The sequence below is a fragment of the Vibrio floridensis genome, assembly GCF_021852965.1.
Classification (GTDB): Bacteria; Pseudomonadota; Gammaproteobacteria; order Enterobacterales; family Vibrionaceae; genus Vibrio; species Vibrio floridensis.
Map to the genome: position 1 here is coordinate 575,976 of NZ_JAKGCY010000001.1, position 461,373 is coordinate 1,037,348.

Genomic DNA, 461,373 nt, shown 5'->3' on the forward strand with positions numbered 1-461,373 from the left:
CATCACCATATCCATCGCCCCAGCTTCTTCTGGGTTCGGGAAGTTGACCGTCGGGAACGTGCCATCAGGCTCTCGTTGCTCAGGTACGCTCAGCACGTGAGTGAAACCGGCATCGGCCAGCAGTGTCTCGGCCATCTCAGCGCCGACACCATGCATAGCGGTGTACGCGATGGAGATATCAACCGCATGGCCAGATCTTAATAATGGATGCGTGTTCATCGCTTGGCGATACGTTTGGTAGTAGTCCTCTTTGAGCCAGACCAAAAGGCCGTGTTTTTCCGCATCACTCAACGACATCAGAGGGATAGGTTTGTGCGTCGCTTGCTCAATCTCGGCGGCAATACCCGCATCATGAGGTGGTATGATTTGCGCACCATTTTCCCAATACACTTTAAAACCGTTGTATTCTGGTGGGTTGTGGCTTGCGGTAACCACGACCGCTGCTGCGGCATTAAACTGTTTGACACCAAATGCCACCACTGGGGTTGGGGCCACTTTATGGGTGAGGTAAACCTTAATGCCCAAGGCGGTGAGTACAGCGGCTGTGTCGTGAGCAAATTGTTTCGAATCGGTTCGGCCATCATAGCCAATCACCACGCCACGAGCAGCGGCATCACCAATCGTCTCGATGAGATAATGTCCGAGTCCTGTCGCGGTTTCTTGAATGACAAGTCGGTTCATGCGATTTGGTCCCGAACCGACTTTTCCACGTAATCCGGCGGTACCAAATTCAAGCCTGCCGCGAAAACGGTCTTGCAATTCTTCCGTCATCTTCTCATCAATGAGGTACTGAAGTTCTTCACGGGTGCGTGGATCCGGATCTCTGGCCAACCAGTCAGTGACTTGTTTTAGCATACATTTTTCCTTACTTTCTTTGTTCTCTCTAATCTAAATGGTAACTAATATCATTTCCGTGATGCCAATCGTTTACTAGAAGCATAAATAACTTATCGCCCTATAAAGATAGCCAATTTGCGCCATTTTGGTCTCGTGTTTGCTTCTTGGTGCTTCTTTGATTTCGCACCCACTTCGCATAGAGGGTCTTTGTTCTCATTGCTATTTCATTGTGACAGCTCAGATAAGTTGCTAGATGAGTGTTTGAACTACACCTACGTGGGAGAATCCTTTAAACTGCGAGCCCATTGAGTGGCTGTATAGGATTGGAAAATGGATTTTCGGCATCAGTGGATCAACGGAAGCCAATACCAGCGGATTTATGTCGTTGGTGATGTTCATGGCAAACTCGCGCTACTGAAAGACACGCTTCAACGTGTTGAGTTTGATCCTCAGTGTGACTTGCTGATTTCGGTAGGCGATCTTGTCGATCGCGGACCGGATTCTGCAGGGGTGTTACGCTATTACGCAGAACATGAATGGTTTCATGCGGTGATGGGCAATCATGAATGGATGATGGTTAATGCAATGGATGCGCAGCAAAAAAAGACTCGTTCGGAAAAGGAAGAGTACTTCATCACTATTTGGAATCGCAACGGAAACGAATGGGTGCAACACATGCCCAACGATGAAAAACGAGCGTTGCGAGATATCGCTGCTTCGATGCCTAGCGCGATCACTCTCACTCTGGAAGACGACCGAAGGTTTGGCATTTCACATGCTCAGCCACACTCGTTGGATTGGAATGAAATGATTGATTGGCAAGGTAACATGTGGGATAACCCGCGCTGGATCTGGGGAAGAACCCGCATCACGGAAACGGCTCCAGAGCGAGTGAAAAACGTGGATCTGACCATACACGGCCATACACGCAGCGATGGTACAAAGCGAGTTTCCAACAGTGTGTTTATTGATACGGCTTCAAGCGAGGAATATCAAGGTGCCTTTACCCTTTATGAGCTGCGAACTGGGCAACTTTTTATTGGTATTAAGCAAAGCGAACTGGATGAAGTGAGTACAAGCGATTGTTAACCGGAAGCAATATCGGTAAAGTGATCGCAAGCGATTTATATGCCAGTCAGGCTTAGCGGTAGAGGAAGATGTCAAGATGTTTGATACGACGGTGTTGTTAGCGGTTTTACTGATCTTTCTTGGCTCATTTGTGCAAACTGCGATTGGCTTTGGTTTGGCGATTGTGTCTGCGCCTTTGCTGATTATGCTTGCTCCTGAGTATGTACCTGCCCCAATCTGTTTGGTGGCATTGTTTATCTCCATCCTTAATGCGTTTAAGCACAAAAGCAGCGTTGAAATTGGCGGCCTAAAGATGGCCTTAATTGGGCGCATTCCTGGTTCGATTGCGGGTGGAGTACTGCTTGTGATGGTGAGCACTCAAGCCTTGGCGTTATGGATTGGCATTTTAGTGCTTTTTGCTGTCGCGGTGAGTTTGTTGCCATTTCGGGTGGAACCCAATCCTACGCGCATGACGATAGCTGGATTCTTTTCTGGTCTATTTGGCACCAGTTCGGGTATTGGTGGGCCACCGATGGCCTTGTTGCTTCAGCATCAGGAAGCCAATCAGTTGCGCGGTAATCTCTCCGCATTTTTTGTTTTCAGCTCTCTGATATCACTTGCGATCCAGATACCAGCGGGTTTCTTTACCCTCCATCACCTAAAAATCACCTTACCGTTGATTCCTGCTGCATGGTTGGGATACAAGTTGGCCCTCATGACCACAGCAAGTTTGCCAAAAGAGCAGATCCGCATTGGTGCCTTAACACTTTGCGGTTTGAGTGGCATTGGTGCAGTTTGGCAGAGTTTTTAATGACTTAACTGTACTCCATAAAATAAACAAATAGTTTCATATAAAATTAGTTTTATATTCCTTCATACCCTAGCTATGTTTATAGAGTTGGCTGGGTGTGCTTTTGGTTCCATAACGGTGTTTGCCGAACATAAATTAAGAACTAGACGCTCCCAAAATAAACCGTCTTAACTATCGGATAGATAGGGGGAGCTATGAATCTAGGCTTTAAATCACGTATTTACTCCAGCGTGGCGTTATTAGTTGCCTTATCGTTAGGTATCTTGGGTACGCTCAATATCATTTCTCTAAAAGAAAAGATGGTCTCATCTTTGATCTCTGAAACTCAGAATAAACTCAATTATCACGTTGATGAACTGAAACACGCGGTCACGACTCAACTCAAAGCGGTTGAGTTTGGGGCTCGTCATTTCAATAAACAACTCAGTGATGAGCAGAATGTCAATCTTGTACGCATGTTGGCTGAGAGTGCCGGTATCTCGAACATCATCATGGCGTATGACGATGGTCGCTCGTACATGTCGCTCCATAAATCTGGCATTACAACGTCGGAGCAAAACTTCAACCAAAGGGAGTGGTATCAAAGCGCCAAAGGCAGCAACAGCGCCAAACTCACGAACATCTATGTTGATAAAATTACGGGTGAGAAAGTCGTCAGTGCAACAATGCCAGTCTATTACCAAGGTCAGTTTCAAGGTGTTTTGTTAGGCGATATCTTACTGTCAGACATCATTAAAATGGTGAGTAACATGCGCTTTGCCGGAGGTGCGGCGACCTTAACCGATAAAAATGCCGTGTTTTTCGCCAGCGACGATCCCAATGATATCGGGAAAACGCCTTCACAAGTCAGCGCTGTATTTAGTGACATGGAACGTGCTTTCTTCAACCAACAGCAAGGCCATTTACAGTTTCCTTATCTTGGTATTGAGTTCGATGGCTACTTTCAGCGCGTCAACTTAACCCCAGACCAATATTGGACCTTGATGGTGTTTGTCGATCAGGACACCGCATTGGCGGGGGTTCGAGAGGCACAAAATGAAGCAATCGTGACTGGGGTAATCTTACTTTTGGTCAGTGCGGTGGTGATGGTGCTGACTCTTGAGCACGCTTATCGTCCGCTACTCAAACTGAAAAAAGCGGTACTTGGATTGTCGAAAGGCTCCGGTGATTTAACAGCGAGGCTAACGGTAGAAGGGGGTGATGATCTTGCGCAGATCAGTGAAGGTTTCAACCGTTTCGTGCAAAGTTTGCAAGGGATGATGTTGCAAGTTTCCGAAGCAAGCCAAAATATCTCGGCGAACATCGTGCAGCTCAATCAAACCGCTGTCGAAAATGAAAAGGTGTTGATTAACCATTCAGCAGAAACGGATCAGGTGGTGACCGCGATTACTGAAATGAGCGAAAGTGCTCGTTCGGTGGCGGAAAATGTGACGCAATCTAATCGCATTACTGAAAGTGCCAGCAAGGAAGCAAAGCAATCGTTGGCCATTGTTAATAATGCCGTGAGTACAGTGAGTGCACTGGTTAATGATGTGGAAGAAATGTCAGAGCGCATCGTGAGTATGAACAAAGATGCCAATAAGATCAGTGAAGTATTGAATGTAATTGGTGAGATTTCGGAACAAACTAACTTACTCGCGCTAAATGCGGCTATCGAAGCGGCGAGAGCTGGTGAACAAGGGCGAGGATTTGCGGTGGTGGCTGATGAAGTCCGAGCTTTGGCGGCTCGCACACAAAACAGCACAACGGAGATTTCCGAAATGTTGTCGAAACTGTTGGATGGAACCTCCAGCGTTGTCGCCTCAATGGAACGCACTAAGCAACAGTGTCAATCCACGGCGAGCAAAACGTCGGAAGTATCCAACAGCCTCAATCTCATGAGCGGTTCGGTACGTGACATTGATGATGTCAGCACGCAAATTGCGGCGGCGACAGAAGAGCAAAGTACCGTAGCAGCAGAGTTGAGTCGCAACATGTTGTCCATCAGAGATATTGTGACCAATCTTGTTGCTAGCGGCCGTCAAACCGTCTCAGCCACAGAATCTTTGGCTGATTCTAATCATGAGTTGGATAAGTTAGTCTCCAACTTCAAGTTAAAGTAGACGTTTTAACGACAGCGCGGGCCAGGATGGCCCGCTTTGGTTTCTTTTGAAGGAGCGGCCTCATGACGAAGCTAATGGTTCACTCTTGGCTAGATATCCAAAATAATCAGGTCTCCCAACACTTTCACTACTGCCACCAGAAGCTGTTGAAGCAATATTTTGCACGCAATCCCAATTTGTGGCCCATCTACAAGATAAAAGAAATCGCGGAGTTAATTGGGCACAAACGCAATCGAACCAAGCCTAACAACCCTATCTTGTCTAAACGACTCACAGCAGACAGCTACATCCCACGGCACTCTAGTGAGGTCATCCGCCCATTTGAAGCTCTGGCATTGTTTGCTGCGGGTAATACCAAAAATTGGGACGACCCATGCTCGGTAGAAAACGTTATATCGACACCTTGTGATCCGGCAATTCACGGAGCACTGCTGGCGACCATTGCGAATCCCAATTTGGTTTACAGTGAATACGCGGGGAGAGCGACAGAGCTTGAGAAAGTGGTGGTAAGGCAAATGGCCAATTTAATTGGTTACGATGATCACAGGGCGACGGGGTTGTTCACCCAAGGTGGTACCTTTTGCAACTTATATGGCTACCTGTTGGGGCTAAGAAAATGTTTTCCTGATTCCGTTACCAAAGGATTTCGAGATAAAAAGCTGCTCTTTATTAACTCACAAGCGGGGCATTACTCCAACGTGACCAACCTGTCATTGTTGGGGGTGGATATTGAGCAGCAATTGAGAAGAATTAAAGTCAAAGAGAACAATCAAATTGATGTTGATGATCTCACTCGTCAGTTTGAGTATTGCATTCGCAATGAGATAAAAGTACCGACCATATTACTCACGTTTGGTACCACCGATACCTTTGCTATCGACGATATTGCCTCGGTCTATTTGGCGCGAGAGCGGCTTTGTCGGCAGTATGGTTTATCTTACCGACCGCATATCCATGTAGATGCCGCAGTTGGTTGGACGTTGTCGTTTTTTCGTGATTATGCGTTTGAGCGCAATGAGCTTTCGATTAACCCTGCGACTTTGGAAGGGTTAGAAGCCAATCACTCGTTGGTGAAAGGGTTACGTTACGCTGATTCCATCACGATTGATTTTCAAAAATGGGGTTATGTGCCATATACCTCGAGTATGATTCTTGTGAAAGAAGGCCATGATCTGGACGCTCTGAAACAAGACGCTGACTACTTCTCCTATTTTGAACCGCAGCAAAAGAATCAGTCGCATCTCCAATCGACAATAGAATGTTCGCGTAGTGCCGTGGGCGTTTTTGCAGCGTACTCGGCACTGGAGAGTATAGGTATTGAAGGGTATCAGTCGCTCATTGCCCATGGCCTACAGAACGCGAACTACTTACGTTGCTTACTTTCTCAGTTGCCAAACTGCAAAGTGGTGTCGGGCAGTAATCAAGGTCCTTGTGTCACCTTCCGTCTTTACCCTCCGGATGTCAAAGAAAGTCCTCAAGCGCTATTTTATCGTGAACGTCGGCTGATTCGGCAAAAGGCGTATATGGAAAGCATTGTCACCAGTGCCACTTATCATCGGAGTAATTTTCTATCAAGGAGAGGGCGCTATCTCAAAACCAACTGGGTGGACTCTATTGCGAGAACTGACTACAACGAGGTTGGTCATTGTCTTTTTTTACCCGGAGAAAAGGCGGTGTTTTTAAACCCCAATACCCAACGGCAAAATATTGAGTCCTTTGTTTCTAATCTCAATAAACTCTAACGCGTTGTTGGCTACAATCACCATTTGGCGATCAGCAATCCTCGAGCAACTGGCCGCCGTGCTAAAATCAAAGATGTTGTGGTCGACCCATCATAAAAAAGAAGCGATGCCCAGGCATCGCTTCTTACTTGTGACGTGAGCGAGCGTGAAGCGGTTAAAGCTTATCCCACGCCATTTGCCAGTGAGAACCAACCGCTGGCTCATAATGTGTTGCGCTTTGTGACCACTGAATGCAGTAACCAGAGTAAGGGAAGGGCTTACATTGGTAAACGTGGCCATCAGTGGCTAGCACTTTGGTGCCCGCGGTGTATGAACTTAAACTTTGTGGAAAAACAAAATCATAGTCGTTGCCTGGAGGCGGCGTTTGCTCTTCTTTCAGCATAAAATCGTAGCTTTGCTGCTTTTGTAAATTGCCATTGTGATCTTTGACCTTTGATACCAACATATGATGACCAGCTTCGGACTTACTGAGTGTTAGTGTTACCGCTTGTGTGTCACCATCTTTCATAGAAACGGTTTCGAACGCCAATGGTTCTTTGTGGTGATTGTAAACGGTCAGCTCTGCTGAGATATCACCCACTGCGTCCAATGTTAACTGCAAGGCAACGGATTCGTCCTCAACCAGATACTCGTCCGCGAGGCCAGAGACAGTCACATCGTACTCCGGTACCGGCGTTTCAATTTTATAGCCGATTTCGACGCGTTCTAGAGAGCTACCTTGTTTGAGATAAATCGGGTTACTACCATAAACGGGAACAAACTGGTTCTGCTCATTCAACTGGCCCGATGCGATATCACTTTGGGTTTGGTTAATCTTAGTGGCCAGTGCGTGAGACCAGTTGTTTGCGACCGTCAGCGCCTGACTGTCGATAGTGAGCGTCGTACGGTAGGCCACGTTCTCGCCGTTATGGTCAAACACCCGTGTAAATACAGTGTCGCCGACGTTCAGGTCCATGGTCGGGTTGATCTGACCGCCTTGGCTCCAATTTGGTAGCGAAGGGCCTTCTCCGTCAAATTTGACATCGATTACATTGTAGAAAGAGGCAGCAGTATCACCCACATCCCAAACCGCAAGAATCACTTGATAACCTTGGCGCTCAGGAACGTTACAACTGTGACTGACTCGTTTTGGTGGCTGCACCATACCGCCATCAATCACACAAAAAGGCGTGAGATCAAATGATGCGCGAGCTAATGGTTGATTTGGGTTCCAATCGGGTTTTGTGATGTAGTACTTCCAATCTTTGGTCACGTGGTTTGCGGTAAAAGTCCACTCAAAGTTTTGTGGGCCGGCTTGAATCGGGCGTTTAACCCAGCGATCGCTGGTCTGTTCATCCAGCGCACTGGCAAGGGCACTCTCTGCACTGGCAATTTTGCCATCGCGTGGGCCACTTTCCGGAAAACCATCAGGGCCTTCTACACTCTGTGGCTCATATTGAATGGCGCCACAATGGCTGTTTTTTTCTCCTGTAGAAGCGGCAAATTTACATAACGCAACACGACCTTCGGCCACGCCATTCTCTACTGCTGAAACATAGCCATGACTCATCGCACTACCGCTGATGACAGAGATAGCAATGGCAAGCATGGTGTAAGTGGGTTGTTTTTTCATAACATACTCTTTTTTTGTGCTGACTTTATCCAGAGTGCTCTGGGTATCGACCACAGCATACGCATGTTATTGCCAAAGACGCCGGAGAGGGGGAAACTCCCTGAATCTTTAGCTCAAACACTCTCTCGAGAGAGTGGCGGCCCCGCTATCTTAGGTGTTTTGTGTTGGATTTTACGCCGACAGACCGGAAGCTTTGCGTCCCATTCTTTCAAATGGTTTGCCTATGTGTGATGTCGAACGTAATTTAGGAGGTTACATAAGAGAGTGCGAATTAATTAATTCGTTTTGGAATTAATTTCTCGAAAAATAACCAATAGGATCAATGGATAATTGATGGGAATTATTTGAGTTATTAAATGTATATTTAATCCCGATTTAATGGTGATTGATTTATATTCAAATGAAATGTCAATCACAAAGTACCCATGAAAAACAGTTTAACAATACGCATCACAGCGTTAGAATCGCTGCTTTCTACTTATGCGATAGAGCACTTATGAAAACCAGCAGTTATGGCAACCTAATGGCTGCAATCTCCTTTTTGATTTGGGGGTTAACACCCATTTATTATCGCTTTTTGCCATCGGCTGCCACAGATGAGCTGCTCGCCTTACGCATAATCGCGTCTGTTCCCGTGGGGGTTGTCTTAGTCTGGATCATGACCAAGCACTGGCCTAACTTTCATCAAGTGATGACGGATAAACGCTCGTTGCTGTTTACCTTGATTGCTTCACTATTGATGTGCATTTCTTGGTCAACTTTCACCTGGGCACTGACCCATGATCGCGTAATTGATGCCAGCCTTGGTTTTTTTATCAGCCCATTAATGATGGTGGCTTTAGGGGTCATTATTCTGAAAGAGTCTCTTTCGCTCGGTAAAAAGTTGGCTATTGCTTTTGCAACGCTCGGTTTAACTTACCAAGTGGTGGATTATGGTGAGGTTCCTTACATCGCGCTTACGATGGGGGTGTTTTTTACTTTCTACGGATTTTGCAAAAAGAAAGTAGCTTTCGATTGGAGTACTACGTTATTTTTAGAAGCACTGCTGCTAATGCCTTTTGCTTTAGTCTATATGATGTATAAACACTCGCTAGGTGATGCGGTGGCCTTATCTTCCGATATTGAAACCTTGCTGTTTTATTTAGGTAGTGGCCCAGTAACAATTGCTCCCCTTATTTTTTACTCCATTGCAATTCGTTGTACCGATATGAGCAATATCGGTTTGATGCAATATATTGAACCCACTTTGCAGTTTATTTTAGCGGTCGTGATATTTGGTGAGCTGTTTGATCAAACGAAAATGATCAGCTTTGGTTTAATTTGGTTTGGCTTGATGTGTATCATCGCTGAAACATTAACCACTCGATCCAAAAGAGGTCTCGTGAGTTTAGGATCAGTGAGCAAGCCATAAATTGATACGTATCGTAGAACAATGATGTATGAGGTAGCGATGAGCATTCCAACCACTATGACGTTTTTTTCACGTTTTGAATCCGACATTTTAGCGGATAAAAAAACCATCACCATTCGGGATGAATCAGAAAGCCATTATGTTGCTGGGACGACGGTTGAGGTATCCACGTTAGAAGAAGGGCGCGTTTTCTGCCGTCTCAAGATATTGAGTGTCGAACCAATTCAATTTTCAGCGTTGAACGCCTTTCATGCTGAGCAAGAAAACATGACATTAGAAGAGTTAAAGTCGGTGATACAGGCTATCTATCCAGGTATTGAGCAACTATTCGTGATTTCTTACCAAAGAATTGCTTAGAGTCTTTGCATTTTGCGAAATGTAAATTGCAAAATGCATCACTTTTCGATCTGTTTTGCTAGAATATGAATCGTGTTTGTCTGCATTTGGTGAATAATGCAGCAGATAAGGTGCTTGGCGCATGTTTTAAAAGTTGGCACGCTTTCTGCTTTATTAAGGTTGACCCTTTTTAAGCCGAGGGTCACCTAGCCAACTGACGTTGTTAGTGAACCTGATTGTTCACAAATATATACAGCCAATCACCTCTTATTGTGATTGGCTTTTTTTTATTCTCAATGTCACCCAAATGGTTTGGTGAACAGTTTGGCGCAAACATAGCTTGTTTGTGATGAGGTATTTCATGAAACGTTGCTGTTTAACAACGCTTGCTGCAGGCGCATTATGTGCTGCGCCTGTTTACGCTCAAGGTTCTAAAGGGTGGGAGACGTTTAGTGACATCGGAGCGTACGGCTTGGTCGCCACCGCAGCGGCAGTGCCACTTTATAAAGAAGATTGGCAAGGCTTTTGGCAAGCGGGGTTGAGTATTGGCACTGCGTCTGCCGTCGGTCTATTGGGAAAAGTGACCATTGAAGAAGAAAGGCCGGATAAATCGGGTTTTGATAGCTTTCCCTCCAATCATACCGCCAATGCATTTGCTTCCGCGACGACGCTGCAAATTCGCTACGGTTGGCAGGCGGGTTTGCCTGCCTACACGATTGCCACCTTGGTTGGCGTGGGGAGAGTGGAGGCGGAGAGACACTACTGGCGTGATGTGATCGCAGGTGCCGCTTTAGGCACGCTGTCAGCGTGGATCTTTACTGACGCCTACGATGAAAATATCCAAGTGCTGCCATGGGTGAGCCATGATGGCGCAGGTATCCATGTTGCTTATCAGTTCTAAAAGATGGTTTAACCTCAAGCTCTGAATTCGGCATCTTGAAGTCACTTGGGCATATCTACAAGAGATTGGTAAAAAGGGCGATTGGTGTTGCCAATCGCCCTTTTTGCGTGATTTATGTGTGAATCAATCTCACCACAAGTGAGCCTGCCGCGCGCATGGATTCAATATTGTGACTGAGCACGATACCGGCTTTCGGCGCGTGATAACGCCAAACTTCATCACCAAAGCTGTCGTATTGAATCGCCAGCAGCGCTCCTTGTTCGACCGATTGCATCATCGCCACTTGTGGAAGGATAAAGCCACCGAGCTCGGCGCGAATAGAGGTCACGCTTTGCCCTTCAAAAGCCGGCTTAGGTGCGATGCTATCGCCTTGGATGACGTTATGATGTCTCAGAATATTGGCGATACCAGCAGCGGTGCGAGCAACCAAGTCGCTTTCGGTATAACGCCCCATGCCCACTTCAATGGTGATGCTTGGGATACCATGCTGATTCCATACCGTTTCCAGCACCCCCGCGTCGCCAGGATCATTCAAAATCGCATCGGGCCCTGCAAGGCGCGCCATTTCCAATGATTGAGCAAGACGAAAATCGGCAAAAATATACAGTGGATAGATAGCGCCACTGGTTTGAGTGTGTAAATCGATCGCCAGTTCAGCATTGGGCTTTAATAAATGGTGCCAAATAGCGTGCAGATAGCGCTGTGCTTCATTGCCTTTGTCGTCACCCGGGAAAAAGCGGTTTAGATTCGCTGGAGACACATCTGGATCGGCAGAGTAAAAATCGCGGCTGTGATTAAGCATGCCCGTTAGGTTAATGGTTGGTACGATGGTCACGCAGCCTGCCATAGACTTGCCCACTAAATCGCGTGCAACCTGCTGGGCTGCCAGCACGCCATTGTATTCATCACCATGAACACCAGCGGTAATGACAAACTTCTTCCCTGATTCGGCGCCTTTGAAAACGAGGACAGGCATGTGTTGCCACTGACCAAGTGCATTGGTTGCAATGCGGAACCAAAATTTGTGTTCTCCCGCGGGAAGATCATTCACGTTGAGAGATTGGATTACTTGGTGACCTTGAATAACGTCATCTAAGTAGTGTGTTGTCATGAAACGGTAAACTCCAAATTAGTCATCACTCGCGAGCGTCACTCAATCGCTCCGGAGCAAAATCAAAAAAAGGCGAGAATGGATCTCGCCCTTATCAATTGGGATGGCTAAGCCCAGCCGTCTTTTTTCCGACTGGCTTGCAACAAACGGTTTTGCTTACGCAAAGCCCATCAAATGCGCTGCGACCACAACAATGCTCGATAGAGTAAAGAGTAACAGCATAAAGCGCCAGCAGAATTTCGCCCAGTCACCCCAGTCAATGCGGCATACGCCCAGCGTCGCCATGAGAGAGGCTGAAGTTGGCACAATCACGTTGGTAAACCCATCACCAAGTTGGAATGCCAGTACCGCGACCTGACGAGTAACTCCCGCGATGTCTGACAGTGGTGATAGCAATGGCATGGTGAGTGCTGCTTGGCCAGAGCCTGACGTCACAAAGAAGTTGAACACCGATTGGAATACGTACATCAACCACGCGGCCATCACATCAGGCAGACCGCTGATCACACCGCCAGCACTGTTGAGAATAGAGTTTAGGACGCTCGCTTCATCTGTGGTGCCACCACCAAGAATCAATAAAACCCCTTTAGCACAACCGACGAGAAGAGCAGGGGCAAGCATGATGCTCGCGCCTTCTTTAAACGCGTCTGCGGCATCATTGAGTGTCATACCATTGAGACGGAAAACCGTACCAATAATGGCCACGACAAAGCCCATGGTGAAGAACTGCGAAGCAATTTCAGGGATGTACCAAGCATGCACGACCACACCCCATACTACCCAAATGGTGACCGCAATCACCGTGAGAATCACCAGCGTATCGCCTAGGTTCCAACGCGAGTCATGGCTTCCTAACTCTTGCTGACGGAAATAGGCATCGGTACGACGGCTGTAGGAAAATTCTGGATTGGCCTTGATGCGCGCCGCGTAGATCATGGTGAAAGCAATACCGATTAGCGTGAAACCTACCCATAGCGCCATACGTACAGTCATGCCTGAAAGCACGGGAATGCCGGCAATCCCTTGGGCAATAGCCACGGAAAATGGGTTCATCCAAGAGGTGGCGAAACCAATTTGTGTCGCAACGTAAGTGACCATCACGGTGGTAATACCGTCGTAACCCAGTCTCACCATCAAAGGCGCGATGATAATGGCGAACGCAACGGCTTCTTCGCCCATACCAAACACGGCACCACCAAGTGAAAACAACAAAAACAGCACAGGAATGAATAAAGCCTCACTCCCTTTGGTTTTATCGATCAGGCGCAGAATGCCATTGTCGATGGTACCCGTGCGCATCACAACACCGAACGCACCACCAATCACCAGCATAAACATGATGACGCCAATCGCGCTGCCCCATTTTGAGCCAGAAACCAGCCCTTCAAATGGGAAGTTCATCAAGCCAATGCCACCGCCAGAGGCGAAAAGCCCCACACGGTTGTAGACCAGTTCGCCCTGTTCATCGGTGGCATAGCTGAAAGAGGATGGATCGATAACGGTGCGTGTTTTTTCTGCACCATCAACCATATAGCTAACTTGTTGGCTGTCGAAGTGACCCGCAGGAATAAGATAAGTAAGAATGGCTGCGAAAATACCAACAATAAAAATCAGAATAAGCGTATCTGGCATTTGCCAAGATTTCTTGCTCACGGCTGCGTCAACCGAGTGAGAATGTGTGTGAGACATGTCTGTTTTCACGTTAAGTTAAAGGAGAATGGAATATCATTAAATTAGAATAAAAAGTCAAACTATCTGCCTTTTGTAAACACAATATTCGACAATTTATTGATCTAAAGACAAATAGTTCGTGTGGCACGAATTAAGTGAATGTATCAAAACGCGCAAATCATCACCGTCATTTATTGAACAAATACTCAAATAACGCGTATAGTGGTTTGGTCAGCATTTATAAGGAGTAGGCGCATGGAGTTAAAACAGCGATTGAGTCAACAGCTCAAAGAAAGTCGCGATGCGTTTCTAAGAAACCCATACCCCACCTACCAAAAAAGACTCGAGAACCTCAACAAACTTGAATCGCTCATCAAAGCGCATCAAGCCGAGATCATCTATGCCATCGAACAAGACTTTGGTACTCGTTCAATCAGTGAAACGGGATTACTCGAGCTGTTTACCAGTATTGAAACCATTCGAGATGCAAAAAAACAACTTAAGAAATGGATGAAGACAAGCCATCGACACACCTCTGTCTGGTTTTTTCCTGCTAAAAACAGAGTTGTCCCTCAGCCGTTAGGTGTGGTGGGCGTGATTGTGCCTTGGAACTATCCGCTGATGCTCACCATTGGTCCGCTGGTTGCGGCGCTGGCGGCAGGAAATCGCGTGATGCTCAAAATGTCGCAAAATTCACCGCATTTAGCTCAACTGTTGGTCGAGCTGTTTGAAGCGCAGTTTAATCGTGATGAAGTGGCCATTTACGAGGACGAAGCCGAGATGGGGCCAGAGTTTTCTAAGCTCAAGTTCGACCATTTACTGTTTACTGGCTCAACGAAAACGGGACGCGCGGTGATGCAATCCGCAGCCAATAATTTGGTGCCAGTGACTTTAGAGTTGGGTGGGAAATCCCCTGTGTTCTTAGATGAAAAATTTGATGTGAAGATCGCACTAGAACGCTTGCTTGGTGGAAAATTGTATAACTGTGGCCAAACGTGTATCGCGCCTGACTATCTGTTTGTGCCTCAATCTCGATTGAACGAAGTCGTCGAAACCACCAAAGCCATCATGGCGAAACGCTTTCGCACAATTCAACATCAAGATTACACCTCGATTATCGATGCCAATGCCTTTGAGCGTTTAACGCACCTGCTCAGCGACGCTAAGGAAAAAGGCGCGAAGCTCATCAACTGCATTCCAAACTCTGAACCAGAGCGAGGCAGTCGAAAACTGCCATTCTATCTAGTGACAGAGGTGGAGAGCGACATGGCGGTGATGCAAGAAGAGATCTTTGGACCGATACTGCCTATTATCACTTATCAACATATTGACGAGGTGGTCCACCACATTGCTCAGAGGCCGCATCCTTTGGCGTTATACCTCTTTAGTGAGGATAAGTGGTTACAGAGAAAGTTCACCCAAGAAACACTGTCTGGTGGTTTGTGTATCAACGACGTCATGCTGCATGTCGCACAACACGACTTGCCGTTTGGTGGTGTCGGCGAGAGTGGTATGGGGCATTATCATGGTCGAGAAGGCTTTAACACCTTTTCGAAGTTAAAGCCCGTGATGGCTCAATCTCGATTTGCTCTCACACCACTGTTTTATTCCCCTTACAGCGGTTTCGCAAAATCGATTCTTAATGTCATGATCAACCGAAAGATCGGCAATTATGAGTCGGCCATTCAGCAGAAACTAACGAGTTTGCTGCGCATAATAGGCCGCGACGTCTCTTAAGTCTTGGTCATTCAGGCGTTGTAATTGTGCCTGCATCATATCGGCTAGCGGACCTGTCCGTTGGCCGTTTTGATAGCTTTTCATGGAATCAAACAGATATTGTTCGTTTTGGCCTGCCAGATGCGGGTAGGCGTTATTGGCCGCTACGCCAGATGCGCCGTGGCAAAAGACGCAACTTGGACTTTTGACTTTGCCGAGTTCAGGATTACCTTGAAGAGCGTTTGCGTGAGCGGTGAAGGTGAAAGCAGTGGCGACTAGGCACAGAATTGGTCTTAACATGGCGGCTCCAAACTAAACGTGTTGTGTCGCAGCATAGAGCTTCCCCTAAGGGGAAGCTCAAGAGTAAAGACGTTAGCCGAGGAAGAATCGCAACTTTTCTAGAAATAGATCAATATCTTGGCGAGAAATATCTTTGTGAGTCACAAAACGAATCGGATTTCCTGGGGTAATGATGATCGATTCTTCCGCCAATTTTTGCGCAATCGCGTCGATGTCGATACCGTCATCCAGTTTGGCAAACACAATGTTTGTTTGCACGAAATCAGGATTGACCTGCACGCCAGGCAACTCAGACAAACCCTGCGCCAATGCTTTTGCATTGGCATGATCGACTTTTAACTGAGCCACTTGTTCGGTCAAAGCAAGCTTACCTGCCGCGGCCAAAATACCCGCTTGGCGCATACCGCCACCGACCATTTTGCGTAAACGTCGTGCTTTTGCGATGTATTCTTTAGAACCCAGCAGCAGAGAACCCACCGGAGCGCCTAATCCTTTGGAAAGACAAATGGTCATTGAATCAAAATACTGAGCGATGTCTCTTACTGGGACATCCAACGCCGTTGCTGCGTTATAAACACGAGCACCATCAAGATGGAGTTTTAGATTGTGTTTATCGACGAAAGCACGCGCCTCCTGCAAATAGCTCAAAGGCAGCACTTTACCGTTGATGGTATTTTCAAGGCTCAGCAGCTTAGTGCGCGCAAAGTGGCTGTCATCGGGTTTGATGGCGGCGGCTAGTTTGTCAAACGGTAAAGTGCCATCGGGATTGTTCTCAACCGGTTGAGGTTGGATTGAACCTAATACTGCCGCGCCGCCAGCCTCGTAACGATAGTTATGCGCTTGTTGGCCACAAAGATACTCGTCACCGCGTTCACAATGCGCCATCAAACCTAGCAGGTTTGCTTGCGTACCTGAAGTAGTAAAGAGCGCCGCTTCAAAGCCGGCTTCTTTGGCGGCAAAGGCTTCCAGCTCATTTACGGTTGGGTCATCACCGTAAACATCATCGCCGACGATGGCGTTAGCCATGGCTTCGCGCATGGCGGGAGTAGGGCGAGTTACGGTGTCAGAACGAAAATCCATAGTGTCTCCTCATGTTGGCTATATATAGCCGCAAAGCTTAGCTTTGCTTAAGCAAGCAATGGTTTTGGCGTCACTAATGTCGCCATCTCTTATTTTTTCTTCGAGTTGTTCGAGTGTTAGGCTGACGACTTGAATCACTTCATCTTCGTCACATTGATAGCGATTGGTTTGGGCCAGTTTCTTAGCCACAAAGAGGTACTGAATCTCGTCGCAAAACCCCGCAAGCGGTGTGACTTGGCCCAAAGAGATAAACTCCTCTGCACTGTAGCCAGTTTCTTCTTCTAATTCGCGCTCCGCGCAGTGGATAGGTTCTTCTCCTTGTTCTTTGGTTCCGGCTGGCAGCTCAAGCAACCATTTATTGAGAGAAGGGCGAAATTGGTTAATCAGAATGATATGTCCGTCATCGGTGATGGGGAGAATGACGGATGCCCCTGGGTGCTGAATTTTGGTATGCGTAATGGCATTTCCGTTAGGTAGCAGCACTTCTTCTTCTATTAGGGCAATGTTTTTCCATTTATGTATAACTTTGCTCATGCAAATACAACTTTCCTAGCTAACTGTCTCGTTATGAGAGTTTCACAAGATACGCACAAAAGCCAATAAACGAAAGATTTTATTAGAGTACCACCTAGATATCGTTTGCGTAATCAGTGATTTGTCTCCCATAATTGCAATCTTTGTTTGCTGTGGGACACTGAAAAATCAGTTCTGCTATAAGAGCTTGTCAAATAAAAAATGCACTTGTAACAAAGTGATAACAAATGTATAAAAGTACGTATACGATAACTGAAGAGAATTAGGAGTAACGTAATGATTCGCCCCTCTTTTGCGTCTAATGCAGACAAAGCGTTACTTTCCGAAAGAATCAATAAATTGTCAGCGGCTTTGGCTGACGGTGTGTATGAAAGAGAGTACACCATTAAGCTCTGTTTACTGGCCGCGTTGGCCGGTGAAAGTGTGTTTTTGCTTGGTCCTCCTGGTATTGCAAAAAGTTTAATCGCTAAACGCCTTATTCAAGCCTTTGATAACAGTAGTTATTTCGAATACTTAATGACTCGCTTTTCAACCCCTGAAGAGGTGTTTGGCCCGCTCAGTATTCAAGAGTTGAAAGATAATGGGCGTTACGTCCGTTTGACAAAGGGCTACCTACCCACTGCGCAAGTGGTGTTTCTTGATGAGATTTGGAAAGCAGGCCCTGCCATTTTGAACACCTTGCTGACCGTGGTGAATGAAAAAACATTCAAAAATGGCAGCGATATTGAACGTGTTCCAATGCGTTTGCTTATCTCGGCTTCCAATGAATTGCCTGACGAAGACAGTGGCTTAGATGCGCTATACGACCGAATGTTGGTGCGCGTGTTTGTTAACCGAATTCAGAATAAACAGAACTTTAAATCGATGCTCACCGTGGGCACACCGGAGGAAGCGCGTATTCCTGAAGGGCTTGCGATCACCGATGAAGAGTATCATCAGTGGCAGAAGGCTCTAGAGTCGCTGAAATTGAGCGATCGCGTGTTTGAAAAACTGTTCCAACTGAAAACCATGCTGGAAGAGAAAGCCGAATCGGTAGGTGTCGATGTGGCGGAGACGGATCTCTACGTTTCTGACCGACGTTGGAAAAAAGCCGTGCGCTTACTCAAAGCCAGTGCGTTTTTTAATGGTCGCGATGAAATCAACCCTCTCGATTTGCTGCTGTTGCAAGATTGCTTGTGGAACAGCCCGGAGTCGCGAGATGTTGTTATTTCAGTGATTCAAGAGTTTGCGCTGAATTACGCATTTGATCAAAAGGAAGTACAAAGTCAAATCGACTATTGCCGAGAAGAGTTGGCGGATATCCAACAAGAGTTGGAAGAGCAATATGGCATTGTCCTTTCAATGGAATCGTCTGCTGGTCTGCTGCGTAAGGGCAAAGAGGTACATACTTTTGACACGTCAGAAGCTCGTATTTACAGCGTTGGCCCAACGCGCAACTTGGTCAAATTGGTGCTGCTACAAAGCAACATGTCTGTCTCTGAATCTGAACGTGGTGATAGCCGCTGGGTGTATGTGCAGAAAGATGAACTCGATCGAGTGATCAAAGACGGTCAGGGTGAGCTTTATGGTTTCGTAAACCAAAACACCAATTTATGCCGCTTGAAATTTGATCTGGATGCATCCAACAACTTGGTGATCAGAGACATTGCCAACCGTGCTGTGTTGGTCTGCTTGGTTACTAAAGATGGTCTAAATGAAGAACATTACCAGAAATGGGCAGAAAAATGTGACAGCGCGTTCAGTAAGCTCACTGACGCAGAACACCATTTACGTAAGGTTCGCTCGGATTTCCACGGTGCGTTGCCGCACAACTTTATCGACCCTGAGTTACCAAGAATGATGGAAGCGACGATCCAACAGGTATCGCATACTTTGGAAAGTGTGAAAAGCGAGAGTGAGAAAACCATGTTCCGTATTAAACACCTCAACGAATACTTCTCGTAAGGAATTAATATGTTAGGAGCCGATGGCCTAAACCTTGCCTTAATGATTGCAGACTCAGGGATTGTTGAGTCTGCGGTGAATGATCTTATGGCACGTTCACAGTTAATGGTGATGGCGGAAAACCGAGGAGTGAAAGCCTCGGTGAAAAACCATTTGTCCAAATGGCGTGGCAGTGTAAAGCGCCGCATTACCAAAGTGTGTGAAACAGAACGCTTCCAACAAGAATTGTCGCTCTATCAAGAAGTGATTCACCTGACGGAAAATGAGTTTTTCGAACGCATTGATGATGTCGTGCGTAAGTTGGAATGGCATTCAGCCTTCTATCTACAAGCTCGACGCTTGCTCGATAAAAACAAAGGGTTAAATAACCCAATGTTTCCTCACTATTTCTGCGATCAATGGTATCAAAGTCTGTTTGAAGCGATCAAACAAGCCCAAGTGACTGAACTGGAAGTCAACAAAGAGAAAGTTCTCAACGATCTTTATCAACGCATGGAAACCATGAAAAACATGGACAAAGTGACGGATTCTGGTGACGAAGGAAGCGTTGGGCGACTTTGGGACATGGCATCGGCCAAACTCAGCAAAACAGACGTTTCCGTCATGAAACGCTACGCTGATTTTCTTAAAAAGAACAATGGCTTACAGGAAATTGCTGAGCAGTTAGGTCGCATGGCCAATGAAGTGGATGATCCCGATCTGCAACGCACATCGGCAGAAGAGTTGCAGATGGTCGAGGAGAAAAGTGACGAAGCGACGGATGATATCGTCGGCATCCATGAAAGTGATGATCTCAACAAATTGCTGCCAAACGAAACCATGTTTTTGGCCTACCCAGAACTGGAAGTGGTGTTCTACAAACATTTGGCTGACAAACGTTTGATGAATTATCGCGTGCAGGGCAAGTCGAGAACGCTGCGCAAGGTAAGAGCGCAAAAGCCGGATAATCAGCAAGTAGAGATTGAGAAAGGGCCGTTTGTGTTGTGCGTTGACGCGTCGGGTTCGATGAGTGGTTTCCCTGAGCAGAGTGCGAAAGCAATGGCTTACGCGCTGATGCAGATTGCGTTAGCTGAAGGGCGTGACTGCTATGTCATCTTATTCTCAACAGAGCAAATTACGTACGAGCTGACCAAGCAAGATGGCTTGCGTGAAGCGGCGGATTTTCTCACCTACACATTTCACGGCGGCACGGCATTTGAACCAGTACTGATGAAATCGATCGATCTCATGAGTGGGGATAAATACCGTAATGCGGATTTGGTGGTGCTATCGGACTTTATTGCTCCTAGACAGTCAGAAGAAATGCTGGCGAAAGTTGAGGCATTGAAAGAGCAAAAGAACCGTTTCCACGCCGTCAGTTTGTCGAAATATGGTAACCCTGCGTTGATGTCGATGTTCGACCACTGTTGGGCTTATCACCCAGGCCTAGTTGGGCGCTTATTGAAAAAGTGGTAAACGAAGAAGAGCTCCTCGAGCTCTTTTTTTGTGCCGTTTCACAATCTTGCATGTCGTGATTTAACTTCAACTTAAGCCGTGGCATGGTAAGTACAATGTAAGCCATAAAAACGGTTGAAGGATTGATGATGACCAGCAAAGAACTTGAAGCCTACCTTGATACATTCGCTAGCGCAGAAAGCAGCTTTCCATTTGGCCCGGAAGCCTTAGTCTTTAAGGTCAAAGACAAAATGTTTGCGATTCTAGCCAGCCGAGAAGGGCGAGAATACATTACACTTAAAGCGAAGCCCGAAGATGGCGAAGTGTTAACGTCTCAGTTTGAATCCATCACACCGGGTTACCACACCAATAAGCGTCACTGGATCACTGTGTACTTAAATGGCGATGTGGAATCGGGTTTGATTGAAGATTTGTGCCAACGCTCATATCAATTGGTGGTGGACAAGCTGCCTAAGTCGCAGCGTCCTTAAATCAAGTGATGCAATAAGACTACTGGGGGTAAGGGAATGCGCTCATTAGAACAATGGCTGGATGCCTACGGTGAAAGTCATCAAAACTTGACCAATCAAAAAATCCATACCTTTGCTGTGCCGGGGATTTTCTTTTCGATCGTAGCGCTGATTTGGTCGCTGCCTTCGCTTCCTCTGCCTGTTTTATCGCTGAACTGGGTCTGGGTTGCCGCTTTGCCAGTTTGGTGGTTCTACTATCGGCTGTCGCTTAGTGTCTTTTTGATGATGCTGGGTTATACCCTTGCCAGTATCGCGCTCGCTTGGAGTGTTGAACTGTTGGGGCTGCCCTTAGCTGAGATGGCTGTTGGTCTTTTTGTTGTCTTGTGGATTTTTCAGTTTGTCGGCCACAAGATTGAAGGGAAAAAGCCTTCGTTTTTTGAGGACCTGAAGTTTTTGCTGATTGGTCCAGTTTGGGTGTTTATGCGTCATAAATAATGGCGCATAAACAGATTCTCCTATAGAAGGCTTTAGCTGAAAAACAACCAGATACCGACGCCAATCATCAAACTACCAGCAATTCGGTTCAAGCGACGCACGTTTTGAGATTGACCAAGCAAGCGTTTCAAACCTTTACCACCAGTGGCGTAGAGCGTCATACAGACAAACTCTGAAATCAGAATAATTCCGACCAGCAGCAAAAGCTGTGGTGGTAGTGGCGCGCTTTTGTCAATAAAAGGGGGTAAGAGAGAAATCATAAATGCCCAGCCTTTCGGATTGGCGATGGCAGTAATGAACCCTTGCATGATCAATTGCCAATTATTCGCGCGGCTGACAGAACCAGTTTCAGCAGAAAGAGACAGCTTTCCACGAGATCGCCACATTTGGATGCCTAAGTAAACCAAATAGGTCGCGCCCAATATTTTGAAACTAATGAACAGCATAGGGTAATTGAGCATAACGGCGGCAATACCGACGACCGCTGCAACGGAAACAACCGCAACACCAACCAGCTCTCCGAGCATCATCCAAAGTGTGCGTTTATATCCAATGCTCATACCAAGGGTTAAGGCTAAAGTCATACACATCCCCGGGGTGATAGAGACAAAGAAAAAGGTTGGGATGAAAGCAGAAAGTAGCGCGAAGTTCATGGAGCGAAAATGCCTCACAATATGGGACAAAAGTAACGTAAAGATACAATTACTAACAAATAACTCTGCATAGCATACTCAATTCGTGACATTTGTCGAAATGTATTTGTGACTAATCACGCTGTTTTCTTTCCCCATTTCACTTCGAAAACGATCTCAATCACACATTGGTACAAAGCCGATAGAAAATTTTCATTCGCGTTCTATTATCTCATCGAAACGTTTCGATGAGATTTTTTCTCTAACGCGAATCGATAGAGTTCACCCAAATTGAGAAACAAAAATGAAAAAAAGTGCCCTGCTAAACTCTGAACTTTCCTACCTCGTGGCCACCTTAGGTCACACGGACGAGATCACGATTTGTGACGCTGGTTTGCCGATCCCAGACGGCGTCTCTCGGATTGATTTGGCGTTGACTCACGGTGTGCCAAGTTTTATTGAAACCGTACGAGTGATGCTCTCTGAATCGCAAATCGAAGGGGCAATTGTGACCACGGAGTTTGCAGAGGTAAGCCCTGAGCTTTATCAGGCATTAGTGGCTGAGCTTCAATGTGAAGAAGAAAAAACAGGCAAAGTGTTGTCACTGACGCATGTTTCTCACGAAGAGTTCAAGCAACGTACGGAGTCGAGCAAAGCGGTGGTGCGCACCGGTGAATGCACCCCTTACGCCAATGTGATTTTTCAAGCTGGCGTTGTGTTCTAACCCATTGACAGGTTTCACCAAGTTAGGTGGTTGAGGAGAGAGTATGAACCAAGCGATTTTACAGCTCAGTGAAATTGAAAAAGCATTTCCTGGCGTGAAGGCGTTAGATAAGGCCTCGCTCAATGTCTACCCAGGAAGAGTGATGGCTTTAATGGGAGAAAATGGAGCAGGGAAATCCACCTTGATGAAAGTGCTTACCGGTATCTATTCACGAGACGCAGGTGAGATAGTTTATCAAGGCCAACCAGCGCAGTTTAAAGGGCCACGAGATTCACAACAAGCTGGTATCAGCATTATTCACCAAGAACTAAACCTTATTCGTGAACTGACCATCGCAGAGAACATTTTTCTTGGTCGAGAGATTACCTCGGCGTTTGGGCGTATTGATTGGCCAAAAATGTACGCAGAAGCGGACAAACTGCTCGCGCGCTTGAAAGTGAAGCACAGCTCAAAGACGTTACTTGGTCAGTTAAGTCTGGGTGAGCAGCAGATGGTGGAAATCGCTAAAGCGCTCTCTTTTGAGTCCAAAGTCATCATCATGGATGAACCAACAGACGCCTTGACGGACACCGAAACAGAGGCGCTGTTTTCGGTTATTCGAGAGCTGAGAGAGCAGGGGTGTGGCATTGTTTACATCTCCCACCGTTTGAAAGAGATCTTCGAAATTTGTGATGACATCACGGTGTTGCGCGATGGCAAATTTATCGGTCAGTGCGAAGTCGTGCAAACAGACGAAGATGGCTTAATTGAGATGATGGTTGGGCGCAAGCTTGAAGAGCAATACCCAAGAATTGACGTGGTGCACGGTCAAACCTGTTTAGAAGTGATTGGTCTGACGGGGTCTGGCGTACACGATGTCAGTTTTACCTTAAAACGAGGTGAAATTTTGGGTATTTCAGGTCTGATGGGCGCAGGTCGAACAGAGCTGATGAAAGTGATTTATGGCGCTTTGCCGAGTGAGAGAGGCGTGATCAATCTTGATAATCGCACCATTAATCCGGTAAGCCCACAAGATGGTTTGGCAAATGGCATTGCTTACATTTCAGAAGACCGCAAAGGCGACGGCCTCGTCCTTGGCCTTTCGGTGAAAGAAAACATGTCACTTTGTGCGCTCGATAAGCTAAGCAAAGGTGTGCAAATCCAACATCAAGATGAAGTGGTTGCTGTGGATGATTTTATCCAACTTTTCAACATCAAAACGCCATCTCGCGAACAAATTATTGGCAATCTTTCCGGCGGAAACCAGCAAAAAGTGGCCATTGCAAAAGGGTTGATGACCAAACCGAAAGTTTTGATCCTAGACGAACCGACTCGAGGTGTAGACGTCGGCGCGAAGAAAGAAATTTACCAGTTAATCAACAAATTCAAAGCCGAAGGGATGAGCATCATTCTGGTCTCATCTGAAATGCCAGAAGTGCTCGGCATGAGCGATCGCATCTTAGTGATGCATGAAGGTCGCATCACAGGTGAGTTTGAAGCAAAACACGCCGATCAGGAAAAACTGATGGCCTGTGCAGTCGGCAAAAAAGTATCTGAGGAAGCAGCATGAGTAGTGAAATCATGAGCAAAAACAAATCAAATGAGACAAACAAAACTTGGATCAGTAAAGAGTGGCTCATTGAGCAGAAATCGCTCATCGCGTTACTTTTCCTCATCGTGGTGGTCTCTTTTCTCAATCCAAACTTTTTCACCGTAGACAACATTCTCAACATTCTTCGTCAAACCTCGGTGAACGCGATCATCGCTGTGGGGATGACCTTGGTTATTCTGACCGCGGGCATCGATTTGAGTGTGGGGTCGGTGTTGGCCTTATGTGGTGCGTTTGCTGCCAGCCTTGTCGCGATGGAAGTCCCGGTATTAATCGCAGTGCCAACCGCGCTGTTAGCGGGGGCAACGTTGGGGGCCATTAGCGGCATTATTATCGCCAAAGGCAAAGTTCAAGCCTTTATCGCCACACTGGTGACGATGACCTTGCTGCGTGGTGTCACCATGGTGTATACCGATGGTCGTCCTATATCTACGGGTTTTACCGATACTGCCGACGCGTTTGCTTGGTTTGGCACTGGCTATGCGCTTGGCATTCCGGTACCGGTTTGGTTGATGGTGGTGGTGTTTGCGGCCGCTTGGTATCTGCTTAACCACACCCGCTTTGGTCGCTATGTGTATGCACTGGGTGGGAACGAGTCTGCCACTCGTCTATCCGGTATTAACGTCGACAAAGTCAAAATCGGTGTTTACGCGATTTGCGGCCTACTTGCTGCTTTGGCAGGCATCATCGTCACATCACGTCTATCTTCGGCTCAACCAACGGCAGGGATGGGCTATGAGCTGGATGCGATTGCTGCCGTGGTGCTTGGTGGTACCAGCTTAATGGGCGGTAAAGGGCGGATTATGGGCACTTTGATCGGTGCGTTAATCATCGGTTTCCTAAACAACGCGCTGAACTTACTCGATGTTTCTTCTTACTACCAGATGATTGCCAAAGCTGCGGTGATTTTGCTGGCGGTGATGGTCGACAACAAGAACAAGTAATTTTCACTCTGGACTCGAAAACTCTGACAGCCAAGCTTCGGCTTGGCACCCCTACAAAAGTACAAAGGACGACAACAATGAAAAAATTGGCAACACTGATTTCTGCTGCACTACTAACCTCTACCGTTTCTCTTGGTGCGCAGGCGCAAGATACGATGGCGATCGTTGTTTCGACGCTGAATAACCCATTCTTTGTCACCATGAAAGATGGTGCGGAAACGCGTGCAAAAGAGCTGGGCTACAACCTGATCGTTTTGGATTCGCAAAACGACCCGAGCAAAGAGCTTTCGAACGTGGAAGATCTGACCATTCGTGGCGTTAAAGCGATTTTGATCAACCCAACCGATTCGGATGCGGTTTCGAATGCGATTCGTATTGCTAACCGCTCCAAGATTCCCGTTCTAACCCTAGACCGTGGTGCAAGCCGTGGCGACGTTGTGAGTCATATTGCGTCAGACAACGTGGTGGGCGGTGAAATGGCCGGTAATTTCATCGTCGAAAAAGTGGGCGAAAAAGCGAAAGTGATCCAGCTTGAAGGTATTGCAGGAACATCAGCGGCGCGCGAACGCGGAGAAGGCTTTATGAATGCGGTTAAAGGCAGTCATATGGAACTGCTTGCGAGCCAACCTGCGGATTTTGACCGCACTAAAGGTCTGAACGTGATGGAAAACCTACTGGCAGCGAACCCAGATGTTCAAGCGGTCTTCGCACAAAACGATGAAATGGCATTGGGGGCGTTGCGCGCCATTCAAGCGTCGGGCAAAGAGGTGATGATTGTGGGCTTTGATGGCACGGATGACGGTATCGCTGCGGTGAATCGTGGCAAACTGGCCGCAACCATTGCCCAGCAGCCAGACCTTATCGGTGCGCTTGGTATTGAGACTGCAGACAAAGTGCTGAAAGGCGAACAGGTTGAAGGTTACATCCCTGTTCCACTGAAAGTCGTAACGAAATAATTGTCATGTTATGCCTCTGACGTTGCTCAGAGGCATAAACGCCCGATGCCATTGAGTTTTTGGTTCGCGCTTCGCTCTCTAGCAAGCAGAAAACTCAACGTCATCAGTGTCGTTTTACAATGAACAAAGCTCATTCAAGAGCTGAGGAATACCCAATGAACAAGTTAGTGGTTTTAGGTAGTGTTAACGCAGACCATGTGCTTCAAGTCCCATCTTTCCCACGTCCTGGGGAAACGTTACATGGGCGAAATTATCAAGTGATTCCGGGTGGGAAAGGGGCCAATCAAGCCGTTGCCGCTGCACGTTTAGGCGCAGATACGGGCTTCATCGCTTGTGTTGGGGATGACTCGTTTGGCATCAATATTCGAGAAAACTTCAAGCTTGACGGTATTCAAATCGATGGCGTGAAGATGCAGCCCAATTGCCCAACAGGTATCGCAATGATTCAAGTCGCAGACAGCGGCGAGAACAGCATTTGTATCTCGGCGGAAGCCAATGCCAAGTTAACCGAGGCGGCCATTGAATCGGATTTGCCACGTATCCGTGATGCCAGATTTCTTCTTATGCAGTTAGAAACCCCTATCTGCGGGATAGAGCTTGCGGCCAGAGAAGCTAAAGCGGCAAAAACCAATGTGATTTTAAATCCAGCACCAGCGCGCACCTTATCCGACGAGCTATTAGCATCCATCGACGTGATCACACCAAATGAGACAGAAGCTCAGGTGTTAACCGGGATTGAGGTAGTGGATGATGAAAGCGCTCAGCACGCCGCCAATGTCTTACATCAAAAAGGCATTGAGATCGTCATGATTACGCTTGGCTCTAAAGGGGTTTGGCTCAGCGAAAATGGCAGGGGGCAACGCATCTGCGGTTTTAAAGTCGACGTCACCGATACAACCGCCGCGGGAGATACTTTTAATGGGGCATTGGTCACTGGTTTATTGGAGGATATGCCTTTAGAATCAGCGATTAAGTTTGCTCATGCAGCGGCGGCGATTTCAGTGACTCGATTTGGAGCGCAAACTTCTATTCCAACCCGTAAAGAGGTCGATGAGTTTTTAGCCGCGCACAGTTAGCCAATAATTAGGAGAACAACATGGCTACGATGAAAGATATTGCAAAGCTTGCTGGTGTTTCCACATCAACCGTTAGCCATGTCATTAATAAGACCCGTTTTGTCAGTGAAGAAATTGCAGAACGGGTGAATCATGCGGCTAAAGAGCTCAACTATTTTGCCCCTTCCGCCTTAGCCCGTAGTTTAAAAGTCAACCGAACCAATACCATCGGAATGCTTGTGACGACCTCAACTAACCCTTTTTTTGGTGAAGTGGTTAAAGGGGTAGAGCGCAGCTGTTATCAAAAAGGGTACAACTTAATTCTCTGCAATACGGAAGGCGACCACGAGAGGATGAAATCGTCGATAATGACCTTGCTGCAAAAACGCGTCGATGGTTTGATTCTGATGTGTTCTTCGCTTGAAGGCGAGCGTTTAGATGTGTTTGAGCGCTACCCTGATATTCCCGTGGTGGTCATGGATTGGGGCCCGATGCTGTTTAGTAGCGATAAGATTCAGGACAACTCGTTACGCGGTGGCTATCTTGCCGCGAATTACCTCATTCAAATGGGGCATAAAGAGATTGGCTGTATTACTGGCCCACTGATTAAGCATCAAGCTCAAATGCGTTATGAAGGCTATAAGCGGGCGCTCAATGAGCACGGATTGTCGTTCAACCCTGCGTGGATTGTGGAAGCGGACTTCGAATGCGAAGGAGGCTATCAAGCATTCAAAAAAATCGTCGCCAAAGGCCCTTTGCCAAGTGCTCTGTTTGTTTGCAATGACATGATGGCGATGGGGGTGATCAATGCTGCCAATGAACTGGGCGTGGAGATTCCTCATGACCTTTCTATTATCGGTTATGACGATATTCACATCGCTAAATTTATGACGCCTTCGCTTACCACTATTCATCAACCCAAATATCGTTTAGGCCAAGCAGCGGTAGAGACCCTATTAAAGAAAATTAATAAAGAGACCGCAGAAGTGCAAGTGGTACAGCTTGAACCGACATTAGTAGAGAGAATGAGTGTAACGAGATACGGTAAAAAAGAGAGGTAGTTCATCTTTCATCTTTTTTTGTAAAATTTCCTTACACTTGTGAGCGTTTTGTATGCAAAGCTAAGTTGCTTTTGGAGCTCACTCTCGGCGGATTGAAAGTGATTCTGTTTCTCAATATTAAATAGGATCAATCGTGTGATACTCAGCCAAGAATCGCTATCAATAGTTGTTAATACGAACACTGTGTGGTCTTATTGATATATCGATAAGTTAATTATTACAAGCATTGAGTTGCGATATGATTGGTAGAAAATACGCTCATTTTTCAGTTAAATACCCTTGGGTTCATCGTTTTAATCTGTTGTTCACACTGGCGATATTTATCGTCAGTTGCTATGAGTTACTTGCCAATGAAAATCTACGGTATGGAGTTGGTATCGCAGTCACCTTTTTGATGGTTTTGGTATTTGCGTTGGCATCTGAATTTAAACGAAAATACCTCGCTCATGAGTAAACAAACGTCATCACACAAACGCTAGCAAACAAAAAGCACCTTCTCGTAAGGTGCTTTTTGTTTGATGGTCAGTAGCAAGGTGGAATCTGTCGTCTGTGGCTGCAAACGTCCGTTGAGTTTGATGAGCCAAGAGCAGTGCAAGAAACTGCAGCGAACTGAAAAACTACGACTATTATTGAAAAGAACAGGGTTTTTACTTTGGTAAAAGTGGTGTAATGCTATTTTTTGTTTAAATATTTGAAGTACTGGGTTGTTTACTGATTTACAAAACTGAGCCAAGCAGTAAAAATAAATCTATCGATAAAAACTATTGCCTGTTTTTAGGCTGGTTTTTGCTAACCATGAAAAGTATTTGCAATCATGAGCTATTCAAGTAGTACAATTTTGACCGAAAGCGGTACCAATGAACTTGAGATCATTGAGTTTCATTTAGAGAAAATGCTACCTAACGGTAAGACAAAAACGTGTTATTACGGTATCAACGTCGCGAAGGTTCGTGAGGTGATTCAAGTTCCCGAAACGACAGATTATCCGAATGCGCAGCCGCATATGGTCGGAGTCTTCTCCTCTCGCGATATTTTGACGCCTTTGGTGGATCTTGCTGGGTGGTTGGGGGTTCCAACACGTCCTGATGTTGAAAGAAAATTTGTTATTGTTACCGACTTCAACAAGATGACCAACGGCTTCTTGATTGACAGCATTAGCCGTATCCATCGCATTTCATGGAATGATGTAGAGTCACCAAGCCAGTTTTTAGAAGCCGGGGAACAAGATTGCGTCGTTGCAGTTGTGCGTAAAGATGGCAACCTGATCATGATCCTCGACTTCGAGAAGATCATTGCAGATATCAACCCAGAACTTAGCATGGAAAAATACGACGTTAAGACAGACCGTAGCGTCGATCTTAACCAACGTATGGTTGTGAAGCGTAACGCCAAAACGATTATGGTCGTGGATGACTCGGCCTTCATTCGTTCTCTGATTCAAGATACCCTAACATCTGCTGGGTACAATGTGATCGCCTGTAAAGATGGTGGTGAAGCGCACGATAAATTGATGAACTTGATCGAAGTTGCTCGTGAAGAGAACTTACCTCTGAGTGAGTTGATTGATGCGGTGGTGACTGACGTTGAAATGCCTCGTATGGACGGTATGCATTTAGTCAAGCGTCTTCGTGAAAGTGAAGCGTACAAAACAATACCAATTGTGATGTTTTCTTCATTGATGAGTGAGGACAACCGTTCTAAAGCACTGGCTTTAGGTGCCAATGACACCATTACCAAACCTGAAATTGGTCGTATGGTTGCCATGATGGATAAGTACGTGTTTAACGCTTAAGTGCAAATGAAAGTCAGTGGAGCTTGCGATAAGGGAGCTCCACTAAACATACCCCCTCTCTTTTTTCCTCATTTCCCCATTTTGCGAAACAGTGCCAACTCATTGGTATGTGAGCAAATTGCGACATTTTTCGAAGAAACGTAACCATTCGTAACCTAGCGACTGAAACCTGAGTTAACTGACATATACTCGGGGGTAGTTTTTATTTGACGATGGCTGCTTTCATGAAATCTATTGTTTCTCTTACTTCCGCTTTGTGTGCCAGCGTTATGGCATTTTCCGCTCACGCCGCGCCGACCGTCATTCCCGATCCTCCCGCTTTGGGCGCCAAAGGCTATGTGCTGATGGACTACCATTCAGGGGAAGTATTGGTCGCCAAAAATGCCGATACTCAGTTAAATCCTGCCAGTTTAACCAAATTGATGACGGCGTATGTGGCAGGGCAAGAAATGAATCGCGGCAACATTCGCTTTTCAGATCAAGTGGTGATCAGCCGTAACGCATGGGCAAAAAACTTCCCAGATTCTTCGAAAATGTTTATCGAAGTCGGTACTTCTGTGAGCTTGGAAGACCTCTACCGAGGTCTGATCATCCAGTCGGGTAATGACGCGAGTGTCGCCATCGCCGAGCATGTGGCAGGTAGCCAAGATGCGTTTGTCAGTTTGATGAACTCGTGGGCCGACAAGCTAGGTTTACAAAACTCCGCCTTCACCAACCCTCATGGTTTGGACAGCACCGGTCTCTATTCAACACCACGTGACATTGCCAAGTTGGGGCAGGCGATCATTCGTGATTTGCCTAGCGTTTACCCGATGTACAGTGAAACCTCATTTACTTACAACGGAATTACGCAATACAACCGCAATGGATTGCTGCGAGACCGAAGTATTGCCGTGGATGGCATGAAAACAGGCTTCACCAGTGGCGCTGGTTACAGTTTGGCGACGTCTGCCACCAGTGGCAACATGCGCTTAATTTCGGTGGTGATGGGGTCCAACAGCACTTCAAGCCGTGAAGCGGAGAGCAAACAACTGCTGAGCTACGGTTTCCGCTTCTTTGATACGGTTTCCCCAACGAAAGCGAATCAGCCGCTGGCAGACACTCGAATTTGGATGGGAGAGAAGAATCAGTTAAGCGTTGGTCTTAAAGAGGACATTTTCCTTACCTTACCCAAAGGGGATACCAAAAAGCTTCAAGCTGAGCTGGTTTATCTGCCGGACTTATCAGCGCCAATCTTGCGTGATCAGGTGGTTGGTCAGGTGATTTATAAAGTTGAAGATAAGGTGGTAAAAGAGGTCGATCTTGTGGCGTTAGAATCCGTTGAGCAAGGTGGGCTGTTTAAACGCATTACCGATTGGTTTAAGCGTTGGTTGAGCAATCTTTTTTAATCTTGTCGCAAACGACAAAAGCCGTGAAAGGTCGCCTTTCACGGCTTTTGTTTTATTAAAGGTGCGCGTGGCACTCGTCATTTAAGGTGCTTTTGCTCATGGGCGTTGTCAAAAATACCTTGCCAAGCATTTGGTCAAACAGTGCCAGTTGTTCAAGCAGTTGGGTACTGAAGCGGTTATTTTCCGCTCTCAGGCACCAAAAACTTGCCGCTGTCGGTGTGTCGAGATCCACAAGATCAGAGTTTGACACATCCAAAGTTCGTAATTGACGCAGCCCCGATAACTCGATGTTCACCAATGGGTTATTTTGAACTTCCACATCAAAAACATTGACCGCTGGAGACAAGTCCACGTCTTTCAACTGATTGTGAGAAAGCACGATGAAACTCAGTCGGCTTCCTTCGGCCAATTGAACGGAAGTGAGTCGATTGTGAGCCGCATCCAGATCCGCCAGCTCTGGGTTCGCACTCAAGTCGAGTTGAGCGAGCTGGTTGTTTTTTGCATCAAGCAGAAGCAACTGCGGATTGTGCGATAACGCCAAGGAGGTGAGTGCGTTATCTGCGATATAGAGCGTTCGCAAGTTCGGATATCGCGCCGCATTAAACTGCGTGAGCCCCTTCCCAGACGCCCCAATCAACACCATACCCTCCTGAAGCTGATTGAAGTCGATATCGGTGACGCGAGTATGACTCAGATCGATTTCTTTGATGGGGAGGAGCGGGCCATGTAGGGTGCGCAATTGAGTGCTATTGCCTGCCAGAAGCGCCGCTATTTTCTGGCTTTGCGAAAAGTCGATGGTCGTGAGGTCGGTTTCGCTGATCTCTAATCTTTCTAACTCAAGAAGTGGCCGAATATTGAGTGTCGAAAGCGGGTTTTTCGACACGCGAACGTCGGTGAGCGCGAGGTTGTTGGCTAAGCTCAGTTCCGTTAGTGCATTGTTGCCCGCATAGAGAGCAGTCAGAGCGGGTAACTCTGTCACCCTCAAGGTTTGCAGTTTGTTGTCGCTCACGTTCAAGGTGCGTAGTTGCGGTAGAGAGGGTGCAATAAACTGGTTGAGCTGTGTTCCGGTGATTTTGAGCGTGATTAAATCCGGCATGTTTGCTAATTGCAGTTGATTTAGCCTCGCCATATGAAGGGACAAGGATTGCAAAGCGATTTGCTGACTCAAATCCAAATCTGCTATCTGACTGCCATTGACCGTCAGTTGTGTCAGAGCAAAGTTTTGCGATAGGGTGAGGCTTTGCAGCGTGTTAATACTGACTAACGTCAGTGAACGAAGCAACTTATTGCCCGAGAAGTCGAGTGTTTTCAGTGCAGAACCTTGGAACGACAAACTTTCAATGTTGGGTACATGGTCCGAAGAAAAATCGGTAAACAGACGTGACTTGATGGTCAATTTTGCAAGGTTGGTAAAGTTGACCAAATCGCGGCTGGTATTGATTTGGAAAGAAGAAGCGCAGTTAAGTTCCGTCACCTCGAGTGTATTCTGCCACCCTTTCAGCGTGCGGTGCTGATCCACACAACGTTTGAGCGCTGGGTCGAGGTATTCAATGGCGTTAAAGCTGTGCTCTGCGGCAGTGATGGCAAGCGTTATTCTGGCGTTGCCAATGCCGCCTTGATTGTCTGTCACTGTAACCATTAAGCCGATGCTGTCGCCTTGCGTCCATTGTGTCGGTACAGAAAAGGTCACATTGGCTTGAGTTGCGTCATTGAGCGTGACGCTTGGTCCCGATAACTGTCTCCAGCGATAAGCGACAATGTTGCCATCTGCATCAGTGGCGTGTGCTGTGAGCGTCACGTTGGTGCCTTCTACCACGGCTTTATCTTCTCCAACTGAAACTTGCGGACGCTGATTGATCGCGCTGTCCTGTACGGTGACGATCTGTTGGTCTTGCGCGGTTGCCCCTAAGTTGTCAGTCACGGTGACGCTGAACACCAGATCCGTATCGTTATCCACTAAAGGTGCTTTGAACTTTGGATAAGCTGAATGGACATTCGAGAGGGCCACCGTCGGGCCACCGGTTTGCCGCCATTCGATTTTTTCTATCTGTCCGTCTTCATCTCGGGCGGTGACATTCAGTCCGTCGGCAAAGGCGCCTTCTTCTACGCTAAAGGGCGAGCCTGCTTGTACGGTGGGGGGGAGGTTGTGTGACTGAGGAGTGGGTTTGATGGTAATGCGAATCGTATCTTGTGCTTGGTTGCCTTGAGCGTCGGTTAACGTCAGTTCAAACGCGATGGTGGTTTCTACCGCGACAGATGGAAGGGTGAACTTAAGACTTTTCTGGTTAAAAGGGGAGGCATCTAAGCTAGGGCCTTCGGTTTGTCGCCACTGAAACGTGGGGGGAAATGCGCTGTCATGCTGGTATTGAGGAACGATTTCTATGGTGTCATTGGCATTGTGGAAAAGGTCTTGACCCAGTTCGACGGATAAATCTCGGCTGGAAGGGGGCGCTGTTGAGGTGTTATCGCCAGAAGACCCACCGCCGCATGCGGTTATGAGCAACAAAATTCCGGATATTACAAAGGTTCTAATCATCACTTTCTCTCTGGTTATTTTATAAATTATTCTGTTGCATATAAAACCACCTGAGCATTGCGTATGTGAATGTGTAATCGATTGCATTGGGCTGCAAATGTGAAATGAATCGTAAAGATGTCGATTCATTATTGCTCAATGGGAGATTCAGCAATATCAACGTCACTCACCCAATTGTTTGAGAGGGCTATGGATGAACTCTCGTAAGAAAAGCCTTTTAAGATTTTTGCTTGGCCACTTTTTTTGCAATGTTCGTCAAGGGTGTCTTTGGGATTAAGTTGAACCATACATGGATGGCTAGATGTTACTAAAGTTGCAGAATATCACTCTATTTTTACTGCTTTCATTGGTGTTTATTTTCCTGTTTTGGGGGACGAAAACCTATTCTGAAAAACATCGATTAAATGCTGAGCAGGAGCTTGATCGTGTGCATCGAGAATTAACCGCGGTGCTTGAAGATAGTGAGGTATCTTATCTTTTTCCCCTTGACCGCCGCACCGTTTTGCAGGAGTACGCCGCATTTAACGTTTCTCCACGCTTTCCCAATCTTTATCACGCGGCAATAGACTATCATGTTCAAGCGGGTTCCCCTGTCTATGCGGTGGCTGATGGCAATGTAAGTTATTCGGGTGAACAAGAAGAACACCTTGGGCTGGTCATTATTGACCATTACAAAGAAGGGCTGCATTCACTCTATGGGCACCTCTCGACCAAACAAGCAGTGGTGACTCAGGGGCCAGTGAAACGAGGCGCTATTATCGGTTACGTAGCTGAGCCTATGATACATGAAGGCGATAGCCGTGTGCCGCATTTGCATTTTGCACTGCGTTTAGGAATCAAATCAGATTATCCTGAGTCGGGAGAGGGACGTTGGATGGCGGGCTATACGAGTGCTATGCCTGTTTTTCACGGTTTTATTGATCCTGAGCGATTCATTATGCAGACCATTCAATGGGATAAATGGACGTTACAGGAGCGTTAGGGATTGTGTCTTATTGCTTTTTCGTTAGACTGTGTGCGCAACGCAAGCTAAGGAAGAAATTATGATGTTAATTGCCATCAAGTTACTCAAACTCGCGGTTATCTGCGCGGTCTTTTTCTCCATTTACGATTTAATTGAGTTTGGTGAAATCACTTGGTTCACCCGCTTTTTTGGGCTGTAAAAAATAACTCGAGACGATGACTTGTCTCGAGTTTTACATCCGCAGTCTTTTTGCAAACTTTTTCGTTCTAACTCTCTTGGCCGCGAGCGATCATGCGATCAAAATTCGGGTTACCGTGTAATGGTTCCAAATCGGGCTCATTAGCGATGAGGTCGCGTATTGAAGGGCTTGCTTCGATTGCTCGTTCGAGATCGTCGATCGACTGCTCTTCCAAACCCAGACGAGAATATGCACAGGCTCTTTGGTAGAGTGCGGGGGCATTAGAACTGTCCATATCCAGTACGCGGTTACAAAGACTGAGTGCCCAGTTGTACTCTTTGATTTCCATTGCAGCATCGGCTTTGTAGGTGACGGCCTCTAAGTCGCCCGGCCTTATCGCCAGAATCTCATCGTACACATCAATACGCTGCTCAGCGGTTGGCATACTTTGCGCTCTTAACCACAGGTTATGAATCTCATTGATGATTTCGATCTCTCGGTTGTTTTCACTGATGATGCGTGTTTTGCGTTTCAAATCTCTTTCTAACGCAATGAACTTCTTCTCATACTTTTCTGCAATGGTTTCCAGCCTTTTATCGGCCATTGCTTTGGTGTTGTTTTTTAACTCCCTTAATGATTGCCAGCCAACAAAGGCGACAAGAGAAGCAACACCGGCAATGATGTAGAAGAAGTAGGTAACGGTCACATTGGCATAGTTCAGTGACTTATCGGCTACTGAGAGTTCGCGCTCGGTAAACTGAACGGTTAATCGCTTTTCTAAGTCTTGTTGATCTTGTCTTAGCGATTTGAGCTCATCAAGGATGTATCTCTCCATTAATGGCCTATCGAGCAACTCGCTGTCGGAATACGTTTGTTGCTCGGCCTGTGCGGGCAAGTTGATGCTGATTAGCATCATAAATATGAATAAAACTCGCATAGAAGGACGGCTCCACCTTTAGGTATGTTGTGCGAATAGCGGTTCGGAGTGTGAATAACGAAAAGCAGAATGCACTGAACTGCTTTCGCCCACCATCCAATACTCCATCTCTCACTCAGTTAAGAGAGGGCAATTCTAAAACGTTAAATGATTCGATGTCTAAGTAAATTTCTTTTAATTTTTTATTTGTTAACAAATGAAGGTTAATTAGTGAATTGGATGTTAATTGTCGTGTTTTGTTACTAGGTTTGGCTACTTAGCTTTAAAAACAACACGTTAAAAATTTCGTTTTTGTTTGGTTTTTGTGCGTGAGTGGCGTTGGATGTGTTGAGTTGTGTATGAGTTTTGTTGGGTGATTGAGCTTTATGATCGACGGTAAAAGTGGCTTTATGGTTTGAGATCTAATTATTTTTATGCCATTTTAATTTAACTAATCGTTCAAATAAAAAAAGGAACACGGATGCCCAAGGTAGGAATGCCAAAGATTCGCAGGCCACAATTAGTCAGTGCGACCATGACGGTCATTGACCGTGTGGGCTTGCACGGCGCCAGTGTTTCTTTGATTAGCCAAGAGGCGGGTGTCTCTAGTGGCATCATCAACCACTACTTTGGTGGTAAGCATGGACTGCTTGAAGAAACGATGCGCGATATTTTGAGGCAGTTATCTTGTGATGCAACAAAACGCTTGAATTCACTACCGAAGCAGGCGCATATGCAGAGAATCAACGCGATATTGGATGCTAATTTCGTTGGCTTTCAATCTGAAAGCAAGGTGATCAAAACATGGTTGGCGTTTTGGTCTTATTCCATGCATGACGAAGCGTTAAAGCGTTTACAGCGCGTTAATGAAAAGCGCTTGCTTTCACATTTAAAGCGAGAACTCAAAGCGTTGATGAGCAAAGAGCAAGCCGACATTGTCGCCCAAGGCATTGCCGCGCTTATCGACGGGATCTGGCTGCGTGGAGCGCTTAATCCTGAAGGTATTAATGCGAACAAAGCGCGCATCATTATTAACGATTATTTAGAAAAACAGCTCACGTTTTATTCACAACAATAACCTAGAGTCAAATTTCAGATGGAAGTTACAGCACATTACATTGGAGGGAAGCCTTTCGTTGGTGACACTGGCGAATCTTTTGCGACCTTAAATCCAGCAACCGGAGAAGTGTTAGCACACATCGAGCAAGCCGACGAAAGGGTGTTAGCTCACGCCATCGAGAGCGCGAAGCTTGGCTTTTCTGTGTGGTCATCTATGAGCGCAGCCGAGCGCAGCCGATGCTTACTCAAAGCGGCGCAGCTGATTCGCGATCACAATGATGAACTAGCAGAGTTGGAAGTGCACGATACGGGCAAACCAATTCAAGAAGCGAGTGTGGTTGACATTGCCACTGGCGCAGATGTTATCGAGTATTTTGCTGGATTAGTGAATGGCTTAGGTGGCGAGCAACAATCCCTTGGTTCCAATCAGTTTTTTTACACCAGAAGAGAACCTCTGGGCATTTGTGCAGGCATCGGCGCTTGGAATTATCCGATTCAAATTGCAATGTGGAAAGCCGCGCCTGCATTAGCCGCTGGCAACGCGATGATCTTTAAACCCTCAGAAGAAACGCCACTTTCGGCACTCAAACTGGCTGAACTCTTTACGCAAGCGGGCGTGCCTGATGGCGTGTTTAACGTTGTTCAAGGGGACTATCGTGTTGGGCAAATGCTCACCGCGCATCCTGAAATCGACAAAGTCTCATTCACCGGTGAGTCTGGCACCGGCAAGAAAGTGATGGCCGATAGCGCTGCGACACTCAAGCCCGTCACCATGGAATTGGGGGGGAAATCGCCCTTGATTATTTTCGATGATGCCGATCTCGATGATGCTGTCTCGGCAGCAATGGTGGCAAATTTTTACACTCAAGGTGAGGTGTGTACCCATGGCACGCGAGTTTATGTTCAACGAGCGATGTACGACGCGTTTGTTGAACAGCTAAAAGAGCGCACGGAAAAGCTCATTGTCGGCGATCCAATGAACATGGAAACGCAAATTGGCTCACTGATTTCTAAATCGCATCTAGAAAAAGTACTCGGTGCTATTTCGAGTGCGAAAGAGAGCGGTGCAACGTTGCTCACTGGTGGTTTCCAGGTGACGGAAAGAGGGCTAGAGAAAGGGTGTTTTGTTGCGCCTACCGTCTTTGTCGATTGCCGCGATGAGATGCCTCATGTGCAAAATGAAATCTTTGGACCTGTCATGTCTGTGCTGGTGTTTGATGACGAAGATGAAGTCATTGCTCGCGCGAATAACACCCAATACGGCTTGGCCGCTGGGGTATTTACGCAAAATCTATCCAAAGCCCATAGAGTCATTCACCAACTGCAAGCGGGCATCTGCTGGATAAACACTTGGGGAAATTCACCCGCAGAGATGCCGGTGGGTGGCTACAAGCTGTCGGGTATTGGCCGCGAAAATGGCCAAGAGACGTTACTGCACTATACGCAGACCAAAAGCGTGTTTGTCGAACTGGGTGCGTTCGACTCCACTTACGCTTAATCAATCAATAGTTAGGAGAAAAAAATGCAGCAACACTACGATTACATTATCGTCGGTGCGGGTTCCGCTGGCTGTGTGCTAGCGGATCGACTATCAGAGAGTGGTGATCACAGTGTTTTATTACTCGAAGCGGGCGGTTCCGACAAGAGTATTTTCATTCAAATGCCAACGGCGCTCTCTTACCCTATGAACTCAGAGAAGTACGCTTGGCAATTTGAAACCGATGCAGAAGCGGACTTAGATGGCCGTCGTTTACATTGCCCAAGAGGGAAAGTGCTCGGGGGCAGTTCCTCCATCAACGGCATGGTTTATGTTCGTGGTCATGCCTGTGATTTTGATGAATGGGAAGAACAAGGGGCAAAAGGCTGGAACTACCAAGCGTGTCTGCCGTATTTTCGCCGAGCAGAAAACTGGATTGACGGGGAAGATGAGTATCGCGGTGGCGATGGGCCATTAAGTACCTGTGCTGGCAATAAGATGACGCTGAATCCACTCTATCGCGCGTTCATTGATGCGGGTAAGGAGGCCGGATATCCAGAAACATCGGACTACAATGGCTACCAACAAGAAGGCTTTGGTCCGATGCATATGACGGTTAAAAATGGTGTGCGAGCTTCAACCTCAAACGCATACTTAAGCCGTGCCAAAAAAAGAAGCAATTTCAAACTGATCAAAGGCGTTGTGGTTCAACGTATCTTACTGGAAGAAAAGCGTGCCGTAGGGGTCGAGTTTGAACTGGCAGGCGAACTGCGTACTTGTTTTGCCAAAAATGAAGTGATTTCCAGTGCGGGCTCGATTGGCTCGGTGCAACTGTTACAGCTCTCTGGCATTGGCCCTAAAACAGTACTTGAGAAGGCGGGGGTGACGCCCGTTCACCATCTGCCAGGCGTTGGACAAAACTTGCAAGACCATCTCGAAGTCTATTTCCAATACCATTGCCAAAAGCCCATCACCTTGAATGGGAAATTGGACTGGTTCAGCAAAGGGTTGATTGGAACCGAGTGGATTTTAACGCGCAAAGGGCTTGGGGCGACCAATCACTTCGAGTCTTGCGCCTTTATTCGCTCACGTGCAGGTTTGAAATGGCCGAATATTCAGTACCACTTTTTGCCCGCGGCAATGCGTTACGATGGACAAGCCGCCTTTGATGGTCATGGCTTCCAAGTTCATGTTGGGCCAAACAAGCCTGAGAGCCGAGGCCGTGTTGAGATCGTCTCAGCCAATCCGTTGGACAAACCCAAAATTCAGTTTAACTACTTATCGACCGAGCGCGATCGTCAAGATTGGCGAGATTGTATCCGCCTTACTCGCGAAATTTTGGCGCAGCCAGCAATGGATGAGTTCCGTGGTGAAGAGATACAGCCCGGCATCAATGTCGCGACCGATGCGGAAATCGATCAGTGGGTGAAAGAGAACGTTGAGAGCGCGTATCACCCTTCGTGCTCATGCAAAATGGGCGCAGATGATGACCCAATGGCGGTGCTCGATGAAGAGTGTCGTGTACGAGGAATCACCAACCTGCGCGTAGTGGATTCATCCGTTTTTCCCACTATTCCTAACGGCAATCTTAATGCGCCTACCATCATGGTGGCGGAAAGAGCCGCTGATTTAATTTTGCATAAACAGCCGTTGCCTCCGCAGCGCTCGAAGGTTTGGCTAGCCCCGAGTTGGGAAACTCAGCAGCGGACTGGAGAGCCGATGAGATAAGCCACGCCAAACAGCGTGCCCTCATAAAAGTCAGTAATCATTACAAGGAAAAAACAATGTCTATGACGACAAAAACACTTTCAATCATGGCCCTGAGTGCCTTTTCGTTTACCGCCGCTGCCAATCAATGCCAAACAGTCCGTTTTGCGGATGTCGGCTGGACCGATATCACAGCAACAACCGCAGTGACTAGTCAGCTGCTCAAAGGAATGGGGTATCAAACCAAAACGGATCTGCTTTCTGTTCCTGTGACCTACTCGTCAATGGCCAACGGTGATGTGGATGTCTTTCTCGGAAACTGGATGCCAACCATGGAAGGGGATATCGCGAAATACCGAGATTCAGGGGAAGTGGAGACTGTCAAAGCCAATCTTGAAGGCGCTAAGTACACCTTAGCGGTACCTAAATATGTCTATGAGCAAGGTGTGCAGAGCTTTGCCGATATCAGCAAGTACGCAGATAAGTTCAAAAATCGTATCTACGGCATTGAACCCGGTAACGATGGTAACCGCCTAATTCAAAGCATGATTGACCAAAACGCCTTTGATTTAAAAGGATTCAGCTTGGTGGAATCCAGTGAAGCAGGCATGGTGTCGCAAGTGGCGAGAGCAGTGCGCCGAAACCAATGGATCGTCTATCTGGGTTGGGCTCCGCATCCAATGAATAGCAATGTAGAGATGGTGTACCTGTCGGGAGGGGATGACTTCTTTGGGCCAAACTACGGCGGCGCCAATGTCTACACCAATGTGCGAGAGGGTTATCTCTCTGCGTGTCCGAATGTGGGTCAGTTACTGCAAAACCTCACGTTCAGCTTAGAGATGGAAAACCAGCTCATGGAAGCGATTCTCAACCAAAAAGAGAAACCTGCCAAAGCAGCGTTGAACTGGCTAAAACAACATCCTGAGCAGATAAAAACGTGGCTTGAAGGCGTAAAAACGCTCGAGGGCAAACCGGCAGCTCAAGCCGTGATTGACTACGTAAACACACAAGCTTAAGAGATAAAGACAGGCGGGCAATCGACAGCCCGCCCAACAAAACAAAGGCAATACAGTGAACTTTATAACTGAAAACAAACTCCCGTTCGGTGAGTGGATGGAAATGGGCGTCGATTGGTTAACACTCAACGCAGCCGGTTTTTTTGATGCGGTCGCTTTCTTTTTGGAAAGCATCATTTTATTCGTCGTGGACGTATTTAAATGGATGCCGCCAGCGGTGCCAATTATCGCTACAGCACTGATCGCTTGGTTTCTGCATCGCAGTATTGGGTTAGTCCTCTTTGTGGTCTTGGCTCTGCTGACCATTTTAAATCTTGGCTACTGGCAAGAAATGCTGGAAACCTTTGTTTTGGTCTTCGCCGCGACAACGATTTCCGTATTAATTGGTGTGCCGATTGGGATCATGGCTGCGCATCGTCGTTGGATATACACCTTGCTAAGGCCAATACTTGACCTGATGCAAACCGTGCCGACTTTTGTTTACTTGATTCCTACCTTGGTGTTATTTGGCTTAGGTATTGTACCTGGGCTTATCTCAACCATTATTTTTGCTATCGCCGCGCCGATACGTTTGACCTACCTCGGCATTACCAAAGTGCCGGAAGAGCTGGTTGAAGCGGGCAAAGCTTTTGGCGCTAACCGGCTGAAGTTATTGCTTAAAGTAGAACTGCCTGCCGCTTTGCCTAGCATAATGGCCGGTATTACTCAGTGCATTATGTTGTCGCTTTCTATGGTGGTGATTGCTGCGCTCGTTGGTGCGGATGGATTAGGCAAACCTGTGGTTCGCGCGCTCAACACGGTGAACATCGCTCAAGGTTTTGAAGCCGGTTTGGCGATCGTTCTGGTGGCGATAATTTTGGATCGCCTTTGTAAAACACCTCAGCAGAAGGAGGCCTAATCATGGATGCCATTACAATTAAGAATGTTGATGTGGTTTTTGGCGATAAGCCAGAGCACGCTTTGGCGCTGCTCGATCAAGGTAAAACGCGCCAAGAAATCATTGATGAAGCAGGCCAAGTGGTGGGGGTGAACAAGGTTTCTCTATCCATCAAAGAAGGCGAAATCTGTGTATTGATGGGTTTGTCCGGTTCAGGCAAGTCGAGCTTATTGCGAGCGGTGAACGGCTTGAACAGCATATCTCGTGGGTCGTTGCGTATAAAAGATGGGGACAAACAGGTCGACCTAGCGCAATGTGACGACGCAACGTTAAGGCATTTACGAACGCATCGTGTTTCCATGGTTTTCCAAAAGTTTGCGCTGATGCCTTGGCTCACGGTGCTCGACAATGTTGCGTTTGGCCTAGAAATGCAAGGTATGGCGAAAAAGCAACGCCGTAAAAAAGCCAAAGAACAGCTTGAAATGGTGGGGCTTTCGGAATGGCAGGATAAGTATCCACACGAACTGTCGGGAGGCATGCAGCAACGTGTTGGCCTAGCGAGAGCGTTCGCGATGGACACCGACATTCTCTTGATGGACGAACCTTTTTCCGCCTTAGATCCGTTGATTCGCGCTCAGTTGCAAGATGAACTGATTCAACTGCAGAAAAAAATGAACAAAACCATTCTCTTTGTCAGCCATGATTTAGACGAAGCACTAAAAATTGGTAACAACATTGCGATCATGGAATCCGGTTGCTTGATACAGCATGGCGCGCCAGAAGAGATTGTGTTGTCTCCAGAAACCGATTATGTGAAGGATTTCGTGGCCCACACCAATCCTCTCAATGTTCTGAAAGGTCGTACTTTGATGCTCAGCAAAGAATCATTGACGCAGACTGATGGCGCATGGCAAGTGTGTGGTAGGCAGGATTTGTGGTTGGAGCAGTCGGACAAGCAGATGATCTTACGCAATTCAGACAAGCGTCTGCTGGCTTGGCCTTGTGAGCAGCGAGATCCTGTGGTTGATGACAATGTGCTTCTTGTCGCTTCACCCGATCTGGATATGCGCGAGATGATCGCGTTGAAAAAGAAAAATAGGCAGCCGATTTTGTTGGCAGAAGATGATCAATTTGTTGGCGTGCTCGATACGGAACATATCTATCAGGCATTGCTTGGAAACTACCAAAGCAGCGCATCGGCGAATGGCTTGGCGTAGTTTTTAGTGATACTCACTCAATAGCGGAGTAAGAAACCAAGATGGTTTGTCATGCAAACCATCTTGGTTGTTTTGAAGGGGACTAAGATTGTTGTTCCTTCAACATCAATGCCTTACTGCGCTCAATCACAATGATTGCCACTGCAAGAAACAGAATATCTTTCACTAGGAAGAAGTTCGTGACCAATTTGCGTAGGAATAGTACTGCTGGGTGAAAGCGTGAAATGAGTAATACTGTGCATTAGATCGGGCTATGAATCGAAGTGGGTGACTCTCTTCTTTTCAAACTGAAGTGTCAGATCTACTCCAAACCATAACAACTAAGGGTAATACAACTAAATTATGCAGTATTTTGCGTAAGATGTAGCTTCTTTGGCTGTCCAGTCACCTTTGGATTTCTCGTCCATATCCTCACACCAGCTCTTGCTACCAATCTCGTTGTTGAGTAGGCAGTGTTTGGCAAAGTCTAGCGTGTTTTGCCCGTTCCATTCGCTTTTCGGCTTATCGCGCATGTCGTTGCACCAATTTTCACTACCCACATCGTTACAAGCTGAGAGTGTTACTGCGCTTAACACAACAAATAGTGTTCTTTTCATTACGTCCTCATATTCGAGTCATTTTCTTCGCGCATTACTATACAGAATGGATTGAGGTTTGTGTTAATTCATGGCTAAAACATGTGCTCTTGTTTCAATGAGAGGGCTCACTGTACGGATTGTGTCGCTATCGAACTGACTCCTATGTTCGTTGAGCCGTTCGATAGTCTGTTTTAATTGATTGTGTTCCTCGAGATGGGTTTTGCAATGGTATGTGGCGCAACACCAAAATGGCGTTTGAAGGCATTGGTAAAGTTAGAGGGGTGCTGATAGCCCGACTCGTAAGCCGCTTCAGTCACCGACATTAAACCACTTTCGAGGTGTATCTTGGCCAACTGGAGTCGCCGATAGCGAATATAGGCATTGGCAGATAGGCCTAACGCTTGGTTAAACACTCTTTGCAACTTAGAGACACTAATGGAAAACAGCTGTGCTAAGTGGCTGAGTTCCAGATTACGATTTAGATTTGCATCAATATGAGCGAGGACGGGTTCAAGCAAGTTGACTTGGTGTTGTCTGCTTGGTGAATCGGATTCAAGATCGAGTGGCTGCAACTGCTCCAATGCCAAGGCGATAAGTTGGTGGCAGGTGCATTCAAATGTGAGTTTCTCTTGCAATGTACTTGGTGAAGGATGGGTAAGCAGTTGTGTGATTAGGTCTCGCATCTGAGCTGATATGCGCAATGTTTGGCTCGCTAGATGCGTGAAAGTGAATCGATACGCAGCGTCTTGGGCACCAAAATGCCGCTCTAACCAGTGCGGTGCTAAAGCGATGTTCAACTTTTTTACACTATTTTCCGCCTTCAAAATCCGTCGAAAACGCACAGGCTTGGTTAGGTTGATCGCCACGGCATCAACAGGCGTGCCTGCGTGCAGTTCAAACGCTTCATCATCGAAACCAAAGGTGACGTTGCCTTCCAATATAAACACCAAACTCAAGCTCGGTGACGCACTCGAGATGACTTCACAGCTGCATCGTTCAACAGTGGTTCCTCCTTGTACAACAATCCCCTCACCATAGCGATAGTTGAGGAAACGCCCTTCGGTGAGTAACGGAGAGCCGATGATGCCTCTGCCAATGATCTGCTGGTTATCGTCTCTTTTTACACATTCGGTTAGAGCAATTTTTCGGTGGTTGTACAGGCGCGTTTCGTTTTGTTCCATGCTGACGTTTCCTCATAACTTGTCGGTTGTTCCGCATAAGCATTTGACCTTGGTCTCATAGCATCAGGATTCTATTATGTTTGAGAATTATTATCATTATCAATATTTGGAACAATTCCATGGAACACACAAAATACCATCGTTTTACACTTTCATTGCTTTCCTACTCAGTCGCGCTTGGCATGTCGAGTGGTGCGATGGCCCAAGAAAATAGTGCCTACGACCCGCAAACCAATGAAAGACAAATCGTTTGGGGTACGACCGTGTCCAGTAACACAGAGTCGATGGCGTCGGATGATATGTCGTTAAAGCAGGCGGATCACATGTCTGATTTGCTACGTGACATTCCCGGTGTCGATGTGGGCGGCACGCATTCAGTCAACCAGCGAATTACCATTCGTGGCTTAGGTGAGACAGATTTGGATATTCGACTTGATGGCGCTTCTCAACATGCCAACATGTTTCATCACATCGGCAACTTAACGCTCAACCCTGATATTTTGAAATCGGCAACGATTCAAGTAGGTAACAACTCGGTGGTGCAAAATGGGCTAGGTGGCTCGGTGTTTTTCGAAACCAAAGATGCGCGTGATCTTCTCCGCTATGGCGAGACCATTGGTGCCCGTGTTTTCGCTGATTACCAAACCAATGACAGCCAACAAGGATCGCTCACTGCTTATGGTCTGGCTGGTGAGCAGTTTGACTGGATGCTCTATGGCAATTACTTGAATCGAGATGACTTTAAAGATGGAGAAGGAACCACATCATTTGGTTCTGCTGGTGATGTGTACAATATCTTAGCGAAAGTGGGTTTTGAACCGAGTGAGCGCCATCGTTTGGAGCTGACTTACGATCTCTATCGTGACAAAGGTGACTATCGACCAAGACCCGATATGTCGGGCAGCGCCAACCAAGGGCTTTCCCAAGCAATCCTGATTCCAACGCAATATGATCGTGATACGGTCACTTTAGGTTATGAACTGTTAGGAGAGCAGCACAAAGGGCGTGCTAGTCTCTATTCAAGCAAAACGGAAATCACACGTGATGAGTCTGTTATTCCAGCAGGGCGCTGGCCGGCAAATCGCTTGAGTGAAAATGTGGCCCAAAACCGCAATACAGGTCTAAACGCTCAGTTTGTTTCTTATTTCAATGGGTTTGGCCTAGAGAACGCAATGACTTATGGTCTCGATTACATGGACAAGCGATCCAGTGCGACGTATGGCGGCAGTAAATACATGGAAGAATCCGCGGATTCTTTGGCGCTGTTTGTGGAAAATCAGCTATGGATTACAAAAGACTGGTCAGTCACCGGAGGGTTACGTTGGGATGACTACACAAGAGATGCGGTCAATGATTCTCGCGAGTTTGATGATGTCACTTGGGCGCTAGCGACAGAATGGCAAGCCACTGAACAGCTGGCTCTGTTTGCGAGTACACGTAGCCTGTTCAAAGGGCCTGAACTTATGGAAACCTTTATTCGAGCTCAGCACTCGACGTACTTGACCGATGATCTTAAGGCTGAAACGGGTCAGAATACGCAAGGTGGCGTGAAATATCGACAAGCGTTTGGTGAGCATAGCGTCGCTGCCAATGTAACGGTGTTTGATACACAAATTGATGATTACATTGCTGAGTCCTATCAAGGTGCGACGAGAAGTTATTTGGTTTACAACCTCGGTGATGTGGAAATCAAAGGCTTTGAGGCCGCTGTCACTTACGGCTATGACGCATTCAATGCGAAATTGTCCTATGCGAAATCGGACATGAAAAATAAACAAACAGGTGGCCCGGTTGCCGCTGGCAATGGACGTAGTATGGATATGGGCGACAGCGTTGCGCTTACGCTAGATTACTATGCAGGTTCACTTGATCTTCTGCTTGGTTGGAGCTCGATAGTGGTGCTAGAAGAAGATAATGTTTTCGAAGGCACGCCAGTTAAAGAAGGTTACGATGTACACAACCTATATGCCCAATGGCTGCCACAACAGGTTGAGGGATTAACCGTCACATTTGGCGTTGATAATATCTTGGATGAAACCTATACCTCTCACGCCTCACGCTCGGGTTTTGCGAGAGGTTATAAGTTGGATGACTATGAGCCGGGAAGAAACGTCAAGCTTTCTGCAGCATATCAATTCTAGGCGTTTGCTGTGCAAGTGGGGCTGATGTTCTGCCCCACTAATTTGAAAAACGAATAATCGCGGACGACGGCTTTCTTAGGCTTTTGCAAACTGTAGGGCTTTCTGTTTAAAAAAAAGCCAGCCGTATCAGCGGCTGGCAAAGGCAGTGTTTAAAAGGCATCAGTTGTATTGTTGTTCCAGCGCTTGCGCTTTAACAAAGCTTGGGTGACTGGCGAGTGTATCCGCGTAACGGGCAATGTTCGGATACTGCTCAAGCAAACCAAATTGCTGCACAATCTCGACAATGAACGAGTTCATGATGTCGGCACCGGAGAGCGTCTCACCAACAAGGTAGTTTTTGCCCTGCAAGCTTTGGTCGAGATAACCCACCACTTTGTTGATTTCCGCATCTGCGTACTGAGCAAGAAACTGCGTTTGCGCGCCATCTTTGGTTAAAAAGACTTTAAGCAGCAAAGGCAAAATGCCTGAGCTTTCCGCAAAATGCAGCCATTGCAGATATTCCACGTAATCAGCGCTCTCTGGTGCTGGAGCCAATCGCAGTGGGGCGTGTTTGGCAATGAGGTATTCGGTGATCGCGCCTGACTCAGCAATCACTTTACCATCGGCTTCGATGACCGGTGATTTGCCTAGTGGGTGGATCGCTTTCAGCTCTGGTGGTGCTAAAAACGTCACGCTGTCTCGCTGGTAGGCGACAACTTGATAGTCAACGCCCAGCTCTTCCAATAACCAAATGATACGCTTTGAACGGGATTTGTTGAGATGATGTAGAGTGATCATACCTAGAGCTCCTAGCGTGGTTGATTGGTTTGGACGACCATTTTGCCGAAGTTTTTCCCTTCAAGCAGGCCAATAAAGGCGTCAGGCGCGTTTTCCAGCCCTTGGACAAGATGTTCACGATAGTGAATTTTTCCTTGTGCTAGCCATTGGGTCATGTCCGCGGCAAACTCACCATAGCGATGGCCGTAATCATCAAAAATGATGAAACCTTGCATCTTGATGCGTTTGATCAACAGTTGCGCCATCAGCATAGACATGCGATCTGGACCTTCTGGCAGTGATGTGGCGTTGTACTGGGAAATCAAACCACACAGTGGAATGCGTGCACCAGTGTTAAGCAACGGCATCACAGCATCAAAGACCTTTCCGCCGACGTTTTCAAAATAGATGTCGATTCCGTTGTGGCAAGCTTTTGCTAATTGCTCGGCAAAGTCAGCCGCTTTGTGGTCGATACATTCATCAAAGCCCAGCGTATCTTTGGCAAATTGGCATTTTTCTTCGCCACCGGCAATGCCAATGACGCGGCAGCCCTTGAGTTTACCAATTTGTCCCACCATAGAGCCGACCGCGCCTGTTGCTGCGGCAACCACCAATGTGTCCCCTTCTTTGGGTTGACCAATATCCAATAGGCCCATGTAGGCAGTAAATCCAGGCATGCCCATCACACCAAGTGCATAAGAAGGGTGGCTAGGCTGTTTGCCTAATTTGATCAAGCCTTCACCGCTGGAAAGCGCGTAATCTTGCCAACCTGTGTAAGCCAACACCCATTCACCCACTTCAAACTCGGCGTGGTTGGATGCTTCAACTTGGCAAACCGTGCCACCGACCATGACCTCATCGATACCAACGGGTTCGGCATACGATTTGGCATCGCTCATGCGGCCACGCATGTAGGGATCGAGTGACAGATAAACAGAGCGTAGCAGTATTTCACCTTGGGCTGGTGTTGGGATGTCACTCTGTGTAAGCGCAAAGTTTTCTGCGGTTGGTGCGCCTACTGGGCGAGACGCGAGCACGATTTGACGGTTTGTAGGGTGAGTCATCTATTCTTCCTTTATTAGACCGGTCGTCTAGTGTTTATTTCAAAAAATCCCGCCAGCAAGGCGGGGTGTCGATAACGTATTTGAACGTTACCCTTTGAGTATCTGTTTGGTGCTGGCTAAGCACTGTTCTAAATGCGTTTGATCCTGCATTAACTTATTTAACAAGCTGGCACCTAGCCATTGTTGGTAAAGCTGCTGTGCGGTAGCCGTGGCATTGTTTACCGAGATCGAACCATCATCAATGCCAGTTTGTACTGCGCTTGCCAACGCCAGAATAACGCGTTGTGCACCTTGCGAAAGGGTATGACGCATCGTTTCAGATAGGTCAGATACCTCAGCACTGAGCTTCACCACAAGACAGCGATTGGCATTACACACACCATTTTCAATCGAAAGCCAACGAGAAAAATACGAGATAAGGTTGTCAAAACCAGAGTCATTTTGCTGGTTAAAATGCGCCTCTAAGCGAGCAAGGTATTGATGAAAATATTCCTCAATCAATGCTTGGCCAAATTGCTCTTTCGACTTGAAGTAATGATAAAACGAGCCTTTCGGCACGCCTGCTTCTTTCAACAATTGCGACAATCCCACGGCAGTAAAGCCCTGGTTGACGACGAGTTGATAGCCAACGTCAAGAATGTGTTGGCGAGTGTCATTGGTTTTCGTATTCATGAGCGGCACTATAAATGATATTAGACCAGTCGTCTAGTGTTTGGCTGGTGTTTGATCTTATAACGATCAATTTGTTTTCTTTTCTCGTGGTTTGGTAATAGAATAGCGCCGCTTAAGGGAGTAGCCTTCCTCATGGTTTGAGGAGTGAATATCAACAGTCTCCGAGCTTAATGCTTGTGGTATTCACGTTCATCTGTTCTGGCAAGACTTAAGCAAAGTTTGAATTTGGGTAGCATTTCAAACTTTGCTTCGGTTAAAGCCTACCCGAGATACGAGTATGCATGCGATATTACATGTACTTGGTATCGGAGAGCAGACGTAAGATTCCCGTCATTTCTACACTACTTCTCTGAACTGCCATTACACATTTATCAAGCTTACTCATGTAGTCATTTTCTTTTCAGGATACAAACATGTTACTGGCAAGTGTTGCAATTATTTTAGGCTTCGCGCTTTTGGTTTGGAGTGCGGATAAATTTGTCGAAGGGGCCGCTGCGAGTGCCAAATACGCGGGAATGCCAGCGTTACTGATCGGTATGCTGGTGGTCGGCTTTGGTACCTCAGCGCCAGAAATGGTGGTCTCGGCGATGGCAGCAATGGATGGCAATCCTGCATTGGCGTTGGGGAACGCACTGGGTTCCAACATCGTAAATATCGGTTTGATCCTTGGCGTCACGGCCGTGATTTCTCCGATCGTGGTGCATTCCAACATCATTCGCAAAGAGATTCCGTTGTTGCTGCTCATTACCCTATTACTAGGGGGGATGCTGTGGAACCAAACCATTAGCTTGATGGAAGCGTTTGTGTTGCTGGCGAGTTTCTTTGCTATGGTTGCTTGGTCAATTTGGAGTGCGATGCGTGCCAAAAAAGACTCTCTTGCCACAGAGTTTGAGCAAGAACTGGACGTACCTCAGCTTTCTAAAGGGATGGCTATTTTCTGGTTGATCGCCGGTTTAGTTCTGCTTATCGTCAGCTCAAGAATGCTGGTGTGGGGCGCAGTAAACATTGCTCAGCAACTGGGCATCAGCGATTTGCTCATTGGCTTAACCATCGTCGCTTTAGGTACCTCTTTACCAGAACTTGCCGCATCGATTGTGGCTGCAAGAAAAGGTGAACACGATATTGCTGTGGGTAATATCGTCGGTTCAAATATGTTTAACTCATTGGCAGTGGTGGGGATCGCAGCCAGTATTGAGCCAATCGAAAATATTGGTTTAGAAGTGTTTTGGCGAGATTGGGCAACCATGCTGTTTGTCACGTTACTATTGTTAGTGACCGCTGCGCGCTTTGGCAAAAAACAGACTATTACTCGAATGGAAGGCGCTGCACTGCTAGGTTGCTATGTGGTTTATAACGGTTACTTGGTTTACGGTGCGTTATAGGATTTCAACGGTAAATTAACCGCTAGAGCAAGTCGAACAATCCAGTTACCAATCAGAGTTGTGCATGGCAGAGCATGGTTGGTAACTGGAACACTTAAAGCGCATACTGTTTCTCGAATTCTTTCTGTTCCAAAATGTCTTCGATTCGCTTTCGAGTTTGGTGCTGTGTGAGTGGCTTTTTCTCATCAGCGTCTAATGTCTCTTTCTTACTTGTTTTTTCTTTTTTCTTATCCATTTTCGCTCTCTATCTGTGTTTTTCTTTGATGTTATCTATTGATGAAATACACCTAAAAGACCGAGAATGCACCTATTTTATTTCCACTGAGTGAAAAAATACTGCCTTGGTTCGATTTTTCACAAAAATCAAAGTTTAAATCGAAAACGCCGAGCTGAGTTTTGAGTGCAACATGTCGCGTTAATATATCACTGTTAAGTTGATGTATTTCTGCAGACCAATTTAAATTATCTTTGTAAATATTAAAGTTTATTTTGAACATGCTTTAAATTTTCTTCCTTTATGTGTTTTTCACGTAATAGTTGATACCAATGACGTTGGCGAGTGGTTCTACGAGACATAAGTCCTCCGATGAATTTGATTGAATGAATATACAAAACCAATATGACACAGATGTGTATACTCCTATTCTGTTGGCAACAAAAAAGTCTTTAAAACTGTCGACAAACAGATCAGAGGTATTTGATGAAGGTGATTGATTTTAAATGGATTACACGATGGGGCAGAGCAGGAGATGGCGTGGCCGTGGTGACCACGCCATTAAAATTATAGCGCAGTTACGTTTGCAGCTTGTGGGCCTTTTTTGCCTTGCTCAACTTCAAATGTTACGCGTTGGCCTTCTGCCAAAGTTTTAAAACCTGTTGAAACGATAGAGTTGAAGTGAACAAACACATCGTTACCACCGTTGTCTTGAGAAATAAAACCGAAACCTTTCGTTTCGTTAAACCATTTTACTGAACCAGTTACTTTATTAGACATAGATACCTCTAAGTATTAAATTTTTCGATTAATTAATTGCTGATAACAAAAGCTATTATGGGTATTAAGGAAAAGCTGTCGCAGAGGCTAAACGAAGGGTATCGAAAGATAACTGAGATTAAACTTGAACTAAATCTATCATGAATAGCTCATTTGGTAAGAGCTGATGATTACTATACACACTTTTTATTTATTAGATAGCTTTATTTTGTTTTTAAGCAAATTATTTTTTAGCATGGTTAAAAATAAAAAGAGAGGTGCTTTTAAACCTCTCTCTTTTGTGACATGCCTTTGCGGGTTGGTTTTAGCCTTGCTTACGAATCAAGTAATCAAACGCTCCCAAGCTCGCTTTTGCACCTTCGCCCATTGCGATGATGATTTGCTTGTAAGGCACGGTTGTCGCGTCACCAGCGGCAAATACACCTTCTAGGCTGGTTTCACCACGGCTACCGATTTCGATTTCGCCGCGAGCAGAAAGCTCAACGTCAGAATCTTTTAGCCACTCGGTATTCGGCACAAGACCAATTTGAACAAAGATACCAGCAAGATCTAACTGCTTGATCTCATCAGTGTTGCGATCTTTGTATTTCAAGCCAGTCACACGTTTACCATCACCAACCACTTCAGTGGTTTGAGCCATGGTGATGATATCGACGTTAGGCAGAGAGTTCGCTTTATTGATCAGCACTTGGTCTGCGCGCAATGTGTCAGCAAACTCCAAAACCGTCACATGTTCTACGATACCTGCAAGGTCAATGGCCGCTTCGATGCCGGAGTTACCTCCACCAATAACAGCGGTTTTCTTGCCTTTGAACAAAGGGCCATCACAGTGTGGGCAGTACGCCACGCCTTTATTGCGATATTCTTGTTCACCAGGGACGTTCATTTCACGCCAACGAGCACCAGGGCTGAGGATCACGCTGTTACTTTTAAGCGTTGCACCACTTTGTAGATTGACGTGAATTTTGCCATCTTCAGTGTATTGCGCGCCCATCAGCTTTTCAGCTTGCTGCTCTGTGATGATATCAACACCGTACTCTTTTAAGTGCTCACCAAGGTTAGCCGCCAGTTTTGGACCTTCCGTGTGTTTGACTGAAATAAAGTTTTCAATTGCCATGGTGTCCATCACCTGACCACCCAAACGCTGAGCAACAATACCAGTGCGAATGCCTTTACGCGCTGCGTAAATCGCAGCGGCTGCACCTGCTGGGCCACCACCGACAACAAGAACGTCATACGGATCTTTGTCATTAAGACTTGCCGCCGCTTTTTCTGCTGCGCCATCGTCCAATTTGTTAAGAATTTCTGTCAATGACATGCGGCCTTGACCAAACAGCTCACCGTTTACAAAGACGCTCGGTACCGCGAGGATGTCACGCTGCTTCACTTCATCTTGGAACAGGGCACCATCAATCATGGTTGCGCGAATTTTCTGGTTAATCGCCGCCATCATGTTGAACGCTTGCACCACATCCGGACAGTTTTGACATGAAAGGGAAATAAAGACTTCCACATCGAGTTCTTTGTCTAGTTGTGCAATCTGTTCGATGGTTTCTGCATCCAGTTTGATCGGATGACCACCTGAATGAAGCAGGGCAAGAACTAAGGATGTAAATTCATGACCCATTGGCAAACCTGCAAAGCGAAGCGCAGTGCTTTTCTCTGGGTTAGTCACCGTCATAACGGGCTTGCGTGTGCTCGCAGCATCATCACGGACAACGGTGATCAGCGGGCTTAGATCTGCGATTTCATTGGCGAGCGCAAGAATATCTTGTGAGCCTTTACTGTCATCTAGGCTGACCACTAAACGGACGTCTTGTTTTAGATTTGTTAGATACTGGGTTAACTGTTGCTTGATCGCTTGGTCTAGCATACTCGAATACCTTTATAGTTTTTTTAAATTGGAGAGCGGTCACTCTGGATATCAGGGGGAGAGTGGACCGAGCATTTAGGTCGTCAAGTAAAACGCACGGCCCACTCTTTAACTTAAGGGGTAATCAACGCAAATGGTTAGATTTTGCCAACTAGGTCTAGTGAAGGTGCTAGAGTTTGTTCGCCTTCTTTCCATTTTGCAGGACATACTTCGCCTGGGTGCGCAGCAACGTACTGAGCTGCTTTGATTTTGCGTAGTAGGTCTTCTGCGTCACGGCCGATACCTTCTGCTGTAATTTCAACCGCTTGGATAACACCTTGTGGGTCGATAACGAAGGTTGCACGGTCTGCAAGACCTTGACCTGGGCGCATTACACCAAAGTTGTTGGTGATGTTGCCTGTTTGGTCGCCAACCATGAAGTATTTGATTTTGCCGATAGTGTCAGAGCTGTCGTGCCACGCTTTGTGAGTGAAATGCGTGTCAGTTGACACTGAGAATACTTCCACACCGCGAGATTGAAGCTCTTCGTAGTGGTCTGCTAGGTCACCAAGTTCAGTCGGACATACGAAAGTGAAGTCCGCTGGGTAGAAGAAAAATACCGACCATTTGCCCAATACGTCTTGTTCAGTGATGTCAACGAATTTGCCATCTTTGTATGCTGTTGCGCTAAATGGTTTGATAGTAGTGTTAATCATATTCTTGATTTCCTTTAAGTTTGTTAGGTTTGGCATCGCTTGCCTTCGGGAGGTATATTCCCATTCTGACCCACGAAAGGAAAATTGCTTGTGGCTATTCTATTGATAGGCTTTTTCTATTTTACCTGAGGGATTAAAGGCGTTATTTGAAAAATATTGCCTATTAATGGCAGTGTTTTGATAGGTACTGTTGGTGTGATAGCGTTGTGGAACCATTCTCTGAAGAGCGGGAACTTTGCTGGCTTATGGCTTTTTAGCCAATGACACTTTTGAGTTCGGTTGCTTGTTGAGCTGACGGCTGATTTGCCAACCAGTTTGGATGAGTAAATCAAGATCGACACCAGTTTCTATGCCCAATCCTTGACACAAATAGACCACATCTTCACTGGCGACATTGCCCGACGCCCCGGGAGCATAAGGGCATCCACCTAGGCCAGCCACACTGCTGTCTATCGTATTGATGCCCATCAGTAGCGATTGATAGATATTGGCAATGGCTTGGCCATAGGTATCGTGAAAATGTACGGCAAGGTGTTCACATGGCACTCGTTTCATCACTGTATCGAGCATGGTGGCGACTTTGCGTGGCGTGCCTGTGCCAATGGTATCGCCAAGTGAAATCTCAAAGCAGCCTAACTGATATAGCGCAGAAGCTATGGAAGCCACTTGGCTGGGCGGGGTTGCACCATCGTAAGGGCAGTCAATGATGGTAGAAAGGTAACCTCGTACGGGGATGTTGAGCTGCTTGGCTTGTGCCATTACAGGTTGAAAGCGCTCTAGGCTTTCGGCAATGGAGCAATGAATATTGTGTTGGCTAAACCCTTCACTGCAAGAGGCGAAGACGGCGACGTGATCCACTTGGGCAGAAACAGCGGCTTGAAAACCCTGCAAGTTAGGTGTGAGGGCACTGTATTGAACTCCCAGACTGCGGTGAATTTGTTCAAACACAGCAAGAGAATCTGCCATTTGTGGCACTCGTTTAGCAGAAACAAAGGCGCCCACTTCGATGCGCGTTAATCCGGTTTGAGATAGGGCGTTGATCAGCGCCACTTTGCTATCGGTGGAAACGACGCGCTCGTTTTGTAAGCCGTCACGAGGGCCAACTTCAACAATCGTGACGTGTTTAGGCAGGGTTAAGTTCTCTGCAGAGAAGCGTCTCATTCAAGCTCCCTTTTGGCCGGACACCAACTGGGTAACCTTTTGCTAAAAAATGCATTGAGCCCTTCTTGGCCCTCTTCACTGCAACGAATATTGGCGATCATGGCACTGGTTTTGTCGATCAACGGCGATTCAATGGGCATGGATGCGCAATCTTGGCAGAGCCGTTTTACTTGTTGCATCGCTTTAGGACTATTGTGCAATAGGCGCTGGGCCATCGATTGTGTGGTCTGCGGCAACTGTTTCTCGTCGTTAACCACAATGTGCACCAATCCCATTTCCAGTGCGGTATTGGCATCAAAGGTTTCGGCACTGAGCATGTAACGTCGAGCATGTCGTTGCCCCAAACTTCGGCAGACATACGGCCCAATGGTGGCAGGAATCAACCCTAATTTAACTTCACTCAGACAGAAGCGGCTTTCCGCAGTGGCAATGGCGATATCGCAACAACAAATCAACCCAAGTGCACCACCAAAAGCTGCACCTTGAACACTGGCGATGATAGGGGCAGGGAAGTGGTCGAGGGTTTGCATCAACTTGGCCAAGCGTTTTGCATCTTCAAGGTTAGCAGCTTCGTCTTGCTCTGCCATGGCACGCATCCAGTTGAGATCGGCCCCAGCCGAAAAGTGTGGCCCGTTGGCGTTGAGAATCAAAACCCGCAATTGTGCGTTTGAAGCGAAGGTTTCTAGCGCTTCAATCAATGCGCGGATCAGGTCGGCATCAAAGGCATTGTGCTTTTCAAGCCGATTAAGGGTTAACGTGGCAACTCCTTGCTGATCCATATTGGCTAATAACGCCTGCTTAACCATAGGTTAACTCTCCAACGTGTGACTATTTACATGCGGAAAATACCAAACTCACTGTCGCCGATCGGCGTATTCAAGCTTGCGCGTAATGCACGACCAACGATGGCGCGAGTCTCTACGGGATCGATGATGCCGTCATCCCACAATCGCGCACTGGCGTAATAGGGATTACCTTGGCTTTCGTAGAGTTCAAGAATCGACTGACGATAATCGTGTTCATCTTGTTCTGGCCAGTGTTCCCCTTGGCGTGCTTTTACATCACGACGCACTTGCGTGAGCACCCCTGCTGCTTGTTCGCCGCCCATGACCGAAATGCGAGCGTTGGGCCACATCCACAACATAGTGGGATCATAAGCCCTGCCACACATGCCGTAATTGCCCGCACCATAGGAGCCGCCGATGATCACGGTAAACTTAGGCACATCGGCACACGCCACCGCCATCACGAGTTTGGCGCCGTGCTTCGCAATGCCCTCTGCTTCGACTTTTTTCCCCACCATAAAGCCAGTGATGTTCTGTAAAAAGAGTAGTGGAATTTTGCGTTTTGCGCACAATTCGATGAAATGTGCGCCTTTTTGCGCCGATTCAGAGAAAAGAATGCCGTTGTTGGCCACAATCCCGATCGGGAAACCCAGCAAATGCGCAAAACCACACACTAATGAAGGGCCGTACATCGCTTTAAATTCGTCAAAGTCGGAGTCATCGACCATTCGGGCAATCACTTCACGAACATCAAAAGAGAGCCGCAAGTTAGCATTGACGATGCCGTAGATCTCATCGGCAGGGTAGCGTGGTTCAAGAACGGGTTTGGGCGCGCATGGTAGAGCGGGGGCGTTGCAACTCTCGATGGCTTGACGAGCCAGTTGCAGAGCGTGTTGCTCATCCAAGGCGTAATAATCCGCCACGCCTGATTTTTTGCAATGCACGTCCGCGCCGCCCAATTCTTCTTCGCTGACAATTTCACCCGTTGCGGCTTTGACCAGCGGTGGGCCACCTAAAAATATCGTGCCTTGCTGGCGAACAATGATGGACACATCCGCCATCGCGGGGATGTATGCGCCGCCAGCGGTGCATGGGCCAAGGACAACGGCAATTTGAGGAATGCCAGCGGCCGACATACGAGCTTGATTGTAGAAAATTCGCCCAAAGTGATCTTTATCGGGAAAGACTTCCGCTTGGTGAGGCAGGTTCGCACCGCCGGAATCCACTAGATAGACGCAAGGCAGCTGACATTTCATCGCGATCTCTTGCGCTCGGAGGTGTTTTTTTACCGTGAGTGGGAAATAGGTGCCGCCTTTGACCGATGGATCGTTGGCGATCACCATGCATTCGATGCCCTGAATCTGACCAATGCCCGCCACTACGCCCGCACAGGCGATGGGTTCGTCGTAGACATTCCACGCGGCAAATTGGCCGATTTCAAGTAGTGAGGTGTTCTCATCAAGCAGTTTGGCGATCCGCTCGCGAACGGGTAACTTGCCTTTTTCTCGCTGGCGCTGCTGCGCTTTTACCCCTCCGCCTTGATGCACCAAGTTTAAGTTAGCACTCAGCTTGCGTACCAATTCTGCCAAGGTTTGGTAGTTTGATTGATAGAGGGCATCTTCTTTGCGTGCTTTTGTCGGTAAAACTGCCATGTTCCTTCCTTAGCGGGCATCGCTTCGCCTCGCTGAAATTAGCGAGATTCGTTAAACAGCTCTCTGCCGATGAGCATGCGGCGGATTTCCGAAGTTCCGGCGCCAATTTCGTACAGCTTGGCGTCACGTAGCAGGCGGCCGGTGGGGAATTCGTTGACGTAGCCATTGCCGCCAAGCAGCTGAATGGCATCAAGTGCCATCCGAGTGGCCAGTTCGGCGCTGTAAAGGATCACGCCAGCAGCGTCTTTGCGCGTCACTTCTCCGCGATCGCACGCTGCTGCGACGGTATAGACGTAACTGCGTGCCGCGTTCATTTGGGTATACATGTCCGCCAATTTGCCTTGCACTAATTGGAACTCGCCAATCGGCTGGCCAAACTGCTTACGATCGTGAATATACGGAATCACCGCATCCAAACAGCTGCGCATAATACCGAGAGGCCCTCCGGCCAACACCACGCGTTCGTAGTCCAAACCACTCATTAATACCCGCACACCGTGATTGATTTCACCCAACACGTTCTCCTTAGGCACAAGGCAATCTTCAAACACCAATTCGCTGGTGTTTGAGCCGCGCATGCCCAATTTGTCGAGCTTCTGAGCCGAGTGAAAACCGGGGAATGCACGTTCAACAATAAACGCGGTAATACCATGCGCCTCCGCTTTGGGATTGGTTTTGGCGTACACCACCAATGTATGTGCATCGGGGCCGTTGGTGATCCACATTTTGCTGCCGTTGAGCACGAAATGATCGCCTTTCTCTTTTGCTTTCAACTGCATGCTCACCACGTCAGAGCCGGAGTTGGCCTCGCTCATGGCGAGTGCGCCAATGTGCTCGCCAGAAATCAATGCAGGCAAGTAATGGGCTTTTTGCTGCGCGTTGCCGTTACGGTAGATTTGGTTAATGCACAGGTTGGAGTGGGCACCATAGCTCAGTGCCACGGAGGCGGAGGCGCGACTGATCTCTTCCATTGCAACGACGTGCGCGAGATACCCCATATCTGCGCCGCCATATTCTTCACTGATGGTGACGCCGTGCAATCCCATTTCACCCAGCTTAGTCCACAAATGATCGGGGAAATGGTTGGCACGATCGATGTCTGCCGCCAGTGGCGCGATATGTTCGTTAGCAAAAGCATTGACCTGTTCTCTGAGCAGATCGATGGTGTCGCCAAGTCCGAAATTGAGGGGTTGAAACCTATCTTTCATAGCGCCTCCTGAGCAGCCATGCGGGTGTTTCACTACCTATCCCGAGGGTGGATTTATCGCACTGGTTAAGCCCGTTTTGATCGGCTGGCAAGTTCATGCAGTGCGTGTTGGCAGCGCTGTTTGGCTGCATCGAGCTCGCTCATGACCACGCTAATATCGTCGAGCTGACGCTGCAAAATCGCTTGCTTCTCATCAATGATATTGAGCATTTTGACCAATTGAGTTTCGCTTTGGCGCAAATCATACAGCTCGAACAGTTCTCGTATTTCCGCTAATGAAAAGCCGAGCCTTTTCCCTCGCAAAATCAATTTCAGCCGCGTTTTATCACGGCGCTGATAGATTCGGGTGTTGCCTTTGCGCTCTGGTTGCAACAAGCCAACGTCTTCATAGAAACGGATACTGCGCGTCGTGATGTCGAACTCTTTTGCAAGTTCGCTGATTTTAAACGTTTCCATTTCAGACCCCCTTAGAGGTATTTATGCGATGTTGATGAGCCACAGCATGGCACGCGAGGTGTTCATGAAAATTGCCATTGTTAAAAAAATGCTTCTTTACGTTTACGTAAATGTTAGTGCTATGCTTACGTAAACGTCAAGAAAGCCGCCAGAGCGAATTTGAGTAAAACGCGTTTCTCGCGGCAGGGAGCGAATATGGCGAAATCAATTTGGATAGTGGCAGCAAAACGTACCCCGATAGGGCGATTCCAAGGGGCGCTCGCCGCCCTGAGTGCACCGCAATTAGGCGCTGCTGCGATTCATGCGGCGATGGATGCCGTTTCGTTGTCCGCGCAACAAGTGGATGAAGTGTATATGGGCTGTGTGTTGCCCGCAGGGTGTGGTCAAGCCCCCGCACGGCAAGCGGCACTGAAAGCCGAATTGGGTTATTCCACGCCTTGTACCACAGTCAATAAAGTGTGTGGCTCTGGGATGAAAGCGGTGATGTTGGCCTATGATCAGCTCAAAGCGGGTGATAAATGCTGCATGATTGCAGGAGGAATGGAGAGCATGACCAACGCCCCGTATCTGTTGAAAGAGTCGCGCAGCGGCATGCGAATGGGCCACAAAACCACCTTCGATCATATGTTTCTTGATGGATTGCAAGATGCCTATGAGGGCCATTTTATGGGCGTTTATGCGCAGCAAATCGCTGACAAACTCAATTACACCCGAGAGCAAATGGACACTTGGGCCATTCAATCGGCGCAGCGTGCGACTCAGGCACAGCACGAAGCGCAGTTCAAAGAGGAAATCACCCCGATTTTTCTCGAAGGACGCAGCAGCATGACGCTGGATCATGATGAGCATCCAACCACCATTCAGCTCGACAAAATTCCCAAACTGAAACCCGCGTTTGCCGATGACGGTACGGTGACCGCCGCCAATTCCAGTGCGATTGCGGATGGTGCAGCAGCACTGATATTGGCCGATGGTGATTGGGCCGAAAAACAAGGCTTAACACCGCTGGCGATCATTCGCGGCCACGCAAGCCATGCTCGCTTGCCCACCGAGTTTACCGTTGCACCCGTTTACGCGATTGAGCAACTGCTCAGCCAGCTTGATTGGGGAATCGACGAGGTGGATTTGTGGGAGATCAACGAAGCGTTTGCCGTCGTGACACAAATTGCTATTCAGCAGCTCGGCTTGGCCGTAGACAAAGTCAACATCAAAGGGGGCGCCTGTGCGTTAGGGCACCCTATTGGTGCCAGTGGTGCCCGAATTTTAGTCACTTTGATTCACAGCTTGCGTCAACTACAAGCGTTGGGCACCAATGGCGACGCTAAGTGCCGTCGCAGTGTCAAAGGTGTGGCTGCACTGTGTATTGGTGGTGGTGAAGCGACCGCCATTGGTATCGAAATCCCCGTGTTTTGAGTGGCCAATACACCGGTGTCATTAACACGATGCAACGAATGAAAACGACGCAATGAACGCAGACACAAACAGATTCAGGACGAATGAAACCATAAGGAAAGCCAACATGACCCAATCAGTACCTCTTTTTATCCAAGGTTCGTTTGTCGAATCTCAGAGCAACGAATGGATTGATGTGACCAACCCAGCCACCGGCGAGGTGATTGCTCGTCTGCCTTGCGCCACGCCAGCAGAAATGACCAATGCGATTACCTCTGCAAGTGAAGCATTCCAATCATGGAAAGAGGTTGCGGTCTCTGAACGGGCCAGATTGATGTTGCGTTATCAGCATTTGCTCAAAGAAAACCACGATGCGCTGGCGCAATTGCTCTCTCAAGAAACGGGCAAAACTCTTGCAGATGCCAAAGGCGATGTGTGGCGAGGGATAGAAGTGGTGGAACAAGCGGCCAATATCGCCAGCAATATGATGGGAGAGACGGTGGAAAATGTGGCCACTGATATCGACAGCTACTCGCTCATCCAGCCGTTGGGTGTGTGTTGTGGTATTACACCGTTTAATTTTCCTGCCATGATCCCGTTGTGGATGTTCCCAATTGCCATTGCCAGTGGCAATACGTTTGTACTGAAACCTTCTGAACAGGTGCCGCTGACGTCAGTGCGTTTAGCGCAACTGTTTGCCGATGCTGGTGCGCCGGATGGGGTGTTGCAGATCGTGCATGGTGGTAAAGCACAGGTCGACTTTCTTCTCACGCATCCGGACGTTCGTGCTGTCTCATTTGTTGGCTCGGTGCCGACCGCGCAATACATCTATCAAACTGCCACGCAAAACTTCAAGCGTGTGCAGGCGTTTGCTGGGGCGAAAAACCATATGGTGGTGATGCCCGATGCCAATAAAGCGCAGGTACTTAGTAACTTAGTTGGTGCCTCGGTCGGAGCCGCTGGGCAACGTTGTATGGCGATCTCCGTGGCGGTATTGGTTGGCGATGCCAAGCATTGGGTGGCGGATCTCAAAGCCGAGCTGGCCAAAGTCAAACCCGGTGCATGGGACGATGCCAAGGCAGCCTATGGCCCACTTATCAGCGCCGCCGCCAAGCAGCGCGTGTTGAGCTTAATTGCTGAAGGCAAAGCGCAAGGCGCGGTGTGTGAGCTCGATGGCAGTCAATGCCAAGTGGCAGGATACCCTAACGGCAACTGGGTTGGCCCAACGCTATTTAGTGGTGTCACCACAGAGATGAGCATCTATCAGCAAGAGATCTTTGGCCCGGTGCTGGTGTGTTTGGAAGTGGATAGCTTGGAAGAGGCGATTGCGCTGATTAACCGCAATCCGTATGGCAATGGCACCTCGATTTTCACTGCCAATGGGGCCGCGGCGAGAAAATTCCAACATCAGATCCAAGTGGGGCAAGTGGGCATCAATGTGCCGATCCCAGTACCACTGCCTTTCTTCTCATTTACCGGCTGGCGCGGCAGTTTTTATGGGGATTTGCATGCTTACGGCAAGCAGGCGGTGCGTTTTTATACCGAGACTAAAACCGTCACGGCACGTTGGTTTGAAGAAGACTTGCCTAGCGGGCCAAACATGACCATTCAACTGCGTTAACGCCCAATGCACGCCTTGAGGAATGAGGAAAAGAAAGATGGATTTTGAACTCAATGAAGACCAACGCGCCTTTGCTGACACCGCAGCGCAGTTCGCCCAAGAGAAATTAATGCCCAACGCGGCAGTGTGGGATGAGACGCAGTTTTTTCCTGTTGAGGTGCTCAAAGAGGCTGGAGAGCTCGGCTTTCTCAGCCTGTATGCACCGGAAGAGCAGGGCGGTTTGGGAATGAGCCGGTTGGATGCAGCGATCATTTTTGAACAACTGTCGATGGGTTGCACCTCCACCACCGCCTTTATGACCATTCATAACATGGTCAATTGGATGGTGGGCAGTTTTGCCACGCAGGAAGTGAAATCGCTTTATTGCCAAGGGCTTAACTCAGGTGATTTGCTTGGCTCCTATTGTTTGACCGAACCCAACTCGGGCTCTGACGCCGCATCATTGAAAACCACCGCCGTGCGCCAAGGGGATGAATACCTGATTAATGGCGCGAAGGCATTTATTTCAGGGGCGGGGGAAACGCAAGTGTTGGTTGTGATGGCGCGTACAGGGAGCGAAGGGGCAAAAGGGGTCTCGGCGTTTGTGGTCCCTGCGGATGCGCAAGGGGTCAGCTATGGACGAAAAGAACCGAAAATGGGCTGGAATAGTCAGCCAACCCGTTCTATTACTTTTGATAACGTGCGAATTCCGCTCAATCACCGTTTAGGCGAAGAAGGGGACGGTTTTCGCTTCGCCATGAAAGGGCTCGATGGCGGTCGTATTAATATTGCGACCTGCTCGGTGGGCACCGCGCAGCAGGCGCTGAATTTGGCCACGCAATACGTTCAAGAGCGAAAACAATTTGGCCACACGCTCGCTGAGTTCCAGACGGTGCAATTTCGTTTGGCTGATATGGCGACAGAGTTGGTTGCCGCAAGACAACTGGTGCGCTTTGCAGCCAGCAAACTGGATAAGGGCGACCCGGATGCGACAGCGTATTGCGCGATGGCCAAACGCTTTGCTACGGACGTTGGCTTTAAAGTGTGTGATGAAGCGCTGCAGCTGTATGGCGGCTATGGCTACATCAAAGAGTACCCGCTGGAGCGTTTTTTCCGCGATGTACGCGTGCATCAAATTTTGGAAGGCACCAATGAAATTATGCGTTTGATTGTGGCTCGTCGTTTGCTGTCACAGCAATCCAGTTTGCTCTAGCGGCGAGCAATCCAAGGAGAAAAGGAATGTCTGACATAATTCCACCGAGTGAAAACGGTATTTCACTCTGCCTCAATGGTCATGTGGCGACGATCACCATGGTCAATCCTCCTGCCAATACATGGACGGCAAACTCTCTGACCGAGCTAAAGAAGACGGTGTTAGCACTGAATGACAACAAGGCGATTTACGCCTTAGTGCTGACCGGGGACGGCGAAAAGTTTTTCTCCGCTGGGGCCGATCTTAAATTATTCGCTTCGGGAGACAAGGGCGTCGCGGTGGACATGGCGCGTATTTTCGGTGAAGCGTTCGAGACACTCTCAGCTTTTCGCGGTGTTTCTATTGCGGCGATCAATGGTTATGCCATGGGCGGTGGGCTCGAAGTTGCGCTGGCTTGTGACATTCGCATTGCCGAAGAGCAGGCGGTGCTCGCCTTACCCGAGGCGAAAGTGGGGCTGCTGCCTTGTGCGGGGGGCACGCAAAACTTAACGGCCTTGGTCGGCGAAGGATGGGCCAAACGCATCATCTTATGTGGTGAGCAAGTGAGCGCGGAAAAAGCGCTGAGCATCGGATTGATCGAAGAAGTGGTGGCCAAAGGGGAAGCGCTGAACGCAGCACAAGCGTTGGCGCAGCAAGTGGCCAACCAGTCCCCCAGTTCAGTTTCTGCCTGTAAAAAGCTGATTCAGAATACGCGCCAAGCGCCGCTGTCGATGGGTCTGATACGTGAGCGCGAGTTGTTTATTCAGTTGTTCGATACGCAAGATCAGCAAGAAGGGGTGCAAGCATTCCTCGAGAAACGCGCACCACAATGGAAAAATCAGTAGTCACGCTGAATAGGAGGCACTATGACAGGCCGAGTCAGCTTTGAAGAATACCCTTGTAGGGAAGGCGATTATCGTATTGCCGTTGCCACACTCGAAAACCCATCTGCCCTCAATGCGCTGAGCGAAGAGATGCTGGCGGCATTAAAGAACTCCTTGGAGAAATGGCACGAAGATGAGCAAATCATTTGTGTGATCCTCAAAGGCGCGGGTGAAAAAGCATTCTGTGCGGGTGGCGATGTAAGAGCCATGCATCACGTGATGAGTAGCGAGAGCAAAGCGTCGGCTCGCGCCTTTCTGACCGACTATTTCACCTTGGAATACCAGTGTGATTACCTCATTCATACTTACACCAAGCCGATTATTGGCTGGGGGGCCGGCATCGTGATGGGCGGTGGCATGGGGCTTTATATGGGCACCAGCCATAAGGTCGTGACACCGCATTCGCGTTTGGCTATGCCGGAAATCAGCATCGGTCTATACCCAGATGTGGGTGGCACTTGGTTCCTCAATCGTCTCGATCCGGGTATTGGCCTATTTCTCGCGTTGACGGGCGTCATGGTTAACGCCAGCGATGCGCTGAAGATTCACTTTGCCGATCATTTACTGCTGCCAGAAGAGTTGGATGTGCTGCTGGATCAACTGCAACACGCGCATTGGTCGAGCGCAGAGGATCACTACGAAGTGGTGACCGAGCTTCTGGAAAACTTGGCGGAGCACGCGTTGTCGCATCAACCTTCTCACCAGCTTATGCCCTATTTTGAGCAAATACAGCAGGCGTGCGAAGGGGAAAATGTCGCGCAAGTGGTGCAGTCCATTTTGGCTTTGGAAGGCAGTGACTGGTTGAAAGGGGCGCAGCACAACTTGGCACAAGGTAGCCCAATCACTGCGCACATTTGCTATCGCCAAGCGCGAGACTATCACGAACTGTCACTGGCGGATTGCTTCCGCCTTGAGCTCGGTATCTCGGTGCAGTGTGGCTTATTGGGAGAGTTCCAAGAAGGCGTTCGAGCGCGTCTTGTCGACAAAGATGGCCAACCGAATTGGCTTTACCCAACCGTGGCCGATGTGGACAGCAGCGTCATTGATGCGCTGTTTACCTCATTGTGGTCGGAGGACGATCACCCACTGGCACGACTGGGGAAATATTAGTCGCTCACAGTGCGCAAAGCAGGTCACTCAAAGTCTTGCCAATCAGGCATTGTAAACAGGCGTGGAATGCAGCACGCGCAGAGTCACAGCCAAGCGTAAAGAACATGGAGAACGTTATGCAAAACATCGGCTTTATCGGACTGGGTAATATGGGTGCGCCAATGGCGGAAAATCTGCTTAAAGCAGGCCATCAAGTCAAGGTGTTTGATCTCAACCAAGCCGCGTGCGAGAAGTTGGCACAGCAAGGGGCGAGCGTGTGCGCAAACCTTGAAGAGCTGGCTCAAGACGTGAGTTGCGTCATCACCATGTTGCCCGCAGGTGAGCATGTTCGCAGTGTCTATCTTGGCACCCACCAAGGCGACAAAGGACTGTTGGCACTGGTGGCCGAAAACAGCTTACTCATCGACTCTTCGACCATTGATCCGCAATCGGCTCGATTGGTGGGAGAAGAGGCGGCTAAACGAGGTTTGGATTTTGTGGATGCGCCGGTTTCCGGTGGCGTCGCGGGGGCTCATGCGGCCACGTTGACCTTTATTGTTGGCGGTTCTGACAACGCGTTTGCTCGCGCCGAAACCATTCTCAAAAATATGGGTAAAAATATCTTCCACGCAGGCCAAGCGGGTGATGGCCAGATGGGCAAAATCTGCAATAACCTGATGCTGGGCATCCTCATGTCTGGAACGTGTGAGGCGTTAAACCTCGGCATTGATAACGGTCTCGACCCGACTGTTCTTTCCAACATCATGCTGCAAAGCTCTGGGCGAAACTGGGCTTTGGAGCTTTATAATCCGTGTCCGGGCGTGATGGAAAACGCCCCCGCCAGCCGCGGTTATCAGCCCGGTTTTATGAGTAAATTGATGCTCAAAGATCTCGGTTTGGGGTTAGATGCCGCAGCAAAGAGCCAATCTTCGGTGCCGATGGGGGCGCTGGCACGCAATCTCTACGCGTTTCACAACGCCGCGGGCAATGAGGAGTTGGATTTCTCAAGCCTATTTGAATTTTATGCCAAGAATAACAAAGAGTAAGTGGGTCAAAAGTACCGCGATTTGTTTTAGCGATTGAGGGAATCAAAATGCATCTAAAAGAGAGTGTGATTGCAATTACAGGAGCAGGGCAAGGGTTAGGACAAATGATGGCGGTGACGCTGGCGCATGCTGGCGCTGAGTTAGCCCTGCTGGATTTAAACGAAGAAGGGCTACGCCACACCCAAGAACAATGCCACATGTTGGGCACCAAAGCGCTGATTTATCCAATGAACGTGACGGATGAAGGGGAAGTGGAGCGCACCTTCGAGCAGATCGTCGAAGATTTTGGACAACTTGATGGGCTGGTCAACAACGCCGGGATTTTGCGCGATGGCATGCTGGTCAAAGTGCAAGACGGCAACATCAGCAAAATGTCACTGGAGCAGTTTAACTCGGTGATCAAAGTCAACCTCACTGGCACGTTTTTGTGCGGGCGTGAAGCGGCGGTCAAAATGATTGAAACCGGACGCAAAGGGGTCATCATCAACATTTCCAGCGTGTCCCGCGCGGGCAACATCGGTCAAACCAACTATTCGGCATCAAAAGCGGCGGTGGCGACGTTGGCCACCACTTGGGCCAAAGAGCTTGCACGTTACGGCATACGCGCTGCGGCGATCGCGCCCGGTGTGATTCACACCGCCATGGCGGATCAGATGAAACCCGAGGCCATCGCCAGACTAGAGAAAATGATCCCCGTGGGGCGAATGGGCGAAGCCAGCGAAATTGCGCACACGGTGAAGTTTATTTTCGAAAACGAGTACATTACAGGACGAGTGCTGGAAGTGGATGGCGGAATTCGCATGTAGCGGTGTTTTTGTTTTGGCTACTGTTTTGACGTCTTGAAAAGCGACCCCAAGCAACGGCTTGGGGTCGCTTATACCCTTCCTACTTGAAGCTGCAGCGGTGTTGGCTGCATTCGTTCACTGGCACGCCAGCCCGGCCCAATCACATAGCATATCTATGCTCATGGGGACTCACTCATTTGCCGCCTACCTGCAACTTCAAGTTGTTTGGGTATATGAGCTACTTGACGTAAATGCGTGGGTTACTGGTTCCCCATAGCGTATAAAGTTCAGGGAAGATCACTTCTGCATACTCTTCCATCTCACTGACCGAGATCTGTTGCTTCTTCTCACTGCCGAATAAGATCACTTCATCGCCCGGTAACACGCCTTTGATATTGGACACATCCACCATCGTAGTATTCATTGAAGCAACGCCCACCACATTGGCGCGTTGACCGTTGATCAACACTTGCGCTTTATTGCCCATTTTTCGTGGGTAGCCATCGGAATAGCCGACCGTGAGGTTTGCCATCACCGCGTCATTTTCTGTGGTAAACGTGCTGTCGTAACCCACGGTGCTGCCTGCCGGAAGCGAATGAAGTGAAGCAACGCGGGTTTTGAACGCCACAATAGAAGGGTACTCAGGGTTGGTCGGGAGATCACCATAGAGCACACCACCTGGGCGAACCATATCCAACTGCGCTTCAGGGACATTCAACGCGGTGTAGGAATTGGCCACATGTAGGGTGATCTCTTCACGTTTTAGCCCTGCACTTTCCATTAACCACTGTGCATGTTGGTTAAAGCTTTTTAGCTTTGTTCGTACATCCTCTGCATTGTAATTCGGGAAATGGGTCATGATACCGACCACGGCAACCGAAGGGTGCGTTGCAATGGCGACCGCTTCTTTTTGTCCACGCTCAGTGCTCATATCAATACCATTACGGCCCATGCCACCGTCGTTAAGAGCAAGGTGAACTTTAATGGTTTTGCTGTGCTTTTCTGCCAACGCCGATAAGTCACGCGCTTGTTGCTCGCTGCCGATCAACTCCTCGATTTGAAGACCGAGACCTTGTTCAATTTCGCTGTAACTCGCAGAACGAACGCGGATCAGTTGTCCGGTGAAGCCACTTTCTCGGACGAGTTTAGCCTCCGCATTACTGGCGATAGCCACGCAGGGAATTTGTTGTTCAAGAATGGTTGGCATCAAACCACGAATTCCGTTGCCATAAGCGTCGGCTTTCATCACCGCACAAATTTTGGTTTGTGGGGCCATGTGCGATTTAAATTGTTCAATGTTGCTTCTGAATTGGCCGAGGCTGATTTCAAGCCAAGCATTGGCCCCAGCGATTTGGCTGGCTTGGTGAACCGTGTTGTCGAGTAAGAGAGGTGCGCTGTAAGAGAAAGCCGGAGTGAGACTGGCGCTAGCGATGGCAATGGATAGAAGGGTCTTGTTAAAGTTCATGTTATTTCCCTAAGAAAAACCCCAGCACTCAGGCCGGGGTGGTGATATTAATTCAGTTTGAAACGGCTCATCACGTTTTGCAACGAGACGGAAAGCTGCGTCAATTCACGGCACGCTTGCGCGGTTTGCTGTGAACCTTGGGCAACTTCTTGCGAGGCCAAGTGGATGTTCTCGATATTGCGGCTGAGTTCTTCTGCAACGGAATCTTGTTGTCCGCATGCTGTGGCGATTTGCGCGCCCACATCGGCAATGTGCGCGATGGACTTTTCAATCGATCCCATTAACTCTTGAGCATTGTTACCTTGCTCTACACAGGCGCTAATGCTGGTTCGTGAATCTTCGGTCGCATGTTTGGCTTGTTTTGCTAGTTCTTGCAACTTCTCAATTATTGCGGTGATTTCACCGGTAGAATCTTGCGTACGGCCAGCCAAGGTTCTTACTTCATCGGCAACAACCGCAAAGCCACGGCCAGATTCGCCAGCGCGCGCCGCTTCAATCGCTGCATTCAGTGCCAAGAGGTTGGTTTGGTCGGCAATACCACGAATCACATCCACCACAACGTTGATCTGGTTCGATTGTGCTTCGAGCTCGGCCACCGTGTCGCCCGCTTTGCCAATGATGTCGGCCACTTCTTCGATCGATACCACCATTTGATGCGTCTCTTTCGCACCATCTTGAGTACGGCGATTCGCGTCGTACGCTTGTGATGCAGAGTCTTCGGTATTGCGTGCAACGTCTGCCACGGTTGCTTTCATTTCCGTCATGGCGGTGGCCACCAAGGTCACCTGCATTTGTTGATCTTTCATGCCAGAAGCGGACATTTCAGAGATCTGTGTCATCTCTTCTACTGCGCTGCTTAATTGGGTTACCGCGGCAATCACGTTGTCGATCACTTGGCGCAGATCGTCTTGCATCTTAATGGTTGCATCAGCAAGGTCACCCAACTCATCGTTACCGATCGCATTTCGGTCGAGATCTTGCGACAGATCACCCCTCGCGATGGCATTGGCCTGACGAACGACAATGTTCAGCGGCCCACAAATGATACGAGTTAATAGCAGCGTCATAATCACCATCACAGCAAAGATGGAGATGTTGCTAATAACAGATGTCGTATTTAGGCCGTTAACAGACGACAGAATTTGATTCTTGTTGCTGTCCATCGCGTCTTTGAGGATCACGACCAGCGTATTCACTTCCTTCTCGATCGATTCAAAGGTCGACAGTGAGTTGGTGAGGATTGGATAAGCGGCGTCTTTGTCGCCTGCAAGCAAAGCATCGTTAAACTTATCCATGGTGTTGAGGTAACCGCTCCAAAGTGACATCAAACGGTTGTAGGTTTGCTCTTCTTCACCTGGCCAGACGCTTTTTCCATACGAAGCCAAACTTGCTTCGATCTCTCGACGGATGCTTTCGTTACGGGTGATGGTTTGTCGGATCTCATTAGTATCGCTCATGGCAAATACGGCAAATTGCGTACGACGCCAGTAGGAGATTTTGTCACGAATGGCATCGACTTTTTCCATCGCGGGTAGCGTATCTTCGGTGTAATTGAGCAACTCACTCTTTACCGTGTTGAGCTCTTTAATTAAAAATATGCCGAAAGTGATATTGATTGCAGCAATAATGAGGAATGAGGAGGCAATTTTCTTGCTGATGGATAGATTTTTTAAAAACATGAATGGTTTACCTTCTGTTGCTGGTATTTTTGCTGCTAATGCAACCTACATCCATATATTAAAAACTGTGATTTCCTACCAAAATTTCGCGTAATTTATCATTTTTATCATTAGTTGGCGATATTTATTTTGAGCTATAAATGAAAGTTGGTGTTTGTCACTTAATACCTGAATGATTGCTAGAAAAGCGAATTGATTTCTCACACTGTGCTCGCCTCAACTCGGCTTATTGACATAAGCATAGAAAGCAAAGTGCGCTTCATCCAATCGAAGCGTGTTTAATTTTTGATTCGAGACGGCTTCCGCTTCGAGCTTGGTACTTTCTAAATAAGGTATTTTCCAATCGAAGCGTTTTTTGAAGCCGAGTGTTGTATGGCAAATCGATTTACATATTTTGGTAGTTCGGTCCACCACCGCCTTCTGGCGGTGTCCACGTAATGTTCCCTGACGGATCTTTGATGTCGCAGGTTTTACAGTGTAAACAGTTGGCGGCATTAATTTGCAAATGGGGACCACTTTCGCCTTCGATAACCTCATACACACCAGCGGGGCAATAGCGTTGTGCCGGCTCATCGTACAAATTCAGATGGCGTTTGAGGGAGGTGTCGAGATCGTTCACCATCAGGTGGCAGGGTTGATTTTCCTCATGCTGAGTGGCGGAAAGATAGAGTGATGAAGGCTTGTCAAAGCTCAATACACCGTCCGCTTTTGGGTACACAATGGGAGCGACAACGGCACACTCATCCAAGCAAAGGTGATCCGCTCTATCATCCACAATACGCCAACTGGGAGCTTGCCCGGTGAGAGGATACCAGAGATTTTGTTCAAAGGTATTCAGAGCCCCACCAACGAGCGGCCCATAGCGATGTAGGGCGGCAGAGAAGTTTTTTGTCTGCGCGAGCTCATCAAAAAGCCAAGATTGTTCAAATTCACTTTGATAGTCAGCTTCAACGTCTTGCTCGGGCGATTGCCACGCTTTGAAAATGGCCTCAGCGGCGAGCATGCCCGATTTCATCGCCGTATGGCAGCCCTTGATCTTGCCACTATTTAGGGTGCCAGCATCGCAACCAACCAGTAATCCTCCAGCAAACTGCTGCTTGGGCAGTGAATGCAGCCCGCCCTTGGTGATGGCTCTGGCACCATACGCGACGCGCTCCGCATCTTGCAATAGTGGGGCGATAGCGGGGTGATGTTTCATGCGTTGAAATTCTTCAAATGGACTGAGGTAGGGGTTGCTGTAGTTCAGGTCGGTGATCAAACCAACGCAAACTTGATGGTTATCCATATGGTATAGAAAGCCACCCCCTTGGCTGTCAGTGTCACTTAAAGGCCAGCCAGCGAAGTGGGTGACGTGGCCTGCTTGATAGGCTGGACTCTCTTGAGGCAGTTGCCAAATTTCCTTGATCCCCAAAGCGTAGTGTTGGGGCGGCTTTCCTTGGTCGAGAGCAAAGTGCTCAATCAGTTGTTTACCCAAATGACCACGCGCGCCTTCGGCAAACACGGTAAAGCGCGCTTTTAGCTCGATGCCTGCTTCAAATCCTGCTTTGGGCTGAGATTGCTTGTCCAGGCCCATGTCGGTGGTAATGACCCCGGTGACAATGTCACTTTCGTTAATTACCACCTCTTTAGCGGGAAAGCCAGCAAACACCTCTACACCGAGGGCTTCTGCTTGTTTGGCCAACCAGCGGCAGAGATTACCCAAGCTGATCACATAGTTGTCACTGCTATTATGAAGTGATTTAGGAACCAGAAAGGCAGGCACTTCAATGTGGTTATGCTCGGTAGTGAGGTAAAGCAGGCGATCTTGCGTGATGGGCGTGTCGACTGGTGCGGCTTTATCCTGCCAATCGGGAAAAAGTTCTGCCAATGCGCGAGTTTCAAACAATGCGCCAGAGAGGATATGCGCACCCACTTCCGAGCCTTTTTCTAACACACAAATGGAGAGGCTTTGATTGGAGGCTTGGGCGAGTTGCGCCAAACGACAAGCGGCTGACAGACCGGCTGGCCCCGCACCAACGATCACCACATCGAATTCCATGCATTCTCTTTCCATAATGTAAACCTGCCGCTACAGAGTCGTTCATTGGCTTAAATATAGTCCAGTTGACGTAAACGTAAACTTTACTAAGCTGAAATTACCATGTTGCACAAATGTTAATGCAATAAATCTTCGGACAGTTATTTGACGACATTGAAGTAAAGAGTTTGAGTTAATGGGCTTTATTTCAAATGGTTGGTGATGTCCATTAAGGAGGCTACGTGAAAGTATTGGTGGGTATCAAACGCGTGATCGACCCTTATCTCAAAGCGCGTGTGAAAGCGGACGGTTCTGGCGTTGAAATGACCAACGTGAAAATGACGCTCAATCCGTTTTGTGAAATCGCCGTAGAAGAGGCCGTGCGCCTCAAAGAAGCGGGCCATGCTGAGGAAGTGATCGTTGTCTCCATCGGTGACGAAAGCTGCCAAGAACAATTGAGGGCTGCGTTGGCGCTGGGGGCGGATAGAGCGATTCATGTCGATCTCTCTTCTGTGGTGGAGAATGCGCAAAATGTGTTGGCTGTAGAACCGCTCACGGTGGCGAAAATTCTCCATCGTCTGATGGAGCAAGAATCGGTTGGATTAGTGCTGCTGGGAAAACAGTCCGTCGACAGTGATAACAACCAAGTGCCGCAAATGCTAGCGGCATTGAGCCAAAGACCTTGCGCGACGTTTGCTTCCAAAGTCGTTGTCTCGGGTGAGCAGGTCAACGTGACGCGAGAAGTCGATGGCGGGTTGGAGGAGTTGCGATTAGTACTTCCTGCCATCATCAGTACGGATCTGCGCCTTAATGAGCCGCGATATGCCTCTTTACCCAACATCATGAAAGCCAAGAAGAAACCGCTGGATGTGATCACACTACAACAGTTTTCCATTGAGGTTAAATCTCATCAGCAATTGCTGATGGTGAACACACCAACAGAGCGCAAAGCCGGAGAGCGGGTGGCGAATGTGGATCAGCTCATCGAAAAATTAAAAAACGACGCCAAGGTGCTGTAATGCCCGCCGTGATAATGGAGAGAGTAAAGTGATGGAAAAGAATGACGTAAAAGTGCTGTTCCTGACCGAGCATAATAACCGGAATATTTGTCCTGAAAGCTTACGAACCATGAGCGCGGCGTTGCAATTGCAACCTGAGGGCATTACGGCGCTGATTATTGGCCATCAATGTGATGCCGTGGTCGAACATGCACAGCGTATCGACGGAATCGCAGAGATCATGGTGTTGGATTCGCCGGCCTATCAACATCGTTTGGCAGAGAACATTGTGCCCGTGATGGCGCAGTTGAGTGAGCCTTATACGCACGTGCTCGCAGCGGCAACCACCTTTGGTAAAAATATACTACCCGGTGTCGCGGCACTGCGCGATGTTGGTCAGTTGTCGGATGTCGTGGCGATTGAATCGGACGATACCTTTGTTCGGCCAATTTATGCTGGCAATGTGCTGGCCACGGTGAAATCACTCGATGCAGTCAAAATGGTTTCTATTAGAAGCTCTGCGTTTGAAGCCTTATCTGACAATGGCTTAGGTGAAAATAGCAGCAATCAGGTGCCTGTTGTGCGACTCGACAAGGTCGTCGCCGCCAAAAACAGCGAATTTGTCGGTTTGGAGAAGGTAGAAAGTGAGCGGCCAGATTTGCCCAATGCGAGAGTTGTGGTGTCTGGAGGGCGTGGTTTAGGGAGCAAAGCGCAGTTTGCCATGGTGGAGCAGTTGGCCGATAAGTTAGGCGCGGCGGTGGGGGCTTCGCGCGCAGCGGTCGATGCGGGTTATGTGTCGAATGATCTGCAAGTGGGGCAAACTGGTAAAATCGTTGCACCAGAACTGTATATTGCGATTGGCATTTCAGGCGCGATACAGCATCTTGCTGGTATGAAAGAGTCGAAAGTCATTGTCGCGATAAACAAAGACCCAGACGCACCAATATTCCAGGTGGCGGACTACGGTTTGGTGGGCGATCTGTTTGACATCCTGCCGGAACTGTTAGAAAAGGTGTAGAAAGACGCCGAGGTTTTTGAGGTGCCCAGTTTGTCGAAACGTAGGGTATTTTACTGGCTTTGTCGCTGATTATTGCGCGCTTAACTGTGCGTTTTCATCGTAAAGCTTTCATCTTTGTTCTTTCTTTCATTATCGGCGGTCACCAAGCAAAAGGGCTTCCCAGTGGAAGCCCTTACTTATTAGCCTTTATTCATTAGCCCTTACGCACTGCCTGAGCCACAAGTTACACACTGGGTTTTCTTAAATGCTCTGCCAACGCTTTAGTAAAGCGCGCGGCTTCGCCACCCGTACAAGCACGATGGTCAAAGGTGATCGACAAAGGCATTGCTTTGACGGCCACGGCTTTTCCTTCCCGAAGCACCACTTTCTCAATGATTCGACCCGCCCCCACAATCGCCACTTGCGGCGGTGACACCACAGGCGTGGCATAAATACCGGCGATGGCACCAAAATTCGACAGGGTGATCGTAGCGTGTTGCAACTGCTCACGGCCAATTTTGCGCTCGCGAATTCCTGAAACGGTTTGATTTATCCAGCTACGAATGTCGTCAGGTGAAAACTCATCGGCATGTCGCATCACAGGGACATACAAACCGTGGGCACTGTCTACAGCCACACCAATATTCACGGTATGGTGCACGCAACGTGTGACGGTATCGGCATCAAACCATGCGTTTAATGCGGGTTCTTGCTGGCAGGCATAAACGACCGCTTGAACCAAACGAACGGTAATGTCTTCCTGGCTGCTCCAATGCTCTAACAGCGCTTCCTCAGTAATGGTGACCGCAGCCACTTGCAGATGAGATTCAGTCATAGTGGTCATCATGGTGCGCCGTGCTCCTTTGAGCACTTCCGTACCGGGGCGTTGTTTGCCCGCTTCGTCGTAGACATCGTGATCCATAATCAAACCGGATGGGCCAGTACCAGACACCATCTCCAAGTTCACCCCGAGTTTTTGCGCCAGCAAACGAGCCGATGGCAAGGCGGTCACCCGTTTCTCTGTGGTGTGGTTTTGGTTGCCCCCGATCCAAAAATCGTCCACTTTCACTTGATGCATCTGATTGGACACATGACCCACCACCGTGGCGGCGTCTTCGCGTTGTTGCACTTTTTTGTCGCTGTTTGCGGTCACATCACCGTCTTCGATTTCCAGTAACAGCGCCCCTATGTTAACCACATCGCCTTCATTGCCATGCCGAGTAATAATGGTTCCGGCCCATGGGGCTGGTACATCAACCGTTGCCTTGGCGGTTTCCACGGTGAGGATCACTTGGTCGACTTCCACTTTGTCACCGACGCTGACGTGCCACTTAATAATTTCTGACTCAGCGAGCCCTTCGCCAAGATCCGGTAGGATAAAGGTTTTCATTTCCAGCCCTCCATAAGCTCACGAGCGGCGAGCACAATATCTTGCTCTTGAATCATGAAGTAATCCTCATTGCGGTAATAAGGCATGACGGTATCCATACCCGTCACGCGTTTAGGTGGTGCTTTCAGCAAGCACATTGCCTGCTCAGCGACGCGGGCAATGATCTCGCCACCCACACCACCACTGCGACTGGCCTCGTGCACCACCAATAAACGTCCGGTTTTTTCTAAAGATTGGAAAATGGTCGCCATATCAAGCGGCTTGATACTGGCTAAATCAATCACCTCCGCCTCAATGCCTTGTGAGGAGAGCGTTTGAGCGGCTTGCAGAGATTCCACCACGCATGCGCCCCAAGTCACCAAGGTTACATCGCGGCCTTTACGCAAGGTGAAACAGCTATCAAGTGGTAGCGCTTCGCCGTTATCCACCACCTCTGATTTGACGGTGCGGTAAATGCGTTTGGGTTCAAAGAACATCACAGGATCATCACTGCGGATGGCAGCGAGCAAAAGGCCGTAAGCGCGCTGAGGTGAAGAAGGAATCACCACCTTAAAGCCGGGAATATGAGCAAAGAGCGCTTCGATACTTTCAGAGTGGTGCTCTGGGGCGTGAATACCGCCGCCAAAAGGGGCGCGAAACACCGCAGGACAGGTGAGGCGTCCTCGAGTGCGGTTTCGCATTCTTGCCGCGTGACAAATCAGATGCTCCATCGCTGGAAACACAAAGCCTTGAAACTGAAATTCAGCAACCGGCCTCAATCCTTGTGTCGCCATACCTACCGCTACGCCACCAATTAACGCTTCGGCCAGCGGTGAGTCCATCACGCGCTTTAGGCCAAATTTCTGTTTGAGACCGACGGTTGCACGAAACACGCCGCCGTTGTCTCCCACATCTTCACCAAGCACCACGACGTTTGCATCGCGCTCCATCTCGTGGTGAAGGGCGAGGTTGACTGCTTCAACTAGGGTTAGTTCAGCCATGTTTGCCTCCCTGCATGCGCATTGCTTTATTAATTAACATGTCTCGTTGAGCATGAAGCTCGACCGGCAGCGAGGCATAGAGATAATCAAAGGCACTTTCGGGGGCTTGTGGCGGAAGTGAAAGATAGTGTGCGACGGCTTGCTCTACTAGTTGTTTGCAATGGGCTAACCATTGTTGCTCGAGCTCTTCATTCCACAGCCCTTGAGCGGTCAAATAGGCTTGAAGGCGCTTGATCGGTTCATACTGCCATGCTTGCTTTAACTCATCGGCACTGCGATATCGGCTTGCATCGTCGGCAGTGGTGTGATCACTCAGGCGATAGCTGATCGCTTCAATCAATGTCGCGCCTTTGCCTTTTCGTGCTCTGTCCAGAGCGTTGTTAACGGCATCATAAACAGCGACCACGTCATTGCCATCCACGGTGATACCGGGAATGCCAGCGCCTTTGGCTTTCTCTGACAACAAATCCGCCGCACATTGCAACTGACGAGGAACGGAGATCGCCCACTGGTTGTTGTTAACGACAAACACCAAAGGCAAATGCCACACGCCAGCGCAGTTGATGGATTCCAAAAAATCGCCTTTGGAGGTCGCACCATCGCCACAGGTCACTAAAGCGGCGTCATGATTACCTTGAATTTTGAGTGCGGAGGCCACGCCAACGGCGTGCGTGCATTGGGTGGCAATTGGGACACAAAACGGGAGATCGGAACAGCGTAAGTGGCTTTCCTCGGGACAAAAATCACTGCCGCGTTCATCTCCGCCCCAATATTGCAGGTTTTTCTCCATGCCAATACCACGAACCCACATGGCGGGCATGTCCCGATAGTAAGGAATGAACACGTCAGAAGGTTTGAGCGCATGACCAATGCCAACCCCAAACGCTTCAGAGCCAAGGTGGGATGGGTAGGTGCCAAGTTTCCCCGTTCTTTGTAGCGCCACCGCTTTGTTGTCGTACGCTCTGGTGATGAGCATGTCACGGTAAAATTGGACAAGACGCTCCTCACTAGCCCAAGAAGGGAGTGGGCTTTGCACATTCCCTTCATAGTCGAGGAATCGGTGCATTGGCAGTGCCTGAATATTCATCTCAAGCTCCTTTTGATAAGCCTATCGCCACAGGAGATAAGCTGACACAAGACTGAAAGAGAATGTCCAATTCACATCACATGAGATGCGCTAGATATGCGCCATTTCTTAAAATTGTCTCCTGTGAAAGCGAAAGTGGCTATTTGATGCTTCTGCATTTATCCACTTCCACAGTGATCCATCTTGGGACATCCGATTTACTGTAAGTGTAATCAAAATGTTAAATTTCGCTAAGATTAGTTTGTTTTCAAGCAGTAAACTCTGCCTTACACCGCTGAGAATTAGGACAATGTTTCAGCTTTGGCATTTGGGCTTGTTAAAATTTGAAGGAAATAACTAGGGTCTGTTGACCTTTTGCGGTTAAATTTTGTTCGAGAAAAAAGCGTTTTAATCGCGGCGAGAGGTTTGTCGCCTAGTCATTCTAAGCAAAACACATCTCAACAAAGAGTAAAACGCTTTTATCGGGGGCGCCCAGCTCGAACCCTTCGGGCAGCGTTTGTGACTCCTTTTTGCTGCGTTATCGGCTTATCAGGTAGGGCAGCTACATTTCAAAGCCTCTGCCTTGCACAAAGAACCCACAAACTGCTGCAAAAATCAGCTCAAAAGGTCAACAGACCCTATGGTTGACACAAAACATCTCAGAATGTTCGTGAAAAAAAGATGAGTGTTTGCTGTGGTGGAATGAAAAACGCCTTCCGTTGGGAAGGCGCATTATCGATATCGGTTTGCCTAACGCTTACTGAGCGAAGCTCAATAGATGCTGTTTAACCGCATCAGATGTGAAGGCATTGTTGACACTGATAGTGTAGATATCGAAGTATTCCGCTTCTGTCAGTTCAAATGCTTCAACGACTTTACGCACTTCGTCGGTCATCGTGGTGTTCGACACGGTACGGTTGTCAGTGTTGATCGTTACGGCAATACCGTCTTTGTAGAACGCTTTAATTGGATGTTCACTCAAGCTGTTGACGGCTTTGGTCTGAACGTTACTGCTAGGGCAGGTTTCCAGAGCCACTTCTTCCCCTTTAACGAGCTGGTAAGCTTCTGGGTGGTTGTGGATGAAAATACCGTGGCCAACACGCTCTGCGCCAAGCAAAGAAATCGCGTCATAGACGTTTTGTCCTGCACCTTGCTCACCTGCGTGAATAGTGATGCGGTAACCCAACTCTTTTGCGTATTGTGCGTAAGGAACAAACTCGTGACAGAATCCAGGAACTTCAGAGCCAGCGAGGTCAAAAGCCACAATGCCATCGTTAAGGTGTTTTGCGCCTGCTTCTAAAACCGCTTTAATTTGGTCTTTTGGCATGGTGCGTAGAATAGACAAAATGTAGTTACCGTGGATGTCGTATTGCGCTTCTGCACGTTTCATTCCACGAACCACGCTGTCCATGATGTCGTCAAGGCTTAAGCCTTTTACTTGGTGTAAAAGCGGGCCAAAGCGAACTTCTAAATATTTGACGTTCTCGTTTGCAGCGTCTTCGAATAGCTCAAATGAAATTCTCTCTAGCGCTTCTGCCGTTTGCATGACCATACCTGGCAACTCAAAGCGTTTCAGATACTCATCCAAATTTGGGCAAGTTTCTGGTGCAACCATCATCTCTTTGATCACGTTGATGTCACGTGATGGCAGAGTGAGGTTCTGTTCGTCAGCAAGGTCAATAATTGTCTGCGGGCGTACGCTACCATCTAGGTGGCAGTGCAAATCGATCTTCGGCAGGTCAAAGTAATTCATGAGTCTTCTCTTTATAAAATTTCGGATAAAGCGACAGACTTCATAATCAAGAGTTTAAGGCTCTTGGTAGAAACTCCCAAACCATATCATTAGGATTATATGAAGCGTTGATCGCCGAAAGTCTAGCACCTGTTTTTCGCCTCATCAATGTGACAAAAGGGGCTTTTTCATCGGGATCTTCGATTTTTTTTATAGACTCTATCGATATCTGTTGATTGGAAACGCTCAACAAACCGCTAGAATGAAACAAATTATTTCAAAAGGTTACTCTGTATGTTTCACGCCCATGTTTATTATCCTCTGATTCGTCGCCAAGATGCGTTGAAGATTCATCAGCAGATCCGCAATGAACGCCAAGATGTCACAGCGATATTTCCGCTGGTCGATCGTCTTGTTGGCCCCCATAAGATGCCGATGTTTGAGCTGCACTTTCGTGATAATCAACACGGTTTGATTGAATGGTTGGATGCACATCGCGGCGATCTATCCGTATTGATTCATCCGGTCAGTGATGAGCATTTGCTCGACCACACTGAACGCGCTCACTGGTTAGGCAAAGAACTTGGCATTTTTGAAGAAACGCTAAGAGCTTAAAAAATACAGATAATCACTTTTATGGCTTTCCGCCGTTGTCACCTTCGATTTGTGCTAAACCTAGAGTATGAGTAACAAAAATGGAGAGGGTGACAAATGGACTTGTTTGCAGACCATCGTGCAGAAAATCAACCTCAGGAGCCTACACAGAGCCTTCGTCTATGTAAGCCATGGAAAGTTTTGCTGGTGGATGATGATGAACAAATGCATCAAGTCACTCGATTAGCGCTGAGTGGTTTTCAGTTCCAAGAGAGGAAGTTGGAACTCATCTCCGCGCTATCAGGGCAAGAGGCTAGGCAGATTTTGCAGCAGCAAACGGATATTGCCGTTGCGTTTGTCGATGTGGTGATGGAGACCGAGCATGCGGGCCTTGAGTTGGTTAAGTTCATTCGCGAGCAAATGAAGAACCGCTTGATTCGTCTCGTGCTCAGAACGGGGCAAGCAGGGCAAGCACCGGAAGATATCGTCATCAAGGAATATGAGATTGATGACTATAAAGAGAAAACGGAGCTCACCACGCAAAAGTTGAAGACCGTTCTCTATTCCATGTTGCGTGCTTATCGCGACCTTTGTTTGATAGAAGAACAAAAAGAAGGTTTGAGTAAGGTAATTCAAGCCTCTGCTTATGTACAAAATACCACCTCTCTGCAGAACTACGCTTCAGCTGTGTTAGAACAACTCACTTCCTTGCTCAAGTTAGAGAAGTCGGCTTTTTATTGCTTGGTAAAGCCTAAACCAATTGGTGAGGCGAGTAGAGCAATGACATTGGCCGCAACGGGAAGCTATGTGAACCTATACGCTGAATGTGACTTCGAAAAATTGCCAATGCTGGTAGCAGAACGTTGTCAGCAAGTGCTTTCAAGTCAAAGAACTACCAATTTTGGCGATGCATTTGTACTTTACAATGATGATGGCCAAGGGTTAAACAGTCTTTTATACGTTAACATTAGTAAGAGTCTCGCAGAGCTAGATCTTCAGTTGCTGGAGATTTACATGCAGAACATTGGGTTAACCTTTGAAAATCTTAACTTAATGTTGGATGTCAGAGAAACCTCAAAAGAGCTAGTTTGTAATCTTGCAAATGCAGTTGAGGCGCGCAGCAAAGAAACTGGAGCACACGTTCAGCGGGTCTCATTAATCTCTGAAAAGTTGGCCCAGTTGTATGGCTTGGATGAACGAGATGTAAGTTTGATCAAACATGCCGCACCTTTACACGATGTGGGCAAAGTTGCGATTCCTGACAACATTCTTCACAAGCCCGGTAAGCTGGATGCGCAAGAGTGGGAAATCATGAAAAAGCACGTCGAATATGGCGTCAACATCTTGAGTAAATCCAAACGACGCCTCTTTGCCATTGCGAAAGAAATCGCTGGGACGCATCACGAAAAGTGGGACGGTTCAGGGTATCCGATGGGGCTGAAAGGCGAGGCGATCCCGATCAGTGGCCGAATTACGGGCTTGGCGGATGTGTTTGATGCGTTAGGGGCAAAACGCAGCTACAAAGAACCGTGGTCTGATGAACAAATTCGCCAAGAAATCGAAGCGCAAAAAGGCAAACATTTCGATCCCCGATTAGTGGATTTGTTGTTGGAAAATTGGCAAGCGTTTATCGATATTCGTATTCAGCATCCTGACTAGCGAGTCCTTTGGTTATCCTTTTTTATTTCTCAGCTCTTGCTTTTTTCTGCGAACCCCGTGCTATTTAGCACGGGGTTCTTGTTATTGAAATCAGGCACTTTTCTGAGCAAACTCTATCTGCATTGGCAGTTCTTTGGGCAGTGTAATTACAAAATGCACGCCTTGGTTTAGCTCTGAATGAAAAGAGAGATCACCTTTGAGCTTTTGTTTGACTAAATTAAACACCAGATTTAAGCCTAATCCAGAACCGCCTTTTCCTCGCTTACTAGTATAAAACGGCTCGAAAATCTTTTGGTGTAACGACTCGTCAACACCGGAGCCGTTGTCTTGATACTCCAATATGACGTTTTGTTCTTGTTCAGAAATGCGGACAAGAATCTCGGGGTTTGGTTGAGCAGTGAAGGCGTGATTGACACTGTTGAGGACAAGATTTGAGACGATTTGAGTGAGAACACCGGGCAAACTGTTCATGACCACATCCTCTGGTGATTCGACGACGGGAATCACTGGCACCTTGCGTGTTTCAGGATGCAGGCTGGCAATTAACGCCTCAAGCACTTGTTTGACATTGAACTCGCTGCGGCTTTCGGAGATTTGATCGACCGCCGTTTGTTTGAAATCTCGGATCAGTTTCGCCGCACGGTTAAGGTTGTTTTCCAGCATTTGGCTGCTGTCAGAAATTCTCTGCATCACGTCGGCAAATTGTGCGCTGGTTAAAGTTTGATTGGAAAAGGCTTGATTAAGCTCATTGGAAGCATCTCGAATAATCGAAGAGGCGGTCACTGCGATACCAAGTGGGGTGTTGACTTCGTGGGCAACACCAGCAACAAGCCCGCCCAATGCCGCCAGTTTTTCTGATTCCACGAGCTGTTCTTGTGTGGCTTTGAGCTGTTCCATGCTTTGCTTTAAGTCGAGGGTTCTTACCGCCACTTCATGCTCAAGGTTTTGGTTGAGTTGTTGCAGTTCGATCTGTGTGAGTTTGAGATCTGTAATGTTAATCGTGGTACCACGAAAACCGAGAAATTTGTTCTCTTCATATTTTGCGATGGCTTGAAAAAGAAAATGGTAAGTAATGCAGTTTAAGATGATGCTCTCTTCACACATGGAAAAATCATTTCGCCTCAAAATATAACTGGTGAGATTGTGTGCCTCTGAAAGCGCGTCAATCTCGGTAAACAGTGGCTTTTCCATCGGGTTGACATTGAGCGCGTTAATCATCGCATCAGAACAGTACGTTAGCCGGCCAAGTTCGTCGGTTTCCCATAACCAATCTGAAGATACGTGGGTGAAATCAGCCAGCCGCTCTTGTTCCTGTTTGATATTGCGATATAAGGTGGTGACATTGCCTGTAATCCGGTTGGTTTCATCGCCGAGCCAGTCGAGTTCGTCATCGTTCTCCATGATCCATTGGTAATGCGCAAGTTGTAACGGATCGGAAGGATGTCTTGGATTGTAGTTTCTTAAATACTGTGCGATTTCAAAGATACGTCGATTCACACTGGCATGGAAAATCATCAAAATGATGTAGCAAACCAATGCGGTTTTCATGGCATTTAAAGTGAGGGTCACCAGAAACTGTTTAAGCAGATAATGGTAGATTTCGTGCGCATCAGACTCGACGTAAATGGTGCCTAGCTCTTCTCTTGTCCCAGAAATGTCGTTGTAATAGCTCAGCGGATAAGTATCGATGATGGCACCTTCAGCGACTTTTTCACCCGAGTTGAAGGTGTAGTTTCCCGACTGAACTTCCAGATAATCGATTTTTGGCAGATTGACCAAACCATCCAACCGTTCTTGCAATAACACCAAATCAAATGACCATAACGAAGCAGAAAGTAAGCCGGCATGAACAGTTTGAATCTCATGATGCCGTTGTTCTACGTCATTAAATTCCTTGTCATAGTCCCAATAAAGTTGCAGCAAGGTCGTGAGCAAAGTGAAAGCGCCACTGAGTAGTATCATGATCAAGATAATGCGTCGACCAATGCGGCTAAAAAGAGGGTTGTTAAGGCTTTCTTGGTACCGAGTTTTACGACTCATGATATTCCCTCTTTGGCCATCGAGTACTTTGAAAGTATAGTCAGGATAGAAAACAGGATGGAGAAACTAGGCCAGCGTTTTTCTTTTTGATACTAGAGGTCTACACTCGGTAGAGAGCTGTTTGCAATGAGATAAGGTAATGAAAGTTATTACATTGAGTGTGCTTAAGGCGATAGTGTTGCTCGCTGTTTTAGTCGCGCCTTTTGCCAATAGTACAGAAATCTTAGTCATTCAGAGTTACCACGCTGAATTTGAATGGGACAAAAGTTATCTTCACGGTATTTCGCAAGAATTAGGGGATCGCGCTCAGTTAGAAACCTTTGAAATGAACACCAAACGAGTCCCCAAAGAGCAATACGCTGCTATGGCCGATAAAGCGTTTGCGAAGTACCAGACGATGAAGCCAGATATAGTGGTGCTCGGAGATGATAACGCTTTCCACTATATCTATCCGAAGTTGTATGATGAGCCGATATCAATGGTCTTCCTCGGTGTGAACTCTAATCCACGCAAGCTTTTATCACAGTACCATGGTCAGGCTAGGGTCACCGGAATTTTAGAATTGCCGTTGTTTGTCAAAAATGTCGCTGAAATTAAGAGATTGCTGGCCAAAGACCCTTTAAAGATTTGGGTGATGTTTGACTCTGGTGTCACTTCCAACATTGCGGGGGCTTATATTGAGAGACAGTATCAAATGATCAAGCAAAGTCTCGGCATTGAAATGGCGGTGCATTTGATTGATACAGAGGAGAAATGGCAAACCGTGATCATGCAAGCTAAAGAGCAAAATGTTGATGCTGTTCTGGTGGGTTTATATCAGACCTTGGTCGATAAGCAGGGTGACAATGTACCAGCGGAAAAGATCTTATCTTGGAGTAACACTCACTCGGAAGTTCCACTGTTTGGTTTTTGGGATTTCTCGGTCGGAAAGGGAAAAACAGCTGGGGGTGTGGTGCTGTTTGGGGAGGCTCAAGGACGTCAGGTAGGACAAATCATCAACCAAATTTTGGATGGTAAACCTGCAGATACCATTCCTATCCAAATTGGCAATCAAGGTCGACCACTCTACAGTGAATCTGAATTTCGCCGTTGGAAACTACCCGCTCCACAAGAATGGGAGCGGGTAGACTAGAAAACTGTTAAGCGGCTTCGACCAACGCGCTAATCAGCTTGTCAATGCCGCTCGCCGCTTCACGAATGGAACCAGCAAGCATGTATGCGGGTGTTGAAAACACGTTGTGTTTGGCATCATGGCAAATTTCGTCAACTTCGCACGCTTTGTGGTCACCGCCCATCTGATTGAAGGCAGCGGCTGTTGCGGCATCATTGCCTATGGTACCTCCAATTCCAGCACCGTAAATCAGTGGCAGTATGACAGGGGCAATACAAAGATAGCCAGCAGGTTTACCGGCTAGAGCAAATGCCTTGCACGCTTTCTCGACATCCTGATTCAGGCGGCATTCTGCGCCAGAAATGGCGAAATTACTGAGGTTTTTCGCTGCGCCAAATCCGCCTGGAAGGAGTAGCGCATCGAACTCTTCAACATTGAGTTTCAACACGTCGTCGATATTGCCTCTCGCAATGCGTGCAGATTCCACTAATACATTACGAGTTTCGCTCATCTCTTCCCCAGTTTTATGATTGATCACGTGCAGCTGATCTACGTTAGGGGCAAAACAGTGCCAATTGGCTCCCGCTTTTTCAATCGCGTGGAGTGCGAGCACGGCTTCGTGAATTTCTGCACCATCATAAACACCACAGCCGCTCAGAATAACCGCCACTTTTTTCATGTTTACCTTCCTATGATTAGGGAACTTGCCAACGAGTGATCCCACTCTAGCGCAATTTGGTGCTTAAGAAATATGCAACCTCATTTTCTGTGGCTTTATTCAAGTTCAGTGTTGGCTGTTTTGCAGCCGCTTCCATTCTCGGCGATAGAAACGCCTTCATCGAGTGTTGAATCGTTGGAGTCGTTTTGGTCGGACTCATTCTCGTCATAATAACGAACAACAAAAGGGGTGAGCATGACACTGGAAGGGAGAAATCGTTTCATAAAGGCTCCTGCATCGGACGATGGTTTTGTTTATATAGAGAATGGAAGCGTTTGTTTTTGAACTAGGTCAGTTTTGCAGTAAGCTCTTGCTCTTATTTGCTTGTGCTGCGCTTGGGATCACAGAGAATGACAAATCGCTATACCTTGTTTGGCTTGCTTGCCATCTTATTTTGGAGTTGCTTGTTGGCAATGACACGTATGGTAGCTGAATCTTTTGGTGCACTTGGTGGTGCTGCGCTCTTGTACACCTGTAGCGCGATTATGTTAATGATGGTGCTTGGTATTCCGAAGTTACGTCACTTTTCTCCTCGCTACTTATTGCTAGGAGGGGCCTTGTTCGTCAGCTATGAAATCTTACTTGCTCTGTCGTTAGGTTATGCCGATAGCCGAATACAGTCGATTCAAGTTTCAATCGTCAATTATCTTTGGCCAGCTTTGACAGTATTGTTTGCGGTGTGGGGAAGCGCGAAGAAAACCAGTTGGTGGCTTTACCCAGCGGTGCTGCTGGCCTTTATTGGTGTAGCGTGGACGATCAGTGGTGATGATGGCGTGTCACTGACAACGATCCAGGCAAACGTGATGGCCAACCCGGTAGTCTTTATTATGGCTTTTGCTGGGGCAATTATCTGGGCGATTTATTGCAATGTGACGCAAAAACAGCAGTCAAAACATAACGCCATCACGCTGTTTTTTATCGCCACCGCAGTGACTCTTTGGCTGAAGTTTGCGTTATCTCCGCCAATGCCTCTTCACTTTGAATGGCGAAGTGGCCTTGTTTTGCTGGGTGCATCCACGCTGATGGCGGGCGGTTACGCATTGTGGAATGTAGCAATTGTTGGCGGTAACATGATGTTTCTGGCCACTTTGTCTTACTTTACGCCTGTGTTGTCGGCTCTGTTCTCATCCATTATTTTAGGCGTTACGCTGCCCAGTACCTTTTGGCAGGGCGTTGCCATGGTCACCGTTGGCTCTCTGGCTTGCTGGTGGTTAACGAGAAACAAAAACGCCGTCGGATGAGACGGCGTTTGGGGTTAGATCTGCAAGCCAGTTAGAAAGCGACGTTTACGTTAAGCTGTAGTTTAAACGGATGCTTAGAAAGCTGTTGCTTCAGTTTATCTCGAGTATTTTCCAGTTCGGCTAGGGCCAACGTTTTGTTTTTAACATGCAAATCAACGTTAACGCGTAATTCTTGCCCCACTTTAGCAACACCTGCGAGTTTCAGATGCTGGGAAGTTTGTTTCTCAATGAACTCAATATCATGGCCGACACTTCGACAAAGCTCCTCATTTGGAGACATAACCAACAACTCACGCAGAGCGTCTTTCAACATGCCCAGTGGCACTTTGATGAAGTAAAACGACATTGCCAGCATCATGACTGGATCCGCATAGGCTGCAAACTCAGCGTATGGGGTATACGTCACGGCGATGGACATGATAAATCCAATGGTAACAACGGCACTGAGCAGCGCATCCATCTGCCACTGTTTGACTTCAGCGGCAATAAGTCCCGACGAGTATTGACGACTTTTTCTGGAGATATACCACCAGACATAAGCACAACCAATCACACACGAAGTCTCAAAGAAAATCGCTACAGAGGCATTGACCTCACGACCACCGTTGAACAAATCGAACACGGCAGAATAAAGTGAGTAAGCAACCACCATTAAAATCACTATTGCCTTGATTGCGATAACAATCGGCTCTAAGACAGCTTTACCAAAAGGAAAAAGTCGTTGAGAAGGTTTACTAATGTAGTAAGAAGCTGCGAGCGACAATAATGTTAACAGCAGACTGACGAGGGAGTATACTCCGTCGAACATAATTACCAGTGACCCTGCGAACATACCAAGTACCAAACCACTAACTGCGAACCCAGATGCTGCAAGGGCTGAGAAGATTAAAATACGGTTTTCGTTCTTAGTTGTCCTGTCACACATAAAATTTTCCGGTTGCTAAACACTCTGTTATTGTTTGCGTAACGGCGAAATTTTACAAATGAAAAGTCAGTGAATGAAATGTGTCAATTTAATGATTGTTGATATTGTCTTTTTAAATCAATATTTTAATTGGTAAATCGAGCGTCATTAATATTGACGCTCACTGTGCTCGAGTTAGAAATCGAACAAATAATCGTTGATTCTGTCCGCCAGCCACGTCATGGCTGGGTGTTCTCTCATGCCACTATGGGTCAGCATGCAATAATCCTCTTGGGTCAAACCGTAGGTGTGTTTGATTACGGCGAGTTTTTGTTCGCGCAAGTAGAGTCGAATCAAGGGTTCGGGTAATACTCCCCATGCGTTTTCTTGGAGGATCATGTTCAGCATGTAGTCAAAGCAGGAAAAACCGATGTGGCGTAGGGAAAAGGGCCTTAGCTCAGGATTGTCTTTTTCATTCAAATAGACCATCAACGCTTGCATTTGTGCTCGTAAGTCTTCATCAGAAACACGGCGCATCTTGGTGAGGGGATGATCATGTTGACATACAGACATCATGCGAATTTTACCCAGTGGCGTGTAGGTAATCTTAGGGCTGTCAACACGTTCGTAGTCGACACCGAAGGCAAAATCCACCTGTCTGGTCTCCACCAAGTTGGCAAGATCGCCACTGGATGCCAGCACGATGTTGAATGCGGTTGAAGGGTACTGGCGACTGAGTTCGTGAGAAAATTCCTGCCAAGTTTCATCGGGTAATGAATCGTCTCGAGCGATCCATAACTCAGCGTTAAAAACGCCCGATACTTCTGCACAGGTTTGTTTGATGCGCTGAGAAGTGACAAGCAAATTTTCACAGTCTTTAAAAATCGCTTTACCTGCTTCTGATAACGTCAGTTGATTACCAGAGCGGATAAATAGCTCGATATCCAACTCCTTTTCCAGCGATTTGATCGACATGCTGAGTTTAGTTCGATTGCAGTCTAGATGTCTTGCTGCTTCAGAGACTGAGCCTAACTCTGCAATACTACAAAAGGCTTCAATTTGTGAAAGGTTCATAATTCACTCGTAAAATGGAACTTGGTTCTAGCATAGCGAACTTTAGCATAGGTTGTTAAGTTGCTTTATGTGCTGGGAAATTGACAATAACTCTATGACGTAAGGAATATTTTGAGTTAATCTATCAGCGTTGCAAGAAGTAATTATGGAGGCCGTGATGGCACACAATTGGGACGAAGCCGCGAAGGAGTGGGAGAGCAATCCAGCAACGGAACAGTTTGCACAATCTGTGTTTAACCAGTTGACGAGTTTAGCTAACCTCAACGGAGCTAGAATCCTAGATTTAGGATGTGGTACAGGCTTGTTAAGCCGAAAAATGTCGCCCTTAGCGAAAGAGATCATTGCACTTGATTCATCCGAAGAAATGATCGAAGAGTTAGACAAAAAGCAGTTGCCCAATGTCGAACCTGTAGTGGATAGTCTCACTCGCGGCTTGGCGGCTCAGCACCCTGCATTTCGTGGGCAGTTTGACGTGGTGGTTGCCTCGTCGGTTTGTGCATTTATTGATGACCTACCTACGACGTTAGAAGTGTCTCATAGCTTGCTGAACATTGGAGGATGCTTTATCCACTGGGATTGGATAGCAGAATCGGATGATGAAGGATTGACAATGAAACGAGCCGAGCACTTGTTGCTTCAAGCGGGATTTGACGAGGTGAGCGTGAAACCATCCTTCAGTCTTGCTCTTGGGGGCTCTGAACAAAAAGTTTTTGTTGGGATCGGCAAGCGTACTGAGTAGTTGTTCGTTTTCGACGATACGATAGAACAATATTCACGGTCGCGATTGAGTAAAACGATACCGATTGGTAAAGGCTACTGCATTTGATGCGGTGGCCTTTGTTGTTTTTGGCGTTCAAGCGTATCTCCTTTGTCCCTTGTTTGACGGTACGATTTTGGGGAGTTGGGTAAATTATTTTTGCTTAGAAATAAATGATAAATTGCGACAGATCAATAAATAGTGGTGGCAAAAATAATTGAGTTAAAAGATAGTTGAAAGATTCAAAAATTATTGAATAATGGTTTCAACAATGAATGAACATCGCGCCTTGGCGTCGGTCCCTTATATTCCGCTCCACAACAGGAAATAAACTTAATGTCTAATTCGTTCGTATTGGTCATCAACTCGGGTAGCTCTTCTCTCAAGTTCGCAGTCATTAACTCTGTCACTGGTGAAGCGGTGCTGAGTGGCTTGGGTGAGTGCTTTGGTCTTGCAGATGCTCGCATGAGCTGGAAATACTCAGGCGAAAAAACAGAGATTGTCATTCAAGGTGAAGATAACCACCACAAAATCGCTATCGGCAAACTGGTTGGTTTGACTGAAGAATTAGGTTTGACGAAAGATATCGTTGCTGTAGGGCACCGAATTGTACACGGTGGTGAGAAGTTCACATCGACAGTACGTATTAATGAAGAAGTGACGGCAGAGATCGAGAAGCTTGCCGATCTTGCTCCATTGCATAACCCTGCGGGTGCTATCGGTATTCGTGCGGCGATGGAAGCCTTTCCTGCACTTCCTCAGTTTGCTGTGTTTGATACCGCTTTCCACCAAACTATGCCAAAGCGCGCGTTTACCGGCGCTATCGCGAACGAGTTGTACACGGATTTCGGCATTCGTCGCTACGGTTTCCATGGCACCAGCCACTACTTCGTAAGTCGTGAAGCAGCGAAAATGCTGAACAAGCCAATTGAAGAATCTAGCTTCATCTCTGTACACCTTGGCAATGGTGCTTCAGTGTGTGCGATTAACAATGGTGAATCTGTCGATACCTCTATGGGCTTCACGCCACTTTCTGGCCTCATGATGGGTACCCGTTGTGGCGACCTAGACCCTGGCATCATTGAATACCTACTTAAGAAAGGTTGGTCTCAAGAGAAAGTGTTCAACTCACTAAATAAAGCCTCTGGCTTCTTAGGTGTATCCGGCCTAACTAGCGACGCTCGTGGCATTCTAGAAGCGATGGAACAGGGCCACGAAGGCGCGACGCTGGCATTCCAAGTGTTCACCTACCGTGTCGCGAAATACATTGCGTCATACCTAGCTGCGCTAGATTCTTTTGACGGCATCATCTTCACTGGCGGCATTGGCGAAAACTCACTACCAATTCGTCGTGAGATCCTTAAGAATCTGAAACTTCTTGGTTTTGTTGAAGATGAAAAAGGCAACGAAGATGCTCGTTTCGGTAACGCAGGTGTGATCGCAACATCGACATTGCTAAACGCAGTGGCGATGGTTATCCCAACCAACGAAGAATTCGTGATTGCCCAGCAGTCGGTTGAGTTACTGTAATTAATAACGAAAACAGATAGTTAAAAGCGAGCTTGGTGCTCGCTTTTTTAGTTCTTTATGTTGGATAGACCATCGCTAAGGATCTGTTGGCTTCACAACCATTGCTCACTAAATTGGCTTCCGCAGTTCATTTTTTAAGTTCCAAGCTAGCGAGGTTCGTGTTGGTTTATTTATGCCCCAAAGCATGCTAGACATACGAAATAAAATAATGATTCTTCAAATAGAGAAAGCTGAACGTGATTTCTCCAATCAAAGCAAGGTATGCCATCTACCTTGCTTTACTACTTCGCAATCATTCACCTGTCAGTTGTTTCAGCACTATCGAACTTAAAGACTCTGTGACACTGTCTAACTCGACTGGCAATGCTCTTGCGGTGATGGAGTAACCCTCAACAAAGGGAATAAACACCGAGACTGCTCTCTCGATACTGGCATCGTCTTTCGCAAGTGGCTTAAAAATCTTGTTTAAAGACGATGCCATTGTTCGATAATAAGCTATAAGGTACGCGTCAATTGCTGCATTTCGTGTCGAAATAGCCCAATATTCACGGAAGATACGGCACATATCTGAAACCTGATAAACGTGCGATAGCTGAGCGGAGATGAAATGTTTTAACTCACTTGCATCGCTCAACTGCGGCTGCTCTGCCAATTCATCTAAGCATTGCTGAAAGTAGCGGTCTGCCATCGCTTTGAGCAACTCATCTTTAGTTTTGAAGTAATACTGCACATTGCTTAATGACATCTCTGCCAGTGTCGCAACCTTACGCATACTCACCCCAAAGTCTCCCTCCTGTCGTAATAGCGCGATTGAAATATCTAAAATCTTCTCAATCTTGGCGTTCTTTTTTCTCATCTAGTACTGCCTGTTTTATACGGAATAACTACGCTTTGTAGCTCTCCTAAAAATAATGTTGACATTTTAGGTATGATGACCTAGATTTGCAATAACTAGGTCATGCGACCTAAAAAGAGAAGGTTAATTTGTAAATAGGTACTGACAATGAAAATTTTAAACCTTGTATTTCACCCAAACCTTGAAGGTTCACGTAACAACAAAACTTGGAAATCACAGCTTGATGAGTCTGGTAAAGTGACGACAAGTCGTGATCTCTATAGTGAATACACAGACTTCCAAATTGATGTAGAGAGAGAGCAAGTACTACTTGAAGCGCATGACCGCATCATTCTGCAATTCCCGTTCTACTGGTATTCAATGCCGCCGCTGCTTAAAAAATGGTTAGATGACGTGCTGGCTTACAACTTCGCTTATGGGCCAGAGGGCGATAAGTTGAAAGGGAAGGATATGCAGTTAGTGGTATCTGTTGGTGGCCGTGAAAAGTTCTATTCGGGCTTTGATATATTCGCCACTGTGCCAGATCTACTGCGTCCGTTCCAATTAACAGCAAATCTAACCCAGATGAATTACCTACAGCCTGAATACATGTTCAATGCAGATGCTGAATCTGAAGAAATGATCGAAGCATTTGGTAAGCAGTTGGTTGCTAAAATTGATGACCCTAAGCGCTCAGACCCTCGTCAATATTTATATGACATTATGAGCGCAGAAGTTGAAGAAGTAGGTTTGGCATAAGTGGAAGTGTGCAGGCAATATGAGGGGCGAAGGTTGGAACTCATCGATTTTAACTAACTGGAATGCTGGTGTTTTTTATCAGTAGCCCATACTTCCTCTAAGTTTCAAACTATTAGCCGAACAGAGTTAATCCCTGCCTAGAACTGTTCGGCTGTTCTTAACACAAAACGCCTTTTTTCATTTGCTATTAAGTATGGTTCTTTAATACACAGCCCAATATTTTGGAATTGAGGCAAGAGTATGGATAGTCAGAAAACAGGGGTTAAAAAGCCATTTAGATTAGAAGAGATTTGGCGTATACGAACACGCCTAGAGCTTAACAACAATCTAATGGAGCTATCACTGCTTAACCTCGCGATTGATAGTAAATTGCGCTCAAGTGACTTGCTATCGTTACGAGTATCGGACATTTCATCCAACTTTCTTGTCTTCTCCCGTGTCCAGTACGTTCAGAAAAAAACTGGTAACGATGTTCAATTTGAGGTTACTCAGAGAACTCAGCAAACTTTGAGCCATTGGATTAAAGATCAAGACCTTAAACCTACAGACTACCTATTCTCAAGTCCTCGAAAAGTTAATCAGCCTTTGAGCTACTCTTATTATCGTCGCATCATACGTAGTTGGGCATTAGCCTTAGGTCATAACCCTGATCTTTATGGTACTCATTCACTGCGTCGAACTAAAGCCACGTTGATCTATCAAAAAACTAAAAATATTCGAGCGATTCAGCTTTTACTTGGCCATACAAAAATCGAAAACACCATCAAATTTTGCGAAGTTAGAGCTTTTTCTCTGTCACGTTTATGTCCATATCCCAGCTAGTAGATGCGATACTAATAGATACCCAACCAACGAAGAATTTGTGATCGCCCAGTAGTCGGTTGAGTTGCTGTAATTTGCTTCAAAAACAGATAGTTAAAAGCGAGTCTTGTGCTCGCTTTTTTAGTTCTTTATGTTGGATAGACCATCGCTAAGGATCTGTTGGCTACACATACATTGCTCACTAAATTGGCTTCCGAAGTTCATTTTTTATGTTCCAGGTTAGCGAGGTTAGTGCTGGCTTGTTTACGCCCCTTTTTAACTAGAGTTCATCTTGAGATGTGTTATCAAACTCTATAAGCAAATAACCCCAATTAATGTACCTGTTCGTTAACATTGAGCGTTTTTTTACTAGTTACTTGTTTTTGATATGCGTTTAAGTAGGGGGCGGAACTCATTGATTAGGCTATTGAGCTGCTTTTCGTAAAATAGATACGACTGAGTCCAATTTTGCGTTTCTTCTAGATTGAGATTTAGTTTGGGCAGGGTAATCCGCCTTTCATCGTCATTCCAGATTGCTTGTACAACAAGCGGGTCTTCGTATGAGGCGCGTGCAGCCTTTAACTGTTCGTAAACCTCCTGTCCTTTAGAATTTTTCGCGCAACGTACAAAGCAACCTATCTCTTTGTTACCCAGTTTATAGACCGTAATCCATGCAACTGAAGCCGAGGGAGGGAGTTGAAAATAGAGGTGACTCTGCGCAGACGGTAACGGAAGGGGTTGGCTTTTATCCTCTAAGTGAAGGGTATCAAGAAAGCCCTGCCAAAATTTCTTGTTAAATAGCTCTTTGCTATCCAGTTGAGTTTTGAAGAGTGCTTCTTGTGGACGAGTATCCTCTTCTGAAGTGACGGTATAGTCTCTAAAGTGACTTTCGATAGTAATGACATGTCGCTCGAGGATATCCGTTTTGTGGAGCACTTGCGGTAGAACGAGCAACTGGTCATCAGTCATATGAAAGACGCGCATCTCTAGCATCGCAAATGTAAACTCCATGGATGCCTTTTGGTTGAGGAATGACTGAATGTCTTCGGCACCTTCTCTAATTCCATCCCCTACAATGAGCAGCAAAAAACGCCCTTTGTTGAGATTCCTTTGGGTCGCATCGATAAAGCTAGCCTCAGGCACAGTAGAGCCAGCTTCTTTGATGATTTGATACAAGCTTTTTCCTTTTGTTCGTTTTTTTATAGCTTGATCAAGCGTCGTATAATCCATTGACACTAGGTCTTTTGCATAGTCTAAGATCTGTCCAACGACTTCTCTTCTAGACTCTGGATTTCTATAGAGCTTTACCTCCGCTATTACAAGGCGACCCGTCTCAGTAACATAAAGACAGTCAACTCGGCCCGAGCGTGTTGGAAACTCCATACAGACGGAAATTGCCCCAACATAATCAGGTTCGATTTCATAAAAAGGAATAAGATTTTCATTATCAAAGATTATTTTCTGTAACCAACTCTCGTTGTAAAAGCTACCATCCATAAAATTGACGCGTTGGAGAGCTGAAGTAGAATTATCGGAGGACACAACAACAGGGCTTTGGGCTGAAAACATATTTTCACTCCTTAAGTTCACGCTTCACTAGTGAGACTCGACACTCTCTTACTCATCATTTGAACACGGATTGTAAAGATATCGAACCGGTTCAAATACCTCTCCGAGCCATTAATTTAACTCGATGCATATTTTCATGGTTCCATGGTGGTCAACGCTATTGAGTGGGTAGCTCAAATCATCACTTTGAAAGATATCGCCTAATCGAAGAGTGTAGCTTATGGCAGAGTCTGTGGTTCTTATTGAACTAAAGTAATTCTTATTGGATTAAGGGTGGCAAAACCTAAAGGCTAGCCAAAAAAAAGCGGATTGGTAGGGCACACCATTTAACTATGTTGGTTGTTATTGAACAAACTGTTAATAAATATTTGTTTTTTGTATACTCGCCACCCTCAAGCAAAGCCAAGCTACGACTTGGCTCTTTTTCATGGATGCAGTCTGAAAATGCCAAAACTAAGCAAGTTTTTTATAACCCTATTTGCCCTTTTTCTGTTAATTCCAACGCATGCGTTAGCAATGCAAATCTATATAAGGCTTCCAAGTGGAGCAAACATCACACTGGACGTCGAGGAGTCGGATAGTATTGAGAATGTGAAAGCGAAGGTTCAAGATAAAGAGGGTATCGCGCCAGATGAACAAAACCTAGTTTTTTCAGGTATTACACTCGAAGACGGAAGGACGCTGTCCGACTATAATATTCAGAAAGAGTCACTTCTCTATCTTCTGATTAAAAATACTGGTCCTGTCGAACCACCTACTTCAGAACCAACAGCTCCAACAACGAGCGGCCGTTCTGATGCGCTAGATGCACAAGAGGTTGTACGAATTCATAATATGAGTACAGCCAGACAACAGGGCGGGCTACTTTTGTCTGCGCTTCCCACCGCTGAGCCAATTTCGAACCAATCTAAGGCTTCGTTCAATAGTTTCAATATCTTAAACCAAGATGCTGCACAAGGAACTCGCTTCTGGTCAAACTTTACTTGGCAGGACTCGACAAAAAAGCGAGTTGATTCCCTAGCGGGTTACAAAGCGACAACTAAATACTTCGTATTTGGGATGGACACTTCTGTTAGTTCAACCTCTGTCACAGGGGTCGCATTCGGTGTATTTGAAACGAAACTATCCGCAGAACACTTAGCCAAATCAAGTGAGACGGGTTTTAGTGCACTCCCATATTTCCAAAGTTGGATTAACAATAAGCTGTTTTTCGAGTTGGCTGCTGGCAATCAACAGAGCACTATTGATATTGAATCGCTTCCAGAAGGAAAAAAAGGTAAGACTGACGCAAACACTTGGTTAGTATCTGGGGAATTGCAGCAAGAGGTGCTCCGCAACAACTCAGTTCCGCTAACATTATTTTTAAACTCAGATTGGTTGTATACCCACAAAACAATAGATGCCTATAGGGACTCAACGGATGTTTTTTATGATGAAAGTACGTACAGAACCAGTGTTGTTAGTCTTGGTAGTGAGGCAGTGTATCGCTACGACTTTCAAGATATGTTTCTCGAGAGTACTTGGGGGCTAAAGTACCGAAAAGGTTTACTCAGTGATGGTACTGAAGAACTTGATGCTCTGGTTACATTGCTTGAACTCAATCTCAATTGGCAGCATCTTGTCACTCATTTAGAGTATGAGTATTCAGAAAGCGATACGACACGTACAAAACGGCTTCAAATCGCACTAGAGTATAAGTCTGCTGTGAGTGAAGATTTTAATGTTAATACCTGGAGTAAAATGTCCGCAGCTGATGAACTCGATCTCGAACTTGCAACGATTGGCACGAGCTTTGTTCACATAGACTCAGGGATAAGTGCAGGTTTGACTGTGCCAGTGATCACTTCTGGGGAAATCAGATTGTTTCTTGATATCCCGCTGTGATCTGTGTTCTGTCACCAAACTGCTCCGCATCATACATAAACGGCAGGGAGGTAAGTACTTTTCCATGAATGCGCCTATCCATGAGATGTAATTTGGCCAACGCCACTGACACTTTTATCCATAAATGCGAAACGCATTGATACCTAGCCAGCGAGGACTTCGTGATAGTCCGGTCATCTGTTGAGTTGTTGTAATCAACAGCACTCATTTCAGAATGCTTAAAAATAAAAATGGCGAGTGAATTCACTCGCCATTTTTGTTGCCGTCCAATTACTAAAACATTCCCCACTTGTGTACAAAGTGTCGGCTGGCATTCAGACGCAAGCCTATGGGACTAAAGCGGCCTTGTTATGCTTTCATGATACGCGCTTTGAAGTTACGCCCTTTCATCTTGCCATTTTGTAGCTGTTGTTCTGCAATCTTTGCCACTGAACTATCGATAGCAACATAAGAAACCATAGGCAAAATATTGATCTTGCCAATCAGCTTGCCGTCGATACCGGCTTCTTTGGTTAAGCTGCCCAAAATATCACCCGCACGAACTTTTTGTTTTTTGCCACCCAAGATCTGAATGGTTCGCATAGAAGGGTAGTAAGGTTTGTGATTCTCTGGCTGAGGCAGCTTCGCCGGGTGAACGTCAATGCCCATGTACTCTTCGATACGCTCAATGCGATAGATCTCTTTGCCACTGTAAAAACTGATGGCCAGGCCTTTTGCTCCGGCTCGACCAGTTCGGCCAATACGGTGCACATGGACTTCAGGGTCGCGCGACAACTCGAAGTTAACAACGGCGTCGAGGTTGTCGACGTCTAATCCACGGGCCGCGACATCGGTGGCAACTAAAATTGAAATGCTTTTGTTGGCAAACATGGTCAAGGCGCGCTCGCGCTCACGTTGTTCCATATCGCCGTGCAGTTCTATCACGCTGAAACCACGGTGATTGAGCTCATCAGTGACGTTCTGTACTTCTTTTTTGGTATTACAGAAAACAACGGTTGATTCTGGGCGGTGCGTTAGCAGTAATGCTTCGAGCGCGTTGTCTTTCTCTTCAGTGCTCTCTACTTGGTAGAAACGTTGTTCAATGGTGCTGGTTTGGTGCGTTGATTCCACTTTCACCATCTCAGGATTCTTCATCACTTTGCTGGCGATGGTTTCGATCTGTTCTGGGAACGTTGCACTAAAAAGCAAGGTTTGGCGCTCGGTCGGGGCGGCATCAATGATGGCATCAATGGCGTCTTGAAAGCCCATGTCCAACATTCGGTCTGCTTCATCCAGCACCAAGGTATTGAGCTCATCAAGATTGATGCGATCTTTGCTTAGGTGATCCAAAATGCGACCCGGTGTGCCAACAAGAATGTGTGCACCGTGTTCTAGCGAAAGGATTTGCGGCCCCATTGGCATACCACCGCACAAGGTGAGCACTTTGATGTTGTGTATACCACGGGCGAGGGTGCGAATTTCAGTGGCCACTTGGTCCGCCAGTTCTCGTGTAGGGCAAAGCACCAGTGATTGAACGCGAAAGCGATCCACATTGAGATTACTTAACAGCCCAAGTGCAAACGTCGCTGTTTTGCCTGAGCCGGTTTTACCCTGACCGATCACATCCTTCCCTTCAAGTAGCTTTGGCAAGCTTTGCTCTTGAATAGGAGTCATCTCTGTGTAGCCCAACGTCTCTAGAGTCGAAAGCAATTCTGGTTTTAGGGGAAGTGTGTTGAATGGTGCAGTCACGGTGCAATCCTTAAATGGGAAAAAGCTAGGGGCGGTACTATACCGACTTTGACGAAAATGAACATAGAAAACTCGGCGCTGAAAAAAACAACGAATATCACAAGGCAACAAAAAGTGTACGCTTTGGTTGTCAGATTATTCCTACATTTAAATAACATGATGATTTATAAATAAAAATTAAATAAGTGAAAACCGCTTAATTGTTGTGCAGGGCGTGCGCTATCGTTACACTTCATCCCCCCAAAATTTGAATATTGAGAGGGTCGGCTTTGTCTTTAAGAATCATCACGTTCGCTTTGTGTTGCCTGCTAAGTTCATTTGTTTCTGCTATGGATTATCTTTCCAAAGCAGACAGAGATTACTTGGCGAGCCATCCAGTTCTCAAAGTGGGTGTTCTAAGTGGTGGTTGGCTGCCGTATTGGGGAGGCATGGGTCTTGCGCCACAAGGAATTCATCACGACTATGCGATGAGTTTTGCTCGTGAGTTAGGCGTCCAAATTGAGTATCAAGGTTACGACAGTATCCGCCAGTTGCTGCAGGGAGTAAAAGAGGGTGAGGTCGAGATGGTCATTGGATTTGGCAAGACGCCTGAAAGGGCGAATGACTACCTGTTTTCGTCACCCCTTTATAAAAACGTTCGTGTGATTTGGCTTCGCGATCAACAGCTGAAAAATGAGCCACTGAACTCACTAAAGTGGGTTTGCGTTGAAAAAACGTCTTATTGTGAAGTGTTGAGCCAACGAGGCTATCAAAACATCATGACCGCACAAAACTATCGAGCCGCGGCTCAAATGATCTTGCAAGGCTTGGCAGACGCAACGATCAGCAATTACGTTTCATTGAGTCACTATTTGAGTGAAAAAAAGGTGACTCAAGGCAAAGTGATCTTTGATAAGTCTCTTGGTACTCAGATTAACCGTGTCCTGTTTACCAAAGACAAGACGCAACTAAAATCGATCATCGATAAACTGATTTTGGCGGAAGAGCGTGGTTTAACGCGAGGCCGCATTCATTCAAAAGATATCTACTTTCTTAACGATCAAGCCAGTCTGAGATTGTTATTTGAAGAAGGGCGCGAACAAGTTATCCGTTATACGATTGAAGAAGAGACATTCCCGCTCTCTTATCGTGACGGCGACGGTGAAGTGAAAGGCTACGTGCACGACCTACTGAATCGCATCAGTATGAGAAGTGTCCTTGACTTCGAGTATGTGCCCGCAAATGGGCGAGATGTCCAGCAAATGCTTGAGGATGGTTTGGTGGACTTGTTGCCTGCGCGCAACATCGAAGAAGTAGACCAGCGTGATTATTGGGTCACAGCGCCTTACACCAAAATTAGGTTTGAAATGGTGGAGACCACCGCAAAGTATCAGAAGCCACACATGGCAGTGCTCGATCGTACGGGTAACTATTACTCCTATCTTGATATCAACTCGCAGTATAAAAACATTCGAGTTTTCCGTTCATTGGAAACGGTATTGCCTTTGCTGGAAAGTGGTGAAGTAACCCATGTTCTGATGAACCGTGACTTGATCAACCAACTGTTGATTGATGACCATCGAGACTATTTTAAACCACTCGAAAATCATCTCGATGAGAAGTTTGACGTTAGCATTGCGATGGTGGTGAGGAAAGACGATCCAGTGCTTAAGGATATGCTTGATTCCGCGCTAAATACTTTTTCTCCCCATGAAATTGAAACCATCCAAGCGGCCTACCGAAAAGTCACCCTCAGTTTCGGTTATGACAAGCAGCAAGTGATTATTTATGCCTTGATGGGGTTATGTTTTGTGCTGCTAATGACGTTGCTGTTCTTGTTGTGGTGGAGTCGTATGCGCAGTTCGCTCCGAAAAACTGAAAAAGTGGTGGAGTTGTCGCAGAACCAAATTACTTGGCTGACTCAACTCCTTGATACCATTCCAAGCATGATTTACATCTCCGATTCGTCAGGTCGGATTGTGTTATCAAACCACGCTTATAAACAAAGCTCAGAACAATGCGTAGAAAGAGGCTGCACAACGGTCAAATACACCTGTTCATTTTTAAACGTCGCGCAATATGGGGCACGTGAGTTTGAAGAGATCATCCAAGTCCCCGCCAGTGATTGTGGGATGGGAGAGCGTTTTTATCTTGTTACCCGAAAAGCCATTACGCATGAAAATGGTGAAATGACCCATTATTTAACGCTGTTTAATGACATCTCTGAACTGAAGCATTCGGAACTAGCATTGCGTGAGTCAAATCGAATTGCATTACAAGCGGTTGAAGCGAGAAGTCAATTTTTGGCAGTGGTGAGCCACGAGTTGCGCACCCCTATCGCTGCGTTAGTTGGCTTATTGGAACTCCTTTCTAGCCGGACACAAAGCCAGGAAAACCAGCTGCTCATTAACAACGCAATTCAGTCAGCGGGTCGACTGAGTTTGCAAGTGAATGAGATTCTGGATTTTTCAAAAATTGAAGCCAAACAGCTGCAATTGGAAATCGAAAAGTATCGAATGATGGATGAGTTTGGTCCGGTGCTACGAAGTTTCGAGGCAAGCGCACAGGTGAAAGGTTTAGCGTTTGAATTAAACTGGCAGCCTACAGCAATAGTGGATGCGCATTTTGATGCGTTGCGAGTGAATCAAATCATCAGCAACTTGTTGTCCAATGCGATTAAGTTTACTCAGCATGGGAAAATCTCGGTCGACATTATCACCAATGCAGAGAGCTTGCGTCTTCGTATTACCGATACGGGGTGTGGCATGACGCAGTCGCAATTGACATCCATATTCCAGCCATTCGTGCAGGCTGACAGTACCATCACTCGTCGATTTGGTGGAACTGGCTTGGGAATGTCGATCGTCAAGAGTTTGCTTGATTTGATGAACGGTGATATTGAGTGCCAAAGTGAGCTCGGCAAAGGGACCCAAATCGATGTAACGTTGCCAATAAAAGGTGAGATTTTTAACGCTGGATTTGAAGTTGAGCAAAGCTACTATGGTGACGAGCGTATATGCTCTTGGTTGTATTGCTGGAACGTAAAGGTACGAGACGATGCGCTGAACAGTGTTTCGTTTGATATGTTGGCGTCGGAACAAGGCAATTTGTACCCTGATCTCCTGCTCCAAGAGTTACTGAAAAACGAGCAGAATGCCTCTCAAGCTCAGGTGATTCAATCGGTCGGTCAGCTTGTCGGCCACGTACTGGTGGTCGATGATGAACCGATTAACCGTTTGTTGATGCAAAAACAGCTAAACGAAATCGGTGTGACGAGTGTGGCAGTTGCCGACGGAGAGCAGGCGTATGAGCGCTTGATCGAGAGTGGAGACAGGTTTGACCTTTTGATCACGGATTGTCACATGCCAAAAATGGATGGTTTCGAGCTCACCAAAAAGGTGAAAGCACAGGTCAGCAGTTTTAGTGGCAAAGCGGTGATCGGCTGCACGGCGGAAGATTCGCGTTTAGGGGCCGAAAAAGCGCACTCAGCGGGCATGGATAAGGTCATTTACAAGCCCTATTCACTGGCTATTTTGTTCCGAGTGTTGTCGAAGTATTTACCAGAGCAACAAGGGCAGGAAGAACCTACCGCAACGTGGCTTGATGAGTATCGAGAGGAAGAACGCGAAGAAATGGCCAATGTGGTGATAGAGTCGTTTAGCTTCGATATCGAACAGTTACTCCATGCAGATGCAGATGTTACGTCCATTGCTCATCGTGTCAAAGGCGCGGCCGGTGCGCTGATGTTAAATGAACTTGCAGCATTAGCAAAAAGTGTAGAACAGCAAAATGACCTGTCTCAGATAGAGGCAGAAAAACAGAAACTGATTATGGCGATGCGTAGTGTCGTAGCGCAAGCAACCACGTGGCTTGATGGGCTGGCGAGGGGGGAAAGATGAAGATACTGATCGTAGAAGATGAAAGGATTCAATCAACCAGCCTCAAACTGAAGCTCGGTTCGCTCAATTACAGCGACATTCAAATAGCAGAAAACGGTGAAGATGCACTAACGCTTTGTGAAGAGAACACCTTCGCACTCATTTTTTGTGACATTCACATGCCAGAGATGGATGGGATTAGCCTACTCACGATTTTGAGCGAAAGAGGCTACCAACCAGGGATTGTCATACTGAGTGCGGTGGAAGACGCCGTGTTGGAACTCACGAGGAATATGTGTAGTTTGGCTAGGTTTCCGTTTGTTGACGTGCTCAAGAAGCCGTTCAGTATGGAAGCGCTTTTTAACGTCATCAACAGCTATACCTTGTCAAAACAGCGTCTAGTGGTGCCAAAGACCGACTTTCAAGTGAGTTGCGAAGATCTGGAATTCGCCTTTGAAAACGACCAGATATTTAATTTCTATCAGCCACAATATGACTTTGCTACAGGGGCGATGGTGGGCGTAGAAGCGCTAGTTCGCCTGAAGCACCCCCAATATGGATTGCTGGCACCAGCGGCATTCTTACCGGTTATCGAACAATGCAACTGGATGGACAGACTGTTCTGGCGAGTACTTGAGAAAGCGATCAGCGCTATTGCCAGTATGAGCGATAACCTCAAATTGTCAGTCAACATAAGTCAAAATAACCTACAACAGCCGATGTGTGACCGAGTCATCGAACTCTGTCACCACTATGGTTTTGAACCGAACCGTTTGAGCCTAGAACTCACTGAAGATCAAGTTTACAACGGGACGACCATCTCACTGGCGAACTTGGCGCGCTTGAGAATGCATGGTGTTGGGCTTTCTATCGACGATTTTGGCACCGGGTACGCATCATTGAGCCAGCTCGGAAAACTGCCATTTAATGAACTTAAAATCGACAAAGGTTTTGTGTTCGATTTGGTGACCAACTACAAACACCAACAACTGACCAAAATGTGCCTTATGCTGGCTCAATCGTTGGGTCTGCACTGTGTGGTGGAAGGTGTTGAAGATGAAGAGACATGGCAATATTTACGAAATTTGGGTGTGGATACTTGCCAAGGTTACTACTCTTCTCCGCCATTACCCATTGCTGAACTGAGTGAACAATATGCTAAAAATCAAAGTCGTATCCTGACGCAAGAGAGTATTGAAGGCGGTATTTGCGCGCTCATCATCGCTGACTGTCAGGTCAGTGCCATTGCACTGCAAAAGCAGTTGCAGCGAGAAGAAAGCGTGAGTCAAGTTCGATTGGCGTCGAGTCTCGATCAAGCGATCAAAAAGCTGCGCGATTATCCTATCAACTTGGTATTGATGGACATCAGATTTGCCTCAGACGTGAGTGAAAACGAACTGATTTTAGGTATTGATGAACAATATAAGGGGCGGATGATCCTATTGTCAGAACATTCTGATGCTGAGTCAGTGCAATTACCCCAACTGCAATCAGGTAGTACGATACTGTCAAAAGGAAGCACGTTGGTCGATACGGTGAGCCATATTGTTGCTGACACCAAATTGGATAAAACCGACTATTCAGCCCAGCAAAGCCAATTGGAACAACTGTCGGAACGTGAGTTGGCCGTTGCTCAGATGTTATTCAAAGGATTGAGCAATAAACAGATAGCAAACCAACTGGATATCAACCAAAAAACGGTAAGTACCTACAAAACCCGCGTACAAACAAAACTAGGAATAAGATCCGCCATGGAATTGGTACGATTCTTTACACTTGATTAATAAAGGTATCATGGCGAAACACAATTTTTCACAGCTTAAAGTTCTGATCATCGACGACGCCCCTGTGGTTATCACAAGCTTAAGAGGTATGCTTCTTAAGCTTGGATTTTCAGAAGCGAACATTCAATTCAGTAAAAGCCCAAAATCGGCCGTATTTAAAGCAAACCGAGAGAAATTCGACATCTTCATTTGTGATTATAACTTTGGCAAAGGGATGAACGGCAAACAGATTTTTGAAGAGCTCAAGCATTACAAAGCGCTAAAAAGCGATGCGGTTTTTATTCTCGTCACAGGCGAAAGTTCCGCCTTTATTGTGCATTCCATTCTTGAGCTCAAACCGGATGAGTACATATTAAAACCGTTCAACATCGGTATTTTGCAAACCCGCTTAGAAAACGCGGTACTGCGTAAACAAATCCTCAAAAATCTTTACGCTGCAGAAAGAGCGGGAGATTCGCAAGCAGGATTGGTTTTGTGTGAAGAGTTGGAACCCTTTCATCCAGAATACTATTTCCTGATACAAAAGTTTCGAGGTAGCTTCCTGACACGATTGAAACTGTTTGAAGAAGCGAAGAAAGTGTATGAACAAACGCTAGAGAAAAAGGAACTCGATTGGGCGAAAGTGGGCCTAGCTAATGCACTGCGCCATACCGGTAAAATGACCGAGGCCACCAAGTTGGTACATGAACTCGTCTCCTCAATGCCGAGCAACACCACCGTGCGTGTTGAGGCCGCGAACCTCAGCTTGATGAACAGTGATGTGCCTGATGCGATATCTCATCTCAAAGTGGCCAGTTCTATCGTGCCGGGCAACTCTGAACGTGAGCTGGTGATTGCCAACTTGTGCCTTAGTGAAGGGGATACACGCTCAGCGTTACAACGCTTCCGCCTCTATAGCGAGGTCAATAAAGAAACATTTCGCAATAATCATTTTATGCGGATGAATCATATCCGATCACTGCTTTACGCACTCAATGACGCAGAGCCTCTCGAGAGAATACGTTGGTTGAAAGAGGCAAAATCACTGTTTAAGCAAGCATATGATTGCAGTTTGGATGAAGAGCTAGATAGCCAGTTTCAGCTGATTGCTGCGCATATCGCGATTGAAGAAAAGCAGTACCGTGTTGCCGTTGAGATCCTGAATCAGCTCTACCGAACTAAACCTTTTGAGCACTTTTACGATCGCTACCATTTCACTTGGCTACTCAATGCAATGGGCTTTGATAGCGAGTTTTCTCACTGCATTATTTGGTGTAAAGAGAGTTTACTCGGTGGCGAGATGGAAACCATTTTGGCCAGCAAAACAGCGATGGCAAGAGCACTTGAGCGTCAAGGTCAGGAGAAAGTTGAATGGCTGGAAGATCAATACAAGGCGCTGATTGAACACAAGCAAGATATTGAAAAACTCTACGAAATTTATGCACAGATCTTAGCTCGTAGCCCAACATTAAGGACGGTTTGTACCAAGATCATAACCATCTTATCGCGTTACTGGCCCAAATGCTTTGAGACCGCTGCGATAGAAGAAATCCACGTCATAATGAAGCAGTGTGATGTCACCATTCGTCAGTTGATGTCGGAAGAAGAGCGAGAGAAAATTCAATATGAAACGCTGTGGGAAAAAGCAAAGCAGCAGTATGAAAGACAATACATGGTCACCGAACAAGCGTAGTTTGTTCACCGCAGAGTAATGTAATGGTGATATTAATTTCATATATCTGTGATATGGGTCAGTAGCTAACCATAGTTACGATTCGTCACTTGTGGTATTTTTTGACGGGTGTCGGGTCGCGAGTTGTAGGAGTGCATATGTCACACAAAATAGAGAATCATTATTGCGAACATTGTCAAACAGAAACACCCCATGTCGTCGTACTCGTCAGAAAAACGAGCGCCTTTAAAAGCGATCCCCAGCGTAGCCGAAAAGAGTTTATTGCTGGGTTTCTAAAAAGTGCAGTATTTGGTGCCTTTCTCGCTTCCATGGATGAGTTTGCGCGCCACTTAGTATGTGAGCGTTGTGGTCACAAGGTCATTGAAGACTAAACTATCCTGCGTTGGACTCTTTTTTCGTCGATTTGTCAGGGCAGCCTATGGCTAATAGGCTGCAGCTTAGTTTTAAAGTGCGGTTTAGAAGCCTTCGTGATTCAATAAAAAATCCTCAAATTCCGCTGGTGGCATCGCTTTTCCATAGAGAAAGCCTTGAGCGTAGTTACACTCTTCTGTTCGGATAAAGTCTTCTTGAAAGTGGTTTTCCACGCCTTCCGCTATCACCATCATGTTCAACTTATGCGCCATCGCGATAATGGCACGTGTCAACTCGCGATTGTGTTGTTTGTGTTCTAGTTGGTTGATAAAACTGCGGTCAATTTTTAGCGTATCAAACGCGTACTTCTGCAAGTAGCTCAATGATGAGTAGCCTGTACCAAAATCATCCAGTGAAATGTTGACACCATAGTGACGTAACTGAGCCAGTACCTCTTGGGCGTACTCTTCATCTTGCAGCAAAATACCTTCGGTGAGTTCGAGTTCAACACATTGAGGCGGGAGTTGATAAAGCTCAATAATATCTTGAAGATGCTGAACAAAATGGGGTTCACGAAACTGAATCGGCGAGATATTGATCGCCATTTTGAAGGAGTGAGATGAGAGTTTACGCCACTCAGCGGCGTGTTTGAGGGCTTGATGAAGAACAAAATAACCGATCTCGATAATTTGGCCATTACTTTCTGCTAATGGAATAAAGCGATCGGGTGAAATCGCTCCCAGTTGAGCGGCTTTCCAACGCAGCAGCGCTTCCGCACCGATAACTTTTCCACCTTGTTTCAAACAGATGATCGGCTGAAAATGGACTTGCATCTCTTGGTTCTTTAGTGCATCAGATAGGTGGGATTCTAGTAGTAAGCGCTCTTCCGCTTCTTTCTGAGCGGCGACGTTAAAATAGGAGGCTTGCAAACCTTGGTTCTTGGCCACACTCATAGCGGAGCAAGCTCTCTGCATCAAGCTAAACGAATCGGTGGCATCCATAGGTGCTAAGGCAATACCGAGATTACACTGCAGGTTCACACTCATCTCGTTAACCATGAAAGGTTGGGTGCAGGCTTTTATCACCCGTTCGATCACCTCCTCTTGTGTTTCCTGATTGCGCTTATGGCGAGCTGATAGAACAAAATCTGACCCGACAATGCGTGCCAGTTTCCACTCTTTCGGTAATTTGTGGCACAGGCGCTCACTGAGTGAAGAGAGAATTTGATCGCCAAACATGTAACCATAACTGGCATTCACGAACTTAAAGTTTTTCAAACTAAAGTAGACCAGCGTAATTTGTTCGTCGTGTGAGAGTTTTTTAATCTGCTTTGCCAAATCATCAGCCAAGGTAATTCGGTTAGGTAACTTGGTTAAAGGATCATAGTGGAGATGAAAATCTAGGTGGGTCTCCGCGGCAGTACGTTGTTCAACTTCAGTCAGTAAGCGGCTGCTTAAATCGGCGAGCGTTTTGGTTCGTTCCGCCACCTTGGCTTCTAGCTCTTGGTTAAGCTGTGCCAATTCTTCCTTCCGATACAGCATGTCTAGTTGGCCTTCAATGGCAGTTTGAAAACGACCAAGCAGCGATAGCGAATCTTCATCAAAGTACCGTTCGTGATTATCGAGCATACAAATGGTGCCAAAGGGGGTGTTATCGGGCCAGAAGACCGGAAGTCCACAATAGCAAATCATGCCGAGTTTAATATCAGGGTTGCTGTCCCAATTGGGGTCGGCCAAAGCGTTGGGCACATTAAGCATGCGTCGCTCGCTAATCACGGTTTCACAATAGAGCCCGTGACCAAGGGAGTCTTTGGCGTGCTGCGCGTAGGGGTTGTTTTCACTTCGGCTGCTGGAGAAGACTTCTATGTCAGTCTCGTGAATTCTCATGACCAACGCCGCCGGACATTGTGTCATTTTTGCAACTAAATCAACAATTTCTTGCCAGCTATTTATCACTGACTCAGGTACCGTGAGTTGTGAGGTATCAATTATTGCCATGATCTTTGTCGTTCCATCGATTCAGAAAACACAGTGTTATGCATTGAGCATACCGTTGAGTATAGGCTAGGTTAACGGGGGCGGTAACTAGGGCGCAGAAAAATGACTACCGTTTGAGACGCAAATCAGCCTCCTTGAGTGGAGGCTGATTAGAGGGGCATGATTCGTCTACAAAAAGATGTCGTCTTAACGCACGTGATTTGGATGAGTGAAAAACACGGGTACTTATTGGTTTAGTTCCCCACTAGGCGTAATGCGCGGTGAGCGTTATCCAGTTTTTCTGACGACTCATCAGATCCGCTTTGATCTGCTTATAACGAATCTTTAGCAACGCTATTTCATAGGTTTTAAAGGCTTTCTGCTTTTTACTATCAAGTAATTGTTTTTTGGTATCGTAGTAGTCTTTCATAGTGACCACTAAGCTATCAAACTCGGTTTGCAAGTGTTGTTTCAATGTTTCTTGGTCAGCTCGATGGCCAATATTGCTTAGCGCATTTTTAAGACGTGTAGCGGCTCTTGCTTTATCAATTTTAATTTGGGGAGTTAAACGCAGATTGCCCGTTAAGCCAATCCACGAACAGGCTTTTATCAGCCATTTTGTTGGGTCGTATTGCCACCAGTAAATACCATTACGGTAGTCATTTTCAAAAATGTGGTGAAAGTTGTGGTAGCCCTCACCAAAGGTTAGCACCGCCAAAAAGCCATTGTCTCTAGCGCTGTTTTTATCGGTGAAAGTTTGTTTTCCCCAAATATGAGCTAGAGAGTTGATGAAGAATGTTGAGTGGTGACTTAGTGTTAACCGCAACGCACCAACCACTAGTAGCATGCCGATGATGTCTTGATAATACCAGCCAAGCACAAGAGGGATGCCTAAGTTCGTCGCGATAGCGAGAGGGATATAGTATTTGTGCTGCCACATCACCACCTTGTCTTTCTGTAGATCACGGCAGTTATTGTAGTCATTGTACGTGTCATGATTATAGTCGCGAAGCATCCAGCCAATGTGGGAAAACCAAAATCCACGGCTCGCTGAATAAGGGTCTTTGTCGTGATGATCGACAAACTTATGGTGCATGCGGTGATCGGATGACCAATGCAGAGCACTATTTTGTAGCGAAAACGCGCCACCGATGGCGTAGATTACTCGCAGAATCCCTTTCGCTTGGTAGGTCTTGTGACTCCAAAGACGATGGTATCCGGCGGTGATGGAAAGGTTGGTAAAACTAAATGTGATCAAAAGCCAAATAAGGTGCTCGGTTCCATAACCATGTTGCCATCCATACCATGGGGTCACCAAAAGAGCGAGAAACAGAGACAGGCCAAAAATGGTTATGTTTAACCAGATCAGAGGGGGGGTAGATTGTTGCAAAGTACACCTCGTTTAAGCTAACAACTGTACGCTAGAATATCCAGCGTACAGTTGTAAGTCAAACTTATAAACAAATATGTGAATGGAATGTTTCCCTTTTTAGGTGCAATAAGTGTAGTATTAACTTCCACAATATATGCAGATTGGTAGCGATAAGGACTTTTAAATGGATTTTAAAGTGGCGAATTATTGCGATTTTGAGCGGGTGTCTCTGCTCCAAGCAAATAGTCTTAAGTCACATTATGGTGGCATCTTGAGTGATCAATACCTGGCAAATGAGGTGTCCGCCGAGAAGTTGTTACTATGGCAGACTCGCTTAACAAACCCGCCTTTTGGACAGCATATCGTCCTCGCTGAAGAAGGAGGGTTATTGCTTGGCTTTATTTGCGCATTTGGCAATCACGATTTTGAGTTGGGTACGTATATTGACTCTTTGTATGTAGATGATGCTTTCCAGCATCGTGGGATCGGAAGCCAGTTACTTAAACAAATAGCAGAATGGCATCAGCATTATTTCAGTGACAAAGGTCTTTACTTGCAAGTGAGCGAATCCAACACCGAAGCAATTGATTTTTATCTACATATGGGCGGAAAAGTCGCTGATATCAGGAAAAGAGAAGATCTCTCGGGAGAAATTGTCGTGGAGAAAGTCATTACATGGCCAAACGCGGACGCGTTAACGACCGGGCTTGCCGTTGCTTTTGTGCATAGCTGAGAGGACATTGCACCAATAAAAAAGGGATGCTCTTTCAGCATCCCTTCTCATAATTAACGTTTGTTGCGCAGGTAGCGTTTGCGGCGCTCCTCTTTATTTTTCGCTTTCTCTTCAGCACGACGCTCTGCTTCAAGCTCTACTTCAACTAGCTCTGTCGTTATCATTTCTGGGCGCTCGAGTGTTATTTGGCCTAAAGTTCCACTACGAAGTTCATGGAGCAAAATTTCACTGGCTTTATGAATATCGACTCGTCCTCCGGCTCTTAATGCCCCACGACGTTGGCCGATTTCTTCCATAAGCTCAACATCCGTTTCCGGTAGTTGTTCGATTTGATAACGTTCTTTCAGCTTGTCTGGATAGTGCTTTGCTAAGTACTCCACCGTGTAAAAGGCCACTTCATCATATTCCATAGCCGTGTCTTTCACTGCTCCCGTTGCCGCCAAACGAAAACCACTGTGTGGGTTTTCTACTTTAGGCCACAAGATCCCAGGAGTATCGGACAACACAATGCCATTTTGCAGATTGATGCGTTGCTGACGACGAGTCACTGCCGGCTGGTTGCCGGTTTGCGCGATTGCTCGACCTGCAAGTGTGTTGATAATAGTGGACTTACCTACGTTAGGAATACCCATAATCATGGTGCGAATATTTTTACCTACCTCTTCACGATGGGGTGCTAACTTACGGCAGAGCTCGAGAATTTTGTGAACTTCTTGGGTTTGAGAGGTGGTGATCGCCATTGCTTTCACGTTTTGTTCTTGCTCAAGGTGCTCGATCCAAAGTTGAGTGAGTTCAGGATCGGCTAAGTCGCGCTTGTTAAGCACCTTAACAACGGGCTTGTCACCACGAATTTTTGAAATCAAAGGGTTTTCGCTACTAAAAGGAATACGTGCATCCAGCACTTCAATGATAACGTCGACTTGTGGAATGGCCTCTTCTATTTCTTTGCGGGCTTTATGCATGTGCCCTGGAAACCATTGAATTGAGTTGTTAACCATTTGAATATTTACCTTTTTTAAATGAAATGTGGCCTTTAATGACAATTAAATTCATTCATCTGAGCACTTAGGCTCGATGGGCCAATAGCCGCTAAGTTTATCATTATATGGAGATAGGATGAAGGGTGAGAAAGAACGCCACTGACGAGTGGCGCTCTTGATGTACAGATAGCTTATGCGTTTTGTGGACGTGGCTTACGACGTTGAGCCGAAGGCTTGCCATTGGCAGGCTTGCTGTTACCAGTTTTCGCGCTGTTTGGTTTGGCGTGACTTGGCTTGCCGTTTGTTTTGCCATTCGCGTTGTTCGCAGGTTTCGAGCCCTTTGTATTTGGTCTCTTACCTTTGTTGGTTGAATCGTTGTTACCTTCTTTTGGTGCAGAAAACTGACGTTTGGCTTTGCCATTGCCACGGTTTTGCCCTTGAGGTTTGTCCGCAGTTTTTGCCTTTTGGCTGCCTTTGCTGCTCGCCTCACTGCCTGCTGCTTCCGCATTAGGTGCTTTCGGTTTCTTTGGCTTCTTCGGTTTTTTCGGCTTAATTGGGCGCGTATCCAGTTTAGATTCTGGTACTGCGTTGGTTGGCGTGTAACCTTCCAGCGCTTTGCGAGGTAGCAGTTCTTGAATTAAACGCTCAATGGCAAACAGTTCAGGCGCTTCGAGCGCACATACTAGAGAAATTGCCTTACCCGTTTCACCCGCGCGGCCAGTACGGCCAATGCGATGTACATAATCTTCCGCCACTTTTGGAAGCTCAAAGTTTACGACTTGAGGAAGCTGAGGAATATCGATACCGCGTGCGGCGATGTCGGTTGCCACCAACACGCGAACTTCGCCTGATTTAAAATCCGCCAACGCTTTGGTACGCGCACCTTGGCTCTTGTTGCCGTGGATAGCGGCAGCAGTCAGGCCTTGATCGGTAAGGAAAGCCGCTAGACGGTTTGCGCCATGCTTGGTACGAGTAAACACCAGTACTTGTTGCCAGTCACCGTCATTAATCAGCTTGGCAAGCATCGCTGGCTTTTTCTTTACGTCTGCTGGGTAGATGCATTGCTCTACGGTGCGAGCCGTTGAGTTGGCTGGGTTAACTGAAATCTCGATAGGGTTGTTCACCAAGCCTTTTGCCAGTTCACGAATTTCGTCAGAAAACGTGGCTGAGAACAGCAGGTTTTGGCGTTTTGCTGGCAACAATGCCAGAATCTTGCGGATATCACGAATGAAACCCATATCCAACATGCGGTCGGCTTCGTCCAGTACCAGCACTTCGAGCTGATCAAACTTCACTGCATTTTGGCTGTACAAGTCCATCAAGCGGCCTGGTGTTGCCACTAATACATCAGCACCTTTACGCAGGCGCAGCATTTGTGGGTTGATTTTCACACCACCAAACACCACCGCACTGTTTAAGTCCAAGTGGCGGCCATACATAAAGACGTTTTCTTGTACTTGCGCGGCTAATTCGCGGGTCGGCGTTAAGATAAGGGCACGAATGTGGTTTGCACGCACACGTGGCCCTTTTGCCAGACGTTCAAGAATAGGCAGCGTGAAGCCCGCAGTTTTACCTGTTCCTGTCTGTGCCGCCGCCATGACATCTTTGCCTTCTAAAATAGCAGGAATGGCCTGCAATTGGATGGGAGAAGGGGTGTCATAGCCTTTTTCCTGAATAGCTTTAAGGATTGGTGCAGACAGACCTAAGGAGGTAAAACCCATGTATGATTCTCTATATTAGTAAAGTCAGGGCCGACGATTTCGCTATCGGCCAAAAGTGCGACATTCTGAGGCTTTTAAGGGGGGACTTCAACCGATAATTCTCCTTTCTCGAAATCCGTCATTTGGGAATCTTTGTGTGATCGATCTCTCTTTTCTGTTTTCGTCTTTAAATTCGTGCTTTACCTCAATTTAACTTGAGGTTTTAGGCTGTTCTTTGTCAGTTAAGTGCAAGGAGCAAAATGATGAAAAGCTATGTAGAACACGCCAACATGTCAGTGGTTGATGCGCAGAAAACCATTCATTTCTTAACCAGTGCGATTCCCGAATGGCGAGTGCGTGGCGGGGGAAAGTTGGACAACTGGTTTGGCCGCGCGATCGAGTGGTTCCATGTTGGCGATGAACACAGTTATATCGCCATCAGCACTGGTGGAGAGGGGGATGCTGCGAATTGGACAACGGCTTTCACGGGGGTAAAGCATATTGGTATCGTGGTACCCAATGTGGATGCGGTGGTCGAACGACTCGCGTTAGCGGGCTACGCTTTAGATCATTGGGGTGGCGATCATCCACATCGCAAGAGCGTTTACTATCTCGAAGATCATGGTTTCCAGTTCGAATTTGTTGAGTACTTTAGTCAAGAAAATGATCTGAAAAACGATTACACGCTATAACTAAAAATAGCAGAAAGGAGAGAAACGTCATGGAGAAGGCGAGGCCAATTCAGTTGCAAGCGATTGATCACATTGTGTTGAGGGTGGTGGATCTACCCAAGATGCTGGCATTTTATTGCGATATTTTAGGTTGTGTTGTTGAGCGTGAAGTGGCCGAGTTTGGTTTAACTCAGTTGCGAGCAGGCAGTGCACTGATTGATCTGGTTACGGTGGACAGCAAGCTCGGGCGACAAGGCGGCAAAGCTCCCGAGCAAGAAGGGCGAAATCTGGATCACTTCTGTTTGCAAATTACCCCTAAAGATGAGCAAGAGATTCTCGATTTTCTCATTCAACACGGGGTGATGGTGGAAGCTTTCGCCAATCGTTATGGCGCGCAGGGGTTTGGCCGTTCCATTTACCTCTCCGATCCTGAGGGCAATACGGTTGAGCTAAAACCTGAGAATTTTGATTGATGCTTACAACAAAAAACTGTCTCCACATGGGAGACAGTTTCAAAAAAATAATGTTTAAAAAGTCTTACGAAATAAAGACATACAATATAAATTGTTATGCTTGTTCAGGCGTTAGAGTTTTTTTTTCCTGTTGCATTTTCGCTAGGAAGTAGATGTTCACGCAGGCGATGAAGCCGTTTGTTACCACAACTGGCCATGCGTCAATCATCAGACCGTATGCTGTGAATAGTGCACAACCGATGAAGTTTAAAACGCGTAGACGAACGATATCTTTCATCATTAGCGAAATCGCTACCATGATTGAAGCAGCGTAGCCTAGAATTTCAACCATATTCATTTCCATAATTTGACCCTCTTAAATCTTGCCGAATATGTCGGTACCAATTCTTCTCTTCTTGAGATAAGTGAGGAAGCTCCATGCCTCGAATGGTCTAATTTTGTTTTCGTTAAGTGCACTATATCAATGGAAAATCCGTGATGAAAGCCTCAATTCAAGGTTAAGAGAAGGTTAGCGATTACGCAAACGTTTAGAAAGAAAAACGCAACGTACAGAACTATCAATACGCTCAATAAGAATGGCAGAATTTTGGTGCTACATTATTTCTCCTGCCTATTGAAACGATAGTTGGACAGAGAGATATCGCTCATCTATTATTGCTAACGAGAATTATTATCATCAAGTGTCTTTATATGTCTATTTTGATTGCTGTGTTGTTTTCGCTGTTATTGATCGTAAAAATGAAAGTAGAAAAGGCTTATGCTTTATTGCACATCGTATTGCATGCGGTTTTTCTTATTTTAGCCGGGCATACCTATGCAGTGAGTTATTTGATTGTGATGTTTTTTTCTGCCCCGATTCAGATTGCCATGTGTCATCGTGGGGAGTGCAAAGAAAAAGGGCATAAGTGGTTTTCTTTATTGCCAGCGTTTGTGGTGATCATCGTGGCTTTTCTTTGAACGCTAAAAGGTTGATCGTCTGGGTGTTTGTGCTTCACGGCTTAATTGAGAGTAATTAAGCCGTGAGAAACAGCTGTTTTGAGAGACTGTCGCTTTAGCGAGCCAGTTTGTGGTGCGCGCGAGAAAAATGTCCAGCGGCAAAAGCACCAACAATCGAAAGCTCTCCGGCTAAGCAAAGTGCAGCACAAACTTCAGCTAATGCACGCGCGTTGCCTTGTCCGTACAGGCCTAGAATGTCTAGACAGGCCTTTTGGCTTGGTAGGCCAGTGCCGCCGCCAACGGTTCCGACCATCAGATTTGGTAATGTCACGCTCGCATATAAGTGCCCATCGGCGGTAAGTTCCATCCGGGTAATGCCAATCGCTGATTCAGCCACGCAAGCGGCATCTTGTCCACAAGCCAAATAGAGTGCCGTTAACGCATTGGCGTAATGGGCATTGACACCAATTCCGCCACTCAATGCTGCACCCGTCGTCGTCATCTGACCGAATTTGACCATTTTTTCAGGCGTAGTGTGCAAGTACTTTTCAACCATCTCGCGGGAAAGGGTCACTTCGGCGATCACTTTTTTCCCACGGACGCTTGTCAGTGTTTTGCTGTTTGCTTTCTTATCCCCGGAGAGATTGCCATCTAGAAAGGCTTCTTTGATGTCGATGGGGCAGGTTTCCAATATTGACTGAAATACGGCGTTGGTCGCGATTGTCACCATATTTTGCCCAGAGGCGTCACCTGTTTGGTATTCAAACATCAAGTAGACATGATTGCCTTCCATGTTGATGTTGATATCACTGAGCGTACCATGCGAAGTGGTGGATTCGGCGATTTGCTTAAAACGCTCGTAGTGGGTGGTTACCCAAGCGACAAACTGACCCGCGGAGACTAAGTTAGTGAATGCGAATACGGGGGTGCGTGTCACTCCTTCATTCACCAGCATGGCCGTTGCTCCGCCGGCGGCGGTAATGAGGTTGGATCCTCGTGAATAGGAGGCCACCAAAGCAGCCTCTGTCGTAGCAAGGGGGATCAAATAATCATCGCTGGCAAACAGGCCATTGACGCGCAATGGTCCAGCTAGCCCAACGGGGACTTTTACCGTACCAACAAAGTGCTCAATATTCTTCTGATAGAGCGCCATGTGCTCAAGAGTATGTTGATCTAATAATTGGTCTTGAGTGGCATGACAGTTCACCACATCCCAACGCTTCTTTAGAGTTTTATCGCTAATAAAAGGGCTCTTGGGTAAAGTACGTTTTGGTGGGGCGTAATTAGGGTTGAGTTTTTGCTCTATCTGTTGCGCGCTATCTAGACAGCGAAGTGCGGTATGAATATTTTTATTTTGAGTAGTTTTAACGGGCATAAGTCTGTCAGCAAGAAAAAGGAAGCGTCGATTCTACTGAATCAGGAAGAGTAAACAAGGTGGTAAGCGTAACAAATGGTCACACTTGGATATCCAATAGACTACCAATCACATCGTTGTTTCGTTCAATAACGCTCGCACCAATACGGTTATAGCTACTGGCTTGGCTCAGTTTCATCAAAGCTTCGTTGTGATCTTTGGGGGGGGGAGTGGGTTTTTCTTCAGGTTTGCGATCAAATTCGACACGATTAAAAGCAAGCTCATCAGAGGTAGGATTTCCGTTTGCTTGGTTCACGTCCAACGCAGCTTCTTCAGCCATCTTACTGGATTGCTGAATGAGTTGATAGCCGGATTGGATGGAGGAAACTGGCATCGATAACCTGCTCATTTGTTAACCTAACGTAAGCATAGTCTTATTTGACAAAGCTGACAACTATGCTACCTGAGAGAAGAGTTAGACGAACAATTTTGCCAGCGCATCTCGCTCTTCAAGGCTTAAAATGTCGTTATCCTTTCTTACTAAAGCAAGTTGAATGTCACCCTGCAAATGTTGAAGTTGTAGCGGAGAGAGTCTTTTTAGCTCTTCGCGAAGTCTCTCAAAGTCAGATTGTTTCATGTTGATCACCGTTTTATAACGCTTCTTCTTGTCACCATCCATAACGAAGCTGTCCATCACATCGACTGAATGATCGCCAATATACGTGTTGAACGCTGTTTTATTGTCCGAAAAATGTCAGGCAGAGGTAAAACAGCAAGGGAAAATAAAACGGGAATGAGGAGGATAGGCAGGTCCAATGACCTGCCTGAGATTTAATCGCTTGGTTGATAGGTCCCAAATAGCCCCACAGTTACAAAACGACGGTTATTGGATGCGAACCGCCAGTTTACTGGCCAGAGAGTGGAGTTCGGGCATCATGCGATAAATGAGATGGAGCTGCTGCAGCACCATTCGCGCGCTTCCTTCATCATCTTCACGCCATTCGCTCAGGCGCTTTTCTAGATCGGCCGCGTTGCTCGTGTCTAGATCACAGTTGTTACAACGGTTGTACAACTGTGACTGTAACGTCTCCAGATGTTGGTGAATCGTTCTGTGTGCATCCAACACCAACTGATGAGTCGATTCGTCGTCTAGGCGAGTGCGATGTGCCCCCAATGCTGAAATATAGCTCAACATGGCGTGATTAAGAGTGAGAAAACGGAAGCTCTCATCGACCGCTGTCTGATACTTCCCTGGCTCGATCAGCATGTTACTGATCGCAGACGAAAGGTTGGCATCGTGGTTATGTGCATTTCTTCGGGCAATACGATAAGCCAGACTATCCTTTTTACCAATTCGATACTGGCCGATGATTTGCAGCAAATATTGCTTGTTGGCATCTATCGCGTCTGACATCACTTTATGCAATCGGCGAGATTGCCAGTCAGGAAGAATAAACACCACTGCGGCAACCGCTAATGCACAGCCAATCAAGGTATCGGCCAAGCGTGGTAGCACAACGGCGTAGCCTTCGCCGAGTTGGTTGAAACAGAACAGTACCAACAGGGTAATAAAACCGGTGGCAAAACCATAATTATTGATTCTAAATGCGAAAAAGAGCACACCAGAAATCACGATAAAAACTAACTGACTTTCTTGAGAAGGAAAGAAAGTCAGTAATGGCACACCAATCAATAAACCTGCAAAGGTTCCGGCAATACGAGCGATCAGTTTTTGTTTAGTCGCACTGTAATTGGGTTGGCAAACAAACAGCGTGGTCAGTAGTATCCAGTATCCACGCTCAATCCCTAAGCCTTGAAGAACGCCATAGCCTGCCGTTAGCGCGATAGCCATTCGGATAGCATGACGAAAGAGCATAGAATCTCTATTGAAGTTGGATTTAATACGCAGAAACATCGCTTTCAAGGTATGCGGGTTTGTATCGTCGAGAAGGTTTTCTTCTAGTTTTTCTGCGTCGGGATTATTGATGTTATTAAACTGCTTTTCGACCGTTGCTAAGTTATTGAAAAGATAATTTAGCTGTCTCAATAAATGTGCCCATTTGGGATTCTTCTGATCTTTGAGGAAAGCGAGCGCATTTTGTAACTCTGCCAAGGCGAGAATGGAATCGGCACTGTGGTTATACTCGTTACCTAATCGCAGCGACTCTGCAATTTCTCGACATGCACTTGCTTGTGATTCCAATAGGTATTTGAAGCGAAAAAGCACGTCAGATCGTTCAAATTCAACCGCAAGATCTTGGTAACGATAGTGGCTGGAACTGACTCGTTCGTGAATATCTTGGGCGATGAAATAGATATTGAGAAAGCGATCACTTGGGCCATCAATATGACCGCGTTTTGAACGAGTCAGCAGGGTCTGTTTACAGTTGTTCAGTGCGTTGACCGTTTGGGCATTAAGGCTTGCTGCCGTGATACGCATTGGCTGAGGTGTCATGTTGGTCACAGGGTGAAACAACTGTGCTTTTGCATCGAGATAGTTAGCCAACTGGCTAAACACATTGGCGAGGCTTTGTTGCACAGGCTGCATCGGCCAGATGATTTGCCAAACCATCGACATGAAATAGTACCAAGCTGCGCCCGATAGTAGTAGTGCTGGTTGAAACCATATATTGGTGCTTTGATGCGCCCCAAGCATGGTGTAAATGGCGATAAGCAAAGAGCCAAAGGCGATACTGGCATACTTGGGACCGAGTGCGCCAAGCATGATAAAACCAAAAGTAGAGACAAATAACCCAATCGCAAATAGCCACGGGGTATGAAACAGAAGTTCGATTGAAAACGCCGCGATAGCAAAACAGAGGAAGGTTAAAAACAGGGCTTTGATCCGCCCACTGAAGCTATCATCACTTTCTGCCAATGCCGCGGCAATAACGCCAAGGATAAGTGGTGTTATTAAGGTGCTCTGGCCAAAGTACCAAGCAGGCACCACGACTCCCAGTAAGGTGAGTAGAATCAGCACACTGTAACTAATGGTTTTATTCGCCCAAAAATGGCGCAGTTTAAAACGTAAGTTCACGGTTTTCCTGTGTAAATTGGCAGAAGTGAATGAAACGGCAGTGTAGCAGAATCCGCCAGCAACAATATGACTTGGACACATAAAAAGTCATGGATGCTTAGTATTTCTCCAGTGTGCGCCGTCTCGACAGGAATAATGGCTACATTTTCCGGCTACAAAATGGTATAAACCTCAAACCCTTGAATCCCTAGCAAGAGAAAGTGTTCGATGTTGCTAACGGCCAACAAAACTGCCCAGTTTTTTATCCAAAAAGAGTACCACCATGTTGAATTGCAGGGACACTCACTGCTGTTGGTTTCTGTCGGCAGTGAGGAACACATTCCATTTACGGTTTGGAACGGAGAGGTAAGCATTCAGCGGGGCCTTTTTTGGGGCTCACTGCAGTTTTTTGCCCATGCCAATGGTCATCGTCAGCAGAGTTGGTTGGTTCAAGGGCTGCCTTGGCCTGAATGTAAACAGTTTGCACGGCACGCCGTGGAACAATACCAACAGTGGCACGATCAGCAATGTCGCCAACTGAGCCAACACCTTCCATTGTGGGAAGAGGAATTGCATCGCTTAGAGTATTTACCTGCCTATTTGCCTCACTCTAAAGTGGATACATGGATTCGCGATGTCCATGCACAGCTTCAAACGATGAACATGACGTTAGACGAAGCGAAACAACGCTTACCCGAGCGTGTTGCAGCTTTGGCAAGTTGGCTGTTGCAAGGGGAAGAGGCTATACAAGCGCGCAATCTAACTTGGTTGGAGCAAGAGCGTCGTAATTGGGAAGTGTTGTTCAACCAAATTGAATCCTCTCCTCTCAATGTTTCTCAACAACATGCCGTACTCCTCAATGATGACCACAATTTGGTTTTAGCAGGGGCAGGTTCAGGTAAAACAAGCGTGCTCACCGCTCGCGTTGCCTATCTTCTACAAAGTCATCAAGCAACGGATGATCAGATGTTACTGCTGGCGTTTGGTCGTGAAGCTGCTCAAGAGTTAAAGCAGCGTTTGGTCGATAAAATCGGCCTTGCGGCGCAAAATGCCCATGTCTCAACGTTTCACCAGCTTGGTCTATCCATTATTAACCAAGTGGAAGCTCGGCCTGTTGAAATCTCACCAGTGGCGTTGGATGACAAGCTACGTCAGGCGTGGTGTGTCGATTGGTTGAAAAAACACTGGATGACCCCAACCAACTTCAAACGTTGGCAAAAACATTTAACCAAATGGCCAATTGCCTACCTCACTGGGGATGATGAGTTGGGCAGCCAATCAGAAAACCCCAAACTGATTGCTTGGCTAGACAGGCAGCTCACTCAATTTGCCTCATTGGGCTTTAGTAAGAAAGAGATCCAAGAGCGATTGGTGGAACTGCCTGACTACACGCGCTTAAACAGCGAGCTGTCTCTGTGTTGGCCTTGCTTCAGCGCATGGCAAAAAATGCTGAAAGAGACCGAGCAGATCGATTTTCCAACCATGATCAGTCGTGCAACGAAATACGTCAAAGAAGGGAAGTTTGTCTCTCCTTGGCGTTTCATTATGGTCGACGAATATCAGGACATTTCACCCGATCGGCTGGCTTTGGTTGAAGCACTCTGCGAGACAACCCATAAGCAGCCTGGCGCATCACTTTTTGCCGTCGGTGACGATTGGCAAGCCATTTATCAGTTTGCTGGGGCGGATGTTGACTTAACTACCGGCTTTCAACAGCGCTTTGAGCACTCAACGGTACATCACCTCGACACGACTTACCGTTTCAACAATATGATTGGCGAAGTGGCCAACCGTTTTATTCAACAAAACCCGAGACAGCTGCGCAAAACGTTAGACAGTTACAAACAGCAGAAGCAAAAGGCGGTGCATACGGCACCAAGCAACTCGGTGGAAAAAATCCTTGATCAGTTGGATAGAAAATCAGACAAGAACAAAACCGTGCTGCTGTTGGGACGCAATCACTATCACAGACCTGATTTGTATGAAGATTGGGTGAAACGCTTCAAAAATCTTACGCTGAACTTTATGACCTGTCATGCCAGTAAAGGCAAAGAAGCGGATTATGTGATCATACTGTGTGTGGATGAAGGGCAGTTCCCGACCAAGAAAAAACAGTTGCACGTAGATGGTGCATTGACGCAATCGTCAGATTCGTTTGCTTACGCTGACGAGCGACGGCTTTTCTACGTTGCACTCACTCGAGCGAAAGAAAAGGTGTGGATCACGCACAGCGGCTCTGGATCAGGTTTTGTGCAAGAGCTGCTCGAAAACGATTATCCAGTGGTGAAGCACAGTAGCTAAACCCTTCTTTCGAAACAGAGCAACGATAACACATAAATGCCAGCGAGAGCTGGCATTTTTCTATCTACTTTTGAATCTTCCGATCTATTTTTGACTTAAGTTTTTTGTTGTCAAACGATCAAGTACGGGCAGAAAGGTAAGCTTGGTAATCTGGAATTTCGATGGAAACTTCTTGGTTAAGCAGTGAAGATTCAAAAATGAACTTCGCGGTTGCGCGGTTGGTTGCAACTGGAATATTCCAAACACTGGCAATACGAAGAAGGGCTTTTACATCAGGGTCGTGCGGTACTGAGTTGAGTGGATCCCAGAAAAAAATCAACATGTCGATTTTACCTTCAGAGATCAAGGCACCTAACTGTTGGTCACCACCCATTGGGCCACTGATCATACTTTTGATGGCTAGACCTGTTTCACGGCTTAGCATGTGACCAGTTGTCCCTGTGGCATACAAGAAATGGCTCTGTAGTTTCTCTTTGTTTTCTTTTACCCAGCGCAACAATTCAGGTTTGTAGTTATCGTGGGCCACTAGCGCAATGTGCTTATGCGCAGGCATGGTACGAGTTGTTTTTTGCATTCATTCTTTCCGTTATGGTTACCTAACGAGGTTCGTCTTCATTAAGCATAATTTATCGCTGAGATTCAACTGCTTTAACATCAAAAATAGGCCTGTATTCGGATGGCGATAAAGACTCTTCGATAGTTGAGACATTCAGCGTGTCTGGAGTGAGCGGTTGAATGATTGGACTGCTGTGGGTTTCATATTGTTGCTGACGCAAATAGCTCACCGCTTGTTCAACGGATAAACGTCCTTGAAGCACCATTTTATCGGTTGGCGCAAACTCGATTTTGTTGCGCAGTAGACCGCGATAAATCCCATGGCTGAGATAGGTTGAGATCAAGCCTATTTCACCCGTTTTGTTCGCACTTCGCAGCTCGCTGATGGCGGCCTCCATGGCGACCGCACTACCGACTAAATAATCGACATCAGGCATGTCAATCGCCTGTTGTACCAGATTACGCTGCAACTCTTTGTCGTTGTCCGCCCAGAAACTTTCTATAATGCGAATGTCGCTCCCTTCAATCGCTTCTCGGAATCCTTTATCAACGGGTTTGGTGCCGCCGCTGCTTTTGGGGCCAAGCAAAAGAACCACCTTTTTTACCCCTGAGCCTGCGGGATGTTTTTGTGCAAGATATTGACCTGCTTGATGACCCATCCAGTACCAATCTACACCGACGCTGCCTTTAAGGTTTTGGCTCTGCTTCTTGTCCAGAATCAGTTGGTTTACCGTGGCAAAAATGGGGATGTTTCCCGTCCATTTCTGTAGGTTCTCGCTGAAAGCGAGTGGGTCAACCGTGCCCAAAATAATGGCATCGGCGCCCCATTTACTGCACAGCATCAATTGTTGCTGTTGTTTGGTGGTGTTTGGATAACCGCCAGCTTCGAGTACGCGCAAATTCACATTTTCTTTTTGCGCCTCAGAAACCATGCCGTAGTTCACGGAGAGCCAATAAGAGTCTTTTAAATGCGGATAGATGGCGCACAGTTTTTCTGCCGCTTGTACGGTGCCCATCGACAGTAGCGAGAGAGAAACTGGTATAGTTTTGCGCAAACAACGCGAAAAAATGTGCTTAGTCTTTAACATGCGGCAAGGTTCATTGGCATAGATGGAAGATACGTGCAGAATATAGCGTATTCTCCCCGGCGAACCAATGCTGATGTAGCAATGGCCGATAGGTTAGGTTTAGAAACGTATGTTATTAGCAACAGCAAGTATTGGGCGTAAACTTCTGCTTTCGTTCATCGCCATGGCCATGTTGGTGATGTTCTCAGCACTGATTGGTGTGTCAGGCTTTTCCTTTGTCGCAAAAACCGAGCGAAACGTCGTCGATACAGCCATCCCGGCCATGATTGAAGCGCGTCAAGTCTCTGAGCTCAGCTCACGTATCATTGCATCGGTTCAAACCCTCTCCAACGCGAAAAACGAAGACGAACGGAAAATGTCAGGTAAGGAGCTGTTTGCCCAGTTGGAATCGTTGCTCACTCATATTAAAGCCTTAGGGGGCGGAGAGTCATTTGATCCGTTATTGCTTGAGCGTTTGGAGTCTAACGTCCAAGGTGTGATTGATAACTTAGCCGATCTTGGTGTGTCGGTTGAAAAGAAGTTATGGCTGGCTAAAGAGATAGAAAGCAGGGTAGAAGAAATGCGCTTGCTGAGCGAAGAACTGGAGCAGCTTACTCGCACACAAGTTCTGAACACCAGCACGATTGCGGTTGCGAACGTCACTCATATTTATGATTTATTACAAGATGGTAAAACCAAACAAGCCTACCAAGCGTTAGATGCCTTGGTCGAGGTGGATTTAGACCTATCGGAGCGACTACACGAACTTCATCTGTTGGCTTTTAAAATGCTCAATCAGATTGAAGAGGCTCGCACATTGACCAACATTGACCGAATTCAAGATGTTAGAAATGAGTTTGATGCGAATCTGAAGATCATGGTTCGTCGAGTTCAAGCTGTTGAAGATCCGACTCGTTCAGCACAAATGTCACACTTACTCAGCGAACTGGGTAAACGACAAGTGGTATTCAATATTCTTCGCCAGCAGTATCAAAATGAGCTCGAGTCACAACAACTGATGCAGAAAAACTTGGCGCTGTTTTCTGAACTGAACGGCACGGTAAACAAGCTGGTAGATGACTCAAATCAAACCACAACCAATGCGGTCACGGCGTTAACCCAAACGCTCAATCTCGCTCAACTGATCCTAACGGTGATCTCACTGGCAGGTTTAATTGTCGCTATCGTCATTGTTTGGCGAGTGGTGTACGTCTCAGTGGTCAGGCGTTTGACCGAGTACTCTGCGGCATTATTACAAGTCGCCCAGGGTAATCTCGATGTTGAGTTGCACGTTCGCGGTAACGACGAGTTGGCTCATATGGGGCAAGCCATTATTACTGCTAGAAACACGGCTCAAGCGTTAAAAATTGTTGCGGAAGGGGAAGCCAAAGCGAAACGCGAGCTGCAAGAACACAAAGAGCACCTTGAAGAACTCGTGACGGAGCGGACGCGACAGTTGCAGTTGACGAATGAAAAGCTCAATCACGAAGTACTTAATCACGCTAAGGCACGCTCTCAAGCCGAACAAGCTAACAGAGCTAAATCAGCGTTTCTTGCTACGATGAGTCATGAAATCCGCACACCGATGAATGGGGTGCTGGGCACGGCTCAATTGCTGATGGATTCTGGGTTGAACCCTTTACAAAAGCGCTATGCCGACATCATTAACCGCAGTGGTAAGAATCTATTAGCGATTTTGAACGACGTGCTGGATTACTCCAAAATCGAAGCTGGCCATTTGGAGATCCGTGAGTCAGCGTTTGAGTTGCATCAGATGGTGGAAGATACGTTCCAACTGATGCAAAGCAGAGCCGCTGAGAAAAATTTGACCTTTAGCTACCATATTGAGGCGGATGTCTCTAAGTATTGGCGTGGCGACGTTACTCGAATTAGCCAAGTATTGAACAACCTTGTGGGAAATGCGATCAAGTTTACCCCTCAAGGTTCTGTGGATATCTACGTCTGTCTCGATGCCAATGATGAGCGTAGGGTTAGTTTTGAAGTCGCTGATACGGGCATCGGTGTTGCAGTTGAAGAGCAAGCTACGCTCTTTGACGCGTTCACTCAGGCCAGCGGCGGACAACAGTCTGCAGGTGGTACAGGACTGGGTTTAGCGATAAGCCGACGCATCATTCAGGCCATGGGTGGGGATATGGACATGGATTCGCAAGAGGGGGAGGGAAGTCGTTTTTGGTTCTCAGTGCCACTAACTCCGTGTGACGCCATCGAACCAATCGTCGATACGCAATGGTCACAATGCCGCAAAGCCAAAATCCTATTGGTTGAAGACAATGCCGTGAATCGAATTGTTGCTGAAGGTTTTTTAAAGAGCCTGGGACACAGCGTTGTCATGGCCGAAGATGGCGCGGATGCGGAATCGCTGTTTGAACCCAACGGTTTCGATCTTGCGCTTGTGGACATTAACTTGCCTGATTGTAATGGCACTGAGTTGATACATCGCCTAAAGAAACTCGAGGGGGATTTCGCGAGAAAAACGCCTATGGTTGCCGTTTCTGCTCATGTATTTAACGAAGAAGTCGAAAGTTATCTCGCGTCTGGCTTTGATGGTTTCCTTGCAAAACCGCTAGAGAGGGATGCTCTAGAAGTGCTTATCCAAAAAATGTTGGAAGGTAAGGAACGGGTCGTGAATGATGATGGTGTTGACGATGACGCTCTGGCCAAATGTAACGACGGCAAAACAGCGCTGCCATTAGATAGTGCATTAGAGGAGGCTGCTGAGATTATCGATCCCAAAGTGGTGCTTGCGGATATGCAAGTGCTTGGGCCACGCAAGATGCGTGAAATTGTGGAACTGTTTAACAGTAGTTCCCAAGAGATCTTGCAACAATTGCAAGAAGAATCGCAAGCAGGCAATGAGGCGAAAGTTAGAAGCTTAGCGCATAAGCTAAAAGGAAGTGCGGGCAGTTTAGGGCTAACCGCATTGATGATGCTCTGTCGCGACATTGAAATCGATCCGTCATCGAACAATCGCTATCTTCAGCTGAAAAGTCAGCTTGATGATTGTGTAAAACAAAGTGCTATGGTGCTGACTACGCTTGTTTCACGCGGTGTCCAATAAGTTTAGAAGAACACGGCTTATCCACGGCGTTGTTTTACACCCACAGTTTTTTAGTCTGGTCGGTAAGATAAGGCAAATAGCATGCCTTGCTTTAAGTTCTAACAAGCTTGGCGATGATGAGAGCAGTGGAAGGCTGGTGACAATCATTGTCACCAGCCCACGTTTCTAGCGTTGGGTGATTAACCCAGATAGCGAGATTTCAAGTGCTGCATAAAATGCGTTTGGTTAAGGACTTCACCAGTGGCTTGCTTTACTAACTCATCCGTTGTTAACAGGCTACCTTTGCTCCAAATGTTAGTAGACAACCACGTGAAAATCGGCGTGAGATCGCCCGATCCTATCGCTTGTTCTACATCCACTGTTTGCTTCATGGCTGCCATAAACTGCGCGGCGTACATTGCACCTAAGGTATAACTTGGGAAGTAGCCGAAAGAGCCATCGGTCCAATGGATATCCTGCATACAACCATTTTTATAGTTACCTTCAGTCGATAGTCCGAGATAGGACTTCATTTTCTCGTTCCAAAGCTCAGGCACGTCGGTGTGCTTAATTGCGCCATTCATCAAATCGCGTTCAATTTCATAGCGTAGAATCACGTGCGCTGGATAGGTCAGTTCATCGGCATCGACACGAATGAAGCCTTTCTCGATATGAGTATAAATTTTGGCCAAGTTCTCTGCTTGGAACTCATCACCTTGAAAATGGTTTGCTGCCAAACGCGATAAATGATCAACAAACGGCTGGCTGCGACCCAGTTGCATTTCAAAAAACAGGGATTGAGACTCATGAATACCCATTGAACGAGCTTGGCCCGCTGGGTTCCCAGAAAATGCCTTTGGCAATCCTTGCTCATAACGTGCATGGCCAGTTTCATGAACAATCCCCATGAGTGATTGAACAAACTCTTTTTCGTCATAACGAGTGGTAATTCGCACATCGGTTGGTACACCGCCACAGAAAGGGTGAACACTCTCATCGAGGCGGCCATGTTCAAAGTCAAACTGAAGCAGCTTCATGACTTCTAGGCCAAGTGCTTTCTGCTTTTCTGCTGGATAGTGACCGGTTGGTAGCTGAGTGTTGTTTGATTTTTGCTTTTCAATGGCTTCATCAATCAATGATGGTAGCCACGTTTTTACATCGGAAAACAGAACGTCAAGAGAAGCGGAACTTGTGCCTGGTTCGTAGATGTCGAGCATGGCATCATAAGGAGAACTCCCCGCCGCATCTGCACGAATTTGAGCTTCTTCTTGCGATAGTTTCACCACGTCAGCCCAGTTTTTCTCAAAACCTTGCCAATCGTTATTGCCCCTTTGCGTGCGCCATGCGTGTTCACATTTTGAACCCGCTAGTGATTGTGCTTGCACCAAAGACTCGGGTAAGAGTGTCGCCTGTTGCCAGCTGCGCTTCATTTCACGTAAAACAGCGCTTTGTTCATTCGATAGTGACTCTTGAGAAGCCTGTTCGAACAGGTCGCCCAATTGTGGCTGGGTCATCAGTGAATGAATATGTACTGACAGTTCTGCCATTGCATTTGAGCGGGCTTCTGCACCCCCGGATGGCATGACTGCGGCTTGATCCCAACTGACAATGGCACTTAGGTGTTCAAAGTGGGAGACTTTTTGGGAATGTTCGAGGAGTTTTTGAAATGCGCTCATGTGACGTCTCTTTATGATTGTTCTATCCATATCTCCTTCATGCACTAGGCACATAGTGCTTAACAATGAAGGTTCCAAATTGCGCTTTAGTGCTGCACATAAAGCGAAAGATGCATTGTCCCTAATTCATCGGATTTGTACAACTCGGAAACGTTTCCTTCGAGTACTACTTGCACAGAGCGAACTTTAAGAGTATTGATGTTCACACTTTCAACGTCATTACAACGATATATGGATATTTTAAACTTCGAAGCTTTCTTAATCGCGATTACAATTTTGACTCTGACGCCGGGATTAGACACTGCATTGGTGATTCGCAACACCAGCCGAGGTGGGCTTAATGATGGATGTGTCACCAGCCTAGGCATTTGTACAGGTTTGTTTGTGCACGCGTTGTTTTCTGCAATCGGCATTTCGGCCATTCTTGCTCAATCCGCAGAGCTTTTTCAACTGGTGAAAATGGTCGGTGCTGTTTACCTGATTTGGTTGGGGTTAAGCAGTTTGAAAGCTTTGTTTAAAAGCAATAACGGGATGTCTGTCAACGAGAGCCTAAGTAAACCATTTAATGCTAAGCGCTCGCTTCGTGAAGGTTTTCTATCGAATGTGCTGAACCCAAAAACAGCGGTGTTTTATTTGGCTTTTTTACCCCAGTTCGTAAACCCTGAAGGGTCGCCGATTGTTCAATCAATGACCATGGCAGGTATTCATTTTGTGATTGCAATGGTTTGGCAATGTGGCTTAGCGGGGGCGCTCAACTCGGCAAAAAATTTACTTAAAAATGCGAGATTTATGAAGTGGATGGAGGGAGCAACAGGTGCGGTGCTCGTTGTATTGGGCGTTAAACTCCTGGCCGAAAAGCCAATGTGAGTCAACAGCTTGATTACTGTTGAAGACACATAATGGCGACGGTGGTGCTCTTACATGAGTGTCTCTAGTCAGTGTTCCGCAAACACGATTTTAGCTTATAACAAAGGGAGCAGCTTGCTCCCTTTGTGATTAAGCAGAGAGATTATTGTGTTGGTTGTTGTAACTCTTGGTACTCAAAACTTGGGATGGTTACTTCGACCCGACGGTTTTTAGCACGGCCTTCTGCCGTCTTGTTAGGCGCGACGGGTTGAGATTCACCTGCGCCAACAACCGTTAGTTGTTCCAGTTTGACTCCCCGTGAGACCAAGTAATCAGCGACAGCTTGAGCACGTTGCTCAGAAATTCTTTGATTTACCTTTTCTGAGCCCGTTGAATCTGTGTGACCGACGATGTTCGCTTGTGCGTCAGGGAACTTAAGCAATGCTTCCGCCAACGGGTCTAAGGCCTGTTTGCCACTGGGAGATAACGTACTGCTACCCGTGGCGAAAAGCTCTTGGTTGAACTGCTGGTTAGAGAACTTACTCACCCATTCCGGTTTCGGTTCAGGTTTTGCCTCTTCGACTAAAAGGATCGGCTCTGCCACCACGGGTTCTGATTGCACTTCTTCCGTCGCCCTTGGTTCAACAGCGGTTTCTTTTGCCGCAGCGGCAGTGGCAGCAGCAGAACTTGCACCCCCAAATAGATAAGTAATACCAATAGCAAAGAAGTTGGCATCCATATCTTGCACAATCTCATCAGACATATCTTGATAGCGTTGGTATTCTGCTCGTGCTTTAAAGCTTTCTGTTAGCGCATATTCAATACCAAGAGAGCCAGTAGGGACAAGGTCTTTGTCTTCACCATAAAGCATATAGGCTGCGCCAAGTTTAACAAATGCATCTAACTTGTCATTGATGGGTAGATTGATTTTCGGAGCTAAGGTGAAAGCCGCCAGTTTTCCTTCGGAGAAATAGCCATTGGAGAAATTTGCTTCGTATTCTCCAAGCATATCGATGCCTAACTCGGCAGAAATGACCTTATTAAAGTCATAACCATAGTAAACGCCAAAACCAAGGGACTCATCGTCACACGGAGAGTCCAAATAGCATGCATCATCTAGGTTAGCGTAGCCAATTTTACCGCCAAAATAGAGATCTGACCAAGCCGCATGCGCAGCCCCCGTAAACAAACCACTGCTAGCGAGCACCGTGGAAAGGGTGATGGCTAATTTTTTCATATATTTCCCTTACTGTTTAAGGCTAAATAATTCCTTTATTGTCCTAATGCAGAACGCTTGGAATGCAGTGCTGAGCTCAGTTGACCTAACTATGCATTCAACAGGTTTATACTAGCACTGAAAGATTAACCAAGCTGTGATGTTAAAAGATTGATTTAATATTTGAGTGATTACGTGATCGTTTACACAAAGTGTTTGAGCAAAATGACGGGGAGTGTTTTATTTTTGCTAACTAAAATTGAGTGATTTGAGGTGATGTTGCACAGTGGAGCTACGTTGATGAGTAAACGTAGCTGCTTAGGTCTTAGAATTGGTATTCGGCTTCATTATAATAGGAGAGCCAGAAAGCCGTTAGCGACGGCATAGTTTTCACCGATAACGGACTGGGGCTAAATCGGCATAACGCGATTGCGTCCTAGTTGTTTGGCTTCGTAAAGTAACTTGTCTGCACGTTCGATCAACGATTCTGATGTTTCATCCGTTTTAAGTTCAGCAACGCCAAATGATGCCGTGATATTTTCTACTTGTCGTCCGGTACGTTTATCTTTTACTTGCAGTTTTTCTATCGTCCGGCGTAGAGATTCGGCAAACTGACGAGCGATACGAAGCGTTTTGTTTGGCACAATCAACGCAAACTCTTCACCGCCAAAACGATAGGCGGAAATACCTTCTCGACAACTCATTTGTAAGCGTTTGGCTATGGCTCGTATAACCGTATCACCAAACAGGTGACCATAGTTGTCGTTAAACGTTTTAAAATGGTCGATGTCGAGTAACACAATACTAAGATTTTGCTGCGAGTTCACAAGGGCCTTAAGATCACTATCGAATGCGCGTCGATTATAGATGCCTGACAAACCATCAAACAGGGCATCTCGTTGTACCTCTGCCAACTGCTCTTTGAGTCGTGAAATTTCGCTACTCGCATTGTTTAACTGACTAGTCAAAAAACGGGTAGAGTGACGAATTTCGCGCGACTCTGTCACCAACTCTCGAATAACCCCCATCACTTCTTCGATACTCAAGCCTTCGTCTTCGACTTTCTCTAACTTGCTGAAATTCTTATCAACGAGCGCTGAAAAAGAGGAAGTGTCCGCAATAGTATCCGTCATGGAGCTTGCAACCTCGAGCAACAACACTTCAATGTTGCTTCTCAACTCCTTCATACTGGTTTCCGCTTTGCTTGCTACGTAGTTGTTGTAGAGTTGCTCGTTCGTCGCGGGTGGGCAGATACCGTAGTTTTCTAAAACGGTATCCATTTCCTGGTTGAGTTGAGGAATGGTGTTGTCCACGTAGGTATACCAAAGGGCATAGTTTGCTGGTGTAGCCGCTACGTGATTCTTAATCATCAAAGGTACCGCTTTTTTTAAGTTGGCGGTGGATTTCTTAAAGTCGTCGCTTGTCATTCTAATTATGCTTTTAACGATAGCTAACAATCATATAGCTAAGAGTAGCGGAACAATGATTGTAGTGCTTTAATTTTTATCATTTTTGAGCAGGAATTATTAAAAAAATCTATGCTGCAAGCAATCAATTTAATAATAGGTCGTCGATCTATTGATTTTTGAGATTGAAGAGAAAGGTTCCGCAATGAAGTGAGAAAGAGGGTGTTGAAACAACTGCCTTACCTCTCGCGGAACACATTTGGGAAAGTGATGTGCAACAAGGTTGTTTGCAATGAGTGAACCTTAAACCAGAAAATTGGTAAAATCCAGTTTGAAATCACAGTTTGTAGGTATGAGACAAATTGAAAAGAAAATGCGGGACACAAAATGTGCCCCTCATTGGAGAATAAACAGAAAATCGACCTTGTTATTGGAACAGGGTTAAATACTCGCCGTAACCCATTTTCTCCATTTGAGCCACAGGAACGAATTTCATGGCCGCTGAATTCATACAATAACGCAATCCGGTTGGTGCGGGTCCATCGTCAAAGACATGGCCTAAGTGCGAATCCGCAAACTTGCTTCGCACTTCTGTGCGTGGGTAAAGCAGTTTGTAGTCGGTTTTGGTGACAATGTAAGCCGAGCTAATCGGTTTGGTAAAACTTGGCCAACCTGTGCCGGATTTATACTTGTCCGTTGAAGAAAAGAGTGGCTCACCAGAGACAATATCGACATAGATACCCGCCTCTTTGTTATCCCAATATTCGTTGTTAAAGGGTCTTTCAGTGCCTTCTTTCTGTGTGACGTAATATTGTAAATCTGTTAGTTGTGCTTTGATCTCTTTGTCTGATGGGCGCGAGTAGGTTTTGGCGTTTTTCGTCAGTGTTTTCTCATCAATCAACTGACGCAGTGTTTTGGGTTGCTCGACGCGATCATTGCCAAAGACTTTATCGAGATACTGATCACGACCAGAGGCGTGGCGGTAATACTTGTATTTCAAGCTACTTTTTTTGTAGTAGTCCTGATGGTATTGCTCCGCGGGATAAAACGCTGTGTACTCAATCAGTTCCGTTTTAATTGGTTTTGGGTAGATCTTCGCCTCATCGACTTCTTTAAGAAACCGCTCCGCAATCTGTTTTTGCTCGGCAGTATGATAAAAAATAGCAGGGCGATATTGTGGACCTCGATCGACAAATGAGCCTTTATCGTCGGTAGGGTCAATATGGCGTAGGAAGTAATCTAACACCGCTTCATAGCTGACAACGTTGGGATCGTAGCGGAATTGAATCACTTCAATGTGACCCGTTTTACCCGAGGAGACTTGTCGATAAGTCGGATTCGCCATCTCGCCACCCGAATAACCAGACACTACATCATACACCCCATTCAGTTTTTCAAGGTCTGATTCAGTACACCAGAAACAACCTCCAGCTAACGTTGCTACTGGCAAGGATGCCAAGTTTGGTGCGGTTTTGTCCATGGTATCGGCAACGCCGACTTTGGCGAGCAGAGTGAACATAAGTGGCAGCGCAATGGCTGCGGAAATGAGTAATTTGCTGAGTTTTTTCATTACTACCTCAATGGAATTTATTGAGAACATACGTAACAAGAAAGGCCAAAGGACAAAAAAATTTCCTAGAAATGCAATTTTCCGTTGCTATCCGGTTTTAGCTGGCTAGAGTAGAGCCACTAATGGTCAATGTTGAGAATAGAAGCCATGCAAGCAGAAGTTAAGTGGGTAGAAGATTTTAAATTTTTGGGTACCTCGCAGTCAGGACATTCCGTTGTTATGGACGGAAATGGTGGTGCAACGGCGCCAAGCCCTATGGAAATGGTGCTAATGGCTGCGGGTGGTTGTAGCTCTGTTGATGTGGTAGACGGTCTGAAGACGGCAGGTCAAAAAGTGAGTTCTGTGAACGCAAAACTGACCACTGAACGTCGTGAAACCGCTCCACGAATTTTTACCGCAGTGAACATCCATTTCGTCGTTTCGGGTGAACAGCTTGATGAAGCGATCGTGGCAAAAGTGGCGGCGGACTCTCTCGAAAAATATTGTTCTGTGTGCTTGATGCTCGGTGCAGGAGTGGAAATGAGCCACAGTTGGGAAATCGTTTAAATCCAAACGACCCAAATAACTCGTTAAAGCGGAAGAGAAAAGTGAAGGCTTTTCTCTTTTTTCTTTTTGACTTGTGGTTAGGATGGATGAGTATTTTTCGTCACTTAGGATGAGGTGTATCCGATGACTGAATTTGAAAAAATGAATTCCGGGCAAATCTTTGATGGCGCGGATGCGGAAATTGATGCGATTCGCAATCGTGCTGCGGTGTTATTGAAAGAGATCAACGCAGCAACGGAAACAGAACAACGCATCACACTGCAAAAACAGCTCTTTGCCAGCATGGGCAACAGTTATATCCAGCCACCATTTATGTGTGAATTTGGCAAAACCATCTCTATTGGTGAGGAAACGTTCATCAACATGAATGTTGTGATGCTGGATGGGGCGCACATTACGATCGGCAGCCACGTGTTAATTGGCCCGAGTTGCCAGTTTTATACCGCTTCTCATTCTCTTGATTACCGAAGCCGCCGCCAGTGGGAAACCTTCTGCAAACCGATTGTTGTAGAAGATGATGTTTGGATTGGTGGAAATTGCGTTATCAATCAGGGGGTCACCATTGGAGCTCGTTCCGTCATCGCTGCAAATTCGGTCGTCAATCATGATGTCCCGCCAGACTGTTTGTATGGGGGCACCCCAGCGAAACTGATTAGACGGTTAGACAAGTAGCGCGAACACGTTATCGACACCGTTGATGCGAAAAACGCTCAGGTTGGTTGTTCGCTATCAATCCTTTGGTTCGTATTGCGCTAGATAGTGCTTGAGCGATTTGCTTGCGGTTGTCTCAAACTCTTCATCGTGCATACGCAGCGCTTGGATTCGGTCGAGGCGAAACTGACGGTAATCTTGGCGAAGTTCGCACCAGGCGACCAGCGTCCAAACCTTGCCCCAAAAGAACTGGCCAAGAGGTTGGATTTTACGTTCAGTGGTTTGGCCGTTTTCATCTTGATAATCGAGGCTGACCTTAAAGTGATGTTCAATCGCGTGTCGCAGCAGTTGCCCGCGCTTTGCGGTTTCTGAATAGGTATGAAACTCTGGCACAATGAGAGGAAAATCTTCCACTTGCTGTTTGAGTTTATCCGGCAGGACCGAAAGAATCTTGATGGAGGCGGAGCGCGACGCGTCGGCCAATTCTGCATCTGACCAAGCTCGCACCATTCGCATACCAAGTTCCAGTGCCATCATCTCTTTTTCAGTAAACATCAGCGGTGGCAGGTGAGAACCACTTTGGAGTAAGTAGCCAACGCCCGCTTCTCCTTGAATGGGAACACCAGAGTGAATCAGTGATTGAATGTCACGATAAATCGTCCGCTCGCTCACTTCCATTGTTTCGGCAAGTTGCTTGGCGGTGACTGCGTAACGCTTTGAGCGTAATAGGGTGAGCAGTTCAAATAGTCGTTCCGATTTACTCATGGTGTTCCTAAATTAAACAAACTGGGTTAAGTGATGCTGGTCGATCACTGAGTGCTGCATGAACTCATTTTGATCAACTGATGCTGCATCACTAATGATGGCTGTTCGATCAACCCCATCAATGGTTGGCAATCAGGGCAAGCCATAAACTGTTCACCAGCATTCTTGGCATCGTCCATTGTTTGCCAGTAAACAATGTCTGTCCAACGATTCGTGGTGCTGTCGTGACTTAGCGAGCGATAAAGAAAACCGGGCAGAGTAGCGATAAACCGATGGCTTTGTTCTGTCGCTGTAACGATGTCCTGCTCTGTTGCCCCTTCCACTAACGTGTAGCTTACTAACTCGATAACTTGTTCCATGAGAGATTCTCCTGTTGTGTGATAGTCGAACTCACATTAGCTCTCTTTGCTGTCAGAACGTGTCAGTAGCCGAATCCCGGTAAACGTTCGCTGAAACTCGCATCTTGAGGTTACTTGGGTATAAACTAGCGAAAAATGAGTTGGTTGTGGAAGTAAAACAATGAAATACGAATGGATCTGGTTTGATGCAGACGAAACCCTTTTTCACTTTGATGCCTTTAAAGGCATGCAATTGATGTTTGCCCGTAAAGGGGTGGATTTCACGCAAGAGGACTTTCAAGAGTATCAAACCGTCAACAAGCCACTTTGGGTAGACTACCAAGATGGCAAGATCACCGCAGAAGAGATCAAGCATCGACGTTTTGCTGATTGGGCGAAAAGACTCGACACCACGACTTTAGAGCTTAACTCAGCGTTTCTCGATGCCATGGCCGATATTTGTACTTTGCTGCCAGGTGCGCGAGAACTAATGGAAGCACTGCACGGCAAAGTGAAGATGGGCATCATCACCAATGGTTTTACTGAATTGCAGGCAGTACGTTTAGAGCGCACCGGAATGAGCGCCTATTTCGACAAAGTGGTGATCTCAGAACAAGTGGGCGTTGCCAAACCGGATCTCGCCATTTTTGACCACGCGCTGCAAGTGGCAGGATTACCATGCAAAAGCAAAATTCTGATGGTGGGCGACAACCTTCACTCTGACATTCTAGGCGGACTAAATTTTGGTATTGAAACCTGTTGGTTGCAACATCCTCAAAGTCAAGCAGACGACGATATCGTGCCAAATTACACGGTTGCCTCTTTGCATGAACTGAAAGAAATCCTGTTTGCGTAAAGCTTAGGTGTGCGTTAAGAAGGCCTTGGTCAGAGATTGCATAATGTGGTCGATGGAAGGCCTTTGTGCTATTTGCTCAAACAACGGCGTATGCACATCGGCAAGGATCTCCGCATTATGATTGCTCAGCTGGTTACATAATTGCACGGGTTTGACTATCTCGGCCATATCGGCATCGATCAATAAGCACGCTTGAGCAAGGATGATTTGTCCTCCTGATTTTTTCAGCAGCACACGTTGTGCAGTACCCACAATTTTTTGCCCAGCAATGTTGAGATTGTAGTCACCATCACAATAAGAACCCGGTGTGGCATGAACATCAGCCTCTAAGCCATATTGCTGAAAAAAGCCGCGCAGAGTATCACACAGCTTCAGATAGGCTGAGCGGATGTCATAAGCTTGATCTTGCGGCCAGTGGTAAAGGTGCGAGAGGTTAATAATGCCCGGCACCTGTGGCACAGGCGCTCCACCGGTTTTTCGTGCCGCCAGTTTCCAGCCAAGCTTAGCCAATTCAGCGCGCAAATGTTCGGTTTGTGGCCATTTATTACCCGCGGGTAGCACAAGCGTGGGGTGCTTTACTTGCCAGAGCAACAGCACTTGATCGAGTTCACCAGCCTGTACCTGTTTGATCAATGCCTCTTCCCGCTGGAACAGCGTTTCTGCATCGATACTGAGATAGCGAATTAATCGGTTTTTTGTAGCCACAATGTTCCTCACACCCATTACGACGACGATGAAAAAACCGCCCGTAGGCGGTTTAGTCTCGATCTTTCTGTTCTTAAACCAAGGCCAGTTTAAGACCTTCCGCCAATCGCGTCACGGCTTCTTTTAACTGTTCTGGCGTGGCATTGGTGAAGTTGAGACGCAGCGCGGCTTGCGCTTTTTGTCCCGCAGGATAAAACACCGGGCTAGGGACCACTGCAACACCATTGCCGAGTAGTGACTTAGCCAGTGCGAACGTATCGCACTCTGGTAGCGTTACCCACACAAACATACCGCCATCGACCGATTTCAACTGACAGTTTTCAGGCAACTGCGTTTGCAGCGCCTCTGCCAACACTTGGTAGCGAGATTGGTATAGCGCGCGGATTTTTTCCATATGCTCTGGGAATTTTTCATGCTCCAGCAAACCAAGCAGTAACGCTTGCATCGGCACGCTGGAATGAAGATCGGCCCCTTGTTTTACTTTGATCAACGGTTCTAGGTAGCTGACTTTGCCTGTCACGATACCAATGCGTAGACCCGGAGAGGCGATCTTTGAAAACGAACGAAGCACAATAGAATCTTGCGGGCAGAAATCTGAAACCAGCGGCAGTGCTTCACCTTGGAAGCGAAGCTCGCGGTATGGCGCATCTTCAATAAATGCCACTTTGTGCTCGATACACAGTTTGGCGACCTGTTTGCGCGTTTCGAGTGACCAACACACGCCCGTTGGGTTGTGAAAATCAGGTACGGCGTAGAACATTTTTGGCGAATGTTGCTTAAAACACGCTTCAAGTTCGTCAAGATTGGGCCCTTCTTCGGTTTGAGAAACCGTGGCAATGTTGGCACTGACAAGGCCAAACACTTGCATCGCACCAAGATAGCTTGGCGCTTCCATCACCACAGTGTCGCCCGGGTTAATATAAGCGCGAGCGATGAGGTCGAGCCCTTGCTGTGAACCGGTACACGCCATTGCCATGTGCGTTTCAGGCAGCGACATGTAGGTTTTTAGAAAGTTAAGCAGCGGGGCGTAACCCGCTGTGGCACCGTATTGGAATACTTGCGGCATTTCCGAGAGTTTTTCCAATGTCGGTTTCATTAACTCGATCGGGAAAGTTTGCTCATCAGGCAAACCACCCGCAAGAGAAATGACACTAGGATCGCTCGCAGCAGCGAGGATTTCGCGAATATAGGACGATTGAATTTGTTGTAACGAACGAGCGATTTCCATTGTGTTTCCTGTCTGTCTTTTATTTTGTTTATTCGACTGATAGTACATGGGGTTGAGTTTTGTGAAATGTCCATTTATGCTCTTGAATATGTCCATTTATGCTATTTTCGTTGATGAGCCAGCAGCACATATCCCGTATCAATGACGTTCTTTACTTCATTCATCAAGACATCAGTCGTGAACTGTCTGCCAAAGCACTGGCCGATGTGGCTGCTTACTCTGAGCAGCATTTTCATCGTGTGTTTAAACAGGTGGTCGGGGAGTCCATTCATCAATATATTCGGCGCACTAGAATGGAGTACGCAGCCAATCAATTGATGTTTGATACGCGCTCATCGGTACTCGATATTGCCAACAAATGCGGTTTTAGCTCGGTCTCTTCGTTTAGCCGAGCGTTCAAAGCGACATTCTCAATGGCACCCGGAGAGTGGCGTTATCACGATTTACACATCTCCGACAAACCCTATTTGAAGGATCCCGAGGTGGCTGCGGGTTATCATCGTGTGGCGAAACGTACCTTACCCGAACCGAAAATTACCGAGGTGCCTGAACGGATGGCAGCGTATGTGCGCCATGTGGGGTATAACCGATCGATCAAAAATGCGTGGCTGATCCTCAAAGCGTGGGCAAACAGTGAAGGGCGCTCATTTGAGGTGCAATTTGGCTTGCACCATTCCAATCCAGCGTGGGTTGAGTTGGATAAGTGCCGTTATGTGGCGTGTATCGCGATAGATAAGCCTTTGAAATATCGGGGAGTGGTGAATCAAATGGTGATTCCAGGTGGTTTGCACGCGGTGTTTCGTCTGCATGGGGTGTATGGTGAATTGTTGCCTCAAATCAGCATGGTGCTGGAAAAATGGTTACCAGGCTCCGGTTTCAAACTGCGCTCAACGCCCGCCTATGTGCACTATCACAGCAATCATTTTGTCAATGAAAGTGAAGCGTTCGAGCTGGACTTTTATCTGCCTATCAGTTTTTTCTGACGGCTACTGTTATGCTCTGCGGTGGCGGAATACTGCAGATGGCTGTTTGATTTGGAAAAAGGAACGAAAACGTCGTGCAATACGTAAAGATTAAAGAGGCGATAGTCGAGCAAATTGAAGAGGGCATGTTGGCCCCAAGACAGAAGTTGCCCGCCGAGCGAAAATTGGCCGAGTCATTCGATACTACTCGTGTTACGTTGCGTGAGGCGCTATCACTTTTGGAGGCCGAAGGGCGTATCTATCGCGAAGACCGCCGAGGTTGGTTTATCTCGCCTTTGCCGTTGCGTTACGACCCAATGCAAACTCTGAACTTTACCAATATGGCGTTAGCGCAGAATCGAGTGCCGAAAACACAACTGCTCGGCGCAAAAGCGATGTTAGCCAACAAAGCGGCGGCTCGCTTGCTTAATCTTCAGCCATTTTCGGATGTGCTGCGTGTTGATCGTGTGCGTTATCTTGAAGATCGCCCGGTGGTGTACGTCACAAACTATGTTCGCCCTGAGTTGTTTGCCAATCTGTTAGACCACGATTTATCGAACTCACTGACGGATATCTATCGTGAGCACTTTGGGGTCCGCTATCAGAAAACGCGCTACCGTATTTCTACCAGTACCTTGTTCGGAGAGATGGCGCAGGCGCTACGCGCAACTTCTGGGACACTAGCTATGGTGGTAGAGCGCATCAACTACAACCAACAGGGTGAGTTAGTGGATTGCGCGATTGAATATTGGCGTCATGATGCGATTTGCATTGAATCTTGCGCGCAATTGGGTGGGTGAGCCAAACAGTCGTACCACCGATTTTCTCTGCCCGCTGTTTATTAGTGTCATTAAGGACAACTGGCTTACAGATTGTTGCAAAAACGGGTGAGATATCCGCTGTAACTTGGCGTCTATTGATTGTAAGGCTCATCTTGTTCACTGATACCATGTGAGACAAATTTAGCGCAAGTTACATTCGGTTCAATGCCATCAGGGAGTTAGAGTTATGGAAGAGCTAAAGGGTGGCCGCGATGGCGCCGTTTTTCGTCAAGGAAATTGTGTAATTCGTCCCGTCAGTGCCGCAACGCCTACCATTCATAAATTATTACGCCATCTCCATCATTATGGGTTCCATGCTTGCCCGCTTCCTTTTGATTTGGAATCGGCTACCGAGAGCGTCAGTTATCTCAAAGGCGATTGCTATAACTATCCGCTCAGTGGTCGGATTACCAGCATTAATGCGCTTAAATCTGCGGGTCGATTACTCAAGCAACTGCATGACGCATCACAATCTTTTCTCAGTTTACATTCGCATGAGAACCTACACTGGATGCTACCAGCAAGGCAGCCTGCAGAGGTGATCTGCCACGGTGACTTTATGCCTTACAACGTTGTGCTGGATGAAGAGGTGGTGGTGGGCGTGTTTGATTTTGATACCGCGCACCCAGCGCCAAGAATTTGGGACATTGCCTTTGCGGTTTATGGCTGGGCACCGTTTAAAACGGATGAAACAGATAAGCTTGGCAGTCTAGAAGAGCAAATTAACCGCGCACGGATATTTTGTGATGCCTATGAATGCAGTCGTTTACAGCGAGAAGAACTGGTTGAAACCATGACGTTAAGGCTGACCGCGCTGGTGGATTACATGCGAACTCAAGCCAGTGAAGGCAATGCGCAGTTCGCAGAAAATATCGCACAAGGCCATCACTTGGCCTATCTGAATGACATCGATTATCTCAATAAATATCGCCACGCGATCACTCAAGGGCTACTGCAAGGTCTTGCGAGATAAACGACTCAAACGCGAAGAACGAATGATGGCATCGTACGATCAAAAAGCCCGCAAAAATGCGGGCTTGATTCGTTTAGAATGCGTCAGTGATTAACCTTGCATTTCAGCTTCGACCAGTACTTCAGGCTGCTCGCTCTCTTTTGCTGCATCCAGCATCTTACGAATCACCCAAGAGGCGGCCAGCGCCACACCCACCATGACAACCGCTAATACGGTGAGCAGTTGGAAGTAATCACCATAAACCGTTTGCACGATCTCTTGCGTAATTGCTTGACCTTTCTCTAGGGCGATAGAAGTAGAGAATACCGCGCCAACGATGCCACTGAGCGCAAGCGCCACAGAGAACAAGCTGACAGAGAAGTTCTCAATGTGTTTTGGTGCAACCGATAGGATAAACGCCACCACCATGGAGCCCACGATAACTTCAGCAATCGCTTGGAAGAAGTGAATCGCGAGGAAAATCTCCGGTAGGATGATCACATCTTCACTGATATTGATGACTGCGAAGGTCAGGATACCAAAGGCAATGGCGGTTAAAACAAATGCCAAAGCAATCTTTGTTGCTGTTGAGAGGAAGATGTTGCGCTTCTCTAGCATTGCAAAGAAACCTGCCACGATAGGACCACCCACCATACACCACAATGGGTTCATCGCCATGGCCGCTTCTGGCTCAAGTGGAATGAAACCAAAGAGGTCGCCTTTTAGCGTATTGATCGCCACCATGTTCATCGATGTCATCATCTGACCGTAGTAGACGAAGAAACATGTGGTCAGGAAGGTCACGATTAAGATGGTGCCCATCTTCAACGACTCTGACTTGCTCACTTTAAACATCAAAGAGATGAAGTAGAGGATGGCTGCGCCGCCAATGGCGTAAACGATGTTTTGGCCAATCGCCATGTTTGAGAACATGAAGAACACCAACGCAATCATGGCTGCAGAAATCACAGCGAAGAAGAGCCAGTTGCTAAAACTTACAGACCGTCTGTCCAAATCCGTGGCAACACCCACCAAGTCTTTGCGGAATATAATCAAGGTGACCAGCGCTGCTGCCGCCATCACGGCTGAAATGACGAAACTGCCGTTAAAGCCTATCACCAGCACCAACATTGGGAAGAGGTATTGACCCAAAAAAGCACCGACGTTGTTGACGGAATAGTTGATCGGGTAGCCCTTTTCAAAATCTTCTTGAGAGTTGAAAGTGCGCTTGTACAGGCTTGGGTAGGATGGCGACATCAAGCCTCGGCCATAGCTGGCCAACGCGATGCCACACATTGAAAGGGGTACATTGCTGGTGGAAGCACCAAATATTAACAGCACATAGCCGGAAGAAAACGCAAGGAATGCGATAGTCAATGAACGATATGCGCCTAAAAACTTATCAGCGATAAAGCCACCCGCAATCGCAAACAGGGGACCGATGGCAGAGAATGCGCCAACGATCATCATCGTATCGGCTTCGTTGTAATTCAGATCCTCTAAGAAAAAGCGCGTTAAGCTAACGAGCACGCCGTAAAATGACAAGCCAAACATCATTTGGCAGAACATCATCGATTTATTGAGTTTATTCCACATAATTTATTGCTCAATGTTGATTGATATGCAGTGGTTATAACTGGATATGTTGTAGATTTTTGAGTTGTAATATCTTGAAACAGTTTTCGTGCAAAGTAAAAGCTATTCACTACATATTCTAATGACAAACGATTGCTTAACTAATGGGTTGTTCTAAATCAAATGCGATGATTGGGATAATGTTCGCCAGATGAAATTAATGGTAGATTTTTGTTAAATTTCACAAATGTGTTGGTACTGGTAAGCAAAAGCGAGCAGAAAAAGGGAAGAATAGAGGGGGCATTGAGTTTATGCGTAAGCCATACAACGAAAGGGCAGCAGCGCTACCCTTTGCGATGGTTGTTTAATCAGTTTGATGAAATAACGGGCTATTCACACGGAGGCGCCATGTGAATCAGAGCCAAACCGCCGAGCGAGGTTTCTCGATATTTTTTATTCATATCTTTGCCCGTTTGGTACATGGTTTCGATCACTTTATCTAATGAGATGAGGCACTTACTTGTGCGCTTTAAGGCCATACGCGAAGCGTTTATCGCTTTCATTGCGCCCATCGCATTGCGTTCAATACACGGCACTTGAACCAAGCCGCCAATCGGATCGCACGTCATGCCGAGTGAATGTTCCATCGCGATTTCTGCGGCAATGCAAATTTGCTCGTTGCTGCCACCCCGTAATGCGGTCAATCCCGCCGCAGCCATTGAGGAGGAAACACCAATTTCACCTTGGCAGCCCACTTCCGCTCCTGAAATCGAAGCATTGGTTTTGTATAAAATGCCAATGGCGCCAGACACAGCAAGGAAGTCTTTCAATTGTTTGGTATCGAGCTCTTTGATGAACTTGTGGTAGTACATTAGCACCGCTGGAATCACACCCGCTGCACCGTTGGTTGGGGAGGTGACCACTTGTCCGCCTGCCGCGTTTTCCTCGCTGACGGCGAATGCGAACAGGTTAATCCAATCCATGATTTCCATCGGATCGTTTTCAATCGCGGCATTGGCTTCGAGTTTTTTCAACAAGTTCGGCGCACGGCGAGTCACATTTAAACCACCATCAAGAATGCCTTCGGTCTCAAAACCGCGCTTCATGCACAGGCTCATCACTTTCCAAATCTGCTCGGCTTTGGCATCGATGGTCTCCATATCGTGGAACATTTGCTCGTTACGCAGCACCATTCCACCGAGGCTAAGCCCGTTCTTTTCTGCCATTTCTAGCATTTCATCGGCATTTCTAAAGGGGAAATCCACCTTCACAGCGGATTCTTTCTTGCCATTTTTAAGTTCATCTTCGGTCGCAATAAAGCCTCCACCAATCGAGTAGTAGGTTTCAAAGTGGATACGTTGATTGGTTTCGTCGAACGCACTGATGGTCATGCCATTTTCGTGCAGAGGCAAATTCTCGGTATGGAAAAGAATATCGCTGGCAAAATCGAACTCAACAAAACGTTCACCACGCAGAGATAGTTGGCCTTCCTGAATCGCTTGGCGCATTGCTTGATTGGCACTGCTAATACGAATGGTATCGGGACGATTACCAAGCAGTCCGAGAATCACCGCTCGGTCCGTGTGATGGCCACGGCCAGTTAGTGATAAAGAACCGTAGAGATCGACTTGAATTCGTTGCACTTTATCAAGATCATCGCCCAATAATTGCGTAAACTGGTAACCCGCAATCATGGGACCATTGGTATGGGAGCTTGAAGGGCCAACACCGATCTTAAAAATTTCAAAAATAGACAGCATAATAACTTCCTATCTGACAACCTGCTAATAAGTATGGATGAAGCAGTGAGTTGTACCAGTTGAACTTGGATATGTATGTTGAAATTTTGTTAATTAATTTCGTTGCGGTGAAAATAACGTCAGTTTAGGTAAAAGTACAGTAGAAGATGAGAGTCGAGTGAGCAAAACGAGAGATCTGTTAATAAAGGCCGAAAAACCACTGATCATTGTATTAGGTAAGAGGCTGTTTAATGACACGTTAACCGCTGAAGGGCGCAGTCGTGTAGAGGCTTTGGTCGACGCTCTGGCGGTTGGTCGGCTGGCGCTGACCACATCTATTGCTTTTTGCGGTGGAGTCACACAAGGTCAAACGGTCTCAGAAGCCAAAGCGATGTACGATTATTTCTGCCAGCTGTGCGCCGAGCGACATGTGCGCTTTCGGGCAGAAAATGTGTTGTTAGAAGAGCGTTCGACCAGTACCGTCGAGAATATCTTTGAAGTCTCTAAAGTGCTGCTTGAAAGTGGCGAATGTACAGCGGGCTCAGCACTTCATGTTACCTTTGTTTCAAACGACTACCACCTCAAACGCATTTTTGAAATTCAGCAATTGATGGACGAGCAAGGTTTGTTGCGTGTATTACGCGAGCGGTGTGCAGAGCAAGGGGCTGAGCTTTCCATTAGCTATCGCGTGGCCGATCATATCAGTGTGCCATATCCTCATTTTGGCGTGGATGCGCAACTGTTTTTGCTTATCGATGAGCTCACTACATACCGAGTCTATTTAGAAGGGGTTGCGCGAGGTGTGTTTGCTCGCTCCTTAGCCGAGGTGCGTACCATACCGTATCAACTGGCGCAAAGTGCATTGCAAAAAATTAAACCCATATTGCGCGCTCATCCTGAATATACCGGATATTTTTATGATTTTGCCCAGTTACAGCAGTGGATTGAAGCGAGTGGGGTTGAACAAGATAGTCAGACCATCGCGCAAATTGCTCGGCTGTTTAACCGCACATTGATTCGCTTAAATCGCCAGTTCGATCCCGAACAAAGTGGAACAGGTGAGAAAGCGAGTTGAGTGATTTGGAACTTAGCGCACGCTCGACTACGCTTAGAGTAGCTTCAAAGTGGTGAAGCTCCGATTTTTACCATTGATATTAATAGGTTTGTTGCGCCACTTTTCATTCTGCGGTTATCGTATCGCAACTCATCATTGGCAAAGGAAATGTAAATGTCACAACAAAAATTCCGTTTGGTAACTCGCAGTGATTTTGACGGCTTGGTTTGTGCGGTTTTATTAAAACAACAAGATTTGATTGATGAGATCAAGTTTGTGCATCCCAAAGATATGCAAGATGGCCTTATCGAAATCACTGAAAACGATATTGTCACCAACTTGCCCTATGTTGCTGAAGCTCACCTTGTTTTCGACCACCATCTCTCCGAAACCATTCGCAATCGCGGCCGTCATGCTAATCATATTATCAATCCTAATGCGCCATCTGCCGCGCGAGTGGTGTGGGATTACTATGGTGGCACCTCGGTGTTCCCCGTTGAGTGGATGGAAATGATGGAAGCGGTAGACAAAGGTGATTCTGCTCAGTTTAGCCGCGACGATGTCTTAGACTCGAAAGGGTGGAACTTACTCAATTTCCTAATGGATGCACGTACTGGTCTAGGGCGTTTCAAAGAATTTCGTATTTCAAACTACAGCCTGATGATGGATCTCATTGACTACTGTAAAAACCATACCATTGAGCAAATTCTAGACCTGCCAGATGTTAAAGAACGTATTGATTTATACCGCGAGCACGAAACGAAGTTTAAAGAGCAGGTCCAACGTTGTGCCACAGTTCACAAGAACCTAGTGTTACTGGATTTAACCAATGAAGAAACCATCTACGCTGGTAATCGCTTCATCATTTATGCTCTGTTTCCTGAGTGCAATATTTCGATCCACAAAATGTGGGGATTTCAGAAGCAAAACGTGGTGTTCGCGACGGGTAAATCGATTTTCGACCGTGGCTCCAAAACGAACGTCGGTGAGTTGATGCTGAAGTACGGTGGTGGTGGGCATCAGGCAGCAGGTACGTGTCAGATCAATATTGAAGATGCCGAGCGGGTTCAGGCGGAACTGATTGAGCAGATAAATCTGGATGGGTAAATGCTAAAAGCCTCGCAATCGCGAGGCTTTTTACTGGTCGCTTAACGGTCAATCGAGAAATAACCCCTACCTATTGTAAAGAAGCGACAATCAATGCCATAGGGGAACTGAGCTTTGAGCGTTTCTGTTGTTGAGGTTTCATTAAGGAAAAGTACAATACCGTTCATAACGCGATGGCATTGTGGAGACAAGAATGAACAACAGGGTTCCAACGAATATTATCACCGGTTTTCTTGGTGTAGGGAAAACCACGGCCATCCTTAGTCTATTGAAAGAGAAACCCGCAGACGAAAAATGGGCGGTTCTGGTCAATGAGTTCGGTGAGATTGGTATTGATGGCGCAATGATGACTGACAGTGGCGCGTTGATCAAGGAAGTCCCTGGAGGTTGTATGTGCTGTACGGCTGGGGTACCGATGAGCGTTGGTATTAATACCTTGTTACGCCAAAAACCGGATCGCCTGCTTATTGAGCCAACAGGCCTTGGTCATCCTAAACAGGTCATCGCCACCTTAACCTCCGCTCAGTATGAACCATATGTGGATCTTAAAGCGACGATAGCACTGGTGGACCCGAGAAACTTGAGTGATGAAAAATACACTGGTAATCAAAACTTTAATGATCAGCTCGATTCCGCCGATGTGGTGATTGGCAGCAAAGTGGATCTCTCTACATCGCATGATATCGATGTGTTTAATGCTTGGGTTACAGACCAAACACCGGCAAAAGTGTTCAGTAAGCTCATCCACGATGGTCAACTGCCTGTTGAAGTGTTGGATATCGAACGTGTGCATGGTAGCGCGTCGACCCACATTGAAGCGCATCACCATCATCATGCTGAAATGGAGCCGCAGTTTGAATTGGCGCCGGGCAAAGCCTATGTGCGCAAAGAAAACCGAGGACAGGGATACCACAGCTGCGGTTGGTTAATAGGTGCGGAATATCGGTTTGATTTTGACCAGCTTTTCTCGATGTTTTCAGCGTTGACTGCTGAGCGTGTCAAAGCGGTGGTTAATACGAATCAAGGTTGTTTCGCGTTTAACGTTGCAAATGGTGTGGTCTCAGTGAACCAAATGAGTCTTGAAGGGTTTGAATCTCGTATTGAGGTGATCGATTCTCAGTTGATGCCGTGGGATGAGCTGGAGGCGATTTTACTCAAGCTCGCCAATATTCAATAAGTGAGCATTCTACTCGTTTTCCACTAAACCAGTGTGATTCCGTAAAGCCAGTGAGGAAGCTCACTGGCTTTTTTTCGTTATGAGTGACGGCTAGTGCGATCCAGCGTGATAATTGACTCTGCTTACAGCGTTCCCGTAAGGTTAGATTCGCCGCGAAAAATGATTTTGTCATGGCCACGGTGAATGCCAAATGTAACAACGGTAGAAGGGTCTTCTTCTCCTTCACTCTGCGTATCCCAGTTGTATTGCAACCAAGGGAGATTGTTTTGACTAACGGTTAGATCCAACCAAAAGCGAATCTGTTCACGAGCGGGAATTTTCTGTGTGGCCTTGATTCCATCCGTATTGCCGAAGTGCATCTTGCCGATTCCTGCTAGATAAGCGTTGTTTTCTAAACTGTGCGACCAGATAGGTTGTTGATAGTGTTTTGCGCCATCAGCAAGCGTGAAGTGGTCGTGTTTGTTTTCCACAAACTGACCCGCTCGCCAGTATTGAACATCTAGCGGGACGACGATCGTCTGACCCTGATAGCCCCCAACATCTTCGAATCTCAATCTTCCGAAACGTACGTCCGGTTGTTCCGATAAAATATGGCTATCATCAAAGTGTTCGATTGGATCCGCATTTTGCAGGTACACCAACCCAATTTTACTGGTCTCAGAATCTGAATAGGTATTGTATGGCCCATCCGGATACCGTTCTGAAATCGCATCTTTGACCCAGCAAGCACTATCTTGACAGGCGTTTCCCTTGGGGATGGTAAAACGCCCTACGCTTTTTTGTTCGTGTTCATACCACAGCGGAGTCTGAATTGGAGGCGAGATAAAACGATCTAAATGATGCCCTAACTCCGCCAGTTCAAAATGCGCTTTGGTGGCAAAATGGTGATAGTTGGCCACATGTTGTTTCTGGCTGTTGAGCGGCGCAACCTCTACCCATACCTGATCAAAGGGCTGATTCATGTAGGCGAACGGTTGGTTACCCGGGTAATCCCAGTGCTGGTTGAAAGCTTTGAAATATTTCGGGTAAAAGCGACCGATGTTGCGATAGCCTTGGTTCACCTTCATACCTAAGTAAGTGTTCGAGACATCCGCTTGCACTCTCAAACTGCCGACTTCTCGCCACAGCAAATCGTTATAGAGATACGAACCATTGTTGATTTGGTGATGCAGTTTATCGAGGCCAGATGCGCTCTCTAACAGTGTGGTTTGCGTTGCAGCGGTTTCATACGGAGTGGCTTGACGGCTACTCAGTAGGACTCGTGCAGCGGGTGCTTGAGAATGATAGAAGTTGCGTGTGATACCGGTGGAACAAAGTGCCTCGGTATTAATCGCTTGAGTGACACTGCCATTTTCAAGCCAATGAATTGGTTTGACGTTGAGTGAAAAGGTCTCGCCCGAAGGCATAAATCGATTGCCACCTTGGGACGTACCCGACTCTAGAGCGTGAGCAGCAGGGCAGATAGCCAGCGTCCATGGGCGAACTTTAATCGATAGGTTACCAGAGACCATTTTTTTGCCCGAAGAGGGACATTCAGCGAAGCCTGCACAAGAAAAAGAATCTTGGATATTCAGGGTAAAGATACCTGACTCAGATAAGGAAATCGGCGATTCACTTTTCCCTTGGCTGAAACTGGGTTGGTAGAGCATCGTTCCGTCTAAGCCACCCGCAGCTTTCGATGGTGTAGTGACGGTGTGAGTGACATTTGGCGTGCCTTGATAGCTGGTCGCAATCCTAGGCTGTAAATTGTCACTGCAGGCAAGCAGTCGAAAGCCCAACGGCTCTGGTTTTGCAGCAACCAAAGAGAGTTCAGAAATAGCCTTACCAGAACTGGGTTCGTAAGGCTCGAACATGTATGGAGTGAAAAGGAAACGGACGGTTTTCTTTTTACCGGGTTCACCGATTGGGTGCAGACTCATCGTATAGGTCTTGTCTAGCCTTATTGCATCAAGGTTCTTGGGGCGAATCTGTAGACGCAGTTGCCCCTCATTGGATGAGGTGAAAGTGGGATAGTTACCTGAGCCGATGTTATTCACAATCGTAACGTCAAACAAAGAAGGCTCGGAAAGCTCCGTAAACATCTCTACGCTCGACACTTCCCCATTATTGGTTGTGACAATATTGAACTGAGGCAGGTTTTCTCCACACATCAACGCCATGTCATTGTCTGGACCAACGACAAATTGATAATCATTATCTACAGGTGGCTTAACTTCACAAAGCGGCGGGGTTTTGGGAACCGGACATGCGGTGTTTGAGCCTTGGTTAGAGTAGTTACAGCCAAGGTCACTGATACCACAATAGTTTTTTACATTGTGGATTCTGGATTCGTGCGTGGTGATTTCGCCACAAACGGTCCCGTTTTTCACCGTTCCGTCTTGGTGGACTTTCAATGCCACTTTGTTCGCGTAAACCGCACTGCCTGACAGATCAAGCCGACCACTGGCCCCTGGCGAGTATATTTGGCCATACACATCAATATTTCTGAGATCGAGCTTATTGAGCGAGGTGATGTTTCCGACAACGTAGTGAGTGGCTTTGTTCGATGTGAGTAATATTTCATGCCCCTGAGATTCAACATTGCCGCAGACGTTGGTGTTTCTCAAAATGACTTTGTGGTGGCCAAAAACGTTGCCATTGACGATGTTATGGTCACCTTCGGTCATGACCTCTAAGCCTTGAGTGATAACATCACCATCAACCTCGGCGTTGCGCATGTGAATGAAATTTTGTGAAAGTAGATCACCGAATATCTGGCTGCGATGGTAGGTCGTTGGAGGGAGGCCACCATTGGGTTGCAGAATCGAAATGCCCGTTGACAGTGCTTTCAAAGAAATTCGCTTCTCTGGGCTGCCGACCATGTTGTTGCCATGGAGCTTAACACCGCTGTGGGCAGACACTGTGACACCTAGGCTGGATGCCTTAGAAGCAATGAGAGTCGCACCCGCAGGGAGTGAAAATGCGCCATAACAGAGAAAGTCATCTCCCGTTTGTGACGTACTTTGGCTGCACAGTTGATTAAAATGTTCTGGGTTGTAAAGATCATACTCGAGCGCATCGCTGGTAAAAGGCAGTGAAATAGACAATGCGAGCAAATGCCATTTGGACATCTAAAATTTCCTACAAACTTAATGGAAACAATGGCTGTAAGCGAAAAATAGTGTTTATATTTCGTGTTTTTTTATGGGCCGAATTTAACCATGAGGTCTGACCAATAATCAATACCATACCGTTCGTCGTTCTGTTTTTTTTGTACGGAATAATTGTTGAAGAATGTGTCTGCGGTGGTGAATTGCGCCAAATTTGACCCGTTTGCTGCAGGACCATTTAGAATCAGGAAAGTGTATTTTTCAAAATCCTAAAATATTTTCACTAGATTGAGATATATCACTCATTTTCATGTAGAATGTGCGGCCATTTGTATCGGCGATCATTTTTTGTCTGTTTAAGGAAACGCTCAATGTCATTTGCATCTCAAGGTTTTGCTCCGGAAGTCGTGAAAGCGCTCGAAGAGTGCGGTTACGAAAAGCTAACCCCAATTCAGCAAAAAGCCATTCCAGTTGCACGTCGTGGCCACGACATCTTTGCAACCGCCCAAACAGGAACCGGTAAAACAGCGGCTTTCTCTCTACCTTTGATTCAACAGCTGCTGGAAAGTGGAAAATCCGCGTCGCGCAAAACAGCGCGTGCACTTATTTTCGCTCCAACTCGTGAGCTGGCGGAACAGATCGCTGATAACATCAAAGCCTACACTAAATACACCGATCTTTCGGTCGCCGCGATATTTGGTGGTCGCAAGATGTCAAGCCAAGAGCGCATGCTCGAAAACGGTGTGGATATTCTTGTCGCCACGCCTGGTCGTCTTGAAGAACACATTGAATCGGGCAATGTCTCTGTCGCGAATATCGAGTTCCTCGTCTTTGATGAAGCCGACCGTATTTTGGATATGGGCTTCATCAACGCGGTGCGTAAGATCATGTTGGATGTTGAAACCAACCCACAAATCATGATGTTCTCAGCAACCACATCAAGCCAATTGAATGAATTGTCCAAAGATATTCTTCGCAAGCCAAAACGTATTGCGGTCGAGCGCGAAAACACCACGGCTCATACTGTTGCCCACGTTCTTTATCCTGTCGATCAGGAGCGTAAAACCGAGCTGCTTTCAGAGTTGATTGGGCGTAAAAACTGGCAACAAGTGTTGGTATTTGTTAACTACAAAGAAACGGCGAATGAGATTGTTAAAGAACTCAAGCTTGATGGCATCAAAGCCAATGTTTGTCATGGTGACAAAGCGCAGAGCGCACGTCGCCGCGCCTTAGAAGAGTTTAAAGAAGGTAAAGTTCGCGTGATGGTTGCGACTGACGTTGCGGCTCGTGGATTAGACATTGAAGATCTGCCCCACGTGATCAACTACGATATGCCGTTCTTGGCAGAAGACTACGTTCATCGCATTGGTCGTACTGGTCGCGCTGGAAAACAAGGCCACGCTATCTCTTTCGTCAATCGCGAAGAAGAGTTAACAGTTGTTCAGGTAGAGAACCTGATTAAGCAACACATTCGTCGTATTGAGCTTGCTGGTTATGAGCCAAAGAATCGAGACGCCTACATCGACAAACTAAATTCAAAGCCGTCATTCAAAAACCGTCAGGGCCGTCGCAACAACGCTAATGAGCCAGCGGATCAAGCCGCAGCAGAGCGTCGTTTAACAATGATGAAGCGTATTAAAGCCCGCCGTGGTTAATGGGTGTTGAGAGCGGTGTTTTTAATCCGAGTGTTTTTAAACACTCGGATTTTTTATGGCGATGAGGGTACTTGGCCGAAATACGGTGAGTCAGTCGACTGACCATCATTTAGTTTGGTCAGGGTGTATGTGCCGGACTGGTCAAGATGGTTGCAATGAGATCAGATTGCTTTCCGGTGCCAGTTTTACTGTAAATGGACTTAATGTGATCTTTAATGGTGTGTGGTGAGCGATGGCTAAGCTGGGCGATTTCATCACGGCTATACCCGAGTGCTAACAGTTGGCAAACTTCAGTCTCCGCGTCGGTAAAATTGAAGATTGGTTTGAGGAGAGTCGGGTTTAATGTGGCACTTTTTTCACGATCATAGAGATAGACAATACAACCAATACCTTCATCTAAGAGCTGTTTTTCTTCAAGAGCAATAGGATATCCTTTGGGGATGGTCTGAGCTTCTAAGCCTATGGCGACAAAAAGTAAAGTCAACCCGCCACGAGGTGACATGAAATGCATCACCTTACAAGCATCATCATTTTTGGCGCTCCTATGATGCAGTGTTTCTTGAATATTAAGCATAAATTCCTTTTTTCTCTCAGTGTCTCGGAACTTCAGCTCACTAGGTAGCAGCGTCAGGTTTTCTTGTAGAGAGATAAGGTCTTTTGCTCGGTAGTTCGCTGCGACGAATGCACCTTTACTATCATACAGTAAGGCTGCGTGTGGCAGTTGGCTAATGATCTGAGTGAGGTTGACGGTATATTTCTGAGACGCTTTAAACTGTTGGTAAAGTGTGAAGGCTCGTTGAATATGGGGTACCAGTATCTCCATTAAGTAAAGGTCTGTTTCACTTAATGGCTTTTCACGTTCGTTCCGATGTACAGACAAAAAAGCGATATTGCCATCAGCGTGCCCAACAAGGGCTGCAGCAACATCACAGAAGCCATGACGATCGAACCACGCTTCTACTTTTTGCTCTTTTGATGTCAGATGAGCTTGTTTTCCAATGTGCTTATCGAGTGAATAAAAACGACCTATAGGCTGAGCGGCGACAAAGTCGTTTACCAAATTGCCTTCGGCCAAATCTAATTCTATGTACTCGAGGACCGCATCAATTTGAGGTCCCGCCATCCAGCCTGATACCAGCTCTCCGCGATAGCTTGATTGAATATAAAAGACTGCGTCGGCCAAACGAAATTCGTCCACCATTTGCTCTAGAAACGGTTCGAATCCACGAGGATGAACAGGAGCTTGGTAGAGAGAATCAATAAGTTGGCTAAAACGACTAATCGATGAATGGATATCCTTTTCCATAAAAATGGTCGCTCTTCTACTTATTATCATTATGTGTGATTTATAACTTATAGATATTCTCAATGGATCGAAGTTTTTACTGTGAGAAGTGTTAACTCACTCGATCTTTACCTGTCTCATAATTGATAAAGGCTCAAATTAATGAGCCTTTTTGCATATCAATGGTCGGGTATTAGACTGTTAAGCCAGTCTTTTAGCTGCTCGTTGTCGTTGAACGGTTTGGAAGAGACAAAGTGCCAACCAAAACGCGGCCACTAACCACAAGGTGCTCCAATAGTTGGCGATTTGTTGCCAACTTGCGCCCATTTGATTGAGGGCTAAGAATCCTTTGATCGCGTTGGTGCTTGGGCTCAGTTGTGCCAGCCATAGCAGCGGTGTTGGTATCATCTCTACAGGCCAAATGAAACCTGCTAAGAAGATCAGTGGCATTGAGCAAATCAGCACCACGAGGGTGACAAGCTCTCTTCGCGGCAGTAGCTCGCCCAACCAATAACCAGCCAAACACGACGCAATGAGGAAGGGTAACAAGAGCGTCAACAGCTGGGTAGCGTGGCCTAGAGTGTTGACCTGATGCATGGTAAAGCTGGCACCAAAATAGTACGCACTTAAAAGGTAGTACACACCAACCAATACCAGAGTTCTAACAGCGAGTAGCTTCCAACGAGGTTGGCTAGTCCAATATCCGTGACCATGTTTTTGCGTGCCAACCATCAAACCCGCCGCCATGATTAAGGTCTGCTGAAGGATCAGCACAAACACCGCGGGCACGACATACTCAACGTATCCCATGGTTGGGTTAAAGGTGGGTTTCAGATTTAGCTTTACCGCACTGTATTGGTTGGCCGCCAGCGAAAGGGGCACACCGTCCATGATCAGTTTGGAGACTTTCACTTGCGCAGCTAAAGTACCTCCGGTTTGAGCCAGACCTTCAACCACCGTGCCATAGACCAAAAAGTAAGAGGCGTCGCCTGCATAGGAGAGTGTCGGGCTTTTTCCAAGCAACAAATCACGATAGAAATGCTCTGGAATCACCAATATGCCGCTGATTTTTCCCTCTAGGAACGCTTGTTTTGCCGCTTCAATCGTGTAGTCGCGACGGACAACATGCACTTGTGGTGTTGCATCGACCATCCGTTCCAGCTTGAGACTCGTGGCGCTCATGTCGAGATTTACGACGGATATTGTCTGTTCCCGAGGGGTTTGATTCGCGTACGGAAGCGGGTACAGGAATGAATAGAAAACCACACCACCAAAGACGGTGAGTGTCACCACCGGGTTGGTGAAAAGGGCTTTTATCTCCGCTTTGAACAACTCAAACAGGGACATTTGTCGCCTCCGTTTTCTTTAGATGGCGTTGCGCAAGCACCACGGCCAAAAAGGCGGGTAGCACGTAACCGACCATAGGTAGCAAATGAGTGAGCGAAGTTAACGCGCTCGTCCCGTAGCTGGCTTGTGCGACTTGTACTTCGATGTAGTGACTGATCGGCAGCAAACTACGCCAAAATTGCGCCAATGAACCCATGTCTGAAACTGGGAAAGTAATGCCCATAAACGCGAAGCTCGGGGCGGTAAACGCGCCGGCGAAACTCATGGCTCGCGCTGCATCCAATGTCATGAAGAAAAAGAATGCGCCCATGATCATACAAGCGATGGTGGTGGCTAACTGGGCGATCATGATCGGAAGTAAATGGCCTTGGAATGGCCAATCAAGCACGAAATAGAACCAAAATAGGAAAGCAAAACCATGCAAGAGGAAGATGGGCTGGTAAGCCGCGAGTGTTTTGCTGATGACTTTGAATGGTTGAGTACCCAGCCATCGATCAAGATGTTCCGGTTTTCTCGCATACACACGCAAATTGGCGGCGAGAATTAGAATGGAGCAGACAACGATCATGATTTGCCAAATCGCCGGTACGACAGCAGAAACCAAAAACTGTGCGTAGTTGGTGTTTTGGTTAAACAAGGGGGAGATTTGCGTGGAAATGGTGACAGCGTTCCCCAAAGCGCCTTGTACCGTGCTATTGCCATGGCTCAAGGATTTCATGGTCTCAAGGCCTGCATTAAAGAAGCCTTGGGCTTGCACTACGGCAGAATTGATCAAACGGCCAATCAATATGTATTGACTGTTATAAAACACCGAGACTTGTGGTGCGCGTTGCAGGTAGATATCGCGATCGAAATGGTCAGGAATGATGACATAGGCATAAACCTTTCCTTCGATCATGGCATTTTTGGCTTGCAGTACATCGCTAAACTGATAGTCGACACTCATCGTGGATGACGCATCCAGCATTTGAGTTAGCTTTCTCGAGAGTGTGCTGTGTGCGTTATCCACCACGCCGATAGGCAAATCTCGAGCGATGCCCGCTGAGAAAACGCCCCAAATCAACAGCGCTAACAGAATAGGAATCCAAGTGAGACACGACAACAACCATTTGTCGTGTCTCAACACATGCAATTGTGAGAATTGTGGTTTCATTGGCTAACCTTTACAGCTCAACCACTAAACTCATGCCCATGCGCAGATCGTTTACCGGCGTTACTGGACGCGCTTCGACTTCAAACGTGCGCAGGTCAAAGCCTTTGGAGGCATCGGTTGCGCGCCAGGTCGCGAAATCACCCATCACAGCGATGTGACTCACCTTAAACTCGACCTTTTTATCCAGCGCGGGTAGATAGGCTGAAAAGGTTTGATCTTTTTGGAAGTGTTTCAGTAGGTCTTCTCGAACATTCAGCACAGCCCAAGCGTCTTGTGTATCGATCACCGTGACGACAGGAAAGCCCTGAGGCGCAAGCTCGCCACTTTGCAATAGCACTTGTGATACTTCACCATCAAACCAGCTCTCGATGCGAGTGTCGTTGGCGTACGCTTCTACTTCTGCCACAGCGCCTGCTGCCATGCGCGCTTTTTCAGCGGCTGCTAGTTTGGTCTCGTCGCGGACACCTTCTTTTGCCATTTCGTACATTTGAAATGCTGCGCTTTCGGTGTACTTGGCGGCTTGCCATTGTGTCATGGCTTCATCGCGTTTTTGCTCTGCAACAACACCATCGTTATACAGATTGTTGACGCGTTGGTAGGTCTTCTCCATCAAGTCTGCAGCGGCTTTGGCTTTTAGCCATTGGTCTTTTGCTGCTTGAATCTGTTGGCTACGCGCCCCTTTTTCGGCTTCTTGAGCAAGGGCGTCAGCCGCTTTTTCACCGGCTTTCGCTTGTTCGAGCTTGGCTTCGATTTCTGGGCTATGCAGGGTAAAAACCAGTTGGCCTTTGGTGATATTTTCCCCTTTCCGTACTAAGACTTGGTCGATACGGCCTGGTACTTTAGACGAAATACTGTACTGCTGCGCTTCAATCATGCCTTGCAAGCGGACTGGTTCTGGTTGATAGGCTTGATAAAAGCTGTAACCGACCCAGCTCACGACACCGACGGCACACAGTGACAGCAAAACAGGTTTAAATGATTTCATAGCGACGCCTCTTGAGTCGGTTGGTAAGCAGAAGATTGATATTGATTGAAGCTGTTCATTTCGCTACTGAGCGCCAATAACTTGGTCAAAGAGAGTAGGTAGCGAAATCGTGCAGCAGATTGCTGGGTTTCGACGCTCGCGAGATAGAGCTGCGCATCAACCACTTCCAAAGAAGTGGATAGGCCTTGGTTGAACGCTTTTTCTCTTAAATCCAGGTTCTCTTTGGCGAGGCGAATGCTTGATTCAAGGCCAATGACTTCGTCGATGGCTTGTTGCGCTTCCAAATAGGTTTTTTGTACCAGTACCGAAAGATCTTCTTTCGCTTGTGCTTTGAGAGATTGAACTTGAGAGACCATACTGTTGGCGGCCTTCACTTTGTCACTGCGGCCAGTGTTTTCCAATAGTGGAATATTCACACCCACACCAACCAGCCAATCCGGCTTCATCTCACTGGCTAACGAATCATCTTCGTAAAGACTGTAATCACCATAAAGATAGACCTCAGGGTAGTATTTCCCTTTTTCAGCTTTGATCAGCGCGCTGGCTTGTTTCTCTTTTGCACTGAGTAAATCCAAGCCAGGGTAGGTGGCGAGTGTCTGCTCAGTAAAGGCGGTGAGTGGCGGAAGATGTTGGTTGATGAAGAGCCCTTCCGCGGGTTCGACCATGTCATTTTGGGCCAAGATTTTGCTCAAGGCTGATTGCGCGATATCGAGGTTACTTTGGGCTTTTCGTGTCTCGACCTTAGCTTTATCCAGTGAGGCTTCTGCTTGTAAGCGTTCCACATGGGCGATTTGGCCCTGTTTTTCGAGCTTAATAGCGAAATCTCGATGCTGTGTTAAGCCTTGTTCCACCGCTTGGCGTGTTTGTAAGACTTCCTTGGCTAACACGACCGAGAAATAGTATTTACTTAAGTCCTCGTATCTCGCTTGCGTCTCCATCGCCAGTTGGCTTCTGGCTTCATCGGTTTTACCTTCCGCTGCTGTTTGTGCTGCGGAAATTCGACCACCAGTGAAAATTGGCCAAATGGCACGGATCGAAGAAGTAAAGATATCTCGCTCTGTGATGGTAGACGTCGTATTGGCCAACGCCCCAAAAATGGGTTGAAAGGCAGGTGGAACCGCAATATGTTGGCCTGTGCTGTCGAGAAGTTGTTGTCCAGATACAGTGACATCGGTGTCTAGTCGAGTGTAATTAGCGCCAACACTAATAGAAGGCAGATTTAAACTGCTGGTGGCGCTTTGCATATGTTGCTGGCTTTCAACATTGGCGCGTTGCGCTGCAAGAGAGTGGTTGTTTTCTTGCAAAAGTTGCCATGCCTGCTGGAAGGTAATGGGTGCCGCCTGACAGGCGAGCGATATGGAGCTCGAGAGCAGCCCAATCATCAATAGCTTACTGTGTCGTTTCATGATGGATATCGCAAAATAGAGTAATGACTCTAATATATAGTAATTGTGATCCACTGTTAAGCTGTGGGTTTATCTTTTCGCCAAGATTGCGAAATGAGCAGTTGCCATCTTGGTAAGCAAATGTGTCTATTAAAACACGAAGCCTCACCTATGCAAATTGGAACTTATTATGGGCAAGGGAGAGATAATAAAAAGCACAGCCTGAAAGCTGTGCTATTTTGCGTAGAGGTGAGCCATCTTACTTCATGGAAGGGCAGAAGAATTCTGCTCGCCACTCAAGTTGTCGAGAACCTTGCATGGTTTGCAAAAGATCCCGTCCGCTCATTTGCGGGAATGATAAAAGGACTTTCAGGTCACTCGGACTCCGGCCGTCTTTTTCATAAGCCCTGACGTGTGTAAAGGTTGAATGCATATTCTTCGACAGCATTGCCTTATTCAGACAAATTCCAAAGGTATCGCGTTCCATATTGATCGTTCCTTATCAATTGACACCACCTTGTCGTTATTATTGTAATCAAGTTTGATGTTGCTTCATTGCCCAAAAAGTATACGCCCTACGCCCTAAAAAGACCTCAAATTTAGCTAAATTCGTAGTGATCTAGATCAATAACTGGTTCGATGGTTATGTAACTTGTTGTTTATTTAAAATCCACTTCTCACATTTGAGAGGTATAACTTGCAGGATAATAAATAGTCATTTCACGAGGATTTATTTCTTGTGATTCACACTTCCGAATGGAGGTAAGAGCATGCATGTTAAAACGGTGTTAAGTTAACTCACTTTTCTCTGTTTTTAAGTAGTGCAAAGAGGTAAGCATGACGTGGCAAAGCATCAGTTTTCGTAAAAGAATGCTGGTCATTATGACGCTCTCTGGTTTGATTGAGTTGCTTATCCTCGTCGCAGCGGGCTTTGCCTACCTCAAATACACACAAGAGCAAGAAATGGGGCAGAAAGCACTGGGTGTGGCTCAATTTCTTGCCAACTCGACCACCGTGGTTGAGCTGGTTGAAAGCCGTGACAATGTCACCTATCAAGCAAAGTTTCGTGAACTAACGGAAGCATTAGGTGCTGCGTTCATCGTTGTTGGCGACCGAGAAGGCATTCGTTTAATTCATCCCCTTGATGAACGCCTTGGTTTACCGATGCGTGGTGGTGATAACGCCCGTGCATTGGAAGAAGGCGAAGCGTATATCTCTACTGCAAGAGGTTCATTGGGTTATTCGGTGCGTGGGAAAGCGGCCGTGTTTAACTCGGCGGGTGAGGTCATCGGCGTGGTCTCTGTGGGCTATCTGCTGGATCGATTACAAGACAGAATAGAGCCATTTGCGTGGTTTTTAATTGCCATGACGTTACTGGTGGTTGCCGCGAATGCCTTGGTTTCTAATTATGCTTCTCGTAAATTTCAGCGGGCGATTTTGGGGTTTGAACCGGAAGAAATTGGTCGGTTATATGGTGAGCTTGATGTGACCATGAGCACCATCAAAGAAGGGGTGTTAAGTATTGATTCGAGTGGCGTGCTGCGTTCCATCAACCGCAGTGCGGCGCAGATTCTCGGGTTAGATCCGGCCCAAGTGCTGAACAAACCGCTCTCTGATGCGTTACCCGCCAGTGATCTGTACCGTGTATTAGAAACGGGACAAGAAGATCACGATATTGAACTTTACCTCAACCAAAAGAGGTTGATTGCCAACCGAAGCCCGGTTTACGTAGAGGGAAAGATTGTCGGCGCGGTGTCCAGCTTTCGTTTGCGTGATGAAATTTCTGAGCTCACTGAACAGCTTTCTCAAACCAAAGAGTATGCCGATTTATTACGCTCACAAACGCATGAACATCGCAACAAACTTAATACCATCAGTGGCCTAGTTCAGATGGGCGAGCTTGATGCGGTTCAACAGCTTATCGGGCAGGAGACGGCGCACTATCAGGGGTTGATCGAGTTTCTACGCGATACCATCAAAGATCCGTTGGTCGCGGGCATGCTGTTAGGAAAAACGGAACGCGCGCGTGAGCTTGGCTTAGAGTTGGTGGTTGAAGAAGGGGCTCGTTTAGAGCCGCTAAGTGCTTGGCTGAACCCAGAAGACATCACGACAATACTCGGTAACCTGATTGATAACGCTTTTGACGCGACCATGAGCGCGATCGCGCAAGAAGGCAATTTTGCCCGTTCACGCAGAACCATTGAAGTTTCCATCAGTGACTACGGAACGGAAGTGATTCTTGAAGTGCAGGATCAAGGTTGTGGTTTGCCCAAACAATTTTCCACCGAGCAGCTGCTTGAGAAAGGGATCTCGAGCAAAGCGACCAGCACTCGGGGTGTTGGGCTCTACTTAGTCAATCAATTAGCCGCACGTTACGGTGGCTCGATAGAGATGGCTGAGAATGACAAATTTGGCACAAGAATGACGGTCTATTTACCCAAGGAAGAACAAAGATGAATGCCGATACCCGAGTGATGATAATTGAAGATGATATGGCGATTGCTCAGCTTCATCATAAGTATTTGCAGCAAATGGATGGTTTCGAGGTGATTGGCATTGCGACCACACAAGCCGAAGCCGAAATGCAGTTGTCCGTGTTCGAGCCCGATTTGGTTTTGCTCGATGTTTACCTTCCTGATGGCAGTGGGTTGGAGATCCTCAATCAAATTCGCGGCAGCAATCGTCATTGTGACGTTATTTTGATTACCGCAGCAAGAGATGTGGAAACGCTACAAACCGCAATGCGTGGTGGTGTGGTGGACTATTTGTTAAAACCCGTGATGTTTCCACGGCTGGAAAGTGCTTTGAACAAATACCGTGCGCAACGAGTGCAACTGGGAACCGTGTCCGACCTTAATCAAGGCTTGGTGGATAAAATGCTGCAAGCAAGCAGTACGCAGGAAAGTGTATCCAATCGGCTACCCAAAGGTATCGATGGTGTTACCCTTGATAAAATTCGAACCTTATTTCAAGGCGAGGTTTCCTATACTGCCGATGAAGCGGGGGAGCAAATTGGGGCCAGTCGCACCACGGCAAGGCGCTATCTTGAATATTTGATCAGCTCGGGTGAGCTTGCTGCAGATTTGAATTACGGTACGGTCGGTCGCCCTGAACGAACGTATCGCAAAGTTCATCGTTAATTTGCTGGTTATGCGGCAAATTTAATATGTGAGCGGTGTTTTTGTTACTTATCGTGCAATGGATTACATTTGGGCGGATATTTGCTGATTATTTGCCCATATTTCAATTAAACTGGTCTAATCAGTTTTAAATTAAATAATCTTTGAATAACAAGTGGATATGTCATTTTCGAGTCATAATTTAAACGATTGCGATTCTAACTATTGATGTATGTCAAATTGTCGTAGACAATACGCCCCCGTGTCGGGCAAATCATTCTTATTACCAACCCACACTCACTGTTTTGTAAGGTTTTGTCTATTAGTGGAATAGGCAGGGCCGATTATCAATTTTTAGGTGTCACTGATAGGGTGGGCTCATCCTTTAAGCCGTATCCAGGCACACAACAAGTACCTCGTTTTTAAGGGAAAGATGATGGTAATACCAGAAAACAGCAGCATCGTAATTTTTGGTGCTTCAGGTGATTTAACATATCGCAAGTTGATCCCTGCTTTATACCACCTCTACGCAAGTAAGCAGCTACCAGAAAACTTTGCTATTTTAGGTGTCAGCCGCACTGAATACAGCGATGAATCTTATCGCGAAAAGTTAAAGCGCTCTCTTCAGGAAATGGAGAAAACGGAACCAGCTATTCTGGATTCATTTATCGACCATCTTCACTATCAAGCCATCAACACGTCAGACACACAAGACTACGCGAAGTTGGTTGTACGTTTAGACGAATTGGCCGCTCAATACCAGTTCGAACAACGTAATACACTGTTTTATCTTGCCACACCGCCAAGCCTTTACAGCGTCATTCCTGCAAGCCTTGCTCATCACGGTCTTAATAGTGAAGAGGATGGTTGGAAACGTCTGATCATTGAAAAACCGTTTGGTTATGATTTGGCTTCGGCACGTCAGCTCGACAAAGAAATACACGATTGCTTCCAAGAGCATCAGATCTATCGCATCGACCACTACCTTGGAAAAGAGACCGTACAAAACTTACTTGTTTTCCGTTTCTCTAACGCCATGTTTGAACCTCTGTGGAACCGCAACTTCATTGATTATGTGGAAATCACAGGTGCCGAATTCCTTGGCGTGGAAGAGCGTGGCGGTTATTACGACGGCTCCGGCGCTGTGCGCGATATGTTCCAAAACCATCTACTGCAAGTATTGGCAATGGTGGGCATGGAACCGCCTGCACAAATTAATGCCGATTCCATGCGTGATGAAGTAGTGAAAGTTCTGCAGTGTTTAAAACCGCTTGAGGAAGATGATCTGCGTAACAACCTGGTTTTGGGTCAATACACAGCATCAGACGTGCGCGGACAACATCTGCTTGGCTACCGTGAAGAAAACGGCGTAGCGGACGATTCTCGTACTGAGACTTACATTGGCCTTAAAGCGTACATCAATAACTGGCGTTGGAATGGCGTGCCATTCTACGTGCGCACGGGTAAGCGTCTTCCAACTCGCGTAACAGAAGTGGTTATCCACTTCAAACAAACACCGCATCCGGTATTTGGCCAAAACGCCCCAGAAAACAAACTGATCATTCGTATTCAGCCTGATGAAGGTATTCAAATGAGCTTCGGTTTGAAAGAACCTGGTGCAGGCTTTAAAGCGAAAGAAGTGAAGATGAACTTCCATTATGCTTCGTTGCAAGAGACGCAAATGCTGACCGCCTATGAGCGTCTGCTTCTTGATGCGTTAAACGGCGATGCAACGCTGTTTGCTCGCAGCGATGCGGTCGAAGCGTGTTGGAAATACGTTCAACCTATCCTCGATTTCAAACAAGATCCACAAGCACTCTTTGGTTATGCCTGCGGCACTTGGGGGCCAAAAGAGTCAGACGATTTGCTGCAGCGTGACGATCGCGCGTGGCGTTTCCCATGCAAAAACCTAACAGATACGGACTACTGCGAACTATGATCAATCACAAGATCTACCAAACAGCAGAGCAGGTAGTAGAAAGCCTAGCAAACGACATGAAAGCGTTTAGCGAAATGGGCCGACCTGTTCATATCTCACTTTCTGGTGGCAGCACGCCTAAAATGCTGTTTAAGCTTTTGGCATCAGAAACGTACGCAACCTCCATTCAGTGGCAAAATCTTCATTTTTGGTGGGGTGATGAACGCTGCGTGGCACCAGACGATGCTGAGAGCAACTACGGTGAAGCGAATGCTCTTTTGTTCTCAAAACTAAGAGAATTGAGCCAAGTGAGCATTCCTGCGGAAAACATTCACCGCATCCGTGGTGAAGAGCAACCAGAAGTGGAAGCGGCACGTTTCGCAAAAGAAATGGCAGACGTGATTCCAACCGATAACGGCACACCTGTGTTCGATTGGATCTTGCTTGGTGTTGGCGCAGATGGTCACACGGCGTCGCTTTTCCCAGGTCAAACGAATTATGACGATGAGAACCTTTCAGTATTGGCTTCTCATCCGGAATCTGGACAAATTCGCGTTTCGAAAACGGCACGTGTACTGGAAGCGGCTAAACGCATTAGCTACTTAGTACTGGGTGCAGGTAAAGCGGACATTGTTGAAGAGATCAACAGCAATCCAGCGGAAGAACTTCCTTACCCGGCAGCAAAAATTCATGCGAAAGCAGGGCTGACGGAATGGTATTTAGATTTAGACGCAGCAGCGAAAATCGCTTAACCGTCGCAGAAAGAAATATATTGGAGAGAAACAATGAAAGGTGATATCGGTGTAATTGGCCTAGCAGTAATGGGTCAAAACCTTATCCTGAACATGAACGACCACGGGTTTAAAGTGGTGGCTCACAACCGTACTGCGGCGAAAGTAGATGAGTTTCTAGAAGGCCCAGCGAAAGGCACCAACATCATTGGCGCATACTCACTTGAGGAACTGGTTGAGAAACTGGAAACACCACGCAAAGTGATGCTGATGGTTCGTGCTGGCGCAGTAGTGGACCAGTTTATTGATGCACTTGTACCGCTTCTTGATAAAGGCGACATCATCATTGACGGTGGTAACACGAACTACCCAGATACAAACCGTCGCGTAGCAGCACTACGCGAAAAAGGCATCCACTTCATCGGTACTGGTGTCTCTGGTGGTGAAGAGGGCGCACGTTTCGGCCCTTCTATTATGCCAGGCGGCGCTCCTGAAGCATGGGAAGCGGTTAAGCCTATCTTCCAAGGTATCTCTGCAAAAACTGACGCTGGCGAGCCTTGCTGTGACTGGGTTGGTAACGATGGTGCAGGTCACTTTGTTAAAATGGTCCACAACGGCATCGAATACGGCGACATGCAGTTGATCACCGAAGCGTACCAGTTCATGAAAGATGGCCTTGGTATGTCTGCAGACGAGATGCAAGCCGTTTTCGCTGATTGGAACAAGACTGAGCTAGACAGCTACCTAGTCGAAATCACCGCTGACATCCTTGGCTACAAAGACGAAGATGGCGAGCCACTAGTAGAAAAGATCCTCGATACGGCTGGCCAAAAAGGTACTGGTAAATGGACAGGCATCAACGCACTAGACCTAGGCATTCCACTAACGCTTATCTCTGAGTCTGTCTTCTCTCGTTGCCTATCGGCACTAAAAGATCAACGTGTTGAAGCTGAGAAACTGTTTGGTAAGACCATCACGCCAGTAGAAGGTGACAAGCAAGAGTGGGTTGACGCACTTCGCCAAGCGCTTCTAGCATCTAAGATCATCTCTTACGCTCAAGGCTTCATGCTAATGCGCGAAGCATCAAACGAGAATGGCTGGGATCTCAACTACGGTAACGTTGCTCTTATGTGGCGTGGTGGTTGTATCATCCGTTCTGCGTTCCTAGGCAATATCCGTGATGCGTACGAAGCGAACCCAGATCTTGCGTTCCTAGGTTCTGATGACTACTTCAAAGGCATCCTACAAAACAGCCTAGTGGCATGGCGTAAAGTGGCGGCGAAGTCGCTAGAAGCGGGCATTCCAATGCCATGTACAACGTCTGCACTGACGTTCCTAGACGGTTACACAACTGCGCGTCTACCTGCAAACTTACTGCAAGCACAACGTGACTACTTCGGTGCTCACACTTATGAGCGTATCGACCGTGAGCGTGGTGAGTTCTTCCACACCAACTGGACAGGTACCGGCGGTAACACAGCGTCGACTACTTACGACGTTTAATAGATCGTTAGTAAACCAATAAAACGCAAAAGGATGTCCAAGTGACATCCTTTTTCTTCAATGACGTTTAAGGCTAATGAATAAGCCTACGCACTCTTTTCTTTGGTTGTGCTGGAATGGTATTTTTCGATGAACTTGTCGCGAAGGTAGAGCAACAAGCTCACAACGAAAGCAACGATGGAAACCGTAAACAGAGCATACATACTCAATATCCACGCAAACGTTGCGGTAAGAAAAGCGACGAAAGAGAACATTCTGCTGAATGTCATGATATTGCCAAGTCTGCTATTTTTCATAGTGTCTCCCAAAGTGAATGGGTAACGCCGAGCGGCTTTTCAATTCATGTTCAGTGTTGCAATTTTGAGCAAAATTAACATAAAAACACCGCTAAATTTTGCTCAAAAAAGATATAACTTTGATCAATCAATGATTATTGAATGCAACTTACTCGCTAGTTTCAGTACCATCGCTTTTTTCACAGAGCTTAGATCGTTTGTCGCGATGGTTTGTATTCGTTGACTGAAGTGTTGAAGAACTGCTTAGTCTCTTCAATCACCACATGGCGAAGAGCGATCAAACCAATTAAGTTCGGAATGGCCATCAAACCATTGACGATATCCGCAAGAATCCAAATCATATCCAGTTGCATAAATGCACCAGAAGCGACGAGTACAAGGAATATGATTTTGTACGGGAGTACGGCTTTGGTTCCTAAGAGGAAAACCACACAGCGCTCACCGTAATAGTTCCAACCTAAGATGGTTGTGAAAGCGAAAAACATCAGGCCAATAGAAACGAGCATAGGGCCAAAAGTTTCAGCGTTAAGGCCAACAGCAAATGCGTGGGTTGTCATGGCTGCACCGGCAAAGTCACTTTGCCATGCGCCGGTTAGAATGAGCGCTAAGCCAGTCATGGTACAAATCACGATGGTATCGAAAAACGTACCCGTCATTGAGATCAAACCTTGTTTGACGCAAGAATCTGTTTTCGCGGCCGCAGCCGCCATGGGGGCGCTGCCTAGGCCTGATTCATTGGAAAATACGCCACGCGCTATGCCGGATTGAATTGCTAGCATGATGCTTGCCCCAAGGAAACCACCTGTAGCAGCCGTTGAAGTAAAGGCTGAAACGAGTACCAGTTCAATCGCGTTAAGCAGTTGGTCTGCATTCATAATAATGACGCTTAAACAAGCCATTACGTAGAAAATAGCCATAGCAGGAACCACTTTACCAGCAACGCTTGCAATGGACTTGATACCCCCTAAGGTAACAAAGGCAACAAGCAGCGTTAATATGGAAGCGGAAACTTCACGAGACACACCCAACGAGATCTCGCTTGCATCTAAAATCGCATTCACTTGCGGGAAAGTACCAATACCGAAACAGGCAACTCCTAGCGCAAATATAGCAAACATGATCGCCAATGCTTTAGAGCCGACACCGTATTGAAGGTAGTACATCGGGCCACCTACCATTTGGCCTTTATCGTCCACTTTGCGATATTTAACCGCCAGCAAGCATTCAGCGTACTTGGTTGCCATACCAAACAACGCGGCAAGCCACATCCAAAATAGCGCACCAGGCCCACCCAACTTAATCGCTGTTGCCACACCAACAATATTACCTGTGCCAATGGTGGCGGAAAGGGCGGTGCACAGTGCAGCAAAACTCGAAACATCGCCTTGTTGCTGGGTGGGACTCTCTTTGGAAAAGACCATGGCCAGAGCGGTTGGCAAATGTTTGAACTGAATCAAGCCGAGGCTGAAAGTAAAATAAACGCCTGTTCCCACCAATAAAATGAGCAATGGTGGTCCCCAGACAAAACTGTCGATGGTTTGTAGTAAAGATTGAAGGTCGTTCATGATTTCCCCTTAATAAAACAACTAATAAGGAGAAGAGGGAAAGGTAAAAGATCAAGGATCTATAATAATCCAACATAACAAAAGCTTGCGGCTGAATCGCTCAAGCCACCAAAGAATAAAGTGAATGTTGGGGTGTAACTTTCCACTCCTCTGTCCTTTTGCCTGAGAGTTTCACCTTGCACATGGGCAGGGCTTGCTCCTTCGGCGACCGATTTAACGGTTCTCTCCAGAGGTTCCTCCAACTACAGTCCTCGCTTATTCCTATCAATATAATCAAAAAGAATAATGCACCTGAAAGATTTACTTCTTCGGCGGGTATGATTAACTAAATGTTAATATTTAGTTAATGACCACTCTCCTGTAGCCTTCATCGGAACAATTGCCTAAATGATTAGGGCAATCTGTAGGCGAATCCTAACCAATAACTTCTGTGATGTCATCTACAAAAAAATCGTTTGAACGTTTATTGTTCGAACTCTTAAAAAACTACCTGATTTTGACGTTTTCATCGAGAAAATTAGAGTACAATGCAATGGCTTGTATAATTGGTTTTGTTCTATAGGGAAAAAGAATGGTAAGACTGATTGCGATTTTCGTTCTAGTTTTATTGGCTTACTTTTTGCTGAGATATCGGACTAACGAAAAAATTCAAAAAGGGATTGTTATCACGGTGCTGGGGATATTTGCCGTCTACACAATTCTATTAGTCGCGAGTGAGTTGATTAAGTAACACAGTTCAGATTGGAGTAACATCTAGTGACATCGTCGAATAACCATCATGAAGATCAAGATGACGTGGTTGTCATTGAAGAGCGCGATAACAAAACAATCGTTTACATTGCAATCTCGGCTGTTCTTGGTATGGCGTTTGGTGGTTTGTTGGGATCCCACTTTACTGCCAAGCGTTGGGAAGATAACTATCAGCAGTTAGAAACGCAGTACAAAGCGTCGGTGTCTGACAACAGTAAGTTGGCAGTCAATTTACAGTCTCGTGAAGCCCAGCTTGACAAAGAGTTGGACAATAAACTTGAATCTGAACTCGCTCTGCGTCAAAAAGAGCACCAAGCAGAGCTTAACAAACTACACAATCAACTGACCGAGATGGAAAAGTTAAATATTGCGTTAGAAGGGCAACTAAAAACTCAGCAAGCGCAAATTGATTCTGCCCAACAAGAAAATGACAAGCTCAACCGTCAGGCGGACATGCAAGCCAACGTTTTTGAACGTTCTCGTGATATTTTCCGACGTGAAATGGAGATTAGCCAAGATCTCGAGAAGTTGGAGAAAGAGCGTGAAATCTTGGTTCCTACGCTTGAGAAGTTAAAAAAAGAGTGCGAAATTTATTTGGCTGGCACCTCTTGGGATGCGAAATCAGATGCGTGTGATAAGCAGGACGAAGCCTCTTCGCGTTTGAGCCAGATAGATCAACTGATTGAAGTTTACAAAATGGACTTGAAGCAAATTCGCTCTATTACTCAAGATCTTGGCCTGTAGTAACGAAGTAACTGCATGCATACTTAATCAAGAAAAGAACGCGTGCCTCCTGATAAAACAAAGCCCAGCGAATATGCTGGGTTTTGTTTTATCCGCTAGCCAGAGACGGTGTTATTTTTATGGGTTGGCTACTTACATATCTGTAAACACAGATGAGGCAGCAATGCGAAGGTGCGGAAATTCTTTTTGACCGTAGAAAAAATGAAGTGGCTCTGTGCCTGAGCCACCGAGAGCAGACCCTAAGATAGAGTGAAACTTAGGTTCTTCTAAAGAGCTATCCTTGCTCAATTTCCAGCTATTTTTAGCCATCTACGATTAAAAACAGTGAATGTTTAGGCTGATATTAATTATTGTTGTAAATGTTTTCTACCCCCCAATCGGGGGGAGCTTTGGTTTCACAACGTAAATTCATTCAACTTGCCTTGAACGCGAGATACTTCTTTTTGATATCCATTGACGATGTCGTTGAGGTTGTTGGCGTGGCTACCTGTGCGATGGGCGATATCTGCCAAAACATCCACATCTTTATCAATGGCTTCACTCGCTTTCGATTGTTCAATCGTTGCATTCGCAATACTACTAATATGTTGATTGACTTGTTCTATGGCATTCTCAAGCTTCTCTACACTTTGTTTTACCACATCAACAGAATGGAAAGTCTCGTCACTCGCTTGTTTGCTCTTTGCCATGTTCTCGACAGCAAGCTTCGTATTGTCACGAATCTTATCGAGTAACTTACTGATACTTTCTGTCGCTTCTTGGCTACGTTGAGCAAGATCTCGAACTTCAGAAGAAACCACTGCGAACCCCCGACCGTGTTCGCCTGCACGTGCCGCCTCAATGGCTGCATTGAGCGCCAGCAAATTGGTTTGTTCGGATACGGCGTTGATGGTCGCGACGATTTGCCCAATGCTTTGTGTATCGCTTTCTAACTCATGCATGCAGTTTTGAGTCGCATCGATTTGAGCAAGCAAGCTTTTAACAGAATTGAAAGAAGAGGAGCTCTGATTCTGGCACTCTAACACTTGTTGATTCATGCTGTCGGTATCTTCAGTCGCCCTCTCGGCAGAATGGGCAATTTCAACGCTAGACTGAGAAAGCTCCGTCATGGCTGTAGCGATGTTGTCACACTTGGCGATAGTTTCTTGACCGCTGTTATCAAGGTCACCAGAGGTGGCGATAATTTGGTTGAGTCTTTCTGTACTGTGATCGTTGGTATTTTTTACATCTTTAATCAAATGTCGAATAGCGTGATTGAGTTTATTGACACTAGCGGCAATTGAAGCGATCTCGTCTCGACCAGTTTGATCCAAATCGACCGAAAGGTCGCAGCTTTTTGCCATATCAGATAACTTTTCAGTAAGGTGACCCACTCGGTTACGAAGGCTGCTGACGGTGGCAATTACAATCCAAGCAAACAACGTTGATAGAATCGCGGCAGCCACTGTTAGAATATTGCGTGTGGTTGTTGCACTTTCGGCCTTATGCTCTGAAACAGCGTTCATCTCTGCTTGCAGCGCATTGCGTACTTGATTGATCAAAGTGATTCGCTCTGTCGCTAACTTAAACCACTCCTGCGACGTTGGGCCATTGATGGCATCAAGCTGTTGAGCCTGAGATAGAAAGCTTTTTTGAATGCTTTCTACTTGCTGCCAAATCTGATTTCGTTCTTGGTTTTGCAATAGCTGTTTGAACTGATTGGGTAACTCGAGTAAAGCGCTACGTCGAGCGTAATCGCCAGAGCCAATATAGCTTTGAATATTGGCATAGACGACGGGTGTTGCTTGGCCACGAGCAAACACGCCATTCAGAGCCCCGCGTACCTGTCCGGCTCTCTCTTTCATAATAATGATTGATACGAGGGATTCACCCAAAGCACCCAACTCGTGGTTCTCCACCTGAGAAAGCATGAGGCGGCTATTGTCTATGGCAAGTTGGTTGAGATTAGAGTAATAGCCGAATGGGGCTATAGTTGGAGTCAACTTATCAACTCCTGACCGCACGCTGCTTAATTGGCTCAGTTGCTGTGAGATATCACTGATCAGGGTGCTGACAAAAGCGTTGTCCAATTGCTCAGATTTGAAACTGCGCAGAGCATCAATAGCTTGATCTGCTTTTCCTCTTTGCTGCCCTAAGGCGGCGACTTGGTCTGGATTGCCTTTGCTGCCTAACACACCAGCGGTGAGTCCCCTTTCAACAGCTAGATTATGCGCTAAATTATCAAACAATATCACCAGTTGAATAGCTTCTCTGTCGACTTCGGACATTTTGGCTTGTCGATTGAGATCCAAGATGGTGTTTCCTGAAAGGAAAATAGACACGAGTAGTGGAACTCCAGCAACCACACTCACGATAATGTAGAGTTGGAACCGACGTAAAAGCGAATGCATATAACCTCTCTAAGCCACTTTCTTATGTAACGAGTGGCGTTTTTATATTAATAATCACTAAACAAGTATAGAACCAAGTTTGGAGAGTGATGGCTGGTAATTGAAATTAACGTTGTTTAAATCACACAAAAATTAATGGGTTTGATATCAAACGATTAAAAGATGAATGGAATGAACTAGTAGTTACTGATAATGAGATTGATAGCATAATGATTGAGTGTTTGCATTTTGAAAATGCAATATGCAATTTTGTGTGTATAAATACGCCAATTTGATAAGGAGTTTGTGATTTTATGCCCACATTAAACTTGGCACGTATTCTGCTTTAGTTAAGGTGACCCTAATTAAGCCGAGGGTCACCTAGCCAACTGACGTTGTTAGTGAATAAAGACTTGTTCACACATATATACGGCCAAACACCTGATTGTGTTTGGCCTTTTTTTATTCCTCTTCAGAACATTTGGCATAACAGCTTGGCTGTCTTGGACAGACAGCACCACGAGAACAGATGAGACGAGCAGGGGCTTCGATTCCTCGTTCAATCCATTTGATGTTCAATATTTTTGCGATGGTCTTGAGGTCTTTTCGCATGTGGAAAGGAATTTCAGCACTTCCGCCTTGTTTGACACAAAGGCGTTTCAGTTCTTCCGCAATCTCGAGTGCATCGCCACCTTGGGCGTTAATAGCAGGGTTAAGGTCGATGCCGGCACACAACACTCGGTTGTTGCCCGCAGGATCCATGACGTTAATGGATTCACAGCAGTAGAGTCTTGGCTCGTTGCCAACGTTTAGGATAGACAATTGCGCAGAACTACCATTTTTTGGTTCAGACAAGCGACGAAAAACGGCCCAGTGCTGGCATGGGTCGTTCACGGTACGCATGTTACCCCAAGGAAGAGGGATACCATTGCCCCGGTAAACCGCTTTTAACTTGCCCGGTCCGTAGGCATCGAAGTAGTGCCAATGTGGATAAGGGGACACGACGGTCATTCTTCTCATCGCAACTGAAGGAGAAACCCCTGCTTTTTGATGGACATCGATCTCATAGCCAGAACGATCAAGCAACTGTCGAAATGGCACTTTAGGGCAAAGCAATGCACCAGCAAAAAAGCTCGATTCAAAATCGCGCCAAGCTTGCAAAATATCTTGTGAGTTGAGGTCAGAAGTTGGGCTAAAATCGTCAACTTGATCCCAGTTATTTTGATGACCAATCGAAAGTACATTCTTGACGTTGTCGCTACTGTGCAAAATTCGGTGGCCGATATATACCGCTAGATCGTATTTGAGACGGGTAGGGTAGTCACGCATCATGTTATTGAGGTAGATGGTTCCCGGCGCTTCCATGAACGATGTCACTAGCTGTTTGGCGTTGACTCCCAGTTCGTCCACCACATCTTTGGGTGTCCGGTTAATCCAACGAATATCGAGGCCCAGGCTTTTTGCGATATCGATTAAGTCATCAACCGAAAGATTCAGACGCTTTTTCCCCACTTCTTCTGCTGCGCGTTCAAGATCTGGAAAGTGGTTCTGATTCGCTTCTTGATGTGCACGAATCAGCAAATGCGCGAATTGACGTCCAGTAATGCCGGTTTGTGACAGCATTTCTGGTATTGCGATTTGTAAAATGTCGTTAGAGAAAAGAAAACTCGGTTCGAGGGCCATCCCGTTGAGACCGCCGCGACTACCTTTGTTGGGGGTAATCGCTTCGAGCTCTGGCTCATCATCCAAAAACCAAGCGGGGTCCTTTTGAAATACCTCTGCAATGACTTCCAACATATCGATGCTTGGAACGCGTTTTCCTCGTTCGATCATGGAAAGATAAGAAACGGATGGCGCGTATTCAGGGTTAATTCGAATACAACGCGCAGAGAGGTCTTCCATCGTTAAATGGTTATTTTTCCGCAAGTTTCTAATCTTTGTTCCCAGAAAATGCGATTGGCGAATCAAGCTTTTTGACACAGACATTTTGTAAAATTCACACTGTAAAATTTTTGTTGTGAAATTGTAGTAAAAAATTCGCTAGTCTACATACTAAGAGAGCAAGGAAAAGAACCTTCAACTTCACAAATTTGTTTGCAACGAAAACGTAAGTTTGAAGTATGTGCTCTAAAACAAAATTGTTGTGTGTTATCCAAGAGGACAAGACGATGAATATGCTGACATTCGATAAAAATGAAAACCAACAACAACGCCCATTTATCGCTGAAGCCGTATTTGCCGTCGAAGCGGTAAATTCTAATCAGCAAGATGAAAAACAACAAAAAGCGAAACAGCTTCTCGACAGAATGTTTCCGCTAGAATCTGGCTCGCATCAAGACGTCACCAGCTACGTGATCGATTATCGTCACCTGATGGCATATTTTGCAGATGGTTCTCACAGTGGCCTTCAAGCACCCAAACATTTTGTCGCTTTCACAGGTGAGAAAGAAGATCCTTGCTCTATCTTGCTCCGCGATGAATCAGGCAGCCACATTGAAGTGATGCTGGGTTGCCACAAAGGCACAGGAAGTGTGGAACTTGTTGATATCGATGATATTCAATTGGAAACGCGCACGACCTTTAGCCCTGAATTAACTGGCGATGCACCAACGGCAATGCGTCATTGGATCAGTCTAGTGAAAGGCGATGTGAATGGTAAGCCAATGGCAAGCAGTGAAGATAAAGAGTACACCGCGAAAAGTGGTGATGATTATGTACTTCGTTACTGCTATAGCATTTAGTGCTGCTTCTATTGGTTAATGTTGACGTGAAAATACATTCAACTTATACGAATGAGACTATTGAGTAGGTCATTAAGCAACATAATAAGCCACAGGTATTCCTGTGGCTTAGAGCAAAGCAATCTAATGCCGTTTTATGGCAATTGTTCTAAAAATGGAGATAAACCAATTAATTCATCAATGATCTCTTTGGTTTGTCGGGAATAGATGATCTTATCTGTAGAGCCAACAAGTTGGATCGAACATATTTTTTTAGATACAACGATTTGACGTAGTACTCTTAAAACGATTTGACTGTCTATCAGTTTATGTGTTTCTAAACCATTTCCTGGAACCAAAGAAGCAAGGTCAACATTGATGACAATTTGATCGCAGTGTTGAATAAATCCGCTTAACTGAGCTTTAAGTTGGTTTCGACTTAAAAATCCACATTCATCCCAGACAACCCAATCACAGCCAAGATCTTCGGCGTAATCTAACGTTTGTGTACTCACTTGCTCAGTATCGATGCCAATACAAAATAGTTTTGCCTGTGGGTAACGGGACAAGAGAAAGTGGAAAGCACTGCCTACTTGAAGATCAAGAGTTTGTTTAAGCTCAAAGCTATGTCCGATGTGAACAACGCCAACGCTAGTGTTGTCTTGCGCCAACGCTGGTAGGCTATTCAGCAACATTTCATGCCCGTTGGCGAACACGGTTGGAATCAGGCCGAGTGCCAAAGAGTGGCTCAAAGCTCGTTGGAATGCACTATTCGTGTAGCCATCTAACACAAAATGGTTGGCTTCAGTAAGCGGTGCTGCAGACTGCTGCTGGTACAACCAGTCTGAAGCATTGGATAAAATTTGCTGCGCAGTTTCAAACTCTAGCACTGACATCGGTTTTACGTATTGGCAAACCGACATAAAGTAAAACATAGGTGCTTGATATGCGTTGGCAGGAGCCAAACGGTGGCGTTTGAATAAGCTTAGCATTATTGATTACCTTTCAGGTGGAAGCGCTCTTGCTGCCTGCAAAACGTGTAAAATGATGCGTTGTTTGTCTGTTTCTACTCGATGTGCCGGAGCCATAACAGAAACTGCGCCAATCAACTTACTTCCTTTCATGACCGGCGCGCTAATTCCAGAAACGCCTGGGTCAATTTCCGATGTGCTGATTGCGTAACCGTTGGTACGTATATTTGCCAGTTCGTCTTGCCAAGTTGCTAGCCGGTGGTCTTGACCAAAATAGCGTAAAATTCGTTCACAACGCTCTGGTGGCATAAAAGCCAGCATAACTTTGGATGAGGCGCCACGCAGTAGAGGTTGACTTTGACCCTGGACGTAGCTACAGCGTAGCGCCTGCATACTTTCTTTTTGACGAACGCACAATGCTCTATACCCAACGGGAACCATATATGCAGCGAGCTCACCCGTCTGATGTTGTAAACGGGCTAGGATCGCTTCTACCGATTCCAGATTGTGTTGCGAATTTTGGTAACTATGCATCAGTAGAAGCGCTGCTGGTCCAACGATGAAGGTTTTTTCGTGAGCACTTTCTTCAATTAAGTTCCACTCTTTCAAAAGCTTGAGGTGGCGATACAAGCTGCTGAGCGGAACAGCAAGCTGTTCACTTAAGGTTTTGGCAGAAACGGGCTCGTCGTTTACCGCTACCTGCATCAGCAGTTGTAAGGTTTTCTCATTGACTTGATTGGCATTCATCTAACTTTTTCCAAATATTTTTATCCCGAACGGTCCTATAGCACAAATATAATTCTTATCATCTGGGAAATGAAGTCAAAAAAAATACTATTTTTCTCACCAAATAAGAAATTGCGCATGATACAAGACCATGGGAGAGAAAATGGTCGTGCAACCAAATGGGTTTCTAATATTTGTGTATCTTATGAAACGCATATCTTAGTTGAAGTCGTGCTTTTTTGTATCACTCTGGTTGTTGGAAAATTACGTTCCACTAGAGTTTTAACTCTAGGTGTAGTAATGCAATAAAATAGTGTTTTATTGTTATTTTGTTGTTTTTAATAAAAAAATGCACTTTGAGATAACAGTTGTTCGCCCGAAAGTATTTGCAAGGTAATGTGAAGTGATTCAAAATTCACTGGTATATCCAGTAGAGATAATATGAACCAAGGTTTTTATGAAAGTCACGAATCTATTTAAAGACAAAGTCGACGCATTTTCTGCGCATCATGCTGAGTTGATTAATTGGATGTCTCCAACTTTACGTGAGTATTGGAGTGACTTTTTAGGAAAGGCGCAAGGAAGTTTTCTTTTCTCGAAAGTAAAAGATCATCACCAACCAGCGGTGAATGAAGAAGTTACGCCCATCGAGCCTATTGTATTGCAGCCAGAAGCGGCACTTGTTTACCAAGAGCTAAGCGAAAAGATTGGTGAAGTGATTCATGTAGGGAGTTGGCTGCATATCGATCAAGAGCGTATCAACCAATTTGGTATGGTAACAGAAGATATGCAATGGATTCACACTGATCCAGAGCGTGCGGCAAAAGAATCACCATTTAAAACAACCGTTGCACATGGATTTTTGACGTTGGCGTTATTGCCCAAGTTGACAGACTCCGTTAATCCAGAAAATAGCCTTTTCCCAAGCGCAAAAATGGTGGTGAACATTGGCTTGAATCAAGTTCGTTTTCCTTACCCTGTGAAAGCGGGGAATAACGTAAGAGCTTCAAGCAAGCTAATCAAAGTGACTCCGATAAAAAAAGGGCTGGAAGTAGAGCGTGAAATTAAGGTTGAGATTGAAGGGGTGAGGCGACCAGCAGCTGTCGTTGTTTCCGTTATCCAGTTGCATTTTTAGTGCAAAAATCTTCACGATGTTAGAAGTGCGCTTTGAGCGCACTTCTCATTTTTAATGTTCGAAATTAAAGCAACACGGTATTCTTCAAGACTATAGCTACTTCAAATTGCTGCGCTTCCATTATTTTTTTGCTGTTACCGAAATGTAACCAAAGCTCTCGATGATCTTTTGACCTTGTGTAGATTTGACAAAGTTGACAAATGCTTTTGACTCTTCACCGACGTTACCAATTTTGTAGAAGATCAGAAAAGGTCGAGAAAACAAGTACGAGTGGTTGTGAATGTTTTCGGCGATGGGAATTACACCATCGACACTAATGGCTTTGACCGAACCATCAACTGAGCCCATAGAAACAAACCCGATTGCGTGTTGATTGTGATTGATGATGGTTTTGACCATGCTGTTACTGTTAACGACGAGGTTACTCGGATTAATGTCAGAGACTAAGCGGTCGTTGATGATGCGAGTTAAGCCTAGTAAGCTCTCGAAACTGTATCGCGTACCTGACGAGCTCTCGCGAGTCACCACGGCAATGGGTTTGTCTTCACCACCGACTTGTTTCCAGTTGGTGATATTGCCCTTGTATATATTGTATAACTGTTCTTGCGATAAGTTGCTCGTATTGTTTGCTCTATTTACGACGACCGCTAATCCATCGTAGGCAATCAGTTCGACATTAAGGTCTTCCCCTTTTTCGCTTTCAGTCAAGTAGCGAGAGCTCATCCCTAACTCAACCACACCTCGGTTCACCATGGTAATACCAGCAGTTGAACCAATGCCTTGGACCGCGATAAAAGTGTTGCTATGGGATTTGTTGTATTCCTCGGCGAGCACGTCCATTACTCTTGCGACGGATGTTGAACCAGAAATGTTGACTTCTTTTGCGTAGCTCAATGGAACAAAAGAACAAAATAAGAAAAGGGCGGGTACCACAAAGCGAAACATAACGTACTCCAAAATAGGGTTATTTAAGAGAAGAATGATATTTCGTTGAGGTTACAGTTTTGTGAAGGGCAAAGCATATTATCGACCCGCTGACGATTACACTTTGTGTACTAAAATAGATGGACAGGATGTGCGAGTTTTTACCCCAGCGATGACAGTGGTGTCTTCGTGTGCATTTTAAAAAACTAAGCGAAAGGATCGACCATGTCAGTGACTCAAATTGCTATCAGTCGTCTGAACAAAGGTGCCAAAGAACTTTGTACAAAACGAAACGTTAATATGCCTGTAGAGTTGGGAAAATGCCTATATCAACCAGTAGAAATGGGTGTCGTTTTCTACAAAGCTGCCTTTCTTCTTGACTCTCAATATAGTGACTACACGAGCCCTGTTGCCAAAATAGTTTTTGATGAAAAGCACGCTAAGTGGCTTTTTTTTAGGGCGAAGTATCAAGAAGGGACATACACTTGGGAGCCATATTATCCTTTACTTAGCACAGATAATTTGCAGGCCGTTTTGTCTGAAGTAGAGCACGATCCTCTCGCCTGCTTCTGGTAGTGCACAATATCTATACTTATGCACTCCAATTTGTCCATCCTGCGGTTTTTAATTAGCGTCTTTGCTGAACTTTTGCTCTGAATTCTTTTGGTGTCATCTGCTGAACCGCTTTAAAGGCAGTACTAAAGTGTGCAGCGCTCTTAAATCCGGACTCATAGGCTATTGTTGTAATGGATTTACTCGTTACTCGCAATTGTGTGGCTGCGTGTGAGATGCGCTTAATTTTTAACAATTGCGAGAAGGACATATCTTCTGCTGCAAGACGACGTTTAAGCGTTGCGGTCGACATACCCATATGATTTGCAAGAGAGTCTAAGGAGATTTCTTCATCAAGGTTGGCCTCAATGAACTGGATGATTTTCTGTGTTTCACTAAATTGTGTCGCTCGGATAATCATGGTTAACAACTCTGGCTGTTGCTCAACCATCATTGCCATGAGAGCCAGTGCTAAGTGCTCCTGTGCATGAGGATTCTGCTTGCGTTCAACTTCGTCAATCAACATATCTCGCAACTGATCAATGCGCTTATGCTGTTGGCTGAACTTGAAAAAAGTATCGGATAACTGAGACGAGCTCTTTGCTAATGGATAAATGTTACGAAACTTCTGCAGCAGTGTGATGTTGAAGATCAACGCGAGTGCAGAAAAACCTTTCTCTCCCGTTTTTGCTTCCGCTTCTTTCAATTGACCTGAATTGTATAGTGCAAACTCACCCTGCTCCAGGACGCTTGATACGCCGGATTCTTGCGTGACGGTGAGACTGCCTTGTTCGACATAAAATAGACCGTTTTTTGTGACCGGATAACGCTCCTGCTTTCTAGGAGCAAAATGGTTAAATCTGATAATTTCTATTGTTGGCATAAGGTAGCTTATCACTGTTTAAATATAATTATATTTGATTACCCTAGACATGGTGTTTCAGGTCTGCTGAAAATGTGCGAATAAAACATCTCCACGAAAGAAAAGGTACACGACAACAATTTATTTCTCTCGATTGATACGCGTCCAACAGTGAGTTGTCTGGGGTTGGGACTGATCTTACCGTGCTACCATTCGACAATGACTTTTGCGAACTGGTGGTGTAAAAAAAGCGTTCATTTGAACGCTTTTTTAAGATGTTAATTCTGAGTTTCTTCTACCGCGGGTAATTCAGCGAATACTTGGGTAGGTTTCGCAACCAGGCTTCTGTTCTCCTGGTTAACGTCAGCTAACACGACTTCAAGAACGTCTCCCAGTTTGTATACCACTTCTTTATCGATAGAAACAGTACCTAGGTCACCATTGCACTCAATTCTTTCTTTATTATCAATAATAAGAGAACCAGGGATGAATGCCGCAGCACCATTCTCAAGTAAGCGGATGCGCATACCAGCACGGTTAATATCGAAGATTTCACCGGTAAACAGCGTTTGATTTGCTGGAGCGTCTGCTAGAGTACGTGCATACAACCAGTCTGCAACATTACGTTCTGCAATCTTGTGATGCTTGCGGTGTAGAGCAAGCTCTTCGCCGACACTATCATCCGGTTTTTGCACAGGCTCTTTGTTTAGAACTAGAGCCTTAAGCATACGATGGTTGATCATATCGCCATATTTGCGAATCGGAGAAGTCCAAGTTGCGTAGATATCAAGGCCCATCGCATAGTGTGGCAAAGGCTGGTTGCTCACTTCACTGTAGGTTTGGAATTTGCGAATGCGGTTATCAAGATAAGTCGTTTCTTGTTTGCTTAACCAACGGCGTAGTGCAGCAAAACCTTCACGAGTGGCAATCGACTCAGCCGTGAACTCCAACGTACCTTCTGGGTTAACCAGCTCCACAACATCGGCAATCTTCTCTGGTTTGAAGCCTGCATGGCAGTTAAATACGCCTGTGCCGAAATGGGCTTGCAGCGTTTTACCCGCGCAAATGTTGGCTGTGATCATCGACTCTTCAACCAAGCGGTTCGCACTGCGGCGCGTGTCTGCGTGAATCGCAACGACATCGTTATCTTCACTCAGCTCAAAACGGTAATCAGGACGATCTGGGAACACGACAGCATTCTTCTCTCGCCATTCAGCGCGAGCTTGTGAGAATTCATACAGGTCACGCACGATGGCAGCAATTTCTTCGCTTGGCTGCCATTTTTCACAGCTGCCGGTTTCGAGCCAGTCGGAGACATTGTCATACGCCAAACGGGCGTGCGACTTGATGTTTGCCGCAAAGAACTGGATATCATCGCCAATCACGCCGTCTTTACTGACGGTCACTGTGCAGCAAAGGGCAGGGCGGATTTCACCTTCGATTAGCGAACACAGTTCATCAGCAAGGTCACGAGGCAACATCGGGATATTGCGTCCTGGAAGATAAATGGTAAAGCCACGCTCACGTGCAACCTTGTCCATGTCATCATCTGGTGTGATGTAAGCGGTTGGATCGGCAATGGCAATCGTCAATTCAAAATCGCCAGCGTCGTTTTTCTTCGCGTAAAGCGCATCGTCCATGTCTTTTGTTGACTCACCGTCGATGGTCACAAAAGGGATATGTGTCATGTCGATACGTTCAAGATCCGCATCGTCTTTAATTTGCCAATCGTCGATACCTGCAGGCTCAGAGTTAGGCAGATCGTTTTCCGCTAGCGTTACCCACCAAGGTGCGATCTTGTCATCGGCATCGGTAATTTTTTCGCTGATTTCCACGAAGAAACCGTTGTCATCTTTTAGTGGGTGACGGATCAAATGGCCGACAACCCAGTCGCCTTCAGCAAATTCTTGAGGGTTAAGACCTTTCTTCGTTTTGGCTTTGAGAGACATCTTCTTCAGTTGCGGATGATCAGGAACAACATTCAATTTTCCTTTGAACATTTTCACACGACCGATGAAGCGATTTAGCATCTGCTCGATAAGCTCTTGTGGCTCGGCAACTTCGCGTTCGTTTTCGGTGCGGATAATGGCGATCACCTTATCACCGTGCATACATTTCTTCATGTAGGCTGGTGGAATAAAGAAACTTGTCTTGCTATCGACTTCGAGAAAGCCAAAACCTTTTTCGGTTGCTTTAATCGTGCCTTCTTTCTTTGGCAGATTTTCCTGAATTTGTTGCTTAAGCTGGGCTAAAAGTGGGTTATCTTGAAACATCTTTACTAAACTTATGTTTGAAATTGGGCACACTATAATCATTGCGCCGCGTTATTGCTACCAAAACCCGGTTTAATCCCCCAGTCTCGATAAAAATTGTGTAAATAATATTCGTCTTGAAGCCTTGTTTTTCGGGGCTGAGCGAGTAGCAAGCGTATGTGAAGAGAATTCAAAGAAATAATTGTGATGAAATTCAATTTTTTCTGGCTTTTTTTATGCTTTTAGGGAATAATCCGCCTCCCTTAAGTCGTCCCCAATGGCTTGTAGCGTTTTAGTACTGTGTTGCTTTGAATTAAAAAGCAGCATCTGAATGGACCAGTATCGAATGAGAAGAGCTTGTGGGACCCATTTTTACAATTAATACAGTAGGATCCCAATGCAAGATTCTGTAATTCAATTCAGCGATTTAGAGCTGAATGATGCTATCCTTTCCGCTCTTGATGGTATGGGCTTTGTTTCGCCAACACCAATTCAAGCAGCTGCGATTCCTCATCTATTACAAGGTGTGGATGCGCTAGGTAAAGCACAAACGGGTACGGGCAAAACGGCAGCATTCTCTCTGCCTCTTCTCAACAAACTTGATCTCGCACAGCGTAAACCTCAAGCAATCGTACTGGCTCCAACTCGTGAGCTAGCGATCCAGGTTGCGGCTGAGATGAAAAACCTTGGTCAAAACATCCGTGGTTTGAAAGTGTTAGAAATCTACGGTGGTGCATCTATCGTTGATCAAATGCGTGCTCTTAAGAATGGCGCTCACGTTATCGTGGGTACTCCGGGCCGTGTTCAAGACCTTATCAACCGCGAGCGCCTAGACTTAGGTGAAGTGCATACTTTCGTTCTTGATGAAGCAGACGAAATGCTAAACATGGGTTTCGTTGACGATGTGACGGAAATCATGGAGCACGCTCCATCATCTGCACAACGCGTATTGTTCTCTGCAACTATGCCTCCAATGCTGAAAAACATTGTTGAGCGCTTCTTGCGTGATCCAATCACTGTCGACGTTGCAGGTAAAAATCACACTGTAGATAAAGTTGCACAGCAGTTCTGGGTTGTTAAAGGCGTAGAAAAAGATGAAGCAATGTCTCGTCTTCTTGAAACAGAAGAGACAGATGCGTCAATCGTATTCGTACGTACTCGCCAAGACACTGAGCGCCTAGCGGATTGGCTATGTGCACGCGGTTTCAAAGCAGCGGCACTACACGGTGATATTCCTCAGTCTCTACGTGAGCGCACGGTTGATCACATCAAACAAGGTGTTATCGATATTCTTGTTGCGACAGACGTTGTTGCTCGTGGTCTAGACGTGCCACGTATCACTCACGTGTTTAACTACGACATCCCATTCGATGTTGAGTCATACATCCACCGTATCGGTCGTACTGGCCGTGCAGGACGTAAAGGTAAAGCGATCCTTCTTGTTCGCACAAACCAAATTCGCATGCTTCGTACTATCGAGCGTGTGACTAAGTCTTCGATGGAAGAGATCCAACTGCCACTTCGTGACCAAGTAGCAGTAGCGCGTCTAGATAAACTTGCCGCTGAACTTCAAGCTGACATCGAGCACAAAGCTCTGGACAAGTTTGCTGAACTTATTGAGAAACTTGAAGAGCGTCTAGAGATCGATTCAAGCGTTTTAGCAGCGATTCTATTGAAGCGTCAGCAAGGCAAACGTCCACTGTTTTACGTTGGTGAAGACCCAATGGTCGAAGCGATCGAACGTGATAAACAGAATCGTCGTGAGCGCCGTGACAGTCGTGATAGCCGTGACAACGGTGGTCGTCGTGAAAACTTTGCTGCAAACCAAGACTGGGATACTTACCAGCTTCAAGTTGGTCGTGAACAAGGTGTGCAGGTTAAAGACATCGTTGGTGCATTGGCGAATGAGCTTGGTTTAGGTAAAGGCTCAATCGGTGCTATCAAACTGGCTCAAGAGCATACGTTTGTTCAGCTACCAAAAGCGATGAGCACACAAGCTGCAAGCAAACTTCGTAAACTGCGTATTCGCCAGAAAGAAGTAGGTGCTGTTGTTTGTGACTTCAACGACTTCAATGAAAACCGTGGTCGCCGTGAAGGTGGTTTCCGCGAAGGCGGTCGTCGTGAAGGCGGCTACCGTGGTAATCGTGAAGGCGGTCGCGAAGGTGGACGTGAAGGTGGCTACCGTGGTAACCGTGAAGGTGGTCGCGAAGGTGGTTTCCGTGGTAACCGTGATGGCGAGCGTCGTTTTGACCGCAACCGTGGTGGTGATCACCGTGGCAACCATCGTGGTGAACGTGGTCACGGTCGCCCACGTCGCAACGAAGATTAATTTAGTTGAGTCGGGCGGTAGCGTTCTATCGCCCAACTGAGAGCGTCAAAAAAGCCGAGCATTTCTATGCTCGGCTTTTTAATTAGCAAATAACAGTTACGCTATATCGCTTATAATGTCTTTAATTTCTTGTAGGACATCCACGTTCGCAATAGCACCCGAATTTATCACCTCTTCTCCGTTTACGATTTGTTTAACGGCCAGTTCGACTAGCTTGCCTGATCGAGTTTTCGGAATATCGGATAGACAGAATATCTGTGACGGTACATGCCGAGGTGAACATTGTGTGCGCAAAACACTACGAATATGCTGAATGACTGCATCATTAAGAGTGAAACCCCCAGCCATTTTAACAAACAACCAGATTTCTTCGTTTCTTTCTTTCATTCGTCCAACGGCTATCGACTCTTCTATACTAGGTATGGCGTTAACTTGTTGATAGATTTCGGCAGTTCCAATTCTAACCCCTCCAGGATTGAGTGTTGTGTCGCTGCGACCAAAAAAGATCAAGCCTCCATGTCCTGTCATGATGACATCATCACCATGATGCCAAACATTAGGGAACTTAGACCAATAAGCCTGATGGTACCGCTGACCGTCATCGTGCCAAAAGCCAATGGGGTAGTTGGGTAACGAGTTCGTACAGACTAACTCGCCACGAGCTTCAACGACTGGCTTGCCTTGTGGCGTATAAACCGCTATTGATGCACCCAGAGCAGCGTATTGGATTTCGCCTCGATACACTGGGGAAATCGGATTTCCTAATACAAAACAGCCACAAATGTCAGTACCACCCGAAATGGATGCTAAATGTAAATCAGCCTTAATACTTGAGTAAACGAAGTCAAATTGCTCGGGATAAAGAGTGGAACCAGTTGAACAAAGCGTCTTTAAAGTACTGAGATCATGAAACATGGAAGGTTCATAGTGCGCGTGCTGCAGTGCTTCTAGATATTTTGCAGAGGTGCCAAAAAGGGAAACTTCACACTCATCAACCATATCCCATAATCTCGAGTGACTGGGGTAGACAGGGCTTCCATCATAGATCACTAGCGTAGCCCCACTAGCCAGGGCAGAAACATGCCAGTTCCACATCATCCAGCCACAAGTGGTGTAATAGAAGATCCGGTCATCAGGCTGAATATCGCAGTGCAATTGATGTTCTTTTAGATGGTTGAGAATTGTACCGCCGACGCTGTGAATAATACACTTGGGCTTACCTGTCGTCCCCGAGGAGTAGAGGATAAACAAAGGTGAATTAAACGACACGCGTTCGTAGGCAATTCCCTTTGGATCATAATTTTCCAGAATCGCAGACCAGATGGAATAGCCGTTGTTGTGCTCTGCTTCGGGCGTTTCTAGATATTGGATTTCACAAACATTGACGAGTTCAGGCAACTTCTCGACGATATGCTTATTTTTTTCCGTCATATCAAAGGTTTTTCCAGCGAAGGAATAGCCGTCACAGCAGAACAATATTTTAGGACTTACTTGTCCAAGGCGTTCAATCACACTCTCACTACCAAAGTCAGGAGAAGTTGATGTCCAAATCGCGCCTAGGCTCGTTGTGGCAAGCATTGCGATGACGGTTTCCGGTATGTAAGGTAGGTAACCAGCAACCACATCCCCTTTACCTATCCCATTTCTAACCAACCACTGCTGGATGACGGAAACTTGATCACTCAACTCTTGCCAGGTGAGCGTCGCTTCTTCGTTTCGTTCATTGTGAAACAAGATGGCGGGCTCAGAGGGTTTTTGATAAGCGGAGGAGAGAAGATTTTCAGCATAATTTAGCTCTGCTTGAGGAAACCAAATGTTGTCTCGATGAGAGACGTATTTACCCCACTTGGGTTTTCCTTCACCAATGATGCAATCACCTTGATAGCCGATGACATCACAGTATGCCCAGATTTCCATCCAGAACTTTTTGTTTTCAACCAGAGACCATTGATGAAGTTCAACGTAATTCTCGATAGCTTCGCCTTGCATATTGATGTGTTCAATAAACTTTTTGAGATTACTTTGAGCGATCCGCTCGGCGGAGGGTGTCCAGATTGGGTTTGAATTTGGCATTGTTATTCTCATTGTTAACCATTCATTAACAAGAATAAGTCTTAATCTATTTCGCTCAAAAGTCAAACGGCTAGAGGATGGCACATCATTGATATGTAAGGTTTACCGCTGTTGATGTAAATAATATGTTACACGAAGATCGGCATAAAAACTGATTGATCGGATTGGAAGAGGCCGCAGCAAAAGATAGGCTGTATGTAAATGGAATGTTAATTTTGAGGCTGTGATGAGTCACTACCAATCTCGATCTGTAGATAGTCAAGGACACGTAGCGTGGAGTGCTGAAGAAGACGCCATTTGGCATGATCTGGTTACAAGACAGCTTAGCGTGATTGAAAACAGAGCATGTCTAGCTTATCTCGATGGGTTAAAGTTATTGAAACTTCCTCAAGAACGGGTGCCGCAATTACCTGAAATTAATAAGGTATTACAGTCTACGACAGGCTGGCGTGTCGAACCCGTCCCGGCACTTATTAACTTCGACCGGTTTTTCACCTTACTTGCAAATAAGCAGTTTCCAGTGGCGACTTTCCTGCGTACCCGAGAAGAGTTTGACTACCTTCAAGAGCCCGATTTCTTTCATGAAATATTTGGTCATTGTGCGATGTTAACGAATCCTGATTTCGCCACGTTTACCGAAAAATATGGCAAGCTAGGCCTACGCGCTACGCCAAAGCAGAGGGCATATTTAGCCCGTCTTTACTGGTTTACAGTTGAATTTGGTTTAGTGAAAGAAAATGATGAACTGAAAATTTATGGCGGCGGGGTGCTGTCTTCTCCTGGTGAAACCCTATATGCACTTGACGATGAAAGGCCTTTGAGAAGCCAATTCGATCTACAAACAGTATTAAGAACACCTTATCGAATCGACATTATGCAGCCAATCTATTTTGTATTAGATGACATCAGTAACCTGTTTGAGTTGAGCCAGAAAGACCTTATACATGCAGTAGATAACGCAATGCTCGCAGGCTTGCTGCCCCCATTATTTAAACCAAAGGAAACCGTAGATGCTTGATGAACTAAAATGTGAAGCGTGCAGTATTGATGCAGTTGGGTTGAACCATTCGCAACAACAAGAGCTATTAGCTGAGCTAGAAGGTTGGCAGATAGTTCAGCGAAACAATATTCCTCAATTAGAGAAAGTCTATAAATTTAAAAACTTTATTCAGGCATGGCAATTTGGTAATCAAATAGCCGAGTTGGCGGAACAAGAATTTCACCACCCCTCGATTTTGTTGGAATGGGGCAAAGTCACGGTGACTTGGTGGAGCCACTCAATTAAAGGGTTACATAAGAATGACTTCATTTGCGCAGCAAAATGTGATCAAGTGATTCGTTAACGTATTTGCTTTGAGGGCTATAAATGTATCCCTCCCTCGCTGGCTTGATAGAGTAATCCCTTCTTTTACATCCAACCATAACGTGGAAACGATGTAACCTCTATCAAGCTATTTTTTTTAGAGAAGAGTCGATAAAAAATAGCTCTAACTCTTCAAGACTCATTGGCTTGGCTGTTAAAAAACCTTGGACATAGTCACAGTGGAAAGACTTCAAGGCATTTAATTGTTCCAATGTTTCCACACCCTCTGCCACAACAGAAATATCGATGGCATGAGCCATGTTGATAATCGCAAAGCAAATATGGGCTGAGCGGTGATGGATGTCTGCAACGTGACTCACAAAACTTCGATCCATCTTTACGACGTCGATTGGACAGTGATTGAGCATCGCCAAAGACGAATAACCAGTACCAAAGTCGTCTAGCGAGATTGTGATTCCCAATGATTTGATACTTTTAAGCACACTGATAGTGAGCTTGCTATCAGACAATAGGCTGGTTTCGGTTATTTCTACTCCAATCAATTTTGCCGGACATTGGTAGCGAGCCAGATGCGTATTCAGGCTGTGTAGGACTTGACCATTAATAAACTGCTTTGCAGAGACATTGATATTAAATTTTGGTAGCTCATCAATGGAATAGTGTTCATGCAGTTGTGATACCGTGTAGCAAGTCTTTTCTATCACCCAATCCCCAATTTTGTTTATCAACCCAGCCTCTTCTGCAATTGGTATAAAGTCTGCGGGAGAGATCCAGCCATTATCTGGATGATGCCAACGCAATAGGACTTCGACGCTCACCAACTCTTCTCCGTCATTGGAAAAAATTGGCTGAAACTTAAGGATCAGTTGCTCCCGTTCAATGGCGAAAGAGAGTTCCTGTTCAAAGGTAAATCGACGCGTGGCTTGAACAAACATATCGTTATCGAAAAAGACCACTTTACTGTCTTCCGATTTTTTTGCCCGGTACATGGCAGTGTCCGCTTCGCGAAGTATTTTGTCCAAGGTATATGAAGAATCTGAAACGGTGGCAATGCCAACGCTGACGCCGACCTGGCAGATTTTTTCTTCGATATTATAAGGTTCGCAGATAAGTTCTGCGTACCGTCTTGCAATTCTCGCTAAGGTTTCTTGGCTGTGCATTCCAGGAAGGCAAATAACAAACTCGTCACCACCAAATCGATAACAGGAATCTTGTTTTCGAGCATTTAGAAGTAGGCGATTTGCAACTTGCTTCAAAACGAGATCACCAATTAAATGGCCCATCGAATCATTGATTATTTTGAAACGATCCAGATCAATGAAAAGAACTGAAAACGCTTCATGGGGGTCTTGAGAGAGTTTTTCTAATTTCTTATTGATATACGAGTTGAGTGCGTGTCGGTTATACAAGCGGGTTAAATTATCCTCGACAGCTTGTTGCGCAAGGGTGCGATTCTTTTCTTTTGCCAGAGTTTTAGTCATTTGCGACCACTGCGAGTGACGTGCCAAAGCCACCGATATCGCGACCAAAGTGATGGTAATAAAGCAAAGAGCAAACGAGCCATAAACAAACAAGGGAGAGAAATAAAAAGACAAGCTCATTGTGTCAGTGAGTGTTCTTTGCGACTCATACCACCAGATTAGCGTTAGGCAAAAAAAAGCAGCAACCACACCGATAAGCCAAATCGAGGAGAACAGGAGCCGAAATGGGGAAACTTTCAAATCCGAAAAGCCTAATTAATAAAATTATAAACAGCGTGAATGTTAAGCTGAATACGGCTTAATGTAAATGATAGTTGTTCCTATTAATAAGCTTATAGAAATGAGTAGGTTAGAATGAAAATAAGTATTTTGTAACATTTCAGCCCATTGCTGAGATGTGTGATTGAAAAAACACGTTGATCAAACAAGTCAATACCGTTAGTTTTCGTAATCCTTATGGATTTCATTATGATAAAGAGGGATAAGAATGTCTTTAAATGAGTTACTTGAAAAATTAGTGCAATCGCCAAGTTGTATAGAGTTCCAAGAAGTCATTGCGGTGATCGATTCACATTATGAGTTCACACCTACCGCGTTTCGTAATGGAGAAAGTATCAACGAGGCGGGGCAGAACAATGGCTCATGCAAAATATTTGCGTTTGCTAAATTGAATCAACTTGACGAATCTTCAACTTTGGCTTGCTTTGGTCATTACTACCGTGATGATGTACTGTTGCATCCCGAAAACGATGATCACCAGAATATTCGAAACTTCATTCGTTTTGGGTGGCAAGGCATCGAATTTTCAAGCGATGCTCTAGTCGTAAAACCTCACTAACACAAGTGCTCTACGCGATCGGTGCTTTTTCTAAACATTGACGACAGAGACATTGAGCCATTTCAGAGGTCGTTCCTGTATCTCTACGTTCGACATCAAAACACCAACAATGCGACTTTCCTAGCAAGAGATCGCATTGTGCTGGTTGATCACACCTAGGGCACTGATGAGTACTACTGCGTCCCTTTATTTGTAACATCAGCTCTTCGCGTTGTTCGTCTGTATACGATTTCCAATGAGTAATTTCGTTCATCGTTCGATGGCAACCTTGACAGAGACCGTTACTATTTTTACAAGCGCCAACGCAGGGAGATTTCATTTCGGAGTTACCTTGGTGAGTCGAAGCGGCAATGTTAAGCTTGCTCGCCGATAAGTGAAAGGAGAAATGTGGGTGTTAGAGAAAGAAAACTTAATCAAGCTCGCCCGAGTTCAAATGCCATTTGGAAAATATGCGGGTCGAGTGTTGATCGATCTTCCAGAAGAGTACTTACTTTGGTTTGCTCGAAAAGACCAATTCCCTGCGGGGGAGCTTGGTGAATTGATGCAATTGGTTTTAGCGCTAAAAATCGAAGGTTTAGAGGGATTAGTAAAACCGCTCAAAATGTAAAGCATTGAGCGGTTTTACTAAAAGGCGACGCAACTGGCACGCTGTTATGTAGCGACAGTGAGTTGTCACAAAAGCGAGGGCGCTTAGTCTTCACTATCCCATTCAAATGATTTCGCTAACCCATTAGGGTCATCAAATGGGTGCTCAATGCGCCCTCTCAAGCGTTCCAGTTTGCCTTCTAACATGTTCACGGTGTCGTAATCGCCTTCAGAACATGCGACGTAAATTTGTTGCTCCAGAGCCTCGATTTTATCTTGGATACTCATGGGAACCTCCTTTACGTTAGTTTGTGCTACCTATTCTCAAAACGATTATAGTCAAGTAAACCAAATTCGATAGGTTGATCGGCACGATACCATTGATGGACTTTGTCACTGAATGCCCAAAACTCTGGTGAACTGCGGCGAACTGCGAATTTATCCAACAACTTAACGTAGTCTTGTTCCGATTGTATTAACTTTAAAGAATCAACAAACTCTTTGACCTGCTCTTCTTTTAAGGAGAAAAACGCTGCTGGGTAACTGCCCACAACGCCGCGCACAATCGTCAGATTATCATTGGCGGGATCGCGGTTTTTTTCTTCATTGAACAGGCTTGAGATATTAATGTGCGCGTTGTTATGAAGCAGGGTGTAGAGTTGTTCTTGACCATTTTCTGCCGTAATCATCAACATAGTGATTTGTGGTATCGGTAGTAGGTGTTCGCCTCGCTCACGATTGAGAGAATCCAGTAGTGCTTCATTTTCTTTACTCATTCCTGTGTCGACAATCTCATAACGTGGGTTAAGGATTGGATTTACTTGCTTGCGTAAGATGTCGAACAGTTCTGATTTAGGATCGTCAGTGCGGTAAACCACGCTGGTGGGCTGACTAAAGGGCACGACGTTTCGCTGTAAAAAATCACTGAGCTGACGGTTTTGCTGCTGATACCAGCTTGACTGCTCTTGATGACGCATATCAGCAGGGAGCAAAGCAATAAAGTTACTTTCCCCTTCTAAGCGTAGGAAATCCATAAACATACGCGTAATGAGCTGATGGCCGAAGTTGCCATAAACGTCAAACCCTGCGACCAGTAGATAGTGGATGCGCTCAAGCAGTGCGTAATCAAGTACCCATGCGGTTTTTGGCTTTTCGCCAACCAAACCTTGCACGACTGAAGCACTATCAAAGTGACGGAACACGGTTAAAGCTGCATTAGCGTTGGTACCGTTGCCATCCCAAATAATGTCCGTTGTTAAATGGGTTCCATTTTTAAACCAGCCATTAATAAATTCGGATTTGGCTTCTAAATAGCGTGCTTGCTGAGCTGCGTATTTAACCCAGTTAGTGACTGGCAAAGTGTTGCTTTCAAGCTCACCAGGAAGCCTAAGGTTCTCCGCTTGAGAATGATAGAACTCATTGACTTGCGGTATGTCAGCTTTGTCAGGATCAAGGAAGAACACCCAAAAACGATCATTGATGACGTTTAAGGCTAACTGGCCACGGCATACCGGTCCCTTAATATAGGCCATGATGGTGTTTTGTGCGTTGTCGAGCATGAACTTGAAGCGGGCTTGCACTGGCAGGTCAATGAAAGCCGTCATCGGATTCGCGGCCACTTCTGGAGCGTAGCTCGGTAGCGTATTCACCACGTAGTCAGCATCAATAAACCACGTTTTCCAGTCGCTAATACGCTGGTGGTTGAGAGCGAAAGGCATGTGGGTTTTGTCCACAATGGTGCCTTGTTCGGCAATGATTCGATAGTAAACGCGCTCGACACCGGGATCGTCATAGGGACGTCGAGTGACAATGCGTTTCACCGGAACACCAGGTGGTGTTGCAGAGCGGACGAGGGTAAAGAAACGCACATCTCCCTCTAACTCTGAAAAATAGAGGTGTGAAAGGAAAAGGTGCTCATAGATATAGCGCGCTGCGAGTTGGTTTTTTCGCGAGCTCTTGTTGAGCAACTGTTCATAGCGGTTGACCTCTGCTGCTTCAGCCTGCGTCAATGGAATGTGCTCATTCATCACTGCGCCATTTTCTAGCCAAGTGATTAGAGTTTGATGCTCTTTCGCGGATAGGTTTGGCATGCCAAACGGCATGCCCCAAGTTGGATTGGTACGTTCGTAATGATCAAATTCTTCAATGGTTGGGCAAGTTTGTTCGCGATCGATCGAAAAGTCGAAACCCTCGAGTTGAACTTGCTGAGGTAACGGATGACGCTCTTTCTGTTGCAGCAAACGAGCGATCAGGCCCGCATCAATATTCGCGACACCATTTTGATCTCGCTCATTAAGTACTGGGTGAAAGCCAGCATTACGCCATTCTTGGGTAGTTTGCGCATCTTCAAACAGTCGCGTGGGAGCTGAAGCTGTCAGTCGTGTCCCTTCATAAACGAGGCTCTTGCTTGCCCCACGATCAATACCTTCCACTGACGACAGTTTGAGTTGGCAAGGGGCATCGTAACAAGCGTGGCAAACCACGCAGCGATTTTCGATGATAGGCTTTACATCATGAAGGAAAAAATCGCTAGGTGCGGAGTTCACGCCTGCGACACGGTCGCGCACTTCGGCTTGTCCAAAAAGTTGGTCATAGTTGAGGCCTGCATAGGTGGCACAACCGGCAAAAAGCGTCACCACGCCAAGCATAAGAAATGTTTTAAGTTTCATTTGTTTGATTGTTTTAATGAGCGATGTGTTTAATTAAAGCAGAAGGATAGCGATTTCTAAAAGAAAAGACCATTAAACCGCTGAGATAGCGCACAAATCAACGTTTTTTGAACGAACAGTATGGTGATCTTGATGGATTTTATTAATTAGCTCATCAATACATGTTGTTGAATTGATATGTGAGTTTTTGGTGTTGTAGGCAATGATGGGGTTCGAATCATAATTTCTCCAAGAAGGCGTTTTGTTTCGAAATGAACCCCCATTTTGCTTGCAAAAGCGATTTTCATTATTCAATAGTTTTCTTAGTGTAACCACTTGTTTCTTGGTTGTTCTCAACGACGCAGCTGTAAAAAGGGTGAATTAATTACGTAATTAGCTCAAAAGTGTGATTTGGTTTGGACTTTGAAAACAATATTCTCAACAGGATTGATATACAATGATTTTTCAGGAGATCGTTTCTAACAATTAACAGAGATCTTGAGTTACCTCTTCACTTGTAGGCAGATGCCTTTTTTTGAAGAGAGATTGTTTAGATTAACGAGATGGCTATCTCGTTTTGCACGTACAGAATGTAACGTTATTTGAGCAGGGAACTATGAACATACGTCCAATCCCAGCGCTTTTGCTTGCGCTAAGTTTTCCATGGGCATCTTCTGTATTAGCGGAAGAAGTCAGTCAAGTTGATCCCGTTGTGGCTGTTGATGAAAAAATCGATACAAAGCAGCAGGAAATTAAAGCAGTAGAAGAGCAGTATGGCGAAGAGAGTAATCAGCTAAAAGGTTTGAAAAGTGATAACGCCCGCTTGCAAAGAGAAGCGGAGGAGTTAGAAGCCAAACGTAACCGTGCAAAATCGGCTCTCGATAAACAATACGCTCGTTTGCTAGAAGATCCTGATACAGATTTGGTTTCTTTCCAGAAGAAGTACCAAGAGTCGTGGGAAGCGTTGAAGCACAATCAAAACGAAAAGCTAAAGAGTGATCAAAGTATTGTTGAGAGCGAATCTCGTTTGTCACAAATTAAGCAGAAATTGGCCCGTTTAAACAGCGAGTACACCAATTTGCAAGAAGCGCATGTAGAAGCTCGAGTTAAGCGTTTAGTAGCAGAGTTGCGCGAAAGTTCTGTGTTGGAAACTCGTTACACCACAACCTGTTCGGCAACGATGACCATCGGGGAATGTATTAGTCAAGGTAAATATCTGACCAAGCAAAAAGCGGTAAACACTTTCAAAGATAAACTTTTAGCGAGCTTGACAGAGTCGACACTGGCAAAGCAGAACCTGCAGGGTGTACAACTGAACATTCATGTTCAAGAGAGCCAGACCATTGAAAGTGGTTTCTCCGGTGATGGCGCTTACTCAACCAGCATTCAGGCTCAATTGCAAGCGAAGCCAGAAGCGACGGCAGCTTGTAAACTCCTATCTGTTTCAACGCGTTATTGCTTATCTGCTAGCAGCAATAGTACAAAGCAAGAAAAGAAAGATTGGGTCACGGTGACCGTGCGTTCAGACCAATACAATGACTCAGTGACCATCAATGGCGTCAGCTACGGTAGTACACCGGTAGAGCTATTGTTACCAAAAGGTAAACACCGTTTTACCGTCTCTAAACCAGGGTATGAAACCTACAACCGAGAGATTTATGTCGGCACAACTGACACGGTTTGGGTAAAACTGGTTGAAGATAAGCAGGGGTAACCCTGCTTTTGCATTTTTGTTTAAACGCCAGTTTCGCTCGAACTGGTATTTCCCAAAGGTTTTAATGAAGTAATTATCATGCGTTTAGTTTTTTCTGCACTTACTCTCGCCATGCTTCCTGTTGTTGCTGGAGCTCCAGCCATCGCAGAAGAAGCGAATCCTGTGGTGGTGGTTGATGACGCTTTGTTTTCCCAGAACTCTTTACTGAGTGACGTGGAAAAAAAACGTTTTGCGAAAGAAAACCAACTGAGTAATCAAGTTGAACATCTTGAGCGATTAAAGCAGCAAGAAGTGGATTTGGCCGCTCGGCTCGACAAAGCCAAGCAACAGTTGGCTAAGGATTACCAACGTTTGACAGAAACTCCAGATTTTGACTTAACGCCAGCGCAGAGTGCTTATCAATCTGCATGGTCGAAAGTTAAGCAAAATCAATCTGAACAGCTGGAAGCGCGTCAAGCGCAAGAAACTTTGGATGCAGAACTGGCCGCGATTCTTGCCGAAGAAACCTTAGTACGCAGCAAAATTGAGCAATTGAAAGAAGACAGACAGCGCGCACGTATAGCGACGATACGGAATGAAATCAGTCGAACGGGTGATTTGACCGTTTCATTTACCAACACGTGTAAAACAGACATGACGCTTGAGCAGTGCTCGAAGCAAACCACTACGCTCGCCTTGCAAAAAGCGGTTCGTCAGTTCCAAAGTGAGCTAATTGAAAGTACCACAGAATCAAAACTGGCGAAGCAGAATCAATCTCAAGCAGCGCTTAATATCCACGTCATGAAGCATCAGTCATCAAAAGCGGCTTTCTCTGGTGAGAACCAATACACGCAAGTGCTGAATGTGTCACTTAATGCACGACCAGCAGAAAATGCCCCGTGTAAACTGCTCAATGTGGACTCCAAGTACTGTTTTGCACCTAGTCAGGTGGCGAGTAGTGAGAAAGTGCAAGAAACGGCTTGGCATACTCTCACTGTTCGTTCGAGTCAGTACGGTGATACTGTCAGTATTGATGGTGTTCGCTATGGTTCAACACCGGTAGAAATTATGCTGCCGGCGGGGAGCCATAAAATCACTATTGAGAAAGAGGGGTACAGCCGTTTTCAAACAGAGTTAATGGTGACGGGCGATCAAACGCTGCGCGCAAATCTTGTTGCGACACGTAATCAAGCTAAAACGGGCGAAACCTTTGCTGACAACCTTGGCAGCTTACCGACACCAGAAATGGCAGTGATCACCGAAGGAACATACATGGTTGGTGAACGTGCTGGTAAGCAAGTGCGTTTGAGCCGCGGTTTCTCTATCAGTACCACGCCCATCACTGTGGCGCAGTTCAGAGCGTTTGTCGATCAAACCAATTACCAAACCGATGCTGAACTGCAGAACATTTGTACTCGCATTGAACAAGCGGCTATTACGCCAGTGACGAATAAGTATTGGCGCGATCCTGGCTTTAGTCAGCAAGAAAACTCACCGGTCGTTTGTGTTAGCCAAAATGATGCCCAAGCTTACGTCAACTGGCTATCGGACAAAACCGGTTACCATTACCGCTTGCCGAGTGAAGATGAGTGGGAAATTGGTGCTCGTGCGGGAGCAGAAGGAAACTACTGGTGGGGCGAAAGCTTTGGTTCTGGTCAAGCAAATACCGGCTGGGGTGGAACGCCTTGGTCAAATAACAGTACTTCTCCGGTTAAATCTTTTAATGCCAATGCTTTTGGATTGTACGACGTGGTCGGTAACGTTTGGGAATGGACAGCCGATGCGAAAGGGCTACTGAAGGGGGGGGCTTGGAGCTTTTCTCCTGAAAAAGCCAAAGCGGAATCGGTGTTGTTTATTGCTCCTGACTCTGCAGCTAACTTTGCCGGATTTAGGGTAGTGCGAAAGTTATAACTCTTACCATCAAAAGCGTTATCAGCGCTTAGGTTAAAACTTATGCCAGTCAGTGAAATACCGACTGGCATTTTTGTTTTAGCATGCATCGTTGTGTCTGGTAGGCTGGCAGAACTATGTTAGCCAGCTGTTAATTATGAGTGGGTTTGGCTAACAGACGTGAGCACGTTTCTACCATTATTGATCGCGCATTATTGATCGCGGGCTTATCCCCCCTAAAAAGAAAAATCCGATATGAGCAAGTCCCATATCGGATTTTATCTATGTATCTAATGCTTAATTTAAGCCGTTGCTGCTTCTTTTGCTTCAGCACGATTTTTCAGGAAGGCATAACCAAAACCGGTTAATGCGGTACCTGCGGCGATGGCTACTAGGTACATCAACACAGGAGTAATCGCGTTTGGAATCAGCAGTACAAACAGGCCGCCGTGAGGTGCCATCAATTTTGCGCCAAACAGCATGGATAGGGCACCGGCTAATGCACCACCAGCCATACAAGCAGGGATGACACGCATTGGGTCTTTCGCTGCAAAAGGAATGGCACCTTCAGAGATAAAGCACAGACCAAGTACAAAAGAGGCTTTGCCTGCTTCACGCTCGCTTGGTTCAAACTTATCTCTCGCTAGGAAAGTCGCTAAGCCCATACCCAGTGCAGGTACCATGCCTGCCGCCATGATGGCTGCCATTGGTGCATAAGTTTGAGAAGCCAGTAGACCAACACCAAAGGTGTAAGCCGCTTTGTTTATAGGACCGCCAAGGTCGAAACACATCATCGCGCCAAGAATCACACCCAGCAGTACTGCGTTCGCTGAGCCCATGTTGTTGAGGAATTCTGTCATCGCGGACATGATGTTGGAAACCGGGCCACCTACGATGTAAATCATGGTGAGACCGGTGAACAAGCTTGCAATGAACGGGATGATCAAAATCGGTTTTAGCGCTTCCATTGATTGTGGCAGTTGCACTTTATCTGCAATGAATTTAGCTGAGTAACCAGCAATAAAGCCCGCCGCGATACCACCAAGGAAACCCGCGCCAGTTGAGCTTGCCAACATACCGCCAATGAGACCAGGAGCTAGACCTGGGCGATCAGCAATTGAAAACGCGATGAAGCCAGCAAGAACGGGAATCATCAGTGCGAAAGCGGAGCCTCCACCGATGGTCATGAGTGCCGAAGCCAATGTGCCTTCTTCTTTAAACGCTTCGATACCGAAAACGAAAGAGAGAGCGATGATCAAACCACCTGCCACGACCACAGGAAGCATGTGAGAGACGCCCGTCATCAGGTGCTTATAAACGCCTTTTTTTTCTTCAGAAGCGTTGCTGCTACCAGCCGAAGCAGTGTGTTGATAAACCGTTGCTTGAGCGAACGCTTTGTCCATCTCTTCGCCCGTTTTCTTTAATGCTGGGCCTGTCTTGGTGCGATACATCAGTTTACCGTTGAAGCGATCCAGTGGCACTTCGATATCTGCTGCAATGATCACCAGATCCGCGTCAGCAATTTCTTGCTCGGTAAGCTGGTTTTTCGCGCCCACAGAACCGCGCGTTTCCACTTTAATTTGGTGGCCACGACGTTTGCCTTCTTCCTCTAGAGCTTCTGCCGCCATAAAGGTGTGTGCAACGCCCGTCGGGCAAGCCGTGATGGCGACAATTTTCTTCGCCGCAGTTTGCACTGTGGGTTGAACGTCAGCGCTGGCTTGCAGCAGTTGCGCTTTCTCTACCGCGCTTTGTAAGAAGGCGTTGGCGTCGCTGGTGACCGCGCTGATCTCAGAGCGATACAGCTTTTTGCCAACGAAACGACTTTCATCGATAGGGGTATTGGTGGCAATCACAACCACATCCGCGTCCGCAATTTGCTGCGCAGAGAGTGGTGTAGTCGGCATGACGCTCGATTGGCATTCAATCGATGCATCCCAGTTGAGGCTTTTCGCTGCTTGTTCGAGTAATCCCGCAGCGATAATGCTGTTTGCTACGCCGCTAGGGCAGGCAGTAATAATCGCAATTTTCATAGTAGTAACCTTATGTCTCTTAGCTTGCGCTAGCAGAGTTCTGCACGTCGTCAAGCGATTGAACTTGCGTTCTTTGTTGTATGCTTTCCAGCTCTTGCTGGCTGGTTAATCCCACGCCAACCTGCGTGACCGCCATCGCGGACAGTGCAGTGGCAAATTTCAGTAAATCCATTTTTGGCATTTGTTGCATGTGGCCCCAGCATATGCCGGCCACTAAGGTGTCGCCTGCGCCAACGGTGCTCACGACCGACATTCTCGGTGGCATGGCGCGTAGCCATTGACCGTCATGAAGCCACATCACACCGTCCGCCCCCATAGAGACAACGATGTTGGCGATGCCTTTGTTGGCAAGGCTTTGTGCGGCATGCTGGCATTCGTCAGCGCTGTGCAGTGCTTTTCCCACGAACTCGCTGAGTTCTTCGTCATTGGGTTTAATTAGCCAAGGTGCGGCGTCGAGTCCCGCTTTTAGCGCGGCTCGGCTGCTGTCAAACAGCACTTTCTTGCCTGCATTTTGCAGTAACGCTATCCACTTTGCGCACTGCTCTGGCGTCACACCTTGAGGTAGGCTGCCGGCAAACACAAAGTAATCGTGATCCGTCATCAGGCGAGTTAAGCGCTGCTCAAACTCAACGATGTCTTGTTCGTTCACCGTGACGCCAGGGAAGTTGATGTCGTTGACTCGGCCATCGGCTTCGACCAATTTGACGTTGATGCGCGTTGCGCCTTCGACGCGCACAAACTGATCGCTTGCACCGATATCGGCAAACAGTTGGCTAAACATTTCAGGGTTATCTTTGCCAAGAAACCCCGTCACAGTGACTTGTGCACCGAGGTCGCTCAACACCTTCGCGACGTTTACCCCTTTGCCAGCCGCGTGTAAGCTGCTGTGATTCACAAGGCTGACAGAACCAATGTTTAACTGCTCTAGTGATCCTGTTAGATCCAGCGCGGGGTTCAGCGTAATAGTGACAACTTTGTTGGTCATTTGAGTGGTCATAGCAGCACCTTAACCTTCACCAAGACCAGAGGCGATCGCTGCGCCAATTGCTTCAAGTGCTTGAGAAGCATCTGGGCCTTCCGCGGTAAATTGCAACTGGTGACCGTGTTTCACGCCAAGCGCGATTACTTTCATTAAGCTTTTCGCGTTGACTACTGAGCGGTCGCCATCTAAGTTTGCGACTTTGATGGTGGATTCAAATTTCTTCGCTTCTGCCACTAACATGGCACCAGGGCGCGCATGCAGACCGTGTGCGTTTTTGATTTTAAATACCGCGGTATTGTCGGACGTTGCTGGCTCTTGAGAGGCGTGTGTTGCAACGCTTTCCCCTGTCAGCATGGCAATCACTTGTTCGGCATTCGCGCTGAGTAAGGTCTCTTGCTGACCTAGATAAACCAATTGAGTTAGGTTGGCGAGTATCGCTTGGTGCGCGTTGTTGCAAGCGCCAAATGCCAGTAAGCCTTTTACGGGTGTGCCTTGATACTCACAATCGTTTGCGGTCGTCACAAACGACACGGCAGTCCGAGTGACGCTGGCATCGCTCCCAACTAGCCACAAACCTTTGCCCAGATGCGTTGGGGTTTTGGTCACGAGCTCTGCCACAAATTGGCTGCCTGCATTGCCGCTGTTTTTGATCAAACCGCCGGCAACCGCGCTCATCTGGATCATGTCGCTGGCAGGGAAGAGCAGCTGGATGCTGGCGGCATCAAAGTCGGCTTCAAGTTGAACTTCGCCATTCAACAAAGCAATGATCTCTTGTTCCGTTGTGGCCTGCTGCAAACGCGTTTCTACGCCGTCTGCACTGAGCACTTTAGTCAGCTGCTTGAGAATGCCTAAGTGTTCGTCGGATTTCGCGGCGATACCAATCGCAAGGTAAACCTTGTTGCCATCGCCCCAATCAACGCCGTGAGGAAAGTGATGTACGGCCACCCCGGTGTTTTGCACCAAATCGCGCGTGTCGGTCGTGCCATGAGGGATGGCAATGCCATTACCCAAAAATGTGGAGTTTTGCGCTTCACGGTTGAGCATGCCTTCGACGTAACCTTGCTCAACCAATCCTTTTGCGGTGAGAGCGGCAGCGATGCTTTTGATCGCATCAAGTTTGTTGTCGGCGCTCTGCTGGAGCGTAATATCTGATGAAGTTAATTTGAGCATGTTGCCTTCTTAGCGTATCGCGTCGTCATTTTTATCGGTTCAACCTGTTTCTCTACGGTGTGAGAGGTCTTCTTTATTTAAGAAGCCTGCTTTGCTCAACAGACTGTCTTTGCCTAAAAACGTCTCTGCCTAAAAGCGCCTTTGGTTAAACGCACACCCTTAGGTTTGGAGTGTTAAGCACTTTCACAGCGTTGCTTAACTTTTGCTTAACTTAAGCTGAACCGATTCAGCAGTTGGTTTAAAAAAATTCAGCAAACGGCACTTTTATTTACAACGTGGACACGGCCAACGAGTTCAATACCGAGAATGCTGTTCAATTCGACAAAATCATTCAATTAGGTGATGTATGTCTATTTGCAGATTTTGCTGAATCCTTTCAGCTTTTATACTGAATCGATTCAGCGTATAATTCAACAGACGCGAAGATCTGGAATTCGAATCTATGATCAGGCGCACAGATTAGGGTAGGTAATATGACACTGGATGAAATAGCCAAGTTGGCAGGTGTTTCGAAAACAACGGCAAGTTATGTGATCAACGGTAAGGCGCAAAAATACCGCATCAGCGAAAAAACGCAGATGAAAGTGATGGCGGTGGTGGAGGAATACAATTTTCGTCCCGATCACGCAGCATCGTCACTTCGAGCAGGAAACTCGCGCTCGTTTGGTTTGATCATTCCGGATTTAGAAAACACCAGTTACGCACGCCTTGCTAAGTTGCTTGAACAAAATTCACGTAAAGCGGGGTATCAAATCCTGATTGCCTGTTCAGATGATGATCCTGAAACAGAGCGCAAGGTCGCCGATGCTTTAGTGAGCCGACGCATTGATGCACTGTTTGTCGCAACCAGTATGGCGGATGCCAATGAATTTTACCTGGCGATGCAAAAGTCTGGCACACCCGTGATTGCACTAGACCGTCCGTTAGACGACGAATTCTTTAGTTGTGTGGTCAGCGAAGATTTTGGTGCGGCGTTTGAGCTGACATCGTCTTTAATGAGTGACGAGATTCAAACCGTTGGGTTGATTGGTGCGTTACCCGAGTTGAATATTTCACGCGAGCGCCACCAAGGTTATCTCTCTGCGCTGAAGAAAATGGGCAAACAAGCACAATCGGGCTACGGTGAGCACTTTTACCGCGAAGAGGGCTATCGCATTATGCACGACTGGCTGTTGGCAGACACCATTCCGGATGCGATTGTGACCACCTCGTACACCTTATTAGAAGGGGTGTTGGACGTGCTATTGGAACAGCCGCAACTGGTCAATAAAGTCAAACTGGCCACATTCGGTGATAACCGCTTACTGGATTTCTTACCGTTTAAAGTGAACTCACTGCCGCAGCAATTTGAATTGATCGCCGACAGCGCGCTGGAGTTGGCACTCAATGCCTCAGCGAAACGCTACAAACCGGGCGTTGAATTGATCCCACGTAAAATTGTGCGTCGCTTTTAAATCTCATCGCGAGGCAAACTAGTGATTAGGCATCCAACGCATCGATCGTGACAGCAACAAACGCATGGTCGCTGGCAAATTGGTCAACCTCAAAACTGGGGTTGACCAGATGTTTATCCCAAACGACAAGATGGGTGATTTTGCCCCGTTGCTGGGCGTTTTGTTGAGCAAATTCTTCAGAGAGCAGCAGATAATCGAGAATTAAACCTTGGCTGCCGTGATAGTGAGTCGCCTTTTGCGCTTCATCGGTGAAAATAGGCTGTTCGCGTAGCCAATCACGCACGTCTTTCAATAAGGGTGTATTGCTTTCATCAATGAGCGGCTTAAGCTCGGTACTGTTTATGTTGGCGTTAAAATCGCCCATGATCACCATCGGACGAGCATGGCTGGCGTATATTTTCTTGATGTATTTGCTGAGCAGAACGGCTTCCCAACCGCGTTGCACGGTGGATAACCAACTACCAACCGGATCAGAAGGTGGCGTACTATCTGCTTGGTCGATCTGCTGCGTTTGCCATCGGGTTGGGCGTTGTGATTTAAGGTGCAGAGTGATGACATCGCATAGTCCAATGATCGGCATTTCAATAACCGCGTGCAGGGGAAGTCGACTAAATTCTTTATTATCAGTGACGCTGTCACTATTTTCAGGGTAATCCCCAAAGCAATCCTTAAAGCGAACCAAGCGGCTTTCAATCACTGGCCAACGAGAAGCTATCGCCAAGACGGGTTTGGTATAGATAAACTCGTCGGTGACATGAGGCGTATCCAGGCAGACAAAATCTGGGTAGCCCAAGTCGCTCGTCAGAGTGTTGAGCGCATCCGGACTGAACACTTCTTGAAAGGCAACCACATCTGCGTTCATTGCTCGTAACTGCTGTGTGAGCCAAGTGGTTTTCTTGTTCCACTCGTTGTCGGTAAGAATGTTACTGAATTCGTAATAGGCTCCAGGAGGAGCGAGAAAGTTAAATAGGTTGCAACTGGCAATGGTTAACAAAATGCGGATTCCTAGTCGACGTAGCTGCTGATGACTTGCTCCACAATGCCTGAGGCTTGAATTTCTTGCAAGATTTCATCAAAGCGGGCAACAAACGGTTCCTTAAACGGAAATTTGTCTGCGTAAGCCGTGTAGCCAATGTAACCATACTCTTCACTGACAAACGCGGCTAGTTGAAAGTGCTCTGAGCGTTCAATTCGTCCAGCTTCTTTTAGGCGCTTGATTTCCCACGCTATCGAAAGGCGATCATTGATGTAACAATCAATGCGCTTTGAACGCATTTTAAGAATGTTCTCTTGATTGTCTTTGGCTTCTTCAATGCGCAGTTTGCCATCATGTGCTGCAACCCAAAATGCGTCGCCCCCGATAGAAAATGCTGCGTTGATGCCAATGGTTAAACCATAAAAATCGTCTGGCCATTTGGTCAACTCTGGCGCCCTTTCAAGCGGTACTTGATTGTGGCAGTAAACCACCACTTGTTCTTTTAAAATCGGTTTGGAATAGGGGTGCACATAGGGGCGCCGATTTTCGTAAAGGTAGGGTGGAAATAGCGCGAAACCTTTGCCGGTTTCCAGCAATCGTAAACCTCTAACAAAAGGGACGGGTTTGATGGTGATGTTGTATTCCGGCATTCGATCAAAAATATAGCGCAAAATATCTGGATAAATGCCCATAGCATTTCCTTGGATTTGATAGCTGTAGGGCGGATAGGCATCATCGCTGTAAATGGTGACGGGAATGGTTTCTTCGCTGGCCATAAGGTGAGCAGCATTTAGGTAGAGTACACTGACCAAGGTGATTTTCGCTTTTGTGCTGATTTCCATACCACAACCATTTGCTCATGCCGTTCTATAACTTTAGCTTACTCGGCCTTAAGGGGGAAAATCCTTGCTGAAGAAATCGTAATAGTTATTTCTATTTGTGGTTTGAGGGTTTAAACTGCGGCAAATTTTTTGCGAGGTACACCCATGAGCCAAGAAAACCTAAGCCAAGAACACGAATACGAAGAAGAGCAGTTTGGTGAAGAAATTGAAATTGAAGCCATTGGCGTTGAAGTTTCCGTTCAACCTATCGAACTCTACAAAGTATTTAAGATCGCCAATCTAGTCAGTGGTGGTGGCGAAGCAAAACATGTTATTGCTGAAGGTTACGTGGCGGTGAATGGCGAACTCGAAACCCGCAAACGTCGCAAAATGTACGATGGTGATTTCTTTGAATTCAACCAAGAGTACTATGTGGTCGTGTGTGACGCGCCTGTCACCGAACCTGAAACCGAGCAAGAAATAGCTGAGAAGAAAACGCAAAAAAAAGCGCAAGCTGCGCGTAAAGAGAAATCTCGTCAAAGCAAAAATGCCAAACCCAAAGGCACGGGTCCAAAATCCACAGGTCGCAAAGCCGCGCATAAAGAGCGTAAAGCGCAGAAAGAAGCCTTGTCACAGTCAGCGAAGAAAGGCCAGAAAGCAGAAAAGCCTCAAGCAACGCGCGATCCGAAGAGTGGCCGCAACTCGATCGATTTCTTCTAACCTCATAGGGTTTACATCTATAGGAAAAAAGCCGCAATCGCGGCTTTTTTTGTGTTGGATGACCAGATGTTAACCGCTGACTTCTATTGGGCTAGACATGGTCGGCATGCACGGCTAAGGAGATAGGTTGAGCTGCCCAATAGTCAATACTCTCAGGACGACCAAAATGATAGCCCTGATAAAATTCCAGCCCCAATTCTCGCATGGCTAGATACTGTGCTTCTTCCTCGACACCTTCCACAATCACTTTGGCACCAATACGTTGTGCAAGGCTAAGTGCGTGGAGTAATTCTTCACGTTGTCCGGCGCAATAACGTAACAGATAGCTTCGGTCGATTTTTATCAAATCGGGTGTCAGTTCAACGGCTCGTTTTTCATCGGAATGGCCGGCGCCAAAGTCATCAATAGCAAAGTTAAAGCCTTTGGAGCGCAATACTTTTACGGCTTCGCGCAAATCGTCATTTTGGTAACAAAGCTCTTCAATGACTTCAAAGGTAACATCAGAGGGTGCCATGCCAAGTTGTTTTAGCCTGTGAAATAAGAGGCTTCTGTCGACGTACTCTAGATCTTTGGTCATGGTGAGCAGTGAATTGGGCATCACGTTGAGAAAAAGCTTCACGCCTTTGGCTGTGTAGTGCTTAGAAAAGTTGCGAATGTGAATAGCTCGAGAGAGAAATTCGATCGAAAGAATGTACTCATCGCTGTGAGAGGGGTCAGAAAAAAACAGATCTGGCCGGATGAAATTATGCTGTTCGTCTTGGATTCTCAACAAAGCCTCAAAACCGACCAGTTGCATTAACTGGTTGAATATCGGTTGAAAAACACTCGAAAAAGTCAGGTTGTCAAGCAGCATAATGAAATCACCATCGTCTGTTTGACGGATGTACTGCTCATAGTCTGATTGAGTGATTAACTGCATATTCACAACCCTAAAGAATACTTAACGAAAAATGTAACATTTTGCAGTACTGAGTAAAGCAACAAAACGACGGACTTTTATTGCTAACACGCAAATTTGATTTGCGTCGGAAAATCATAGGCCCTTTTTAACGTAGTACACAATAAAATTTGAGCTTACGCGAGTCAGAATGCCATTTTATTTATGGTTGTCACAATTTTGAAGTTAATTATTTTTAGTAGGAAAATAAGTGATGGGGAAGAAGCAAAAAAAAGGACCTGCCGCAAAGGCAGGCCAAAATCCCTGTGGAGCAAGGGGGGGGGGGTGATTAAACTGTTATGCTGCGATTGCTGTTGCAACGGTTGTTTCGTTTAGGCTCAGTAGGCGACAGACATTCATATCGCCCACACCTTCAACCGACTCTAATTGGGTCATCATGATGGATGAGATTTGTTTCTGTTTAGCATCGGCGCCTAGTAGGCTAATAAGTTGATGCGCAATGTCACCGCGTTTATCCAAAGTGGGTAGATACACTGGGGTTACGCCACGTAAAATTGCCAGCTTACGCAGTAGTTCAGGTTTGTTCGAGACCGCCCAGATGGTTGCTTGGCTTTGGCAGCGAGACATTAACAGTGGCGTTTCGCCGTGTTGAGTGACGATAGCAACACCCAGATCTTTGTGTACTTTTGTTGCCGAAATCATGGATGAAAGAGCAAAGCTCTTGCCCGCATCGCTACACAAATGGTGAAGCTTATCCCAACAGCCTTGGGCGCAACTGGTTTCGTGCTCGACGCCTTGTGCAATGCGTACCATCGCTTCTACCGCTTCAACCGGATAGAGACCTGCCGCTGATTCAGCAGAGAGCATCACGGCATCTGTGCCATCAAGTACTGCGTTGGCAACGTCTAGAACCTCTGCGCGTGTTGGCAATGGGTTTTCGATCATCGATTCCATCATTTGCGTTGCTGTGATAACCGGTTTACCTAAGTACTTCGCACGAGCGATCAGTGCTTTTTGTACGCCAGGTAGACGCGCATCACCGATTTCAACACCCAGATCGCCTCGTGCCACCATGATTACGTCGGAGGCGCGAATCACCTCGTCCATCGCTGCTTCAGTGGCCACCACTTCAGCACGTTCTACTTTCGCAACGATATGGGCGTAACAGCCAGCTTGAACGGCAAGTGCACGCGCATACTCGATGTCCTCTGCGTTGCGAGGAAACGACACGGCTAAAAAGTCCGCCTTGAGCTCGGCAGCGGTCAGGATATCTTGCTTGTCTTTGTCGGTCAGCGCAGGGGCTGAAAGGCCACCACCCAACAAGTTAATTCCTTTACGGTTGGAGAGTTTGCCGCTGTTTAATGCAATGGTGCTGACCAGGCGAGTTTGTGTATCAACGGCCGTTACTTCGAGCTGAATTCTACCGTCGTCGAGCAACAAGATATTACCTACGGCGAGATCGTCGATCAGCTGGGGATAGTCTAAGCCAACACGTTCTTGGTTGCCCGCTTCACGGTCGAGTGTGCCGTCTAGGATAAAGGGATCGCCTGCTTTGAGCTGAATTGAGCCTTGCTCAAAGCAAGCGATACGAATTTTGGGACCTTGTAGGTCAACGAGAACGCCAACACTGACGTTAAGATCTTGTGCGATTTCACGCACCATTTCAGCGCGCGCAATGTGTTCCTCTGCGCTGCCGTGTGAGAAGTTTAAACGCACCACGTTTACGCCCGCTTCAATCAGTTGAGTGAGCTTTTCGCGGCTTTGGCTAGCAGGACCGAGAGTCGCAACAATTTTGGTTTTACACATCTTCAATTCCTATAACGACGAGACTAAAAAGGGGGAGGAGAAACAGCAGGAGCTTGCGCTCCTGCTCAATGAACAATTAAGAAGCTGTGCGAGCTTTAAGCTTGTTGTCTTGCTCTTCGTCGATGTCGACCACTTTCTTCGCGTTCCATACGGTGAGCGCTAGAAGCATCGATACCACACCAGCGGCGAGCCAGAAGTACTGCGCGTTACCAAAGTCGTAGTGTTTGATGCCATCCACTTCAGTTACTGTGATCAGTGAAGCTGAGATAAGCTCTTGAGCTGACGCTGCGATGTAAGAACACAGACCGATCAAACCTTTTACCGCACCAACCGCATTTTTCGGCATTAGGTCACATGCAATTAGACCCGCGAGGAATACCACTAGACCACCGATAGAGAAGCCGATCATGCTCAGTGCCACTGCGTCGACAACACGGTTATCCGGGCCGAAGAACATCAAACACATACCAGCAATGTTTGACAATCCGTACAGTAGGTTAGGGATGTTACGGTTACCTTTGAACACCTTGTCTGAAAGGATACCCGACAGAATCGCACCCGCTAGGCCTGCGGTTGGGTACATTGACATGGCAAAGCCCGCGTCAATCAGTGAGTAGCCTTTTGTCTCTTGTAGGAACAATACCGCCCAAGAAGACATCGCGTAGCGAGAGATGTACATCGCCGCACAAGACAGGGCGATTAGCCATACAACAGGTTGTTTTAGGATAAACATCTGCGCACGACGTGTTTCTTTTGGATCGTTCGCTTTCTTGATTTCGGTACCTTCGCCAAATGCGGTACCTGGATCTGGCAAGCCGTAAGTTTGTGGACGGTCTTTCAGTACTTTCAGCATGATCAGTGCCGCAACAACTGCCGCGATACCCGCACCAATGAAACCTGCACGCCAGCCGAAGTAGCTCACTAGTGATGCAGTTAAGATCCAAGTGATACCTTCACCAATGTTACGTGAACCACCCCAAATCGAGTAACGGCTACCACGTTGTTTTGGTGAAAACCACTGGTAGATAGCGACACACGAAGGCGCAGAACCCACGGATTGGAACCAACCGTTCAATCCCCAAAGCAGAACAAAGAAGAAGCCTACAGTGTTCATCCCCATCACTACCGAGAGCACGCCCGAAACCAGTAGTGAACACGACATAAAGCGGCCAATGTTGGCGTAGTCAGATAGGAAGCCGTTAAGGAACTTACCGAAGGCGTAAGTGAAGAAGAACGCAGAACCCATGATACCGAGTTCTTCGATGGTCACGATGCCCGCATCGAGCATAGGTTTTTTCACAACACCCAAACTCATACGTACTACGTAAAAGACGGCGTAACCAAAAACGAGGCCTAAGAACACCTGCCATTGGTAGCTCTTATAGCGTTTTAGCATACTCTCGTTGGAGCTGTCTGAGGGCGGCAGATCCGGACGAGTTTTAAAGAAATTAAGCATATTTGCTCTCCATGTAAATCAACAAGAATGTGTTGTCGGGAGCATGATGAAGGGCTTTAAAAATCGGTACAAAGGTGCGTTTTTGGGGCAGATTTGACTCAATTTGTTTTTCTTAACGAGTCAAAAGTGAACCTAATGACATAACCGTTACTGGCGGATTGCTGATAAAATTACTATCAATGAACGGAAATTGCGTCAGTAGTGACTCAGCGGCGATCTCAAGACTTTTTATCCAAATAATAGAGTTTTGATTGAACGCACAATATTTAAGGTTATCGGTAGTGAAAATTAAGCGATTTGGGGTTTTTAACTGGCTTACTTTGTTGTTGAGCCTCTCATGGATACCAGCTCAAGCCGCGTCGGTAGACAGAGAGATCGTCGTGTTAACCACCTTTTCCCAAGAGCCTCTGTCCATCCTAATTGATGAGTTCAAGTTGCGTCACCCTGATGCAGAAGTTCGTTTTATCCATCGTCGCAGCGAGTCGAGCATTCAGCTACTCGGCAAAACCTATATGCAAGACATCGATTTGGTTTTGAGCTCGTCACCTTTTTTGATGCAAAAGCTTTGCGAGAATGAACGTTTGGGAGAAGTGGAACAACTCGAAACCTTGCCCGATTGGATGGCGCTTTATGTCCTGCCACCGCGCGAACGCGTTCAAACCATTGGTTACTCGGGGGCTGGGATTGTTTGGAATCACGACTATTTGCAAGCGCATCAGTTAACGGTGCCTAACCGCTTTATCGACCTCACCCAGCCACAATATTTTGGTCATATCACCATGAGTACACCAAATCGTTCAGGCACAACACAAATGATGGTGGAAAGCATATTAAGCCGATACGGTTGGCAGGATGGTTGGCGGCTATTGATTAACATTGGTGCTAACTTGGCGACCATTTCTTCTCGCAGCTTTGGCGTGAGTGACTACATAGCGAAAGGGCAATTCGGCTTGGGCCCGACAATTGATAGCTATGCGCTTCTGATCCAGCGGAAATTTGACCATGTGGGATTTAGCTATGAGTCAGATTTTACCTTGATGCCTACTTATATCGCCAAAACCCAGCGTGCGAGTGATGATCCGTTGGTGGATGACTTTATGGCAATGCTGCTTTCTGCCCCAATGCAAGCGTCGTTGGGCAAAAACAGTTTTGCCAAGTTTTCTCTACATGATACCGAGCGCAAAGATGGTGATCATCCAACGTTGAACATTAGCGCGATAATGCAAAGAGAAGTGCTGACCAATCGCCTGTTTGATTTGGCCATTACCAAACGCCTCCCTGAGCTAAAAGACACCTGGCAAACCATCATTCAACTGCGTAAGGCGTACGCCGATAACCCGGTCGTGTTAACGCAACTCGAGTCCATTCGTCAGCTTGCCTTTGATATTCCAGTGACGGAAACAGAGGTATTGGAAGTGAGCATGCAACTGGCACTCTCTTCCCAACAAGAGATGACGGATGATGGCCATGCGCAGGCCGTGATGGCGGAGTTCAGCCATCGTGTCAGCGGCGCGCTTCATCGCCAATTAGCATCAGCAAATCAACGTTTGCAAACGCTAAAAAAGCAGGGTGAAGAATAGATGCGTAGATACAACACCATTGGGGTAAAACTGGTCGCCGCGTTTACTGGCAGCACCTTGCTGTTAACTCTCGTTTGTGTGATTGCGTGGATGACTTGGAATCAGCTCGATCTGCGAGTCAGCGGGTTGTTGGAAGAAAACGTGCCGCGCTACAACGCCAGTTATTTGCTTGAGAGCAAAAGCAGTGAAGTGCGACGTAAAATCTCTCAGATCGAACGAGTAACAAGCAAAGTTCAACTCGACAACCACTTGCTTTCCTTGAGCAAGCAATTAAGCGATACCAAGCAGATTGTTGAACGCGTGCAACGCGCCGACGAAGCCACGCATGACTCGCTGAGTGCCCTCGCTGAGTCGTACACCTCGCTTGCGAGCAGTATTGATCTCTATGGTTATCTGGTGTCTAAACGCATTGATGCGCAGCGAAAAATCGATCTACTGAAAGAACAACTTGATTGGATTCATCAAGACATTCGCACCGAGCTGATGCCTTTACGCCAAGAGATAGATTGGCAGATGTCACGCAATCAGAAACAGGCCAAAACCGATGCGTTACTTAAACAGTTGAACGTGATTCAACAGGTATTGGATCTCGAATCCACGATTTACGAATTGGCGTTAGATGTGGTGAGCGCAACGCAGTTGGGACATGTGAATAACGGCATGAAAGTGATTCAGTATCGTACCGAAGAGCTTCACCGTTTGAGCCAGCCCATTTTTGAATGGCCATCGTCCATCGCATACCAACAGTTAGTCGGTGAGTTAACAACCTTGCTGCAAATTGAAGGTTTCTTGCACCAGCAACTGCTCGATTACGTTTCCATCCGCGAGAGAATTGAAGTGCAGCAGCGCGATATTGATCGCCAAATCGGTACGATTCACAACCAAATTGGCGGCATTGTTGCGTCGGCAGACAAAGCTTTCTATGAAGTCAAACAAGACACCACTGAGATGGTCAGTGTGGGCAACCGCGTGTTGCTCATCTGCTTTGCGGTGTCGATCCTCACCAGTTTGATTTTGGCGTACTACTTTATTTATCAGCGTATCGTGGCGCGCTTGGCCAATTTGAGTAACAGCATTGATGCGATCATCAATGATGATTTACACCACCCAATTCGTGTTGACGGCAACGATGAGATTGGCCGCTTAAGTGCCAAGCTGATCGAATACGGTGACAAAGTGAAAGAGATGCAGCGAACCAACGCTCTAAGCTTAATCAACAACACCAGCGCCAGTCTGATGACGGTCAGCTTGGGTGGCTGGGTTGAATCGGCGAATGTCAGTGCAAGACGCTTATTGGAGTTAGACGATGCCATTACCGAGTTGCCGATTTGGTCAGCCTTTCCTGAGCATTGGTTTGAGGCATTACGCGCCCAATTTGATGCCGATTCCACCTTAATGCGCGAGTGCCGAAGCGAACTCACCATGTCATTGGCAGACGATCCTTATGGTCGTTTTTTACATTGCGAGTTCAGTCTGTTTACTCACGGTCATTGTGAAAAAGTGATCATCACCATCACCGACGTAACCGAACAGATTCAGGCGAATCGCATCTTAGAGCAAAGAGTCGCCGAGAAAACCCGCGATGTGACGGAGCGAAATCGCCAGCTCAAGCTGGAAATTCAAGAGCGTCAAAAAGCGGAATCGCATTTGAAGAAAACGCAATCCGAGCTAATTCAAGCGGCAAAAATGGCGGTGGTAGGGCAAGCGATGACCAGTTTGGCGCACGAGTTAAATCAGCCGCTTAATGCGATGTCTACCTATCTTTATAGCGCCAATTTATTTAACCAGAAGGCGGACAGTGAGCAGGTCGCGACGTCATTAACGCACATCGAAAGCCTCAAAGAGCGCATGAGTAAAATCGTCAATGGTTTGCGTCACTTTGCGAAGAAATCGGATGGCGAGCCAACGTCAGCATCGATAGAACTGCACGATGTCGCAGAGCACTCAATGTTGCTCGTTAACACGCGAGCCAAAAGGCAGCAAATTCAAATTCGCAACCAGCTAGACAAAACCCTGATGGTGCAGGGCAGCTTGGTCGCCTACGAACAGGTACTCATCAACTTGATGGTGAACAGTTGCGATGCGTTGAGCGAAGCCAATGGTGCAGAGCGTGTGATTGAACTGTGCCATTTGTATTCTACGCAAACGCACCATGCGATTGCGGTATGCGACAACGGTAAGGGCTTTGCTCCGGACATTGTTGATCGCCTCTTTACCCCCTTTACGACTACAAAAGAAATCGGTCTCGGACTTGGTATGAACATCTGTAAATCAATCATAGAAAAATATAACGGAAACATTTACTTGGCTTCCAACGCACAGGGTGGAGCCATGGTGGTATTGGAGATGCCTCATGACGATTAATCAATATGATGTGCTTTTGGTTGACGATGATCAGGATGTACTCGACTCGTACGCGCATCTGATGTCCATTTCTGGTTTGACTGCGAAACTGGTGAACGATCCGACGCAAGCGTGCCAATATCTCAGCGAAGATTGGCCCGGTGTGGTTTTACTCGATATGTATATGCCACAAATGCATGGCATGGAGCTGCTGGCGCTCATCAAAGAGATTGATGAACACATTCCGGTGCTGGTCATCACTGGGCATGGCGATATACCGATGGCGGTGGACGCACTGAAAAAAGGCGCTTGTGAGTTTTTTGAAAAGCCGATTTCTCCGCCCGATCTGCTCACGAAAGTGAAATCGTATCTCAAGGAGCGCCAAGCTTACACCGCGCAAAAGAGCAACGTGTCGCAGTCTGTTGGCAAAGCACTCGTCGGTAAGTCGGCGCAAATTGAGCAAATTCGTCAGCACGTCGCGAGGTTTGCTTTGATCAACACCAATGTGGTGATTTGTGGTGAATCGGGCTCAGGCCGCCACAGCATCGCTCATCTACTGCATGACATGAGCCAGCCGCGTAAAGATCAAACGTTGGAAGAACTGTATCTTACCGCGGACCACGACAAAGAGGCCATCGCGCGCTATTTCGATGGAAGCGTGGCTACTTTGGTGATTGAGAACGTTCAATCGATGAATGAAAAGACGCAGCGAGAGCTTGTCCAACTGCTGTTGGCGCAAGAGCGAGGCAGCGCCAGCAAAACGCGGGTGATCACCCTGTTTGATGCCAGCCCAGAACAGCTGATGTCGGAAAATCAGTTGTTGCCCGAGCTTTACTATCTGCTCAATCAAGGGGCTATTCAAGTGCCGAGCTTACGTCATCGGCCGGATGACATCGCCGCCATTTTCCATCACTTTCTTAAGCACAGTTGCCAGAAACTGGGTAAACCGATGCCGGCCGTTGATTCGAGCTATCTTTCGTTGTTGCGTAATCATCAGTGGCCAGGAAATGTGCGTGAGTTAAGAAATGTCGCAGAGTTGTATGCCATTGGCATTGTCAAACTGACAGGGAAAGAGCGGCTGGTGAACCAAAACGAACTGCAATCACCATTGGATACGCTGGTGGACGATTTTGAAAAGCAGATCATTGAAGATGCGCTGTTTTTGCATTCCGGAAAAGTGACGGAAGCAGCGGTGTACTTGCAGATCCCGCGTAAAAAGCTCTATTTGCGCATGAAAAAGCACGATATCGATAAGGATAACTACAAATCGCGTTAAAAAAATCCGGCATACGAGTGCCGGATTTTTATTAGTCTTGAGTGATAGACGTGAAGGGGATCAGGCGATCGCCTCAGCAAGGATCTTACGCACTTGCTCTGGTGTCACGCTTTGGTTTTCTGTCAGTGCCACCATGCCATGGTTGGTCAGTTGTGTGACCACCGCTTCGATCGCCTCTTCTTTGCTCTCTTTATGCTCAGTGAGTTTTGTTGAGACATCAAGGGAATGATAGAAGGCTTCGATAGCATCAATCGTACGCTCTGCTAGCTGCTCGCCGTTTTCTAAACCAAAGACTTCACGACCCATTTGCTCTAACTTCGCGCGTTTGTGCTCAATTTGGTTGCGAAGCAGAGAAGGCTGAACAATCGCTAACGAACGCGCATGATCCACGCCCCAAAGTGCGGTCAGTTCGTGGCCAACCATGTGCGTCGCCCAGTCTTGAGGGACGCCTGAACCAATTAAGCCGTTAAGGGCTTGGTTTGCTGCCCACATCAGGTTTGCACGCCATTCATCACTGTCGCGCTGTGCAAAGCGATCACCGAGATTTTTCAGCGTTTTCAATAACGCTTCGGCGTAGGCATCTTGCACCATCGCACCGGAAGGGCGAGTAATGTACTGTTCACAAACGTGTACCCAAGCATCAACGATACCATTGAGCAGCTGTTTCTCAGGCAGTGTTTTCATCACGTCAGGATCCATTACAGCGAAGGTCGGTTGAACGTAAGGGCTCAAGAAGGCGAGTTTGTCTTGGGTTTCCGCCTTAGTAATGACTGCGCCAGAGTTGGACTCTGAACCTGTTGCCGGAAGTGTCAACACCGCGCCCAGTGGTGTCGCTGACGTAACATGATGCTTACCAGTGAGGATGTCCCAGCCGTCGCCTTGGTAATGGGCAGATGCGGCCACGTATTTAGAACCGTCGATCACAGAGCCGCCGCCAACAGCAAGAATAAAATCGATGTTGTCTTCTTTTACGACAGCCACTGCTTTGTCCAGTGTCTCTTTGGTTGGGTTAGGTTCAACGCCGGAAAACTCTTGCCAATGATAGCCGTCTAGAGCCGCCACGATTTGATCATACACACCGTTTTTCTTAATTGAGCCGCCACCATAAATGACGAGCACTTTTTTCTCAGGGGAAATCGCTTGAGTAATCGCTTGGATCTGACCTTGGCCAAAGAAAATTTGCGTAGGGTTGGAATAAGTAAACTTCATTGTTAACCTCACATCGTTATTGGAGTTGTGTTCGTTGTGTGCATAATAGTACTGTGAGTTTGACAATTATAGCCTCAAAACTCTAAATTAAATGCCTATTTCTACAAAGTGAGCGTGCGTGCTATGGAAACCCTTGCAGAACTGATGCAACGATACGTTGATGTCAAAGGTCTTGAAACCCTCGAAGGTATCATGGAAACCGATATCCCTGGTGTCTGGTTTTATCGAAGTAGTCAAGGCAATGCTCGTCAGCCTTTTGTTTATCAGTCCGGCATTATTGTGCTGGGGCAGGGAAGTAAAAATATTCATATTGGTGACCATCCGGTCCGTTATGGTGCTGATGATTACTTAGTCGTTGGCGTACCCATGCCACTTGAATGTGAGGCATTCGCGGAGCAAGACCGTCCGTTACTGGGTATTTCCGTTGACGTGCCCATGGCGCTACTGCAACACATGGTTCAGAAACTAGAAAAGCACGGCTACCAAAATGTTTGCAGTGGCAAAGAAGAAAGCTGTGGCTTGAAGTCAGTGAAAATGGAAGCGAACATGCTTAACGCGTGTAAGCGCTTAATGCGCGGATTGTGTGATCCTCTTGAAACTGAAGTGCTAGGCCAATCATTGCTTGAAGAGGTGGTGTATCGTGCGTTATTGAGCCCTAATGGTTATGTGCTGTTTGAACTAGCACATGCCGAAGGCAATTATTCACGGATTGCGCAAGTGCTAGATAAAGTACATCAGGACTATTCTCAACCTCTGACTGTCCAAGATTTGGCTTCCCAAGCCAACATGAGTGTCTCCTCGTTCCACACCGCTTTTCGTAGTGTGACACTCGAATCTCCCATTCAATACATTAAAAAAGTGCGGCTGAGCAAAGCTCGTGAGCTGATTAAACTTGAAGGAAGAAGAGTGAACGATGCAGCGCGTCTAGTGGGGTATAACAGCACCTCTCAATTTAGCCGTGAATACAAACGCCATTTTAACGAAACGCCAAAAAGCGCATAAAATCGTGTTAAATAGAATAACGGGACGAGCAAGCGACGAGCATGACTATAAAACAGATTGCGCAATATTGTGCCGTCATATGCATCAAAATTAGTCACATATGTTAATCACTACGTATTTATGCTGAGTAAAAACGATTTTTTTAATTGTAAAAAATTATTCAGAAATTAGTTATCGGTACAAAATAAGAGTGTCACCTTTGCACAGTTGCGCTAGTTTCTTGCGAGCCAATGTTCATTTATGCCAAGAGATAGGTGTTAAAAATTCAAACTGTACTTAAGTTATTTTACAGCGAGATATAAGTCATCTAGGGAATGTTATTTTGATGATTTAGCGTTGAAACAACAACTTAAGGAAAGATCCTATATGCGTTTAACGAAAGGAAATGCAGCAAAGAATGTGTTTACACTCAGTGCTTTGACTGCTTCATGTCTGATGGCATTCAATAGCTATGCGGCTGTTGATTGTTCACCTCTTCAAGAATGGAACTCTTCTGCCATTTATAACGGCGGAGACAAGGTTCAGTATCAGGGTAGCGCTTATGAAGCCCGTTACTGGACACAAAACAATAACCCAGCAGAATTCTCGGGTGATTGGGCACAATGGAAAGCACTCGGTGCTTGTGACAATGGCCCGGTTGACCCAGTTAACCAAGTTCCCACCACCGCTTTGACCTCACCTGTTGCAACGGATGTTGTGAAAGAAGGTGAGGTCGTTGTTCTTGCAGCAACGGCAGCGGATCAAGATGGCACCGTCGCCAAAGTCGAGTTTTTGGTTGATGGCATTGTGGTTGGTCAAGATACATCGGCACCATTCTCTGCGTCATGGACTGCAACCGCAGGCGCTCATACTTTCAGCTCTGTCGCTTATGACGATAAAGGTGCGGTAAGCCAACCAAGCAACGTGACGTTGACAGTGGAATCCACTCAGCCTGGTAATACGGCACCAACGGTTGATCTTGCACTTTCTGCGACCACGGTTGAGCAGGGCGCTGTGGTTACGTTGACTTCAAATGCAGCAGATAGCGATGGTACTGTTGAGAAAGTCGACTTTTTTGTTGGTGGCGTGCTTGTCGGTACGGCAGCAACCGCTCCTTATACGCTTGACTATACCACCACTCAAGCTGGCTCTTTGTCGGTCTTTGCTCGTGCGACGGATAACCTTGGTGCAACCACGGATTCCTCTGCACAGACGCTGAAAGTCAACGGTGTGGCACCAGTGGCATCGTGTCGCCCTGACGGCCTGTACCAAACAGAAGGCGTTAAGGTGCCTTACTGTACGATTTACGATGAAGAAGGTCGTGAGAAGATGGGGGCAGACCACCCACGTCGAGTGATTGGTTACTTTACCAGCTGGCGTAGCGGTGATGACCCACAAGCGGCTTATCTGGTTAAAGATATTCCGTGGGAGCAGTTAACGCACATTAACTACGCGTTTGTCAGCATTGGCTCTGACGGCAAAGTCAACGTTGGTGACGTGAACGATCCGACTAACGCTGCAACAGGAAAAGAGTGGCCGGGCGTTGAAATCGATCCGACTCTGGGCTTCAAAGGTCACTTTGGTGCACTAGCCACTTACAAAGAAAAATATGGCGTTAAGACGCTGATTTCTATCGGTGGTTGGGCGGAAACGGGCGGTCACTTTGGTGCGGACGGCAAACGTGTTGCAGACGGTGGTTTCTACACCATGACAACCAATGCTGATGGTTCCATCAACCATGCGGGCATTGAGAAATTTGCCACCTCAGCGGTCGAAATGATTCGTAAGTACAAGTTCGACGGTGTGGATATCGATTATGAGTACCCAACGTCAATGGCGGGTGCGGGTAACCCAGATGATAAAGCCTTTATGGAACCTCGTCGTGCTTATCTATGGGCTTCATACCAAGAGTTAATGCGTGTGTTGCGTGAGAAGCTTGACCAAGCGTCTGCACAAGATGGCGTTCACTACATGCTCACCATCGCTGCACCATCATCGGGCTACCTACTGCGTGGTATGGAAACGTTTGATGTGACTAAGTACCTCGATTACGTCAACATCATGTCTTACGACCTACACGGTGCATGGAACGATCATGTTGGCCACAACGCGGCGCTGTACGATACAGGTGAAGACTCAGAATTGGCGCAGTGGAATGTTTACGGCACGGCTCAATATGGTGGCATCGGTTACCTCAATACAGACTGGGCATACCACTACTTCCGTGGCTCAATGCCAGCAGGCCGTATCAACATCGGTGTGCCTTACTATACTCGTGGTTGGCAAGGTGTAACGGGGGGGACCAATGGTCTATGGGGCCGAGCGGCACTACCAAATCAGGCTGAGTGTGCTCCGGGTACGGGTGAAGGTGAGAAAAATAACTGTGGCCATGGTGCGATGGGTATCGACAACATGTGGCACGACACCGATCCAAAAGGCAATGAAATGGGCGCGGGTTCAAACCCAATGTGGCATGCGAAGAACCTAGAAAAAGGCATCTTTGGTTCCTATGCGTCAGCGTACAAACTTGATCCTGTCAACGATCCGCGAGATCAATTGGTTGGTAACTATGTTCGCAACTACGACAGTGTGGCAGTGGCGCCTTGGTTGTGGAACGCAGAAAAAGCGGTATTCCTATCAACGGAAGACAAAGCGTCTGTCAGCGTGAAAGCGGACTACGTCATCGATAAAGAGATCGGCGGTATCATGTTCTGGGAATTGGCGGGTGACTATAACTGTTACGTGCTTGATGCCAATGGCAACCGCACGACCATCGATGAAACCGAGCAGGCATGTGCAACGGGCAACGGTGAGTTCCACATGGGTAACTCGATGACCAAAGCTATCTACGATAAGTTTAAGTCAGCAACCCCATACGGCAACACGGTCGCAACGGGCGCAATTCCTTCAGAGACACTGGACATCGCTGTTTCTGTCGGTGGATTCAAAGTGGGTGATCAAAACTACCCAATCAACCCGAAAGTGACCTTTACCAACAATACCGGTACAGCAATTCCGGGCGGCACTGAGTTCCAGTTCGACATTCCAGTGTCGGCGCCAGATAACGCGAAAGATCAATCTGGTGGTGGCCTGAAAGTGATTGCTTCTGGTCACACACGTGCGAACAACATCGGCGGTCTGGATGGCGTAATGCATCGTGTGGCGTTCTCGCTTCCTGCGTGGAAAGAACTACCAGCAGGCGGAAGTTACGAGTTGGATATGGTTTACTACCTACCAATTTCTGGTCCGGCAAACTACAGCGTGAACATCAACGGTGTAGACTACGCATTCAAGTTTGAACAACCTGATCTGCCCGTTGCTGATTTGTCTGCAGGCAACGGTGGCAACACGGGTGGGGGCGATACTGGCGGCGGTAACACCGGCGGTGGTGACACTGGTGGCAATACAGGTAGCGGTACGGTTATCCAGTGGCAACCTGGCGTAACGCAAGTGAATAATGGCGAAACAGTCACCTTTAACGGCAAGTGTTTTGTGGCGAAAAACAGCCCAGGGGTTTGGGAGTCTCCAACACAAACCAACTGGTTCTGGGATGAAGTAACTTGTCCTTAATCACTCTTTAAAAGTAAAACACCCCAGATTTTCTGGGGTGTTTCTTTTCGTGACTTTAGGTGCTCAGTCGAGGTTTCCGTAAACCGGTTAAGCCGCCATCGGGACAAGCACCATGGTACCAATAATCACGGTAACCAACCCTGCGAGTACGGGTACAGAAGTGCGTTTAACCACTTCAAATGGGCTAATTTTAGCCATGCCAGAAGTGGCAACAATCACGCCCGAAACAGGGGAGATGGTGCGGCCTAGGTTAGACGCTTGCAGCATTGGAATGATTAGGAAGGCTGGATTCAGTCCCATTTTTGCTGCTAACGAAGGGGCAAGCTCAACAAACGCGTAGAATGGTGCGTTACCTGAACCCGTTGCAATGGCCGCAGCTACCGTTAGACCGGTTAGGATCAACATCAGTGCAATACCACCCGCGCCAGCGGTTTCCGCTAGGTGAAGTAAATTGTCAATCGCGCCAATAGACATCAAACCTTGTGCAAACACACCAGCTGCCACCAACAACATAACCACGCCTTTGAACGCATCGGCCATACCTTCGTAGCACGAGTCGAGGTCTTCTAATGATTTCTTGCCATCGAACTTATTCACTGCGTAATGAACAAGCGCGCCAATGAAGATGGAAAGCACCACGATCGTATAAATATCGAGGGTCATTCCGGGAATGGTACGGCCGTTGAAAAGGAACACGCCAATAATTGGCAAAAATGGCAGAACAGCATAAAACGCTGGCGCGTCGGCTTTGATCTCAGAAACGTCGATTTTTTCCATCGGCGTATTGTCTTTCTTGTCTAAGTATTTGTTCCAGAAAAACGCTGCAACAGACATGACAATAATGGCGCAGATAGAAACCGGTAAAACGGTTTGCACCGCAAACACATCCAACGCAAGGCCAGATTTTTCTGCGGCAATCACAACGTCACCTGAGGTTGGAGACAAAATGATCGCAGCTGGCGAGGCACACACCGCTGCTGCAGCAGGGCGAGAGATGCCCATTGCGGTCATCATTGGGAATAGCGTCGCCATCAAGAGCACGCCCAGACCCGTTGCAGAGCTCACAGCCAGTGACATTAAACAGGCAACAATGTAAGCCGCCACCAACAATACGTAAGGTGACTTGATGACAGAAAGAGGTTTAGAAAACTGTTTCACCACGACATTGTTTGCGCCGATATGCGTCATATAAGCGGCGAAGCCACAAAGCAACATGATCTGCATGCCCAAGCCGCCGCCACGGTTTTGAAGCATAAATTTTACGTATTCTAATGAGTCGGTCACCATGTTACCCGTTGAGGTAATTTTGGCGGGTAGAACCGTGTGGCCCAGTATACCAGTAAGAATCAGTAGCAGAATACCTGCCGTCAGTAGCACACCCGCCGCTTTGTAACCCTTGACGATGAAGTAACCGACTGCAATGGTCACTACCAGTCCAATTAAGAGCTCTAGCATAGAAATCTCCATGAAATATTAAAAAATGAGGAAGAACTGTTTCAATATGTGTCAATGAATGTACAGAAAAGCATTCTGTAGCACGAGGGCTAGTTGAACTTTGAATGATCTAAAGCAAGTTTTGTATCAAGAAAGTCATCCAGTTGAATGTTGTGTATGTGGTGCGTTTGCATAGTGTTATGTTCTGGTATCCAGTCTGTATACAGAAATGTATGTAGCTCAGTAGTGTGTCATGATAAGGAGTAAGAAAGGGTAATGTTTGAACAAGTTCTCTTCAAAGGCGAAAAACGCTATGAGAGGGCGAAAAGGATGTTCAGCTGAGGTTGCTAAGGAAGACAAGGAGAAAACACAAATAGAAAAGACAAACAGTGTGTGAAGAGATGTTTCTATTGTTATTAGCGGAGCGTACAACGAAGGGAGATCCCACTCCGTTGTACGCCGGATATTACTAATTACCGCCAATGCTCAAGCGAGCAAAACGGATTTTTGGTGCATAGAACGAGCGAGAATCATTGATTTCAAGCAATGAGCCTACCGCGTCTATCTCTTTCAGCATTTGGTAGAAGTTTCCTGCAACAGTGATGCCTCGAACTGGCTGAACACGTTTACCATCGCGACATAGGAAGCCACTTGCACCAAAAGAGAAGTCGCCGCTGATGAAGTCAGCACCAGAATGCGCGCCTTGCAGCTCGACCAACTCTAAGTATTCACCAGCCGTTACTTCTGTAAAACTGCTGGTACCAGCCTCGATCACTTTATGATGCGTGGAGACTTCAAGTCCTTCTTTTGGCCCCCGTGATGCGTGCCCTGTGTTTTCCACCCCAAAGTACGATGCAGTTTGACTGTTGTGCAGCAATGAGTTGAGCTCACCTTCGCCAATCAGTACTAAATCGCGAGCAGCGTAGCCTTCGCTATCGAAACTATGAATTCGGAATCCTCCTTCAACATAAGCTTTGCTCGAGAATGACAGGAGTGGGCTGGCAATCTGGCTGGCGATTTTATCGCGGAGCGGGCTTAGTCCTTTCATCGCCGACACCGCTGAGAAACAGGCAGAGAAAGCGCCAAACAGTTCGCTAAGTGCGTCGATATCAAAAACTACTGCGTAACTTCCCGTTTTAACAGGTGTTCCATCAAGCAGATCACGAGCGAGTTCATAGCCTGCATCAATACAGTATTCTGGTTCGAGGTCGATGTATCGACGACCAACACTGGATGCCCCCGCCATGGATTGCTTTCCGTCTTTTTCAAACAGTGTGTAAGCGTAGGCAGAGTGGTAACGTTCAGTTTGCTGACAAAGCGTTCCTTTGGTGTTGGCAATGATGATTTGGCTGGTGACATCACTATAGCCATTGTAAGGGGAGCTGCTGGCGTGCGGGCGGCTGACCACGCCTTGTTCCAAACGCAAGCTCAGGGCGATTTTGTCATCTACCGTTGCGTCACATTCTTGATCCAGTTCAGCATAGCCGCTGGTGATGTTGCTATCCACGGTGCTGATCTTCTGGTGCTGATCAATTTTGGCGTATTTGGTGCTTTCTAATGCGTTGCTAAGCATTAAATCCAAGCTTTCGGGCGTCAGTGATTCGGAATAGCTGGTTGCGACGCGGTCATCTTTGACTACGCGAATACCGATCACTAGAGCGGTACTCACCTTATATTCATCGAGTTGGCCTTTGTTCGCTTTCAACGAAAAATTGTCGCTCATCTGTGCAATAACATCGGCCTCCGCACCGCGCTTTTTCGCTTCACTGAGTAGGTGGTCTATTGCATTGAGTAATGGTTGCTTTTGAGACATTAGTTTCCACCTCCAACGAGAATTTTATCCACTTTCAACGACGGTTGTCCGACGGTTGTTGGTACTGAGCCACTGACAGAACCACACATGCCTGGAGCCAGTGCCATGTCTTTACCTACCATGCTGATTTCTTTCAGCACTTTAGGCCCCGTGCTGATCAAAGTTGCCGTTTTGAGTGGTTTGGTGATTTTTCCGTTTTCGATGAGGTAGGCTTCGCGTACGGCGAAGTTGAACTCGCCCGTACCGGGCTGAACCGAACCACCACCGAGTTTCTTGGCGTAAATGCCTTTCTCGATGCTTGAAATCATCTCATCGAGCGAGCTATCACCTTCTTCAATAAAGGTGTTTCTCATGCGTGAAGTCGGTGCAAACTTGTAGTTTTGGCGGCGGCCTGAACCCGTTGGCGCGTAACCGGTTTTTAGGCCACCCATTTTGTCGACCATGAAGCTGGTCAGCTTGCCATCTTTAATAAGCTGAGTACGCTGAGTCTCCATGCCTTCATCGTCAATATGAATCGAGCCCCACTCGTTGGTTATGGTGCCATCGTCGACGGCGCTCACGGCAGAATGTGCGATCATTTCGCCCATTTTGTCATGAAAAACAGACGCTTTTTTGGCAACAGAGGTGGTTTCTAGCAAGTGCCCACAAGCTTCATGGAAGATCACACCACCGAAGCCATTGCCGATTACCACTGGCATTTCACCAGAAGGGCAAGCATCGGCATTGAGTTTAACCAGTGCTTGCGCTGCTACCTCTTTGCCAAGAGTGATTGCATCTAATTGTTGGCTAAACTCCCAACCAGAAAGCGCACCTGGGCCTTCCATGCCAGTGGATTGTTCGCTGCCGTCTTGTGCGACTGCGCTCGCGGCAATGCGGGTGTAGTGGCGTGTGTCGCCAACATGTAGGCCTTCAGAGTTAAAGATTTCAATTTGTTGTTCACGTTGCAGAACGCTACCGATAAATTGTGAAATTTTATCGCTCTCAGCGCGTGCGGCTAAATCGACTTGGCGCAGAAAGGCGATTTTTGAATCCAAGTAAGGATCTTGGCTCAATGGTTGCTGACAACCATGTTGCTGCGGGTAGCGTATTAGGTTGAGAGAGCCAGCGTGCACGATTTGATCGCGTTTGTCTTTGGCGGCGAGGAGAGCAGTCACACGCTTTAGCTCGTTTTCATCGGTGCTGTTGGTGAAACCATAAAGCACCTTGTGACCAAAAAACAGGCGGATACCAATACCAAAATCGATGCCAGAATTGATTTTGTCCACTTCCTGCGAGTTGAATTGAATGCTATTGGTTTGGTGATGTTCAACAAACAGTTCAGCGAAGTCTGCCCCTAGAAACAGTGCATGGTCAATAACCGCTTTAGCGGTAATGGGATTAAGCATGAAATCTCCTTGCTATATTCTCCGGAATCTCATTCTCCAGAGTCATTAATGGGTTGGCGTTAACCTAGCCAAAATATCGATGGATATTAGCATCTTCTTAAAATGTTTTTGTTCTAAAGCACGCCATTGCCACAGGTTCAAAATTGGATTTTATACCAAGTGCTTGATCAAAATTAGAGAAAAATTCGATTAAATGGTGATGCTATAAAATATAGGTTTGCGGAACGTTATTCTTTAAGTGTTAATGGATTGATAGGTGATTAAACAAAGAGCGTCTACTCATTTCGGGCCAGAAAGAATGATGGTGAAATTGTTCAAATTGGCTAACATAACAGCAAATTGTGCTGATAATGCTCGAACGGTTGGGCAATGTTCAATTAAAGGTTGACCTGCTGAGAGAATACGTTAAAGTGCACCCCGTTCCCGAGACGAGCACGGGCAACACAGTAAGGCGCGTTGGCAGAGGGGCTATGCAGCGGATTGCAAATCCGTGGACCTCGGTTCGACTCCGGGACGCGCCTCCATTATTTAGAAAAGCCGACACTGAGTGTCGGCTTTTTGCATTTAAGCACTTTTCATCTTTTTCCTTTTTCCATTGATTCGTGAGAGTTTGCTCTACTCTTAGGGGTTCGCACGTTGTCATCTTTTTGATTGCTCTATACATTCCCATACAAATAGGGACATGAATAATCAATAAAACAGTGTACATTAACTTGGTTCTATTCATTTTATCTATGTGCACTGATGGAAAATTATCTATGAAATATACGCCGCTCGCACTTTCACTTGCCGCGCTATTCGCTTTGGGGGCAGGGACTCCTTCTCAAGCCTACGCGCAATCTGTCGCTTGGGATCAAGCAAACGAGACATGGTTAACTCAATCGACGGATCACTTTGTTATCCACTTTAGAAATGGCCATGAAAAGCAAGCCGCAAGAGCGCTTGATTTGGCTGAACAATCCCATAAAGAACTGGTGCCATACTTTGGTTACGAGCCGAAAGAAAAAACAGAATTGGTGTTGGTGGACGAGGTGGACTATTCAAACGGTTGGGCGACGGTGGTGCCTTATCCACAAATTCGTTTGATTATGAGTCCACCAGATGAAGCAAATGGCTTGGAAAATAACGACGAGTGGATGCATCTCCTCATTAAGCATGAGTACGCGCATATCATGCACATGGAAATGGGTGGCGGCGCGGTCAACGTTTTTCGTAAAATATTTGGTCGCAACCCATTTCTTTATCCTCACCTCATGACGCCTTCTTTTATGCTCGAAGGGCTTGCGGTTTATCTGGAAACCAATGAACAAGCTGGCTATGGGCGCTTGCAAGGCTCTGGTTATGACATGGAAATGAGAATGGAAGTCGCCTCTGGTAACGTGAAAGATCTCAACCAAGTTGCCGTGGCGGCAAGAGAATGGCCGCTAGGCTACAACTATTTGTACGGTGCCTATTTCGTGCAATACCTAGCCGATCGCTATGGTGATGCTAAGGTGCAAGAATTTTTGCAGGGTTACAGCCGCAAGCTTATTCCGTTCTTTTTGCTCAACAGCACGGCGAGAACAACGTTTGGGAAGGATTTTGAACAGCTTTGGTCTGATTTCCAAGCTCATATCTATGAGAAATACCAAGGCGATCTTGCCACCATGATGGAACAAGCCGTCATTGGTGAGGGGAAATATACCGCCCCATTTATGCAAGTGTTTACCGCAACGGACAATGGTGTTTTGGTTAACGTCGACAATGGTGAGGATGCGAGTGAATTGATGCTGTTGGGCGATGGCAGTGATGAGCGCGCGGGAGCCTCACTGACTAAAACGAAAAACATCAACTCGCTCGATTTCCATCCTCAAAGTGGGGTGCTGGCGACGCGTTCTATCGCTTATGCCGATGGCCGAGTGCTGAGCGATGTTTATCTTTATCAAGATGATCGTTGGCAAGCGTTGACAGAGAAGCAGCGTTTTCGCAGCGCTAAATGGCTCCCTGATGGCCAGCGCTACTTAGCCACACGTAAGGTGAATGGTCTCAGTGAACTTTGGTTAATGGATGCGCAACAACCAGAAAGCGGTCAGCAAATTTGGCAAGGCACGATGGGTGACGTGTTAGGTGGATTTGCCGTGTCTCATGATGGTCGTTTTATCGTAGCAAGTGTCAAACGATCGAGTGAAGGTTGGAACCTTGAAAAATTTGACTTAGCCGTGTTGCAATGGACCCCGCTAACGCAATCTCGTGCCGTCGAAAATTCACCGGCATTTACCCCAGATGGTGAAGTGCTGTTTAGCGCCGATTACGACGGTGTGTTTAACATCTACTCGCTCGACATAGTGTCTGGCGAAATAAAGCAGTTGACCCGTGAAGTGGGTGGCGCGTTTACACCACAAACCCGCCGTGATTCAGGTTTTGTTTATCAATCGTATGATGCCAACGGCTATACCTTGAAAGAAAAATCGGACAGGGTACCGGTGACCACTTTCACGGTTGCCGACAAAGATGGCCAGTATCATTATGTCGATCCCGTTGAGCAGGTAGCGGAAAAAAGTGAGATCAGTGACTACTCTCCTTGGTCCAGCTTGCGCCCAAGAACGTGGTTGCCGATTGCAGCTCAAGATGAAAATCAAAAATTAGCCGGTTTCATCATTAACGGTGCCGATGCATTAAGTCGTCATCAATATCAATTGGGTTTGTCATGGGATTTTGAAAACGATCTTGCACAGTTCAATTTGGGGTATTTGTATGATTCGCGTTGGCTCGTTCAAGCATCGCGTACACACGATTTCACCACGTTTAAGCAAGGTACAGCAGAGAGCTATCGAATAGAACAAAGTGACAGTGCGTTGATCCAACGTAATCACATCTTTACGGCTTTTGAAGACCAACTCAGTGTTGCTGCGGGCGTTTACTGGGATAAAGACTCAGAAGCGAAAGCGCCATCTTTTGGTGCGATCACGCCGTATCGAGAGCAAGAAGAAAGCTTGGTGGGGCTGGCCGTCACTTTTGATAATCGCGAAAGCTATCTTAATGTGCCTGGAGTAGGTTGGGGGCATTACCTCGATGCGGTTGTGGAAACTAACGACTGGCTAAGCAGCGACTACCAAGGGGAGAAGTTTCAGGCGCAGTGGCAAATGACATTCGATTTGCCTGGAAGAAGCACATTATCACTTCGACTTGCGGGTGGCTATGCGGATGAAAAAGCCAAGCCTTTCCGTTTAGGCGGCTCTGATCAAAGTGACGAACATGCACTGTTTGGCCGTGAGTCACAGTCTCTAAGGGGATATGATGAAAATGTGCAAAGAGGCGATCGTTATTTCACACAGCGATTGACGGCAACCACGTGGTTAGCACGCGTAGAGCGCAACTGGGGGCTTTACCCAATTGGTTTGGGTGATATTTCAGCTTCGGTGTTCGCCGACTCAGGGACGGCTTGGAGTGAAAAAACGAGTAGAAATCAGCTGAGTGGCGCGGGTTTGTCAGTCACGGTTGAAACGCGTCTGGGGTACAATCTCGTGCTGCCAATCACCTTAGGCTATGCCCATGGCTTTGATTCGGAACTGGGTAAAGATCAGTTCTTCTTCTCGGTGGCGGGGAGAATGTAACCGAATAGGGACACTGGCGCCTTTAGAGCTAAAATTTGCAGCTAGGCGAAAAAATCATGAAGACACTCGCTTTTTTTACGCTTAACTTTTGAAAAGGCAATGCAAGTGGTTACTCTATTTGTCAGATAACTCTCTGTTATTGTGCCAATAAATTTCTGTTTTGATACTTTAACCACACCTTGATATGGCCGCGAATCCATGGGCGTGTTCGGTGTGGTTACGTACCAATGATGTTAAGGAAAACAAGTGAAAAAGATAATTAGTCTGATGGCCGTCCTTCTCTCCGTGTTCCTATTAAACGGCTGTGTAGGTACCGTTCGTACCTACGAAGGTGAGAAAAAAACCAACGAAGAAATAGCTGTTATCCAAGGGAAAACCTATGAGTTAGGCGGCGCCAGTTACCATGTGTATTTTGCCAGTTATGCGGACTTATCTGTTGAAGAAAGAAAGTTTAAAGATGTAGGCGATGCAGTGGTTGGTTATCCCCAAGAAATTCATATGTTACCAGGAGAATACCTCATACTGACACGTTGCCATGTGGGTTCTTCCTACGCGTTTCCAGCGGTGAAAGCGCGCGTCAAAGCAGGTGAAGTCTATGAGGTGCAGTGCGGTCCAGTTCGGGACAAATTAAATACGGTTGGTGCGGTCATTAAGTCGGCGGAGCCAAAGGTTGTAGCCCAAGAGCAATAAGCGTTTCTATCGCTTCTTTTGGTCAGATAAAGCACTCTGTTCGAGTGCTTTATCCTTGTTATCACTGCATGCTGCATATGACTTTGTCTTTCTGAATACTGTGTCATGAACATCGGAAAAGAATAAATCATCATCCTAAATATTACGTTAAAGCTGTGAATCACCATCTTCTGTATAATCTTGACCTTATTCCATTCTTGGAACAAATCAGCAAACTCGAACTCAGATTTAATGCCGGTGAGCCAAGCTATGCGCGATGTGAACAAGAAAAATTGCTGAGCATCGAAAATGTAACCAGTATAGGTGTCATTGAAAATGGCGCACTGCGCTCTTTTCTTCAGGTTGCATTGGTCACAGAAAAACAATTTGGGCTTTTATGCAATGGCAATATTAGCGAATACGAGCTCTTAACTAGAAATAGTGAGGAGAGAACTCATGTTCTCTATTTTGCTACTGTGTATTGTGGTAACCATCTTGACGGATCTCGTTTAATCGATGCGTTATTAAACACCATTGACGCGAGTAAAATGGCCGATATTAACTACTCGTTCGCTATCATTAATATGCTTCGATCCACCAGACACTTGCAGAGGTTTGGCTTTAAGAGGATTGAAAAAACGTATCAAAACCACAGTTTCATTTACGTGATTGCAGGCAACCAATGGTTAAACAACTACAGAAACTCTCTAACCGTTCAAAGATGCCTAGCTTGAATATGACCATTAACCCCAACTTTTACGATTGAGGCCGTTTGCTTTGTGATGAAGAGCCCCAGTTATCACGAGCATGACCACCAAAACGCCGCTGAAATTACCCAGAAAACCAGTGCCAGATAACGTGAGTTCGTCAAAAGGAACTCATTGAATGTGATGGGTTTTGCTGCTTATTTGCGCCTTGAGCAGCCATAGAATCTGCACGGTTTTGTGCTATGATGGCCAACAATATTTCACACTCTTCTCTCATTTGTTGGCAGTGACAATTCATGAAGTTCATCCATACCTCAGATTGGCATCTCGGACGCCAGTTTCACAACGTTTCACTCCTTGATGATCAACGCGTCGTGCTCGACCAGTTAGTTAATTATATTCGAAAGCATCCCGTTGATGCCGTTGTCGTTGCTGGCGATATTTTTGATCGCTCGGTGCCTCCTACTGCGGCCATCGAACTGCTCGGCAAAACGATTGATGAAATTTGTGGTGAGCTTGATACACCGATGATCCTGATTCCAGGCAATCATGATGGTGCTGCGCGTTTGGGCTTTGGTGCTTCGCAAATGAAACCCTCAGGGCTGCATATCATTAGCCAGTTTTCACAAATGATCGAACCGGTTGTGCTTAAAAGTGAGAGGGCGGGCGAGGTGGCATTTTATGGCATGCCTTACAGCGATCCTGAACAAGTGCGCGACGCATTTGGTGTGCCGGTGAGCAATTATGATGAGGCGCATCGCGTCTTGGTTGATGAAATTCGCCAGCATTTTGATCCCAAACAGCGTCAAGTGCTATTGAGCCACTGTTTTGTCGACGGGGCGCAGAGCAGTGAGTCGGAGCGTCCACTTTCCATCGGTGGATCTGACCGCGTTAGCTATGAGCATTTTTCCATTTTTGACTACGTCGCCTTAGGGCACCTGCACCAACCACAAAAGCGAGTGGAAGAACACATTCGTTATAGTGGTTCATTGATGAAATACAGTTTTTCTGAGCAGTTTCAGAAAAAAGGATTCACGTTAGTGGAGTTGGATGAAAACGGTTTTGCCTGCGCAGAGCACATTGCGCTCGATGCCCCTCATGGCATGCGGGTGATTGAGGGCGAAATGAACGATATTCTCGAACAAGGTAAGCAAGATCCCAATTATCAAGACTATTTGCTTGTTCGCTTGCACGACAAACATGCCATTTTAAATCCGATGGAAAAGTTACGAGCGGTCTATCCCAATGTTCTTCATTTAGAAAAACCAGGGATGTTAATGAACGTAGAGCAAGGGTTATCGCAAGCTAAATTGGCTCGTAGTGAAGTTGACATGTTTCGTGATTTCTTTGCACAAGCGCAGGACAACCCACTGAGCGAAACGCAAGATGCCGCGATTTGCCAACTCATTCAACAATTGACCAAGTCTTAGGAATCGCGATGAAACCACTCAAACTTACCATGCAGGCGTTTGGTCCATTTGCTGAACGTGAAGTTATTGATTTTTCCCAACTGGGTGACAACCCACTGTTTTTAATCAATGGGCCCACAGGTTCGGGAAAAACCTCTATCTTGGATGCGATCTGTTTTGCCCTTTATGGCGAAACCACAGGCAATGAGCGCCAAGGTATGCAGATGCGTTCAGATTTGGCCTCTATCCATCTAGCCACGGAAGTGACGTTAGAGTTTCTGCTACATGGAAAACGCTATAAGGTGATTCGCCTACCTGAGCAAGAGGCGGCAAAAGCGCGTGGTGAAGGCACCACCACCAAAAAACACACTGCCGCGCTTTATCTTTGCCAAGATGACGAAGAGCTGATCACCAGCAAGACGGCTGAAGTAAAAACGCGTGTGACGGAATTGATTGGCTTGAACGAAACGCAGTTTCGTCAAGTTATGGTGTTGCCACAGGGAAAATTCCGCGATTTGCTGCTGGCGAGTTCCAAAGATCGTGAAGAGATTTTTGGTCAACTGTTCCAAACCGAAATTTACAAACGTATTGAATGGGCGCTAAAAGACAAAGCCAATGCGATTAGTAAAGCCAAAGAAGAGTTTGATAATCAAATTCGTGGGGCGCTAGAGGTGGCGGATGTCAGTGATGAGCAGGCGCTCAAAGAGGCGCTTGTAGACAAAAAAACGCAACTGATACAGTGGCAAGAGACAGAGAAACACGCTCTCGAGCGTTACAACTCGGCCAAGCAATCCCTTTCCACGGCTAAGGCTCTGGTCGAGGATTTTAACAAACTGGCTTTGGCCAAAACGAATTTAGATGCCCATTTGGCGAAAAATGATCAGATGCATCAGTTGGCGCAAAAGCTGGAACAAGCACGACAAGCTCAGCAGCTTGACGCACCGTATCGCCAGTGGAAAAACGCACTCAATGATGTTCATGCTCAGCAAGGCAAAATTGACGAGCTTAACGCATCATTAAACACACTGTTGTTGCAGAGTAATGAGCTGGAACAACAGTGTTTGCAGGCGCAGAAAAATGCCGAACAAATTCCTCAGCTACAACAGCGAACGTATGAATTAGAGACGGTTAAAAGCAAGCTGGTGGAAAAAGCCCAGTTTGAACAAGAGATCATTCGTCTTGAAGAAGACGTGCAGAAATTTGCTCATCAATTAAAACGCGTGCAAGAACATAAAGTCGTGATGCAGCAGGAGCTGACGTCTGCCAGTGATGCGTTCGAAAAGGCAAAGCAGCAAGCGGCAGAGATACCGCGACTTGAAGCGCGAGAGAGCGAGCTAAAGCGTCAGATCAGTGACTATGAGCAATACCAGAACCTTAATCAAGTCCTTCAGAATTTGCTCACGCAAACTGAACAAAAAGAGCAGTTACACCAGCAAGCCAAGCAGCATTGGCTCAACGCTCAACAGTCTGCGGATAGCATGGAACTGAGTTGGCATAATGGCCAAGCTGCTATTTTGGCTCAGCGCCTTCATCAAGGGGAAGCTTGCCCAGTTTGTGGTAGCCTCGAACACCCGCAAAAAGCGCAGTTTGTCGGTGAGCCTGTGCATAAACAGCAAGTAGAACAGGCCCGTGAGCAGGAAAAAACCGCGCTCGCACAGCTCAATCAACATCACCAAGAGCTGGAGCTGCACCTTGCACAAGTTAAGCAACAGCAGAAAGCGATTGAGGAAAAAGCAACACAACTCGGTGAGCTGCTTAAGAGCCCGTTAGAAACCTTACAGGCGCAAGCACTTGAAATCCGTCACACGCTCAAACTGCTGCAAGAGTTAGATCTTACTCAGCAAGAAAGTCATGTTAAGCAATTGACCGAGCGCTGTGCGAAAGGCGAGGAGATGGATAAAGAACTCGCTCAGCAACATATTTCTAGCAGCGCAACGTTGAAAGAAAAAACGCAACAGTTGGCGAAGTTCAGCCAACAAATTGCCGCGCAATTTAGCCATGTTGCCCAAGTTGAGCTGGAAATCGCGCAGATAAAGCAACAAACGACGGCTTTACAAACGGCAAAAGAGACGAGCCAAAAGCGTTTTGATGAGATTCAACAAACGCTTGCCGCGCGTCAAAGTGAAGTTAAGGCACACAGTGAGATGTTGCTGAAGATTCAGCAGCGCAGTGAACAAAACCAAGCTGCATGGTTGGAGTCGTTGTCTGCATCGTCATTTGACGATGAACCGCACTATTTGGCGTTGCGTGTCGAGCCAGAACAGATCGAACAATGGAAACGTGAGATTGAGCAACATCAACAGCAGGCGACACGTTTAGAGCAGAGTTATCACGACCTTAAAGAGCGTTTGAAAGATCAGCAAGTGCCCGAGCTTGAACAATTAGAGCTGTTGGTGACAACGACGGAACAGCAGTATCAACGGAACAAAAATGAGTTGGATGCGGTGCGTTCACTGGTGGCGAAGCTTGAGACCGTGCAAGCGAAGATCGCTGAACTGCACACGCATAATCATCGCCTTGAAGAAGAGTACAAGGTCTTTGGTACACTCTACGATGTGGCAAGTGGCAAAACAGGCAGTCGCATTAGTTTGCACCGTTTTGTGTTAGGGGTGTTGCTGGATGATGTACTGATTCAAGCTTCGCATCGTTTGGCGTTAATGAGTAAAGGCCGCTACCAGTTAACGCGAAAAACCGAAGGCTTTAAGGGCACGGCGGGTCGTGGGCTCGATCTGATTGTGGAAGACAGCTACACCGGAAAATCGCGTGATGTCGCCACACTCTCTGGTGGTGAATCCTTTATGGCGGCACTTTCCCTAGCTCTTGGCTTATCGGATGTTGTCCAGTCATACAGCGGTGGTATTCGTTTAGAGACTTTGTTTATTGATGAAGGCTTTGGCAGCTTGGATCCTGAATCGCTTGATCTTGCGATTCAAACCTTGGTGGAGTTGCAGCAAACAGGTCGAATGATCGGGGTGATTTCCCATGTGTCAGAGTTGAAAGAACAAATGCAACAGCGGATTGACGTGATACCGTCGCGAGTGGGCTCGACAGTTCATCTTCGCGGGGGAGCGTTCTAGTCAATCTCGGCTGCTAATCGCGACTTTTTGATATTGCGTTTTGATTATCGGCAAGCACTATCACCGAAGGCGCAGCATGAAAAATGAGTCTCTCTGCAAAAAAATGATGAATATATTGTTATCTTTGTCAATTTATAACCGAACGCCTTGTGCATATGAGTGGTCTGTTCTTTATAATTGGTGCGAATTAATGATGGATTCATGACAACAAATCGCTAACAAAGGAATGTAGTGAATGGCGACAGAAGTAGAGAAGATTGATTTAGGATCGGCAAGTGGCATTACATTGGGTCTACAGAAAGGCCCTTTTCAGAACAATGGTGCGTCTCCCTGGTATGCCATTCTTGGTGTAGGTGAACCAAATCAACTGCTTAAGTTCTCTTTTGACACCGGAAGTAACTTTAATTGGGTCACATCGACCTATTGTCCCGAATCATACTGCCATCACTATGGCAACCAGCGATTTAACCCATACAAATCGTCTACATACACGGCGATTTCAGAAGATAGAAAGATCGTAGGTTTTGGTCCTTGGGGTGAAATGCAAGTGGTGTCGGGAAATGATAATTTGACCCTTTCAGCAACAACTTGTGTGAATACCGACCTTTATTTATCAACTCAATACGAAGGTGTGCAGTTTCTAGAACTCGACTGGGATGGTGGCATTGGTCTACCAACCTTAACGTATCAGCCTTTGTCTCTGGAGCTAGAAAAGGTTAATTACAGGGGCATGCATTGTCAGTCGCGCGAAGCGACTTTCCACTTTATGGAAACGTTGATAGCGCAGAATGTGGTATCGAAAGAGCACCCTTACGTTGCCTTTACAACAAACAGTGAAACCAAAAAGGGGCAAGTTACTTTTGGTGCTTTGGACCCGGCCTATGGTGATTCACTGGAATATCTGTTTTTGCCTTGGGACAGATACAACATCGAATCACTTTATTACATTTGGACTACCCCACTGAAGGAAATGTCATTAGCAGGTGAGGTGATTTGCCGTGCTACGTCTGAAAAAACACAATGGTTTTGTTTGGACAGCGGTTCTTCGCAGTTCAAAGGCGATCCTGCGTACATGAAGCACGCCCAAGCATTGGCCAAAAGCTTAAAGGGCGACTTGACTTTAACGATCCCAGACAACAAGGTGACAAAAGGCGGCGACTTAGTCGTCCCCAGCAGCTTATATGACGTGCTCATAGAGGAAGGAAGTTCTAAGGGGGAGCACGTTGTTCAATTTGAACCGATGGATGGACTAGACTGCTTAACGTTAGTCGGTTCGGTACTGATGGATAGTCTCTATACTGTGTATCAGTATCAAGTTCTAGAAAATGGCAGTCTTTATCCTGTTGGAATGTGGATATTCAACAAAATAGGTGGCCCTAGAATCATCAATGTTAAACAAGATAAACCCGCTGGTATTTTTTCTCCTCGCTACGAGAATCAATCTGACTTTACCGGCCGATGGGTAAATAGTTACGGCTCGCAAATGGACTTGACCTGCAACGACGAAGGTGAGTTATTTGGCTCCTATTCATCGACGACGGGAGCGTCTGGCCGCTATTTGGTCTATGGCTCAACGGCTCTAGAAAAGCACGAAGGGAAAGGCTCGCCTTTAGTCCTTTCAATTACTTGGCTTCCGTACGATCAAACCGTCGGAAATGAGAGCTGGCATTGGGTATCAACCTATTGTGGTCAGTTGACCGCGAATGACAGTAAACAAATGTCGGTGATTAACTCTTTGGTAGCGACGTGTTCTTACGAGGGGTCAGAAAGAGGGGATTTTATCGACAGATTGGGTTTTGAAAAAATCTCTGGATATGTTCCTCTTGAACAACATAAACACTTGGAAGATGTGTTTAATGGCGACTACTCAATCCAAGAGAATGAAATTAATGGGCTTTGGCATTCCGAGTTGTCTGATCTATCGATTTCGATTGCGCTTCAGGATAGCCAAACAGGGCTGAGCTTTGCGTTGTTTAAGCAAGGTGACGAGACTTGTCGAATGAAAGGATTTGTCGATGTTTACGATGCGAGCGCGCCTCGTCATCCACGACAGAGTATCACGCTAAGCGGTTGTCTATGTGGTACGCCTATCTCTGTCAGTGGCTATTTAGATCGAAGCAAGGATACTCTCGTGTTGACATATTGGCGAGCGTTGGCACAATCAGAAGCCGACAGTTACATGCAATCGAATGCGCAAGCAATATTTTGTAGTCGTATGAAATAGGAAGTCATATGAGTTCAGTTTCTTTTCCCATCGGTGATCTCGAGCAACACGAAAAAGTGGTGCTCGAGTGCTTCTCAAAGTTGTGGCATCACTCAGTGGATTTTATGTTCATTATGGTGGTTGAGCCCGATGGTGAGTTTTCTTTGTACGACAATAATCCAGCCTCTAAAAGGGTGATGGGGCTGGATGACAATGCCGTTACACACAAGCTTAATATCCGCGAAACCTGGAGTGATGAAATCGTAGAAGGTTTGTATGAAACGTACAGAAACGCCATCGCTCATGGTCAGCCCATTGCTTATGAGCAATACGCCACACTAAACGACAGTCCCATTTTCGTTGACACTCTTCTTGTCCCCATTTTTGACGAAGAGGGGAATGCCCAGTTTGTGTGTGGTGTGAGCCGTGATATTTCAAAAATAAAAGAAGCAGAAAAAATTGCTGTCGAAGCCAACGTAAAGCTCAAAGAGTATACGGAAGCGCTGGAGAGCATAAACATTGATTTGGATGAAAAAGTTAAGGCGCGCACACGGGAGCTGGAAAAAGCGACCAAAGAAGTTGAAGGCGTTTACAAAGCCAAATCTGCTTTCTTGTCGAGAATGAGTCACGAAATTCGTACACCCGTGAATGCCATTGTCGGACTCGCCTCTATGTTAAACAAAACCGAGCTGACACCAGATCAACAGAGTTACTTGGATAAGATCCTTCAAGCAGGGCAGCAGCTTACTGGAGTGGTGAACGATACACTTGATTTATCGAAGCTTGAGGCTGGAAAATTTGAAGTAGAGAGCGTTGAGTTTTCACCAGAGCAGGTGATGCAGCAAGCGGTCAATATGCTCGCATTAAGAGCTTACGAAAAGAAACTCGATATTGCAGTCTCGATTAGCGCTAATTTACCTGATGTCCTGATTGGAGACCCCCTTAGGATAAAACAAATTACGATCAACTTGCTCAGCAACGCGATAAAGTTTACTGACAAAGGCGCCATTACGTTAGTGGTTGACTATGATGAGCGCCAGGCTTGTTTGCATTGGAGTGTTAAAGACACGGGCAAGGGAATCAGTGGAAGTCATATCGATAAGTTGTTTCAATCCTTTAACCAGTTAGAAGCGAGTACATCACGCCACTATGGCGGTACAGGTTTAGGCTTGGTGATTTCAAAACAACTCAGCCAACTCATGGGGGGCGATATCACTGTTGAAAGCGTACTCGGTCAGGGATCTTGCTTTTCTGTTGTATTGCCAGCGCCTGATCCTTCAGCGAGACGTCACCGAGTTAGTGATTTTGCTGAGTTTACCGCTCAACGTAAAATTCTGTTGCTTGATCAAAGTGTGGCGAGTGGTTTTGCCTTGTCCGAGATGTTAACTGATATTGGTTATGAAGTTGAGCTGTGTGGCATGCTCACTGCTGGGCTCGCTAAGGCGTTACAGTCGGTGCAGGTCTCTCAGCTTTACCACAAAGTCTTGATTGACGTTGACTCCTTCGAGGGAGAAGAGCTTGACTCGATGTTAAGTGCGGTGAGGCGTTTCTACTCAGAGTCTGATCTCATCTTGATCAAAAAATTTGGGAATGAACAGCGCCAGTTGACAGACACCGAAACGCTTATGACACTCGAAAAACCGCTGTTTAGAACTGCGTTACTTCAAGCGTTTAGCGGTAGTGCTAGCCCAAGCCACTTAATAGATAAACCTGTAAACCACGTGCTTGTAAATGGAGTAGGTCGGCCAAATTGGTCAGGCTATTCGTTATTGGTTGTGGATGACAATGAGGTCAACCAACAGGTCGCTCGAGGATATCTAGAACATACTGGTGTGAGCATTACAACAGCCATGAGTGGCGTGCAAGCGATCGAAATACTTAAGGAACAGCGTTTTGATCTTGTACTTATGGACATTAACATGCCCCATATGGATGGATGGGAAACAACCTCGCTTGTTCGACAACAATATACTATCAGTGAACTACCCATCATTGCTTTGACGGCTTTCTCAGGTGAGGAGGTCTATGACACTTGCAAACGTGTCGGCATGTCTGCTCATATTGGTAAGCCGATTGTTGAAGCTAAGTTACTGGAGACGATAGGTAAATTTTTGTCTGGGAAGGAGGATCGTCCGGTAACGTTAAGTCCAATATCCATACCAGTAGAATCGACACGGAGTGAGAGACTGACGCCGCTGTTAAATAGTGAATTGCTCAATATTCCGTTGGCACTGCAACGTCTTGAGAGTCGGGATCATCTGCTTATCGATGTGTTGGAGACATTTTACCGCCGTTACAGTGACTGTGTTTTGCTCTCTAAACCTTTTGAAATCTCAGACGTCGAGTTTTTCTCTGAGTGCCATAGTTTAAAATCGACAGCAGCGTACATTGGTGCTGACAGTCTGTTGGCCTTGTGCCGAAAGGTCGATTCGGGCAAAAGTTCGCATGAACTTAGACGTCAAATATGCGAGTCGTTATCGGATGTGTTGAAAGTTATCGCCACGGCGTTCGATACGACCCCTGCTGGCTCCAACACCACGAATGAAGAAAGTGATCTTCTCATCAATGTACTACTCGAACAGCTGTCACAATCGAATTTTTCAGCTGCGCAAACGGTCAGTCGTATCCGACAACAGCCATGGTGTACTCAGTTCCATCAGCAACAACTGGACAAAACGGAAGCGTTACTAGAAGACGTTGAGTTTGAAGAGGCTTACTCGGTGGTCAAGGCTCTTTTTATGGACAAGGAAATATCATGAATCACCTTCCGAAAATACTCGTTATTGATGACGAAATAATCAACTTACAAGTGTTGAGTGATATTTTACGTGGTACAGCACAAGTTCATGTTGCGAAGTCAGGTCTACAAGGAATAAAAAAAGCCATTCGTTATCAGCCAGATTTGATACTACTCGATATCAATATGAATGAAATGGATGGTTTTGAAACCTTAAAACGTTTGAAAAGTGAACCAATAACAGAAACGATTCCAGTTATATTTGTTTCAGGTATGACCGATTATGATCATGAAGAAAAAGGTTTGCTGCTTGGTGCGACGGATTACATCTTTAAGCCTTTTTACGCAGGTATCGTAAAGGCAAGAGTTGCTGTTCACTTGGAACTGATTAAACAACGTGAACAACTTGAGTTGATGGCTAGCAGTGACTTTTTAACAAAGTTGGCCAATCGCCGCCGTTATGACACTGTGTTGAAGAAAGAGTGGATTCGAGCGCAAGAGCTCCGCCAACCGCTATCATTGGCAATTTTTGATATCGACGACTTTAAACAGTTTAATGATCAATATGGTCACAGTGCTGGCGATGAATTGTTGATTAAAACAGCATCGATTCTCATTCAGAGCTTTTCTCAACAGGGTTTTTTAGTCAGCCGGTTTGGTGGCGAAGAGTTTACGGTCGTCATGCCAAACACTGAGCGAAATGTCGCAGAGAAGTTTGTCTTAGCCTGTTTAAAAAGCGTAGAGCAAGCTGTCGGTATAACCTTAAGTGCCGGTGCCGTGACCTGTGTACCTGATGACGAGTTCACCATAAAACAGCTGTTTGGCTTTGCCGACGAAGCACTCTACAAAAGTAAGCTTGCAGGGAAAAATCAGCTAAATTGGAGTGAGACTTAACAGTGCGGGCGTGAACACCCCACCTGCTGTCATTAGATAACGTTCAGTATTATCACTCAAGACGGTGTGGCAACGGATAGCTGGTGCAGGCCTTTGAGAGGCAACGTTATGCTTAAACTGGTCGTCCTCGATACCTAAAAATCCCCTTATCTGACTGGATAAGGGGATTTTTAAGTGACAAAGTAAAACGCGGGTTTCTTTCTTTACTGCTGACAGAATAAACCTAGTTTCGCCACTTGTGTAATTTGATATTCGCCTTTCAGGTTACGGTAAACAATCGTATTCCATTGGCTTCCATTTTCTAGCTGAAACTCAATTGCGTAGTTGACACCGCTGACTACTTGAGTATGAACCGATGTAATACCTTTCAAGGGTGAGTTGGTGTTCATTTGCTCTAACACAGTATCGACTGCCCGCATCACTTGGTGATCGACTTCAATTTTGTGCCAACCTCCAGGCATACTTTCTTGCGAGCTACAGATCGCTTTGCTAGCACGATAACTTGAGGGTTGTTCTTGAGGCTCTTGCTGACATCCTGCCAGTAAAAATAGCGTCGCTGCTGCCATCGCTAATTTTGATTTCATTGGAGGGGATACCTTGTATTGGATTAGGGAGAAATTATAGCCAAGTCTAATGTTGGCCTGTGTACGGAGAGTGTCAGAAAAGTTTGAAATTTAAGAAAAATGGAGCAGCCTCTCTAATAAACCTTGCTAGACTAACTAAGGTAGCGGCTCAACAGGTATGACTCAGCAATGCTTAAAAGTTATGGCTTGTGGTTTATCATCATTTTTTGCACCCTTTTCTACTGGGGGGGAAAAGCGCAACCCCATTTATGGTGGGCCGAAAACATATCGGCTTATCCCGCACTGTTTATTGTGCCTATCGCGATTGTCGCATTCATCAGTTTAGGGATGCGTGCGTGGGCACCAATGTTGGCATCCATTGGGCTCATTATTTATTTCACGGTCATTGGTGTACCGAAAGGGATGGTTTCGAAAGGGGAGTGCCGAAATAGCATCCGCCTATTTCAGTACAATATGTTGTTCTCTAATCAACATGTCGATCAATTGATCGACTACCTATCAAGGGTGCAACCTGATCTCGTTTTGCTACAAGAAGTCACGGCCCCACACTTAGAGCAGTTGAAAGTGCTGGATGACGTATACCGCTATCGTTTCGGTGGCCAGTCGAAAGTAGGTCTACCGTCGCATCAGCTTATTTTTTCTCGACAGCCTTTATATGGCATGGATGTTTTTTATATCGAAGGCTATCAAAATCTCATCCGAGGCATTTGGCAAGTTGATGAAGAACACCCTGTATTCTTGCTTACCGCCCACCCACCTTCACCTCGCAACAAAGAGATGTGGTTGAGACGTAACGCGCTTATTCAGGCTTTAGAACACCAAGCGACACAAAGCCCGACGAAAGATATTTTAATCATGGGCGACATGAATCTTTCTGCGAACAGTGAGTGCTTTGACACGCTTTTTGCTGGAATGCAAACTGCCCCTATTGCAAGTTGGCCAAACTTACCGACATTGACACTGCCGTCATGGCTGCAAATATCCATCGATCACTTATGGCTCAACAGTGATTTTACTATCTGCAAAAGGGAGTCTATCGATGAAGTGACCGGTTCGGATCATCGAGCCATCATGACTTATCTAGACATTCAATAAGAGTGAAGAGCGGAAGAATGTTGAAAAATTCCCCATACTGCACGCGAACCGTACTGAGGCGATGGCAAACTAACCATTTGATTCAAAAAGTTTGTTTTTGTTGTTGACCCTAATAAAAAATCCGTTAAAGTACGCCTCGTTCTCACGGCAAAGGTCGTTAGAGCAGGTGGTGTTACCATCGCAGTATGCGTTGCCCTGGTGGTGAAATTGGTAGACACAAGGGATTTAAAATCCCTCGACTTTCGAGTCGTGCCGGTTCAAGTCCGGCCCGGGGCACCATCCTAACTCAAACCAGTAATGGTTATCTAAAAGGCGCGTTGGCAGAGGGGCTATGCAGCGGATTGCAAATCCGTGGACCTCGGTTCGACTCCGGGACGCGCCTCCATTCCTCTCTAATTTCATCTTCTCTTTTTTTGTTTTCTCACCTCGTTACGTCAACATTTCTTTATAAAAATTCGTTTCTGTTAGACGCAACTATTTGACATTTTACCTCGCTTTTTTACCCTCTATCGAATAGGGTTAGTGCAAATTTTTTAATTGGTAGAAAGCAAGTTATGTCTCGTCGTGTTGCGATTTTCGTTGATGTTCAAAATGTCTATTACACCTGCAAAGAAAAGTACCGCCAAAAGTTTAATTACAACCGATTTTGGCAACTAGCCACCGAGGGTAAAGAGGTCATCTGTGCGAATGCTTATGCCATTGCCAGTAAAGATGCAGGGCAAAGACAGTTTCACCATATTTTGCGCGGTATTGGCTTTGACGTGAAACTCAAACCTTTTATCCAGCGTGGTGATGGCAGCGCAAAAGGTGATTGGGATGTCGGGATCGCGTTGGATGCAATCGAAAAAGCAGCCGAAGTCGATGAAGTCATTTTGCTCTCAGGTGATGGTGATTTCGAAATACTGGTGCAACGCATTCAGCAAAGATTCGGTAAAACCGTCATTGTTTATGGTGTGCCCGGCCTGACCGCGCAAAATTTGCAAGCAGCGGCAGACCACTACATTGAAATCGACCACTCGTTACTACTTCATTGATTAATAAAGCATTGTATGGAATGTAATTTGGATACTCATTCGATTTGGTATTGATCAAAATTTCCTATACAATGCCTTTTACTTTGATAATACGAATTAATATCATCTGGTTTGATGGTCAGTTTAGGTAGATAGAAGTCTATGACAGGATGTAAAGTGGGCGCGGCATTGTTTTTATTGGCGACAAGTAACGTCGCCGTTGGCAGTGACCTTGAACAAGCTCAAAAAATTCAAAGCCGTACTCACGCCGCTGCAGCGAAAAGTCAAACCGTCATTAGTGCCAGTGCGGAACAAAGCCGACTGTTACAGGCAGAGATTGAACTGTTGCAAGAAGAGGTTCGTAATCTTGAGCTTTATCAGCGCCACCTAAACGCGATGATTGCGAATCAAGAGCGAGAGAAGTCTAGTTTCGCAGAACAGATCAAAGAGATTCAAGTGACCCGTCAGGGCATTGTGCCATTAATGTACGATATGCTCGACGCACTCCGTTCGCAAGTCGAACAGGACCTGCCCATCAAAACCCTGCAACGCCAGGATCGAGTGAGCAAATTAGAAAACTTAATGGCGCGTGCAGATGTTGCGGATGCAGAAAAATTTCGCCGTATCCTTGAGGCTTACCAAATTGAAATGGATTACGGCAGCAAGCTGTCTGCCTATCAAGCGCCGATTTTACTGAGTAATGGCAAGCAAATCGAAGTTGAACAACTTCACTTAGGACGTATCTCGTTGATTGCTCGTAACCTAAGTGGCGATAAATTTTGGTATTGGCAGTCATCTGCTCAAGCGTGGCAAGAACTCTCCAATGTTCCCGCATCCGAGATCAATCAAGCTTTTGATGTTGCGAGCCAAAAGGTGGCGCCTTCACTCATTTTGCTGCCGCTTTCTGTTGCTAGAGTGGAGGGCAAATAGATGAAAATGAACACATTACTTTCATTTGTATTGCTACTTACTAGCCAATCCTTTGCCTTCGCAAACACTGACCTCGCGCAACAGGCGAACAAAGAGAACCAGATCCAGCAGAAACAGAACCAAGTTCGAGAGAGAGAGTTTACTGAGGCAGAGAGGGAGCTTTCAGCACTTAAGCAAAAACTTTCAGAACAAAAGCGGCTGCTTGAAGAACAAAATGCGCAGTTGTCCAGCTTATTTAGTGACAATGAGGTGACATTGTCACACCTAGAGGAAGAGCTTCGCGTCGAATCTGGGTCACTTGGTGAGCTGTTTGGCGTAGTACGGCAACATGCAAAAGAGCTGAAAGCGGATTTGAATGAATCGTTCACTGCCATAGGTGAGCAAAAAAAGATTGAATCGATTGATAGGATTGTCGCGGCGCAAACGTTGCCGGATATTCATCAGTTAAAAAATCTTTGGTTGGTGATGCAACAACAGGTGTTGGCGAGTGGCCAAGTTACTACGTTGGATGTCGATGTGATCGATCAACAAGGTGAAGCGCAATCAACCCCCGCACTTCGTATTGGTAATTTTGCTCTTCTTACTCACCAAGGGTATGTGCAATGGCATAGTGATAAGCAATTCGCGACACCCTATACCGCGTTACCCAGCCAAACTCCGACGATGAAGCAGTTGACCGAGATGAGCAGCAATATGGCCAATGTGGTTCTGCTTGACCCAACTCGAGGGGTGTTGCTAGAACAGTTTGCTAACGCTCCGACCCTAGGCGAGCGCTTTGCCGCTGGTGGTGCGGTGGGTAAAGTGATTGTAGGACTGTTGTTGATCGGCTTGATTATCGCGTTATATCGTGGCGCGATGCTGTTGGTGACAAAGCGCAAGATCAATGTGCAGTTGAAAGCGCCAGCACAACTAGGTGACAACCCACTTGGTCGTATTCTATCGGTGTACAGTAAAGAGAAACCACGCAGTGTAGAGGCACTAGAGTTGCGCCTGCTAGAAGCGATCGTGGATGAGCAAACTGGTTTAGAGAAAGGATTATCGATGCTCAAGCTATTGGCTGCTTTAGCACCTATGCTTGGGTTATTGGGGACGGTTATTGGCATGATCGAAACATTCCAAGTTATCACTCAATTTGGTAACGGCGATCCGAAAGTAATGGCGAACGGTATTTCGATGGCACTGGTCACCACAGTCTTGGGCTTAGTTGCCGCAATGCCTCTGCTGCTTGCGCATAATGTATTAAGCAGCTTGGCTGAAGAGATTCGCAATACGCTCGAAAAGCAGGGCATTGGCCTCGTCGCGCAACAAGCGGAACGGAAAACGCAAACTGAGTCCTTAACCGTAGAAAAAGTAGGGAATGCGGCGTAACCATGTTGAGTGTCCATTCAGATCTTTTACCTGAGCTGCTGACAAGCAGCGCTTGGTGGAACGCTTTGTATGCTTTCATGCAACAAGGTGGAGAGGTGTTGTGGTGGTTAGCAGGTGTCTTGTTGATCTTTTGGGCGTTGACCTTAGAGAAGATATTTTTTGTTTACCGGGTGTTCCCCACACAAATGTTAGAGACAAAAGCCATGTGGAGCCGCCGTCAGGACCAACGTTCATGGTTTGCATTATCACAGCGTAATGCCTGGATAGATCACGCTCATCAACAACTGTTCCGTAACCTGAGTTTTATTAAAGTTCTCGTCGCCATTTGCCCTATGTTGGGTTTACTTGGCACGGTGACCGGAATGATCTCGGTTTTTGATGTCATGGCCACCCAAGGAAGCAGCAACCCAAAACTGATGGCATCGGGTATTTCGTTAGCGACACTACCCACCATGGCAGGAATGGTGGCCGCCTTAGTGGGTATGTTTGTCCATGCGCGATTACTGAAGCTTTGCCAAAACCGTGAACTGAAGTTGGAGCAGTCATTAAGGAGTCAACAATGAGATTAGGAAAACGCCAAAGCAAGAGTGACGAGGCGCAAATAGATCTCACGTCGATGCTTGATATCGTCTTTATCATGTTGATTTTCTTTATCGTCACCAGTTCTTTTGTTCGAGAGTCGGGCGTTGAAGTCAATCGACCGCAAGCGTCAAATGTTGCTGCGCAAAAAGATGTGGGCATTTTTATCGCCATCACCGCCGCCAATGACATTTACATTGATAAGCGCGTTGTGGATGTAGAGCGTGTACAGGCGAGTATTGAGAGACTTTTGCTTGAACAACCAGAGGCTTCTTTGGTGATTCAAGCAGACGAGTACGCATATAACGGTGTCGTCGTTAAAGTGATGGACGCGGCCAAAGCGGCTGGGGTGAAGAACATCGCACTGGCAGCGGAGAAACCCTAATGCTGCGACTGCTGGTGGTCTTTCCCTTAGCGATTGCAATGGTGATTGCGCTGTTTTCATCGATGGCCTGGATGGTGAACAGTGGCAAGCAGCGAGCGGTGTCAAACAGCACCTCATTAAGCTTCAACATGTTTATGGTCGAGCAAGAAAACGAGGTCGCTAGGCGACAACGCAGCGTGCCGCCGCCACCCGATGTTCCACAGCCGCCACAACCAGAAACGCCCAAATTATCGCACACGCCAATGCAGGTGAGTTCAACCCAATTGAAAACCCCTAGCATTGACATGAATTTCAGTATCAATGGCGTTGTGGTGTCGGTGCCAGCGGTAGTGACAACGCCAACGCAGACGGTGAGCAACTCGAACAAACAACTAATGCCGCTTAGCCGTGTAGAGGCAGTTTATCCGGCGAAGGCGAAAAAGCGACGCATCGAAGGTTATGTCATCGTTAAGTTTGACATTGATGAACAAGGACGGACGAAAAACATTGAGGTGCTCGAAGCAGAGCCAGCACGTTTCTTCGAACGCAGTGCGATGGATGCGATTAAGCGCTGGCGTTACCAGCCACAGATTGTGGATGGACAAGCGCACGTGATCACCGGGTACACCACTAAAATTGAGTTTAAGATGGCACAGTGATGAATAAACGGATTCTAACATTGCTGATCAGCATGCTCCTGTCTCAGCCCATCTTGGCTGGGCAAGCTGCGCTTAACGTCAGTGATTATGCAGCGCGTGCAATGCAACAAGCGCAACAGTTGGCTGATGATAAGAAAGTGGTTGAGGCGATTAAGAGGTTGGAAAGTACAGAGATCTCCCGTGCGGATGATATTGCTGCGCTCAATAAGATGTTGGGTCTCTACTATTGGCAGGAGGAACGATTTGACGCGTCGATTCTATCGTTGGAAAAAGCGCTGAAGGTAAACGCATTTCCCTCCGATGAAGCTTGGTTTACTCGCCGTATGTTGGCGCAGCTCTACTTAACTCAGGGTGAGTTCAAAAAGGCAATACCGCTGCTTCAAACGCTCTTAAATGCAGTGCCCCAGAATGAAAATGAGGCGGAGATCTGGCGTTATCTTGCCCAAGCCCAATACAGCGTTGAGAAATGGCAAGCCACGCTCAAAGCGACTCAAGGTTTTCTGCGTGTACAGAGCAAACCCGACAGCACAATACTATCACTGGCGTTGGCAGCCAATGTACAACTGGAGCAGTGGAAATCTGTAGTGCCCATTGCGAAACAGCTGATCTCGCTGCAACCCAACAATAAGAATTGGTGGCTGCAAGCGTACAATGCATATCTGAATTTAAAGCAAGAGAAATCGGCCTTGGATATGCTCGCTTTGGCAGAGCTTCAGGGCATATCGCTCAATGAAAGTGAAATCAAAGCACTTGCTTATCTTTATGCTGGAGAGGGGATCTACCTAAAGGCAGCTCAAACGTTAGCCAGGTTGGATGATGCTCAGCACGATCTTCAGCTACTCAAACTTCAAGCCCAATATTGGCAAGCCGCCAAAGAGTGGGAAAGCGCGCTGAGTTATTGGCAGAAGGCGGCTATGCAAGAGCCCAAATATTTATGGGAAGTGGCTATATTGCAAAATGAGCTCAAACGTTACCAGCAAGTCATTGCTTCCCTCGATACAATGCAAAACCCACAACGACAATTTGACGGGCAGATGCTGAAAATCAACGCGCTCTATCGTCTAGATAGACTTGAAGAAGCCTACCTTCAGGCGAAGAAAGCCGATGCAATCAAGTCAACGCAGCAAACGACAAGTTGGCTTAATTTTTTGTCTCATAAAATGAAAGCCTCTCATAAAGTAGAAGCGTTAGACGAAGAGCAGAAGGGCGGAACGGCAAGTCGCCCCCATTACCAGAAAGAGCGACACGACAACTCCTAGGTCAATTTGTACATACAAAAAAAGAGCGAATATCAGGTCTGAAGTGATATTCGCTCTTTGTCGTTATGGGTTCTTTGTTTTGCCCTAAAAAGTGGGTTAACCGATGATCATTTGTCCCAATAGGTAGCCCAAACAGCAGGCGGAAATGACACCAATCAGACCCACCGACATAAATGAGTGATTGAAATACCACTTACCGATTTTTGTCGTACCAGTGTTATCGAAGTTAACGGTGGCGATATCAGATGGGTAGTTAGGAATGAAAAAGTAGCCGTAGAGCGCTGGCATCAAACCAATCAAAAGAGCTGGCTCCAAGCCCAAGCCCAAACCAACTGGCAGCATCATACGCGCCACAGCTGCTTGCGAGTTAACAACGACGGATACAATGAACAAGGCAAGAGCAAATGTCCACGGGTAGTTGTTCACCATTTCAACGATACCAGACTTAAACTGTGGCATGGCGTATTGAAAGTAGGTATCTGACATCCAAGCGATACCGAAGATGGCGATGGCTGCCACCATTCCTGATTTAAAGACCACACCGTTGGGTACACTGCGCGGGTCGGTTTTTGTTGAAAGGAGAATAATACCGCCAAAGCAGAGCATCATCATTTGAATAACAACAGCCATACTAATTGGTTTGCTACCCTCAGCGATGATACGCACCTCTGGCACCATAGCGATAACAACGATCGTGATGATAGACAGAATGAACAACAAGACCGAGTTGCGAGCAGCAGGTGGTAGATGTTCATCGAGTGACGTCGCGGTGGTGTTGAGGATCTTTTCGCGCCAAACGGGATCTTTCAATCGCTCTTGATACTCAGGATCATCATCCAACTCTTTGCCACGCTTCATGCTGTAGAGTGACATGAGCAAGGTACCAAATAAGGTCGCAGGCACAGTCACAAGTAATACGGAAAGCAACGTGATGTTGTGGTTAATATCAGAAAGCTGGGCTAGGTAGTAAACAACAGCGGCAGAGATCGGTGAAGCGGTAATGGCGATCTGGGAGGCTACCGACGCGGCCGCCATAGGACGCTCAGGACGAATGCCATTTTTCAGGGCGACATCACCGATGATTGGCATGATGGAATAAACCGCATGGCCAGTACCCAGCATAAACGTCATGGTATAGGTAACAAAAGGTGCAATCAAAGTGACACGCTTTGGATTTTTACGCAGCAATCTTTCAGCTACCTGCAACATGTACTTAAGACCACCAGCGGCTTCCAGTATTGATGCACAAGTAACAACCGCCAAAATGATCAGCATGACAGTCACGGGTGGGGAGGTAGGGGGCATTTTGAAGATAAAAACTTCGACAACCAAACCAATACCAGATACTACCCCTAAACCGATACCACCATACCGAGAGCCGATATAAAGCATCAGTAAGAGGAACAGAAACTCCAAATACAACATATAATTATCCTTAACAAAGTAATGTTGACGCTATTTTCTCTCGTTGCAGAAAAAAAAGAGCTAACCTTGTTCACAGTTCATTTTGCGACAAAATTGACATGTTAATTCTCAGCCATGACTCACACTATTCTAGCGATTGGTAACGGTAAGGTAAGGAGGGTGTTAACGGTGTATTGGCCTATTTGGCGAAAAGAGTTAAGACTGACGGCAAAGCCGTGGGCTTTGAGTTAGCGAGAATATTTTCCATATGTTGTACTAGTGTTATGTTTTTATATTAATAACCCTTAATCATTATTCCCACTGCTTACAGCGTGTATAAAACCCTCTTTTTTAATACGAAATCCTCATAAATAGCGGTAAATTGTTAATTATTGAAACCCATAGATAACATATGGTTAAAATCGTGATGTGCATCCTTTGCTTATTCAATTAAGTGAGTAAAAATCGCATTTTATAAGAATACTCGATGTTGATTTCGCAAATAGAATGGATCTTTTAGATGAAATTAAGTGATTTGTCAGTTAAGTACAAACTTCTCTCGCTTGTTATGGTTGCGGTCTTTTTAATTGCAATTACCTGCCTTTACAATTTGAACGAACAACGAAAATCCTCTCTTGCTGAACGCGAAAGCAAGTTGAGTGCTCAAGTAGAAACGGCCGTCAATCTAATCAACTACTACCGCTCTCAATCCACTCAATTGGGGCAATCAGAGGCTCAATCGAGAGCCATCAATGCCATCAATCAACTTCGTTATGATGGCGACAACTATTTTTGGATCACAAACCCTCAGGTTGTGGTGATTACCCATCCGTTAAAGCCGGAACTAAATGGGAAAAGCGCTAAAGACTTTAAAGATGGTTCCGGGAAATTTCATTGGCGTGAAATGGCTGATGTAACGGCTAAATCGGGACAAGGATTCTTAGACTATCGTTGGAAGAGCCCACAAGGGGAGCTTAAAGACAAGATCTCTTATGTCGCTTCGGTGCCAGAATGGAACTGGATTGTAGGCTCAGGTATCTTAGTGGCCGATATCCAAGAGGCGTTTTACGCGCAAATGTTGAAAGAAACGATGATCGCTTTGGTAATGGCGGCCCTTTTATTGGCGATGGGATACGTTATTTCAAGCAATATCGTTTTGCCACTGAATCGATTGATAGAGAACACCAACCAAATAGCCGATGGCGATTTGCGCGTGCGCTTAAACTTCAACAGAAAAGATGAGCTTGGTGTCATGAGTCGAGAAATCGATCGTATGTTGGAAAAATTGCAGCTGACTCTGTTAACCGCCCATGACGCATCGGAACAAGCGGCACTTATGGCGCAAAATATTGCCCAAGCGAGTGAAGAAGCCGCTACCAGCGTGGGCAGCCAGCATTCGCAACTGGAGCAACTATCGACAGCCATGACCGAAATGAGTACCACCATCGCAGATGTGGCAAACAATGCAGAAAATACTGCGCACACCACGGGTTTGGTTACCGCACATGCAGAGCAAAGTGGCCAGTCGATGAGTAAGACCAGTGAGACGATTTCAAAAGTGTCGCACGAAATCTCTTCAGCGGATCAACTAGTGACAGAGTTAAAATTGGGTGTACAAGAAATTAGTGCCGTCGTGAGCGTGATTCGAGAAGTTTCTGAGCAAACCAATCTGCTTGCCTTGAACGCGGCAATAGAAGCGGCGAGGGCGGGAGAGCAAGGTAGAGGTTTTGCCGTGGTCGCGGATGAAGTGAGAAACCTTGCCTCGCGCACACAACAGTCAACAACCGAAGTACAACAAACCATCGATCGTTTGACAGAAAGAACAGAGCGAACAGTTAAAGCAATGGAACGTAGCAACAGTCAGGTTGAACAGAGTGTTGCCATTACACTGGAGACACAAAAACAGCTTTCGTTGATGGTGACGGAGTTGGTGAAGTCGAACGACATGGTCGCTCAAATCGCCGCCGCATCGGAACAGCAAGGGCTAGTGGCTAACGAAATGACAGAAAATGTTACCGCCATTCACCTTGCCGCAAACGAAGTTATGCAGTCTTCACTCTCGTTAGCGCAAGATAGCCAATCGATGGCTGCTACTGCAGAAATACTTAACGACCAATTAAGGTATTTCAAAGTATGAGACCACGAGAACAAAACCGCTCAATCGAGCGGTTTTATTTTAGGCCCTTGATTTGACTCTTACTCATACTACTTTATTCTGTTGGTCTTTTATCGCATCGTTTCCATTTTTATGCTTCCACTGTTATTTCGTTTTATGTTGAGAATGAGCATCCTCGCGGCATTGTCCTGTAGTTCAATTGCGATGGCTGAAACTTGGTCCGTAATAGGACAACTGACAGGGAATGAATCACCGTTGTCTCAAACGGCAGCTGACCATGATTCAGCAGGGTATCGATGTGAGCAAAATGAACACCAGATCATCTACTGCTATGACAGTGTTCGTTACTATCAAATCACATTTTTCGCTGAGATTGAATTTCACTCTTCCATCACCAAGATAAAACTGGGCGCGCCATACAAGTCCATCATCTGGTCACAGTTGCAATTGAATTTACGAAAAGATCGAATGCAAATGGCAGAAGCCTCTTCTTCAGGTCAGTCATTTTACGTACAAGCACTACTGGTGAACGCGACCAGTCAAGAGGAAGTAAACCTTGTCGATAGGAATCTGATCCTCTTCTTAAATCAACACCGCCTGCATCCACAGCAGCAACGTTGGCTTCCAGTTTCACAATACCACCTCGAACAAACCGATGTGTTGGTGGAGCTCAGCCACGATATGGAATGGATAACCTTAGAGATTACTCTTCTTTTACCTTGAAAGAAGAGCGCAGTATAAATGCCGCCATGCCTTCTTGAACCAAATAGCCATCGGCTTTCTTGTGTGCTCTAAGGTACTGATAGCCCGCGACAATCTGTTGCTGGGTTGGCCAATCTTGTTCGTTTAGTCTCCGGCCAGTCACGTATTGATACGCCATTTTATAGGCTTGGTCATCGACCACTTCGGCTTGTCGGTAAAGATAACCACAGCCAGTAGCTAACCATTCCAGAGAGCAGTTTGCTCGCATGGCAATTTGGTTGGCTTTAGAAAGGCTTGGCTCGGTGCCTTTAAGGTATTTGCGAATGAGTGCTTCTGAAAGTTCAACACGACGTGCAAAACCACTGACACTTTCTTCACCAATTAAGCTGGCTAATCTTTGGGCAAAACTCATCAATTCGTACTCCAGTTCGAATTCCGATAGTTTAAGCGTTGAGCCGATGGCAAAACAAGTCTAGGATTTAACGAGTTAAATAAAGGAGAACGCTATGGTAGCGAAAGTTGTAACTGCGCCACAGGGGCCGGAGTTTTCGGAGTTAGTGCAAGGATATTGGCGTTTAGGTGAGTGGAACATGACCCCTCAACAACGCCTAACTTTTCTAAAGCAGCACATCGAAATGGGCATAACAACCGTTGATCACGCGGATATCTATGGGCAGTACGAATGCGAGCGTTTGTTTGGAGAAGCGTTAGCGCTAGATAAAAGTGTGCGAAGCGAGATTCAAATCGTCACTAAATGCGATATCAATTTGTGTGGTGTGAAAAATCCACAGAGAATGGTTAACCATTATGACACCAGTGCTGCACACATCTATCAGTCGGTGAATAATTCACTAGAGCGCCTAGGTGTTGATGAACTGGATGTGCTACTTATCCATCGTCCTGATGCGCTGATGGATGCAGATGAAGTGGCTGAGGCGTTTGGTGAACTTCACAAAGTGGGTAAGGTGAAGCACTTTGGTGTATCGAACTTCTCACCGCGTCAGTTTGAACTGCTTCAGTCTCGTTTAGGAAAACCCCTGGTGACCAACCAGGTTGAAATCAATCCGCTGCAATTTGATGTGGTTCATGATGGGACGTTGGATCAACTGCAAATGCAGAGAGTGCGTCCTATGGCTTGGTCTTGTTTGGGTGGTGGGGCGCTGTTTTCCGGGAACAGTGAACAGGCACAGCGCGTTCGAAAGGAACTCGAAGCCATTCGTGCAGAAGTTGGAGCACAGAGTATCGACGAAGTTGTTTACGCCTGGGTGAGACGATTACCATCTAAGCCGATTCCAATTATTGGGTCAGGAAAAATTGAACGCGTACAGAGTGCCGTTAACGCATTAAAGTTTGAGCTAAGCCGAGAGCAATGGTATCGAGTCTGGGTTGCATCGAAAGGACATGGTGTGCCATAGAAATCAGAAAATTCAGTGACGGAGTAATCCGTCACTGACGCGTTTTCGTATTAGCAACGGATAGGCTAATGAAGGAGATGAGATGACGATTGGATGTGTCGCCAAATGGTTTGGAGGGAAGTGGGTTTATTTAGCCTTAGTGCTGGTGCTTGCAGGCTGCTCGAACAAATTCATATACACTAACCTAGACTGGGTCGTTTTAGAGTACATCGACGATTACGTCACCTTAGACCGCGACCAAGAAGCGATGCTCGATGAACGGCTTCAGCAATTGCTCTATTGGCATCAAGAGCAAGAACTGCCTCTTTACATTTCCCAGTTAAACACATTAGAGAACATTGATTCCGGGCAGGTAACGGCGCAGTTTGTCGTTTCTCAACGAGAGCTTATCAAGCAGCACACCACAAGATTGGCGACCCAAGTCGCCCCTGATCTCTATGCGCTCATCTTGTCTCTTTCCACTAAGCAAGAAGAGGAACTGTTAAAAAATCTGGCCAAAAAGTATCAAGAGCTCGACAATAAATACGGCAAACTGTCAGAGCTAGAGCGTCGTGAGCGCTATGTAGAACGCATCGAGGAGAGCCTTGAACGATGGATCGGTCGCTTAACGAAACAACAGAAAGCGCTCGTTAAGGGCTGGGTGAATGATCTTCAACTTACCACCCCGCATTGGCGGGAGCATCGCAATAAGATGTTAGCGGAAGTGCGCAAACTCCTAGTTAACAAACATGATAGCCATTACTTGCATGACAACTTGATGCAGTTCTTACTCGAACCTGAGAGCTACTACAGCGTAGAGCTTGGGCAAAAAGTCGCTTTCAATCTCGAACTGGCAAATCAATATATTCCCAAAATTAGCCAAACCATGACCCCCAAACAGTGGCAACATTTTCGCTCAGAAATTCAAGGGTGGCGTAATTTAGCTGTGGAACTTAACACGCAAGTCGCTGAACACTAACATCTCATTTGCGTCGTGAAGTGTCACTATTCTCCACATCAATCAGCCAAAAACTGATTCAAAGCAAATTCTCATCTCACCAAGTGCGTAAGATAGTTTGGTCGGGTGTGCATATCACGTTGAATTGATGCCTTCATTTTACGCCCGGCGAATCGTGGAGTGGTGTCGCAACCACAAAGATTACATGCACCGCTCTCGTTGGCTAAGAAGAAGAGAATTGCAATGAAACATTTAGTTCAAAGATTTGTTCGCTATGTCACCTTTGACACTCAATCAAACCCGAAAAAAAAATGCTGCCCAAGTACACCAGGTCAACTTAAGTTCGCTGAGCATTTGAGACAAGAAATGATCGCTCTTGGCTTGAGTGATGTTCAGTTGGATGAACACGGTTATCTCATGGCCAAATTGCCCAGCAATGTCGATTTTCCGGTGCCAGCTATCGGCTTCATCGCGCATATGGACACGGCGCCCGATGCGTCAGGTAAGAACGTCAAACCACAAATCATTGAAGACTACCATGGCGGGGACATTGCGCTTGGTGTAGGTGACGAGGTGCTTTCACCAGTTCAATATCCTGAATTGCATATGTTACATGGTCACAACTTAATTACCACTGATGGCACGACTTTGCTTGGTGCTGACAACAAAGCGGGCATTGCGGAAATTTTATCGGCGATAGAACTACTGATTGAAAGTCCAAACATCCTACATGGTGACATTTGCATTGGATTTACTCCCGATGAAGAGATAGGACGCGGTGCGAACTTGTTTGATGTTGAACGATTTGGTGCGCAATGGGCCTATACCATTGATGGTGGACCACAAGGTGAGTTGGAATACGAAAACTTTAATGCCTCCAGCGCCGATGTCATCTTCAATGGCGTGAGCGTACACCCTGGTACAGCGAAAGATAAACTGGTGAACGCCATGACATTGGCAACGCAGTTCCATGGCCGAATGCCAGCGGATGAAACGCCTGAAACCACCGAAGGTTACCAAGGTTTCTATCATTTAAAGTCGGCAGAAATGGGCGTTTCACGATCTGAGCTAGGTTACATATTGCGTGATTTTGAACGTGAAGGTATCGAGCGTCGTAAAGCTTACATGCAGGGGCTGGTTGATGAAATGAACCACAAACTCAAGCATGGTTCAGTCGAGGTTCGCTTTACCGATAGTTATTTCAACATGAAAGAGAAGGTGGAGCCGTTTCCTCATGTGATTGAACTCGCCAAGCATGCAATGGAAGAATGTGATGTCCAACCGATCATCAAGCCCATACGGGGCGGTACAGACGGGGCGCGCTTATCTTTCATGGGGCTGCCATGTCCGAATTTGTTCACGGGTGGGTACAACTTCCACGGAATTCATGAGTTTGCTTCAATTGAGCAGATGGAGAAGTCTGTTGAAGTGATTGTTAAAATAGCCGAACTGACGGCGAAAAAATATTCGTAACTGGCCGTCAGTTGTAACAAAGCCCAGCGTTTGCTGGGCTTTGTCGTTTGGGGCTGCGATACTGAGTATCGTTTTAGCGAACCTCTTTATGATCAATGTCTTGAAGCGGTAACCAGTCCACCTCAACACCCGCTTGATCAAACATATCTTGGCTAACGGCTATCTTGTCACCCCAGCGAGAAAGAAAATCTTCAGATTGTTCTGGGCAATGCACTCTAGCAATGCCGGTTTGAATAATTTTCGCAGCACAATTCGGGCATGGAAAATGAGTAACCCAGATATCACAACCATCTAAATCGCGCTTAGAAAACAAAATCGCATTCTCTTCGGCGTGCAGTGTTTTGAGATACTTAAGCTCCCGTTCATCGGTCTCAACACTGTCAGAAACGCCGTGCGGGTATCCATTGAAACCCACAGAAACGATTCGGTTTTGTTTTGTGATAACGGCGCCCACTTGGGTAGATGGATCTTTACTCCACGATGCAACCAGTTCAGCCATTTGGTAAAAGCGTTTTGCCCATTTAGAAATCATTTTTCATCCACTCTGAATTAGGATCTTGCATGAATGATAACGCATTTTGTTTAAAAACATAGATGTGACGGTGGATATCCTTAATTTTACCTATGGTTCTTGGGCCGCTGATAACGATTAAGCTAAGAAGGACAATATTTCAAACTGGAAAAACCATTACACAAACTCAACATCTAAGCTCAGTTTCTAACGATGCTTTCTCTCCGTTGCATACCCTTACACTTTGAAACAGTTTCGTTTTTTTATCTGATAGTGTTCGGACAATTCACAGTGCAAGCTTGCGTATTTTAAAGAAAATTCCTTTATATTTGCATGGTAAATGTATGAAATTAAAACCAATTGTCGGGGTTATGGTGGCGTCAGCTTTACTTTCGGGGTGCGGTGATAAAACCCAGCAGCAACGATTGTTACAAGCACCGTTAGTGGTCACACAAAGTGTCGTAACTCTGGATTATCAACCGAGCAACGCTTATATCGGCCGAGTGGAAGCGGTGGAAGATACCAATATTACGGCGCAAGTTTCTGGTTATCTCCAAGCGCGTCATTTTGAAGAAGGCCAGTTGGTTGAAAAAGGGGCACTTTTATACACAATTGAACCATCCTCATTTGAAGCACAGGTTGCAAGTGCCAAAGCATCTTTGGCTCAAGCAAAAGCAGCGCTGAAAAAAGCAGAGTTAGATCATCAACGCGGTAAAAACCTTTTGCCAAAAGGCAGTATCTCTCAATCTGAGTTTGATGCGTTAACTGCGAACCTGCTAGGTGCTCAGGCGCAATTAGAAGCAGCTAATGCCCAGTTGAAACTGGCGGACGTTAACCTGTCTTATACTCAAATTCGCGCGCCGTTTTCGGGAAGGATCAGTGACAGCAAAGTCAGCACAGGTGATCTGGTTTCTCCTTCCTCGGGCATCCTGACCACGTTGGTGAGCCTTGATCCCATCCACACTGCATTTAGCGTCAGTGAACGTGAACGTTTAGCACTTGGTATGGAAAGAATCAAAGGTGATGGCTCGGCACAATCGTCCGCGGTGGAAGTGCAACTCGTGTTAGAAAATGGTGCGTTATACAACCACCTAGGTCGATTAGATTTTCTTGGCAATCGAATCGATACCCAAACAGGCACCATCGCATTACGCGCAGTGGTTGACAATCCAGATCATCAGCTGCTTCCTGGTCAGCACATAAAAGTCACTTTGCGTGATAAGCAAAGCAAGCAAGTGGTCGTAGTGCCACGCCGTGCGGTGCAAACCGATTTAGAAGGCAACTTTGTCATGCTTATGCTTGAAGGGGAGGTCGCCGAACGTCGAAATGTGACACTGGGTGCGCAAGTGGAGCAAGGCGTGATTATTGGTGAAGGATTGAACCAAGGTGATGTTGTGATTACTCAGGGATTACAACGTGTCAGAAACGGAATGGCTGTACGTGTTCAAACGCCTGAAGAAAACAATGGTTAAGGTTGCGTTATGTTAAGTCGTTTCTTTATTCAGAGACCCAAATTTGCGCTGGTTATTTCAATCATCCTGACGCTAGCCGGAGCAATCGCATTGGCTATTTTGCCCGTTGCAGAGTACCCAAAAATCAGTCCACCTTCAGTGAGTGTCACCGCTTATTATACGGGTGCAAGCGCTGAAGTGGTTGAACAGGCGATTGCTGATCCGATAGAGACATCGGTGAATGGTGTTGAGAACATGATCTATATGTCCTCGAAAAGCGCCAATGATGGTTCATACAGTCTCAATGTGACTTTTGATGTCGGTACCGATCCAGATATGGCACAGGTGAACGTACAAAACCGAGTTGCACAGGTTGAGTCAAAACTTCCTCAGGAAGTACGTATGGTCGGTGTAACGGTGAAAAAGCGCTCACCAGATCTGCTGATGGTACTCAACTTCTATTCGCCAGATGGCAAGTATGATGACCAGTTTTTGATCAACTACATTAACTTAAATGTGAAGGATCAACTCGCTCGCGTGACGGGTATCAGTGAAGTGAACGTGATTGGTGGTGGCGAATACGCAATGCGTGTTTGGCTAGACCCTGAGAAAATGGCCACCCTGAAGCTGACCACATCAGATGTATATGCCGCCCTTAGCCAGCAAAACGTGCAAGTGGCTGCTGGCCGCGTGGGGGCTGCGCCGTACAACAACCCGCAAGAAGTGCAGTTCAACCTAGTCACTAAAGGGCGCTTGGAAAGTGTTAGTGAGTTTGAAAACGTTGTATTACGTGCGAACTCGGATGGTTCAAGCGTCTATTTGAAAGACGTTGCGCGGGTCGAGCTTGGTAAAAAATTCTACGATGGAAATGGTAAGTTCCGTGGGCGTGATGCATCGATTGTCGCACTGTCGTTACAGTCTGATGCCAACGCATTGGAAAGTGGCAAGGCGGTAATGGATCTACTCGAACGTTTAAGTACCAACTTTCCTCAAGGAATGGCTTATGAAACCAGTTATGACACGACTGTGTTTGTCGCCGAGTCAATCAAAGGTGTCGTTAAAACGCTAATTGAAGCAATTTTGCTGGTTATTGCCGTCACTTACCTGTTTTTAGGTAGTGCGCGTGCAACCTTAATTCCAGTGGTTGCGATCCCTGTTTCGCTCATCGGTACCTTTGCCGTGATGCTTGCAACCGGTTTTACCATCAATACCGTGACGTTATTTGGTTTGATTCTGGCAATCGGCATTGTGGTGGATGATGCGATTCTAGTGATTGAAAATGTCGATACGACGATGGCGAAAGACCCAACCATTTCGCCACGCAAAGCGACATTGATGGCTATGAAAGAGGTGACAGGACCGATTATCACGTCAACACTGGTTCTTTTGGCGGTGTTCTTGCCGGTCGCGATGTTGCCGGGGATTACCGGAATTATGTATCGCCAATTCGCTCTCACCATTTGTATCTCAGTCGTCATTTCTTCTATCAATGCCCTAACGCTTGCGCCAGCACTTTGTTCGTTAGTGCTGAAACAAGGCGGTGAGAATACCGCGAACTGGTTCAAAGCTTTCAACCGTGGCTTAGAGCGAGTCACTTACAGATATGGGCAAATAGCAGGATTTCTGGTGAAAAAGTCGCTTTTGTTGGTGGCCTTTTTCATGGTGGCGGTGGCCGCAGTGGCACTTTTTGCCAAAACTACTTCTACGGCTTTTGTGCCTCAAGAAGACAAAGGTATCTTGCTGGTTAACGTCCAACTCCCAGACTCTGCATCGTTGTCGCGTACTCAAGAGGTAACGGATTCTCTGTTGAACATGGTAGAGCAAGAGCCAGGAGTTGATGGCGTAACGGTTGCTAATGGCTTCTCGTTTATGACCGGTGCCGCGGCATCCAATGGCGCTTCGATATTTATCAAACTGCATGACTGGGAAAAAAGAAACGCACTCGACGGAAATCACTCAGCAAATGCCATCGCTCAGCGCATAAATGGGCGAGCGGCGACAGAGCTGCCACACGCGGTCGTTTTTGCCATGGGGCCGCCAGCAGTGCCGGGAATGGGCGCGGCGTCTGGATTTGAGTTTGTACTGGAAGACACCTTGGGCCGAAGTCGTACTGACTTGGCGATGGTCATGGGTGAAATGATTCAAGCTGCGAATCAAGCGCCTGAAATTGCTTATACCTTCAGTACATTCCGAGCGAACGTGCCACATTACTATGTGGATATCGACCGCGAAAAAGCACAGCAGTTGGGGATCCCACTGTCGTCGATTTTCCAAACGCTACAAGGTAACTTGGGGTCGATGTATGTCAACGACTTCACAATGTTTGGTAAAAACTTCCGCGTAACGATGCAAGCGGATAGCCAACATCGCAGCAGTATGGAAGATCTGTCTCGTTTCCATGTGAGAAGCGCGTCGGGTGAGATGATCCCACTCAGTACGTTACTGAGTTATCAACAAGTGTTTGAACCCGATGTCGCATGGCGTTACAACATGTACCGTAGCGCGATTATACAAGGGCAACCTGCACCTGGTTATTCCAGTGGTGATGCCATCGCCGCAATGGAGCGTATCGCCTCTGACTTGCTTCCTCAGGGTTACACTTATGAATGGACAGGAATGGCATACCAAGAAGTGCTAGCTGGCAACCAAGCAATATACGCATTTGCGTTGGCGCTTATCTTTATCTACCTTTTCATGGTGGCTCAATACGAAAGTTGGAGTATCCCGTTAGCGATTATTCTTGTTGTACCGGTGGCAACCTTAGGCTCATTCTTAGCCTTGAACATGACGGGAACACCACTGAACCTCTACGCACAGATAGGACTAGTGTTGCTGATTGCACTTGCGGCCAAGAACGCGATTTTGATCGTGGAATTTGCCAAACAAGAGCGTGAAGATAAAGAAGTGGAGATTGATCAAGCTGCTGTAGAAGGGGGTAAGTTACGATTCCGCGCAGTGAACATGACGTCATGGTCGTTCATCTTAGGCATCTTCCCGCTGATTTTTGCATCAGGGGCAGGTCACGTAAGCCAAAACTCTTTAGGTGTATCCTTAGTGGGTGGGCTGTTGTGCGTGCTGCTTGCAGGAACCTTCCTCATACCTGGCTTCTACGCCATGGTTCAGCGTAAGAGAGAAAAAATTCACGGTGGAAGCACAAAGCTCGTTCCTCTCGATGATGAGTAGTTTGAGCGGTCGTGATGCGTTCTAAGTAAGTAAAAAAATGCCCCAGAGAGCTGGGGCATTCTTATTGTTAAACATATTAGCGTTGGCGAGTTTTAAACTGTGCAACTGCGACATCCATCGAATGAGCTTGAGAGGAGACTAAATCGACTTCTTTTAAACACTCTTGTGCAGAATGCATATTGTTTTCAGAGATGGTGTTCAACTCTGTGATAGAGCCACTGACTTGGGTCATCACCACGCCTTGTTCTTCAATCGCAGAGGCAATGCGTTCTGAGTTCGCTTGAATAGTCGTCATATCTGAAATGATTTGTCTGAGGCTCGAATCGAGTTTCTCAGAGGCATGCAAAGTGTCTTGCCCTTGCTCATTACACTGGTCGATATCTGCAACCACTTTAGCCATTTGTGACTGGATAGCAGACACCACTTTGGTTATTTCTTCTGTCGATTGGTGGGTACGGCTGGCCAGTGCACGAACTTCGTCTGCAACCACGGCAAAACCACGACCTTGCTCTCCTGCGCGAGCGGCTTCGATCGCTGCGTTAAGCGCGAGTAAGTTGGTCTGTTCTGCAATACCTTGAATGATCACCACGGCGCCACCAATTTTTTCAACATGGCCGTTAAGTGAACCGATAGACTGTTGACTGTTGGCAAGAATCGCTGTCAGTTGATCAATATTCTTCACTGTCGATTCCACCACATGGCGACCAGACTCAGCATTACGTGCAGCTTGCTGCACCCCTTCAACCGCGATATTGGTGCTTTCAGATATTTCACCAATAGTAGCGACCATCTCTTGAACAGACGTCGCCATGGTATTGGTGTGGTCGGCTTGGACATGGAACTGTTCGATTACACCTTCTAGCTCATCATGCATATTGCTGGTGCTGCGGGTCAACTGAGAGGATTTTTCTTGAGAGCTAAAGATCAACTGCTCGATTTTCTCCAACAAAGTGTTGAAGTGCTGACCAATCATCACCAGTTCATCTTTCCCTTTCAACTCACTACGTAAGCCTATGTTGTTGGTTTCACAAATAGATTTAATCGTTGTTGATAGGACTTGGACTTGATTATTGATCGAGCGAGAAATCTGCAAGATGACGATAATGAGCACAGCCAATAAGCTAAAGGTAATCACGTTCTTGATCATTACCATCTCTTTTTCTTGCGACACGTTTTCTTCATTAAGCGCTTTTGAAAAAGAATGGAAACCTTCTTCTACTTGGTGAGAAAGATTACGCACTTCACCAAGCAAGCCTTTGTTGTATGCAACACCAATCAGCACGTGTTGATCGGCGACTCGTTTTGCTGAATTCGTCAGCGCTTGGGTGTCACTAATTCCAGTGAGCAAGTTTGGTTGCATGTCCCCTTGTAACGTAGCAATGTTGAAGTCAATCAGTTTTAAGAGCTGATCAGCATCAGCGTTATCTTTCACCTTGTTCAATTCAACAAAATACTGAGCCAATAGGCCTTGTTGATCACTCAGACCCAACGTTTGAGATGCAGCAACAAGTTTTTGGAAACCTTTTTGATACTGTATAAGGTCCTGCCTGAATTGTGCACTTGAAGGTAAGTTGTTGTTACTTAAAATTCGCGCAAGCTGCTTTTCTGTTGTTAGGAATTCATCCACATTTTTATCGAAGGAACTTAAGTACTTCGCGTCACTACGTAACAAGAAGTCTTTTTCATTACGACGAAGGTTGAGCAGGCGAATTTCCAAGTCACTGACCAGTTTTATCGCTTGTTGTAACTGATTCGATTTGTCCACAAAGTGGTTTGAAGTAAAAAGAAGGGTAATGATCCCTAAAATTGCAATTGAACCCAGAGCATAGAGTTTCTGCTTGATAGTCATACTGAACACCTTATATATGAAAGCAGTATATATTTTTGCGCGATTATACAGTATCCAACTTCAATTGATTTAATTATTATTAACAAATTTTGTGACTCGCTGTGATTTTTTACCTAATAAATATCTTTTTAAACCAGTAGTTTATCGATGGTCGCACCGTGGCATATTTCACTAACACCAACGCATATAAGCCGAGCGTTTGGTGGAATGTTTCTTTTGTTATGGTTGTTGGCTTAAGTATAGAATTGACTACCCAATTTCACAAAAACAGACGTTACCTTGATGAGTACACATTTTCTAACTCGCTATGCGGGATTTATTTTTGACATGGATGGCACCTTAATCGATACGATGCCAGCGCACTTGAAAGCGTGGGAGCTAACTGCACAGCATTTTCGTTTTCCCTTTGAGCCATCGTGGATACACAGCATGGGTGGGATGCCAAGTTTTAAGATCGCTTCAGAGATCAACGATAAATATGGCCTGTCGCTCGTTCCTATGGCGGTATCAAAATTCAAAATGTCGGCGTTTGCTGAACTGGAGTTTCATGGTGATAACATCGATTGCACCCATGAATTGTTGGAACGCTATCAAGGGCAAAAGAAAATGGCGGTAGGCACGGGCAGTCAACGTGACAGTGCCATGCATCTATTGGGTAAAGCGAATCTATTAGATAAGTTGGATGCCGTGGTTAGCGCTACTGATGTCGAAAATCACAAACCACACCCGGATACTTTTCTATTGGCCGCACAAAAGTTAGCGTTAGCACCAAGTGAATGTGTCGTGTTTGAAGATACCGAGCTCGGAAAACAAGCGGCTCATGCGGCAGGAATGGACTGCGTGATGGTGGAAAACGGTGGGTTAGTATTCTACCCCGTACAGTGAAAATAGAAACGAAAAGTGCCACTCCAAAAAGTGGCACTTATATTGATTGCTCGGCTTAGGCTAACTACTGTATTTCGATCAGTTCCACATCAAAAACCAATACGCTTGCCGGCGGAATCGGACCAGAACCGCTTTTGCCATAACCCAACGAACTTGGGATAAACAAACGAACTTTTTCACCTTCAACCATGTACTGAAGGCCTTCTTGCCAGCCTTTGATCACTTGGTTGAGGTTAAAGGCAATGGGTTCTCCGCGTTCAACAGAGCTGTCAAAAACAGTACCGTCTATCAGCATGCCATGATAATGCACTTTCACACGGCTTGATGCCGTTGGATGTTTTTCGCCGTGACCTTTTTGTAATACTTGGTATTGCAACCCACTTTCTGTGGTGACGACTCCATCTAGCTTACTATTTTCCAGCAGGAATGTTTGACCTTTTTCGAAGTTAACTTCTGCGGCTTTGTGGTTGTTCCAAGTGCGATAAATCATAAATGCAGCAAGAACAAAAATGATGATTGGTAAAATTAATTTAGACACTAAATACCCCTATAGGTTTATGGTTTAGTAAGCAAAAACTGAATGGTCTTGCCAATGTCTTCGGCGTTTTGATGGCCTGATGTGATCACCTGATATTTTCCATTCACGATAAAAGTGGGTACTGAGTTGATCTGTGCGACCTGTGAAATCTCATCTGCGTGTTGGAACAACTCAAACATTTTGTCTTGCTGAGCTTTTTCAAGTTGGTATGGACTAACCAAACCACGTTTTTCAAAAGCGGCTTCGAGCGCCTGCTGTTTTTCAACCCCAGAAACTTCCGGCCCCATTTGGACTGCGGCAAAAAGCTCATTCATAAAGTCGTGATCTGGGATGTCATTTAGCTGCATCACCGCGGTGTAGAAGATGAAGGCGCTGATTTGAGCGCTGTCGTTGAAGGTAACATGCAGTTTGCCAAACGTTTTGCCCGTTTGTTCTTGTAACTGCGGAATAACACCTTCCATTGTTCGACAATGGCCACAAGTCAGTGCGAAGACTTCAGTCACCTCAGGTAGTTGATAACTCGTTAAAGATTTCGCCAAAGTTTTGTACTGAACGCCTTCAGTGGGTTGGCTACTGTCACTACAAGCGGTTAACGCTAGCGCGGCCAGCAAAAGAAGTGAGATTTGCTTAATTTGTTTTAGCATAATCAACTCAGTGTAATAGTAAGTAGACCTCATTCTAGCGGCTAACATTGTGCTCGAAAACCGCTATTTATGGATAACTTGCACTTTGAAACAATATGTAAGTAAACGGCGTACTTTTGTACAAGTAAGATAGCTAAACTAAAGAATTTCTAAAGATTTCTACTTTTGGTCGATACTATACTCAGAGGACAAATTGAGGTGTTGGGTTGAACTGATGAAAAAACGTATTTTGTTTGCATGTGTTTTGCTATCGGGTTGCAGTAATTTGATTGTCCCCCCCAATATGCTCGATACCGCTCCCAAAACAGAAGCTGAACTGATCTATCCTGAATGGGGTGGAGAAACGCCTAAAGATGAGCCAGTAGCACCGCCAACTGTGATGCCAGCAAAACAAAATTTTGATTCATTGCAAGATTTCCTCAAGCAAAATGCCATTGAGTATCAAGTGTTGCCAGGGGAGCACTTGATGATCCATTTAACGGAAACCATCCACTTTAAGACGGGCTCCGCAGAAGTCTCGCCCATTTCAGCAAGATGGATAGGATTGCTCGGTAGCTATTTAAACAGTCGTAATGACGTAGATGTGGTCATTGATGGGCATGCCGACAGCACAGGCACCTCTGGTTTTAATAACACTCTGTCAGAAAAGCGTGCGGGTGAAGTGAAAAAGCAACTCTTGATGTCGAGAGTGCCCGAACATCGTGTTTATACGCGCGGATATGGCGAATATCTTCCTGCCTGCAGTAACAGCTCTATCAACGGCCGAAAATGCAATCGCCGTGTCGAACTGATGCTGATTGTAACCAAATAACGCGGCTGTAGTACAAGCCAAAATAAGACGAAAAAATGGCAAAAGGCACTTAACGTGCCTTTTTTATTATGCGCTATGGGAAAAACGTTTAAGGGAAGGTTTTCTCTAAGTACGCCACGATATCGCTCGACTCATACATCCAACGAGTTTGCCCATCTTGCTCTATCCTTAAACACGGCACCTTGATTCTGCCACCACCTTGTTCTAGCTCTTGTCGGTGGATTAGGTTATTTTTTGCGTCTCGCAGTTCCACATTCACAGACTGTCTCTTCATTGCTCTGCGTACTTTTACACAAAAAGGGCAGGCTTCAAATTGATATAAGCTTAGGTTTTGGGCTTGACTGTCCACCAACGCCTGCGCTTCTTTAGAGCGTTTCACGCCTTTAGGAGAGAATAGAGCGTTAACCAACAAGATAGTTTTGCCTAAAAACTAACGAATGAATTGCATAACAGACTTTCCATAGTAAAAAAACGTGGAAAGTCTATCAGGCTTTGGATTGTTATCAAACCTGTGTCGTTATGAGAATAGGGCGTTAACGATACGTTGCCAAAGAGTCAGCTTTGCATCGTGGCGTTGAAAAAGAGTTTTTCCTTGATAAAAAGCGTGCATCAGTTCAGTTCGCACCACGTCAGGCGTGGTACCGAGGAATGGAGCAAGTTGCATCGCACTTTCTGCCGCATGATCGTTAGCAAGGCTAAAATCCATGTTCAAGCGCCCCTGAACAAAGGCCCAAAGCGTGGAAACCATCAACAGATCATGCAAGTCAACATCATGAAATTTATCACTGAACGCTTCGCCGACCGATTTATCAAAGACGTCGCGCATCGAGTGGCGACTTTCTTTGTTGGTCGTAAATTGAGCTAGGGCTTCTATGTGTGCTTTAGTGAGTACTCCAAGCAGAAGTAGGGCGACAGAGGTCTCTGGCTTATTCTCACGAACGCGCATAAATAGGGCATTTTGCGCGTCGCAAAAACGGTGCAGGGTGTCTGAATTTTGTTCAACATACTCAAGCGTACAAGCGCCTAGTTCAGTCAGAGCTTGCTTTATTTCACTCATGGTGCTGCAGTATTTCCCAATCGACTTGCTGATGGAAATTTTCACCATCGATAAATAATGAGTTGCCGCTGATCATCACTGACAGTGAGCTACCGCGCTGCAGTTTATCTGCCAATTGCTCAATGGCTTCTGGTGAAAATTGGAAAACTGACGCTTTCAATTGTTGGTACTTACCTTTATTTTTTTCCCACCAGACGGAAGACTTAGCGTTAAAACTGTAAACCGACACTTGTTTAGCTTGACGTGCGGCTTTCTTGATACGGTCCACCTCTGGTTCACCGACATCAATCCAAATAGCAATGCTGTCGTCGAGTTGCTTTTTCCAAATATCGGGCTCTTCGATGGTGGATAGCCCTTTGGTAAAGGTTAATCCTTCTTCCGCATGGAGGCAAAATGCCAGCAATCTTGCGGCTAAGCGGTCTACTTTTTCTGAGGGGTGAAGGGCTGTGGTCAATGAAATCGTCTCAAAGTGATCGCGATTCATATCGGTGAGGTTAATACGAAATTTATAGATGGTTGGTTTAAGTGCCATAGTGGAAATCGTGCTTTTGAGCCATAAAAATAGCCAGCACTATGGCTGGCTACCGTAAAAATGTCCAGTCTAATTAAAGCACTGTGATCTCTTCTGCCTGAGGACCTTTTTGACCTTGAGAGACAACGAAAGAAACTTTCTGTCCTTCAGCTAGTGTACGGAAACCGTCACTTTTGATTGCAGAGAAGTGTGCAAAAACGTCCGGGCCGTTTTCTTGCTTGATGAAGCCAAAACCTTTAGTTTCGTTAAACCATTTTACGGTGCCGGTTACTGTGTTAGACATGTGTAAATCCTATCTTCTATAAATTCTATTGAGTCGAGTTAGCGACTCTATTACATGGAGAAATTAAACGTTTTGTATCGCACAAGCCGAGAATGTCAAGTAATCCGGCAAATGCGTAAAACAAAGGCTTTATTTCCAACCAAGCAAGAGTCTAGGAGATCGGTTGCAGGAGTCAACGGATCGCTTGAGGGAAAGTTTGAATCTTTGTAGCGAATCACTCTTTTGTTTCCAATTATTTAGTCTTTTTCCAGAATAAGAGAACCCGAAATCGAGACTTGTTACTTAGATGGACATATTTAGGACGTTTTTTCTAAATTTGATGCTAGCTTGTCGGTCCAGTATCTGCAGAAATCAAGAGCAAGAATTCCTTTATGAACCATTGACAGCGCACTTACTTTGCCTTTCAATAGCGACGTTTTTATAAACGTTTAATTAAAAAACTGAGGTAACCATGACTAAGCAAAGTGAACGCCTCCCGCAGTTCAGTGAAGAGACTGAATTTGGGCGAGGAGTGATTAAAGATAACGCATTAAAAGCGGTAGTGACCAGCCAACTGTTTAGAACCAGAGTGGTTAAAGCGAAAAAAGGAAAAGGAAGTTTCCAAAGAAAAGCAAAGCATAGTGGTAAAGAGCCCTATTCAAAGATGATAAGAGTATCACTTTTGAATAGGGCTCTTCCTTTATCGATTTAGTGTTCTATTTTGGGAGAGTATATGGCGTAAGCGGTAATTTGTCCGGCAACGATGGCTGAAAACATAAACAGCGCGGAAAGGCCAATACTCGGAATCGGTAGTATGGATTGCTCAAACACCGATTGGCTCGCGCTGATCAACACTCGGCTGCCGGGTACCAGAATAATAATGCCTTGCACAATATAGATAGAGCCTGTGAGCTCCATTTTTTTCGCTAGCCAAGTCCCGTACAAAGTAATCAACACGGTTGTTACCCACGTTCCGACAACCCAACCACTTTCAAAGCCTAAGTAGAATGGTCCCCACATCCCCAGCATCGCCACTGGTAAACCGAGCACAATATCAAGAGGTCGTGCGTTAAACAGAATGCCAAGTGAGATCGAGAGCAAAAATAGCCCAAAGATGTGCATCCACATGGGCACTTCGTTGGTATAGGAAATCGATGCGGCTTGCCCCCAAATGGCTTCACCGATGTTCAGTCCCATCACTATCCCGACGAACAGTTTGATCAGTGTGAGTGCACTTTGGCCGAGCAAACTAGTGCCGGAGATTAAATCGTTAAACGCTAGACACTCTAGTGAGTTAGCAATAGATAGCCCCGGTACGAAGAGAATTACGGCAGCCACGCACAACGCCCAAACGGGTATCGGTAGTCCGGTGTTGGCAAGATAGGCGACAAAGATACCAGTGATGAGCGATGAAAAAAATTCCACTGCAATCGCTCGACGCGAGTGAAACACCTGCTGGCATAACCAAACAAGCAAGCCAAGAATAAAAGCAAAACCAACCGCTTCCAATGTGCTACCCACCAACATCAGATATGCTGGAGGAATGCCCATGTTCGCCATCGCAATCACCCATTTGGAATAACCGACTGGCTCAGGGACGGGTTCATTGCTCGGCTGATTGATACGGATAATGGTGTTGGCTAACAAGCTTAGATTAATGGACGCAGGTTTTAGGCGTTTCATGACAACGGTATTGTTGTCATCGGAAAATTGATAGTTGATCGCGGTCGGTGTTGCTTGGATCATCACCTCAATTCCATGCTTTTGCGCATAATATTGTGCGTATTTTTCTACTTTGTAGGGAGCGCATCCACTGCGATGGAGGGTGTCGCCAATCTCAACGATTTTTTTAATTCGATACTGCGAGGACATGTTAATTTCTAAGGCCAGAAAAAGTGGCCATAAAGTAGCAGAGACGTTAACAGGAAGCGAGATCTTAAACTCGATTTTGGTACAAAATAAATGATCAATGTCGCTATGGTTGAAACAACTCAAAACACATTTTTCACTGTGTTCTCAACAAAAAGAAAATGAATGCTTAAATTAGAAGTAAACTCTTATAGTGGTTATACATTTTTCTACAGCGAAAGGCAGATCTAACAAGATGAATTTACGTGTTTTGCGGCTTTTGATTATTGGCTTTTTGTTGCTTGCTCACAATCCGAGCTACGCGTTGGAGAAAGAGTCGAACAGGCTTAAAGTCGCAAACTCGAAAGCGTGGAAGCCTTTTTCATACATCGCAGAAGATGGAAAGCCGAGAGGGATTTTGGTTGATTTATGGCAGCTTTATGGCGAAAAAAATGGCCTTGAAATAGAGTTTGTCTTATTGGATTGGGCCGACTCGCTGAAAGCGGTCGAGGATGGCCGTGCAGACGTGCATGCAGGGATGTTGTGGTCAGAGCCTAGGGAAAAACGTTTTGACTTCGCAGATTCGATAATGACGATTAATACCCAACTTTATTTGAGCCAACGTATCATAACCACAGATTTAAACGCATTTTTGTCCGGTGCAGAGACTCGAAGTGTTGGGGTGGTAGAAGGAGGGTATGAAGAACATTATGTAGAAACTCATTTTCCTCAGTTGTCGTTAGCTCGCTTTAAAAATAATCGTTTGATGATGGAAGCCGCTTTTCGAGAAGAGATTGATGCGTTTGTCGCTGATCTGCAAGTGGCCAATTTCTATATGTACACCACAGCTCGTTCAGTGGCCTATATTCCCGTTTTGTTCTTGTATTCTGGTGATATTCGCCCCGCTGTTGCCGAAGGGAGTTCACTATTAACAAGCGTGAATAAAGGCTTTAAAGTTGTTGGTCAGAAAGATATTGAACGCACCATTAATAGTTGGATCAGCATACAAACGGTTTATCCAAAATATCTTCTTCCCAGCATAGTTGGCGCATTTGTTCTTTTCTCAGTCGCGTACATTGTTGTATTGAAGAAAACCGTAAAATCACGAACCTATGAGCTAGAAGTGGCAAATCAAAATCTCTTGTCTTTATCTCAGCAAGATTATTTGACAAAAATCAGCAATCGGCGCCATTTCATGAACCAGTTACAACAGTTACAACCGAGTGATTCCTCAGTGTCAGTGTTGGTTTTTGATATTGATGACTTTAAAAGCATTAATGATAGTTACGGTCACGCTGCAGGTGATTTGGTGATTCATGGCGTCGCTCAAGGTTTGCTTGATATCTTGCCTCAAGGTGCGCTTTATGCTCGTGTCGGAGGTGAAGAGTTTGCGGTTGTTGTTTGTAAACTCAACTTCTCGGAAGCTCAATCGTTGGCGGAAAAAATTTGCCAGAGAGTAGCTATGTTGGTGTTTGACGATTTTTCTGCAGCCGTTACCATTAGCTTAGGCTGTGCGTATTACCCTGAGCTGAAAGGCTCTGTCGATTTAGGTATGGCGGACAAGCTAATGTACCAAGCTAAAAATTCAGGAAAGAACCAAGCGTGTGCGGCAAAAATCCCCAATAAACATTGTCAGTAGACCCGACATCTGTGTAAGTCGAGAATCGCTGCCGGGTTTGAAACTTTGTGATAGAGTGCATTTACTCTGTTTTCTCCCACATCAGTTTTCCTATGTTATCGAATTTGAAGTCAGCGTTTCCCCTTGGCGTCCGCTACATGATTCTATCGGCTTTGGGCTTCGCTCTAATGTCTGCCAGTGTTAAGTACGTGAGTGTGCACGGTATTCCTTTGTTTGAAATTGTCGCGGCCCGAGCTTTGGTTTCACTAATCATCAGCTATCTGGATGTCAAACGAAAAGGGATATCAGTTTGGGGGAACAACAAACGCTGGTTGTTTGCTCGCGGGGCGGTCGGAACGCTCGCTTTGATGTGTGTCTACTATGCCGTAACGGCATTACCTTTGGCGGAAGCGACCATTCTTCAGTACGTACACCCCGTTTTCACTGCGTTACTGGCGGTACTCTTTTTGAAAGAGCGAGTACAGCCTGCGACCCTTGCGTGTATCACGCTTTGCTTATTAGGGGTTTTCACCATGGTTTACCCAAGCTTTGATGCATCGGGTGTCGGTGAGTTACCGATGTTGAGTGTGGGTATTGCGCTATTGGGGGCGTTTGGCAGTTCGATTGCCTACGTGATTGTTAGGAAACTGAGTCGCACAGAAGACAGCTCTGTTATCATTTTCTATTTTCCTTTAGTCGCACTGCCAGTGTCAGCCATGCTCATTGGTGACGACTTTGTTGTGCCAGATATTACCCTGATTTTGATACTGATTTTGGTGGGTATCTTCACTCAAATTGGCCAGTTTGGTCTTACCAAAGCGATGCAAACCCAAACTGCGGGTAATGCCTCTGCTTATTCTTACGTGCAGATCGTTTTTTCGGCTTTGTTAGGCGTCGTACTATTTAATGAGGTTCCCTCAATTTGGACGTTGTTGGGGGGGGCATTGATCGTAGCAGGTGCTTTGATTAACGTATTTGGACCGAAATCCAAGTGGCTAGCGAATCGCTAGTTGCTAGAAGCGAAAAGAAGAATGCGTCATCCAGATCTGCCATATTCTAGTATCGCCTTTTAAACGCGTTGGGTTAGGTGGATCTGACTCTCATTGTTCTTCTTTGAGAGTAGGTTCTTATCGACTCTGTTGGGGAATGTGCTACTAATTCAGTCTGTTGAAGCATGGTGAAAGAACAGGGTGGAGAATGATTTCATTACAGGGTCACATAATTGTTGACAAAGCCGAGCTAGAGAAGGTGATACAGGCACTGCCTCTACACATGGAACTCACACGCAAAGAACCGGGCTGCTTAACGTTTAGTGTAAGCCAAGATCCTGTCAATCCTTGCTTGTTTCACGTCGAGGAAACATTCACCTGTCAGTTTGCTTTCGATGAGCATCAACGACGCACAGCCATTTCTGCTTGGGCCGAAATTACACGTTCGGCAAAACGTTGTTATCAAGTGTCTTACCAAACTCAAGTTACACCAAGGGCACGTCGCTACGACATCATTGGTGCGCCATTCAATCAGCTTGGTTGTTACGTTACCAATCAGAACCCTGTCGAGCAATTTCGCCAGTTTGATGACAAAACAGGGCTAGGCTTATCTCAGTGGATGGCGATTCGCAATGATCGCTGGGATGCGGATATCAACGATTGCGGGGATGTTGTCGCTTCTTCCGATGTGCTCGACATGTTGGCATCCGATAACAAAGAGCAAGCCTTGGCTCTTTATAGCAGCGAGTTACAACAGAGGCTGCTTAAAAGCTATCAGCGGGGTCGAGTACCGATTACGATTGGCGGCGATCACTCGATTGCGGTCGGCACGGTGCAGGCCACGCTCAATTTCTATCAAAACCAACAAGAGAAGCGAGTTGCGGTGATCTGGGTTGATGCACACGCAGATTGCAACAACCAGTTGGCGAGTAATCTTCATGGTAAGCCTATCGCGCTGCTGATGAACCAATATCCACATAATGGCTGGCAGATCGAAACATCATCCACCTTGTCGCCCAGCGATGTTTACTTGATTGGTGTAAGGGATTTAATGCCAGCGGAACAACAATTGATGACCCAATGGCAAATCTCCCATTATTCTATGGATATGATTGAGCAGAAGGGTATCCACACCATCGTCGATACACTGCTGACTCATCTTGATCGTCATTATGACCACATCTACTTGAGTTTTGATTATGATGCGTTGGATGGCGCGCAATTTCGTGCTTGTGCCACACCGAATGTCGGTGGGTTGTCAGCGCGAGAAGCGTTGTATCTGGTGAGAGCTGTAGCGGCCCACCCAAAATTTGTTGGAGCGGACTTTGTTGAATATCTGCCTGAGCTGGATGAATCAGGGGTATCAAAAGAACTGATGATTAAATTGATCGACAGTGTTTGGGGTTTTAGGCAGTAGCGACACAATGATAACGTTGGAAAGGACAACAAATGTACACAGAGCAAGAACAGCAAACCATTGATATTGTTGAGCGACAACTCGAAGCATACAACCGCCGTGATATTGAGGCCTTTGCAGCCACGTATCACCCAGAGGTTGAAATTGCCCATTTTTCAAAAGGGTTGCTTTATTCGGGTAGGGAGACCTTGATCAAACGTTATGGCGAGAAGTTTGGCGGGTTAACGTATTTACGTGCGACCTCGTTAAAACGTATCGTTCATGAGCAATATTTGGTCGACCATGAGTTGGCGGAATCTTCAGATTTGGCAAGTCGGGAAATAAACCGCAGCATTAAGGTGGTGGCCGCTTATGAAGTGGAAAATGGACTGATTAAACGCGTCACGTTCATGGGATAAAAAATGGGTGTTCATTCGAACACCCAAGATCATTTAGCGTTAGCGAGACATTACTTTTTACGGCAGTATTCCGCGATAACGTACATAGATTGGCCGCCATTCACTTTACCAGAAACCAATTTAGGATCGTCACTTAGGCTAATGCCACGGATAACGGTACCTTGTTTGATAACTTGGTTAGTGCCTTTGATTGGCAGATCTTTGATAACCGTAACATCGTCGCCTTTTTTCAGTTCAGCGCCGTTACAGTCAACGGTTTTGTCGTCCGCAGACATTCCTTTCATAGCCCAAGTCTTGATCTCTTCTTCCATGTACATCATGTCAAGAGCGTCTAAAGCCCAGCTTTCAGAGTTTAGGCGAGTCAATTGCCGCCATGCAGTCACTTGTACCGCAGGAACCTGGCTCCACATGCTGTCAGTAAGGCAGCGCCAGTGGTTAATGTCTTTTGGCTCATCGATTTCACCTAGGCACTTGTCACAAACCATGATAGCTGTGTCAACGGTCACGTGACCGTGAGGCGGCACTGCATAAGCAGTAAGCGAAGATTCAGAAGAACACAATTCACATTTAGACTGGCAACGATCCAGCAGAGTTGCTTCGATAGACATAAGAACTCACCTTAGTAGTATTAACTTGAGGCGGTATTATCCACTTTATCCTGAGAATTAAAAGGGTCTTCGCCAATTAAAGTGGGGGTTTTACAATAATCTAACCCAAATGGAAGATTCAATTTAAGCCATGAACGTCCGAGATATATAACATCTAATAAAATGCCCAGTGTTATAGAAACACTGGGCACTAACTTAACCGGGTTATTGTTGAATTATTTGCTTGCGTCCAACCACCCTGCGTTGACTGCTAATGAACCGTCACTGTTGCCTTTGGTGAGCGTAAACTGAACGATTTGTGAACTCATTTCACCGTGAGCTGCAGTTTCGTCAGCCGATCCCGGTGCAATCACCGTAGAGTGGGCTGCGTTAGATGATGCATCAAAGTATGAAGCAACACGCGGACCAGAGGCATCAGTCGCTGTATTTGCTAATCCTAGTTTCTTAAACAATGGCTCTGTGCCTGCGGTCGGAATTTTCGACACTTTATTGGGAATGGTCGCATCGCCATTGGATTGAATGCCCAACAAAGAGCCGCTCACTTGAGAAGCCATATTGAATGGGTCAACGTTGTCCAATACGGTCTGCGCAGCGTATGTAAATGAGGTCAATGTACTATCGATTTCACTTTTCGTTTCGGCATCCGCCGCGCTGTAGAAGTTGTTGAAACAAGTGCCAGGATCGTCTTTGGTCGGACATGTATTCGCGTAGTAATTTAAGTAACTTGGAATTGCCGCCGCAGTGATGCTGTGCTTGATGATTGGTGAAAATGAACCAGACTCAAACAAAAATGGTGCAATACCGCCACCTGGATTGGCTAATGTTGCTGTCTGGTAAGCAAACATCGGATCAATCGCTGGATTGATCGAGGTATTCGCAACAGCGTAGCTACTGATGCCAGTAATGCCACCGATAGAATGACCAATCAGAGAAACATCCGCCTGATTGACTGTCTGGAAAGCGACTTCTGTTGGATTTACGTAATTGAGTGCGTATCTCAGTCCTAAACCGTCTATTGCGCCTTGACGAATGTTGTCTCTTGCCACTGGCAAGTATTCAAGATTCATAAAGACAGTCGGTGTCTGGGGCGTCGTTACGGTTCCATCGGACAAAGCACGTTGACCATGCAATGGCTGATCGATAGCGATTAATGCATACGGGGTTTTGCCCGTTTGAATCGCGGTACTGATGTGGCTCAGTGCTAATGCATAAGCACTTTCCTTTAGGTTGGTGATTCCGTGCTGGTATTGCAGTAGTGGTACATTATCTGCGCCAGCTCCCTTAGGAACAAACATGATGAAAGGCACTTCTTTGACAGCGCGGATCTGTGGTACTGCACTGTATCTGGTCATAATTCGATCGGCGTCAAGCTGAGTACCATCGGCTAATGTCAGTTTCGCTCCCACAAGCAGCGCTTGGTGTTGCGCGGAATAAAGCTGATCTGGGAGAACAGTAAAACCTAAATCGCTTAACTGACGGATGATTTCAGCCTTATCTGCGTCAGAGCCTGAACTCAAGGTCTTTAGAATCTTAAATACACTTGGCATACCGCTACGCCAAGGAAGCGTCTTCCATTCTTTACCATCAACTTGATCACTCAGGAAGTAGGGCAGTTTGACTGTACCACGAAACACTTGAATGGAATCGAGTGTCGGTGCGGCCGCTGCTAACGTCTCGTAACTGGCTTTTAACGCACTTGCCTGCTCGTCACCAAATGCCGTTTTGAAGAGTGGATCATTAGTGACTGCTGTGCCGAAATCGGCACCGACATCGTCTGCATCAATGCTGTAAAGCGAGTTGAGATCGTCAACTGAGAGGTTGTTTGGGTTCGCGGTGCCTTTCCAAACACCAGCCGGCTTAACAGCAGGATTCACTGAGGCAGCTATCGCTGCTTTTGTTCCCTGCATTACATTGCCTGCTGACGCAGTCGTAAACCAAGAAGAGTAGACAATTTCATCTTTGTTGGTGACTTGTGCATTATCTTCGAAGGTTTTTTCAATATTCCAGATAATTTTTTGCGGCGTCGCCAATACACCAGACTGAGCCGTTGAACTCTTCAAGCTTGCATAGGAGCTGGAGGTTCCTAGCGGGTTGTTATTGCTGTCTTTAATCGACTCTGTCAGTGCATAGATGTAGTTTGACGCAGGATCCAAACCGTTGAGAGGAACAACGTTAATGCTCTTCAGATCAGTTGTGACAGCAAGAAAATCAACACCCGGAGTTAGGGCAGTAAAATTAGTCATTGCGCCAGTCGCAAGATCGACATCAACCTTAGCCACACGAATACCAGCATTTAGGTTTTGACTAAATGGGGTGCCATTAGGAGTGATGATCAAATCGTTGAGAAGCGTGACACCATCAGCAAGGTTTAGAGGGATGCTAAATGGCATAATGGTACTCCAACCATCCGACTCGCCCATTGCAACTTGAGGGTTATCCAAGCCTTTAGAAGAACCCGCACTAATTGGGATATTCAAGGTGTGATCATTGGTATCAAACAGCAAGAAAGAGGGTAGCGGTACCGCCGCAGATGTCCCTTTCAAGGCGAACTTAATTGACGCATCGCGCCCCAACAATTCCTGAACGCTTGGTTCAAAAGTCACTGAACCTGTCGTGCCTGAGCTTTCTGTGTTGTCACCACAACCCGCAAGTAGGATTGCTGAACATAGTAGCGATAATTTAAAGGTATGTTTCATCGTTATACTCCATCAATCCTAATTACTTAAAGGTGTAGTTCATTTGAATCGCGCTGATATAGGCCGTGCCTTCTGCTTCAAACTCAAGCACAGCATCTGCTGCGTTGGTTTCTTTGAATGAACCAGAACGGCTCTTAACCAGTGCAAAGCCCGCGTCGATCGTCATGTTGTCGCTCATCAAGTAAGTTAAGCCTGCGCTGTACCAGAAACGGTCGCTGTCAGGAATGCTGAGGGTTGCTTCACCGGCTTGTTCATCAAATGCTAAGCCTGCGCGAAGAGTCCAGCTTTCGTTCATTTGATAGGTTGCACCAAGTGAATAACGATTGTTGTTTTCGTAATGCTCTGGTTTATAGAAGCATTGACCAGCGGTACCATCGTTACACTGTGGAGACGTTGCCTTTAGCTCGGTGAATGTGCTCCATTCGGTTTGTTGCCAACCGGCGTGCATCGCCCATTGCTCGTTAAATTCATGGTATGCCGAGACTTCAATGATGGAAGGTAGGCTGATCTGTAGACGGCCATCGACTTTAGGGGCTGTGGCGATGCCTGAATCGTAGCTGCTGAATTCACCATCATCGAAATCCAGATCGACTTTGGAACGATAACCCAAACCAAAGCGTGTTTTTTCACTGAGTTCGTAGAGTGCGCCGACATTCCAGCCGTAACCAAAGGTCGTGCCAGTCATACCGATCAGGTTTTCAGATTTATCAGTCGATCCAAACAGAGGTGCAAGAGAACCCTTGTGACGAGTCAACTCTGCGTGTGCATAAACAAAATTCACACCCGCACCTACGCTCAACGCTTCGTTAACGCGATAGGCGATATTGGGGTTAATCCCCACTGAAACTAACGCCGTATCACCAGCCATGTCGCCAGCCGAAATGTCGTTTGGGTAGTCAGTCGCCACACCGTAGTTAGTAAACATACCAATACCCCATGCCCACTTCTCATTGATAGGGCTGATGTAATAGGCCGCAGGAACAAGTTGCAAAGGCGCAACGTCATCAGATTGTTCGCCATTCGTTTTATCGTAAACATTGACCTCTGGATCAACGATAGACAGAGCACCAGAAAACTGTGCGTTTTCAAATAGTGTCATCGCAGCTGGGTTTCTCGCCAGTACCGAAGCGTTGTCAGCAACAGCCCCTTCACCGGAAAACGCTCGACCAAGACCAGACGCTGAATGTTCCGCAACTTGGAAACCAGCGCCATTAGCATGGCAGGTAAACAATATCGATATCGTCAGCAGAGAGCAGTTCTTCTTGTTCATCCTTGACCCTCCTAGGGTGTGTGATTGTGGACAGATGTCCTTGTAATTGTTGTTTGTTATGAAACTCAACTTATCGAGTTGAGTATTAATTCTATTATGTAACATGAATGTTAATTTAATGTAAGCAAAGGTGTCAAAGTCAGTGTGCTTTTTAAACAGTAAATTTGATGCATGGATCAAGTCAGTATCTCTAAGGCGATGTATTATGGAGATATTTACTCAATGAATGGTTTGACCAGAAATATTTTGATTATTTGATGGGGAAATAGCGTGCTATCTGTTCAAATTGTGCGCTGTTCAGAAGAAGGGATCTTTTAACGCTAATTGTGCGCAGGCATAATGGGGCCTTTGTCTATTTGGATAGCCGAGTTAACGTTGGAATTATTAAATATCGAACTTCTAGGACGCTCATTGAGACTTGAAGGTTCTATGGCGGGCTGGCAGCAGCTTTTTTGGGACAACACACTCGTTTCTCAGCGCGATGCAACGCAAGGGCAGCATTCGGAATTTTCACACCAGTTTGTCTTGATGGCTGGGGAGGAAGAGCTCAGATGTGAGCTGTCGGGTCAGCTTGACTGGCAACCGTTTCTGTTTGACTACCAATGTTTAGTCAATGGTCAAGTGGCAGCCAGTGGCACTAGAAACGAAAAAGACATCGAGCAGCAAGTCCCTGTGCAACCACGCCAAGAAGAGCGCCGTTTTAGTCTTATTGGCTTGATTTCTTTAGGCATGAAAGCATTTAAAAGTGCCAAGATTATCAAAGTTGCCCTTGCTTCAATGAGTTTGGCTGCTTATTCATGGCTTTTTTCATTCGAGTTCGCGCTGGCATTGATTGCTTGTTTAGTGATTCACGAATATGGTCATGTTCGCGCAATGAAATACTTTGGCATGCAAACCAAAGGTTTTTACCTAATTCCGTTCTTGGGCGGGATGGCGCTTAGCGACGATAAGATCAATACCCGTTGGCAGGATGTGGTGATTTCCATTATGGGGCCGTTTTTTGGTCTGATCCTCAGCGTAATTCTGGTGGTGATCTATTGGCTGACGGGAGAGGCTTTTTTTGCTGGGCTGGCGGTGTTTAATGCCTTATTAAACTTGTTTAACTTACTGCCCATTCTCCCATTAGATGGTGGGCATATTCTCAAAAGCATCACATTTTCGATGAACAGTTGGGTGGGACTCGTTGGCGGCGTACTCACTGCGGCTGCGGGTGTGTATCTTTCCTATGCATTAGGTTTAACGCTGTTTGGTTTTCTGCTCATTATGGGGATGTTAGAGATTGTGATGGAATGGCGTGGCCGACATCATAGCCATCTTCTTCCTCTGACGCGTTATGGTCAGTGCTTTGCGTTTGCTTGGTATCTTATGTCTGTGGCGGGTTTTGTTTCGATCATCTGGTATTTTGCGGCAACCGGTGATGAATTGATGCGTTTACCGCTATTGATTCTTGGCTCCTAGCAAATCCCTTGCTTCTAGAAAAAGTCTCGTATTGCCAATAAGAAAGAGCTCCTTCACGGAGCTCTTTATGTTTAAGCTTTACAGCTCGGAGACTTACCTTGGTAAGCGGGTAATTTACTGGCTTTGTCCTGCAAATCTTTGATGCGCGTACTGTGGGATGGGTGAGTTGAAAGTAGCTCGGGAGGTTGGTTTCCGCCTGAGGCTTTTGCCATGTTTTTCCACAGTTCCACACTCTGTTTTGGATCGAATCCTGCTTTTGCCATGTATTCTAGACCGACAATATCGGCTTCGGATTCTTGGGTTCGGCCGTAAGGTAAAATGACCCCATATTGCACGCCAACACCCAAAGCCGCCATGGTAATTTGTTGATATTGCTTATACTCAGACGCACCGATGGCGACGTTGGCCAACTGCAATCCGGCATTGGCAAGCTGACTTTGAGAGAGACGTTCATTGCTGTGTTCTGCAAGCACGTGCGCCACTTCATGGCCAATGACCGTCGCCAGTTGGTCTTGGTTAACGGCGACATTCAGCAAGCCTGTATAAACGCCAATTTTTCCCCCTGGCAGGGCAAAAGCGTTCACTTGGTCACTATCAAATACCACCACTTCCCACTCTTTGAAACCAGGTTGAGGGGGAATGGTGTCGGTAATCGCTTTGGCTACACACTGAACATATTGATTGGTCGCTTTGTTTTGGCTAATCGGAATCTCTTTCTTCATCTGCTCAAAAGAGTTCGCACCAAGCGTGGACATCTCACTGTCTGAAAACATCAGCAGTTGATTACGCCCGGTAGGGGAAGAAGTGCAAGCAGTAAGCCCAGCAACGGCGATGAGTGCAGAAGCTTTCAACCACGATGACATAACAATCTCCATATCGATAATTTTGGGTATATACTAGCGCCAATTGTAACGGAAATCTGGCAAAAGAATGAGCATTTGGAAAAAACCGATCGATTTAGCGACCCTAAACGCAACCTCAAAAAATACGCTTATTGAACACTTACAAATCGAATACACCGGGTTTACCGAAAACTCTCTGACTGCAACCATGCCGGTTTGCAGTTTTACTCATCAACCACTCGGGATGTTACATGGTGGCGCATCGGTGGTGCTTGCTGAAACACTCGGCTCTTTAGCGGCCAATTTTTGCGTGGGTGCCGGTTCTTATTGCGTTGGGCTTGATATTAATGCCAACCATATTCGCCCGATGCGCAGTGGTTATGTGATTGGTACGGCGACGCCAATCCATCTCGGTGTATCAACGCAAGTGTGGCAAATTACGATTACAGATGAACGTGAGAGATTGGTTTGCACCAGCCGTTTGACCATAGCTGTTAAACAGCACAAAGAGCGTGGTGTTTAATATGGTGATTGAATTTAGTCACGGTAAAATCATCGTCACGCCACATGAAGTCGTTGTGAGGCTGCAAGGTGGTCACAGTGTCACTTTAAGCGCTCAGGTCGATGCAGTTCAACTGATTGGTCGTGGCGCCAATGTTTTGGTGGCAAACGGTGCGGAGTGTAAATGGTCAATCAAGTTAGATTCTGAATCTCAACTCATTGAAATTTCGCAGCAATTAGGCATTGTAATCGATGCGTGAAAATCGTTTGCACTGTTAAGCAAAAATAAGGAAACTTAGGGCTACCGAATTCAACGACGAAATTTCCCATTTTATGAGTAGCCCGCGTCTAAGAGTCCAATTTGAAACGCTTTTCCAACACTTCGACGGTAAAAACAGTGATGTTCAGCTTGAAGACATCACTGAAATTCTGTTCTGCACCCGTCGCAACGCTCGCATTGTTCTAAACAAACTTGAAGAAGAAGGCTGGATTGAGTGGCATCCCGCTGCAGGGCGAGGCAAGCTATCCCAGCTTATTTTCAAGCGCAGCAAGGCAGACGTGAGTGAAAACCTTGCCAAACGCTATTTGGAAGAAGGGAAAATTGGCCAAGCGCTCGAAGTATTAGACAGTGACGCGGCAAAACTCACGCAGGTGATCCAAGGCTATCTTGGTTTGCAGCACCGAGAAGGGGAACAGGTGGTTCGTCTACCTTATTACCGACCACTCTCTATGCTCAATCCGCATTTACAGATGCGTAGAACGGAAATTCACATTGCACGGCAAATCTTTAGTGGCTTAACCAAGCTCGATGATAACGATGTTTTGCAACCCGATCTGGCACATACATGGGAAATGCGCAGTGCCAAACACTGGCGTTTTTACCTGCGACCGGGTGTTCGCTTTCACAATGGTGAGCTGCTAACCACCGACATGGTGATCGAAAGCTTACTAGAGCTGCGCAGACTCAACCTTTTTTCTCATCTTCAATCTGTGACCACACCCAGTCCGTGGGTGGTGGATATTCACCTGTTTAAAGACGATTTTCATCTGCCTTTGGCGTTGAGTGAATCTCAAGCCAAGATATTGTTGCCCGAAAGGCTGCGCAGTGAAGATTACCACATTCGCCCAGTCGGAACAGGCCCCTATATGGTTCAATCGAATGACGATAAGAGGCTAATTCTTCGCGCATTTGACGGCTATTTTGGCTTTCGTCCGCTACTGGACCAAGTGGAAGTGTGGGTGATTGACGAAGCGTACTCTTCGATGGTCTACCCGAGTTTAAGCAAGCCCATCATGGACGCTTCCTCGTTATCTGATGAAGTGGAACTCGACCCCGGTTGCACTTTTTTATTGCTTAATAAGCGTAGTGGCGTGGCAAAAGATCCCCGTTGGGCGGAGTTTTTAGCGTCCGTTCTCAACGGCTATCAGCTGTTTAGCTACGTCCCGCAAGAGAAAGTGATCGAACTAGGACTACTGCAAGCGTTTGGTATCAAACCCGGCTGGATCGATCTTTACCCGAAACCCAATATAGAGCCGCCGACAGAGCTAGAACGAATTTCAGTGGCGTATCAAGCTCAGCATCCGATGTTTCCTGTGATCGCGAAAACCATTAAGACCATCCTTAAGCGCTATCACATCGATGTGGATTTCGTGAAATACGATGCGTCTTTGCAAGAACCTGAGTGTGTGGATGTTTGGATCAAAGCCATGGGCATTGCGACTAATCGCGATGACGCACTGGCGGGTTGGTTATTGGATTACAGCAACATTGAGTCGATGAGTACAGATGGTGACTTTGCTCGCTGGAGTCAACTCGTAGACCTGTGGCGAGAAGGAGGCTGCGAAGAGTTTCCCGCGCGTGAAATCGGTCGACAGTTAGTGCGTAGTTGCCAAGTCATCCCGATGTTCCATTGTTGGTTAGGGGTTAATAAAGATCACAGTGGTGCACTGCAAAACGCGAAGTGCAATGCGCTAGGCTGGTTTGACTTCAGCCAAGTGTGGGTAAAACCGGAATTAGATAACTGATGGCCAAGCCAAACAAAAAAGCCCCCGAACGAACGGTTGAGATTATTTGCAGTAAATGTCGCGCCTTACTGTTTAAATATCGAAAAGGAGGAAAGGGTGCTTTAGTGAAATGTTTTAAAGAGCGTATCGTCGACAATTACTGTGAAAAAGTATGCCATTGCCCCAACTGTGATAGTGAGTTTGCGCGTGATAGCCTCATCAGAGGCACACCCGCTTATAAAATTATTGGTGGGAAAGCCAAGCTGAAATAGAGTAAAAATAAGGGAAACCACATGGTTTCCCTTTTTGACTCGATCGAATATCACTTTATCTAAGTTTAAATGCGAAGCACTGATATGGTTTTAGTGACAATGTCACACTAAGCATATCCAACGGATCGTAGTTATAAATCAGGCAGTTAACTTCTTTGTTTTGCAAGTTATCCGGCAACGCTAATGAAACATCTTGATCGCTAAAGTTGTTGATGACCAGCAGTTGCTCATCTTGATGTGAGCGGACATAAGCAAACACACTATCGTGCTCTGCAAACAGTGGGGTGAAATCGCCATAGACGATCGCTGGGTGCTGTTTGCGCAGTTCAATCAGCTTTTGGTAGTGATAGAAAATGGAATCTGAATCTGCCAATGCTTGTTCCACGTTGATCGCTGGATAGTTCGGATTCACTTCAATCCAAGGTTTCGCCTGACTAAAGCCACCATTCTGAGATGCGGACCACTGCATTGGGGTGCGAGCATTGTCACGGCTGTTCTCATGTATCGCGTCCATCATATGTTGATTTGACACCCCTGATTCTGTTTTCACTTTGTAGAAGTTTAGCGTTTCAATGTCTTTGTATTGATCTAACGACTCAAACGCGACATTGGTCATACCGATCTCTTCACCTTGGTAGATGTAAGGCGTGCCTTTGAGGAAATGCAACGCCGTTGCCAGCATTTTCGCTGACTCAACACGATAACGTTGGTCATCACCATATTTCGAGACCACACGAGGTAAATCATGATTGTTCCAAAACAAGGAATTCCAACCTTGGTTCGATAACTCGGTTTGCCACTTGGTCAGTACGTGTTTGAATTGCTTGAGATCAAGAGGAATAGGGTTCCATTTGTCACCGTGTTGCCACGTGAGCGTGATGTGCTCAAATTGGAACACCATGGAGAGTTCATGACGCTGAGGATCGCTATACAATTTTGCAATTTCTGGGGTTGCTCCCCATGTTTCGCCAACGGTCAGCAGATCTTTGTCGCCAAACGTCGCTCTGTTCATTTCCTGCAATAGTGGATGCAGCCTTGGGCCATTACCAGTAATACCTTTGTCGATCTCTTTGCCAATCAAGTCGATAACGTCGAGCCTAAATCCACCGATACCTTGGTCAATCCACCAGTTCATCATCTTGTGTACTTCCTGCTGGACTTTAGGATTCTCCCAATTAAGATCCGGCTGTCGCTTAGAAAATAGATGGAAGTAATACTGTTGTGTTGCTTCATCCCATTGCCAAGCACTGCCTCCAAAAATCGAGCCTTGGTCATCGGGCACACTGCCATCTGGTTTCGCATCACGCCAAATATAGTAGTCACGATAAGGGCTGTCTTTTGATTTACGTGCTTCTACAAACCAAGGGTGTTCATCTGAGGTATGGTTGACGACAAGATCCATTACGATGCGGATATCACGCGCTTTTGCTTGAGCAAGTAAGTTTTGCATATCAGCCATGGTGCCAAATTCCGCAGCGATATCTTGATAATCGGAAATGTCGTAGCCGTTGTCGTCCATAGGCGACTTATACACGGGCGAGAGCCAAAGCACGTTTACGCCAAGTGTTTTCAGGTAATCGAGTTTGCTGATGATGCCATTTAAATCGCCGATGCCGTCGTTGTTTGAATCGCAAAAACTACGCGGGTAGATTTGATAGACCACCGCATCGTGCCACCATTTGTTTTCCATTCGCTAAAACCTCTTTAAGCTTTTTGTTAGCGTCAATGTAGTCTTTCTGAGTTCACAATAAAAATAGATTACACTTGGTTTGATATAGGTTTTTTTTATATCATCAGCAACGCATGCCGTGCTAAGTTTAATTGAGGATAAATTAGCCAGCAGAAATGTGATCTTCACCGTTTAACGCCGTGCGCTCCGATGATGTGTGCTGTGCGAGAGATGAACCATGAACAAAAACTATCGTTATTTCTTAACCGTCGCTCATGAACTGAATATCAAACAAGCGGCGGAAAAACTGCATATTAGCCAACCAACGCTGACCGCCGCCATCAAAAAGCTCGAGAGTGATATTGGCGTCTATCTATTTCATCGCCGCTCCAAAGGTGTCGAGTTGACGGAATATGGCCGGATGTTTAAATCTTATGCCCAAGAGCAGCAAGAAAAACACGCTCAGTTGATGCACCGTTTTACCGATATGCAGCAGCGTCATTTTGGTAAGCTAAAAGTTGGTACGGGTGAGGCTTGGTGGGAGCTATTTGTCAAAGAAAGCGTAGAAACCTATCAAGAGCGTATTCCCAATACCTCGCTACACCTCGAATTTGGTAACAACTTGTCGCTTATGCATCATCTGGTTCAAGGGGAGTTGGACCTTTTTGTTGGCCATGAAGTTCAAGGCCTTCATGATCGTTGTAAGGTACATTTCATCCCATTATTTCAAGACAACGAGGCTTACTTTGTGCGTCGTGACCATCCGTTACTGAAAATTCGCTCGAAAGAGAGTGAAAAGCGCCTCGAACAGCAGAAAGGCTATCCGCTGCTGCGTGTCACGCCCGATCATGCCCGTCACCGTTCAGTGCTTGCTGACCACATGACATCACCCTTTGAACTTTCAGCATCCAGGCTAGAAGACAGAGCAATCTATGATGTTGACTCATTGTTCGCAAGTTTAGACCTATTAAAGTGCAGCGATGCGATCATGCCCTATAGTGATCGTATGTGCGAATGGATGGCCGCAAGGGAAATCGAAACGTTGGTGATCAATCGTCAGCAACTCGGTAATGTCGGAATCTATACTGCAAAAGGAGAACTTGATGAAAAAACAATGCAGTTTATCCAGTTATTGAGAGAGCATTATGAGTGATTCAAACCATGACTTTTGTGTGGTGTTGACCACCACCAATGATGATGAGAACAAACACGCCATCATTAAGGCGCTATTGAGCAAACAACTTGCGGCGTGTATTCAAGAAATACCAATGACTAGCCATTATGTTTGGCAAGAAGAGGTTTGCCACGATAGTGAAACGCTGCTGGTGATAAAAAGCAAAAAATCGCTTTATACGCTGGTGGAAGAATCGATACGTGAGTTGCACAACTACGAAGTGCCGCAAATTGTACAACTCGACATTGCCGCGGGCTTTCAGCCCTATTTAAGCTGGATTGCGGCCAACACCTTGGAGACGCAAAAGCATTAATGAGGTAAGTGCACCGAGGGTGTCACACAGCATGTCTTTCTGTGCATCCCAGATATCACCTTGAGAGCCGAGAAAAGCGATGCCTTCGTCACCACCGGCGAGGGCAGCATACCACCATTCAATAATTTCATAGGCAGCGGCTAAGCTCATAATCGCAAACAGGGCAAATAAAGAAGCAAAAGTGAACGACTGTTTATGCTGTTTCACCAAGTATTCTGCAATGGGATAAGCGTAAAGGCCGATAGAAAAGTGGGCCAAGCGATCATAGTTGTTTCTTTCTGAGCCAATCATTTGGTTGAACCAATCAAATGGCACTTCGGCGAAAGTGTATTTTGCCCCGATGGTGTGTAGACAAAGCCATACAAACATCAGTAAGTAAGCGGTGCGACTGAAGGTAAAGCGTCGACTGAGCCAAATGATCGTCGCAAGAATGGCAACGGCTGGAATGATTTCGGCAATCCACACTGCGTGAGAGGTCGGCGATACCGCAGAGAAAACGAAGATGACAGCATAGCCGAGCGTCAAGAGCAGCAAAGGATTTTGTTTTGTCATTAAGTTTTCCTTCTTCATCGTGATTCTATTCCCTTAGTTTTCGCGTAAATCGTGTCAAATGATGACAGCTTATTGAACATTGTTCAATTAATTTGTGTGACGCACCATTCACCCTGATGGCTTGGGCGATCTAATCAGAGAGAGTAAGCGGGTATATCGATTACGAAATGTGTTGATAGCTTGCGCGTTGGCACAACATTTAACCGTTTGCGGCAATACATTTCATTAAAGTTTGATTTACATTTGCTTGTGCCACTAGAATCCGGACTCTAATTCAAAAAACAAAAAGAAAGTGAAGTCATGAAACTGGAAACTGTCGATTATCTTGCTGATGATGCAGCAGAACAATTTGTCACATCGCTGCGCGAAACTGGGTTTGGCGTCCTGAAAAATCACCCAATTCCGAAAGAGTTGGTGGAATCGATTTATAAGAACTGGTACGAGTTTTTCTCAACGGAGCAAAAGCACGATTTCCATTTTAATGTTGAAACACAAGATGGTTACTTCCCCCCGTCGGTTTCTGAAGTGGCGAAAGGGCATAGCGTTAAAGACATCAAGGAATACTTCCACGTCTATCCTTGGGGTCAAATGCCCGAGCAACTCAAAGCAGAAATCATGGAATACTATGAGCGCGCAAATGCCTTTGCTTCCGAACTGCTAGGCTGGGTTGAAGCCCACGCGCCAAAAGAGGTTCAGGAAAAGTTTTCTGTTGCTCTGTCTGAGATGATTAATGGCAGTGACAAAACCTTATTGCGTGTATTGCACTATCCACCAATGACAGGGGATGAAGAGCCGGGCGCTATTCGCGCGGCCGCGCATGAAGACATCAACTTGTTGACCGTATTACCTGCAGCAAACGAACCAGGCCTTCAAGTGAAAGCGAAAGATGGCAGCTGGATTGATGTGCCGTGTGACTTTGGCAACTTGATTATTAACATCGGCGACATGCTACAAGAGGCGTCAGGTGGTTACTTTCCGTCAACCACACACCGTGTAATCAACCCTACGGGTGAACGTCAAACACAGTCGCGCATTTCACTGCCATTGTTCCTTCATCCTAAACCTGACGTAGTTCTTTCTGAGCGCTACACCGCGCATAGCTATTTGATGGAGCGTTTAAGAGAGCTTGGTGTGATTTAAGCCTTATTTCACATCACAGACTGTGAGAGACAGCCAATGTGCTGTCTCTTTTTTTCAACACTGCTTCACGAACTGACAGTCAAAATGAAATCTTGCTCGACAAATTGGCTATCCTGACTTTGAATAAAAGGAGCAAGCAAATTCAGATAGGCGAATAGGATGCAGCAAACGAATTTGGCGGCCACTTTCCAAACCTACATGGAAAACCCGTTGTTATGGCCGATTTTAGAAGTATTACGTCAGCAGCCAAGTGGCTGGAAGGTACACACTCTCGCTTCACATTTAGGTGAGCTGGGATTGATTCACCAACTTGATCCTTCCCCCGACAAAGATCTTTTTAAGCGCAACTTTTTGATCATGAATGCGCTTTATCAGTTACAAGAAACGCTTTACCCAGACCATTGGCTTCAAGTCGAAGCGATGAACATCGTTTTGATGTCGAGTCACGCCTGCGCTGGCCATACCATAGACGTCGATGATCCTTTAAGAGAATACTACGTCCAGTGGCAAAATTACGAAGCGAATGAAGGGGAAGTTAAACGTCTTTTGAACGAGTTCTGGACGCGTTATCGTCGTTTTGTTGGGCACCATGAAGGAGAACCCATCGACAGAGAAAAAGCGTTGCAGTTGTTTGAACTCGATCCACACGCAACGGCCGTTGATATTCGTAAGCGTTGGAGAAGGCTCGCGCTGCGTTGGCATCCAGACCGTGACAACGGCAATGCAGAGCGATTTCGCGTGCTGTGCGAAGCGTGGAACGTTTTACGCCACTGACACCCAATAGCCGCTCGGAGCCAATCACGTCTATTGGTTATCTTTGAGTTATTTGGGTGACCACTGCGATCTTCGAACTGCCAACACCACCGTGTTCCACCAAGTCTCTTTAAAGAAGCGGTTTTCTATGAATTCCGCTTCCTGTGTCATACCAAGTTGACGGCATAACTTAATTGCTGGGCGATTTTTCGCAATGGTTTCGGCGTAAACCCGATGGACATTCAGTTGGTTAAAAGCGAAATCGAGTAGGGCAGACATCGCTTCTACCGCTAAACCACTGTGATGAAAAGTGCGTTGTAAACCGCAACCACTTGAGGCTTGTTGATCATTTTCCAGTCTCAGTCCTGCAATGCCCATGTACTCGCCGGTAAAGCGATCTGTGACAGCAAGATGGAAGGCTTGCCGAGGAGATTGCTGTGCTTGCTCATAGAATAAGTTCACTAAGAATGCACATTTCTCTGCTGAGCAATCTTCATCGGAATAAAAACGTTGGTATTTTGGGTCTTGGCACTGTTGAAAATACGCTTCAACATCGTTAGGCGTGAAATCACGCAGAATCAATCGTTCGGTTGTAATGGTAAATGTCACAGATGGCCCATCTCACAGATAGTTAAGAATAACTAAAGAAAAAGCGCAGTATAAACTGCGCTTTTTATGGACACACGTTATCCGTTAATGGTTGTTACGAAACTGTGACTTTCGCATGCGATTTAACGCTGCCATCACATCAATTGGACGTGGTTTGGCGAGATCGCCATGCTGAGGCATATTTTGGAACCAAGCATCGCCCAATAATTCGTTGATCTGTTTAGCTGGGTTTGAGTTCCATCCAGCGTTTTGGGCAAGCTGATACCAAACCCAACCGATCGCGTTGACTTCATCGCTCGATTCTAACTGCTCAAGTGCAGAAAGGTCTGTAAACTCTTTACCAAAGCGAAGGCTGTCTTTACCTTTCGCCGATACACGGAACTTTCCATCCGTTAGAATGTTCATCAACGCAGAACAATGGAGTGCGCGAGGAGGGAATGTCACCAAAGGTGCCTCAGATTCGTTGTGACGTTGAGTAGGGTGCAACTGAATCACTTCTTTCGCTTTCTCTGTCACATCTAATGCCTGATAGTCGTGCATTTGGATAACGTTATCAGCAACATCCAGATAATCACCAGACCCACCCATCACGATGATGGTGGAGATCGCCAGTTCATCGCGCAATTGACCGATACGGTCCACCAGCGGTGTAATTGGCTCGTCACCCTTTGCCACAAGAGCTTGCATGCGCTCGTCGCGAATCATGAAGTTTGTGGCTGACGTATCTTCATCAATCAATAGCGTTGAAGCGCCCGCTTCGACAGATTCTTGTAACCACGCTGCCTGAGAGGTGGAACCTGATGCATCTTGCGTGGTGAAGTCCGCAGTATCTTTGCCCATTGGCAAATGATTAATGTAGTTGGAAAGATTCAAATGATGAACGCAGCGGCCTTCCTCAGCACGAATTTTCATTGCTGAACCATCGGTGACAATGTATTCACGGCCATCACCAGGAATGTGATTGTAAATCGAACGTTCAATGGCATTTAGCAGGGTAGATTTGCCATGAAAACCACCACCGACAATCAAAGTGATCCCTTTCGGAATCCCTAAGCCAGTGACATGGCCACGATTTGGTGCATGTAACGTGACTTGCAGTGATTCTGGTGCGGTGAACTCGACGGCATCTTTCATTGGTAGATCGCAGTTACCAGCCACTCGAGGCAAGATGCTGCCGTTGGCAACAAATGAAACAAGGCCATTGACCTCAAGCTGTTCGCGCAATGCCTCTTGGTCTTCCACAACCTGACAGTGCGTCAATAATGCTTCTTTATCAAGTTCACGTTCAATGGTGGAACGGCGGATAAACTTCGGTAAGTGGAAGGTAATGATATTAATCGCTTTCTTTGCCAGAATGTCACGGCCTTCAGCGGGTAGGTTGACTCGAAAACGCAGTTCAATCCCTTCTTCCGTAAATAATACAGAAGTGCTGTCTAAAACGGTTTGTCCATGCAAAGAAATAGCGATGGCGTTTTCTTGCTTGGCGAATTCGGCGAAGCTACGAGCAATGAAATCTCTTGCGCCAAGTTGGAACGCCGCAGACTCCTCTTTTAACCAAGAAAGCCCAGTTAAGGACCAAGCACGAAAAGCGCGGAAACGTGAAGCAGATGCAAAGGGGTCAGATTGAATATGATCAATATACAGATCAAAATCGGTGAAATCGTATTGCCCCTTGATTTGCTGATAAGCGCGATAATTTTGCTTTTCTAGCTTTTTAAGTTTTGCAATCAACTGGTCCATAACAAACGGCCTTTTAGAAACAGAAAGCGGCGATTATAGGAATCGCCGGACCAAGAGTCTAGTACCAAACAATCACTTAGATATGATAAGCGATACGGCTAGAGCCTAAGAAGTTCTGATTGTAGAGCCCCTGCAAAAACTCGCTACAGGGCATGGGTTTACCATAGAGGAAGCCTTGACCGATATCACATCCTTCACGAATTAAAAATGCTTCCTGAAGATCGGACTCAATACCTTCCATCACCACTTCTAAGTCGAGTTTCTTTGCAACGTGAATGATGGAACGGATAATTTCTTTATCTTCTTCTGAGTTATCAATGTGTTGAACAAAACTTTTGTCTATTTTAATCGCATCAAAAGGGTATTTTTTCAGGTAACTAAAAGAAGAATAGCCTGTACCAAAGTCATCAAGTGACAGCGTCACACCAAGATCATGTAATCTTTCAAGCGTTGTTCTAGCAATCACTTCATCACTGATTAAACTACTTTCTGTCACTTCCAGTTCAAGATATCGAGCAGGTAACTGGTACGCGACAAGCAGTTCTTGGACTTGATCAGCAAAAAGCGGATTTTTTAGCTGAATCGCACTAACGTTAACCGCCACGCGAAAATGCTCTACGATTTCCGACCACTCTTTGGCTTTTTCAATAGCAGAGCGCAACACAAACGCACCCACCTCAAAGATCAGCCCATTCTGCTCAGCCATATGAATCAGGGCTTCATTGGAAATGTCCCCCAAAACGGGGTGACTCCAACGCAACAAGGCCTCTGCACCAATCCACTTGTGAGACTGAGGACACACCTTAGGTTGAAAATAGAGGGTGAGGTCGTCGTTTCTCACCGCTTGAAGTAGATAACTTTCAATTTGATTATGATGCAACAGAGCATCGGCGTGCGTTGCAGAAAAATACGCGTACTGCTGACCAGAATCTTTACACAGCACCATGGCTTGATTGGCGTGTCTTAGTAACTGCTGCGCGCTCTCTGTGTGTGCATCTGCCACTGAAACGCCGATAAAAGCATGAAGATGAGCTTCGCTATCACCCACTTTAAAACCTCGTTTTCCGGCATTGATAATGCGATTTAACAGGCTGTCCAAAATTTCAGTGATATTCTCAGCTTGAATTGCAATCACTAGGTCATGGGAGCTAGGTCGCCCAGTAATAGAATCGGCGTCTTCAATGACACCGATTTGATTACGATATATTTTCAGCAAATCATCTAGTAGCGCAAACCCGTATTTGGTCTGGATCGAGCGCGCATTAGTAAAGCCTATGTGTATCACCACGAGACTTGTACTATCTGCTTGCCTAGTATCCAACAAACCCTGCAAATGCTCTTCGAGCGCACTACGATTCAAAAATCCTGTGCCGTGATCGTGGTGTTTTTGATAATGCGCTTGCTGCTCAGCCGCTTTTCGACGATCGATTTCTTGATTCAAGCTGAAGCTCAACCTAGCGAGATTAGTGGTTCTCTTGTCCACGCGAACTCTTAACTGTTCGTTAAGTCGAAGTAGCTTTTGGTGTTGATAGACCACCGCGAGCTGCGCTTCAATGGAGGTTTGAAAACCTGCCAGCAACTCGCGATAAGTGTGGCTAAAGTGGTTTTCTTTGTCATCAAGCATACAAATCGTGCCAAATACTTCGCCATTCGGCCAACGGAGTGGTAAACCACAGTACGAAATCATGCCTAGCTTGATATCAGGATTATGATCCCATACTGGATCAATAAGTGCATTAGGCACCAAAAGCTCGACATTTTCTGCAATCACAGTTTCACAATATAAACCGTGTCCTAGAATCTCCCTATCTCCTTGGTGATAAGGGCTCGATGCACTTTGGCTAGACGAAAAAACTTCGATGTGTTCCGTTGTTAAACGCATAACCAGAGCAGAAGGTACATCTGCGATTTGCGCTAGCAAATTGACAATGCGTTGCCAACTTTCTTGCATTGCCTCTGGAATCTGATAGTCCAGTGTTCTGTATTTTGCCATGGGGCAAACGTCCTTGTTTTTGTGAGCAACGTACTAATGAGTGACAATAGTTATGAAAAGCAGCAGCCCTATTAGTATAGGGGCTCTCAAGTGTGTTACCCAAAAAAATAAGTCCCGAAAAAACTCGGGACTTAGCAAAAGAGAACGCATTCTCACGTGTGAGACGTTCTATTCTATGGCTCTAATTTTAAAATGTTCATTAAGTCAACGGGTTGTGCATAGTCTACCCCTTGAATGTCAAACCCATTGAGTTGCATAAACTCATTTCTGAAGCCTTGATAATCACCGACTTCTTTGAAGTTTTCCGCGTTCATTTGCTCTAGAATCGCGTTTACTTTTTGTTGAATGGCCGGGGACATTTCCCAGTCATCCATTCGAATTAAACGCTCGCCGTCGACCGAAACGTGGTCTTGCCCATAAAGGCGAGTGCTAAACAAACGTTGCATCTGTTCGATACAGCCTTCATGACACTTTTCTTCTTTCATCACACGATAGAGCGCAAGTAGGTAAGGTGAAAGTGCGGGGATGAAAACACTTGCCTTAGTCACCAGTGCCTTACACACCGTCGCATAAGCACCGCCATCAAAATTGGCGAGTTTGAGATTAAGAGAATGACTGGTTTGGTGAAGATCAATCTTTGCTCGACCCAAAGTACCATCACGATAAATTGAATGAGTCGTTTCTGGTCCGACATAGGAAAACGCGATGGTTTGGCAACCCTCTGCAATGGATTCTGCGTTGATCAAGGTATCAATCCAACTTTCCCAGTCTTCGCCCCCCATCACTTTGATGGTATTCAACGCTTCATCTTCCGTGGCAGGATCTAAGGTTGTTTCTACCCACTGCTCAAGCTCCAAATCAATAGAAGCGCCAGTGACTGTTTGACCATAGGGTTTTATCACACTGCGCCAAAATTCACCCGGTCGATTTGGAATCGGGCGAACACCAGTGGCAAGGCTGTAGATAACTAAATCAACTTCACCCTCAAAGTAGGTTTCAATCGCTTCAATGACTTGTGCACGCGTCTCTGCTGAAAACGCATCTCCGACAATGTTGATCGCAATACGACCTTCTTTTTCTGCTTGCTGCCTAAAAAAGATGTTGTTGTACCAACCCGCACTGCCAGATCCTTTTTCAGAAGGGCCTCGTTCAAATGAGACACCGATGGTGTCTGCCTGTGCGCCACCAAAAGTGAGGGCTATCCGAGCGGCAAGGCCAAAACCAGAAGACGCACCAAGAATCAGAACACGTTTAGGTCCTTTTGAAATCTGTGGTGCATTTTTTACGAATGCTATCTGTTTTTTTATTGCCGCTTCGCAACCATAAGGATGAGCAGAACGAGCAACAACGCCTTGAATAATCGGTTCTATACGCATGCAGTATTCCTGACTAGGGGAGAATTGCATTAGGCTAACGTAAAGAAACGTAAAATGATTTGAGCTAGACCATTAAAATCAGAGATGTTTGGAAAACGTTTCCGCAACAAACTGAGCGATCCAAGGCTGTGCATCAGCGGTAGGGTGAAGACCGTCTTGCATCATCCATTCTGGTTTCACGATCACTTGTTCTAAGAAAAAGGGCAGCAACGGGACTTGATGATGCTCAGCAAGTGTTGGGTAGAGTTCAACAAAGGCGTCGGTATAACGCTTACCGTAATTGGGTGGAACACGGATTTGCATTAAGGCGACTTTCGCTTGCGAACTTTTACTCATCTGTATGATGCGTGAGAGGTTTGAGGAGATCACTTTATGCGGGAAACCACGCAAGCCATCGTTGGCGCCCAGCTCAATCAGAACCCAATCGGGAGAATGCGTTTTTAGTAGTTCTGGCAATCTTGATAGGCCATTGCCTGTGGTATCACCAGAAATACTGGCATTGATCACTTCGACGTTTTTTCCGTATATGTTCAATGCCTCTGGTAACAAATTTGGCCAAGCCTGTTCTGCCGACATGTTGTATCCTGCACTCAGGCTGTCACCCAGAATCAACACTTTCTCAGTTGCGTGAGTCACGCCAGAAAGGAAGAAAATAATAACGAAGGAAATAAATCTGACCATGCAATCTCCAGTAATCAAAGCCGAATCCGTTAGTAAACAAGTCTCTACTAATAACGAGCAGTTAACAATCCTAAAAAATGTAAATCTTGTGATAGAAGAGGGTGAAAGTGTCGCGATCGTTGGCACGTCGGGTGCTGGTAAATCGACTTTAATGACGTTGTTAGCGGGGCTCGATGTCGCATCGGCTGGAGAGGTTTATTTACTTGGTAAGCCACTATCAAAGCTTGATGATGAAGAACGAGCAGCAATAAGAAGTGAGCATATCGGTTTTGTCTTCCAAAGCTTTTTGTTGATCCCCAGTCTAACCGCGTTGCAAAACGTCACATTGCCTTGTCTATTGAAAGGGCAAGAAGAGGACATTGAGCGAGCAAAAACACTACTTGAATCAGTCGGCCTTGCGTCACGGGTCCATCATTTGCCTAGTCAACTCTCTGGTGGCGAGCAGCAACGCGTTGCCCTTGCACGTGCGTTTATGACCCAACCTAAGATTCTATTTGCAGACGAACCCACAGGAAATCTTGATCAAAACACGGCCGAGAAAATTATCGAACTGCTGTTTGAACTCAATCAACAGCATGGAACCACCCTTGTTTTGGTTACACATGACACCAAGCTTGCTCATCGTTGCCAAAAAATATTCAAGATGAACGCCGGACAACTGGTTGGGGTGGAATAAGATGGGGAAAATGACACTTAATCGTCGTTTGACACAATGGAGTTTAGAGGAAATCCGACACGGGAACTTATGGCCGATTAGTGTGGCACTGGTTTTGATCATCTCGTCTGTGTTCGCATTATCAGCGCTGGCAACTCGCATGGAGCAGGTGATTGTAAAACAAGGGAAAGATGCCTTAACCGCCGATACCGTGTTTGTTTCAGCCAATCCTTTGCCGCCGACGTTGCAGTCCGCAGTGGCGGCGCAAGGCGAAGCGGTTAACACATCACGAATGACGCGTTTTGCGACCATGGCGTTTAGCGAAAACGAAATGCAATTAGTGACGGTGAAAGCGGTGGAGTCCAATTATCCGCTGCTGGGTGAACTGCGCTTAGCGGGCAGTAGTGGCATTGAAACGCAAGTTGCGCCCGGAGAGTTATGGCTTGATGCTCGAGTGAAAGAGCGTCTTGACGTTAATTTAGGTGACAATGTCACAATTGGTGATGCAAATTTTTCTGTTACCGGTTTTATCGAATCCGAGCCAGGACTAAGCTTTAACCCATTTCAGCAAATGCCCGCTGTTTACATCCATCTAGAGGATGTTGAAAAAACAGGCGCAGTTCAAATTGGTAGTCGAGTACAGTACCGTCTTTATCTGACGGGAGAAAAGAGCCATTTACAACCCATTAAAGACAGTGTGAACCTCACACCGAGTGATCGTTGGCGAGATCAAGAAAATGCAGACAGAAGCAGCGAGGTGTTTGAGCGCACCAGTCAGTATTTGTCACTGACGGTAGCGATCGTCATCATTATGGCCGCAACAACCCTGGTTTTAACTTGTCAAAATTACGTTGTCACGCGTAAGCAAACCATCGCGATGCTTAAAAGTATTGGTGCGCGACGAGCTTGGATTGTACGTTGGTTGGCGATTCAACTGACGATTCTCTTCGTTATCGCTTCAGTCATTGGCATCGTCATTGGTTTAGGTTTAGAACAATTATTAAGAGTTCCACTGAAAGATTTGCTACCAGATCCGTTGCCGAGTTTTGGCGTGGAGCCTTTTATCGTTTCGTTGGCAACAGCATCATGTATCGCGATACCTGCGCTTGGCATTCCACTCTCCACATTGCTCAGAACATCAGCCGTGAGTGTAATGCAAGATAATGATGACACAATAAATCGGAACTGGCGTAGCCTCACGTTAGTGTTTGTTCCTATTGTTCCTATGCTGGTTAACTACTACAACAATGTGATGGTTTGGGTGGTGCTGGTTTCGATGGTGACGCTCTTTGTTGTACTCGCACTCATCGGTTTGGGATTGAGTCGTCTATTGACACGTTTTCCACTCACTACTCCCGTTAAACTCGCCTTGAGCCGAATCAATCGCTCAGCATTGAGCAGTGGTTTGCAATTAGGGGCTTTGGCATTGTCCCTGATGTTATTGGCGATCATTTGGTTAGTACGAACGGATTTGCTGCTCGATTGGCAAAGAACACTACCTGCAGACGCGCCCAATGTGTTTGCTTTGAACATTGCAGACTACGAAAAAGAGGCATATCTGGCGTCGTTAGATCAGAGCCAAATTCCTCGTTCAGATGCTTTTCCAATCATCCGTGGACGTTTCACGGAAATAAATGGCGTTGATGTCAGCGAATCCAAAGACAATGAAGGGCGCGATCGCAGTGATGCAGTGAGCCGAGAGCTCAGTTTGACGTGGTCTGATCAACTACCGAGTTATAACCAAGTTATCGAAGGCTCATGGGTCCCTAAGCTTGCTGTATCGGTCGAGTCTGAAGTGGCAAACGAAATGGGCATAAAAATTGGTGACGAACTCACTTTTGTTATAAGTAGCCAAACCTTCAAAGCGACGGTGAACACCATTCGCAAAGTAGAGTGGCGCGACATGAAACCCAATTTCTATTTTATATTTTCTAACGATGTGATGGCATCCATGCCTGGTTCGTATTTGGTGAGTTATCGAATTGAAGAGCAGCAGGTGAGTGTATTGAACCAGTTGTCGCGTGCACATCCCACCGTCACTGTGTTAGATATCCGTACCATGGCGACCAAGATACAAAGCTTGATTGAGCAAATCGTTTGGTCTATTTCAATTCTTGCGGTGCTCGGTGTAATAGCAGGCCTAATGCTCATCTTTACGCTACTTCGACTGAGCTTATCGCAAAGGCAACAAGAGATTCGCCTATATCGAACCTTAGGTGCGTCTAAAAAGCGTGTCACGCAAACCATTTGGGCCGAATTTGGCCTAATGGCATTCATTGCGAGCATTGTCGCTACTTTTGGCGCAGAGCTCGCTGTTGCCGGTGTGATGCGATTTGGTTTTGAGCTGACGACACAGTGGCACCCGCAACTATGGCTTATGTTACCAACCGTTGCTCTCATCACGCTCTTTGGCGTTGTTGCAAGTTTAATCAAGAAGTTATTGACACCTGTCAACAATGCATATTCCTAGGTTGATATGGCTTTTGTCCCAGTTATCCACAAAATCAGTGGATAACTTTTGGGATAAGTAAACGGCCAAAATAGTGCAAATCAAGCAGAGTCATTGAACCACTTGAGTTAGCGCATTTGGGTTATTCACATTTAAGTAAAAGCGTGTTGTCGACATAATCTCGTCAAGCTTTTTTTGATAAATTTATAGCATGCGTTTGAATTGAGCTAAAACGAATAAAAAGCCGTCAAGTGCCAGTAACCGCAGGGAATTTGTGATTTTATTCACGCTTGAACACGGGTAGAATCTGACGTCAGAATTCATAGTGATAGTTGAAAAATGAATAAGTTAAACTCACGTGTCGATGGTGTACACATTGCTGTCGTTGGTGGTGGTGTTGCAGGAGCAACGGCCGCAATACACTTTTCTGAGCTCGGTTTTAAAGTGACCTTGCTTGAAAAAGGCCCGTCACTGGTGAACGGCCCTCCCATTTGCCATCTGCACGCTGGTGGAAACTTATATAGAGAGATTTCGACAGAGCAGTGTATCGAGCTGCTCAAACAATCTATAGACAGTGTTCGCTTGTTCCCAAGTAGCATCAACATTCGTCCTACCGTCATTGCGATACCAAAGACAGATGAAGGGCAGCCAGAGGATTTGTTGACGCGTCTCGAGGCCATTGCTAAAACTTACAAAGCCCTAGTCGAGCAAGAACCCAGAAATCAAGTGCTCGGGCACCCTGACCATTATTACAAGTTGTATACTCAAGCTGACCTTGAGTTGCTTACCCAGCGAGTTCAACCTACTCATCCCTCTACAATGGATGAATGGGTCATTCCATTTGCTCGCCATGCCAATTTAAATCAATTAAAGTATCCAGTGGTGATGGTTCAAGAGTTTGGTTGGAGCGTTTTCAGGCTTTCTGCGATTGCCAGCTTGGCTTTGGAGCAATTTCCCTCAACAAAAGTGCTTTGCAATACCGAATTACAAAGTGCTAGTTGGGATGGCAGACAATGGTCACTTAATGTATCAGAACAGGAATCGCCAATTTTCGCTGATTACTTGGTGAATGCTTGCGGGTTCGAAACGGGAACCGTTGACGACCGTGTAGGTGTGCAAACACAACGACTCGTTGAGTTTAAAGCGGCCTACGTCACCCGTTGGGCGCAATGTTCCGAAGAGTGGCCGGAAGTCATTTTTCACGGCCCACGTGGCACACCTCAGGGTATGGCACAATTAACCCCTTACGCTGATGGCATTTTCCAACTGCACGGTATGACTCAAGAGATCACCTTATTTGAAGATGGATTGGTAAGTAGTAATCATCAATCTTCACAGCCTCGTTTGCCATTGCAGTACATGAAAAAGATTCAACAAGGTTGGGATGAGGATGTATTGAACGCGAGAACCCAAGGAGCAATCGAGCACATGGCGCAGTTTATCCCCGACTTTCACGCTGCTCACGCAGCGGGTAAAGCCCTGTTCGGTGCTCAGCAAATTCCAGGCAATGACGTCACATTGCGTGCGGCAGATGTTGCGTTTTCAACTAACAATTATGCGTGCATTGAAATTGTCAAAGCCTCTTCCGCTCTGCAAGCCGCTCAGAAAACCCTTGAACACTGGTTCGAGCTGCCTATTTCAAATGACATCGAAGCGCAGCACCCAGTGACACAATCATTAAGTGCGGATGAAGTGGAACAGAGAGCGATTATGTTGGCAGAAATGCGTGACTATCCCATTGCGTTGGCTAAGACAACGGGAGAGGCTTTGTTTCGCAAATCAGCCTCTCACAAATAAAAAAGAAGAGAAGTGGGTAAGTTATTTTTCGTTGTCGAAACAACGATATTAGTGATGCCTTAGACCTAAGCGATGGTTGACGCACATAAACTAATAACCGAAAAATCTTGCCCACTGACACCACACATCTTGCAATCCTTCGCGATCTCCTTTCACAAAACGCACTTCTTGACCCGGTTTAGCTTGTGCAAGGCGCGGTATGTCGATTCGCGCAACACAACCGATTTTGGGATACCCACCAATGGTCTGCCGATCGTTAAGTAGAACAATAGGATGTCCACTTGGGGGGACCTGAATTGCCCCTAGTGTAATGCCTTCTGACAAAATGCCACTGTATGGAGGAATGATTTTACCTTGGTTCAGCCGATAGCCCATACGGTTGGAGTTTGTATCGACTTCAAAACGGATTTGGTATAGACGCTCGCGTTCGTTAGGATCAAAATCCTGCGCTTGAAATCCCTCGATCACTCGAAGTTTCAAAGGAAGGTTGTAATCTGGTTTAAAGCGGAACGTCAGCGCGCGCGGTTTGCTCTTGGGTAGAGGATGCGAGGTGAAGAAGAGCATGTCGTTCGCTTGTAGCACTGAACCATCTTGACTCAATCCGCCCAAATGATCTCGACTCACGGCACTGCTGCTGCCAAGATGCAAAGGAACATCGAAGCCCCCTTTAACGGATAAATAAGCCCTAAGACCATTTCTCGGTAAACCAAACGATAAAATGTCGCCTTGCTTGGCAACGAAGTCACTCCAGTTGTTTAACGAGGCACCATTAAGGCAAGCCGTTAAGTCTCCGCCACAAATGGAAAGATGGCAATCAGCCAATACTTCGAACACCGTTTGGCCCAATGTGATCTCAATTGAGGTAAGATTGACGGGGTTTTCCAGCAAATAGTTTGACCAACTGTATGCATAATCGTCTACCGGACCGCCTTGTGTAATACCAACATGAGCTAACCCAAAGCGTCCGAAATCCTGCACTAAACTTAGTGGGCCAGCCTTAATCACTCGAAGGGATCCTTGGCTCATAGAGTGCCTCCTAAATGCAGAAATTCATCTTTTGCAATTGGCTTAAAGGTGACAATGTCACCGATGGAGAAGAGGGTAATAGGCTGCTGATTGGGTTGATAAACTTCACTTGGCGTTCGGCCTATGATATTCCATCCTCCGGGGCTATCACTCGGATAGATTGCCGTTTTCGTCTCTGCAATAGCGACACTTCCTTTGGGAACTTTTACCCTTGGTGAAGCCAGTCTTGGGAGCGACAAACGGCTATCAACACCAGAAAGAAACGCGAAACCGGGAGTAAATCCCACAGCAGAGACTTCATAGTCAGTTTGAGAGTGCAAGTCAATCAGCTGTTCGAGATCAATTCCATTTTCCTGAAATCTCACGAGATCAAGAGCGGTTTCGGCTGCATAGTAAACAGGGATCAGGTGGCGGATCGGCTTTGTTTCTAATTCCATTTTCACTTGCTCTGTCAACAACGCATGAAGTTGCCTAACGATAGCGGCTTCATTCAATCGAAAGGGAAGATATTCCACCAGTATGGTGTGATAGGCTGGGACGACGTTCATTACTGAGCTTTGCAGATGAAGGCCGATAGCCCCAGCATATTTGCCAATGTCAGCTTCTATGAAGTTTTCATCAAAGTGAATCATAAGTGCACATTCAGCAACAGGGGTAATAGTAAACCTATGATGTGGCAAAGTGACTCCTTAAAGCCGAGAGATAGCTTGGCTAATTCGTTGAACAAGTGCGATGGACTCAGGGTTGTCACCGTGCACACAGATAGTATCGGCTTCAATCGCTAGCCGACCACCATTACGAGTATTGACACAGCCATAGGACGCAATTTGCAGAGCCTGATTATAAATATCATCAGCTTGGTGAAACACAGCGTTAGGTAAAGAGCGAGGCGTCAGTTTGCCATCATCGTCGTACTGGCGATCGGCAAATGCTTCAAACAGTAGTGGGACATCATAGATGTCGGCGATGTCAAGATAACGCTGATTGTCTGACGTTGCCAAAATCATCAATGGAATACCAAATACAGACACCGCCTCGCATATAGCTCGAAAGGTTTCTTCACTGTCCATCATGTCATTGTAAAGCGCACCATGAGGTTTTACGTAGTGGAGTTTAACGTCACGATATTGACAAAACGCTTTTAAAGCACCGACTTGATAGAGCACTAATTCCGTTACTTGTGCAGGCGTATGAGGGAGGCTACGACGACCAAAGCCCACAAGATCTTGATAGCCAGGATGCGCCCCCACTTCGACATTGTAATGCTTTGCCAATGCCACGGTTTTAGACATAACGGAAGGATCTGATGCGTGAAAGCCGCAAGCAATGTTTGCCATGTCAATCCAAGGCATCACCATTTCGTCGGATCCCATCTTCCAATTGCCAAAGCTTTCGCCCATGTCGCAATTTAGAGTCACTCTTTGTTTATTCACTATTCTTTAAACCATCCTTGCTAGTAACTTACCTAAGTTGGCTGAAAACACTCGGTATGACAGTGATCAGCCTCATCCTTTACTTAAGCCACCACGATGATGGATGAAAGTAGGGGATATTCGCCATAATCTATAACGAAAAGAATAACAGTCGATAGCGCTCTATGAGAATTTATTCGCGTTTGTTCAGTACATTACCGTTGTCTAGGTCTCTTTTTTGTTGTTTTGAGCCAAGTTTAAGGCGGCTTTCTACACAGGGAGGCCTTTGATGTTTCCTTCCAAAGGTTTATCCATTAAATACAAGTTACTGTTACCAACTCTGCTCGCTGGCACTTTGCTATTTGCTTTTACACAAGTGGTTCAGATGTGGAAAAGCACACAGTTAGAGTTTGAACATCAGTCTCAGCAAATTGCTCTTCTAGTGCAGTCCACTTCTGCACAGCTTGATGACACGATACTAGTCAACGATATGGCATCGATCAATGAGTTACTCTCGATTTACACAGTGAATCCCTTCGTCTATCAGGTCAAATTAGAAAGTCCAGACAAAAGGTTGATCTTTCATTTCCAAGCCAATGAGAATGGTTACCTAAAAGCTCTGCGTCAACAACTGGAATACAGCCCCTTCGCTTTGTTCCAAACAATGACCATAGAACAAGATATTGCTTCGGAAGAAAAAACGCTTGGTGTACTAACGGTGGCCCTGCATTCACACAATCTCGAGAAGTTACAGGTTCAAATTATCCAAAGCAGCGCACTTGCCGTCATTGTCATGTTGACTTGCTGCTTACTCATCGGCTGGATGATTCAACGTATTGTCCTAGATCGTATCTATCAACTTCACATCAGCGTACAAGAAATGGTCGAGGGTAGGGTTAAAAATAACAAACTCACTGCAAAATCAAACGATGAATTCGGGATCTTGCTCTCTGCCTTTGATCATTTGAGTGCTCAGTTAGCTTATAAAGAAAATCAGATATCTCATACACTTCGTCATTTAGAACAAGAAATAACTTTAGCAAATGATGTGATTGAGGGGAGTCCAAATGCTTTACTGCTCGTTAACAACAAAGGGGAGATTCTGCGTCATAACATCGCCGCCAGCACACTTTTACAACGTACTCGATCAGAGATAGCAAGCAACAATCTGGTTGATCTCATGCAGTTCAAAGAACCCTATTCACTCTCTAGAATTTTGTCTTTCAGTGAGAACCTTTCCGATCTGGTTGCCGAGAGTCAGTTGAAGGATCAACAAAGAATAGTTCTGAGGGTTTCGACAACCAAGTTAAACAGCCATCCATTGCTCATAGTTTCTATCGAGGACATCACGGAAATTCAACAAGCCATCAACAGACAACGAATCGCCGCAGATGTCTTTGAGAACAGTCAAGACGGCCTACTGGTGGTTGACAGCTTAGGCTCAATAAGTATGACGAACGCGGCGCTAACTCGTATGCTCGGTTACACGGAAGAGAAACTCGTTGGGCAGCCGCTCCTCAAAGCGATAGATTGGCACGAAACCCACAAACTCATGCCAACGATTTATGAATCAGTGGAACATTACGGGCAATGGCAAGGAGAGATTCTAGAGAAGCACTGTAACGGCAATTTTATCCCACTTTTCGTGAAAATTAGTCGAATGACCAAGAAAGTAGGAAACAATGATGCTTTTGATATGGTGATTATTTTCACTGATCTCTCTGGAACGAAAGAGATGGAGAGATTGGAGTATCTTGCCCATCACGATGCCCTTACTGGTTTGGCAAACCGTTCCAAACTCAACTCAGAACTTGAGCAACTATTAAAACGCGGCAGTTACTCAAACAACGACTTCTCTATTTTCTACATGGACTTAGACGGATTCAAATACGTCAATGATACTTTTGGCCATGATGCTGGTGATGAAGTGCTTAAGGTGGTATCAAAAAGGCTGTTAAATGAGGTGAGAAGTGATGATTTGGTTGTTAGGCTCGCGGGAGATGAATTCGTTTTGCTCATAAAACGCGCAGACATTCATTCGGTCACCGTACTCAGTGAGCGCATCCTAGAGAGCATAAAGAAACCTATCGAGTATCAAAATCAGATAATGAGCGTTGGATGCAGTATTGGCGTGAAGTTAGTTGGGCAATCTGAAACAGATATTGAACGTATTTTAAAAAGCGCCGACACCGCAATGTACAAAGCGAAAAAGTTGGGTAAGGGGAGAGCGATACTGATTGGAGCAGAGCACATTGAACACTCATCAGACGAGGTTACTTCGGAATAAACTTTGATCCAAATCGGAAATACCGCAAGTTTTGCGTAAATATCTAGCATAATGCTAATGAACTGTTACACTTACTTGGCTTTATTTCGTAACAAAAAATTTGTTTTACACCGAGGATCCCATGGAACTTGCTTTGATCGTTACTTTTATCGTTGCCTCTGCAGTAATGGTAAAAAAAGAAATGACAAAACAATAAGTTATCATTCATCTTTTCTTTTTGTTTTTACATTTTGAATGAAACTTAAAAAGCCAGCAGTTGCTGGCTTTTGTTTTTATTGTAGGCTAGAACTTGTAGTCAACACTAACAGACCAATTTCGACCTGGTTGCGACAAAAAGTCTTTGTTAGTCGTGGTTGTAATGTTTCTAACATCTTGATATGACCAGTATTCTTTATCGAAAAGGTTATTGATACCTGCTCTTAGCGTTAGATCTTTCAGCGGTGTATAGTATGCCGAAATATCGACAACTCCATATCCTGCACTATCAAATGCATCTTCTTTAGACCAATCATCTTTTTTATCCACAAGAGTAAGATTGGCAAGGCCACCAAATTTCAGTTCTTGATTGTGGTAGCCCAAGCCCAATACCGCTGTTAGCGGTGCAACGGAATCGAGTGCATTCCCGGTATCTTTATCTTTTCCTTTGGCATACGCAATGGAGAGCTTGCTGTACAGGCCTTTTGGAGCATTAATGGCGTCATCCAGTAAAATATCGGAACTAAGCTCTAGACCCTTAATTTCAACACGATCTCGGTTTACGATCGTAAAACGCTTTTTGTTTGGGTCGATGCGCTCTAGATCTTGTTCATCAATAAAATCTTTGTACTGGTTAACAAAACCAACAAGTTCAATACGAGCCCAACGATTTTTAGATCGTAGGCCAATTTCATAAGAGGTACTACGCTCCGCTTTCAAATCTGGATTTGGGACAAAATCCGCTCCTGTATTGTACTCATAATAGAGTTGTTCAACGGTTGGAGCTTTAAATCCTTGACTAACTTGCGCAAAGTTACTGATGTTGCCGTTGTAGTGATAAACGGCACCGAGCTTACCTGTAAGGGCGTCACTGCTGTTTTTCTCACGCTTTGTCGTTGCTGTAGCGGAATACTCTGGTGTTGTTTCAAACGAGTCGTATCGTACGCCAGCATTAACAATAAGAGACTCCTCCAACAAAAATGCATTGTCTTGGAAGAAAACGCCTTTTTTTACCGTTTTTGCGTTGGGAACCGTCGTTTTAGCCGGTTTAGATGTGTTGTTGTCATGAAGATAATCGACATTGTCTATTGAAAAGTCGGTATGTTGGTAGTTCAAACCGTACGTAATTTCATGTGTCGAACCATCGAGCACTAAAAGTTTGTCAAATTGCGTATCAAACTGCAGTGTTTCTTCTTTTGCCGAGCGCTCACGTGTTCTGTCTCCGTTGTAACCTACCATTCCTGAATGATCTGTTACGTGGGAGAAGTTACCGTTAATTGATTCGCTTTCTTGGTAGTTAAGTGCGGCATTCAATGAGTCAAACACGACGGCATTGCCATGAAAGTCATATGTTAAGCCAACACGACGGCGAGTTGCCTCATCATTGTTGTGTGAATTTGAATACGTAGCAACGGGCATGGGGCCATAACTCATCGTGTAGTTGCCATATCGATTATCTTCGTTGTATTCATGTTTATATTGTTCATACACAACGCCCACGCGATTGTGATCTCCAATATCAACAAACGCTTTCGCCAGAATATTTGATAACTTTTTATCAGCCGGGTTTGCTGTTCCACGCATTGGGCCATCGATGTCCGCATCATCTGAGTACGTTTTCTGCTCGTTACCATCTGCGTATGTGCCAATGACTATCGTTTCGAATATGCCTTTTCTCATTGCCCACGTAAGGGTGTTCTTAAATTGTGTATCGGCTGAGAAATAGCTGGATTTAATACCGAAATGCGTGCCATCACCTTCATCTAATACATCAGCAGGCTGCTTGGTACGGAGTACAACGGTTCCACCGAGCGCATCAGAACCGTATAGGGTAGAAGATGCACCTTTATTGATTTCAATTGAAGTAAGCGTATCTAATTCAACAGTATTTGGATAAATAGCTTGAACGTTTGCGCCTGGGTTGAAAGGAGTCACTTGTGATACTCCGTCCACAACGACTTTTACTCGGCTACCTTCCATCCCACGAATATTGAACCCTGAAATGCCAAATCGACTCGATGTCGTTACATTCACGCCGGGAGTGTAAATAAGCGCATCGTGTAGGTTTTTGGCTAACTGAGCGTCGATGTCGTCAGATGAAACCGTCTCGATAGAAGAAGAAACATCTTGCTTGCTCTGTTCTGTCCTTGTTGCAGAAACAACGACTTCATCGAACAAACCCACTTCTTGCGCTTGAAGCGGAGTAGAAAGAACGAATAATATTGAGGCTGAAAGAAACGTTCTGTTGTACATTTTTACTACCTTTTAAATCCTTAGCAGGCTAATCATCGCGGCAATTCTATTTTATGCGAGTGATAATTACTATCATTTGCACCTTTATTTTAAACTAACACTTTGGTTAGATGGATTTTCTTTTCCACGAAAAGGCAATATTATTCAACGAGATATTTTGAGTTAGAACGAAGTATCTACTGGTTTTACAAAATTCACATATGTGACAAAGATCACTAAAAGGATTAAATGTGCAAAGCCCCATTACGTTAGAAGCACTTCATATACTTGATGCGATTGATAGAAGAGGGAGCTTCGCGGCCGCCGCTAATGAACTTGATCGTGCGCCTTCATCTTTGAGTTATCAGATCCAAAAACTTGAACAAGATCTTGATATTATGATTTTCGATCGCTCGGGACATAAGGCCAGTTTTACCGATGCAGGCAGGCTGATTCTCGACCGTGGTCGGGCAATTCTGACGGCCACAGAAAAATTAGTAAACGATGCGACATTGCTCGCCAATGGTTGGGAACTCGATATTGCGATTGCCTATGATGGGATCATTGGTATTCACCATTTTTTCCCTCTGGTTGATGCTCTCAGTAACGTCAGTAAAACCAGAGTAAGGCTTCAAGAAGAAATTTTAGCAGGTTGCTGGGAATCTCTGCAGACAGGAAGAGCCGATCTGCTTATTTGTCCAAGAATGGAAGTGTTGCCACACGATGTTAAAGCAGAAACGATTGGCAAAATGAGTATGACGTGGGTTGCTGCACCAAGTCACTATGTGCATAAGCGTGTGGGCGAGTTTGACGACTTGGCAAGGGAAAAGTACCGAATCATCGCCATTGCGGACACTGCGCGTGAGCAACCCGCAATAACAGTAAACATTGTACAAAGGCAGCCAAGACTAACGGTCACCAATTTGCAAGCCAAGGTGGATGCATTAGTCGCTGGGCTTGGTATCGGCACGTTACCAACGGACGTTGCACAAATACTCATTGAAAAGGGTCAGTTAAAGGCCATCGAAGGCGTTATACCGCAACCTTTGGAAGTGATCCTCGCATGGAAACGAAATCAAATGGGCGAAGCAAAATCTTGGTGCATTCAGTACATTAAGAAGAACTGGAAACTCAAATAAAGTCCATTTAACCTTTGATAATCACTCCAATTACGCTTATATCTAACTTTGAGATTTGGGCTGGTTCATCACCAGCCCAAGCATCCTCTACCATTTAATCAACGACTTATGGATTTAATAGTAAGACCATATCCGCGACACCATCTTCAAACTGCACGTCTAGTGAGAATCCAAGTTTTTGAGCCAACGTGAGCATTCCACGGTTGGTTGGCATGGTCATTCCCGTCATCCGCTGAGTTCCTTTTTTGCGGCAATAATCAATAATCTTGTTCATTAATACTTTCCCAAGCCCTTTGCCTTTGAGATCAGAACGAATCAGGATCGCAAATTCAGCTTCCGTGTTCTCAGGATTAATCAGCGCACGAGCAACCCCAATAATTTTGGCTTCGCCCGTAGAGAAGGAGACGGCAACAAAGGCCATTTCTCTGTCGTAGTCAATCTGTGTCAGATTGGCTAAAGCCTCATGGTTAAACTCGCCCACATCACTAAAAAAGCGTTTGTAGAGATCCTCTTTGGAGACGTTGTTAATGAACTCAGCGTGAGCTGGCTCATCTTCTGGCAAGATTGGGCGAAGCAGTATGTGTTCGCCATCCTTAAGTTGCATTGTTTCGACAAACTCAGCTGGGAAAGGGCGGATAGCTAACCGTTCTTGGCCATTTCCTTTGTAATCCTCTAGCGTGAGATCCGCGTCTAAAATGGTAAAGTGCTCACCATTTGCCAATACTGGATGGATATCCAGCTCTTTAATTTGTGGCAGTTCAACGACCATTTGAGATATTTTTACCAAGAACTTAGCCAGTCCTAACACATCCATAGGTTCGGGTAATTTTTGTAGCCGAATGTGTCCTTCTTTAATGGCTCGAACAATGAGATAGCGAGCCAACGTCATGTTGAGTGGGGGTAATGCCGCAGAAGCGTCGCGGGCTTCGCTCCATTCCGACCCGCCTTGGCCTAACAAAATCACTGGGCCAAACACTTTATCAGTGATGACCTTGATTCGGATCTCCTCACCACCAGCAAGTTTTGCCATTCCCTGAACAAGCAGGCCGTGGATATGTGCGCTTGGATAGGCCAATTTGGTGCGATCGAGAATCGCATTAGCAGCCGAAGAGACTTCTTGGCTATTGCGCAAGTTAAGCATCACACCTTGCACATCAGACTTGTGAGCAATATCGGGTGAACGAAGTTTGACCGCTACAGGGTAACCAATTTGCTCTGCAATATGAACAGCTTCGACAGTGTCACTGGCGATCCAAGTCGGAAGCACATCAAAATTGAATAACTTCAGCAAGTTGCCTAGTTGATGAGTATCTAAATGAACTTGCTGTGAGTTCTTAAGTTGTTGAGCGACCCATTCGCGCGCTGTGTTAACATCAGAGACATGAAGAGGTTCGGCGGTGGTCGGAGTTTCCATCAATTGCTTCTGGTTTCGTCGGTACTCAACAAGGTGCATGAAGGCAACCACAGCGCTTTCTGGAGTACGGTAGGTCGGAATGCCTGCCTTGGTGAGGATCATTCGAGCGGGTTTCGCTGTTTGTTCGCCAGACCAGTTGGTCAAAATATTAAAACGTTTGTGGCGAGGGTGCGCCTTGATCGCATCAACGATCGCCTGCGCTGTTTCAACGGAATCAGAGACAGCAGAGGGACTATGCATAATCAATATCGCGTCTGCACAATCGCTATCAAGCAACGTGTTGATGGTTTTAACATAGCGCTCTTTATCTGCGTCGCCAACGATGTCTATTGGGTTGTCACGTGACCAACTTTCAGGAAGCTGAGACGATAACGCATCGATGGTTTCCAAAGACAAGTTTGCCAACTGGCCACCTCTATCGAATAGCGTATCGACTGCCATCAGGGCAGGGCCGGCACCATTAGTGACAATGGCAAGCCGTTCGCCTCTAAGGGGTACAGAGTGGGTTAAAGTTTCTACAGCGGCAAACAGTTCATGAGTGTTGTGTACACGCAGCATTCCAGAACGTCTGATAGCCGAATCATAAACAATATCGAGTGTGTCAAATCCCACTTTTTTAAGCGCCTTACGGCCAGAGATCGAACGCCCACCTTTTAAAACAAGAATACGTCGGTTTCGTGACGCTGCACGCGCAGCTGACATAAATCGTCGTGCATCTGAAATCGAATCGACATAGAGCAAAATGGCATCGGTTTTGCTGTCGGTACAGAGATAATCCAAGAGCTCATCGAAGTCGATATCTAAACCATTACCAACAGAGACAAACGCCGAAAAGCCAATTTCTTTGTCATTTGCCCAGTCAAGAACTGTCGTACAGACTGCTGCTGACTGAGATATAAACGCTATCTTTCCAGGCTTGGCATTGACAGGAGAAAAAGAGGCATTAAATTTATGCCAAGGAAGAATCAACCCTAAACTATTCGGCCCAAGTATCCTCATGCCATTAGCACGTGCGATGGAAACACATGCTTCTGCCACACTTTCGGCTTCACCGTGTAAATAGTCAGTATCAGAGGCCAGTACAATGACGAACTCTGTGCCGAGAATCGCAAGTTGCTCGAATATTTCCACGTTGCGTTCGGATCTTGTACAAACAATTGCAATATCAGGGACCAAAGGCAACTTATCCAAGGAAGGATAGGCTAGTACACCGGAGACAGATTTATACTTAGGTGTCACGGGCATAATCGCACCTTCAAAGCCACCTTGAAGTAAGTTCCTCATGACGATATTGCCCGCACTCAAGTGACGCTGTGACGCACCAACCACGGCTATGGAAGCCGGTTTAAAGAGTTTCTGTAACTTATTCACCAATCTTCTCCCGACGCATACAGCTCCAACTAATGATTACATCATAAACAAAAACTTAATCGGTGAAATGTCTATAATTAGCGCTATGCTTATTAAAAGAGCGCGCTGTCGATAGATTGTGTATTAAGTCACATGTTCAAGGCAGTTTATTGATATCTAAGCTTGATTCTAGGCATAGCTATCGGCATGATTCGATATAAATTTTAAGAAATGGTCAAATCCCATGAAGAAAGTTGCAATTATCACTCTCTCTGTTTTGCTCTCGGCTTGTGCGTCAGATAATTATGTCGCAAATGTCACAACGGAAAGTCATCGTGAAGAGTTCAAGATAGACCCGATTCCAGAACCGTTAATGGCCAAAGAAGAAACCGTTCAAGAGACCACGATTTCGACACCTGTTGTTAAAATGGAACCACAAGTCGAAGAAAAGAAAGTGGTTAAGCTCAGCCCTCAATCTGATACCAAATCGGTTAAGATAGTGCCGCCATCGAAGAAACAACAAGAACAATTACAGAGGTTTGGTTACACGGTGCAAGTTGTTGCTGTCGGTACACAGGCCAAAGTAGATTACTTTGCTTCCAGGCTACCTAAAGATGGACAGCCAGTTTGGGAAAACTACAAAGTGGTCAACGGAACTAAGTGGTTCACCGTTTTGTATGGCGATTTTGCTACCAGCACTGAAGCGAAAAAAGCCATCTCTGCGTTACCGCAAGAGTTCAAAGAGCTACAGCCATTTGTTAAAAGCATCGATGCGATTAAGAATTCAGAGTACCCAACTCTCAACAAGCTAAACTAATCGCTAAATTCAATGTTTGAAGGAGCCTTGTGCTCCTTCTGTTTTTTGCGCAACAATTAAGCATCCAACGAGTGAAAAACACTTTTTACCCACAAATGACTGTACGAGAGAGACGATATGGTTATCATTGAGAAAGTCGTGTCTCTTAATCACGGAAATATATTCTAATGATGAAAAATGTATTACTTCTTTGCGGTGGCGGTTCCTCGGAACACGAAATTTCACTGCTGTCGTCAGAGTTCTTAGAACAGCAACTCAGACTTATTGAAAATGTTACCGTACATAAAGTTGTCATTGAGCAAAGCGGTTGGTTTGATACAAACAACCAAGCCGTATATCTCGACATACACACCAAGTGCATTAAGAGTGATGAATCTGATCTTTCAATACAGGTCGACTTTATCGTGCCTTGCATCCACGGATTTCCCGGTGAAACAGGGGATATTCAGTCGATGTTTGAGCTTGCGGGTATTCCTTATCTTGGCTGTGGCCCAGAAGCGAGTAGCAATAGCTTCAACAAAATTACATCAAAGCTTTGGTATGACGCGATAGGTATCCCTAATACTCCTTATCTATTCTTAACGAACAACGACCAACAGGCACATGAACGATGTTCCCAAGCGTTTGATAATTGGGGAAAGGTTTTTGTAAAAGCAGCAAGGCAGGGGTCATCAGTAGGGTGTTACAGTGTCACTTGCAAATCGCAACTTGATAAAGCTATTGATGATGCATTTGGATATTCACACCAAGTGTTGGTAGAGAAAGCAGTAAGACCTAGAGAGCTGGAAGTGTCTGCCTATGAAATGAACGGTGAGCTGCATATTTCAAAGCCAGGCGAAATCATTGCCCCCGACGGGGCATTCTATTCTTATGATGAAAAATACAGTGCAGGCAGCCACTCAATTACCGAAGTTGAAGCCAAAAACCTCACTCAAGCTCAACAGAACTCCATTAGAGAATACAGTGAAAAAGTGTTTCGCCAAATGAACCTTCGTCATTTGTCTCGAATCGATTTCTTCTTAACGAAAGAAGGTGATATTTATCTAAACGAGGTAAACACTTTCCCCGGTATGACAAAAATTTCAATGTTTCCGAAAATGCTACAACACAACGGGCACAAGTTTCACGAGTTCTTAGCCGATTGTATTAAACGCGCTATCCAATAAATTAAAGCACCTAAAAACAGCGAGGTATACCAGATATACCGCGCTGCTTTTTGTACTTTTTCGCCCAGAAAACTGACCAAAATAAGACAAGGTCAGTACAAAACCCTTAGAGTATCTTCATGGAGAATAAGGTTTTTTTCCATTTCGTTGCACCAAAGCACGCTATTAAGGAAATTTTATACTTGCTAAGCGTCTGATTACTATTATGATTATAGTAAGACTTAACTACTAGATGATTCAGTTACATGGCTATATCTCATTACCGTGGTTTCAACTTACAATCTGCTGCCAATGACACTAATATTTGGCAGGTTAAGATTAAGAATCGTGTGCTTCACGGCAGCCTAAGTGCCGTTAAAAAAAGTATCGACTGGTGGTGTGACACGGCATCTATCATCGATCCTAGAGAATTTTCTTCTTTAGATAGAAAGCAAGAAGCTATAGGAAACCCACAATCAGAAAACTTTAATGGTTTTGCCATTAAGAACGATACTGGCGAGCCTAATGCTTGGTATTGCTTCTTTAATGGCAAACTCATTAAAGGTTCAAAAGCGGCTATTCAGCGCCATATCGAAGCGTATCTAATCGCTAAGCAAAAAGCTGAGCAACAGAAGAAATAACAATGACATTGGTATATTCAACAGAATCTGGTCGCATTAAGCCAGAAGAGCAACAATCAGAGCGACCGAAAGGTGATGGTATCGTTCGGATACAACGTGAAACCAAAGGTAGAAAAGGTAAGGGAGTTTCTGTCGTAACAGGCCTAGACCTAGACGATGCCCCTCTAAAACTTCTCGCAGCTGAGTTAAAGAAGATCTGTGGTTGTGGTGGTAGCGTTAAAGATGGCAACATCGAGATACAAGGCGATGTCCGAGAGAAAATCAAAGCCTATCTTGAAAAGAAAGGCATGAGAGTGAAACTAGCCGGTGGTTAACGTCAAAGGAGCTTTTAAAGCTCCTTTTTTGATCCCGTTTAGAGTGGTCAAGTACGACGATCATTTTATCAATACAATATAGAACCTTAAATCTTTGATTATAAGGTTCTATATTAGGTATTTTATGGTAAATAGCACTTATGTTTAATTGCATACTTAACACCGAAAATAAAAGCAAAGGGGCGAGTATCGAAATTTCATGAGCTTAGCGTTGCTCTTTATTTAACATAACGTACATAATGCGCACTGCGATTAAGAAACTTAGTAGTGTCTTGTTTTAGCCACTTTAAAATGCATCTTTAGCTCCTAGCAACTAATCTCTACTTGCCCAGCTAGATTCTAATCGCGATCCACGACAAGTTCAGTGACTGTTGCTTCAACTACGCGTCATCCTGACTGCGTCGTTTACCTGATCGACTGAACGCTTGGGTAGCACCTGCCTAAACGGTATGCCGTTACGCTTTTTAGCAACGATTGATTTGCTAAGTTGCTCCCTGCAAACACGCCCACTCGATCAAAAGCGATCAAATCTTACTCATAAAGCTGACATACCAAATTCATTAAAACTTAGCTATCAACACCACCAATTGGGTTTGTAAGTATACACACAACTTGTTTCTAAAAGCCTGCGGTATAAGTGAGCACTTACAGTGTCACAACGTAAATTTTTCAGCACACTCCACTACAAGAAGTTTTTGCCAACAAAGCAAAGTGTAATTAAATTACAAGCAAGAAGTGACAGCGTTGCAATGCAGCATTAAAAACCAACGCAACTAGTTGTATTTGTTGGAATTATGTAGATAAGGCATAATTTATCAATCGAATTTCAGCTCACCAACAAATCTCGGTAAAACTAATATGGTAAAGTTTTACCGAGATTGTTGAGGCACAAAAAAGCAGAGCTTATTTGCTCTGCTTAATGGACGTTTTGCTGGGGTAAAGCTAACGCTTACTGTTGGTTCTGAGCCTTATGCTCTGCCCTAATCTTGTCCGCAACGATTTTAATTGCTTGGGCGGTACTCATCCCTTGCGCCATTAAGTTTTGTATTTCTTCAACGGCTTTTTGCTGCTCTTGATGTGATAGAGGTGGAAGATCGTCAAACATAAAAAATCGGCTCCTTTGTAAGGAGCCGACTATAACGAGATGCTTAGTAGGTAGCAAGAAAATTGATTGAAGCACCCATTGCGTTTTCATTGGTGTAGCGTGCTGATATGTCGATTTCAAATAAGTTTAGTGGAGATAAGCCAATACCCGCTGTAATGGTGTCTTCGACATCTCGGGCTAAGTTCTTCATATAGCCACCGCGCAGTTGTAACTGTCTTAAAACATCTATCTCAAAGCCTGCCCTTAACATTTGACTATTGTCATCAAATGAAGAGAATTTTTTTTCTTCATTTAAATCGTAATCAACACTGATCGTAAAGTAATCCGCAACAATCCCTGCACCAACAGTGTAAAGTGGCCTCATACTATAATCATAAGAAGGGATCGCTGTAGACGGCACGGTTCCATCAAACTGATACGACTTAGTCTCAATGTCACGACCAATCAAGTTTTTAGCAGCAAAACCAACTCGAAATGGCCCATAGAACCATAGCGCACCAGCATCTATATTAAAGATAGTTTCTCCAGTCTCGTTTTCGCGCACCCCAGTTAAGTCGAAATTGGAAAATGACGATGCAAAAGAGTGCGTGTAGACCCTTTGTAACTTGGGTGTGACGCCAAAAGCCATGTGCTGATATAGGAAGGTCTGGTACTTAGCGAGTGATATACCGACTTCAGTAACCGAAACAGATACAGCTTGAACATAACTTTTATCTGGATCTGGTCCAGGCGCAACCTTTGGTGTGACAAATGATTCGGTATAAAGCTTTCCATAGATTGTCGCTGAAAGAAATCGATTGGGTATACCAAATGCGACAGCGCCGCCCAACTCAAGATCCAACTGATCGTTATTGATATTGTTTAGTGCATTGGCGATCTCTACGGGATCAGTTAGCGCTCCCAAAGCTTCGATTTGATCAATGAGCTGATCAGGGTCGTTGTAGGTTATGCCAAAACTGGGAATAAGCATACCAGCATCATCATTCCGTCTATAGACAGCGGATAGCGCTGGATTGAAGAATGGCGCTGTCAGGTAGTTGCCCGCAACGGTACCCACTCCCCCCATCGCATCACTTCGAGCTTCAACGGTGTAATTTGCTGCATTTGCAGTACCACAGCACAACACGGCTACGGTAACAATACGATTCTGTATTTTCATCCTAAGACAACCCTTAGATTCCTTTTCTTGTAATATCGGCAGGATTTTAGATTTTTCAAGTTTTATTCTTGTGTAATATCGTAAGTGCGGCTTATCGTTTGAGATTGTTCAACCAAAATCTGCCCCTGCCAACGCTTAGTATTCATGCTTACTGCAAGGACATATCGTTCGTTTGGTATGCCTTCGAGATCTAAACTATTAGGATAATCAGATTCGTAGGTTTGGTTCCAAACTCGCTGGTATTGGCCATTGACGTAATCATAGAGCCCAACATTCATTTCAGGCAATGGGCAATATGGGTTGTTCAACGCTACTTTTTCCACGCTCCAATTCTCTTTTGAAGACCATCGCACGTATTGTGGAGCAATTGGTTCACCTAAAATGACCCAACCACTCCAAACCTCTTGATCCGCGGGCTGTATAACGAGTTGGTAAAGTCCTGAATCAAGCTTGCCGGTGAGGTTGTATCGCTTCTGATATTGCATTTCCCCGGGGTCATTCGTGACACCGTCACCATTTATTTGCGTAAAATGACTGTCAGAAGAAACACTTCGATCGACCCACTTGCGCATTGCTAGGCTTTTTATCTCTAATGTGGCACGAATATCGATCACCAAACGATAGGTATCCCTACCTGGACTTTGAATGGTTTGTCGTATCACTTTTACGCCTGTCAGCCAGTTTGGTAACGTTCTTTTCGTCAACGACTTACCACAGTCTCGATTTAAGGACTGTATTAAGAGACTGTTGAGATGTTCTCTAATCGTGTCTTTGGGCTCTGACTGCCAAACCTCGACGAGAGACTCGAACATACCAGGCAGATTATCTTCAAGTAAATGTTGATGGGCTTGAGTTAGCGGAGTACTAGCATCAAACCAGTCTACTCCGTAGACTGGTTGAGTGATCGTCAATGTTAAGATTGGAAGTAAAAGTGACTTGCGCATTAACCTTTCATCTTATAGCCGACACCGCGAAGGGTTTCAATCTCCAAACCGACAAGTTTTTGTCTTAGTTGCAACACATGGGTATCAACCGTACGAGTGGTTGGGAAATGGTTGTAACCCCAAACATGATCAAGCAACTCATCGCGTGTAAACACGCGCCCTAAGTTGCTTGCTAAAAACAATAGGAGATCAAATTCTGTTCTTGTCAGTGTAATCTGTTCACCCTTGAAAAATACTTCACGAGTCGATTTATCGATGACAAGATTTTCAGTTTCAACTTTGTCACTATTCCCTTGCTCTGCAGCTTCTGGCGAACGTAACTGAGCACGAATACGTGCAAACAGCTCCGCTTCAGCAAAAGGTTTCGTAAGATAGTCATTTGCACCAGAATCCAATCCAGCCACTTTATCTTTAACCGTAACCAAGGCCGTTAAGAGAATAACGGGAATATTCTTCGCTTTTTTCCAACTAGGCAGATGTGTGACTGAATCGCCATCTGGTAATTGGCGATCCAGAATAACCAAATCGGCTTCTTGCCACAGCGCTTCAACATCAGAAATACGCTCTGCGTGCAAACACTCGTACCCTGCCTGCTCTAGGCTAACTAGAAGGCCATCAGCCAAGTTTTTATCATCTTCAACGAGAAGCAACGTCTGTTTCACAAGGTATCTCCAAAATAAACGTAGTAGGTGGACCAATAAGCTTCATTTTTCCGCCCATTCGTCCGACCATAGATTCAACAATCGTTAAGCCAAGCCCCAAACCGCTTTTGCTGACAAATGGCTTGCGTAAATGTGACCAGTCTCTGCTGGTCAGTTTGCCATTATCTGTGACTCGGATTGTTAGTTTACTGTCACCCGTTTGTACATCCAGTGTCACGGGGGCGACGCCGTATTTGACTGCGTTACGGATCAAGTTATCTACACAAGTCCCTAACCAATAAACGTTAATTTTCGCGGCAACGTCTTTGTTGATCTTGAACAACACGTCTTGAGGAAATTCATCTTCTATTTTAAACATGAGCCACTCTTCAACTGAGGGAATCCAGTCTGTGGCAAGTTGTTGATTATCAGACTGTAGATAGTCTTTACTCGCTTCAGCTAATTGCCGCAAGCGTCTGGTGTCTTCGCACAACCGACGAAACTCATCATAAACTGTTTCTGGTAAGTGCTCAAATTCTCTGCGAAAACCTTCGACGGTGAGCGATAAGCTCGCGATGGGAGTGCGTAGTTCATGTGTTAGTATTTGCAAAACAAGCATTCTGCTACGAAGCTCTTGACGCTTACTGTTCCACCGATAAACCGCCCAACCAGTAACCAGCATAATATTGGCGATAGCCAGAACAATCATTGAGAAACGCAAGATCTGAGAATGATCTTCAACGTCCCAACATATATTACCTCGTTGAACAAAACAGCTCGAACTGTCTGAGTTAACGCTTAATGCCAACCCAGCTTTTTCGACGTTGTTTGACCAAGTGCTTTTATCGAACACATGATAATAATCACCTCTTCTCAACCAAAGCTGGTCTTTATCAAGAAACATGATTGCGCCCGAAATTAGCGAGTTAATGGTTTCATCATCCATTTGCTGAAGAGTAGTTAACAACTCATCTCCCACTTCATTTTTCCGCTCTTTAATATGCATGAACTTCTTCAATGTTTCGTGCTCTTCAGGAAACTTTTTAATGTATCTTGCGGCATAAGTACCACCACCTGGATGAATAAGAGCAGAGCGAGAAAACCAACGCGTGTTTAGTTTTATACCTTTACAAATGGAGCGAGTGAACACCAATGGCTCGGTGATCAAAGGGCTCAATGGTAATTTGCCATTACATGTTTTGGATAATTGATAAAGTAGCTGCACGTCTTTCAATGGATAGTTGGACGTTTGCGGCAACATAGAATCAGGCGATAAAAGCTTAGTAGGAAATGATGACTGCAGATCACGAATGTCATAGGTTTCGCTCGCGGAATCGTAATCGAACAACTCCGTAAAAAAGTCGATTCGCTCGGGCAGTGAATCTGCCATTGCAGGTGGCAATAGATTCAAAGCTATGACTAGTGATAAGAATAGTTTTTTAATCAAAGCGTTGTACTGCGTCGTGAAAATTAGGCTCAATATACAACATATTCATTAAAATTTACATTTATGCCATCTGGTATTTAGTCGGACTGATGTTAAATCAAACAAAAAGACCAGCTTTTCAGCTGGTCTTCGTCTTTTATGTAAATTATAACGCTTTTGAAATCGCATCCACGCTATCTTTGGCATCGCCAAAGAGCATTGATGTGTTCTCTTTAAAGAATAATGGGTTCTGAACGCCAGCATAACCAGTATTCATTGAACGTTTGAAAACAATGACGTTTTTCGCATGCCAAACTTCCAACACTGGCATGCCGGCGATTGGACTGTTTGGATCTTCTAGCGCAGCTGGGTTAACGGTGTCATTCGCACCAATAACCAACACAGTATCCGTGTCTGAGAAGTCGTCGTTGATCTCATCCATTTCCAAAACGATGTCATAAGGTACTTTTGCTTCAGCAAGCAGCACGTTCATATGACCAGGTAAACGACCCGCTACTGGGTGAATACCAAAACGAACATTAACACCTTGCGCACGCAGTTTTTCTGTGATCTCGTGAACTGGGTATTGAGCTTGTGCTACTGCCATGCCATATCCTGGAGTGATGATGACTGACTTGGAGTTTTTCAGCATATCCGCTACATCTTCTGCGTTGATTTCGCGATGCTCACCGTACTCTTCATCACCAGAAATCACGACTTCCTGGCCAAAGCCACCAGCGATAACGCTGATAAACGAACGGTTCATCGCTTTACACATGATGTACGAAAGAATGGCACCTGAAGAACCAACAAGAGCACCAGTCACGATCAACAGATCGTTTGCTAGCATGAAACCAGCTGCCGCCGCTGCCCAACCTGAGTAAGAGTTCAGCATAGAGACTACAACTGGCATATCCGCACCACCGATCGATGCCACCAAGTGGTAACCAAATGCGAAAGCAATCAGTGTCATCACGATTAAGGCAAACATACTGCCGTCTGCGTTAACAAAGTGAATCATAAGCAGAGTCGAAACGACGATAGCAGCGAGATTCATCTTGTGTTTATGAGGCAAGTTAAGTGGCGATGAGGAAATGATACCGCGTAACTTTCCGAACGCGACAATCGATCCCGTAAAGGTTACCGCACCAATGAACACGCCCAAAAATACTTCCACTAAGTGAATGACGTGTTCTGCGTGAATTCCTGCTGGGTCAAGAGAGACTGGCGCAGGTGGTTCAAGATAGCTGTTGTAACCAACCAAAACCGCCGCCATACCCACAAAACTGTGTAGAATGGCCACTAACTCTGGCATTTCTGTCATTTCCACTTTTTTAGCGTAGTGGATACCAATACCACCACCAATCACCATGGCGACAATGACCCAAGCAAAACCTTCAGCACTTGGACTAAAGATGGTCGCAAGTAAAGCAATTGCCATACCAGCAATGCCGTAGTAGTTCCCTGATCTTGCTGATTCTTGCTTAGATAGACCAGCAAGGCTCAGAATAAAAAATAGTGCAGCAACGATATAGGCCGCCTGTACTAATCCTGCAGACATTGGTTACTCCCTATTATTTATCTTTGCGGAACATTTCGAGCATGCGTTTGGTTACCGTAAAGCCACCAAAAATATTAATGCTCGCGATCAACACAGCAATGAACGCCAAAAACGTTACTGCCCCATTTCCTTTGCCAATCTGTAACAAGGCACCGACAACGATGATCCCCGAAATTGCGTTGGTTACCGACATGAGTGGAGTGTGAAGTGCGTGTGTGACATTCCATACCACGTAGTAGCCCACAACACATGCCAAAACGAACACCGTAAAATGTGTGAGGAACGCGGCTGGCGCAACGGATGCAATCCATGCAAATGCACCGACAGCCACTGCAAGTCCGGCCAGTTTTTTCACTGGAGAAACGGGTTCTTGTACTTTTGGCGCTGGCTTTTCAACCGCTTTTGGTTTGGCTTGCGGCTGTGCAGAAACTTGAATTGGTGGCGCAGGCCAGGTGATTCCACCATCTTTAACCACAGTGACACCACGTAGTACAACATCGTCGAAATCGATATTGATGTTGCCATCTTTTTCTTTACACAACAGTTTGAAAAGGTTGACTAAGTTTGTTGCATAAAGTTGTGAAGATTGAGTGGGCAAACGACCAACCATGTCGGTGTATCCGATCACTTTTACGCCGTTTGCCGTCGTGATAACTTGGTTTGCGACTGTGTATTCGCAGTTACCACCGTTAGCGGCAGCAAGGTCAACAATCACACTACCTGCTTTCATGCTATCGACCATTTCCTTGGTAATCAGCTTAGGCGCTGGCTTACCAGGAATCAGTGCGGTCGTTATAATGATGTCAACATCTTTCGCCTGTGCAGCATACAGCTCCGCAGCTTTCTTGTTGAAGTCATCAGACATCTCTTTCGCATAACCATCACCAGAACCAGCAGCTTCCTGGTAATCAACAGAAAGGAACTCTGCACCCATGGATTCCACTTGTTCTTTAACTTCTGGACGTACGTCAAAAGCACGAACAATCGCACCTAGGCTACCAGCAGCACCGATAGCAGCCAAACCAGCAACACCCGCACCGGCGACAAACACTTTCGCTGGTGGTACCTTACCAGCAGCAGTAATCTGCCCTGTAAAGAAACGCCCAAACTCATGCGCCGCTTCAACAACCGCTCGATAACCGGCGATGTTGGCCATTGAGGACAATGCATCCAGTGCCTGAGCACGAGAGATACGTGGCACGGCATCCATAGCCAGCACATTGATGTTCTTACTAGAGAGTTGTTCCATCAACTGAGGGTTTTGAGCTGGCCAAATGAAGCTAACCAAGGTCACGCCATCTTTGATCAACGCAATCTCGTCAATGCTCCTGTCTTCATCGATAATTGGCGCATTGACTTTAAGGATCAGCTCAGAGTTCCAAGCATCTTCTTTAGAAACCATTTTCGCACCAGCTGATTCATATGCTGAATCATCGAAGCTGGCTAACGCCCCCGCTTGGGTTTCGACAACAACATCAAACCCCAATTTAATTAGCTGCTCTACCGAACTTGGCGAAGCAGCGACTCGCGTTTCTCCAGCGAGCTGTTCTCTTGGTACACCAATTTGCATAGCTATTCCTTGACTATTGGCCTTGTTAGTTATCTTTTTGTATCTAACGCAGGATGTGACTTCAAGTAATTTGTAGTTAAAATACAAAATTTCATTACATATAACCCTATGTAATGAAGGAACTGTACGCACCCCGTGAAATAAAACAACGACATATCAACAAGACAGAGGTCTAACCAGACCTAGAATTATTGGTTGATAAACAACCACATAACCAACAATTTTTGCATTTAACAAAAAAGAGCCATCAGCATAAACACTAATGACTCTTTTTATGATGACAGGAATCAAAACCAGAGAGAGTTTTAGTTAAATATCTCCCCTTTCATCTGGTCGATGTACATTTGCGCTTTTTTTTGCATTAGTTCATTCGCATCACCTAGTGAACTCAGAACATCTGAACGTATAAATCGATGTGTTTTGAGTTCCCCATCAATCTCTTTTGTGATGCGTCCGGCTATTCGATATTGTCCACCTTCCGCTAGACTTTCCGCATAAATGAGAAAACCTTTGTGTTCGATAGGTTCAAGTTCTGGTACTTTTTCTCTTTCATTGCCCAAACCAAATAGGCGCTTAAACAATCCCATTAATTTCTCTCATGTGGTTTGTTGAATTTCAAAATAGGTTTTTCAAACCATTCTAGCGGCGCATTGTCATCATAGTTGACGTGGGAAAAAACCACGGGCACATCATCGTTAATACGATTAGTTCGTCGATCCTCAATGATCATGCTTTCAGCATTTTTGACAGCGACTTCACTATTGTGTTTGAACTGCACTAATCGCTCTTCCGGCAACGCAGACAAGAAATCGATATCATGTCGAATATAAACGGGTTTAAGTTGCACGAGGGCTAAACAGGCCAAATCCGCAAGTTGCTCTGAAGTGTAACGAGTTACATATTCATCTTGCGCTAATACCTGACCAACTAAAGTTTCCATGTAGTTATGAACATCGACACTGATTTGCATTTAAGCATCTCCCTGTTTTTATTATGCTCGGCATTGCCACAGTATACGCAGCCATACTTGTAAACCAAGCTTCTAAAGCGACTTTTACTAACGTTATCAACAAATCACTATTTAAGTTTAGCAAAATGCTTGGAAAATCCAGAAATAATCGTATTCTACTAGGCTTATCTTACCCATGGCCCATGTGTCTGCATTATAGGAAGTCAGCAGTTAATGACATCTCCGGTTGTTAGTAGCCCTCAGTTTAAGATCTTCTTTCCACTGTTTTTGCTCGGTATTTTGGCCATAGGGATGGACAACATTATTGTCGTGACACAAGCCAATTGGGGCTTGGCCGCAAACTTACCTTACTTTCTTCTACTAACGGCATTCTTACTATGTAGTGTTTTCAAGCAGGGTCGCATTGCCATGATCGCAATGGCGATGAGCGTTGCTTATTATGTGATACAACAAAGGCTACAAATCCCTCTTGTAAAAGGCTCTGTACTTTTAGAACTCTCCTTATTGGCATTTCTATTACCCGTTGCATGTTTTGTCGTCTATTTGTTTAGCGCATCAGGCATGCATAGTCGTTCAATCGCAATGTACGCCCTTGTGATTGCTGTGCTAACCGCTTGGTCCTATGTTTTTATTAGCTACTTCCAAGAAGCTGGTTACGAGCATTGGAACAATGGCTTGCTTTTTTCCGTCGAGGTAATTTCTAGACTACCCTTACTATTGATTGCTTATGGTATGGGTATCGTCTTGACAACCGCGATGTTGGTGTTGAAGCACAACCGACCAATCGAAGTTTCCATTTATACGTGCCTCCTTATGTCATCAACGACGTTTGCTTTTTTCGACGTTCAATTTATATCAAGCACCATGTTTTCATTAGCTGGAATCTTGCTGATTATGCATGTTGTCCAAGCCAGTCATGAGCTAGCATTTATCGATGTGCTGACACAGCTTCCCAGTCGTAGAGCGTTAGAAATGGATGTAAAACACCTAGGCAGGCGTTTTTCTATCGCAATGATCGATGTGGATCACTTTAAGAAATTTAACGACACCTATGGGCACGACACTGGCGATGACGTTTTGAAACTTGTTGGCTCTCGCTTGCTCTTAATTAAGGGCGGAGCAAAGGTTTATCGTTATGGTGGAGAAGAATTTACCGTGGTATTTAAAGGCAAAACCTCGAAAGAAGTAGAAGGTTACCTAGACGACATTCGAGAAGATATTGCCAATTACGATCTCGTTTTGAGGAATGACACGACGCGCCCAAGCAAAGCAAGTGAAGGAAAAAAACGTCGTGGCACTCAAGAAAATAAAATGAATACGGTCAATGTAACGGTCAGTATTGGTGTGTCAGACAGCCGTTCTTCGAAAGATCCAGATACCATTCGTAGCTTAGCAGACGAAGCCTTGTATAAAGCGAAGAAAGCAGGCAGAAACCAAGTCATGACGAAGATCGAATAAAAACCTATTTATAAGGCCATTTCCCTTGCCAAATATTTAAAATTTATGGCGTCAATCTTGGTTAAAGAAGAGCACTAAACTACCGCCTTTCAGGGCACTGCCATAATTTAGGCTTAGGCCGATACCAACATTGTCAACCCACTGTGTTTTGAAAGGCGGTGTCATTAACCAACCTAAGCTGGCCTCATAATAGTATTGAGTATTCAACGATTCTTTTGGGTCACCTCCGACATCAACCCGATTAAAACTTGTGTAAACAGATTGGACTGCACGTCCCCACTTTTCAAAGTCATAAAACATTTTGATGCCGTTAACCCAATACCAACCTTCTGGGTTACCAACCTGGCCTCTGTTTGCTTCTCCCCAGCCTTGGCCGTAAAAATAATGTGCCGAGCTCCAGTAATACCACTTTCCCCAAGGCTTCATTTGTAAATATTTGGCATGTACATTAGGTTCAGCGACCAGAGCCCAAGCATCAGTATTAACCAAGTAACCATCGAACACGCTTTTGTATTTCACCAATGCATCGCTGCGATAGGTATAGTCGCTGCGGTAATACATTAAATGAGCCCCAATAGAGGCATCAAACGTCCAGTTTTCACTCAGTTGCCGTGAGTTTGTGTATTCGAGAAACGCGCCCAATACATACTCTCGATGGCTGTCTGACACACTGTTTTCCACTATGGAAACATCTTGCTCTATACCTAGAGCGGATAAACGACCTTGTAGGCTGTGCTTTACTTGGTTGTCAGGATCCTCATAGAGTGCGAACTCAAACGGGAGCGTTGATACACCAATTTTTTTGCGCAAACTGACAGAATCGGCACTTCCCAGCTGTTCATTATCGAGATTTAGCCATTCATTCGGGTCAAAGTCGTGAAAACCAACAGTAAAAACATCACTATCGGTGAGAACAATGGCTGTTGCAAAGTTTCGCTCCAGCTCTTTTTGGATCAGATCTTTGAGCTCCTGAGCTGACACTGCCGAAGAAAACAACGTGGTCGTCACTAAAACTGATGTGCTAACGGCTAAAGGGAAACGTTGCATAATCATGATTAAGAGGCTCTGTAAGTCACGTAACGGTTCTTGCCTTCTAACTTAGCTTGATAAAGCGCCTTATCAGCAAACTGATAAATTGTCAGCAGTTCTTCCCTACCATTAGGGATAAAAGTGTAGACGCCTTGTGACAAGGTAACAATATTGGACACCGTAGAAAAGGCGTGTGGATAGCTGAGCTCCTCAACCGCTTTGTGAATTCTTTCCACGGCTTTAACGGCCTGCTCAGCATCACTACCGCCAAGTAAGACGACAAACTCTTCACCACCATAACGACCGACACAGTCAACATTACGTTGAAATAAATTTTTAATTATATTCGCCGTGGCTTGGAGACATTTATCCCCTTCGATATGGCCATAGTTGTCATTAAACAATTTGAAGTTATCGATATCCAGTAAGATCACGCTGATTGGCAAACGATGCCTTCCATACCAGCCTAACATCTGCCCCAACTGCTCATCGATGTAACGGCGGTTATAAATCTTGGTTAAACCATCTTCGTTTGCCTGCTGTTGCAATAACGCATTTAACTCAGCCAACTCAGCGGTTTTCTTTTTTAGCTCTCGTCGCATCTCAGCGATACGCTGCATTGCACTTAACTTTGAACTTAGTACTAATCTATCAACAGGTTTGATCAGATAATCATCCCCACCCGCATCGATCGCTTTTGCGATCATTTCAGGCTCTTCATGACTACTTAAAAAAACAATTGGAACCCATTCTGGAAACTGTTCACGAATCGCTTTTGATACTGCGAAACCATCCATTTCCGGCATACTAATATCCAGTAACACCAGCTCGGGATCAAACTCTTGATACAGATCGAGCGCATCTTTACCGCTAGACACCGATTCAACAACATGGCCCAACTGTTTTAGGCGAATAGCCAACTGCATTCGGTCGAGTTGGACGTCATCGACCAGCATAATGCGCATTGATGATCCTGTTGATATCATCCTTTCCTCTACTGGGCTTCACTTCTGAGAGTAAAGGTATATCATATCAACTTACTGGTTTCATCCAGCGAGTTACGTAATACGTTGACTTTTTTGAAGATCACCTTACTATTCCGCCTTTTAATTGAGAGACGTGTCATGTCAGAAGCAAACACTACAGAAAAACAACCAATCGACCTAGCCACTATTTCGCCAGAACTTCGTCAAGTGATTGAGTTTGACCAAGTTCCAGAAGAGATGTTCGAGATGGTAACCTCTATCCATGAAGTCTCTGAAGAAGCCGTGCGTGAAGCATGGGATTCACTACCTGCAAGCGCGCAAAACGTACTAGACAATTTTGAACAGTTCCACGCACTGATCTCTGTAAGCCAGGCGTTCGCAGGTGTGAATGTGATGGAAGAATTCCCAACCATGAAGCTTCCTGAGGGTATGACGGAAGAAGAGAAAGACGCTTACCGTGCACAACTGCTAGACCACGTACTCTTTAACTGTGTTAAAGACATGGTAAAACAACTTAAGAAAGCACGCCGCGACCCTATTCTGAAACGCGATTTCCGCGACGTATTCGCTAAGTAATGTAAAAAGCTGCTCACACGAGCAGCTTTTTTTATCTTATTCGAACTGCCCCAACCACTCTTTAAGCACCGCATTCAAAGCTTGTTTCTGTGGCTGTGAAAGATTTTTCAATAGCGCATGTTGAATCGCGACATGTTCTTCTATCAGCTTATTCACTGTCACCAATCCATGTTCTGTGAGCTCGACAGTAACGCTGCGTCGATCTTCCTTGCTGTGTTGGCGCGAAATCAGACCTTTTTGCTCAAGCTTATCTAAACGGTTGGTCATTGCCCCAGAAGTCAGCATCAAAGACGCCAATAACTCCGATGGCGTCAGACGATATGGCTCGCCACTTCTACGCAGAGTCGCAACCACGTCAAACTCTCCCATCTTGAGATCGTAACGTTTGTGCACCTCACCCACTGCACTTTCCAAGTATTTGGTGATGCGGAATACGCGCCCCATGATAGCCATAGGCTCGGTATCTAACTCTGGTCGCTCTCTATCCCATTGTTCTACTACACGATCAATTGCATCCATCATCTTATCTCAATCATTAGCTTGCGAGATATCTTAATATAAAGATACTTTACTTTCATCAAAAATAGGCATACATTGAGTTTAATTATCTCAATGTAAAGATATTTAATATGAACATACTTATCGCTATGATACCTGCCTTTTTTTGGGGAACGACCTACGCTGTTACACAAGCAACGTTGGCTGACTGGCCACCGCTGTTACTGGGTGCGTTAAGAGCGCTCCCCGCAGGGTTGCTTTTACTATTGGTTAAACCCATGTTGCCGAATCGTCACCAAATAATCACCTTGCTTAAACTTGGAACCGTCAACATTGCGGCCTTTTTTGCACTCATTTTCGTGATGGCGTTGACGCTACCATCTGCAATCTCAGGTGTAGGCATGATATCAGTGCCTGTTTTCGCGATGCTTTTTCATTGGGTTGTCGCCAAACAAGCGCCAAGTAAAGTTCAAGCTTTATGCGGTTTCGGATTGATTAGTTTTGCTTGGTTCTTGTTTGATCCTAGCCACTTGGCTCTTAGTCCCATCGGATTGTTGGCCATGTTGTCTGCGATTTTCTGCATTATTATTGGCAGTCGTATCACCAAATCACTCGGAACAGAGATGCACTGGTGGCTTATCCTTACCTGGCAGTTGATCTTTGGTGGCATTGTATTGTCGCTTGCATCGTTCGCGCAGTTCGTTGTTGAGCCCACTCCCTACTATCAAGCATGGCAACAGTTAGATGGCCAAAATTTCATTGGCCTCGGTTGGATAGTTTTAATGAATACAGCGCTGGGATATGGCTTGTACGTTTGGCTATTACAACGAATGTCTGTGGTCGATTTTACGTTCGGTGGGATTGCAAATCCCGTTGCCGGTATCGTGTGTGGGGTTCTGTTGGTTGGCGAATCTTATACTTTTCATCAGTTTTCCCTGATGGCTGGGATGATTTTAATGTCACTTCTGCCGCAAATTGTTGGGTTGCTCTCTTCTAAAAAACGTCAGAATCGACGAAAGGTGACATTGTCACCAAATAATTCATAACATCAATAGACTAATGTGTGAGTGCGATATCCCTTTGGGTCACACTCACCCCTTTGATCTGTGCAAACACACGGTCCCCCTGTTTAAGATTAAGATCGGCCAACGCCCACGGGGTAATGGTCGCCCATAGAAAGCAATCTTGGGTCAACGCCAGTTTAACCGCGATGCTCTCTTTATCTTCTGCAGGGTGTCTTTTCTCAACACGCTCGACCTTCGCCTCAATAATATTGCGAATTGAGGTTTTCTGCGGTTGAACGAGCGTAATGGAAACATCATTCGCCCGCACCTGGAGACGAATATCGCTACCGAGGGGCGCGTCAATCTTTTGCACCCACAGCGACGCTGTTGACGACAACATGACACGAGTCAAGGCGTATTGAGGGTGCTGTTCTGCAATGTTGGCATTAAACAAAGTGCTTTGTTCGGAGAATGATTGCCACGGGCGCATTGCTTGCGAAGACCACACTTCAGACAACAAACCGGAAGCGACAATCTGACCTCTATCCAACACCGTGAGGTGATCCGCTAGTCGCAAGATCTCTTGCAGACTATGGGTGACATACACAATGGGTATTTCGAAGCTTTCCGAAAGCTTCTCAAGAAAGGGAAGCACTTCTTTTTTCCGCGGCATATCGAGCGAGGCCAGCGGCTCATCCATCAATAGAATCTTGGGTGATGATAACAGTGCACGGCCAATCGCAACGCGTTGTTTTTCACCGCCAGACAGAGAAGCAGGATAGCGTTTTAGTAATGGTTGTAGCGCGAGCAACGTCACCACTTTATCAAACATATCTGCATCAAACTGTTTGATGCCATACTTCAAATTGCCTTCAACATGGTAGTGAGGAAATAAACGAGAATCTTGGAATACGTAACCAATATTCCGTTGGTGTACGGGGACATTAATACCTAAAACCGAATCAAACAGCACGTCCGAGTTCAGCGCTATACGCCCTTGTTCGGGCTGAGTTAGTCCGCTGATCACATTGATAATTGACGTTTTACCTGCACCAGAACGACCAAAAATCGCGCTAACACCTTTACTCGGAAGTTGTAATTCGATATCGAAAACAACATGACCCAACGTTTGTTTGAACGCAACTTGGAGACCCTTCATCACTTCGCTCCCAATCGTTGTTTGGCTTTTCTGTTCAACCACTCTGATACCAATAAAGTAGACAGTGCGATAGCAATTGAAATCACACATAGTCTTGCCGCTTGCGCTTCTGCACCCGGTGTCTCGATAAAATTAAACATGGCAAGAGGCAAAGTTTGTGTTGCGCCAGGAATGTTGGAAACAAAACTGATGGTTGCCCCAAACTCTCCGAGACTACGTGCAAATGCCAACATCGATCCCGAAATGATCCCAGGCAGCATCAGAGGTAATGTGATGGTGAGAAAGACTTTTGTTGGTGATGCACCGAGTGTCGCCGCTGCTTGCTCTAGTTTGCTGTCGACACTTTCTAAACTGATTCGAATAGAACGCACCATCAAAGGCAGCGCGACAACCCAACAAGCCAATACCGCCCCTTTCCAGTTAAACGCAAATGACAAGCCAAACATTTCATACAACCAACTCCCTAGCACGCCTTGGCGCCCCATCGCAATAAGCAACAAATAACCAATCACAACCGGAGGAAGAACCAAAGGAAGATGTATTGCGCTATCAAGTAGGGTTTTGCCCGGAAAGCATTTTCGTGCCAATAGCCAAGCGAAAAACACGCCAAATGGCAGTAACCAGATCACCGTATAAAAACCCACTTTTAGGCTAAGTATTAACGCTTGGTATTCGAGTTCGCTCACGATTTCTCCAACGTTGTAAAACCATGCTTTTGAAATATGGCAGTGGCTTCTGGACCCATAAGATAATTGAAGAACGCCTTGGCGGATTCGGATTGAGTGATCAACCCAGCAGGGTAAGTAATGGGATCGTAGAGCGCTTGCTCAGGTGTCACGAGTATCTTCACTTTCTGCGACATTCGCGCATCAGTTTGGTAAACGATGCCAAGCTTTGCTTCATCTCGCTCTACTAACGCTAGGGCCAAGCGAACGTTTTTGCTCGGCGCAACATGGCTCGACACCGCATTCCACACATCGGCATTTTGCAACATTTGTTTGGCGTACATACCAGCAGGTACAGAGTTGGTATCGCCTAGGGCGAGCCAATTGCCTGTTAGAAGCCTCTGCCACTGGGCTTTGGATGAAACATCAAGAGTTACATTGTTGTTTTTATTGGTAATAACAACCAACTTATTGGAAAGTAAATTTGTGACGCTGTCGCTTTTAATGACCTCATGTTGGAGCAGGTAGTCCATCCATTGGTTATTGGCAGAGATAAAAATGTCACCCGGTGCACCGCTGAGCAACTGCCTTGAGAGGGATGATGAGCCACCGTAAATTGCCTGTACTTTTTGATGGTTCTGACGTTCGTAACTCTCTATCACATCGTTGATGGCATTCGTCAGTGACGATGCGGCATAAATGCGCGTTGTTTGTTGTGCACTCACCGCAGGCGCCAGCATTAGTAACAGTAAACTCAGCCATTTGTTCATCATACTTCGCTCTCTATATGCCCAATTGACTCAGGTCCAAATGTTCTTCAATGGCATCGGCAATTCGGTCTATCGCCTGCTCCTTAAGTTGTTGGTGATTCTGAGCCTTGATTCGCACTCCATTGACCCACTCACAAATCAGCTCTAATACGGCTTCAGAGTCTAAGAAACCATGTAGATAACTGCCCATGATCTGCCCGCATTCGCTTAGTGCGCCTTCAAGCTGGCCATCATCTTTGGTGATCGGTTGATATTCATTCACTTGCGATCGCCCAACGTGGATCTCATAGCCAGTCACGTTAACGTGTTTTCCGTTTAGTGATAACTGCCCTTTAGTGTTAATCAAACACTTATCTTGGGTAAGTTCCGTGCGCGTTTTTAAGAGTCCGAGCCCTACGCTTTCACCGGGTTCACCTTCGACACCAAACGGATCGCTAATCGACTCCCCTAACATTTGGTAGCCACCACAGATCCCTAACACCTTACCACCAAAGCGCAAATGTCTTAGAATATCCTTGTCCCATCCTTGTTCTCGAAGGTATCGAAGATCGTCACGCACTGATTTGGAACCGGGCAAGATGATCAAATCCGCGTGCTCTAATCGCTCTCCTTTGCCCACGTAACGCAAGTCAATTTGGGGATGCAGTCTGAGCACATCGAAATCCGTATGATTACTAATCCTCGTCAGCACAGGAACCACGACTTTTAGCTTAACCTCATCAGAGAGCGCTTGTTGTGAGGTAATCGCATCTTCTGCCTCGAGATTCAATCCATGAAGAAATGGCAGAACGCCAATGACAGGCTTACCTGTTTTCTCTTCGAGCCAATCGAGACCCGATTCAAGCAACTTAATGTCACCGCGAAAACGGTTGATAACGAATCCCTTCACTCGCGCTTGTTCCGATGGAGAGAGCAATGCCAAGGTGCCATAAAGGTGTGCGAAAACGCCACCGCGATCGATATCAGCGACGATAATCACTGGAACATCGGCTTCTTCGGCAAAGCCCATGTTGGCTATGTCATTCTGACGCAAATTGATTTCAGCAGGACTGCCGGCCCCTTCGATCATGATGGCTTGATATTCATTTTTTAAACGAGCGAAGGAGTCCATCACCGTATCCATCGCTACTTTTTTGTAATTGTGGAAGCCATAGGCATCCATATTGGTCAATGCCTTACCTTGCAAAATGATCTGCGCGCCAGTATCGCTATTGGGTTTGATCAAAACCGGATTCATGTGAACGCTCGGCTCAATGCGACACGCTTGCGCTTGAACAGCTTGAGCTCGGCCTATTTCGCCACCTTCTTTCGTCACCGCACTATTGAGGGCCATATTTTGTGGTTTGAAAGGGGCAACGTTTACGCCTTTACGAGCCAATACACGGCAGAGACCTGCCACCAATACGCTTTTTCCCGCATCAGAGGTAGTGCCTTGCACCATGAGCGTGGTTACTTTTGCTTCCATTTTTTATCGCCGCTATTCAAGGGAGGCCTATTTTAGCCTTTTTTGACACTTTAGAAAATGAATCCAATATGAATCAAGCGCTAAGCAACCATTCAAATCTGTTTTGTTCTAATACCCTTATCGAAACAACCTCGGTTAAACATAGGAAAAGAACATGAACAAAACACTTATTATCGCAATCGCTGCTTTGACAACCACACCAGCCATCGCGCTCGCCAACAATTCTTCAACAGTACAAGGTATCAGTTTTGACGGTCCGGTGAATGTATCGGTCGTTTCCGAACTGCTGAAAGATTCAACTATGTTTACGGAGAAAGATGTCGTCGTTGAAGGAACTTTGGTCCGCCAACTTAATAAAGATACCTATATTTTCACCGATGGCAGCGCCGAGATTCAAATCGAGCTCGATGACGATATTCGATTTACGCAAACCATTAACAGCAATACACGCCTGCGCTTGTTTGGTGAGTTTGAGGGTGGCAATACCCCAGAGATTGAAGTCGATAGTTTGACGCTGCTTTAACACACCAAATAGCCAGAGTGGTACGAGTGCGCTGCTTTTTCGCTTAATACACTCATTTACGTCATATTATTTTTAAGTTTGGCCTGCTATTTGCAGGCTTTTTTTGTAAAATACGGGCGTTAATTTTTTGGCTTTGGAGATCTCATGCTAGGTAAAGCTCTCAAAACAACCTTGTTGGGTGTATGTACTTTGCTCCCAATAACAGCAAGTGCAAACAACTTCAACTACAACATGTTTGAGGTGCGAATGGGGTCAAGCCCTGGCACTTTTGGTGCGGAGTTCAACACTTACTTCACGGAAAATACACACTTTGTCGGACGCTTTGACAGTGAATTTAGTGGGGACTGGGATCTTGCTGGTGGTATTGGTTTTAATGGTCCTATGGGTCAGTTTGCCGATATTTATGGTCAAATGCTGATTCACAACATTAAAAACAAATCGAGCGATAAAATTGGCGATGAGTGGAAAACCGAAGTCAATATTGGTGCTCGTGTTTGGTTGATGCAAAACATTGAGGTTCATGGACGATTGGGTCAACTGATATCTAACGACAACAATAATTCAATCATCGGTATCGGTGCTCGCTTTCATTCTACACAACAACTCTCTATCGGGGCTGATATCCGTAATAACGGCACATATGGGCATCAGATGATAATGTCCGTTGATTTTATGTTCTAAGTTTCTAGTTTCTTTTTAGAAGCTACACATAACAAGCGCAGAGCAAAAACAAAGGGCCAAATTGGCCCTTTGTTCGTAATACTTATCGCTTTGGTTTTTCGCTACTTCGTTGTCGGCTTATCTTGAACGTATTTCTGTGAAACATCGACAATTGCGACGTCTTTGAAGAAGCTGCGCCCTAGCAAGACTGGGAAAGTTAAATGCGTTCTGTCGGTTAGCGTGAACTCGGTTTTTTCTTTGAGATCACCAATTTGAATCCAAGCTAGCACGACAGCGCGCTTTTGCGTTCCTTCCGCACTGGATTGGCGAATGTGAACCCAGCGCTCAACCGGTAACGCTATTTCGTTACTATTGATGCCATCATGCTCGATTTTGAACTTAACCCAATCTTTGCCATCACGTTCAAACTCAACCAAATCAACCGCACTGATGGATGAAGTTGTTGCTCCAGTATCAATTCGAGACTTAAACACCTCATTTAACCCCGGAACGTACACCCACTCTTCTTCACCAAGAATCAACTTCCCGTCAGATGTTTTATGGGCTTTAAGTTCAAGCACTGGGCGCTCTGGTTTGGGCTGAGGCTTTGTCTGCTTTACTGGTTCTTCTTTAATTTCCGACTTATTTTCTGCTGGGGCATCTACGCTTGCTGGTGTCACTGCACAAGCAGTTAAACCACCGCTAAGTAGTAAAGGCAAAATAAGTTTCAAATTCTTCATCCAATCACCTGCATTAACGTTGTGAGACTTTGACTATCGCGTCTGCCACGTATGGAATGTGCGCTTCTGTAAGACCAGCGATGTTAATTCGCCCGTCACCGACACCATAAATTCCATATTCATCTCGTAGCGTTCCCATTTGCTCAGGTGTAAAGCCTAGCACAGTAAACATACCCTTGTGGCTTTCAATGAAGTCGAATTGTGACGTATTGTGTTGATTTCTCAATTCATTACATAAAGTTTGACGCAGGTTTAACAAACGTTGCTGCATTTCACACAATTCTTGCTTCCAAGTGGTTGTAAGTTCAACATTTTGTAGGATTGTTTTGACCAATGCAGCACCATGATCAGGCGGCATGGTGTAAGTTGAGCGAGCCAATGTTAATAACTTGCCTTTCGCATTCGCGGATTCTTTCGCATTTTTGCCAATCACAATGGCCGCACCAGTACGTTCACGGTAAAGACCAAAATTCTTCGAACATGAAGTGGTAATCAGCATTTCTTCAACACGGTCAGCCATGAACTGCAGACCTTTGGCGTCTTCTTCAAGGCCATCACCAAAGCCTTGGTAGGCAATATCAACAAAGGGTGTGAAACCGTTCTTTACTGCCAAATCGGTGATGGCTTGCCAAGCAGCAAAATCGATGTCCGCTCCCGTTGGGTTGTGACAACAGCCATGAAGCAGTACGACGTCCTTTGGACCAGCAGTAGCAAGATCATCTAGCATCTGGCCGATGTCGACTTGCTTTGTTGCTGGGCTGAAGTAACGGTAATAACGCACTTTCAACCCTGCCGCTTCCATCACTGGTTTATGGTTTACATAACTAGGGTTAGAGATCCAAACGGTGGTCTCTGGCTGAGCCACTTTCATCAAATCACCAAGCATTCGCAGCGCGCCACTGGCTCCAGGAGTTTGAATAGCACTCACTCGGTCGAGCACGGAAGTGCCCGTAAGCAGTAAGTTCACCATCGATTGGTTAAACTCTTCACATCCTGCTAGGCCCACATACGATTTGGTGGTTTGAGTATTCGCTACCATTTTTTGTGCTTCTGCAACCGCTCGCATGATTGGCGTTTCGCCTTTGTTATTTTTGTAAACGCCAATGCCTAGGTCGACTTTTTGGTCGCGCGGGTCGTTACGAAATGCAACGGTAAGAGAAAGAATAGGATCTAATGCTGGTGTCGGTAATTGAGAAAACATGAAAGTCACAACCCTTTGAAATTCAAGTAATGGAGATTGCTCCAGATAGTGGGATAAACGTTAACATTAAAGCCTAAAAGTTCGAAACATATTTTTATTTTGTAGGAAATAAAAGTGAAAAGTCTCAATAGTCTCTCTTTCTCCTCACTTAAAGAGAGACCAATTAGACACTTTGACGGTCAAATGTTAGCCAAATGTTCGCCTGTCACTAGAATTTGAATTGAGCCATCTCTTGGCTCAGCTCTTTGGCTTGCATAGAAAGTGCCTTCGATACGTCATCAACCTGAGACACTTTGTCACTCACTGCAACAGAAGCGTCTGCGATGGATGTAATACTGCTGCTGATGTCTTCTGTGACCGCTCGTTGCTCCTCAGTTGCCGCCGCAATTTGGATATTCATCGCGTTCATTTCTTCTAACATTGAAACAAGCTGTTCAATCATCTCGGTGTTTGTTTTACAGGTTGAAACTCCACGCGAGACGGTTTTGTTGGCATTATCGATACACTGCGACACGCTGTTTGTTTCACGTTGTAACGCATCGATTTTTTGACGAATTTCTTCTGTTGAAGATTGAGTCCGACCAGCCAACGAGCGTACTTCATCAGCGACGACTGCAAAACCTCGCCCTTGTTCGCCCGCTCTCGCCGCCTCAATGGCCGCATTCAGAGCGAGCAAGTTGGTTTGCTCGGCAATACCTTGAATCACGTCGAGCACTTCAGCAATCGAAGCACTTTCATTTCTTAGTCGACCAATCGCTTCAACGGCTATCTGCATCTCATCATGCAATTTACCGATCTCTGCACCCAAGTTGTTGCCAACCTGTACGCCTTTCACGCCTTGCTCGTTCGCCCCTTTAACATAATCGGCGGCGCGATTGGCAAACTGCGCCACTTCCGCAATCGATGCACTCATTTCGTTGACTGCGGTTGCCACCGAATCGGATTTCGCGTTTTGCTCGGCGACCGCTTGACGTGTTGCTCGCATATTGTTGGTTATGTTGAGGGAATTGTTGCTCAACGTATCCGTTGCACTGGAAAACTGGCCGATCATTTGGCGTAGGTGTGAGAACAAATGATTGAGTGAGGTAGACAGCTCAGTGACCTCGTCTTTGCCTTGGACATCAAGTTGCTCAGTTAAGTCGTTATTACTACAAATTCGCTCAATTTTTTCACAAGCAAGGCGAATGGGCCGAGAGATACTGTTACCTAACACATAAGAAAGCAACACGGAAACGACAATGATCCCGACGATACTCATTAAAACGGTGTTTCTCACCGAGCCTTCCAATAGCGCTACATCCTGGAGTGCTTCGTCGTAGTCAATTTCCGTCAATATTGCCCACTTCAAACCGGCAACCGTAACCGGACTGTACGCAGACATGACTTGCACCCCGCGGTAGTCGTTGATGATCTCAAATCCCATTTTGCCCATTAACGCGCTACGTGAAGCATCACTGTCGATTTCTTGTCGGCCGATGGTCGAACCTTTGCTGATAATCTGTGTCAGCAGTTTCGACGAGACACCCGTCGATTTCATCACAGCCAAATAGTCATCAGGCGCTTCCAACAGAAAGCGAGACTGGCTACGCATTTTCTTGTCTGGGCCGACGAGATAACTTTCGCCGCTTTTACCCAAACCCGATGCCGCCCAATTCCCACCAAAGGTCATGATGCTGTTGATCACATCCACCGGCATTTGGAAAATCAGTACGCCCAAGCGCGAGTTACCTTCCATTATTGGTGTGGCTATAAATGAGGCGGCCGCTTCATACGAGGGATAATACGGTTTGAAGTCATCAAGGTAGTATTGAGCTTTACCCAAAGCCGCCGCTTTTCTGTAGGCTTCTGCAATACCAGTATTCGAATAAGGCCCTTGCTTAAGATTGGTGGCAAAATCCAACTCTTTAAAGACGGAATAAACCACATTGCCATCATTATCGACGAAAAAGATATCGTAATAGCCAAAGGCTTCTAAAAAGTGTTTGGTGGAAGGGTGATATTTTGCGTGAACTTGATCGTAAGTAGTGCCGAGCGTATCACTGATATATTGGTGTTTTTCGCCCAGTGGATTCGGATTGACCGCAATGTATCGTGCTTGAAGTGCTTTGCCAACCTCACCAATTTGATCAAGCATACTGATTTCGTTGGCAGCTAGCCCCTCATTAAGCGCTCGATACTTTTGTCCAAATTGATTGCTGTAGTAATTACGCAAGGCATTGACGTCTTGCGATGAGAGCTGTTGTGAAGGATACGTTTGAAACGCTTGACTAAAGGCTTTCATTGCGTCTTTAGTCGCAATGTCATCCGCTAAGGTTTCGACTTGATAATGAATTTGCTCAAAGTAGCTCTCAATCTCATTTTTCTTAATTTCGCGTACAGAAACCAGTTGTTGCGACGCTCGTGTGACAAGTGCTTGTTCAGAAAGCGCTGCAGATTTTAAACCAACTATAGCACCAGTAAATACAACGCCCAGTGCGCATAACGCTGTTGAGACCAAGATAATCTTATTAGCAATTTTCATATTCAAACCTGACCGCGACAGCGGCTCCTGAGTAAATACATCCCCAAAGAACCAACTGAGCGAAAATGTTTGAATTAATATACGTAGAGTGTAGTCAGCGATATAAGTGAGCGCGAATAGAAATTAAAGTCATAACGAATTCGCGCCTTCAAGAGTCAGCCTAAACCACCAAGGTGGTTGAATCTTAACACTTAGTTGACTGGTTAGACCTGACTTACAGCTTAAAGCAGTGAATGATTTGATTCGCGCTTCCCCGCCACTCCAAGCTTGGGTCCGCTTTGTCTTGCTCAAACTTACCATCTATCAATGTGTCGATGTATGGCAGTATTTGTCGTTGAGCTTCGTCAAGCTCATCAAGAGTGTATCCAGTCCAAACCCAGATGTCTTTCTCCGAGCATTCCTGTTTGACGCGCTTTACCAAACGCAAAATATCGGCAACATTTGCTGGATGCAATGGATCCCCGCCAGAGAGCGATAAACCACGGCGTTTGATACGAGTGTCATTAAGATCCGCGATGATTTGATCTTCCGCTTCTTGGGTAAACGGCACACCAGAATCTAAACGCTGCGTCGACTGATTGTAGCAACCACGACACTGATGAACACAGCCTGAAACAAACAGTGTGCATCGTGTACCCGGTCCATTAACCACGTCGACAGGATAATACTGGTGATAATTCATATTGACCTCTGGAAAAAATGAACCAACCGGATGGGGTTGGCTCATTGAATAACGAGTGAAACCTAATGCGTTACTTACAAGTGTTTCACGCGACGTTTCACTTCTTCTTGCTTACCGAAGTTAAATGGGCGCGCATCTGGACTGCCTAAGTAACCGCAAACACGACGAGTAACCGATACTTTGGATGAGTCATGGTTGCCACATTTCGGACAGGTAAAGCCTTTGCTGGCGCAATCAAACTCTCCGGTATAACCGCACTCGTAGCACTCATCAATCGGTGTATTGGTGCCGTAATAAGGGACTTTGCTGTAACTGTAATCCCATACGTTTTCTAGCGCTTCAATATTCTTTTGCATGTTAGGAAATTCGCCATAGCAGATAAAACCGCCGCTAGAAATTTCTGGATACGGCATCTCGAAATCGATCTTGTCGTATGGGTTTACTTTCTTTTCAACATCCAAATGGAAGCTGTTGGTGTAATAACCTCTGTCTGTGACGCCTTCAATCACACCAAATTCTTTGGTATCGATTCGGCAGAAGCGGCTACAAAGGTTTTCACTTGGCGTACCGTATAAACTGAAGCCATAGCCCGTTTCTTCCGTCCACGCTTCTACCGCTTTCTTCATGCGTTTAACAATATTTAACGCTTTCTCACGCAGTTCGTTGTCATCGTAAACGTGTGTTTGGTGACCAAACAGCGCGTTAATGGTTTCGTGGATACCAATGTAACCTAACGAAATGGATGAGCGGCCATGTTTGAAAATGTCAGCAATCGGCTGGTCCGCTTTCAAACGGATACCGCAAGCTCCTTCCATATAGAGGATTGGGGCCACTCGAGCTTTAACGTTTTCTAAACGACTGATGCGTGTCTCTAACGCACGGCGTGCAAGCTTCAGTTTTGAATCCAACAACGCATAGAATTTTTCTTCATCACCACCCGCTTTCAAAGCGATACGTGGCAAGTTCAAGCTGACAACACCTAGGTTATTGCGACCTTCGTGAATCAGCTCACCATTCTCTTCGTAGGTGCCTAGGAAGCTACGGCAGCCCATTGGCGTTTTGAATGATCCGGTGATCTCAACCACTTTGTCGTAGTTCAAGATATCTGGATACATACGCTTAGAAGCACACTCTAACGCCAATTGTTTAATGTCGTAGTTTGGATCGGTTGGTTTATGATTCAGACCATCTTTAATAGCGAATACCAGTTTCGGGAATACCGCTGTCTTGCGGTTCTTACCAAGGCCCGCAATACGGTTTTTCAAAATGGATTGTTGAATCAATTTCGATGCCCAACTTGTACCCAAACCAAAACCAAACGTCACAAATGGTGTTTGACCGTTCGCGGTGTGCAATGTGTTCACTTCATACTCTAGAGATTGAAACGCATCATAACATTCCTTCTCGGTACGCGATTTTGCAAAGCCGTCTGGATTATGGATATCCCACTCTTGGGCAATTTTTAAGTGCTTTTCGTAACTCGCGTTAACATACGGCTCAAGGATCTCATCAATGCGATTTATGGTGGTACCACCATAAATGTGGCTCGCCACTTGCGCGATAATTTGCGCAGTCACCGCAGTTGCGGTTGAAATTGACTTAGGCGTGTCAATTTCCGCATTACCCATTTTAAAGCCGTGAGTCAGCATGCCTTTTAGGTCAATCAGCATGCAGTTAAACATTGGGAAAAACGGCGCGTAATCGAGATCGTGATAGTGAATATCACCTTCATCATGCGCCTGAACCACATCGCGTGGCAAAATGTGCGTTTTGGCATAGTGCTTCGCCACAATACCGGCGAGTAAATCACGTTGCGTTGGGATTACCTTACCATCTTTATTGGCATTTTCGTTGATTAAGTCAACGTTGCTCTCTTCAATCAAACCTTCGATTTCTCGTGTGAGTGCGCTTTGCTTTTCACGCGCAATATCACGATCATGACGATATTCGATGTACGCACGAGCCAATGACTTGTATGGGCCTTGCATCAACTCGTTTTCTACTCGAGTTTGGATTTCGTGAATGTGAACTTCATCGTGATCTTTTAGCTGCAGCTCAACGGCTAGCGCCACATTGAGCGCATAAATAGCAATCTCTTTGTCGACATGCTCTGCGGCCGATTCTACTGCTGCTTGAATGCGATCGCGGCTAAACGGAGCCCTTGAGCCATCACGCTTGATTACGATTGGTTTCACTTTTTTCTCCTTACCCTAAGCATACTCACAGAGTTATCCACAAACACACTATATAGGGTTACTTTTTATCCGACTGACACTATATGTTGTGGCGTATTAAACGAAAAGCACTCGGTAAAAGTATTGATTTCGATCAACAAAATTCAACGATGGATTAAGATCAAATCGATCTTATTGGCGCAGATCTCAGATAAAAATAAAACGATGAAAATTGCAAAAATGTGGCGGTTTCTACTTGAAATTTTTGCAGTGCTTGTGTGATAAAGGCTGCCAAATACGAAAAGGATTTTAACCAATGTTACTACGCGTTCATGCTCTCTTTTTATTCTTCGTCACCTCTTTGCTATTTCCAATGTCACCAGTTTCAGCTCAACCGATCACCGTCACAAGTTGGAATATGGAGTGGCTTTCATCTTCACCTTCCGCTCGTGTAAAAGAAAGTCAACGTGATGATGAAGATTTCAAAAAACTTGCATACTATTTTCAAACGACAGCCACCGACCTCCTCGCCTTCCAAGAAGTCAACGACATCAACGCACTGCGGAAAGTGGTGGGCAAGGAGTATCAGATTCTTCTGTCTGACCGTGCTAACCCACGTTATCAACGCTTTCAGTTTGACGACATCAATCAGTACACAGGCTTTGCCATTAGAAAAGGCCTTCCTTATCGTGACGTGGGTGATGTCCAGTTGAACAAGGGCAACAGCAAGTTACGTTTCGCTTCTTATGTCGTAATCGGCGATGGGCCACACGAAATACATGTGCTCAATGTCCACTTGAAAGCGGGATGCAGCGGCACATATAAAAGCAGCGACGCCTGCAAAACACTCAAAAACGAGGGACAAGAACTGTCCAAGTGGATTGTTGAAAGGCAAAAACTCGAACAAAGGTATATGGTGCTCGGCGATTTTAATCACAACCTCGCCCACCCCAATGACTGGTTGATGGCAGAGTTAGCGAACAAGGGAGATCTGCTGCTATTGACGGCCAAAACGGCTGCAAAGTGTAAAGTACGTTCAAAGAAAAATCCTGACCGCATTCACTCATTTCGCTCTTTGATTGATCACATTGCGGTTAGCGACGGATTAAGTGCAACCCAAGCCAATCAAACCGTGTTTTCAAGCCAAGATGTTCTTCAGTATCAGTTAAGTGATCACTGTCCAGTCTCCACCACTCTTACTCTACCGTAACCTTCGTGATGTTTAGAAACGTATATTAGCGTTGCGAACTAAAAAGAATGAGCCCCTGTTTGGGGCTCAATATCTTAACTCAACACTTTACTTTGCTACTCGACAAATCGCTTCTTCATCACTGCAAAATAGAGCACCGGTATCACTATCAGCGTGAGAATCGTCGAGACGAAGATACCAAAGATCAAACTGATCGCGAGTCCATTGAAGATGGGGTCGTCTAGTATAAATACCGCACCAATCATCGCCGCGAGTGCTGTTAGCATAATGGGTTTTGCTCGAACCGCTGCCGATTGCATCACAGCTTCCGCAAATTCGACACCTTCACCGACCTGTTGATTAATAAAATCCACCAGCAGAATGGAGTTGCGCACAATGATGCCAGCAAGTGCAATCATGCCAATCATGGACGTGGCCGTAAACTGCGCCCCCAACAGAGCATGGCCAGGCATTACACCGATAATGGTCAGTGGAATCGGTGCCATGATAATCAGCGGAACTAGATAAGACTTAAACTGCGCCACCACCAGCAAGTAGATAAGCACCATACCAACGGCATAGGCGATCCCCATATCACGGAACGTTTCATAAGTGATGGTCCACTCCCCATCCCACATAATTGAAATGCCCTGCAACCCATCAGGCTGATGAATAAAGTACTGTTCAATCGGCATTTGTTGGCCAAGAGTGCTAGACAACGTGGCCATTCCATACAACGGGCTGTCGGTTTCTCCTGTCATGTCGGCGACAACCATCACCATAGGAACGAGATTCTTGTGCACGATGTAATCTTCCATCTGGCTTTGACGAACGTTAACCAACTCCGACAGCGGATACTGGTTACCCGTTTGGCTTTGCACACGGAGATTAAGCACTTGTTCTAAGCGCACTTTTGCCGACTCAGCGGCTTGGATCATCACTGGAATCGGATATTTTCCGTGCTCGACATGCAGGTAGGAGAGCGGTTTTCCACCCACCGACGTCGCAAGAGCATCGACAATCTCACTGTACGGAATCATCAGGCGAGCTGCTTTGCTACGATCGATAGTGACTTGCCATTTTTGATGAATTTCTGGCAGATACATATCGACATCAACAATGTCATCGGTTTCGCGGAAAATCTCACGCACCTGACGGGCCGCTTCTGCTCTCAGCTCAGGTGTCGGTGCATACACTTCTGCCAAAATTGGCGACCAAACTGGTGGGCCGGGCGGCACCTCTACGACTTTGACTTTTCCGCCAAATGCCTTCGCAATCTCATTTAATATTGGACGTACCGCGCTAGCGATTTCATGACTATCACGATCTCGCTCACGACGATCCAACAAATTCACTTGAATGTCTCCTTGATGAGCTTGATTACGCAAGAAATAGTGACGCACCAAACCGTTAAAGTTCATTGGCGCAGCACTGCCTACGTAAATCTGATAGTCACTTACTTCTGGCACTTCATTGAGCGAACGAGCCATTTCAAAAAGCACTCTCTGAGTCTTTTCGAGTGAGCTCCCTTCCGGCATATCGAGCACCACTTGGAACTCCGACTTATTGTCAAAAGGCAGCATTTTTAATACCACCGCCTGCATCACTGGCAACGCAACTGATGCGGCAATGAGTCCAACAATGCCAAACAACAACAAGAGTCGGTTACGGCTTTGTGCTTTCGCCGTGATAAACGGAGACATTAGACGATGGAAAATCGAGTCTGCTTTGTGAGACTCCTCATGATGGGCCGACTTAAGTAATTTTCCGGATAACCAAGGAGAGACGACAAACGCCACCGCTAGTGAAATCAGCATGCCCATTGACGCGTTGATCGGAATTGGGCTCATGTAAGGCCCCATTAATCCGGAAACGAAGGCCATTGGCAGCAGTGCGGCGATCACGGTTAACGTCGCCAAGATCGTTGGCCCCCCAACCTCATCCACCGCGACAGGGATCAACTCGGCCAGTTTTTTCTTACCCATCGACATATGACGGTGAATATTCTCTACCACGACAATCGCGTCGTCGACCAAAATACCAATCGAGAAAATCAGTGCAAACAGCGAAACTCGGTTGAGCGTAAAACCCCATGCCCAAGAAGCAAACAGGGTGATCATCAAGGTGACGATAATGGCAATTCCCACCACTAATGACTCTCGCCAACCCATCGTCAGCAATACCAATAGCACAACAGCGGTGGTTGCAAAGGCCAGCTTGCCTATCAAAGTATTACTTTTGTCTGCCGCCGTTTTACCGTAGTCCCGTGTAATCGTGACGTCAACATCATGAGGGATGAGCTGGTTTTTCAGTACCTCGAGACGCTCTTCAATATTTTTTGCCACATTGACCGCGTTTTCGCCGCCCTTTTTCGCAATCGCCATCGTCACTGCTGGGTAAATACCCTGCTTGTCACTGGTCCAAACATTGTGCGTTGGCGTATTCACGCCCAATTCAATTTCGGCGATATCTGAAAAATAGACTGGGGCTCCATCAGCAACGCCAACTACTAACTGTTTAATTTGATCCACTTGGGTCAAAAACTCGCCGATCTGCAACGGAACTTGCTGATTATCATGAGTCAGACTTAATGTCATTGAACGTTGATTCGCAGAAGGGATCGCTTGGTTAAGATGGTTTATCGTTATTCCATACGCATTCATTTTCACCGGGTCAAGACGAACATCGACTATAGACGCGTGCCCCCCTACGGTATAAATGTCGCGTGTGCCATCAATGCGTTTGAGTTCGGTTTCTAATCCATGAGCAATTTGTGTGAGTTGCTGACCGCTATATTGGCCAGATTTATCCGATAAAGTAACCGTCACTATTGGCACATCTTCAATACCGCGGGGCTTAATGATGGGCTCTCCCACCCCAACGCCTTTCGGCATCCAATCTTTATTGGAATACAGCTTGTTATAGATTCGGACAACCGCATCGTTGCGAGTGACACCAACATCAAAGATCGCCACAATCATTGCCCCGTCAGGCTGGGAAAATGAGTAGATTTTATCGATGCCCTGAATTTCAGAAATGACTTGTTCCGCTGGCGTTGTCACTAAGCTTGCGACTTCTTGTGGCGATGCACCCGGAAATGGGATGTAGACATCGGCAAATGTCACGTCGATTTGAGGTTCTTCTTCTTTGGGTGTGATGATCACAGCAAATAACCCCATCAATAAGCCCACAAGCGCGAGTAATGGTGTCATTGCTGAATTTTGAAAGGCCGCGGCAATGCGACCCGATATTCCGAGTCGTGTATCCATACTATTTACCTTTCACATTGATAAGATCAGTGGTGATGCGATCGCCAATCTCTAGCCCCGATAATACTTCGAAGCCCTGTTCAAACTCTTGCCCAAGACGAATAGGATTGAGCACTGGATTGCCGTTGTCATCCAAGCGATAAACTACGCTCAACTCAGCGCGGCGAATCACGGCTTGTTTAGGGATCAGCAACAACTGACGCTCGCCATAACGGAAAGAAGTCTTCACCCATGCACCGGGTATAAAGTCAGCTTGATTCTCGGGCAAATCGAGCCGAATGGGGTAACTGTGTGAATCGGCCTCAGCGTACTGGAATAGGTTGTAAGAAACAGGGACAACAGAGAGTTGATTGGCGTTTTCAATCGTAAATTGATCCGCTGACGTAACATAGCCACGATACCGTTGTGGAATTTTTGTCTCTACACGCAGTTGCTGTAATGAAAAGCCACTCAAAAGCGGTGTGCCCGGTGCGACGGTTTCACCTAGTTCAACAAAACGTTTTGTTACCACGCCATCATATGGCGCGGTAACGCTGGTGTATCCTAGGGATTCCTTCGCTTGAGCAACCGCCGCTTCGGCCGATTTAACCATAGCGGCACTGCTACGTGCGCGAGACTCCGCAGCATCCATCTGATCTTGCGAAATAGCCCCCTTCGGCATCAGTTGCCTAAAACGCTTTACTTGCGCCTGAGCTTCCGCGTTTTGCGCTTTAGCGCTGGCCAATTGAGCCGCAGCAGAATCGAGCGCCGCAGATTGCTGAACCGCACTGATCTCTAATAAGACCGTACCTTGAGTCACAAAGTCATTCACATCGACATTCAAAGCAACGACCGTACCCGATGTTTGAGCAGCCACCGTACCTTGATTGACAGGCTGAACCGTACCATCAAGAACAATCGTCTGCGGAACGGTTTGCAGAACCGCTGTATAAATATCTGAATGAGCCACACTAGGCAGCGTTGCGGAAACCGCGATGACCAGTGCAGTGTACTTAAGTCGTTGCATAGAAAATCTCCTTATATTCCTTACGCCAGCATAATGGGATTAAGCAAGCTCCGTTTTGACTTCTCGCTCATTTTTAAAACAAATCAGTAAGTTGGTTACGCCTAACCCAAACATCATCGCGGCAAAAAACAGCACGATTTGCACATTGCCCAAGCCTAAGCTCGCAACCGCTGGCCCTGGGCAGATACCGGCTAATCCCCAACCGATACCAAAAACTGCGGCACCAGAGACAAGTCGGCCATCAATCGTTTTCTTCGTTGCTAGGCAAAATGCTTCAGCATTGAGTGGTTTTTGCTGCTTTTTCACCAACAGAAAATAACCCGGCATGAAGACGGCAAGCGCACCGCCCATCACAAACATCAAACTAGGATCCCAATCTCCTGCCACATCAAGAAAACCAATGACTTTGTTTGGATCTGTCATGCCAGATATGGCCATACCTAGGCCAAAAAGCAGACCTGCCAGTAGCGATGTCACTCGAAAAACAAAATTGTTCATTGTTGTACCCTAGCCAATTAAATGAGATGAAGTCTGATGAATACGGTGATCGCCGCCACCGCCATGAAAATGCATGTAGCCACGATGGATCGCTTAGATAAACGACCAATGCCACATATGCCGTGACCACTCGTACAACCATTACCAAGGCGAGTACCAATCCCCACCAATAAGCCCGCCACGATAATCAACGCACTAGAAACCTCGATGACTGGACTTACCTGAGTATTGGAGAGCGTGGCGGCCAGAACACCACCAGAAATCATGCCAATGACGAACATTAATCGCCATGCAAAATCCTTTGTCTTGGGGGTCAATAAACCCGTTAGAATGCCACTAATCCCTGCGACTTTGCCATTGAGTAACATCAAGGTTAACGCAGAGATACCAAGTAAAATGCCTCCTGCCAACGACGTCCAAGGTACTGCAAATTCCATAAATTCCTCACTAATTAGGGGCAAAAAATAAACTGAAGGCTGCCAATTAAATGTTCAATTCTCGGGTCAGCCAAAGAGTAGAAAACTTGTTGTGATTCTTTTCTCGCCTTTACTAAGCCATGTTTACGCAGCACTGTTAGGTGTTGTGAAAATGCGGATTGACTTAAGGTTGAGCTTTGCTGTAACTGCCCTACACCAATCTCTCCTTTGGTTAACTGGCAAAGAACCATCAAACGCTCTGGGTGCGCGACTATCTTCAATAGTTCTGCCACACTTTCCGCACTGTTTCGCATCTGTTCTAGATCTATCGTTTTGTCGTGACTCATCGTTCACCCTCCGTTTCTGTATGACAAATCTTACCGTCACAATTTAATTAGTCAATTCTAATTTAGACTTTTTGCAATTAGATTAATTTTTATTAGACATTTCTAATTTAAGTGTTAAGGTATTACCAACAACAACGTGGAGAGTTCGTTATGACTGTAGAAAACGGAGTTCGCATTCTTGCGGGAAGTATGGTGCTTTTATCATTGGTTTTAACACACTATGTGCATGAAAACTTTATCTGGTTAACGGTCTTCGTTGGGCTAAACCTCATTCAAAGCGCATTTACTGGTTTTTGCCCTGCGACATTCTTCCTAAAAAAACTTGGCCTCAAGTAACAAATTTTCACTTTCAGAGCTGATACATTTACATCACTAAATCGGTTGGCTCGAAAGTTCATAAAGTTAAGGTTTTGTAGATATGACTAAGATTGTAATTGTTGGTGGTGTCGCGGGAGGTGCTTCTGCTGCTGCTCGTGCTCGTCGTTTAAGTGAAGATGCACAAATTATCATGTTTGAACGTGGTCCTTTCGTTTCATTTGCCAACTGTGGTTTGCCTTACCATATCGGTGGCGATATCAAAGAGCGCAGTAAACTGTTGTTGCAAACCCCCGAGAGCTTTCTTGCTCGATTTAACGTTGATGTGCGCGTTATGAACGAAATTACCGCTATCAATCGTCTGGATAAAAGTGTCACAGTGAAAAACTTGATCGATGGTAGTGAATACCAAGAGAGTTATGATTTTTTACTGCTTAGCCCTGGCGCAGGCCCAGTTGTGCCACCGATTCCTGGTGTGAACAACCCACTCACACACTCCCTGCGCAATATTCCAGATATGGATAAGATCATCCAAACAATCCAACATAACAATGTTGAACACGCAACGGTTGTTGGCGGAGGCTTTATCGGTTTAGAGATGATGGAAGCCTTCCATCAACTTGGCATTAAAACCACTCTGCTTGAGCTTGCAGACCAAGTGATGACGCCGGTAGACCGCGAAATGGCGGGGTTCGCCCATGCCGAGATTCGGGCTAAAGGCATTGACTTACGCCTAGGTACCGCTCTCTCAAGTGTCGAATACATCTCTACTGATGAGCAAGATACATCTGGACATCTGGAACTAAGCCTAAGTACCGGCGATAAACTCAACACCGATATTCTGATCATGGCGATTGGTGTGCGTCCTGAGACTAAATTAGCAAAAGAAGCAGGACTTCAAATTGGTGAATTAGGTGGTATTTACACCAACGAAATGATGCAAACCAGCGATCCTAGTATCTATGCCGTCGGTGATGCGGTCGAAGAAAAAGATTTTGTCACAGGTACACAAACTTTGGTTCCGCTTGCTGGGCCTGCTAACCGTCAAGGCCGCATGGCGGCAGACAATATGCTTGGTCGCAATGAAACCTATCAAGGTACGCAGGGAACGGCCATCTGTAAGATCTTCGACCTCGCCGTTGCCTCAACGGGTAAAAATGAGAAACAACTGAAGCGCGATGGTATTGATTACGAAAAAGTGTATGTCCACACTGCCAGCCACGCGAGCTACTATCCAGGTGCTGAGATTGTCTCGTTCAAAATGTTATTCGATCCTAAAACAGGAAAGATCTTTGGTGCGCAAGCGGTGGGTAAAGATGGCGTGGATAAACGCATTGATGTGATGGCGGTTGCCCAACGTGCTGGCATGACTGTCGAGCAGTTGCAGCATCTTGAACTTACTTACGCTCCGCCATTTGGCAGCGCCAAAGATGTGATCAACCAAGCTGCCTTCGTTGCAAATAACATCATTAAGGGTGATGCCACTCCGATTCACTTTGACGAGATGGACTCACTCACTGATAACCAAGTACTGCTGGACGTGCGTAATCCTGGTGAGCTTGAAAACGTCGGTTTTATTAAGGATGCGATCAACATTCCTGTAGACCAATTACGCCATCGTATGAACGAACTACCAAAAGACAAAGAGATCATCATTTACTGTCAAGTTGGGTTACGCGGTAACGTAGCATATCGTCAGCTAGTGAATAATGGTTTTAAAGCGCGAAATCTCATTGGTGGCTACCGCACCTATCAGTTCGCAAAAGCATAACAACACTGCATTTTTGTTTTGGAGCACTTAACGTGCTCCTTTTTTCTATCTAGACAATATCATCGAATCGACCTGAGCCTAATGGACTTTAGCAAACTTTACGCAGTCGCTGTCCCATAAACCCTGCTCTTGAAACACGCGACAGGCACTCACCGTGTGGCTTTTGGCTCGTTAACTTAGTTGCTGAGTTCAAGCAATAACACGGCGCTTAATATTGGTCACTCTTTCTAAACGATGCTTGTGCTAGCATCTCTACTAAACGATTATTTGGGGTAAACATATGTCTTCTGATCGCAACGGATCCAGTTCAAACTATGCACGCAAAGAAGCGGGTTATAGAGAAAAAGCACTAAAACTCTATCCTTGGGTATGCGGCCGGTGCGCAAGAGAATTTGTTTACTCAAATTTACGCGAACTTACCGTTCACCACAAAGACCACGACCATACAAATAACCCAGAAGATGGCAGCAACTGGGAGTTGTTATGTCTCTATTGCCACGATCATGAGCATAGCAAATACCTAGAACATGAACGCTATGGCAGTGAAGTAACGCCTAGTGAAGATGAACACAAAGTCGCCACATACAACCCGTTTGCTGATTTAGCGAATATGATAAAAAAGTGAACGGAAAGCACTGTTCTCAGCCGTTTTAAGCTCATTCAGTGAGATGGGTGGGTTCTTGATACATATAGGTATATCTATATTTCGACCTCCATTAAGTAAAATGGCCTAACCCGATGGCTAGACCTTTATCTTATCTTAAATCGAACAACGGCTGTCGCTGTTAAGTACCTAACGCTTAATCTCGTGTACGTTGACGAGAGTGGCAGTGTTCAATCGCTTTTTGCAACATCTCTAAAGCACTGTGAGGACATTCCGGTAGTGCAGCATCGCTCTCACCGATTGGTTCAACTCGCTTGCCCCACTTCACAAGGCCTGCCCCCCAAGTTAAGCCAGCGCCAAACGCCGCCAACAGAATATTGTCACCCGGCTTAATATGGCCTTGTTCTACCGCCTCACAGATGGCAATAGGCACGGTCGCTGCAGAGGTGTTGCCGTATTTTTGAATGTTGACGAATGCTTTGCTCTGGTCGATGCCAGAAAGATCACACAAGGTTTGGATGATACGAATGTTAGCCTGATGAGGGATGACTACATCAATGTCATCTTTGCTTAGCCCAGCGTGGCCAAGCACGTGTGCAGCCGCACTACCCATGCCTTTTACCGCACGCTTAAAAATCTCTTTACCAACAAAGTTAAAATCCCAGTGGCCATTATCAGCAGCGAAACGATCCATCGAAGTACCGAACTTCGGTACAGAAAGGATATCGCGTCCCTGAGCGTCACAGCCAATTTTCGCCGATTGTAGTCCGACAGGTTCTTCTGAACGCGAAAGAACGACGGCACCAGCACCATCACCAAACAACACCGCGGTATCGCGCATTGCCCAGTCGATGTAGAAAGAAAGACGCTCCGCACCAATCACCAAAGCATGACGATAGGCTCCGGACTGAATAAGGCGCGTACCCGTTTCTAAGCCGTAAACAAACCCTGTACACGCAGCATTTAAGTCGAAAGCTGCCGCTGACTCGATCTCCAAATTCTTTTGTACTAAAGACGCGATATTCGGAATCAGAGAATCTGGCGAACAAGTCGCAACAATAATTAAATCAATATCTTTCGCTTCAACACCCGCTCTCGCTAAGGCTTGTTTTGCTGCAACGGTAGCAAGTTCAGACGTGTTCACATGGCTGATTCGACGGTTCTCGATACCCGTACGAGTGCGGATCCATTCATCCGAAGTTTCTAGAAATGTGCTGAGATCGTCATTTGACAGGATTGCTGGTGGTAAACATTTTCCCCACCCGGTAATTTCCGCGTAATAAGTTGTCATCTTAGACCTATTTATTGTTGTTTTTGAGTATTGTGACCATGTTATCTGGTCAATGAATGACGAAAGTATACGCCTAATCGGCGGATCTGGTAAGTCCAGTTTTCCTTTCGGTATTGAACTGCAGGTCTTTCACCCTCATATAAGACGAAAGACAAAAAATAAGAGGAAGTTAAGCCATGTCGACCTTTCATTCTCGTTGCCCATCTTGTGGTGGTTTGAACCGTTTGCCGTCAGAGCGCGTTTCTGAACATCCTACCTGTGGCAAATGTAAAACAGAACTTTTAGATGGTGCACCTATTGAAGGTACCAATGATAATTTTACTCACTTGCTGCAAAGTAACGTGCCTGTCGTGGTTGATTTTTGGGCGCCGTGGTGCAATCCCTGCGTTGGGTTCGCTCCGGTGTTTCAAGATGTCGCTGCAGAACGCAAGGGGAAAGTTCGCTTTGTGAAAATTAATACTGAAGTCGAACAACAACTGGCCGCACAGTATCAGATCAGGAGCATTCCAACCGTGATGGTGTTTAAACAGGGAAAACGTGTTGATGTGGTCAACGGAGCACTGCCAAAAGGCCAATTTGATCAATGGCTTAATCAAGCACTGTTAAAATAACCCATTTGCCAGACAAACGTCGTGTTTGTCTGGCAACTCATTAGCCTACCCAATAGGTTCCTTTCGCTCATTACATCAACACATCAATAAAAATTCGAGTCCTTGACGACAAATATCTCTGATTTTACATGTCTGTTTTTTGGTCGCATAGTCGCGCCAAATCACTTTAACTGATATGCAAACTGGAGACAAAAAGGCGTGAACAAAGCAGCAGACAAATCACTCGGCATTGCCGTTCCTATTGTGGCGTTAACACTTTATTCCGTAGCGTCTGGGTATCTGATGAGTCTGATTCCGCTAGTCACCAACCAGTATCAACTTCCCGTTTCTCTTGTGAGTTGGCTTGCCAGCGTGTTTTATGCTGGACTCTTGGTCGGTTCTTTGTTTTTCGAGCCCATCGTTCAACGTATCGGTCACAAACTGGCGTTTATCACCTGTTTAGTCACTTTCATTGCTAGCATCGTCATTTTGCCAATGCTGCCTTCAAGTACCGTATGGCTTATCGCTCGATTCATCGCCGGCATTGCGGTTGCAGGAGTCTTTGTTGTGGTTGAGTCATGGCTGCTCGATGGCGATGAACGTTCTCGTGCAAAACGACTCAGCTTTTATATGATTTCTTTGTATGGCGGTACTGCGTTTGGTCAAATGGGCATAACGCTATTGGGCACAGAGGGGCTATTACCTTTCGCGATAATTTGCGTGACGCTGTCACTGGCTATTTTAACTCTCCTGTGCTTCAAGACAGCGCAACCCAACAGCACCGAATCTGAGAGTTTGTCATTTAAACAGATCATCAACTTAGATCATGCGGCCATCATTGGTTGTATCGTCTCTGGATTAACGTTGGGAGCGATTTACGGTTTGATGCCATTGGAGTTGGCTAACCGTCATATTGCCCACGGCGAAATCGGTACACTGATGGCTTTGATTATTTTGGGTGGTATGGTCGTTCAACCAACTGTGACATTACTCAGCAAGTGGACAGGCAAAACGCTGTTGATGGCGTTCTACGGTTTGGCGGGAGTATTTGCGATTGGCTTGACCTTATTAACCACATCAACTCTTGTTCTAGCAATTGCCCTGTTTGTTTTAGGTATGGCGGTATTTGCCCTTTACCCTGTTGCGATTACACTAGGCTGCCAGCAACTTGATAACCGTTTTATTGTTTCCGCTACGCAGGTCATGCTGTTTAGTTATAGTGTAGGTTCCGTTGTCGGTCCGGCACTGGCTGGTCATTTTATGCTACGCCCACACGGTTTGCTGGGTTACTTGTTCGCGATACTGGTTCCGACCACTATTTACATGCTGTTTGCCGCAATGAAGACTCGAAAAGTGGTCTCTTTGGGCGAGTAACACTAAAGCTGAGTTTTACGATATTGAGTCGGCGATAGACCAAAATATTTCTTAAAACGATGAGTGAAGTTATAAGGGTCTTTATAACCGAGTCGATTGGAAATCATGGTGATCGTCCACTCTCTATAGCGAAGGAGATCCGCCGCTTTCTCCATTCTAAGTTGAATTAAACGCGCGCGAGGTGAAAGGCCAAACAACTGCTTTGTTAGGCGGTTGAACTGTTCCTCACTAATAAAACAGTGCTCCGCCATTTCGGCAACGCTCCACGGCAAATGCAGTTGGCTTTCCACCTCATTAAATAGGGCTTGCACGCGTGAAAGTGAACCTGGAATACCGGGCTCAATGCGCGATAGCATTCTCACCACTTCGCTAACCAACATTCTTCGGTAACTTGTTCGCCCGCCAATTTCGCCGTAAAGCAGACACATCAACGACCAAATCTGTTCTGACTCACGAAAGCTCACGACGGTTTGACCCATTTGAGCAATGTGTGCCCATTTGTCTGTTGGTTGCGGCAACAACCAAATCATATCCCAATGCGCAAGGTCAGGATTCATCTCAAAACGAAAAGGCGTTTTCGCTGGCAATATAGTTAAGGAGTAAGGCGGAATTTCCTTTACTGCCTCTTTCGTTATCAGAACCCCTCCACCTTTGAGAGTAAACAGCAACGTATGTACACCCACACCATACCGCTCAACGTAGTAGCCATCTTTTAGCTCAGCAATGCCTGCCATAAACACATCTGCATTACGCCACTCCGGGATCTCCGTCAACGTTAAGAATCGCTCTTTACATCGATCGGCAAGATGGACTTCATCTATCCATTGCTGCTTTGGCAAATAACCATCAATGACGGATTTGCACAGCTTTTGTGATTTTTCAAACATGTTAACTCGCAAGCAATCCTTATATAGTCCCCTCAGAAACAGAGGAGACGAAATGAATACGCATCTAACGAACAATAGTGCTCAGAACACCTTACCAGAAGGGCTATTAAAGACAATCGCCAAACTTGGTTTTCCAGTCGCAATTCAAAGTGCACTGGTGGCTATTTTGGCATTGGCAGATGTTTTAATGGTCAGTGATTTTGGGAAAGAAGCGACTGCCGCTGTGGGAATCGCCTCAAAATGGCATTTCATTGCAATTATGATCATGGCAGGTCTTGCTTCCGCAAATGGTACGTTAGTTGCGCAATACTGGGGCAAAGACGATCGCCGCAGTGCAAAAGCCGTTTCTCTCATTGCCCTCAACTTTGGGTTGAAAGTGCTGATACCTGTCAGTTTACTGATCACCTTGGGTTCGCAGTTCATCATGATGCTGCAAACCAACGATAAAACCGTCATTGAACTTGGCTCCGTGTATCTCTGGTACGCGCTACCGGTTTTATTGCTGACCCATATCGTGATTGTGATTGAATCGAGCATGCGTTCTTCTGGCGATACCGTAACACCCTTATTCATTGGCTCCGTGACCATTTTCGTCAATATTGCTCTCAACTATTGGCTGATTAAAGGTGGGCTCGGCGTGCCTGCGATGGGCGTTGCAGGAGCCGCTTTGGCAACGTCAATTTCTCGCGCTCTGCAAGTCGTACTCATGCTTGGGTTTATGAAATACAAGCGCCATTGGTTGCTCGAAACAGAAGCATCCGCAGATCGCCCTTCCCTTTGGCTTTCCTACCGTCGCTTGGCGTTGCCGGTGACATTGGGCGCGGTTTTATGGGGAATTGGCACCATGGCCTACCAAATTATATTTGGCCATATGGGTACCACAGAGCTTGCTGTTTTCAGTATGCTTGGCCCTTTTGAATCATTATGTTACGCAATCTTTTTTGGTATTTCGGTCGCTTGTTCTGTGCTTATTGGTCAGTCACTCGGGCGCAACGAGTTTGACCGTGCGCAAGCGATGGCCGCGTATTTTATCAAGGTCGTTTTCGTCGTTGGCGTGTCAGTCGGCGCATTTATGTTGTTGAACAGAGAGTGGATTTTATCTGGGCTCAATCTCAACAGTGAAGAACTGAAACCACTAGCAGCGCCTGCGGTGATCATCCTTTGCTGCGGGATCTGGATTCGCATGCTAAACATGACCATCATTAATGGCATCATTCGCGCAGGTGGCGACAACGTATTCTGTTTAAGAATGGACTTTATCGCCATGTGGATGACAGGTATTCCTTTGTGTGCTTTAGCAGCCTTTATCGCTGGCATGGAGTTTAAAGTCGTCTATGCGCTAATGTTGGCTGAAGAAATTGTGAAATTAGCGCTGTGCTACCGACGCTACACACAAAAATTTTGGATTAAAAACTTAACCGTTGTTACGGTTTCTTAGCGAGCCTTTTATGGCGGTTAGAGCTTTCCGGTGTTGGCTTGTCTGGCACCGGTTTTCGTTCATGTAGCAAATGACGAATCGCCAAAATAGGATGAACCAATAACATTCGTGGTCCTGAATAACGCATCACCAAACGCATCTGTTCTTTCTGTGCTTTTTTGTAACAATGGATGGGGCATTGATTGCAAGTTGGCTTATCTTCGCCATAAGGACATCTGTCCAACCTCACTTCGGCGTAGTCCATTAGTGCCCGACACTCCTCACACAAGGTATCGCCGTGGTGGTGATCCTTGCAATAGATGCGAATCATCGCTGCAACCGTTTTGAACTCAGTGGCCAATGCCCCCATCAGTATTTTTGACGCCATCGTAGAACCAATATTTATTAATCACTTTGTCAATTTTACGCTTTGTCGAGAACTATTTTCATTTATCTAAATCAAACTCACTTGTACTTTGTGCGACAAATGATTATTCTCAGCCACCTTTCACGGGGGCAACAACAATGAACCGCAAAAAGAAAATCAATCAAATTTTCAAATCGAAGCTGAAAAAGCAAAACGCGAAACTGCATAAAAGTAACAAACCACGTTACATTTCAAAAGCAGAACGTGCCAAACTGGAAGCCGCAGGCGAAGTGGTAGAAAACGAAAGTATCCCTTCACTTGATACTGACCTAGATAGCGAAACAAAGTAAGAACCTAAGTAACTTTTTCACCTTTCCACCGACGCGACAGTGATTACGTTCTTTTAACGAGAACGCACATCGACAGCTTGGGTGTCATATAAGGGTACAAATACAATAAGGCGCACCTAGCAGTGCGCCTTTACCTCGTTACTCAATCGTGAGTCTGCGATTTGGGATTACTATAGATGCATCCCTAACAAAAAACGAGGAACTACAGTAGAGTTTTGATTCCATCCAAATTGTGTGTAAAACCTCACATCCCTCCTTATCGAGCAGCATGTTGCTTTACGATTTAAGTGTGGTACACATTGGTTAAATTGCAAGAAATTCCCTTTAAATAACGTGCCATCTATCACAATTTTTTGCTTTTACCACGCTGAATTATGAAAAACTAATTTGCATCTTTCGTAACTAAAGCACAACCCTAGCTTCGCTTATAATCTGAGCTCGAAATTTTGGCGTTGGAGATACACATGACCAAGCGTGAGAGAATCATTCAGTCCGTTCTAGTAAAAGTGCCCAAAGATGCAATCAATCAGTTTCTCTCACACGGTTCAACACCTATTTCTGTCCTTTTCTTAGCCGCATTGGTTGGCATATTGGCAGGACTGGTTGGAACCTATTTCGAAATCGCCGTACATTTTGTTTCCGAGACTCGGACGGAGTGGTTAAAGAGTGAAATTGGTCATTTGCTGCCGCTTTGGCTTGCGGCAATTTTGATCAGTGCAGCGCTTGCATTCGTGGGGTATTTTCTGGTTCACCGCTTTGCGCCAGAGGCCGCTGGCTCAGGTATCCCAGAAATCGAGGGGGCGATGGACAATATCCGCCCAGTCAGATGGTGGCGAGTCATTCCCGTGAAGTTTTTTGGCGGCATGGGGGCACTGGGTTCAGGAATGGTGCTGGGCCGAGAAGGGCCTACCGTTCAGATGGGCGGTGCCGTTGGTCGCATGGTCACGGATATTTTCCGAGTGAAAGATGACGACACTCGCCACTCTCTACTCGCGTCAGGAGCGGCAGGTGGTTTGGCCGCCGCGTTTAATGCTCCTCTTGCGGGGATCATGTTCGTGGTCGAAGAGATGCGTCCACAATTTCGTTACTCGCTGATCTCTATTCGAGCCGTGATTATTTCTGCTGTTATGGCCAATATCGTGTTTCGTGCCATCAACGGCCAAGATGCGGTCATCACCATGCCGCAATATCAACCACCCGAGCTAAAAGCTTTGTGGCTCTTTTTGTTATTGGGCGGACTTTTTGGCGTTTTTGGTGTGCTGTTCAATAAACTGGTGACTGTCGCACAAGACGCCTTCGTTGCCTTGCACAAGAATGATCGCAAACGTTATTTGATCACCGGAACCTGTCTCGGTGGCATCTTTGGTTTGCTGTTGCTGTATGTTCCCGAGTTGACGGGCGGCGGCATTCATCTTATTCCAGACGTCACTAACGGCAACTACAGCGTTTCTCTGCTGGTGATGCTCTTTGTCGGACGAGTGTTGACCACTTTAATCTGTTTTGGCTCAGGTGCACCCGGCGGGATTTTTGCGCCTATGTTGGCATTGGGCACGCTATTTGGCTATGCCTTTGGTGCCACCGCGAAAATCCTACTTCCCGATCTTCCCATCGAGCCGGGCATGTTCGCCATTGCGGGTATGGGCGCTTTGTTCGCCGCCACGGTTCGCGCGCCGATTACGGGAATTCTGCTCGTGATTGAAATGACCAACAACTATTACCTCATTTTGCCACTGATCATTACCAGTCTCGGTGCGGTAATTTGTGCGCAAGTTTGTGGCGGTAAGCCCATCTACAGTCAGCTTCTACACAGAACCATCAAGAACGATAAGTTGCGTCAGCAAGATCTACCAGAGCAACAAAACCCACAGGCGTAAGACGCTAGTATGGATTCGGGATAAACCACTTTATCCCGATTTTTTTCTCACTGTTCGATTTTTTCCAAGCAAGTACACAGCAAAATTGATACCATCAGCGTCGCCTGAAGGTCACCGTTGTATGTTTCGGCTGTTCAAATCAGATATCATGCTATGAATGATCTCCAGACACTCGAATCGAGTCAAAAGTGAACAAGGGAAATCACTTTTATCATCAATATCTAAAAATAATGCGTCGAATTGAGGTTAAATTCGTAAATGGAATTTTCGCTGAATTGGAGAAAATTGGTACAGGTTCAAAACGTGCCACCATCACAAGCCGCACTGGCATTGGGGGTCATTGGACTTGGGCAAGCATGGGCGCTTTACTTGCCTGAAGTGGGTGTTCCGATTCGTCCTTTTCTCGCGGCTTTTGGCGCGATATTGCTCTTACCTGTATTGGCCAAATACGCCACCAACGCTAAAACCTTTCTCAACGATATTCGTCATCCTTTGAGTGGAAGTTTGATGGCTCCGATGAGTATGGCGCTGCTGGTGTTGTGCGATTATTTGGCGGTCGTATCTCCATTGATCGCCTACCCTCTTTGGTTTATGGCGGTTTTGCTGCACTTTACCATGATGGTGCTGTTTTTCAGTTTCCAAATCATGAATTTCAAGATGTCCAATATTGTGCCAAGCTGGTTCCTCTATCCTGTTGGATTGATTAGCAGCTCATTGGCCGGTTCTCAATTTGGACACAATGTCTTTTCAGAAACACTGGCTATGGTCTGCATTGGGATCTATTTCTTCCTACTGCCTCTGGTTCTCTACCGATTGGTGTTTTTTGGCTCTTTGCCTAAACGAGCAAGGCCAACATTAGCCATCATGGCCGCTCCGGTTAACCTTTCGCTGGCCGCTTATTTGGTGAACTTCAAAGAGCCAGATCCTATTCTTACTGGCGCGTTAGCGGGCATAGCCATTACCATGACTCTGCTGATTTACTTGTGCTACATTCGGTTACTGAGATTGAAGTTCCAACCTTCCATCGCGGCCGTTACCTTCCCATCGGTGATCAGTGCCATTGCGATGCATCGCTTAACGGCATTTTTTGCCGAGTCCCACCCCCAATGGGCATGGCTGCATGATTTTGGCTTTCTTGAACTGAGCATTGCCACCGTGCTTGTTGTGTGGGTATCTGCTGGCTACGTTAAGATGTATTGGCCCGAAGTGTTCAAAGCCAAACCAGCGATTTAGCCTCCATTGACGCTTTGAAATAGCCGAAAAGAATGCGCAGACATAAAAACGCCCAACTCATGAGTTGGGCGTTTTTTTGTATTCAATAAACTTTCGATTAACGCAAACCGTGCAGAAACTCGGCTCGTGTCGCTGGGTTACTCTTAAAAATACCACCCAATGCGGTTGTGGTGGTTTCACTGGTCGCGTCCATCACGCCGCGAGACTTCACGCAATAGTGTGTTGCGTCGATGGTTACCGCAACGTCATCCGATTCGAGTAAGGTTTGCAACGCCACTAGAATCTGTTGTGTCATGCGCTCTTGCACCTGAGGGCGTTGCGCAAAGAAACGAACAATGCGGTTGATCTTAGATAAACCAATGATTTTTCCGCGAGGAATATAGGCCACTGCCGCTTTGCCATCAATGGTCACCAAATGATGCTCGCAGGTGCTGGTTAAGGTGATCTCTTTCACTCGAACCATCTCGCTGACGTTCATCTTGTTTTCAATCACCGTGATCTTAGGGAAGTTCTGATAATCTAGGCCGGAAAAAACTTCGTCGACGTACATTTTAGCAATGCGTCTTGGCGTTTCTTCCAAGCTATCGTCGGTCAGATCCAGTTCAAGCAAAGAAAGGATCTCACGCATGTGGTGTTCGATTTTCTCTTTCTTTTCTTCACGACTGAATTGGTTCGGCACCATCGGCGTTTCCAAACCGCGCTTTTCTAACGCTTGTTTAACCAGTTGGGCGGATTCGCTAAGACCTGACATTCCACTTCCTCTTACATCTCAAGACTCTCATAAAGGGAAGAATACCCCTTTAGGATGGCTGACAAGGATACTCGGATTTTTGAATAATTACACCCATATTTTACTGAGGGTCATTCGTGCCACTCATCGATTTGTGCTAAAGTGCGCTAAAACCATAATTCAACGGAAATTCAATATGGGCTGTTGTGATGCACCTGGCTTAATGCCAATTGAAGATGCGATGGAAAAAATGCTTTCCCGCATTAAACCGATTCAAACAACGTTAAAACTACCGCTTGCTGAAGCGCTTGGTTATGTCTTAGCTGAAGATATTCTTTCCCCTATTAACGTGCCTCCTTTTGATAACTCTGCAATGGATGGATACGCGATTCGCATTGCCGATTTAGAGCACAACCAACCACTACCGCTTGCGGGCAAGTCATTTGCAGGCCAGCCTTTTGACGGGGAATGGCCGCAAAATAGCTGCATTCGCATCATGACAGGCGCAAAAATCCCGGTAGGCTGTGACGCCGTCATCATGCAGGAAAACACCGAAGTAAGCGACGAAGGTATTGTCATCCAACAGTGCCAGATTAAGCCGAACGAAAACATTCGACCAACAGGCGACGATATCCAAGCGGGTGACTTAGTCTTGGCCCAAGGGGCTCGCCTCACGCCTCGTGATATTCCCATGATTGCTTCTTTAGGCATCAGCCACGTCACAGTGGTCAGAAAACCACGTGTTGCTTTCTTTTCTACTGGTGACGAGCTCAAATCACTCGGTGAACCACTACTGGAAGGTCAGATCTACGATAGCAACCGCTACGGTATTAAGCCGCTGATTGAGAACTTTGGCTGCGAAGCCATCGACCTCGGCATCATTCCTGATTGCCCTGAAACATTAAAAGCCACCTTCGAAAAAGCCCAATCACAAGCGGATGTGGTGGTGACTTCTGGTGGCGTAAGCGTGGGCGAAGCTGACTACACCAAAGACATTTTGGAACAGCTAGGCGAAATCGGTTTTTGGAAACTGGCGATCAAGCCGGGTAAACCCTTTGCTTTTGGTAAACTCAGCACTGCGTGGTTCTGCGGTCTGCCAGGTAACCCCGTTTCAGCCGTTTTGACTATGTATGTTTTGGTTCAGCCGATGCTGGCCAAATTGGCGGGCCATTCGCAATGGAAAGCTCCGGAGTCTATCCCTGCCACAACACGTACGGCATTTAAAAAGGCACCCGGCCGCACCGACTACCAACGCGGTATTTACACCATTGAAAATGGTCAGTTCTTTGTCGAAACGACAGGAAATCAAAGCTCCGGCGCGTTTCGTTCAATGAGCTTGGCAAATTGTTTTGTGGTTTTAGAGCGAGAGCGTGGACGTGTTGAAGTGGGTGAAACCGTCAATATCGAATTGTTTAACTCAACCCTGTTTTAGGAGCTGAAGGTGGAGATTCTTTCCGATCAGGAAATGCTGCGCTATAACCGCCAAATCATCCTACGTCAGTTTGATTTTGAAGGCCAAGAAGCTCTCAAACAAAGTTCCATCTTAATTTTGGGTGCTGGTGGTCTTGGCTGCGCTGCGAGTCAATATCTGGCGACAGCGGGTGTCGGCAAGCTGACATTGATTGACGACGATATTGTTGAGTTGTCCAATTTGCAGCGCCAAGTCTTGCATCACGATGCTGATATTGGGCGTAAAAAAGTCGAGTCCGCCGCTCAGTCGCTACGAGAGCTGAATCCTCACATTGAAGTGGTAACGGTGGCGCAACGTCTTAGCGACTCTGAGCTTGAAACTTTGATCAAAAACCACAGCTTAGTGTTGGATGCCAGTGACAACGTGGAGACGCGCAATCAATTGAATCGCCTCTGCTTTGCGACCAAAACGCCATTGGTATCCGGCGCTGCGATTCGCATGGAAGGTCAGGTGAGTGTTTTTACCTATCAAAACGCTAACGAGCCTTGCTATCAATGTCTTAGCGCACTATTTGGCTCAAATGCGCTGAGTTGCGTTGAAGCTGGGGTCATGGCACCTGTCGTTGGCATCATAGGCGCCGTACAAGCCATGGAAGCGATCAAAGTGTTGGCTCAATTTGGTACCCCTAAAAGCGGTAAAATTTTGATCCTTGACGCCATGACGATGTCTTGGCGAGAAATGAACCTCATGAAACTGCCCGCTTGCCCAGTGTGCAACGATGATTCACAACGCAACTCTGATTCACAACACACCAACCAGAGTTGATTGAAAGGCCCTCTTCTATTGTCGAGGGCTTTTTTTAACGCTCCACTTGTGCCGTGGTTGCGATGGAAGGAAATGGTTACAACGGAAGGAAATTGTTTTATCTTGGCCCTAAACGCTAATAACCAATTGTTTTGACGAGCATTCGATGAGACCACTCATAAAAGGATTTGGATTACTGTTGTCAGGCATCGTTTTGCTTCTGTTGCTGCAACACCTGCTAAGAGATAAGCCGGACAATGAGAGGCTTCAAGCAATACTGCTTAGCAATACGTTAACTCAATCTTTAGATGGGCATCGACGTTATTTAACGGTCAAGCTCCCCGACTCCAGCGTGCTGAGATTGACGGTCAAACCCGACAATGATTGTCAGCCACCTGCGCAAGTGCTTTTAGCAAAAGGAACAAATGCGCTCACCGAGCAACCTAGCTATCACTTTATCGAATGCCAGAAACCATAAGGAAATCACTCTATGTCCCCGCTTATTTCTGCCAGTGAACTGAATGAGATTAAACATCAAAAAAATTTGGTCATTTTAGATGCCAGCATGGAGTTCACGATTCCCAATGCTGAACCTAAGATTTTCGGCAAGGTCATCCCTGGTGCTCGTCGATTCGATTACGACCACGAGTTCTGCGATCTTTCCAGTACTTTGCCTCATATGATGCCCAATCAAGCAACCTTCAATGCTAAAGCACAACAGATCGGTCTAAACAATGATAGCCATATCGTGGTCTACGATAACGCGGGAACTTACGCCTCGCCAAGAGCTTGGTGGATGCTAAAAGCGATGGGACATCATAACGTTCAAGTGCTCAATGGTGGCCTGAAAGCTTGGATTGACGCAGGCTTTGAAACCCAAGACAACTTTGAAGCAGTATCACAGATTGGTACATTCAACGGACAAATCGATCCAGATTATTTCTTAAATGCCGATATTGTTCTGAAGCACAGTAATTTGCGCTCCGCCTCAATTGTCGATGCACGATCTATGGAACGGTTTTTAGCTCAGGTCCCAGAGCCCAGAGAAGGTATACGCAGTGGCCACATTCCGGGTTCCCTGTGTTTGCCGTTTTCACAACTAATGGACAAAGGCCATATTAAACCTTTGTCTGGTTTGCAAGAGGCTTTCGAGTCGCTACCATTAGACCAGAGTAAACCGATCATTTTCAGTTGTGGCTCGGGGGTCACTGCATGCATTTTGTTATTAGGCGCATACCTAATCGGTTACAAAAATTTGTCTGTCTACGACGGTTCATGGACGGAATGGGGAGCCAACCCTCAATTACCTATTGAACCTTAACGAAGACAGCGTCAAACAGAAGGCAAAGAATGGCTGGAATGAAGAACAATATTTGGCTGCTTTATTGGGTCCTCGTGGTGGTTACCATGGGGCTTTTTATCCTTTTTGGCCATAATTTCTATCATTCCAATCTACAGAAATACCAAGATAAGCAACTGCTGCAGCTTGAACTTTTTTCGTCTTCCGTCGACTCTCTGTTTAAGAGCCAAGAGTCGTTACTGGAAGTAGTTGGACAGCGGCTGGTTGATCAAAGTGATTTCACTCGTACTGCATCACTACAAATTCGGCCAATTTTAGACAATCTGATGCAGATTCACCCCATTATTGCCGGATTTGGTTTGGCAAATCCAAATGGAGATTTTATTGCTGTTACCAGCAACATCGATTTAGCCCGCGCAGAAAATCTAATGAATAATCCTGTGACAAAAGCAGGTTTCATAGAAGCACTCGAGTCCAACCGTATGATCTTAGGCCGAACCTATTATTTTGATGCCATCGACTCTTTGATCATCCCTGTTCGCAAATCGATCCGCAACAGCCAGGGCGAGGTCGAGGCCGTTATGACGGCTGGACTAAAAGTTGAGTCTACTCTGGTCTTTAGAAACAACATTCACGCAAATCCATTTAATATCGTTAGCCTCGTCCGTCACGATCGCTATCGCACTTTTGTGTCAGCAGATGAATCGCTCGTTAACCGCTATGATCGGCCAATAGAAGATCATCGTTATAAAGAAGTGATCGCAGCCGCCGCATCACAACACTCCATTTCTGAAGATGAGCTAAAAGCCTCACAAGAAGCTGTCACCGTGATGACTCAGGGCCATCAGATGTCTTACTTGATGACAGTGAAATACTTATCCGACTATCGTGTTTGGGCAGTATCCGCAACTGAAATGCACTACATTCGTCAGCTGTTTTACTCTCAGTTTGGCTTTTACTTACTGATTTTTGCCATACTACAGCTGGCCTTCTATGGTCTAGTGCGCTCGATCGCGAACAACGAAAAAGAGACCATTGAACGCCTACACCACCAAGCCACACATGATACTTTGACTCAGTTACCCAACCGTCGATACCTCAGAGATAACATTCATTTATGGTTAAAAAACAAGACTTCACCTTTTGCTTTGTTGTTCATCGACATGGACAACTTTAAGAGTGTCAATGACACACATGGCCACGATTTCGGTGACCAAGTTTTAAAACAAATCACACAACGATTAGGGTCATTCAGCAACGAGAAGCGCCTGCTCGTTCGTGAAGCTAGTGATGAGTTTATTTTATTGGTTAAAGAAAGCGATCCCGTTTTGCTTAAGTCATTGGCTACAAACATGATCGCCAAAATGGCCGAGCCTTATGTGATTAACGACGTTCAGTTCTTATTAAGCTGTAGCGTGGGTATCGCCATTTATCCAACTCATGGTCACGACCTCGATGCGCTTCTTCGCGCCGCCGATATCTCAATGTATCGAGCCAAACAAGAGCGTAACTCGTTCAATATTTTCACGACTGAAATGCAAGAGCAGCATTTATACAAGATGAAAGTTGAACAACGTTTACGGTTTGCCATCGAGCAGCAGAAGTTGTTTATGGTATACCAACCTCAGGTCGATATGGATGGCAAGCTGCATGGTGTCGAAGCCTTGGTTCGTTGGCAGGATTCTGAGCTCGGTTTTGTCCCGCCCGATCTGTTTATTCCTGTTGCTGAAAGCTCTGGACTTATGGTTAAGCTGGGTAAATTCATCATTGAACGAAGTGTCAGTGATATCGCAACGTATGTGATACCACAGCGTCAAGACTTAAACCTCTCAATCAACATTTCTGTCAAACAGTTTATTCAGCAGGATTTTGCCGAACACCTTATCACCACAATCGACTCAGCAAGGCTTGATAGAAAGCGCATTACTCTCGAAATAACGGAAAACTTGTTTATTGAAGATCTTGATCAGTTCAAACCCATTTGCAACGAGATGAACCAACAAGGGCTCAAAATCTCTCTGGATGATTTTGGTACCGGTTATTCTTCGTTAAGCATGCTAAAAGATCTGCCCATTGATGAGTTGAAAATCGACAAGAGCTTTGTCGATAATATTGAGAATGACGCAAAGTCTTTCAACATGGTTAAAAATATCATTGCTATTGGGAAAAACTTTGGCATGGCAGTGTTAGCTGAAGGAGTAGAAACAGAGTTGCAGGCGAACAAACTCGCAGAATCTGGTTGTGACTTGCTGCAAGGCTATTACTACGCAAAACCACTCAATGTCGAGCAACTGCAAGTCTATATGGACGAACACTCGGAAAAATAGACGCTCACAGTCCTGTTGCGTGTAAACAAAAACCCGCTAAAACAGCGGGTTTTTATATCAAAGCCAATGACTGAACTTTACTTGCCTGTCATTTCAGCATGCATGGTATCAACCAACTTACCGCTTGGATCGCCAGAAAGTTCCCACGTAAAGATTCCCCCTAGATTGGCTTGCTTAGCCCACTGAGCTTTCGCTTTAATCGAGCGCTGATCTTCAAATGAGATGAAGACTTTTTTCTCTGGGTTCCACAAGTAAGGTGCTTGAGACTGTTCGTCGTAGTTGTACTGATAGCCTTGTTTCTCTCCATAGTTCTTCACCAGATCCCAGAACATGAAGTAGCCATTCTCGCCAGTGCCAAATTGCGCGCCTTGTTCAGAGAGCAGATCCCCTTTCGGCGCTTGACCGTCATAGTCTTTTGTTCCCTGCCATCCACGACCATAGAACGCCGCGCCAATCACCAGCTTTTCACTAGGAATGCCAAGTTCAATCATCTGATTGATGAAAACATCTGCGCCCATGCCCCACCAACTGCGTTCTGTGGCATGTAAGTTGGTGGTGTGTCCGGTCTGCTGCCCCCACCCACCGAGGAAGTCATAGGTCATCGCAAACATGTTGGTTAGGTATGGCTGTGCGGCTTTCCAATCGATTTGTGCCGCTTTCGATCCAACACCGACTGCTGTAGATAGCTCATATTGACGTTTGGTTTGCTTCTCCAACAAATCCAGATCTGCTCGCATTGTTTTCACCAAGTAGGTGAATGCATCGCGCTCTGCCGCTTTCTGTTCATCAGACAGTTTCGTCGCAGGATTCCAAGGGGACGTGGTTAAGCCACCACCGCCCGGGTATTCCCAGTCCAAGTCAATTCCGTCAAAGAAGTCATATTGTTTGATAAGTTCAACGGCGGTTTTTGAGAACTGCGCCATCGCTTTAGGATCTTTAGCCATTGCATGGAAAGGCTCAGACATAGTCCAGCCACCAAAAGAAGGAAGGATTTTAAGATCTGGGTGCTGTTTTTTCAGTTCTGCAAGCTGGGCGAAATGGCCTTTGAACGGCACCTTTACCGATACCTTGCCGAAGTCTTTTTCAAGTGCAGCTTCGGTATCAACGACAATCGCACTAAATGGCTCTTTGCCTTCACACTGTTTGGCTACCAGCTTTTGCACCGTCTCTGATGCACCAGTATGAGGACCACACATGCTTAAAAAGGCGTAGATAACATGAGTCAGCTTTTCTGCAGGAATATCTTTAACCGTGTAAGGATTTGAAGCGTTCGCGTATTGCCAATCAGCAAAGTAACCCGCAACCACTTTTTCTTGTGCCATAACGCTGCCAGCAAACGTGCTGAGTAGAGCGGCGGTGATCAGTGTTTTTTTCATAAGTCCCTCCAAGTAACTGTTTTAAAAGTACTCCTCGGGATTATTTTCAGCTTAGAAATCAAATCAGGCTGCGAGTCATTTATAAACTCTCACAGCCTTATTGCATAAATTGCATAAAAATATGCAACCCGAACAGCTATTGCGCTTTTCCTTGCATCTGCTCGTCAAGGTTCAGCACGGTAAGTGCGTTACTCACACTTGTGGCGACAACATCAATGGCTCCCGTTCTTAGCGCGCCAAGCAGTGCCAAGGGCTTGCTGTTTTCTGCCGCGATGGCGATGACTTGGGAGATCGGCCTAAACTCTTCAATACCTAAACCAATAACACGGTCGCTCATTACGGTATTAGCGACGTTGCCATAAATATCGAAAAAGTCATAACCTGCGAAATCCCCCACAACCCCTTGCTGTAAGCGAGACTGCACCACTTCATCGGGTGTAAACCACCCCAGATCGACCATATAGCTGTTTTCGCTCATGTCGCCGATCCCAATCAGAGCAATGTCGGCTTTGCGTGCGAGATCGAGGGTCTGCTTCACGGTCGCGTTTTGCATGAATGCCATTTTCTGCTCACGGTTTTCTGCGTACGCAGGCGCATAGAGTGTTTCTGATGTACCACCATATTTTTTCGCCAACTGCCGGCAAATATGGTCAGCGTTAAACATACCGCCGCGAGGGTGAATTCCACCAATCCCACAGACAAATTTACAGTCGCGCGGGGTAATGACACCAACGTGGTGCGCAACCGCAGAGACATTTCGCCCTTGCCCAACCGAAACCACCATGCCATTTTTTAATGTGCTCGTCAGGTAGTTCGAGACCAAACCTGCCACCTGCTGGCGCTGTGCTTCTTCCTGTGGTTGGTCAAGCGCGACTAATGCTCGCTTCACACCAAAACGTTCAATTAGACGCTGCTCAATTTTGGCACTGAACACCGGGTGATACTTCACGGTGATTTCGACGATCCCTTCGTCTCTTGCTTGCTTAAGCATCCGGCCCACTTTGGCGCGAGAAACCGAAAACTTCTTTGAAATCTCTTCCTGAGTAGCGCCATCCTGATAGTAAGCGACCGAAATCTCCGTGAGAAGATCCGTGCTTTCAATCGATATATCTTGGTTTGAACTGCTCATATTTACTCTCACCCTCATTTCAGAGTGCTATTTTAATCTGCCATTGAGCATATGCTCATTGACTTAGCATATGTTACACACGATTCTAACCGCAACTTTTGCTCATTGAAATGACATTTTCTCAGTAAATTATTTGTTAAATCGTTTTGACCGCGAAACCTTGCCAAGTAAGGGCAAACGTTTAATTGTCATTCGTTCGATTTTGTACAAAAAAAACGTTGATGAGCATCACCTTAAAGGCCACTCAACCATTGACTTTCCTACACGTTAGGATAAATATGAATACATCATTTACTCAGCCATCGAGCAAATGTTCAAAACAAATGTTCGGCTGCTAAATTTTTTCTGATGAATAGAGCGTGCATTGCAAAAATCGCACTAAACTATTCGCTAGTCAGTTTACAAATGTATTGGCTTAGGTGTGTACACCGAGCGATAGCCCGTTATATAGGATGATCGATTATGAGCAACAAGTTAGAGCAACTTCGCAAGCTAACAACTGTCGTAGCAGACACTGGTGAAATTGATGCAATCAAGAAATACCAACCAGAAGATGCCACCACAAACCCTTCTCTGATTCTTAAAGCTGCTCAAATCGCTGAGTATGCGCCTCTGATCGATGCGTCTATCGAATATGCAAAAACTCAAAGCAATGACAAAGCACAGCAGATCCAAGACACTTGCGACATGCTTGCAGTAAACATCGGTAAAGAAATCCTAAAAACAATCCCAGGTCGAATCTCTACAGAAGTGGACGCTCGTCTATCTTACGATATGGAAGGCAGCGTAGCGAAAGCTCGCCAACTAGTGAAAATGTACAACGATGCGGGCATCACTAACGATCGCATTCTGATCAAACTGGCGTCTACTTGGGAAGGTATTCGCGCAGCGGAAATCCTAGAGAAAGAAGGCATCAACTGTAACCTGACTCTTCTATTCTCATTCGCTCAAGCGCGTGCTTGTGCAGAAGCGGGCGTATTCCTGATCTCTCCATTCGTTGGTCGTATCATGGACTGGTACAAGGCGAAAGAAGGTCGTGATTTTGAAGCTCAGGAAGATCCAGGCGTATTGTCTGTTACTAAGATCTACAACTACTACAAAGAGTACGGCTACAAAACCGTCGTTATGGGTGCAAGCTTCCGTAACATCGGTGAGATCCTAGAACTGGCTGGTTGTGACCGTCTGACTATCGCGCCTGCTCTACTTGCAGAGCTAGAAGCGGCTGAAGGTGAAGTGGTTGAGAAACTGGTTGACTCTAAAGGCGCAGCAGCGCGTCCAGCACCAATGACGCACGCGGAATTCCTATGGGAGCACAACCAAGACCCAATGGCGGTTGAGAAGCTAGCTGAAGGTATCCGTAACTTCGCCGTTGACCAAGGCAAACTAGAAGCGATGATTGCAGCGAAACTGTAATCACACAGAATCAAACTAGGGGAACGCAAACGTTCCCCTACTTATTTCCTCTTTAGACTCAAATAATATTCGGTATTTATTATGGATCGTAAACATTTAGCTAATGCAATCCGCGCACTCAGCATGGACGGCGTACAAAAAGCAAACTCTGGCCACCCAGGCGCACCTATGGGTATGGCGGACATCGCTGAAGTTCTTTGGCGTGGTCACCTAAACCACAACCCATCAAACCCTGAATGGGCTGACCGCGACCGTTTCGTTCTTTCAAACGGTCACGGCTCTATGCTGATTTACTCGCTACTGCACTTGAGCGGTTACGAGCTTTCTATCGATGATCTGAAAAACTTCCGTCAATTGCATTCTAAGACTCCGGGCCACCCAGAATACGGCTACGCACCGGGCATCGAAACAACGACGGGCCCGCTAGGTCAAGGCATCACCAACGCGGTTGGTATGGCAATGGCTGAGAAAGCGCTCGCAGCGCAATTCAACAAAGAAGGCCACGACATCGTTGACCACTTCACTTACGTGTTCATGGGTGATGGCTGTCTGATGGAAGGTATCTCGCATGAGGCATGTTCTCTAGCAGGTACGCTAGGTCTGGGCAAACTGATCGCATTCTGGGATGACAACGGCATCTCTATCGACGGTCACGTTGAAGGTTGGTTCTCTGACGATACGCCTAAGCGTTTCGAAGCTTACGGCTGGCACGTCATCCCAGCAGTGGATGGTCACAATGCGGAAGCGATCAACGCAGCAATTGAAGCCGCTAAAGCAGATCCTCGCCCGACTCTAATCTGTACTAAGACTATCATCGGTTTTGGTTCACCAAACAAATCGGGTTCACACGACTGTCACGGTGCACCACTAGGCGCTGAAGAAATTGCAGCGACACGTAAAGAACTAGGTTGGGAGCACGGTCCTTTTGAAATTCCGCAAGAAGTGTACGCAGAATGGTCAGCGAAGGAAGCAGGCGCAGCTAAGGAAGCAGCGTGGAACGAGAAATTTGCAGCTTATGAAGCAGCATATCCAGAGCTTGCCGCAGAGTTCAAACGCCGCGTAAATGGCGAACTTCCAGCGCAGTGGGAAGAGAAAGCAAACCAAATCATTGCCGATCTTCAAGCAAACCCAGCGAACATCGCATCACGTAAAGCATCGCAAAACGCGCTAGAAGCGTTTGGTAAAATGCTGCCAGAATTCATGGGCGGCTCAGCTGACCTAGCACCTTCTAACCTCACTATGTGGTCGGGTTCTAAATCGCTAGAAGCAAACGACTTCTCTGGTAACTACATCCACTACGGTGTACGTGAATTTGGTATGACTGCGATCATGAACGGTATCGCACTGCACGGTGGTTTCGTACCTTACGGCGCAACATTCCTAATGTTCATGGAATACGCTCGTAACGCAATGCGCATGGCGGCGCTGATGAAAGTGCAAAACATCCAAGTGTACACGCACGATTCTATCGGTCTTGGCGAAGATGGCCCAACTCACCAACCCGTTGAGCAAATCGCATCGCTACGTCTAACACCAAACATGAGCACATGGCGTCCATGTGACCAAGTGGAATCTGCAGTAGCATGGAAACTGGCGATTGAACGTAAAGATGGTCCATCAGCACTGATTTTCTCTCGTCAAAACCTAGCACAGCAACCACGTAGCGCTGAGCAAGTGGCAGACATCGCCAAAGGTGGTTACATCCTGAAAGAGTGCGATGGTAAGCCTGAGCTCATCCTAATCGCAACAGGTTCTGAAGTTGAGCTAGCAGTGAAAGCGGCTGAGCAACTCACGGCTGAAGGTAAGAAAGTACGCGTGGTTTCAATGCCAGCTACTGATGCATTCGACAAGCAAGACGCGGCTTACCGTGAAGCAGTACTGCCATCAGACGTAACTGCACGTATCGCTATCGAAGCGGGCATTGCGGATTTCTGGTACAAGTACGTTGGCTTCGACGGTCGTATCATCGGTATGACGACTTTCGGTGAATCTGCACCTGCTGACCAATTGTTCGAAATGTTCGGTTTCACGGTAGAAAACGTGGTGAACACAGCGAAAGAACTTCTCGCGTAATCACGATTTCTGACCAAATCAAACTCAAAGCCCTGCTTTATTCAGCGGGGCTTTTTATTATCCTTACTATACCGAACTAGGCTAACTCTCCAGTCTATTTCGCCCTCGTTTCCATGGCCAAAAAGCGCACAAGTTTCTTTCTACTTGCATCAAACATTCTGTTTGCCATCTTTCATCTATAGTTAAAACATCACCGCTATCAAGCCGTCACGAAAAGCGATGCACAGATCCAAAAACACAAATGAGCTATTGAGGAAGTACCATCGTGAGCAAACGAACTATTCATTTATTGTGGCTGTCTCTAGTTTCCTTGCCCGGCTTCGCCGCGGATTTGACAGTACGGGTATTCACTCAGCAAGGGGAACCTCTTGAAAACGCGGTCGTGTTTCTCAAGTCAGACGCGCTTCTTCAGTCTCTCCAGCCGATGCCTGTCACTGAATTAAGCCAAAACCACCGAACTTTTACCCCGAATGTATTGGTGATCACCAAAGGCAGTGCCGTTGAGTTTCCTAATCGTGATAGAGTTCGGCACCACGTTTACTCATTCTCAAACGCAAAAACATTTGAACTCAAACTCTATTCAGGTCGTCCAGAAAAACCCGTTGTGTTTGATAAGGCGGGGGTTGTCGAGATTGGCTGCAATATTCACGATAGCATGCTGGCATGGATTTTAGTCTCCGACACACCACTCTTCGCCACAACAGACAATCAAGGCGAAGTGCACTTCACTCAGCAACCAGCCGATACGTATCAGATTGAAGTGTGGCATTCTGCGTTACCCATTGGTTCTCCCCTCGTCACTCAAAGCAAACGCTTAACGGCAAACAATGCTGCTGTCGAAATCGTGATGCCCGCGTTAGGAGGGGATCTGTGAATTCGCTATTTGGTCACTACCTACGCACCAGCCTTGCTCGTCGCTTTGTTTCTCTGGTGATCGTGTTTCTTGCTGCTATCCAGCTGGTCAGCTTCGCTCTCGTCCAAACCACAGTCGAAACTCATGTAAGAGATGAGATTCAGAACACACTGGATGTTTCAAAACGCGTTTGGGAACAATTGCTAATCGAAACAAACTCCCGCTTACAACAGAGCGCAGACCTTCTCGCATCAGACTTTGGTTTTCGCACCGCCGTTGCAACACAAGATCAGCAGACAATCACTTCAGCATTGCAAAACAACGCTGCCCGAGTGGATGCGTCCGTTGCTGTACTTATCGATACTCAATGGCGTTTGAGAGCACTTTCAGAAGAAAATATTTCCGATGCCTCACGTGGTGAACTGGTTGTTGCAGTGCAACAGTTTTCCACCGAAACACCTTATCATTTAATGGTTTACCAAGGTAAACCGACACAATTTGTCTTAGCCCCTATTCGAGCACCACGCATTATTGGCTATGTGTTGTTTGGCTTTGAAATCACCGAACAGCGCATTGCGCTGGCTAGTCAACTGGCGAAGGTTGATATCGCACTCATATCATCACTCAACCATTCACCTAAGCGTTATGTGGTGTCTAACCAATCCATGATTAAAAACTATTTTTCCTTATTGAGCGATTCTCAAGCGATCTCCGATTCTCGAGAACAAGACCGTACAATAGCGGACAAAGTTTACGTAACGGATACATTGACTGAAAAGCTCGCCGGTCAAAATTGGATTTCCGTCGTTTTCCTTGAATCTTTGGATGCGGCAAGCCTTCGCTTTGACAAGCTCGCCTCTCAATATTTGTGGGTATCTGGATTGGCGATTGTGCTCTTTACTCTTGCCGTTCTTGCCTTATCTCATCGCGTTATCCGCCCTTTAATCACACTCACCAAAGCAACCGAAGCGCTGGCCGATGGCAACTACACGGCAACGATTGAAGGTACACAGCGTCCTGATGAAATTGGTCAACTGACAAGGGGATTTGATCAAATGCGCGGACGTCTTCAGGAGCAAAAACAGACCATCACCCAACTCGCTTACTTCGATACTTTGACGCATCTTCCGAACCGGGAACACTTCCGACAACACTTAAAACAAGAGCTGGCCCATCCATCGCTCAAATCAATTTCGGTCATCACCATCAACCTAGACCGCTTTAAACACATCAACGATGTATTGGGTTACCATGTGGGCGATGCGGTGTTACAAGAAATGGCGCAAAGACTCACGTTAACCTCGGAAAGCATCCCTCTTTTTGCTGCTCGAATCAGTGGTGACGAGTTTGTGGGTGAAATAAAAACCAACCGTGATGAGCTGGTTGACAGTGTTATAAGGATCAAACAACGTCTTGATGCCCCTTTCTATGTCAACGATACTCCAATTGATATCAGTGTCTCTATCGGGGTCGCCACTTGGCCAAGCGATGGCGGGGACGTTGATAGCTTACTTAACGCATCACAGATCGCCATGTACAGTGCCAAACGCAAAAAAGCACAAGTTGTTTTCTATGACAGTGCCTTGGTCACCGCCAATCCCGAAAATCTTTCTCTATTGTCAGAGTTGAGGCGGGCGCTATTACAAAATGAGTTACGCGTCTATCTTCAACCCAAAGTCATGGCCACGACCAAAGTGGTGTCGTCGGCAGAGGCGCTGATTCGCTGGCAACATCCTGAAAGAGGCCTGCTTGCCCCCTTCTTCTTTGTCCCTTTTGCTGAACAAACGGGTTATGTAAGGGAACTGACACGCTGGATGATACAACAAGTGATTCAGCATTGGCGGGAGTTACAGCCACTCTCCGGTCAACTGACTATTTCGGTCAATCTCTCGACATGGGATTTGATTAACCCCCAGCTTCTCGATGACTTACAACACTGGCTCAGCGAATACCATGTCCCTGCCAGTGGCCTCTGTTTAGAAATCACAGAAAGCGCCATCATGGAGGATCCAGAAACATCAGAACTGACGTTGCTGCAGCTGTCTCAAATGGGCTTTCATCTCTCTATCGATGACTTTGGTACCGGCTATTCTTCCCTGGGCTATCTACAGCGGCTACCCGTCAATGAATTGAAAGTCGACAAATCATTTGTTTTAAACATGCTGGAAAACCCAAATGATAAGGTGATCGTGAGTTCCACCCTCCACCTTGCACACAATCTAGGGTTACAGGTGGTGGCAGAAGGCGTGGAATCCTACGCCCTATTTGAATCACTTAGAGAGCTAGGCTGTGATGAAATACAAGGCTATTGTGTTAGCAAACCAATAGCCTTGGAAGAATTTATTGCATGGCGAGAAGAGTGGATGCAATCCAGCTCGATGCTGTAGCCTTTTGTTCGATCTTTCTTAATTTATCCAGCCAGTTGCTGATCGAGTAACAAAGCGCAAAACAGCAGCAACAAAAAGTAGATAGAGAAACGAAACATCTCGATTGCGGTGCGCTCTTCGGCTCGAAACTTGAGTTTTATTGCATACAGAACAAAACAGACATTCAGCACCAGGGCACTGAATAAATAGAGATAGCTGGCCATTCCAACCAACACGGGAAGCATACAAACCAACGCCAGCAGAATGGCATAGAGAAGAATCGACGTTTTGGTGTATTCAACGCCATGCGTCACTGGCAGCATGGGGATATTCACCTTGGCATAATCCTCTTTTCTGTGAATCGCCAACGCCCAAAAATGCGGAGGGGTCCAAATGAAAATGATCATCACCAACAACCATGCATGAGGATGTAACTCCCCCGTTATCGATGTCCAGCCTAGTAAGGGCGGCATCGCGCCAGCAATACCTGCAATCACGATATTTTGAGGGGTCGCTCGTTTTAAATAGAGTGTATAAACCACCGCATAGCCCAACAAACTGGCAAAGGTGAGATAGGCAGTGAGGCTATTTACCCAGAGCATTAGTGATAGAAACCCTAACGAACCGATGAGAAGCGCGAACAACAGCACATTGAAAGGGCTGACATCCCCTTTAGGAAGCGGCCGACGATACGTTCTTGCCATTTTGGCATCGATTCTTCTATCAATCAGATGATTAAACGCCGCCGCCGATCCCGCCATGAGCGCAATGCCGACCAAAGCGATCAGTGCCTGATGCCAAGTAAAGTGCTCATGAGGTGCCAAGCTCATACCAACCACCGACGTCAATAACATCAACGCGACCACTTTGGGCTTGGTAAGCGTCCAGTAAGTACTCCATGAAGATCGTGTTTGTGGCTTGTCGACGGATAACGTTTTACTCATATTTAAATCCCTCGAAATTGAGTTCTATACCCGGCTGTTCCTGCCAAAGCACATAGCTGCTCACACTCACCAACATAATCAGTAATGCGGCACCTAAGTTGTGAGCCACCGCGACAGAGAGTGGTAACTGATAGAGAACATTACTGATGCCCAACCCCACCTGTGCCAGCAAAACCAACCCAATCGCAATGGCCAGTTGCTGAACGATAGGTTCGCTTTGTTGATAGAGCCAAAAGCAGTAGGTCATCACACAGAAAAACGTGACCATGGCGCCGATACGATGCGTGACGTGAATGGTCATTCTGGCTGGATATTCCAAAACGCCAAACTCGTAGGTGTGGTGGCCTAAATTCCAAAAATCGAACGCGTTCTTCCAATCCAGATAGCTTACCCAATCCCCTTCACAAATCGGCAGTTCACTGCACATTAGTGCCGCGTAGTTGGATGACGTCCATCCGCCTAAAAGGATTTGCAAAGCCACCACAGCGATAACAAAAAATGAGAAAAACCGGAGTCTGGGATCGACAAACTGCCAGTCCACCATAAATTCGGTTGGTTTGAGTTGGCAATAGAGAATCGCAAGCAACACAAACAGTAAGAAGCCGCCGAGCAAATGCGCCATCACCACCACTGGCATGAGTTTCATGGTCACCGTCCACATGCCTAGCAGCGCCTGAGCGACAACCAACAATGAAAGCACAATTGGCACCACCTTCGGAGCTTTGGCTTTAAACAGACAGAGTAAGGTAATGGCGAAAATGAGAACGCCTAAGCTACCTGCAAAATAGCGATGAATCATTTCCAGCCACGCTTTGTTTGGTTCAACCAACATGCCGGGGAAATTAGCCTCCACAACGCTCAGTTCCGCCGCGCTATTCGGCACCGTGAGATGGCCGTAACAGCCGGGCCAGTCAGGGCATCCCAACCCCGCATCCGAAAGCCGCGTGTAAGCACCAAGTAGTATCACCACCGAGGTTAACACCAACGCAATTTGTACCATAATCCGATGAAGATTCATGGCTCCCTCCCCTTCAACCAACTCGCGAAAGTTTAAGCAGCTTCCTCAGATCTGAGAGTATTTCTTTATTTTGCTCTATGAGTGACTTGGTGGCGTTCAGTGGGTAGCGCATCACCAACTGACCTAGTGGATCGACGATCACCATATCCCCCGGTTTCAAAACGCTTTCAATCTGTTTTGTTATCACAACCTGCTCATATTTAAGATTAGTTGTTGTTGGAGAAAATGCCCAAACTACTGCTTCAACTCTCTCTTGATATTTGCCCAAAGCGAGATGATTTTGGCCTAAGAGATGCAGTTGCTGCTGGCAAAGTGCTTCACAAGACGTGGGCAGCAAGTACGCCAATTGCCACCCTTTTCCCTGAAATGGATTCACCTGCCCGAGACTTTGTAAGGTGGTATAGGGTTCTATCAACTCCCCTTTGTTTGAGACCCCGGATTGATACCAATGTTGTTCCAATACCACTTTCGCGACAATGGCCGGCAAAGCAAAGGTAAGAACCAACAGCAGCAGCATGAAACGGCCTCTATTTTGTGTGGAAATCATGCGACACCTCCTTGCGGCGAATGCGTAGGTAGCGAACAAAAATCATCGAAGAGATCAGCAATAACACCAACGCCATCGCAAACCACTGCATCGCATAGGCAAAATGCTTTTGACTCCCCATGCTCAGTGGCTGCCAAGGTTGAGGATAGGGCCAATGGGTGAGGTTATCAGGTTGAAACAATGTCGGTATGAGACTGACGTTGAATTGCTTGCTGAGATCCGCTATCACCATGTTTTGCACTCGTATTGGATCACTCGGTTCTAAATGGAGTTGGTCACTCAATGGGTTAACGGATTTTTGATACAACCTCCCAGTTAAAAACAGAGGTTCGCGAAAGCCTTGCACTTTGGGGAGAGATTGGCGTTGTAAACCACCGTCGACAAAACCGAGCTCCACCAACAGATAACTTCCCGGTTCATCCATCAATGTCATCACCTGATAAGCGAGATACCCCACTTTCCCGTTCCACGTTTGGTTGTCGAGCAGCACAATGGGCAACGCACTTGGCGCGACATTGGTTTCCACTCTCACTCCCGTCACCGAAAACGCGGCTTCGTGTTCCACATTGAGCACATCAAGCAAGGGCTGCGGTGCTTGCAAAGCACGCTGTTGTAACTCTATTTCAAGTTGCGATTTTTCCTCTGCACGCGAGAGCTGCCATAAACCCAGTTTGACCAACAGGGTAAATACGACCAAAGTTAACAATGCGGCGACAATGGCGCCGGGCGATCGGATCAACGCAGCTTTCGGAGTCACTATGCCGATATTTCTATTCAAATTGATACTGGTTCTTCTGCTATTGTTCATTATTGCCAACTTGGGTTTAGCCCTATTCCATATGGTGCGTGCCGACTCTTCTCCCAATGGGAAATCCATGAGCCACTATTTGGGGCGCAGAGTGATGCTCTCCGCATTGGTGGTGCTGTTTCTGCTGATCGCGTTAACAACGGGTTGGGTAGAACCCAACCCAAGACCATACTAAATTGATTGCATTACAGAACGTAGACAAAAACAAACAAACAGAGCCAAACCACGTCAACAAAATGCCAATACCAACTACCCGCTTGAAAGGCAAAATGATCTTTCGGCGTGAAATGATCTTTGGCGATGCGTCCGAGTAACACGATCAAAAACGTCGTACCTAAGAACACATGCATGCCGTGAAAACCCGTCAAGAGAAAGAAGGTATTGCCATAAATGCCCGATTGCAGTGTCAGCCCCATTTCCTGATAAGCATGGGCATATTCCTCGACTTGATAGAAAAGGAAGAAGCCCGCGAGGACGATGGTGATCTCCAACCAAACAATCAACGCCATACGTTGATTTTTCTCTAAGCTGGTATGCGCCAAATGCAGGGTAATCGATGAGGTCAACAAAATGATGGTATTAACCAAAGGGATCCCTTGCCATGGCATCGCTTGTGTTTCTTGACCAGATGGTGTGGTGGTCAGAGGCCAAAGGGCTTCAAAGCTTGGCCACAAAATCTCATGCGTCATGGCATTGTTGTCTGCCCCACCAAGCCATGGCACTGCCACCATTCTTGCGTAGAAAAGCGCACCAAAAAACGCGCCGAAAAACATCACCTCAGAAAAAATAAACCAACTCATTCCTTGTCGAAACGAGCGGGCAATCTGCTCGCTGTATTTTCCGGTGAGTGATTCGGTGATCACGTTGCTAAACCACCCTGCCAGCATATACAGCAAGGTGACAAAACCGACGATTAAAATCACATTGCCAATTGGCCCCACGGGTCCTTCGATTTGCGTTCCCTGAACGGTCATGCCAGCCCCAACGGCAATCATAAAGAGCGCAAAAGCCCCAAGAATCGGCCAATTGCTTTGGGCAGGAACATAATATGACGGATGTTTGTTACTCATAGCTCAGCTCCCTGAGGCAGTGGATTGGTTGCCTCCTTGAGTCCAGATAATTGCGCGAGTTTCTCTCTGTCGGCTTGTTCAACGGGTAATCGATACAAGGTGTAAGAGAGCGTTAATGTGTGAATTTCGGCGGGTAAGTCAGGTTCGATGTAGAAAATCAACGGCATCTGTGCCAACTGATTTCCTTCAATGGGTTGGCGATTAAAACAAAAACACTCAATCTTGTTGAAAAATGCCGCACCCTGTCCCGGAGACACCGAAGGCACAGCCTGACCAACTAAGATCTCTTGGCTGAGGTTTTGCGCCAGATACGCCGTTTGAATTACTTCTCCCGGATGCACATTGAGCGTAACCGATTGCGGTTTGAAGCTCCACGGCATATCTGGTGAAACATGCGCCATAAACTCGACGCGAATGGTTCGGCTGGTATCAATTTGCAACCCTACCGGAGCCGCCACGGCAACATTATCGGTTTTACCATTGATGCCAAGCACATCGCACATCACGTCATACAGAGGCACCAACGCAAAACCGAAACCAAACATCGCCAAAGCCGCCATCGTCAGCTTAAGTGTCAGAACGCGGTTCGATCTTCCCCCAGTCATCATGTCACCTCAATCCACTTTGGGTGGTGTCGAGAAGGTGTGATGTGGGGCTGGGCTAGGCACTGTCCACTCTAACCCTTCCGCTCTTTCCCACGGTTTGGCTGCGGCTTTGTCGCCCCCTTTGACGCATTTAATCACCAGCCAGAGGAAGATAAGCTGCGATAAGCCAAAGGCAAATCCGCCAATCGAGACAATCTGATTCACATCAGCAAACTGAATCGCGTAGTCTGGAATACGTCGTGGCATCCCCGCCAAGCCAAGGAAATGCATTGGGAAGAAAAGGATATTGACCGAAATCACCGAGCACCAAAAATGCCACAAACTAAGCCGCTGGTCGTACATATGCCCCGTCCACTTAGGCAGCCAATAATAGGCCGCCGCCATGATGGAGAACACCGCACCAGAAACCAGCACATAGTGGAAATGGGCCACTACAAAATAGGTATCGTGATATTGAAAATCCGCTGGAACAATCGCCAACATCAGGCCGGAGAAACCACCAATGGTGAACAACACAATAAAGGCGATCGCAAACAACATCGGCGTTTCAAACGTCAACGAGCCGCGCCACATAGTCGCAACCCAGTTAAACACTTTAACCCCAGTCGGAACCGCAATCATCATGGTGCAATACATAAAGAACAGCTCGGCAAATACTGGCATGCCAGTGGTGAACATATGGTGTGCCCACACCACAAACGAGAGCAGTGCAATACTACAGGTGGCGTAAACCATTGAGTGATAGCCAAAAAGCTTTTTGCCACTAAACGCTGGGATGATGGCGGAGACAATACCGAAGGACGGCAAAATCATGATGTAAACTTCAGGGTGGCCGAAGAACCAAAAGATGTGTTGGAACATCACAGGGTCACCACCACCTGCCGCGTCAAAGAAACTGGTGCCGAAATACTTATCTGTCAGCACCATGGTCACAGCCCCTGCCAACACGGGCATCACAGCAATCAACAAAAATGCCGTAATCAACCAAGTCCAAACGAACATCGGTAGCTTAAACCAGGTCATACCCGGAGCACGCATATTAACGATGGTCACTATCACATTGATCGCGCCCATGATGGAGCTGATCCCCATAATGTGCACAGAGAACACAAACAGTGCCGTGCTATCGGGGCCATACTTGGTCGAAAGCGGCGCATAGAAAGTCCAACCAAAATCAGGGCCGCCGCCGGGTAAAAACAGCGAACCGATGAGGATTAAAAAGGCAAAAGGCAAAATCCAAAAGCTCAAGTTATTCATTCTTGGCAACGCCATATCCGGCGCACCAATCATCATCGGAATCATCCAGTTGGCGAGGCCAGTGAAGGCTGGCATGACCGCACCAAACACCATCACCAAACCGTGAACTGTGGTCATTTGATTAAAGAATTGCGGATCCACCAATTGCAAACCTGGTTGAAAGAGTTCCGCGCGAATAACCATCGCCATCGCACCACCGGTTAAAAACATGATGAAGCTAAACCAAAGGTAGAGCGTGCCAATGTCTTTGTGATTGGTGGAGTAGATCCAACGGCCTATGCCAGAAGGTTGATGATGTTCATGAGTATCGCTTTCCACTGCCACAGCACTAGACAGTTCACTTTCTGCCGACGCAGATTTGACCGGTTTTTCAAATTGACTCATTGTCCCTCCCCGCGACTCTGCGCTTTATGGGCGTTGACGTCAGCCGCTTGCACCGCATCACCTGTGTCATTACCAAAGGCATTGCGTTGATACGTGACCACCGAAGCAATCTCTTGCTCAGAAAGCTGATTGGCAAAAGCTTGCATTGCGGTTCCAGCTTTACCATTAAGAACAATGTCGATGTGCTTGTCGCGATCCCCAGTGGCAATCGCACTGCCTTTAATGGCGGGAAAGGCTCCGGGGATCCCCATGCCATTGGCTTGATGGCAAACCGCGCATCGCGCGCTGTAAATCGCTTCACCTTGAGCCATCAACTCATCCAGCGAGAGTGTTTGCGTTAGTGCCGATGCTGCCGCTTGCTTCGCTTCGGCTAACTCGGTTTTCTTATTGGCAAGCCATTGTTCAAAATCGTTCTCCTTCATGGCATGCACCACCACGGGCATAAATCCATGTGCTCGACCACACAACTCAGCACACTGGCCACGGTATACCCCGGGCTGGTCGATGCGCGTCCATGCTTCATTGATGAAACCGGGGATAGTATCTTTCTTCACCGCAAAGTCGGGCACCCACCACGAATGAATGACATCATCAGAAGTGAGAAGAAAACGGATCTTACGATTGATGGGAATGACCAGAGGATTATCCACTTCCAACAAATAATTGGCCCCTTTAACTTCAAGACCATCAATCTGCTTTTGCGAGGTCGCCAGTAAACTGAAGAACTCAACGTCTTCCCCGAAATAGCTGTAGTGCCATTTCCACTGAGAACCGGTAATTTTAACCGTCAGATCAGATTGAGATGTGTCCTCCATCGCCACCAACGTTTTGGTGGCTGGAATCGCCATCGCGATGAGGATCAAAATCGGAATCACCGTCCATATCACTTCCACTTTGGTGCTTTCATGAAAATGCGCAGCGACGGCCCCTTTCGATTTTCGGTGTTTAAAAATGGCATAGAACATGGCCCCAAACACAATCAGTGCTATGGCACAGCAGATATAAAAAATCAGCATGTGCAACTCATACACCTGCTGACTGATCTGTGTGACCCCTTGGGTCATATTGAAGTCTGTTTGCGATGCAATGGCTGGCGCACCGAAGCCGACTAGCATCAGGTCAAACAGCCCCATCAGTGTGAGAAATCGTTTCTTCAAAAGCTGTCTCCTCTGACTCACCGCGCCAACGTTGAGATTGATAAAGTCGAATCTAAACGACATATGCTTTTGTTATGTTTATGTTAAAAAGCTAGACTCGGTTATGACTTTGTTCAAGAAAATATCTGAAAACAACGAACAATATTGTCAGCAGCATGACGCTAAACAGAGCGGTGTGTCGTCATTAAAACCTTGCTAGCAGGGGTTGAAGCGGTGCTGAGGATCCGCATTAGTGAGGCTGTTTGGCTTAATATACAGGCACAGCTGTCGCTCTTTGAGGAGTCTCACCGAGTAACAGATGACAACGAAGCGCCTTCGTTTACCCGAAGACAATTGGTAGGGGTAGATTCTTAGTCAAAGGTAGAAGCATCCCAAACAGATGACTAGCCAAAAGCCATCTGTAGGTTGGGATTTCAACTGGCCACAGCGATGACCACTTATGGCCCAAAGAGCTAATTAAACCACTTGAGTTTGTCATGCAGCGAGGTCACGCTGCCAACCACGATCAAAGCGGGACTGATTGCTTGAGTGGCCAATTCAGGGAGTTGTGTCAGGCTGCCCGTCAATACGCGCTGTTCGCGACGGGTGCCATTTTCAATAATCGCGCACGACGTTGACGCATCCAACCCGTTTTCAAGCAATTTCTCCGCGATATAGCGGCACTGCTTTAACCCCATATAAAACACCAAAGTGTTGTTGGCCTGCGCCAATGATGGCCACTCTATCTCTTTGCCATCTTTTTGAATGTGCCCAGTAATAAACTGCACGCTTTGCGCGTGATCTCTGTGGGTAAGCGGAATACCAGCATAGGCCGTTGCCCCCGCCGCCGCGGTGATGCCCGGCACCACTTCAAAACGCACACCATGTTCCGCTAACTCTTCAAGCTCTTCCCCACCACGACCGAAGATGAACGAGTCGCCCCCTTTCAAGCGAACCACGCGTTTGCCTTCCAACGCTTTTCTCACCAGAATTTGGTTGATCTCTTCTTGCGGAACACAATGAAAATCAAGCTTCTTACCCACGTAGATCATTTCCGCCTTTTCGTTGGCTAACGCGAGAATTTCCGGTGAAACCAAACGGTCGTATACCACCACTTCCGCTTGTTGAATCACTCGGTAGCCCTTGACCGTGAGCAAATCCGGATCGCCAGGGCCCGCGCCGACAAGAGAAACAAAACCTTGATTTTGCAATGAGGATAAAGAAGTTAGCGTCATGGTTGAGCCTATTGAATAAATTTGATGATAAAGAGTACCACTCTGCGCCTCTCTGTGAGGGAAATGTTTACTTTTTATCAGCAAAACGAGTGAATGGTGGTTGCTGTGTTGGCGATTTTCTCAGTGTTGAATCAGTTGAATCGTCGCCCTGAGGGAACACCTCAGGGCGATATGGTTTATTTGATGCTCAGCGCAGGTTCTGCATTGATTTCAGTTTGCTTTTCAGTCACATCAATCGCTGGTGCTGTTTTCGCATGAGTCAGGTACAGAGGAATACAAGTGAACAGCAAGCCGCCTACGATGTTACCAAGAATGGTTGGGATCAGGTTAAAGTTCAACCAAGTCGCGATACCAAAATCCGCACCCAGCATCATACCTAGCGGGAATAGGAACATGTTCACCACCGCGTGTTCGAAAACCAACGCAAAGAAGATAAAGATAGGTAGCCACATTGCCGCAATCTTGCCTGCAACGGTACGCGCAGACAGGTTACCAATCACGCCTAGACACACCATCAAGTTACACAGAATACCGCGCACGAAACAGGTGATCCAGCCGTCAGCACCTAGGTTTTCAAAACCGACTGTACGAGCAGTCGCTGCCTTAATAAAGGTTTGACCAACCGCATTTGGTTCAACACTGAAGTTCATGGTTAGCGAAAGCGCAATTAAAAACGCCACAAGCAGTGAACCAATTAAGTTGCCCAGACCAACAAGGCCCCAACAACGTAAGATACGGCCCCAAGTAATACCCGGACGGTTTTCAAATTTCGCTAACGGTGCAAGACCAAAAACACCTGTCACCAAGTCGTAACCCATTAGGCTGAGGATACAAAAACCCACAGGGAACACTAACGCGCCCACGATGCCAATGCCTGTTTGCGTAATGGTGGTAATCGCCACCACAACCGCCAACGACAGAATGATACCTGCCATCATACCGCGCAGTAACAAATCACGCGTCGAAGTTTTTACTTTCGCTTCACCAACATCAATCATGGTTTGTACGAACTCTGCAGGTCTTAAGTCAGACATAATGCGTCCCTTTATAAAAGTTAAAATTAAAAGTGAAAGATTGAATAGAGAAAGGCTTCCTGTTCATTTTCGTCTTTTCCCTACAAAAATCCGTTAAGGGAACAAGAAACCTTTGTGCTATTGAATCTCTTACCAGCTTACCTAACGCTTAGTTAAGCAGAGATTTCGACAATGCCGTTATTGACGCGCGCTTGGTATGCTTTGATGTTAAAACGTTCATCTTCCATACACGCACCCGTTGCCAAGTTAAAGCGCTGCTTTTTCAGTGGACTCGCAACCCAAAGCTCGCCTTTGTGCTCGGCGATCAAACCGCGAGATAACACGTTTGAGCGCGCAAATGGGTCCATGTTACTGATAGCAAATACCTGCTCTTCTTCACTTGGTCTAAACAGCGCAATTTGCTGCCCATTGACCAAGGCACAAACACCCGTACCTGGAATAATGTCGTTAATGTCGCATACTTGTTCAAAAGCCATGTTTGCTTCTCCTATTATTCCGTTACCGCTACGTGCAAGATGTCACCTTTCAACTCTGGGTGTTTCTCTGCAAACGTTGCTGGGCGATGTTGTTGACGCTCTGAAACAAACACAACGTTTTCATCACGCTTGTCTGAGTTAATAAAGTGCGCAAAGCGTGTTAGCTGAGCTTCATCGTTAATGGTTTCATTCCATTCACAGCGATACGCTTCCACCAATTTCGCGATGTCCGCTTCCAACTGTTCATTGATGCCTAATTTGTCTTCAACAATCACTTGGCGTAGGTAGTCCACCCCCCCTTCCATGTTGCCTAGCCACACAGAGGTGCGCTGCAGTGGCGCAGAAGTGCGGATGTAGAACATCATGAAACGGTCGATGTATTTGATCAGCGTTTCTTGGTCTAAGTCGCTAGCCAGCAAATCAGCGTGGCGAGGCTTCATACCGCCATTACCACACACGTACATGTTCCAGCCTGCGTCTGTGGCGATAATGCCGAGGTCTTTACCCTGCGCTTCAGCACATTCACGCGTACAGCCTGACACACCAAATTTCATCTTGTGCGGAGTGCGGATGCCTTTGTAGCGGTTCTCGATAAACACGCCAAGACCTACCGAATCCTGAACACCGTAACGACACCAGGTTGAACCCACACAGGTCTTCGCCATGCGCAGTGCTTTGGCATACGCTTGGCCAGTCTCATAGCCAGCGGCAATCAGTTTTTTCCAGATGGCTGGAAGATCGTCTTTTTGTGCACCAAACAGACCAATACGCTGAGCACCCGTTACTTTGGTGTAGAGGTTGTACTCAGCCGCGACTTCCGCCAATACTTTCAGTGCTTGCGGTGTCACTTCACCACCTGCCATACGTGGGATCACAGAATAAGTGCCGTCTTTTTGCATGTTGCCGAGGAAGTTGTCGTTGGTGTCGTGCAACTTCACTAACTGAGGCTTCAGGATGTGCTCACCCCAGCATGACGCCAAAATTGAACCCACTGCTGGCTTACACACTTCACAGCCATAGCCTTTGCCGTGTTTTGCCAACAGTTCGTCGAAGGTTTTGATCTCTTCGATACGAATAAGGTGGAACAGCTCTTGGCGAGAGTACGCGAAGTGTTCACAGATATCGCTTTTCACTTCAACACCCGCTTTTGCAAGCTCAGCGTTTAGTACCGAAGTAACCAGTGGAATACAACCACCACAGCCAGTGCCTGCACCGGTAACCGCTTTGATATCGCCGATGGTGTGATGACCGTCAGCCACCGCTTGCGCGATTTTGCCTTTAGTCACATCGAAACACGAACAGATCACCGCAGAATCTGGTAATGAATCTGCGCCGAGTTTTGGCTTCTCAGCACCAGCGTGCGCCGGCAGGATCAAGGTATCTGGATGCTGTGGCAGCTCAATTTCATTCAACATCAGTTGCAGTAAGTCACCGTAATCCGACGTGTCACCTACCATTACTGCGCCGAGTAATTTCTTGTTGTCTGCTGAAACGATCAAACGCTTGTAGACTTCAAGCTCTTCGTTTTGATAAACGTAGCTCTTACAACCAGGAGTGCGACCATTAGCGTCGCCAATCGAGCCTACTTTGACACCCAGCAGTTTGAGCTTGGCAGACATATCCGCCCCTTCAAACTTGCTGTCAATGTTGCCGAGTAGGTGATCCACGGCAACTGTCGCCATTTTGTAACCCGGCGCAACCAGCCCGTAGAACATCTTATTCCATGACGCACATTCACCAATGGCGTAGATATTGTTGTCTGTGGTTTGACAGTGGTCGTTAATTTCAATACCACCACGAGGTGCGATACCAAGGCCCATTTGGCGAGCCAGTTTGTCTTGAGGACGGATACCCGCAGAGAACACGATGAAGTCAGTCTCAAGCTCAGTGCCATCGGCAAAGCGCATCACATTGCGTGCTTGTTTACCTTCTGCTGCGATTTCCAAGGTGTTTTTGCTGGTATGAACTTTCACGCCCATACGTTCGATTTTTTGACGAAGTTGGTCACCACCCGCTTGATCAAGCTGTTCAGCCATCAGTTTAGGGGCAAACTCGACCACGTGTGTTTCCATACCAAGGGCTTTTAGTGCACCCGCCGCTTCCAAACCAAGCAAACCACCGCCAATCACTACACCGCTTTTACTCTTCTTCGCGCAGAGCTCGATAGCTTTAAGATCTTCGATGGTGCGGTAAACGAAACAATCTTTGCTCTCATTACCTTTGATTGGTGGAACAAATGGGTAAGAACCTGTCGCAAGAATCAGCTTATCGTATTGAATTTCACGGCCCGAACTCGAATACACCGTTTGTTTTTCACGGTTGATATTGATCGCGCGTTCACCTAGCAGCACTTTGATCGCGTGCTTTTCATAAAAGCCCGTTTTAACCAGCGAAAGTTCATCTGCGGTGTGATGTGAAAAGTATGAAGAAAGGTGAACACGATCGTACGCGACGCGTGGTTCTTCACAAAATACGGTGATGTCGTACTGAGAAACATCCGTTTTATCAACCAGATCTTCGATATAACGGTGGCCGACCATCCCGTTACCGACAATCACTAGCTTCAACTTGCTCATAATACTTCCTAAGGGTTAGGTTCTTATCTGAGCGCATTGTTAATTATGAAAGAAAATGAAAATATGATGTAAATCAATTACGAAATTAAACTACCCTAAAGGGGTAGACACTTTAGGGTTAGATGGATAAACCCTTAAAAATGTGGGGTTGGACACTTTCCATACCAACATGAACAGCGACATTTGGAAAAGAAGATCGTTCTAAAGCAAAATTGTTGTAATATTTTTTCACACTTTATCCCATCTTAACGACCGTCAATGATCGAAAACGAACAATTGATACGATCGATGTCACGATACCAATGTAACAATTTGTTTTAAGTGTTTTATTTTCCACACCAAGTTGAAGCGAATCACCTTTTAATAACCAGTTTATTAATATCCCTAAAGCTTTGATTCAGGTCATAAATGTGATGATTATTCAAGCTGTATCATAGCCACCGGTGTACTCAAAAACACCTTTCCGCGACTTGCTCTATCACACATTCTAAGAGAAATAATATTCAAAATGACCACCCAATCTACGCTCAACAAACACTATTCAGAACGTGCCAATCTAATCTCAACCACTAACCCAGACAGCATCATTACTTACGCGAACAACGAGTTTTGTGATATTGCCGGGTTCTCACAGCAGGAGTTAGTTGGCAATCCTCATAACATGGTTCGTCACCCTGATATGCCAAAGCAAGCTTTTGCTCAGCTGTGGCAATACTTACGCTCAGGAAAAAGCTGGATGGGGTTAGTAAAAAACCGATGCAGCGATGGGAAACATTACTGGGTGTCGGCGTTCGTTACACCGATCAAAAGTGCTGATGGAGACATCATTGAATTTCAATCCGTCCGTTCTAGACCAAGCGCAGAACAAGTAGCACGAGCACAGGCGCTTTACGATCAGCTGCGAGCGAATAAATATCGTGCAAAACCAAGGCTCACTTTCCACCACCTTTCTACTCTTGGTTCTTTTGCAACTGCGGGCTTAATTTTGGCTGGCACATTCACCGCTTCTAGCGCCTTACTCACTCTTAGCAGTGGTTGCGCTTTGCTTTTGGGGGTTAACGCTCTCTACCAAGCGAAACGATTTGGCAATCTTCGAACCCTAGCTCATGATGCCTACCATAATCCCCTCATGGAGAAGCCTTATACCAATCATTTTGACGATTACTCACAAATCGAGTTGGCGTTAATGATGAAAAAGGCGGAATTGCGCGCGGTGACGGCTCGTGCCACTGAAACTACCGGCGGAATTCTGATCTCAGCAGAAGAGGAATTTGCCACCATTCAGTCCATCGGTGCCAGCTTAGATCAACAATGCCACGAAACGCAGCAAGTGGCCGCCGCCGTTGAGGAGCTGACTCACTCGATCAATGAGGTGGCGAATGCGGCGTCTGCCGCGTCCATGCTAACAGAAGAAGCCAATGAGGCGTCTCAAACCGGCTTGGAGAGCATTGGAACCACCATACGAGTGGTGGATGCCATGGCCAAAGAGCTGGAACACTCTAAAGCCGTGATTGAGCAGTTATCGAACCATACTCAGAAAATCGACAGTATTTTAGAAGTGATCACCACCATCTCTGAACAGACCAATCTATTGGCGTTAAACGCTGCAATTGAAGCAGCACGTGCTGGGGAGGCGGGCCGTGGCTTTGCCGTGGTGGCCGATGAAGTCCGGAATTTGGCCTCAAAAACGGGCAGCAGTGCCAATGAGATCCATGCGATGATCAGTCAGCTTCAAACAACGGCCAAACAAGCGGTGGAAGCAATGAACACGGGGGTGGGTTTGTCTCAGGATTGTAAGAAACAAGCCGATGCAACAGGCGATGTTCTTTCCGTTATTCGCAATAAGCTGGATGCGGTAACAGACAGCAGCCATCAAATCGCTACTGCGGTAGAGCAACAAGCCAGTGTAACGCATGAGATCAATCGCAACATCGTCAACATCAAGCAGCTCGCCGATGAGACATCTCAGTCGTCTCAAAGCTCTGTGCAACGCACCAGCCACTTAGTGGACAGTATTGAAGACTTACAGCGACTAATGAAGCAGTTTGTTTAACGCCAGAAATTATCTATCGACCAACATATTCTCCCAATAATCAACGGAAGTATTTTTCATATTGAGTTTTCTCAGCGCCTTACCACAGGCGCTGATTGTTTCTCTCGATACTTTTCTATTCGCCGGTTTCGTTTCCTATACTTGAGAAAAGCGGCTCCTGAAGGAAATCATATCGTATGAATGAAAAAGTACTGGAATCCATTATCGAAATCACCGAGCAAAAAAATTCGCTTGCCCTCAGTTACAGCATTTTGGTGACTTTATCAGAGCTTTTACCGATTTCTTCCGCCCTCTTGCTGCATCACAAAGGCCCTTCAACCCTTTTGGTCGCACGGTTGGACATCACGCTTGACTCTAAAGGCACAAAGAAATATCAGTGGGTATATAACGAAGCCTATCCCAACAAGGAATATCAGTACGCTCAAACCGAGATCGTTTTTAGCCAGCAACAGGATGGTCAGTACCAATGCCGTTGCCCTATTCCCATTGAAGAAAACTTCTCAGCAGAACTCTGTTTGATTTTACGTGAACCCGCTGAACCTTATCGTTTGCTGATTAGTGGCTTTGCGCGAATTTATCGTAATTACACCGCCATTTTGCATGAAAGTGAACGCGATAAACTCACTGGCTTACTCAATCGCCGCACGTTAGAAGATAGACTTCACCAAACCTTATCTTTACATCCATCGGCAAAAGAGGAAGAGAGCAAACTGTGGATTGCGATGCTCGATATTGACCATTTTAAATCAATCAACGATCGCTTTGGGCACATGATTGGTGATGAAGTCCTACTGATGTTTGCTCAACAAATGCAGCACTATTTCGGGCCCTCTTCTCTGTTGTTTCGCTTTGGTGGTGAAGAGTTTGTGATTGTTTTCTCGACCGGAGATGAACAACACGTTTACGAGCAATTAGAGGCCTTTAGGGTTGCAATTCAAAACCGTCATTTCCCTCAAGTGGGCGCTCTCACTTTTAGTGCAGGTTTTTGCTCACTCAGCCTAGGAGATTATTTCCCCACCATGCTCGACAACGCAGATAAAGCACTCTACTTCGCCAAAGAACATGGCCGCAATCAAGTGCATTGCTATGAGCATTTATGTCGAGAAGGAAGAATTGCCTCGCCTCTGCGTCCATTCATCGATGATGTTGAACTGTTTTAATCGCGATGTCATTCTGCTTTCATACACCAAATTCAGCGCTGAAATGGCGAAACGCTAAGTTGTGGATATACTTTTAAAGTAGCCCAAAGAGGATTCAAGGAGCTCAGTTTGGTTCATGTTTTAACGTCACAAGCGGATTTTGAATCACACCTGCAGACTTGCGAAAATGGTGTTACTTGCGCTTACTATGGAAACTTGTTCCTCTGCACGGCCTACCACCCACTCTTCGACAAAAGATTTAACATAATGGGCTTAGAGGCTCTGTTGAGAGTACGAACCATTGACGGAGAATGGGTTAACCCTGGCGATTTGTTTGCAAAGAGAGCCTTTGGCACTGATGAGTACTATCACCAAATTAATCTTGATCGCCTCGCACGCGTTTTACATTTTCGGAATTTTTCTTTACTCCATCTCTCTATCAATTTGTTCGTCAACCTACTACCCGCGACGGCGTTATCGAACTTAAAGTCACATGGACAAGCCTTGGTTTTGAATAGATTAAAAGAACTTGGCATCAAGAGAGAACAAATCGTCAATGAGATACTTGAGCACGAGGTAGACAGCACCCAAGAAATCATCGAATTGCGAAAGGCCATTATTGAATGTCGCCAAAATGGATTGCGTGTGGCCGTTGATGACTATGGCGCTGATGGTTCGGATGATTTTAGAGTTCAGAGCTTGCAGCCCGATATCATCAAGATAGACAGAAATATACTTTTGCAATATTTAAGCGGCCAGCAAAATAGCCTGTTACGGGGCATTGAACTGGCAAAACAGCTGAAATGCATGGTCGTCATTGAGGGTATTGAGACAAGAGAACAGCTATTGGCGATGCAGGCATTGGACACGCATTTCTATCAAGGTTTCTATTTGGCCAAACCTAAATTGTTAGATAAGAGTACAGACATCGATAACTTCTACTTGCATCTCCAATCACACCCTAATGTTCAGTTGGCAATGTCACTTCTAACAAAGCTAAACACTCAGTAAGACCGACCGATGCGTGTTTTTTTACTAAAGCGCAAATAACCCAGCAAAATATCGCTTGATGGAGACACTGAACAACTTCTGAACGATGAACTAGAGATGGTGCCAAGGTTTAGTTTTAAAAAGCAATGAGGGGAGAATTGGAGCGGGCAGCGGGAATCGAACCCGCATCATCAGCTTGGAAGGCTGAGGTAATAGCCATTATACGATGCCCGCGCATCGTGAAGACGAAGCTACTATGCCACAACTTAAGTAAAAGAAAAGCCCCAACAAGTTCAATTGGTTACTTTACCAACAACATCCCATCCAAACGTCTTATTTCTGTGCAACTTATCAAATAATGGCGAGATGAAGGCTTACTCTGGCAGCCAAAACGGTCGCTCATCTTGAGATGAAAAAAAACCGACGAGAACGTCGGCTTTTAAATATCTGATTAGACTTAACGGTACATACCGATGTCTTTTTGTAGATGGACTGGCAGTTCATCCGCGTAGTAGTTGCTCTGAGTTGAGCTGTCTACGAAAAGAATATCCAATAGGTGAGCAATCAATCCTTTGAAGTTAACCGAATAGGTTTTTTTATCCATAGAGGTTGGTAAAGCGATTGTATTCATTTGCATTGCTTGTGCCATGATTGCCTCTCTTAAATCTTTCAACGTACTTCGTTTCGATGGTTGAATCTTAGTGCTTTTTTTTGCGCTCAAAAAATGACTATTTTTCTACATTCGGATTACATTTTCTAATGAAACAATGGCGTAACAAATTAAAATCGTAAACAATACTCAATGGTGAATATTTATGCAAGATTAACTTACTTCGTCTGCATATTCATCATTTTAAAGCGCTCAATCAAGGCCTTGGGTCACAACTTGTTTACATAATTTATTTTCATTGGCGGTAGCGGCTTTATAAATCCGCATTATTTGTATTAGATATTTTCAGGCTTTTCTCATTCATTTCGATGTCCTTTTTGTTGGCAATAACAGAGGCAACAACGGCCGTTGTCATCACAATAAGTAAGAATGAGAGCGACCAGATGGTCGGAATTTCATACGCCGTGCCCACCAGCAGCATCTTGACCCCAATAAACATCATAATCACAGCCAAAGCTGGCTTTAAATAGATGAACTTATCGATCATGGCTTGCAGTACAAAATAGAGTGAACGTAAGCCCAACAGCGCAAATACATTGGCAGCTAACACCAAAAACGGCTCACGAGTGACCGCAAAAATTGCGGGAATGGAGTCTAGCGCAAACATCACATCCATAACGGCTATCACTCCGATTACAATCAACATCGGGGTTGCCCACCACTGACCGTTTTCTCGGGTGAATACCGCGTTGCCATGATAATCGTTTGTGACGTTGAAAAAGCGTCTGATCAGCTTTTCTGGCATTGGACTTAGTTCTTCTTCTTCCTCTTTATCTCGTGCGAGCTGAATCCCTGTCCAGATGAGGAAAGCGGCAAACAAGTAAAGAATCCAATGGTATTGAGCCAGCAACTGAGCGCCTACCGCAATCATCAGGGCACGTAACACTAACGCGCCAATCACCCCCCAGAGCAAAGCGCGAGGTCTAAGTGACTCGGGGACTTTGTATTGGGCAAAGATGATGGCAAACACGAACAAGTTATCCACACTCAACGATTTTTCGAGCAAATAACCAGTAATGAACGCCGTCGTTGCTTCTTGGTGGGTGTACAAGCTGTCTGGCGCGTAGAAATCCCAGAAATGGAAGATGGTGGCCGCAAACAGAAACGCGAGCAAAAACCAGAATAGGCTCCAGCCCACCGCTTTCTTCATTGAAATGGCACCACCACGCGTTTGCCAAATATCGAGGCAAACCATCGCAATGGTTAGCAGCGCAAAACTGCCATACATGAGATCAGTATTGGACATTAAAGATGACGAGGTGTCGAATAGGGACATAATTTCCTCCAATGCGGAAGAAAACCCAATCGTCCGAGCCCTTCCGCATACATGACAAATCGGCACAGAATCGTTCCTAATTCTGTACTGTGTATGAATGCGTTGGTCTCGTTGAAGTGAACTGGAATGCTTTCTCTGTTTCTGTTGATGACAAAGAAACAAAGAGAGGATAACTCACCTTTATTTGCCGGAAAGGCTTTGGCCTAACGAGATGACGACAAATAAACTTACGCTAACTACTCCCCAAACGTTCGATATTGTAATCCCACAAAACTTCCAAGGCTAATGCCAAGTGCAAGTTTGGGTAATTTTGACATTACCCTGACAAAAGAAAGGAGCGCAAAAGCGCTCCTTGATTTTTTCTTAGGCGGCTCACACACCATTTAGCGGCACGAGATAAACAAGTGTTGACCAAATTGCGATCCACCCAACCACCACCGCTGTATCCATCCAATCTTTCCACATAAGCGCTCCCCCGCTGTTAAGCCAAAGAAGCTGAGCAAACTTTATACCAAGTTTGCTTTTATCATCAGCAACCCAGTGCAACTGTGCGATTAGGGTTCAGTACATAGGGGATCTCAGACAGATATTCGATAAAGCAGTCGGCCATAGAGAGGTTACTCACCCAACCTTCACCTTTCATCTGGCGGATGGCTTCATAGCCTTCTTTGCCTTTCATCGTATACGCAGATGAAGCGCCACGATACCAGCGTTCTTCTTCTATGGGATGCCACTCATCTGCCAACTGTATTTCAAGTTGCTCAATGCGTTCCCCTTTTGGCTTTTCCGCACAATAATGAAATCGTAGCCCATAGGTATACGGATAGCTTCCAGAACCAGTCCCTTCCACGCCATTATTGGTCGCATTGTTGATCGCCCCTTCCAACGCAGCGGCAATGGTTTTCCCTTGAACGTCATAACATCCGATCGGCACGGCAAAAGGCAGTAACTTGCCAGCGACATCGGCCACGGAGACATTACCTGGGTTCAGCGAATTTCGAACGCCACCAGCGTTATGAATAGCAAACTGAACCTGACGTTGACGTTTGTTTAACGCATGAACAAATGACGCCGCGACCATTGGCGCCAGTTCACTGGGACCGACTTCATCGGGAATACGAACGTGGCGAAGTGCGCGATCGGTATGCGCGATAATCGTCTTTTGCAGTTCGCGCACTCTCGGAATGTACTTATTTTGCATGATGTGTTGAATGCCTGGGTCTTTCTTGCATACCACCACATTCACTTGGCTATCAATGAAGTCTGCAGCCTGCAGATACAAATCTTCATCACTTTGTTGATTTAAGCCTGGGTCTAAAAACATACGACGCCCAATAAGCAGCTCATTACGGCCACTAAAGTGTGTAACTAACCCGTCTGCTGCAAACCTAATCTCACAGTGGCCCATGGTCAGAGCATGGAAGCCCGCTTGGACGATGTAAGTATCCCTCACACGCAGGCCATAATCATCGTCTTTCCCAAGACCAACCGCGCTAAAGTCCCCCTGTAATCGGTGGCTGTGCCCGCCGATAATTAGCGCAATGCCGGAAACTTCGTTAGCCAATTCAATATCACCGTCATAACCTAAATGGCTAAGCAAAATAATCTTATTAATGCCTTCTTGGTTTAATCGCGCCACCGTTGCTTTTGCTGTTTCGATGGCGTTTTCAAATGGCGTATCCAGATCTGGGTTGGCAATATCCGCCATTTTGTCTAAAGACAAACCAAAAATGGCAACAGGTTCTCCGTCGATGAGTTTAACAATGTACTGTGCAGTACTCGTTTGAACATCGAAACTGCGGATATTTTTGCATTCTTTTATCGTTAACGACTTATTTGGGTTCTCATTGCTGAGGTTCCAGTTTCCTGCCAATAGAGGAAACTGAATACGGCGGACAAACTGGGCAACAGGTTCATTGCCCATATCGAGCTCATGATTTCCCAAAGCCATAGCATCAATGCCCATGGTATTAAGCAGATCGGCGTTTGCCTTGCCTTTGAACAGCGAGAAATAAAGCGTACCTTGGAAACAGTCGCCAGCATGCAAGAATAGAAACCCTTTTTTCTGTCTTTCAGCCTCTTGTTGAATTTGCTGAGCGCGTGTTGCGATGCGCGCAAATCCACCCGCACTCACGTAAGGTTCAATCTGGTTCCCTGATAAGGAAATTCTTAGTTGTAATGACGTTGGCTCAAAGTAGGAATGAGTGTCATTGATGTGCGCCAGTTTCAAAGTGACTGGCTTATTTGTTTTTATCATCGTCATCTTCTCTCTCTTCATCCCTTTATACTTAGAGCAGAATGATGACAGAATCGTGAATTTTATGAAACCATTCTGCAAATAAACACCACTTACTGACGATAAAATCACATCTATTTCGCTCTATTTGTTCAACAAACCATCAACACAATGAAAACTGTGACACCATAACAAACAGCCAGTTCGAATTTGTCATATGCTTTGTAGAAGCGCCTTTCACTTTACATTCAAATAATTAGGGTGCACATGGAGGAGAGTTATGCTTTTAGAACGAATTGAAATCTCCGGTTTTCGAGGAATAAGACGGTTATCGCTTTCTTTTGATGAACTCACCACCTTAATTGGTGAAAACACGTGGGGAAAATCCTCGCTTTTAGATGCCTTGTCTGTTGCTCTTCCTCCGGGCGCTGAGCTTTATCAATTTTTGATGTCAGATTTTCATGTCGATTACTCCATTTCGCACCCACAGACTCAACACCTACAAATCATTTTGTGTTTTCGCTCCAGCGACAAGCATGAAATCAAAGCAGGGCGTTATCGACGCCTTAAGCCGATTTGGTGTAAAGACGAAAATGGTGATCATCGAATCTTCTATCGCATTAGTGCGACACGAGATGGTTACGACATCACCACGCATTATGCATTTCTGAACGATGATGGCTCCACCAAATCGCTCCATCATTCAGAGAAAATTGCTCAAGAGCTCATGTCTTTACATCCCGTGATTCGCCTGCGAGATTCACGTCGCTTCCCCGAAATTATTAATGGCGTGAATGGCAAAAATGCCCGTATTGAAAAGCGTATTGATAATACCTGTCGTCGCTTGTTAGCGATTCCGGGTCATGTAAATAAAGGCGAGATGCGCAGCAGTTTAAACTCCATGCATTCGTTGGTAGATCACTACTTTTCTTTCAAAAGTCCTAACCGAAATGACCCACGTAAGCCGCGCGATGGTCTGTTTTATAACGCCACTTCGGCAGACAAAAATCTTAGCCAGTTCATTAAAGAAACCAACAACAAGCAAACACGTCTGCTGCTAATGGGGTTACTCAATGCCTATTTACAAGCCAAAGGACCTGCCGACCTCAGACGTTGCGCACGCCCTATCTTGATCATCGAAGATCCCGAAGGCCGCCTTCATCCAACACACTTGGCTCGCGCATGGAGCTTGTTGCAAATGTTACCCATGCAAAAAATCCTCACCACCAACAGTGGCGCATTGCTGGGTTCTGTTCCACTCTACTCCATTCGCCGGCTTATCCGACAGTCCGATAAAACGGTTGCCAAAAGTATCCAACCACAACGTTTCAGCGTGGATGAACTACGTCGAATCGGCTTCCATATTCGTTTCCATCGTTCTGGAGCACTTTTCGCTCGTTGCTGGCTGTTGGTTGAGGGTGAAACAGAAGTTTGGCTCTTCAACGAACTGGCCAATCAATGTGGATACAACTTGGCTGCAGAAGGTGTGCAAATTATCGAATTTGCTCAATCCGGTTTACGTTCACTGATCAAGGTGGCGAAAGCGATGGGAATTGATTGGCACGTAGTGACGGATGGCGATGCTGCGGGTAAGAAATACGCAGCAACGGTAAAAAGTATGCTCGGGCACGATCAAGAACGTCACCGACTCACCGAGTTGCCCGATCATGACATCGAACACTTTCTATACAATCATGGCTTCGATAAGTTCTTTAAGGATCTCATCAAAATTCCTTATGAACATCCTATTCCTGCCAAAAAGGTAGTGAACAAGGTACTTAAGAAACACGCTAAACCCGATCTCGCTCTCTCAATCGTCTCACATTGTGAAGAACACGGCATTGAGTGCATTCCTGTGTTACTTCGTTGGACGTTAAAACGTATTGTCACCATGGCCAATGGCAATACCTAGGAGCCATTGACAAAACAACAAATAGAAAAAAGCGCATCAAAAGATGCGCTTGTACCAAATATCATAAATATTGATGTTGTATACAAAGCGGGATTCAGACTCTGTATACCGGATACAAAAAGATCGGGGATTACTTTATGCTTGACGTGCAAGCTGAGCAGCGGCTGATTTCTGATGCAACCAAAGGCCCGTTGTTTTCATGAGATACCCAAACACTCCACCTAACAGGAGAGATGGCACAACAAGCTGCCAATTACCGTCCGCGGCAAAAGTGGCGCAGGAACCAATAAAAGTACCAGGGATATATGCCAACCAAGTTTGTTTCGCTTGAATACACATGACAAATGCGACGATTGCAGTAATCACGTAACCTAGAATGTCTAGACCCGCATACGTCGAACCGTGAATGATCACCATGGCCCAAAAAACACCAGACATATTTGTCAGCAAACTCTCAGCTAACCCTTTCAACCCCGAGTTGGGTGAAGCGAAATAGCTTGTACAGCCAAGAAATCCCGCCCACGAAAGTAGGCCTAGTGAGATGGCAATCCATCCCCATATTCCCGACAAAATACCTGTTGTTAAAGAAATAGCGACCAATGTACTCATAGTGCGACTCATACTCATTTGGAGCGGCGAATGCCAACTCGCATATCAATCAAGCAATGAATACTAAGAGAAAAACCACCAAACAAACGTGCACAAGATCACACCGAAAAATTTCATTTTCATTCGTTTACACAAAAAGTATGAGGTAAACGATAAATCAACAGATTTAGAAAATAACCCTGCGCACGTTGTTCTCTCATCTGCGCGAGTGAAGTTGAGATGGTTATAACACCGATGGTTTTCCTTTCATCATTCGTAGGCCTTCTCGCTTGATACATTCGACCAATGGATTTTCTGACATATCCGCGCGCCATATAAAAGAGAGTGTTCTTTCCATATGTAAATCAGGCACATTCAATGCAACCAAACGACCGGCTTCAATATGTCGCTCTACATCTAAATAAGGCAAACAAGTCAGGTAAGAACCGTTTTCGACCAAGCTTCTTAACACCGGAACATGCTCATACTCACGCCACACATCAAGATCTTCGACGAGATGATGAATCGAACTATCAAAAATTTTGCGCGTACCCGAACCATGTTCACGTAATACCCACCTCGCCTGCTCAAGCTGCGCCAAACTAACGGTATCTCGACGAGCGAAAGGATGGTTTGCAGAAGCAACCACCGTAAGGTGATCACGGCACCACACCTCTTGATGTAGACGGTTATCATCACATCGACCTTCGATAATCCCAAGGTCATACCGGTAATCCAGCACCCCTTCAATGACGCCACTGGTACTTTTGACGCCAAGTGATATCCGCATCTCTGGAAAGTCATTATCAATGATACTGATAAGCTCTGGTACGAGATGCTCTGCTGGAGTTTGGCTTGCCCCTAAGCGGATCTCACCACTCAGTAAATGTTGCTCATAGAAGCCCATCTCAATTTGCTGTGCATCTTGAAGCAGGCGCTTTGCTTTTGGCCTCAACCACATCCCCCAGTGGGTTAAAGCCATCTGTTTCCCTTGGCGCTCAAACAACGGCCTACCAAGCATTTTCTCCAGTTGAGCTAGTGACATGCTTGTGGCTGATTGAGTTAACGCCAATTTGTCAGCCGCTTGGCTAACACTCCCTGTATCAGCGACCGCATCAAAAACGGCCAACTGTTTTAACGAATAACGCAAGATTTCACCCTCTACTTACGGCAGCAATAGATCAAATTGATCAGCAATGGGTTTCATTTTACGCCTCTGTTTTTGCATATCAAATAATTTGATGAGGATTCTAAAAATTATCAATTTTACCTGTAGTTGCTCCGCCCCTTAATCTGTTGGTGCGGTTTGGGAACACCGCAATCACTAACAACGTCAGCGCTAATGCGAATAACCATAAATTAAGGAGTATCAATGAATTCAGATAAAAGGAGTCAACATGTCAGTGGCTGCCTCTGAAAACACTCAGTACTTTTCTCCTAAGGAGATGATGGCCGAAGCCGAAAAGTTTGCACTGAGTAAGGCAAACAAAACCAGCGCGATGACATTAGGTCTTGCGATTATGGCCGGGGCATTTATTGGGCTTGCTTTCTTGTTCTACATCACGGTGACAACCGGTAGCGCAAATGCAGGTTGGGGATTGAGCCGATTTGCAGGCGGTTTAGCCTTCAGTATGGGATTAATCCTCATCGTCATCTGTGGAGGAGAACTGTTTACCAGTTCTGTGCTTTCCAGCATTTCTTGGGCAAACAAACAGATCAGCTTTACCAAAATGCTGTCGATTTGGGGAAAAGTCTACATCGGTAACTTTATCGGTGCCATGTTCTTGCTTTTGTTGGTCACTGGTGCGGGTTTGTACCAGATGGACGGTGGGCAATGGGGATTGAATGCACTCAACATTGCCCAACACAAATTACACCATACGGCGATTCAAGCATTTTCGTTGGGTGTTCTTTGTAACTTACTGGTTTGTTTGGCAATTTGGCTAACTTTCAGTTCTGCCAATGCGATGACTAAAGCCGTAATGACCATGTTGCCTGTCGCCATGTTTGTTAGCAGCGGGTTTGAGCACTGTGTGGCCAACATGTTTATGGTGCCACTCGGGATCGTGATTGCCAACTTTGCACCAGACACGTTTTGGGTACAAGTCGGTGCCAATGCAAGCCAATATGCAGATCTCAATGTCGGTCACTTTATTACTGCCAACCTTATACCCGTGACCTTGGGCAATATCGTCGGCGGCGCTGTGTTAGTCGGCTTAGCGAACTGGTGTATCTACCGTCGCCCAGAATTAAAAGCAGCAAAAATCAGCACAATTACACAAACAACGCAAATTACGTCAGTTAAGGAATTTACTATGAAAAACGCAGCAGTTGTAAAAGAAATCATGAATCCAAAACCAATCGTTCTTGGTGTGGAAATGCCAATTGCCACAGCACTGGATACTCTTCTAGATAACCACATTGTCAGTGCACCCGTTGTGGATATTGAAGGTCGCTTGGTCGGTTTTCTTTCAGCGCACGATGTGATGGTTGATCTTTGGTGTCAAGATTACCTACCAAGCTCAGGTCAAAAAGTCGTGGATTTGATGAGCCGTGATGTGGTAGCGATTGATGTCAATGATCGTTTGGTCGATGTGGTTGAGTTCCTTTGCATCGACAAAGAGCAGTTATACCCAACCTCTAGTATGGGCATCGCTACACGTATGACGTCACTGTCACTTGAAGAACGTGCGAAAAGCATGAAAGTGAGCAAGCCGCATGTGTTGCCTGTATTAGAAAACGGCAAGTTTGCAGGTGTGGTTTCTCGCCAAGACGTTCTTAATGCGCTTCGTCCTATTTACGGTGAGCGTTTGAATCTTGTAGAAACTCGTCAGCTAGAAAGTGCATAACAAAAATCATTAATGGCTTAAAGAAATAAGAAAGCCTCCAGTGGAATGGAGGCTTTCTTTTTGTTTATTCAATCGTTTATTGAAAAGGAATTACTTCTTAACGCCTTCGATGTGCAATTCCATATCAACGTAGCTTGAAGTACCCATCACTGGAATGTTGAAATCAGCAAGCTCAAGACGAGTCATACCAACAAAGCCTACACGTTGGCCACCCCATGGGTCTTGACCTGCACCAACAAACTCAGCAGCAATAGTAATAGGCTTTGTTACGCCGTGCAGCGTCAAATCACCCATCACATCCAGTTTACCATCGCCCTTGTCCATCACTTTGGTGCTAGTAAACGTGGCGGTATTGAATTTGCCTGCATCAATAAAATCGCCGCTACGAATGTGCTTATCACGCTCTGCATGGTTAGAATCTAAGCTACGGGTATCAACGACTACGTTTACTTTAGACGCAGCAATGTTGCTTTGATCGTAAGAAAAATCACCAGAGAAGGTATTGAAACGACCTTTAATAAAGCTATAACCAAGATGGCTCACTTTAAAGTTAATAGACGCGTGTGCCCCTTTGGTATCAATAACGTAATCGGCAGCGTTTGCAGCAAACGGCACTGCCATAATCAACGCTAAACCTGTCGCAATAACTGACTTTCTCATGTTCGAGCTCCTATCATTTTTCTTAATGTATTGTCCTTGTCGACAAAGTGATGTTTTAAAGCGGCAAGTGCATGGAGTGCAGCAAGGCCGATTAATGCCCAAGCAACATAAAAGTGAATCGCTCCCGCTATATCAGACTGATTAGCAAACAACTCACCGGCTGCTGGAACAGTAAACCAATTAAATACTTCTATTCCGCGTCCATCAGACGTCGAAATTAAATAACCCGAGATAAACAGCACCATCAGTAATAAATAGATTGTATGGTGCGCTGCTTTTGCGGCTGCTACTTCGGTTTTTGTGCCTTCGATGTTTGGTGACGGCTTCACCAATTTCCAAACCAAACGAAATAGAGTCAGAGCAAGTAGCAAGACACCGACAGACTTATGCCAGTTTGGCGCAATACGATACCACTCGCTGTAATAAGACAAATCAACCATCCACAAACCGACGGCAAACATACCAACAATGACCGCAGCCGATACCCAATGAATCAGCCGAGCAATGGCGTTGTAGTGCGTCACATGATTTTCCATCGTGTTATCCAACCTTATAGAGAATGAGAATAGGTAGCAGTACGCAATATAACCTTTCCCCTACAATGTGAGTGAGATTATTTACCAAGTTTTACAAACGGGCTACCTGTGGCGGTGGAACAACTTGTTCGAAAAAACTGAAGGAACTTTTAAAACGCGCGCTAGCCCTGTCTTCTTAGGTCGCAGTTTGTTCAAACCTAGCTCAAGTTGTCCAAATCACCTAGTGGAGCAAACCATCAAAACTGAAAATATGATGTTTTGATCAAGAACTTGTAAGCGAATATTAGTTGGCCTTTTTTAAACATGCTAACCTCAATCGGCTTAGTATGTTTTGCATTTCATAAGGACACCTCTTGCTACTCGACCTTGTCATAAAAAGTGTTAACAATTTTCAGGATGATTGCCTAAAACTGTGTGAAAAACACTATCCCGCGGTTCACAACCAAGGGATGAGTGAGCACCACCTCGCGCTCGCTTTTGCCCGACGAATGCAGAATACCTTCAAACAATTTCAACATGAGAGCGTGATTGAACCTTTGGAGACATTAGAAGCAAGCGAACTGCCCCATCAGTATAGGGTGACCTCGGATGTTGGGACTGTTTGGGTGTTATCTCATCATATGGTAAGCCCTGGCAAAACGTGTCGTGATAACTTACTCACCGATGTCACCGAATGGCAAAGTGAATATGGCTTTGCCATCCAACCCAATGACTTGCTGTTTTTGATTGGCGATCATTGGATAAGTCGCAGCAAAACCAGCCGTGAGCTACTTCATTGGTGGATGGGTGAGTTACCTGACCAAATCAACGCGTACAGTGAACAGGGAATCTCTCTGTATACATGTGATACCCAACTCACCCAGGCGCTTGAAAGCCGCTTCAACATTTCCCCTTGTTACTTGAAATATGGCCATCCACTGAGACGTACCAGCACGAAACAGATGGTTCGTAAGTACATTCAGTTTTATGCCGTACTCCAATGGTAAAGCTGGACCTTACATCCGCTATTCACCTAACAAAAAAGCTAACTTCTCTACAAAGTTTGAGCTGCTTCGACAATTCACAATATTATAATTATCTTTACTTGCTCACTAATCTCTACGTGGGTTAGATAGTGACTCTGGTAATAGATTTTTTATGGTTCTATGAACCAAAGTCGGTGACTGTGCACTGATTAGAAAGTTGAGCAAATAAGACTTAACCCCGCACAGTACACATTTTTTCGCATGGGCTTGAGCATAGAGTCGCTCTGGTCATAATTTCGAGCCGTAAGATGAACACGTTAACTGCAGAGAAGCTGAACGAGTATATTTATTCTGAACGAGGCGAACAGTTTATCGCCCAATACAAAAACATGACTCTTCGCAGTGTTTTTCAACCTATCTATAAAAAGGATTTTTCTTTAGTGGGCTTGGAAGCACTGGTGAGAATCCAATGCGCTGATGGGACTTTTGTCCGTCCAGATCATTTTTTTCACTCTGAGGAAATATCACCCATCGATCAACTTAACGTAGAACGTTTAAGTCGCATTATGCACATTCGCAATTTTGCTCGTTCTAGTTATCGCAACAAGAAGCTTTTTCTAAATGTGCTGCCCCATGCCGTTGAACGACTGGCCTTAGAGGAACTCAGTTACCACTTCCTGTTAAAAACGATCCGTGAAGCCAATCTTTCTCCAGAGCAGATTGTGATGGAACTTATCGAAGTTAAAGTGAACTGTGAACAAGAATTGAGAACCGCAACTCATTCTTTGAGACGAAATGGATTTTGGTGGGCAATTGATGATTTTGGTATTGCCGCGTCCACACAAGAACGAACACGTAACGTACTACCCAATATCATCAAGTTAGACCGTTCATTGCTTCAGCAGTATGAGCAGGGCGACACACAGCCCTTGATCTCAGCATTGGCGTTTGCGCGAGAGATGCAATCATTGACCGTGATCGAAGGCATTGAGACCGAACAACAACTCGCACAGATGAAGTTGCTCAATCTCGACATGTACCAAGGTTATTTTTTATCGATGCCTCACTCATTAGAGCAAGAACACACCTTTGCTTCGGTCTCTATTGCCTAAACGCGAGTTCAGCGCTTCTTGCCACGACCTTGGTGAATTTTCAGCTTTTGCTTTAGTTTGCGCTTTTCTGCAGAACGACTAGTGCGTTTTGCAGGATTATCGTCCAAACGAGTTTCATTTTCACTCGGTTCGAATCCTGCGAGCCATTCTTGCGGCAATCGTTTATCCAGCAAGTTTTCGATTGCTTTTAGCAAGTACTCCTCGTCACGAGACATAAACGATACCGCTAAGCCAGATTGACCAGCACGCCCTGTTCGGCCAATACGGTGTACATAGTCTTCTGCTTTGTACGGCATGTCGTAGTTCACCACTTGCTCTAACTGGGCAATATCAAGGCCACGAGCAGCAACGTCCGTTGCGATCAACGCGCGCACCTTGCCCGATTTAAAATCATCCAATGCTTTTTGCCGAGCGCCTTGAGATTTATCACCATTGATCGAAGCCGCTTTGATGCCGTCTAGCTTGAGCTCGCTCACCAGCGCATCACTGCCCTGCTTGGTTTTGGTAAACACCAATACTTGCTGCCAATTACGAGAACCAATCAAATAGGCCAAAAGTTCACTTTTGCGTTTTTTATCAACCGGATAGACCATTTGCTCAACATTGTCTGCCGTGCTATTGGCTGGTGCCACTTGCACTTCAATCGGCTCGTTCATTAAGCGATACGCCAGTGCTTTGATGCGCGTATCAAACGTGGCAGAGAATAGCAGAGTTTGACGCTGCTCAGGCATTCGTTTCATCAAACGCTGAATATCAGGTAGGAATCCCATATCCAACATGCGATCGGCTTCATCCAACACCAGCATTTGTAAATGGTTCAGTGATGTCTTCTTAGTAAACAAATGATCCAATAAACGGCCGGGGGTTGCGATAAGAATATCCACCCCTTTTGCCAGCTGTTCTTGTTGTACGCGAATGCTGGTTCCACCGTATACGGTAACGATATCAAGGCCACTTTCCTGAGCATATTGCTGCATGTTATCAAACACTTGCTGAGCGAGTTCACGCGTTGGTGTCAAAACCAGTGCGCGTGGCAATTTGCGTTCTGCTTCTAGGCGAGGCAACTGCATTAATAACTGGATGATAGGCAAACCATATGCTGCGGTTTTTCCAGTACCGGTTTGAGCTGCGGCAAGTAAATCTTTGCCATCGAGTACATGTGGAATCGCTTGCTGCTGGATAGGTGTTGGTGTCGTAAAACCCAGCGCCGACACGTGCTCACTTAATGATTTGTCTAATCCAAGTTGCGTAAAGTGGTTTGTCATCATTGCCCCCAAAAAATGAGCGCGGATTGTAGCAGAGCCAGATAAATATCTCTATCTACAAGCCAAACTCTTTCTGTTGGTTGCAGCTAAATTGCAATGTGTCGGCATAAAGCGTTTCGAAGGCGCTAGAAAAATGCTCATATTCGTCTTGCAATGTGGCGTGACATTCAGACAGTGGCGACAATCTGGGTCGACGCTGTGACATTCTGTGTAGCGCAAACTCGATATTGTCCATCTCACGATATGACTGCAACCACTTGCCTTGCCACATGCGTTGATTCAACAGTAAAAAAGAGGGAGGCAGATCTTTGGTGTCGTGTTTTGCCACTTCTCGTTGCGCGTGATGCACAAATGAATCTAAAGAGATATCGCTGTATCGATGCCAATGCATCGCAAGGCAATGATCCCAAAACATGTCTAAAGCGATTAACGCAAAACGTCGCTGCTGTTCTGGGAAACGTTTTTTGCACGCTTGCACGATACCGTGTGTATCAACAAACTTATCGACGGCGCGATGCAAACGAATCCCTTGCACGATTTCCAGTGAATATTGTTTGCTTGGGTCACCCTTGGCGAAGTCGCCCAGTAAGTTACCTAACATGTCACTGTTGGCAACATCCGCTAAATGTAGGTGGGCAAGGTAGTTCATGATTGTGTGTCAGGGGTGAATCAACAGACATCGCTGTCTGCGTCATTCTCTTCATTTGGGTATTGCGACAAATCGATTCCAATTTCCATCGCGTCCAGCCACTCCAGTGTCTCATCATTTTTCAGTTCAAATTCTGACATGACCACTCCTTAGTATGTGTGGGGAAATAGTGTGTAACAGGTTGCATCACACAAACCTTCTTTATACATCCTGTTATATGTGGTTATACAGCAGCGATCACAATATTAAAATGTTACATATCATTAATTGCATACAACCTTGAGCTTCCTCTCATAAAATCTTTCGGTATCACTATAACTTTAGCGACGAATTGATCTCAATATGGAGCAGATATGAGAGAAGTTGAATTTAGGACCATCGACCGCTTGTTTATCAAAATGTCGATCAATGACAAAATCTGGGTCATCGCTACCCTATTTATCCTCGCCCTATCCTGTGTTTCAGGTGCCCGTTATGTTAACCAACTCGAGCAGATAGAGGTGCAAGCTAAAATCGCCGCGCAAAATCGCTTACAAGGGATCGTCAGCCATCCTAACAGTGACGCCATTTTGGCCATCAGTGGCGTATCTAAAGCCGCAAGTGCAACTGAAGCAAAGTACAAAGATGGCATGACTACCGTGTCATTAAAAGGAGCCGATGGCCAGTTTTATCAGCTCACTGCGAACACGAAACAATCTGATGAGAAAGCAAGATCCTCTGCCCTCACTACCTTTTTGCTTAGCTATTTGTGGCTCGCTCCTTTTGGTTTGTTTTGTTATTGGGTCGCAACTTTCCTTGGTGGCGCACTGTGGGTCCTCTACACCACAACACAGAAGATTGGTGAAGGCGATTTAACTTCTCGTCTCGGCTTCCATCCTGGTCGTGATGAATTTGGTACCATAGGCTGTGCGCTAGACAAAGCCATGGACACTCTGACCGATCTAGTAAAAAGTGTAAAAGAGAATGCAAACACGATGGGCGAAACCAGTGCTTCGTTTGAAAAAGAGATGAAGCTCAGCGAAACGCAAATCCAAAATCAGTATTCCTCATTAGACTCCGTGGCTACCGCTATGGAGCAAATGACCGCTTCAGCAAAAGAAGTCTCTTCGATTTCTCAGCAAGCGACGCATCAAACAGAGCGCGATACCCATCATATTGAAGGCAGTCATAAACGCGTTGTATCCGCGATTGCAGAGATTGATAAGCTTTCTAGCTACATTGAGCGAGCATCGACATCAGTATCCACGTTGAATGACAACACGACGCAAATCAATGATGTGATCACCACCATCAATGCCATCTCTGAACAAACAAACCTGCTGGCACTTAACGCAGCGATTGAAGCGGCGCGAGCGGGTGAACAAGGGCGTGGTTTCGCCGTAGTTGCAGACGAAGTTCGAACCTTGGCCAGCCGAACTCAGGCGGCCACCGTTGAAATTCAAGCCATGATAGAGAAGCTGCAAACAGAGAGCCAAAACATCGCTTCGATTACCGCTCAAACGGTCAGTCAAGCGAAAACCAGTAGTGATTTGATTGCAGAAATTGGTACGGACGTTAAATCGATTGCCGACTCAGCGAAAGTGCTGATGGACATGAGTATTCAAATTTCCACCTCTGCTGAAGAGCAAAGTGCGGTCGCTAACGACATTGCCTCAGAGCTCAGCGATATTCGCAGCCAATCAAATACGATACGCACCGTCGCGCAGCAGTCGTCATCGGGAGTAGCGAATCTCACCAAGGCCACCTTCTCACTGTCACAAATCCTTAAACAATATCGAACTCAATAAGCGAAATCTCGACATCAACAAAAAAGCTCCGAAAGGAGCTTTTTTGTTGTGTTAAGTTTGATCACTACTCTATCCAGCGACGAGCAATCGAAATAGGCGGGTATGCGATCGTCACCTTTTCGGTCTACAGAGCAATCTGATATGAAAACAGGTTAGTTCTCACCTAATACTGAGATGTTACTCTCAATAACTTGTTTATCGGAGTGAAAGAATGCACCAAAAGTAAACATTTCGCTATTCTAACTGAGTCTACTTTGCTGCTGGTGATAAACATGAATATTTATAAAAAAATTGAACTGAACGAAGACACTCGATGCCCACTTTGCCAACATGATGAATATTTTATTTCATCCGATGGTGAAAAGTTCACTTGCGCTTCATGCGGCTTCCATACTAAGAGCCTTAGCGCAATTCGTTGTTTACAGATGGCACCGATCTATAAAAGCCGTCCGGTTTATGTCCATTCCGCAACCAATGCCTATCACTAAAATGTGCGTTTGCGCAAAATATCAACCAACTCTTCAAGGTGCCCGATTTGAGTCACTCGGGCATCTGAGCACTGCGTTATCTCGTATCCGTTGAAGAGCTGAAAGGTTTCAATATCGGCATTAAGCCCCGCTTCGACTCCTTTTGGGGTGTCATCAATATAAACACACTCATCAGATGAGAATCCCATGTGGAAAGCACAATACATAAGGAGATCGGGATCGGGTTTCCAGCTATTGGCATCAAAGGCCGAATAAATTCGTCCCTGAAATCGTTCTAATAAGCCTGTCAGTTCCAGCGACATTTCAATTTTGTCTCTCGGACCATTAGAGACCACACAATACTCAATGCCATTCTCTTCCAAATAATTGAGCAGCAGTTCTACTCCAGGCATCACCTCCAACTGCTCACTAAACAGCCGACGAACTTCATCACGATAGGCGGGTTCTAACAAATCCAGCGAAATATTGAGCTTCGCCAACACCATCGCATCCGTCAACACATCAGCTAGCTTGCCGCCTTTGAATTGAGCCAGACACTGTTCTAGTGAAATATGAGCACCAAATTGTTCAAACACATTCACTAAGGCATGGCAACAGAGCGTCTCGCTATTTACCAAGGTTCCATCACAGTCGAAAATCACACACTTTACAGTTTTGGTAATCATGGCTAACCCCGGATTCAAACGAAAAATAAAATAATTGCGAACCAAGCAACTATAAGAAGCAAAGTTGTCAGAAAACCGGAGTTCATCGGCAAAAATGGCAATTTAACGTAACCAATGATCATAATTGCGCAGGAAGTAGCGCTTTTATATAGCCTGACGAAGTGATTCGTTGACGTCTGGATAGCAAAGACGAATCGCAACAAAATCTTCAATGTTCTTTAAAAGCAAATCCGTCAACTGAGGATCAAACTGTTTCCCTTTTTGTTGCTCAAAGAAAGCGACCACACGCAACAGCTCCCAAGGCGCTTTATAGCAGCGTTCACTGAGTAAAGCGTCAAATACATCAGCAATGGCGGTGATGCGTGAGAAAATATGAATCTGCTCACCTCGTATGCCGTTGGGGTAACCATTACCATCCCAGTGTTCATGGTGTTCGTAGGCAACAATAGCGGCCAGTTTCATCACTTTCGCTTTATTGTTGTTGAGTAGACGATGTCCCGCGTCACAGTGGGTTTGCATAATCGCTCTTTCATCTTGAGTTAGCCTTCCTGGTTTATCGAGGATGGCTTCTGGAACAGCGATTTTACCCACATCATGCATAGGGCTAACGATTTCAAGCATTTCAAGTTCTCGATGGCTTAGACCACATAGACGCCCAATCGCTACGGAAAGCTGTGCTACTCGTTTTACGTGATTTCCAGTTTCACCAGATCGTGTTTCAATGGCCTCTCCCAACACGTGTATCATCTCTTTTTGTACGGATAGCGTACGTTTTTGTAGCATGACAATTTTCCGATTTTTGAGGTTCAGTAACTTCTTTTGCTGAATTGTCATGAACTGCATGGCGATAACCAGTGACAATGAAACAATGATCACACCAGAAATCAAGAGAACATGAAGATGACGGCTGATATACGAGACAGGTTGGTTAACTATGACCGCGTTTTTGGGTAGTTGCCTCACTTCAATGCCATATTTTTCTAAAGCATCGTACTGAAATATCGGCGTTTGAGCAGCATTCATCGATTGAGAATTCGTTACATCAAACCCCATCTTTTTTGCTAGGAGGAGCATGCCATTTATGCCAAATTTTTCGGAGCGGTTAACGTAACCTCCCACGATACCGGTTTGCCCCAAATAGAGTTCCCAAAGGACAAAAACAGGAGCCTCACTGTGACTACCCACCGTATTGGCGATCTTTTTGTATGAGTGGAAGATTCCTTGCTCCAATTCTGTGTTGTAGTGTGTCAGCAATACGCCATCATCTCGCTCAACCGTAGTAAGAAACTCCGCTGCCTGGTCGAGTGTTTTGTCAGAAATGTCCACCAACTCGATGTCGGGATACTTTTCCATCGCTTTTCGCACATCTAGACGAATGAAATCCGAGGTAATGCTTTTGTCCGCCAGATAGTAGAGTTTTTTAATGTTAGGGCGCAGCTGGTGAATCACATCAAGGTTTTCGTCAAGGAGATCACGTTCGTAAGTGACACTGATGTTGTCGAAGGGCAGACGATGTTGCAAGTCCAAGTCATTAATAGCAACCGCAACAATCGGGTATTTCACTAACTCTGCAGGGAAGTAAGATTGAACAAACCGAAAGGCATTGTCATCAGTAACTAGAATTCCATCCCAATGATAATTCTTATACTTTTCGCTCAGATAAGCGGCCGTTTTTTGCAAGTATTCAGGTGAAGAAATTCGCTTTGTGTCGAGGTATTCCACGGATAAGCGAACGTCACCATCAAGGTTATCAATCGCTTTCTCGACACCTCTTTGCATATCTTGAGTCCATTGATAGGACGCATCGTAAGAGTGCAATATGAGAACTTGCCGTGTTTGCCACTTTGTCTCAGCCAAGGCGGAATTGAACCCTACCCCAATCAGCGATACCCAAAAAAGCACAAAAGTTCTCATATGAATCCCACACTCCAAATCGTGGGGATATGATAGTGGTTCAATAATAGAAAATTACGACATTGATCAAATTTCGATTAAAATTTTCTCAACATTTTGCATTTCTGACGTCAACTTACCAATTAGTGCGGATAAATAAACTTCTAGACCTGGAAGTTCGAAGTGTTGATTAAAGACGACATCGGAAAGCAGTAACTGCTCATCGCGATGGGTGACGATAGCAGCCCCAACAGGCTCGCCTGCGACAAAGCTAACGTACAGATCGTGCTCAGCAGAAAGGATAATTTGTGTTAGAAACTCGATCAACAAAGCTTGATCCGCTTCACAATGCCAGCGCTTACTTTGCAGAATGGCGAACATGATGGTTAGGCGATGGAAGTCAACCAAATAATGCTCCATCGTTACTTCCTCGGTTGCCAACGCTTTCACATCAAGCTCAATGGTGGATCTCTTCTCTACAGAGTCGCGGTAGAGTTTTAATCCAGCAAGGCTTTCCTTGGTGGGAAACTCACAATCTACCTGATTGTATAGCCACTGATTTTTCTTACTCACCATCGGCAATTGATTTGACATGTTTAATTCCAGATATCACAAATTTTGGGCGTACAGATCGTCGACTTAGGGGGTGCAGCGCACCCTGCAAGCAGGCCTAACGAAATCAGCAGCACAACGAATGTCTTTTTCATACTGTTAACCTCTTTTTTCTCATTTTCCTGCAAGGCTCATACCATACCATGTGGTTACGTTTGGTTCTAATCAATTTGCTAATCAGAAACTTGCGTGACGTGAGAATAACCAATCTAGCTAGAGACATTCAACATAGAAAGCTGGTAAGGTAACTTCCATAGTTCGCGAGGGTTATCAAGGATAAGGTCATGAAAACAAAAATTCTTACAGCGGTTTTGTCGACCACTGCGCTGCTGTCTGGCTGTGGTGGCAACGAAGTAGGCGACGTAGGTTTAGGCTGGTTTACTTTAAAAGACATCAAAATCACCTCTTTACAAGATGAAGTGGTCACAGGGGTCACTTGCCATATTGCGTCTATCGAAGCCAATTTGAGCCTGTCCGACCCAAGTGACAGCTCTATTTCTTGCCGCCAAACTGGCAGTATTACGCCAGAGATGATCGCTAAGATCGATAAAAGCTCATCGGGAGAAGTGGTTTTCAAACAATCAAAAAGTATCTTCTTTAAAACGATGAAGGTGCGTCGTATTTACGATCAAAAAAACCAAACGCTTCTCTATCTCTCCTACACCACCAAAGAGACAGAAGGCAGTTTCAAACACAGTCTGTCGTCTGTTCCTTTGTGGGGCACAGAAGCCTATCAGCAGGGTGAGACGAATCTCGCGACAACACAGTAGTTTCCTTTTGAACTTCGCTTGGCCGAGCAAAACTTACTCGGCCAGCTTTTGAAGCAACAAAATAGCCTTGTTTCAAAAAATCTGTGATATCATGCGCCTCCTTTTTCCTCAAGCAATCACTAGTATGAAGTTTCCTGGTCAGCGAAAATCTAAACATTACTTCCCTACCAACACTCGAGATCCACTTGTTTCTGAGCTCAAAGTAGCACCAAAACTTTACCGTCCAACCATTGTTGGCGTAGGCCAGACCATTGTCGATATCGAAGCTCGTGTGGACGATGAATTCTTAGCAAAATATGATTTAAGCAAAGGACACTCGCTAGTTCTTGAAGAAAGCAAAGCGGACGCATTATATGAAGAACTCGTAGAACGCGGTTTGATCACTCACCAATACCCAGGTGATACGATTGGTAATACGCTTCACAATTACTCGGTACTTGCCGACAGCAAATCCGTGTTGCTGGGTGTGATGTCGAAAAACATCCAAGTTGGTTCATACGCCTACCGTTATTTATGCCGCACATCTTCGCGTATGAATCTCAACCACCTGCAAACCGTTGATGGGCCAATTGGTCGCTGTTACACACTGATTTCAGAAGATGGTGAGCGTACCTTCGCCATCAACGAAGGTCACATGAATAAACTGGCACCAGAGAGCATTCCGGAGGAAGTCTTCGAGAAAGCCGCCGCTCTGGTTGTTTCATCGTACTTAATGCGTGGAAAGCCAGAAGATCCGATGCCTCAAGCGGTGCAACGCGCCATTGAATATGCCAAAAAGCATCAAGTCCCTGTTGTGTTGACCTTAGGCACAAAGTACGTCATTGAAGGGAATCCTGAGTGGTGGCAAGAGTACATTCGTGAAAACATCACGGTTGTGGCAATGAATGAAGAGGAAGGTCAAGCACTGACAGGTGAATCAGATCCTCTCAAAGCCGCTGATAAAGCATTGGATTGGGTTGATTTAGTACTGTGTACTGCCGGCCCTGATGGCCTTTACATGGCAGGCTATACAGACGAAGATGCAAAACGCGAAACCACTCACGATCTTTATCAAGGCGAGATTGAAGGGTTTAACTTGTATGAGTTTAGCCGTGCGATGCGTCGTAGCGATTGCAAAGACCCAATTCGAGTGTATTCACACATCGGCCCTTACCTTGGTGGCCCTGCAGAAATTAAAAATACCAATGGCGCTGGCGATGGTGCGCTTTCAGCCCTACTGCATGATATGGCCTCAAACGCATTCCATATTAAAAATGTACCTAACTCAGAAAAGCACCAGCATATTTGCCTTACTTATTCGTCCTTGTCGCAAATTTGTAAATATGCAAACCGAGTGAGCTATGAAGTCTTGACCCAGCACTCCCCTCGCCTATCTCGTGCATTACCTGAGCGCGAAGACAGCTTGGAAGAAGCTTACTGGGATAGATAATTCCGTACTAAATACTATTAAGGCTGCAAATTTGCAGCCTTTTCTTTTTGATCTAAACCAATATTTATCAAATTAGACTACGTTGTAGCACAGCTCGGACTATATAATACTTTACTCAGTTAAGCATTTGAGTATCATGCCAGCGCAAACGTTTGCGTGATTGTTTAATAAGGGTTTTGCATGCTTTCCGATATCGATATTTGCCGTACAACACCACTTCAAGCCATAGCAGAAATAGCGACAAAAGCGGGGCTTCGTGCTGAAGAGTTCGAAACCCACGGTTTATATAAAGCAAAAGTATCAGCGAAGTGCGTACAACGTCTAAGAGACAAAGCAGATGGCAAGCTGGTTTTAGTCACCGCGATCACCCCAACCCCATTAGGGGAAGGAAAAACCGTTACCACGATAGGACTTGCTCAAGGACTGCATGCACTGAATCAGTCAGTCATGGCTTGTATTCGTCAACCATCAATGGGTCCTGTATTCGGTGTGAAAGGGGGTGCTGCTGGTGGTGGCTACTCGCAAGTTGCACCGATGGACGAACTCAATTTGCACCTTACCGGGGACATTCATGCGGTCACCGCAGCTCATAACTTGGCTGCTGCGGCCATTGACGCTCGTATTTATCATGAGCAACGCGCAGGTTACGAAGCCTTTGAAGCTCGCACTGGCCTAAAAGCACTCAAAATAGATCCTAGTCGCGTAGTTTGGAAACGCGTGATGGACCATAACGACCGAGCTCTGCGTAAAGTTATGGTGGGTTTGAATGAGGCAGGCAAGACCATCAATGGCTTTGAGCGTGAAGAAGGTTTCGATATTTCAGCGGCCTCCGAACTGATGGCGATTTTAGCGCTTTCGAAAAATCTGCAGGATATGCGCTTACGCATTGGCCAAGTCGTGCTGGCTTACAATGTTCAAGGTGAGCCTGTCACCGCAGAGCAGTTGCAGGTCGCTGGGGCGATGACGGTAACGTTAAAAGACGCAATTAAACCCACGTTAATGCAAACACTTGAAGGTGTCCCAACCCTTATCCATGCTGGTCCGTTTGCTAACATCGCGCATGGAAACTCCTCAATTATCGCCGATGAAATCGCGCTAAAACTATCCAGTTACGTTGTCACCGAAGCGGGTTTCGGATCTGACATGGGGCTAGAGAAAGCGTGTAACATAAAATCCTCCACATCGGGCAAGTCTCCAGATTGTGTGGTGCTTGTTGCAACACTAAGAGGGTTAAAAGCCAATTCTGGCCTTTATGACCTCAAACCAGGCATGCCTCTGCCCGACGCTCTGTTTTCTGTTGACTCTCCAGCCCTGGTTGCCGGTTTTAGTAATTTGCAGTGGCACATTGAAAACGCAAAAAAATATGGCTTGCCTGTCGTGGTAGCCATTAACCGTTTCCCACAGGACTCGAATGAAGAATTGATGCAACTCGAATCGATGATTCATCAGTTTGACACCACCGTGCGTGTCGCCATTAGCGAAGGCTTCGCCAAAGGCGGAAAAGGGATGGAAGCAGTTGCCAGAGAAGTGATCGAAGCGTGCGCTGAGCCTGTGAACTTTATGCCGCTGTATCAACCCGAGCAAACTCTACGCGAAAAAATTAACGCGGTTTGTAAAAAGGGCTATGGTTGTGGCGAAGTTGAGTTCACTACCGAAGCAGAACAGCAACTGGACCTTTATCAGCAATTAGGGTTTGGGCATTTGGCAGTTTGTATGGCCAAAACACCATTGTCTATCTCATCCGACTCTTCACTCAAAGGGGCACCAAAAGGATTCTCTATCACAGTCCGAGAAGTGCGTTTATGCGCCGGCGCAGGGTTTGTCTATGCCCTGACAGGAAGTGTGATGACCATGCCTGGCTTACCGGATAAGCCGGCGTTCATGGCCTTAGATATCGATAAAGACGGCAATATCATCGGTCTAAGCTAACCACTTTCCGGATTAAGCAGCCCATCAATCCTTCACAAATGATGGGCTACTATTTACAGTGTAAAAATCTCAAAGTTTTATTATTTTGAACCTGCATTCCACTTCTCGCTTAATGTAAACTCCAACCACCTTTTATGCACTCTACTAGTGCAAAACCCATACCTAATTGCGTATTTTTTGTGCACACCAATCAATTCTCCAATGAAATGTGCTGAATTTCTCAAGATTTAACTCTTGGCTTAATTCTTGTACTAATCTCAATGAGATTGCACATTGTCAGGGAGAACATAAATGCAGGACATCTTAACGGTGATACTCGCCGGAGGCATGGGATCACGGCTCAGCCCATTGACCGATGATCGCGCGAAGCCAGCAGTTCCATTTGGCGGTAAATATAGAATCATTGATTTTACGTTAACGAACTGTCTTCACTCAGGCTTACGAAAAATACTCGTTTTAACGCAATACAAGTCCCACTCCCTACAAAAACATCTTCGTGATGGTTGGTCGATATTTAATCCGGAACTGGGGGAATACATCACCTCTGTACCGCCTCAGATGCGCAAAGGTGGAAAATGGTATGAAGGTACTGCCGATGCTATTTTTCACAACCTTTGGCTACTTGAACGGAGTGAAGCGAAATATGTTGTTGTTCTTTCTGGTGACCATATTTATCGCATGGATTACGCTCCGATGCTTGAAGAGCACATAGCAAACAATGCAACGTTGACCGTGGCTTGTATGGATGTCAACTGCAAGGAAGCGAAAGCATTCGGCGTGATGGGTATTGAGGAAAACAATCGCGTCCACTCGTTCATCGAGAAACCAGAGAACCCGCCACACTTACCCAATAACCCTGAACGTAGCCTCGTCTCGATGGGTATTTATATCTTTAGCATGGACGTATTGAAGGAGTCCTTGGTAAAAGATGCAGACGACAACGACTCTTCGCATGATTTTGGCAAAGACATCATTCCGAAACTCATTGATGGTGGCTCGGTATACGCCTACAAGTTTTGTGGCAGCAAAGGCCGTGTCGATAGAGATTGCTATTGGCGTGACGTAGGTACTATTGATTCATTTTATCAGGCCAACATGGATCTTTTGGAACCAGTCCCCCCAATGAATTTATATCAAAAAGATTGGGGTATCCGCACCTACGAACCACAATATCCCCCGGCACGAACGGTTTCATCGGGAGCGGGAAATGAAGGGATCTTCATTAACTCTATGATTGCTAACGGGGTTATCAATTCTGGAGGTTCTGTGCAACATTCCATTATTTCTTCCAATGTCAGAATCAACGACAGTGCTACGATCGTTGATAGCATCATTTTTGATGATGTTGAAATTGGCGAAGGGTGTCAGCTAGTGAACTGCATTATCGACAAGCATGTGAAAGTGCCTCCGTACACCCAGATTGGTTTGAATCGATTAGAGGACGCACAACGCTTCAAAATCTCTGATAATGGTGTTGTGGTTGTTCCAGAAAGTTATCAGTTCTGAAAACGTAAAATGCCAGCGAAAATCGCTGGCATTTTTGTATAAATTATTCTGCCTTACGCAGCTACGTGTCGTTGCCCTGGCGCTTTGGTTTTTTTCTGGCGGTAACTGAACCAAAGGTATGTCACCACAATTGAGAAGAACAAATACGAAAGCGAGAAGATGAATGGCGAACCGATCAAATCTTGCGACAATCCCCAAAATACGCCGATAACCGTCACTGCTAACTTAGACAGCATGCCGCAAAGCAACAGGAAAACCGCCAGTTGAGGGAAACGCGAGCTGCGGAATGCAAACCAGTAACAGCTGCCTACCGCCAGAGATGAAATATAGAGACCAAACAAGAAAGAGTGGATGTGGTCAGCAGAGGCATAACCCGCCGTAACAGATATCAGTAGAATAAGGAAAATCTTCATATACACCTCGCTATAAAAGCCTAAAAAGCATCCTTTCAATATTGCAATCTCAGTTTCCGCTATATTTTGCCAAACTAGTTTCAGAGATCAAGAGGCCAAACCTGTACAAAATGTGTACAAATATTAATTGAACCGACTGATTTTACATATGGTTAACACAATGAATTTTAAGAATCCTTTGTCTACGGCATTTCGAGAGTAAAGTGTAAATTTAGAAAAGCATTGTTACATTCACTTAACATTGGAAAATATTTTGTCTTTTTTTTAGCAATGTGAACTCAGTACCATATCGGTTCTCTTCTGCATATCTAAGCCCCGTCAGATAAGCGCTCAACACCCAAAGATCACAAGATTTTCACAAAAAAATGTCAATTCAGAAAAATCTGTAACAACACTTTTTAACGTATAAAAATATTTTCAGATCTGGCCTCAAAAAGAGATTCCAATCACAAAAGGATTGGTTATAATCCGCGCTCATTGCGTTATCTGTTGAAAAACGCAAACTAATTTTGAGTTTAACCACCTTTTATTCGCCCCTTTTGGTATTACCAGAAGCAACACTGAGAACAAAAATGAGCAAGATTGATAAAGCTATGCGCATCCTACTTGCAGGATTCTGTATCAACCTTTGTCTTGGCATCCTGTATGCTTGGAGTGTATTCAACAAAGCACTAGTGACTGAGTCAGGCTGGAGCGCAGCAGAAGCGTCTGCCCCTTACGCAACCGCAACGATCACGTTCTCTATTTGTCTTCTTGTTGCAGGTATTCTTCAAGACCGCATGGGTCCACGTATGATCCTTATCCTAGGGACTGTTCTTACAGGTCTAGGTATGATTGCATCTGGTTTTGTTGACTCTCCACTGATGCTCAACATCACGTTTGGTGTGATCACTGGTGCGGGTATCGGTTTTGGTTATGCTTGTCTATCTCCATCGGCGATGAAGTGGTTCCACGCATCGAAGAAAGGCATGGTTAACGGCATCATCGCAGCAGGTTTTGGTCTTGCAGCGATCTACCTAGCGCCACTGACTTCTGCATTGATTACCAACATGGGCATTCAGACCAGCTTTATGATTCTTGGTGTTGGTGTTCTTGCTATCGCGGTACCTCTAGCGGCAACTATCAATAACCCGCCAGCAGATTACACCCCAGCAGAGCCGAAAGTAAAAGAAGGCCAAGCACCTAAAGCGGTGAAGAAATCTGAAGACCTAACGTGGAAAGCAATGCTAAAAACGCCACAGTTTTATTCTCTTTGGATCATGTACGCGTTTGCAGCGTCAGTTGGCCTGATGATCATCGGTAACATCACCACCATCGCAAGCGTTCAAGCAAACCTGCCTAACGCGGTTTACTTAGCGTCCATCCTTGCCATATTTAACTCAGGCGGCCGTGTCGCTGCGGGTATGCTTGCCGACAAGATCGGCGGTGTACGTACGCTTCTTCTAGCGTGTGTTCTGCAAGGTATCAACATGGCATTGTTCGCTACCTTCAAATCGGAATTCACGCTGATCATTGGTACGGCTATCGCAGCAGTTGGTTACGGTACGCTTCTTGCTGTGTTCCCTACCCTAACCGCAGAATTCTACGGTCTGAAAAACTACGGCACTAACTATGGCGTACTTTACACAGCATGGGGTATTGGCGGCGCGATTGGCGCAGCGGTGGTTGGTTACTCTATGACCAACGGCACAGGCTACACCTTGGCTTACACAATTTCAGCGGTGATGATGGGCGTTTGTATTGTGCTTGCACTGGTAACGAAACCACTTTCAGAAGCGAAAGTCGCAGAGCTGAAAAAGGCGTAATTACGCGTTGATTTGAACATGAAAAGGCTTAACCTACGGGTTAAGCCTTTTTTATGGTCGGTCGTTTATGGAAAACAGCGTAGAACTCGCCCCGGATTACTATCTCGAGAACTTTTTGAAGCTTACGCGCCACGCACTGCAGTGGTATCAGGACTTGCTGACAACAGACGAACAGCAATGGCTTTTGGCGTTCACTGAGCTTGATAAGCGTGCGCAATGCCTGTTGGTGCGTTTGTACAGTCGCAAAGGCTGTTGGTTTCGCAGTGATAAACTGCATTACGCTGAAATTCCCCAAATTGATCATGCCCTAGACATACTCAGCCAAGGCGAGTTTGTCGAACTCTCTCCTGTACTTTCTCATCAAGAGCTTGCTCTCTACTTACTGACAAAACCTGAGCTGCTTTCGCTCTACCCTCATCTCACCAAAACGCAAAAAAAAGAGGCACTGGTCAGTTGTCTAAGTGACGACGCCTTCACTCAGTTTGAGGAGCTGTCATTCACCGTCATCAAGCTTAACTCCGCTCACATGATCGACCTGCTACTGACGTTGTTTTTCGCAAACACCCATCAAGATCTGAGCCAATTCGTTTTGGATGATCTTGGTCTGCATCAATTCGAGTCTTACCAGTTAAGTAAAGAGCGGCGATTCTTCGATAGTCGAGAACAGATTGACCGCTTAATCGACCTTAGCGAACTTTCGAACCGTTACTGGCTTTGTGATAGAAAACAAAAGGAGAATCTGGAACAACTGCTGGCAGCACTGCCTGGCCCTGTGGCACATCCCTATGTCGACCGTAAACGCGAACACCTGCTTAATGACCTTGCCCGAGATTTTGAACGCCTTGGCGAGTTCACCTCGGCGCTCACACTGTTTGAACAAACCACGCTGACGCCGAGCCGAGAACGCCGTGCGCGCATCTACGATAAGCTTGGCCAAGATGATCGATTCTCTGAAATCGTCAACCAAATGCTCACGCTTCCAATCGATGTTTCAGAACTCGAAGTGGCACAAAAACTCGATCAACGGCTCAAAAGAAAGCTAGGAGTGAAAACAACCAGAACGGCTAAACCAAAATGTCGGGAGCATTATGTTGAGCTGGACTTATCACAACAGCGGGTTGAACTCGCCACGAAATCCTACTTTGAATCGTTAGGCTGGTACGTCTACTACACCGAGAATGCGCTACTTAATGGCCTACTCGGCTTGACACTATGGGACGCAATTTTTGCCCCCATCGAAGGTGCCTTTATCAACGCTTACCAACAACGCCCATTGGATCTCTATCATCACGATTTTGTTAAACAGCGAGCGGACTTGGTGTCTGATGCTATCGACAAAATAAAGCGTGGGCAGACCGAAATCCTTATCACCACCTACCGGGCAAAACAAGGCATCAGTAATCCCTTTGTACATTGGCCCAGTTTGGATGAAACATTAATCCAGCTTGCTCTTAGCCATATACCTAGCGAGACTCTGGCCTCTCTATTTACGGTTCAGTTGAGCGACCTAAAGCTTTATCGAAATGGTATGCCCGACTTGATTGCGTTTAAAGATGGAAAGTTTGAATGGATTGAGGTTAAAGGCCCTGGAGATAAACTCCAAGACAACCAGTGGCGCTGGATAAATCAGTTTCATCGACTCAACGTTCCGTTCTCGGTTTGCTATGTCAATGCATCAAACTCGGGTGTCCAGTCTCCGAGCTAATTCGATTCGCCGAAACAGCAACAACAAGGGGCAGAAGACTGCCCCATTTTTTATCGATAAAATTGTGCCATTGGTAAGTCGTGTTAAGACTTTGCCGGCTTGATGCCAAACAAAATAGCAAACATAACGGGCACGACAACTAAGGTCAGTACCGTCGCGAAACCCAAGCCTGCCATGATGGTAATGGCCATAGAGCCAAAGAACGCATCAAACACCAATGGAATCATGCCAAGTATGGTGGTCAATGCCGCCATGCTGACCGGACGAACACGGCTCACCGCGCTGTCGATGATGGCAAGATACGGATCTTTCCCTGAATCGAGCTCCAGATTGATCTGATCCAGCAACACAATGCCATTTTTCAGAATCATGCCGCTAAGGCTTAACAGGCCAAGAAAAGCGGTGAAACTGAACGGCATGTTGGTGACCAACAATCCAAGTGCCACACCAATGATAGAAAGCGGCACCGTGAACCAAATCACCAGCGGCTTTTTGAACGAATTGAAAAGCAACATGGTGATAATGAACATCGATAAGTAACCCATCGGCAAGGAACCAAACAACGCGTCCTGTGCATCTTTCGATGATTCGTATTCCCCACCCCATGTGATTTCATAGCCATGTGGAATGGGCAGCGCCATCACTTTAGGTTGCACACGAGCAAACAAACTTGCTGCCGTGTCCTCGCTTAGCACATCGTGGTCAGCCAACACGGTCAACGTGCGTTTACGGTCACGGCGTTCTATTAACGGCTCCTCCCAATCTAAAGTCACACCATCGATGATTTGATCAACCGGAATGTAACTTTGCAACGATGGGCTCCAGATGCTGACGTTTTGTAACGATTCAAAGTCCACTCGTTCTGTTTCTGGCAATCGCACCATAATCGGCAAAATGTGTGTGCCATCTCTGAGTAGACCCAATGTGCTGCCACCAAAACTCATCTGCAAGGTGCTCGACAAATCTTCTTTTGAGATGCCTAAACGGCGCGCTTTCGATTCGTTGAAAATCGGCACGATTTGCTTCGTTCGCTCACGCCAATCATGGCGTATATTACGAGCACCCGGATCGGTATGGAGAATGTCTTCCACTTGAACCGCCAACGCTCTAAGCACTTGTGGATCTGGGCCAGTGATGCGCGCTTCAATCTTAGATGCCGGCGATGGGCCAAATTCCATCAACTTTAACTGGAAGGTTGGCTTATCAAAGGTTTTGGCTAAGCGGCTATCCAGTTCGTTAAGCAGCACAAACATGGTGTCGCGATCCGTTGTTCGCACTTGAAATTGCGCATACGCTTCGTAGTTCTTGGCCGGCTCATAGGTCAAAGCAAATCGCTGCAAACCCTGACCAATCGATGCTGACACAAAGTCGATGTTTGCTTGTTGGCGAATGTAACTTTCCACTTCACTGGCTTGCTTCATGGTTTCACGAATGTCCGTCCCTTCTGGCATCCACATATCCACGTAAAACATCGGCGTGTTCGATGGCGGGAAGAACTGCTGCTTAACATGACCAAACGCCACTACCGCGCCAACAAGCAAGGCCACCATGCCTGCGATCGTCAGCCAACGAAAACGTAACGCCCACTTTAGCAACGAGCCAAATGCGACAAACAACCAACCTTTGTATGGGTCTTCTTCATCGGCAGCGAGCGTTTTGTCTTGCTCTTTCAAGAGCAGATTCGCCAGAAACGGTGTCAGCGTGATGGCGGTGATCCAGCTTAAGAACAGCGAGAAACACAAAACCCAGAACAGCGAGCCCATGAACTCGCCGGTTGCGTCCTGTGATAAGCCAATCGGCGCAAACGCAGTGATGGCAATCACGGTCGCCCCCAACAATGGCCACTGAGTTTGTTTCACAATGTCGGTCGCGGCTTGGATTTTTGTGCGCCCTTTCTTTAGGCCCACCAAGATCCCTTCCACCACCACAATGGCGTTATCCACCAGCATACCTAGGGCGATAATCAACGCCCCTAGCGAGATTCGGTGCAGTTCAATGTCGTAATGATTCATCAAGATAAAGGTGCCGAATACCGTCAGCAGCAACACCAAGCCGATGATCACCCCACTACGAAGCCCCATGGTGAACAGCAAAACAATAATCACGATCGCCACCGCTTCCGCTAGGCTGATCACAAAGGCTTTCACTGAATCATCCACTTCTTGTGCCTGATTGTAGAAGTAGCTCATGTCGATGCCTGCTGGTTTGATGCTTTCTAGGCTGGCCAGTTCCGTTTCAATACGCTGGCCCACTTCCACCACATTCACGCCTGAAGCAAATGAAACGCCGATATTGATCGCTTTCTTGCCGTTAAACAACAGCACATTATCGGGCTTTTCTTGAATGCCGCGGGTAATGGTCGCTACGTCTTTTAAGCGAATAAGATTCCCGGTATCGCGGCCATGAATGATCAGATTTTCAAGCGCGTCGACGGTGTTCAACGTGCCGCTTGGTCGAATCATCAAACTCTCGCCATTGACCATCACTTCACCGGCAGAAACCACATTATTCTGCTTATTGAGTAAACCGGAAATAACGTTCATATCTAGGTTGAGCGCGGCAAGGCGATCGAGGGAGATTTCAACAAAGAGTTGCTCTTGTTGATCGCCTGCGATGTCCACTTTGCCCACACCATCAATCAGTTCAAGCTCACGAGTCAGTTGGTCTGCGTAGCGTTTCAGTTCCACATAATCGTAATCGTCGCCCGTGAGCATCAGCATCACGCCGTATACGTCACCAAAATCATCAATGATTTGCAGAGATTGAACACCTTGCGGTAACGAGGGTTGCAGATCATTGATTTTACGGCGCATCTCGTCCCAGATTTGTGGCAGCTCGTCAGGGCCGTAATCCATCTTCATGCTCACCATGATTTGCGACAGACCATTCGATGAAGTAGACGTGATCTTATCGATGTAAGGCAGCTTGCGGATCTCTTTCTCGAGCGGATAAGTCAGCTCTTCTTCAACCTCTTTCGACGTCGCGCCCGGGTACGTAGCAATGACCATCGCATCTTTAATGGTGAACGCAGGGTCTTCCAAACGCCCCAATTCTAAGAATGACGTGACTCCGCCAATGGCAAGAATAACGATAAACAGCCAACTGATGACTTTGTTCTTGATGGAATATTCCGCAATGCTCATTCTTGTTCCTTCTCTACCACATCCACGTGTTTGCCTTCGCGCAACTTGCGTAAATTCGAATTCACCAACACATCACCTTGTGCCACTCCCGATGAGACAATGGCCCCATCGCCGTGGATTTGTTCAATGGCCACGGGCACTTTAGTGACCGCGTCACCATTTAATTTCCAAACAAAAAACTCCCCTTCATGACTTCCCGCTTGCAGTGCTGTCATCGGAATGGTGTAGCCATCAATGGCGGTAATGCCCGCTGCCGCCATATCAACCAGCACGCTGACACTGGTACCAGGCAGGATCTCACTTTGCTGCAACGGTTGTGGCATCGATAAGTACATTTGGTAAGTTTGGGTTTGCGCATTCGGTTCACTGGTGTGTTCCAAATAATTGAGTGCGAACGTTTTCTGCACGCCAGAAAAGGTCGCTTGGGGCTGGTAATCCATACTTTGTGTGTTCGGGTTGACCAAAGCTAACACGTTGTCGGACAACTCAATTCGCACGTACACCTTGTCGTTTTGATACAAACTGACGATCGGCTCACCAATCGCGACGCGCTCAAAACGTTCTTTGTACACGTCCGAGATCTTACCGGTGAACGGGGCAAACAATCGGGTGTAGTTAAGTTGGTTGGTTGCGTTGTAAAAATTAGCTTCAGCCAATGCTTTGCTCGCCGTGAGCGCATCTAACTCCGCGTTAGAGATCATCCGTTTGGCGTAGAGCTCGTTACCACGTTTCAGCTGACGAATTGCCAAGTTGTATTGCGCTTGTGCATCGTTTACCGCCTGTTTTTCTTTGCTATCATCAAGCTTAGCGATCATCTGACCTTGCTTGACGAGATCGCCCGCGTTGACCAATACATGCTGAATTTCTCCTGCGCGGCGAAAGGCGATCGGTGTTTGCTCGGCGGGCACAACTTGCCCCTTAAAGGTGCGATACTGGCTCTTAACAGGCGCATCAACAGAAACGGTTGAAACGTACAATGGCTGGTCATTAAACGACTGTGGCTGGGAATCACACCCTGTCAGCACGGCCAACGCTATTGCTGAAAGTAGTAATAAAGGACGTTTCATTAAATCCCCTCCTCGCGTACCCATGCTTTGACGACTTGGCCTTCCACCAAACGCTCGACACCCGCAATGACCACGTAGTCGTTGCTGTCGAGGCCAGATTCCACGCCACCATGAGCATTTAAAGAGAGCGTCACTTTGTTGACTTGCTGCGTCTCACTGTCCATCACCCACACCTCTCCTTGCGAGGCTTGTTTTGTCACCCACGCGGTGTTTGGCAGCATCACCGCGTTTGAGAGGTTTTGCTTAGCAATGTGGACTTGCCCCGTCATCCCCGTTAACAAATTGCGATCTTCCGGTCTGTCGATGGTGACGATCACTTGGTAACTGTTGGTGTCTGGGTTTGGTCGAGTTGAGATCTCTTTAAACTGACCAGAAATGCGCTTATTGGGTTCGCTGTCCATCGTCACCCACATCTCAGCGTGTTTGAGCGCCGCCAGAGAAAGCGACTCAACATAGGTCACAGGCAATGCAAACGACACATCCAACACACGGTTGTCGATAAGATTGAGGATCTCTTGTTTTTCCGCCACCAGTTGATGAGGTTTGACATAGGTGTAAGAAACCACACCATCAAAAGGCGCGTGAATTTTGGTGTAACTGAGATCGGTTTTGGCTTGCTCCCAATTGGCGAGCGCCGCTTTGTATTGGGTTTCTTGCTGATCATAGCTATCGGCGCTGACGAGTTTTTTCTCATACAGTTGCTTGGCGCGTTGCCATTCCGTCTTCGCCAGTGAGTATTGCGCCTGAGCAGCGTTAAGGGCCAATTGCAAATCTTTCGGGTCAAGCGTCACCAAAACATCACCTTGGCTCACCTCTTCACCCATCTTGACCAACAGTTGCTTAATTTCACCGCCCACTTGGAAAGAGAGCTGAGCGCGATACGTTGCGTCGATTCGCGCTAAAAAGGCATCCGATTCAGCAACGCTCAGATCGTCCACCGCCAGTAACTTAACGGGTTTGATCAGAGGATCGGCAGGCTCCGATATGGCTTTGTCACAGCCCGTCAGCAGTGTTGATAGACCAAGCATCACCACAATAGCGACAGACGTGCGTGTTATCTGGGGTTTGCGCACTGAGATTCTCCATTCCTTTATTTTGCTATACAGGTGTGCAGTATATGGGGAATCAAAAAATGATCAATATATTTTCCATGTGGACAATATAAGAATTGGTCAAGTTGTCTCGTTTCTGGTAAAAATAGTCGCGTTGATGGATATCTGAGAAAACTCGAACGATGACTGAAAGAAAGCAAGGTCGAAGAAGTGCCGAAGCGGCCGAGCAAACTAAGTGCATGATCCTTAAAGTGGCAGCCGATATGTTCTGCGAATTAGGTTATGAGCGCATCTCTTTGCGAAACATCAGTGAGAAGGCAGGCGTGTCACACAGTTTGATTCGCCACCACTTCGGTAGCAAAGAGAAGATTTGGCAAGCCGTCAGTGATGGAATGGACGAGTTTTTGCAACTCTACATGGCGGAGCTCATCAACCAAATGCCAAAAGAGATGCCATCCAACCGAAAAATTTATCTGTTTATGGTTCGTATGCTCGCGTTTGCTTTGGTCAATCCTCACCCAATCCAAATGATTGCCGATGCGATCCGCCAAGCGGATGACGCCCTACTGCAATACTTCCTCAGATCAAAAGACGAGTTCGCTGAAATATTTACCAAGCTATTTGCCGACTACAACGTGGAATACCCAGAAACACCCATCGATCAATGGGAGTCCAAATGGCAGTTGCTGGTCTTTGCTCATGGAGCCATCACACTCGCTCCGATGATGAAAGAAACTTGGCCCGACGATGCGGAAAACCGTGACCAAATACTGCTCAATCATTGGGAGCTGTTTAATACCATCATGGCGAACCAATTTGGTGTGGAAAAAGCACAAATGATTCACCCTGCGAAGTTGAACGATATCGTCATCGATATGTTCTGCCCAATTGAGGACCTCACTCCTTAGGGCGTTTCAGTGAAAAAATAGACACCCAAACTCGAGGCAAACAAGCGTGCAGTAGGTAGTACATCAACAGCCATAGCCCTACTGCGCCGCCCCCCGAAGAGTTGCCAAAACTTATTGGGACCTCTTCATTGCTAGCAGATGAACCGGTGTCATCGACACTGCCACTATCGCCATTAATGTAGTCTAAGCGCATCTGCTCCGTCACCGCGACTTTCGCGCTTTCATTGCCTGCCAAAACACTGTCTATCCACGCGGCATAGTCGGAAATTTCAGTGAACACTGAAGTCACCGCCCAGTTAGGGTCGCCACACACTGACGGACCAAAACTCGTCAAACCCACTTGGATCATTTCACCATTATTAAGCCAATAGACTGGGCCACCAGAATCCCCGTTACAGGTACTATTTTTAAGCTGGCTCTGTTGACTGAACTTACCATCGAAACAAATTTGTTTGTTGGTCAGATAAACCCCATCCGAAAAGATATTGGCACATTGAGTATTACTGATATAGGTCAACTGTGTTTCTTGTAGCTGAGATTCGTTGTCGTACCCAGTACTCGTATTGCCGTGACCAACAGCAAAAAACGTTTCGGATGGACTTCGATACACCTCGTTCTGTGCTCTTTTTACCACATCATTGACCGAATCAATGTTCATTGGGTTTTCGAGTTTTAGAATAGCAATATCATTTGGAAAGAGCGTATAAGGACTGTTTGAGAAATTATCGGGATAAAAGATTTTCGCCACGCGGTGACGTTGAATATTGCCAAATGGGTAGTCGTTTTCATCTTGAAGCTGTGGCACCACCACCAAAAACAGCGCCATCGAACCCAAATCTTCCACACAGTGGGCGGCGGTCAGCACATGCGAAGTGTCTAAAATGGTTGCTCCACAACTTGCCCAAGGGAAATAGACACCGTCGTATTCGAGTGAATCAAAAAAAAGACTGGCAAAAGAAGAATACCGGTTAACATCAATCACCGTTCCGTTGACGATACGGCTTTCGACGTCGTTAGCGGCAAAAGAAAAGCCTGAGAAAAGCAGCGCCACACACAAGGTGATTTTGGCATGAGAATGAATAGAAAACATAACACCGCGCCCCTATCTTAGAAGCGCGGTGCCAATTATTCGCAAAAATTAACGTCGTATTTGCGGTAACTTAGCTCAACGCTTCCTTAACCACGGTAGTAGCGTTGTGGTACAAACGGCATTTTCTCTACCGTCATTGGTAGCAGTTTGCCACGAACTTCAGCAAACACTTCCGTGCCGATTTCCGTTAGGTCTGAACGTAGATAAGCCATGGAAACTGGCTTGCCCGCATTTGGACCTGCGGTACCACTGGTTACTACACCCACTTTATTACCTTCTCCATCAAACAGCTCTGCACCTTCACGGACTGGTGCTTTGGTTTGACCAACCAGACCAACACGCTTGCGAGATACATCCTTCGTTTCGATCTGCTTAAGGATGATGTCTGCCCCTGGGAAGCCACCTTCACGCTCACCACCTGCGCGGCGAACTTTCTGAATGCCCCACAATAGGCTGGCTTCTACTGGCGTGGTAGTTTCATCAAGATCATGACCGTACAAACACAAACCACACTCTAGACGTAACGAATCACGTGCACCAAGACCGATCCATTCGACTTCTTCTTCCGCGGTCAATGCACGAGCAAGCGCTTCTGCTTTGTCTGCTGGTACAGAAATTTCGTAGCCGTCTTCTCCAGTATAGCCGCTGCGAGAGATGATGCATTCTACGCCAAGCAATTCCAGCTTTTGCACGTCCATAAACAGCATCTCAGCCACGGCTGGTTGGAAGCGGCTCAACACCTCAACCGCTTTTGGACCTTGAATAGCAAGCAATGCGCGATCGTCAATGATTTCAAGTTCAACGTCTGATGGAATATGCGCTTGCAGATGGTTGATGTCTTGCTCTTTACATGCCGCGTTGACGACAACAAACAGATGGTCACCCAGGTTAGCCACCATGAGGTCATCCATAATGCCGCCCTGCTCATTGGTGAAAAACGCGTAACGCTGTTTACCTTCACCCAAATCTACGATATCCACTGGAACCAGTGACTCAAGAAACGCTGCTGCGCCCGCACCGTGCAGTCTTAGCTGCCCCATGTGAGACACATCAAACAGGCCTGCCGCTTCACGCGTGTGCAAGTGTTCTTTCTTCACACCTAACGGGTATTGAACTGGCATGTCGTAACCAGCGAATGGCACCATTTTCGCACCCACTTCAATGTGCAATGCGTGAAGTGGTGTTTTAAGTAGTACTTGGTCTGAGTGTTCTTGAGTCATTTTCGTCTCCATTAGCTAGACCCATCACAGCGATCTATCAGCAATTAATTGTCCAGATTTCCACTCAAAGGAAACTGTGTTTCCAATAATAAACACGTGTTGTGCTAATTTGCACGTTCAACCTACTGGGTCCTGCTTAAAATGTGACTTTTAACAATTTAATCACATCAAGCAACCACAAAAAAGCGCCGCATTGAGGGAATTATCATCAGAGCGGCGCTATTCTAATCTTGTTTCAAACAAAAGCAAACGTTTGCTTTCACTATAGGAAATTTACATCTTTTTAAAACTATTTCGCTGTCACCCACAAAATGTACGCATCTTCCTCACTAACGGAGACCAACATATGCCCCATGTTCGCATCGTAATAGACGCTGTCTCCTTCACTCAGCACCACAGGCTCATAGAATTCAGAATAGAATTGAACCGCGCCAGATAAGATCAGCAAGAACTCTTCACCATCGTGACGAACCCAATCGCCATACTCTTCAAACGTGCGCGCATGCACCACACTTTTGAACGGCATCATTTTTTTATTCGACAGCTGAGTGGCTAACAGTTCGTGCTCGTAAGTTTGTGTTGGGTGTGGTTTACCATGCCCTGCCAACGTAATATCACGACGACCAGTCGCAACCTTTTTCCTTGGTGGTTCAAAGAGTTGTGGCATATCAATTTTCAAACCGTGCGCGAGTTTCTGCATTGCTTGAAAGGTAGGAGAAATCTGTTCGTTCTCGATTTTGCTCAGTGTTGAACGCGCCAAACCGGTTCGTTGACTGGCTTCTTCAAGCGTAATACCAAGGCGTGAGCGCACCTCTTTAATACGTTGGCCAAGCTTCAATGGCTCGATATTTTGCTCTTGCGATTCTTTCGCTAATGTCAGGGACGGGTACTCGTCATACAATTCTTCCGACATAAATCCCTCATGTTTCTTATACGCTTCCTGTTTACAAAACATTGTGCATGAAGCGTAAAGTGGAGAAAAGTCCACCAAGTTAAATAAAGCGTGCTCCTGTTAACAAAATCCGAATCTCTGTTTCCTATAGGAAATTTTTGTTGATTGTTCACTGAACAACGGGTATGTTACCGACTTGTTAGATGAAGAGATGCTTTTTCCGCTTGAAATAGACAATGGATTTGATGCTATTCAGCGGCCTTTTGAACCCATTTGGGACGGAATTCACTCTGTTTGGTGTGTGAAAACAAATCACAAAAACAGCGCCAAACGGTTGTTATAAAGGACGGTCGGATCGTAAAGCAAAGACGCCGATTCGACGGATGATTGAAAGGTTATCTACCATGAATAGTCATTACCAAAATCACAGCTTGGAAAACTTTTTCTCGACTAACTTGTCTGCAACGGATGATGCCGTTTTTGCTGGTATTCAAGCCGAATTTACTCGTCAAAATGAACAAATCGAATTGATCGCTTCTGAGAACATCGTGTCTAAAGCGGTCATGCAAGCGCAAGGCACCTGCCTCACCAATAAATACGCAGAAGGTTACCCAGGCCGTCGTTACTACGGTGGTTGTGAACACGTTGATACCGTGGAAGCCATCGCTATCGAACGCGCGAAAAAACTTTTTAATTGCGAATACGCAAACGTTCAACCGCACTCTGGCGCTCAAGCCAACGGCGCGGTGAAACTGGCGCTATTGCAACCTGGCGACACCATTATGGGCATGTCGCTCGATGCAGGTGGCCACTTAACTCACGGTGCACGCCCTGCTCTTTCGGGCAAATGGTTTAACGCCGTTCAATATGGTGTTGATAAAGAGACGCTCGAAATCAACTACGATGATGTTCGCGCACTGGCGGTAGAACACAAACCAAAAATGATTATTGCGGGTGGCAGCGCGATTCCTCGTGTGATTGATTTTGCCAAGTTCCGTGAAATCGCTGACGAAGTTGGCGCGATTTTAATGGTTGATATGGCGCACATCGCGGGTTTGATCGCCACAGGCGCACACCCTAGCCCACTGCCTCATGCACACGTGGTGACCACCACCACACACAAAACGCTACGCGGGCCACGCGGCGGCATGATCCTCACCAATCACGAAGAAATCATTAAGAAAATCAACTCTGCGGTATTCCCTGGCCTACAAGGCGGCCCGCTGATGCACGTGATTGCAGCGAAAGCAGTAGCGTTTGGCGAAGCACTCGGCCCTGAGTTCAAAACTTATATCGATTCGGTGATCGATAACGCAAAAGTTCTTGCTGAAGTGTTGCAAACTCGCGGTTGTGACATTGTGACTGGCGGAACGGACACGCACCTAATGCTGGTTGATCTTCGTCCTAAGGGATTGAAAGGTAACAAAGCAGAAGAAGCACTAGAGCGTGCGGGGATCACATGTAACAAAAATGGCATCCCATTCGACACAGAAAAACCTATGATTACATCGGGTGTTCGTTTGGGCACGCCAGCGGGTACAAGCCGAGGCTTTGGCGCAGAAGAATTCAAATTAATAGGTCACTGGATTGGTGATGTTCTCGACGGGTTAGTTGAAAACCCAGAGGGCAACGCGGAAGTAGAACAACGCGTGCGTAAAGAAGTGAAAGCACTCTGTTCACGCTTCCCACTTTACCAGTAACCACAAATTTAAATCCTAATACGATATTTTGGAGATTATGCAATGGACAAAACACTGAAGTTTACAGAAAGCCACGAGTGGGTTCGCGACAACGGTGACGGCACTGTAACTATCGGTATCTCTGAGCACGCTCAAGAAATGCTGGGTGATGTGGTATTCGTCGAGCTACCTGAGCTTGAAGCGGAAATCGAAGCAGGTGAAAGCTTTTCACTGGTTGAATCCGTAAAAGCGGCGTCAGACATCTACGCACCAGTAACCGGTGAAGTCGTTGAAGTGAATGAAGAGCTTTCTGATAGCCCAGAGCTAATCAACGAGGAACCGTACGAAGGCGGTTGGATTGTTAAGGTGAAACTGTCTGATCCTTCAGAGCTTGATAATCTGAAAGATGCAGAAGAGTACCTAAACTCAATCGAAGAAGATTAATAAAGGAATTTTGATATAAAGCTGCCTCCTCCCGTGGGCAGCTTTTTTTCAAGGCTGTGTTTATAGCGCTCACGCTTTCTCAGCTCTCTTGAAGGTAAAGGACCATGACTGAATTACTTCAAAGCCTCAACACACAACACGAGTTCGTTGGTCGCCACAACGGACCAAACCACGCCGATCAACAAAAAATGCTTTCTACCATTAACGCAGAAAGCCTAGATGCCTTGATCGCACAAACCGTTCCAGCACAAATTCGCCTAGAAAAGCCAATGCAACTGGCAGAAGCGCAAAGCGAAGCAGACATGCTGGCATCGATCAAAAAGTTCGCTGATTTAAACCAAGTTAAGCGCACTTTCATTGGCCAAGGTTACTACAACACCTTCACGCCAAACGTTATTTTACGTAACGTACTGGAAAACCCAGGCTGGTACACGGCTTACACACCATACCAACCAGAAATTTCTCAAGGTCGATTAGAATCATTGTTGAACTATCAACAAATGGTGATGGACCTAACGGGCATGGACATCGCAAACGCCTCTCTACTCGATGAAGCCACCGCAGCCGCAGAAGCGATGACGCTTTGCCAGCGCGCTGGTAAGAGCAAGAGCAAAGTCTTCTTCGTGGCAGACGATGTTCACCCACAAACCATTGAAGTGATCAAAACTCGCGCGAAATACTTCGGCTTTGACGTAGTTATCGGCAATGTTGATGCACTCCCACAAACAGAAGCGTTCGGTGCCCTACTTCAATACCCAAGCACAACGGGCGAAGTTCGCGATCTCACCGATGTCATCGCACAAGCACAAGCCAACAAGACACTGGTTTCAGTTGCTACCGATCTCCTTGCTTCTGCACTTGTGAAGCCAGCCGGTGAAATGGGCGCAGATGTTGTCATTGGCTCAGCACAGCGCTTTGGCGTACCTATGGGTTACGGTGGCCCACACGCAGCATTCATGGCAACGCGCGAACAGCACAAACGCACCATGCCAGGCCGTGTGATCGGTGTTTCTATCGACGCCAAAGGCAACCAAGCACTTCGCATGGCAATGCAAACACGTGAGCAGCATATCCGCCGCGAGAAAGCGACCTCGAACATCTGTACGGCGCAAGCACTACTTGCCAACATGGCATCGTTCTTTGCCGTGTACCACGGTGAAGAAGGCATCCGCACCATCGCGCGCCGCACTCACCACATGACGGCCATTCTTGCTGCTGGCTTAACCAAATCCGGTTACGAGCTTGCGCACAACGCGTTCTTCGACACCATCACCATTAACACTGGTGACAAAACTCAAGCTCTTTACGCCAAAGCACAAGCGGCAGACATCAACCTGCGTCTGCTTGACGGCCAAATCGGCATTAGCTTTGACGAAACCACCACCGTGGCAGACATCGACGCCCTATTCGCAATTTTCGATGTGAAAGAGAGCGTAAACGCACTTTCAACCGACATCGCAAGTAACGAATTTGCCGCGATTCCAGAAGCGTGTCGTCGTACTAGCCGTTTCTTAACTCACCCTGTGTTCAACACTCACCACAGTGAAACACAGATGATGCGTTACCTAAAACAGCTAGAAAACAAAGACTTCTCGCTCACTCACGGCATGATCCCACTGGGCAGCTGTACCATGAAGCTCAACGCAGCGGCAGAGATGATCCCGGTGACTTGGCCTGAATTTGGTGCGCTTCACCCATTCGCGCCTATCGAGCAAGCCGCAGGTTACACTGCACTGGCTGAAGATCTCAAAGCGAAGCTGTGCGAAATCACTGGCTACGATGCGTTCTCACTACAACCAAACTCGGGTGCTTCTGGCGAATACGCTGGCCTTATCGCGATTCAGCGTTACCACGAGAGCCGTGGCGAAGGTCACCGCAACGTGTGTTTGATCCCAAGCTCCGCGCACGGCACCAACCCAGCAACGGCTGCGATGGTTTCGATGAAAGTGGTGGTAGTGAAATGCGATGAAAACGGCAACATCGACCTTGTTGATCTCGCTGCGAAAATCGAAAAGCATCAAGAAAACCTATCAAGCATCATGATCACTTACCCTTCAACGCACGGCGTTTACGAAGAGCAAGTGAAAGAAGTGTGCGAAATGGTTCACGCGGCTGGCGGTCAGGTTTATCTTGATGGCGCAAACATGAACGCGCAGGTTGGCCTAACGTCTCCGGGCTTTATCGGTTCAGACGTTTCGCACCTTAACCTACACAAAACCTTCTGTATCCCACACGGTGGCGGTGGTCCGGGTATGGGTCCTATCGGTGTGAAATCGCACCTAGCGCCTTTCCTACCTGGTCACATCGAAAACGGTGTGGAAGGTAAAGAGTTCGCGGTTTCAGCAGCGGATCTCGGCAGTGCATCAATTCTGCCAATCTCTTGGGCTTACATTGCCATGATGGGCGCAGATGGCCTAACAGAAGCAACCAAAGTGGCGATTTTGAACGCGAACTACGTGATGGAGCGTCTACGCCCGCACTACCCTGTTCTTTACCGTGGCACCAATGGCCGCGTGGCGCACGAATGTATTATCGATATTCGTCCGCTGAAAGAAGAAACAGGCATCAGCGAAGAAGACATTGCAAAACGTTTGATGGACTACGGTTTCCACGCGCCAACCATGTCGTTCCCTGTGGCAGGCACACTGATGGTAGAGCCAACGGAATCGGAAGATCTGGAAGAGCTAGACCGTTTCTGTGACGCGATGATCGCCATCCGTGAAGAGATGACCAAAGTGAAGAACGGTGAATGGCCACTGGAAAACAACCCTCTGGTTAACGCGCCACACACGCAAGTAGACCTAATGGAAGAGCAATGGGATCGCCCATACCCACGTGAAATCGCGTGCTTCCCATCTACTGCAACTAAGCGTTCTAAATACTGGCCAACCGTGAACCGTGTAGACAACGTCTACGGTGACCGTAACCTAGTCTGCTCATGCCCAGGCATTCAGAACTACGAAGAGTAATTTTGTAGTAACTGAAATAGCAAAGGCGAACCGATGGGTTCGCCTTTTTGTTTGGAGTGTTTGTTGGGTGAGGTTGTTAGGTTGTTTTTGGACAGAAATGAGTTACGGAAAATCAAGCATAAGTAAGTCATGAATAACTATTGATAATGGCAAAGCTGTTCCAATAGAAGTTCAGTATTGATAGCATTGGCTGTTATTTTTTATGCCACACGGTCAGTAATAAAATATCGTTTGTCTGCGCAATATGAGGCAAAAGAAGAAGTAATGTGAAGACACAAATGCTTTATGCTGTTTGCTTTGCTATCTAGCTGCGTAACGTTAAACCGACGTCCTATAGTAATTGCAGTCTCCCTACCATGAGCTATCGCGTTACGGTGATCTTTCACTTCCGTTAAGACAAAGTGTTGTACCCCTTCAGGCAGTGGTGAGCTATCTAAATCAAAAAATGTCCACACGTTCTCTAACTGTTTGATGGAAATATTCATTGAGCCACCTGATGGAAAAACAGAACTGTCAACATTAGTTACTTCAGTATCACCTGTTACTGCAAGAACAAGTTTATGACGATTCTCCCACACTTTTGAGGCTCCGCACTCTCGAAGAGCCTTAAAATAAGAATCAAACAGTGAGCATAATACCGTACTTTTAAAACGATTAGCTGGCGCTTCCTCTTGCTCAATAATTTCTAATGTCCGTGTGACTGATTGCGTAATTGCAAACTCAAGTGCTGCATACATTGCAACAAATACCAAGCCTTTCTGAGCACGATAGAAGTCTGAATTTTTGGTATCTTCTGTCAGTGTCTCATCTGACAAATACTCTAGTATTGAATCTATTTGTCTCAAGCGATGCATAACACCAGAGTCAATATCATTAAACATTGTCCACAAACCTAACTCGGCAATATTCAATTCTTTCGCGTAATCGAGGCCCTGAGTTTGTGGCTCCTGTAGTCAAACGGCGTAACTCTTCATCATCAATCCAGTTAGCTACATCTGAGCCAGTAATATCAACACCAGCCTCAATAGCATCGGCAGCCCCAATAGAAATTGCTTCAAAGAGCACTTGTGGTGTGCTTCCTTTATTTCCGCGTTTAATTCCTTCAGGTAAGACCGTTCTTAGTGACTCGAATGTTTTTTCAAACAACTCTCGATACTTCTTGTAATTAAAATGTACTGACGATTCAGCCATAAAATCATTTAGAAACGTTTCGACACTGTGCTTAAATCCATCACGTTTAGTTTTGTAAGCCAAAAACTTCAAAACAAGCTCTTCTTTAGTTCCGTCTTTTGCTTTAGTTGATGACACATTAACAACTTTGTTAAAATCATCATTTTTTGCAAGTTCAACAATAAAATCATTAAATTGCCCCCTAAATACACAAGCTCGAATTTCTTGAGGAGTTAGTTTGATACCACCAGTATTCAATCTCTCAAAGAGGTCGAATCGTACTTTCAGATCACTCTTATCGCTTAATGTTGTTACCTTAAGTGGACGTAAACTGAACTTCAAACGAAGTGAATGAGGCAGATCATCAAACGTTGCTCCATTGAACTCGGAAAGGATATCCAGTCCCTTAAGTCTAAGAGGCTTATCCAGCCCAAAACTTACTATTTGCTCTGGAGTTCCACAAAAATGAATCAATGAGTTAAGCCTTTGTACACCATCAATTAACTCCCAAGATCCATCTCTATTTGCAGCCATGAACAAATTAGGAATAGGTATTCCCAATAAAACAGATTCTACAAGTTTAGACTGGTTTTCCTCGGGCCAACGAAATTGCCTTTGATACTCAGGAGCAATGTTGATAATTGATTCATTCGCCATGGAAATCAATTCTTTAACAGAGATATCAAATGAATCAAAATCTACCTTTCTAGTCTCTTGATCGAGTTGATTCATATAGTCTTTCATGTGTTCTCCAGCGAGCTATCTAAATTTACTCCAGTGTAACAACAACTCCTGTTTTAGTCGATATTAGTCAATAAGTTAGTGAGTGGTCGTTGCAAATTCTGGCTAGCAGTTCATGAAGAGGCAAAGAGCTAAGCTGACATAAGTGAAAGTAAGTCATATAACTATACTTAAAATGAGATTCGATTCCTCTCTGACTCATTTCGGGGCAAAACCAAGTTACCCCATCGGACTCATGTCCCCATAAAACAGCCCCTCCCTAGCCTCTCTTCCCAAACTCGCTTACTATGCCAAGTACCCAATAGCTTTGTGAGTCATTCATGAGCAGCAAAAACAATAAAAACCTCCGCATTCTTCTTAAACTCAGTACCTTTGTTTCACCTTATAGATGGCGGGTTGCTGCCGCTTTGGTGGCACTTGTGGCCACGGCGAGCCTTACCCTTTCTGTTGGGTATGGGGTACGTATGCTTATCGACCAAGGCGTGGTTTGATAGGTATCTACTGAAGAAAGACAAAGAGTAGACGTGATTGTGAAGCTCTAATATCGGTCATTTAGAATGATAAAAGCGAGTAACCAAATAAAATGGTTCTCGCTTTTTTAATCAATTACCACGTTCGATTCGAGATAAAAATTACCCAGTAAACTCTTCAGAATCGGGACGATTGGTAAACTGCACACCATTTAAGAAGTCGCACAGAAGTTGGTCTTCACACTGTTTGTAGTTTTTGTTGTTTGGCTTGCGGAAATACGCACCAATTTCGTATTTACTTAAACTAATACCAACCAATTCTAGTACGTCCAACACATCTTCTGCTTTCATGTCTAACGCAATGCGCAGCTTCATGAGAATCATGTTGTTGGTCAACTTGACTTCTGGCTTAGGTTGCTCGCCGTCTTTTTTTCCTCGCTTGAGGTTAATAAAGCCATTTAAGAATACCGCTAACTCTTGATCCTTCATCTTAACGCAAGATTTGTCGCTTTCATCTTTTAACCAGTTTGCCACTTTATCGTGGGCCACAGTGACTTCGGCCTGCCCGAAAGCTTTCATTATCTGTGCGTTTTTAAGGTTTAACGCGTGTTGGATACGACGTAAAATTTCGTTGTTAGTCACTAGGGATTCCTAAAATGAGTTCTAAGGGTGAATAAAAATCCATCAATGACATGCGATCTGTGGGTGTTTTTATTCAATAGCATAATTGACGGTGACTCTAACAGAGAACACGTTTCTTCGGTAGGCTAAAAAATAGAAATAAGACGGCCTACTCGAACGAGTTAGCGAAGTTGGTAAGACTCCAGTCTCATAGACACGATGCTGATTAGAAGAAGTAGGTAAAACCACCTCACTTTATTTGTGAGGTAGAAGGCTACTGGCAAGCAGAATAGAATTATCTTGTATTAAAACCGCCTTCTTAGAAGGCGGTTTTATATTGTCATAAATACTTATATCGCAAGAGTACTGACAATATCATTTATCACTAATGCTTGGCTAAACGAGAACATAGACATCCTCGTTTTCCACCAGCACTGGCCATGTCGTTAATTTGACCGATTCATCTTCAAAGCACTTACCTGTTTTTAAGCAAAAATGCTGTTTATACAACGGAGAGGCAACGCAGAGCTCACCTTGGATATCCCCGACAATGCCGCGGCTTAATACAAAAGCTTTGCCAATCGGGTCCCAGTTTTGTATCGCAAACACCCCCTCCTTAGGCACATAAAACATCGCCAGTTGCTCATCATTCAATAACACAGGATGGCCATGGTCACTTTTCAGTTCATTGAGATGGCAGATAAATTGTTTACTTTGCATCGCTTATTCCTCCAGTTTGACAGGGATACGTTGGCCACGCGTACGTTGGTAGCCCAATAGCGTGCTCTGCTGGGTTGAGTTAATGAACGGTCTGAAACGCATCAATTTTTCAGGATTGGTTAAGGTTTGCTTCCACTCACAGTGATAGGTGTCCACGACATGCGCCATTTGCTGCTCCAGTTGCTCACATAAATGAAGCGAATCGTCTAGAACGACACTTTTGAGATAATCCAATCCACCGTCAAGATTCTCCAACCACACGGAGGTGCGTTGCAGACGATCCGCCGTGCGCACGTAAAACATCAACATACGGTCGATCAGCGTAATCAGCTCTGCTTTACTCAAATCAGCCGCCAACAGATCAGCATGTCTTGGACGCATGCCACCGTTACCACACACATACAAATTCCAGCCTTTTTCTGTCGCGATCACGCCTATGTCTTTGCTTTGCGCTTCGGCACATTCACGCGTACACCCTGATACGGCAAACTTCAGCTTATGCGGCGCTCGCAGCCCTTTGTAACGATTCTCAAGTTCAATGGCTAGACCCACTGAATCATCCACGCCATAACGACACCAAGTTGAACCGACACAAGATTTCACCGTGCGCACGGATTTGCCGTAAGCATGGCCAGTTTCAAATCCAGCATCGATAAGGGTTTGCCAAATCTCCGGTAACTGTTCCACCTGAGCACCAAACAGGTCAACGCGTTGACCTCCGGTGATTTTGGTGTAGAGATCGTACTGGCGAGCCACCTCCCCTAACACGATGAGCTTCTCTGGGGTGATCTCGCCACCAGGGATACGGGGCACAATAGAGTAAGAACCGTCTTTTTGCAGATTGGCCATAAACGCATCGTTGGAATCCTGCAAAGGTGAATGTTCCGGCTCCATGATGTGCTCATTCCATAATGACGAGAAAATCGACCCTGCGGTGGGTTTGCATATGTCGCAACCATGTCCCTTACCGTGCTTCGCCAACAAACTATCGAAATCGCGAATTTTCTCCACTTGGCATATGTGGTAAAGCGCCTGCCGCGTTTGGCTAAAGTGCTCACAAAGCCGGGTATTCACTTCTAAACCCATCACGCTCAGTTGCTGATCAAGCACCGATTTGACCATGGCACTGCACCCGCCACACCCGCTGCCGGCTTTAGTCTGCGCTTTTAACTCGCCAAGCTCATGCGCACCCGCCTGAATCGCACTGATCAGATCGCCTTTGGTAACGTTGTGACATGAACAGATCACCGTGTTGTCACTGACATCCCCTTTTAGCGCACTGGTGTCAAACAGCAAACTGACCGCAGGCTGCGGCAGTGGGGTTTTGTTCAAGTAGCTTTGCAGCAGCACATCATAATCTTGGTTGTCGCCGATTAAGATCGCGCCTAGCAAGGTGGTGCCGCTTTGATCCACCACCAATTTTTTGTAGATGCCCGCAGCCGCATCATGCAGTACCATTTCCGTCGCCTTCGGTGTGGCTTTATGCGCATCACCTATCGACGCCACATCCACCCCCAATAATTTGAGCTTGGTGCTCATGTCTGCGCCGCTAAACTCAGCCTCGCTGCCCCCTCTCAGTTGCTGCGCCACTACTCGCGCCATCGCATATCCAGGTGCCACCAAGCCGAAGATTTTTCCTTGCCACAGTGCACACTCGCCAATGGCGTAAATCTCGCTATCACTGGTTTGGCACGCGTTATTGACCACGATGCCACCGCGCTCGCCCAGCTCAAGGCCACAATCGCGAGCCAGTTGGTCTCTCGGTCGAATGCCCGCCGAGAACACGATCACATCCACTTCCAGCGGCGGGGCATCTTTAAACACCATGCGATGGTAAGCCGTTTCACCATCAATGATTTTTTCGGTGGCGGTTGAGGTATGCACCATTAAGCCAAGTTGCTCAATTTTGCTTTTCAGCACCGCGCCTGCACCCTCATCAAGTTGGACTGGCATTAAGCGTGGCGCAAATTCAACGACATGCGTTTCTAAGCCAAGCAGCCTTAGGGCATTCGCCGCCTCCAAACCAAGTAACCCTCCCCCAATCACGGCACCTTTCTTCGCACCAAGACACGCTTGCTTAATCTGCGACAGATCATCCAAGGTTCGGTAGACAAACACCTTGCTGCGCTCACTCCCTGCCATTGGGGGCACAAATGGGTAAGAGCCAGTAGCAAACACCAATTGGTCATAACTCAGTTGGCTTTCATCTTCCAATGTGACTCTTTTGCTTTGTCGGTCAATACCCACCACCGCAACACCCAGTATCAGCTCAATGCCATGCTTCTGATACCACTCTTCACTGCTGAGTAATAAGTCTTGGTGGCTTTGTCCTGAAAACATCGCCGAGAGGTGAACGCGGTCATAGGCGACGAATCGCTCTTCCCCAATCACGATAATTCTTTTTTCTAAATGGCTGCCACTGGCGACGAGCTGCTCTACCAGTTGATGGCCTACCATGCCATTGCCAATGATCACTATGCTTTCCATGCGTTTGTCCTCAGGCTGTTTTTATCGGTTTTGCTTGCGAGTGTTGTGCGGTGCGCGCCGTTGCCGCTTCGCCTTTGCTTTGTTTCTCGTATAAGAATCTCAACACAGCTTGGCGATAGTGTTGGTATTGCGGGTCGTCCGCCAAAGCGACGCGATCACGTGGTCTTGGCAACTCAATCGGGAGAATTTCGCCAATCGTCGCCGCGGGGCCATTGGTCATCATGACTATTTTGTCGGAAAGCAAAACCGCTTCATCGACATCGTGCGTAATCATGATCACCGTGTTGTTGAGCTCGGCTTGAATGGCCATCAGTGCATCTTGCAATCGCGCACGAGTCAGCGCGTCCAAAGCGCCAAACGGCTCATCCATCAGCAGCACTTTAGGTTGTAAGGCCAACGCTCGGGCAATGCCCACCCGTTGTTTCATACCGCCTGAGATTTCATCCGGCTTTTTATCGGCGGCGTGCGCCATTTGAATCAAATCCAAATAGTGGTGCACTTGCTCTTTCACCCACGCTTTGCTCTGGCCTTGGGCAATCTGCTTAACGGCCAACTCAACGTTTTGATAAACGGTTAACCAAGGCAACAGCGAATGATTTTGGAACACCACCGCGCGCTCAGGCCCCGGGCCACTCACTTCTCTACCATCGACAATCACACCACCATCGGTCGGCAGGTGCAGCCCAGCGACCAAGTTCAGCACGGTTGATTTTCCACAGCCAGAATGGCCAATCAGTGAAATGAACTCCCCTTTTGGGATCTGCATATCGACGTTTTTCAGCGCGATAAACTCCCCTTGAGGGGTGGGAAAGCGCATCCCAAGTTGCGTCAGTTCTAAAAACGATTTAGACATAGTGCCGACTCCTATCTTAACGACATCTGTTTGTTCCACGACAACCAACGCTGGCATTGCAACATGCCGCGATCGAGCAGAAGACCAATCAAGCCAATCACAATCACGGCCACCATGATGCGGCCAAGTGAATCAGAGCTGCCGTTTTGAAACTCATCCCAAACAAACTTTCCTAGCCCTGGGTTTTGCGCCAACATTTCTGCGGCGATCAACACCATCCACGCAATGCCCAACGAAAGGCGTAATCCGGTAAACATCATTGGGATGGCCGATGGAAGCACGATGATGCGGATGTGTCGCCACCATGAAAGCCTCAGTACTTTGCTCACGTTGAGGAGATCTTTATCGACGCTGGTCACGCCAACCGCCGTGTTGATCAAAGTAGGCCACAAGCTGCATAACGCCACGGTAAACAGCGAGTTGACGAAAGACTTGGCAAAAAGCGGGTCATCACTGACGTAGGTTGCACTGACCACCATGGTGACAATCGGCAACCACGCCAAAGGTGAAACCGGCTTTAACAATTGGATGATTGGGTTGAACGCCATGTAGAGCCCTTGGTTGAGCCCGAGAATAATGCCAAGTGGAATAGCAATGAGACTGGCCAACAAAAACCCGCAAGCCACCGTCACCAAACTGGTGATGATTTGGTCGAAAAAGGTCGGTTTGCCGGTATATGGGCGAATTTTCACTTCCGCTGTAGGATCTTTTGCCAGCTTGGCTGCGTTGCGTTGCTCCTGCCGCTCAATGAAGCGCTGCTCCTTTTCGCGCTCATTGTGGTGCTCGGTGAGCAAATTAGAAAACTGTTGAAAGGTATCCACCGGACCTGGCAATGTGCCAAGCGACGTTTCGACTTGGCGTGCACTTAAGTGCCACGCCAACAAAAACACCAGTAAGCCAATCAGGGGCAGAAGAATCAGCCGACTTTTGTCCGCCACTGCCTGTGAACTGGGAATAAGTGAAATAACATTTCCTGACATAACGACTCCTTGTTATTCATTGATGCGTTAAAGTGACTCAGAGCCTTTCAGGCCAATAGCGAACTGCTGCAGATACGCATTGGGGCTACGGCCGTCATAGCGGATCTGATCAATAAAGTGGGTTTGCGGTGGGCGAAAACCACTTTCTTTGGCAAAGTCAGGAAAATCGCTGGCGCTCAATGTCCCTTCTTCGATTAGCGCTTCTGCCGCGCGTTGATAAATCTCTGGTCGATACACCTGCTTGGCGATGTCCATGTACCATGAGTCTGGTTTCTGGTGTTCGATTTGTCCCCAACGGCGCATTTGTGTGAGATACCAAATCGCGTCGCTGTAGTAGGGATAGGTGGCGTTGTAGCGAAAGAACACATTAAAATCGGGCACTTGTCGCTTATCGCCTTTTTCGTATTCAAACGTGCCAGTCATGGAATTGGCGATCACTTCCGCATCGGCGCCGACGTACTCGCTGCGTGAAAGCAGCTTCACGGCTTCGGCGCGATTGCGGTTATCGTTTTCATCTAACCAATGCGCCGCACGGATCAGGGCTTTGACCACGCGGATATGGGTATTGGGGTACTTTTCCGCCCAATCTTGTGCAACACCAAATACCTTCTCTGGGTTGTTTTTCCAGATCTCATAGTCGGTCACCACGGGCACGCCAATGCCCTTAAACACCGCTTGCTGGTTCCAAGGTTCGCCAACGCAATAGCCTTTGATGGTGCCCGCTTCCATGGTGGCTGGCATTTGTGGTGGCGGCGTGACGCTGAGCAGCACGTCGGCATTAATTTGGCCACTGTTGTCGCCTTTGTGCGGCGCATAATAGCCAGGATGAATCCCCCCAGCCGCGAGCCAGTAGCGCAGCTCGTAGTTATGCGTTGAAACGGGAAACACCATGCCCATATTGAACGCTTTGCCTTGGTCGCGATAACTGGTTACGACAGGTTTAAGGGCATCGGCTTTGATGGGGTGAACGGGTTTACCGTCACTGTCTTTGGCCAAATTGGGCTTCATTTGCTGCCAAACATCGTTCGACACGGTGATCGCGTTACCATTGAGATCCATACTGAATGCGGTGATCACTTTGGCTTGCGTGCCAATGCCGATGGTGGCACCCAGTGGTTGGCCTGCCAGCATGTGCGCACCATCCAGTTCACCATCAATCACGCGATCGAGCAGCACCTTCCAGTTGGCCTGCGCTTCTAGCGTCACATACAGCCCTTCATCCTCAAAAAATCCTTTTTCATAAGCGATCGCCAACGGTGCCATGTCGGTCAATTTGATAAAGCCAAACTTTAAGTCCTCTTTTTCAGCCTCGCCGACTTCTGCGAGTACAACCGGTGGAGCAAACGCCAACCAACTTGTTAATACGCCAACTGTCCATCTCTTTTTCATCGATTTTCTCCAAAAAAAAGCGCCACGACTCCGAGGAGTCGTAGCGCCGTTGCTTTCTCTGCAATTACCGCCGTTGATAATTGAGATTCGCCATTCAACAATGTGTCTAACTAAAGCTATTCAATTAGTGTGCCAACGATATATTTACATAAAATCAGTATGTTATCGTTATGTCCTTTGCTGTTTCCTGCATCACTGCTTTGATTTAGTGCACGTCGCACCAATTGCACTTTTTTCTCTTACCCCCAAAGTAGTAGAACAGCCTTGCAGTGTGGTTAACGTCGCAATCACGTTTTTCGCAACTTGCAGCATGGGTTGACTGGTTTGCATCGCGGAACGACGCATCGCTTGATAGGCGGTTTCTTCGTCCACTTGTTGAAACTTCATCAGTAGACCTTTGGCTTTTTCAATCACTTTTCGCTCTTGCAACTTGTCATTTAAAAGCGCCACTTTCTCCTCCACCAGCAAGTAACTTTCTCTTAGTTGCGCGGCGTAGTCGATCCAAGGCGCTAAAGGCAAAGTGTTTTCTTCTGGTAAAAATACACAGTCGTGGCAATCTTTTAACTGATTGAATTGTTGAGAAAATACTTGGCGAAACAAGACCAGCACCGGCCGCTTTTGTTGACGGCAATACTCAATGATCAACCGCACTTCGGCACAAGGGGCGGACCACCCGACGACGACGCAGCTTTCCGCTTCTCGCCGTAGGATGTGTTCCAATTGCCCAAGCTGACACCCCAGCACTTGGTCATACTCTTTCGCCAATCGCTCGGCTAAATGCGCTTGTTGTGTTAATGAATCGCAGCAAACAATCATCGTCCTTTGATAAGGCTTTTTCGTCATAGACATTCCTTGTCGTTTTCGTTATTTCACTATGACATAACAAAGAATGTGCCATCTTGGGAAATCGGCTCATCGATAGAAAGAAAATAGATAGAAGGATAATCGATAGAAAAAAAACAGTGCAAAAAGAACAGCCAAGGCAGACTGACCTTGGCCGTGTGGATTAACGGGCTGTGTGGATTAATGGATTCGTGGCAATGCGCCACTAGGATTTGAGCTCGCGACGGAAAAATTCCACGGTTCTTTGCCAAGCCAACTCTGCCTCTTCTGGCGCATAACGCGCGGTCGAGTCGTTATGAAAGCCATGATTGACTTTCGGATAGATGAAGGCGTTGTAGCGAGCATTCATGGCTTTTAGATCTTGCTCATAATCAGGCCAAGTGGCATTTACTCGTTGGTCGAGTTCGGCGAAATGGAGTTGAAGGGGCGCTTTGATGTCGGCTCGTAACGATTTTTCTGCTGGCGTGCCATAAAACGGTACCCCAGCATTTAACTGCTCACCCATAACGGCCGCCAACATGTTCACCACATAGCCGCCAAAACAAAAACCAACCGCTCCTAGCTTGCCATTGCTCAAAGTATGCAATTTGAGGTATTGCGCCGCGGCGATGAAATCTTGCTCTATTTTCGCTCTATCGAGTTTTTTTTGCAGCTCTCGGCCTTGGTCATCATTACCGGGATAACCGCCCACTGGCGCTAATGCATCCGGTGCAAAAGCGACAAAACCCTGCTTGGCTAAACGGCGTGCGACATCTTGGATGTAGGGATTGAGGCCACGATTCTCATGCACCACGAGCACCACTGGCAACGGCGTGGTCAGTTGCGTTGGCACCACTAAGTAGCCTTTGCCTTCGCCATGGCCTTTTGGTGAGGGGAAGGTTTGATAACTGGCTTTGATATCGGGGTCATTAAACGACACTTGCTCCGCCTTTGCGTAATCCGGCAGCAGTGCCTCGGTTAATGTCGCAACGCTAAAGCCAAGCACCGCCAACCCGGCTAGGCGATTTAAAAACTCACGGCGGTCAATCTTGCCGTGTGCATACTCGTCATACCAATCAAAGGCTTCTTGTGGGATGGGTTGCTTTGTTGCTGAATTCGATGTTTTGCCAACCATGGTGTTCACTCCTAGAAATGGAAAAGCCAAACGGGGGAAATAGGCACCGTTTGGCTTTAAAGATAGTTAACACCCTTGTATTCGACAAATATCCCCGCGCGGTAAGTTGCCGCGAACTAGGCTGCGATACTAAGCCGAGATATTGACCGCCGCGCAGTATTGACGCCAAAAATCATGCGCCTTTTCCAGTGCCGCTTCTCGATCTTGCAGTTCGGTAAACAGCAGCGCGGCTAAGGTTGCCACGATGGTGTTGGCCATCAGGTTTTTCTCGTCGTCCAGCGTTGCAAACGGACAGTTCTGCACAATCGCGATGTCTGAGCACATTTGCTCAGTCCAATAATGGGAGGTGACCCCTTCCGGACCACTGAACCACACGGTTTGGCTCACTTTGGGATTAAACTCCGACTCTCCCGACTGGCCTTTAAATGAAATCACGCCATGCTCGGTATAGCCAATTTCATCTTCCACTTCCGCGTGCAACTGCTGGAACCCGGGATGGAAACTGCCACGCAAGCCGATTTTCGCCCCGCCTGGGTTAAGCGCTCGAACCACGGTGTTGATCGGCGTTCTCAGACCATAACGGCTTTTCCAACCAATCATTTTCTCCGCCATCGGCGCAAAATTGCGCAGCGGCAGATAAACGATGCCATCTTGCTCAAGCACTGTTTTCGCTTCTTGCGTAGAGCCCGCCTCACGCACGCCTACCGCCTCTAAATAATGCTCTGCATGTTCACGCCCTGCGGGTTTGTCGTTGTATCCGTGGAGCAGAACTTTGTAGCCATTATTGGCAAAAATTTTTGCCGCAAGAAGATGCCAAGGCTTACCCGCAGAGGCGCGTTTTCCCGCATAACAAGGCCAGTCTACGTCTGCACCAAGGTTAGGCACTCGACTTTGGAAAGCTTTAACAAATCCCGCGATCTCTTGGCGAGTCTCATTTTGTACGCGGATCAGCATCAGCAGCATCGCCATCTGGTCATCCCCCACTTGACCATCGAGATACTCATCCATGACTTGATAGGCTTGTTCAAACGTCAGGGGTTTGCGTCCACGCTCACCGCGTCCAACCGTGCGGATACATTCCAAAATTGTGCTCATACTTCCTCGTTGTTCTTTTGCTGCTTAGCTGCGGTCGTCCTTCTGGCTGCTAACACTCATTCGTCAATCACTCATCAACAAATGAGGCGTTAGCCATGGGCGCGAATGCCGCAAGGGTGGTCTTTAATCTTTCCCGCAGTTTGACGACTTCCCCCATAATGATCAATGCCGGACTCACCCCTTTTAGCGCCACTGCTGTTTTTTCCAACGTGGCCAAGGTTGTCACGTACGTTTTCTGCTCAGCTGTCGAACCTTGCGTCACGATCGCGACCGGGAAATCTGCACTAACCCCCTGCCCACGCAAACCTTGTTCGATCGCGCGTGCTGATTCCAATCCCATGTAAAACACCAATGTTTGACCCGCTTCAACAAGTGCAGACCAAGCAGGAAGCGACCCTGTCACCACAGTGCCAGTCACGAGCGTGACACTGCGAGCAACTTCTCGGTGCGTGAGCGGAATGGCACAACTTGCCGCGCAGCCGATGGCCGCCGTGATGCCGGGAATCACACAGTAACGAATGTTGTGCTCGACCAGCGCTAACGCCTCTTCACCGCCACGGCCAAAGATGAAGGGGTCGCCCCCTTTGAGCCGAACGATTTTGCGCCCAAGTTGCGCAAAGCTGACGAGGATCTGATTGATCTCCTCTTGCTTTAGACTCGGCTCGCCACAGCGTTTGCCCACATAAATTTTGTCCACGTGCTCTGGCACCAGTGCCAGAATTTCTTTGCTGACCAAGCGGTCATAAACCAACAGATCGCACTGTTGCAGCGCGTTGACCGCCTTCACCGTCAGCAGTTCCGGATCGCCCGGCCCTGCGCCGACTAAGTAGACAAAACCCGATGCGGCTGCCCCGGTTGACGTTGGGCGATTCTTGGCTTGCAACCGGCGTGATGAGTGGTAACTAATCGCATGTTCGCTATAGCTGCGATCACGTAATTGAGTGCTGATACTTGTATCCATAATGCTTTCCTTCGTTGCCGAGTGGATTAACGGCTTGGCTGCGCGATGGCAGGGGCAAAATATTGTTTGAGCTGCGGAATGCACGACCCGCAATTGGTTCCACACTGGAGCTGGTTTTGCAATTGCGTCAGCGTGGTCACGCCCTTTTGCTCAATCGCTTGTTCTATTTGCCTGTCCGTCACGCGCAGACAACTGCACACAAGCTGGCTAACTCGTGTGGCAAAGCCCGCTTGCATCAGTGCTTGCCAGTTGATGGGTTCACCAATCAGCTTTTGTAACTGTTGATAGTCCGCTTTGAGTGGCTGTGACGAAGCGATAAAGATCGCTTGCAACTTGGCTTGGTTTGATTCGTGTGTGTCACTTTGCAGTTGCAGCGTGATCCAACCAAGCTCGTGCTGCCAACTCACGCGGCGAACCTGACTGACCGCCGGCAGATTTATCTCCGCCAGTTGCTGTGGTGGCAGCGTTAAGCTCGCAACGCGCCATACTCCGGATTGGTCTTGATGTTGGTATGCGCAATAGTCTGTTGCTATCGCAGGCGAGAAATCGCTGATCATCACACCAAAGCTGACGACCGGTGCTTTTTCTACCTCAACAAGGCTGGATTTAAACGCAGGCTGGCCCGAAATAGGGTCGCCCGTGGCACTGACCACAGCGTTGACTTGGCTCTGACCGCCATAGCGCCCAGCCCAATGCATGGACATAAACAACTCACCAAAGGCCATCGACTCATCAATGACCACCTTAGCCAACAGGGATTGCAGAGTATCGGGATTGGTGATGTTTGCCAGCTCTCCTGCTTGCAGTTCAAGCTTTCCAGCCGACAGACGATTTAGATAGACGGAAGGCTCAAGCTCGCTTGCGGCCAGTTTCTCAATATGACCCGTGCGCGTCATGGTATGCCATTGATCACGCTGACGTCCGCTATTTAAGCGCCAGAGCCCTCTGCCTATAGGCTCATCACTGCTGTTTGCCAACTCCGTCATGGCAACGAATCTGGCTTTGCCATCGGGATGAGAGAAGCGACCATCCGCGTAGGGTGATTCTCCTCCCCATTGGGTTGGTCGCCACTGCTCGTAGGCTTCGTCACTGAGGTTCTGATATTGAGCGAGATCCAACTTGTAATGACTGCCACTATTGATGGAAGTGAGCCGTGCAAACTCACGGAAAATCGCCGCTTCAGATTCAAACGCAAAGCCATTTTTCGCCTGCAACTTTAGCGATAAACGCGCGCCCACTTCACAGATGGCTTGCCAATCGGGTTTGGCTTCTCCTGGCGGGGAGATAAATCGACGCTGACGCGACATTCGCCGCTCAGAATTGGTGACCATGCCTTGCTTTTCTCCCCATCCAGCGGCGGGCAGCAGTAAATCAGCGTAGTGTGCAACGTCTGAATCGGCGGTGATGTCTGACACAATCACACACGGGCATCGTTCGAGCGCTTGGCGTATCCATCGGTTATCAGGCATTGAAACCACCGGATTGGTGGCCATGATCCACAACACTTTGATTTCCCCTCGCTCGACAGCCTTAAACAGATCCAGCGCTTTTAAACCGGGTTGTTCTGCAATGCGAGGCGATTGCCAAAACTGCTGCACAGCACGGATGGATTCAGGATCAAAACCTCGGTGAGCCGCCAACTGATTAGCGAGTCCACCCACTTCTCGTCCCCCCATGGCATTGGGCTGGCCCGTCAACGAAAACGGCCCTGCGCCGCGCTTACCAATTTGCCCCGTGGCGAGATGTGTATTGATGATGGCATTGGCTTTATCGACCCCGTTTTGCGCTTGATTGACCCCTTGGCAAAACAGCGTCATCGTTGCGTTGCTGCGTGAAAACCATTGATAGAAAGTGCGCAGCGCTTGAACTTTGATGCCACAGTGAAACGCCACTTGCTCCAATTGATATGCCCCGCTCGAGACCACAGCCTGTAGCGCGGCAAACCCTTGGGTATGTAACTCAATAAACTCGGTATCGATGCCTTTGTCACTGCCTTGCTGCTTAAGCAAATACGCAAGCAAACCATGAAACAAGGTGACATCGCTGTCATTGGCGATGGGCAAATGCAAATCCGCTTGCTCGGCGGTGACGGTTTTACGTGGGTCAATCACCACCAACTTGACGTTTGGATTGCTCTCACGGATTTGCTGAATACGGCGAAACAACACGGGATGGGTCCACGCCGTGTTGGCACCACTGATCACGATCAGCTCCGCATGTTCGAGATCGTCATAACTCACGGGGACCACATCTTCACCAAACGCTCGCACATTAGCGGCGACTGCAGAGGACATACATAAGCGCGAGTTGGTATCGATGTTTGCGCTGCCCACATAGCCCTTCATCAACTTATTGGCAACGTAGTAATCTTCGGTCAGCAGTTGCCCTGATACGTACATGGCGACGGAATCCGGCCCATATTGTTCCATTGCCTGATGAAATCGCTGCGCAATCCAATCGCTTGCCAGCTCCCAACTGACTTGCTCACCCGCGAGCTTAGGGTAAAGCAAACGGCTCGGCATGTTTAAACTCTCCGCCAACGCCGCGCCTTTTACGCACAATGCGCCAAGATTGGCAGGATGTTCTTTATCTCCCACCAGCTCATCTGGCTTCACCTCCACACCACAACCGACCCCACAGTAAGGACACGTTGTTTTGCTGCATCCATGCATAGATAACTCCTTTAAAATGAAAAAAGCCCCTTCTGTTTCCAGAAGAGGCTTCGTTGCCGTGACGTTGCTTAGTTTGTTTTATTGTTCAGCGTGAGACGCGTGACTGCAAAAGAGCAATTGCAAACCAAGTGCCAAACCAAACAGTGCAATTATTTCAATCAATTAGCTCACTGTTATCGCCATACTCATGCTGATAATGCACAATGGCGGTGCACAATGTTGCCTTATTGTGCACCTGTAGAGACAGGGTTAAACGCTGTGCGACACATCACCAAACGGTTTTCACCATCATCAAAATAGTTCTCTTCCTCGGTGAGGATTTCAAAGCCACAGGATTGATAGATGGCGCGCGCTGGCAAATTGTCTGGCGCAACCGTCAAATAGATTTTTTGGTAATGCGACTGACGCGCTAGCGCATACTTCACCAATTGTTTGGCAATTCCTTGCCCTTGGTATGCGGGCGATACTGCCAACGACAGCATCCAAGCTTCATTGCACTTGTCTGCCTTAGGCACAATCAGCACATACCCCGCAATCTGATGCCCACACTCAGCCACCATAAAACCACTGCGCCAGCAATCATAAGCTTGGCGTAAAAAGAACGCAGGATAACCGTGTTGATCGAATAACTGTTTTTCCATCGCCTCAACATCGGGCAATTGTGAACGTTGGATATTTGAAAAAGAAAGACTCATCTCGTTCGCCAAAAAAGGGTTAATGGCCGTAACCTTAACCGAGAGCGCAAGTGATGACTAGCTCTAGATGCATACAAAAAGTGATGCTGATCAATTCGTTTAAATACAACAACTTGCATTAACACAAGTTGTACATTTGGCAAAGTGTGCAAAATAAATGCAAGTGCACAATTTTATAAATCCCACCCCTGCACAGTGTGATTTGGCTTCCGCACACCTATTAATGACATTCATATTATTTATGGATTTTTTATCATTAATGACGCCGAGCTACTAAGCGTTGTTGCTTAAAGTCACTCCGTTAAAGCGACCACACTTCACGCAGGCAAGCCCTTTTGAAGTCATACCGATAATAAGAGACATACCCTATGAAACCGTCAAAATTCGTTTTTCTCTCTGCTGCCATCGCTTGCAGCCTCTCCAGTACCGCCAATGCTGACGCCATTTTGCATGCATTTAACTGGAAGTACTCCGACGTCACGCAAAACGCCTCGCAAATCGCGGCGGCGGGTTATAAAAAAGTGCTGATTTCGCCAGCACTGAAATCGAATGGCAATGAATGGTGGGCACGTTATCAACCGCAAGATCTGCGCGTGATCGATTCCCCACTTGGCAACAAAAGTGACTTAAAATCCATGATTGATGCTCTGAAGGCGGTCGGCGTTGATGTGTATGCCGATGTGGTGCTTAACCATATGGCCAATGAAACATGGAAGCGTGAAGACTTAAATTACCCTGGCAGTGAAGTGCTGCAACAATACGCAGCTAACACCAGTTATTATGCGGACCAAACGCTTTTTGGCAATTTAACGGAAAACCTATTCTCTGGCTTTGACTTCCACCCAGAAGGGTGTATTAGCGATTGGAATGATGCCGGCAATGTTCAGTACTGGCGTCTTTGTGGCGGCGCAGGTGACCGAGGGCTGCCAGACTTAGATCCGAACAACTGGGTGGTGTCACAGCAACGTTTGTATTTGAATGCGCTAAAAGGTTTAGGTGTGAAAGGCTTCCGCATTGATGCGGTTAAACACATGAGCCAATATCAAATCGACCAGATTTTCACTGCAGAGATTACCGCCGGAATGCACGTATTTGGTGAAGTGATCACCAGTGGTGGCAAAGGCGACTCCAGCTATGAGAATTTCTTAGCGCCTTATCTCAACGCCACCAACCATTCGGCTTACGATTTCCCACTGTTCGCCTCTATTCGCAATGCCTTCTCCTACAGCGGTGGCATGAATATGCTTCATGATCCACAAGCCTATGGTCAAGGGCTTGAAAACGCACGTTCAATTACCTTTACCATCACGCACGACATCCCAACGAACGACGGTTTCCGTTATCAAATCATGGATCCGAAAGATGAAGAGCTGGCTTACGCTTATATCCTCGGTAAAGATGGCGGCACACCTCTGATTTACAGCGACAACTTACCTGATAACGAAGATCGTGATAATCGCCGTTGGGAAGGTGTTTGGAACCGTGACCTGATGAAGAACATGTTGCGCTTTCATAACCAAATGCAAGGGCAAGAGATGACGATGCTGTACAGCGACCAGTGTCTACTGATGTTTAAGCGCGGTAAACAAGGGGTGGTCGGCATTAATAAATGCGGTGAAGAGCGTTCTCATACCGTTGACACCTATCAGCATGAGTTCAACTGGTATCAGCCTTACACAGATACACTCACTGGCGTGACTGAAACCGTGAGTTCGCGTTACCACACCTTCCGAATTCCAGCTCGCAGCGCGCGCATGTACATGCTCTAAACGTAGAGCATGTATGACACAAAAAAAATCGGCACCTCAGGTGCCGATTTTATCATTACTATTCCAATCAATGGTTCTAGAAGCTCGACGTTACAGCTTAAAGCGAGAAATCTCTCTATCCAAGTCGCCCGCAAGCGCATGCAGACGTTTGGCTTGTTCAACCGCGTCGATGGCGTCGTGTGCGAGTCGATCACTCACCTCACGTACCGATTCCGTGTTGCCATTGATATCGGCGGTCACCAGCGATTGCTCTTCAGCCGCCGACGCAATTTGCGTTGCCATATCGCTGATGGTTTGAATTGCTTCACCAATCGCAGTCAAACTCTCGCCCGTTAGATTCACATCCGCAACACTGGTCTCGGCTAATTGATGGCTTTGCTTCATCACAGACACCGCATCGTTTGTAGCTTTTTGCAGCCCTTGAATCTTGCTTTGGATCTCTTCTGTTGAGGCATGAGTACGTTGAGACAGAACACGAACCTCGTCAGCAACCACCGCAAAACCGCGGCCTTGTTCACCAGCACGCGCCGCTTCAATCGCCGCATTCAGAGCCAACAAGTTGGTCTGTTCTGCAATGTCTCTAATCGTTGCAAGAATGGTCGAGATTTGCTGACCATGTGCTTCCAGCTCACCAATAATTTCGACTGCACTGTTGAGCTCACTCGCCAATGAGTGGATAGAATCTTGGCTCTTGGTCATTTGTTGGAAACCATGCTGACTCAGTTCCACCGACTGGTTGGCATTCTTAGCGGTGTTGTCTGCGTTGCCTGCAATTTCCGCCGTCGCTGACGCCATTTCCGTTACCGCTGTGGCCACCATCGTAATTTCATCTTGCTGCTGGCGAATGCTGTTGCTGCGCTGGGTTGCGGTACGCGCTGCTTCGTCAGCTCCGAGGTTCAATGCGCCAGAAACGTCGCGCACGTTTTTCACCATCACATGCAAGCGGTCGACGAACTTGTTGAACTTCTCAGCCAGTTGGCCCACTTCGTCTTGGCTGGTCACTTGCAAGCGACGGGTTAAGTCGCCATCACCTTCGGCAATATCCGCCAACGCTTCGCTAACACGCCCCAGTTCAATCAACTGTCTTGCAACAAACCAAGAGGTTGCAGCGGCCATGATCACCAAGACCAACAAACCGATTAACGCCTGACTAAACAGCATGTCCGTAATCGGCTCTTCAAGTGTGGCTTTGTCCATCTCCATCACAAGCAACCAGTCTGTGTACTCGATCGGCTGCGCCATGATCACTTTCTCAGCACCATTCACTGTCGCGTAGATGGCGGTATCGCTGTCTGCCGCTTGAATCAGTTGGGTAATATTCAGCTCAGAAGCGATCTCATGGATGGGTTTCAGCAGCACATCTTTATTTGGGTGTGCCACGATCGCCCCTTTACGGTTGACCAGAATGGCCTGACCATTCCCTGGCACTTGAATCGCTAGCACGTCTTTGATCAATTTATCCAACGCCAGGTTGGATGCCGCAACACCAATTAACTTGCCGTTTTGACGCACTGGATCCGTTAAAGTCACCACCAAGGTTTGCATGGTCACACTGACATAAGGCGCAGTGGTAATCGCGCGATCTTCCGCTTTTGCTTCTTTGTACCAACCACGAGCACGCGGGTCGTAACCGGGTTTGTTTAGCGAAGGATCATGACGAAACATTTCACCTTGTTCGTTACCGTAGTAGCTTAAGCCAAAGCCGCCAGCGATAAGGGTTTGGCGCAGGTGAGGCACAATATCCAGGTTTGGGTTACGTTCAATCTCTTCTCTTAAACCTTTCACCGCCAATTGCTTGTCGTGAAACCAATCGGCAATGCCTTTGGCATGCGCTTCAAGCGTGTTGCGACTCTCACTTTCAATCGCACGCCAGCTGTGAGTGTTAAACGTTTTGTATCCGACGAATAGTAAAGTGGCAGATGTGATTGCAATAGCCAAAACAACCGAGGAAACCATCTTCCTCTTCAAACTAAATTGCATAGTTGACTCTCATTGTAGTTATAAACATTGTTGAATAACTGAGAATATACGTTTCGCTTTACAAATTTCTGAGTTTTAACTCTAAATTTATACTCAACCAGTTTAATGAATCATAACGATGTGATCTTGCTTCAAAACACCAGCATTCAAACAGCGAGCAATCGTGAAGGTTGGCAATGTGCTATTTACCTTCCGGCCCGCATTATCGCACTCTTTTTTAGCCTAAATTCACTGTCATTGTGAGTACTGTCTACTTCGATCCAAAACTCTTTAACTAACAGATGAGTCAATAATTTATTGTTCAAAATGGGACAGATTATTCACTTATTGGACCTGCTCAAAATAGCACCACACCACGTGATATTCTTCACACAAATGATTTGTTCACAATGTTACTTTGGATCATAAATAATACAACCCATTGGTTATCCACCATTTTCTTATTGGCTATCGATATTCGTTTGTTATGTCATTTAGTGTAGAAATATTTCTTAAAGCATTGATCACAACAAGTCTGATCTTACTGGTGTTTATCGTTGATCCACTGGGTATTCGAAACTCAGCATCAAACCATTATGAAGACCACATTCTTAGATTATGGTCGCCCTTTTTCAGTGATCGCGTGTCGGATCAAATCGTTGTAGTGCTTATTGATGACCAATACATTGAATCAACGAATACCTTTCCTGTGAGCTATAACAACCTAGCACGTTTGCTTAAGACTATATCTCGATTTGAGCCTCAATCGGTTTTCTACGACATCCTCCAGCATCATGAGCATTCTGATGGCCTTGAGCGCTGGCTTTCAACACTCGCTAGTCAACCGTTTCCCATTTTTATGGCTAGTAATGCTGCCTACGATACACCAGAGCGATTAAGTGACCCCAACTCGCTAAGACACAAAATTGCCAATGTTGCTCAACTCGCGGCCGTTTCTTGGAGTGACGAAGGGCGTTACTACCCATTATCTGTGCCATGGAATGACACAGGCATGACCACAGTAGCTGCCGCCATGTATCAAAATTGGTGCGAGCAATCTTCTCAATGTAAATCCCATTATTTAGCCAATATGGATGACGCCTTGATCGTTCAGTGGAGTAACAAGCATGCTCCGGATCAAGACAAGTTTTTTCCATTGGACGTCAGCTGTGGCAAAGAAAGCTTAAGCCAATGGCAGCAGTTTAAAGAGTTACTGGCCATCAGTTTGACTCAAGGTATCAGAGACAAAAATGATGTTGATGAAACGCTTAGAAAGCGTTGCCCACCCTTTCTGACCATTGCCGCTTCCACTCTAAGGGCACCAGGGGCTGCAGGTTCAGCGGATTTAAAGCAAGCCATTCAAGGGAAAATCGTACTGGTTGGATACCACCTAACTGGTGGTGTGGATGTTGTCGTATCCCCTGTCCATGGAACTCTACCCGGCGTTTACTTCCATGCGATGGCGCTCGATAACCTAGTTACTTTGCAAGGGGAGTATTGGCGATCTCCCGATGATATAGGGCTCTTCAATTTGAGTATCGCAGATATCGTCGAAATATCAGTGCAAACCATCGTGCTCTTTCTTGTTATTTGGTTCCGCTTTAACTTTCTCGAACAACGGCAGTCCGAGCAATTTGATGCCAGACAAAAGGTATGGGCCGCGTTTGTTCCAATGGTCATTATCATTGCGGTGATCTTCGTTTCAGTCGTCATTTCCCATTTTGTACTCCACGTCGGAGCCCCAAACTGGTACGGGTTAGTACTGATCATATTCATCGACTTACCTGTCTTTTTCTTCTTCATTTTCGAAGCGGTTAGACCAAGACTTCAGGGATACAAGGAGAAGGTCTGTCTATTCGTAAAACACTCTAAGAATAAATTAAGAAACACATAACATTCAGAAAATAAGGAACATTTATGAGACCGTCATTAACTTTATTATTTAGCTTAGTTTTGAGTGGTACCTCTACTCTGACGATGGCACA

The 461,373-nt window shown here is 46.3% G+C and carries 386 protein-coding genes, 4 tRNA genes, 1 pseudogene and 3 riboswitches (2 of these 394 running past the window's edge); of the genes and pseudogenes, 191 read left to right on the forward strand and 200 right to left on the reverse strand.

Features of this window, described 5'->3' with window-relative positions; genetic code table 11:
• Positions 1 to 855 carry the 5' portion of a phospho-sugar mutase gene (locus LZU85_RS02395; RefSeq protein ID WP_237286273.1) on the reverse strand. 852 nt of this gene lie to the left of the window's left edge, so 855 of the gene's 1,707 nt are visible here — the first part of the coding sequence; the start codon lies at positions 853 to 855; its stop codon lies beyond the left edge, outside the window.
• Positions 856 to 1,167: 312 nt separating this feature from the next.
• Here LZU85_RS02395 and LZU85_RS02400 point away from each other — a divergent pair, with 312 nt between their 5' ends.
• The 4 genes from LZU85_RS02400 (at position 1,168) to LZU85_RS02415 (ending at position 6,560) form a co-directional block, all read left to right on the forward strand.
• Complete coding sequence (locus tag LZU85_RS02400) at positions 1,168 to 1,926, forward strand: metallophosphoesterase (protein ID WP_176297074.1); 759 nt, start codon at positions 1,168 to 1,170, stop codon at positions 1,924 to 1,926.
• A 76-nt stretch (positions 1,927 to 2,002) separates the two neighbouring features.
• Positions 2,003 to 2,716, forward strand: a complete 714-nt coding sequence (locus LZU85_RS02405; protein WP_176297075.1) for a sulfite exporter TauE/SafE family protein — start codon at positions 2,003 to 2,005, stop codon at positions 2,714 to 2,716.
• A 194-nt stretch (positions 2,717 to 2,910) separates the two neighbouring features.
• Positions 2,911 to 4,818, forward strand: a complete 1,908-nt coding sequence (locus LZU85_RS02410) for a methyl-accepting chemotaxis protein (protein ID WP_237286274.1) — start codon at positions 2,911 to 2,913, stop codon at positions 4,816 to 4,818.
• Positions 4,819 to 4,880: 62 nt separating this feature from the next.
• Positions 4,881 to 6,560, forward strand: a complete 1,680-nt coding sequence (locus tag LZU85_RS02415) for a pyridoxal phosphate-dependent decarboxylase family protein (protein ID WP_176297077.1) — start codon at positions 4,881 to 4,883, stop codon at positions 6,558 to 6,560.
• Positions 6,561 to 6,714: 154 nt separating this feature from the next.
• Here the strand turns inward: LZU85_RS02415 and gbpA are convergent, their stop codons facing one another.
• The gene (gene gbpA, locus LZU85_RS02420) at positions 6,715 to 8,172 is read right to left on the reverse strand and encodes an N-acetylglucosamine-binding protein GbpA (protein WP_237286275.1); all 1,458 of its coding nucleotides are present in this window, start codon (positions 8,170 to 8,172) and stop codon (positions 6,715 to 6,717) included.
• 132 nt (positions 8,173 to 8,304) lie between these two features.
• Positions 8,305 to 8,404: riboswitch (cyclic di-GMP riboswitch) on the reverse strand.
• A 264-nt stretch (positions 8,405 to 8,668) separates the two neighbouring features.
• Here gbpA and rarD point away from each other — a divergent pair.
• The 3 genes from rarD (at position 8,669) to LZU85_RS02435 (ending at position 10,820) form a co-directional block, all read left to right on the forward strand.
• Positions 8,669 to 9,583, forward strand: coding sequence for an EamA family transporter RarD (rarD, locus tag LZU85_RS02425; protein WP_176297079.1), 915 nt, complete (start codon positions 8,669 to 8,671; stop codon positions 9,581 to 9,583).
• Positions 9,584 to 9,622: 39 nt separating this feature from the next.
• Entirely contained in the window at positions 9,623 to 9,940 is a 318-nt protein-coding gene (gene yqfB / locus LZU85_RS02430) for a N(4)-acetylcytidine aminohydrolase (RefSeq protein ID WP_176297080.1), read from the forward strand.
• A 340-nt stretch (positions 9,941 to 10,280) separates the two neighbouring features.
• Positions 10,281 to 10,820, forward strand: coding sequence for a phosphatase PAP2 family protein (locus tag LZU85_RS02435; RefSeq protein WP_237286276.1), 540 nt, complete (start codon positions 10,281 to 10,283; stop codon positions 10,818 to 10,820).
• A 112-nt stretch (positions 10,821 to 10,932) separates the two neighbouring features.
• On the opposite strand, the gene LZU85_RS02440 is transcribed toward LZU85_RS02435, so the two are convergent.
• The gene (locus LZU85_RS02440; protein ID WP_237286277.1) at positions 10,933 to 11,931 is read right to left on the reverse strand and encodes a succinylglutamate desuccinylase/aspartoacylase family protein; all 999 of its coding nucleotides are present in this window, start codon (positions 11,929 to 11,931) and stop codon (positions 10,933 to 10,935) included.
• Positions 11,932 to 12,087: 156 nt separating this feature from the next.
• Entirely contained in the window at positions 12,088 to 13,563 is a 1,476-nt protein-coding gene (yfcC, locus tag LZU85_RS02445; RefSeq protein ID WP_043921232.1) for a putative basic amino acid antiporter YfcC, read from the reverse strand.
• Between the two features lie 294 nt (positions 13,564 to 13,857).
• Here yfcC and LZU85_RS02450 point away from each other — a divergent pair, with 294 nt between their 5' ends.
• Positions 13,858 to 15,339, forward strand: coding sequence for a coniferyl aldehyde dehydrogenase (locus tag LZU85_RS02450; protein WP_237286278.1), 1,482 nt, complete (start codon positions 13,858 to 13,860; stop codon positions 15,337 to 15,339).
• Here the strand turns inward: LZU85_RS02450 and LZU85_RS02455 are convergent.
• The 3 genes from LZU85_RS02455 to LZU85_RS02465 form a co-directional block, all read right to left on the reverse strand.
• Positions 15,298 to 15,618: a c-type cytochrome gene (locus tag LZU85_RS02455; RefSeq protein WP_011081041.1), complete on the reverse strand. Its 321-nt coding sequence runs from the start codon at positions 15,616 to 15,618 to the stop codon at positions 15,298 to 15,300. The two genes, LZU85_RS02450 and LZU85_RS02455, sit on opposite strands and share 42 nt — an antisense overlap.
• A gap of 72 nt (positions 15,619 to 15,690) precedes the next feature.
• The gene (gene ltaE / locus LZU85_RS02460; protein WP_206623559.1) at positions 15,691 to 16,698 is read right to left on the reverse strand and encodes a low-specificity L-threonine aldolase; all 1,008 of its coding nucleotides are present in this window, start codon (positions 16,696 to 16,698) and stop codon (positions 15,691 to 15,693) included.
• 18 nt (positions 16,699 to 16,716) lie between these two features.
• A complete protein-coding gene (locus LZU85_RS02465) occupies positions 16,717 to 17,232 on the reverse strand; it encodes an NUDIX hydrolase (protein WP_198102773.1) in 516 nt (171 codons plus the stop codon).
• Between the two features lie 276 nt (positions 17,233 to 17,508).
• Here LZU85_RS02465 and LZU85_RS02470 point away from each other — a divergent pair, with 276 nt between their 5' ends.
• The 4 genes from LZU85_RS02470 to LZU85_RS02485 all read left to right on the forward strand — a co-directional run bounded on the left by LZU85_RS02470 (position 17,509) and on the right by LZU85_RS02485 (position 21,575).
• Positions 17,509 to 19,176, forward strand: a complete 1,668-nt coding sequence (locus tag LZU85_RS02470) for an ATPase RavA domain-containing protein (protein ID WP_237286279.1) — start codon at positions 17,509 to 17,511, stop codon at positions 19,174 to 19,176.
• Positions 19,177 to 19,185: 9 nt separating this feature from the next.
• Entirely contained in the window at positions 19,186 to 20,631 is a 1,446-nt protein-coding gene (gene viaA, locus LZU85_RS02475; protein WP_237286280.1) for an ATPase RavA stimulator ViaA, read from the forward strand.
• Positions 20,632 to 20,756: 125 nt separating this feature from the next.
• The gene (locus LZU85_RS02480; RefSeq protein WP_198102771.1) at positions 20,757 to 21,101 is read left to right on the forward strand and encodes an MmcQ/YjbR family DNA-binding protein; all 345 of its coding nucleotides are present in this window, start codon (positions 20,757 to 20,759) and stop codon (positions 21,099 to 21,101) included.
• 36 nt (positions 21,102 to 21,137) lie between these two features.
• Positions 21,138 to 21,575 carry an Mpo1 family 2-hydroxy fatty acid dioxygenase gene (locus LZU85_RS02485; protein ID WP_198102770.1) on the forward strand — a complete coding sequence of 146 codons (438 nt, stop codon included), beginning with the start codon at positions 21,138 to 21,140 and terminating at the stop codon, positions 21,573 to 21,575.
• A gap of 32 nt (positions 21,576 to 21,607) precedes the next feature.
• On the opposite strand, the gene LZU85_RS02490 is transcribed toward LZU85_RS02485, so the two are convergent.
• A complete protein-coding gene (locus LZU85_RS02490) occupies positions 21,608 to 22,228 on the reverse strand; it encodes a LysE family translocator (protein ID WP_065091048.1) in 621 nt (206 codons plus the stop codon).
• Positions 22,229 to 22,511: 283 nt separating this feature from the next.
• Here LZU85_RS02490 and rbsD point away from each other — a divergent pair, with 283 nt between their 5' ends.
• The 9 genes from rbsD to LZU85_RS02535 all read left to right on the forward strand — a co-directional run bounded on the left by rbsD (position 22,512) and on the right by LZU85_RS02535 (position 31,715).
• Positions 22,512 to 22,931: a D-ribose pyranase gene (rbsD, locus tag LZU85_RS02495; protein WP_237286281.1), complete on the forward strand. Its 420-nt coding sequence runs from the start codon at positions 22,512 to 22,514 to the stop codon at positions 22,929 to 22,931.
• 43 nt (positions 22,932 to 22,974) lie between these two features.
• Positions 22,975 to 24,480 carry a ribose ABC transporter ATP-binding protein RbsA gene (gene rbsA, locus LZU85_RS02500; RefSeq protein WP_047111925.1) on the forward strand — a complete coding sequence of 502 codons (1,506 nt, stop codon included), beginning with the start codon at positions 22,975 to 22,977 and terminating at the stop codon, positions 24,478 to 24,480.
• The gene (gene rbsC / locus LZU85_RS02505) at positions 24,477 to 25,463 is read left to right on the forward strand and encodes a ribose ABC transporter permease (RefSeq protein WP_015727714.1); all 987 of its coding nucleotides are present in this window, start codon (positions 24,477 to 24,479) and stop codon (positions 25,461 to 25,463) included. The genes rbsA and rbsC overlap by 4 nt, the downstream gene beginning before the upstream one ends.
• A 77-nt stretch (positions 25,464 to 25,540) precedes the next feature.
• Complete coding sequence (gene rbsB / locus LZU85_RS02510) at positions 25,541 to 26,419, forward strand: ribose ABC transporter substrate-binding protein RbsB (RefSeq protein WP_103276829.1); 879 nt, start codon at positions 25,541 to 25,543, stop codon at positions 26,417 to 26,419.
• A 155-nt stretch (positions 26,420 to 26,574) separates the two neighbouring features.
• Positions 26,575 to 27,495 (forward strand): ribokinase, encoded by a 921-nt coding sequence (gene rbsK, locus LZU85_RS02515; protein ID WP_130267811.1) that lies wholly within the window; start codon positions 26,575 to 26,577, stop codon positions 27,493 to 27,495.
• Between the two features lie 20 nt (positions 27,496 to 27,515).
• The gene (locus LZU85_RS02520; protein ID WP_237286282.1) at positions 27,516 to 28,535 is read left to right on the forward strand and encodes a substrate-binding domain-containing protein; all 1,020 of its coding nucleotides are present in this window, start codon (positions 27,516 to 27,518) and stop codon (positions 28,533 to 28,535) included.
• A 238-nt stretch (positions 28,536 to 28,773) separates the two neighbouring features.
• Positions 28,774 to 28,989, forward strand: a complete 216-nt coding sequence (locus tag LZU85_RS02525; protein WP_217904480.1) for a hypothetical protein — start codon at positions 28,774 to 28,776, stop codon at positions 28,987 to 28,989.
• Positions 28,990 to 29,349: 360 nt separating this feature from the next.
• Positions 29,350 to 30,327, forward strand: coding sequence for a chemotaxis protein CheV (locus LZU85_RS02530; protein WP_176297090.1), 978 nt, complete (start codon positions 29,350 to 29,352; stop codon positions 30,325 to 30,327).
• Positions 30,328 to 30,551: 224 nt separating this feature from the next.
• Entirely contained in the window at positions 30,552 to 31,715 is a 1,164-nt protein-coding gene (locus LZU85_RS02535) for a D-alanyl-D-alanine carboxypeptidase family protein (RefSeq protein ID WP_237286283.1), read from the forward strand.
• Positions 31,716 to 31,770: 55 nt separating this feature from the next.
• Here LZU85_RS02535 and LZU85_RS02540 read toward each other — a convergent pair whose 3' ends face one another.
• Positions 31,771 to 34,251: a leucine-rich repeat domain-containing protein gene (locus LZU85_RS02540; RefSeq protein WP_237286284.1), complete on the reverse strand. Its 2,481-nt coding sequence runs from the start codon at positions 34,249 to 34,251 to the stop codon at positions 31,771 to 31,773.
• A gap of 301 nt (positions 34,252 to 34,552) precedes the next feature.
• Between LZU85_RS02540 and LZU85_RS02545 the strand changes: the two genes are divergently transcribed.
• Positions 34,553 to 35,233, forward strand: coding sequence for a M23 family metallopeptidase (locus LZU85_RS02545; protein ID WP_176297093.1), 681 nt, complete (start codon positions 34,553 to 34,555; stop codon positions 35,231 to 35,233).
• Between the two features lie 248 nt (positions 35,234 to 35,481).
• On the opposite strand, the gene LZU85_RS02550 is transcribed toward LZU85_RS02545, so the two are convergent.
• A complete protein-coding gene (locus LZU85_RS02550) occupies positions 35,482 to 36,330 on the reverse strand; it encodes a tetratricopeptide repeat protein (RefSeq protein ID WP_176297094.1) in 849 nt (282 codons plus the stop codon).
• Positions 36,331 to 36,790: 460 nt separating this feature from the next.
• On the opposite strand from LZU85_RS02550, the gene betI reads away from it, so the two are divergent.
• The 6 genes from betI to choV are packed head-to-tail and all read left to right on the forward strand — an operon-like array spanning position 36,791 to position 43,662.
• Positions 36,791 to 37,387 (forward strand): transcriptional regulator BetI, encoded by a 597-nt coding sequence (gene betI, locus LZU85_RS02555; RefSeq protein WP_011151877.1) that lies wholly within the window; start codon positions 36,791 to 36,793, stop codon positions 37,385 to 37,387.
• Positions 37,388 to 37,405: 18 nt separating this feature from the next.
• Positions 37,406 to 38,866: a betaine-aldehyde dehydrogenase gene (betB, locus tag LZU85_RS02560; RefSeq protein ID WP_237286285.1), complete on the forward strand. Its 1,461-nt coding sequence runs from the start codon at positions 37,406 to 37,408 to the stop codon at positions 38,864 to 38,866.
• Between the two features lie 24 nt (positions 38,867 to 38,890).
• The gene (betA, locus tag LZU85_RS02565; RefSeq protein ID WP_045621147.1) at positions 38,891 to 40,573 is read left to right on the forward strand and encodes a choline dehydrogenase; all 1,683 of its coding nucleotides are present in this window, start codon (positions 38,891 to 38,893) and stop codon (positions 40,571 to 40,573) included.
• Between the two features lie 56 nt (positions 40,574 to 40,629).
• A complete protein-coding gene (locus LZU85_RS02570) occupies positions 40,630 to 41,568 on the forward strand; it encodes a choline ABC transporter substrate-binding protein (RefSeq protein ID WP_015727669.1) in 939 nt (312 codons plus the stop codon).
• 55 nt (positions 41,569 to 41,623) lie between these two features.
• Positions 41,624 to 42,466 (forward strand): choline ABC transporter permease subunit, encoded by an 843-nt coding sequence (gene choW, locus LZU85_RS02575; protein WP_237286286.1) that lies wholly within the window; start codon positions 41,624 to 41,626, stop codon positions 42,464 to 42,466.
• 2 nt (positions 42,467 to 42,468) lie between these two features.
• Positions 42,469 to 43,662 carry a choline ABC transporter ATP-binding protein gene (gene choV / locus LZU85_RS02580; RefSeq protein ID WP_237286287.1) on the forward strand — a complete coding sequence of 398 codons (1,194 nt, stop codon included), beginning with the start codon at positions 42,469 to 42,471 and terminating at the stop codon, positions 43,660 to 43,662.
• Between the two features lie 335 nt (positions 43,663 to 43,997).
• Here the strand turns inward: choV and LZU85_RS02585 are convergent, their stop codons facing one another.
• Together LZU85_RS02585 and LZU85_RS02590 are read right to left on the reverse strand one after the other, a co-directional pair.
• The gene (locus LZU85_RS02585; RefSeq protein ID WP_176297097.1) at positions 43,998 to 44,258 is read right to left on the reverse strand and encodes a DUF3012 domain-containing protein; all 261 of its coding nucleotides are present in this window, start codon (positions 44,256 to 44,258) and stop codon (positions 43,998 to 44,000) included.
• A gap of 173 nt (positions 44,259 to 44,431) precedes the next feature.
• A complete protein-coding gene (locus LZU85_RS02590; protein WP_237286288.1) occupies positions 44,432 to 45,421 on the reverse strand; it encodes an AraC family transcriptional regulator in 990 nt (329 codons plus the stop codon).
• Between the two features lie 119 nt (positions 45,422 to 45,540).
• Here LZU85_RS02590 and LZU85_RS02595 point away from each other — a divergent pair, with 119 nt between their 5' ends.
• A complete protein-coding gene (locus LZU85_RS02595; protein ID WP_419795950.1) occupies positions 45,541 to 47,562 on the forward strand; it encodes a TonB-dependent siderophore receptor in 2,022 nt (673 codons plus the stop codon).
• A 159-nt stretch (positions 47,563 to 47,721) separates the two neighbouring features.
• Here the strand turns inward: LZU85_RS02595 and LZU85_RS02600 are convergent, their stop codons facing one another.
• The 3 genes from LZU85_RS02600 to LZU85_RS02610 form a co-directional block, all read right to left on the reverse strand.
• A complete protein-coding gene (locus LZU85_RS02600; protein WP_237286289.1) occupies positions 47,722 to 48,339 on the reverse strand; it encodes a glutathione S-transferase family protein in 618 nt (205 codons plus the stop codon).
• Positions 48,340 to 48,350: 11 nt separating this feature from the next.
• Positions 48,351 to 49,382, reverse strand: a complete 1,032-nt coding sequence (locus LZU85_RS02605; protein WP_237286290.1) for an NADP-dependent oxidoreductase — start codon at positions 49,380 to 49,382, stop codon at positions 48,351 to 48,353.
• 87 nt (positions 49,383 to 49,469) lie between these two features.
• Complete coding sequence (locus LZU85_RS02610; RefSeq protein WP_176297101.1) at positions 49,470 to 50,054, reverse strand: TetR/AcrR family transcriptional regulator; 585 nt, start codon at positions 50,052 to 50,054, stop codon at positions 49,470 to 49,472.
• 413 nt (positions 50,055 to 50,467) lie between these two features.
• Here LZU85_RS02610 and LZU85_RS02615 point away from each other — a divergent pair, with 413 nt between their 5' ends.
• Positions 50,468 to 51,436, forward strand: a complete 969-nt coding sequence (locus LZU85_RS02615) for a calcium/sodium antiporter (protein WP_176297102.1) — start codon at positions 50,468 to 50,470, stop codon at positions 51,434 to 51,436.
• A 94-nt stretch (positions 51,437 to 51,530) separates the two neighbouring features.
• On the opposite strand, the gene LZU85_RS02620 is transcribed toward LZU85_RS02615, so the two are convergent.
• From LZU85_RS02620 to LZU85_RS02660, 9 genes are all read right to left on the reverse strand, one after another.
• Positions 51,531 to 51,671 carry a hypothetical protein gene (locus LZU85_RS02620; protein ID WP_017422670.1) on the reverse strand — a complete coding sequence of 47 codons (141 nt, stop codon included), beginning with the start codon at positions 51,669 to 51,671 and terminating at the stop codon, positions 51,531 to 51,533.
• Between the two features lie 546 nt (positions 51,672 to 52,217).
• Entirely contained in the window at positions 52,218 to 52,430 is a 213-nt protein-coding gene (cspE, locus tag LZU85_RS02625) for a transcription antiterminator/RNA stability regulator CspE (RefSeq protein WP_011081453.1), read from the reverse strand.
• A gap of 304 nt (positions 52,431 to 52,734) precedes the next feature.
• Positions 52,735 to 54,303, reverse strand: coding sequence for an alkyl hydroperoxide reductase subunit F (gene ahpF / locus LZU85_RS02630; RefSeq protein ID WP_237286291.1), 1,569 nt, complete (start codon positions 54,301 to 54,303; stop codon positions 52,735 to 52,737).
• Positions 54,304 to 54,440: 137 nt separating this feature from the next.
• The gene (ahpC, locus tag LZU85_RS02635) at positions 54,441 to 54,998 is read right to left on the reverse strand and encodes an alkyl hydroperoxide reductase subunit C (protein WP_015728062.1); all 558 of its coding nucleotides are present in this window, start codon (positions 54,996 to 54,998) and stop codon (positions 54,441 to 54,443) included.
• A gap of 243 nt (positions 54,999 to 55,241) precedes the next feature.
• On the reverse strand, positions 55,242 to 56,159 hold the full coding sequence (locus tag LZU85_RS02640) for a hydroxymethylglutaryl-CoA lyase (protein ID WP_237286292.1): 918 nt from the start codon (positions 56,157 to 56,159) through the stop codon (positions 55,242 to 55,244).
• The gene (locus LZU85_RS02645) at positions 56,156 to 56,965 is read right to left on the reverse strand and encodes an enoyl-CoA hydratase-related protein (protein WP_237286293.1); all 810 of its coding nucleotides are present in this window, start codon (positions 56,963 to 56,965) and stop codon (positions 56,156 to 56,158) included. Before LZU85_RS02645 ends, LZU85_RS02640 begins: the two co-directional genes overlap by 4 nt.
• 26 nt (positions 56,966 to 56,991) lie before the next feature.
• Positions 56,992 to 58,596, reverse strand: coding sequence for a carboxyl transferase domain-containing protein (locus tag LZU85_RS02650; protein WP_237286294.1), 1,605 nt, complete (start codon positions 58,594 to 58,596; stop codon positions 56,992 to 56,994).
• 38 nt (positions 58,597 to 58,634) lie between these two features.
• On the reverse strand, positions 58,635 to 59,804 hold the full coding sequence (locus LZU85_RS02655) for an isovaleryl-CoA dehydrogenase (RefSeq protein WP_045598114.1): 1,170 nt from the start codon (positions 59,802 to 59,804) through the stop codon (positions 58,635 to 58,637).
• Between the two features lie 65 nt (positions 59,805 to 59,869).
• Positions 59,870 to 60,259 carry a MerR family transcriptional regulator gene (locus LZU85_RS02660; RefSeq protein ID WP_011081446.1) on the reverse strand — a complete coding sequence of 130 codons (390 nt, stop codon included), beginning with the start codon at positions 60,257 to 60,259 and terminating at the stop codon, positions 59,870 to 59,872.
• A 195-nt stretch (positions 60,260 to 60,454) separates the two neighbouring features.
• Between LZU85_RS02660 and LZU85_RS02665 the strand changes: the two genes are divergently transcribed.
• From LZU85_RS02665 to LZU85_RS02695, 7 genes are all read left to right on the forward strand, one after another.
• Positions 60,455 to 61,672, forward strand: coding sequence for a thiolase family protein (locus LZU85_RS02665; RefSeq protein WP_237286295.1), 1,218 nt, complete (start codon positions 60,455 to 60,457; stop codon positions 61,670 to 61,672).
• A gap of 106 nt (positions 61,673 to 61,778) precedes the next feature.
• Positions 61,779 to 63,272, forward strand: coding sequence for a CoA-acylating methylmalonate-semialdehyde dehydrogenase (locus LZU85_RS02670; RefSeq protein ID WP_237286296.1), 1,494 nt, complete (start codon positions 61,779 to 61,781; stop codon positions 63,270 to 63,272).
• Positions 63,273 to 63,309: 37 nt separating this feature from the next.
• Positions 63,310 to 64,464 (forward strand): acyl-CoA dehydrogenase family protein, encoded by a 1,155-nt coding sequence (locus LZU85_RS02675; RefSeq protein WP_237286297.1) that lies wholly within the window; start codon positions 63,310 to 63,312, stop codon positions 64,462 to 64,464.
• A gap of 26 nt (positions 64,465 to 64,490) precedes the next feature.
• Positions 64,491 to 65,288, forward strand: a complete 798-nt coding sequence (locus LZU85_RS02680) for an enoyl-CoA hydratase (RefSeq protein ID WP_237286298.1) — start codon at positions 64,491 to 64,493, stop codon at positions 65,286 to 65,288.
• Positions 65,289 to 65,309: 21 nt separating this feature from the next.
• The gene (locus LZU85_RS02685; protein WP_237286299.1) at positions 65,310 to 66,437 is read left to right on the forward strand and encodes an enoyl-CoA hydratase/isomerase family protein; all 1,128 of its coding nucleotides are present in this window, start codon (positions 65,310 to 65,312) and stop codon (positions 66,435 to 66,437) included.
• A gap of 104 nt (positions 66,438 to 66,541) precedes the next feature.
• Complete coding sequence (mmsB, locus tag LZU85_RS02690) at positions 66,542 to 67,462, forward strand: 3-hydroxyisobutyrate dehydrogenase (RefSeq protein ID WP_155116724.1); 921 nt, start codon at positions 66,542 to 66,544, stop codon at positions 67,460 to 67,462.
• A gap of 47 nt (positions 67,463 to 67,509) precedes the next feature.
• On the forward strand, positions 67,510 to 68,268 hold the full coding sequence (locus LZU85_RS02695; protein WP_061058032.1) for an SDR family oxidoreductase: 759 nt from the start codon (positions 67,510 to 67,512) through the stop codon (positions 68,266 to 68,268).
• Between the two features lie 217 nt (positions 68,269 to 68,485).
• Here the strand turns inward: LZU85_RS02695 and alr are convergent, their stop codons facing one another.
• The 3 genes from alr to LZU85_RS02710 all read right to left on the reverse strand — a co-directional run bounded on the left by alr (position 68,486) and on the right by LZU85_RS02710 (position 73,444).
• Positions 68,486 to 69,712: an alanine racemase gene (gene alr / locus LZU85_RS02700; RefSeq protein ID WP_237286300.1), complete on the reverse strand. Its 1,227-nt coding sequence runs from the start codon at positions 69,710 to 69,712 to the stop codon at positions 68,486 to 68,488.
• Positions 69,713 to 69,759: 47 nt separating this feature from the next.
• On the reverse strand, positions 69,760 to 71,391 hold the full coding sequence (locus LZU85_RS02705; protein WP_237286301.1) for a methyl-accepting chemotaxis protein: 1,632 nt from the start codon (positions 71,389 to 71,391) through the stop codon (positions 69,760 to 69,762).
• Between the two features lie 385 nt (positions 71,392 to 71,776).
• Entirely contained in the window at positions 71,777 to 73,444 is a 1,668-nt protein-coding gene (locus LZU85_RS02710) for an electron transfer flavoprotein-ubiquinone oxidoreductase (RefSeq protein ID WP_237286302.1), read from the reverse strand.
• A 206-nt stretch (positions 73,445 to 73,650) separates the two neighbouring features.
• Between LZU85_RS02710 and LZU85_RS02715 the strand changes: the two genes are divergently transcribed.
• Together LZU85_RS02715 and LZU85_RS02720 are read left to right on the forward strand one after the other, a co-directional pair.
• Positions 73,651 to 74,427, forward strand: coding sequence for an electron transfer flavoprotein subunit beta/FixA family protein (locus LZU85_RS02715; protein ID WP_237286303.1), 777 nt, complete (start codon positions 73,651 to 73,653; stop codon positions 74,425 to 74,427).
• 31 nt (positions 74,428 to 74,458) lie between these two features.
• Positions 74,459 to 75,424: an electron transfer flavoprotein subunit alpha/FixB family protein gene (locus LZU85_RS02720; RefSeq protein ID WP_237286304.1), complete on the forward strand. Its 966-nt coding sequence runs from the start codon at positions 74,459 to 74,461 to the stop codon at positions 75,422 to 75,424.
• Positions 75,425 to 75,647: 223 nt separating this feature from the next.
• On the opposite strand, the gene LZU85_RS02725 is transcribed toward LZU85_RS02720, so the two are convergent.
• The 4 genes from LZU85_RS02725 to add all read right to left on the reverse strand — a co-directional run bounded on the left by LZU85_RS02725 (position 75,648) and on the right by add (position 80,592).
• Positions 75,648 to 76,793 carry a dihydrolipoamide acetyltransferase family protein gene (locus LZU85_RS02725; protein WP_045598081.1) on the reverse strand — a complete coding sequence of 382 codons (1,146 nt, stop codon included), beginning with the start codon at positions 76,791 to 76,793 and terminating at the stop codon, positions 75,648 to 75,650.
• Positions 76,790 to 77,773: an alpha-ketoacid dehydrogenase subunit beta gene (locus LZU85_RS02730; RefSeq protein ID WP_011152306.1), complete on the reverse strand. Its 984-nt coding sequence runs from the start codon at positions 77,771 to 77,773 to the stop codon at positions 76,790 to 76,792. Before LZU85_RS02730 ends, LZU85_RS02725 begins: the two co-directional genes overlap by 4 nt.
• Positions 77,766 to 78,860 carry a pyruvate dehydrogenase (acetyl-transferring) E1 component subunit alpha gene (gene pdhA, locus LZU85_RS02735; protein ID WP_237286305.1) on the reverse strand — a complete coding sequence of 365 codons (1,095 nt, stop codon included), beginning with the start codon at positions 78,858 to 78,860 and terminating at the stop codon, positions 77,766 to 77,768. The genes LZU85_RS02730 and pdhA overlap by 8 nt, the downstream gene beginning before the upstream one ends.
• Before the next feature lie 736 nt (positions 78,861 to 79,596).
• Entirely contained in the window at positions 79,597 to 80,592 is a 996-nt protein-coding gene (gene add / locus LZU85_RS02740) for an adenosine deaminase (protein ID WP_011081421.1), read from the reverse strand.
• A 23-nt stretch (positions 80,593 to 80,615) separates the two neighbouring features.
• A riboswitch (purine riboswitch) is annotated at positions 80,616 to 80,715 on the reverse strand.
• 150 nt (positions 80,716 to 80,865) lie between these two features.
• On the opposite strand from add, the gene LZU85_RS02745 reads away from it, so the two are divergent.
• Together LZU85_RS02745 and LZU85_RS02750 are read left to right on the forward strand one after the other, a co-directional pair.
• Entirely contained in the window at positions 80,866 to 81,186 is a 321-nt protein-coding gene (locus tag LZU85_RS02745) for a DOPA 4,5-dioxygenase family protein (protein WP_176297118.1), read from the forward strand.
• A gap of 96 nt (positions 81,187 to 81,282) precedes the next feature.
• Positions 81,283 to 82,824 (forward strand): DUF3369 domain-containing protein, encoded by a 1,542-nt coding sequence (locus LZU85_RS02750; protein WP_237286306.1) that lies wholly within the window; start codon positions 81,283 to 81,285, stop codon positions 82,822 to 82,824.
• Positions 82,825 to 82,914: 90 nt separating this feature from the next.
• Here the strand turns inward: LZU85_RS02750 and LZU85_RS02755 are convergent, their stop codons facing one another.
• Positions 82,915 to 84,864 (reverse strand): PAS domain-containing sensor histidine kinase, encoded by a 1,950-nt coding sequence (locus tag LZU85_RS02755; protein ID WP_237286307.1) that lies wholly within the window; start codon positions 84,862 to 84,864, stop codon positions 82,915 to 82,917.
• Positions 84,865 to 85,003: 139 nt separating this feature from the next.
• On the opposite strand from LZU85_RS02755, the gene LZU85_RS02760 reads away from it, so the two are divergent.
• Positions 85,004 to 85,996 carry an ABC transporter substrate-binding protein gene (locus LZU85_RS02760; protein WP_237286308.1) on the forward strand — a complete coding sequence of 331 codons (993 nt, stop codon included), beginning with the start codon at positions 85,004 to 85,006 and terminating at the stop codon, positions 85,994 to 85,996.
• Between the two features lie 7 nt (positions 85,997 to 86,003).
• Here the strand turns inward: LZU85_RS02760 and elbB are convergent, their stop codons facing one another.
• Both elbB and LZU85_RS02770 read right to left on the reverse strand, forming a co-directional pair.
• Entirely contained in the window at positions 86,004 to 86,654 is a 651-nt protein-coding gene (elbB, locus tag LZU85_RS02765) for an isoprenoid biosynthesis glyoxalase ElbB (protein ID WP_237286309.1), read from the reverse strand.
• Between the two features lie 95 nt (positions 86,655 to 86,749).
• A complete protein-coding gene (locus LZU85_RS02770) occupies positions 86,750 to 86,917 on the reverse strand; it encodes a hypothetical protein (protein ID WP_237286310.1) in 168 nt (55 codons plus the stop codon).
• 126 nt (positions 86,918 to 87,043) lie between these two features.
• On the opposite strand from LZU85_RS02770, the gene yddG reads away from it, so the two are divergent.
• On the forward strand, positions 87,044 to 87,934 hold the full coding sequence (gene yddG / locus LZU85_RS02775) for an aromatic amino acid DMT transporter YddG (protein ID WP_176297123.1): 891 nt from the start codon (positions 87,044 to 87,046) through the stop codon (positions 87,932 to 87,934).
• A 31-nt stretch (positions 87,935 to 87,965) separates the two neighbouring features.
• Here yddG and LZU85_RS02780 read toward each other — a convergent pair whose 3' ends face one another.
• A complete protein-coding gene (locus LZU85_RS02780) occupies positions 87,966 to 88,859 on the reverse strand; it encodes a cation diffusion facilitator family transporter (protein ID WP_176297124.1) in 894 nt (297 codons plus the stop codon).
• 174 nt (positions 88,860 to 89,033) lie between these two features.
• The gene (locus LZU85_RS02785) at positions 89,034 to 89,912 is read right to left on the reverse strand and encodes a LysR family transcriptional regulator (protein WP_176297125.1); all 879 of its coding nucleotides are present in this window, start codon (positions 89,910 to 89,912) and stop codon (positions 89,034 to 89,036) included.
• Between the two features lie 145 nt (positions 89,913 to 90,057).
• Between LZU85_RS02785 and LZU85_RS02790 the strand changes: the two genes are divergently transcribed.
• Together LZU85_RS02790 and LZU85_RS02795 are read left to right on the forward strand one after the other, a co-directional pair.
• Positions 90,058 to 90,651: a class I SAM-dependent DNA methyltransferase gene (locus LZU85_RS02790; RefSeq protein ID WP_336886263.1), complete on the forward strand. Its 594-nt coding sequence runs from the start codon at positions 90,058 to 90,060 to the stop codon at positions 90,649 to 90,651.
• Positions 90,652 to 91,005: 354 nt separating this feature from the next.
• Positions 91,006 to 92,199, forward strand: coding sequence for an acetate/propionate family kinase (locus tag LZU85_RS02795; RefSeq protein WP_176297127.1), 1,194 nt, complete (start codon positions 91,006 to 91,008; stop codon positions 92,197 to 92,199).
• A 292-nt stretch (positions 92,200 to 92,491) separates the two neighbouring features.
• On the opposite strand, the gene LZU85_RS02800 is transcribed toward LZU85_RS02795, so the two are convergent.
• Positions 92,492 to 93,055 carry a TetR/AcrR family transcriptional regulator gene (locus tag LZU85_RS02800; protein ID WP_176297128.1) on the reverse strand — a complete coding sequence of 188 codons (564 nt, stop codon included), beginning with the start codon at positions 93,053 to 93,055 and terminating at the stop codon, positions 92,492 to 92,494.
• A gap of 147 nt (positions 93,056 to 93,202) precedes the next feature.
• Here LZU85_RS02800 and LZU85_RS02805 point away from each other — a divergent pair, with 147 nt between their 5' ends.
• Both LZU85_RS02805 and LZU85_RS02810 read left to right on the forward strand, forming a co-directional pair.
• A complete protein-coding gene (locus LZU85_RS02805; RefSeq protein WP_237286312.1) occupies positions 93,203 to 93,793 on the forward strand; it encodes an NAD(P)H-dependent oxidoreductase in 591 nt (196 codons plus the stop codon).
• A 240-nt stretch (positions 93,794 to 94,033) separates the two neighbouring features.
• Positions 94,034 to 94,615, forward strand: a complete 582-nt coding sequence (locus LZU85_RS02810) for a tyrosine-type recombinase/integrase (protein ID WP_176297130.1) — start codon at positions 94,034 to 94,036, stop codon at positions 94,613 to 94,615.
• Positions 94,616 to 94,963: 348 nt separating this feature from the next.
• On the opposite strand, the gene LZU85_RS02815 is transcribed toward LZU85_RS02810, so the two are convergent.
• Positions 94,964 to 96,163, reverse strand: a complete 1,200-nt coding sequence (locus tag LZU85_RS02815) for a PDDEXK family nuclease (protein WP_176297131.1) — start codon at positions 96,161 to 96,163, stop codon at positions 94,964 to 94,966.
• Positions 96,164 to 96,607: 444 nt separating this feature from the next.
• On the opposite strand from LZU85_RS02815, the gene LZU85_RS02820 reads away from it, so the two are divergent.
• Entirely contained in the window at positions 96,608 to 98,047 is a 1,440-nt protein-coding gene (locus LZU85_RS02820) for a ubiquitin-like protein (protein ID WP_176297132.1), read from the forward strand.
• Between the two features lie 348 nt (positions 98,048 to 98,395).
• On the opposite strand, the gene dbpA is transcribed toward LZU85_RS02820, so the two are convergent.
• A complete protein-coding gene (gene dbpA, locus LZU85_RS02825) occupies positions 98,396 to 99,775 on the reverse strand; it encodes an ATP-dependent RNA helicase DbpA (RefSeq protein ID WP_176297133.1) in 1,380 nt (459 codons plus the stop codon).
• Between the two features lie 329 nt (positions 99,776 to 100,104).
• Here dbpA and LZU85_RS02830 point away from each other — a divergent pair, with 329 nt between their 5' ends.
• The 4 genes from LZU85_RS02830 to LZU85_RS02845 all read left to right on the forward strand — a co-directional run bounded on the left by LZU85_RS02830 (position 100,105) and on the right by LZU85_RS02845 (position 107,459).
• Complete coding sequence (locus LZU85_RS02830; protein WP_237286313.1) at positions 100,105 to 103,653, forward strand: hybrid sensor histidine kinase/response regulator; 3,549 nt, start codon at positions 100,105 to 100,107, stop codon at positions 103,651 to 103,653.
• Positions 103,650 to 105,416 carry an EAL domain-containing protein gene (locus tag LZU85_RS02835; RefSeq protein WP_176297135.1) on the forward strand — a complete coding sequence of 589 codons (1,767 nt, stop codon included), beginning with the start codon at positions 103,650 to 103,652 and terminating at the stop codon, positions 105,414 to 105,416. Before LZU85_RS02830 ends, LZU85_RS02835 begins: the two co-directional genes overlap by 4 nt.
• 10 nt (positions 105,417 to 105,426) lie before the next feature.
• The gene (locus LZU85_RS02840) at positions 105,427 to 107,088 is read left to right on the forward strand and encodes a response regulator (RefSeq protein ID WP_237286314.1); all 1,662 of its coding nucleotides are present in this window, start codon (positions 105,427 to 105,429) and stop codon (positions 107,086 to 107,088) included.
• Between the two features lie 137 nt (positions 107,089 to 107,225).
• Positions 107,226 to 107,459 (forward strand): hypothetical protein, encoded by a 234-nt coding sequence (locus LZU85_RS02845; protein ID WP_176297137.1) that lies wholly within the window; start codon positions 107,226 to 107,228, stop codon positions 107,457 to 107,459.
• 84 nt (positions 107,460 to 107,543) lie between these two features.
• Here LZU85_RS02845 and LZU85_RS02850 read toward each other — a convergent pair whose 3' ends face one another.
• Both LZU85_RS02850 and LZU85_RS02855 read right to left on the reverse strand, forming a co-directional pair.
• On the reverse strand, positions 107,544 to 109,436 hold the full coding sequence (locus LZU85_RS02850) for a sensor domain-containing phosphodiesterase (protein ID WP_237286315.1): 1,893 nt from the start codon (positions 109,434 to 109,436) through the stop codon (positions 107,544 to 107,546).
• A 244-nt stretch (positions 109,437 to 109,680) separates the two neighbouring features.
• Positions 109,681 to 110,805 (reverse strand): acyl-CoA desaturase, encoded by a 1,125-nt coding sequence (locus tag LZU85_RS02855; RefSeq protein ID WP_176297139.1) that lies wholly within the window; start codon positions 110,803 to 110,805, stop codon positions 109,681 to 109,683.
• 166 nt (positions 110,806 to 110,971) lie between these two features.
• Between LZU85_RS02855 and LZU85_RS02860 the strand changes: the two genes are divergently transcribed.
• Entirely contained in the window at positions 110,972 to 111,520 is a 549-nt protein-coding gene (locus tag LZU85_RS02860) for a GNAT family N-acetyltransferase (RefSeq protein WP_237286316.1), read from the forward strand.
• Positions 111,521 to 111,573: 53 nt separating this feature from the next.
• On the opposite strand, the gene ylqF is transcribed toward LZU85_RS02860, so the two are convergent.
• Positions 111,574 to 112,518: a ribosome biogenesis GTPase YlqF gene (gene ylqF / locus LZU85_RS02865; protein ID WP_176297141.1), complete on the reverse strand. Its 945-nt coding sequence runs from the start codon at positions 112,516 to 112,518 to the stop codon at positions 111,574 to 111,576.
• A gap of 173 nt (positions 112,519 to 112,691) precedes the next feature.
• Positions 112,692 to 114,221, reverse strand: coding sequence for a DEAD/DEAH box helicase (locus LZU85_RS02870; protein ID WP_176297142.1), 1,530 nt, complete (start codon positions 114,219 to 114,221; stop codon positions 112,692 to 112,694).
• A gap of 242 nt (positions 114,222 to 114,463) precedes the next feature.
• On the opposite strand from LZU85_RS02870, the gene LZU85_RS02875 reads away from it, so the two are divergent.
• Positions 114,464 to 114,892, forward strand: coding sequence for a VOC family protein (locus LZU85_RS02875; RefSeq protein ID WP_045622767.1), 429 nt, complete (start codon positions 114,464 to 114,466; stop codon positions 114,890 to 114,892).
• A 29-nt stretch (positions 114,893 to 114,921) separates the two neighbouring features.
• Positions 114,922 to 115,344, forward strand: coding sequence for a VOC family protein (locus LZU85_RS02880; RefSeq protein ID WP_176297143.1), 423 nt, complete (start codon positions 114,922 to 114,924; stop codon positions 115,342 to 115,344).
• A 94-nt stretch (positions 115,345 to 115,438) separates the two neighbouring features.
• Here the strand turns inward: LZU85_RS02880 and LZU85_RS02885 are convergent, their stop codons facing one another.
• A complete protein-coding gene (locus LZU85_RS02885) occupies positions 115,439 to 115,687 on the reverse strand; it encodes a YgjV family protein (protein ID WP_176297144.1) in 249 nt (82 codons plus the stop codon).
• 347 nt (positions 115,688 to 116,034) lie between these two features.
• On the opposite strand from LZU85_RS02885, the gene LZU85_RS02890 reads away from it, so the two are divergent.
• A complete protein-coding gene (locus tag LZU85_RS02890; protein ID WP_176297145.1) occupies positions 116,035 to 116,301 on the forward strand; it encodes a hypothetical protein in 267 nt (88 codons plus the stop codon).
• Positions 116,302 to 116,395: 94 nt separating this feature from the next.
• On the opposite strand, the gene LZU85_RS02895 is transcribed toward LZU85_RS02890, so the two are convergent.
• From LZU85_RS02895 to yccS, 4 genes are all read right to left on the reverse strand, one after another.
• A complete protein-coding gene (locus LZU85_RS02895) occupies positions 116,396 to 117,655 on the reverse strand; it encodes a hydroxymethylglutaryl-CoA reductase (RefSeq protein ID WP_237286317.1) in 1,260 nt (419 codons plus the stop codon).
• 79 nt (positions 117,656 to 117,734) lie between these two features.
• Positions 117,735 to 118,028 (reverse strand): hypothetical protein, encoded by a 294-nt coding sequence (locus LZU85_RS02900; protein ID WP_237286482.1) that lies wholly within the window; start codon positions 118,026 to 118,028, stop codon positions 117,735 to 117,737.
• An 81-nt stretch (positions 118,029 to 118,109) separates the two neighbouring features.
• Positions 118,110 to 118,313 carry a hypothetical protein gene (locus tag LZU85_RS02905; RefSeq protein WP_237286318.1) on the reverse strand — a complete coding sequence of 68 codons (204 nt, stop codon included), beginning with the start codon at positions 118,311 to 118,313 and terminating at the stop codon, positions 118,110 to 118,112.
• A 204-nt stretch (positions 118,314 to 118,517) separates the two neighbouring features.
• A complete protein-coding gene (yccS, locus tag LZU85_RS02910) occupies positions 118,518 to 120,671 on the reverse strand; it encodes a YccS family putative transporter (RefSeq protein ID WP_176297147.1) in 2,154 nt (717 codons plus the stop codon).
• A 207-nt stretch (positions 120,672 to 120,878) separates the two neighbouring features.
• Between yccS and helD the strand changes: the two genes are divergently transcribed.
• Complete coding sequence (gene helD, locus LZU85_RS02915) at positions 120,879 to 122,951, forward strand: DNA helicase IV (protein ID WP_237286319.1); 2,073 nt, start codon at positions 120,879 to 120,881, stop codon at positions 122,949 to 122,951.
• Positions 122,952 to 123,069: 118 nt separating this feature from the next.
• Here helD and LZU85_RS02920 read toward each other — a convergent pair whose 3' ends face one another.
• Both LZU85_RS02920 and torT read right to left on the reverse strand, forming a co-directional pair.
• On the reverse strand, positions 123,070 to 123,525 hold the full coding sequence (locus LZU85_RS02920; protein WP_176297149.1) for a methylglyoxal synthase: 456 nt from the start codon (positions 123,523 to 123,525) through the stop codon (positions 123,070 to 123,072).
• 52 nt (positions 123,526 to 123,577) lie between these two features.
• Positions 123,578 to 124,594, reverse strand: a complete 1,017-nt coding sequence (gene torT / locus LZU85_RS02925) for a TMAO reductase system periplasmic protein TorT (RefSeq protein ID WP_237286320.1) — start codon at positions 124,592 to 124,594, stop codon at positions 123,578 to 123,580.
• A 109-nt stretch (positions 124,595 to 124,703) separates the two neighbouring features.
• On the opposite strand from torT, the gene torS reads away from it, so the two are divergent.
• Positions 124,704 to 127,652: a TMAO reductase system sensor histidine kinase/response regulator TorS gene (gene torS, locus LZU85_RS02930; RefSeq protein WP_237286321.1), complete on the forward strand. Its 2,949-nt coding sequence runs from the start codon at positions 124,704 to 124,706 to the stop codon at positions 127,650 to 127,652.
• A 179-nt stretch (positions 127,653 to 127,831) separates the two neighbouring features.
• Here the strand turns inward: torS and LZU85_RS02935 are convergent, their stop codons facing one another.
• Complete coding sequence (locus LZU85_RS02935) at positions 127,832 to 129,307, reverse strand: carboxypeptidase M32 (protein ID WP_237286322.1); 1,476 nt, start codon at positions 129,305 to 129,307, stop codon at positions 127,832 to 127,834.
• A 231-nt stretch (positions 129,308 to 129,538) separates the two neighbouring features.
• On the opposite strand from LZU85_RS02935, the gene LZU85_RS02940 reads away from it, so the two are divergent.
• The gene (locus tag LZU85_RS02940; RefSeq protein ID WP_176297198.1) at positions 129,539 to 130,174 is read left to right on the forward strand and encodes a LysE family translocator; all 636 of its coding nucleotides are present in this window, start codon (positions 129,539 to 129,541) and stop codon (positions 130,172 to 130,174) included.
• A 142-nt stretch (positions 130,175 to 130,316) separates the two neighbouring features.
• Here the strand turns inward: LZU85_RS02940 and LZU85_RS02945 are convergent, their stop codons facing one another.
• From LZU85_RS02945 to msrB, 3 genes are all read right to left on the reverse strand, one after another.
• Positions 130,317 to 131,390, reverse strand: coding sequence for an OmpA family protein (locus tag LZU85_RS02945; protein WP_237286323.1), 1,074 nt, complete (start codon positions 131,388 to 131,390; stop codon positions 130,317 to 130,319).
• A gap of 389 nt (positions 131,391 to 131,779) precedes the next feature.
• A complete protein-coding gene (locus LZU85_RS02950) occupies positions 131,780 to 132,796 on the reverse strand; it encodes a GGDEF domain-containing protein (protein ID WP_237286324.1) in 1,017 nt (338 codons plus the stop codon).
• A 406-nt stretch (positions 132,797 to 133,202) separates the two neighbouring features.
• Positions 133,203 to 134,345: a peptide-methionine (R)-S-oxide reductase MsrB gene (gene msrB / locus LZU85_RS02955; RefSeq protein ID WP_237286325.1), complete on the reverse strand. Its 1,143-nt coding sequence runs from the start codon at positions 134,343 to 134,345 to the stop codon at positions 133,203 to 133,205.
• Positions 134,346 to 134,492: 147 nt separating this feature from the next.
• Here msrB and LZU85_RS02960 point away from each other — a divergent pair, with 147 nt between their 5' ends.
• Both LZU85_RS02960 and LZU85_RS02965 read left to right on the forward strand, forming a co-directional pair.
• Positions 134,493 to 134,891 (forward strand): OsmC family protein, encoded by a 399-nt coding sequence (locus LZU85_RS02960; RefSeq protein ID WP_047111874.1) that lies wholly within the window; start codon positions 134,493 to 134,495, stop codon positions 134,889 to 134,891.
• Between the two features lie 123 nt (positions 134,892 to 135,014).
• A complete protein-coding gene (locus LZU85_RS02965) occupies positions 135,015 to 135,563 on the forward strand; it encodes a sugar O-acetyltransferase (protein WP_015727642.1) in 549 nt (182 codons plus the stop codon).
• A 57-nt stretch (positions 135,564 to 135,620) separates the two neighbouring features.
• Here the strand turns inward: LZU85_RS02965 and LZU85_RS02970 are convergent, their stop codons facing one another.
• Together LZU85_RS02970 and LZU85_RS02975 are read right to left on the reverse strand one after the other, a co-directional pair.
• A complete protein-coding gene (locus LZU85_RS02970) occupies positions 135,621 to 136,307 on the reverse strand; it encodes a helix-turn-helix transcriptional regulator (RefSeq protein WP_176297156.1) in 687 nt (228 codons plus the stop codon).
• A 44-nt stretch (positions 136,308 to 136,351) separates the two neighbouring features.
• A complete protein-coding gene (locus tag LZU85_RS02975; protein WP_011082494.1) occupies positions 136,352 to 136,666 on the reverse strand; it encodes a hypothetical protein in 315 nt (104 codons plus the stop codon).
• Between the two features lie 160 nt (positions 136,667 to 136,826).
• On the opposite strand from LZU85_RS02975, the gene yjjG reads away from it, so the two are divergent.
• A complete protein-coding gene (yjjG, locus tag LZU85_RS02980; RefSeq protein WP_176297157.1) occupies positions 136,827 to 137,501 on the forward strand; it encodes a pyrimidine 5'-nucleotidase in 675 nt (224 codons plus the stop codon).
• Between the two features lie 3 nt (positions 137,502 to 137,504).
• On the opposite strand, the gene LZU85_RS02985 is transcribed toward yjjG, so the two are convergent.
• Both LZU85_RS02985 and LZU85_RS02990 read right to left on the reverse strand, forming a co-directional pair.
• The gene (locus tag LZU85_RS02985) at positions 137,505 to 138,224 is read right to left on the reverse strand and encodes a lipoate--protein ligase family protein (protein WP_237286326.1); all 720 of its coding nucleotides are present in this window, start codon (positions 138,222 to 138,224) and stop codon (positions 137,505 to 137,507) included.
• A 55-nt stretch (positions 138,225 to 138,279) separates the two neighbouring features.
• Positions 138,280 to 139,434 (reverse strand): aminotransferase-like domain-containing protein, encoded by a 1,155-nt coding sequence (locus tag LZU85_RS02990; protein ID WP_237286327.1) that lies wholly within the window; start codon positions 139,432 to 139,434, stop codon positions 138,280 to 138,282.
• Positions 139,435 to 139,547: 113 nt separating this feature from the next.
• Between LZU85_RS02990 and LZU85_RS02995 the strand changes: the two genes are divergently transcribed.
• The 3 genes from LZU85_RS02995 to LZU85_RS03005 all read left to right on the forward strand — a co-directional run bounded on the left by LZU85_RS02995 (position 139,548) and on the right by LZU85_RS03005 (position 142,190).
• A complete protein-coding gene (locus tag LZU85_RS02995; protein WP_237286483.1) occupies positions 139,548 to 140,417 on the forward strand; it encodes an AraC family transcriptional regulator in 870 nt (289 codons plus the stop codon).
• A gap of 74 nt (positions 140,418 to 140,491) precedes the next feature.
• Positions 140,492 to 141,196, forward strand: coding sequence for a phosphonate utilization transcriptional regulator PhnR (phnR, locus tag LZU85_RS03000; RefSeq protein WP_237286328.1), 705 nt, complete (start codon positions 140,492 to 140,494; stop codon positions 141,194 to 141,196).
• A gap of 208 nt (positions 141,197 to 141,404) precedes the next feature.
• Positions 141,405 to 142,190 carry a phosphotransferase enzyme family protein gene (locus LZU85_RS03005; protein ID WP_237286329.1) on the forward strand — a complete coding sequence of 262 codons (786 nt, stop codon included), beginning with the start codon at positions 141,405 to 141,407 and terminating at the stop codon, positions 142,188 to 142,190.
• A gap of 90 nt (positions 142,191 to 142,280) precedes the next feature.
• Here LZU85_RS03005 and LZU85_RS03010 read toward each other — a convergent pair whose 3' ends face one another.
• Both LZU85_RS03010 and LZU85_RS03015 read right to left on the reverse strand, forming a co-directional pair.
• Positions 142,281 to 143,765: a peptide MFS transporter gene (locus LZU85_RS03010; RefSeq protein WP_237286330.1), complete on the reverse strand. Its 1,485-nt coding sequence runs from the start codon at positions 143,763 to 143,765 to the stop codon at positions 142,281 to 142,283.
• Positions 143,766 to 144,133: 368 nt separating this feature from the next.
• Positions 144,134 to 145,504, reverse strand: coding sequence for an L-serine ammonia-lyase (locus LZU85_RS03015; protein ID WP_176297171.1), 1,371 nt, complete (start codon positions 145,502 to 145,504; stop codon positions 144,134 to 144,136).
• Positions 145,505 to 145,661: 157 nt separating this feature from the next.
• Here LZU85_RS03015 and LZU85_RS03020 point away from each other — a divergent pair, with 157 nt between their 5' ends.
• The 3 genes from LZU85_RS03020 to LZU85_RS03030 all read left to right on the forward strand — a co-directional run bounded on the left by LZU85_RS03020 (position 145,662) and on the right by LZU85_RS03030 (position 148,821).
• On the forward strand, positions 145,662 to 146,558 hold the full coding sequence (locus tag LZU85_RS03020) for a YdcF family protein (protein ID WP_237286331.1): 897 nt from the start codon (positions 145,662 to 145,664) through the stop codon (positions 146,556 to 146,558).
• A gap of 153 nt (positions 146,559 to 146,711) precedes the next feature.
• Positions 146,712 to 147,644 carry an exopolyphosphatase gene (locus LZU85_RS03025; RefSeq protein ID WP_176297172.1) on the forward strand — a complete coding sequence of 311 codons (933 nt, stop codon included), beginning with the start codon at positions 146,712 to 146,714 and terminating at the stop codon, positions 147,642 to 147,644.
• Positions 147,645 to 147,837: 193 nt separating this feature from the next.
• Positions 147,838 to 148,821 carry a CobW family GTP-binding protein gene (locus LZU85_RS03030; protein ID WP_237286332.1) on the forward strand — a complete coding sequence of 328 codons (984 nt, stop codon included), beginning with the start codon at positions 147,838 to 147,840 and terminating at the stop codon, positions 148,819 to 148,821.
• Positions 148,822 to 148,943: 122 nt separating this feature from the next.
• On the opposite strand, the gene LZU85_RS03035 is transcribed toward LZU85_RS03030, so the two are convergent.
• Positions 148,944 to 151,931 (reverse strand): DUF6701 domain-containing protein, encoded by a 2,988-nt coding sequence (locus LZU85_RS03035; RefSeq protein WP_237286333.1) that lies wholly within the window; start codon positions 151,929 to 151,931, stop codon positions 148,944 to 148,946.
• A gap of 350 nt (positions 151,932 to 152,281) precedes the next feature.
• On the opposite strand from LZU85_RS03035, the gene LZU85_RS03040 reads away from it, so the two are divergent.
• A complete protein-coding gene (locus tag LZU85_RS03040) occupies positions 152,282 to 153,565 on the forward strand; it encodes a DEAD/DEAH box helicase (protein ID WP_176297175.1) in 1,284 nt (427 codons plus the stop codon).
• A gap of 118 nt (positions 153,566 to 153,683) precedes the next feature.
• On the opposite strand, the gene LZU85_RS03045 is transcribed toward LZU85_RS03040, so the two are convergent.
• The 6 genes from LZU85_RS03045 to LZU85_RS03070 all read right to left on the reverse strand — a co-directional run bounded on the left by LZU85_RS03045 (position 153,684) and on the right by LZU85_RS03070 (position 160,207).
• Complete coding sequence (locus LZU85_RS03045; protein ID WP_176297176.1) at positions 153,684 to 154,871, reverse strand: helix-turn-helix transcriptional regulator; 1,188 nt, start codon at positions 154,869 to 154,871, stop codon at positions 153,684 to 153,686.
• Between the two features lie 180 nt (positions 154,872 to 155,051).
• A complete protein-coding gene (locus LZU85_RS03050) occupies positions 155,052 to 156,197 on the reverse strand; it encodes an ABC transporter permease (RefSeq protein ID WP_237286334.1) in 1,146 nt (381 codons plus the stop codon).
• A complete protein-coding gene (locus tag LZU85_RS03055) occupies positions 156,184 to 157,350 on the reverse strand; it encodes an ABC transporter permease (RefSeq protein WP_237286335.1) in 1,167 nt (388 codons plus the stop codon). The genes LZU85_RS03050 and LZU85_RS03055 overlap by 14 nt, the downstream gene beginning before the upstream one ends.
• 10 nt (positions 157,351 to 157,360) lie before the next feature.
• Entirely contained in the window at positions 157,361 to 158,335 is a 975-nt protein-coding gene (locus LZU85_RS03060) for an HlyD family secretion protein (protein WP_045623741.1), read from the reverse strand.
• A complete protein-coding gene (locus tag LZU85_RS03065; protein ID WP_206627638.1) occupies positions 158,332 to 159,741 on the reverse strand; it encodes a TolC family protein in 1,410 nt (469 codons plus the stop codon). Before LZU85_RS03065 ends, LZU85_RS03060 begins: the two co-directional genes overlap by 4 nt.
• A 238-nt stretch (positions 159,742 to 159,979) precedes the next feature.
• Entirely contained in the window at positions 159,980 to 160,207 is a 228-nt protein-coding gene (locus tag LZU85_RS03070; protein ID WP_017422113.1) for a hypothetical protein, read from the reverse strand.
• Positions 160,208 to 160,557: 350 nt separating this feature from the next.
• On the opposite strand from LZU85_RS03070, the gene LZU85_RS03075 reads away from it, so the two are divergent.
• The 5 genes from LZU85_RS03075 to gnd all read left to right on the forward strand — a co-directional run bounded on the left by LZU85_RS03075 (position 160,558) and on the right by gnd (position 166,991).
• Complete coding sequence (locus LZU85_RS03075) at positions 160,558 to 162,177, forward strand: ATP-binding protein (RefSeq protein WP_237286336.1); 1,620 nt, start codon at positions 160,558 to 160,560, stop codon at positions 162,175 to 162,177.
• Positions 162,174 to 162,860, forward strand: a complete 687-nt coding sequence (locus LZU85_RS03080; protein ID WP_011080527.1) for a response regulator — start codon at positions 162,174 to 162,176, stop codon at positions 162,858 to 162,860. Before LZU85_RS03075 ends, LZU85_RS03080 begins: the two co-directional genes overlap by 4 nt.
• Positions 162,861 to 163,275: 415 nt before the next feature.
• Complete coding sequence (zwf, locus tag LZU85_RS03085; RefSeq protein WP_013571876.1) at positions 163,276 to 164,778, forward strand: glucose-6-phosphate dehydrogenase; 1,503 nt, start codon at positions 163,276 to 163,278, stop codon at positions 164,776 to 164,778.
• The gene (pgl, locus tag LZU85_RS03090; protein ID WP_011080525.1) at positions 164,775 to 165,509 is read left to right on the forward strand and encodes a 6-phosphogluconolactonase; all 735 of its coding nucleotides are present in this window, start codon (positions 164,775 to 164,777) and stop codon (positions 165,507 to 165,509) included. Before zwf ends, pgl begins: the two co-directional genes overlap by 4 nt.
• Positions 165,510 to 165,542: 33 nt before the next feature.
• A complete protein-coding gene (gnd, locus tag LZU85_RS03095) occupies positions 165,543 to 166,991 on the forward strand; it encodes a decarboxylating NADP(+)-dependent phosphogluconate dehydrogenase (RefSeq protein WP_011150224.1) in 1,449 nt (482 codons plus the stop codon).
• A gap of 86 nt (positions 166,992 to 167,077) precedes the next feature.
• Here the strand turns inward: gnd and LZU85_RS03100 are convergent, their stop codons facing one another.
• Both LZU85_RS03100 and LZU85_RS03105 read right to left on the reverse strand, forming a co-directional pair.
• Positions 167,078 to 167,287: a hypothetical protein gene (locus LZU85_RS03100; protein WP_176297182.1), complete on the reverse strand. Its 210-nt coding sequence runs from the start codon at positions 167,285 to 167,287 to the stop codon at positions 167,078 to 167,080.
• 188 nt (positions 167,288 to 167,475) lie between these two features.
• Positions 167,476 to 168,852, reverse strand: coding sequence for an alanine/glycine:cation symporter family protein (locus LZU85_RS03105; protein WP_237286337.1), 1,377 nt, complete (start codon positions 168,850 to 168,852; stop codon positions 167,476 to 167,478).
• A gap of 140 nt (positions 168,853 to 168,992) precedes the next feature.
• Positions 168,993 to 169,092: riboswitch (glycine riboswitch) on the reverse strand.
• A 516-nt stretch (positions 169,093 to 169,608) separates the two neighbouring features.
• Here LZU85_RS03105 and LZU85_RS03110 point away from each other — a divergent pair.
• The gene (locus LZU85_RS03110; protein ID WP_176297184.1) at positions 169,609 to 170,346 is read left to right on the forward strand and encodes a chromosome partitioning protein ParA; all 738 of its coding nucleotides are present in this window, start codon (positions 169,609 to 169,611) and stop codon (positions 170,344 to 170,346) included.
• Positions 170,347 to 170,741: 395 nt separating this feature from the next.
• Here the strand turns inward: LZU85_RS03110 and LZU85_RS03115 are convergent, their stop codons facing one another.
• Positions 170,742 to 172,736, reverse strand: a complete 1,995-nt coding sequence (locus LZU85_RS03115) for a methyl-accepting chemotaxis protein (RefSeq protein WP_237286338.1) — start codon at positions 172,734 to 172,736, stop codon at positions 170,742 to 170,744.
• Between the two features lie 441 nt (positions 172,737 to 173,177).
• Positions 173,178 to 174,701 (reverse strand): DUF3612 domain-containing protein, encoded by a 1,524-nt coding sequence (locus tag LZU85_RS03120; protein WP_237286339.1) that lies wholly within the window; start codon positions 174,699 to 174,701, stop codon positions 173,178 to 173,180.
• A gap of 182 nt (positions 174,702 to 174,883) precedes the next feature.
• On the opposite strand from LZU85_RS03120, the gene LZU85_RS03125 reads away from it, so the two are divergent.
• Positions 174,884 to 175,456: an aldolase/citrate lyase/malate synthase family protein gene (locus tag LZU85_RS03125; RefSeq protein WP_176297187.1), complete on the forward strand. Its 573-nt coding sequence runs from the start codon at positions 174,884 to 174,886 to the stop codon at positions 175,454 to 175,456.
• Positions 175,457 to 175,590: 134 nt separating this feature from the next.
• On the opposite strand, the gene LZU85_RS03130 is transcribed toward LZU85_RS03125, so the two are convergent.
• Both LZU85_RS03130 and LZU85_RS03135 read right to left on the reverse strand, forming a co-directional pair.
• Positions 175,591 to 176,427, reverse strand: a complete 837-nt coding sequence (locus LZU85_RS03130) for an arginase family protein (RefSeq protein ID WP_237286340.1) — start codon at positions 176,425 to 176,427, stop codon at positions 175,591 to 175,593.
• 6 nt (positions 176,428 to 176,433) lie between these two features.
• Positions 176,434 to 177,153, reverse strand: a complete 720-nt coding sequence (locus LZU85_RS03135) for an IclR family transcriptional regulator (protein WP_176297189.1) — start codon at positions 177,151 to 177,153, stop codon at positions 176,434 to 176,436.
• A gap of 436 nt (positions 177,154 to 177,589) precedes the next feature.
• Here LZU85_RS03135 and LZU85_RS03140 point away from each other — a divergent pair, with 436 nt between their 5' ends.
• Entirely contained in the window at positions 177,590 to 178,267 is a 678-nt protein-coding gene (locus LZU85_RS03140; RefSeq protein ID WP_176297190.1) for a MaoC family dehydratase, read from the forward strand.
• Between the two features lie 120 nt (positions 178,268 to 178,387).
• Here the strand turns inward: LZU85_RS03140 and LZU85_RS03145 are convergent, their stop codons facing one another.
• Positions 178,388 to 179,212, reverse strand: a complete 825-nt coding sequence (locus tag LZU85_RS03145) for a phosphate ABC transporter substrate-binding protein (protein ID WP_237286341.1) — start codon at positions 179,210 to 179,212, stop codon at positions 178,388 to 178,390.
• 204 nt (positions 179,213 to 179,416) lie between these two features.
• On the opposite strand from LZU85_RS03145, the gene LZU85_RS03150 reads away from it, so the two are divergent.
• Positions 179,417 to 179,767 (forward strand): DUF3024 domain-containing protein, encoded by a 351-nt coding sequence (locus tag LZU85_RS03150; RefSeq protein ID WP_237286342.1) that lies wholly within the window; start codon positions 179,417 to 179,419, stop codon positions 179,765 to 179,767.
• Between the two features lie 52 nt (positions 179,768 to 179,819).
• On the opposite strand, the gene LZU85_RS03155 is transcribed toward LZU85_RS03150, so the two are convergent.
• Together LZU85_RS03155 and rnb are read right to left on the reverse strand one after the other, a co-directional pair.
• The gene (locus LZU85_RS03155; RefSeq protein ID WP_237286343.1) at positions 179,820 to 180,626 is read right to left on the reverse strand and encodes a helix-turn-helix domain-containing protein; all 807 of its coding nucleotides are present in this window, start codon (positions 180,624 to 180,626) and stop codon (positions 179,820 to 179,822) included.
• 257 nt (positions 180,627 to 180,883) lie between these two features.
• Positions 180,884 to 182,878 (reverse strand): exoribonuclease II, encoded by a 1,995-nt coding sequence (gene rnb / locus LZU85_RS03160; protein ID WP_237286344.1) that lies wholly within the window; start codon positions 182,876 to 182,878, stop codon positions 180,884 to 180,886.
• 376 nt (positions 182,879 to 183,254) lie between these two features.
• Here rnb and LZU85_RS03165 point away from each other — a divergent pair, with 376 nt between their 5' ends.
• Complete coding sequence (locus tag LZU85_RS03165) at positions 183,255 to 185,186, forward strand: DEAD/DEAH box helicase (RefSeq protein ID WP_237286345.1); 1,932 nt, start codon at positions 183,255 to 183,257, stop codon at positions 185,184 to 185,186.
• Positions 185,187 to 185,282: 96 nt separating this feature from the next.
• On the opposite strand, the gene LZU85_RS03170 is transcribed toward LZU85_RS03165, so the two are convergent.
• Positions 185,283 to 187,259 carry an acetoacetate--CoA ligase gene (locus tag LZU85_RS03170; protein WP_237286346.1) on the reverse strand — a complete coding sequence of 659 codons (1,977 nt, stop codon included), beginning with the start codon at positions 187,257 to 187,259 and terminating at the stop codon, positions 185,283 to 185,285.
• 226 nt (positions 187,260 to 187,485) lie between these two features.
• Here LZU85_RS03170 and phhA point away from each other — a divergent pair, with 226 nt between their 5' ends.
• The gene (gene phhA, locus LZU85_RS03175) at positions 187,486 to 188,277 is read left to right on the forward strand and encodes a phenylalanine 4-monooxygenase (RefSeq protein ID WP_237286347.1); all 792 of its coding nucleotides are present in this window, start codon (positions 187,486 to 187,488) and stop codon (positions 188,275 to 188,277) included.
• Complete coding sequence (locus LZU85_RS03180; RefSeq protein WP_237286348.1) at positions 188,270 to 188,602, forward strand: 4a-hydroxytetrahydrobiopterin dehydratase; 333 nt, start codon at positions 188,270 to 188,272, stop codon at positions 188,600 to 188,602. The genes phhA and LZU85_RS03180 overlap by 8 nt, the downstream gene beginning before the upstream one ends.
• A 103-nt stretch (positions 188,603 to 188,705) precedes the next feature.
• On the opposite strand, the gene LZU85_RS03185 is transcribed toward LZU85_RS03180, so the two are convergent.
• On the reverse strand, positions 188,706 to 190,097 hold the full coding sequence (locus LZU85_RS03185; protein ID WP_237286349.1) for a putative bifunctional diguanylate cyclase/phosphodiesterase: 1,392 nt from the start codon (positions 190,095 to 190,097) through the stop codon (positions 188,706 to 188,708).
• A gap of 454 nt (positions 190,098 to 190,551) precedes the next feature.
• Here LZU85_RS03185 and LZU85_RS03190 point away from each other — a divergent pair, with 454 nt between their 5' ends.
• Positions 190,552 to 190,902: a HopJ type III effector protein gene (locus tag LZU85_RS03190; protein ID WP_237286350.1), complete on the forward strand. Its 351-nt coding sequence runs from the start codon at positions 190,552 to 190,554 to the stop codon at positions 190,900 to 190,902.
• A 10-nt stretch (positions 190,903 to 190,912) separates the two neighbouring features.
• On the opposite strand, the gene LZU85_RS03195 is transcribed toward LZU85_RS03190, so the two are convergent.
• The gene (locus LZU85_RS03195) at positions 190,913 to 191,221 is read right to left on the reverse strand and encodes a cysteine-rich CWC family protein (RefSeq protein WP_237286351.1); all 309 of its coding nucleotides are present in this window, start codon (positions 191,219 to 191,221) and stop codon (positions 190,913 to 190,915) included.
• A 72-nt stretch (positions 191,222 to 191,293) separates the two neighbouring features.
• On the opposite strand from LZU85_RS03195, the gene LZU85_RS03200 reads away from it, so the two are divergent.
• A complete protein-coding gene (locus tag LZU85_RS03200; protein ID WP_237286352.1) occupies positions 191,294 to 191,509 on the forward strand; it encodes a DUF3820 family protein in 216 nt (71 codons plus the stop codon).
• A gap of 83 nt (positions 191,510 to 191,592) precedes the next feature.
• Here the strand turns inward: LZU85_RS03200 and LZU85_RS03205 are convergent, their stop codons facing one another.
• Positions 191,593 to 191,775 (reverse strand): hypothetical protein, encoded by a 183-nt coding sequence (locus tag LZU85_RS03205; protein WP_237286353.1) that lies wholly within the window; start codon positions 191,773 to 191,775, stop codon positions 191,593 to 191,595.
• Positions 191,776 to 191,801: 26 nt separating this feature from the next.
• On the reverse strand, positions 191,802 to 194,156 hold the full coding sequence (locus LZU85_RS03210) for a fatty acid cis/trans isomerase (RefSeq protein ID WP_237286354.1): 2,355 nt from the start codon (positions 194,154 to 194,156) through the stop codon (positions 191,802 to 191,804).
• A gap of 595 nt (positions 194,157 to 194,751) precedes the next feature.
• Here LZU85_RS03210 and LZU85_RS03215 point away from each other — a divergent pair.
• Together LZU85_RS03215 and LZU85_RS03220 are read left to right on the forward strand one after the other, a co-directional pair.
• Entirely contained in the window at positions 194,752 to 195,849 is a 1,098-nt protein-coding gene (locus LZU85_RS03215) for a PEGA domain-containing protein (protein ID WP_237286355.1), read from the forward strand.
• Positions 195,850 to 195,927: 78 nt separating this feature from the next.
• Complete coding sequence (locus LZU85_RS03220) at positions 195,928 to 197,739, forward strand: SUMF1/EgtB/PvdO family nonheme iron enzyme (protein WP_237286356.1); 1,812 nt, start codon at positions 195,928 to 195,930, stop codon at positions 197,737 to 197,739.
• 281 nt (positions 197,740 to 198,020) lie between these two features.
• Here the strand turns inward: LZU85_RS03220 and fruA are convergent, their stop codons facing one another.
• The 3 genes from fruA to fruB are packed head-to-tail and all read right to left on the reverse strand — an operon-like array spanning position 198,021 to position 201,900.
• Positions 198,021 to 199,748 (reverse strand): PTS fructose transporter subunit IIBC, encoded by a 1,728-nt coding sequence (gene fruA, locus LZU85_RS03225; protein ID WP_237286357.1) that lies wholly within the window; start codon positions 199,746 to 199,748, stop codon positions 198,021 to 198,023.
• Between the two features lie 19 nt (positions 199,749 to 199,767).
• A complete protein-coding gene (gene pfkB, locus LZU85_RS03230; RefSeq protein ID WP_206624970.1) occupies positions 199,768 to 200,745 on the reverse strand; it encodes a 1-phosphofructokinase in 978 nt (325 codons plus the stop codon).
• Positions 200,746 to 200,754: 9 nt separating this feature from the next.
• Positions 200,755 to 201,900 carry a fused PTS fructose transporter subunit IIA/HPr protein gene (gene fruB / locus LZU85_RS03235; RefSeq protein WP_206624971.1) on the reverse strand — a complete coding sequence of 382 codons (1,146 nt, stop codon included), beginning with the start codon at positions 201,898 to 201,900 and terminating at the stop codon, positions 200,755 to 200,757.
• Positions 201,901 to 202,373: 473 nt separating this feature from the next.
• Here fruB and cra point away from each other — a divergent pair, with 473 nt between their 5' ends.
• Complete coding sequence (gene cra / locus LZU85_RS03240) at positions 202,374 to 203,354, forward strand: catabolite repressor/activator (protein WP_157401222.1); 981 nt, start codon at positions 202,374 to 202,376, stop codon at positions 203,352 to 203,354.
• Positions 203,355 to 203,379: 25 nt separating this feature from the next.
• Here the strand turns inward: cra and LZU85_RS03245 are convergent, their stop codons facing one another.
• Positions 203,380 to 204,348: an endonuclease/exonuclease/phosphatase family protein gene (locus tag LZU85_RS03245; protein WP_206624972.1), complete on the reverse strand. Its 969-nt coding sequence runs from the start codon at positions 204,346 to 204,348 to the stop codon at positions 203,380 to 203,382.
• An 11-nt stretch (positions 204,349 to 204,359) separates the two neighbouring features.
• Entirely contained in the window at positions 204,360 to 205,172 is an 813-nt protein-coding gene (locus LZU85_RS03250; RefSeq protein WP_237286358.1) for a substrate-binding periplasmic protein, read from the reverse strand.
• Between the two features lie 144 nt (positions 205,173 to 205,316).
• Here LZU85_RS03250 and LZU85_RS03255 point away from each other — a divergent pair, with 144 nt between their 5' ends.
• A complete protein-coding gene (locus LZU85_RS03255) occupies positions 205,317 to 205,871 on the forward strand; it encodes an RNA-binding S4 domain-containing protein (protein WP_206624974.1) in 555 nt (184 codons plus the stop codon).
• A gap of 91 nt (positions 205,872 to 205,962) precedes the next feature.
• Here the strand turns inward: LZU85_RS03255 and LZU85_RS03260 are convergent, their stop codons facing one another.
• From LZU85_RS03260 to LZU85_RS03270, 3 genes are all read right to left on the reverse strand, one after another.
• Entirely contained in the window at positions 205,963 to 206,790 is an 828-nt protein-coding gene (locus tag LZU85_RS03260) for an EAL domain-containing protein (RefSeq protein WP_206624975.1), read from the reverse strand.
• Between the two features lie 315 nt (positions 206,791 to 207,105).
• Positions 207,106 to 208,575 (reverse strand): pyruvate kinase, encoded by a 1,470-nt coding sequence (gene pyk / locus LZU85_RS03265; protein WP_176299128.1) that lies wholly within the window; start codon positions 208,573 to 208,575, stop codon positions 207,106 to 207,108.
• A 76-nt stretch (positions 208,576 to 208,651) separates the two neighbouring features.
• On the reverse strand, positions 208,652 to 210,031 hold the full coding sequence (locus tag LZU85_RS03270) for an MFS transporter (RefSeq protein WP_176299127.1): 1,380 nt from the start codon (positions 210,029 to 210,031) through the stop codon (positions 208,652 to 208,654).
• 281 nt (positions 210,032 to 210,312) lie between these two features.
• Here LZU85_RS03270 and LZU85_RS03275 point away from each other — a divergent pair, with 281 nt between their 5' ends.
• From LZU85_RS03275 to LZU85_RS03285, 3 genes are read left to right on the forward strand one after another with little or no spacing between them, the layout of a single operon-like run.
• Positions 210,313 to 211,611, forward strand: a complete 1,299-nt coding sequence (locus LZU85_RS03275; protein ID WP_237286359.1) for an ABC transporter substrate-binding protein — start codon at positions 210,313 to 210,315, stop codon at positions 211,609 to 211,611.
• Positions 211,612 to 213,975 (forward strand): ATP-binding protein, encoded by a 2,364-nt coding sequence (locus LZU85_RS03280; protein WP_237286360.1) that lies wholly within the window; start codon positions 211,612 to 211,614, stop codon positions 213,973 to 213,975. It begins immediately after the preceding gene.
• The gene (locus tag LZU85_RS03285; protein ID WP_176299125.1) at positions 213,965 to 215,230 is read left to right on the forward strand and encodes a sigma-54-dependent transcriptional regulator; all 1,266 of its coding nucleotides are present in this window, start codon (positions 213,965 to 213,967) and stop codon (positions 215,228 to 215,230) included. The genes LZU85_RS03280 and LZU85_RS03285 overlap by 11 nt, the downstream gene beginning before the upstream one ends.
• Before the next feature lie 60 nt (positions 215,231 to 215,290).
• Here LZU85_RS03285 and LZU85_RS03290 read toward each other — a convergent pair whose 3' ends face one another.
• On the reverse strand, positions 215,291 to 216,439 hold the full coding sequence (locus tag LZU85_RS03290) for an iron-containing alcohol dehydrogenase (RefSeq protein WP_176299124.1): 1,149 nt from the start codon (positions 216,437 to 216,439) through the stop codon (positions 215,291 to 215,293).
• 123 nt (positions 216,440 to 216,562) lie between these two features.
• On the opposite strand from LZU85_RS03290, the gene LZU85_RS03295 reads away from it, so the two are divergent.
• Together LZU85_RS03295 and LZU85_RS03300 are read left to right on the forward strand one after the other, a co-directional pair.
• Positions 216,563 to 217,441, forward strand: coding sequence for an AraC family transcriptional regulator (locus tag LZU85_RS03295; RefSeq protein WP_237286361.1), 879 nt, complete (start codon positions 216,563 to 216,565; stop codon positions 217,439 to 217,441).
• Positions 217,442 to 217,807: 366 nt separating this feature from the next.
• Positions 217,808 to 220,990 carry a chitinase C-terminal domain-containing protein gene (locus LZU85_RS03300; RefSeq protein ID WP_237286362.1) on the forward strand — a complete coding sequence of 1,061 codons (3,183 nt, stop codon included), beginning with the start codon at positions 217,808 to 217,810 and terminating at the stop codon, positions 220,988 to 220,990.
• Between the two features lie 87 nt (positions 220,991 to 221,077).
• On the opposite strand, the gene dcuC is transcribed toward LZU85_RS03300, so the two are convergent.
• The 3 genes from dcuC to LZU85_RS03315 form a co-directional block, all read right to left on the reverse strand.
• Entirely contained in the window at positions 221,078 to 222,445 is a 1,368-nt protein-coding gene (dcuC, locus tag LZU85_RS03305) for an anaerobic C4-dicarboxylate transporter DcuC (protein ID WP_176299121.1), read from the reverse strand.
• Between the two features lie 448 nt (positions 222,446 to 222,893).
• Positions 222,894 to 224,237, reverse strand: coding sequence for a TldD/PmbA family protein (locus LZU85_RS03310; protein WP_237286363.1), 1,344 nt, complete (start codon positions 224,235 to 224,237; stop codon positions 222,894 to 222,896).
• Positions 224,237 to 225,622 (reverse strand): TldD/PmbA family protein, encoded by a 1,386-nt coding sequence (locus LZU85_RS03315; RefSeq protein WP_237286364.1) that lies wholly within the window; start codon positions 225,620 to 225,622, stop codon positions 224,237 to 224,239. The genes LZU85_RS03310 and LZU85_RS03315 overlap by 1 nt, the downstream gene beginning before the upstream one ends.
• A gap of 450 nt (positions 225,623 to 226,072) precedes the next feature.
• Between LZU85_RS03315 and LZU85_RS03320 the strand changes: the two genes are divergently transcribed.
• The 9 genes from LZU85_RS03320 (at position 226,073) to LZU85_RS03360 (ending at position 240,911) form a co-directional block, all read left to right on the forward strand.
• Positions 226,073 to 226,146, forward strand: a tRNA-Cys gene (locus LZU85_RS03320).
• A gap of 234 nt (positions 226,147 to 226,380) precedes the next feature.
• Complete coding sequence (locus tag LZU85_RS03325) at positions 226,381 to 229,215, forward strand: hypothetical protein (protein WP_237286365.1); 2,835 nt, start codon at positions 226,381 to 226,383, stop codon at positions 229,213 to 229,215.
• Between the two features lie 246 nt (positions 229,216 to 229,461).
• Positions 229,462 to 229,905, forward strand: a complete 444-nt coding sequence (locus LZU85_RS03330; protein ID WP_237286366.1) for a lipoprotein — start codon at positions 229,462 to 229,464, stop codon at positions 229,903 to 229,905.
• A gap of 155 nt (positions 229,906 to 230,060) precedes the next feature.
• Positions 230,061 to 230,618 carry a hypothetical protein gene (locus LZU85_RS03335; RefSeq protein ID WP_237286367.1) on the forward strand — a complete coding sequence of 186 codons (558 nt, stop codon included), beginning with the start codon at positions 230,061 to 230,063 and terminating at the stop codon, positions 230,616 to 230,618.
• Positions 230,619 to 230,887: 269 nt separating this feature from the next.
• A complete protein-coding gene (locus LZU85_RS03340; RefSeq protein WP_237286368.1) occupies positions 230,888 to 232,021 on the forward strand; it encodes an exonuclease SbcCD subunit D in 1,134 nt (377 codons plus the stop codon).
• An 8-nt stretch (positions 232,022 to 232,029) separates the two neighbouring features.
• The gene (locus LZU85_RS03345; protein ID WP_237286369.1) at positions 232,030 to 235,077 is read left to right on the forward strand and encodes an AAA family ATPase; all 3,048 of its coding nucleotides are present in this window, start codon (positions 232,030 to 232,032) and stop codon (positions 235,075 to 235,077) included.
• A gap of 235 nt (positions 235,078 to 235,312) precedes the next feature.
• Positions 235,313 to 237,301, forward strand: a complete 1,989-nt coding sequence (locus tag LZU85_RS03350) for a pepsin-like aspartic protease (RefSeq protein ID WP_176299114.1) — start codon at positions 235,313 to 235,315, stop codon at positions 237,299 to 237,301.
• A gap of 8 nt (positions 237,302 to 237,309) precedes the next feature.
• A complete protein-coding gene (locus tag LZU85_RS03355; RefSeq protein ID WP_237286370.1) occupies positions 237,310 to 240,039 on the forward strand; it encodes an ATP-binding protein in 2,730 nt (909 codons plus the stop codon).
• Positions 240,036 to 240,911: a GGDEF domain-containing response regulator gene (locus tag LZU85_RS03360; protein ID WP_237286371.1), complete on the forward strand. Its 876-nt coding sequence runs from the start codon at positions 240,036 to 240,038 to the stop codon at positions 240,909 to 240,911. Before LZU85_RS03355 ends, LZU85_RS03360 begins: the two co-directional genes overlap by 4 nt.
• Positions 240,912 to 241,114: 203 nt before the next feature.
• On the opposite strand, the gene LZU85_RS03365 is transcribed toward LZU85_RS03360, so the two are convergent.
• Positions 241,115 to 241,495 (reverse strand): cystatin domain-containing protein, encoded by a 381-nt coding sequence (locus LZU85_RS03365; RefSeq protein WP_176299111.1) that lies wholly within the window; start codon positions 241,493 to 241,495, stop codon positions 241,115 to 241,117.
• Positions 241,496 to 241,663: 168 nt separating this feature from the next.
• On the opposite strand from LZU85_RS03365, the gene LZU85_RS03370 reads away from it, so the two are divergent.
• From LZU85_RS03370 to LZU85_RS03415, 10 genes are all read left to right on the forward strand, one after another.
• Positions 241,664 to 242,590, forward strand: coding sequence for an endonuclease/exonuclease/phosphatase family protein (locus tag LZU85_RS03370; protein WP_237286372.1), 927 nt, complete (start codon positions 241,664 to 241,666; stop codon positions 242,588 to 242,590).
• A gap of 192 nt (positions 242,591 to 242,782) precedes the next feature.
• A tRNA-Leu gene (locus LZU85_RS03375) sits at positions 242,783 to 242,869 on the forward strand.
• 32 nt (positions 242,870 to 242,901) lie between these two features.
• Positions 242,902 to 242,975, forward strand: a tRNA-Cys gene (locus tag LZU85_RS03380).
• Positions 242,976 to 243,144: 169 nt separating this feature from the next.
• Positions 243,145 to 243,624 (forward strand): LabA-like NYN domain-containing protein, encoded by a 480-nt coding sequence (locus LZU85_RS03385; protein ID WP_176299109.1) that lies wholly within the window; start codon positions 243,145 to 243,147, stop codon positions 243,622 to 243,624.
• Positions 243,625 to 243,765: 141 nt separating this feature from the next.
• Positions 243,766 to 244,533: a DUF3450 domain-containing protein gene (locus LZU85_RS03390; RefSeq protein ID WP_237286373.1), complete on the forward strand. Its 768-nt coding sequence runs from the start codon at positions 243,766 to 243,768 to the stop codon at positions 244,531 to 244,533.
• Positions 244,534 to 245,901, forward strand: coding sequence for a MotA/TolQ/ExbB proton channel family protein (locus LZU85_RS03395; RefSeq protein WP_237286374.1), 1,368 nt, complete (start codon positions 244,534 to 244,536; stop codon positions 245,899 to 245,901).
• 2 nt (positions 245,902 to 245,903) lie between these two features.
• Positions 245,904 to 246,464: a MotA/TolQ/ExbB proton channel family protein gene (locus LZU85_RS03400; protein WP_176299106.1), complete on the forward strand. Its 561-nt coding sequence runs from the start codon at positions 245,904 to 245,906 to the stop codon at positions 246,462 to 246,464.
• Positions 246,461 to 246,865 (forward strand): ExbD/TolR family protein, encoded by a 405-nt coding sequence (locus LZU85_RS03405; RefSeq protein WP_237286375.1) that lies wholly within the window; start codon positions 246,461 to 246,463, stop codon positions 246,863 to 246,865. Before LZU85_RS03400 ends, LZU85_RS03405 begins: the two co-directional genes overlap by 4 nt.
• Positions 246,865 to 247,503, forward strand: a complete 639-nt coding sequence (locus LZU85_RS03410) for a TonB family protein (RefSeq protein ID WP_237286376.1) — start codon at positions 246,865 to 246,867, stop codon at positions 247,501 to 247,503. The genes LZU85_RS03405 and LZU85_RS03410 overlap by 1 nt, the downstream gene beginning before the upstream one ends.
• The gene (locus LZU85_RS03415; protein ID WP_237286377.1) at positions 247,503 to 248,762 is read left to right on the forward strand and encodes a tetratricopeptide repeat protein; all 1,260 of its coding nucleotides are present in this window, start codon (positions 247,503 to 247,505) and stop codon (positions 248,760 to 248,762) included. Before LZU85_RS03410 ends, LZU85_RS03415 begins: the two co-directional genes overlap by 1 nt.
• Before the next feature lie 96 nt (positions 248,763 to 248,858).
• Here the strand turns inward: LZU85_RS03415 and LZU85_RS03420 are convergent, their stop codons facing one another.
• Positions 248,859 to 250,187, reverse strand: coding sequence for an anaerobic C4-dicarboxylate transporter (locus LZU85_RS03420; protein WP_176299102.1), 1,329 nt, complete (start codon positions 250,185 to 250,187; stop codon positions 248,859 to 248,861).
• A 499-nt stretch (positions 250,188 to 250,686) separates the two neighbouring features.
• Here LZU85_RS03420 and LZU85_RS03425 point away from each other — a divergent pair, with 499 nt between their 5' ends.
• On the forward strand, positions 250,687 to 252,303 hold the full coding sequence (locus tag LZU85_RS03425) for a methyl-accepting chemotaxis protein (RefSeq protein ID WP_176299101.1): 1,617 nt from the start codon (positions 250,687 to 250,689) through the stop codon (positions 252,301 to 252,303).
• Positions 252,304 to 252,486: 183 nt separating this feature from the next.
• On the forward strand, positions 252,487 to 253,005 hold the full coding sequence (locus LZU85_RS03430) for a hypothetical protein (protein ID WP_176299100.1): 519 nt from the start codon (positions 252,487 to 252,489) through the stop codon (positions 253,003 to 253,005).
• Here the strand turns inward: LZU85_RS03430 and LZU85_RS03435 are convergent.
• Positions 252,986 to 253,396: an XRE family transcriptional regulator gene (locus tag LZU85_RS03435; RefSeq protein WP_237286378.1), complete on the reverse strand. Its 411-nt coding sequence runs from the start codon at positions 253,394 to 253,396 to the stop codon at positions 252,986 to 252,988. The genes LZU85_RS03430 and LZU85_RS03435 overlap by 20 nt on opposite strands.
• Positions 253,397 to 253,490: 94 nt before the next feature.
• Between LZU85_RS03435 and LZU85_RS03440 the strand changes: the two genes are divergently transcribed.
• From LZU85_RS03440 to pepT, 3 genes are all read left to right on the forward strand, one after another.
• Positions 253,491 to 254,399, forward strand: coding sequence for an aldo/keto reductase (locus tag LZU85_RS03440; RefSeq protein ID WP_237286379.1), 909 nt, complete (start codon positions 253,491 to 253,493; stop codon positions 254,397 to 254,399).
• Positions 254,400 to 254,481: 82 nt separating this feature from the next.
• Positions 254,482 to 255,357 carry a DUF6279 family lipoprotein gene (locus LZU85_RS03445; RefSeq protein WP_237286380.1) on the forward strand — a complete coding sequence of 292 codons (876 nt, stop codon included), beginning with the start codon at positions 254,482 to 254,484 and terminating at the stop codon, positions 255,355 to 255,357.
• Positions 255,358 to 255,579: 222 nt separating this feature from the next.
• The gene (gene pepT / locus LZU85_RS03450) at positions 255,580 to 256,809 is read left to right on the forward strand and encodes a peptidase T (protein ID WP_237286381.1); all 1,230 of its coding nucleotides are present in this window, start codon (positions 255,580 to 255,582) and stop codon (positions 256,807 to 256,809) included.
• Positions 256,810 to 256,882: 73 nt separating this feature from the next.
• On the opposite strand, the gene LZU85_RS03455 is transcribed toward pepT, so the two are convergent.
• Entirely contained in the window at positions 256,883 to 257,341 is a 459-nt protein-coding gene (locus tag LZU85_RS03455) for a dCMP deaminase family protein (protein WP_176299096.1), read from the reverse strand.
• A 323-nt stretch (positions 257,342 to 257,664) separates the two neighbouring features.
• Between LZU85_RS03455 and LZU85_RS03460 the strand changes: the two genes are divergently transcribed.
• Together LZU85_RS03460 and vmeZ are read left to right on the forward strand one after the other, a co-directional pair.
• Positions 257,665 to 258,792, forward strand: a complete 1,128-nt coding sequence (locus LZU85_RS03460) for an efflux RND transporter periplasmic adaptor subunit (RefSeq protein ID WP_176299095.1) — start codon at positions 257,665 to 257,667, stop codon at positions 258,790 to 258,792.
• Positions 258,793 to 258,801: 9 nt separating this feature from the next.
• The gene (gene vmeZ / locus LZU85_RS03465; protein WP_237286382.1) at positions 258,802 to 261,954 is read left to right on the forward strand and encodes a multidrug efflux RND transporter permease subunit VmeZ; all 3,153 of its coding nucleotides are present in this window, start codon (positions 258,802 to 258,804) and stop codon (positions 261,952 to 261,954) included.
• A gap of 76 nt (positions 261,955 to 262,030) precedes the next feature.
• On the opposite strand, the gene LZU85_RS03470 is transcribed toward vmeZ, so the two are convergent.
• Entirely contained in the window at positions 262,031 to 263,803 is a 1,773-nt protein-coding gene (locus LZU85_RS03470) for a methyl-accepting chemotaxis protein (protein WP_237286383.1), read from the reverse strand.
• A gap of 282 nt (positions 263,804 to 264,085) precedes the next feature.
• Here LZU85_RS03470 and LZU85_RS03475 point away from each other — a divergent pair, with 282 nt between their 5' ends.
• Positions 264,086 to 264,688 (forward strand): beta-phosphoglucomutase family hydrolase, encoded by a 603-nt coding sequence (locus LZU85_RS03475; RefSeq protein ID WP_237286384.1) that lies wholly within the window; start codon positions 264,086 to 264,088, stop codon positions 264,686 to 264,688.
• Positions 264,689 to 264,752: 64 nt separating this feature from the next.
• Here the strand turns inward: LZU85_RS03475 and LZU85_RS03480 are convergent, their stop codons facing one another.
• Together LZU85_RS03480 and LZU85_RS03485 are read right to left on the reverse strand one after the other, a co-directional pair.
• Positions 264,753 to 265,226 (reverse strand): BamJ family beta-barrel-assembly machinery protein, encoded by a 474-nt coding sequence (locus tag LZU85_RS03480; protein WP_237286385.1) that lies wholly within the window; start codon positions 265,224 to 265,226, stop codon positions 264,753 to 264,755.
• A 17-nt stretch (positions 265,227 to 265,243) separates the two neighbouring features.
• Positions 265,244 to 265,870, reverse strand: coding sequence for a thiol:disulfide interchange protein DsbA/DsbL (locus LZU85_RS03485; RefSeq protein WP_237286386.1), 627 nt, complete (start codon positions 265,868 to 265,870; stop codon positions 265,244 to 265,246).
• 214 nt (positions 265,871 to 266,084) lie between these two features.
• Between LZU85_RS03485 and LZU85_RS03490 the strand changes: the two genes are divergently transcribed.
• Positions 266,085 to 266,681, forward strand: a complete 597-nt coding sequence (locus LZU85_RS03490) for an OmpA family protein (protein WP_237286387.1) — start codon at positions 266,085 to 266,087, stop codon at positions 266,679 to 266,681.
• A gap of 88 nt (positions 266,682 to 266,769) precedes the next feature.
• On the opposite strand, the gene LZU85_RS03495 is transcribed toward LZU85_RS03490, so the two are convergent.
• From LZU85_RS03495 to LZU85_RS03510, 4 genes are all read right to left on the reverse strand, one after another.
• A complete protein-coding gene (locus LZU85_RS03495; protein ID WP_237286484.1) occupies positions 266,770 to 267,096 on the reverse strand; it encodes a glutaredoxin family protein in 327 nt (108 codons plus the stop codon).
• Positions 267,097 to 267,198: 102 nt separating this feature from the next.
• A complete protein-coding gene (locus LZU85_RS03500) occupies positions 267,199 to 267,738 on the reverse strand; it encodes a hypothetical protein (RefSeq protein ID WP_176299087.1) in 540 nt (179 codons plus the stop codon).
• On the reverse strand, positions 267,731 to 268,270 hold the full coding sequence (locus LZU85_RS03505) for a YaeQ family protein (RefSeq protein WP_237286388.1): 540 nt from the start codon (positions 268,268 to 268,270) through the stop codon (positions 267,731 to 267,733). The genes LZU85_RS03500 and LZU85_RS03505 overlap by 8 nt, the downstream gene beginning before the upstream one ends.
• 73 nt (positions 268,271 to 268,343) lie before the next feature.
• Positions 268,344 to 268,553, reverse strand: a complete 210-nt coding sequence (locus LZU85_RS03510; RefSeq protein ID WP_176299085.1) for a cold-shock protein — start codon at positions 268,551 to 268,553, stop codon at positions 268,344 to 268,346.
• 451 nt (positions 268,554 to 269,004) lie between these two features.
• Between LZU85_RS03510 and LZU85_RS03515 the strand changes: the two genes are divergently transcribed.
• Positions 269,005 to 269,244, forward strand: a complete 240-nt coding sequence (locus tag LZU85_RS03515) for an alternative ribosome-rescue factor A (RefSeq protein WP_237286389.1) — start codon at positions 269,005 to 269,007, stop codon at positions 269,242 to 269,244.
• Here LZU85_RS03515 and LZU85_RS03520 read toward each other — a convergent pair.
• Entirely contained in the window at positions 269,241 to 270,404 is a 1,164-nt protein-coding gene (locus LZU85_RS03520) for a threonine/serine exporter family protein (protein ID WP_176299083.1), read from the reverse strand. The genes LZU85_RS03515 and LZU85_RS03520 overlap by 4 nt on opposite strands.
• A gap of 232 nt (positions 270,405 to 270,636) precedes the next feature.
• On the opposite strand from LZU85_RS03520, the gene LZU85_RS03525 reads away from it, so the two are divergent.
• The 4 genes from LZU85_RS03525 (at position 270,637) to LZU85_RS03540 (ending at position 274,802) form a co-directional block, all read left to right on the forward strand.
• Positions 270,637 to 272,019, forward strand: coding sequence for a sensor domain-containing diguanylate cyclase (locus LZU85_RS03525; protein WP_237286390.1), 1,383 nt, complete (start codon positions 270,637 to 270,639; stop codon positions 272,017 to 272,019).
• Positions 272,020 to 272,111: 92 nt separating this feature from the next.
• On the forward strand, positions 272,112 to 273,008 hold the full coding sequence (locus LZU85_RS03530) for a DMT family transporter (RefSeq protein ID WP_237286391.1): 897 nt from the start codon (positions 272,112 to 272,114) through the stop codon (positions 273,006 to 273,008).
• 187 nt (positions 273,009 to 273,195) lie between these two features.
• Positions 273,196 to 274,404: an arginase family protein gene (locus LZU85_RS03535; protein ID WP_237286392.1), complete on the forward strand. Its 1,209-nt coding sequence runs from the start codon at positions 273,196 to 273,198 to the stop codon at positions 274,402 to 274,404.
• 32 nt (positions 274,405 to 274,436) lie between these two features.
• Positions 274,437 to 274,802: a nuclear transport factor 2 family protein gene (locus LZU85_RS03540; protein ID WP_017790892.1), complete on the forward strand. Its 366-nt coding sequence runs from the start codon at positions 274,437 to 274,439 to the stop codon at positions 274,800 to 274,802.
• A 50-nt stretch (positions 274,803 to 274,852) separates the two neighbouring features.
• On the opposite strand, the gene LZU85_RS03545 is transcribed toward LZU85_RS03540, so the two are convergent.
• The 3 genes from LZU85_RS03545 to LZU85_RS03555 all read right to left on the reverse strand — a co-directional run bounded on the left by LZU85_RS03545 (position 274,853) and on the right by LZU85_RS03555 (position 279,376).
• The gene (locus LZU85_RS03545; RefSeq protein ID WP_038941027.1) at positions 274,853 to 275,410 is read right to left on the reverse strand and encodes a PhnA domain-containing protein; all 558 of its coding nucleotides are present in this window, start codon (positions 275,408 to 275,410) and stop codon (positions 274,853 to 274,855) included.
• A gap of 215 nt (positions 275,411 to 275,625) precedes the next feature.
• The gene (locus LZU85_RS03550) at positions 275,626 to 278,106 is read right to left on the reverse strand and encodes a VolA/Pla-1 family phospholipase (RefSeq protein ID WP_237286393.1); all 2,481 of its coding nucleotides are present in this window, start codon (positions 278,104 to 278,106) and stop codon (positions 275,626 to 275,628) included.
• 22 nt (positions 278,107 to 278,128) lie between these two features.
• Positions 278,129 to 279,376 carry a porin gene (locus tag LZU85_RS03555; protein WP_237286394.1) on the reverse strand — a complete coding sequence of 416 codons (1,248 nt, stop codon included), beginning with the start codon at positions 279,374 to 279,376 and terminating at the stop codon, positions 278,129 to 278,131.
• Between the two features lie 375 nt (positions 279,377 to 279,751).
• Between LZU85_RS03555 and LZU85_RS03560 the strand changes: the two genes are divergently transcribed.
• Positions 279,752 to 280,834 (forward strand): site-2 protease family protein, encoded by a 1,083-nt coding sequence (locus LZU85_RS03560; RefSeq protein ID WP_237286395.1) that lies wholly within the window; start codon positions 279,752 to 279,754, stop codon positions 280,832 to 280,834.
• 71 nt (positions 280,835 to 280,905) lie between these two features.
• Here LZU85_RS03560 and LZU85_RS03565 read toward each other — a convergent pair whose 3' ends face one another.
• Positions 280,906 to 281,697, reverse strand: a complete 792-nt coding sequence (locus LZU85_RS03565; protein ID WP_139784372.1) for a M48 family metallopeptidase — start codon at positions 281,695 to 281,697, stop codon at positions 280,906 to 280,908.
• A 67-nt stretch (positions 281,698 to 281,764) separates the two neighbouring features.
• Here LZU85_RS03565 and LZU85_RS03570 point away from each other — a divergent pair, with 67 nt between their 5' ends.
• From LZU85_RS03570 to LZU85_RS03585, 4 genes are all read left to right on the forward strand, one after another.
• Entirely contained in the window at positions 281,765 to 282,199 is a 435-nt protein-coding gene (locus LZU85_RS03570) for a hotdog fold thioesterase (RefSeq protein WP_176299075.1), read from the forward strand.
• Position 282,200: 1 nt separating this feature from the next.
• Entirely contained in the window at positions 282,201 to 282,437 is a 237-nt protein-coding gene (locus tag LZU85_RS03575; RefSeq protein ID WP_108694390.1) for a DUF3389 domain-containing protein, read from the forward strand.
• 73 nt (positions 282,438 to 282,510) lie between these two features.
• Entirely contained in the window at positions 282,511 to 284,202 is a 1,692-nt protein-coding gene (locus LZU85_RS03580) for an SgrR family transcriptional regulator (RefSeq protein ID WP_011152089.1), read from the forward strand.
• Complete coding sequence (locus LZU85_RS03585) at positions 284,202 to 284,453, forward strand: hypothetical protein (protein ID WP_237286396.1); 252 nt, start codon at positions 284,202 to 284,204, stop codon at positions 284,451 to 284,453. The genes LZU85_RS03580 and LZU85_RS03585 overlap by 1 nt, the downstream gene beginning before the upstream one ends.
• Before the next feature lie 55 nt (positions 284,454 to 284,508).
• On the opposite strand, the gene LZU85_RS03590 is transcribed toward LZU85_RS03585, so the two are convergent.
• A complete protein-coding gene (locus tag LZU85_RS03590; RefSeq protein ID WP_237286397.1) occupies positions 284,509 to 286,143 on the reverse strand; it encodes a glycoside hydrolase family 13 protein in 1,635 nt (544 codons plus the stop codon).
• 217 nt (positions 286,144 to 286,360) lie between these two features.
• On the opposite strand from LZU85_RS03590, the gene LZU85_RS03595 reads away from it, so the two are divergent.
• A complete protein-coding gene (locus LZU85_RS03595) occupies positions 286,361 to 287,275 on the forward strand; it encodes a LysR family transcriptional regulator (RefSeq protein ID WP_237286398.1) in 915 nt (304 codons plus the stop codon).
• The gene (gene cutA / locus LZU85_RS03600) at positions 287,268 to 287,609 is read left to right on the forward strand and encodes a divalent-cation tolerance protein CutA (protein ID WP_011152092.1); all 342 of its coding nucleotides are present in this window, start codon (positions 287,268 to 287,270) and stop codon (positions 287,607 to 287,609) included. The genes LZU85_RS03595 and cutA overlap by 8 nt, the downstream gene beginning before the upstream one ends.
• On the opposite strand, the gene LZU85_RS03605 is transcribed toward cutA, so the two are convergent.
• A complete protein-coding gene (locus tag LZU85_RS03605) occupies positions 287,565 to 288,179 on the reverse strand; it encodes a DUF2238 domain-containing protein (protein ID WP_045622408.1) in 615 nt (204 codons plus the stop codon). The genes cutA and LZU85_RS03605 overlap by 45 nt on opposite strands.
• Positions 288,180 to 288,461: 282 nt before the next feature.
• On the opposite strand from LZU85_RS03605, the gene LZU85_RS03610 reads away from it, so the two are divergent.
• Together LZU85_RS03610 and LZU85_RS03615 are read left to right on the forward strand one after the other, a co-directional pair.
• Positions 288,462 to 289,301 carry an isopenicillin N synthase family dioxygenase gene (locus LZU85_RS03610; protein ID WP_011081230.1) on the forward strand — a complete coding sequence of 280 codons (840 nt, stop codon included), beginning with the start codon at positions 288,462 to 288,464 and terminating at the stop codon, positions 289,299 to 289,301.
• A gap of 159 nt (positions 289,302 to 289,460) precedes the next feature.
• Positions 289,461 to 290,075 carry a DNA-J related domain-containing protein gene (locus tag LZU85_RS03615; RefSeq protein WP_011081231.1) on the forward strand — a complete coding sequence of 205 codons (615 nt, stop codon included), beginning with the start codon at positions 289,461 to 289,463 and terminating at the stop codon, positions 290,073 to 290,075.
• Positions 290,076 to 290,123: 48 nt separating this feature from the next.
• On the opposite strand, the gene LZU85_RS03620 is transcribed toward LZU85_RS03615, so the two are convergent.
• The 5 genes from LZU85_RS03620 to tesA form a co-directional block, all read right to left on the reverse strand.
• Positions 290,124 to 290,663, reverse strand: a complete 540-nt coding sequence (locus LZU85_RS03620) for a GNAT family N-acetyltransferase (RefSeq protein ID WP_237286399.1) — start codon at positions 290,661 to 290,663, stop codon at positions 290,124 to 290,126.
• 84 nt (positions 290,664 to 290,747) lie between these two features.
• Complete coding sequence (locus LZU85_RS03625; RefSeq protein WP_237286400.1) at positions 290,748 to 292,403, reverse strand: ABC-ATPase domain-containing protein; 1,656 nt, start codon at positions 292,401 to 292,403, stop codon at positions 290,748 to 290,750.
• 76 nt (positions 292,404 to 292,479) lie between these two features.
• Entirely contained in the window at positions 292,480 to 294,396 is a 1,917-nt protein-coding gene (locus tag LZU85_RS03630; protein WP_237286401.1) for a bifunctional diguanylate cyclase/phosphodiesterase, read from the reverse strand.
• Positions 294,397 to 294,569: 173 nt separating this feature from the next.
• Positions 294,570 to 295,772, reverse strand: a complete 1,203-nt coding sequence (gene fabV / locus LZU85_RS03635) for an enoyl-ACP reductase FabV (RefSeq protein ID WP_237286402.1) — start codon at positions 295,770 to 295,772, stop codon at positions 294,570 to 294,572.
• Positions 295,773 to 295,850: 78 nt separating this feature from the next.
• Complete coding sequence (gene tesA, locus LZU85_RS03640) at positions 295,851 to 296,453, reverse strand: multifunctional acyl-CoA thioesterase I/protease I/lysophospholipase L1 (protein WP_237286403.1); 603 nt, start codon at positions 296,451 to 296,453, stop codon at positions 295,851 to 295,853.
• Between tesA and LZU85_RS03645 the strand changes: the two genes are divergently transcribed.
• From LZU85_RS03645 to LZU85_RS03655, 3 genes are all read left to right on the forward strand, one after another.
• On the forward strand, positions 296,452 to 297,129 hold the full coding sequence (locus LZU85_RS03645; protein WP_237286404.1) for an ABC transporter ATP-binding protein: 678 nt from the start codon (positions 296,452 to 296,454) through the stop codon (positions 297,127 to 297,129). The two genes, tesA and LZU85_RS03645, sit on opposite strands and share 2 nt — an antisense overlap.
• 1 nt (position 297,130) lies before the next feature.
• The gene (locus LZU85_RS03650) at positions 297,131 to 299,578 is read left to right on the forward strand and encodes an ABC transporter permease (RefSeq protein ID WP_237286405.1); all 2,448 of its coding nucleotides are present in this window, start codon (positions 297,131 to 297,133) and stop codon (positions 299,576 to 299,578) included.
• A gap of 318 nt (positions 299,579 to 299,896) precedes the next feature.
• On the forward strand, positions 299,897 to 301,354 hold the full coding sequence (locus LZU85_RS03655) for an FAD-dependent oxidoreductase (protein WP_237286406.1): 1,458 nt from the start codon (positions 299,897 to 299,899) through the stop codon (positions 301,352 to 301,354).
• A 90-nt stretch (positions 301,355 to 301,444) separates the two neighbouring features.
• Here LZU85_RS03655 and LZU85_RS03660 read toward each other — a convergent pair whose 3' ends face one another.
• The 3 genes from LZU85_RS03660 to LZU85_RS03670 are packed head-to-tail and all read right to left on the reverse strand — an operon-like array spanning position 301,445 to position 303,813.
• Positions 301,445 to 302,380 carry a 5-oxoprolinase subunit C family protein gene (locus LZU85_RS03660; protein WP_237286407.1) on the reverse strand — a complete coding sequence of 312 codons (936 nt, stop codon included), beginning with the start codon at positions 302,378 to 302,380 and terminating at the stop codon, positions 301,445 to 301,447.
• Positions 302,377 to 303,012: a 5-oxoprolinase subunit B family protein gene (locus tag LZU85_RS03665; RefSeq protein ID WP_419795951.1), complete on the reverse strand. Its 636-nt coding sequence runs from the start codon at positions 303,010 to 303,012 to the stop codon at positions 302,377 to 302,379. Before LZU85_RS03665 ends, LZU85_RS03660 begins: the two co-directional genes overlap by 4 nt.
• A gap of 57 nt (positions 303,013 to 303,069) precedes the next feature.
• Positions 303,070 to 303,813 (reverse strand): 5-oxoprolinase subunit PxpA, encoded by a 744-nt coding sequence (locus tag LZU85_RS03670; protein ID WP_336886267.1) that lies wholly within the window; start codon positions 303,811 to 303,813, stop codon positions 303,070 to 303,072.
• A 268-nt stretch (positions 303,814 to 304,081) separates the two neighbouring features.
• On the opposite strand from LZU85_RS03670, the gene LZU85_RS03675 reads away from it, so the two are divergent.
• On the forward strand, positions 304,082 to 306,079 hold the full coding sequence (locus LZU85_RS03675; RefSeq protein WP_237286408.1) for a diguanylate cyclase domain-containing protein: 1,998 nt from the start codon (positions 304,082 to 304,084) through the stop codon (positions 306,077 to 306,079).
• A gap of 282 nt (positions 306,080 to 306,361) precedes the next feature.
• On the opposite strand, the gene LZU85_RS03680 is transcribed toward LZU85_RS03675, so the two are convergent.
• Positions 306,362 to 308,527: a TonB-dependent hemoglobin/transferrin/lactoferrin family receptor gene (locus tag LZU85_RS03680; RefSeq protein ID WP_237286409.1), complete on the reverse strand. Its 2,166-nt coding sequence runs from the start codon at positions 308,525 to 308,527 to the stop codon at positions 306,362 to 306,364.
• Positions 308,528 to 308,757: 230 nt separating this feature from the next.
• Between LZU85_RS03680 and LZU85_RS03685 the strand changes: the two genes are divergently transcribed.
• A complete protein-coding gene (locus tag LZU85_RS03685) occupies positions 308,758 to 309,645 on the forward strand; it encodes a LysR substrate-binding domain-containing protein (protein WP_237286410.1) in 888 nt (295 codons plus the stop codon).
• A 106-nt stretch (positions 309,646 to 309,751) separates the two neighbouring features.
• On the opposite strand, the gene LZU85_RS03690 is transcribed toward LZU85_RS03685, so the two are convergent.
• Positions 309,752 to 312,430, reverse strand: a complete 2,679-nt coding sequence (locus LZU85_RS03690; protein ID WP_237286411.1) for a bifunctional acetate--CoA ligase family protein/GNAT family N-acetyltransferase — start codon at positions 312,428 to 312,430, stop codon at positions 309,752 to 309,754.
• A 223-nt stretch (positions 312,431 to 312,653) separates the two neighbouring features.
• Here LZU85_RS03690 and LZU85_RS03695 point away from each other — a divergent pair, with 223 nt between their 5' ends.
• The 4 genes from LZU85_RS03695 (at position 312,654) to yciH (ending at position 315,326) form a co-directional block, all read left to right on the forward strand.
• Positions 312,654 to 313,226, forward strand: a complete 573-nt coding sequence (locus LZU85_RS03695) for an SPOR domain-containing protein (RefSeq protein WP_176299056.1) — start codon at positions 312,654 to 312,656, stop codon at positions 313,224 to 313,226.
• A gap of 167 nt (positions 313,227 to 313,393) precedes the next feature.
• Entirely contained in the window at positions 313,394 to 314,392 is a 999-nt protein-coding gene (locus tag LZU85_RS03700; RefSeq protein WP_176299055.1) for a D-alanine--D-alanine ligase, read from the forward strand.
• Positions 314,393 to 314,637: 245 nt separating this feature from the next.
• A complete protein-coding gene (locus LZU85_RS03705) occupies positions 314,638 to 315,012 on the forward strand; it encodes a DUF3319 domain-containing protein (RefSeq protein WP_176299054.1) in 375 nt (124 codons plus the stop codon).
• A 2-nt stretch (positions 315,013 to 315,014) separates the two neighbouring features.
• Complete coding sequence (gene yciH / locus LZU85_RS03710) at positions 315,015 to 315,326, forward strand: stress response translation initiation inhibitor YciH (protein WP_176299053.1); 312 nt, start codon at positions 315,015 to 315,017, stop codon at positions 315,324 to 315,326.
• 949 nt (positions 315,327 to 316,275) lie between these two features.
• On the opposite strand, the gene LZU85_RS03715 is transcribed toward yciH, so the two are convergent.
• The 9 genes from LZU85_RS03715 to LZU85_RS03755 form a co-directional block, all read right to left on the reverse strand.
• Positions 316,276 to 316,431: a YoaH family protein gene (locus LZU85_RS03715; RefSeq protein ID WP_176299052.1), complete on the reverse strand. Its 156-nt coding sequence runs from the start codon at positions 316,429 to 316,431 to the stop codon at positions 316,276 to 316,278.
• A gap of 43 nt (positions 316,432 to 316,474) precedes the next feature.
• Positions 316,475 to 317,590: a conjugal transfer protein TraF gene (locus tag LZU85_RS03720; RefSeq protein ID WP_176299051.1), complete on the reverse strand. Its 1,116-nt coding sequence runs from the start codon at positions 317,588 to 317,590 to the stop codon at positions 316,475 to 316,477.
• 62 nt (positions 317,591 to 317,652) lie between these two features.
• Positions 317,653 to 318,534, reverse strand: a complete 882-nt coding sequence (locus tag LZU85_RS03725; protein ID WP_176299050.1) for a DUF2861 family protein — start codon at positions 318,532 to 318,534, stop codon at positions 317,653 to 317,655.
• The gene (vxrB, locus tag LZU85_RS03730; RefSeq protein ID WP_176299049.1) at positions 318,534 to 319,196 is read right to left on the reverse strand and encodes a response regulator transcription factor VxrB; all 663 of its coding nucleotides are present in this window, start codon (positions 319,194 to 319,196) and stop codon (positions 318,534 to 318,536) included. The genes LZU85_RS03725 and vxrB overlap by 1 nt, the downstream gene beginning before the upstream one ends.
• On the reverse strand, positions 319,171 to 320,565 hold the full coding sequence (gene vxrA, locus LZU85_RS03735) for a sensor histidine kinase VxrA (protein WP_176299048.1): 1,395 nt from the start codon (positions 320,563 to 320,565) through the stop codon (positions 319,171 to 319,173). The genes vxrB and vxrA overlap by 26 nt, the downstream gene beginning before the upstream one ends.
• A gap of 202 nt (positions 320,566 to 320,767) precedes the next feature.
• Positions 320,768 to 322,162, reverse strand: coding sequence for a Re/Si-specific NAD(P)(+) transhydrogenase subunit beta (pntB, locus tag LZU85_RS03740; protein ID WP_176299047.1), 1,395 nt, complete (start codon positions 322,160 to 322,162; stop codon positions 320,768 to 320,770).
• Positions 322,163 to 322,175: 13 nt separating this feature from the next.
• Positions 322,176 to 323,732, reverse strand: a complete 1,557-nt coding sequence (locus tag LZU85_RS03745; RefSeq protein ID WP_237286412.1) for a Re/Si-specific NAD(P)(+) transhydrogenase subunit alpha — start codon at positions 323,730 to 323,732, stop codon at positions 322,176 to 322,178.
• A gap of 305 nt (positions 323,733 to 324,037) precedes the next feature.
• Positions 324,038 to 324,319, reverse strand: coding sequence for an HlyU family transcriptional regulator (locus LZU85_RS03750; RefSeq protein WP_176299045.1), 282 nt, complete (start codon positions 324,317 to 324,319; stop codon positions 324,038 to 324,040).
• The gene (locus LZU85_RS03755; RefSeq protein WP_176299044.1) at positions 324,319 to 324,702 is read right to left on the reverse strand and encodes a late competence development ComFB family protein; all 384 of its coding nucleotides are present in this window, start codon (positions 324,700 to 324,702) and stop codon (positions 324,319 to 324,321) included. Before LZU85_RS03755 ends, LZU85_RS03750 begins: the two co-directional genes overlap by 1 nt.
• Before the next feature lie 213 nt (positions 324,703 to 324,915).
• Here LZU85_RS03755 and LZU85_RS03760 point away from each other — a divergent pair, with 213 nt between their 5' ends.
• Positions 324,916 to 326,160: a GGDEF domain-containing protein gene (locus tag LZU85_RS03760; RefSeq protein ID WP_176299043.1), complete on the forward strand. Its 1,245-nt coding sequence runs from the start codon at positions 324,916 to 324,918 to the stop codon at positions 326,158 to 326,160.
• A 51-nt stretch (positions 326,161 to 326,211) separates the two neighbouring features.
• Here the strand turns inward: LZU85_RS03760 and LZU85_RS03765 are convergent, their stop codons facing one another.
• Together LZU85_RS03765 and LZU85_RS03770 are read right to left on the reverse strand one after the other, a co-directional pair.
• Positions 326,212 to 327,207: a Solitary outer membrane autotransporter beta-barrel domain gene (locus LZU85_RS03765; protein ID WP_237286486.1), complete on the reverse strand. Its 996-nt coding sequence runs from the start codon at positions 327,205 to 327,207 to the stop codon at positions 326,212 to 326,214.
• An 8-nt stretch (positions 327,208 to 327,215) separates the two neighbouring features.
• The gene (locus LZU85_RS03770) at positions 327,216 to 328,175 is read right to left on the reverse strand and encodes a diguanylate cyclase (protein ID WP_176299042.1); all 960 of its coding nucleotides are present in this window, start codon (positions 328,173 to 328,175) and stop codon (positions 327,216 to 327,218) included.
• 138 nt (positions 328,176 to 328,313) lie between these two features.
• On the opposite strand from LZU85_RS03770, the gene LZU85_RS03775 reads away from it, so the two are divergent.
• Positions 328,314 to 328,751 carry a DUF3069 domain-containing protein gene (locus LZU85_RS03775; RefSeq protein ID WP_176299041.1) on the forward strand — a complete coding sequence of 146 codons (438 nt, stop codon included), beginning with the start codon at positions 328,314 to 328,316 and terminating at the stop codon, positions 328,749 to 328,751.
• Between the two features lie 36 nt (positions 328,752 to 328,787).
• Here the strand turns inward: LZU85_RS03775 and LZU85_RS03780 are convergent, their stop codons facing one another.
• Positions 328,788 to 329,270: a MarR family winged helix-turn-helix transcriptional regulator gene (locus tag LZU85_RS03780; protein ID WP_206625019.1), complete on the reverse strand. Its 483-nt coding sequence runs from the start codon at positions 329,268 to 329,270 to the stop codon at positions 328,788 to 328,790.
• 110 nt (positions 329,271 to 329,380) lie between these two features.
• Between LZU85_RS03780 and LZU85_RS03785 the strand changes: the two genes are divergently transcribed.
• Positions 329,381 to 330,295, forward strand: coding sequence for a DMT family transporter (locus LZU85_RS03785; RefSeq protein WP_237286413.1), 915 nt, complete (start codon positions 329,381 to 329,383; stop codon positions 330,293 to 330,295).
• Between the two features lie 10 nt (positions 330,296 to 330,305).
• Here the strand turns inward: LZU85_RS03785 and modC are convergent, their stop codons facing one another.
• The 4 genes from modC to LZU85_RS03805 are packed head-to-tail and all read right to left on the reverse strand — an operon-like array spanning position 330,306 to position 334,312.
• Complete coding sequence (gene modC / locus LZU85_RS03790; RefSeq protein ID WP_088428458.1) at positions 330,306 to 331,412, reverse strand: molybdenum ABC transporter ATP-binding protein ModC; 1,107 nt, start codon at positions 331,410 to 331,412, stop codon at positions 330,306 to 330,308.
• Positions 331,412 to 332,098, reverse strand: coding sequence for a molybdate ABC transporter permease subunit (modB, locus tag LZU85_RS03795; protein WP_080537296.1), 687 nt, complete (start codon positions 332,096 to 332,098; stop codon positions 331,412 to 331,414). Before modB ends, modC begins: the two co-directional genes overlap by 1 nt.
• The gene (gene modA / locus LZU85_RS03800) at positions 332,095 to 332,850 is read right to left on the reverse strand and encodes a molybdate ABC transporter substrate-binding protein (protein ID WP_176299039.1); all 756 of its coding nucleotides are present in this window, start codon (positions 332,848 to 332,850) and stop codon (positions 332,095 to 332,097) included. The genes modB and modA overlap by 4 nt, the downstream gene beginning before the upstream one ends.
• 10 nt (positions 332,851 to 332,860) lie before the next feature.
• Positions 332,861 to 334,312, reverse strand: a complete 1,452-nt coding sequence (locus LZU85_RS03805) for a cobyric acid synthase (RefSeq protein ID WP_176299038.1) — start codon at positions 334,310 to 334,312, stop codon at positions 332,861 to 332,863.
• Between the two features lie 154 nt (positions 334,313 to 334,466).
• On the opposite strand from LZU85_RS03805, the gene LZU85_RS03810 reads away from it, so the two are divergent.
• Positions 334,467 to 334,835 carry a YgiW/YdeI family stress tolerance OB fold protein gene (locus LZU85_RS03810; RefSeq protein ID WP_176299037.1) on the forward strand — a complete coding sequence of 123 codons (369 nt, stop codon included), beginning with the start codon at positions 334,467 to 334,469 and terminating at the stop codon, positions 334,833 to 334,835.
• 144 nt (positions 334,836 to 334,979) lie between these two features.
• On the forward strand, positions 334,980 to 335,516 hold the full coding sequence (locus LZU85_RS03815; RefSeq protein WP_176299036.1) for a hypothetical protein: 537 nt from the start codon (positions 334,980 to 334,982) through the stop codon (positions 335,514 to 335,516).
• A gap of 101 nt (positions 335,517 to 335,617) precedes the next feature.
• Here the strand turns inward: LZU85_RS03815 and LZU85_RS03820 are convergent, their stop codons facing one another.
• From LZU85_RS03820 to nrdD, 5 genes are all read right to left on the reverse strand, one after another.
• On the reverse strand, positions 335,618 to 336,235 hold the full coding sequence (locus tag LZU85_RS03820; protein WP_176299035.1) for an ATP-dependent zinc protease family protein: 618 nt from the start codon (positions 336,233 to 336,235) through the stop codon (positions 335,618 to 335,620).
• 13 nt (positions 336,236 to 336,248) lie between these two features.
• Positions 336,249 to 337,436, reverse strand: coding sequence for an amino acid aminotransferase (locus LZU85_RS03825; RefSeq protein ID WP_176299034.1), 1,188 nt, complete (start codon positions 337,434 to 337,436; stop codon positions 336,249 to 336,251).
• 208 nt (positions 337,437 to 337,644) lie between these two features.
• On the reverse strand, positions 337,645 to 339,957 hold the full coding sequence (locus LZU85_RS03830) for a methyl-accepting chemotaxis protein (protein ID WP_237286414.1): 2,313 nt from the start codon (positions 339,955 to 339,957) through the stop codon (positions 337,645 to 337,647).
• Positions 339,958 to 340,171: 214 nt separating this feature from the next.
• The gene (gene nrdG, locus LZU85_RS03835) at positions 340,172 to 340,639 is read right to left on the reverse strand and encodes an anaerobic ribonucleoside-triphosphate reductase-activating protein (RefSeq protein WP_130267728.1); all 468 of its coding nucleotides are present in this window, start codon (positions 340,637 to 340,639) and stop codon (positions 340,172 to 340,174) included.
• A 74-nt stretch (positions 340,640 to 340,713) separates the two neighbouring features.
• Complete coding sequence (gene nrdD / locus LZU85_RS03840) at positions 340,714 to 342,834, reverse strand: anaerobic ribonucleoside-triphosphate reductase (protein WP_176299032.1); 2,121 nt, start codon at positions 342,832 to 342,834, stop codon at positions 340,714 to 340,716.
• Between the two features lie 352 nt (positions 342,835 to 343,186).
• On the opposite strand from nrdD, the gene LZU85_RS03845 reads away from it, so the two are divergent.
• The gene (locus LZU85_RS03845; protein WP_176299130.1) at positions 343,187 to 344,023 is read left to right on the forward strand and encodes an exonuclease/endonuclease/phosphatase family protein; all 837 of its coding nucleotides are present in this window, start codon (positions 343,187 to 343,189) and stop codon (positions 344,021 to 344,023) included.
• A gap of 95 nt (positions 344,024 to 344,118) precedes the next feature.
• Here LZU85_RS03845 and LZU85_RS03850 read toward each other — a convergent pair whose 3' ends face one another.
• From LZU85_RS03850 to LZU85_RS03870, 5 genes are read right to left on the reverse strand one after another with little or no spacing between them, the layout of a single operon-like run.
• Positions 344,119 to 347,271: an efflux RND transporter permease subunit gene (locus tag LZU85_RS03850; protein ID WP_237286415.1), complete on the reverse strand. Its 3,153-nt coding sequence runs from the start codon at positions 347,269 to 347,271 to the stop codon at positions 344,119 to 344,121.
• Position 347,272: 1 nt separating this feature from the next.
• Positions 347,273 to 348,277, reverse strand: coding sequence for an efflux RND transporter periplasmic adaptor subunit (locus tag LZU85_RS03855; protein ID WP_237286416.1), 1,005 nt, complete (start codon positions 348,275 to 348,277; stop codon positions 347,273 to 347,275).
• A gap of 39 nt (positions 348,278 to 348,316) precedes the next feature.
• Positions 348,317 to 348,775 carry a YeeE/YedE family protein gene (locus tag LZU85_RS03860; protein ID WP_237286417.1) on the reverse strand — a complete coding sequence of 153 codons (459 nt, stop codon included), beginning with the start codon at positions 348,773 to 348,775 and terminating at the stop codon, positions 348,317 to 348,319.
• A gap of 17 nt (positions 348,776 to 348,792) precedes the next feature.
• Positions 348,793 to 349,212 (reverse strand): YeeE/YedE family protein, encoded by a 420-nt coding sequence (locus LZU85_RS03865; RefSeq protein ID WP_176299028.1) that lies wholly within the window; start codon positions 349,210 to 349,212, stop codon positions 348,793 to 348,795.
• Between the two features lie 14 nt (positions 349,213 to 349,226).
• Positions 349,227 to 349,538: an ArsR/SmtB family transcription factor gene (locus tag LZU85_RS03870; protein WP_176299027.1), complete on the reverse strand. Its 312-nt coding sequence runs from the start codon at positions 349,536 to 349,538 to the stop codon at positions 349,227 to 349,229.
• Between the two features lie 150 nt (positions 349,539 to 349,688).
• On the opposite strand from LZU85_RS03870, the gene LZU85_RS03875 reads away from it, so the two are divergent.
• The 3 genes from LZU85_RS03875 to LZU85_RS03885 all read left to right on the forward strand — a co-directional run bounded on the left by LZU85_RS03875 (position 349,689) and on the right by LZU85_RS03885 (position 352,249).
• A complete protein-coding gene (locus LZU85_RS03875; RefSeq protein ID WP_237286418.1) occupies positions 349,689 to 349,874 on the forward strand; it encodes a YgaP family membrane protein in 186 nt (61 codons plus the stop codon).
• Between the two features lie 82 nt (positions 349,875 to 349,956).
• Positions 349,957 to 351,624: an FAD-dependent oxidoreductase gene (locus LZU85_RS03880; RefSeq protein ID WP_237286419.1), complete on the forward strand. Its 1,668-nt coding sequence runs from the start codon at positions 349,957 to 349,959 to the stop codon at positions 351,622 to 351,624.
• Positions 351,625 to 351,904: 280 nt separating this feature from the next.
• A complete protein-coding gene (locus LZU85_RS03885) occupies positions 351,905 to 352,249 on the forward strand; it encodes a YajD family HNH nuclease (protein WP_237286420.1) in 345 nt (114 codons plus the stop codon).
• A 175-nt stretch (positions 352,250 to 352,424) separates the two neighbouring features.
• On the opposite strand, the gene LZU85_RS03890 is transcribed toward LZU85_RS03885, so the two are convergent.
• The gene (locus LZU85_RS03890; protein ID WP_237286421.1) at positions 352,425 to 353,519 is read right to left on the reverse strand and encodes a ketoacyl-ACP synthase III; all 1,095 of its coding nucleotides are present in this window, start codon (positions 353,517 to 353,519) and stop codon (positions 352,425 to 352,427) included.
• Between the two features lie 176 nt (positions 353,520 to 353,695).
• On the opposite strand from LZU85_RS03890, the gene trxC reads away from it, so the two are divergent.
• Positions 353,696 to 354,130 carry a thioredoxin TrxC gene (gene trxC, locus LZU85_RS03895; protein ID WP_176299022.1) on the forward strand — a complete coding sequence of 145 codons (435 nt, stop codon included), beginning with the start codon at positions 353,696 to 353,698 and terminating at the stop codon, positions 354,128 to 354,130.
• Between the two features lie 198 nt (positions 354,131 to 354,328).
• Positions 354,329 to 355,483, forward strand: coding sequence for an MFS transporter (locus LZU85_RS03900; protein WP_176299021.1), 1,155 nt, complete (start codon positions 354,329 to 354,331; stop codon positions 355,481 to 355,483).
• A gap of 2 nt (positions 355,484 to 355,485) precedes the next feature.
• Here LZU85_RS03900 and LZU85_RS03905 read toward each other — a convergent pair whose 3' ends face one another.
• Positions 355,486 to 356,370 (reverse strand): AraC family transcriptional regulator, encoded by an 885-nt coding sequence (locus tag LZU85_RS03905; protein WP_237286422.1) that lies wholly within the window; start codon positions 356,368 to 356,370, stop codon positions 355,486 to 355,488.
• Positions 356,371 to 356,422: 52 nt separating this feature from the next.
• Between LZU85_RS03905 and LZU85_RS03910 the strand changes: the two genes are divergently transcribed.
• Positions 356,423 to 357,808 carry an MATE family efflux transporter gene (locus LZU85_RS03910; RefSeq protein WP_176299019.1) on the forward strand — a complete coding sequence of 462 codons (1,386 nt, stop codon included), beginning with the start codon at positions 356,423 to 356,425 and terminating at the stop codon, positions 357,806 to 357,808.
• Here the strand turns inward: LZU85_RS03910 and LZU85_RS03915 are convergent.
• Positions 357,795 to 358,175 (reverse strand): nitrous oxide-stimulated promoter family protein, encoded by a 381-nt coding sequence (locus LZU85_RS03915; RefSeq protein ID WP_176299018.1) that lies wholly within the window; start codon positions 358,173 to 358,175, stop codon positions 357,795 to 357,797. The two genes, LZU85_RS03910 and LZU85_RS03915, sit on opposite strands and share 14 nt — an antisense overlap.
• 137 nt (positions 358,176 to 358,312) lie before the next feature.
• On the opposite strand from LZU85_RS03915, the gene LZU85_RS03920 reads away from it, so the two are divergent.
• The 3 genes from LZU85_RS03920 (at position 358,313) to LZU85_RS03930 (ending at position 361,611) form a co-directional block, all read left to right on the forward strand.
• The gene (locus tag LZU85_RS03920; protein ID WP_176299017.1) at positions 358,313 to 358,504 is read left to right on the forward strand and encodes a DUF2986 domain-containing protein; all 192 of its coding nucleotides are present in this window, start codon (positions 358,313 to 358,315) and stop codon (positions 358,502 to 358,504) included.
• 464 nt (positions 358,505 to 358,968) lie between these two features.
• Positions 358,969 to 360,378: a H(+)/Cl(-) exchange transporter ClcA gene (clcA, locus tag LZU85_RS03925; RefSeq protein ID WP_176299016.1), complete on the forward strand. Its 1,410-nt coding sequence runs from the start codon at positions 358,969 to 358,971 to the stop codon at positions 360,376 to 360,378.
• A 270-nt stretch (positions 360,379 to 360,648) separates the two neighbouring features.
• On the forward strand, positions 360,649 to 361,611 hold the full coding sequence (locus tag LZU85_RS03930; protein ID WP_474001636.1) for a TDT family transporter: 963 nt from the start codon (positions 360,649 to 360,651) through the stop codon (positions 361,609 to 361,611).
• A gap of 97 nt (positions 361,612 to 361,708) precedes the next feature.
• On the opposite strand, the gene folE is transcribed toward LZU85_RS03930, so the two are convergent.
• Positions 361,709 to 362,362 (reverse strand): GTP cyclohydrolase I FolE, encoded by a 654-nt coding sequence (gene folE / locus LZU85_RS03935; protein WP_011081489.1) that lies wholly within the window; start codon positions 362,360 to 362,362, stop codon positions 361,709 to 361,711.
• A 175-nt stretch (positions 362,363 to 362,537) separates the two neighbouring features.
• Between folE and moeA the strand changes: the two genes are divergently transcribed.
• The 5 genes from moeA to LZU85_RS03960 all read left to right on the forward strand — a co-directional run bounded on the left by moeA (position 362,538) and on the right by LZU85_RS03960 (position 368,183).
• Complete coding sequence (gene moeA / locus LZU85_RS03940; RefSeq protein WP_225453392.1) at positions 362,538 to 363,773, forward strand: molybdopterin molybdotransferase MoeA; 1,236 nt, start codon at positions 362,538 to 362,540, stop codon at positions 363,771 to 363,773.
• 9 nt (positions 363,774 to 363,782) lie between these two features.
• Complete coding sequence (gene moeB / locus LZU85_RS03945) at positions 363,783 to 364,577, forward strand: molybdopterin-synthase adenylyltransferase MoeB (protein WP_130194679.1); 795 nt, start codon at positions 363,783 to 363,785, stop codon at positions 364,575 to 364,577.
• Between the two features lie 145 nt (positions 364,578 to 364,722).
• Positions 364,723 to 365,034 carry a hypothetical protein gene (locus tag LZU85_RS03950; RefSeq protein WP_225453391.1) on the forward strand — a complete coding sequence of 104 codons (312 nt, stop codon included), beginning with the start codon at positions 364,723 to 364,725 and terminating at the stop codon, positions 365,032 to 365,034.
• 12 nt (positions 365,035 to 365,046) lie between these two features.
• Positions 365,047 to 365,877, forward strand: a complete 831-nt coding sequence (locus LZU85_RS03955) for a sulfurtransferase (RefSeq protein ID WP_060534169.1) — start codon at positions 365,047 to 365,049, stop codon at positions 365,875 to 365,877.
• Between the two features lie 29 nt (positions 365,878 to 365,906).
• Positions 365,907 to 368,183 carry a bifunctional diguanylate cyclase/phosphodiesterase gene (locus LZU85_RS03960; RefSeq protein WP_225453390.1) on the forward strand — a complete coding sequence of 759 codons (2,277 nt, stop codon included), beginning with the start codon at positions 365,907 to 365,909 and terminating at the stop codon, positions 368,181 to 368,183.
• 77 nt (positions 368,184 to 368,260) lie between these two features.
• On the opposite strand, the gene LZU85_RS03965 is transcribed toward LZU85_RS03960, so the two are convergent.
• Entirely contained in the window at positions 368,261 to 369,559 is a 1,299-nt protein-coding gene (locus LZU85_RS03965; RefSeq protein WP_176299010.1) for a glycoside hydrolase family 18 protein, read from the reverse strand.
• Between the two features lie 136 nt (positions 369,560 to 369,695).
• Positions 369,696 to 370,688: a sugar-binding transcriptional regulator gene (locus LZU85_RS03970; protein ID WP_176299009.1), complete on the reverse strand. Its 993-nt coding sequence runs from the start codon at positions 370,686 to 370,688 to the stop codon at positions 369,696 to 369,698.
• Between the two features lie 462 nt (positions 370,689 to 371,150).
• On the opposite strand from LZU85_RS03970, the gene tal reads away from it, so the two are divergent.
• The 4 genes from tal (at position 371,151) to LZU85_RS03990 (ending at position 377,414) form a co-directional block, all read left to right on the forward strand.
• Positions 371,151 to 372,101 carry a transaldolase gene (gene tal / locus LZU85_RS03975; RefSeq protein ID WP_237286423.1) on the forward strand — a complete coding sequence of 317 codons (951 nt, stop codon included), beginning with the start codon at positions 371,151 to 371,153 and terminating at the stop codon, positions 372,099 to 372,101.
• 81 nt (positions 372,102 to 372,182) lie between these two features.
• Positions 372,183 to 374,174, forward strand: a complete 1,992-nt coding sequence (gene tkt, locus LZU85_RS03980; RefSeq protein WP_237286424.1) for a transketolase — start codon at positions 372,183 to 372,185, stop codon at positions 374,172 to 374,174.
• A 265-nt stretch (positions 374,175 to 374,439) separates the two neighbouring features.
• Positions 374,440 to 375,048 (forward strand): methylamine utilization protein, encoded by a 609-nt coding sequence (locus LZU85_RS03985; RefSeq protein ID WP_237286425.1) that lies wholly within the window; start codon positions 374,440 to 374,442, stop codon positions 375,046 to 375,048.
• Positions 375,045 to 377,414, forward strand: coding sequence for a putative bifunctional diguanylate cyclase/phosphodiesterase (locus LZU85_RS03990; RefSeq protein WP_237286426.1), 2,370 nt, complete (start codon positions 375,045 to 375,047; stop codon positions 377,412 to 377,414). The genes LZU85_RS03985 and LZU85_RS03990 overlap by 4 nt, the downstream gene beginning before the upstream one ends.
• 23 nt (positions 377,415 to 377,437) lie before the next feature.
• Here the strand turns inward: LZU85_RS03990 and cyoE are convergent, their stop codons facing one another.
• Genes cyoE through LZU85_RS04010 form a run of 4 tightly spaced genes read right to left on the reverse strand, consistent with a single transcriptional unit; the run spans position 377,438 to position 380,662 of the window.
• A complete protein-coding gene (gene cyoE / locus LZU85_RS03995) occupies positions 377,438 to 378,337 on the reverse strand; it encodes a heme o synthase (RefSeq protein ID WP_176299554.1) in 900 nt (299 codons plus the stop codon).
• A complete protein-coding gene (locus LZU85_RS04000; protein ID WP_237286427.1) occupies positions 378,330 to 379,355 on the reverse strand; it encodes a COX15/CtaA family protein in 1,026 nt (341 codons plus the stop codon). The genes cyoE and LZU85_RS04000 overlap by 8 nt, the downstream gene beginning before the upstream one ends.
• A gap of 13 nt (positions 379,356 to 379,368) precedes the next feature.
• Positions 379,369 to 379,902, reverse strand: coding sequence for a hypothetical protein (locus LZU85_RS04005; RefSeq protein ID WP_015728101.1), 534 nt, complete (start codon positions 379,900 to 379,902; stop codon positions 379,369 to 379,371).
• Positions 379,883 to 380,662 (reverse strand): SURF1 family protein, encoded by a 780-nt coding sequence (locus LZU85_RS04010; protein ID WP_419795955.1) that lies wholly within the window; start codon positions 380,660 to 380,662, stop codon positions 379,883 to 379,885. The genes LZU85_RS04005 and LZU85_RS04010 overlap by 20 nt, the downstream gene beginning before the upstream one ends.
• Here LZU85_RS04010 and LZU85_RS04015 point away from each other — a divergent pair.
• Entirely contained in the window at positions 380,661 to 380,885 is a 225-nt protein-coding gene (locus tag LZU85_RS04015) for a DUF2909 domain-containing protein (protein ID WP_015728103.1), read from the forward strand. The two genes, LZU85_RS04010 and LZU85_RS04015, sit on opposite strands and share 2 nt — an antisense overlap.
• Before the next feature lie 10 nt (positions 380,886 to 380,895).
• On the opposite strand, the gene LZU85_RS04020 is transcribed toward LZU85_RS04015, so the two are convergent.
• The 8 genes from LZU85_RS04020 to nirB (LZU85_RS04055) all read right to left on the reverse strand — a co-directional run bounded on the left by LZU85_RS04020 (position 380,896) and on the right by nirB (LZU85_RS04055) (position 390,483).
• Positions 380,896 to 381,780, reverse strand: a complete 885-nt coding sequence (locus LZU85_RS04020) for a cytochrome c oxidase subunit 3 (protein ID WP_011081508.1) — start codon at positions 381,778 to 381,780, stop codon at positions 380,896 to 380,898.
• Complete coding sequence (locus LZU85_RS04025) at positions 381,777 to 382,388, reverse strand: cytochrome c oxidase assembly protein (protein ID WP_225494416.1); 612 nt, start codon at positions 382,386 to 382,388, stop codon at positions 381,777 to 381,779. Before LZU85_RS04025 ends, LZU85_RS04020 begins: the two co-directional genes overlap by 4 nt.
• A gap of 6 nt (positions 382,389 to 382,394) precedes the next feature.
• Positions 382,395 to 384,026, reverse strand: a complete 1,632-nt coding sequence (gene ctaD / locus LZU85_RS04030) for a cytochrome c oxidase subunit I (RefSeq protein ID WP_237286429.1) — start codon at positions 384,024 to 384,026, stop codon at positions 382,395 to 382,397.
• The gene (coxB, locus tag LZU85_RS04035) at positions 384,023 to 385,159 is read right to left on the reverse strand and encodes a cytochrome c oxidase subunit II (protein WP_474001637.1); all 1,137 of its coding nucleotides are present in this window, start codon (positions 385,157 to 385,159) and stop codon (positions 384,023 to 384,025) included. Before coxB ends, ctaD begins: the two co-directional genes overlap by 4 nt.
• 476 nt (positions 385,160 to 385,635) lie before the next feature.
• Entirely contained in the window at positions 385,636 to 386,397 is a 762-nt protein-coding gene (gene cobA / locus LZU85_RS04040; RefSeq protein ID WP_237286430.1) for a uroporphyrinogen-III C-methyltransferase, read from the reverse strand.
• A 176-nt stretch (positions 386,398 to 386,573) separates the two neighbouring features.
• Entirely contained in the window at positions 386,574 to 387,431 is an 858-nt protein-coding gene (locus LZU85_RS04045) for a formate/nitrite transporter family protein (RefSeq protein WP_060533991.1), read from the reverse strand.
• A gap of 152 nt (positions 387,432 to 387,583) precedes the next feature.
• Positions 387,584 to 387,907 carry a nitrite reductase small subunit NirD gene (gene nirD, locus LZU85_RS04050; protein WP_011081328.1) on the reverse strand — a complete coding sequence of 108 codons (324 nt, stop codon included), beginning with the start codon at positions 387,905 to 387,907 and terminating at the stop codon, positions 387,584 to 387,586.
• A gap of 14 nt (positions 387,908 to 387,921) precedes the next feature.
• Positions 387,922 to 390,483, reverse strand: coding sequence for a nitrite reductase large subunit NirB (gene nirB / locus LZU85_RS04055; RefSeq protein WP_237286431.1), 2,562 nt, complete (start codon positions 390,481 to 390,483; stop codon positions 387,922 to 387,924).
• 508 nt (positions 390,484 to 390,991) lie between these two features.
• On the opposite strand from nirB (LZU85_RS04055), the gene LZU85_RS04060 reads away from it, so the two are divergent.
• From LZU85_RS04060 to LZU85_RS04070, 3 genes are all read left to right on the forward strand, one after another.
• Positions 390,992 to 392,536: a methyl-accepting chemotaxis protein gene (locus LZU85_RS04060; RefSeq protein ID WP_237286432.1), complete on the forward strand. Its 1,545-nt coding sequence runs from the start codon at positions 390,992 to 390,994 to the stop codon at positions 392,534 to 392,536.
• A 176-nt stretch (positions 392,537 to 392,712) separates the two neighbouring features.
• Complete coding sequence (locus LZU85_RS04065; RefSeq protein WP_176299546.1) at positions 392,713 to 393,696, forward strand: GGDEF domain-containing protein; 984 nt, start codon at positions 392,713 to 392,715, stop codon at positions 393,694 to 393,696.
• 108 nt (positions 393,697 to 393,804) lie between these two features.
• Positions 393,805 to 394,686, forward strand: a complete 882-nt coding sequence (locus LZU85_RS04070; RefSeq protein WP_237286433.1) for an EAL domain-containing protein — start codon at positions 393,805 to 393,807, stop codon at positions 394,684 to 394,686.
• Between the two features lie 138 nt (positions 394,687 to 394,824).
• Here the strand turns inward: LZU85_RS04070 and LZU85_RS04075 are convergent.
• From LZU85_RS04075 to LZU85_RS04090, 4 genes are all read right to left on the reverse strand, one after another.
• A tRNA-Gly gene (locus LZU85_RS04075) sits at positions 394,825 to 394,899 on the reverse strand.
• Between the two features lie 223 nt (positions 394,900 to 395,122).
• Positions 395,123 to 395,314 carry a hypothetical protein gene (locus LZU85_RS04080; protein ID WP_176299544.1) on the reverse strand — a complete coding sequence of 64 codons (192 nt, stop codon included), beginning with the start codon at positions 395,312 to 395,314 and terminating at the stop codon, positions 395,123 to 395,125.
• A 274-nt stretch (positions 395,315 to 395,588) separates the two neighbouring features.
• Positions 395,589 to 396,611, reverse strand: coding sequence for a TerC/Alx family metal homeostasis membrane protein (locus tag LZU85_RS04085; RefSeq protein WP_015727897.1), 1,023 nt, complete (start codon positions 396,609 to 396,611; stop codon positions 395,589 to 395,591).
• A 529-nt stretch (positions 396,612 to 397,140) separates the two neighbouring features.
• A complete protein-coding gene (locus LZU85_RS04090) occupies positions 397,141 to 398,889 on the reverse strand; it encodes a bifunctional metallophosphatase/5'-nucleotidase (protein WP_237286434.1) in 1,749 nt (582 codons plus the stop codon).
• A 238-nt stretch (positions 398,890 to 399,127) separates the two neighbouring features.
• On the opposite strand from LZU85_RS04090, the gene LZU85_RS04095 reads away from it, so the two are divergent.
• The gene (locus LZU85_RS04095) at positions 399,128 to 400,759 is read left to right on the forward strand and encodes an ATP-dependent endonuclease (protein ID WP_176299541.1); all 1,632 of its coding nucleotides are present in this window, start codon (positions 399,128 to 399,130) and stop codon (positions 400,757 to 400,759) included.
• A gap of 135 nt (positions 400,760 to 400,894) precedes the next feature.
• Here LZU85_RS04095 and LZU85_RS04100 read toward each other — a convergent pair whose 3' ends face one another.
• On the reverse strand, positions 400,895 to 401,368 hold the full coding sequence (locus tag LZU85_RS04100; RefSeq protein WP_176299540.1) for a DUF1097 domain-containing protein: 474 nt from the start codon (positions 401,366 to 401,368) through the stop codon (positions 400,895 to 400,897).
• A 223-nt stretch (positions 401,369 to 401,591) separates the two neighbouring features.
• A complete protein-coding gene (locus tag LZU85_RS04105) occupies positions 401,592 to 402,497 on the reverse strand; it encodes a LysR substrate-binding domain-containing protein (RefSeq protein WP_176299539.1) in 906 nt (301 codons plus the stop codon).
• A gap of 247 nt (positions 402,498 to 402,744) precedes the next feature.
• On the opposite strand from LZU85_RS04105, the gene focA reads away from it, so the two are divergent.
• Positions 402,745 to 404,196, forward strand: coding sequence for a formate transporter FocA (gene focA, locus LZU85_RS04110; protein ID WP_237286435.1), 1,452 nt, complete (start codon positions 402,745 to 402,747; stop codon positions 404,194 to 404,196).
• A gap of 90 nt (positions 404,197 to 404,286) precedes the next feature.
• On the opposite strand, the gene LZU85_RS04115 is transcribed toward focA, so the two are convergent.
• On the reverse strand, positions 404,287 to 404,856 hold the full coding sequence (locus LZU85_RS04115) for a YceI family protein (RefSeq protein ID WP_237286436.1): 570 nt from the start codon (positions 404,854 to 404,856) through the stop codon (positions 404,287 to 404,289).
• Positions 404,853 to 405,392: a cytochrome b gene (locus LZU85_RS04120; protein WP_237286437.1), complete on the reverse strand. Its 540-nt coding sequence runs from the start codon at positions 405,390 to 405,392 to the stop codon at positions 404,853 to 404,855. Before LZU85_RS04120 ends, LZU85_RS04115 begins: the two co-directional genes overlap by 4 nt.
• Before the next feature lie 353 nt (positions 405,393 to 405,745).
• Here LZU85_RS04120 and LZU85_RS04125 point away from each other — a divergent pair, with 353 nt between their 5' ends.
• Together LZU85_RS04125 and LZU85_RS04130 are read left to right on the forward strand one after the other, a co-directional pair.
• Positions 405,746 to 406,378, forward strand: a complete 633-nt coding sequence (locus LZU85_RS04125; RefSeq protein ID WP_176299536.1) for a hypothetical protein — start codon at positions 405,746 to 405,748, stop codon at positions 406,376 to 406,378.
• A 287-nt stretch (positions 406,379 to 406,665) separates the two neighbouring features.
• Entirely contained in the window at positions 406,666 to 407,469 is an 804-nt protein-coding gene (locus LZU85_RS04130) for an EAL domain-containing protein (RefSeq protein ID WP_237286438.1), read from the forward strand.
• 8 nt (positions 407,470 to 407,477) lie between these two features.
• Here the strand turns inward: LZU85_RS04130 and LZU85_RS04135 are convergent, their stop codons facing one another.
• Both LZU85_RS04135 and LZU85_RS04140 read right to left on the reverse strand, forming a co-directional pair.
• Positions 407,478 to 408,734: a DEAD/DEAH box helicase gene (locus tag LZU85_RS04135; protein WP_176299534.1), complete on the reverse strand. Its 1,257-nt coding sequence runs from the start codon at positions 408,732 to 408,734 to the stop codon at positions 407,478 to 407,480.
• Positions 408,735 to 408,789: 55 nt separating this feature from the next.
• On the reverse strand, positions 408,790 to 409,383 hold the full coding sequence (locus LZU85_RS04140; protein WP_176299533.1) for an acyl carrier protein phosphodiesterase: 594 nt from the start codon (positions 409,381 to 409,383) through the stop codon (positions 408,790 to 408,792).
• 353 nt (positions 409,384 to 409,736) lie between these two features.
• On the opposite strand from LZU85_RS04140, the gene LZU85_RS04145 reads away from it, so the two are divergent.
• Positions 409,737 to 411,170, forward strand: a complete 1,434-nt coding sequence (locus LZU85_RS04145; RefSeq protein WP_237286439.1) for a methyl-accepting chemotaxis protein — start codon at positions 409,737 to 409,739, stop codon at positions 411,168 to 411,170.
• 272 nt (positions 411,171 to 411,442) lie between these two features.
• Complete coding sequence (locus LZU85_RS04150; protein ID WP_176299531.1) at positions 411,443 to 411,658, forward strand: hypothetical protein; 216 nt, start codon at positions 411,443 to 411,445, stop codon at positions 411,656 to 411,658.
• Here LZU85_RS04150 and LZU85_RS04155 read toward each other — a convergent pair.
• The 3 genes from LZU85_RS04155 to LZU85_RS04165 all read right to left on the reverse strand — a co-directional run bounded on the left by LZU85_RS04155 (position 411,655) and on the right by LZU85_RS04165 (position 414,810).
• On the reverse strand, positions 411,655 to 412,323 hold the full coding sequence (locus LZU85_RS04155; RefSeq protein WP_237286440.1) for an HAD-IA family hydrolase: 669 nt from the start codon (positions 412,321 to 412,323) through the stop codon (positions 411,655 to 411,657). The genes LZU85_RS04150 and LZU85_RS04155 overlap by 4 nt on opposite strands.
• A gap of 144 nt (positions 412,324 to 412,467) precedes the next feature.
• Positions 412,468 to 414,102 carry an HD domain-containing phosphohydrolase gene (locus LZU85_RS04160; RefSeq protein ID WP_419795952.1) on the reverse strand — a complete coding sequence of 545 codons (1,635 nt, stop codon included), beginning with the start codon at positions 414,100 to 414,102 and terminating at the stop codon, positions 412,468 to 412,470.
• Between the two features lie 201 nt (positions 414,103 to 414,303).
• Positions 414,304 to 414,810: a hypothetical protein gene (locus LZU85_RS04165; protein ID WP_237286441.1), complete on the reverse strand. Its 507-nt coding sequence runs from the start codon at positions 414,808 to 414,810 to the stop codon at positions 414,304 to 414,306.
• 302 nt (positions 414,811 to 415,112) lie between these two features.
• Here LZU85_RS04165 and LZU85_RS04170 point away from each other — a divergent pair, with 302 nt between their 5' ends.
• The 4 genes from LZU85_RS04170 (at position 415,113) to glgC (ending at position 420,462) form a co-directional block, all read left to right on the forward strand.
• Positions 415,113 to 415,598, forward strand: coding sequence for a CreA family protein (locus LZU85_RS04170; protein WP_176299528.1), 486 nt, complete (start codon positions 415,113 to 415,115; stop codon positions 415,596 to 415,598).
• Between the two features lie 124 nt (positions 415,599 to 415,722).
• Positions 415,723 to 417,027 (forward strand): inosine/guanosine kinase, encoded by a 1,305-nt coding sequence (locus tag LZU85_RS04175; RefSeq protein ID WP_176299527.1) that lies wholly within the window; start codon positions 415,723 to 415,725, stop codon positions 417,025 to 417,027.
• A gap of 180 nt (positions 417,028 to 417,207) precedes the next feature.
• On the forward strand, positions 417,208 to 418,956 hold the full coding sequence (locus tag LZU85_RS04180; RefSeq protein ID WP_176299526.1) for a formate--tetrahydrofolate ligase: 1,749 nt from the start codon (positions 417,208 to 417,210) through the stop codon (positions 418,954 to 418,956).
• A 291-nt stretch (positions 418,957 to 419,247) separates the two neighbouring features.
• Positions 419,248 to 420,462, forward strand: a complete 1,215-nt coding sequence (gene glgC / locus LZU85_RS04185; protein WP_237286442.1) for a glucose-1-phosphate adenylyltransferase — start codon at positions 419,248 to 419,250, stop codon at positions 420,460 to 420,462.
• 53 nt (positions 420,463 to 420,515) lie between these two features.
• Here the strand turns inward: glgC and LZU85_RS04190 are convergent, their stop codons facing one another.
• On the reverse strand, positions 420,516 to 420,875 hold the full coding sequence (locus LZU85_RS04190) for an NADH:ubiquinone oxidoreductase (protein WP_176299524.1): 360 nt from the start codon (positions 420,873 to 420,875) through the stop codon (positions 420,516 to 420,518).
• A 572-nt stretch (positions 420,876 to 421,447) separates the two neighbouring features.
• Between LZU85_RS04190 and LZU85_RS04195 the strand changes: the two genes are divergently transcribed.
• Both LZU85_RS04195 and LZU85_RS04200 read left to right on the forward strand, forming a co-directional pair.
• A complete protein-coding gene (locus LZU85_RS04195; RefSeq protein ID WP_237286443.1) occupies positions 421,448 to 422,680 on the forward strand; it encodes an L-lactate MFS transporter in 1,233 nt (410 codons plus the stop codon).
• A gap of 67 nt (positions 422,681 to 422,747) precedes the next feature.
• Complete coding sequence (locus LZU85_RS04200; RefSeq protein WP_237286444.1) at positions 422,748 to 424,385, forward strand: VRR-NUC domain-containing protein; 1,638 nt, start codon at positions 422,748 to 422,750, stop codon at positions 424,383 to 424,385.
• An 83-nt stretch (positions 424,386 to 424,468) separates the two neighbouring features.
• On the opposite strand, the gene LZU85_RS04205 is transcribed toward LZU85_RS04200, so the two are convergent.
• From LZU85_RS04205 to LZU85_RS04215, 3 genes are read right to left on the reverse strand one after another with little or no spacing between them, the layout of a single operon-like run.
• Positions 424,469 to 427,528 (reverse strand): efflux RND transporter permease subunit, encoded by a 3,060-nt coding sequence (locus tag LZU85_RS04205; RefSeq protein ID WP_237286445.1) that lies wholly within the window; start codon positions 427,526 to 427,528, stop codon positions 424,469 to 424,471.
• Positions 427,525 to 428,595, reverse strand: a complete 1,071-nt coding sequence (locus tag LZU85_RS04210; protein ID WP_237286446.1) for an efflux RND transporter periplasmic adaptor subunit — start codon at positions 428,593 to 428,595, stop codon at positions 427,525 to 427,527. Before LZU85_RS04210 ends, LZU85_RS04205 begins: the two co-directional genes overlap by 4 nt.
• On the reverse strand, positions 428,595 to 429,623 hold the full coding sequence (locus tag LZU85_RS04215) for an efflux RND transporter periplasmic adaptor subunit (protein WP_237286489.1): 1,029 nt from the start codon (positions 429,621 to 429,623) through the stop codon (positions 428,595 to 428,597). Before LZU85_RS04215 ends, LZU85_RS04210 begins: the two co-directional genes overlap by 1 nt.
• A 206-nt stretch (positions 429,624 to 429,829) precedes the next feature.
• On the opposite strand from LZU85_RS04215, the gene LZU85_RS04220 reads away from it, so the two are divergent.
• The gene (locus LZU85_RS04220; RefSeq protein ID WP_237286447.1) at positions 429,830 to 430,555 is read left to right on the forward strand and encodes a TetR/AcrR family transcriptional regulator; all 726 of its coding nucleotides are present in this window, start codon (positions 429,830 to 429,832) and stop codon (positions 430,553 to 430,555) included.
• Here the strand turns inward: LZU85_RS04220 and LZU85_RS04225 are convergent.
• The 3 genes from LZU85_RS04225 to LZU85_RS04235 all read right to left on the reverse strand — a co-directional run bounded on the left by LZU85_RS04225 (position 430,545) and on the right by LZU85_RS04235 (position 433,778).
• Positions 430,545 to 431,645 (reverse strand): S1 family peptidase, encoded by a 1,101-nt coding sequence (locus LZU85_RS04225; protein ID WP_237286448.1) that lies wholly within the window; start codon positions 431,643 to 431,645, stop codon positions 430,545 to 430,547. The two genes, LZU85_RS04220 and LZU85_RS04225, sit on opposite strands and share 11 nt — an antisense overlap.
• Positions 431,646 to 431,731: 86 nt before the next feature.
• Complete coding sequence (gene gcvT, locus LZU85_RS04230) at positions 431,732 to 432,865, reverse strand: glycine cleavage system aminomethyltransferase GcvT (RefSeq protein ID WP_015727863.1); 1,134 nt, start codon at positions 432,863 to 432,865, stop codon at positions 431,732 to 431,734.
• 289 nt (positions 432,866 to 433,154) lie between these two features.
• Positions 433,155 to 433,778 carry a helix-turn-helix domain-containing protein gene (locus LZU85_RS04235; RefSeq protein WP_237286449.1) on the reverse strand — a complete coding sequence of 208 codons (624 nt, stop codon included), beginning with the start codon at positions 433,776 to 433,778 and terminating at the stop codon, positions 433,155 to 433,157.
• Positions 433,779 to 434,161: 383 nt separating this feature from the next.
• Here LZU85_RS04235 and LZU85_RS04240 point away from each other — a divergent pair, with 383 nt between their 5' ends.
• The 3 genes from LZU85_RS04240 (at position 434,162) to gcvP (ending at position 438,849) form a co-directional block, all read left to right on the forward strand.
• On the forward strand, positions 434,162 to 435,457 hold the full coding sequence (locus tag LZU85_RS04240; RefSeq protein WP_011081168.1) for a serine hydroxymethyltransferase: 1,296 nt from the start codon (positions 434,162 to 434,164) through the stop codon (positions 435,455 to 435,457).
• A 42-nt stretch (positions 435,458 to 435,499) separates the two neighbouring features.
• Complete coding sequence (gcvH, locus tag LZU85_RS04245; RefSeq protein ID WP_011081167.1) at positions 435,500 to 435,880, forward strand: glycine cleavage system protein GcvH; 381 nt, start codon at positions 435,500 to 435,502, stop codon at positions 435,878 to 435,880.
• A gap of 104 nt (positions 435,881 to 435,984) precedes the next feature.
• A complete protein-coding gene (gcvP, locus tag LZU85_RS04250; protein WP_237286450.1) occupies positions 435,985 to 438,849 on the forward strand; it encodes an aminomethyl-transferring glycine dehydrogenase in 2,865 nt (954 codons plus the stop codon).
• A 200-nt stretch (positions 438,850 to 439,049) separates the two neighbouring features.
• On the opposite strand, the gene LZU85_RS04255 is transcribed toward gcvP, so the two are convergent.
• Both LZU85_RS04255 and LZU85_RS04260 read right to left on the reverse strand, forming a co-directional pair.
• On the reverse strand, positions 439,050 to 439,730 hold the full coding sequence (locus tag LZU85_RS04255; RefSeq protein ID WP_072611876.1) for an MAE_28990/MAE_18760 family HEPN-like nuclease: 681 nt from the start codon (positions 439,728 to 439,730) through the stop codon (positions 439,050 to 439,052).
• Positions 439,723 to 440,763 carry a DUF262 domain-containing protein gene (locus LZU85_RS04260; protein ID WP_072611875.1) on the reverse strand — a complete coding sequence of 347 codons (1,041 nt, stop codon included), beginning with the start codon at positions 440,761 to 440,763 and terminating at the stop codon, positions 439,723 to 439,725. Before LZU85_RS04260 ends, LZU85_RS04255 begins: the two co-directional genes overlap by 8 nt.
• A 317-nt stretch (positions 440,764 to 441,080) precedes the next feature.
• On the opposite strand from LZU85_RS04260, the gene LZU85_RS04265 reads away from it, so the two are divergent.
• The gene (locus tag LZU85_RS04265) at positions 441,081 to 441,251 is read left to right on the forward strand and encodes a hypothetical protein (protein WP_237286451.1); all 171 of its coding nucleotides are present in this window, start codon (positions 441,081 to 441,083) and stop codon (positions 441,249 to 441,251) included.
• A gap of 141 nt (positions 441,252 to 441,392) precedes the next feature.
• On the opposite strand, the gene LZU85_RS04270 is transcribed toward LZU85_RS04265, so the two are convergent.
• From LZU85_RS04270 to LZU85_RS04325, 12 genes and pseudogenes are all read right to left on the reverse strand, one after another.
• Positions 441,393 to 441,872: a DUF1456 family protein gene (locus LZU85_RS04270; protein ID WP_237286452.1), complete on the reverse strand. Its 480-nt coding sequence runs from the start codon at positions 441,870 to 441,872 to the stop codon at positions 441,393 to 441,395.
• 375 nt (positions 441,873 to 442,247) lie between these two features.
• Positions 442,248 to 442,571 carry a nitrite reductase small subunit NirD gene (gene nirD, locus LZU85_RS04275; protein WP_237286453.1) on the reverse strand — a complete coding sequence of 108 codons (324 nt, stop codon included), beginning with the start codon at positions 442,569 to 442,571 and terminating at the stop codon, positions 442,248 to 442,250.
• Positions 442,572 to 442,574: 3 nt separating this feature from the next.
• Entirely contained in the window at positions 442,575 to 445,058 is a 2,484-nt protein-coding gene (nirB, locus tag LZU85_RS04280) for a nitrite reductase large subunit NirB (RefSeq protein ID WP_237286454.1), read from the reverse strand.
• 10 nt (positions 445,059 to 445,068) lie between these two features.
• Positions 445,069 to 445,911, reverse strand: coding sequence for an ABC transporter ATP-binding protein (locus LZU85_RS04285; protein WP_206623452.1), 843 nt, complete (start codon positions 445,909 to 445,911; stop codon positions 445,069 to 445,071).
• Between the two features lie 11 nt (positions 445,912 to 445,922).
• Complete coding sequence (locus tag LZU85_RS04290) at positions 445,923 to 446,891, reverse strand: ABC transporter permease (RefSeq protein ID WP_103277851.1); 969 nt, start codon at positions 446,889 to 446,891, stop codon at positions 445,923 to 445,925.
• 27 nt (positions 446,892 to 446,918) lie between these two features.
• Positions 446,919 to 448,280 (reverse strand): CmpA/NrtA family ABC transporter substrate-binding protein, encoded by a 1,362-nt coding sequence (locus LZU85_RS04295; RefSeq protein ID WP_224640247.1) that lies wholly within the window; start codon positions 448,278 to 448,280, stop codon positions 446,919 to 446,921.
• Between the two features lie 192 nt (positions 448,281 to 448,472).
• A complete protein-coding gene (locus LZU85_RS04300) occupies positions 448,473 to 449,129 on the reverse strand; it encodes an ANTAR domain-containing response regulator (protein WP_332158481.1) in 657 nt (218 codons plus the stop codon).
• Positions 449,130 to 449,328: 199 nt separating this feature from the next.
• The gene (locus tag LZU85_RS04305) at positions 449,329 to 450,237 is read right to left on the reverse strand and encodes a dienelactone hydrolase family protein (protein WP_237286456.1); all 909 of its coding nucleotides are present in this window, start codon (positions 450,235 to 450,237) and stop codon (positions 449,329 to 449,331) included.
• A gap of 129 nt (positions 450,238 to 450,366) precedes the next feature.
• Positions 450,367 to 451,335: pseudogene (locus LZU85_RS04310) on the reverse strand (glycosyl transferase family protein); the annotation flags it as partial.
• Between the two features lie 64 nt (positions 451,336 to 451,399).
• On the reverse strand, positions 451,400 to 452,293 hold the full coding sequence (gene cobA / locus LZU85_RS04315) for a uroporphyrinogen-III C-methyltransferase (RefSeq protein WP_237286458.1): 894 nt from the start codon (positions 452,291 to 452,293) through the stop codon (positions 451,400 to 451,402).
• Between the two features lie 26 nt (positions 452,294 to 452,319).
• Positions 452,320 to 454,965: a nitrate reductase gene (locus LZU85_RS04320; protein WP_237286459.1), complete on the reverse strand. Its 2,646-nt coding sequence runs from the start codon at positions 454,963 to 454,965 to the stop codon at positions 452,320 to 452,322.
• A gap of 224 nt (positions 454,966 to 455,189) precedes the next feature.
• Entirely contained in the window at positions 455,190 to 455,660 is a 471-nt protein-coding gene (locus LZU85_RS04325; protein WP_237286460.1) for a GNAT family N-acetyltransferase, read from the reverse strand.
• A 368-nt stretch (positions 455,661 to 456,028) separates the two neighbouring features.
• Between LZU85_RS04325 and LZU85_RS04330 the strand changes: the two genes are divergently transcribed.
• The gene (locus LZU85_RS04330; protein ID WP_237286461.1) at positions 456,029 to 457,429 is read left to right on the forward strand and encodes an alpha-amylase family protein; all 1,401 of its coding nucleotides are present in this window, start codon (positions 456,029 to 456,031) and stop codon (positions 457,427 to 457,429) included.
• Between the two features lie 90 nt (positions 457,430 to 457,519).
• Here the strand turns inward: LZU85_RS04330 and LZU85_RS04335 are convergent, their stop codons facing one another.
• Entirely contained in the window at positions 457,520 to 459,409 is a 1,890-nt protein-coding gene (locus LZU85_RS04335; RefSeq protein WP_011152260.1) for a methyl-accepting chemotaxis protein, read from the reverse strand.
• A gap of 466 nt (positions 459,410 to 459,875) precedes the next feature.
• On the opposite strand from LZU85_RS04335, the gene LZU85_RS04340 reads away from it, so the two are divergent.
• A complete protein-coding gene (locus LZU85_RS04340) occupies positions 459,876 to 461,282 on the forward strand; it encodes a CHASE2 domain-containing protein (protein WP_237286462.1) in 1,407 nt (468 codons plus the stop codon).
• A gap of 23 nt (positions 461,283 to 461,305) precedes the next feature.
• A protein-coding gene (locus LZU85_RS04345) for a hypothetical protein (protein ID WP_176299653.1) crosses the window boundary here: on the forward strand, positions 461,306 to 461,373 show its start. Its footprint extends 310 nt past the window's final position; the window shows 68 of its 378 coding nt (coding positions 1-68); it begins with the start codon at positions 461,306 to 461,308; its stop codon lies beyond the right edge, outside the window.

Excerpts from the sequence above, each read along its gene's own strand:
- LZU85_RS02400 (WP_176297074.1), top strand. The coding sequence starts at position 1,168 with ATGGATTTTCGGCATCAGTGGATCAACGGAAGCCAATACCAGCGGATT.
- LZU85_RS02405 (WP_176297075.1), top strand. The coding sequence starts at position 2,003 with ATGTTTGATACGACGGTGTTGTTAGCGGTTTTACTGATCTTTCTTGGC.
- LZU85_RS02410 (WP_237286274.1), top strand. The coding sequence starts at position 2,911 with ATGAATCTAGGCTTTAAATCACGTATTTACTCCAGCGTGGCGTTATTA.
- LZU85_RS02415 (WP_176297077.1), top strand. The coding sequence starts at position 4,881 with ATGACGAAGCTAATGGTTCACTCTTGGCTAGATATCCAAAATAATCAG.
- gbpA (WP_237286275.1), bottom strand. The coding sequence starts at position 8,172 with ATGAAAAAACAACCCACTTACACCATGCTTGCCATTGCTATCTCTGTC.
- rarD (WP_176297079.1), top strand. The coding sequence starts at position 8,669 with ATGAAAACCAGCAGTTATGGCAACCTAATGGCTGCAATCTCCTTTTTG.
- yqfB (WP_176297080.1), top strand. The coding sequence starts at position 9,623 with ATGAGCATTCCAACCACTATGACGTTTTTTTCACGTTTTGAATCCGAC.
- LZU85_RS02435 (WP_237286276.1), top strand. The coding sequence starts at position 10,281 with ATGAAACGTTGCTGTTTAACAACGCTTGCTGCAGGCGCATTATGTGCT.
- LZU85_RS02440 (WP_237286277.1), bottom strand. The coding sequence starts at position 11,931 with ATGACAACACACTACTTAGATGACGTTATTCAAGGTCACCAAGTAATC.
- yfcC (WP_043921232.1), bottom strand. The coding sequence starts at position 13,563 with ATGCCAGATACGCTTATTCTGATTTTTATTGTTGGTATTTTCGCAGCC.
- LZU85_RS02450 (WP_237286278.1), top strand. The coding sequence starts at position 13,858 with ATGGAGTTAAAACAGCGATTGAGTCAACAGCTCAAAGAAAGTCGCGAT.
- LZU85_RS02455 (WP_011081041.1), bottom strand. The coding sequence starts at position 15,618 with ATGTTAAGACCAATTCTGTGCCTAGTCGCCACTGCTTTCACCTTCACC.
- ltaE (WP_206623559.1), bottom strand. The coding sequence starts at position 16,698 with ATGGATTTTCGTTCTGACACCGTAACTCGCCCTACTCCCGCCATGCGC.
- LZU85_RS02465 (WP_198102773.1), bottom strand. The coding sequence starts at position 17,232 with ATGAGCAAAGTTATACATAAATGGAAAAACATTGCCCTAATAGAAGAA.
- LZU85_RS02470 (WP_237286279.1), top strand. The coding sequence starts at position 17,509 with ATGATTCGCCCCTCTTTTGCGTCTAATGCAGACAAAGCGTTACTTTCC.
- viaA (WP_237286280.1), top strand. The coding sequence starts at position 19,186 with ATGTTAGGAGCCGATGGCCTAAACCTTGCCTTAATGATTGCAGACTCA.
- LZU85_RS02480 (WP_198102771.1), top strand. The coding sequence starts at position 20,757 with ATGATGACCAGCAAAGAACTTGAAGCCTACCTTGATACATTCGCTAGC.
- LZU85_RS02485 (WP_198102770.1), top strand. The coding sequence starts at position 21,138 with ATGCGCTCATTAGAACAATGGCTGGATGCCTACGGTGAAAGTCATCAA.
- LZU85_RS02490 (WP_065091048.1), bottom strand. The coding sequence starts at position 22,228 with ATGAACTTCGCGCTACTTTCTGCTTTCATCCCAACCTTTTTCTTTGTC.
- rbsD (WP_237286281.1), top strand. The coding sequence starts at position 22,512 with ATGAAAAAAAGTGCCCTGCTAAACTCTGAACTTTCCTACCTCGTGGCC.
- rbsA (WP_047111925.1), top strand. The coding sequence starts at position 22,975 with ATGAACCAAGCGATTTTACAGCTCAGTGAAATTGAAAAAGCATTTCCT.
- rbsC (WP_015727714.1), top strand. The coding sequence starts at position 24,477 with ATGAGTAGTGAAATCATGAGCAAAAACAAATCAAATGAGACAAACAAA.
- rbsB (WP_103276829.1), top strand. The coding sequence starts at position 25,541 with ATGAAAAAATTGGCAACACTGATTTCTGCTGCACTACTAACCTCTACC.
- rbsK (WP_130267811.1), top strand. The coding sequence starts at position 26,575 with ATGAACAAGTTAGTGGTTTTAGGTAGTGTTAACGCAGACCATGTGCTT.
- LZU85_RS02520 (WP_237286282.1), top strand. The coding sequence starts at position 27,516 with ATGGCTACGATGAAAGATATTGCAAAGCTTGCTGGTGTTTCCACATCA.
- LZU85_RS02525 (WP_217904480.1), top strand. The coding sequence starts at position 28,774 with ATGATTGGTAGAAAATACGCTCATTTTTCAGTTAAATACCCTTGGGTT.
- LZU85_RS02530 (WP_176297090.1), top strand. The coding sequence starts at position 29,350 with ATGAGCTATTCAAGTAGTACAATTTTGACCGAAAGCGGTACCAATGAA.
- LZU85_RS02535 (WP_237286283.1), top strand. The coding sequence starts at position 30,552 with ATGAAATCTATTGTTTCTCTTACTTCCGCTTTGTGTGCCAGCGTTATG.
- LZU85_RS02540 (WP_237286284.1), bottom strand. The coding sequence starts at position 34,251 with ATGATTAGAACCTTTGTAATATCCGGAATTTTGTTGCTCATAACCGCA.
- LZU85_RS02545 (WP_176297093.1), top strand. The coding sequence starts at position 34,553 with ATGTTACTAAAGTTGCAGAATATCACTCTATTTTTACTGCTTTCATTG.
- LZU85_RS02550 (WP_176297094.1), bottom strand. The coding sequence starts at position 36,330 with ATGCGAGTTTTATTCATATTTATGATGCTAATCAGCATCAACTTGCCC.
- betI (WP_011151877.1), top strand. The coding sequence starts at position 36,791 with ATGCCCAAGGTAGGAATGCCAAAGATTCGCAGGCCACAATTAGTCAGT.
- betB (WP_237286285.1), top strand. The coding sequence starts at position 37,406 with ATGGAAGTTACAGCACATTACATTGGAGGGAAGCCTTTCGTTGGTGAC.
- betA (WP_045621147.1), top strand. The coding sequence starts at position 38,891 with ATGCAGCAACACTACGATTACATTATCGTCGGTGCGGGTTCCGCTGGC.
- LZU85_RS02570 (WP_015727669.1), top strand. The coding sequence starts at position 40,630 with ATGTCTATGACGACAAAAACACTTTCAATCATGGCCCTGAGTGCCTTT.
- choV (WP_237286287.1), top strand. The coding sequence starts at position 42,469 with ATGGATGCCATTACAATTAAGAATGTTGATGTGGTTTTTGGCGATAAG.
- LZU85_RS02585 (WP_176297097.1), bottom strand. The coding sequence starts at position 44,258 with ATGAAAAGAACACTATTTGTTGTGTTAAGCGCAGTAACACTCTCAGCT.
- LZU85_RS02590 (WP_237286288.1), bottom strand. The coding sequence starts at position 45,421 with ATGGAACAAAACGAAACGCGCCTGTACAACCACCGAAAAATTGCTCTA.
- LZU85_RS02595 (WP_419795950.1), top strand. The coding sequence starts at position 45,541 with ATGGAACACACAAAATACCATCGTTTTACACTTTCATTGCTTTCCTAC.
- LZU85_RS02600 (WP_237286289.1), bottom strand. The coding sequence starts at position 48,339 with ATGATCACTCTACATCATCTCAACAAATCCCGTTCAAAGCGTATCATT.
- LZU85_RS02605 (WP_237286290.1), bottom strand. The coding sequence starts at position 49,382 with ATGACTCACCCTACAAACCGTCAAATCGTGCTCGCGTCTCGCCCAGTA.
- LZU85_RS02610 (WP_176297101.1), bottom strand. The coding sequence starts at position 50,054 with ATGAATACGAAAACCAATGACACTCGCCAACACATTCTTGACGTTGGC.
- LZU85_RS02615 (WP_176297102.1), top strand. The coding sequence starts at position 50,468 with ATGTTACTGGCAAGTGTTGCAATTATTTTAGGCTTCGCGCTTTTGGTT.
- LZU85_RS02620 (WP_017422670.1), bottom strand. The coding sequence starts at position 51,671 with ATGGATAAGAAAAAAGAAAAAACAAGTAAGAAAGAGACATTAGACGCT.
- cspE (WP_011081453.1), bottom strand. The coding sequence starts at position 52,430 with ATGTCTAATAAAGTAACTGGTTCAGTAAAATGGTTTAACGAAACGAAA.
- ahpF (WP_237286291.1), bottom strand. The coding sequence starts at position 54,303 with ATGCTAGACCAAGCGATCAAGCAACAGTTAACCCAGTATCTAACAAAT.
- ahpC (WP_015728062.1), bottom strand. The coding sequence starts at position 54,998 with ATGATTAACACTACTATCAAACCATTTAGCGCAACAGCATACAAAGAT.
- LZU85_RS02640 (WP_237286292.1), bottom strand. The coding sequence starts at position 56,159 with ATGAGACGCTTCTCTGCAGAGAACTTAACCCTGCCTAAACACGTCACG.
- LZU85_RS02645 (WP_237286293.1), bottom strand. The coding sequence starts at position 56,965 with ATGGTTAAGCAGGCGTTATTAGCCAATATGGATCAGCAAGGAGTTGCC.
- LZU85_RS02650 (WP_237286294.1), bottom strand. The coding sequence starts at position 58,596 with ATGGCAGTTTTACCGACAAAAGCACGCAAAGAAGATGCCCTCTATCAA.
- LZU85_RS02655 (WP_045598114.1), bottom strand. The coding sequence starts at position 59,804 with ATGAAAGATAGGTTTCAACCCCTCAATTTCGGACTTGGCGACACCATC.
- LZU85_RS02660 (WP_011081446.1), bottom strand. The coding sequence starts at position 60,259 with ATGGAAACGTTTAAAATCAGCGAACTTGCAAAAGAGTTCGACATCACG.
- LZU85_RS02665 (WP_237286295.1), top strand. The coding sequence starts at position 60,455 with ATGGCGAAATCAATTTGGATAGTGGCAGCAAAACGTACCCCGATAGGG.
- LZU85_RS02670 (WP_237286296.1), top strand. The coding sequence starts at position 61,779 with ATGACCCAATCAGTACCTCTTTTTATCCAAGGTTCGTTTGTCGAATCT.
- LZU85_RS02675 (WP_237286297.1), top strand. The coding sequence starts at position 63,310 with ATGGATTTTGAACTCAATGAAGACCAACGCGCCTTTGCTGACACCGCA.
- LZU85_RS02680 (WP_237286298.1), top strand. The coding sequence starts at position 64,491 with ATGTCTGACATAATTCCACCGAGTGAAAACGGTATTTCACTCTGCCTC.
- LZU85_RS02685 (WP_237286299.1), top strand. The coding sequence starts at position 65,310 with ATGACAGGCCGAGTCAGCTTTGAAGAATACCCTTGTAGGGAAGGCGAT.
- mmsB (WP_155116724.1), top strand. The coding sequence starts at position 66,542 with ATGGAGAACGTTATGCAAAACATCGGCTTTATCGGACTGGGTAATATG.
- LZU85_RS02695 (WP_061058032.1), top strand. The coding sequence starts at position 67,510 with ATGCATCTAAAAGAGAGTGTGATTGCAATTACAGGAGCAGGGCAAGGG.
- alr (WP_237286300.1), bottom strand. The coding sequence starts at position 69,712 with ATGAACTTTAACAAGACCCTTCTATCCATTGCCATCGCTAGCGCCAGT.
- LZU85_RS02705 (WP_237286301.1), bottom strand. The coding sequence starts at position 71,391 with ATGTTTTTAAAAAATCTATCCATCAGCAAGAAAATTGCCTCCTCATTC.
- LZU85_RS02710 (WP_237286302.1), bottom strand. The coding sequence starts at position 73,444 with ATGGAAAGAGAATGCATGGAATTCGATGTGGTGATCGTTGGTGCGGGG.
- LZU85_RS02720 (WP_237286304.1), top strand. The coding sequence starts at position 74,459 with ATGGAAAAGAATGACGTAAAAGTGCTGTTCCTGACCGAGCATAATAAC.
- LZU85_RS02725 (WP_045598081.1), bottom strand. The coding sequence starts at position 76,793 with ATGAAAACCTTTATCCTACCGGATCTTGGCGAAGGGCTCGCTGAGTCA.
- LZU85_RS02730 (WP_011152306.1), bottom strand. The coding sequence starts at position 77,773 with ATGGCTGAACTAACCCTAGTTGAAGCAGTCAACCTCGCCCTTCACCAC.
- pdhA (WP_237286305.1), bottom strand. The coding sequence starts at position 78,860 with ATGAATATTCAGGCACTGCCAATGCACCGATTCCTCGACTATGAAGGG.
- add (WP_011081421.1), bottom strand. The coding sequence starts at position 80,592 with ATGAATTACTTTGACCTGCCGAAGATCGATTTGCACTGCCACCTAGAT.
- LZU85_RS02745 (WP_176297118.1), top strand. The coding sequence starts at position 80,866 with ATGTTTCACGCCCATGTTTATTATCCTCTGATTCGTCGCCAAGATGCG.
- LZU85_RS02750 (WP_237286306.1), top strand. The coding sequence starts at position 81,283 with ATGGACTTGTTTGCAGACCATCGTGCAGAAAATCAACCTCAGGAGCCT.
- LZU85_RS02755 (WP_237286307.1), bottom strand. The coding sequence starts at position 84,864 with ATGAGTCGTAAAACTCGGTACCAAGAAAGCCTTAACAACCCTCTTTTT.
- LZU85_RS02760 (WP_237286308.1), top strand. The coding sequence starts at position 85,004 with ATGAAAGTTATTACATTGAGTGTGCTTAAGGCGATAGTGTTGCTCGCT.
- elbB (WP_237286309.1), bottom strand. The coding sequence starts at position 86,654 with ATGAAAAAAGTGGCGGTTATTCTGAGCGGCTGTGGTGTTTATGATGGT.
- LZU85_RS02770 (WP_237286310.1), bottom strand. The coding sequence starts at position 86,917 with ATGAAACGATTTCTCCCTTCCAGTGTCATGCTCACCCCTTTTGTTGTT.
- yddG (WP_176297123.1), top strand. The coding sequence starts at position 87,044 with ATGACAAATCGCTATACCTTGTTTGGCTTGCTTGCCATCTTATTTTGG.
- LZU85_RS02780 (WP_176297124.1), bottom strand. The coding sequence starts at position 88,859 with ATGTGTGACAGGACAACTAAGAACGAAAACCGTATTTTAATCTTCTCA.
- LZU85_RS02785 (WP_176297125.1), bottom strand. The coding sequence starts at position 89,912 with ATGAACCTTTCACAAATTGAAGCCTTTTGTAGTATTGCAGAGTTAGGC.
- LZU85_RS02790 (WP_336886263.1), top strand. The coding sequence starts at position 90,058 with ATGGAGGCCGTGATGGCACACAATTGGGACGAAGCCGCGAAGGAGTGG.
- LZU85_RS02795 (WP_176297127.1), top strand. The coding sequence starts at position 91,006 with ATGTCTAATTCGTTCGTATTGGTCATCAACTCGGGTAGCTCTTCTCTC.
- LZU85_RS02800 (WP_176297128.1), bottom strand. The coding sequence starts at position 93,055 with ATGAGAAAAAAGAACGCCAAGATTGAGAAGATTTTAGATATTTCAATC.
- LZU85_RS02805 (WP_237286312.1), top strand. The coding sequence starts at position 93,203 with ATGAAAATTTTAAACCTTGTATTTCACCCAAACCTTGAAGGTTCACGT.
- LZU85_RS02810 (WP_176297130.1), top strand. The coding sequence starts at position 94,034 with ATGGATAGTCAGAAAACAGGGGTTAAAAAGCCATTTAGATTAGAAGAG.
- LZU85_RS02815 (WP_176297131.1), bottom strand. The coding sequence starts at position 96,163 with ATGTTTTCAGCCCAAAGCCCTGTTGTTGTGTCCTCCGATAATTCTACT.
- LZU85_RS02820 (WP_176297132.1), top strand. The coding sequence starts at position 96,608 with ATGCCAAAACTAAGCAAGTTTTTTATAACCCTATTTGCCCTTTTTCTG.
- LZU85_RS02830 (WP_237286313.1), top strand. The coding sequence starts at position 100,105 with ATGGATTATCTTTCCAAAGCAGACAGAGATTACTTGGCGAGCCATCCA.
- LZU85_RS02835 (WP_176297135.1), top strand. The coding sequence starts at position 103,650 with ATGAAGATACTGATCGTAGAAGATGAAAGGATTCAATCAACCAGCCTC.
- LZU85_RS02840 (WP_237286314.1), top strand. The coding sequence starts at position 105,427 with ATGGCGAAACACAATTTTTCACAGCTTAAAGTTCTGATCATCGACGAC.
- LZU85_RS02845 (WP_176297137.1), top strand. The coding sequence starts at position 107,226 with ATGTCACACAAAATAGAGAATCATTATTGCGAACATTGTCAAACAGAA.
- LZU85_RS02850 (WP_237286315.1), bottom strand. The coding sequence starts at position 109,436 with ATGGCAATAATTGATACCTCACAACTCACGGTACCTGAGTCAGTGATA.
- LZU85_RS02860 (WP_237286316.1), top strand. The coding sequence starts at position 110,972 with ATGGATTTTAAAGTGGCGAATTATTGCGATTTTGAGCGGGTGTCTCTG.
- ylqF (WP_176297141.1), bottom strand. The coding sequence starts at position 112,518 with ATGGTTAACAACTCAATTCAATGGTTTCCAGGGCACATGCATAAAGCC.
- LZU85_RS02870 (WP_176297142.1), bottom strand. The coding sequence starts at position 114,221 with ATGGGTTTTACCTCCTTAGGTCTGTCTGCACCAATCCTTAAAGCTATT.
- LZU85_RS02875 (WP_045622767.1), top strand. The coding sequence starts at position 114,464 with ATGAAAAGCTATGTAGAACACGCCAACATGTCAGTGGTTGATGCGCAG.
- LZU85_RS02880 (WP_176297143.1), top strand. The coding sequence starts at position 114,922 with ATGGAGAAGGCGAGGCCAATTCAGTTGCAAGCGATTGATCACATTGTG.
- LZU85_RS02885 (WP_176297144.1), bottom strand. The coding sequence starts at position 115,687 with ATGGAAATGAATATGGTTGAAATTCTAGGCTACGCTGCTTCAATCATG.
- LZU85_RS02890 (WP_176297145.1), top strand. The coding sequence starts at position 116,035 with ATGTCTATTTTGATTGCTGTGTTGTTTTCGCTGTTATTGATCGTAAAA.
- LZU85_RS02895 (WP_237286317.1), bottom strand. The coding sequence starts at position 117,655 with ATGCCCGTTAAAACTACTCAAAATAAAAATATTCATACCGCACTTCGC.
- LZU85_RS02900 (WP_237286482.1), bottom strand. The coding sequence starts at position 118,028 with ATGCCAGTTTCCTCCATCCAATCCGGCTATCAACTCATTCAGCAATCC.
- LZU85_RS02905 (WP_237286318.1), bottom strand. The coding sequence starts at position 118,313 with ATGGATGGTGACAAGAAGAAGCGTTATAAAACGGTGATCAACATGAAA.
- helD (WP_237286319.1), top strand. The coding sequence starts at position 120,879 with ATGTTGCTAACGGCCAACAAAACTGCCCAGTTTTTTATCCAAAAAGAG.
- LZU85_RS02920 (WP_176297149.1), bottom strand. The coding sequence starts at position 123,525 with ATGCAAAAAACAACTCGTACCATGCCTGCGCATAAGCACATTGCGCTA.
- torT (WP_237286320.1), bottom strand. The coding sequence starts at position 124,594 with ATGTTAAAGACTAAGCACATTTTTTCGCGTTGTTTGCGCAAAACTATA.
- torS (WP_237286321.1), top strand. The coding sequence starts at position 124,704 with ATGTTATTAGCAACAGCAAGTATTGGGCGTAAACTTCTGCTTTCGTTC.
- LZU85_RS02935 (WP_237286322.1), bottom strand. The coding sequence starts at position 129,307 with ATGAGCGCATTTCAAAAACTCCTCGAACATTCCCAAAAAGTCTCCCAC.
- LZU85_RS02940 (WP_176297198.1), top strand. The coding sequence starts at position 129,539 with ATGGATATTTTAAACTTCGAAGCTTTCTTAATCGCGATTACAATTTTG.
- LZU85_RS02945 (WP_237286323.1), bottom strand. The coding sequence starts at position 131,390 with ATGAAAAAATTAGCCATCACCCTTTCCACGGTGCTCGCTAGCAGTGGT.
- LZU85_RS02950 (WP_237286324.1), bottom strand. The coding sequence starts at position 132,796 with ATGACAAGCGACGACTTTAAGAAATCCACCGCCAACTTAAAAAAAGCG.
- msrB (WP_237286325.1), bottom strand. The coding sequence starts at position 134,345 with ATGAAAAAACTCAGCAAATTACTCATTTCCGCAGCCATTGCGCTGCCA.
- LZU85_RS02960 (WP_047111874.1), top strand. The coding sequence starts at position 134,493 with ATGCAAGCAGAAGTTAAGTGGGTAGAAGATTTTAAATTTTTGGGTACC.
- LZU85_RS02965 (WP_015727642.1), top strand. The coding sequence starts at position 135,015 with ATGACTGAATTTGAAAAAATGAATTCCGGGCAAATCTTTGATGGCGCG.
- LZU85_RS02970 (WP_176297156.1), bottom strand. The coding sequence starts at position 136,307 with ATGAGTAAATCGGAACGACTATTTGAACTGCTCACCCTATTACGCTCA.
- LZU85_RS02975 (WP_011082494.1), bottom strand. The coding sequence starts at position 136,666 with ATGGAACAAGTTATCGAGTTAGTAAGCTACACGTTAGTGGAAGGGGCA.
- yjjG (WP_176297157.1), top strand. The coding sequence starts at position 136,827 with ATGAAATACGAATGGATCTGGTTTGATGCAGACGAAACCCTTTTTCAC.
- LZU85_RS02985 (WP_237286326.1), bottom strand. The coding sequence starts at position 138,224 with ATGGGTGTGAGGAACATTGTGGCTACAAAAAACCGATTAATTCGCTAT.
- LZU85_RS02990 (WP_237286327.1), bottom strand. The coding sequence starts at position 139,434 with ATGGAAATCGCTCGTTCGTTACAACAAATTCAATCGTCCTATATTCGC.
- LZU85_RS02995 (WP_237286483.1), top strand. The coding sequence starts at position 139,548 with ATGAGCCAGCAGCACATATCCCGTATCAATGACGTTCTTTACTTCATT.
- LZU85_RS03005 (WP_237286329.1), top strand. The coding sequence starts at position 141,405 with ATGGAAGAGCTAAAGGGTGGCCGCGATGGCGCCGTTTTTCGTCAAGGA.
- LZU85_RS03010 (WP_237286330.1), bottom strand. The coding sequence starts at position 143,765 with ATGTGGAATAAACTCAATAAATCGATGATGTTCTGCCAAATGATGTTT.
- LZU85_RS03015 (WP_176297171.1), bottom strand. The coding sequence starts at position 145,504 with ATGCTGTCTATTTTTGAAATTTTTAAGATCGGTGTTGGCCCTTCAAGC.
- LZU85_RS03025 (WP_176297172.1), top strand. The coding sequence starts at position 146,712 with ATGTCACAACAAAAATTCCGTTTGGTAACTCGCAGTGATTTTGACGGC.
- LZU85_RS03030 (WP_237286332.1), top strand. The coding sequence starts at position 147,838 with ATGAACAACAGGGTTCCAACGAATATTATCACCGGTTTTCTTGGTGTA.
- LZU85_RS03035 (WP_237286333.1), bottom strand. The coding sequence starts at position 151,931 with ATGTCCAAATGGCATTTGCTCGCATTGTCTATTTCACTGCCTTTTACC.
- LZU85_RS03040 (WP_176297175.1), top strand. The coding sequence starts at position 152,282 with ATGTCATTTGCATCTCAAGGTTTTGCTCCGGAAGTCGTGAAAGCGCTC.
- LZU85_RS03045 (WP_176297176.1), bottom strand. The coding sequence starts at position 154,871 with ATGGAAAAGGATATCCATTCATCGATTAGTCGTTTTAGCCAACTTATT.
- LZU85_RS03050 (WP_237286334.1), bottom strand. The coding sequence starts at position 156,197 with ATGTCCCTGTTTGAGTTGTTCAAAGCGGAGATAAAAGCCCTTTTCACC.
- LZU85_RS03055 (WP_237286335.1), bottom strand. The coding sequence starts at position 157,350 with ATGAAACCACAATTCTCACAATTGCATGTGTTGAGACACGACAAATGG.
- LZU85_RS03060 (WP_045623741.1), bottom strand. The coding sequence starts at position 158,335 with ATGAAATCATTTAAACCTGTTTTGCTGTCACTGTGTGCCGTCGGTGTC.
- LZU85_RS03065 (WP_206627638.1), bottom strand. The coding sequence starts at position 159,741 with ATGAAACGACACAGTAAGCTATTGATGATTGGGCTGCTCTCGAGCTCC.
- LZU85_RS03070 (WP_017422113.1), bottom strand. The coding sequence starts at position 160,207 with ATGGAACGCGATACCTTTGGAATTTGTCTGAATAAGGCAATGCTGTCG.
- LZU85_RS03075 (WP_237286336.1), top strand. The coding sequence starts at position 160,558 with ATGACGTGGCAAAGCATCAGTTTTCGTAAAAGAATGCTGGTCATTATG.
- LZU85_RS03080 (WP_011080527.1), top strand. The coding sequence starts at position 162,174 with ATGAATGCCGATACCCGAGTGATGATAATTGAAGATGATATGGCGATT.
- zwf (WP_013571876.1), top strand. The coding sequence starts at position 163,276 with ATGGTAATACCAGAAAACAGCAGCATCGTAATTTTTGGTGCTTCAGGT.
- pgl (WP_011080525.1), top strand. The coding sequence starts at position 164,775 with ATGATCAATCACAAGATCTACCAAACAGCAGAGCAGGTAGTAGAAAGC.
- gnd (WP_011150224.1), top strand. The coding sequence starts at position 165,543 with ATGAAAGGTGATATCGGTGTAATTGGCCTAGCAGTAATGGGTCAAAAC.
- LZU85_RS03100 (WP_176297182.1), bottom strand. The coding sequence starts at position 167,287 with ATGAAAAATAGCAGACTTGGCAATATCATGACATTCAGCAGAATGTTC.
- LZU85_RS03105 (WP_237286337.1), bottom strand. The coding sequence starts at position 168,852 with ATGAACGACCTTCAATCTTTACTACAAACCATCGACAGTTTTGTCTGG.
- LZU85_RS03115 (WP_237286338.1), bottom strand. The coding sequence starts at position 172,736 with ATGCATTCGCTTTTACGTCGGTTCCAACTCTACATTATCGTGAGTGTG.
- LZU85_RS03120 (WP_237286339.1), bottom strand. The coding sequence starts at position 174,701 with ATGTCTGTGTCAAAAAGCTTGATTCGCCAATCGCATTTTCTGGGAACA.
- LZU85_RS03125 (WP_176297187.1), top strand. The coding sequence starts at position 174,884 with ATGAATATGCTGACATTCGATAAAAATGAAAACCAACAACAACGCCCA.
- LZU85_RS03130 (WP_237286340.1), bottom strand. The coding sequence starts at position 176,427 with ATGCTAAGCTTATTCAAACGCCACCGTTTGGCTCCTGCCAACGCATAT.
- LZU85_RS03135 (WP_176297189.1), bottom strand. The coding sequence starts at position 177,153 with ATGAATGCCAATCAAGTCAATGAGAAAACCTTACAACTGCTGATGCAG.
- LZU85_RS03140 (WP_176297190.1), top strand. The coding sequence starts at position 177,590 with ATGAAAGTCACGAATCTATTTAAAGACAAAGTCGACGCATTTTCTGCG.
- LZU85_RS03145 (WP_237286341.1), bottom strand. The coding sequence starts at position 179,212 with ATGTTTCGCTTTGTGGTACCCGCCCTTTTCTTATTTTGTTCTTTTGTT.
- LZU85_RS03150 (WP_237286342.1), top strand. The coding sequence starts at position 179,417 with ATGTCAGTGACTCAAATTGCTATCAGTCGTCTGAACAAAGGTGCCAAA.
- LZU85_RS03155 (WP_237286343.1), bottom strand. The coding sequence starts at position 180,626 with ATGCCAACAATAGAAATTATCAGATTTAACCATTTTGCTCCTAGAAAG.
- rnb (WP_237286344.1), bottom strand. The coding sequence starts at position 182,878 with ATGTTTCAAGATAACCCACTTTTAGCCCAGCTTAAGCAACAAATTCAG.
- LZU85_RS03165 (WP_237286345.1), top strand. The coding sequence starts at position 183,255 with ATGCAAGATTCTGTAATTCAATTCAGCGATTTAGAGCTGAATGATGCT.
- LZU85_RS03170 (WP_237286346.1), bottom strand. The coding sequence starts at position 187,259 with ATGCCAAATTCAAACCCAATCTGGACACCCTCCGCCGAGCGGATCGCT.
- phhA (WP_237286347.1), top strand. The coding sequence starts at position 187,486 with ATGAGTCACTACCAATCTCGATCTGTAGATAGTCAAGGACACGTAGCG.
- LZU85_RS03180 (WP_237286348.1), top strand. The coding sequence starts at position 188,270 with ATGCTTGATGAACTAAAATGTGAAGCGTGCAGTATTGATGCAGTTGGG.
- LZU85_RS03190 (WP_237286350.1), top strand. The coding sequence starts at position 190,552 with ATGTCTTTAAATGAGTTACTTGAAAAATTAGTGCAATCGCCAAGTTGT.
- LZU85_RS03195 (WP_237286351.1), bottom strand. The coding sequence starts at position 191,221 with ATGAAATCTCCCTGCGTTGGCGCTTGTAAAAATAGTAACGGTCTCTGT.
- LZU85_RS03205 (WP_237286353.1), bottom strand. The coding sequence starts at position 191,775 with ATGAGTATCCAAGATAAAATCGAGGCTCTGGAGCAACAAATTTACGTC.
- LZU85_RS03210 (WP_237286354.1), bottom strand. The coding sequence starts at position 194,156 with ATGAAACTTAAAACATTTCTTATGCTTGGCGTGGTGACGCTTTTTGCC.
- LZU85_RS03215 (WP_237286355.1), top strand. The coding sequence starts at position 194,752 with ATGAACATACGTCCAATCCCAGCGCTTTTGCTTGCGCTAAGTTTTCCA.
- LZU85_RS03220 (WP_237286356.1), top strand. The coding sequence starts at position 195,928 with ATGCGTTTAGTTTTTTCTGCACTTACTCTCGCCATGCTTCCTGTTGTT.
- fruA (WP_237286357.1), bottom strand. The coding sequence starts at position 199,748 with ATGAAAATTGCGATTATTACTGCCTGCCCTAGCGGCGTAGCAAACAGC.
- pfkB (WP_206624970.1), bottom strand. The coding sequence starts at position 200,745 with ATGACCACTCAAATGACCAACAAAGTTGTCACTATTACGCTGAACCCC.
- fruB (WP_206624971.1), bottom strand. The coding sequence starts at position 201,900 with ATGCTCAAATTAACTTCATCAGATATTACGCTCCAGCAGAGCGCCGAC.
- cra (WP_157401222.1), top strand. The coding sequence starts at position 202,374 with ATGACACTGGATGAAATAGCCAAGTTGGCAGGTGTTTCGAAAACAACG.
- LZU85_RS03250 (WP_237286358.1), bottom strand. The coding sequence starts at position 205,172 with ATGGAAATCAGCACAAAAGCGAAAATCACCTTGGTCAGTGTACTCTAC.
- LZU85_RS03255 (WP_206624974.1), top strand. The coding sequence starts at position 205,317 with ATGAGCCAAGAAAACCTAAGCCAAGAACACGAATACGAAGAAGAGCAG.
- LZU85_RS03260 (WP_206624975.1), bottom strand. The coding sequence starts at position 206,790 with ATGCAGTTAATCACTCAATCAGACTATGAGCAGTACATCCGTCAAACA.
- pyk (WP_176299128.1), bottom strand. The coding sequence starts at position 208,575 with ATGTGTAAAACCAAAATTGTTGCGACTCTCGGTCCTGCTAGCCAAAGC.
- LZU85_RS03270 (WP_176299127.1), bottom strand. The coding sequence starts at position 210,031 with ATGCTTAATTTCTTTAAAACTCGTCCGGATCTGCCGCCCTCAGACAGC.
- LZU85_RS03280 (WP_237286360.1), top strand. The coding sequence starts at position 211,612 with ATGCGTAGATACAACACCATTGGGGTAAAACTGGTCGCCGCGTTTACT.
- LZU85_RS03285 (WP_176299125.1), top strand. The coding sequence starts at position 213,965 with ATGACGATTAATCAATATGATGTGCTTTTGGTTGACGATGATCAGGAT.
- LZU85_RS03290 (WP_176299124.1), bottom strand. The coding sequence starts at position 216,439 with ATGAAGTTTACTTATTCCAACCCTACGCAAATTTTCTTTGGCCAAGGT.
- LZU85_RS03295 (WP_237286361.1), top strand. The coding sequence starts at position 216,563 with ATGGAAACCCTTGCAGAACTGATGCAACGATACGTTGATGTCAAAGGT.
- LZU85_RS03300 (WP_237286362.1), top strand. The coding sequence starts at position 217,808 with ATGCGTTTAACGAAAGGAAATGCAGCAAAGAATGTGTTTACACTCAGT.
- dcuC (WP_176299121.1), bottom strand. The coding sequence starts at position 222,445 with ATGCTAGAGCTCTTAATTGGACTGGTAGTGACCATTGCAGTCGGTTAC.
- LZU85_RS03310 (WP_237286363.1), bottom strand. The coding sequence starts at position 224,237 with ATGTCTCAAAAGCAACCATTACTCAATGCAATAGACCACCTACTCAGT.
- LZU85_RS03315 (WP_237286364.1), bottom strand. The coding sequence starts at position 225,622 with ATGCTTAATCCCATTACCGCTAAAGCGGTTATTGACCATGCACTGTTT.
- LZU85_RS03325 (WP_237286365.1), top strand. The coding sequence starts at position 226,381 with ATGAAATATACGCCGCTCGCACTTTCACTTGCCGCGCTATTCGCTTTG.
- LZU85_RS03340 (WP_237286368.1), top strand. The coding sequence starts at position 230,888 with ATGAAGTTCATCCATACCTCAGATTGGCATCTCGGACGCCAGTTTCAC.
- LZU85_RS03345 (WP_237286369.1), top strand. The coding sequence starts at position 232,030 with ATGAAACCACTCAAACTTACCATGCAGGCGTTTGGTCCATTTGCTGAA.
- LZU85_RS03350 (WP_176299114.1), top strand. The coding sequence starts at position 235,313 with ATGGCGACAGAAGTAGAGAAGATTGATTTAGGATCGGCAAGTGGCATT.
- LZU85_RS03355 (WP_237286370.1), top strand. The coding sequence starts at position 237,310 with ATGAGTTCAGTTTCTTTTCCCATCGGTGATCTCGAGCAACACGAAAAA.
- LZU85_RS03360 (WP_237286371.1), top strand. The coding sequence starts at position 240,036 with ATGAATCACCTTCCGAAAATACTCGTTATTGATGACGAAATAATCAAC.
- LZU85_RS03365 (WP_176299111.1), bottom strand. The coding sequence starts at position 241,495 with ATGAAATCAAAATTAGCGATGGCAGCAGCGACGCTATTTTTACTGGCA.
- LZU85_RS03370 (WP_237286372.1), top strand. The coding sequence starts at position 241,664 with ATGCTTAAAAGTTATGGCTTGTGGTTTATCATCATTTTTTGCACCCTT.
- LZU85_RS03385 (WP_176299109.1), top strand. The coding sequence starts at position 243,145 with ATGTCTCGTCGTGTTGCGATTTTCGTTGATGTTCAAAATGTCTATTAC.
- LZU85_RS03390 (WP_237286373.1), top strand. The coding sequence starts at position 243,766 with ATGACAGGATGTAAAGTGGGCGCGGCATTGTTTTTATTGGCGACAAGT.
- LZU85_RS03395 (WP_237286374.1), top strand. The coding sequence starts at position 244,534 with ATGAAAATGAACACATTACTTTCATTTGTATTGCTACTTACTAGCCAA.
- LZU85_RS03400 (WP_176299106.1), top strand. The coding sequence starts at position 245,904 with ATGTTGAGTGTCCATTCAGATCTTTTACCTGAGCTGCTGACAAGCAGC.
- LZU85_RS03405 (WP_237286375.1), top strand. The coding sequence starts at position 246,461 with ATGAGATTAGGAAAACGCCAAAGCAAGAGTGACGAGGCGCAAATAGAT.
- LZU85_RS03410 (WP_237286376.1), top strand. The coding sequence starts at position 246,865 with ATGCTGCGACTGCTGGTGGTCTTTCCCTTAGCGATTGCAATGGTGATT.
- LZU85_RS03415 (WP_237286377.1), top strand. The coding sequence starts at position 247,503 with ATGAATAAACGGATTCTAACATTGCTGATCAGCATGCTCCTGTCTCAG.
- LZU85_RS03420 (WP_176299102.1), bottom strand. The coding sequence starts at position 250,187 with ATGTTGTATTTGGAGTTTCTGTTCCTCTTACTGATGCTTTATATCGGC.
- LZU85_RS03425 (WP_176299101.1), top strand. The coding sequence starts at position 250,687 with ATGAAATTAAGTGATTTGTCAGTTAAGTACAAACTTCTCTCGCTTGTT.
- LZU85_RS03430 (WP_176299100.1), top strand. The coding sequence starts at position 252,487 with ATGGCTGAAACTTGGTCCGTAATAGGACAACTGACAGGGAATGAATCA.
- LZU85_RS03435 (WP_237286378.1), bottom strand. The coding sequence starts at position 253,396 with ATGAGTTTTGCCCAAAGATTAGCCAGCTTAATTGGTGAAGAAAGTGTC.
- LZU85_RS03440 (WP_237286379.1), top strand. The coding sequence starts at position 253,491 with ATGGTAGCGAAAGTTGTAACTGCGCCACAGGGGCCGGAGTTTTCGGAG.
- LZU85_RS03445 (WP_237286380.1), top strand. The coding sequence starts at position 254,482 with ATGACGATTGGATGTGTCGCCAAATGGTTTGGAGGGAAGTGGGTTTAT.
- pepT (WP_237286381.1), top strand. The coding sequence starts at position 255,580 with ATGAAACATTTAGTTCAAAGATTTGTTCGCTATGTCACCTTTGACACT.
- LZU85_RS03455 (WP_176299096.1), bottom strand. The coding sequence starts at position 257,341 with ATGATTTCTAAATGGGCAAAACGCTTTTACCAAATGGCTGAACTGGTT.
- LZU85_RS03460 (WP_176299095.1), top strand. The coding sequence starts at position 257,665 with ATGAAATTAAAACCAATTGTCGGGGTTATGGTGGCGTCAGCTTTACTT.
- vmeZ (WP_237286382.1), top strand. The coding sequence starts at position 258,802 with ATGTTAAGTCGTTTCTTTATTCAGAGACCCAAATTTGCGCTGGTTATT.
- LZU85_RS03470 (WP_237286383.1), bottom strand. The coding sequence starts at position 263,803 with ATGACTATCAAGCAGAAACTCTATGCTCTGGGTTCAATTGCAATTTTA.
- LZU85_RS03475 (WP_237286384.1), top strand. The coding sequence starts at position 264,086 with ATGAGTACACATTTTCTAACTCGCTATGCGGGATTTATTTTTGACATG.
- LZU85_RS03485 (WP_237286386.1), bottom strand. The coding sequence starts at position 265,870 with ATGCTAAAACAAATTAAGCAAATCTCACTTCTTTTGCTGGCCGCGCTA.
- LZU85_RS03490 (WP_237286387.1), top strand. The coding sequence starts at position 266,085 with ATGAAAAAACGTATTTTGTTTGCATGTGTTTTGCTATCGGGTTGCAGT.
- LZU85_RS03500 (WP_176299087.1), bottom strand. The coding sequence starts at position 267,738 with ATGAGTGAAATAAAGCAAGCTCTGACTGAACTAGGCGCTTGTACGCTT.
- LZU85_RS03505 (WP_237286388.1), bottom strand. The coding sequence starts at position 268,270 with ATGGCACTTAAACCAACCATCTATAAATTTCGTATTAACCTCACCGAT.
- LZU85_RS03510 (WP_176299085.1), bottom strand. The coding sequence starts at position 268,553 with ATGTCTAACACAGTAACCGGCACCGTAAAATGGTTTAACGAAACTAAA.
- LZU85_RS03515 (WP_237286389.1), top strand. The coding sequence starts at position 269,005 with ATGACTAAGCAAAGTGAACGCCTCCCGCAGTTCAGTGAAGAGACTGAA.
- LZU85_RS03520 (WP_176299083.1), bottom strand. The coding sequence starts at position 270,404 with ATGTCCTCGCAGTATCGAATTAAAAAAATCGTTGAGATTGGCGACACC.
- LZU85_RS03525 (WP_237286390.1), top strand. The coding sequence starts at position 270,637 with ATGAATTTACGTGTTTTGCGGCTTTTGATTATTGGCTTTTTGTTGCTT.
- LZU85_RS03530 (WP_237286391.1), top strand. The coding sequence starts at position 272,112 with ATGTTATCGAATTTGAAGTCAGCGTTTCCCCTTGGCGTCCGCTACATG.
- LZU85_RS03535 (WP_237286392.1), top strand. The coding sequence starts at position 273,196 with ATGATTTCATTACAGGGTCACATAATTGTTGACAAAGCCGAGCTAGAG.
- LZU85_RS03540 (WP_017790892.1), top strand. The coding sequence starts at position 274,437 with ATGTACACAGAGCAAGAACAGCAAACCATTGATATTGTTGAGCGACAA.
- LZU85_RS03545 (WP_038941027.1), bottom strand. The coding sequence starts at position 275,410 with ATGTCTATCGAAGCAACTCTGCTGGATCGTTGCCAGTCTAAATGTGAA.
- LZU85_RS03550 (WP_237286393.1), bottom strand. The coding sequence starts at position 278,106 with ATGAAACATACCTTTAAATTATCGCTACTATGTTCAGCAATCCTACTT.
- LZU85_RS03555 (WP_237286394.1), bottom strand. The coding sequence starts at position 279,376 with ATGAACAAGAAGAACTGCTCTCTGCTGACGATATCGATATTGTTTACC.
- LZU85_RS03565 (WP_139784372.1), bottom strand. The coding sequence starts at position 281,697 with ATGTCATCGTGGTTGAAAGCTTCTGCACTCATCGCCGTTGCTGGGCTT.
- LZU85_RS03570 (WP_176299075.1), top strand. The coding sequence starts at position 281,765 with ATGAGCATTTGGAAAAAACCGATCGATTTAGCGACCCTAAACGCAACC.
- LZU85_RS03575 (WP_108694390.1), top strand. The coding sequence starts at position 282,201 with ATGGTGATTGAATTTAGTCACGGTAAAATCATCGTCACGCCACATGAA.
- LZU85_RS03580 (WP_011152089.1), top strand. The coding sequence starts at position 282,511 with ATGAGTAGCCCGCGTCTAAGAGTCCAATTTGAAACGCTTTTCCAACAC.
- LZU85_RS03585 (WP_237286396.1), top strand. The coding sequence starts at position 284,202 with ATGGCCAAGCCAAACAAAAAAGCCCCCGAACGAACGGTTGAGATTATT.
- LZU85_RS03590 (WP_237286397.1), bottom strand. The coding sequence starts at position 286,143 with ATGGAAAACAAATGGTGGCACGATGCGGTGGTCTATCAAATCTACCCG.
- LZU85_RS03595 (WP_237286398.1), top strand. The coding sequence starts at position 286,361 with ATGAACAAAAACTATCGTTATTTCTTAACCGTCGCTCATGAACTGAAT.
- cutA (WP_011152092.1), top strand. The coding sequence starts at position 287,268 with ATGAGTGATTCAAACCATGACTTTTGTGTGGTGTTGACCACCACCAAT.
- LZU85_RS03605 (WP_045622408.1), bottom strand. The coding sequence starts at position 288,179 with ATGAAGAAGGAAAACTTAATGACAAAACAAAATCCTTTGCTGCTCTTG.
- LZU85_RS03610 (WP_011081230.1), top strand. The coding sequence starts at position 288,462 with ATGAAACTGGAAACTGTCGATTATCTTGCTGATGATGCAGCAGAACAA.
- LZU85_RS03615 (WP_011081231.1), top strand. The coding sequence starts at position 289,461 with ATGCAGCAAACGAATTTGGCGGCCACTTTCCAAACCTACATGGAAAAC.
- LZU85_RS03625 (WP_237286400.1), bottom strand. The coding sequence starts at position 292,403 with ATGGACCAGTTGATTGCAAAACTTAAAAAGCTAGAAAAGCAAAATTAT.
- LZU85_RS03630 (WP_237286401.1), bottom strand. The coding sequence starts at position 294,396 with ATGGCAAAATACAGAACACTGGACTATCAGATTCCAGAGGCAATGCAA.
- fabV (WP_237286402.1), bottom strand. The coding sequence starts at position 295,772 with ATGCGTATAGAACCGATTATTCAAGGCGTTGTTGCTCGTTCTGCTCAT.
- LZU85_RS03645 (WP_237286404.1), top strand. The coding sequence starts at position 296,452 with ATGCAATCTCCAGTAATCAAAGCCGAATCCGTTAGTAAACAAGTCTCT.
- tesA (WP_237286403.1), bottom strand. The coding sequence starts at position 296,453 with ATGGTCAGATTTATTTCCTTCGTTATTATTTTCTTCCTTTCTGGCGTG.
- LZU85_RS03650 (WP_237286405.1), top strand. The coding sequence starts at position 297,131 with ATGGGGAAAATGACACTTAATCGTCGTTTGACACAATGGAGTTTAGAG.
- LZU85_RS03655 (WP_237286406.1), top strand. The coding sequence starts at position 299,897 with ATGAATAAGTTAAACTCACGTGTCGATGGTGTACACATTGCTGTCGTT.
- LZU85_RS03660 (WP_237286407.1), bottom strand. The coding sequence starts at position 302,380 with ATGAGCCAAGGATCCCTTCGAGTGATTAAGGCTGGCCCACTAAGTTTA.
- LZU85_RS03665 (WP_419795951.1), bottom strand. The coding sequence starts at position 303,012 with ATGATTCACTTTGATGAAAACTTCATAGAAGCTGACATTGGCAAATAT.
- LZU85_RS03675 (WP_237286408.1), top strand. The coding sequence starts at position 304,082 with ATGTTTCCTTCCAAAGGTTTATCCATTAAATACAAGTTACTGTTACCA.
- LZU85_RS03680 (WP_237286409.1), bottom strand. The coding sequence starts at position 308,527 with ATGTACAACAGAACGTTTCTTTCAGCCTCAATATTATTCGTTCTTTCT.
- LZU85_RS03695 (WP_176299056.1), top strand. The coding sequence starts at position 312,654 with ATGAAGAAAGTTGCAATTATCACTCTCTCTGTTTTGCTCTCGGCTTGT.
- LZU85_RS03700 (WP_176299055.1), top strand. The coding sequence starts at position 313,394 with ATGATGAAAAATGTATTACTTCTTTGCGGTGGCGGTTCCTCGGAACAC.
- LZU85_RS03705 (WP_176299054.1), top strand. The coding sequence starts at position 314,638 with ATGGCTATATCTCATTACCGTGGTTTCAACTTACAATCTGCTGCCAAT.
- yciH (WP_176299053.1), top strand. The coding sequence starts at position 315,015 with ATGACATTGGTATATTCAACAGAATCTGGTCGCATTAAGCCAGAAGAG.
- LZU85_RS03715 (WP_176299052.1), bottom strand. The coding sequence starts at position 316,431 with ATGTTTGACGATCTTCCACCTCTATCACATCAAGAGCAGCAAAAAGCC.
- LZU85_RS03720 (WP_176299051.1), bottom strand. The coding sequence starts at position 317,590 with ATGAAAATACAGAATCGTATTGTTACCGTAGCCGTGTTGTGCTGTGGT.
- LZU85_RS03725 (WP_176299050.1), bottom strand. The coding sequence starts at position 318,534 with ATGCGCAAGTCACTTTTACTTCCAATCTTAACATTGACGATCACTCAA.
- vxrA (WP_176299048.1), bottom strand. The coding sequence starts at position 320,565 with ATGGCAGATTCACTGCCCGAGCGAATCGACTTTTTTACGGAGTTGTTC.
- pntB (WP_176299047.1), bottom strand. The coding sequence starts at position 322,162 with ATGTCTGCAGGATTAGTACAGGCGGCCTATATCGTTGCTGCACTATTT.
- LZU85_RS03745 (WP_237286412.1), bottom strand. The coding sequence starts at position 323,732 with ATGCAAATTGGTGTACCAAGAGAACAGCTCGCTGGAGAAACGCGAGTC.
- LZU85_RS03750 (WP_176299045.1), bottom strand. The coding sequence starts at position 324,319 with ATGGGATTGTTTAAGCGCCTATTTGGTTTGGGCAATGAAAGAGAAAAA.
- LZU85_RS03755 (WP_176299044.1), bottom strand. The coding sequence starts at position 324,702 with ATGCAAATCAGTGTCGATGTTCATAACTACATGGAAACTTTAGTTGGT.
- LZU85_RS03760 (WP_176299043.1), top strand. The coding sequence starts at position 324,916 with ATGACATCTCCGGTTGTTAGTAGCCCTCAGTTTAAGATCTTCTTTCCA.
- LZU85_RS03765 (WP_237286486.1), bottom strand. The coding sequence starts at position 327,207 with ATGCAACGTTTCCCTTTAGCCGTTAGCACATCAGTTTTAGTGACGACC.
- LZU85_RS03770 (WP_176299042.1), bottom strand. The coding sequence starts at position 328,175 with ATGATATCAACAGGATCATCAATGCGCATTATGCTGGTCGATGACGTC.
- LZU85_RS03775 (WP_176299041.1), top strand. The coding sequence starts at position 328,314 with ATGTCAGAAGCAAACACTACAGAAAAACAACCAATCGACCTAGCCACT.
- LZU85_RS03780 (WP_206625019.1), bottom strand. The coding sequence starts at position 329,270 with ATGGATGCAATTGATCGTGTAGTAGAACAATGGGATAGAGAGCGACCA.
- LZU85_RS03785 (WP_237286413.1), top strand. The coding sequence starts at position 329,381 with ATGAACATACTTATCGCTATGATACCTGCCTTTTTTTGGGGAACGACC.
- modC (WP_088428458.1), bottom strand. The coding sequence starts at position 331,412 with ATGAAGGGTCTCCAAGTTGCGTTCAAACAAACGTTGGGTCATGTTGTT.
- modA (WP_176299039.1), bottom strand. The coding sequence starts at position 332,850 with ATGATGAACAAATGGCTGAGTTTACTGTTACTAATGCTGGCGCCTGCG.
- LZU85_RS03805 (WP_176299038.1), bottom strand. The coding sequence starts at position 334,312 with ATGGAAGCAAAAGTAACCACGCTCATGGTGCAAGGCACTACCTCTGAT.
- LZU85_RS03810 (WP_176299037.1), top strand. The coding sequence starts at position 334,467 with ATGAACAAAACACTTATTATCGCAATCGCTGCTTTGACAACCACACCA.
- LZU85_RS03815 (WP_176299036.1), top strand. The coding sequence starts at position 334,980 with ATGCTAGGTAAAGCTCTCAAAACAACCTTGTTGGGTGTATGTACTTTG.
- LZU85_RS03820 (WP_176299035.1), bottom strand. The coding sequence starts at position 336,235 with ATGAAGAATTTGAAACTTATTTTGCCTTTACTACTTAGCGGTGGTTTA.
- LZU85_RS03825 (WP_176299034.1), bottom strand. The coding sequence starts at position 337,436 with ATGTTTTCTCAATTACCGACACCAGCATTAGATCCTATTCTTTCTCTT.
- LZU85_RS03830 (WP_237286414.1), bottom strand. The coding sequence starts at position 339,957 with ATGAAAATTGCTAATAAGATTATCTTGGTCTCAACAGCGTTATGCGCA.
- nrdG (WP_130267728.1), bottom strand. The coding sequence starts at position 340,639 with ATGAATTATCACCAGTATTATCCTGTCGACGTGGTTAATGGACCGGGT.
- LZU85_RS03845 (WP_176299130.1), top strand. The coding sequence starts at position 343,187 with ATGTCACCAGTTTCAGCTCAACCGATCACCGTCACAAGTTGGAATATG.
- LZU85_RS03850 (WP_237286415.1), bottom strand. The coding sequence starts at position 347,271 with ATGGATACACGACTCGGAATATCGGGTCGCATTGCCGCGGCCTTTCAA.
- LZU85_RS03855 (WP_237286416.1), bottom strand. The coding sequence starts at position 348,277 with ATGCAACGACTTAAGTACACTGCACTGGTCATCGCGGTTTCCGCAACG.
- LZU85_RS03860 (WP_237286417.1), bottom strand. The coding sequence starts at position 348,775 with ATGAACAATTTTGTTTTTCGAGTGACATCGCTACTGGCAGGTCTGCTT.
- LZU85_RS03865 (WP_176299028.1), bottom strand. The coding sequence starts at position 349,212 with ATGGAATTTGCAGTACCTTGGACGTCGTTGGCAGGAGGCATTTTACTT.
- LZU85_RS03870 (WP_176299027.1), bottom strand. The coding sequence starts at position 349,538 with ATGAGTCACGACAAAACGATAGATCTAGAACAGATGCGAAACAGTGCG.
- LZU85_RS03875 (WP_237286418.1), top strand. The coding sequence starts at position 349,689 with ATGACTGTAGAAAACGGAGTTCGCATTCTTGCGGGAAGTATGGTGCTT.
- LZU85_RS03880 (WP_237286419.1), top strand. The coding sequence starts at position 349,957 with ATGACTAAGATTGTAATTGTTGGTGGTGTCGCGGGAGGTGCTTCTGCT.
- LZU85_RS03885 (WP_237286420.1), top strand. The coding sequence starts at position 351,905 with ATGTCTTCTGATCGCAACGGATCCAGTTCAAACTATGCACGCAAAGAA.
- LZU85_RS03890 (WP_237286421.1), bottom strand. The coding sequence starts at position 353,519 with ATGACAACTTATTACGCGGAAATTACCGGGTGGGGAAAATGTTTACCA.
- trxC (WP_176299022.1), top strand. The coding sequence starts at position 353,696 with ATGTCGACCTTTCATTCTCGTTGCCCATCTTGTGGTGGTTTGAACCGT.
- LZU85_RS03905 (WP_237286422.1), bottom strand. The coding sequence starts at position 356,370 with ATGTTTGAAAAATCACAAAAGCTGTGCAAATCCGTCATTGATGGTTAT.
- LZU85_RS03910 (WP_176299019.1), top strand. The coding sequence starts at position 356,423 with ATGAATACGCATCTAACGAACAATAGTGCTCAGAACACCTTACCAGAA.
- LZU85_RS03915 (WP_176299018.1), bottom strand. The coding sequence starts at position 358,175 with ATGGCGTCAAAAATACTGATGGGGGCATTGGCCACTGAGTTCAAAACG.
- LZU85_RS03920 (WP_176299017.1), top strand. The coding sequence starts at position 358,313 with ATGAACCGCAAAAAGAAAATCAATCAAATTTTCAAATCGAAGCTGAAA.
- clcA (WP_176299016.1), top strand. The coding sequence starts at position 358,969 with ATGACCAAGCGTGAGAGAATCATTCAGTCCGTTCTAGTAAAAGTGCCC.
- folE (WP_011081489.1), bottom strand. The coding sequence starts at position 362,362 with ATGTCAGGTCTTAGCGAATCCGCCCAACTGGTTAAACAAGCGTTAGAA.
- moeA (WP_225453392.1), top strand. The coding sequence starts at position 362,538 with ATGGGCTGTTGTGATGCACCTGGCTTAATGCCAATTGAAGATGCGATG.
- LZU85_RS03950 (WP_225453391.1), top strand. The coding sequence starts at position 364,723 with ATGAGACCACTCATAAAAGGATTTGGATTACTGTTGTCAGGCATCGTT.
- LZU85_RS03955 (WP_060534169.1), top strand. The coding sequence starts at position 365,047 with ATGTCCCCGCTTATTTCTGCCAGTGAACTGAATGAGATTAAACATCAA.
- LZU85_RS03960 (WP_225453390.1), top strand. The coding sequence starts at position 365,907 with ATGGCTGGAATGAAGAACAATATTTGGCTGCTTTATTGGGTCCTCGTG.
- LZU85_RS03965 (WP_176299010.1), bottom strand. The coding sequence starts at position 369,559 with ATGAAAAAAACACTGATCACCGCCGCTCTACTCAGCACGTTTGCTGGC.
- LZU85_RS03970 (WP_176299009.1), bottom strand. The coding sequence starts at position 370,688 with ATGAGCAGTTCAAACCAAGATATATCGATTGAAAGCACGGATCTTCTC.
- tal (WP_237286423.1), top strand. The coding sequence starts at position 371,151 with ATGAGCAACAAGTTAGAGCAACTTCGCAAGCTAACAACTGTCGTAGCA.
- tkt (WP_237286424.1), top strand. The coding sequence starts at position 372,183 with ATGGATCGTAAACATTTAGCTAATGCAATCCGCGCACTCAGCATGGAC.
- cyoE (WP_176299554.1), bottom strand. The coding sequence starts at position 378,337 with ATGAGTAAAACGTTATCCGTCGACAAGCCACAAACACGATCTTCATGG.
- LZU85_RS04000 (WP_237286427.1), bottom strand. The coding sequence starts at position 379,355 with ATGAATCTTCATCGGATTATGGTACAAATTGCGTTGGTGTTAACCTCG.
- LZU85_RS04005 (WP_015728101.1), bottom strand. The coding sequence starts at position 379,902 with ATGATTTCCACACAAAATAGAGGCCGTTTCATGCTGCTGCTGTTGGTT.
- LZU85_RS04015 (WP_015728103.1), top strand. The coding sequence starts at position 380,661 with ATGCCGATATTTCTATTCAAATTGATACTGGTTCTTCTGCTATTGTTC.
- LZU85_RS04020 (WP_011081508.1), bottom strand. The coding sequence starts at position 381,780 with ATGAGTAACAAACATCCGTCATATTATGTTCCTGCCCAAAGCAATTGG.
- LZU85_RS04025 (WP_225494416.1), bottom strand. The coding sequence starts at position 382,388 with ATGATGACTGGGGGAAGATCGAACCGCGTTCTGACACTTAAGCTGACG.
- ctaD (WP_237286429.1), bottom strand. The coding sequence starts at position 384,026 with ATGAGTCAATTTGAAAAACCGGTCAAATCTGCGTCGGCAGAAAGTGAA.
- coxB (WP_474001637.1), bottom strand. The coding sequence starts at position 385,159 with ATGGGGCTGTTTGACCTGATGCTAGTCGGCTTCGGTGCGCCAGCCATT.
- cobA (WP_237286430.1), bottom strand. The coding sequence starts at position 386,397 with ATGACGCTAACTTCTTTATCCTCATTGCAAAATCAAGGTTTTGTTTCT.
- LZU85_RS04045 (WP_060533991.1), bottom strand. The coding sequence starts at position 387,431 with ATGTCTGACTTAAGACCTGCAGAGTTCGTACAAACCATGATTGATGTT.
- nirD (WP_011081328.1), bottom strand. The coding sequence starts at position 387,907 with ATGGCTTTTGAACAAGTATGCGACATTAACGACATTATTCCAGGTACG.
- nirB (WP_237286431.1), bottom strand. The coding sequence starts at position 390,483 with ATGAGCAAGTTGAAGCTAGTGATTGTCGGTAACGGGATGGTCGGCCAC.
- LZU85_RS04060 (WP_237286432.1), top strand. The coding sequence starts at position 390,992 with ATGACCACCCAATCTACGCTCAACAAACACTATTCAGAACGTGCCAAT.
- LZU85_RS04065 (WP_176299546.1), top strand. The coding sequence starts at position 392,713 with ATGAATGAAAAAGTACTGGAATCCATTATCGAAATCACCGAGCAAAAA.
- LZU85_RS04080 (WP_176299544.1), bottom strand. The coding sequence starts at position 395,314 with ATGGCACAAGCAATGCAAATGAATACAATCGCTTTACCAACCTCTATG.
- LZU85_RS04085 (WP_015727897.1), bottom strand. The coding sequence starts at position 396,611 with ATGTCCCTATTCGACACCTCGTCATCTTTAATGTCCAATACTGATCTC.
- LZU85_RS04090 (WP_237286434.1), bottom strand. The coding sequence starts at position 398,889 with ATGAAGAGAGAGAAGATGACGATGATAAAAACAAATAAGCCAGTCACT.
- LZU85_RS04095 (WP_176299541.1), top strand. The coding sequence starts at position 399,128 with ATGCTTTTAGAACGAATTGAAATCTCCGGTTTTCGAGGAATAAGACGG.
- LZU85_RS04100 (WP_176299540.1), bottom strand. The coding sequence starts at position 401,368 with ATGAGTACATTGGTCGCTATTTCTTTAACAACAGGTATTTTGTCGGGA.
- focA (WP_237286435.1), top strand. The coding sequence starts at position 402,745 with ATGTCAGTGGCTGCCTCTGAAAACACTCAGTACTTTTCTCCTAAGGAG.
- LZU85_RS04115 (WP_237286436.1), bottom strand. The coding sequence starts at position 404,856 with ATGAGAAAGTCAGTTATTGCGACAGGTTTAGCGTTGATTATGGCAGTG.
- LZU85_RS04120 (WP_237286437.1), bottom strand. The coding sequence starts at position 405,392 with ATGGAAAATCATGTGACGCACTACAACGCCATTGCTCGGCTGATTCAT.
- LZU85_RS04130 (WP_237286438.1), top strand. The coding sequence starts at position 406,666 with ATGAACACGTTAACTGCAGAGAAGCTGAACGAGTATATTTATTCTGAA.
- LZU85_RS04135 (WP_176299534.1), bottom strand. The coding sequence starts at position 408,734 with ATGACAAACCACTTTACGCAACTTGGATTAGACAAATCATTAAGTGAG.
- LZU85_RS04140 (WP_176299533.1), bottom strand. The coding sequence starts at position 409,383 with ATGAACTACCTTGCCCACCTACATTTAGCGGATGTTGCCAACAGTGAC.
- LZU85_RS04145 (WP_237286439.1), top strand. The coding sequence starts at position 409,737 with ATGAGAGAAGTTGAATTTAGGACCATCGACCGCTTGTTTATCAAAATG.
- LZU85_RS04150 (WP_176299531.1), top strand. The coding sequence starts at position 411,443 with ATGAATATTTATAAAAAAATTGAACTGAACGAAGACACTCGATGCCCA.
- LZU85_RS04155 (WP_237286440.1), bottom strand. The coding sequence starts at position 412,323 with ATGATTACCAAAACTGTAAAGTGTGTGATTTTCGACTGTGATGGAACC.
- LZU85_RS04160 (WP_419795952.1), bottom strand. The coding sequence starts at position 414,102 with ATGCAAAGAGGTGTCGAGAAAGCGATTGATAACCTTGATGGTGACGTT.
- LZU85_RS04165 (WP_237286441.1), bottom strand. The coding sequence starts at position 414,810 with ATGTCAAATCAATTGCCGATGGTGAGTAAGAAAAATCAGTGGCTATAC.
- LZU85_RS04170 (WP_176299528.1), top strand. The coding sequence starts at position 415,113 with ATGAAAACAAAAATTCTTACAGCGGTTTTGTCGACCACTGCGCTGCTG.
- LZU85_RS04175 (WP_176299527.1), top strand. The coding sequence starts at position 415,723 with ATGAAGTTTCCTGGTCAGCGAAAATCTAAACATTACTTCCCTACCAAC.
- LZU85_RS04180 (WP_176299526.1), top strand. The coding sequence starts at position 417,208 with ATGCTTTCCGATATCGATATTTGCCGTACAACACCACTTCAAGCCATA.
- glgC (WP_237286442.1), top strand. The coding sequence starts at position 419,248 with ATGCAGGACATCTTAACGGTGATACTCGCCGGAGGCATGGGATCACGG.
- LZU85_RS04190 (WP_176299524.1), bottom strand. The coding sequence starts at position 420,875 with ATGAAGATTTTCCTTATTCTACTGATATCTGTTACGGCGGGTTATGCC.
- LZU85_RS04195 (WP_237286443.1), top strand. The coding sequence starts at position 421,448 with ATGAGCAAGATTGATAAAGCTATGCGCATCCTACTTGCAGGATTCTGT.
- LZU85_RS04200 (WP_237286444.1), top strand. The coding sequence starts at position 422,748 with ATGGAAAACAGCGTAGAACTCGCCCCGGATTACTATCTCGAGAACTTT.
- LZU85_RS04205 (WP_237286445.1), bottom strand. The coding sequence starts at position 427,528 with ATGAGCATTGCGGAATATTCCATCAAGAACAAAGTCATCAGTTGGCTG.
- LZU85_RS04210 (WP_237286446.1), bottom strand. The coding sequence starts at position 428,595 with ATGAAACGTCCTTTATTACTACTTTCAGCAATAGCGTTGGCCGTGCTG.
- LZU85_RS04215 (WP_237286489.1), bottom strand. The coding sequence starts at position 429,623 with ATGCTTGGTCTATCAACACTGCTGACGGGCTGTGACAAAGCCATATCG.
- LZU85_RS04220 (WP_237286447.1), top strand. The coding sequence starts at position 429,830 with ATGACTGAAAGAAAGCAAGGTCGAAGAAGTGCCGAAGCGGCCGAGCAA.
- LZU85_RS04225 (WP_237286448.1), bottom strand. The coding sequence starts at position 431,645 with ATGTTTTCTATTCATTCTCATGCCAAAATCACCTTGTGTGTGGCGCTG.
- gcvT (WP_015727863.1), bottom strand. The coding sequence starts at position 432,865 with ATGACTCAAGAACACTCAGACCAAGTACTACTTAAAACACCACTTCAC.
- LZU85_RS04235 (WP_237286449.1), bottom strand. The coding sequence starts at position 433,778 with ATGTCGGAAGAATTGTATGACGAGTACCCGTCCCTGACATTAGCGAAA.
- LZU85_RS04240 (WP_011081168.1), top strand. The coding sequence starts at position 434,162 with ATGAATAGTCATTACCAAAATCACAGCTTGGAAAACTTTTTCTCGACT.
- gcvH (WP_011081167.1), top strand. The coding sequence starts at position 435,500 with ATGGACAAAACACTGAAGTTTACAGAAAGCCACGAGTGGGTTCGCGAC.
- gcvP (WP_237286450.1), top strand. The coding sequence starts at position 435,985 with ATGACTGAATTACTTCAAAGCCTCAACACACAACACGAGTTCGTTGGT.
- LZU85_RS04255 (WP_072611876.1), bottom strand. The coding sequence starts at position 439,730 with ATGTTTAATGATATTGACTCTGGTGTTATGCATCGCTTGAGACAAATA.
- LZU85_RS04260 (WP_072611875.1), bottom strand. The coding sequence starts at position 440,763 with ATGAAAGACTATATGAATCAACTCGATCAAGAGACTAGAAAGGTAGAT.
- LZU85_RS04265 (WP_237286451.1), top strand. The coding sequence starts at position 441,081 with ATGAGCAGCAAAAACAATAAAAACCTCCGCATTCTTCTTAAACTCAGT.
- nirD (WP_237286453.1), bottom strand. The coding sequence starts at position 442,571 with ATGCAAAGTAAACAATTTATCTGCCATCTCAATGAACTGAAAAGTGAC.
- nirB (WP_237286454.1), bottom strand. The coding sequence starts at position 445,058 with ATGGAAAGCATAGTGATCATTGGCAATGGCATGGTAGGCCATCAACTG.
- LZU85_RS04285 (WP_206623452.1), bottom strand. The coding sequence starts at position 445,911 with ATGTCTAAATCGTTTTTAGAACTGACGCAACTTGGGATGCGCTTTCCC.
- LZU85_RS04290 (WP_103277851.1), bottom strand. The coding sequence starts at position 446,891 with ATGTCAGGAAATGTTATTTCACTTATTCCCAGTTCACAGGCAGTGGCG.
- LZU85_RS04295 (WP_224640247.1), bottom strand. The coding sequence starts at position 448,280 with ATGAAAAAGAGATGGACAGTTGGCGTATTAACAAGTTGGTTGGCGTTT.
- LZU85_RS04300 (WP_332158481.1), bottom strand. The coding sequence starts at position 449,129 with ATGTCTATGACGAAAAAGCCTTATCAAAGGACGATGATTGTTTGCTGC.
- LZU85_RS04305 (WP_237286456.1), bottom strand. The coding sequence starts at position 450,237 with ATGGTTGGCAAAACATCGAATTCAGCAACAAAGCAACCCATCCCACAA.
- cobA (WP_237286458.1), bottom strand. The coding sequence starts at position 452,293 with ATGGATACAAGTATCAGCACTCAATTACGTGATCGCAGCTATAGCGAA.
- LZU85_RS04320 (WP_237286459.1), bottom strand. The coding sequence starts at position 454,965 with ATGCATGGATGCAGCAAAACAACGTGTCCTTACTGTGGGGTCGGTTGT.
- LZU85_RS04325 (WP_237286460.1), bottom strand. The coding sequence starts at position 455,660 with ATGAGTCTTTCTTTTTCAAATATCCAACGTTCACAATTGCCCGATGTT.
- LZU85_RS04330 (WP_237286461.1), top strand. The coding sequence starts at position 456,029 with ATGAAACCGTCAAAATTCGTTTTTCTCTCTGCTGCCATCGCTTGCAGC.
- LZU85_RS04335 (WP_011152260.1), bottom strand. The coding sequence starts at position 459,409 with ATGCAATTTAGTTTGAAGAGGAAGATGGTTTCCTCGGTTGTTTTGGCT.
- LZU85_RS04340 (WP_237286462.1), top strand. The coding sequence starts at position 459,876 with ATGTCATTTAGTGTAGAAATATTTCTTAAAGCATTGATCACAACAAGT.